The sequence below is a fragment of the Mucilaginibacter phenanthrenivorans genome (assembly GCF_024721155.1).
Lineage (GTDB): Bacteria > Bacteroidota > Bacteroidia > Sphingobacteriales > Sphingobacteriaceae > Mucilaginibacter > Mucilaginibacter phenanthrenivorans.
Genome location: NZ_JAHVAP010000005.1, coordinates 1 through 461,373, shown reverse-complemented (window position 1 = coordinate 461,373; position 461,373 = coordinate 1). Strand labels below are relative to the sequence as shown.

Here is a 461,373-nt window from a genome sequence, read left to right as displayed (position 1 = left end):
CTGTCGGATATGAAGCTTTGGGTAAGCCTTTTTGGTATTGCCTTGTTAACCGGGATCATTTCGGGTAGTTATCCCGCCTTATTCCTTTCAGGCTTCAACCCGGTTAAAGTACTAAAGGGGAATGTAAAGTCAATGGGCGGAAATTTACTGTTCCGCAACACTTTGGTTGTAGTTCAATTCATGGTTTCCATCGTGTTGCTGGTAGGCACAGTGGTGATCTACAACCAGCTTAGATTTATCAGGGACAGGAATCCCGGTTTCGAGAAGGCCAATCTCCTGTATATACCCATGACGGGAGACATCTGGCACAAGCAACAGGCTTTTAAAGATGAGTTAGCACGAAACCCGCTAACCAGCGATTTCGCCATCACCTCCGACCTGCCTACCAACCTGTTGGGCTGGACGCTTAGCGTAGGCTGGGACGGTAAAGATCCCCACTCGCAAATGTCATTTCCGGTAATGGCCGTTAATGAGGATTTTACCCATACATTCAGGATGAAGCTAGTGAATGGCCGAAGTTTTTCGCGAGGCTTTAAAAGCGATTCCAATAACTACATGATCAACGAAAAGATGGCGAAAACTATGGGCTTAAATGCCAATACCGCCGTTGGTAAACCGTTAACGCTTTGGGGTAATAAAGGCACCATAGTTGGCGTAGTAAAGGACTTTAATTTTAAACCGATTTCGCAAGCTATTGAGCCATTGGTTATGCCCTTTAATAAGATGGGTGGTTATATAATGGTACGAACCCTGCCCGGTAAAACCAGTGCAACCATACAGGTTTTGGAAAAAATAAGCAAGGAATTAAACCCGGCCTACCCCTTCAAGTTTGATTTTCTTGACCAGGAGCTTGCTAACCTCTATAAGGGTGAACAACAGATGGGCAACATTTTTAACCTGTTTGCCATCCTGGGCATATTTATTTCCTGCCTGGGTTTATACGGTTTATCCGCATTTATGGCCGAGCAGCGTACCAAAGAAATTGGTGTGCGCAAGGTATTAGGCGCATCCGTTTTAAGCCTCGTTTATTTATTATCCTCCGGCATCACCAGGCTGATCGTGATCGCTATAATTATAGCCATACCGCTTTCATGGTATGCGGTGAACAGCTGGCTGGCCGGTTTTGCCTACCATATCAATGTTAGCTGGGTGGTATTCTTCATAGCTTCCGCGGCCGCTTTGAGTATCGCCTGGATCACCATGAGCTATGAGTCGATAAAAGCCGCAATTGTTAACCCGATAAAGAGTTTGAGAACAGAATGACGGGGAGCACAGCGCTAATTGAACGATTCCCTGAACGCGTTTGGTGAAAGATCGGTGCTACGCTTAAATAATTTATTAAACGACTGCGGGTGTTCAAACCCCAATTGATAGGCAATTTCAGCAACATTCATGCGGGTGGTTGTTAGCATTAGCTTTGCCCTTGCTATTAACCGGTCATGAATATGCTGCTGTGCACTTTGCCCGGTGAGGGTTTTAAGCATATCGGTGAGGTATCTTGGCGATATCCGGAGGTGGCCGGCAACTTCCAAAACGGTTGGGATCCCACTCGCGGAGGCTGTAAAACGGTCGGCAAGGTAAGTATCCATTTGGCTGATCAGATCGTGATGCACAGCCTTTCGGGTGAGGAACTGCCGGTTATAAAAACGGTTGCTGTAGTTAAGCAGCAATTCAATCTGCGATACCAGCACATCCTGGCTAAAGGCATCGGTGTTGTTATCCAGTTCGGCGGCGATATTTTCAAACAAACCGCCAATTACCTTCTTCTCCTTATCCGAAAGAAATAAAGCTTCGTTCACCGCGTAGGCGAAGAAGCCATAATCAGCAATATTTTTACCCAATTGGTAATTCCGGATAAGATCAGCATGAAAATAGAGCGTGTAGCCGTCATAGCTGCCTTCTTCGCCAGACATAGTAACCAGTTGGTTAGGCGCTAAAAAAGCCAGGCCCCCTTCCTCAAAGTCATAATAACCCTGTCCGTATTTTACCTGGCCCCTGAATTCCTTTTTAAAGGAGATCTTATAAAAATCGATCAGGAAACTTCTTCCTGCGTTTTCACGGCTGATCTTCGTAACATCATAGTTTACCAACGCAACCAGGGGATGCAGGGGTTTGGGCATACCTATACCCCGCATCAGTTCAGAGATGTTTTTAAAAACAATGGGCGGCTGCGTAGCTTTCATGGGCAGACCAAGTTAACATTAATCCTGTATACTTGGCCTGATAACGATGTCTCCCACATCCACATTGTCCGGCTGGCTGATCGCGTAGACGACACCACCTGCTATGGCATCAGGCGAGATCGCTATCTGTGCAGCTCTTTCCTTAATGGCACCCCTGGTTGCATCATCCTTAATATGATCCGTCAGTTCGGTATTCACAAAACCGGGCGAGATGCCGGTTACCCTGTATTGTCCGCCCGATTCCTGGCGCAACGCCTCGGCAATGGTACGCACTGCGTTCTTGGTTCCCGCATATACGCCCTGGAGGGGTACGATCCTGATCCCCGAAGTTGAAATAATATTGATGATATGGCCCGAGCCCTGCTTTTTAAACACAGGCAAAGCTGCGGCTATGCCGTATAGCGTACCCTTGAGGTTCACATCAATCATTTCTTCCCATTCGGCTACCTGTACATCGTCTATCCGACCGAGATGACTGATGCCGGCGTTATTCACCATTACGTCTAAACGGCCGTATGTTGTACAAGCTAAGGCAACCAGATTAGTCAGATCCCCGCGCAGCGTGACATCAGTTACCAGGCACACAGCTTCACCGCCGGCTGTTTTGATCCGGCTGACCAAGTCCTCCAACCGGTCTTTCCGGCGGGCGCCCAAAACCACTTTTGCTCCCTGTGCCGCCAGCATGAGCGCTGTAGCCTCGCCAATTCCACTGCTGGCGCCGGTAATTGCCACCACTTTTCCTTTTATGTTGTTTTTCATGATACAAAGGTGGACAAACATATTGGGCATAAGTTAGCCTAAACCGTAAATGGTGTAGCCTAAATGTATGGAAGAATTTGAGCTGATTGCCGATGATGGAGGTGAAGGCAGGCGGGGAATGGGAGGAGATATTACTTAGCACTTTCCATAAAATTCTTTAACCACCACAATCGTTCTAAATAGATCTTGAACCATGGCTTGCCGTTATTTTGTTTCACCATTTCGAGGTGGTTGTTTACAAACTTCTGTGGATCATCTATAACGGTACAATTATTTAATCGCACTGGGGATGCAGGCAATTGATGGGTAGCAAAATACGTTTCCAGCTCGCCGATCTCGTCGTCCCAAACAGGGTGGTTATAAATTTGCTCCTTGCGGTATTGCACCTGGTCGGTATCACAGCCAAATGTTTGTGCAAACAGGTTTAATATGGGTTGATGATCGCTGATGCTATAATTTTCGGGCGATGCCTGCTCCGGCTTTGCGTTTGGCGTAATAAACTCCCTGTGATCATATTTTAAAAGGTAGTCTGCTATGTCCAGTCCAGCGGTACGTTCTTCGTGGTTAGCGCTTAATTCAAGCAGGGGCGATACCTTGAAACCCATGCCAATTGGTGTTGCCTTTTGCTGCCATTTATCAAAGCAGTTCAGGTCGGGAAACAGGGTAACATTGCGGCCTTTAAGCACATGGCATTTTTCGGCATTCAAATTACTTAAGGCACCCGCCGCCAGCCATATAAACCTGGGCAAGTAAACGCCCGCAATTATTGCCGACTTTTCGCTCTCCACTATCGCCACCGGCTTTAAAGGTTCTTCTTTAAGCAGGTGTTCGCCGAAGAAGCATTGCTTTAGCCGAAAGTCTTGAGTCTTAAGCTCTGAGTCTTGAGTCGAAGATCGGTTATTTGACTTTTGACTAACGACTCCGGACTTAAGACTGATTAAAGCATGTACCCACGTAATATGGTTAAACGGTTTCTTCACCCGCCTGCCGTCATCGCCATACAACATTACCTTGCCGGTGCGGATACCGCCATCAATGGCAATTTGCCAAAACACAGTTGCGCCCGTCCAATGATCCGACGAGCCGATCAAATACCTGCCGATCAATTCTTCTGTAATCTCCCCGCCAAATAACTTAACCAGCCAGTTTGTGAATATGTTAGTTGCGTATCCTGTGAGGGATTTTTCGAGGAGTCCATGGTCCATGGTTGATGGTGTTTTTGGTCCATGGTCCATGGTCGATGGTGTTTTTGGTCCATGGTCCATGGTCGATAGTCCATGGTTGGGAATGAGCTGCGGGTGTTGTCGGCCTTTCTTTTTTACTATCGTCCATGGTCTATCGACTATGGACTTTCCCTTTCCTGCCATGGTCCATGGACTATCGACTATGGACTTTCCCTTTCCTGCCATGGTCCATGGACTATCGACTATTGACTTCCCCAACCGCTTCGGCTTACAATGATACCCGCACCTGTCTTCACGACTGCAGCGGCCTACATGGTCGGCAAGGTGGTTGCCCGTTTGGGTATCTATGTAGCGGCTGAACGTTCGTTTACGGTTACATTCGGGGCAGGTATAACGGCTGGCAGGGCCTTTATAGGGTTCAAGGGTGTAGCGGTACATTTTAGGTGTGGAGTGAGTGGCAGTGTTAGTGGATTAGAGAAAGGGGGGATGTCACCCTGAGGCACTCGAAGGGCGACGTGCGTAGTGGCCTGTCCGCGTGCTAAGCATGGTGAATAGGCCTTTGCCCACATGCTTCCCTTCGATAAACTCAGGACAGGCTTGTGCCTCAGCATGACACCCTTTTACATCATTTTACATCACTTACATGCATAGTGATGTAACCGATGTAAAGTGATGTATTATTTAAGGCGTTTAAGTATGCGGTTTACTTTTGATTGTACGGAGTTGAACTTGCTGTCATCGGTACAAAGCTTTTTGGCGATAGCATAAGCAGAGATCCCGGGTTCCGCGGTCATTAAGTCAATTACACTGGTTTCAAATTCAGACTTATCCGTTTCCGACGGTACCTTTAAATGTGCCTTTTCGGTGCCGTAACCCTCAAACTGAAACAGCACGAAATTATAGGGCTGGCTTACCCGGCACACCACCACGTTTTCGCCGTGATACTTTACTTCGGCGCTGCGGGCCTTTATTTGTTTCAGGTAGCGCGTCTTGCTGTCCTGCTGACTCTCGCCTATAGTAAAAATACTGTCTGTTAAGTTAGAGAGGTGCTTGCTGCCCTGCAAATGGTTGCGGGTAATGGGTTGCGAAAGATCGCGCTTGGGGGTATGTGCCAGCACCATCAGGCTCAGGTTGTACTTACGCTTCAGCTGGATCAGCATCTTCATCAGCGGCAGGGCATCCTTGGCCTTTTCGGTTTCGGTTTTAAGGTAGGTGATATTATCAATAATGATGATCTTGGAGCCTGTTGCAATAATATCTTCTTCCAATTGATGGCTCAAAAAATCTTCAAAGCTGTCGAAGCCTACTTTCTCATAATCAACGCTATCGGGGTTGATCTCGGCACGAAGCAGGTTATCATTAAAGATATAATGATCATTATAATTGATAGAGTAACGCCCCTCAAACTGCTTCTCGGTAAGCTCAAAATCAAAGTATAATACAGGCTGCCGTTCTGCTTCCAGCCTGAAGCCGGTAATGGCGCAGCCCAGGCTGATGCTGTTGGCCACCTGTACGGCCAGTAATGATTTGCCTACGCCATTCTCGGCAAACAGGATACACAGCTCACCCTCGAACCAAAACTCATCAAATAACATTTTAGGGACAGGGCGGTGCTTTGCGGCCTCTATCCATTTGTTGGCGGTTTTGATCTCGAACAGGCGGTTGCCGGCAGGTTCAGGATTTGTTTGGTTGATGATGTCATCAACATGTTCAAGGGCCCTGGCGGGCGTAATGGAGCCGATGCCCCTTTGCTGGAGGTTGAATTGCGGTTTTAGCATTTTAAGGATTATAATGTGTAGATTTTTTTCTTTAGTCTTGAGTCGGAAGCCTTTAGTCTTGAGTCAGAAGAAACACGTTGGCTTTAACTCAATAATATTTAACTAGCCAAAGCGAATGCCGGGCGGGTTAAAAAGGTTTACAATTATACAGATTAAATCTGTAATAATAAAGAAAATAAAGAAAATAAAGAAATAAAATATAAGAACGGTTGTTTATTGGATGTGTGCCTACAAGCGGTTTGTTAATAAGGCGGGATATGAAATATTTTGCGATGTTTTACATCACTTTACATCGTTTACATCACCATGCATGTATGTGATGTAAAATGATGTAGTGCGTGTAAGGGTAGTTCAATACTTAGCAGCGGTGTCACGAGTGCCCTACCTCTTTTGGCCAGCGCTACACACTCGCGCCAGGGGGGCTGTTGTAAGTGTTGTAAATGTTGTAGTATTGTATGGATAGTTCAATACCTATCTGCGGTTTCACTAGTGCTCAATCTCTTTTGGCCAACGCGACACACTCGCACCTGAACGGGAGAAAGGCTTTTCGATTTGCACACTGCCGCATTAACTATAAATTTATGAGGAACTATTATTATTTATTTTGGAGCGATGCTGTACAACGTTTTATTAAGCATAATCCTAAAGAAAGGGTAAAGACACCCTTAACCCTAACTTCTTGGGTATTTACATTAACTGTGCTTAGCACGATGCTTTGGCTGAAATATTTCCATGTTTATCAAAATAAATTTGGCTTATTTGGAATTTTTACCACGTTAGGAAAAAAAACACCTTTCATTTTAGAAATGGGCGTGGTATTCTTATTAATTTATATCATAAACTATGTTTTGATATTTTGGCGGGATAGATATCTGTTGATCATTGAAAAGTATCCGTTGGGAAGGTTTAACCTCAGCGTGATTGTTACAATGGCTATGTTGGCATATTTTTTATTTACTATATTCTTATATGGCTATTTAACTGGTCAGATGTAAAACCTTCCCTCCCTGGCGCGAATGCAGCCAGAGCCCAAAGAGGTGGAGTTCTCGTGACACCGCTGACAGGTAAACCGCATTTATTTACATCACTTTACATGCATTACATCACCATGCATGTAAGTGATGTAAAATGATGTAGTGCATGTAATAATAGTTTAATACTTATCTGCGGTATCAAAGATTGCCCCACCTCTTTGGGTCGGTGCGGCACACCAGCGACAAAGGAGGGTGTGAAGGGTTGTTGAACAAGGGTTCACTCGTAGATCTGCCCGCTCAAAATGGGAAGTTGGCAGGTAACAAAGCTTGCATTGGCTGCAATATGCAATAAAAAAAGCCCTGAACGATGTCAAGGCTTTTTATTGCGATCTCTCAGATCATGGGCAGTAAATGGCAGTGTAATTGCATGTAGCCGCCGTTTGGGTGCAATTAGTGATTTGAGGAGGATTGTCTGGATCGTAACAAGTTGCATAAATATCCTTTGGTGTATCAGCACAAATGGAAGTTGGCGTAGTACCAATGTAACAATTAAAAATGTAACCGGCATGGCCGCCTTTTACCTGTTTCATCTCAATTTTTGATAATTTTTTCATAGTTGTGATAATTTAAGATTATTAATAATAAGTTTTAAGTGTTTTAGTGCTGTTAAGATAATTATTTTTTATTAAATATCCAATTGATAGTAAATCTGAAACTTATTTTAATAAAAAATGAGTCAAAATGAGGATATTTAAGGATATTTTCTTTATAAATCTTATTTATAATCAGGAATAGTATAACTATTGTTAAGTTTTGCCAATAATTATACCTCACTGGTCGAAGTTGATGCCTTACTAAAGGCATACATGTTCCTGATTGTCCTGGATAGGGCTGCTTCGTTTCTATCTATCACAAGTTGTATTCAAGCTGGGGTGGGTGTCACCCTGAGGCACAAGCCTGTCCTGAGTTTATCGAAGGGAAGGGCGACGTGCGCAGTGGCCTATCCGCGTGCTCAGCAGGTGCAGAGGCCTTTGCCCACATGCTTCGAGTGCCTCAGCATGACACCCCTTACGTGCGCAGTGGCCTATCCGCGTGCTCAGCAGGTGCAGAGGCCTTTGCCCACATGCTTCGAGTGCCTCAGCATGACACCCCTTTTTAACCCGCAATGTCGTGATGGTGAAAGGAAGCTAAATAAATCCATCCTGCCAACGCTAATCCTAAATTCATTCCTCCCTCAAAACACTTCCCCGCAATGTTTGTTGCAATACAATCCTCATAAAAAAAGGCCTTAAAATAACGTGGAAAATAAAAAACGTATCGCAATCCTGGGCGGCGGGCCGAGCGGATTGTTCATGTTTAAACGCCTGGTGGATTCCGGGAGATTGGACATCAGCATCACCATATTTGAACGTAAAAAAAAGCTGGGGGCAGGTATGCCCTATAGCGCCGAAGGTGCGAATGACGAGCACATCACCAACGTATCCGGCAACGAAATCCCCCTGCTGGTTACGCCCCTTGCCGACTGGATAAAGAAAGTACCGAAGGATACGCTCGACAAGTTCCACATCGACCCAAAACGTTTTAACGAATACAAAGTGTTGCCACGCCTGCTGTTCGGCCAGTACCTTACCGCCCAGTTCGACCTGCTGCAAAAGCAGGCCCGGGAAACCGGCGTGGAATACGAGATCCATTACAACAGTAACGTAACCGACGTCATCGATCATCCCGAAAGGGAAATGATTACCGTAGAAATAGACGATACCGAACGCTTTGAGTTCGACCAGGTGATCATTTGCACCGGGCACAACTGGCCGCACAAACACGAGGGCAAGGTGCCCAACTATTTTGATTCGCCCTACCCGCCCATGAAGCTGGCGCTGCAGCTGGATCACCCGGTGGCCATCAAGGGTTCGTCGCTTACCGCCGTGGATGCCATCCGTACGCTGTCCCGCTATAACGGTACTTTTGAAAAAAGCGAGGATGGGGTGTTGTCGTATCAGCTATCAGATAATAGCCCGAACTTTAAGATGGTATTGCATACCCGCAATGGCATGTTGCCGGCTGTGCGGTTTCATTTGGAGGATTCCCATTTGTCGAACAATTCGCTGTTGAGCAAGCAGGAGATCGCGAAGCATATCGCCACTAATGACGGCTTTTTATCGCTGGATTATATTTTTGAAAAAGATTTTAAGGCACCCATCCGCGAGCGGGAACCCGAATTTTACGAGCGCATTAAGGACATGAAACTGGAGGAGTTTGTAGCCGCCATGATGGACCTGCGCGAACGCCTCGATCCGTTCCAATTACTCAAAGCCGAATATGCCGAAGCGGAGAAATCCATCAAACGCCGGGAATCGGTTTACTGGAAGGAAATGCTGGGCGTATTGAGCTTTGCGCTTAACTATCCTGCCAAGCACCTGTCTGCCGAGGATATGCAAAGGCTGCAAAAATCGTTGTCACCGCTTATCTCTATCGTGATCGCCTATATCCCGCAAAGTTCAAGCGAGGAACTTCTGGCATTGCACCAAGCCGGGGTTTTAGACCTCATCCCCGTTGGCGACGATAGCAGGGTGGAGGCAGCAACCGATGGCGGGGCCATTTATCATTATACCGATGAAGCCGGGAATGAGCAGGCAGTGCATTATAATACTTTTATAGATTGTGTTGGTCAGCCGCATTTGGCGTTCGAGGAATTTCCGTTTAAAAGCTTATTAACAAGCAGGACGATCACGCCCGCCCGGCTTAAATTCCGCTCGCCAGCAGCGGGCCAAAAGGCGATGGATGAGGGTAAGGATGTGATCCGGGATCAACACGGCGATTATTATTTAAAGGTGTCGGGCATCACCATTAACGACTATTTCCAGGTGGTGGATGCATACGGCGCGTTTAACGACAGGATCTATATCATGGCGGTTCCGTATATTGGCGGCTATAACCCGGATTACTCGGGTTTGGATTTTAGCGAGGAAGCTTCATCCACCATTATTAAGCGACTGTCGGCATGAAATTGTATTTGTTATTATTGGGCGCCGGAGCGCCGGGGCGAAATATCGAGCAGCATGATTATTTCTTCGGAATTGCAAACGAGCTGAAGGACCTGGTACCCGATCTGAAAGCCTTTTGGCCCGAGGCAGGTAATACCCTGCACGTTGACGGCTACCGCGAAGTAACTAGGGTTGAGAATTGGTCGATCCGCGTTGTGCCGCAAGATGACGAAACGCCGGAATCGGCAAATAAGCTCTTCTTTCTAAACCTTGGCGGATACACCACAGGCAAGCTGGAGGAGCAGCACTACATTGTATTAACCGTTCAGGGAACCCGTGCACTGGCAGTACAGGAAGCAAAGAAGAGTTTGTTCTTTAAAACCAATTCATTAAAAGGCATTGCCACTTCTCACATCGACGAAAAGTATGGAGTGGATGTAGATAATGTTTACCAAATAGATGACCTGTTGTCGCCGGCCTACAAGGAAAAATACCGGATTGTTATTGGTGATGGAACGGAGACTCCGGAAGACGAGATCCATTTAGGTTATTTTAAGCTGGATAAACTGAAATGACGCCTGCTGAACAATTAACCCACTGGGTGAAGCAGAAATATGAGGGCCGGTTGATAAAAAGCACATACAAGCCATATTTCATCCATTTACAGTTCGTGGCTGAACAAGCCGGAAAGGCAACTAATTTCGGCTACGAGATCGGCCTTTGTCATGATATTTTTGAAGATTTTGCTATTAAGCCCGTTGAATTAGCCGAAACGTTGATCAGCTTTGGTTATACCGATACCGAAGCCGCCTACATTACCAATGCTGTAACAGAACTTACCGATGTATTTACCGCTGCTGCCTACCCTGATCTGGGCAAGAAGGAACGCAAGGAACAGGAAGCCGCCCGCCTGGCGACCATTAGCCCTGCCGCCCAAACCGTTAAATATTGCGACCTCATCTACAACATTGGCTGGGTGATGCACTACGACCGTGAGCATGCAAAAAAATACCTCAAAAAGAAACAGCTCCTGGTAACCAACATGCTAAGGGGCGATAAGATTTTACGTCAGAAGGCACTACAGCTGATTTGGAATTCATTGGGGGAATTATAATGGGGGGATGGTTTTGGTGTTAGGTTGAAATGCTTTGCCTGCTCGCGCAGATGCTGCAATGCAGCCACGGTGCAGAGAGCCGGATCGGTGCACGGGTGTTTTATCTTATGCTCAAATAAAAACTGGAGGCACATTAGGTGACGTAAAGACATGGAAGCGTGAGGTGCTCAAACCCTATCATAGTCTACGGAATATACATATCCTTATTTGGTAAAGATTCAATGACCCGTAGGGTCTACCGCTTTGTAGCAACAAAAAAGGGGTTTTCCTTTGCATCGTAGATGCTACCCTTTATTCATCTAACAGGTCGTGGAAAATGTATTTCTCATCGAATTCTACATCATTACTTTTCAGGATCTGCAAATATTCCTCCCTGAATGTGCTTTTTGAATGATGTTCCTTTTGATTTAATATCACATATATAAATAACAAACGCGAACAAGGGTAGACCCTATGGGTCAAAGAGACGGTTTGCCTTTTTTCTACAAAGCGGTAGACCCTACGGGTCAATAGTAGATAATATCTGTTGTGGAGTGGATCAATATAAAAACTAACGAACTTGGATTGACTAAAAACATTGCCTGCATTGGGTTGTCTCCCCGGCCTCTCCTCCAAAAGAATTCTTCGGACAAAGGCTAGCTAGGTACATTTTTAATCCAATAAAATTCAATGACCCGTAGGGTCTACCGCTTTGTAGCAATAAATAAGGTATTTTTCTTTGCATCGTAGATGCTACCCTTTATCCGTCTAACAGGTCGTGGAAAATGTATTTCTCATCGAATTCTATATCATTGCTTTTCAGGATCTGCAAATATTCCTCCCTGAATGTGCTTTTTGAATGATGTTCTTTTTGATTTAAAATATATTTAATTACGCTATCAATTTGAGAGTGGCTATTGCTAAAAGCTCCGTACCCTTCCTGCCATTGAAATTTTCTTGATGTTAGCCCTTTGCTATTTATAAATTCTGAACTATCGCCTTTCACCAATCTCATAAATTCAGAAATAGATTGTTTTGGATTAAGGCCGATAAAAAGGTGAAGATGATCCGGCATTGTATTTATGGCAAGCAATTTATGCCCATTGTTTTGAACTATCCCGGTAATATATTTTTGGAGACGATCTTCCCATTCTTCTTCGATAATGGCCCTTCGATATTTTACCGCAAATACAAAATGTATATATAATTGTGTATAGGTGTTTGGCATGGCTTCCGCTTTTACACAAAAATAATAAACGCGAACAAGGGTAGACCCTACGGGTCAAAGAAAATGTTAGCCTTTTTTCTACAAAGCGGTAGACCCTACGGGTCAATCATAGGTTATTTCTGTTGAGGATAGATCAAAAAACTAAAAATGGCTGGATAGATCATTAAGATATTTACATGCCCCAGCTCAAAAGGTGAGGGTTCTAATACTAATAATAAACGCGAACAAGGGTATACCCTTATGGGTCAATCGTTGGTCATTGCTGTTTTGGCATTAATCAAAAACCTGCAGCACTTCAAATTGATGTAGAAACAAGGCGTGCATTGGGTTATCTCCCCAACCTCTCCTTCTAAGGAGCCTTCCGGAAAAGCTACGGTGTGTAAACATTTTATCAGTATTAGTCAATGACCCGTAGGGTCTATCGCTTTGTAGCAATAAATGAAGGAATTGTTTTTTGCCTCGGAGAGGCTACCGTATTCGTACGATAGGTCGTGGAAAATATTTTCCCGTCACTGATCGAAGTTTATAACTTCCTACTTTTGCCATGCGGCTCCGCCCATTATATTTGTACAATCAGCGCGTCATCAGGTGCTTGTCCTTTGCTTAATTTATGAATACTGGCCAGTGTTGTTTCGGCAATCTGCGACAGCGCATCTTCGGTAAAAAAAGCCTGGTGGCCGGTAACCAGCACATTTGGGAAACTCAGCAGCCGCTGTATGGTATCATCTTCAATAATACTTCCGGATAGGTCTTTAAAAAACAAGCGTTCCTCCTGCTCGTATACATCAATGCCAAGGTTAGCCAGTCGGCCCGTTTTTAAAGCCCCTATAACAGCGTGCGTATCAATCAGTGCGCCCCGGCTGGTGTTAATCAAAGTGGCTCCTTGTTTCATTTTGGCAAGGCTGTCCTGGCAAATCAAATAACGGTTATCGGGCGTAAGCGGGCAATGCAGCGATAGGATATCTGCCTGCTGCAGCACATCGTCAAAGGTGGTGTATTGTACACCGGCGGCAACCATTTCCTCATCTTTAAACAGGTCGAAAGCGAGTACCCTGCACCCAAAGCCCAGCATGATTTTACAGAAGGCCTTGCCGATTCGCCCGGTACCTATTACCCCCACTGTTTTTCCGTGCAGGTTAAAACCTAAAAGTCCGTTCAGCGAAAAGTTTTGTTCCCTTACCCGGTTATAGGCCTTGTGGGTTTTGCGGACCAGCGTTAACAGCATAGCTACCGCATGTTCTGCCACCGCTTCGGGCGAATACGCCGGCACGCGGCACACCGTGATCCCGTACTTTTTTACCGCTTCCAACTGTACATTATTAAACCCGGCGCAGCGCAATGCAATAACCTTTACACCTTTGGCAGCCAATATTGCTATTACTTCGGTTGTCAGCTTATCGTTTACAAATACGCAGACTGCAAATGTACCCTGGTCAACCGCATTAACAATGTGCGGACCGAGATGTGTTTCCAGGTACTCCATATCAAAGCCATAATTGGCATTATGCTGGTTAAACGAGGCGATATCATAAGGCTTTGCCGAAAAGAAAAGGACTTTCATAGGTGATGCTGACATGCAGGTAAAGGTAAGGGATTATGCGGCAATACCCTTTATCGGAACGCTATTTTACAGCACCGGCTAACTGCCCCGCCTTTAATATATCGTTGAGGGCCTGTCCTGGCGTCTTGCCTCGGCACAAGTAATTTAAGCAACCCACTTAGATTAAATACCATTCCCATCCATCCCCTCAAATCAAAATCTTTGTATCTTGCCTAACCGATAAGCATCCGCCTCATGACGTCAACCAAATTTCGCTTCATCATACTAACCGGCATTATTGCCCTTACTGCCGCGAGAACAAACGCCCAGGACCTTTACGCCGCCCAGCGCCAATCCTGGCTCAAAAAAGCGGAGGAATATAAACCCGTACTAACGGAAACCATCAAACATCCTACCGGTATTGTTAAGCTGGAAAAGGATGCCGCAGCATTCCAGGGCTGGAAAATGGTACCTGCGGGACGTGTTGAACAATTTTACAACACGCCTATCAATCAAAAAAACACCGGAATGATAGTTGATTTTGGCGAACATATGACCGGCTACTGCACCTTTACCCTGAAAACCTTGCGGGGCGATATGGATTCGCCATTGCGATTGAAGCTTACCTTCGGTGAGGTGCCTGCTGAGTTGGCCACCCCGTTTGATCCATATCCGGGTGGCTTAAGCCGCGCCTGGCTGCAGGATGAAACCGTAACCGTTTCGGTTTTGCCTTCCACTGTTACCATCCCCCGCAGGGTAGCGTTCAGGTATGTAAAGATAGAATGGCTGGGCTCGTCCTCCGGTTTTGAGTTCGGGTTTACAGATCTGCACTTTAAGGCCTCCACCTCGGTTACTGTCACACCGCCGGAACTGGCGGCAACCACATCGCCCATCATAAAGGATATCGACCGTGTTGGCCTCGCCACACTTAAGGAATGCATGCAAACCGTATACGAGGACGGACCGAAGCGCGACCGCCGCTTATGGATCGGCGACACGTATTTGGAGTCGCTGGCTAACCTGTATTCCTTTAAAAACGATGGACTGACTAAGCGCTGTCTATATTTATTGGCCGGCCTGTCCAACGAAGACGGCATCCTTAACGCCGATGTATTTGAGGACCCCGAGCCTCACGCGCAAAAAACTCACTTATTGGATTATTGCTTCCTGTACAATGTGGCCCTCAAAGAATATGTTGCCGCAACCGGCGATAAACAAACCGGGCTCGACCTGTGGCCAGTCGCCAAAAAGCAGCTCGACATCGCCAAAATGTATACCGGCGAAGATGGCATGATGGACTATGTAAAAGCCGGAAAAGAGTGGTGGGTATTTTTCGATTGGAAGGACGGGCTGGACAAACAAGCCCCGCTGCAAGGCATCACCATTTATACCCTTAACCAAACTTATGCTTTGGCCAAGCTATTGGGTAAGGAAAACGAGGTGACGGAAATTCCCGCCATGGCAAAAAAATTGAAGGAAGCTGCCCATAAAAATCTGTACGATAAAACAACCGGGCTATTTGTAAGTGGGCCAAATAAACAGGTATCATACGGCGGACAGGCCTGGATGATCTTAAGTGGCGTTGCATCAAAAGCCGAAGCGCAAAAGGCTTTAAAAGCATTGCCAACCGTTGCCGATGCCGTGCATCCCGGTGCACCCTATATGTATCACTATTACATCGCCGCTTTAATTGAAAGCGGATTAAAAACCGAAGCCAAAGCGGCACTGGTAGATTACTGGGGCGGCATGGTAAAAAAGGGCGCCGACACGTTTTGGGAAGTATATGACCCAGCTGATGAGTTTAAATCGCCTTACAACTTTTTCCCGGTGAATAGCTATTGCCATGCCTGGAGTTGTACGCCGGTATACTTTATCAGGAAATACCCCGAGATTTTTCAGCAGTGATCGGCTTATTAGGGCAGGCGCTATATCAAAAGTCAAATTCTCAAATGAATAGCGAAATTATATTTTGTGCAAATCAAATTCTCTGTTACTCTGTGCATTCTTTGCGCCCTCTGTGGTAAAAACTAACCACGGAGATACGGAGAAATTCACGGAGTACGCAGAGACCAAATATTATTTTGTTTTGAGAAATTTGCCATTTTAGTTTAAAAGGGATTTCCCTGAACCTGCCTCCAAAGCAGGCACAAAACACATCTGCTCCATCACTTTTGTTGTAAGGATAACGCCGCGGTTTGCGTCATATTGCGCGAAAAAAAATATAGTTGAAAAACGGCATTTTGATAAGTTCTACCTTATATTTTTGGCTTTGCACATCTCAAAAAAACCAAAAGTATGACGCCAGGAAGCACAAAAACAGCGAATAATATAAACAGTTATGTACTTGATTTTCATGAGATCGACAGGTCAATGTTGATGCTCACCGGAGGCAAGGGCGCTAACCTGGGCGAACTGTCAAAGATCAACGGAATCAATGTCCCTGGAGGATTTTGCGTTACCACCGAAGCGTATAAAAAACTCATCGAAACTAACGGGGAGCTTAACAGATTGCTGGATCAGTTAGCATATCTTAAAGCAGAAGACAGAGGAAATATCAGCGAAATCAGCGGAAAGATTCGGGCGGTCATAGAAGGCGTGCCAATTACTAACAATATAGTGGATGAGATAGCAGGCCACCTAACAAAGTTTGATGAAAATGATGCCTTTGCGGTGCGGTCAAGCGCTACGGCGGAAGACCTGCCGACAGCCTCCTTTGCAGGCCAGCAGGATACCTATTTGAATGTTATCGGAAAGGAAGCCATCCTGGAGCATATCAGCAAATGCTGGGCTTCCCTGTTTACAGATCGTGCGGTGATTTATCGAATACAAAACTGCTTTGACCACCGCAAAGTTCAACTGTCTGTAGTTGTTCAGCAAATGGTGTTTCCCCAGTCCGCAGGAATTATGTTTACTGCCGATCCTGTATCTGGGAACAGGAAGGTGGTGTCTATCGATGCCAGTTTCGGACTGGGCGAAGCCATGGTCTCCGGCCTGGTGAATGCTGATCTTTATAAAGTAAGCAACGGCAAGGTTATCGATAAAATGATTTCCGTTAAGAAATTAGCCATATACGCTTTAAACGGCGGCGGTACACAAGAGCGGGAGATTGAACCCCAGCATCAAACCAGGCAAGCATTGACGGATGAACAGGTTTTACAACTTGAGTACATCGGCAGAAAAATTGAAGAACACTTTGGCAGCCCGCAAGATATTGAATGGTGTTTGGCGGATGATACTTTTTATATTGTACAAAGCCGCCCTATCACTACTTTATACCCGGTACCCGAAGCGGATGACTGGGAGAATCACGTCTATATATCTGTTGGCCACCAGCAAATGATGACCGACCCGATGAAGCCATTGGGATTGTCCATATGGCAGTTAAGAGCCGGCAGGCCCATGTTTAAAGCCGGCGGAAGGTTGTTTGTTGATGTTATGGATCTGCTGGCCACGCCTGTCGGCAGCGCAAATTTATTGGAGGCCATGGTGCAACATGATCCGCTTATAAAAGACGCACTGCTGACCATCATAGAACGCGGGGATTTTATAAAATCGTTACCGAACGATGAACAGGCACCGGTGATTGTTAAAAGCACTAAGGGTATGTCGTCTGCGGATATTTTGGCGCAGGTGGGTAGCGACCCGGAAATCGTTGCTGATCTGATTAAAGATAGTGAAACATCAGTTGAAGCGCTAAAACAAAACATCCAAACCAAATCGGGGCCAGCGCTATTTGATTTTATCCGGGAAGACATTGAGCAATCAAAGAAGATGATATTTCATACCAAACACATGGGTGTGATCATGGCTGCAATGAATGCCTCAGCGTGGCTCAATGACAAGATGAGTGGATGGTTGGGTGAAAAAAACGTGGCTGACATACTTTCTCAATCCGTACCCAACAACATCACTTCGGAGATGGGTTTGGAGTTATTGGATGTAGCAGATGTGATCCGTCCTTATGCGGAGGTAATTAATTATTTGCAGCAGGTAAAGGATGATAATTTTTTGGATGAACTGGTTAAGCTTGATGGGGGGCAGGAAACCCGGGATGCAATCATTGCATATCTCGACAAATATGGTATGCGCTGTGCCGGTGAGATAGATATTACCAAAACCCGCTGGAGCGAAAATCCGGCTATCCTTATCCCGATAATCCTTGGTAATATCAAGAACTTTGAACCAAGGGCCGGCGAGCGAAAATTTGAAAAAGGGCGACAGGAAGCGCTGAAGATGGAACAATCGTTGTTGGATAGATTGAAGCAATTGCAGGGTGGAGAACAAAAAGCAAAAGAGACAAAGGCAATGATCGACCTGATCAAAAATTTCGTTGGTTATCGTGAATATCCAAAATATGGTATCGTTAGCCGCTTTTTCGTTTATAAGCAGGCTTTGCTGAAGGAGGTTGAACAACTTGTACAAGCCAACGTTATTCCCGATAAGGAAAATGCCTGGTATCTTACCTTTGAAGAACTGCGCGAAATGGTGCGCACCCATAAGTCAAACAACCAGCTCATCAGCAAACGAAAGGACGAGCATAAAATATTTGAAAAACTTACTCCGCCACGTGTGATCACGTCTGATGGTGAAATTATTTCGGGCAGGTACAAGCACGAAAATCTCCCGGCCGGAGCAATTGCGGGCCTGGCTGTTTCTTCCGGGGTGATAGAGGGGCGGGTGCGTGTGATCCTAAACATGGAAGATGCTGACCTGGAAGACGGCGATATCTTAGTCACCTCATTTACCGACCCCAGCTGGACACCACTGTTTGTATCCATAAAAGGCCTGGTAACCGAAGTCGGCGGACTGATGACCCATGGCGCAGTTATCGCGCGGGAATACGGCTTACCAGCAGTTGTCGGGGTGGAGAATGCTACAAGGCTGATCAAAGACGGGCAGCGAATCAGGGTGAATGGGACGGACGGGTATGTAGAGATATTATAAATGGAGGTGTTTATTAAATATACCTTTGAGTTTTTAACCTATCTTACATACTCATATTTGGCACTAGGTAGGGTTAAGATTGAGAGAGGCCCGCCTAGTTCGTGACAACAAACGTCGCATAAAGGTTTGGTGTCCCATAAAGTTCCATTTTGATTTTTGTGTAATACCTCCCCATCCCTCGATTGAATAGCCATTCAGGATAAACCTTACCAATATTATATCTATAGTCCTTTTTATGAGCAATGGACAGCAGCGTTTTACACAGGCTATCGTTAAATCTTTTGTCAAAATGACTACTTAAAAAAATTGAATTTAAACACATCATAATATTCACGTGGTCGCTGTCTGAAATCGCCGAAAGTTGCTTCGTTTGAAGAAGCTTGGTAGCCCTATCGACACGTCGATGAAATTCGGTCCATGTAATTTTTGTTGGATTATTGTGGGCGGAATCCGGTATGAACTGTTGGTGTTGGCCGAATGAATTTTTGATCGTAAATAACAGCCCCACGGTCAGAATGAATGTTGAGATATATTTTTTGAATAACATAATTAGCAATTATTAAATGTTTGCATCAAAAAAATCACTTGCGGTTAAGCAACCTGAATTTCAAAGGCGACAACCCGGATGCTTTCCGAAAAAAGCGAATGAAGTAAGCGTAATCTGAATAGCCTAATTCGTAGGCAATCTGCTTTACATCGGCATCGCTGTGATACAGCAAACGCCTGGCTTCGCTAAATATTTCCTGTTGGATCCAATAGCTCACTGTAGAACCTGTAACATTCTTTATCGCCTCATTTAAATAGCCTGGTGAAACATTAAGCTTCGAGGCATAGGCCGCAGGGCTTTTGATCGTTCGGACATTTGCTACGAGCAGGTTTTTAAATTGACGGACAAGCTCGGCAGATCGGGTATGTTTATTTTCTGCGGATTCTAAATGATTATATGTACTGGCTGCCATCGCCAAAAATGATTGCACAAGAGTATGGATAATTGGCAGGTAAAATTTATCGTCTTGCCGTTCAATAAATTCGTTATGCAAGAGCTCGAGCAGGTTTGAATACTGCTTTAATTCGTAGTCTGTAAGCCTGCATGGAGCCTGCAAATTTAGCCTGCCCTCAAAAACGTCCCTAAGCTCGGCTGGAATTAATGCAGTATCCACCGCCAGGAACCAACCCTCAGCACGATCAGTTTTTATCCGGTAGTGAACCTGTGATGGTAAGATATAGTAGAGTTGACCGGCAGTAAGGACGATGTCCTGCAAATCGACCTTTGAAGTTCCTGTCCCATTTGTAAGCAGGAAAAAGATATAATGATCGTCACGGTGAGCTGTTTCTGTTTCACTTCGGTGCGTATCGCCGGGCCGGAAAACTTTGATCTGCAGGCCCGCGCTTGTTTTATTTTGTAACTGGTCTACCGGGATGCTTTTCATCAATGCAAAAATACCCTTATATCTTTAAATTCAGTAGTTTGTCTGCATTGCCATGAGCAATCTTTGCTAATTGTTCATCGGGGAGCTCAATCGCATTCAAAAATTCAATACCCATTTCGTTCGTACTAAATGGATAATCAACAGAAAACATAATATTATCGATGCCGAAGGTATCTAAGGCAATTTTCAGCGGCGGCTGTGTAAAGAAACCGCTGGTGGTGATATGTACGTGTTGATGGAAGGTATCAGTTAACGTACGCTGGTTTGCACCTCCATTCCCTGGCTTGAATGCTCTTTCCGATCTTACCATCATCATGGGCAGCATTTCGCCCATATGCCCAATTATTAGATTTAATTTGGGATACTTATCGAAAATTCCTGCATAGAGCAGGCGCAAAACATGCAGCGCTGTTTCTGAGTGCCATCCCCAGCCATAACAGGCCAACGCTTCAGCCATACCCGAATGATTGGGCAATCCATTATAGTAAATATCTGCTACACCTTTTGGCGGCAGGCCCGGGTGGAGATAAATTGGAACGTCCAGCTTTTCCGCCCGTTCAAATATCGGTGCAAATTCAGGTTGATCTAAAAATTTGTCTTCTGTCAGTCCCCTGATCATTGCGCCGCGAAAATTGTATTCCGTTACTGCGCGTTCCAATTCATCGGCCGCTGCCAAGGGAGCTGTCATCGGCAGGTGAGCAAAAGCCGTAAACCGATGTTCGAACCCTATGATCCTTTCGGCGATCAGGTCGTTATATTGCATAGCAAAAGCGGGGCCATCCTTTGGGTCCAGCAAGTTAGCGCCTGAACTATCCACCGAAAGCACCTGCATCGAAACGCCATTATCATCCATTGATTTTAAACGCTCCGCGGTAATATCGGCCAGCTTTGGAGCTATCCGCTGCATTGCTGCTGATTGACCAAAACCTCCCAAAGCCTCTTTGGGGATCTTATTTGTCATTTCCGGGAAGGAAATATGTTCTTCAAGTGTTATTATCCGCATGTTAAATTGATAGGTAAAATGTCTGTTGTATACTCCTGACCGTTCATGAAATATATAAAGACAAAGAAACTCACTCAACTTTTAAACTGCAATGCACCATCAATGGCAGATATAGGACAATTCGTGGATTAACGATAGTTCGATTGTACAATCGAAATGAATAATTAATCAACATGGTAAAAGTGTGTTATGGGTTAACTACCAACTCAGAGATACCCCACAACACTTAAAAAAAGGAAATAATCACAACTAATCGGGAAATGCGCTCATAATCCAGCCTGTCTTTTCGCTGCACCTTTGTATTGTTAAAACGAAACAAAAACTTTAAAATCTAAAAAAAATGGAAAATCAAGCAAAATCCCAGGCAGTAAAAAACGTAGTATTGGTACATGGCGCATTCGCCGATGGTTCTGGTTACAGAGGTGTTTATGAAAACCTTACCAAACAGGGTTATCATGTAACTGTCGTACAAAACCCACTGACTTCCCTTGAAGATGATGTAATAGCAACAAAATTGGCGCTGGATGGCCAGGATGGCCCGGCTATACTTGCAGGCCATTCATGGGGAGGTGCGGTTATAACCGAGGCAGGTAACCACCCGAATGTTGCAGGACTGGTTTACATTGCCGCCTTCCAGCCGGATAACAACGAGTCGGCACTTCAATGGTTCCAGACTGCTCCACCCGCGCCAGAGAACGGCGTGCTGGCTCCTGATGACAAAGGCATTGTTTACTATGATAAAGCAAAATTCCACGCCGGGTTCTGCGGTGACCTGAGCAAGGAAGATGCGGAATTTATGTATGCATCACATGGTGAGTTCTATGCCCAATGCTTTATAAGCCTTATCTCTGATGCCGCATGGAGAAATAAGCCAACATTCGGTATTGTAGCCACCGATGATAAAAGCATCAATCCCGAAATACAGCGTACTATGTACAAGCGTTCCAATACAAAAGTTACCGAGATAAAAGGCAGTCACGCTGTTTATATCTCACAGCCACAAAAGGTGGCTGCTGTAATTGCAGAAGCAGCACAAGCTGTGTCTATCAATTAACCGAACGTTCGATTACAATTTAAGCCCCATTTACCGATTATGGTAAATGGGGCTTTGAATTTTACAAAGGCCTGGAAGGAATATTTTAAAAACGCAGGCAATTTTAAATTAAAGTTTTGGTTTCGATTGCACTTTCGTACTTTGAACGTCGATTAGGCTGCAACCGGTAGTTACGCTGTGTTTGGCTGTAATTAAATTATTTAATCGACAATGAGGCTTAAACTAACGGAGGAAAACACGGGTGGAGAATTACTGCTTTTTAAGGAAGAAGCGGGGTTTGACCGGTTATTTTTCGCCAGGGATCGGTTCAACAAGTACTTTACTATCGCGTGGAATATTGGGGAAAGCCAAACGGTTATCATTGACGGATCTGAGTATGATTTCCCGGCCAATTCTCTGCTGACACTTTTGTTTAACCAATCCTTCAGCTTTAAAAATTCTACTAATATCATTGCCTGGCAATTTAACAGGGAATTTTACTGCATTATCGATCACGATAGTGAGGTGAGCTGCGTTGGGTTCCTGTTTAGCAGTACAGATCACCTGTTCGTTAAGCTGGATGACATGGCGCGACAAAAGTTACAATTACTCTCCGACGTTTTTATTGAGGAATTCAAGACCTCGGACAATATCCAGAGTGAAATGTTGCTGGTGCTGCTAAAGCGCCTGATCATGTATGTAACCCGGCTGGCCAGGTTTGGGTATGTGCCTGCCAAAAAGCTTCAGGACGAAAGGTTTCATATCATTCGAAAGTTCAATCTGCTGGTAGAAGCAAATTTTAAATCGGAGCACTCTGTTAGCTTTTATGCTGAGCAACTTTGTAAGGCACCCAAAACCTTATCCAATCTTTTTGCAATTTTCAACCAAAAGACTCCTTCGCAAATCATCCAGGACAGGATCATAGTGGAAGCCAAACGGCTCTTGTACTATACCGACAGATCGATAAAGCATATAACATTTGAGCTTGGGTTTGAAGACGTATCCTACTTCTCCGCTTTCTTCAAAAAAAATACCGGGATCTCGCCATCTGATTACAAAAATTCGCCGAAAGTTTCCAAAGAAGGGAAATAATCACAACTAATCGGGTAATGTGCGCATAAGCCCCCCCCTGCTTTTCAGCGCACCTTTGTATTGTTGATTCAAACAAAAACTTCAACAACAAAAAAGATGAAAAAGCAAACATTAAAAAACACTTTGAAGGCCGGTATCTTAGCTTTAACAGTAGCTCTTTTTGCTGTAATCAGCACAGTAACTGAAGCAAAAGCACAAACAATTAAGAATGTGGTGTTGGTACACGGAGCATTCGCCGATGGCTCCGGCTGGAAGGCTCTTTATACCGTGCTGACAAAAAAAGGATACCATGTAACCGTGGTGCAAAATCCATTAACATCACTCGAAGATGACGTAACTGCAACCAGGACAGCGCTTGACAAACAGGACGGCCCTTGTATCCTTGTTGGACACTCATGGGGAGGAGCCGTTATCACTGAGGCTGGCAATCACCCCAAAGTGGCAGCACTAGTTTATGTAGCCGCATTTCAGCCCGACAAAGGCGAATCAGCATTGCAATGGTTGCAAACTGCGCCGCCCACCCCTGAAAACGGTGTACTGCCTCCGGACGATAAGGGCATTGTTTACTACGACAAAGCTAAATATCATGCAGGTTTTTGCGCTGATATAAGCGAAGAGGAAGCCGACTTTATGTACGCATCACAGGGTGCATTTTATGCGAAGGGTTTTATAACACCGATTACTGATCCTGCATGGAGACATAAACCAACCTATGCCTGCCTTGCAACCGAAGACAAAAGCATCAACCCTGTTATCCAGCATAAGATGTACGAACGCTCAAATACTAAAGTAACAGAAGTGAAGGGCAGCCATGTAATCTTCATGTCTCAGCCTGAAGCAGTGGCCAAGGTGATCATCCAGGCTGCAAATGACGTTTCGGTAAATCACTAATGTAATAGGCAGGCAAAAGTAACGCCCGGCTAAAAGTCCCCCGATCTCCGCTTCGCAAGATTCCATGGAATTATCATAAGGCTGTTCGAATTCGGGCAGCCTTATGATTTTATGTTGAACGTGCGACTACCCTTTTTAACGAAATACTTACCAATGCCAAAACTGCCAATACCAGGATAGCCCACGCGGCTTGTTCTGCTGCCTTGTTTACAAAAGCTGAAACAAAATTTGGTGTTTGCGTAGCTCGCTCCAGGATCCATGCAATGGCAACCATGCCAGAGATAACAGCGCCCCCAACCCTGACATATTTATAGACAGGTGTTTGGCTTAGTAAAATTAACCACGGAATAGTAATTAATACAACAAAAAGCTGCATCACCTCGATCCCCAAATTAAAGCCAAAAATACTTAACACCAGCATGCCTGCACCCAGTTTAAGGTTAGCTAATATGGATGCAAATGCCAAGCCGTGTATTAAGCCAAAGCCAGCCGCTACATACATTTCCTTCCCCGGAAAAATTGGCTTTATGGCATGAATTGCAGAAACTAAAATGGAAAATGCAATCAATATTTCTACCGGTTGTGCTGGCAACCTTAACCAGCCGAGGGCACCGATCAATAGGGTAATGGAGTGGCCAATTGTAAACGAGGTGACAATTTTCAATAGCCTCAGGATACTGTATTTTGTGCCGCCAAATTTGCCCCATTGCCTGCCATTTGTCAAAAGCGTCGCGGGTAACAGCAGCACGATCAAAAATAGTAAATGATCGGTACCTTCTTTGATATGCTGCATGCCTAAGGCAAACATACTTTTGAACCCTTTAAACCAGCTTCCCTGCTGCAAATTTATTTCCAAAGGATAGATTACATTGTCCCTGGTATTCCAGCTGATTACCATTGCCTCAGCCGATGAAGTATTTAAATTGCCGGTCTCCCAATCGCTGCGGATGGAAAGAAGGGCTGCATGGTTAATAACCTGGTGCATGATCACGTCATAATCGAGCATAAACTTCCGGGTACCTTCGCCCGGCTGTGGTATGATCACAACGTAGGCAACTAATTCCCAATAATCGATACCATTCTCGATATACTTTCCCTTGTCCATTCTCAATGATTCAACTTCAACCTGCCATGGAGCAGTTTTTTTCGAGTACGCGTGGATATGCGCCTTTAGGTATTCCTTTAACTGCGGCCCGAACCTTTCAATAAGTGTTTCCGGGTTTTTAGATATGTTGTTGCCAAAAGCAAGTTCCAGTTCTGATAACGGCATTTGAAGTTCCAGTGCAACCCTGTTAGGGCTTGCATCTAAAAAAACAAGCGTATTCGGTGTTTGATGGGCGCTGGAAGTGGTTGGTCTTAATGCTGCGATAGCAAGAATGGTTACGAAAACAAACAGCCGCCAGCTGTTTTTCTGGCGACTGTTTATTGAAAACATGTTTTCCATAGTTTCTATAAATCTTTTTATAAACCTATATAATCACGGCTATGATCTCTCATGACGCTATGGTAGTGAATTCCGGAAAGCACCACACCTGTCTGGCAAATAAACTCTATCCAAACACTTGGTCCATCTATCCTCACATAATCGGTATTGGTTGTTAAAAATGAACTGGCTGTACCGGCAACTGCTGATGTATTGCTGGCATAGCACACATAAGTACTTGCTAGCTCGTTTTGATAAATGGTAGTGAAAGCAGCCGCAGAAGTGGCATCCAGGTCGTTAATCCATGGCATCATGGCTGCCAACACTTTTGCCTGTGCTGCCGTGCTCAATGTGCTTACCTTAATTCCCTGTTTGGTGGTTGGGAATGTGTTGGTAGTAGATCCCGGGATCATCAGACAGTCTGAGAAGGAACTGGATATTTTTGCTGAAGCCAGTTCAGTACTTGTGAACGAACCAAGCATATTCTGCATAGCAGTATGTTCAGATTCCATTGGGCCACTATAGGTGGTGCCGTTTAAGGTAAATGAACCTTTTGGCTCTACGCCCTGGTGCAACGGTGTGATGCTGGTAACTACACCGGCGTCATAAGTGATATTTTGTGCGTAATGGTGTCCGCCTATCTGCAGCATCCATTTCCCGGTTGTAGATGGGGTACCCAAAAATGCGATAACATAGTTGCCTGAAGAATAGCCGGAAGCAGTTTGCCCCAGGTAATCATCGGCAGCCATAATTTGGGTGAATTCGTCATAACCTTCCCCGGTTGTTGTTCCGAAGGCTGCCTGTGCAACAGCTTTTGCAGCGGTTAACTGTGTGCTGGTTAAACTGCTAAATGCCAATCCGTTTCTGCATGAAAGCCCGCATGGCAGGTTTGACCATCTTTCTGCGTTTGCCAGGTTCAATGTAAGTACAACTGATGCCTGCTGCGTAGTGGTAAGCGTTGCTAAAAAAGCATTGGCTAAACAGGTTACTTTTGATGCAACGGTTGTTGAGGTAGAGCATCCCGTAGATGTACTTGCTGTACCTACAGTGACTGAAAAACTACACGTTTGCCCGCCAAAGGTAATGGAAAAGGCGGCGGTACCTGTTGACGTTGCTGTACCGGCAATCGCGTACGTAAGGCTACCTGCCCCGCTGGCTAATGTACCCGCTGCTAAAGTTGCCGTTAGCCCGGTAACCCCGGTTGAGGAGATAGCAGTACCTGCCGAATAAGCAGCCCCGTTACCACCTGTATACGGTACCGTAGCGCTGCCGCTAAATGCCACATCCACAGTTGCTGTTGATGATACTACTGCCGAACCACATGTTAAAGCCGAAACTGAAGCAGTGGTAGTTCCGTCTGTTTTGCTGCTCTTTTTGCAAGCCACCAGGATGCAGATCCCTATTAGTAAGGTCGTCCCGGATAAAAGTATTAACTTTTTCATGATTTAATAATTTGTTTTAGTTTCCTGATCCGAAAGTATTGTCCATTCTTTTCGGATTATAGATATTATCGGTAAGCGGGGCTGATGTGTCGATAAACTGATGCTAGCCGACAATTAATCCATACAAAATATAGCATGAAGCGTTGATTTGGGACGGCATGGTAAAGAAGTATCCTGATATTTTTGGGGAAGTCTACAATCCTGTTTATGAGCATTTGGTCAATCATATTTAGTAATTCCTCATTCCTATTAGTTACATTTGCCCTGATATAAGTTCTTTACTTTATTTCTTTTTCAACCAGTATAGGTTTTACTTAATTGTAGATTAATAGGGAATCGTGTGTAAATCACGAACTGTCGCGCAACTGTAAGTAACATAAAAAGTTTTTGCCAATCGTGTCCACTGTCGCATTATGTGTATGGGAAGGACGGTAAAAATGTTATAAGTCAGGATATCTGCCATACTGAATTGACAATGCTTTCGCGAATGAGGCAAAGTCTGGTACTACGTGTTTTTAATTGTTGATCCTACCTGGCAATTACATGCGTGCGCTCCCTTCTTTTCTTATCCAAAAACAGCATTGCGAAGTTTAGCTAAACGGGCTTTTAACTGAATTATTTATTTAATCATTAAAAGAAATGCTAACACAAAATCTCGGCTACCCGCGTATTGGTAGCCAGCGTGAGTTAAAAAAAGTCTGCGAAAATTATTGGGCAGGCAAAACAGGATTAAAAAATGTACTAACCGTCGGGAAAAACATCCGGCACGAAAACTGGCAGATCCAAAAGGATGCCGGGATCGACATTATCCCCTCAAACGATTTCTCCTATTACGACCAGGTATTAGACCATTCCCTGATGTTTGGGGCCATCCCGAAACGCTATCATGATGTGATCTTGAAAAAGGGGAATGAAGAGCTCGATCTCTATTTTGCCATGGCTCGCGGCTACCAGAAAGACGGACTGGATGTAGTGGCGATGGAAATGACGAAATGGTTTGATACCAATTACCATTACATAGTTCCTGAATTTTATAAGGATCAGCAATTCAAATTATTCTCCAATAAAGTTATAGATGAATTCTATGAAGCTAAACAAACAGGCATTATAACCAAGCCCGTATTGATCGGCCCTGTTTCGTATTTGTTATTGGGCAAGGAGAAGGAAGCGGGCTTTCACCGGCTCGACCTGGTTAAAAACCTGCTACCGGTGTACGTAGAGATCATTAATAAATTAAAGGCATTGGGTGCAGAATGGATCCAGTTTGATGAACCATTTTTAACCCTCGACCTTACAGAAAAAGAGCAGCAGGTTTATAGAGACACCTACAAGCAATTGCGAAAGGAATTTCCCTTCCTGAAAATTGTACTGGCCACTTATTTTGAACGCCTCGGTAGTAATACTGCTTTAACCGTTTCGCTGCCCGTTGATGTATTGCATCTCGACCTGGTTCGTGCGCCGCAGCAACTGGATGAGGTTATCGCACAACTACCGCAAAAAACAATCCTTTCTTTGGGTATTGTGGATGGCCGTAATATTTGGAAGAATGATTTTGAGCGGTCGTTAAAGATCATTCAAAAGGCAAAGGATAAGTTAGGGGCTGATCGTGTGTGGATAGCACCATCCTGCTCCCTGGTACATTCGCCCTGCGACCTCAATAATGAAACAAACGAGGCAGTGCTAACCCCTGAGATTAAACAATGGCTGGCCTTTGCCCGGCAAAAAGTAAGCGAAGTGGTGTTGCTTAAAAATCTCTCATCAGGTAACGCAAGCGCAGGAAATGAACACCGCCTGGCAGAAAATAAGCAGGCTAATGCCAACCGGAGATCTTCGGCCCTTATTCATAACCAAAAGGTTAAACAACGCGTTGGAAACATAACCGAAAAAGATGCAAGCCGCCAAAATGAGTTTTCTGTACGAAAACAATTACAGCATCAATTACTAAACCTGCCGCTGTTTGCGACAACAACAATAGGCTCGTTTCCGCAAACGGCGGAGGTGAGAAGCTGGCGTGCGCAATTTAAAAAAGGTACCTTAACGGAAGCCGAATACAATACGCTGATTGAAGAGGAAACGGAAAAGGCGGTAAAATGGCAGGAAGAAATCGACCTTGATGTATTGGTACACGGCGAGTTTGAACGTAATGATATGGTTGAATATTTTGGCGAGCAACTGGCGGGCTTTACGTTTACGCAAAACGGCTGGGTGCAAAGCTATGGCAGCCGCTGTGTAAAGCCACCTATTATTTATGGCGATGTTTCCCGGCCACAACCAATGACGGTTAAATGGTCTGCTTATGCACAATCATTAACTAAAAAATGGATGAAAGGCATGTTAACCGGCCCCGTAACTATTTTACAATGGTCGTTTGTGCGGAATGACCAGCCGCGTTCTGAAACCTGTACACAAATTGCCTTGGCTATCCGCGATGAAGTTTGCGACCTGGAAACCGCCGGGATTAAAATTATCCAGATTGATGAGCCTGCCATCCGTGAGGGATTGCCTTTGCGTCGGGAAGATTGGGCTGCTTACCTGGATTGGGCGGTAAAAGCATTCCGCATTTCTGCAAGCGGCGTAAGCGACGATACGCAAATACATACGCACATGTGCTACTCTGAATTTAACGATATCATCAAGAGCATTGCCGAAATGGATGCTGACGTGATCACGATTGAAACATCCCGGTCTCAGATGGAGCTGCTCGATGTTTTCGCCGATTTTAAATATCCGAATGAAATTGGCCCCGGTGTTTATGACATTCATTCGCCCCGTGTACCTAACCGCGAGGAAATGATCAGTCTGCTTAAAAAGGCAGAAACGGTTATTCCCGACAGCCAGCTTTGGGTAAACCCCGATTGCGGTTTAAAAACGCGTGGATGGGATGAAACAAAGAAGGCCTTAATTGAAATGGTAGCCGCCGCCAAACAAATGCGGGAAACGGTAAAGGAAACAATTTAAAAACAAGGTCCGGGCAGCATAAAATGTGCTGCCCGTTTTAAAATTAAACCATGGCTCAACACGAAGCAAAACACTGCCCAAGGTGCAATATAGCCTTTGAATGTAAGGTAGGCAGTATCCTGCAATGCCAGTGCAACGGTATAAACTTTACCGATGCAGAATGGGATTATATCAGGCTTACTTATACCGACTGCCTTTGCAGGCATTGCCTGCAAACTATCAAACACGAGATCAGCTCAATTGCTGTTAAACAAAAAATACAGGCAATACTTGCCTCGATAAAAAAACAATGAATTTAGAAGAACGAATAAACAGATCTGAAACACGGATTTTCAAAGCGGTGTTCCCCAATACCACTAACCATTACGATACACTTTTTGGCGGTACGGCCATGCACATGATGGATGAAGCAGCTTTTATCACAGCCACCCGTTTCAGCAGGCAGGTAATGGTTACTGTGAGCAGTGACAAGATCGATTTTAAAAAGCCTATACCGGCCGGAACAATAGTGGAGCTTGTGGGCCGGGTTATTCATGTTGGCAATACCAGTTTAAAAGTAGGGGTAGAGATCTATATTGAACAAATGTATGCCGAGGGCCGGGAACTGGCCGTTCATGGCGATTTTATCTTTGTTGCTATTGACGAAAATAAAAAACCTGTTAAGATCATCAAGTAATGCTGGTATACGTTACACGCAAAGAGCATTTTAACGCTGCACACCGGATGTACCGTGAAGAATGGCCGGATGAGGAGAATCTGAAGGTATTTGGTAAATGCGCCAATCCAAACTGGCATGGTCATAATTATACTCTTTATGTAACCGTAAAAGGTAATGTAACTTATGAAAATGCTTACCTTATTGATTTAAAAGAGTTAAAGGTGATCATAAATAGCTTCGTGATTGAAAAGCTCGACCATAAAAACCTCAACCTGGATGTTGAATTTATGAAGGGCAAAATGGCTACTACAGAGTTACTTTGCATGGAAATTTTCAACCAGCTAAAGGAACCTGTAGAAGCCTATAATGGCGTGTTTTTACATTCGGTTAAGTTGGCTGAAACCGAAAATAATTACGCGGAATATTTTGGCAAAGACTGATCCGCTTAGTTACCTGCCGGGAACTTCCGGACTATAGGTTAACCTGCTATTGTCACTACCAGTCTGCGCCCATCCGGTACATCCAGGTCCCAAAGCTCAGCAATGTCTTCCAGCTTAACTTCGGTGGTTTCAACCTTCAATTTGCCATCGGCTGCCAGCTGAAACATCTCTGGCAGGATCTCGGAAAAAAGTTTGTGGACCTGTTCCTTAGGCCAGCTACCCAGGCCAGATCCGGTTAACTGCAAATCAACGCTTCTTAAGTTGGCGGCTGATAATTGAATCAGGTCGCCGGTCATGCTGCCGACAGAAACAAACTTGGTTTTGTGGGTAAACGAGCCTTTGCCCATTAAGCTTTGCAATATCATTTCGGCAGTATGTCCCCACAGGTAATCAATAATTACATCAATCGGCGTGCTTGCGTGCGTTTCCTTCAATTGCGCAATAAATTGTTCGTCTTCTTGTTTAACCGAAATGATCTCATCGGCGCCAAGCTTCAGTAACTCCTGTAACGATTGTTGATTTCTCCCGGTTGCAATTACCTTTTTTGCGCCGTAATGTTTTGCTATCTGCACTGCTACCCGCCCTGTAAAGCCGGTAGCGCCATTGATCAGCACCACATCTCCCGGCTGAATCTCCGCTTTAAACCGAAGACCCATGGCTGCGCCAATTACAGCATTTGCTAATGATGCCGCTGCTGCATCGCTTACGCCGGCCGGTAATTTTACAATCCTGTCTTTTACAATGGTGGCCTTCTCTGCAAGCATCCCGCTCACCGCCATTCCGTAAACCCTTGTGCCATCTTCAAGGATACAAACACCATCGCCGCCAATAATGCGGCCGCCTTCCTTCGGGGCATCACTTGAGTAGTGCTTGCCGGTTGCTCTGCCTTTATCAAAATGTTTTATAGCCACGGCTTTTACCGATACCAATAGTTCGTCATTGTTTTGAGCGGTGGGCTCGGGGAAATCTACATATTGAGGGAGTTCACCCTTCTGATACATTACTGCTGCCTTCATTCTTCTTGTTTTTTGTTAAGACAAATTTACAGCGATGCCAAAGGCCGGGCGATAACATATGTTACCGAATGCATTCCCCCTATCTTTTTTTGGCAAGGGCGCTTTTTATCCTGCTGAGGTGAACCCTGCTTACCCCTAAATAGGATGCGATGTAATGCTGTGGTACCCGTTGAACTATATGCGGCCTTTCACTTACCAGGTTTTGGTAGCGTTGTTCGGGTGTATCCCTGATGAAGGAAACAAATTCGTGCATGTAATGCAATTGCCGCTCGGCAGAAATCGCTAACATCATTTTAATAAAGTCGGGTTCCTGGCTCAATTCATCCATTAAATTGGTGAGGTGCTTTTTAGGCAGCAGGTAAACCACGGATGGTTCAATGGTTTCGATGGTGAAAAGGCTCGGGGTGTTTTTCAGGAAGCTTTCGAATGAGGTTAAGCCCTCGTTTTCAAAGAAAAACTGCACGGTTTTATCGTTGCCATTATTATTGAAGCATAAACGGACGCAGCCCTTTTCCACAAAAAAGTAGTGCCCAGATACTTTTCCCTCTTCCAGCAAAACCGTTTTCGCAGGAACTTCCATCCGCTGCTGAAACTCCAGGTATTTATCCCAGTAAGTACTTAATTGGGGAAATTTATCTTTGAAATGAAAAAGCATGAATTAATAATATGATTTGCTAAGTTAAGATATTCATAATGCTATGGCACCTGATGCTTTCATGTGATGTTAAAGGTTGTTAAATTTAAGGAATTGGCCCTTAATTTGTTTAGGTAAAATATGAAGCAAAAAGTACTGGTTATAGAGGATGAACCGATAATTGGTGAAATGATGAGCCTCCTGCTTGAAATGGATGGTTACGGCGTAATAAGCCTGGCTGATACCGGCATGGCGCGGCGTAAACTGCATGATAAAGAGGTAAGCCTGGTGATGCTGGACCTGAACCTAAAAGGGGAAGATGGCCAATCTATGTGTGCCTATATTAAAGGGCAGGATGACCTTAAACATATACCCGTGATCCTCGTATCAGGTAACTCCGACCTCGAACAAATTAAAATAGATTGCGGTGCCGACGATCATATTGCCAAACCATTCGGGCTTGATGATTTTATGAGCAAGGTGCGTACATATTCGGGTGCCGTTAATTAACTACATCCATTCAAGTTCGCCGGTGTTAAAGCCAAGCGATACCGCTTTTGCAAGAAAACGCGTCTTGATATCATCCGGGATGCTGTTTTCACGGGACAGGAACCACAAGTAATCCAGGCTATTGCCCGAGACAAGTGCATAGTGATAGTCTTCATCAATATCAAGCACATTATAGTCGAGGTAAATAGGAAGATAGTAGGCTACCTCTAACTTGCCGCGAGTTTCCGGCCCCTTAAATTTTGCCTTGCCTTCGGCTTCTACCGGTTTATTCTTTTCAAAATTGTATGCGCGCGTAATAACACGGATGGAACCATCCTCATTCAGCGAGTATTCTTCGGTTAAATTCTTTAAGTTTTTTTCAATGCGGTTTGGCAGACGGGCAATCTCATACCACATGCCCATGTATTTCCTTTTATCAAAAGGCTGTACTATCGCGCTTTTGGGAATCTTCCCTTTGGGCCATAAGGCATAAGCCACCCCGGCTATCCCAGCCCCGACAGCCGCGCCGATCATCCATTTCTCTTTTTTCATACCTAAAGAACGTTCGGAATACTGATTTAGTTTTTCCCCCTGACCCGGTTAACTCCCGCTTCGTCAATTTTCAATAAGTCTTTTTTCAAAATAGATGGTGCCTGCTATCGGGCTGTACCGGTATGGCTCAATTTCATAAAATCCGAGGTAACGGTATAGCTCCTGGGCCTTTGTTTGGCCCGGCACGGTGTCGAGCCTGATGAATTTATAATTCAGCTGCCTTGCCGTTTCAATTGCCGATTCCAATAAGCTTTTTCCTATTTTCAAACTCCTATAGGCGGGCTTTACATATAGCCGCTTTAGTTCTGCTATTTCTTCAGAAAATTTGCGTACCCCGGCACAACCTGCGGTTTCGTCATTGTCGACAAAACACAAAAGCAAGGCTCCTTCAGGTTGTTTGTATTGTTGGGCGATGGTGCTTAATTCCTTTTTGAAATCCTGGTAACCGAGGTCGAAATCTAATGAAGCGGCATATTCTTCAAATAATATTTTCGCTTGTTCAAACTGTTCGGTTGTATCGGCTATTTTAATGCTGACGATTGACATTTTTTATTCGTTTTGTTTTTGCCTCTAAAAATACTGCGCGAAGGCAAAAAGTTTAAAACAAATGTCGAATTATCATCAGCATTACCAATAAAATACCACCTGGCTCGACTATTTCAGCGCCTTAACTATTTCAACTTCTGCAAGCGGTTCCATTACCTTATAACCGGCAAGGTTGGGGTGAACCCCGTCTGTCGCCCACTCACTCTTTAAACCCTGGTCCGCGTTAACCATGGCGGAGTAATAATCAATATAACCTAGCTTGTTTTTTTGTGCATAGGCTTTTAACAGCTCATTTAATTTAATTATCGATGCACGCGGATCTATACCCGGATGCCACGGAAAGGCGAGTGCCGGTAATACCGACGAAAGCACCACTTTTATATGCGCCGCTTTGGCAAGTTCGGCCATTGAAAATATATTGCCGGCTACATTCTCAATTTTTGAGGGGCCGGTGTTCTCGGCAATGTCATTAATTCCCGCTAAAATTACCACTACGGTGGGTTTCAGGTTGATCACATCCTCCCTGAACCTTACCAGCATTTGCGGCGTGGTTTGTCCGCCGATGCCCCGGTTGATATAAGGCCTCCCCGTAAAAAAGCCGGGGTCGGTATTAATCCAGCCTTCGGTGATGGAGTTGCCCATAAACACCACACGCTTTTCGCCGATGGAAGGTGGCGGCAGTTTTTCATTGTCGTCCTCGTAACGCTTTATCCAGGCCCAATCCTTGTGGATGCGTTCCTCAATCATCTTCTGGAAATTGGCCCATGCCTCGGCCTTTTTTTGTTCTTCGGTTTGCTGGGCTTTTGCCTGGATGCCGGTCAGTAACAAGAGACAGAGTAGTAGTTTTATAGTTTTCATGTGATTGGGTTATAATATTGCTTTTTCTGGTTCACGAAATGGAAGACTCTTATTGGTTTGTATAGCAAATGTATGAAAGCTAAATTGATTTAGCAAATTGAAATTATTCGAAAAACATACTTAAGGCTTTATTTTATTTTTCTTCTTTATTTATATAAAATTTATCCTTAAATTAGTTTTAAATAACCTCGTATGGAATTGACACCTAAGACCTTAGCAAAATCAGCAACTTATTTAGAAAATGATGTTTTTAAAAAAATTATAAATTGGGATTTGACGGCAGTTAGATGCTATATAATAAAAAAGGGCTATTGTGCAGCTGAACAAATTGATCAATTAGAAAAGCAGTACAAAAGGTTTATTTTTTTATGTACTATGAAAGGATCTAAGCGCGTTCCTTTTTCCTATGCTGTAGACCAAATGTGGCATAGTCATATTCTATTTACACAGGATTATATTTCATTTTGTGATAAAGTAAATGGTAAATATATTCATCATTGTCCGGTAGAGGTAGATGAAGAGAATAAAACAGCAATTGAATCTTTAGAATTTGAAACTTTGGAATTATATAAAACGACCTTTGGAGAAAGGTATTTTTCTTCTTTAATGATCGACGGTGCAAAATGCAGAGATTGCATGGGGCCTTACGATTGTTATGATGACCCCGAGCCACCTAAACCTGGAAGTCCCGAATTGCCTCCTGAACCTGAAAATTAGTTTCTTTACACTCTTTGTAAACTACATTTAAGTGGGTATTTGCTCAATAAGTGGTGACTGAATTTTTCTCAATTTCTTTATTCTGATAACATTTTGATGCGACTCAAACATGAGCACACAACGTTTTCTTCCTAACTCTTTTATCAAGAACATCGCCTTACAAATAAGAGAAGATTATGACATGCAAAATAATCCTTTTCCTATAGATACTGATGATCCAAAGAGAAAAACAGCTGATGCTAAAAAACAGCCAACAGGCTTTATCGGCAGGAAACAGCATTCGGCAAAATTTCATCAGTTTCTCCAAAGTAAATCGAAGAAGGGTATTTTCTTAGTTACCGGCTTTCGGGGGATGGGAAAGACGAGCTTTGTTAACGTAGTACTTGATCACTACAAAAAGAATCCCGAGAAAAATGGGGAGATATTGACCGAAAGAGCAAGGAGAAAAAGGGCGGAGGCAATTATTCCTATACACTTAACTTTAACCCAGAACAATCCAAAGGAAATAGACATTCTGCGGTTAATGGTTACAAGTATAAACGATCAATACCCTCGTCAGCGAATAAACTGGGTGCTATTGATAACGCAAATATTAATGGTTCCGGTTATACTTGGTGCCATTATCCTGGCCACAATATTGTTCCGAACCGATGCTATAAACGTTTTTTATCCGGGAGTTAAATCAATACCAGAGAGTTTCCATGCTCTATGTTGGTGTACAGGCGGTGTCGCCTTATTTCTTGTTATATATGTAGGTTTAAAGAAATATCATCATCACCACGAAAAAAAAATGACGCCCGAGCGCCGCATCAAACATTTAACCGAAAGATGCTACTCGGTAATTTCAGAAGAGAATAGTAACAATGATGAAATAAGTTTTCAGGGAATAAATGCAAGGATATTAGGAAATAGCGAGAAAACTATCAAGCAGTCGGCATTAGCGACTACCAAAGAGATTGAATACGAGCTACAGGGATTTCTAAAGGAGGCAAATAAAGAATTCATCTTTATTTTTGACGAATTGGATAAAGTTGAGCCTACGGTTGGTGCACTTTATTTTTACGATGACGCTGACAATAAGGACACAGCAAATTCCTATGAGCGTAGGGTACGTGATCGAAAGCAGGCGGTTATCAATATAATTGCGGGGCTAAAAAACTTTTTTACAACAGCGGAAGCGCGATTTATTTTTATTGCGGGACGCGAAATGTTTGATGCGTCTCTTGCAGATGTAGCTGATCGGCAGGCATCAGTAAGCAGTATCTTTACCTATGTTTTTAATATTGAAAGTTTTTTAAAGGAAAAGGATATCAGGGAAGGCGACAGCAATAAAAATAACGCTTCTTTAAGCTATGCAACCGAAGAGTATTTAAAGGGCGTTCTTTTCGGACAAAATATCGAAGATTCATTATTTAAGTCGGCAGTTGATAAGTACACCGGCTATAATTTCTCCGATCGAGGTTTTGTTTCCTTCGGTAAAGACGAGCCGGAGTTTGTTAAATTATACTTTATCCTTCAAAAGTTTGTAACCTATCTAACATATCGCAGTAATGGTTCGCCAAAGAAAATGATAAAGGAAATTCAAGAGCTAATTATTTTAAAGCCGGGGAAAGATTCTTTTGACAGTCGTACCATAGTATTTGAAGAAACTAATAGTAACTCAAATCTTTATTTATATTTTAATTACGACAATCAATACAGGTTTGGCTTTATCAATTATTTATACAGGCCTTTTTTAATTAAATATGGACGGAGTTTCAAACTTTTCAGCGACAACATTATTCAGTCTACGCCGTATCTTTTTGATCATCTGCTTAAATTTCACCCGTTTGCCTTCTCCTTGTCGAACCTTGAACTAATTCCGGAAATCCTTTCCGCCAATAAGACCCCCGCGTTGCGTGATCATATAAATAAAATCATTGAACATCTTACTTTGAATCACCTTAGGGAAATCGAAATTGGGCTATTTAATTACAAGTTTTTTAGCCGTACTCTAAATGAAATCTCGTACCTGTCAAAGATTTTTGAACAAGAGGGAGCGGGCTTAAATTTTACACTTGACGAAAGTTACTTGGTTAAAATTCACGTCCGTGATAAAATTAAAGAGCTTCGTTATAATTATCAGCAATTAAATACCGATTTAAATGTGTACCAACAGGTATTTTCCATAACACATTTAAATCATATTCTGGGCGATTTGCATTTTTTCGATCAGGAATATAATGATGCTATTTTAGCCTATCAAGATGCAATAAAGCCAGTTGATATGTTGCCTGTTGCCACTATTGATATATCTGATTTTGTGACTCTTGTTAGAATTAAACTTAAGTTGGGCTTATGTTTCGAAAAAATAAACTCATTCGATAGCGCCTCAGCATTATATTCGGAATGTACCCGTGACACGGTTCAATTTATCTACAATTTTCAAACTGTATTAAGGGAAACCGGCGAAGGCAAAAACCTTCACAATAGCACACTACGTAATTTTGATAAGTCTTTTCTACAGGAGATTATGCCGCTGATTATTCAAGGCTTTTTAGCAAAAATGATCATTAAGGAGAAGATGAGGTTCAGCGGGGTTCGGGATTTTACAAAAGATATTTATAATGTTAGCAAAATGATAAATTTTGTGAACGAAGAATTTAATAAACCAACAATCGTACATGCCAATTTATTATTACACGCGGGAAACCTCGCATATTTTAAAAACACACTTGGTAAAAATAAAGGAGACCAAATAACGGCTGCAGAAAATGCGTTTGAATTATCTGATGCAGGCCGGTCAACTTTTTTAAAGGATCTCGAGAAGCTTGAAAATCGTAAAGGCAATTTCAATGTTAAGTCTAAATTACGGAGGAAGCCTTTATTCGCATTACATTTGTATTTGCTTGGAATTTGTGCTACAATAGATTCAAGAAAAAGTCCTTCTGATGAAAGGACCCTGAATTTAATTTGCAAGGACAAAAATATTATAAGCGATTTACTAGAAAGTATAATTAAGGATAAGGAAAACTTTCTTTTAAGGGGCCTTGATCATCGGTATTTAGCTTATTTTCTGTCAAATATTGGGGATTGTCTTTTGGCTATGTATCAACATAAGGAAAAGGATAAATATTCCAATTTTAAGGTTTATGAGATTTTTGATTTAGAGTCGAAGGAAGCGGTACAAAATGAGCCGGATCTGCTGCGTAAATTTCAGCTTTTTCTCAAACAGCCGATCACTCAAGAGGATTTTTCCTTTAAAGATATTTTATTGTGTTATTATTTGTCGGGGGAATTTTTTATAAAACATGGCAGGGCAATTAGCGGAAGTTTCCAGTTTAGAAAGATCATGCATGTTTTAAGAATAATTCTTACAAAAGGTGATAAAGATAATGTTAATGCTATACCTCCGGATTTTGTCCATGAATATATTGATGATTTGTTGGTTAAACGGGTTATCGAGATTGCCGGCAACAATGCAGCTAATACGGATTTGCACATGCTAGAAAAAGCTAAAATGGAAAGCCATTTGAAAAGCAAAAAAGATAGACAAGGTGAAATTGATAAAATGGTGGAAAGCATGTCATTAAATAATATCTCCAATCATGCTGACACAAGGGAAGCAGTTTTATTGTCTGGCTTTATCAAGTTAAAAACAGGGGCTGAGATCAAGGATACTTCCTTGTTTATATCTTCCAACAATTCAATTTCTACCCAATATGCCCGAATTCTGGAACTCGATTTTCATGCTAAATTCTCTTACAAACAACTAAAGAAAACTGAGACCAAAAACATTCCAGCTTTAGTGATTAATTACGTTTATAGTTTACTCTCCTTGCTTCGTATTCTCGAGATATATAATAATGATTTTGTTATCGGTTATCGGTTTTCTGCTTATACCCATTTTCATTTGGCCCAATTTCTCGATGAAGATTTGGATGATTATATTAGGGATTTTCCTGTCGATATAAATTTAAAAGATGAGCTTGATTTCTTGTTGGGAGAGGGCTCTTATTCATCGCTTAATAAAAACTATCATTTTAAAATGGCAAAGGACTTATTTGAAAAGGCCATTCGGCTGCATTCATACGGCACAGAGTACAAAAACATGATCAATGGAATGCTATATTTAGAAGACGATTTTAATGACAATTCGTATCATTTTGGAGCTGCAATGGACAGATACTTAATGATAAATAATGTTTTTGATTTAAATATAGAAGAATGCAAAAAATCAATTATTAATTTTAATCCCGCACAATTTTTTAATGATGTTAAATCGACGAGCAACTAAGAAAAATATCAGGATTGTGTAAGAACATTCGATTCTCTCCCTCTTCACACCACCGCCTTCAACACAAACAATCCTTCATAATACTTCTTATATCCCCATCCCAAAAGCAAATTGGGCACCATTAAGGTAAGGCCCATCAGCCAGCCCGATGGCACTAAAATGGTATGAAACAGCAGCACATTTAAACTGATCGGGAAAAGCACCACCGCCGAAAACGGCGCATAACGATTAATGAGCAATGAGATGCCGCCGGCAATCTGGATCACCTTCTGCATGGGGTAAAAGTAGCCTGTGCCTTTAAGTCCCGCAATAAAGGCGCCTGCCTTGCCCGTGTGCAGCGGTTGGTAGGGAATAAAATGCAGGAAATAATCAAGCCCGAACACCAGGTAGAGAAACCCGAGCAATATGCGGCAAATAAGTACGGTGGTTTTCATTAATCAAACTTAAACATAAAACCTGCCAATCAAAAAAAGCGCCCGCAGTAAAACTGCAGACGCCTCATGAAAACCTAACTCATACAAAAACTATCGCTTACAATACAGCCGCTCTCTTTTCGCCATAACCTTTTTCACTGGGGCCGTATTGTTAATTGATAGACTGATATAAATGGGAAAGGTTTAATGGGGAGGGGGGCATAGTTGATGGTTCATAGTTCATAGCCGAAAGCATGCTCACCCGTTTTACCGTTAACAAATGACAATATTACCATGAACCATCAACCATGAACTATGAACTTTTTCACTATGTTTGTGCGATTGTCAATTAGGCGGCATCATCTATAAAAAAGCGTGTAATTTAATGCTGAGCATCAACGAGATTAAAAAACCTATTGCGGCTGATATTGATGTTTTTGAGGGGAAGTTTAAGGCTTCCATGCAAAGCTCGGTGCCATTGCTCGACCGTATTACCCATTATATTGTTAAACGCAAAGGCAAGCAGATCAGGCCGATGTTCGTGTTTTTTTCTGCCAGCATTTGCGGAGGAATCAATGAATCTACCCATCGCGGGGCCGCCCTTGTTGAATTGCTGCATACCGCTACGTTGATCCATGATGATGTGGTGGACAACTCGTACCAGCGCCGCAGCTTTTTCTCAATAAACGCATTATGGAAAAACAAGATAGCCGTTTTGGTAGGTGATTTTTTGCTATCGAAGGGTTTGCTGCTGTCCATGAAGAACGATGATTATCGTTTTTTGAAGATCGTTTCTACCGCTATGGAACAGATGATCGAGGGCGAATTGCTGCAGGTGGAAAAGGTGCGGAGGATGGATATTGAGGAAAAGGTTTACTACGAAGTGATCCGCCAGAAAACGGCCAGCCTGATAGCCAGCTGCTGCGAATGCGGCGCCGCATCTGCCGGCGCCGATGATGAAACCATTGAGAAGATGCGCCTTTTTGGCGAGAAGATAGGTATAGCGTTCCAGATAAAGGATGACATGTTTGATTTCGGAACCGACGATGTGGGCAAGCCGCTCGGTATCGACATAAAGGAAAAAAAAGTTACGCTACCGCTAATTTATGCGCTTAATAGCAGCAAGCCTGATGTTAAAAAGCAAATGATAAACCTGGTTAAAAACCATAACGACGAACCTGAAAAGATTGCCCGCATTATTAACTTTGTGAAGGAGACCGGTGGATTACAATACGCCGAAGCCGCCATGAAGAAATACCAGGACGAGGCTTTTGAGATATTAAATACCTTCCCGGCAGGTGAGGCACGCACAGGGCTGGAACAACTGGTTCGCTTTACAACTGAACGCAATAAATAATGAGCAGCGAGCTGATCTTCATATTAGGCTTCATCGTGTTCATTTTAATAATGTTGTCGCTGGATCTGGGCCTTTTCGCCAAAACCGACAGGCCGGTGAGCCTTAAGCAGGCCGGCATCATGAGCGCTGTTTGGGTAACATTCGCGCTGATCTTTTACGTATTGATCCTGAATTTCGGCGACCTGCTTCACCACGTGGATAGCTTCGCCGCGCTGCAAAGGATCAATGTCGAACACTTTCATAACCTGAAACTAAATCCTAATGATTTCCAGGGTGGGTTGAAGCTTTATCGCAATAACCTGGGGCTGGAATTTATTACCGGCTACGTGGTAGAATATGCCTTATCGGTTGATAATATCTTTGTGATTGTGCTGATATTTACGGCATTTGCAGTTAACCCGAAATATTACCATAAGGTGCTTTTTTGGGGTATCATCGGCGCGGTACTGATGCGGTTTAGCTTTATTTTCCTGGGATCGACACTGATTACCCATTTCCATTGGATCCTGTACTTATTCGGCGCATTTTTGGTGTACACCGGCGTTACCATGTTCATCAACCGGAACCAGGAGGATGAAATTGACCCGGAGAACCATAAAATAGTAAAATTTGCATCCAAATATTTTGCGGTACACCCAAAGTTTGAGGGCGATAAATTTTTTATAAAGATCAACCGTAAAAAGCTGATCACGCCATTGTTCCTGGTGCTGCTCATCATCGAAGTTACCGATCTTGTTTTTGCAGTGGATTCTATCCCCGCGATCTTTTCCATCACCAAGGATCCTTATATCGTTTTCTTCTCTAATATTTTTGCTATCCTGGGCCTGCGTTCCATGTTCTTCCTGCTGGTAAATATTATCGATAAGTTCCATTACTTGAAGGTTGGCCTGGCAGTATTGCTGGCATTCATCGGCTTAAAAATGCTGGGGGCAAATTATGTTGAAGAGATCGGACTCACTACAGGCAGGTCCCTCCTGATAATCTTAGGCATCCTGGTTGTAAGTGTGGCGGCGTCTTTGATATTTCCGAAGAAGGAAGAAGTGAAAGCATAGCTAGATAAAATTTACGAAGTTTTTAAAACTTCGTAAATTTGACTTCGTTACAATCTTAAATCTCACGTCTCAAATCTCATATCTACAAAAATATGGCAGACAACAGCAACCCCAAAATTCCTACACTTTATGAATGGGCCGGAGGCATGGAAGTGTTTGTAACTCTTTTTGATAAATTTTACGACAAGGTTTTGGCTGATGAGATCCTTGAGCCGGTTTTCAAACACATGTCGGCGCAACACCGGTTGCATGTGGCGCATTTTGTGGCCGAAGTTTTAGGTGGCCCGAAGGTTTATAGTGAATCGGAAGGCAGCCACTTCGAGATGATCAAAAAGCACCTGCAAAAATATCTCACTGAAACGCACCGTAGGCGCTGGATGGAACTGCTGCTGCAAACCGCCGATGAACTGGACCTGCCTGCCGATCCGGAATTTCGTTCCGCCTTTTTAGCATACCTGGAATGGGGGACCCGCATAGCCGTCATCAATTCAAATACCAGCGAAGTTACCGAAGACCCCAACGTACCAATGCCCGAATGGGGTTGGGGCGTACCAGGTGGGCCGTTTTTGGGGTGATTTATTGATGTGCGAATGTGCGAATACCCTTCACCGTGCGTCATTGCGAGGAACGAAGCAACCTCTAAGCTATACAGATCAGCGCCCAAAGGTATTGTGGTAACCAATCAGCGGTTGTAAGGTCACATCAGCATAAAGGTTCCTCGATTGTCCTATGTAGAGCTGGCTTCGTTCCTCGCCATGACGGTTGAGTGAGTCTTCCTTCGCATTTTACTAATCTCTGATCTCCGGTCTCTAATCTCTCAAACAAAGTGCTTACCTTAGCCAAATGCAATGGATTGATTTTAAGCTCTTCAAGATTACTCCCTTTTCTATATTGGACATTTTGCTGCTGGCAATTATTATTTACCAGCTGTATAACCTGATCAGGGGGACTATTGCTGCCAATATTTTTATCGGTCTGGCGCTTATTTATGTGCTTTACTTTATCGTTCCCGACTCAAAAATGCCGTTGCTTGCCGGCATCCTCAAAAAAGTGGCCGATGTGGGCATCATTGCCGTTATCATCCTGTTTCAACAGGAGATCCGGCGGTTTTTGCTGCTGGTAGGGAAGAACGCCTCGCTGCAGCGTAACAAGGCCTGGTGGCAGTATTTTTTTGGCAAGGCGCAGATAGAAAAGGATAATTACGCCCGCATAAAGCCAATTATTGATGCCTGTAAAAGCCTGAAACAAACCCGTACCGGTGCCCTTATCGTATTCGCCAAATATTATGATGAGCAATTTTACCAGAACAGCTGTGAGGTAATTGAAGCAAAGATCTCAAAGCGGCTGCTGGAAAGTATCTTTCAAAAAAATAGTCCGCTGCATGATGGTGCGGTTGTTATTGCCGAGAACAAGATAAAATCAGCCAGCTGTATTTTACCCCTTACTGAAAAGACCGACCTGCCAACGCAATTTGGCTTACGCCACCGTGCAGGCATAGGTGTAACTGAAACCAACGACGCCACAGCCATCATTGTGTCTGAAGAAACCGGCGAGATCTCTTACGCCAAGCAGGGTCGGGTTAAAATGAACATCAGTTTTGCCGAATTGGAAAAACTGCTGAATAAGGATTTTTAATATTTAACGTTCTTATATGATGCAAACGCTTTATTCATTCGATACCTTACGGGTTTTGCTTAATGTAAGCTTGCGTTACCTGCTATTTACAGGTTCCTTCTACTTGTTTTTTTATGTGTGGAGGAACAAAAAATACTGGCAGGCAAAAATCCAGCAAAAGTACCCGGATAAGCAGCACATCTTCCGCGAAATAAGGTATTCCTTTTTTACTGTATTGATCTTCGGCTTTGTGATCATGCTGACGATAATAGCGGGCTCTAAGGGGTTAACACTCGTTTACACACCCATTAACAAATATGGGTACGGATATTATTTCATCAGTATTCTGCTGATGATAGTTATGCATGATACCTATTTTTACTGGACACACCGTGCCATGCACTGGAAGCCATTGTTTAAATGGGTACACAAAACACATCACCTGTCAACTAACCCAACGCCATTTGCCGCCTATGCCTTTCACCCGCTGGAGGCATTTGTTGAGGTGGGTATTATTCCAATCATCGCGTTCACCATCCCGCATCATACTTCAGCAATCACCATATTCGGAGTTTATTCACTGCTGTTGAATGTTGCTGGGCATTTGGGTTACGAACTTTTCCCCGAGGGCTTTGCCAGTCATAAGATTTTTAAGTGGCACAATACTTCTACACATCACAATATGCACCACCGTCTGGTAAAGTGCAATTACGGGCTATATTTTAACTTTTGGGACAGGGTAATGCATACCAACCACCCGGATTATGAAGAAACCTTTAACAAAGTAGTAACACAACGAAAGCAGGAGAACGTAGTCGCCGTGCCGACCGGTGAAGCTGTTCAATAAGTATTAAATGCTTATTAATTAACTATTTGTCGTTACAACAACCGTATTTTATTATATCTTTACGGAGCGTATTGCTTATATTCCAATAATCAAGCACGGTTGTTTTAGCATGCAAATACTATCTACATTGTCAAAAATTGCAGAAGCATTAGGTGTGTCCCTTACGCTTAGCCTGGAATATTTGTTATTTGCAGGCTCTGTTTTCATTTTCTTTTATGTATGGAAGAAAAAAGAGTTCTGGTATTTGAAGATCCAGCAAAAATTTCCGGGCAGGGAGCATATCATCCGCGAAGCAAAATATTCCTTTTTTACAGTGATTATCTTTGGAATGGTGATACTACCGGTAATGTGGGCCACGAGGGAGCGTTACACATTGGTTTATTATCCCATTAATAAATATGGTTATGCGTACTACTTTTTCAGCATCGTACTGATGATTGTTGTACACGACGCTTATTACTACTGGGCACACCGACTGCTGCACTGGAAAAAAATCTTTAAGTATGTGCACAGAACACACCATTTGTCGCTAAACCCAACCCCGTTTTCCGCATATGCGTTGCACCCGGTTGAGGCACTGATAAACGTCAGCATTATTCCGCTGATCGTATTTACAATTCCTTACCACGTGTCTGCCATAACTGTTTTTTCCGCTTATACGCTAATGATGAATGTTGGCGGTCATATGGGGCATGAGTTTTTTCCAAGGGGCTTTGCCACCAATAAATGGTTTAAATGGCACAATACGGCCACGCATCATAACATGCACCACCGCTATGTTAAATATAATTTCGGCATCTATTTTAACTTCTGGGACAGGGTAATGAAAACCAATCACCCCAAATACGAAGAAAATTTTGAGCAGGTTATTGTACAACGTGAACGGGAAAAATTAGTCCGGGATGCACTTCAAACGCCGGAAGAGGGTGTTGCTTTTCCAAATCTGGAGGAAGTGTTGTTGTAGATTTATAAGGGGGCAATGGAGCTAAGTGTTCAATAACTCTGCGCCTGCTTTAATTTCTTAGCCTTGTCGGCACCAAAACCCAATATCGGCATATTATCATACCCATCAAGTTTTGCTATTGGCATATTGTCAAATCCATCAAGCTTCATAATTGGCATTTTACTGAAGAATGGCTGGCCGTCTAGCTTAACCATATTGCTCGTCAGCGTCCAAGCTTTATCAAGATCAAGTTTTGGCTTTAACAAATTGTTGCCGTCCGGCTTGCTCTCTGTTGGAGGTGTAAAGTATTTTTCCATTGGGTTTGAAAAATCTTTTGGCTTAAGCTGTTGAGTTTGCGCCTGCAGTGAGTAGGCGCCGCTAACCAGGATGCATGCAAATACAAGTTTTTTCATGACGGTTATTTAAAGTTCACGTAGAGACACAATGCTTTGTGTCTTTGTATAATAACAAATGTAAAAAACAGATTTGTTAAATCACGTTAATTTTGATTCGGAAAATGTTAAAGTTTAGGTTAAGTAGTTGATTAAGTTAGATTGAGTTGATTGGGTTATCGAAAATGGAATTTAATTATCCAACTTAATCTAACCTAATCAACTCAATTAACTATTTTTTATTTAGCGTCGTTAACAGCTTTAACAGCCTCGTCGGCAGCAGTTGCTGATGCGGTGTCATTCAATTTTGTACGCTCGGTCTTTATGGTGTTTAACAAACCGGTAATAAACGGAGCTACGCCAAATTGCTTGTATTTAATGCCAAGTTCCTTAAGCGCGGTGATGCCCTGCTGTGCATATTCAGGTTTGTCAACACGGCCGGTCATAGCAGCAAAGCTGCGGGTTAAGCCAAACTTGGTTTGCGGACCCGCGTCGCTGTATTGCTTGTAAACATAAGGCCATTGCTCGCTGCCGCCATTTGTTGCATAGGTAGTAACGATGGCCTGGCTAAGCGCGCCTTTGTTATCCTGTTCAAAGCCCTTTGCTAATGTTAATGATTGTGCCGGATCCAATAAAGCAATTGCACTTAAAGCCGCACCCTGTACTGCGTACGACTGGCTGCTCAATGCCTGTTTAAACAACGTTAAATTACCGGATGCCTTTAACGCACCCAGCTTGCTGATGGCAGCAGCGCGAACCAATGTATTTTCATCAGTTTGTGCCAGTGAGGTTAATACAGGTAATGCAGCATTGTGGATATCATCGATGCTCATGTTCAAAGCTTTTATTGCTTTGATGCGTAAGCCGTAATATTTATCCTTTAACGCAGCAATCATTACTTTTTGCCCGGTTTTATCGGCCTGGTGCGCAGCAGCAAAGTTTATCGCCTCAAAACGATCCATGTATAACGGAGCGTTAAAGTATTGGAACGCAAATTGATCAAGTGTTTTGTCGTCGGTTTTTTTGACAAGTAAAACTTTATCGGCATCAACGTTTACCAAATCAGGTTTTGTTGCAGATGGGAAGGTCAATGTATCCGCCTTGTCATTCATCCAAACTTTAAACCTGTTCTTTTTACCACCGGCGTAAATATCAACAGCCATAGGCAATTTAAATGTTTGGCCATCCTGGGTTTGCGCTAAATAAACGGTTTCGGTTTTGGTCGCATCATCATATTTATAGCTGATGTTTAAAACCGGGTGACCTGCACCATAATACCATTGGTTAAAGAACCAGTTCAGATCCAGTCCACTGGCTTCTTCTTCTGCTAAGCGCAATTGTTGTGCTTCGCCAGCTTTAAACGCGTTTGTTTTTAGGTAGATGTTAAGGCCTTTGTAAAAGGCATCCTTGCCTAAATAATTGCGCAGCATGTTTAAAATACGGCCACCCTTTTGGTAAGTCACTACGTCAAACATATCCATCTCGTTATTATAATGGAAACGTACCAGGTCCTTTGTTTTTGCATCAGGCGAGCTCAGATAGTTCACCATGGCATCGTTGCTGTGTGCATCAGCTTCGTCTTTACCGTATTTATGTTCAGCCCAAAGCATTTCGCTAAAGTCAGCAAATGATTCGTTTACGGTAAGGTTGCTCCAGCTTTCGGCAGTAACCAAATCGCCAAACCATTGGTGGAAAAGCTCATGCGCAATAGTACTGCGACCGGCATCATAATTAGCATCAATCAGTTCGCGCGGGGTTTCCTGCACATAATCGCCATGTAGCGTTGCAGAAGTATTCTCCATCGCACCGCTCACATAATCACGAACTACGATCTGCGAATATTTATACCATGGGAAATCAACACCCAGGGTGGTTGAATAAAACTCAATCAATTCAGGCGTCATCCCGAAGATCTGTTTTGCATAAGGTGCATATTTAGGTTCCAGGTAATAGTTTACCTCCTTGTTGCGCCATTTGTCCTTGTAAATTTTAAAATCGCCAACGGCCATCATAAACAGATAAGGCGCGTGCGGCAATTCCTGTTTCCAGGTATCGGTGCGGGTGCCATCGCCATTAAGCTTCTGACTTGCCAGGCGGCCATTCGACAAAGTAACATACTTTGCCGGAACTGTCATGCTGATCTCGTCAGTTGTTTTTTGTGATGTTTTGTCGATAGTAGGGAACCAGCATGAAGAACTTTCAGATTCGCCCTGTGTCCAAATCTGGGTTGGCTTATCTTTTTCGGTACCGTCCGGGTTAATGAAATATAAACCTTTAGCGTCAGTTATAGCCGCGCTGCCCTGTTGTTTCAGCTCATTTGGCTTCGAGGTATAATCAATATAGATCGTATAATTTTCTGTGTTATGATAAACCTTATCCAGCTGAATATTTACGGTAAGGCTGTCGTCATACTTAAACTTTAAAGGGATGTTTTTACCATTCTTAACCACTGCAATGGTTTTCAGGTCCATGCCCTTGGCATCAAGCCTTAGGCTGTCAGTAGGATAAAAGTGTGGCTTCAAGGTAACCCATTCCTTGCCGTACAGGTAGCGTTTCTTGTAATCGAAGCGTACATCAAGCTTGGTGTGGATCAGGTCGTTGATCCTGGGCGGTGTTGCCCGGTAGATCTTCAATGCCGGATCTTCGGGTTTAGCGGTTTGAGCATTGGCAGCAGTTATAGCCAGGCCGCTAAAAAGGCCCGAAAGTATAAATGCGGAGAGCGTTTTGGTTGTTATCATAATGACGAATAATGGTTTTTAATAAAAGAATTTTGGTATGGGTCAGTTTGGGTATATATTATAATACTTAAACAAAACTATAAAGTTTTGACAATTAAAACTAAGACGATGTGGATACAAATAAGTTACAGCTGCAGCGGGTTTTGTTTTTTGATTCAAGATTGAACCAAAGGGTCAAAAACGCACGCCAACTGTTCGGATGCGAACATTTGTGATTGATGATTTAATTTATAATATTCTGATATATAGGTATTTAAATAAATGGCATGTCTTTTATTACCTGGTAGCTGTAAAACATGTGTAGGAAAAGGGTAGTCGTAAGTACAGATGGTTAAGATATTAGCCATTACTTTTAAAAAAGACACCAATGAACTAATGAACAAGTGAACCAGTAAACTAACACCATGATAAAGAACTATTTAAAAATTGCCTGGCGCAACCTTTTAAAGAACAAGGCGCACACGTTTATTAATGTAACCGGCTTATCGGTGGGTATGGCGGTGGCTATGCTGATCGGACTTTGGATCTGGGATGAATTATCATATGACAAATACTTTCAGAATCACGACAGGATAGTGCAGGTATGGCAGCACCAAACCTTTAACGGCAAGGTGGGCAGCCAGATAGCTATGCCTATTCCCTTAGGCACAATGCTGGGTAAGGATTACCGCAGTGATTTTAAATATGTAGTACTTTCCAGCTGGAATTATGATCACATTTTGGCCGTTGGTGATAAAAAAATAACGCAACCGGGCAGTTTTATGCAAGCGGAAGCACCGGACATGCTTACCCTGAAAATGCTTAAGGGAACAAGGGCAGCTTTAAAAGATCCGTCATCCATTATGCTTTCCGCTAAAGTAGCAAAGGCAATGTTTGGGAACGACGATCCGATGAATAAAACAATTAAGCTCGACAACCAGCAATTGGTTAAGGTTACCGGTATTTATGAGGACCTGCCCCACAATACAAGCTTTAACGAATTGTCGATCATCATTCCATGGGATTTATATGTGAGCAGCCAACAATGGGTAAAGCAAGCATCAACACAGTGGGGAAATAACTCATTCCAGATCTTCGCGCAGCTAAATAGTAACGTAGACATATCTAAAGTTGACGCCAGGATAAGCAAAATCAAAGCAAAAAATATTGCTGCACAAGGCGATAATGTAGGTGCATCATTTAAACCGGTAGTTTTTCTGCATCCTATGAATAAATGGCACTTATTTTCTGAATTTAAGGATGGCATTAACACAGGGGGCGCTATACAATTTGTGTGGATGTTTGGCATTATCGGCGTGTTTGTGCTGCTGCTGGCCTGCATCAACTTTATGAACCTGAGCACAGCCCGGTCGGAGAAACGGGCGAAAGAAGTGGGTATTCGCAAAACAGTAGGCTCTTTAAGAATTCAATTGATCACCCAGTTTTTCAGCGAATCATTATTGGTGGTGGTTTTTGCGTTCCTGTTTTCCATCGTGCTCGTATTATTGATATTACCATGGTTTAACCAGGTTGCCGATAAAACTATGGTGATCCTTTGGGCCAGCCCTGGTTTCTGGATCTTAGGCATCACCTTCAGCTTACTCACAGGCTTAATTGCAGGCAGCTACCCGGCATTTTATTTGTCGTCGTTTCAACCTGTTAAGGTGTTAAAAGGTACGTTTAAGGCGGGCAGGTTTGCTGCTATACCGCGCAAAGTGTTGGTGGTGCTACAATTTACGGTTTCGGTTACCTTAATTATTGGTACTGTTATCGTCTTTAAACAGGTGCAGCATACCAAAAACAGGCCGGTTGGATATGACCGTACAGGACTTGTACAAATGAACATGAAAAGCGATGTGATCCACAAGAGTTTTGCCGCAGTACGTAACGACCTGCTGCAAAGCGGAGTAATTATAGAAATGGCCGAATCCGGCAGCCCCTTAACCGATGTTTACTCAAACAACAGCGGTTTAAAATGGAGGGGTAAAGCGCCCGACCTGCAGGACGATTTCGGAACCATCCGTATGAGCCCCGAATTTGGTAAGGTTGCTAATTGGAAAATTTTAGACGGGCGCGACTTTTCAAGAGAATATGTAGGCGATACATCGTCAATGATCCTCAACGAGGCGGCTGTGAAATTCATGAATTTTAAGCGACCGGTAGGGGAAATAGTTGAATGGGGCAAAAAGTTCAAAGTGATAGGCGTGATAAAAGACCTGCTGATGTCATCTCCATACGAACCGGTAAAACCCAGTGTATTTATATTGGACACCGGCGTAGGCAATATAGTTGATATCCGCTTGAATCCAAAAGTGGGAACCCACGATGCCCTGGCTAAAATTGAAGCCGTATTTAAAAGATACGATCCGGGAAGCCCGTTCGATTATAGGTTTACAGATGAGGAATATGCCAAGAAATTTGCCAACGAGGAACGTGTGGGCAAGCTCGCAGGCTTTTTTACCCTGCTTGCCATCTTTATCAGCTGTATGGGGTTATTCGGAATGGCGTCGTTTATGGCCGAGCAGCGCACCAAGGAGCTAGGCGTACGCAAGGTGCTTGGCGCTTCGGTATTCAGCTTATGGAAGTTAATGTCGGTTGATTTTATAGTGCTGGTAAGTATTTCATTGCTGATAGCCATCCCCACAGCATATTACTTTATGCACGGCTGGCTGCAGGATTACAAATACCGCACCGACCTATCCTGGTGGATCTTTTTAGGAACAGCCGCCGGCGCAATCATCATAACCATACTCACGGTAAGTTACCAAAGCATAAAAGCAGCGTTGATGAACCCGGTGAGTAGTCTTAAAACGGAATAAGTTAATTAGAGACCAGAGGCCAGAGATTAGTTGAATTCCGGCAATGAACCATGAACTATTAACCATGAACTAAACATGATAAAGAACTATTTTAAAATTGCCTGGCGTAACCTGGTAAAGAGCAAGACACATACATTTATTAACATCGGCGGTTTATCGATTGGGTTGGCCTGCAGCCTGCTTATTTTGCTATGGGTGCAGGACGAGCGTAGCGTAGATGGCTTTCATGCCAACGGACCTCAATTATACCAGGTATATGAACGCAGTATACAACAAGGCGTAACCGATGCCAGCTACGTTACACAAGGGTTACTGGCCGATGAGTTGAAAAGAAAAGTGCCGGAGGTTCAATATGCCAGCGGCCTGGAACAAAATCATCCCCGTACGTTTGAGGTCGATAATAAAGTGCTTAAAATGGATGGAACTTATGCCGGGGCAGATTTTTTGAAAATGTTTAGCTATCAACTTTTAAAGGGAACGCCCAGTAGTGCTTTGACTGCCGCCAACAGCCTTGCAATTTCCCGTAAAATGGCCGAAGCTTTTTTCGGTTCGGTTGATAATGCAATGGGGAAGGCCATTCGATATGAAAACAAGGACAATTTGGTGGTAACCGCGATTTTTGAAAATTTGCCGGCTAACTCATCGCAGCAATTTGATTTTTTGAAAAGCTGGAAGGCTTTTGTTGCCGAAAATACGTGGGCAAATAACTGGAACAGTTCCAGCCCGTCAACTTATATACAGCTACGCCCTGGTGCCGATCCTAAGAAGGTAGCAGCTAAAATTAAAGATTTTCTCAGCTTTTACAGGCCAGCCACAACAGGGCTCCGCACCGAACTTGCATTGCAACCTTATACAGAAAAATACCTGCATTCAACATTTAAAAACGGAATGGCTGACGGTGGCAGGATTGAATATGTAAGCATTTTTAGTTTAGTGGCCATCGTTATTTTACTTATTGCCTGCATTAATTTTATGAACCTGGCTACCGCCCGCTCAATAAAACGGGCCAGGGAAGTTGGCGTGCGGAAAGTTATGGGCGCGGCCAGGATAAGCTTAATAAGCCAATTTATGAGTGAAGCGCTGCTCCTTTCATTTATATCAATGATTATAGCGATTCTGATAGTTGTATCGTTATTGCCTGAATTTAACAATATTACCGGAAAGCAGATTGTGATACAAGCGGGACAACCGGTTTACTGGCTGGCTTTGGCAGGCGTGCTGATAATAACCGGGTTATTATCGGGCGGATATCCTGCTATTTTCCTGTCATCGTTAAACCCGGTTCGGGTGTTAAAAGGCAGCCTTAAATTTGGGCGGGGCGCAACGTTTTTCAGAAAAGGGCTAGTTGTTTTCCAGTTTACACTATCAATTATCCTTATTATAGGCACCATCGTGGTTTCGGGGCAGATGAATTATATCCAGGGTAAAAACCTGGGGTATAATCGCGAAAACCTGCTTTATGTCCCCCTAGAAGGAGATTTGATTAAAAATTACGATTTGTTTAAATATGAGGCATCGCAGATGCCCGGCGTACAGTCCATCTCAAAAATGAAGGAATCGCCCACAGTAATAGGCCATTCAAGGACCGACATTAGTTGGGAAGGCAAAGATCCAAATCAACCGGCGTCGTTTTCTGATGCCACGGTTGGATATGATTTTGTGAAAACGATGAAGCTGCAGCTAACCGGTGGACGCGATTTCTCAAAAGAATTTGCCGACTCGGCAAACTACCTTGTAAATGAGGCCGCCGCTAAAAAAATGGGCTATCAAAACGCAGTCGGCCGTCCTTTATCATGGGACGACCGCAAAGGCCAGATTGTAGGCGTGCTGAAAGATTTTCATTTCAACTCATTGCACGAGGCCATCGGGCCACTGGTTATCCGCCTGGCTGATAATCAAAAATGGGGCACAATACTGGTCCGTATTAAAGCCGGCAAAACAAAGCAAGTAGTAGCCGGGCTCGAAAAGATAGGCAAAGAGCTTAATCCCGACTTCACATTTTCGTACCAGTTTTCTGACCTGGAATATGCCAAATTGTACAACAGCGAACAGGTGGTAAATAAGCTTTGCAATTATTTTGCGTCCATCGGCATTTTTATTTCGTGCCTGGGCCTTTTAGGTTTGGTTATGTTTACCGCAGAACAGCGCGTTAAAGAAATTAGTATCCGCAAAGTATTAGGAGCAAAGGTAAGCTCGCTGTTTGCATTATTATCGTCGGAGTTTTTGATACTGGTAGTGATTTCATTGCTGATTGCTTCGCCGGTTACGTGGTATGCCATGAGTAAATGGCTGCAGGGATTTGCCTACCATACAACTATGCAATGGTGGATGGTTGCCCTGGCAGGTGGCCTGATAATTTTAATCGCTATGGCGACGGTTAGTTTCCATGCAATTAAGGCAGCGCTGGTAAACCCTATAAAGAGCCTGCGTTCCGAGTGATTAGAGGCAGAGATTAGTTAAAAAAAGCTCCGGCTATGAACTATGAACCATTAACTATGAACTAACCATGATAAAGAACTATTTAAAAATTGCCTCGCGGAGTATTTTGAGTAACAAGGCTTCGTCATTGATCAATATCGGCGGCCTGGCGGTGGGTATTGCTGTAGCTATGCTGATTGGTTTGTGGATCTGGGATGAGCTGTCGTTTGATAAATATCACCAGAATTATAAAAATATTGCCCAGGTAATGGAGCGCTCCACGTCCAATGGCGCTGTAAATACCGGCGGAACTATTCCGTTGCCGCTGGATGCCGAAATGCGTAAAAGCTATGGCAGCGATTTTAAGCACATCGTTATGGCATCGTTTAATGATCCGCATGTGTTAGCTGTTGGTGATAAGAATATCTCCTATCCCGGCAGTTTTATGAGTGCAGAAGCGCCCGATATGCTTACCCTTAAAATGCTCAAAGGAACCCGCAATGGGCTGAACGGGCAGTCGGGGATACTGATCTCACAATCTGTGGCGAAGGCGTTGTTTGGCGATGCTGATCCCATAAACCAAACTGTAAAGCTTGATAACAAGGCCTCATTTAGCGTTTCGGGCGTTTATGAAGATCTGCCGCGCAATGCCACGTTTCACGATGTAGCCTTTATGGCCCCCTGGGATTTTTTCGCTAACAACAAGGATTGGATTCAGCGCGACCCTAATAACTGGAGCGATAATTCGCTGTTTATGTATGTACAGGTAGCTGATAATGCTGATATGGGGAGGGTGTCTAAAAAAATAAAGAACATAAAGCTGAACAAAATAAACCAGGAGGAAGCCAAAAGGAAGCCTGAAATGTTCCTGCAGCCAATGAGTAAATGGCACCTGTACTCAGAATTTAAGAATGGGATAAATGTTGGCGGTGCAATTCAATATGTATGGCTGCTGGGTATTATCGGTGCGTTTGTGTTGTTACTGGCTTGCATCAACTTTATGAATTTGAGCACCGCCCGGAGTGAAAAACGCGCTAAGGAGGTAGGTATCCGTAAAGCTATCGGCTCATTGCGCGGACAGTTGATCAGCCAGTTTTTTTGCGAATCGATGCTGGTGGCCGTACTGGCGTTCGTGTTTTCACTGGCGCTGGTATGGCTTGCGTTGCCTTATTTTAACAATATTGCCAACAAGCAAATGACTATTTTATGGGATAAGCCGCTATTCTGGCTGATGGGCGTAAGCTTTACCTTATTTACAGGATTAATTGCCGGTATTTATCCCGCTTTATACCTATCGTCGTTTCAGCCAGTTAAGGTATTAAAGGGAGCGTTCAAGGCTGGTCCGCTGGCGGCCATTCCGCGCAAGGTGCTGGTGGTTATGCAGTTTACGGTTTCGGTTGTTTTGATAATTGGTACCATCATCGTTTTTAAACAGGTTCAGTTTGCCCAAAACCGACCTGTTGGCTACAGCCGGGACGGCCTGGTTGCGATCGAAACCACGAACGATGACCTGAACCGGCAGTTTTATGCATTCAGGACAGATTTGTTAAAGACAGGAGCGGTAAAAGAGTTAACGGGATCGTCGAGCCCAACCACCGGGCTTAATAATAACCGCGGCGACCTGGAATGGAAGGGGAAGGAACCGGCAGTATCCGCTTCTTTCGGCAATGTTAAGGTAACCACAGAATATGGCAAAACTGTAGGCTGGCAATTTGTCGAGGGCCGCGATTTCTCGAGCCAGTTTACTACAGATTCGTTATCCGTTGTGCTGAACCAGGCAGCTGTGAAATATATGAATCTTAAAAATCCGGTTGGCGAGATCATAAAGGTGGGACCAAGATATTTAACCGTGATTGGCGTGGTGAATGATATGGTGATGCAATCGCCGTATGAGCCGGTCAGGCAAACTATTTTCAGTATTGGCCGCGGCGGATTTGATGATATTATTATAAAAATAAACCCCAAGGTCAGTATGCACGAAGCGCTCAGCAAAATTGCTGCTGTGTGTAAAACCTACTCTCCATCTGTTCCATTTGCTTGCAAATTTGCTGATGATGAATACGCAAAGAAATTTGCTACCGAAGAGCGGATAGGTAAGCTGGCAGGTGCATTTTCGGTACTGGCTATTTTCATCAGCTGCCTGGGGCTATTTGGTATGGCATCGTTTATGGCGGAGCAGCGTACGAAAGAGCTTGGGATCCGCAAGGTATTGGGCGCAACAGTGTTCGGTCTGTGGCGATTATTGTCGGTTGATTTTGTCGCGCTGGTTATTATCGCACTGCTAATTGCTGTACCGCTTGCTTACTTTTTTATGCATGCATGGCTGCAACATTACAGCTACCATGCTGAGCTATCGTGGTGGGTGTTTGCTACAACAGGAGCCGGAGCCATCACGATTACCTTACTTACGGTAAGCTACCAAAGTATTAAAGCTGCGCTGGTGAACCCGGTGAAGAGTCTGAAATCAGAGTGATTAGAGGTCAGAGACCAGAGATTAGTTAAAGGCTAACTCCGGCTATGAACTATGAACCATCAACTATGAACTAAACATGATAAAGAACTATTTAAAAGTTGCCTTTCGGAACCTGGTGAGGAACAAGGCACATACATTTATAAATATGGCCGGCCTTTCTGTGGGACTGGCATGCAGCCTGCTGATTTTGTTATGGGTGCAAAATGAGCTTGGAATGGATGCCTTTCATAAAAATGGTAAAAGCTTGTTTACCGTTTATGAACGCCAATATTACGATAATAAGGTAAACACACAATATTATACGCCAGGAGTGTTAGCTGCCGAAATGAAGCGGGTGATCCCCGAAATTCAATATGCCACCAACGCTGTATTTTACGACGAGCACACTTTTAAGGTAGGCGATAAGGTGCTGAAGATAAAGGGCGGCTCAGCGGATGCTGACTTTTTTAAGATGTTCAGCTTTCCATTGGTGCAGGGCAACGCACAAAGCGCCTTAAGCAATCCCTTAGGAATTTCCATTTCGCAAAAAATGGCGCTGGATTTTTTTGGAAGCGGGCAGGAGGCAATGGGTAAAACCATCAGGCTTGATAACCGCAAGGATTTTGTAATTACATCGGTATTTGAAAACGTAGGTGCAAATTCATCCATAAAATTCGATTACCTGGTCAATTGGTCCTCATTTTTGGAGGATAACCCATGGGCAAAGGAATGGGGCAACAACACCCCCTTTACTTATGTGCAATTACGTGCCGATGCCAGCCCGGACCTGGTTAATAAAAAGATAACTCATCTTTTAGAGAACCTCGACAAATCTGAAAAGAAGGGAACCTTTACCCAGGAACTGGCCCTGCAGCGTTTTGGCGAAACTTACCTGCACGGCACATTTACCAATGGAAAAGTGGATGGCGGGAGGATCGGCTATGTAAACCTGTTCAGCATTGTAGCCATATTTATCCTGCTGATAGCGTGTATCAACTTCATGAACCTTACAACAGCACGTTCGGTAAAGAGGGCAAAGGAAATAGGCGTACGCAAGGTTGTAGGCGCGCTGCGAAGCGTGCTCATCAAGCAGTTTATCAGCGAATCCATATTACTTACTTCAATAGCGGTAGTAGTCGCACTCGTGCTGCTGGTAGTTTTACTGCCAGCATTTAACCAGGTCACCCAAAAACAAATCAAACTGCCATTTAGCGAAGCATCATTCTGGTTGAAGCTGGTGTTAATTACGCTTATTACAGGGATTATTTCCGGTAGTTACCCGGCCTTGTTCCTGTCTTCATTTAACCCGGTTAAGGTTTTAAAGGGTGGTTTAAAGCTTGATTCCGGTACAACCCTGTTTCGCAAGGGACTGGTGGTGTTCCAGTTTGTGCTTTCGGTAGTTTTAATAATAGGAACCATTATCGTATCACGCCAGGTTAGCTATATCCAGTCCACCAATCTTGGGTTCGACAGGGATAATCTTGTTTATATTTCCGTGGAGGGAAACCTGGCACAAGGTTATGAAACTTTTAAGAACGAAGCGCTTAAGTTACCCGGCATTAAGTCTATATCCCGCAGCAGTAATCCGCCTACAACCATCAGCAATTCTACTGTTTATGTAGATTGGGAAGGCAAGGACCCCAGCACCAAAGTTTCGTTCAGCGATGCCGCGGTAGGGTATGATTTTGTGAGCACCGTTAAGCTTAGCATGGTTGCCGGCCGCGACTTCTCAAGGGATTTTGCTACCGATACTGCCGGTTATGTAGTTAATGAAGAAGCGGTGAAAAGGTTGGGTTACTCCAACCCCATTGGCAAGCCCTTAACCATTTGGGGTGCAAAGGGAAAGATAATTGGTGTGATAAAGGATTTCCATTTCAGTTCGCTGCATGATAAGATCAAACCGTTGATCTTGTATTGCGGCGAGAAGGCCGGCGATGGCATGATACTGGTGCGTACGATGCCTGGTAAAACTAAGCAGGCACTCACCAGCCTGGAAGGCATTTGCCGGCAAATGAACCCTAACTTCCAGTTTACTTATACGTTCTCAGACGACGAATACAACAAGCTTTACAACAGTGAGCAGATCGTCAGCAAGCTTTCTGATGGCTTTGCGTTCCTGGCTATTTTTATTTCATGCCTCGGGCTGCTGGGTCTTGCCATGTTTACTGCCGAACAAAGGGTAAAGGAAATTGGGATTCGCAAGGTACTTGGCGCAAGTGTAACATCATTATTTGCCTTGTTATCTGCTGAGTTTTTATGGCTGGTGCTAATAGCCCTGCTGATTGCGATTCCGGTTGCTTCATATGCCATGAATTACTGGCTTCAATCATTTGCGTACCATACGCCGGTACAATGGTGGATCTTCGCCCTTTCAGCCGGGTTGATCATCCTCATCGCGTTGGCAACGGTAAGTTTACAAGCAATAAGGGCAGCATTGATAAATCCTATAAAGAGTTTACGCTCTGAGTGATTAGAGATTAGAGGCCAGAGCTTAGTTAAAAAACGTACTCCAGTGACCTGCGTTCTCGCAGGTCACCCTTTATAAAAGTGCTTGTTGTATTTTAAGTTTAAATAAATACTTTTATTCTACAATTAAAACCTCAACCATGAAAAAAATACTTTTACTTGCCGGGTTGTTAATCGCCTTTTCCGGTGCCTTTGCACAAACCATTACCTATGGAATTAAGGGCGGATTAAACCTCACCCAGGTGCCTGTACAATCTACCACCTTTGGGCTATCCTCTTCATCTGATAAGTACCTCGTCGGGTTTCATATCGGTGGTTTGGTTGCTATTGGCTTCGAGTCATTTTCAATCCAGCCCGGTATTTTTTTTCACCACAAAAGGAGGCAAGACTAACGCAGATATTGATATAAATTTTGGCGACGAAAGATTTAAAGGGACTGCTGTGGTAAAAACCAAACTCAATTACCTCGAAGTTCCGGTTAATTTTATTTACAAAGTTCCGGCGGGAGTTGGGAAGATGTTTTTTGGTGCGGGCCCGTATATAGGTTATGGCCTTTCGGGGAATGCCTCGGTAACTTCCAATGTTGATGGTCAAACAGCAACGCAAAACCAGGACGTAAAATTTGGCAACGGTGATGGTGAAATAAAAAATCCGGATTTTGGCTTTAATGTTTTAGCGGGATACGAATTACCTATGGGCGTTATACTGAATGCGGGATACGGCCAATCTTTCGCCGGCTCATCCAATACCAGCGGCAAAGTTAAAAATCAGGGTTTTCAGTTTTCGGTAGGATATTTCTTTAGGTAGTAGCTTTAGCTTAAAGCAGAAAGACTAAAGCTGAAAGCAAGAAAAGAGCTAAGTTTTTTTACCGAAAGCAAAAAGCTGAACAGGTTATCCCTCTTCAGCTTTTTGCTTTGATCTTTATGCTTAACTAGCAATACTGCTCAAATGCACCGATAAGGTTATCAGCAATCATTTGTGCCGGGCGACCTTCAATCTGATGACGCTCGATAATATGAACCAGTTTGCCATCCTTAAATAAAGCCATAGCCGGTGATGACGGAGGATAAGGCAGCATATAAGCGCGAGCCTTGTTAACCGCATCAGCTTCCATACCTGCAAAAACTGTTACCAATTTATCAGGATGTTTTTCGCTCTGGGCCGCCATACGTGCAGCCGGGCGTGCATTTGCTGCCGCACAACCGCAAACCGAATTTACCATTACAAACACGGTGCCTTCGCTTTCAATAGCCTTAGTAACCGCATCTGCATCCTTTAACTCTTCAAAGCCAACTCTTGTAAGCTCTTCCCGCATTGGGGCTACTAAATATTCTGGATACATCTTTTTCTCTTTTTTTCTAAATTCGACAACAAAAATAACAAATGATTGGGCTTTACAACTTAAAATTCAGAATAATAACAATCTGCTGACGGTGGGAGGAGTCCTAAGCCAGAAGTCGTTAGTCCGAAGTTGGAAGAAAATCATGCCAAATTTTTTACTTCAGACTAATAACTTTATACTAATGACTTAAGAATTCAGAGGCAAACAAACATTTTGTTTTTATAACCCAAACTCCTATCTTGCCGTCCCTAATTAGTAAACTGATGAAATTGAAACCGTCTGACGTTAGTACCGTCATCATTGTTAATAAGAATAAGGAAGGTTCTCAAACACTTCAAGTCAAGACAAAACACATCAATCGCCTAAAGCATTACCTGTTTGCCGTTTTAGCAGTTATCACCACTTTAACATTATCGGTTATTTATTTGAACCATAAAAGCGGACAGCAGGAAGAAGAAAGATTACGCCTGGTGGCACAACTGGTAAAACTAAAGGGTGAAATTCCTCCACCCAACATCGAAGTAAAAAAAACAAACACTGCTCAAAGCTATATCCAGTCGATAGAAGTTAAACTACAAACCATAAACAACTATTTAAGAAAACGCGGCTTAAAAGGCTTTTCAACAGCCGCTGTTGGCGGAAACGGTAACGCGGAAGCCGCCAAGCTTACCGATTCTGAAACCTATTCGTTATATGATGAATACCTGAACAGGCTGGTACATACCGTGGCCTTTACGCCTATGGGTTATCCGCGTGTAAGCTCGCTAACTTCATACTTTGGATACCGCAGTGATCCCTTTAATTCAGCAAGCGCTGAATTTCATCCGGGCATCGATTTTAAGGGAAACCGCGGCGATGAAGCCAAATGTACCGCAACGGGCAAGGTTGTTTTTGCAGGCTGGTATGGGGGTTACGGCAACTGTGTTCGTATTGCACATGCCAATAGCTTCGAAACCCTGTATGGCCACCTGTCGAAGATTTCGGTGAGGGTTGGGCAGGAAGTTACCGTTGGCCAAAAAATTGGCGAGGTAGGATCAACCGGGCACTCAACCGGAACGCATCTCCACTATGAAGTTCGCAAAAATGGCAAGGCCATCAACCCAATAAAATTTTTGACACTTAACAATTAATACCAGGAACAATCATGGCATTATTTTCAAAGAAGGAAAAAGTTTCGTTAGACCTGCAATCAATATCGACACTGATTAGTGAAGGTTCCATTTTCGATGGCAACCTAAAGGCGCCATCGGTTGCGCGGATAGACGGGCAGGTAACCGGCGATGTTATGGTTGATGAAGGACTGATATTAGGCGAAGCCGGATCAATACATGGCAACGTTATTACAAAGGAAATGGTTGTTTACGGCGTGGTAAACGGCAATATCCAAACAAATTCCCTCGAAATTAAAGCATCGGGCAAAGTTACCGGCGAGATAAGGACCCAAACCCTTACCGTTGAAAACGGCGCTGTTTATAACGGCAGCCTCTCCATGACCCAAAACAACAAGCTTGCACAAACCAATAAACTGCCTAAGAAAGAGCAGAAGGTTTTGGAAGTTGGTTGATTAAGTTGATTGGGTTTATTGAGTTGATTATGTTTTAATCTTCCCAATCAACTTTGTCGGGATACATTTTTAGATATTTGAACTCGTCAAAATCTTTATAAAAAGTTGTTACGGGAAAGTTTTTTTTCTCGGTAGAACCTTTCCATGTTAGGTGAATAACAGCAAATTGGGTGTCAATTTCTTTTTTTCTGCTTACAAACAAAATGTCGTCATTCCTCCGACAAAGTGCGGCGAAATAAAAGTCTGCAAGAGGATGTGCTTGTGCATTATTGAAAAGTTTGAAAATGGACAGTGATATATTGGGGGAGTAAATGCCCAATTCCTTCTGCAACTCTTCTTCAAACAAAAGCTTTTGTTCAATTGATATAGGCTCCCATGGTTCTTCCGTAAATGACCTGGACACAGGTTGAAGAAAAAAATCATCAATAACGTGCCAGTCGATACCGATAATATCAACCTGTATCGGCCTGTTTGGAAAGTTCCATGAATCATTGAAGGTTATCCCACCGGCAGCATAAATAAAGTATCCGTTATTCAACTGTACATTTAAATTTAAGGTGAACCATTCTTCAAAATCGGGTACAGTTAAGGCATTAAATCTCCAAACATAGTCTCGCACATCGTTGTAATAGCTTTTGGCTGGCGAAAACTCACCATAAAGATGGCCCATACTGTCATCGCCGACCCGAAGTTGAACCGAGCCTATTAATTTAGTGTGAGAGAATATTTCCGCTTTCATTACCGTAAATATATAGGTTTTAACTTGCCATAGGGCAACTTAAACTCCCGGATTTCATTTTCATAAAGGTATGCCTTACCTTTGAAAAAAAATTAAACAACTATGTCATCAGTAGAAACTGCTTACACCAAATACAAGGTAAAAGACTTTTCATTGGCTCAATGGGGTCGCAAGGAGATAGAATTAGCTGAGGCCGAAATGCCGGGCTTAATGGCTTTACGTAAAGAGTACGGTCCGTCGAAAGCATTAAAGGGCGCACGCATTGCCGGTTGCCTGCACATGACTATCCAAACTGCTGTTTTAATTGAAACTTTGATTGAGCTGGGTGCTGAAGTTACCTGGTCGTCATGTAATATATTCTCAACCCAGGATCATGCCGCTGCTGCTATTGCTGCCGCTGGTGTTTCTGTTTATGCCTGGAAGGGTATGAACGCCGAAGAATTTGACTGGTGCATTGAGCAAACTTTATTTTTCGGTGAAGACCGCAAGCCATTGAACATGATCCTTGATGATGGCGGTGATTTAACCAACATGGTTCTGGATAGATTTCCTGAACTGGTTGCCGATATTAAAGGTTTATCAGAAGAAACTACTACCGGTGTACACCGCTTATATGAGCGTGTTAAAGCCGGTACATTGCCAATGCCAGCTATCAACGTAAACGATTCGGTTACCAAATCGAAATTCGATAACAAATACGGTTGCCGCGAATCATTAGTTGACGCGATCCGTCGTGCTACTGACGTAATGATGGCCGGTAAAGTAGCTGTTGTTTGTGGTTATGGCGACGTAGGAAAAGGTTCGGCCGATTCATTGCGTAATTCAGGTGTACGTGTTATCGTTACCGAAATTGATCCTATCTGCGCATTGCAGGCTGCTATGGAAGGCTTTGAAGTTAAGAAGCTTGACACTGCTATCCCTGAAGCTGATATTGTTGTTACCGCTACAGGTAACATGAACATCGTTCGCGAAAAACACTTCCGTGCTTTGAAAGATAAAGCTATCGTTTGTAACATCGGTCACTTTGATAACGAGATTGACATGGCCTGGTTAAACGGTACTTATGGCGATTCAAAAATTGAAATCAAGCCACAGGTTGACAAATATACAATCGACGGTAAAGACCTGATCATTTTAGCGGAAGGTCGTTTGGTTAACTTAGGTTGCGCAACCGGTCACCCAAGCTTTGTAATGAGTAACTCGTTCACCAACCAAACTTTGGCTCAGTTGGAGCTTTGGAACAACGGTGCGCAATACGAAAACAAAGTTTACACCCTGCCAAAACACCTTGACGAAAAAGTTGCCCGTTTACACCTTGCCAAAATTGGTGTTGAGCTGGAAGTTTTAGACCAGGACCAGGCTGAGTATATCGGTGTTACTGTTGATGGGCCGTTTAAACCGGAGTATTACAGGTACTAATTTGAGGCGAAAGCCGAAAGGTTTTCCGTTACACAAAGGGTATGATCTCCAGATCATGCCCTTTTGTTGTTTGCTACCGCGAGTTTGGCGATCAGCGTAACTCGTGGTGCGGCATATGGTAAGCTTCCAGCTTACTGAGCAGAAAGCCAATGTTATCCGAAAGTCGTTTCAATTTGATGTTTATTTTGGGAAGCTAAAAGCTTCCCAAATGTTATACCACGAGTTACGCTGATCGCCAAACTCGCGGCAGCGTTTGAGACAAGGTTCAAGATAGAAAAGGGCATGGTTTTAGGACTGTGCCCTTTTTTTATTATTTTGCAATTATGAACTATGTAACCGGTCCCAACGAGAAAACTACAGCAATTATATTTTTCACCATTTATAGTGTGATATGGGCAGGAACGTTTGCATTTTTATATAAGATGCACCAGGCCGCGTTAAGGTACGACAGCTCCGGATGGAATCATGGAGACTTAATTTCTTATTTTCCTGTGCTGGTATTTTTGTTGTCAGTGATGTACCTGTTTATTTTAATAATAAAGTCGTTTAGGTCTGCAAATAAAAAGCTTTACAGGTGGATTACGGCATTGGCTTCCATACCAGTGCTAATAGTTTTGATTTTTATTACACAGGGCTTCTGAAAATACTTGAAATTATAATAAATCATACGAATCCCTTATCCATCCAAAAAGCTGAGGCCTTAATTCATTGGTATTGCTTAGCCTGATGTTGTTCTGATATCTGCCGGCGGTTGCTGTCGTTTTTACTATCTGTGGCATTTCAATCGGCTTGGCAGAATAGAATTTCAGGTCGAGCTGTTTTTGCATGGGGCGGATAACGAAGAACGTTTGGCGGTGTACAAACGTGATGCAATTTGGGGTTGTACCTACTAAAACATAGGGCCAATCGGCAACTTCAGCCAAAAGTTTATCGAATAATAACAACAGTTCATCGCTTTTGCCCTTAAACAAATCATCGAGACTTATTTTAGCACAATAGTGGCGTTGCTGCTCGTTAAGCAACTCCCGTTCGCATTTTGGGCATATGTATGGCATGGTTTAAAATACAATTGTAAACTTCGTCCCCGCAATTGGCGTTCAATAAAATTAAACATTTTATTGAGCCGGGTAGTTTGATATTAAGAAATTTGCCCGGATAAAATAAACCGGACTTTAACCGCTTTGCGGTTAATCGGCGTAACTTTACAACCTCAGGTTGTGTTTTTTGTTATTGAAACGATAAACAACAAAATATACCTGTTATTTTATAACTTCAACCGTACTTAATTATTGATGGAACACGTATATTATATTTTAGAGGATAACGAGCAACTAGGCCCATTCAGCATTGATGAAGTAATGCAAATGGATCTTGACATTCATACAAGAATCCTGTCACCCTTAGCCGATACCTGGCAGGACGCCTGCGACCTGCCGGAGTTTTATCCCTATTTTGAGGCCAGGGGCATTTATTTGCCAACCGGCGATAACCTAGCGTCGTTTGCCTGGCGGCTTGTTGCCTGGATAATTGATTATATCATTTTAACTATTGTGCTTAGCTTTATTTTAAGCGCGATGGCCGAACGGGGAATCATTCATATTTTAAAATCGTACGATGATTTTGTTAAGGCACCGCGAAGCGAATTACTGCTGATGCAACTGGTGTTTGGAATAACGTTGATAATTTATAATTCAGTTTGCGAAGCGTCGTCACTACAGGGAAGCCTTGGTAAAAAGGTGTGCAAGCTGGTGGTGGTTGATATCGACGGTCAACGCCTTAGTTTTGTCAATGCTTTTTTAAGGAGCTTTGGGAAGGCCATATCTATCTTTATAGTTTATTTGGGATTTGTAAGTATACTTTTTACCGAGCACCGCCAGGCATTGCATGATATGCTTGCTAAAACGTACGTGGTGAAACTTTAAAAAGGATGGGGCCGGCATGATCGATGACTATTACTTTGTGCAATATGGAATGAGATTAGGACCCTTTACTTACGAAGAGCTAATAGGATTGCAACTTGATATCGATACCCCTATTTTGCGGCCAAATACAAGTACCTGGGCGGATGCCTGCGATATCCCCGAACTGTACGCTTATTTTGAGAAAAGAGGGATTTACTTCCCTGCCAAAAGCAACCTGGCATCGTTCTGGTCGCGGTTGCTGGCCTATATAATTGATTTCATTTTAGTGGAGATCCCGTTGCTTTTATTGTTTTATGAACTGGCTTTAAAGGGGGATATTGATTACCACTCGCCGATGCAAATGTTTATGGCAGTCGTGGCTTTTCATATTGTAATTATTATTTATAACACCATTTGCGAATATAGCCTCATGAAGGGTAGCATCGGTAAAAGAATTTGCGGTCTGGTGGTTGTTGACGTTGATGGGGGAAAGATTCGCCTGTACAGCGCGCTGAAGCGGAATATCTTTAAGGTATTGTCGCGTGTATTATTTTACCTTGGTTTTTTACGTGTTTTGTGGGATGAGCACCGCCAGGGATGGCACGATGATTTTGTAGGGAGCTATGTAGTGAGGAGAGAGAATAAAGTTCATGGTTAATAGATCATAGTTCATAGCCGGAATTTACCACTGTTTTTCTACCATGAACTATGAACTTCTTTAAAATAACCTATCCTTCATTACCAGCGTGCCCGCTATCATATCGTGCAAACATTGCTGTTGTTTACTAAAAAAGCTGAGCAGGTAGCCTATAAATAAAGTTGATACCGATACGAGCTTTGCCAGGTTTCTTGCTATTGCCCGGCCCGGGCTTATCCGTTCGCCCTGCATATCACAAACTTTAATATTAAGGATCTGCTTGCCGTAGGTGGCCTGTTTTGCAGAAGATTCCATTATTATTTGGTAAACCAGTTTTATCATAGGGATAACAGCAAAAAGGCTGAATGTGACGATTAGCCGCGTTGCCCTATCGTTAATAAAAATTACGACAAAAAATGTAATGATGGTGCATACACCCGAAACAAAAAACCAATCGAGTGCCGCGGCCATTAACCGCTGATCAAAGTTGCCAAAGTATTGGGGGATCAGCGCCTGTTTGCTGAATCCAAAAAGTTCACGCAACTCAGGTATTTCATGCGCCTCCTTATAATCGTCCATAGCGGCAGTTTTTAAAAAATCGCCGGGTTTTATTTTGTGTTCCCTTAACTGCTCAATTGTGAATGGCCCCTGCGGCTTGCCGCCTATTACGAGAATATACTGATTGTTGGAAGGTTGAAATGTTGTAAAGTTGAAAGGTTCCATTGCAAATCAAATTTAAGGATAAAACCATCACTAATGATTAAAGGCTGAAATGTTCGGCAAAGAATAATCATTGCTACAACATTTCAACCTTCAAACGTTTCAACTTTACAACAGTCGAACTAGTATCTGCTTACATTAAAGCCTGACAAGCCGCCACTGATATGAATATGGATCTTATTTTTTGCTGCAGCGAAATTTGGAGTTTCGTAATTATTGTCGCGGGTTTTGTTGAAGCCCTCAAAATCGTTACCTGATAAGCCCGAATCAGTTTCGATGCTGCAGGCAGCACTTTCTGGTATGCTAACGTCAACTCCTGATACCCCTGTTGAAATTTCAACGTCGGTTAATAACAAAGGCTGACCTAATTTTACGTTGAATGACGCCGCGCCGCCGTGTATTTTAAGGTTTCTCACTTTAAACTTTGTTAAGTCGAACTCAACGCTGGCTGCACCTGTTTCTACATTTATATCCCAGATAGGGGTCGGGTTTAACCGCATTTCAACCTTGTTCTTATCTGAATCGAAATTTAAAGTTTTATGATCGGCCATTTTGAAGTTAACATCAAATACAGAGTCGGCCTTGTTTGTAGTGAAATTGTACCTGCCATTAGTTTCGTTCGTATATGCACTAAATAGCTGGTTGGTAGTGTCTGACAGGTTGTACGCAGTTCCGCCGCCGCTCACGTTAAGACGGGCAAGTTTTATTCCAGCGTTATATGGCGTGTTAAAAGTGCCCTTACCGGTAGTTCTGAAATCGTCGTTATTGTCGTCATCGTCATTGTTATCGTTGTTGCTGCTGTCATTATCGTTGTCATCATTGTGATAGCTAAAGTTACCATGGCGGGGCCAAAAATTGTAACGGTCGCCAAAGTCGCCAAATAACAACAATCCTACACCAACTACCACTACCGATATTTTTGCAATAGTAGCCCAAATAGTACGGTTATGTGCAAACACCAGGTTTACGCCTGCAATTACTAAGAATATCGGCCACAAGTGTATGATATTGTAAAAGTGGAAATGCAGGTATCCATAATTACTAAGCAGGATGGCTGCGCCTATCAGCACCAGTATAAGTCCGGGAATTATTTTATCATTTTTCATCTTGTTTCAATTTAAAGGTTAGCCTTTGTGTGGGCTGTAATTATATATTGTTTGTGCTGTCGGACTGTGGAGCGGCATCGGCTGTAGTATCGTTATCATTTTTATCGGCATTTTTCAGGTTATGCTTGTGCCAGGCGTCATTTTGCTGACCTGACAGGAGCAGGGCACAGCCGGCAATAACTAATATCAGGGGCCATAACCTGCCGAAATCAAAATCAGGGATCAGGTCGTATTCGTCAATCAGGATGAAGCCGCCAATAAGTATCAGAACGGTGCCCACAATAATGCCGGCATGTGATTTTTGCTTTGGAACGTTTTCAATCGGGTTTTCGCTGAACGGGTTGCCTCCATAAGGATTGCCGCCGAACGGGTTTCCACCGAATGGGTTCGCGCCTTGTTGCGGATTGTTAAACTGGCCACCGGGTTGTTGCGGTGGAACGGTATAGTCAACCGTTGGGTTATTAAAATTACTGTATAAATAGCCTTTCCTGGGTAATACTATCCATAATACGATGTAGGGAATAACGCCTACACCTGCCAGGCAAACGGACCCAACCAATAGTAAACGAACGATGGTAACGTCCATTTCGAAATATTCAGCGAGGCCTGCGCAAACACCACCTAACACTTTGTGGTATTCATCACGATATAGTTTCTTGTTCATTTTATGTTGTTTTTTGAGTTGATTTATATTTGACCGTATGTTGGTGTTATTACTATTTCATCTACGTTTGCCCCGCTGCTCATTTTGTAAATGTTGACAATGGCCGATGCAACGTCTTCGGGTAAAACCATTTTATCCTTGTCAACCTGCGTTCCCTTCCACGAGTCGGTTAAGGTTGAGCCCGGAATAACTGCAGTTACCTTTATCCCATGCGGCTGCATTTCTGTACGCATTACCTTGTTAAGACCTAACAGCGCATATTTTGTTACACTGTATGTACCAGCCTCAGCAATAGGACTTAACGAGGCTACCGAACAGATGTTGAAAATATGTCCATCGCATGCGTTTATCATTTTTTTACCGAAATAACGGTACAATTCATAGGCCGGAGCAAGGTTGGTGTTTACATGTTTTTCAAGCGTTCCGTCGGCATCATCCAATATGCTTGAATATTCATAAATGCCGGCGTTGTTTACAATTATACCGATGGCGCCTAGTTGCGCTTCAGCAGCAGCGGCAAAGTCAAGCAACTGTTGTTTTATGCTTACGTCGGTAACTGAAGTAACAATTTTTATGTTCGGGTTTATGGCTGATAATTCGCTTTTAAAGGCATCAAGATCGGACGCGTTCCTTGAGCAAACGGCAAGGTTGATCCCCTCCTTTGCAAAGGCAATTGCTATTGCCCGGCCCATTCCCTTTGTTGATGCTGTTATTAGCGCGTTTTTCATTTTATTTTATGTTAAAGTTTGATGTTTGATCAAACAATAATATCTAAAAATCTCAATGTTTTAATTGATATATCAAATCTACCTTATAAATAAGGATGCCTGTTATGGCTTTTGGTAAAGCGGGATATATTTTCGGTAAACAGTGGAAAAATAACGGTGAAAAAAACAGGAAGGTAAGTTTAAGGCATACGCAATGCTAAGCCACAAGCTATGCCTCACTAAACCTGTTGGAATATCTTAGTAACGAATGAGTTTTGCCGGTTACTTTTTCGTCTTAAAAAAGAAATACGTTTGGCTGCTATAACTAAAAATAATGACCAGGAATGTTGTGGCAATTTTAGCCGGGGTAGGGTACCATCCAAAATAATCAACAAATACCTTTAGGAGCAGGTAATTGAAAATGATACAGATGAACACTACAATCAGATAACGAATAAGTTGGCTCCTGCGGTTAAGGCCCGTATCTTGGAATACCACATACCTGTTTAAATAAAAACCCGTCGGTTGGCTAAAACAGAAGGCAAATGCCATTGCTGCTATATGCGGGCTTAATGTAAAATTAAAGATTTCGAAATTATGCTTTTTAAAAACGAAGTTATAAGCAAACGAAAATATTACAATGTCAAACACCGTATTAGCTCCGCCGGCTGCAGCGTACCTGAATGTTTTTAAAGGAATGATTTTTTTAAACGGAGAATAAAAGAAGTCAATTATTGATAATATGAGGTTCCGTAAAAAATGGTGTGCTTGTTTCATTTAAAAAATTCCGGGGCAAATATACGAATTGTAATATCGGATTTAGTCCTATTGACCACCTATCGCATAATTCTTACAAATCGTGAGCTAATAACGACTTATGGTCTAAGTTATTATTAACGAACCTCAAACCATCTTCCTGATATTTAGTTGTAATACGAAATGTATTTAAACATCCAAAAGTCATCAAAACGCATAATGTTAAATAACACGGCGATGGTAATGCACCATATTGCTTAAAACCGTATTTTTAGCCGAATTTAATTACTAAATGTTTCAAAGCTTAGGAAAATATATACTCTTACTTAATTTAAGTTTCCGAAAACCCGAAAAATTTAAAGTTTACTGGGCCGAGGTTATGCGCGAAATGGTTTCCGTGGGAATCGGGTCATTGGGTATCATCAGTATCATATCCCTGTTTATTGGTGCAGCCACAACAATACAAGTAGCCTTCCAGCTATCCAGCCCGTTAGTGCCGCGTAGTATAGCCGGCAGCATTGCCCGCGACTCAACCATATTAGAGTTTAGCCCAACCATATCCTCGCTGGTTTTGGCCGGCAGGGTAGGATCGAGCATTGCCTCGCAAATAGGCACTATGCGGGTTACCGAGCAAATTGACGCGCTTGAAATTATGGGGGTAAATGCCCCCGGATACCTAATAGCACCTAAAATTATTGCAGGCGTAACAATGGTGCCATTGCTGGTGATTGCCTCTATTGCCCTGGGGATTACAGGTGGCTGGATTGCATGCATTTTATCAGGCGACGTTAGTCCTGCTGATTACATTGCAGGTGTACAAGGCGGTTTTAACGGGTTAACCGTTAGGGTTGCATTGGTTAAGGCTGCTGTTTTTGGTTTTATTATTGCTTCTATTTGTGCCTACCAGGGGTTTTATACATCAGGCGGCGCGCTTGAAGTAGGCCAATCGGCTACCCGCGGTGTAGTATACAGTTGTGTGATGATATTATTTGCCGATTTGGTTATAACACGTTTAATGCTATGATCGAGGTAAAGGATATTTATAAAACATTTGGTGAAAACGAAGTGCTGAAGGGGATAAGTGCCAAATTTGTTGCAGGTAAAAATAACCTCATTATTGGCGGGTCCGGTTCCGGAAAAACCACGCTGCTTAAATGTATTGTAGGTTTACATGACCCTACAAAGGGGCAGGTCTTTTTTAACGATGAAAATTTTACGGAGATGGATTTTACACAGCGTGTACCTATCCGCACAGAAATTGGGATGCTTTTCCAAAACTCAGCGTTATTTGATTCAATGACGGTTGAGGAAAATATCATGTTCCCTCTTAACTTGTTTACTCAACAATCAAAAGAAGAAAAGCTCGATCGCGCCAATTTTTGCCTGAAGAGGGTAAACCTTGAAGGTAAAAATAAACTGTATCCATCTGAATTATCGGGTGGGATGAAAAAGCGGGTGGGCATTGCACGCGCCATCTCCATGCAGCCAAAATACCTGTTTGTTGATGAGCCCAATTCCGGGCTTGACCCTAAAACATCTATTCTTATTGATGAGCTGATCAATGAGCTCACCGAGGAATATAAAATAACCACCGTTATTGTTACCCACGATATGAACTCGGTTATGGGCATTGGCGATCATATTGTGTTTTTGCACAACGGCCAAAAATGGTGGGAAGGATCGAACCACGAAATTGCCCATACCGATAACAAAGAGCTCAATTCATTTGTGTTCGCCAGTAAGTTTATGCAGGCAGCGAAAGAGAAATTGTAGTTAAGTCCGAAAGTCAGTAAAGTCGGGAAGTCCGAAAGAGGAAAAGATTATTTAACTTTGCGGCTTGTTTAATTACTAACTAAAAGCATCTTCCGGACTTTCGGTCTTTCCGACTTTACGGACTTCCAAAACCATGATCCAACTACTTACACCCACCCACTGGAAAGATTACGAACTGATTGATTGCGGTGACTTTGAAAAGCTGGAGCGTTTTGGCAATGTGATCCTCATTCGCCCGGAGCCGCAGGCAGTATGGAGCAAAGCTTTGAGCAATGCTGAATGGCAGCGCCTGCACCATATAAAATTTAAGGGCCGCTCGGCAACATCTGGTGAATGGCTAAAGAAAAATCCTGCCACTCCCGATCGCTGGCATATTGAATATAAAAATCCTGAAGCAAGCATTAAATTCCGGTTGGCATTAACTTCATTTAAACATCTTGGGATCTTCCCCGAACAGGCTGTTAACTGGGATTATATCACCCAAAACATAAAGAAGTTTAAAACACCCGAGCCCAAAGTGCTTAACCTGTTTGCTTATACCGGCGGTGCGTCACTTATTGCGCAGGCAGCGGGGGCAGATACAACACACGTTGACTCCATAAAGCAAGTGGTTACCTGGGCCAATGAAAACCAGGAACTCTCGGGCTTAACCAATATCCGCTGGGTAGTTGAAGATGCCCTAAAATTTGTGAAGCGCGAATTGAAACGTGGAAAAAAATATAACGGCATCATCCTTGATCCCCCCGCCTACGGCCATGGCCCTAATGGCGAAAAATGGAAGCTGGAAGATAACATCAACGAGATGATGGACGAGGTTATCCAGCTGCTCGATCCGGAAGAACACTTCCTGATTTTAAACACTTATTCTCTCGGCTTTTCATCGGTAATAATTGAAAACCTCATCAAAAGCGCCTACCCCCAAGTTCAAAACCTGGAAACCGGAGAACTTTACCTGCAGGCAACCGCGGGGTCAAAACTACCGCTGGGTGTGTTTGGGAAATTCTTTAAAGCTTCGGTTTAGAGACTGGAGACCAGAGGTTAGAGATTAGTTGAGGAGAAAACTGATATGCCTAAATATCAGTCAAAAACTCAAATCAGTCGGGTAAATTGTTAATAATTTTAGCCATATTCGCGGCAAAAAAGGTGTTAATTTGCAACAACACTGTTACAAGCAAAAATCTATCAAAATGAAAGTGAGAAACATTATTCTATCTGCATTTCTACTACCCACATTAATGCTGTTTTCAAATTGCAGTCAGCCGGCCGCCGGTTCAAAAGACAAGTCTGCCGCTGCGAAGGACACCACTAAAAAAGTAGCGGCAGCTGCTGAGGATACTGTTCCTGCAAAAGTTGTTTATCCGCCTCTAGATAAAAAACTTTACGATTCGTTGATGAAAAAACTGGCCAACGGCGATACTACCGGGAAATGGCCTGTAAAAAAGGCCCCTTACCCTTTGCCTGGTGCTATTTTACCCTTTAAACGCGTTATCGCCTATTATGGTAACCTGTCCGCTAAAAAAATGGGCATCCTGGGCGAACTGCCGCCAGACGAAATGCTGGCCAAACTGCATGGAGAAGTAAAACATTGGGAGAAAGCCGATCCGCAAACACCTGTGCAACCGGCGCTGCATTATATAGCAGTGGTGGCCTCCGGTTCTGCCGGTAAGGACAACATGTATATCAACCGGATGCCTGATAAAAAAATAGATAGCGCAGTGCGCCTTGCTAAAAGGGCCCATGCCATACTTTTTTTGGATATACAGGTAGCGTTGAGCAAGATCCAGGCGGAGCTGCCCAAGCTGGAAAAATACTGGCGAATGCCTAACGTACATTGCGGTATCGACCCCGAATTTTCTATGCATGATGGCGTCCATCCCGGCAAAAAAATAGGGTCTTACGATGCAGCAGATGTTAACTATGTTTCGGCTTACTTAGCCAACGAGGTGAAAAAATATAACCTGCCGCCCAAAATTTTTATTGTTCACCGTTTTACCCGTAAAATGCTGACCAATTATCAAAACATTAAGCTTCACCCCGAAATTCAGTTTGTTATGGATATGGACGGTTTCGGCCCACCCGATTTAAAGACAGGAACTTACCGCGATTATGTTTATCACGACCCGGTACAGTTTACCGGCTTCAAATTGTTTTATAAAAACGACTCGTGGTTGCCGCCCCATCATATGCTAACGCCCGAGGAGATCCTAAAGATTTACAAGCCGCACCCGATTTATATACAGTACCAATAGTCGTAGAGACACAATACTTTGTGTCTTAGGTTAAAATTTATTAAAGCATTTGTAGAGACGCAATATTTTGCGTCTCTACGTATTTAAAAGAAATGATAAAATGGGGCATTATAGGCTGCGGGCGCATTGCGCACCGCTTTGTGCAGGGACTTAAAGCTGTTCCGGGTACTGAATTGGTTTCGTTATGGTCGCGCCGGCCTGAAACGGTTATTGCATTTTCAGAACAGCATGGTGGCCACGCCTGCGCTACCGTTGAAGAACTGCTTGCCAGCGACATCGATGCTGTATACATTGCCACACTTCCTGATAGTCACCCGGAATATTGTTTTGCGGCCTTTAACGCCGGTAAGCATGTGCTTTGCGAGAAGCCGGCAGCAATTAATCTGGATATCTTAAACCCAATACTTGAAGCGGCAAGGTCAAAGGGCTTGTTGTTTATGGAAGCGATGAAGCCGCCATTCTTTCCACTATATAGCCGTTTAAAGGAATATTTGATAACTAATCCTATTGGCCCGGTGGGATATGTAAGAGCTGGATCGTCGGTGGCCGATATTCCACGAGACCATCCAAATTTTAGTTATGACTACGTTGGCGGCGCGATAATGCAGATAGGCATTTACGAGGCATTTTTAGCAGTTGATTGGCTGGGTGAAACTCAACAAGTGCAAACCATGGGCCGGTTTGGCGGAACAGGGATCGACATGTTTGCGATATTTCAAACCCTGCATACCAATGGCTATGCACAGCTTTACGCTGGCTTCGATCTGCATGGAAAAGGGGATGCGCTAATTTGCGGAACCATAGGACACATCACCATCCATAAAAACTGGTGGAATCCTTCAAAAGCCACCATCAATTACCTGGATGGGCGGATTGTTGTAATCGATGAGCCTTTCACTGCTGGCGGTTTAAATTATGAAATTGAACATTTTTGTGAATTGATAAAGGCTGGCAAAATCGAAAGCAATATTGTCAGTTATGACATGTCGCGGCAGATGATCGCGATGCTGGATAAAGCACGGGAGCAGGTAGGATTGAGGTTTAAGGGGGAGTGACTTCCTACTGCGTCATTGCGAGGAACGAAGCAAACTCTACTAAGGACATTCATGAACCTGGATATTTGTGGCGACGTGAATGCGGCATTTTGCATTACTATATAGCTTATGTTTCGTTGATTAGCATGTGCAGAGTTTACTTCGTTCCTCGCGATGACATGTTATTGAGTTACTCGCTTTTCAAACTCTTCACCGGGTTAACCAGCGCTGCTTTTATAGACTGAAAACTAACCGTAACCAAAGCGATCAATATTGCTGCTGCACCTGAAAATACAAATACCCACCAGCTGATATTTATGCGGTAAGCAAAGTCCTGCAGCCACGTGTGCATGACCAGCCAAGCCAATGGCGAAGCAATAACAAGTGCGATAAATACTAGCTGCACAAAATCCTTTGAAAGCAGGGCCGCAATGCTGGTTACTGAAGCGCCCATCACCTTGCGGATGCCGATCTCCTTTTTACGCTGAGCCGTGCTGAAAGCCGAAAGGCCCAATAAGCCAAGGCAGGAGATCAATATTGCCAAAACCGAAAAACAAACAAACAAGCTGCCGAAACGCTGCTGCGAAATATATTGTTTGTTGTAAGCTTCATCCTCAAAAAAGTAAATTAAGGGTAGCCCCGGTGCCAGTTGCTTCCATTGTTTTTCTACCTGGGCAATCGTTTGCTGAACGTGGGCAGATGTTACGTCAAGCGTAAGGCAGGTAAAAAAGCCTGTTGTCGGCCTGATAGCCAAAGGCTGCACCAACTCCTGCGATGAGTGAAAATGAAAATCCTTTACCACGCCGACTATAGTGCCATCAGCCTTAAATTGCTTAAAGCTTTTGCCAATAGCTTGTTCGGGAGTTTTAAAGCCAAGCTTCTGCGCCATTGTTTCATTTATAAGCATGGCTTTTTCGTCGGCCGCGATCTGTTTGTTAAAGCCGCGCCCTTCAATTACCTGCACACCGTATTGATTCAAAAAATCATTGTCGAAGTAATAGGTTTCTGCCAGCACATCCTGGTTGGCGTTATCTTTATCTGCTATTATAGTTGATGTTTTATTGTTTGGTGTGCCGGGCACACTGGATGAGTAGCTTACACTTGAAATTCCAGGTATGGCAGTAAGCTGCTGTTTAACCAGGTCGGGATGATCAGTTATGCGCGGGTCAAATTGATAGTCTATTACCAGTTGGTGGGCTTTTTTAAAGCCCAACTGTTGATTCTGCATAAAGTCGAGCTGGTTGTAAACCACTATAGTGGAGATGATAAGCACAATTGAAATGGCAAACTGTGCCACTACCAATGATTTACGCAGTACCAGGCTGCCACTGCCGGAAGCCAGCTGTCCCTTTAAACTGCTGATCGGCTTAAAGCCAGATAAGAATAAGGCAGGATATAACCCGGAAAGGAAACCTACCAATACCGCTATCAATAACAACCCGGCAATGTAATACAGGTTATCGAAAATGCCCGTCGCAATGGTAGTACCCGTAAGCTGGTTGAACGTGGGCAGAAGTAAAGTTGCCAATCCTAACGCTAAAACAAAAGCTATCAAACAAAGCAAAACTGAGTCGGTAAAAAACTGGATGATCAGTTGTTTTTTTGTTGCGCCTAAAACTTTACGTACCCCAATTTCCCTTGCCCGCTTTAAGGAAAATGCCGTGGTTAAGTTGATAAAATTAAAGCAGGCAATAAATAATACAAACACAGCAACTATGGAAAAAATATAAATATTAGTTATACTGCCGCTCTCGGAGCTACCGGTACGGTGCCCGCGCGGTTTGCCATATAGGTAAACCCTTTTTAACGGCTCCAGCGACAACATGTATTTCGATTGGCTTTGATCCATATTGGCATTTACGATGCCGGCCAACTTGGCGTTTAGCTTTGCAACATCGGTGCCGGGTTTTAACAGCAGGTAGGTATAAAATCCAAAATGTGCCCAGTTGGTTTGCTGTCCCATCTGGAAGGTGGAGATGGAAAAAAGCATGTCCACCTTAAGGTGCGAGTTATAAGGAATGTCCTTCATGATCCCGGTAACAGCAGCTTTTTCCTGTCCGTTAACCAGTAATGTTTGCCCGATGGGATCGGTATGGCCAAAATATTTTTTTGCAGCGGTTTCGGTTAGTACTACATTAAACGGAGCATCGAATAAATGTTTGGCGTCGCCACGCAATAAAGGCCACGTAAAAACATCAAATGCTGAAGCATCGGCATAAGCGATTTCCTCCTTGGCAGCATTGTTTGGATTGCTTTGGATGATCATATCATCCATAAAGATCCTTGTAGCAATTTTTACCTCGGGGAAGGCTGCCTGCACAGCCGCCGCCATGGGAGCCGAAGTGCTTTCGTAATTAACACCTACGGGAGTTTTGACATCGGTTACCAGGCGGTAAATGTTATCTGCCTGCTTGTTATAACTGTCACGACTCAATTCAAATTGCACATACAACAAAGCAAAAAAGCAAACACAGATGCCGGTGCTTAGCCCGATAATGTTGATGGTTGAAAATGCCTTATGGTTTATAAAATAGCGCAGCGAGGTTTTAAAGTAATTTTTTAACATAAGCCGGTGATGAAATCACAAGATATGAAAAAACATTTTATTTTTTCAATCGCTACCGCGAGTTTAGCGACAGTGTAACTCGTGGTGCGGCATATGGTAAGCTTTCAGCTTACGGAGCAAAAAGCCCATGGTATCTAACCTTGATTCAAATTTTGATATTTATTCATGGAAGCTGAAAGCTTCCCAAATGTACTACCACGAGGTACGCTATGCTAACCTCGAGGCAGCGAAACTAAATATCGGTAGCATTAGTACAGAAGTGTCAAATTATCAATCAATCCCTTTTCACCTGAATAATCCCTGGCGCTGCTATACAAATAATGTTCAGGCTCGTCAACCCAACCGGCGGTAACAGGGTTGTTGTGAATGTAATCCAGCTTTTGATCTATTACTTCATTGCTCCATAATTCTATCGGATGATTTTCATCCTGCTGCCAAAACTGGTAGTTTTCATTATTAGGATTTTGAATGCCTTCCCGCTCAAAAAACCAAAGCATCCATCCGCGCCTGCTTTCCTGTATATTTTCGTCAATGGCTTTAATTATAGCTTTTGAAGTATGTCTTTTTACATCCCTTAAAATACTTCCAATTGGTTTTCCTTTACTGCTGATTATAAGATGCACGTGGTTGCTCATGATAACCCACGCATATAATTCAAGACCTTTGTTAGCCATGCAATATTTAAGACTATCAACGAGTATGTCTTTATATTCCCGTCGTGTAAATACATCGATCCATTTTACTACCGAAAACGTTACGAAATAAAGTCCTTCCGGATTGTGAAATTTATAATTGCGGCTCATGGGGTTAAGGTAATAGGTTCTTGAGAGTTATTAAAAAACGGTTGTTGTTTTTATGGAAGCTGAAAGCTTCCTAATTGCACTACCACGAGTTACACTACGTTAAACTCGCGGTAGCTTCTGTTTTTTACGACAAATACTTCCCAACTATCGGCATCCTTCTCCCCATCCCAAATGCCTTTGGCGAAACCCTCAAAATAGGTGGGGTCTGGTAGCGTTTATGCTCAGCAAGGTTTACCAAACGAATAACCCGGCGCACGGTAGTTTCATCATATCCCATTTTTATGATCTCGGCTGATGAGCGCCTGTCTTCTATATACACTTGTAAGATCTTGTCCAGGATATCATATTCAGGCAGTGAGTCGGTGTCCTTTTGATCCGGCCTTAATTCAGCAGATGGTGGTTTGATGATGGAGTTTTCCGGGATGATCTCCTTCTCTAAATTGATGTGACGCGCCAACTCGAACACCTGTGTTTTATAAACATCGCCTATAACGGAAATTCCGCCACACATATCGCCATATAAAGTGCCATAGCCTACTGCCGCTTCACTTTTATTAGAGGTGTTCAATAAAATGTAACCAAACTTATTACACATCGCCATCAGCAATACAGCACGGCTGCGCGACTGGATATTTTCCTCTGCAATATTAAATGGCAATCCCTCAAACTGCGGACTCAAAGTAGCTTCAAAAGCTTCCGTAATATCTTTTATGGCGATGGTTTCAGACATGCAGCCCAGGTTCTTAACCAAATCTTCTGCATCCTTTATGGAATGATCACTTGAAAAACGGCTTGGCAGCAGCACCGCCATTACGTTTTTAGGCCCTAAAGCCTCGGCTGCCAAAGCGCAAACCACGGCAGAGTCAATCCCGCCGGATAAGCCAAGGATGGCCTGCTTAAATCCAGATTTATAGAAATAATCTTTAATGCCTAAAATTATACCGCTATGAATCTGCTCAATATCACTTACTTTTTCAGGTTTGATGGTGGTAGGGTGTTCATAGGTAATAGCTCCATTATCACCTAAAGTGTAATAAGCAACGCTTTCCTCAAAGTATGGCAGCTCGTCGATCAGTTTTCCGGTGTTATCAAATATTAACGATCCGCCATCAAAGATCAGCTCCGTTTGCGCACCTACGTGGTTTACGTAAAGTAGCGGTAACTGGTAGCGTTTGGCATTATCACTTAAAATTTCAATTCGCTCCTCGTCGTGGTTATAGGCAAAAGGCGAAGCGGCAATGTTGATCATCACATCCGGTTTCTGCTGGATCAGGATATCCATCGGCCTGGTAACATACAGCGGATTTTCAATGGTGTTCCAAAGATCCTCGCAAATGGTCAACGCAATGCGGTGCCCCATAAATTCCACACAGCTAAACTCTGTGGATGGCTCAAAATAGCGGTATTCATCAAAAATATCATAATTGGGTAACAGCGCTTTATTAGCAACTGCTATCACCTTTCCCTCTTCAATAAAATACGCCGAATTGTTCAGGTCTTTTCCCTCTGTACGGTGGTTAGGGGTTGGCAAACCTATGATACAGGCAATGCCGTGGCACTCCTTAGCTATTTTTTGTGCTGATGACTCGCAAAGATCAATAAACTCATCAAACTCCAAAAAATCGCGCGATGGGTAGCCGCAAACACAAAGCTCGGCAAATACTACCAGGTCGGCGCCGTTGGTACGGGCCTTTTTTATATGCTCAATAATTTTTGCAGTATTTGATTCAAAGTTACCGACATGATAATTAAGCTGTGCTAACGCGATCTTCATTGTAGATTATTCTGGGTGGATAGATTACAAACGGTTTAATTAGGCCGTTTGCATATTTAAATGCAAATAAAAATTATTTTTGCTCAAAGCACAAACAATGACTGTTTTAAAAGCTAAAAAGCCTTTTTATTTTCTCGTTTTACTTGCTGTAGCCTTAAGCGCCTGTAAAAGCCATAAAACAATTGACGTAAGCAATATACAGCTTGAAGCTAAGATTGAGCGCTTCGACCAGGAATTTGACGCCATGCGTACAAAACCTATGGGCGCACAAGCCGCCTATCTGCAACGTAAATACGGCGTTTTTTATCATGATTTTATGGGGCTGATATTACAGGACCGCGATATCAATATCCAGGACACTTCCTATTTCCAATTGCTGCGAAAGGTATTTGCCAACCAGGCTTATAATGACCTGAAACACGATGTGGATTCTGTTTACAAAGACGGCCTCGATAAACAAGACGAGGAACTTACAGATGCCTTTAAGCATATCAAATACTATTTTCCTAAAAAGCAGTTGCCGCGGGTGTATTCCTATTATTCCGGATTTTTGGCGCAAACCACCATCGGCAATAATTACATCGGCGTTGGTATCGACCTGTTTTTAGGTGCAAACTCACGTTTTTACCCTGCGCTTACAGAGGCTTATCCGCATTACCTGTCGCGGTTTTTTAATAAGGAGAATATTATTCCGCGCATTGTTGAGGGCATAGCCCGCGAAGATATGTTCCCCGAAACCGACAGTAGCAAAACCCTGCTTTCGAAAATGGTATATAACGGCAAGATCATGTATTTTATGGATCAGATTTTGCCTGATGTGGGCGACAGTACCAAAATTGGATATACTGCAGCACAGATTAAATGGTGTGATGATTTTAAATCGAAGATCTGGGCTTACTTTTTGGGTGAAAATTTATTGTACGAAAGCGACTATCCCAAAATTCAGAAGTACTTAACAGAAGCGCCGTTTACCCCTGGTCTTGGGGAAAAAAACGAGTCAGCCCCAAAATTGGCTATCTGGACAGGCTGGCAAATTGTAAGGCAATACATGGACAAGCATCCGGAAGTCACCCTGCCACAATTAATGGCAGACGGGGATGCGCAAAAGATCCTGAATGGATCGAAATATAAAGGGAAGTAGGGGGAGAGTTCTGAGTCTGAAGTCGGTAGTCTTGAGTCAAAAGAGACTCAGGACTTGAGACTATGAACTTAAGACTTATTTCAATATCGCAAATACTGATTTCAGCGCAATTAGCACACCGATGATCAGGATGATGTTCGATACCATTGAAGAGTAATGAAAATCAGCAAAACGCAGGTAAACACCTACTATACCTATTACTATAGCCAATGTCATTAATTTGTAGTGACCTTCTGCGTTAGCGTTTTCTGTTGAATTCATCGTGCTTATTATTAAATGTGCCGCAAATATAATTGTTTGCCGAAAAAATTAAACCCCTTTTGTGATTTTAATTTAAGAGCGAGTATTATTTACGCCTGCCTGATCCTTTTATACCGGTATTTGCCTTTTATCCGGTAATTTAAAAATGTTCCCTTCGAGGTTGCTGCCTTCATTTCATCAAAAACATCGGCGGGCACACCTATATAATTATATGCTGCGCCGGAGGTGTATGTTATCCGCAAAGTTGACTTTTCTTCATCATAATCCATATTTGCAACAACCGATGATGGCATAACTGTTATTATGGTTTACTGGACTATTAATTAAAGGTGGCCTGTCATGGTGAGCTTGTCGAACCACGTCGCGCGCAGAGGCTAATCCGCGTGCTAAGCATGGTGCAGGGGCCATTACGCTCATGCTTCGAGTGCCTCAGCATGACGGCCCCCTTTTCTAATTTGCACTCACCTCCCCAAACAACCCCTGTGCCTTCTTAATCGTTTTCTCCAGGTCAATCCCTTTACCTAACACGCCTTTAAACAGGTCACCGGTTTCCTTAATGCGATGGATGGAATTGAAGATGGTAAAATCCTTCATGGTCAAACCCGGTTTTACCTCATCCCAATCCAACGGCATGGAAACTGTTGCGCCAACCTTAGGGCGAAGGGAATAAGGGCCCGCAATGGTTGCCCCGGGGCGATTCTGTAAAAAATCAAGGTACATTTTGCCTTTGCGGTTGGCAATCATCCGTTCCAGGCTGGTATAGTCCGGGATCTGTTTGTGTACAATGCTTACTATGATCTTCGCAAACATTTGCGACTGGTCGTAATCATACTTCGCAGCCAATGGTATATATATATGCATCCCCGTTGAGCCTGAGGTTTTACAAAAGGACGGAACATCAATCGCATCCAAAACCTTTTTCACTTCCTGCGCTGCCTCAATTACCTGGTCGAATGTGTTTTTATCGGGATCCAGATCGATTACACAATAATCCGGGTTGTCAGGTGATTGAACGCGGCTAAACCACGGGTTCATCTCAATACAACCAAGTGAAGCCATCCACAATAATACCGCCTCATCACTTCCCACTAAATATTCTTTGTGCTCACCATCGCTGGTGGTGTATGGGAATGTCTTGGTGATCCAGTCGGGCGTCTTGCCTTTAATGTCCTTTTGATAAAAACTCGATTCATGAATGCCGCCCGGGAAACGGTTGAGCGACATTGGCCTGTCCTTTAAATAAGGTAAAATATATTCAGCAACCTGGTAATAGTAATTGAACATATCGCGCTTGGTCACGTTATCCTCAGGCCAGTAAACTTTACTCAAGTGAGTGAATTTTAAATCGTGGCCACAGATTTTGCGTACCTGCGTTTCATCAGTCGGGTTAAGCAACGTTTTGGGCGATTTTCCCTTTGGCGGCTCAATAGCCTTGCTATGAGCATCCGCTTTTTTGTTGTCAACTTCTTCCACGGTTTCTGCTGTTTCCTTTGGTGTTTCCAGTATCACATCTTTTGCTTTTTTGTCGCTGCGCATACCTTTAAATGATGCCTGCCTGAACACGCCATCGCTGGTGATCTCGGCGAAGGCAACCTCGCCAACCAACTCCGGCTTCAGCCAGGTTGGTTTGGCGCCTAAGCGTTGCGGGCGAAATCGCGATGGCTTATCTACATCCGGCTCCACATCAAAGGGGCTTTTATCGGTGATGAGGGGCTTAAACTGGGCCATCATTTCCTTCTGCATTTTGTCGTTAAACCCTGTGCCTACCTTTCCAACATAACGCAACTTGCCATCGTCATAAACGCCCATTGTTAAGGCGCTGAACGACTTGCTGGTACCTTCATTTTTTGTAAAGCCGGTGATAACCACTTCCTGCCGGCGCTGCACCTTTATCTTCAGCCATTCCTTCGAGCGCAGATCAGATGTATAAACACTGCTTGCCTTTTTGGCGATGATGCCTTCCAGCCCGATCCTTTCGGCTGCGCTGAAAAATTCTATTCCGTTTGTTTCAAATACTTTACTTTGACGGATGCGGTCGTCATTTATGGGTAGCACATCCTTTAAAATAGCGAGGCGATCTCTTAGCGGCAAACCCATCAGGTTTTTACCCTCGTACCATAAAATATCAAACACATAATAAACCAGTTCGCCGTCGGCTTCGCTGCGCCAGTTTTGCAGGGCGCCAAAATCGGAGATTCCTTTATCATTCAGCACCAGGATCTCACCATCGATAACAGCATTGATCTTCCAGTCCTTTAAAATTTTATTGATGGGATAAAATTTATCAAATGGCAGGTTATTACGCGAGATAAGCTGCGCATCATCCTTACTGATAAATGCAACGGCGCGGTAGCCATCCCACTTTACCTCATAAAACCAGTCGGGATCATCAAAAGGCTCATCTACCAGGGTAGCCTTCATTGGTTTTACATTTTTGGGGACAGCAGATTTTGGAGCTGATTTTATAAGCGCCGCAACATCGGCCCCAGCCGTATCCACCAGTGGAACATCGGTGTTTTCACCCACAACTTCCTCAACCGGTTGCGGAGGGCTTTTTTTTTTACTTTTTGGTTTTTCCTCTTCTACATCTTCTTCGTGTCCGTGCTGCCAAACTTTTTCACTGGTTTTTTCCATGCTCTCAATGGTTTTGCCCGAGATAACTGATTTATCCTGTTTGGTGATATCCTTAGTTGATGCAAAATCGTCATTGTGTTTGATCAGCAGCCAGGCATTATCGCCCATGCCATGCGTTTTAACCAGCGCAAACTCGCCTTCCAACTTTTCGCCATGCAGCTTTATTTTAAGCTGGCCTGATTTGAGTTGGGCAAGCAAAGCTTTTTCCTGCGCCTTTTTGCCTTCTATCTTATCGATGGGTTCGTAGGTTCCTTCATCCCAAACAATCACGGTACCGCCGCCGTATTCTCCCTCGGGAATAATGCCCTCAAATGTGCGGTAATCATAAGGGTGATCCTCAACCATCATGGCCAGCCGTTTTGTTTTAGGATCGGTTGATGGACCCTTTGGTACCGCCCAGCTTTTCAGCACGCCATCCATCTCCAGCCTGAAATCATAATGCAGCCGAGAGGCATCGTGCTTTTGGATTACGAACCTAAGCTTGCTTTTGTCACTGCTTTTGCCTGCCTTAGGCTCGGCAGTTTTGGTGAAGTCGCGCTTCTCGGCATATTTTTCCAGGCTCATAGTCGTGTGCTTTATTTTTGCAGATGGGCTTCTACCGCCTTGGCAGAAGAGCCAACGGCGTTTATGGCCGATTTTAACCTTTCAGGTGTTACACCAAATTTATTCGACCAGTATTCCACCTCGTAATACTCACTTGCATCTATGAGGTCTGTTTCAGTGCTATGGGTATAAGTCTTATAGTCCATTGTTAATAATTGATTTTTATATTAACAATGATGAGCGGGGAATGGTTTTTCTTAGAAGTAAATATTGTAAATCATGAGGTAAAGGTTGTAACTGTCCCTTGCGAAGCTGAAGGCGTCGTCAATGATGTCGTGAGCACTTGCATTATTTTTTGTTCAGGTACCGGGCGATGGTGGCAACAGATGAACCGACAGCCCTCACCGCCGATTTTAATTTTTCGGGTGTGATGCCGAACTTTTTGGCCCAGTATTGCAGCTCATCATCCTCACTTACATTTATCATGTAATTATGACCGGCAGGGATTGTAAATTTAGTATTCATGGCAATGGATTTAGGGTTTAGCCAACTGAGAACAACCGAATACGTAAAAGGTTTTCGTGAAAAGAATTTTTTTTATTTTTTTCTTATGACACCCATCATGATTTTTCAATAGCGATGGGTTTTAAACCCGTCGCTATAAAGCATTTTGTAAATCACTAGTTCTTTACAATCGCCACCCGTTTGGCGCGGTAGTATCTTATCAACACCCATATCCCAAAGCCGACAACAAGAAACACCCAAATATTGGCCAGTCCGAGAATGAACAGCTCAAAGATCATCCAGTCATTTCCAATGCATTCAATAAATCGTTTAAAGAAGGGAAGGTTATACGCCGACGGATCATCATTGGCTATGGTTTCTTTATAAATGGTATTGCTTTGGTAAAAGCTTAGCGATACAACGCTGTATTTAACTGCATCGTCGATCTGACGGTTACTGATTTGCTGATCAACCATGTCATCTTTCAAAAGCAAAACATTTGCGGGATTTTTTATAATCACCTTTCCTTTTTTCTGCTGATCTATCAATTCCTTCCTGCTTTGCAGTTTTAACTGTGCCGCCAAATAATCCAGCGATTTATCAGAGAGATCCAATTGGCGGTTAGTGACGTAAATACCAAGTCGCCCAACTTCGTTCATAAAGTCTTCCAGTTTTTCTGACGGAATCTTCACGGTCATTTCCGCATTGTTACTAAAGGCAGTAACCCTTATTATGGAATCACCGGTTTTGTGAATATCAGTGCTTCGCAATTCCGAAGAGCCAACCTGGTGATGCATCACCAGTCCTTTATAACTTGTAGTTAGGGCAGTGATTTTTTCGCTGACTTGCTGTACGTTTTTTACTTTGAAGTGCATGTCGGCAGTTTTTACAATTTTTGGGGTTACTGGTGAAAAATCAGTTATACGGGCACTATCGGCGCTACTGGCGTTATTATTTACAAATTCTTCAGAGCCGTGTTTTCCTTTACATGCGGCCAACAGGATAATACCTGCAAGCAGCATCATTAATATTTTTGTTTTCATGAGTTTGTTATTGATTTATTTAAAAATGGACATAGGAGTTGCTCATCGTGAAGCTGAAAGCTTCCGAAATGCACAACCACGAGTTACGCTGCCGCTAAACTCGCGGCAGCATTTAAAGAAAATTGTTTAGCTTTTTACCAAAGCGGCCGGCTGTTTCTTTTTGAGATACCTTACCAGCATCCAAACACCAAAGCCGATTGGGAAAATTACCCATGCATTGGCAAGCGCAATCAGTAATGAAACAAACACCCCCCAGCCGTTTTCAAATGACATATCCAGTTGTTTGATTGCCGGAGGGTTATAAGCCGAAAGATCACTGTTGGCTATAATTTCCCGATGGATCACATTGCTTTCATAAAAGCTCAGCGTAACTACACTGTTTTTAACTGAGTCATCCGTGCGGCGATTATTGATCTGCTGATCAACCATATTGTTTTTAAAGGCCAGTAGGTCGTCAGGGTTCTTTGCTGTGGCGGCATCCTGTTTGTTTTTGGCGACCCTTTCGCTTTGGTTTTTAAGCTTCATTTGGGTCGACAGATAATCGAGTGACTTATCGGTAATATCCATATGGCTATTCTCTACATATAAGCCCATTCGCGTTACCTGCAGCATAAAACTCTCCAGGTTTGCCGGTGGGATTTTCACCGTCATGTCGGCAGTGGTATTCACCACGGTAACCCGCATAATGGAATCGCTGCTTCTTTTAATGTCGGCGCTGTTTTCGGATGTGGAGTTGATGGTGTGATGGATCACCATACCGTTAAGGCTGGTCGTCAAAGCTGCAATTTGTTCACTGGTTTGCTGCACGTTTTTTACCTTAAAGCGGATGTCGGCCTTTTTTACCAGCTTGGAGCCGGTTTTTAGCGTGTCTTTTTTTAGGTCGACTGCTTTTTCTTTACTTGTAGAAACAGATGTTGAATCAGCAGATTCTTTGTCCCTGCGGCCTTCACAAGCGCCCAGCAGGAAAAGCCCCGCCATCAGCGTGATTGAAATTTTTGATTTCATAAAAATAAAATTTAAATTGTTTGTTTTTTGGTACTTATTGATACCGGAAAGTGGCATAAGGTGACCCAAGAGCTGCTGAACTAAGATTTATAGGACAAAAGGATTTTAGGATTTTTACGCTTATCAATAATATATGCTAGACAGACTTTTTCTTATAATCTCATAAATCCTATGAATCTTAGTTTATTTTTCACGGGTCTTTGCCTGCTCGTCTCTATACAATTTGCAAGCGCCCAGTCTGTACAATGGATCCGCCCGGATAATGAAAAATCGCCGCCGATGTGGGGTATTAAGGGTGGGATAGTCTTTAGTCTTTGGCCTAAATCGATTGAGCCATCCGGGCCGGGAACAGATGGCGGCCCACGCGGATTGATCCGGATTGGATACGAATACCAGGGTTCGGTTAATTTGATAAATTATATCGCCATTGAACCGGTTGTAAACGGAGATATGGAATTTAGCGAAGTTTCACCATCTCGGGGGGATGGTAAATGGGGCAAATTTTTGTGGGCGACAGATAAACCGGATGCAGATAGCTTTACACCTTATGCCAATACACGCGGCACTATTACACACCCTGATCCGCAAAATCCAACTATTGAACAACTCTCATTTTTTATCTGCATGGAAAAGTTCAACGACGGTGCACATCCTTATTTAAAAGTCACCATCAGCAGTGATAAACCGGGTGAGCTAGGTCTGCAAATTTTTAACCAGCCTGGCAGTGCAATAATGGAACGCTGTGCGTTAACGGCAACCATGGGTAATTACTCAAGATTGAGGTTGTTATATTTAAAGGATAAGGTGATCGATTCGCGTAAATTATTTGCCGGTTATGATGATATCGATTTTATAGAAAAGGAACCCTACCCAGCCAGCCAAATGCTCAAAAATAAGCATGGCGACCTGATGGTTTGTGCAGAATCAAACGAGACGTTTAATGAACTTGCCGCATGGCCCCAACAGCCGGATTATTTGAAGAAATGGGGTTGGCGTTACCGGCCATTTTATAAACTTACCCAATACTGGCGGGTTGACTCGGCGGGGTACGACAGTTCACTACAGGTAAGGGTAAACGGCCGGGTGAAATACTGGGGTGCGGAAAATCCTGATAAAAGCGCTTACACGGCCGTCCCCGGTGGCCCGGCATTTGAAAATTTTGAATTAAGAGATAACTATCATCCCGGGCAAAAGTTTTATTTTGGATTGACGAGAAAGTCAGCCGGGGAGCTGATAGATGAATTTTAAGTTTAATGTGTCCAAAACTCCGGAATGACAGGAGGCTTGATAAACTATGACGTGCAGCGGCGGTAATTGTTACCAAAAATTTATACGTTTTGCAAAACCCGTGTAAACTTTTGATTAATAACGTCTTATCGAATGCTGTGAAATTGACACTATATTTAAGGATTTTAAGCCGTTTTGAACACAATAAATACTTATTTAGAATTAATATAAATTATATATTGCTGTCATTTATTTGTCACTGATACTGTAATAAATTTTACTTTTGTGACTGAAAATTTCGGGTTATATATACATTTCTCTGTGAATATCAATCATTAACAATAAAATTATTTAGTATAAATACGCTTTATGAGGAGTTTCTCATTGATTTTTAAACAATTCTCACGGTCGGTTTTACTGATTGCCTGTTTTGCTTTTTTGGGCTCATACGCTCATGCGCAGGGGGATGCAGCTAAGGGCGAGGCCCTTTTTAAGGCCAAATGTACCGCGTGCCATAAGATAAACCAGGTATTAACAGGTCCGGCTTTAGGCCCTCAGCTTACCGAGGAGACCGATGATAAATACCTTATCAAGTGGATCCAAAACAACCAGGCCTTAATTGCAGCTAACAACCCAAAAGCAGTTGCGATCTTTAAAAAGTTTGAACAGAAAGGCATGACTGTTTTTCCTGAACTTACTGATGCTGATGTGACCAACATTATCACTTACGTTCGTACTGAATGGAAAACAGAGCAAGATGCTGCCAAAGCAGGGCCTGCAAAAGGTGGCGAAACGGCCACTGAATCGGGCCCAAGCGATGTGGTGATCTATTCCCTATTAGGTGTTATTGTGCTTGCGTTTATTATCATATTGGTATTAAACAGGGTAATTGCAACATTAGAACGCCTTTTATCAAAAGGTTCCGAAGTTTTAGCATTAGAAACTGCCGAAGTTGGAGGTGAGCCTGTTGATCGTTTAGCCGGTTTAAAAAAGCTTGCTAAAAATAAGAAGCTGGTTTTCTTCGTACTGCTTTGCGGAACACTTGCATTAGGCAGTTGGACCTGGGTTACCATGTGGACTACCAACGTTCACCAGGGTTACCAGCCGGTACAGCCTATTAAATTCCCGCATGACCTGCATGCCGGCGCGATGAAAATTGATTGCCAGTACTGTCACTCAGGTGCTTACAAATCAAAGAATGCATCGATCCCGTCATTAAACGTGTGTATGAACTGCCACAAGGTTGTTAAAACTGAGTCGCCTGAGATTCAGAAGATCTACTACGCACTGGGATTTGATCCTAAAACTCAAAAATACGACAGCACCCAAACGCATCCTATGCAATGGGTACGGATCCATAACCTGCCAGACTTTGCTTACTTTAACCACTCACAGCACGTTAAGGTGGCCAAGTTAAAATGCCAAACCTGCCACGGACCTATCCAGGAAATGAAGGAAGTATACCAATACTCTCCGCTTACCATGAAATGGTGTATCCAGTGCCACAAGCGTACCAATGTTGATTTTAAGGGCAACGCATACTATGCAAACCTGCAACAAGTACACGATCTGTTAAAGGACGGCAAAAAAGTTACCGCAGCATTAATGGGTGGTATTGAGTGCGGCAAGTGCCATTATTAATATTATTAAAACGTAGCATTACAGTTTATATAGCTTAAATGGATAGCAATAAAAAATACTGGAAAGGTTTAGAAGAGCTGAACAAAACCCCGGAATTTGTTGAATTAAACAAACACGAATTTGCGGAGCCTATTCCTATCGAAGAAGTTTTAACCGGTGGTGGTTTAGAAGGCAGAACCCCGCGCCGCGACTTTTTGAAAGCACTTGGCTTTGGCGTTGGTGCTGTAACACTGGCTGCTTGTCAAAAAGTACCGGTACATAAGTCGTTACCTTATTTAATAAAACCTGAGGAAGTTACCCCGGGCGTGCCTAACTATTACGTTTCAACTTACGACGGCCAGGCTATTTTAGTAAAAACCCGCGAGGGCAGACCTATTAAAATTGAAGGCCATCCAAATGATATTTTAGCAAAGGGCGGTGCAAGCGCACAGGCACAGGCATCTGTGCTTGACCTGTATGATACCAACCGTTTCCAGAGCCCAACCAAAAATGGCGCTGAAACAGGATGGGCGCAGGTTGATGATTTTGTTGTTCGGGAATTGCTGGCTATCAAGGCTGGTGGCAAAAAGATCCGCATCGTATCATCAACAGTAAGCAGCCCGTCAACTTTGGGCGTTATTGCTGATTTCATTAAACAATTCCCTACTGCGGCACACATTAACTACGACGCAGTATCGTACAATGGTATTATAAAAGGTAATCAGAATAGTTTTGGTAAGGCAGTATTGCCACATTACAATTTTGATAAGGCCGACATCATCGTAAGTTTTGCTGCTGATTTCCTTGGCACCTGGATCTCTCCTGAAGAGTTCACCCGCCAGTATGTTTCAAACAGGAACATCAAATCGCTGGAGAGCAAAAAAATGTCACGTCATATCCAGTTTGAAACTGGTATGAGCCTTACAGGTTCAAACGCCGACGTTAGGATCCCGATCAAACCATCGGAAGAAGGCCCGGCGCTGGTAGCTTTATACAATGCAATATCAGGCAGCACATTACCGGGTACAAAAACAATAGATAATAAAGTTGCAGCAAATGCAATTACCATAGCAGCTAAGGAATTGGTTGCAGCTAAAGGCAAAGCATTAGTTGTAGCAGGTTCAAATGATGTTGCTACACAAGTATTGGTAAACGCTATCAACTCTTTGTTAGGCAGCTACGGCACTACAATCGATCTGGACAATCCATCATTACAATATGCAGGTAACGATGCCGAGTTTGTTGAGTTTGTAAGCGATATGAAGAGCGGCGCAGTTGATGCAGTGTTCTTCCTGAATGCTAACCCGGCTTACGATTATTACAACAGCAAGGATATTGCTGACGGACTAAAGAAAGTACGCCTGAAGGTTTCCTTCGCTTCAAACGCTGATGAAACTTCAAGCCTGTGTAACATAGTGGCTCCAAATCACCATTATTTGGAATCATGGGGTGATGACAATGCAATATCAGGTTACTACACTGTATTGCAGCCAACCATTAACCCGGTATACGATACCCGCCAGGCTGAACAAAGCCTGATGAAATGGAGCGACAATCCTTTAAAAGATTACTACTCTTACGTAAGAAATAACTGGAACACCTCCTTACTAGCTAAGGGCGGCTTATCTGGCCAAAGCGGATGGGAAACCTTGTTACAAACAGGTTTTGTAAAGGCAGCGCCGGTAACAGGTGGTTCATATACCTTTGCTAAGGACCTTAACGCAGTTGCACAAACTATTTTAGACCACAGCAAGGAACTTGCAGGTGATAAAACGGAAGTTCAACTTTACCAAAGCGTGGCAATGCGTGATGGCAAGCGTGCCAACAACCCATGGTTACAGGAATTGCCTGACCCGGTTTCGAAGGTTACCTGGGACAATTTCGCTGCCATGGCTCCTTCAGATATGAAGAGAAAAGGTTTGGTAGATGGCGACGTCGTTAAAATTGATGCAAACGGCTATTCAGTTGCGTTACCTGTTTTATCACAACCAGGCCAGGCACAAGGCACCATATCGGTTGCTGTTGGTTATGGCCGCACAGTTGTTGGTCCGGTAGGTAAGGGCGTTGGTCAAAATGCATTCCCTTTCTACAGTCTGCGCAACGGAACATTCCAAACCAGCGCTACCGCTACATTAACTCCAACCGGTGATAACTCACCTTTGGCTCAAACACAAACACACCACTCTATCGAGGGCCGTAACAGCATCATAAAGGAAGCAACATTTGTTGAATACAAAAAGAATCCTGCTGTAGGTACCGGTAAGAGCGAAGATCATAAGGATTATACTGAAAAGAATAACCTGTTCTGGCAAAAATATGAACGCCCTACCTATGATTGGGTAATGGCTATCGACCTAAACGCTTGTACCGGTTGCGGTGCTTGCGTGGTAGCATGTAGTGCAGAAAACAACGTACCGGTTGTAGGTAAGGACGAAGTAAAACGTCGTCGCGAAATGCACTGGATCCGTATTGATCGTTATTACAGTTTTGATGATAAAGGAGATGGTGGTGTAACCAGGGAGCATGCAATTGCAGACCTTAATACCGATCAGCTTGATCACGTAAAGGTGGTTTATCAGCCAATGCTTTGCCAGCACTGTGACCATGCACCATGCGAAACTGTTTGCCCGGTATTAGCAACCGTTCACTCGAGCGAAGGCTTAAACCATATGGCTTATAACCGTTGCGTAGGTACACGTTACTGCGCTAACAACTGCCCTTACAAAGTTCGCCGCTTTAACTGGTTTAACTATTGGAATGATGCACGTTTTGAAAACTATCTTCAAAATGATCACACATTATTGGTATTGAATCCTGATGTTACCACTCGTTTCCGTGGGGTAATGGAGAAATGCTCAATGTGTATCCAAAGGATCCAGGCTGGTAAATTAAAGGCTAAAATTGAAAAACGCCCGCTTAAAGACGGAGAGATAAAGATGGCTTGCCAGCAAACATGCTCGGCTAACGCTATCGTATTTGGTAACAGAAACGATCCTGACTCTGAAGTTTCAAAAGCTTTGGCCAGCGAAAGAACTTATTACGTTCTGGAAGAGCTTGGTGTACAGCCAGGTGTTGGTTACCAAACAAAAATTAGGAATATATCTGAATTAGAGGCTTAAATTATACAAGAGAGATTTTAAAATATGGCATCTCATAGTGAATCAATTATCAGGGAACCGTTAATTACGGGAAAGGACATCACCTACGCCCAAATAACAAATGATGTACTGCGCCCTGTTGAAAATATGCCCGGCAAAGCATGGTGGATAGGTTTTTCTGTCGCCTCTTTGGGTGCATGCCTTTGGGTCTTTGCCGTGAGTTATACCTTTTGGTATGGTATAGGCTCGTGGGGATTAAATAAAACAGTAGGTTGGGCCTGGGATATCACCGGTTTCGTGTGGTGGGTAGGTATTGGTCACGCCGGAACACTTATTTCGGCCATCTTGTTGCTGTTCCGTCAAAACTGGCGTAACTCCATCAACAGGTCGGCAGAAGCGATGACGATCTTCGCGGTAATTTGCGCCGCAACATACGTAGTATCACACATGGGCCGCCCATGGTTAGCATACTGGCCTTTGCCGCTGCCAAACCAGTTCGGCTCTATATGGGTTAACTTTAACTCACCGCTGGTATGGGACGTATTTGCGATCTCGACTTACTTCTCCGTATCATTGGTATTCTGGTACACAGGTTTATTGCCCGATTTGGCAACCATCCGTGACCGCGCTACAGGCATCCGCAGAAAAATTTATTCTGTATTGTCCTTCGGCTGGACGGGTTCAGTGAAAACTTGGCAGCGTTTTGAAACTGTTTGTTTGATTCTGGCAGGTATTTCAACACCACTGGTACTATCAGTACACACCATTGTATCCATGGACTTTGCCACCTCCCTTGAACCGGGATGGCACACTACCATATTCCCTCCATACTTCGTTGCGGGAGCTATCTTCTCAGGTTTTGCCATGGTGCAAACGCTGTTGCTGGTAACCCGTAAGGTATTAGGGCTTGAAAACTACATCACCATGTTCCACATTGAAGCGATGAATAAGATCATCCTTTTAACCGGATCAATTGTAGGTGTGGCTTACTTAACTGAGTTCTTTATTGCTTATTACTCAGGCGGCGAATATGAGCAGTATACATTCTTAAACAGGTTTATCGGTCCGTACTGGTGGGCAGGTTGTATGATGTACGGTTGTAACGTACTGATGACGCAGCTGATGTGGTTTAAAAAAATCCGTACAAATATTCCAATTTCATGGGTATTATCTATAGTGGTTAATATCGGGATGTGGTTTGAACGTTTTGTAATCATCGTGATCTCCCTTCACCGCGATTTTGTGCCGTCAAGCTGGGCCATGTTCTATCCAACCTGGATTGACGTTAGCGTATTTGTCGGATCAATAGGTTTATTCTTTACGATGTTCCTTTTATTCATTCGTGTGTTGCCATCAATAGCAATGGCCGAAGTGAAACTGATATTGAAGAGCAGCAGTGAGCAGGCTAAGCTTAAACTAATTAAGAGCGGTCATTTGGAAGGTGAACAGGTTGAATTCTATGAAGAATCATTAACCAAGTTTGACAGCGTTGATATTACTGATTACAAAAAAGCATAAAAATGAGCAGCACGAAATATATTTTAGGCCTTTTTGCAGATCCTGATGAAATGATGCACGGGATTGACACACTACAAAAGAACAGTGTTCCTATTTACGATGTTTATACACCGATGCCTATCCACGGTATTGAGAAAAAGCTTGGTATAAAGGATTCACGTTTGGGTTATGCAGCATTTATGTTTGGCTGCCTGGGTGGTACAACTATATTCAGCATGGCATATTACATGCTTGTACAGGATTGGCCTATGAACATTGGCGGTAAGCCGGCATTTGCTATCCCGGATTTTGTTCCAATCACTTTTGAGTGGACTGTATTATTTACAGCATTTGGTATGACACTTACATTTTTCTATGCAACTCACCTGTTCCCGGGCCGTACGCCAAGGGTAATGGACCTGAGGGCAACTGATGACAGGTTTGTTATTGCCATTGATGCACAGGGAAACATTCCACACGAGGATATCACTAATTTATTAAAAGAAGCAGGAGCTGTAGAAGTTAAGCATAACGATAGAAAATATGTTAGCTATGAATAAAATTAAAATATTGGGCATAACGGTTATTACTATTGTTGCATCGTTGATAATTTCATCATGCAAGGATAAGAGAAGCACCGGATGGGAATACGCTCCCAATATGTACGAGCATATCGCATTTGATCCTGATCAGGCGAATAACAACTTTAAGGATGGTAAAACTGCACAGCTTCCGCCTGCGGGTACTACCCCGGTGGGTTTTGTAAGATTTGATTATCCGAACACTAAGGACGGCTATGAAAAAGCGGGCCTCGAAGTAAAAAGTACATTGCCGCAAACGCAGGCAAACTATGCCGATGGCAAGATCTTGTTTGAGCATTTTTGCTCACCATGCCACGGTGTAAGCGGACAAGGCGATGGCCTGGTGGTTGCGCACGGTTTCCCGCCGCCTCCATCATATTCAAAGGGACAATCATCACGCGGTGGTGCAATGAAGGACCTGACAGACGGTAAAATTTATCATACTATTACCTATGGTGTAAACCAAATGGGTTCATACGCTTCACAGCTTGAGCCTAAGGAGCGCTGGAAGGTAATTATGTACGTTCACCATTTACAAACTTTATAAGCTATTATTAATGAACAATTCTCATAGTTTCGACGGGCAATTTGAATTTAAGGGCACAGCCAAAACCTGGAGCATAATCATGATCGCGGTGGGCGTGATTGGATTGATCGCAGGGTTTTTAACAAATGGCGAACGCACTTTTGCAGACTTATTGCTTAATGGTTATTACATGTCGTGCGTTTGTATTTGCGGGATCTTCTTTTGCGCAGTACAATACGTGGCGCAAGCGGGCTGGTCAACAGCGGTGCTTCGTGTTCCGCAGGCATTTGCAAAGGTTTTACCATATGCCGGTATAATTTTGCTTGTTATTATAATTGCTGGATTATTTACCACCCACCAGGGCCCTAACGAAGAAGGAAAGATAACAACAATTCCTTACTTATATAAACTTTGGGCGCTTAAAGGTGTTACTGATCCGCATAGCGAAAATTTCGATGCCGTTATCACAGCTAAGTCCGGTTATTTAAATACATGGTTTTTCCTGGCACGTTTGGCAATTTATCTTGGCAGCTACAGCTTAATTGGCCGCATGCTGGTTAAATATTCAAACAACGAGGACGAATTAGGCGGTATGTTTAACTACAATAAGAGCTTTAAAATGTCGGTTATATTCCTGTTAGTATTTGGGTTTACCGTTCCTTTATTTGCTTTTGATACAATCATGTCGCTGGAGGCACATTGGTTCTCAACTATGTTTGGCTGGTATAATTTTGCAGCTCTTTGGGTTAGCGGTTTATCGGTTATTACTTTAACACTGATTCTTTTAAGAAAAGCGGGTTATATGCAATGGGTAACCGAAGATCACCTGCATAACTTAGGACAGTTAATGTTCGGGTTCTCGGTGTTCTGGACTTATCTATGGTTTGCCCAGTTCCTTTTAACCTGGTACGCTAATATTCCGGAAGAAGCCACTTATTTTTACAAAAGATGGGAGCCGCAATTTAAGCCTTGGTTCTGGTTAAATATTATCATTAACTTTTTAGCACCGTTGCTTACCTTAATGTCACGCGATTCAAAGCGTAAGGTACAGGTATTACAGGCTGCTTGTATCATATTGATCTGCGGTCACTGGCTTGATTACTGGCAAATGATTATGCCTGGTACAATAGGTGCTGCAAAGGGTTCAGAATGGTATACTATATTGAGCCCTATTGATCTGGCGCTATTTGTAGGATTTGCAGGCTTGTTTATATTCATGCTGTTAACAGCGTTGAGCAAGTTCAAATCGCTTATTCCTAAAAAACATCCGTTGCTGGAAGAGAGTCTTCATCATCATTTGTAATAATTGTTATTTTTGCACTTTAATAAAAGAATACCAAACAACCATTAAAATGGGATTCAAACAACTAATAAATTCTAAAAAAACACTATCGCTTTTGGCAGCGTTTGTGCTGTTTGGCACCGACAGGTTAATGGCGCAGGCAACAGCGGCTGCTGCTGATACAGCTGCGGCTGATAAAAGTGCGATGTGGACAGGCGTAGGCTACTATGTGTTACTATTTTTGGTAGCTGCTTTTTGCGTTGCCATACTGGGCAAAATACTAAGGGTTTATGACCTTACCCAGCAAATGCAGGGGAAGAAAGGTGTAAACTGGAACGGTGTAATGGGCATTTGCTGTATATTATTCCTGATAGCAGGTATGTACGGCGCTTATTGGTCATTAACGGTACAGGGAAGCATGAAGTTGCCTGAAGCTGCATCGGCACACGGTGGCGCTATTGATGACATGTTTACCACAACAACCATCCTTACGCTGATTGTATTTGTAATTACACAGATTTGCCTGTTTGGCTTTGCATTTGTTTACCGCGGGTCTGACAAACGTAAAGCTTACTTTTTACCACACAATAACACCATTGAAAAGGTTTGGACAATTGTTCCGGCTGTTGTATTAACCATATTGGTTGTGTTTGGATTCTTTACCTGGCAGCGGGTAGAGAACAGCTCTGAAGTTAAGGGTGACCTCAACATCGACGTAACAGGCCACCAGTTTGCGTGGGAGTTTCGTTATCCTGGTACTGATGGAAAGCTTGGGTCGCTGAATTTTAGGTTAACAACTCCATTGAATAAACTGGGTGTTGATTTTAAAGATCGCAATAGTTTTGATGATATTTCAGCTGACACACTGGTGCTACCGGTTCATCAGTCAATTCGTTTGAACATACACGCGCAGGACGTAATCCACAGCGTTTATATGCCTCACTTCAGGTTACAGCAGAATGCGGTACCCGGTTTGCCAACTTTCTTCAAATTTATTCCGACCATTACTACGGCAGAGATGAGGAGAAAAACTGATAATCCCAAATTTGAGTACCTGCTTTATTGCAACAAAATATGCGGAGGAGCCCACTACAATATGCAGAGGGTAGTACGTGTTGTTTCACAAGCTGAATACCAGGACTGGATTTCAAAACAGAAACCATATTTAACAGATCAGTTAAAGAAGGAATTGCATTTCGCAGACAACAAAACTGCTGTACCGGCAGCTTCAAACAGATTAGCGTTAAACAATTAATATAAGAGTAACGATTATGTCAACATTAGCAGTTCACGATCACGGAGTAGTACACCACGAAGACGGTCACGAACACCACCATAAAGCAACTTTTCTGAATACCTACGTATTTAGCCAGGATCACAAATATATCGCGAAGCAATTCCTGGTAACAGGTATCATCATGGCATTTATTGCGATGAGCTTGTCTATCCTGTTCAGAATTCAGCTTGCTTATCCTGATAAATCATTTCCATTTTTGGAAACATTGCTTGGTCACTTTGCTCCAGGCGGTCGTTTAAGCCCTGACTTTTATATGTCGCTCGTTACTATACACGGTACTATCATGGTATTCTTTGTGTTAACAGCGGGCTTGAGCGGTACTTTTGCGAATTTATTGATCCCTCTTCAGATAGGGGCACGTGATATGGCATCGCCATTTGTTAATATGCTTTCATACTGGTTCTTCTTTATAGCCAGTTTGATCATGTTATCATCATTCCTTGTGCAAAAAGGCCCGGCAAGTGGTGGCTGGACGATCTATCCTCCGTTATCGGCATTGCCAAAGGCTATGCCTGGTTCGGGCATGGGTATGACGCTGTGGCTCATCAGTATGACCTTATTTATCGCCTCACAATTAATGGGCGGTATCAATTATATCAGTACGGTATTAAACATGCGTACCAAAGGTATGGATCTTTGGAAGATGCCTTTAACAGTTTGGGCGTTGTTCCTTACTGCTGTTTTAGGCGTATTATCATTCCCGGTTTTAGTTGCAGGTGTGGTATTACTAATTTTTGACCGCAGCTTTGGTACAAGCTTCTATCTTTCAGATATCGTTCTGGGTGGCGTTCCGCAACCTTATGAAGGTGGTAGCCCAATCCTGTTCCAGCACTTGTTCTGGTTCCTGGGTCACCCTGAGGTGTATATCGTAATTATGCCGGCGATGGGTCTTTCATCCGAAGTACTGGCAGTAAACTCGCGTAAGCCAATCTTCGGTTATCACGCAATGGTTTATTCACTAATAGGTATTTCTGTATTGTCATTTATCGTATGGGGTCACCACATGTTTGTAACGGGGATGAATCCGTTCCTGGGCGGTGTGTTCATGATCACTACATTGATAATTGCGGTGCCATCGGCGGTAAAAACATTTAACTGGCTGGCTACATTGTGGCGCGGTAACATCCGCTTCACCCCGGCTATGTTGTTTGCTATCGGGATGGTTTCATTCTTTATCTCTGGTGGTTTAACCGGGATCTTCCTTGGTAACGCTGCTTTGGATATCAACTTACACGATACTTACTTCGTTATTGCCCACTTCCACCTTGTAATGGGATCTGCGGCTATATTTGGTATGCTTGCAGGTGTTTACCACTGGTTCCCTAAAATGTACCGTCGTATGATGGATGAGCGTTTAGGTTACCTGCACTTTTGGTTGACATTTATCGGCGCTTACCTGGTATTCTTCCCGATGCACTTTATGGGCCTTGATGGCGTACCTCGTCGTTACTATGCCTTCACCGAGTTTGAATCGATGAAACGCTGGTTAACAGTAAACGTATTTGTTACCTGGTCGGCAATTATGGCGGGTATCGCACAGCTGGCATTTGCATTCAATTTTGTATATTCTATATTCTGGGGTAAGAAAACTGTTCAGAATCCATGGAACGCAAATACATTGGAGTGGACAGCGCCTATCGAACATATTCATGGTAACTGGGCAGGAGAGATCCCTACTGTTTACCGTTGGCCATATGACTACAGCAAGCCTGGTCATGATGAAGACTTTATACCGCAAACAGTTCCATTCTCACAAACCATGAGCTCTAATCTTCCGCATGATTTTGAAGATAATCCGGGCGGTTTGGAAGAATACACCAAATGGACAAATGCACAAAAAGCTAACGAAGCAGTAAAATAGTTTTACTACTGATCTGATCTTTTTAGGGTATCTGTACCGGAAGTATTTCCATAACAGGTACCCTAAATTTTTAAATATACTGATACAACACCTGGAGCAGGCATGTTGAGGAGCTACTACCGGCTTTCCGCTTTGTGCTTTTGGCTTTCAGCTTTGAAAAATGAGGACATCCAAGTCGAAAATTCGTTTCCAAAAATTTAACCTCGCTACTGTAATTCTGCTCTTCGTATTGATACTCGCTGGTGGAATTGTTCGTAGTACAGGTTCGGGAATGGGTTGTCCCGATTGGCCGAAATGTTTCGGCATGTATGTGCCCCCAACTAATAGCGCACAACTTCCAAAGGACTATAAGCAGAAATACCTTGCAGGGAATCTTGCAAAGAATCAACATTTTGCCAAAACGCTTGATGTATTCGGCTACACAGACCTGGCCAAACGGATCCGTGAGGATAAATCAATACTTGTTCCGGAGGAGTTTAACGCTGCAAAAACCTGGACAGAATATATCAACAGGGTGATTGGCGAAATCACCGGTATTTTTTGCCTTTTGACTGCTATTTTTGCGTTCAGTTATCGTAAGGAAAATAAGCTGATCCCGGTATTAAGCATCTTAAATTTGTTATTGATCGGCTTCCAGGCGTGGTTGGGCTCAATCGTGGTATCGACAAACCTGGTGCCATGGGTGGTTACAGTACACATGCTATTGGCGATGGCTATAGTGGCGCTCGCAATAATCACTTACCATTTAGCAAGGGTACATGGGCGACCTAAATTTACAGTAAACCCGATAACACATATCATTACATTATTGACTTTGCTTATAAGTATATTGCAGATTGCATTCGGCAGCGAGGTACGCGAAAAGATTGATGCCGTAGCAGGCCATTTGCAAGGGGGCTATCGAGATGACTGGATCAGCGGTGCGGGGGCTATATTTGAGCGCCACCGCGATGTTGCCATATTGGTACTGATAGCTAACACCGTTTTATATGCGCTGATAAGGCGCACGTTTAGCCGTCACTCGTTGCAGCAACAGATCATGAGTTTTGTTTTTTTGATGATCATGCTGCAAATTGTTAGCGGAATAATATTATCATATTGGTCGTTACCACCGGCAGCGCAGGCGATACACCTTGTATTGGCGACCTTGGTTTTTAGCGGCCAGTTTTACTTGATGCTTAATTTATACAGGTCGGTTAAAGGAGGGATACATACATGATCTGGAAGGACTTTTCAAAGCTGATAAAATTAAGGCTCACGTTTTTGGTGGTGTTTTCGGCTTCCATATCATTTTTAATTGGCAGTAAGGTTAATGGCGAGATCATCTGGACCAATTGGCTGATGTTGATAGGCGGCGGTTTTTTAGTAACCGCGGCAGCAAACTGCTTTAACGAGATTATAGAAAAGGATCTTGATAAGCTGATGAAGCGCACCATGGACAGGCCTATTCCCGCCGGGAGGATGACTACGGGTCAGGGTTTGGTAATGGGTTTATTTATGGGGATAGCCGGTACTATTATGCTGGGTAAGCTTAATTTAACAACGGGATATCTTTCTGTATTCTCGGTGATCTTATACGCGTTTGTTTATACACCATTAAAAAGGAAATCGCCAATTGCGGTTTTTGTGGGCGCCATACCGGGAGCGTTACCACCGCTTATCGGTTATGTTGCAGCGCACCCAAAAATTGATGAAATTGCATTAATATTGTTCGGCATCCAGTTTGTTTGGCAGTTCCCTCATTTTTGGGCGATCGCCTGGGTATTGGATGACGATTATAAACTGGCGGGTTTCAGGTTACTTCCGTCAGGAAAAAGAAATTTAACAAGTGCAATTTTTACCTTTGCATCTACATTAATACTAATACCCGTAAGTTTGTTACCAACTTATTATGGGTACGGCGGGTACTATGTAGGCGGGGTATCGTTGGTGTGCAGTTTGATGTTCTTTTATTTGGCATTTAAGCTAATGAAGGATCTGGAGATCCCGTCGGCAAAGAAATTGATGTACGGATCGTTTTTTTACCTGCCGATAGTGCAGTTAATGTTTTTATTTGATTTTATAGGAAAAGGGAGATGATGGCTCAGATACAACAGGAAGACAAGCTAAATCTTGGCGCAAAAAAGTTCAGCATGTGGATCTTTATATTCACCTCTGTATTACTTTTTTCCGGATTTATCAGCGCGTTTATAGTTTATAGTGGGGGGAGAGGGCACGCTTTGCAGGTAATTATGCCGGAGGCATTCAGGTACAGCACGTTTGTTATTATTTTTAGCAGTGTAACACTTCACTTGGCATCTAAGGCCGCCAAAACGCTGCAGATTGGTAAACAGCGAATGTATTTATGGTTTACCATTATTTTAGGCGTAGCTTTTTTTGCCATCCAGATTTATGCATGGTATGTGCTTGCCTTTAAAATGCAAATCTTTTTCTCGAACCCGAACGCATCGCGGTCGTTTATTTACGTTTTTAGCGGGGTGCATTTAGCACACGTTATTGCAGGCTTACTTGTATTATTAAATGCAGTGTTTGCCACTTACAGGAACATACCACAAGTCAGGAATATATTTAAGATGGAGATGGCATCTATTTTTTGGCATTTTCTCGATATTATGTGGATTTGTCTGTATGTTTTTTTACTTTTGAACCAAAATTAATCTATTATCCAAGTACAAATGAGTACAGTAGTAACACAACAAGTTGATGAGGTAAAATCAACACCATGGTCGGGAGGCAGATCGCCTTTTAACGTAGAGTATGGTAAAATGATGATGTGGTTTTTCCTCCTTTCGGATGCCTTTACATTTTCATCATTACTGATCTCTTACGGAGCTTTACGTTTTAGCGCGCCAACATGGCCAACTCCGTCACTAGTATTCCAGTCAGTTCCGGGTACCTCTATTGAGCATGGCGCTCCGCTTGTTTTCGTGGGCCTGATGACTTTGATCCTGATATTAAGTTCAGTTACAATGGTACTGGCTGTTGAAGCAGGGCACCGTAATGCGAGAAAGGAAGTTGTTGGCTGGATGATAGCTACCGTAATTGGCGGTTTAATGTTCTTAGGCTGCCAGGCGCTGGAGTGGAATCACTTGCATAGCGAAGGTTTCTGGTGGTCTGCGATTCCCAATGCAGAAACTTTAAAGGAATTCTTTAAAGAAGGTGTTCCACTTGGGCAACAGCAAATGTCGTCGCACCAGTTTGCAAACTTGTTCTTTACCATTACCGGTTTCCATGGTTTCCACGTATTCTCAGGTGTTGTTATCAATATCATTATTACAATCAATGTGTTATTGGGAACGTATGAAAAACGTGGCAGCTATTTAATGGTTGAGAAAGTTGGCCTTTACTGGCACTTTGTAGATTTGGTGTGGGTGTTTGTATTTACTTTCTTCTATTTAGTTTGATAATTTAAAACGATATTATATATGTCATCAGAAACCGCAACTATACATCATGCAGAAGCCGTACATGGCGATCATGAGGGAATGACTAAAAAAAGAATACTTAAGGTTTTTTACATCCTGTTGGGTATAACTGCTATCGAGTTTTTTGTAGCACTTGTTATAGCTCCAAAACATCCGGGAGCGTTATGGATAAATCCTATTTATATTGTGTTAACGCTGGTAAAAGCATTTTACATAATAGGCTACTTTATGCACTTGAAATTTGAAAAAACGGGACTGATCCTTGCTATCGTAATCCCGGTGCTTTTCATTATCGGTTTAATACTGGTACTTACAAATGAGAGCCATTATTGGATTGACCTTCGGAGTCAGCTTGGGCTCTAATGAAGAAAGCAGGCATACTTAAAAAAATCTCGATCCTGGTACTTGTATTATTAGTACCGGGATTTTTATATTATTTACTAAACGTTGGCGGCAAAAACAGGTATAAACCGCTTGCTGTTTTCGGCCCAAAAGCAATCGCTAAAACCACCCACAAGGTTAAAGGGAAAGATGTTCCGGATACCATATACCATACCCTGCCCGATTTTAAATTAACAGACCAGGACGGCAACCCGGTATCGCTTAAATATTTTGATAACAAAATAGTGGTGGTGAACTTTTTTTACACCGGCTGCCCTACGGTCTGCAAGGTGATGAACGAAAATATCAGTACCGTAGCGGCTGACTATATAAGAAACAAAATGGTGTACTTTGTTTCCATAACAGTTAACCCGAAGCAGGACGATGCTGGTACATTAAAACGGTACGCAGCCCAATTAATGCCGACTGGTAACAAGAGGGTTTTTTTAACGGGTGATACTGCTACAACATACAATCTAGCCCGCAATGGCTTTTTGGTGAACGCCTTTCAAAGCGGACCGAACGATTTTATATACAGCGATAAGATCGTATTGATAGACCGGGAAAAACGGATAAGAGGCTACTATAGTGGTGCACAAACTGACGAAGTTGGTCGCCTTAACGATGAAATAAAAGTGTTGATATCTGAGGAGTTGAGGAAAAATGATCCTGGGCTGTATTGATTGAGCTATATTAAGTAGAACGCATATTGTAACAACAATGACTGATAAATTTATATTCCGTTTCGTGGCCGGGGTTTCTGTATTTGTGTTCCTGGTGGTATTTATTTTGAGTTTGAAGATTATTCCGAGGCCGGCGGTGATCCCGTCATTCACTTTTATGCTGCCGAAGTTAAATGCCATAATAAATGGCACCTGCAGTGTTTTATTGCTGATATCCTTATACTTTATTACCCATGGCAATGTCACCTGGCACAAACGCATCAATATCGCAGCGTTTTGTCTTTCATCAATTTTTTTGGTGTCGTATATATTATACCACTACTTATCCCTCGAAGCTCACTATGGGGATCTTGATGGCGATGGTAAGTTATCCGCCGCCGAAATTGCCGCTGCCGGAAGTTTAAGATATGTTTATTACGTAATACTAATAACGCACATTATCCTGGCTGCCGGCGTCTTGCCGCTTATCCTGCTCAGCTTTTACCATGGTTTAAAGATGCAGGTGGAAAAGCACAAAAAGCTGGTCAGGTGGGCGTTCCCGATCTGGCTGTATGTAACTGTTACCGGCGTTATTGTTTACCTGATGATCTCGCCATATTATTTTTATTGAGGAGTAAACTCGGGTGTTTCAAAAGGGCCTAATGTGCCGCAGATACCTCCGGTTCGCAGTAAAATATAAATAATAACGAGTGATAACGTAGGTGTGCAATTTCAATAGGGAGGAAACCAACAATTGCTTGCTAACTTATTATTAATTAAATTTGCCCTATGAAAACAAGCGTAAAAACTACATTATTCCTGGTTGTATTTGGCTTGATGGTAATAAGCGCCATATCTGCTAATGCACAATGCGCACAATGCGCCGCTACGGTTGCAAGTAATTCAGCAAATGGAGGTTCAGCTGCAAACGGACTTAATAATGGGATCCTGTTTTTACTTGGCGCGCCTTACCTTGCAGTTACTGTTGCTGGCATCATTTGGTACAAAAAATACCGCCGTAAAAATGTTGACCTGAACATACGCGACGAGAAATTGAATTTGAACTAGGAAGTTCATGGTTGATGGTTCATGGAACCAGATTACATATTTCCGTCTTTGGCCATGAACCATTATCTATGAACCATGAACAATAACAATTCCCCCCAAACACCAAAATCGTGGGCAATGCTGCATACCAAGTGCCCGCGTTGCAGGCGCGGAGCTATGTTCAGTGGTGGTTTGTACAATTTTGGGTCAAACAAAATTTATGATCATTGTCCGCACTGTAACCTGCACTTTGAAATTGAGCCGGGATATTTTTACGCAGCCATGTATGTGAGCTATGCATTAAATGTTTTTGAAGGATTTATTTTGGTTGCCGCAACTTATGCTATTACACACAATGCCGATTCTCCATGGCTTTATACAGCGGCAATATTGATAGGCCTTTTGTTGCTTTCCCCAATAAATTTCAGGTATTCGCGTGTTCTACTTTTATATTGGCTGTCACCAAAAATAAATTATCAGCCCCATTTAGATATCGATGATACAACGCCATACCTTTGATTTTTTAAAAGAACTGGTTGAAAATAATAACCGCGAATGGTTCCAGGCAAATAAGGAGCGTTACGATGCTGCCCGTGAAAATGTAATTGACTTTGCCGCAAAGCTTATCAGGCTGATGCAGAAAATAGATCCCAATATCGATACGGAGCTCGACCCCAAAAAATGTGTAATGCGCATTTACCGCGATATCCGCTTCAGCAAAAATAAAACACCCTATAAAAATAATTTTGGCGTTAGTATTCCCACTAAAGGGCATAAGCTTGGCGGCGCGGAATATTACCTACAAATCTCTCCCGAGAAATCATTCATTGCGGGTGGATATTGGATGCCGGAAGCTGCTCATTTAAAAGCCATTCGCCAGGAAATTGACTATAATTCCCATGATCTGAAGAAAATAATTGACGATCCGGAATTTATTAAGTTATTTGGCGAATTCAGGAAACAGGAGCAATTAAAGAGCGTACCGAGAGACTATGATGCCGGTAACGAAAATATCGAATTACTAAAACTCAAAAGCTTTGTTGCGTTCCATTACCTGGAGAATAATGAACTGTCGAAAAATAATGCTGATGAAATTATTGCTGACGTTTGCAGGAAAATTTACCCGTTGAATGTTTTTTTAAATAATGCTATTGCTTAATCTACGTTAATACTACTATGAAAATCAGATTCATTTTATTTGCAGCCACTGTTTGTCTCGCAGTAAGTTCATGCGTGGTGATGTCGCCTAAAAAATATAAAGCCTTAGTAGCCGAACGCGATTCACTTTCAATGCGCAGCAATGCCATGCAGGATACTGTAGCCATGCTACGCGCCGACACCATGCGCCTCCATCGCGAACTAAGAGAGCTACAGGGAAATTACGAGGGATTAAAAGGTACCTACGGTTCGCTTAATGATAAGTATACTGCACTTAACAGTAATTTTAACGCAAGCTCATCAAGAGTAAACGAGCTGTCGTCTGACCTTAAAAAACGTGAGGCCCGCTTAAAGGAAGTGGAGGATGCCCTGCACAAACGTGATGAAGCTACCAACGCGTTAAAAGATAAATTGCAAAAAGCCCTGCTTGGATTCCAGCAAAATGGTTTATCGGTTGATATAAAGAACGGGAAGGTTTATGTATCACTTACCGATAAGTTGCTGTTCCCATCAGGAAGTATAGTGATTGATGCACGAGGTAAACAAGCGCTTGAGCAACTGGCGATAGTACTTAATAAAGAGACCGACATTAACATTGCTGTTGAGGGACATACAGACGATAAAAAGGTTATTAACCTTGGACAGATAAAGGATAACTGGGATTTGAGTGTATTACGCTCCACATCAGTTTGCCGATATTTAACCGAGGTTGAAAAGATCGATCCAAAAAGGCTTACCGCTACAGGCAAAAGCCAATACCAGCCAATCGATCCTGGAAATACGGCAGATGCCCGCACCCATAACAGGAGAATAGAGATCATCCTTAGCCCTAAGCTGGATGAGCTCTACAACCTGATAAAGCAATAACGCAAGTAAGGGATTTAAGGACTATTATGATTTTCATAGCAATCCTTAAATCCCTTAACTATAGTTGAAGCAGATAAACTAAAAAGCGCGCTTCTTTAAATCCTATAAATCTTAAAAATCTTAGTCTAGAAGGGGCTGTTAAAAGCTTCAAACGCTGGAAGAATTTCGTCCTTTGCAGAAATGATCGCTTCGCCGGGAGCCAGGCCCCAATCAATATTCAACATCGGATCGTTCCACAACACGCCGATTTCGGAGGTTTTGTCGTAGTAGTTATTTACTTTATACGTAAAAACGGTATTGTCTTCTAAAACAGCAAAGCCGTGTAAAAAGCCCGCTGGAATCCAAAACATTGTTTTGTTATCTCCGCTTAACTCTATTGAGAAATATTTGCCGTAAGTAGGTGAGTTCTTCCGGATATCAACAGCAACATCCAACACACGACCATTGATAACGCGTACCAGCTTACCCTGTGCAAACGGATCAGCCTGGCCATGTAAACCTCTCACTGCGCCTTTGTGCGAAAAAGACTGGTTGTCCTGCACAAAATCGACAGTAATACCAGCCTCAATAAATTTTGCTTCGTTATAGCTTTCGTAAAAATAGCCCCTATCGTCTGTGAAGATACGTGGTTCAATTATCAGCAGGCCTTTAATATCAGTTTCAGTAACCTTCATATTTAATCAACGGTTTTCATTAATGTATTGAATATTACAAACTGATTTTCAAATTCCTGGTTGTGGATTGCCTGCAACTGGTGCAGGTGCTTGTTGTAAAAATGGTTGAAGTTTTCGATATTCTCGGCATAATATTGCACGCAATAAGTTACTCCCTCATTAGGAGAATCGATAACGTTCAACACCTGGTACGATTTAAAATAGCCGGTTGCCATCACCGCCGGAATATGCACTTCCTTTACCCAGCTTAGCCATTTTTCGTGGATACTCTCGTCCACAATTACTGTATCGTTAAATATGATCATCGGGAGCAAAGGTATTAATTTTAGTTGATTGAGTTGATTAGGTTATATTGAGTTGATTAAGTTTTGGATAGAGCAGTGTCTAACCCAATCAACTTATTCAACCTAATCAACCACTCACTTTAAGACGCCCCCTCATTCTTATCACCCCGTAATAACCTGAAACGTTTTCGGGCTTCGTTTATATACAGGCTGCCTGAATAATCTGTAATGATTTTCTGGTAGTAGATTTTTGCTTTCTCCTTGTCGTTTAGCTGGTTTTCATAGATATCGCCCAGCATAAAAACGGCGTCATCTGCCCAAAGGTCGAAGCTGTGTTCTTCGGCGATTTTTTTAAGCAACGGTACCGCATCTGCGTAGTTTTTTTGCTGGATGAACAGGCGTGCCTTGGCCATTAAGATATCGTCGGTAAGGGAATTGCCGGGGTATTTTACGTCGATGCTGTCAAGGGTGATTAGCGCCTTTTCAGGTTGTTCGGCAAATATCAGGAGATCTGCGCGTGCATAAATTTTTAATGCCGCGCCGCTGGTATCCGCGCTGATATTATCTGAGATCAGTAACGAAAGATTTAACGCATCGTTGGCTATCAGTTGCGATGTGGCAGCCTTCAGCACATCAAGCTGCCCTTTTGCCCAGGTAAAATCGCCTGTATAGTAGGCCAGCTTGGCGTTGCGGTATTTTGCATCCTGGCCAACTGTAGTGTTTGGATAATCCTTTTCAACCTGGCTATACAATAATGTAGCATCCCAGGGCTGGTTATTTAAAAGCATAACATCGCCAAGGTCCAGCTTGCAGCTTGCCAATAAATTGGATCGGATCCCCGCAATTTTTACGGTTTCGTCCAGCAGTTGTTGAGCATCTGTAATTTTATGCAGTTTAAAGGCCTCCAGGTTGGCCAGTTTTTGCATAGCGAACGCTGTGTTGGCATTTTTACCAAATTCGGTTAGCAGGTCGTTATAGTCCTTTTCAAGGCTCAGTAGGTCTTCCTTAACGTATTTGCCTGATGTTACCCGCAAGTTTTTTGTGTTGATCAGTTCAATTTTCGCAGGGATGTAGTATTGCTGATCCTTCCCCTTGCTAACAAGAAATTCATAACCCCGGATGGCGGCATCATAAGCCTCGTTGGAGACCAATGTACGGCACAAGTCGAAAATATTTGTACCGTCATCATTTTGACGCCTGCTTAATGCCAGCGCCTGGTTTAATGCCATATCGAATTGCTTTTGTTGCAAAAATTGCCAGGTAAGCAATTCAGGATATATGGTTTGTTGCGGGTCCTTCTGAATCCTTTTCAACAGGGCGATCTTTAATAGGTCATAATCCGTGGGTCCCTCAAATAGGGTCGACATGGTGTTTTCAGCCTGGGTAATAAATGGCGGATTGGACGGCAAAAAGTTCAGGTACTCTTCAACCAGCGAAGCCTTATCTCTTTTGTAGCGATAGAGATTGATCAATTCATACGAAAACAATTGGTCGTTTTGCAGCAACTTACGCCCCTGAAGGAAGATTTTTATAGCATAATCGACATTTGCATTCTGGTAAAATAATGATGCAAGCATGGAAATTTTCCCTTGGTCAACCGGCAGGTTTTTTATCAGGTCGTTATATATAGCGTCAGCCTTTTCAATGGAGCCCTGCTGGGTATATGCTGTCCCGAGCATAATATTATACTGGCGGTCCTCCGGATGCTTGCGGATCATTTTTTTAGCGATACTTATGGCATCATCAAACTTTTTTGACCCGAGCAAGCTGGTCATGTAAACATTAAAAAACTCCTCGTTATTCTGTTTGTAAAGCTTTTGATATATATCAAGCGCCTTTTGCTCCTCGCCGTTAGCTGCATATTGTTTGGCCAGCAGTAAGTCATTGTCCTGCGCGAATAGCTTCAGACCAGTTGTACAGATCAACACAACACATAAGAGGAACTTCTTCATTATTTCAAAAATAAGGTATTTAAATGATGTGCGGATGGAAGAAATGATGTGCGGATACGAGGATGTGCAAATGTGCGAATAAAAAAGCCAGCGATGGCTTTACCTCTACCGCTAGCATTCGCACATCCTCGTATCCGCACATTAGCACACCAAATTTAACTACTGGTAAAATTGTAGTGACAGTTTGAATAGCTAAAGTTTATTGTATAATTTAACCTGATTAAAAATACCCGGGAGTAAACCAATGTTGAGGCATTTTAAAATATTACTATTTATTGGTATAGTTGCTGCTTTAGCCGCCTGTGAGCATAAGGCAGCGCCTATTCCTATAATCGACTTTTTTAAAACCCCGGAAAAACTGGCGTATAGAATTTCGCCGGATGGTAAATATATTTCCTACCTGAAACCATATAGGGATAAGCAGAACCTATTTATTCAGTCATTAGCAGATGGCAAGGAACAAATGGCCACTTCGTTTATCGATTATTCGGTGAGGGGCGATTATTTCTGGACATATAATAACCAGTTGGTTTTTTTCCAGGATATAATTGCTGATGACGAGATCAGGATGTTTGCCCTTAACATTTCCGATTTGAGGGTACACGAGGTTATATCACAAAAAAAGGTGCGGATAGCCGTCGTGAGTCGCAATAGACAGGAACCGGATATTGTAAACATCAGGATGAACAAGCGTGACTCCGCTAACTTCGATATCTACCGGCTGAATATAAAAACGGGCGATTTAAACACCTACCTGGTTAACCCTGGTAATATAACGCAATGGTATCCGGATGCAGACGGTAAGATCCGGTTGGTTAAGGCATCTGACGGCGTTGATGAGGCCATACTTTACCGTCCGAATGATAAGGAGCCATTTAAGCGGATCATAGCCAACAATTTTAAAACCTCTGTTAAGCCTATAGCATTCACAGGTGAAGAGAGCTATTTTTTTGCCCTGTCAAACATTAACCGCGACAAATCGGCGCTTGTTGAAATTAATGCTGTTGACGGTACGGAGCGCAGGGAGATATTTTCATTAAGCGATGCTGACATCCAGGATTATGGCTATTCAAAAAATAAGCGGAAAATTGAATTTGTGGCGTGGGATGCAGCAAAGCCCCGGAGGCATTTTCTTGACCAGGAAGCAAAGAATATTTATGACAAATTAGCTGAACAACTAAAAGGTAATCAAATAGATATTACCGACAGGGACAGCGCCGAGAATAAGTTTATCATCACCACTTACACTGATCGTAACCCTGGATCGTATTATTTGTACGAAAAAAGCTCAGGGAAATTAACCAAGCTGGGAGATATCAACTCAACGCTTAAACCGGATGAGTTGTGCACCATGGATTCGATATCGTACGAGGCAAGCGATGGAATGACCATCAACGGTTATCTTACCTTGCCGCTTGGATCAAAAAAGACCAATCTGCCGGTTGTGGTAATGCCGCATGATGGCCCTTTTAGCCATATCGGTTGGGGATATAATCCGGAAGTTCAATTCCTGGCTAATCGTGGGTATGCTGTTTTCCAGATTAATTACCGGGGGTCAACCGGGTTTGGAAAAGCTTTTCATAGCGCCGGATTTAAGGAAGTTGGCGGAAAAATACAACAGGATATTACAGACGGTGTTAACTGGCTCATCAGCAAAAAAATAGCCAACCCTAAAAAAATAGCCATTTTTGGCGGAGGCTTTGGCGGTTTTTCTGCTTTATATGGTTTGTCTTTTCACCCCGGATTATATAACTGTGCCATCATACAGCATGGTCTCATCAATTTCTTCACTTATTTTAAGGATGCGCCGCCATTTTTTAAACCTCTTGTGCAAATGTTATATGAGCGTGTTGGTAATCCTGAAACTGATGCCAGCCAGTTCAGGGCCATCTCACCGGTATTTAATACAAGCAAGATTAAGGCACCGCTACTTATTTTTCAGGGTGCCCGTGATGATAGGGCAAACATAAGCGAACTAAATCAGTTTGTACGGGAACTGAAAAAGCAGAATGGCAACGATAAGGTAAAATACTTTTTGAAGCCAATGGAACGTACGGTGTTTAAAAGCCAGTCAAACAGGATGGAGATGTATGCAGAAATTGAAAAGTTTTTGGATGAAAATATGCGGGTTAAGCCCTAACCGCTTATGAAAAAGCATCTTAACATTTATCGGAAAAACTTTTCGCTCATCATTGTCTTCCTGGTGCTTATTTCGGTGATTTTCATAGTCGCTCTTTTTGTGTCCTATAATCTTAACGCCAAGTACGTGGAAAATGAGTTTGCCTCAAAAAAGATCGATGTACTTGAGCAAACCATAAAACCCTATAACGACCTGTTTCAATATAAAATTCCTGAAATTACATCATACCAGGGATTTCTTGATTCGGCATCTGCTGCTAAATACGCCGATTCTGTGTTTCATAATTATAGTTTTGTAAGGCGAATGGTCTTCTATGACGCACAGATAGGTAACCTGAAGAACAATACGACTGGTAAAAATAGTTTTGGGATAACCATCAGATCCATGTACCACTATTGGCCGAAAAACGGGAATGTTCAAGGCCTTAGGGTTTGGAACACTATTGATGAGCCTGATTTTAAAGAAATGGCTGACAAACTTGTCAGTTACATTACATTTTCAGATACTTCACGCAGCTCAACACAGGATGAAATATTCAGATCGTTTTATGATGTTCAACCCGGAAAGATAAGTTACTCCAATATTCTTCGGCGCGAGGATGTGAAAATATTCAGGGAGTTGAGGCGACATCCTAACTCGTCATCATATTATAAGCAAAATATGATGACTTTTTTTCTTGATCCGAATATGCTCAAGGTGAAAAATACGCACAAGGAGCTATACCAGGATATTACCATACAGCCTGTTGTATATGACCCGCTCGATAACCAAAATGGAAACCTGGTTACCGAAGTGGCGCTGTCGGGAGCCTTCTCCGACTTTAAACTATATTTCAGTTCGGCGCCAGATTTTCTTAATACCGAAATCAACCGCCGGTTTATGCCGATAGGAGCGCTGGTATTGTTAGTTTACTGTTTTTTGGTGCTTATAGGCTGGCTTATTTATCGTAACTTAAGTGTTAATATCAAACTATTTAAGCTTCAATACGATTTTATAAATAATTTTACGCACGAGTTTAAAACGCCTGTTAGCGTTATAAAGATTGCCGGATCGAATTTGAGCGGAGATAGTGAGTTAACCGAACGCCAGCGTAAGCAATATGGACGGATTTTGAATGAGGAGGCCGATAAGCTGAATGAATTGATGAATAAGCTACTATCGTTTACGCAACTTGAAAATAAATCGATTAATATAAAAGAGGAGGAAATAAATGTCGAGAACTTTGTAAAAGGCTATATTGAAACATTCAGGATTAAATATCCCGACTTTAATATCAATTACAAAGTGCATGGTGTTGACCAGTTTTATACTGACCCGGTTTTATTGGGAAGTGTTTTTCAAAACCTAATAGAGAACGCCTACAAATATTCGCATCCCCAGAAAAAGGAGCTTACTATAAATGTAACGAGTGTTAAGCGAAACATTGTCTTCTCGTTCCGGGATAAAGGAATAGGGATTAATAATGATGAACTGACCAATGTGTTTAAGAAATTTTACAGGATAGAGAACCAGTACAACCAAAACGGAAGTGTGGGCCTGGGTTTGGCTTTTTGTAAAGAACTGGTTAATTTTATGAGCGGAGAAATAATTGTTAACAGCAAGGTAAATGAAGGGTCGGAGTTTATAGTTACCTTACCCTATGAAAATTAAGATATGAATAAAGAAATAAAAATTGCGCTGGTTGAAGATGACGAAAACCTGCGTTTCCTGATAGCCGAACGGCTGCAAAGCGAAGGTTATAAAGTTTTGGAAGCCGCCAATGGCGACGACGCCGAAAAAATAATTCTACAGGAATTGCCTGACATTGTTCTGCTGGATTGGATGCTGCCTGGTAAACAAGGCTCTGAAGTTTGTGCCAACGTTAGAGAAAAGGGTTTTGATAACCTGGTGATTATGATGACCGCCAAGGCGCAGGATGTCGATAAAATAGCAGCCTACAACTTCGGTGTTTCTGATTATATCATCAAACCATTTAATATGGATGTTTTGGTAGCTATGATTGACAACAAGATCAAGTTTTCACTGAATAGCGAGAAGGCGGAATCATACAAGTTTGCCAATATGGAGCATTTGCCCAATACGCATTTGCTGGTGAAGGAAGGCCGGAAAATTGAACTTACCATATTGGAAAACCGCATCCTGCTTTATTTTCTTAAGAATAAGAATAAGGTAATTAACCGCGAGGAACTGATGATGGAAGTTTGGGGCTACAACGCCGATGTAAACACCCGTACCCTTGATATGCATATTGTGCGCTTGCGCAAAAAGATAGAATCAAATCCTGATTCTCCGCAGTATTTGCAAACAGTGAGGGGGATAGGATACAAGTTTGTTTATAACGGATAGCGATATTTTCGAGCGATTGATGGCTTTTAAATCCTATTTAAAGAAGACGGTAGTTTGCGCATTTTTGCTGTTTACCAATGGTATTGTATATGGGCAAACTACAGTTAACATTGCCGGTACAATATATACCATCCCCAAATTTGGTGTCGATACACTTAGTTTAAAGGAGCGATACATTAAGGAAGATTCATTACTTACTAAGTATAAGTTTACAAAGGCATTGGCTCAATCCAAAGATGATTTTGAGGCAAGATGTTTTGTAAAAACGGCTGATATTGGGAATCGTTTTATAATGATCATTCTGAAGGGGAATAAGCATAAATTGTTGGCCGAATTGTATGACTGTCGCTATGTCGCCATGTTATCCGATGGCACACCGGGAATTAAATTGGGCACCTATGAATCCATATGGATCAAAGAAGAACACAATCATATAAATCTTAGAACTGATACTAGCTTCATCAGGCTGATTCAATTGGGGTTGTTTGATTTCCCTGATAAAAAATCTTTTAAAGGCGGTAAAGACTTGCCCACAATGGAGGAACCTTCTCAAAGCGACTATGTAGTGGAAATCAAATTAAATGGCAAATACCACAGCTTTAGGTATTATCCTGACCTGCTGAAAGACGATCCGGGAAATAAAAAACTGATTGATGGCAGGGCAATTATCAATGCTTTTTTTGATCTGGCAAATTGCCGGCGATTGATGTAGCAGAAAACTTTAAGCTGATTTATAGACGGATGATTTTATAAAATCTCCATAAAAAGTATGCTCTTCAATTATCTTGTATCCGTGAAACTCAAACTGCTTTTCAACATCAGGCAACGATGACGACTCTATGCCGCATAAAGTTCTAAAAAACAAAAACATCGATCTCAATAAAATATTTTGCCACCATTTTCCCGTGAGTTGAAAGTCGGTGATGAGCCAAATCCCGTTAGTTTTAAGCGACTTATGGATATGGATGAAAACCTTACCGGTAGTTTCTTCGGTGAAATTATCAAACAAAAAAGGAGTTATTACCACAGCGAAATCGCGGGTTTCTACATTTTCAATGGCGTCATTTATGAAAACCACTTCGTTACCGCCAATGTTCCGTTTTTTCGACAAGGCCATCATATCCGCAGCAACTTCAACATAGGCGATTCGCAGGCCTGAGGGATGTATCCTGGTAAGTTCGTCCAGTATCCAACCTGTTCCGCCCCCAACAATAAGCACACTGGCATTTGCTGGAACAAACTGTAACAGGTAAACCTGTGCATTGATCGGCGCGCGCCCATAAACCAGTCGTGATAGCCGGTCATAAAACCACGCAGAATTGTTATAGTTGGCAGCCATTGAGTTTAAAAGATATTAGAACTGATGACATGAATTGCCATTATTGGTTTGGATCAAAAGAATGTCCAGATCCAATTAAAAAGTATTACTACCAGGTACTGCAGGATCAGCACGCCATCCATATAAAAAAAATAGTAGTATTCGTTCTTTTCCCATTTCGATTTAAAAATGAGCCAGCCGGTTAATATTACAGAGAGTGTAAGCGCTAAAAAGTTATGATCAATGCTGCCGCGTGTAAAAAGAAGCAGTAAAATAACATATCCGCCCAGCAATATTTGGCAAAACAGGTATGCGTTTTTCTCTCCTAAAACGGTTGGTACCGTTTTTAATCCTGATTTACGATCGTCAAACAAGTCGCGGATATCAAATGGGATGGTGAGCGCAGCGATAAATAAAAAGCGTTTGGCAATAAGAATGGTTGTATCGTGCAGCGAGATGGTTGTTAAATGGAAGTGAAGTGATTCCTGGATAGGCAGCAACACAACACTCATTGTCCACACCAATGTTATCAGGAATTGTTTTAACCACGGAATATGTCTTAACCCGAATTTTTGCTCGCCTATGGTGAATATTGGAATGCTATAAAAAAAGGAGATCACCCCCAGGAAAATCAGCAGAATCCTTGACTCCATCGACAGCAGTACAAATAGCGGCACTAATGATAGTAAGGAGACAATAGTAAGTGTTACCATTAACCTGTAATGCGAAAAGAACCAGCGAACCCGTAAATACGGCGATTTTAGCGGATCGCCTGTTTTGGTGGCGAGGATGCTGAAGTTATAAATGCCCAGGGTTGAAGTAAAAAGTAAGCCTAATACAGGGAAGACGGGTTTTGATCCTATTAAATAAAAGGTAAGCAGCGCCTGTGCTACCGCACATAACGACATGAAGATATTACTGAAGAGCAGAAAATCAAAAACAGGCTGAAATGCTTTTTTCATTTTCAAAGGTTGATGGCCGTTCTATGCAATTTTATATTTTGGATCTGTTCCGGCTTTTAATTCAAATATCGTAATCTCCGGCAATATTCCAACACGTCCGGCTAATCCTAAAAAGCCATAACCTACGTTTACGTATAATTGCTGATGACCTTGCTGGTAATGACCAGCCCATTCATTGTAAATATACTGGACGGGGCTCCATTGAAAATTTTCTGTTCTTACGCCCATTTGCATGCCATGCGTATGGCCCGAAAACATGGCATCGATTTGCGGATATTCCGGTAACACCTGCGCCCGCCAGTGTGATGGATCGTGCGACAACAGTAATTTTACAGGCAGGTCGTCGGTGTTTTTAACGGCGAGATCCATACGTCCGTATTTTGGGAAGCGACTCAGTTCGCCCCAGTTTTCGATCCCTAGTATGCCTATTTCTTCACCGTCAACCTTTAATCGCCTATTTTCATTCATCAGCAAGTCGTACCCCATAGTTTTGTGGGCGCCTACTATTTCGTTAAAGTTTTTACGTTTGGATGCAGCATCCGGCCACCACGAATAATCGCCGTAATCATGATTGCCAAGGCAGGAATAAACCCCAAGCGGCGCCTTTATCTTGCTGAAAATATCAAGGTAATCCTTTACTTCTCCGCTTAATATGTTCACCAGGTCGCCGGTAAAAAATATGAAATCGGCTTTTTCACGCATCAGCATTTCAACGCCGCCGGTTACCGCCTTTTTATCGTAAAAACTACCAGAGTGGATATCGGAGATTTGGCCCAGTTTAATGCCATCAAATGCCTTTGGCAAATTAGGAAGGTAAAGTTTTTTGCGGATGACATGATAGTCGTAAAGGCCGCTTTTCATGTTCAGCTTTATAGCTGCCAGGGGAATTGCACCTGCCAATAAACCTGCCTTCATCAAAAATTCCGAACGGGGAATGGATGGGACAGGCGTATTACTTATAGTCTTGTTGTCAGTGGGTGTATTCGATACCGGCCTACCAGTCTTTTTGAAACGACTTTTAGCGGCTATAATTAGCCTGCGTACATCGTCAATAAGCAGGAACGGAACAAAGCAAATTTTAAATATGAATACCAGGAAGAAAAGCACCACAAATGCCAGCCTTACCATCATTCCTATTTTTACAAAAATTACTATTATTAAACCCGTTATCAGGAAAATCGAAGAAATCCAATAAAAATTCCGAAACCATTTTTTCTGGAGAAACAGCTTTTTCTTTGACGCACCAAGCAACCCGCTAAAAACATACAGGTCGAGGAGTAGCAAAACAGGAACTATTAATATGATGTGGAGGGCTTGTCCCTTCATTTATACAGGATAAAAATTTATAGGATTAATAACGGTCATCATCAAGATCCAGATCGTCATCATCCGGCTGCAAATTAAACAAACTGTTGAACATATCCGAAAATGCGAAGCCATTATCCAAAAAGCCCTTGCTTAATTGAGAGAATTCTGACAGCCCGTGCAACACAAATTCCATTAGCAGTAAATCCTGGTTTTCAGTTAAACGCGGATGGAATTTTTTCACCAATGTTTTTAAACCGGTAACTGAGTTTAATGCCTTTTTATAGTCTTGCTGCGGCAACTCGTCTACTAAGGATAAATTATTGCCTTCGCTAAACCAATTGATGATTTCGGCATAAGGGTTGGGCGCTTTTGCCTTCTTAGCCTTTTCGGGATCGGGGAAAAACTGTAGCATCAGCGTTTTGATGGCTTTACCAATCAGGATGTTTGCCACCTTGCCCGGGCCTTCCAGCTCGCCTTCATAAACCAGCTCGATTTTACCGGTAATGGCGGGGATCACCCCAAGGAAATCGGAAATGCGAACGAATGTGTTTTTCTCATTATTGATCAGCATTCTGCGTTCAGCATTGCTGATCAGGTTTTCATAGGCTGATATGGTTAAACGGGCAGATACCCCCGATTTTTTATCGATATATTCTGAATTACGAGCCTCGAATGCAATTTGTTCAACCAGGTCCTTCACTAAGTCATCTGCCTCAACATTTGCGCGCTGGTCGGAAGAAATAGAAGCTTCCTGCTGGGTAATCTGACGTGAAATTTCAACAGACCGAGGGTAGTGGGTGAGGATCTGGCTTTCTATCCGGTCCTTTAACGGCGTCACTATAGAGCCACGGTTGGTGTAATCTTCAGGGTTTGCGGTAAACACAAACTGGATATCTAACGGCAAACGCAATTTGAACCCACGGATCTGGATATCTCTTTCCTGTAAAATATTGAAAAGCGATACCTGGATGCGTGCCTGCAGATCGGGGAGCTCATTGATAACGAAAATGCCACGATGTGCACGAGGGATCAAACCGAAGTGGATCACGCGTTCGTCAGAATAAGTAAGCTTCATGGTAGCCGCCTTAATCGGGTCAACGTCGCCAATCAGGTCGGCAACAGTAACATCGGGGGTAGCCAGTTTTTCGGTATAGCGTTCAGAACGATGGATCCAGCCGATAGGCGTGTCATCACCCTTGGCCAATACCTCATGATGACCGAACCACGATATAGGTGCAAGAGGATCGTCATATAATTCAGATCCCTCGATATACGGCATCCACTCGTCCAGTAAATTTACCAGCAAACGGGCAATACGGGTTTTTGCCTGGCCACGTAAGCCAAGCAACAAAATATTGTGACGGGATAATATTGCAGTTTGCAGATCAGGAATTACCGTATCCTCAAAGCCGATAATGCCCTCAAAGCCACCGCCGCCCTTTTGCAGTTGCTTAATCAGGTTTTCGCGTAGCTCATCCTTAACCGATCGGCTTTTATAATCGGTTTTCTTTAACTGTCCGAGGGTTGTTATTTCTTGTTTGTTCATTAGTTCAATGGTTCATTAGTTCATTGGTACTTGTCGGATAGTTAAATCGTGGACGCCCAGTGAATTGTTTTATAGGGTTGGAATCCGCACATCCGCATACTTGCACATCCGCACATTACCTCACCGTCTTTCTTCTATTCTTTATATAATCTTCAAAAATGTATTCGCCTAAACCGTTCAGCGAGCTGTAAAATGCTTTGCCGCCATTGGTTTCGGTAAACTTGCGGACAAACTGCTGCAGGTAGGGGTCCTTAGCGATCATAAACGTGGTGATCGGGATCTTTAGCCGCTTACATTGAGCAGCCATGTTCAGGGTTTTGTTAACCACCTTCCTGTCAAGTCCGATACTGTTCTTGTAATATTTTGTGCCTTCCTTTAAACAGGTAGGCTTGCCATCGGTGATCATAAAGATCTGCTTATTGGAGGTTTTGCGCCTGCGCAACAGGTCGGTAGCCAGCTCAAGCCCGGCATAAGTATTGGTATGGTAAGGCCCAACCTGTAAGTAGGGCAGGTCCTTTAATGTGATTGGCCAGGCGTCATTACCGAATACAACAATATCCAGCGTGTCCTTCGGATATTTGGTACGGATCAGCTCAGCCAGCGCCATAGCAACTTTTTTTGCAGGGGTGATCCTGTCTTCGCCGTAAAGGATCATAGAGTGCGAAATGTCGATCATCAGCACCGTAGAGGTAAGGGTTTTGTAGTCCATTTCCTCCACTTCCAGGTCGCGTTCGGTCATCATGAAATCGCCGATACCGTGATTAACCTGGGCGTTGTGGATAGACTGCGTCATGTTGATCTGGTCGAGGCTGTCGCCAAACTCAAACTCCCGGCGCTCCGCATTTTTTTCATCACCCTGGCCGGAATTCGGCGAACGGTGATTTCCCTTGCCTGATTTTTTCAGCTTGCCAAAGATCTCCTCCAATGCCGACTGACGAATACTTTGCTCGGTTTTCGCTGTGATGCGGAACTCGCCATTTTGTTCATCATCGCTCAGGTAGCCTTTTTGTTTGAGCTCGTCGATGAAATCGCCCATCCCATACTCATCGTTGGTAAGGTTATATTGCTTGTCGAGCTCGTTCATCCAGGCTAAAGCTTCGCCTGCATCGCCCGATGTATAGTTAAGCAACTCCAAAAATAGCTTCAGTAATTCCTCAAATCCGCCTTGTGGGATCTGATTGGGTTTAAACTTCGAAAATTCAAATCCGCGCATAGGGTACCCTTTCTGATATAAAATAACGGATTATTTTCTGCAAAAGTTTTCAAAAGCTAGTTTTAAATGGAATTGTTAGGATTGAATGACAATAGGGGGGGGGAGTGGGGTTTTGAATGAACAGCGGTACCATCTGTCAATTGTAGCCGTAGGGGCGTATCGCATACGCCCTAAATAATAGATATACGAATACATGGAATCTTACGCGCATACGGGGCGTATGCTATACGCCCCTACGATTTATTCTGCTTTTTTTAAAATTTCGCCACCAAACTCTCATCGTAAACCGGGTTAGCCCCACGCTTACCGGCTACAAATGATCCTACCAAACATGCCCGCTCAATCAGTTGCTGCATCGGCTCCTTTTTCAATAATCCCGAAACAAACGCAGCCAAAAACGCGTCACCCGCACCAACGGTATCTACTACTGATACCGGGCAGCCGGGGTGTTCATAAAATTCGTAATCGTGCCAGGCCATTGCGCCGTGTTCGCCGCGGGTTACGCAAATGGTTTTAGGGTGATATTTTTTCTGGAACTCGATGATGTTCTCTTTTAAATTGTCAGTATTCCCGCCGATAAGCAAAGCTGCTTCATCTTCATTCATTTTGATTACATCGGCACCGGCTACTAGTGTTTCAATGGTTGATAGTGTATAATGCGGCGGACGGAGGTTTACATCAAATACCTTTAACGCGGTCGTTTCCTGCAACAGGTTGAGCAATGTATCCTTGGTAGCTTCCTCACGACAGGCCAGGCTACCGTAAACTATGGCAGCAGCTTGCGACGCTGCTTTGGTAAGTGCAGGTTCGGTTTGAATGTTATCCCATGATACAGGTTCCGGGATGATGTAGGTTGCTACACCGGCGTCATCAAGGCTGACCGTTACCTCGCAGGTTGGCAGCTTTTCATCCGTTTGGATCAGCTCGCTGTATAAGCCGTTTCCTTTTAGGAAATCAACCAGGCCATCGCCTGATGCATCCTTGCCGACCCTGCTGGCAAACAAAACATTCATGTGCTGTTGCACCAAATGGCGTGCAACATTCATCGGTGCGCCACCGGCGGTTTTTTCTTCGCCAAAGGCGTCCCAAAGTATTTCGCCGAAGCAGAGGATATGTTTCATAGTGTGGTAAAGATAACCGCTGATTTTGAATGATGATTATGATTGCGCTGATTTTTTTACAGGATTTTAGGATTTAAGTGATTTGCGGATTTTGGCGGTAAGCAGATTGAGGGGTAGATTTTTGCAATTGGATTTTGAAATCTGTGTAACGAATCATTTCCATACTCGTCTTATAGTTAAATGGTCGAGATCTTCAATAACATTCGCGAGGTGCACAGGTTTATGAAGCCCTGTGAGGAACTGGCGGATCATATTGAATTTTTTTCGGAGTCTGCGCCGCCGGGCTCGCTTATTGGCGCTCCTGAAAGTGTAAAAATGTTCCCGAGCTGGACGCCTACATTCTGGATAAACCTGGGCACATCTTACCAACTAGCCGTAGGCGATAGAAATTATTTAATTAAAAGCACCGATGATATTCTTGTTTTACGGGATACCAGTGTTGAAAAACTAAAACGACCCACTGACCATATTTTTACGGTTAAATTTCATCCCGGTGGTCTGGAAGCTGTTTTAGGCATCAGTCAGGTAAGCCTTATCGGGCAGGTAATTAATCTGAATGCGATATTACCGCCCGCATTTCTTCAAAAAATCAAGCAGCTCCTATGTTTTGAAGAGCGGTTGACGCTGATGCAGGATTTTCTTTTAAGTCGGTTTAAAAACAGGAGTAAAGATCATTACCTGCAATTTGTGAATGATTGCATTGATGGGTACGATGAAGCAGGGATGCAATTAAATACTTCTGAAATGGCGGAAAGGATGTTCGTTACTTCCAAAACCATCAACCGGTATTTTAACAAGGTGGTGGGGACATCGCCTAAAAACTACTTCACCATTATGCGTGCCCGTACTGCCCTGACCGCTTACGTTGCTCAAAAGGGAAACTTTATTCCCTATGATTTTGGTTATTATGACATGAGCCATTTTTATAAGGATGTGGTGAAATTTACCGGGCAAAAGCTTATTCAAAATTTGACCTGACGATTGTCCGTTTTTTACTAAAAATCTATCTTCCAATGCTTTTACTTTGATGAAAATAGAAACATCATCATGATAAAGCATATCATCTACTTATCCGTACTTATAATTTCACTGCAAAGTATCGCCATCGCGCAGCAAAAGGAAACCTATACCCCAAAAATTGAACCTTGTGAATGCCAGTTTAAAGCTGACAGTTTAAAAAGCCATTGCGCTTATTTGATAGTTCCGGAAAACAGGAGTAAACCCAATGGCAAAACTATAAAGCTGCCTTTTATTTATGTGGAGAGCAACAATCCCAATAAGCTAAAAGACCCGGTGCTATATACCGCCGGTGGGCCGGGTGCGAGTTCGTTGCGCGGGGTTAACTTTATTCACTACCGCCAGTTTATGAAAAACAGGGATTACATTGCCTTTGAGCAGCGTGGGACCACCTACGCACAACCCTGCCTGTCGTGCGATGGCATCAGCGAGGCTATAAAAAATGCCTATCGGAAAAACCTGCCACTGGATAGTACGATCATTCAGGAAGCCAAAAATTGCCGGAAAAAGCTAATTGCTGACGGTAATGATCTGTCGGCCTATAACACTACTGAAAATGCCGCTGATATTGAAGACCTGCGCCGCGCCCTGCATATCGATTCGATAAACCTGATCGGGATTTCCTATAGTGGCGGTTTGATGATGACCGTAATGCGGAACTATCCAAAACATATCCGCTCCGCTATTCTCGACTCAGCATTGCCCGGTTTTATAAATTATGAGGAAGATGCCATGTTCAGCATTAACGATTCATTCAATAAGATCTTCAGTAATTGTGAACGCGATTCAACCAGTAATCCTCTATATGATAATTTGAAACAGCGCTTTCGGCAATATTTTACATCCATTGGCAATAAGGAATTTACTCTGAAATACTTAGAAAAAGGCAAAACCGATAGCATCAATATCATATACAGGCGCAGCGAATTGATAGACCTGCTGATGAACAAGCTTACCAGCAATGCCGAACTGAAAAATGTGCCTTATGTAATAACTCAAATTATCGCAGGTAAGCAGAATGTATACATGAAAAGTTATTTCGACGATATTTTTAATGCAGGCGCCGACAACACTTTAGGCATGCGTTATTCCATGTATTGCTCCGAGCAGATCCACTATGCCAATCAGCAGCTTATCGACAAACAGAACGACATCTTTCCGTACCTTGCAGGGTACAGGTTTAATAATGTTGATCATCCTCTTTGCAATTGCTGGAATGTAAAGCCCGTTGAACCTGTTGCCAAAACGCCGGTTTATTCAAATATTCCTACACTGCTCGCAACCGGGGACACTGATCCGTATTGCCCGGGTTTTTATAATGATGTGATTCATCGGTATATGCCCAACAGTCAGCGGGTGTTGTTTACTGATAAAACCCATGGTCCCGCATTAAATTCGAGAGAGGGAGATTATTTGATAGCTGATTTTCTTAACCATCCTTATCAAAACGTGAAGGTCGATGGGAAGAAGATAAAAACATGGTAAGGTGAGGCAATTAGTGAATTGGCGAATTAGTGACTTAGTGATTGGAATTAGTGTTTAATTATGAGAATATTTATTACGATAATCTTTTCTGTTATTTGCCTTTCCGCGTTTGCTCAAAGGCGGGATAACAGGATTGTGATTGGAACCGTTGATACGGTTTATTCAAAGATCCTGAATGAAAGGCGAACCTTGCTGATTCATGTTCCGCCGGGCAATAAGGATGAACGTTACCCTGTTTTGTACCTGCTGGACGGCGAATCACACTTTTATTCGGCAGCAGGTATTGTACAACAAATGGCAGGGGTTATTCCTGATATGATAATAGTAGGGATTGCTACCGAGGGCACCCGCGATCGTGATTATACGCCGACTCAAGTATCTGATTCAAAAGGATCAGGAAGAGGCGTTGATTTTACAAAATTCATTGAAAAGGAAGTGTTTCCCTATGTAGACGCACATTACCCAACTGCGCCATATCGTGTTCTCAGCGGTCATTCACTAGGTGGGCTATTAGTGGTGAATACCCTAATTAATTACCCCGCTATGTTCAACGCTTACATAATAATCGATCCGGCTTTATGGTGGGATAATAAAAAATTGCTAAAACAGGCACAGCAACAATTACCGGCCATCGATCTTAAAAAAAAATCGGTGTTTGTAGCAATCGCTAACAATATGCCGCCTGGGATTGATACCATCACCGTAATGAAGGATACGCTTAATCATAATACAAACATAACCCGCACAGTTTTGCCATTTGTTAAGGCTTTAAAAGAGGCTAAACCCAAAGGCCTGCGCTGGAATTATAAGTTCTATCCAAATGAGCGCCATGGCACGATAGAACTAAACGCCGAGTATGACGCATTACGTTACCTGTTTGATTATTACCAGTTCAGGGATAGCCAGTTCGACGGGCATCCTGAGTTAAATGTCGACTCGGTACTTTCCGCTCATTTTAAGATGCTTTCTGATCGCTTAGGTTATAATGTTGTTCCGCCGGAATCATTGGTGAATAGCCTGGCTTATCATTGCTGGGAGATAAAAAAGCCGAAGGAAGCATTTTTACTTTTTAAAAGGAACATCGACAATCACCCACAAAGCGCAAACGCGTTTGACAGCCTGGGCGATTTTTATGCCGGCGCAGGCGAGAAGCAGAAGGCTATAGATGCTTACACGAAGTCGTTAACCTTGCAGGAAACCACGGATACAAGGAAAAAGTTAGAGGAATTGAAAAAGTAGAGACGCCATGCTTCGCGTCTTTGAGCGACCTGCATAAATCGCTTTATTTAAAAATTTGATTATCCCGCAGGAGACGCGACGCATCGCGTCTCTACAAATTTAATAAGGTTTCCCCGCAGCCAGTTCTCTGTTGGCCCATTTAACTGCCAGCTTTTCCCGGTATTGGGCATAATTTGCTTTAAATGCCATTTTTAAAACGCTGTCTAATCCACCCTTTACGGCAACGTTGTATAAGCTGGCTGCCTTGCGGGTAAGGGAAGCATCCCAGGCACGCAGGCTTAGGGAGTAACCACCGGTAAGGTATTTCATCCAGTGCCAGTAGCCGGTAGGCATAAACAGGGTATCGCCGTGTTCTAAAAATACTTCGATGCCTTCAACACCATCAAGGGCCGGGAACTTTTTAACATCCGGGTTTAGTATATCATAATCCTCCAGGGCATAAGTGGCGTTGGGAATACAGTATAAGCGGCGTTTCCACTTATTCTCAAACAAGATCACATGTTTTTTGCCGTGAAAGTGCGTGTGAAATAAATGCGGAAGATCAATATCATAATGTAAAAACGTAACAGAGTTTGATCCGCCGAAGAACATGGATGGCATGCTTTCTAAAAAGCCGCCCATTAGGTCCTTTGGAAAAACGATATCGTTCAGCAGTTCAGGTGCTTGTTTAAATATGTTAAAAAAGAAGATCCTCAACTCGGTAGGCTGAGACATGATCAGGTCGATATATTTATCGAACGGCATTTCGGCCGCTGATGAATTGATCGGTTTTGAAGGATCGGCTTTTGAGTTATCATAAAGCGGCACAACTTTGCTGCCAACCACGCCTTGTAAAAATTCTGGAGTCCATTTGTCGCGCGCGGGCCAGTCTTTTGTAAGGCCCTTAATAACTAAGGGACGGCGCGGCTTTAAATAATTAGCTGTAAAATCTTCAGGGGTAATGGTTTCTACAGTATCAATAGGGCGGAGGATAAAGCTCATATTTCGTGTTGGTTCCCCTTTAATATAAGCTGAAACGCAAACTTATCTAACGGAAAAGTTAACAAAATAACGAAATAAATTGACGAAGTGTATTAACAAATTGTTAAAATTACAAAACTACACAGGCTCATTCTCTATCAACGCTTTATTTGCGCGCTTAATAGCCAGCTCTTCCTTCCAGTCCATGTATTTTGCTTTGAAATTTTTCTTCATCAAATCGTCGAACTTGCGTTGGATAGTGAGGTTATAAAGGCTTTTTGCCTTGATTGCCCATGATTTATCCCAGGCGCGCAGGGAAATAGAGAACGAACCATCTAAATACTTCATCCAGTGCCAGTAACCGGTAGGCATAAACAAGGTGTCGCCATGTTCAAGAAAAGCTTCCTGTCCTTCAACGCCATCCAATGCCGGGAATTGTTTGAAGTCAGGATTTTCTATATCGTAATCTTCCAGTGCATAAGTCGCAAAGGGAATGCAGTATAGTCGTTCGCTCCATTTCTGGTCGAATAAAATAACGTGTTTGCGGCCATTAAAGTGGGTGTGAAAAATATGAGCAAGATCAATATCGTAATGCAAAAACGTTACTGATCCCGCACCGCCAAAAAACATGTTGGGGTATTTATCTAAAAATCCGCCCATCAGATCGCTTGGAGAGCGGTAATCTTGCAGCAATTTAGGCGCATGTTTGATCGGGTCGAACAAAAAGATGCGGAGGTCAGTTGGCTCCTTTTGAATCAGGTCGATATAGTCGCCAAATTTCATTTCGGCAGCCGATGCGTTGATGGGTTTTGAAGGATCTGCTTTTGAACTGTCATATAGCGGAACAAATTGATCGCCAACTGCCTCCTTTAAATAATCAAACGTCCATTTTTGCAGGGCGGGCCAGCTTTCCGTTGCCTTTCGAATGATCAGCGGCTTGCGTGGATTTAAATAATTATTAATAAAATTCTCCTTACTGATGCTGTCAACGCGATCGATCGGGGTTAAAATCAAACTCATCTTCACAATTATTTAACACGCAAAAGTAAACAAACCCGAAAAACGCGTAAATAGTGAAGTTTGTTTTTGATAATTTTCTGACAGTTGGCGGAGTCGATAGTCCATGGTCGATAGTCAATAGCCAATAGCCGGGGAATATGTAGCATATACCAAAAAAAGCCGCCCAAATTGGACGGCCTTTGCATAGATAGTTAAATATTTTGACCTTAATTAGGCATCAAAACTGCATTTACTACATGGATCACTCCGTTGCTTTGAAACACATCAGGAATAGTGATCCATGATTTTCCACCTTTTTCGTCAACAAGGTAAAGCTTCTTACCTTCGGCCATAACGGTTAATGTTCCGCCTTCAACAGTTTTTAATTCTGCTTTTCCGTTGCCTGCTTTTACCTGCATCCACAGGTCTTTAGCACTTAAGCGACCGGCAACCACGTGGTAAGTTAAAATTTTAGTTAGCGTAGCCTTGTTTTCTGGCTTTACCAGGTTGTCGACTGTTCCTGCCGGTAAAGCGTTAAATGCTTCGTCAGTTGGTGCGAATACGGTGAACGGGCCTGTTCCTTCTAAAGTTTCAACCAAACCGGCAGCCTTAACGGCAGCAACGAGTGTTTTATGATCCTTTGAGTTTACTGCATTTTCAATAATGTTTTTTGTTGGATACATGGCGGCGCCGCCAACCATTTTAGTTTGAGCATTTACTTTTGGCGCTATGGCAATAGCTGCTATTGCAAGGGCCGCGATAATTAATTTTTTCATGAGTGTTTGTTTATAATTTTATTGGAGATACGGCAGGTTGTTAGCGGCGGTTTTTAAATACCGGGTAATTCGTATAGCTTTAGGGTGTAAGTAGTTTTAAACCGATAAGGAATATAATACGTAGATGTCGCCCGCGCTTTGGGAGAATTTACAACAGGCAGTAAGTAATTGGCAGAATAGTTGGATTACTAAAAAAATAACTCAGAGGCAATATGATCGGCATAAAGCTTACCCATCGCGGTGAGGGTAATAATATCTTCCCTTCTCTCAATCCACCCCTTTTCAAAAAAAGGTTCGGCAGCTTTAATCAATGGGCTATCGGCACCAGCAGCAATAATGTTGATTTTTTTTAGATCGAGGCCCCACATTGTACGCAGGGATGTCATGGTATATTCGTTCAATCGGTCAGTTTCAGTAAGCAGTTCGGTTTCAGCGGGGATCTCAGCCTTTTCAAGCGACTGGATATATTTTGCATTATTGGGCACGTTCCACTGTCTTGTTTCGCCGTTAAATGAATGGGCCGACGGGCCAATGCCAAGATATTTCACACCTTTCCAGTAATTTGAATTATGGCGTGAATAATGGCCAGGCTTGCAAAAGTTGGAGATCTCATAATGCTCAAATCCGTGCGATTGCATGGCATCCATCAATAAAACAAATTGTTCGGCGCTTTGCTGGTCGTCCATTGGTGCCTGTTTTTTCTTTTTGATGAACGACGCAAGGGCCGTTTGCGGTTCAACCGTCATGGAGTAGGAGGATATATGGGGAATATCCAGCTCAAATACTTTATCTAAATTGTATTTCCATTTGGTATCATTAAGTAACGGATAGCCGTAGATTAGGTCGACAGTAATATTTTCAAAGCCCAGGTCCTGTGCCCGTTTTACCGATGCTTCGGCTTCGGCAGCCCTGTGTACCCGGTTCATCCACATCAGGTCCTCATCAAAAAACGACTGAATCCCTATGCTGAACCGGTTGATATCCGTTTGTCGCAGTGCCTGTAGTTTGGCTTTATCAAGGTCGTCCGGGTTAGCTTCAATGGTAATTTCGGCATTGGCAGTTACGGTATGCTGTTTGGTTATGGTACCGATAAGCAGGTTAAGCTCATCTGCGCTTAATATGGACGGTGTGCCACCTCCAAAATAAATGGTTTCAATGGTTTCGCCTGCTAAATAAGTTTTTTGCAGTCCGATCTCCTTTATCAGCGCCTGTAAAAGATCGTCCTTATATTTTAAGGAGGTGCTGAAGTGAAAATCGCAATAATGACACGCCTGTTTACAGAAGGGAATATGGATATAGATACCGGCCATCGGGGCAAAGGTAGCTATATTAGCCTCATTCTGTTGTCTTAAAGCAGACTACAAACTATATTCGACTATGCAAAGTGTTAATTTACAATAATTTTGAAAGTGATAATATATATTTAAATTTAGTTTAATATAGTAACTTTTACTTTGTCCCGGTAAATTAGTGTTATGAAACAATATTCGGACGTTCAGTTAATGCTCGAATTGCAAAGTGGAAATCATTGTGCATTCAAAGAAATATACGAACGTTATGCCGATAAACTAATAGCAATTGCGCTAAAAAAAACAGCGGACGAAGATGAGGCCATGGATATGGTCCAGGAATTATTCCTGTCGTTATGGAAGAACCGTAGCACCATACAGCTTAACGGGTCTCTTGCCGCATATCTTATTGTTTCTGTAAACTATATGGTATTCAGGTGGTATAAGAAACAAAAATCACAACCTGTACCGCTAGATAATATTACGGAAGAAAAAGAAAGTTACGAAGACAGTACCGCTCAAAAAATAAGCATTTCTGAATTAAGCAGGTTAATAAGTGCTGAAGTAAATAACATGCCTGAAAAGATGCGCCAGGTTTATTTATGCAGCCGGGAGCAGGATATGAACGGCCAGCAAATAGCAACGGAATTAGGGATCTCACATCAAACGGTTCGTAATCAGATCAGCGGAGCCTTAGCCCGGCTAAAAAAATCTGTTCATCAATATTATAATGTTGTTCCTTTCGATAATTTCAAAGAATTTTTACTGCTGATATTTTTTTTTCATTTCTTATAGTACAACCGCCGCCAACCTGTCACTTATTAGGTATATAGCCAAATAAGTGAACGAACAGGAAATTAAAAAACTTCTAAAAAAATTCCATTCAGGTAAATGCACTCCTGAAGAATTAGCCTTGCTGAAGGCTATGATGCATGAATTTGACTCCGAAACGGATTCTAAACCGTTAAAAGAGGGGTTGAAGCAAGCGCTCTGGGAACGAATAGAAATGCAGACCGTGGCTCCCGCTAAGGTTAGACAACTGAATATGATATGGCTGAAAGTTGCAGCAGCCCTGGTGCTGGCAATTTTAGGCGGCATTTTATATTCAGGGAAATTCTTCAATCATAATGCCGGCGATAGAATGGTTTACCAAACGGTTACAGCGCCAAAAGGCCAAATGACCCAGGTAACATTGCCGGATAATACAGTGGTGCAACTGAATGCCGGCACTACAATTAAATTCCCTGTTAAATTCAGCGACAAAAAACGCGAAGTGTTTTTATTGGATGGAGAAGCATTTTTTGAGGTAGAACACGATGCCTTAAAACCATTTTTAGTACATACGGCCAAAGTTACCACACAGGTATTAGGCACATCATTCAATATAAAATTTTATAACGAACTATCTGATATCCGGCTTTTTGTTAAAACCGGTAAGGTTGAAGTGCACGATCAAACGCATACGTTTGGTATGTATACCCCCAGGCAACTGTTAATTTATAATAAACAAAGCCAAAGTTTTATAAAACAGCAAATTGCTGATGACCATTCGATCAGCTGGATGAGTGATGAACTTATTTTAGATAATGTTTCATTTAAAGAGGTGGCCGTTTATCTCCAAAACAGGTACAATATTAATTTCAGATACCTGGGTACAAAACCCAACAGGCAGCATTACTCGGTTAGACTTCCAAATAAACTTACAATTAAACAGGTGGTGGATATACTACAGGTTATTGATGGCAGATCATATAAACTGCAGGGTAACACAGTAAATATTAAATAAATATAAAGAGAAAACCAATGCCTGCTGTCAACAAGCATTGGCTAATTACGGGTAACTGCCAAAACTAAAACAAGCGGGCAGCTACTAATCACTATTAAAAAAACAAATATATGGAAAAACCTTTAACTCAGATTTTGAGAAAGTTAATGAGTGTAGTTTTATTGCTCTTAACTGTTTTAACAGCATCAATGCCGCGGAGGGCTTTGGCAGAACAAAAAAATTCAATAACCGACCAGCCGGTAACGGTAAAGTTTGCCAATGAAACTCTTGATGCCTCACTTGAAAAATTAAAAAAAGCAGTGAATAACGTCTCCTTTAATTACAAGCTAGAGGATGTGGCGCAGGTAAAAGTAAAAGAAAGTCAATTTATCAATAAATCTTTAAAGTATGTACTTGATGCTTTAACCAGCCACACTGCTGTAGAATACAGGGAAAAGTACGGCACTATCATTATTTCCCGTAAAAAAGTTTTACCGGTAGTAAGCAAGATAGTTATAACGGGTACGGTAACAGACAAAGACGGCCCCCTGCCCGGTGTGGTTGTTCGCAGTAAAGCTTCAAATGCTGCAGTTTCTACCGATATAAACGGGAATTTTAAAATAACAATAGAAGAAGGGGATACTTTGATATTTGCCTTTATTGGATATAAGACACAAACAATAGTTGCGGATCATTCGCCCCTTAATGTAACCCTGGCAAGTGATATGACCGGATTATCAACGGTAGTAGTTGTAGGTTATGGCACTCAAAAAAGGGCGGACATTACAGGTTCGGTTGGGTCTTTAAAAGTTTCAGATGTTAAAGACCGTTCTGTTGGTTCGGTTACTGAAATGCTGCAGGGCCAGGTGGCAGGTGTAACTGTATTAAATGAAGGCGGCGATCCTACTGCCCTGCCCAGCATCAGGGTGCGCGGACAAAGCTCATTTAATAGCGAGGGGCCATTAACAGTGGTGGATGGAACAATTTACAACGGCGGCCCTATAAACCCCAGCGACATTGAATCTATCGAAGTATTAAAAGATTCGTATGCGGCTATTTATGGCGCGAAGGCTGCTGGTGGCGTAATATTAATAACTACCAAGCGTGGTAAACAGGGAAAAACAAATGTTGATATCACCGCAAAGGCTGGCTTCCAAAATGCCGAAAAGATTTTGCAGGCATTAAATGCGGCACAATATGCGGATGCTATTAATCAAGCCTATGATAACGCCGGCTTACCCCGGCTGGATGCGTTTAACGCACAGGTAAACCCCGATTCGCGCATCACCAGGACTAATTGGCCCAATGCACTTTTCAGAACAGGTCATGTACAGGATTATAACCTGAATTTAAGTGGCGGCAGCGAGAAATCTAACTTTTATGTTTCAGGTGGTTACCGAAGAAACGATGCTATTTTGCTGAATACACATTCAGAAAGGTATAATTTCAGGTTTAACTCTGATCATAAAATTAAAGACTGGCTTAAGATAGGGGAGAGCGCCTCATTTTCATATAATAACGGACAAGGCGCCAATACTACAAGTGATTACACAGGTGCAATACTAACCGCTATATTTTATCCGCCTAATGCGTCTATATATAATGCTGATGGAAGTTTTGGCGGTGTACCGGCACAATATGCAGGCTCATATGGTGATGTGATTAACCCGGTAGCTTATCTTAAACGATTGGATAATAGTGATGCTGTAACCAGCCTTAATATAAATCCATACGTTGAAATTAAATTTTTAAAGGATTTTAAATTCAGATCAAACCTTGGGGTGAATAAAAACCTGGAAACAATTAAAAATTTTGATACCAGGATTTTAGAGCCGGGCAAAAAGTTTTTTGATAATTCACTGTTCCAGGAAGATAATAATTTTATTACTGTTTTGGCAGAGCAAACGCTTACGTACGACAAAACGATTGGCAATAACCACCATATAACAGCATTGGCGGGTTATACCTACCAGGACGATACACAGGAGTTTTTTAGTGTTAATACCGATAATTATTTAAATGAAGATCCCTCGTCCCGGTATATTATAAACGGAACCCTTGCACCAACAGGTATCCCCTTACAAGGACAAAAAAATGAAAATGCCACTATCTCCTATATCGGCAGGGTTGGTTATGAATATAAGGAGAGATACCTTATTAATGGCATTATACGCCGGGATGCAACATCTCAGTTAAGCAGTAAATACCGGTCAGAAAACTATCCGGGAGTATCTGCCGGATGGATCATTAGTAAAGAGCCTTTTTTTCCTAGAGAAAGTATAATCTCATTTGCCAAGTTAAGGGCAAGTTATGGCCAATCAGGCAACCTGCCCGGTTTGCCAAATTTTCCTACCTCTGTTTCCTTAACTAAAACTTCGGGTTATTTGGGTAGCCCTGCAGCCATTATTACAGGGGCGGCAGTCGGGGGGATTTCAAACCCCAATTTACGTTGGGAAAAGACAGCACAAACAAATATTGGCTTAGATTTAGGCTTTCTGAATGGGCAATTAGATCTTACCGTTGATGCCTTCGTAAAAAAGAACACCCAGTTTTTGTTTCAACCGCCTGTAGCCGCTGTTTACGGGGTGTCAAATGGACCATTTGTAAATGGGGGCGAGATCCAAAATAAAGGGATTGAATTAGCGGTTAAATATCAGGGCAGCACAGGGAATTTGCATTATAACCTTTCACTCAATGGGTCGTACATTAAAAATAAGATAAATGATATTTTACCCGGGCAGGAAACTATATTGGGCAACCCAACAGTAAGGGACAATCTGGTGCCTGTGCAACTGGTACAGGGATACCCGCTTTATTCCTTTTTCGGATACCGCACGGCGGGGTTATTCCAGTCGCAGGCCGAGGTAAATGCTTACAAGGCACCTGACGGCACGCTGATCCAACCAAATGCAAAGCCGGGAGATATAAAATTTGTTGATGTTAATGGTGACGGAAAGCTCAATACAAGCGATAAAGTTTATTTGGGTACTCCCTTTCCCAAATTTAATTACGGATTTACAGCTAACCTTAACTACGCCTCGTTTGACCTCAGTGTATTTTTACAGGGGGTAGCAGGTAACAAACTATTTAATGGCGTTAAATACACTGGTTTAAACGCATCAATACAAAACTACAACCTGTTAGCGGCAGCTAAAAATGCCTGGACACCTACCAACACCAATACCAATATCCCAAGATTATCAGCCAGCGACCCTAATGGTAATTTTAGTAATGTTTCGGATTTTTATGTTGAAAGCGGCGCCTATATGCGGATTAAAAACGCAACACTCGGTTATACTGTAAACAAGAATTTTTGCGATAAAGTGGGAGTCCGCAGTTTAAGGTTATATGTTGATGCGCAAAATCTGGTAACATTCACCAAATACACAGGCCTTGACCCCGAAATAGGTATTGGCCAGAACGGAGTTGATCTGGGGCTTTACCCACCGTCAAGAATAGTTTTATTAGGTGTTAATGTTGGATTATAATTTACCAAGTAAAGGATTTTAAAATAAAGAGTCATGAAATTTAAGAATATATATACTTGCACCATTTTAAGCATTATAATTTTAATAGCTGTGCAAGGTTGCAAAAAGGGCACCCTGGATAACATTAAGCCAACAGGTACGCCAACTACGGCCAACTTTTGGAAAACAGCCGATGATGCCCAGCAAGCTGCTAATGGCTTGTATGAATTGCAGAGTAACAGTGAAGATATGTACGGGCGTGGTTTCTTTTGGTTTATTAATGCAAGTGATGACATGGTTGTGGGCCGTACATCGTCTGACAGGGAAAATATAAAAAACTTTGTTTGTACCGGAAATGAAGGCAGTACTTACGCGCCATGGTCTTTACATTTTGTGGTAATGAAAAGGGCTAATGATATTATTAATAATGTCCCGGCTATAAATATGGATCAGGCAACTAAAAACTTTATCCTTGGGCAGGCATATTTTATTCATGCCACTATGCACCTGGAAATTGCCGATCTGTATGGAACCAACGCGCAAGGTGCACCTTTACAAAACAGGGCTAATCCGATTGCGTTTCCTGCGCAACCTGCATCTGTAAAGGATAATTATGCTTATATCGTGTCTGATCTTAAAAAGGCAGCCTCACTTTTACCATATTTTGACAAGCTTGCCCCTGCCGATTATGGGAGGGCACATAAAACTGCAGCATGGGCTTACCTGGCGAAGGCATATCTGCACGCTAAAGATTACGCTAATGCAGAAAAGTATGCCGATTCAGTAATTTTAAGTGGTAAACATCAATTGTTAGCAAACTATGCAGATGTATTTAAAATTGCCAATAACTATAGTACAGAATATATTTGGTCTGTAGCCAGCAGTTCAAACGGACAAAGCATATTGCCCGGTGCGATGCTGGAGAATAAGGGATGGGGCCTGTACAATGGTTTTGGTTATTTTCAGCCAACTAAGGAGCTTGTTGACGAATTTGAAGCAAGCGACAAAAGGCTGCAGACAACCATTCTTAAACAAGGCGATACCTTCCAATATTTCGGACAAACTTATACTTATCCCATCGGCGGGAAGAGTAACAGCTTAACCGGCTACCAGTTTAATAAATATATGGAGCCTTTCAGCTATGCCGGTGGTATTCATGTAAGCCCTAATGGCGATGAACCATCAACCGATTTAAATGTACCCTTATTGCGCTATGCCGAGGTAATATTATTCAAGGCTGAAGCTGAAATTATGCAGGGTAAAAGTGGTGATGCCGAGATCAATTTAATCCGCCAGAGAGCAGGTTTAGCCCCCAAATCAGGTGCAAACATGGCAGATTTAAAGCATGAACGCCGTTGTGAGTTGGCAGGTGAATGGAGCGACAGGAACTTTGACCTGGTTCGCTGGGGCGATGCGCAGACCATTTATGCCAAGCCATTACACGGGGCCAATGGTTCTGTTGTTTGGCCCGCCCGTAATTTTGTTCCGGCAAGAGACAACGTTTGGCCTATCCCACCAAAAGATATCCAGATAAGCCAGGGCCAACTTAAACAAAATGCTGGTTGGTAATTGAAATGAGAACCATTGTTGTACCACTATAAATATAAGGTACGCATAGTGTTAAACACGCAAATTAAGGGTATACAGATACATGGGCCTGGTAAAATCTTCCTGCTTTTTTTACCTAAATCGGAGATGTTTTCGGATAAGAAAAATTTATTGGTTGATAAATTAATAACCTATTGAATTTAACCGGTGGTAAAAAGGAAATTCACCCAACCTGTTAGTAGTAACTAACCTTATTTCAATAATAAAGGCGGGAAATTTCCCGCCTTTATTATATAGTTAAATAATACCTGCTTTCTATTTATTCGGGATAATGTCTATTATAACTGTTCTGTTATAAAAACGATCCTCGGGCAAATTGTTTTCAAAAGGTGAATGGGCAGGATCGGCGCCAAAGCCGGAAGTTTCAAATTTCACATGGTCCCTGCCTGAATTGGCTATGGCATGTTCAATGATCTTTTGGGTTTCCTTGGCCCTGTTGTCCGACAATTTTTGATTGTGTTCTTTTTCTCCGATAATATCCGTGTGCCCATGTATGCTAACAGTTGCCCCATCAACAATTAAGGGTGATACAATACCGGTTAAAAACTTATCATACTCAGCCATCGATTTCGCTTTATCAAAATCAAATACGATACTATAACGGAAGCCTTTTTGAACTTCATCATCCTGATGGGCCAAATGAATTGTACTTTCTTTTTTGATAACCGATCCGCTATTTGTCTCCGCGGTCATTACAACCTTATAGTCACCACCAGGGTTATCACCCAGGATGGAGGCTTGTGGTACATTTTGCTGGTCTCCGGAGAATGGTCCGTAATGCTGGGTTATTCCTTTTGAATCCGTGACGTCAATGGCCCACGATTTAAGTAATTCTTTGGCCGAGTCGACTTTAAAAACAACTTGATTATCAAGTGGGTTAACCTGGGTAGATGTAATTTGAGCCGGTTTCATCATCACTCCGCCTACTTCAGCTAATAATTCGGGTGAAGCGCTTTCAATGTCAACCCTGCGGTCTTCTGCACGCAGCAGGACAAGCTCTTTTGTTCCCCCGGGTTGCTCTGAGGACGGATGTGCTTTGAAGCTGCCGCGGGTCGTAATCCTTGAACTGCTGATTCCAAATACATCTACTAAATATTGTTTTATTGATTCTGCAAACGCTTTGGCATCTTTTGGTCCTTTGCCTGAAGCTCCGTCAAGGGAAATGGTAGTTTCGGGATTTGCCCGCATTCGATCACCTAAAATATTCAGTACATTATGATAAACGTTTAATTGCCCGGCAGAACGGTCCGTCATGCTCTCTAATTGTTCGTGCTGTAACTGTCCTTCCCTAAAACCGGTTGCCTGTTCTTTTGTAAGTATAACATACCTGGTTGGAATTTCTGTTGATCCGTCATCAAAAAATACCACATCAAGCAGTGGTAGTGTTTCGCTTACTTCGTGTTTTACCAATACATTTCCGGGGCCCTGAACAGAAAAAATAAAATCATGAACCACAACAGGAATAATTGCAGCCGGCGGAGGTATTGTCGCAACTTTATGCCCTTTGCCGAATTTGAGGGCTATACCTGCACGCACCGTTGTAACAGACCAGCTTTCAATATTACGCGGTTCCTGTCCAAAATATGGATGATAGGAAACAAACGGAGAAATACTGATCATTGTAGTGTTTGCAGCCGGTGAAACTATAATATCATATCCTACACCAACCTGGCCCGAAACCAGGGTTTTGTGCATGGCGCTCAGTTCGGCATCGGTATTGGGCTGTTTAAACTGGGTATATGCGAAATCCTTATTAATATTGAACGCGACCCTTGGCCCAGCGAAAAAGTATAAGCCTGTTGAAGGCACACTCAGGCGGATACTTGGCTCAACGGCAATATAACTCGTGCTGGTTTCTAAGGTAGCCGGGCAATTACATGGGGCCACTACATCATTAAACTTTCCACCACGGCCATCATATGCTACATTCAGCATAGCCCCCCAGATTCCTGCGGGACGATATTCCGCCAAAATTGATGCATAAGGACGTACCCCATTGCCTTTATGGAAAGCGGTTGGGGCAATTAAAGAATTGTTTAGCCTTTGGGTTGTGCCATCATAAAAGTTGAAATTGGCAGCGCCGGATACACCAAACCACCAGGTCGGTAATGTAGTTTGAGCTTTAACCGCAGTTGCAGCCATGGTGATCATCAAACAGCAAGTAATTACTTTTTGAATTATTTTATAAGTTGATAACATAAGATATTTTTTAATTGTTTTGGTTGATAGATCTGTGTTACATCCCTCAAAGGAGATATAACACAGGTTTACACTATTTTTTGCTTATTGAGGAACATTAACGGTCGTATTTACCATAGTAACAGAAGCTACCAAAGAAATAGCCCTGCCATTTAATACCGTTTGTACCGCATTACCAGCCGTAGAAAAAGTAATGCCCGCAGAGGATATAATAGTTCCTGTCATGATTCCGCCACCTGCGCCGTTGATTACAGCTGAGCTTCCTACATACCAATAAACATTTTTAGCAAGTGCGCCATTTTTTAGAACCACATTCCTGGCTCCTGCTGGTCCGGCTGTGCCTACGGTAAGTCCGGCAGCTGTCTGAAAGATCCAAACCGCATTTGGATCGCCCTTGGCATCAAGTGTAAGGTCGCCATTCGTGATCTTAAATGTACCGCTTGCGGCCTTATATACCCCCGATGCTAAAGTTAAGCCGCCCAATTCGCCTGCGCCGGGATCAATTCCTCCTGGTTTTGAAGCTGGAGAAATACTGTTATAGGCGATGGTTGCATCAAGCAGCCCCTGTGATGCAACTGCAAAAGAAGTAGCTGTTCCGGGAGCTGGCGGAGCTGTATAGATCCTGCCGCTTACATCCCCTTTGTTAAGTGGTGTTTCTGTATAAATATCACCGGTTGTGCCATCATGAAATCCTGTTACCAGGGTTGACGCAGCTGTTGTGCCGATGCTGCCATTGTTGATCACCGTATTCAGACCCTGGTTGGTTACGCCTGCATTTCCGCCAAAAGCTCCGAATTTTGCAGCATTCCCCAAAACGGGTGGTATTATTACTACATTAAGTGTAAAGTTTGCCGTTACATGTTTATTGGCGTTCATGGTAACGGTTAATGGATTGTTTGTGCCTGTTGCATCACCACTCCATGATGTAAATGTATAACCAGGGTTAGCAGTTGCTGTTGCACTTGCTGACGAACCTGATGCATATGCCCCAGAACCTGTTGTTGAACCACCTGCTGCCGGGCTCGACGACAATACTAATGCAAACTGGGATGGAGGTATTGCCTTAAAGTTGGCCACTAGTTTACGGGCGCCAACCAAAATAAACTGGTAGCTTGAACTTGTTGAAACGATATTGCCGTTTTCTGTCCAGTTAATAAAGGTGTACCCGGTATTTGGATCGGCTGTTACTGTTACTTTTGAACCTGCATTATATGAACCTGATCCATTTGTTGTTCCGCCTGCTGTTGGGCTTGAATTTAATATTACCGCAAACTGCGAAGCAGGTATCACCTTAAAGTTGGCAACCAATGCCCTGTTGCCGGCCATAGTAAACTGGTAGCTTGAACTGGTTGAGACTATTACTCCGTTATCTGTCCAGTTGGTAAATGTATAACCCGTATTAGGTGTTGCTGTTACAGTAGCTACAGATGCCTGCGCAAATGTACCTGCGCCATCAGTTGTTCCGCCAATAACAGGGTTTGATGCCAGGGTTATTTGTGGAATGGTTGTAAAGGTCCAGGAATAATTACTAACCATCGCAGTATGTAAAGTATCGGTTACCGCAGATGTAATAGTACCCGTATAAATTACGAAAGGGAGCAGCGGTTGGGTTGGGGTAAAAGTAAAAACCGTGCCACTTGTTGCAGCTATTGTTCCTGTAATAACTGTAGCACCCTGTTTAATGATAAATGTTTTTTCATTAATGGTTGACGGGGACATACTGGTGTTAAAAGTTGCGGAGATCACCTTGTTTAAAACAATATCTACAGCTTTGTCAGCCGGATCGGTTGAAACCACAACAGGGCAAACGCCTTTGATCTCGCCCTTAAAGTCATCTTTTTTGCATCCGAACGCTAAAACAATGACAAGTAATACCAGCGACCATGTGGTTTTTAATGTTTTGGAATAGCCGTTGCTTTGACGCATAAAGGCGCTATCCATAGTCTGGGTAAAGTTTTTTTTCATGAATATATATTTGATAGGTAAATTGTAACTCCCTGGGTCCTATTGGGTCAGATTTCAGGATAGTACAAAACTATGGTGATGCGTAATTTATGTGTTACATAACTTTTTGAATATGTTATATAATTCACACATTTACCAGCCCGGTCTGGCTTTGAAATGTAAAATGCTTAAACTGCGAAGGAGTTACACCGGTAACTTTTTTAAATTGGGTAGATAAGTGTGCAACACTGCTGTAATGAAGTTTCCAGGAAATTTCAGTAAGGTTTAGCTCATCCTGCCATATCAATTGCTTTACCAACTGGATTTTATGCAGGATGATAAAATGCTCGATAGTGATACCCTGGATATCTGAAAATATATTAGCGAGGTAAGTATAATCGAGGTTTAGTTTGTCGCTGAGGTAGTCAGAAAAATTGGTTTTTAGTTGATTCTCTGAATGATGGATCATATCAATGATCACCTGTTTAATTCTTTCAACTAAAATGCTCTTTTTGTTATCTAACAGTTCTAATCCGTAGTTTAGCAAAGCAACTCCAACTTCTTGAATTTGTATTGGTGAAACAGTACCCGCTATTGTTACCCTTCCCTGCTCAATAGCTGTGCATTTTAGGCCGGCTTTTTCAAACTCAAGTTCAACAATCATTTTGCAACGACTGCTAACCATATTTTTTATAAAGAGGTTCATTATACCCCTCACTTACAAAGCCTATGCCTGTATTATTTTTTTAGCTTATAAGTGTAATTTAAATAAAATGTGGGTTCCGGGGTTTAATTTTATACTGCCTTCAAACAAGGGAGAGACATTTTTTCGGTAAAAAACGTTTTTTGAACGAGTTAAAAATGCCTTTATTAAATTCCCTGCAGGAATATTTTTAATAAATCATGGAGTATGATTTTATGCGATTTATGATTAGAATAAAGGATTACTTTAGTTTTTTGACGAATTTTCATATTGAGAAATAAATAAAAGATTTTTACTGATTTTTTCTCATGCCGATGAAATACCGCCCAGGGACTAAGGATTTGCGACTGGCCAAGCGGCAAGGCGGACATTTCACATTTTTTATTTTAAAAATCCCTCATAAGCTTTATTCCGAAGCATCGCCCAGGTACGATCATACGACACTATATAATGTAGCTTTACAACAATAGCCATCGCAAGGCTCAATTTGAAATAACCCAAACTAAACAGGGCCAAAACCGCAGCGCCGAATAATGCCCATTCCAGCAGAAGCCGTACTACGCCCGGCACCTCCACAGGGGCGGGCTTTGGGTCGTTTTGAATGCGGAAAACACCCCATAAGGTCGCGGCTATTGCAGGTAGACCAATAGCTGAGAGATATTGTAACCAGCCGGTTGTTGCATGCCATCCCCAATAGCCCAGTGCAATCAACATGGTTATTTCCAGCAGAAAACGTACGGCAAGATTTATCGGGTTGGTGTTCATAGTTGGGCTGCGTTTTTGCAATAGGCAAAATTGAACAAAAGAGACAGGATTTAAAAACTAAAACGTTTTGAAGTGCCCGCCCCTGCTTTCACATCAAGGATCAAGACTAAGGTATAGCGGCTGAAGCTTTTAAACGCCCCTTTGCATTATGTTAACATTAAATAATTAGCCCGTTATAAAACAATCAATTATTAAGGTAATTTTGCAGAATTATTAATACGGGTGTTTATTTTACAATGAGGTTTATTCTTTTTTGCTTCTTATTGATCATGATTACCGGCTACTATGCGCTCGCGCAGCAGGATTCTGTAATAGCAAAAAAAGACAGTGCCCTGCCGCATACCGGCGCTAATCCCGCTGTTGTTACCCATGCTGATTCCGTTGCAATAATTAAACAACAGCGCGAACAATTTTTAGCCGACTCATTTGCTATGAAATGGCTGATGGTTGATTCTTTACAGCATTACGATGTATTGAAGGCGGCAAATGACAGCACTTTTACTGATATCGGCATCCTTTTAAAAATTCCAGCTAAGAAAAATGAACAACTGCGTACCGGCGACGCCCGTAATTATCGCAGCCCGTGGCTTATTGCTATCATCATTGGCCTGCTGATCTACACCGCGCTCTTAAATCTTTTTTTTAATAAGGATCTAAAGATGGTTATCCAATCGTTTTATAATAAACGGGCTGTTTCGCAACAGGATAAGGAAGGTGGAGTGATCAATTCATGGGCTTTTATAGGAATGTTCTTGCTGTTCAGCCTTACGTTTGGCTTGTTTTTATACCAGTTAACTGTTTTTTATGGCGTTGCCTATACCATTACAGGTTTTCGCCTTTTTGTTTTTTTATCGGTTTTAATAGGCTTGCTATTTGCTCTTAAGTTCCTGATATTGAAACTTATAGGATTTATTTTTGACATTAATAAAATAGTAAGTGAGTATATAGGGATATTAAATCTTACTTATTTTAATATCGCCTTTGTTTTTCTATCGGTAGTTATATGCTTTAGTTTGCTTTCAGACAGGTATATACAAGTATTATTGATTTTTACACTGGCTTTAATAGCCGTAATATTTGCATGGCAATACCTGCGAAATAGTGTAAACATCATTTCTAATTTTCGATTTCATAAATTTTATTTATTTATCTATCTTTGTGCCCTCGAAATTTGCCCAATTTTAATTTTGATTAAGGCACTTAATATATAGTTTTTGGCAGTTATAACAATTGAATTTGGAAGAGAGAAAGAAAAAGGTTAAAAGCATTTTAGTTACTTTGCCGAAGCCTGAAAATGATAAAAATCCATACGCCGAGCTTGCTAAGAAGCTTAACTTGAAAATTGATTTCAGATCATTTATTCATGTTGAGGGCGTACCGGCAAAAGATTTCCGTAAGGAAAAGATTAACCTGGCAGATTTTAGCGCGGTAATTTTTACCAGCCGTAACTCGGCCGATCACTTTTTCAGGATCTGCGAGGAGATGCGTTTTGAGGTTCCGGTGGAGATGAAATACTTCTGCCTTTCGGAAACCATCGCCCTGTATCTTCAAAAATACATCCAGTATCGTAAAAGAAAGATTTTTTTTGGCAAGCAAACTGCATCCGATCTGGCAGAGGTATTAAAGAAGCATTCGAGCGAAAAGTTTCTTTACCCATGTTCGGACGTTGCTGCAGAGGAAACCCAAAAATTCTTGCTGGAGAATGGCTATAATTTTACCCCGGCCGTGCTTTTTCGCACGGTGTGCAGTGATCTTTCGGATCTTGCCGAGGTGTTTTATGATATAATAGCCTTTTTTAGTCCTTCAAGTATCCAGTCGCTTTATAAAAACTTTCCTGATTTTAAGCAAAATAATACCAGGATAGCAGCTTTTGGCGCAACAACGCATAAGGCTGTACTTGAAGCTGGGCTTATTATGGATATCCCGGCCCCAACACCGGGCGCCCCATCAATGACGATGGCCATTGAACAATATGTTAAGCAGGTTAACAAGTAACCTTAGCGTCTCTCCACAAAAAAATAAGGAAATTTTAGTAACAGTTAATCGAAAATTGATTTCGGTTAACTGTTTGATAATATTGAATTTATGTTTTAAATTGCCACTGATTTGACTCGCATGGCAGTTAATTTCCGAACTTCAGCGAAAAAAAAACACCGATTTATTTAACCTTGCTGCAACTATTTTTTGCAAAATATCGTATAAATGCAAACTAATTAGCATAATTGTAACTGATAAATTAATTCAGGTTACGCATTTATTAGCTATTGGTTTAAGAAAATTCAACTATAAATAGAGTAGATTGGACTGATAAAAAATGTTTTTTGCGATTTAATCGGGCAAAATTAATATATTCGGGGGTCACATTGTGTTATATATATTATAGCTAACATTGATTTTTAAGATGAAACAAGTATACTTTTTATTGAGTGTTCTGGCGGTTGGGTTTTTAAGCGGCTGCGGCAAGGGAGGAGACAGAGGGGAGCTTGTAGGGGTCCCGGCGCGATCGTTTAGGGCAGAAGTGCCTTATGGGATGGTTTACATTCCTGGTGGCTCATTCCTGATGGGGCAAACAGACCAGGATGTTACGTTTGCACAAATCGAGCAGACCAAACAGGTTACACTTCCTCCATTTTTTATGGACCAAACCGAAATTTCTAATAGCCAGTACCGCCAGTTCGTTAACTGGGTGCGCGACTCGATCGCTATCACCAACTATGTTAGCGACGACAAGTATTATCTTAAAGCAGGCAAGGGTGCAACCCCTAACCCAAGCGGAAAAAAATATATCAATTGGGCTTATGTGAAAAAATATCCCGTGATGAGCGCCGGCCGTGGCAAAGGTGCTGCTGCAAATGCCTCAAAATTACAAGGTATGTACTACCAGGGCGACGATCGTATTTTTGATCGTGATGAACTGGATGTGCGCCTGCTAAAATATAACTATGCATTAGAGGACTTGCGTTCAGCAGCTAATTATCATAATGATAAAAGCAAAAAACGTTCTGATTTCATTTTGCGCGATACAGTACCGGTTTACCCGGACACACTTGTTTGGTTGAGCGACTTTTCATACGCTGCCAACGAGCCAATGACAGAGGGATACTTTTCGCACCCGGCATTCCGCAATTACCCTGTTGTGGGAGTAACCTGGCGCCAGGCACGTGCCTTCACCGTATGGCGTACACGCTATAACGAAGCATACAAAGATTCAAGAAAAATGCCACACCGCTCACCTTATAACTTGCCTACCGAGGCCGAGTTTGAATACGCAGCACGTGGCGGCAGGATAGGAACAGATTATCCGTGGGGTGGTCCGTATCCAAAAAATGCCAAAGGATGCCTTTTGGCAAACTTTAAACCGGGCAGAGGTAACTATACCGACGATGGCGGCGCTTACACAGTAAACGTTAAGTCGTATTTCCCAAATGATTTTGGGTTATACAATATGGCCGGTAACGTAGCCGAGTGGACCTTATCGGCATTTGACGAATCTGCTTCTACATTCGTACATGATCTTGCACCAACCTTTAACTATGAAGCCAAAGCCAATGAGCCCGAAGTAATGAAGCGCAAAGTTGTGCGCGGCGGATCATGGAAGGATATAGGCTTCTTTCTGCAAAACTCAAAACGCACTTACGAATACCAGGACACCGCAAAATCATACATCGGTTTCCGTTGTGTAACACATTTCCTTGGTCGCGATATCACGGATAAACGATAACAGTAAAACCAAATAAAAAATAATATTTAATCTTTTTCAAATTAATATGGCTGGGAAGAAATTACCTTACGGAATCAATAACATTGTATCATGGGGAGCTACGGTGGTTATTGTAGGTTTACTATTTAAAATTCAACACTGGCCTTACGGCGGTACTTTTATATCTATTGGGTTAACTGCTGAGGCTATTTTGTTCTTCCTGTTAGGTTTTCAAAGGGATGATAAGGAAATTGACTGGAGGCGTGCCTATCCTGAATTAGATGATGATTATGACGGCGAACTGCCAAAGGCTGCGGTGCGTAAAGCGATCCCGCAGGGAGATAGCTTCTCAAATACAGCGGCTCTTGACGCCATGCTGAGCGAAGCAAAAATTGGCCCTGAATTGATAAACAGTCTTGCAAACGGCTTGCGTACATTTGGCGATAAGGTAAACTCAATTTCACGGGTTACTGATGCAGGTGACGCAACTATTGCCTACACAAATAAGATTAAGCAGGCAACCGCAAGCTACGACAATTTAAATATTTCATTCGAAAAGGCATCGGCAAACCTTGCTGAAATGGCCAGTTCAAATGTCGATTCAAAATCATACCACGAGCAGATCAATAAGATGGCTAAAAATTTAACCTCCTTAAATGCTGTGTATGAACTGGAGTTACAGGACTCAAGCAACCATTTAAAATCAATGAATAAGTTTTATGGCGAAATGGCCTCAACTATCCAAAACTTTAACGAGTCGGCAACCGATTCGAAACAGTTTAAGGAAGAGGTTAACAAATTAGCTAAAAACCTATCGACGTTAAACTCGATATATGGCAATATGCTTTCAGCGATGAATCAGCCACGCGTTAATTAAGAATATTTTTATTTAATTAAAGAAACAAAGACAGATGGCTGGAGGTAAGCAAACCCCAAGACAACGAATGATAGGTATCCTGTACCTGGTACTATTGGGCCTTATTGCCCTTGATGTACCGGAGAGTTTACTGGATGCATTTAAAAATATTAGTGATAGTTTATCAGCTTCAAAAACAAATGTTCAGAGTGGGATTGATAATACGTTTAAGACATTTGAAAACGGTAAATTGAAGGAGCAACCCGAAAGAGCAGCACCTATATATGCCAGGGCAAAAAAGGCACGAGACCTGTCTGATGCACTTGATAAATATATCGACTCACTAAAAAAAGTAATGGTTGATGAAAGCGGCGGTATGGATGAAGCTACAGGTGACTACAGCGGACGCGAAAGTTTGGATGAATCAGTAGATCTGATGGTTGACAGGAGGAAATATGCTTTTGAGCTGCATAAAAAGATAGACGCAACCAGGGAAGGATTGGTTAACCTGCTTGATCCCAAAGATCGCGCAGGAGTTAATCTTGCCTTGCAGGCTAACGCACCCTTACCAAGAAGAGGATTTCCGACCAAAAATTGGGAAGAAGCCAACTTTGGTGAAGGAATACCTATGGGAGCTGCCATGACTGCTTTTACAAAGATTCAGTCGGATACAAAAAATGCGGAAAACGAAGTAGTTAAGAAGATCTTAGTGGAGGTTGATAAGGCCCAGGTAAATCTTGATCACTTTGATGCAGTAGCCGTGGCCCCTACAAGTTATGTATTGGTAGGCCAAACTTATACGGCAGATGTTTTCCTTACTGCCTATGATTCGAAATTATCTCCTACAATTACCGTAGGCGGTTCTCCATTACCTACGGAATCAGGTAAAGGCAAGTATACCGGCAATACAAGCAGTGAAGGTTTAAAAACATGGTCTGCTACTATAAATGTTAAACAAACGGACGGAACTATAAAAACATATACTACGCCTACACAAAGCTATATGGTTGCAAAACCATCGGCAGTGGTATCACCTGATAAAATGAACGTATTGTATATTGGGGTACCTAACCCGGTATCTGTTTCTGCCCCTGGAATTGCAAAATCAGATCTGCGCGTAAGTATGAGTAGTGGTAGTTTAAGCGGCTCAGACGGACACTACACTGCTACGGTAAACAGCATAGGTACTGCAACTATCAACGTATCAGGTATGGTATCAGGTAAACTTACAAACCTGGGCAGTACATTGTTCCGTACCAAAAGAATCCCTGATCCTAAGCCGCAATTTGCAGGCAAGAGCAGTGGTAACACCAGTGCAGCCAATTTACGTGCGCAGGATAGACTTTTCGCAAAACTTGAGGGCTTTGATTTCGATGCTAAATTTACGGTGACCCGTTTTGCGTTGCAAATTGCAAAACCACGCCAGGATGTTGTTACTTTTAGTACTACCGGCGCTGATCTGTCAAGTGCAATGCGTTCAGCAATGAGCACTGTTTCACCAGGTACAACTGTTGTGTTTAAAGATATTATAGCCGTTGGTCCTGATGGCACACAAAGGGGACTCGACGCGATTGTATTAATTGCTAATTAAAATGATTATGAAAAGGATTTTAGTTGTATTACTTTGCCTTGCCTGCATATCATCATATGCACAAAGGCGCAGGAAAAAGCCGGCTGCAAAGCCTGCACAAACAACGCAACAACCGGCTAACCAGCCCGCTGCGGTTAATCCAACAACAATGAGCGCTGTACCTACCGATACCACCAAAAAAGTGGTCGCTGGGCCTGCAAAGCCTTTTGAAAGGCCCTTGGATGGTTATTTTAAAAAGGCTAACATCTTAAGCGCGAAGGTTACGCCGTATGCTAACCTAAGGGAATCTGATGCTGCTTTTGTGAAGCGAATTTGGCGCGAAATTGATATTCGTGAAAAGATGAACGCGTACCTGGCTTCGCCAAAGCAACGCCTGATTGATATTTTGTTAACGGCAATTGATGCAGGTGAATTAACAGCCTACGATCCAACAAATACCACTGCTGATCCGGGAGGCGATAGCTTTTTAACGCCACTCGCTCCGGGAAAAGCGCGATCAAGAATGGCCGATAGTAGCGTGGTTGATCAGTTTGATAAGAACACCGGCGAGAAAATAGGCTCCAAACTACAGGCAGGCGAATTTAACGCGGATAGCGTAGTGAAGTTCCGTATAAAGGAGGATTGGGTGTTTGACAGGCAGCGTTCTATTTTTGAACCACGGATCATTGGTATTGCGCCATTGGTGAAGGTTAAGATAGGTACTAATGAAGATTACCAGCCTGCATTTTGGGTGTATTTCCAGGAAGCAAGGCATATTCTTGCAACCAAGGAAGTGGTTAATCGTAACAACGATGCCACCGGTCTGAGCTTTGATGACGCTTTAGTGAAACGGCTTTTTACAAGCTATATCGTGAAAGAATCAAACGACAAGGATGAACGAATAAAGGATTATGCCAATGGTATAGATAAACTATACGAGTCCGAACGAATAAAGAAGAACCTGATGGATTGGGAACTTAATTTGTGGCAGTATTAGTGATAGTTGATTAGAGGTTAGAGACCAGAGATTAGTTTCTTCCGAATAGATATACAAAGGCCATTGCGGATGCAATGGCCTTTGTTCTTTTTACTGCCGCGAGTTTAGCGATAGCGTAACTCGCAGCGATAGCATTTTCTAATCCCTAACCTCCGGTCTCTAATCACTGGCGTCATCACCAAAATACGAAATAATAGCCTTTGCCTGTTTGGTATTCACTACTTCCAATAATTCAGTTTCTGTTGCAGCGCGTATCTTTTTCACTGATTTGAAGTACTTCAACAGCTTTTCGGCGGTGGTTTTTCCAATGCCTTCAATCAGTTCAAGCTCGGTGACAAGGGTTCCCTTATCCCGTTTTTTACGGTGAAATGTTATGCCGAAACGGTGTGCTTCATCCCTTAATTGCTGAATAACCTTTAACGTCTCTGATTTTTTATCGAGGTATAATGGATATTGATCGCCGGGGTAATATAACTCCTCCAGTCGTTTGGCGATACCGATCACTGTTACCTGCTTATCAATACCCAGCAGTTTTAAGCTTTTTAATGCAGATGATAACTGGCCCTTTCCTCCATCGATAACTATCAGCTGAGGCAGTTCGGTGCCTTCGTCGAGCATGCGGCGGTAGCGACGGTGAACAGCCTCTTCCATAGTTGCAAAGTCATCCGGGCCCTCGACTGTCTTCACGTTAAAATGACGATAATCCTTCTTCGACGGCTTTGCATCTTTAAACACCACAATTGCCGAAACCGGGTATTTGCCCTGGAAGTTAGAGTTATCGAAGCACTCGATATGTCGTGGCAACTGGTTCATCCGGAGATCCTTCATCATTTGGGTAAGCAGACGGTCGGTGCGGATCTCGGGATTTAGCTTTTCGTATTGGTCAAGCTTGTCGCGTTTAAAGAAATGAACATTTTTTTGTGAGAGTTCAAGCAGCTTCTTTTTTTCGCCAAGCTTTGGCACGGTGAACTTTATTTTGGCATCGTCAAGGTCGATGTCAAATGGCACGATGATCTCTTTTGAATGACTATCATAGCGGCTCCTGAATTCTGAGATGGCCAGGGTAAGCAACTCCTCGTCACTTTCATCCAGGCGCTTTTTGAGCTCTATGGTTTGCGTTTGTATGATGGTGCCGTTCATCACCTTTAAATAGTTCACAAAAGCGTATTTTTCCTCTGAAGCAATACTGAAAACATCCACATCAGTTATGGATGAATTTACCACGGTTGATTTGCTCTGGTAGTTTTCCAGTAGTTCGAATTTCCTTTTCAGCCGGTGTGCGCCTTCGTAATTCATTTCAGACACGGCCTTCTCCATATCTGCCTTAAGGTTGCGCAACACCGCGCCGATCTTGCCGTTTAGTATATCGGTTATTTCTTCAATACTGTGATCATAATCCTGCTCGCTCTGGTAGTCCTGGCAGGGGCCCTTGCAGTTGCCCAGTTGGTATTCCAAACATACCTTAAACTTACCTTTTTCAATATTCTCGCGACTAAGGTTCAGGTTGCAGGTACGCAACGGGAAAGTCTCCTTTATCAACCCGAGTATGTTGTGCATCATGCTCACAGATGCATACGGTCCCAGGTATTTTGAGCCATCACGAACGATGCGCCTTGTCCAGAAGATGCGGGGATAGTTTTCATTTTTGATGATGATCCAGGGATAGGTCTTATCATCCTTCAGCATCACGTTGTAACGTGGCTGGTGTTTTTTTATCAGGCTGTTTTCCAAAAGCCACGCATCAACCTCGGTATCAACAATGGTAAAGGTTATATTTCTGATCTTTGATACCAATACCCTCGTCTTGGCATTTACGTGGTTATCCTTATTAAAATAGCTGGTAACCCGGTTGCGCAGATCCTTAGCCTTACCGATATAGATCAGTTCCTTTTCATCGTCCCAAAACTGGTAAATGCCGGGACGGTGAGGGATGTTTTTTAATACGGCTCTATAATCGAAATTGTTCATTAGTTCACTGGTTCATTGGCCAACTTATAGCAAATATTTGTTTAACAGTTGGAAGCCGAAAATAAATATTGTCATTGCGAGGAGGAACGACGAAGCAACCTTGTCGCCGTGCATTTGCGCCATATATGACGACGAGGTTGCCACGCTATCGCTCGCAATGACAATTTTGTATTAGCTATTGAGTTAAATTTAAAATCCTAACTTTTTATCCACATCTCCCGTCCCCTGTTGCTGCTGTTTATAGGCATTACAATCCATCACAATATTAACGCCGGATTTCGGTGCATCAAAGTCAACATTTCTTTTAATGCCGAGGGAGGGATTGTCGTAGACCCGCCGCATAAAGCCCGCAAATATAGGAAGGGCTGAGTTAGCGCCCTCGCCCATGCGGGTTGAACGGAAGTGAATATCACGGTCCTCGCAGCCGGTCCATACTCCGGTAACCAGTTGTGGGGTAATCCCCATGAACCAACCGTCGGAGTTTTCCTGGGTGGTGCCTGTTTTGCCGCCGATCGGGTTCGTCATTTTGTATCTGCCCCTTAACCTCGATCCTGTACCATCCTCTATAACACCTTTAAGCATATAAGTCATTACATAGGCGGTCTGTGCATCCATAGCCTGTACAACCTTAGGAGTGTGCGTGTAGATCACGTTGCCGTTCCTATCCTCAATGCGCAGGATATAAGTAGGTTCTGTCCATGTGCCGTGGTTGGCAAATACTGAGTATGCACCTGTCATATCAAATACTGATGCATTAAATGTTCCCAGGCAAATAGAAGGGTAGGGCGGTACATCGCTGGTGATGCCCATCTTTTTTATAAGCTCCATCACCGGGATCGGCTTAACCTCATTCATCACATAGGCGGCCACGTAGTTTTGTGAATAACCCAATGCTTTTCGTAAGGTTATTGACCCTTGTAAATAATCAGATGATGATTGTTTAGGTTGCCATGGCGTGCCATAGCCGGTTATAGTAATAGGTACGTTATCAACCTCCTGGCAAGGTGAAAAGCCGTTCTCAATAGCCACAGCATAAGTAAACGGTTTTGCAGTTGAACCTACCTGCCGTGTGCCAAGCTTCACCTGGTCGTATTTAAAATGCTCAAAGTTTGTACCACCTACCCATGCCTTTACATAGCCGGTGGTGGGGTCCATGCTCATCATGGAGTTACGGAGCATCATTTTGCTGTAAACCATTGAGTCGATAGGTTTCATTAACGTATCAATATCCCCATGCCAGGTAAAAAGCTCGAGGCTGTCGGGAGTATCAAAATTTTGTCTTATTTCATCATCCGACTTTCCTTCTTCATGCAACTGCTTGTACCTGTCAGACCGGAACATACCCTGGTCAAGCAGTAATTTGTAGTTTTTGATATTTTTTGCCCGGTTAACACCACGCCACTGGGCATCAAATTGTGCCTGTAAGGTGCCCATATATTCCTGCTGGGCCTCTTCGGCATAATTTTGCATGGTGGCATCAATGGTAGTATAGATCTTTAATCCGTCCCGGTCAAGGTCATATTGCGTGCCATCGGATTGAACGATGTTCTGATCCTTAAAGATCTTCTGGATCTCTTGTTTTAACACTGCCCTGAAATAGGGCGCCGGCCCATCATTATGCGTATTCGGGCTAAAGTTAATGCCAATAGGTTTTTGTTTCAGCTCTTCTACCTGGCCGCCGCTTAAAAATCCCTGTTTATCCATTAATTCCAGGATAGTGTTGCGACGAGCCAAAGCCCTGTCCGGATGCCTGATGGGCGAATAATAGCCTGTCCCCTTCAGCATTCCTACAAGCAATGCGGCTTGGTCGGGCGTAAGTTTATCAGGACTAACGCTAAAATAGGTGCGGGCTGCTGATTTTATACCGAACGTATTGTAGGCACCGAAATCGACTGTATTTAGATACATGGTTACAATTTCCTGCTTGGTATAGCGGCGTTCCAGCTCGATTGAAATGATCCATTCCTTCAATTTTTGTGTAAAACGGACAAATGGATTATGTGATCCACCATTCGAGAAAAGGTTTTTTGCCAGTTGCTGGGTTATGGTACTACCCCCTTGCTTGCTACCTATCAGGTTAAAAAAAATAAGGCTGGGTAAGCGTTGAAAATCGATGCCGGAGTGTTCGTAAAAACGGGTGTCTTCAGTGGCTATTAGTGCATTAACCACGTTAGGTGATAATTGGGAATAGTTTACACTCGACCGGTTTTGAACATAATAGGTGCCTAAGACAGTTTTATCTGCCGCCAACACCTCTGATGCCTGGTTGCTTTTTGGATTTTCAATAGCTCGAAAGCCCGGTAATGGACCAAAGGCTCCAAAAAAGGTTGCTACAAGCAACAATACGAATAGTAGGAAACAACTGATCACGGTTTTCCATATATACCAGTTGTATCGTCGTATATCCTGCGGGGCGAGTTTAATGATCATAACAATTAAAAATTTCTTTGATAGTAGTCTATGTAGCTATCCAGGGTTTTTGCGTCGGCTAATTTATTCAGATTTTCCTGTGTTATAATAAAAAAGCTGTATTTATCCTTGGGCACCTTCATAATATCGGGTAACAACTGCACAATTGCGCGGGCATATTTTTTAACATCGGCAAGCGAGTAAAAGCGCCCCACGTATATAACCTGATTATCTGCGCCGACAGGCAATAGTTGGTGTTTTATTCCCTTTCCCGCATACATGGCCCTGTTAAATTGCCCAAAACCAAAACGCGACGACGCCAAATTAGTTGTTCCGCTTTTTACATTTACTGCAAAATAATAGTTGGTGCTATCGTTTGATAAAAAAATTGAGGGGACAATATCCGGCATCTTAATCGCGGGCACCTTTGCCTGTGCTATGGTATCCACTCTGTCAGCTACGCGGGGAGCCTCCGGAACTGGTAGTTCAATTTGTTTAATAGCAGGTTGATTGGTTGTGGTTGTTATTTTAGGCGCCTGGGCTATTTGTGCCGTTGTTACCTGCTGTTGTCTTTCAATCCTTACCTGTGGCTGCTGGTTAACGGCAAACGGATTTACTGACGGGCGGTATGCTGTTTCTTCTTTAAAGGCAGGATTTAGGGTAAATGGCAGATCAAGCGGATTATCGTCAGTAAGTACTACCGGCCGCGCCAGCAATTCGGCCTGGTTGGTATTGATGTAAGTTAATTGTTGGCTTACCAACGGCGTAATCAACTTATCGTCCGGAAATTTTTGGACAATTTGCTTCAGGCTGTCGGTGAAGGGCCCTACCTTTTCATTATGCCCCTCGGCAATTGTTTTAAGGTAATACAGCTGAGGGCCGAACTTATTGCCGGGATATTGTTTTAGCATCTGTGGAACACCGGTTATTACCTGGCTATACTTTTTGGCGGCATACAGGTCAAACACCTTATTATAGGCTTGCGTGAATTCAGCATCCTGGTCTTCCAGTTTTTTTGCAAAATCAGGGTCCGAAATTATTTTGGCAAATGGCGTATCAGCATAGTTTTTTAGCAGCAGATCCTTATAATGATCTGACTTTGATTTGTCGACATCGCTATATAACCTATATAAGCTATAATATACCGCGGCAATATTCGGATCGTTCGGAAATCGGCGTAAGATCAACTCATAGATATTTATCGCCTCCTTTTTATCACCCAAAACATCACGATAGAAATTTCCTATATCGGTGTAGGCGTTATAAATTTTCACGTTTGATTGGGCAAGGCGTTCAGAAGTGAGGGGCAACCCGTCAAGAAGTTCCTTCCGATAGCCACTGGCAATACCTGGTTTTGGCCTGGCTCCCGGCTGTCCGCTTACCGGCGCATCAGGATCCGCCGCTGCCGAATTCATCTGATTAGCCGTTACATCACTGTTTGAACGGCTGCTTCTCCGCCAGTTGTCCTCCAGCTTACGGTCGCCCCATTTGCGTTTAAAATCGCCATACCCCTGGCTTACCGCATTATTGTTATAAAAATAAAATGTAGCACCCGTTCCAGCCTTTCCCGACCGGGGCCCTGAGTTTACGGTTTCCGTTACAGTGCTTGATAAAGATGCGGCAGCCAAATCGGCCTGTTGTTGCAGCGTTTGGTCGGTAACCATTTTATCAATTATCTTATTGCGTGCCCCTTCGTCCATTTTGGCCAATGCCTGCAAGGTATCCTCCCGCAAAATAATTTGGTAGTTGTTCGCCAGCAGCTGCAGGTTTACGCTAATTTTTTTCACGGCGGCGTAGCCCGGATAGTTAACCGGCAGGGTGGTGACGGTACTGTCATAGTATTTTTTCGCGCTAAGGTAGTCGGCCTTGTTTTTAAAGTAGATCTCAGCCAGGCGCAGGTAGCTTAGTCCTTTTTGGTTTTGGTTTTTAACGCTGGTTCTAACCGAAAGCTTATAGTTTTTAATAGCGCCGTCAATATTTTTGCCGGACATTTCCAGCTGGGCAACCTGGTAGTAGATCTGGTCCTTAAATTCCTTGTTATTGGGTTCCTTTAAAAGAGTCATCAGGCGTTCGGTGCGGCTGGTCTTAATCCCATCTGCAGCGTCCTCAATCCTGATGCGGTTTAAGCTGGCGTTAAAGGCCATCTCGAATGACACGTTGCTGCTTGCTATCCGGTTGTAGTTTTTAACAGCTTCTGCAGGTTTTTGGTTAAGCTCCTGCAGCTGACTCAAAATAAAAGTCCAGCGGAGGCGTGTCATGCCGTCGTGGCAATGGCTTATTGCCTGTTTCGCCATTTCCTCGCCATCGGCATAATCCTGCACGTTTATATCGTATTGCAGTTTGCTTGCATAAATGTCGGCAATCAGGCCCTTATTCTTTTTTGGGTCGATGTTTTGAATTGCAGTATCCAGGGCGAGTTTAGCCTGGGGAAGATTGCCCAGGTACATTGATGAACGTGCCTTCCAGGCAAGGGCGTCCTGTACAAGATCCATACGCGTTGGATACGTTTTAATAACGTAGTTTAAAAATTCAATGGCATTAAAATAATTCCCTTCAAGGTAATTCGCCTTTCCTAAAACCAGGTATGCATCACCCTGGTAGTGGCTTTGCTCCTTGATATTGATAATTTTATTTGCCTTTGCTATCGCTTCCTCAAGGTCTTTATCAGGTGTTGTCGATTGGGCTGTAGTGTCGGGGTAAACGTTCAGTAGCTCATTATAATTGTCAACAAAGGCCGAGGCATAACTTACCTGCTTTTGCCGCAGGATCTCCCTGGCGTTAAAAAGGATGTTATAGTGGGCGGTAAGGTTTTGCATGGTGCGGTTAAAACCGCTTTGCTTTTCAAGTGAACAACCTGCTGTAATAATTATCAATGCTGAAAGCAGGGATATTATTTGTTTATTTACTTGAAATTTGAAAACCCTGTTCAATTTATAAGGTGGTTTTAAAGCCTTGCTAATTTAATAACATTTACGTAATAGGATAACTAAATTTGCATATGGCCAAAGATGAACAAAAACAGGAGAACGGCAACGAAAAACCGGCGAATAACTATATAAAGTTTACCGGAATGGGATTCCAGATGATTGCAACCATTGGATTGTTTACCTATGCCGGGTATAAAATTGATGAGAGCGCCCACCATGCTACAAAATGGGTGACGGCAGTGCTTTCACTTGTCGGTGTTTTTGTATCTTTGTACCTTGTTATCAGGTCTGTTAAAAATTAAGCCTGGTATATAATTGTTTGAACCCTGACTAACCAATTATAAAATGCACCGTATCGCTCAGTTATTTGAGCCCTGGTTCATTATAATAGAGACTAATTGTTAAACTAAATGAAAATTATCCCATCCATCTTGTCATTCCTGGCATTTGTGGTAGCAATTGCTATACCACCCCTTTTACTTCAATATGCCGGAAACACCAGTTTACTGGTCAATAACTTTTGGACTATATTTTTCTTTATGTCGGGCCTTACGCTTTTGGTATTAGCCGGGATGTTGCTGGCCAAACAAAAGGACCAGGAGTATTTTACCCCAGCCTTTTTAGCAGGCACAACAATTAAGTTGTTGGCGTTTTTAATATTTATATTCGTTTTTGTGGCTAAAAACGTCACAAATAAGCATGTTTTTCTGGCAGATTTTATTTATATATATTTATTAAATACTGCCTTTGAAATTTATGTTTTGTTACGTAACTTGCGGCACGAAAAATTAAGGTAGAAAACTTCATTTAGATGAACAAGAGCTCGATTTTGAACTTAAAACTTTTTAACATTTCTTTAATTTGCGCGTTTTTTTTAATCGCAGGCGGATTTACAAACTCGGCTTTTGGCCAGGAAAAGGCTCCTGAGGGCTCAGAAAAGAAGTTTGAACCCAAAGAAATAATACTTGAACATATTGGTGATTCACACTCATGGCCGGTAGTTGGCGAGGTAATGCTTCCGCTTCCTGTTATTTTGTATACTGATAAAGGTTTGGAAGTATTTTCATCAGCCAAACTAATGCCTGCAGATAGCGCGGTTTATCATGGTGCTCATTATAATTACAAGCTTGAAAAAGAAACAGTGAAGGTTGTTGATGCATCAGGCGTTGTAGATGAAGCGGCGACAAAAAAAGTAATGGACTTCTCCATCACCCGTAACGTAGCTTCTATGTTCATGGCTATTACCATATTGCTGATTGTGTTTTTAAGTGTTTCATCAGCGTATAAAAAACGTGTTGGTAAAGCTCCTAAAGGCTTACAGTCGTTTATGGAGCCCCTTATATTATTTGTGCGCGACGATATTGCCCTGCCTAACATAGGTGTAAAGTATTTAAGGTTTATGCCTTTATTACTTACCATATTCTTTTTCATCCTGTTGAATAATCTTTTGGGTATGGTTCCCTTCTTTCCGGGAGGTTATAACCTTACAGGTAATATAGCGGTTACGGCCGTATTATCAGTTATCATATTTTTTGTGGTTAACCTTAATGGTAACAAACATTACTGGAAGCACATATTTGTGCCAAACCCATGGTGGTTGTTCTTCATCATGATCCCGGTTGAAATTGTTGGGATTTTCACCAAGCCAATAGCATTAATGATTCGTTTGTTTGCTAACATTACAGCCGGTCACATTTTGATCTTAAGCTTAATATCATTAATATTTATTTTTAAAACCATTTGGGTTTCCCCTGTCTCAATTGTGTTTGTTGTGTTTATGGATGCCATTGAGTTACTGGTAGCGTTCCTGCAAGCGTATATATTCACGCTGCTTGGTGCCTTGTTTATCGGGATGGCTATTGAAGAGCACCATACTGAGCACACTGAAGTTTTGTAATTAATTATCTTAATATATACACGTTTTAAATTAACACACAATGATTGGAATGATTGGAACCGCAGGTTTGGTTTTAGCTCAGGCAACTGGTGTACACGGTAGCTTAGGCGGCCTTGGCGCTGGTTTAGCCGCAATTGGTGCAGGTATCGGCATCGGTCAAATTGGTGGTAAAGCTGTTGAAGCTATTGCACGTCAGCCTGAAGCTATTTCTAAGATCCAACTTAACATGATCATCGCTGCGGCCCTTGTAGAAGGTGTTGCCTTGTTCGCGGTGGTTGTTGCAGCTTTCTTTTAATAGGAAGCAGCATGTAGCATTAAAATAGCCCGGAGCGGTTGGCGCCGGGTTATTTTTAAAATGAAATTACTTATAAATAAAATATAATCTGAATTATGGATTTAGTTACTCCTCACATTGGTTTAGTTTTCTGGACTACACTTTGTTTTGCGATACTATTGTTTATACTGGGTAAATATGCCTGGAAACCTATTTTGGCTGCAGTAGCCGAACGCGAGCAATCAATTGAAACAGCTCTTTTACGTGCTGAGGCAGTTAGGGAGGAAATGGCGCGTTTAACAAACGAGAACGAGGCTTTGTTAAAAAGCGCCCGTGCCGAGCGTGACGCTATTTTATCGGAAGCTACCAAAGTAAAGAACCAGATCATTGCTGACGCTAAGGAAGCAGCGCAGAAGGAAGGTTCACGCCAGATTGAGCTTGCCCGCATAGAGATCAATAACCAGAAGGCTATTGCTATGGCTGATGTAAAAAACCAGGTAGCATCACTTTCATTAGAGATTGCTGAAAAGGTATTACGCAAGCAGTTTGAAGATCAGAAAAAACAAGACGAACTGGTTAAGGATTTGTTGAGGGACGTGAAATTAAGCTAGATTTTCAGATATGAGATTTGAGACGTGAGACATGAATAATGTTTCAAATTAAGGTCTCACGTCTCACATCTAATATCTCACATCTAAATAAAAATATGTCAGAATTAACAGTAGCAGCCAGGTACGCAAAAGCCATTATTGATCTTGCAGAAGAGCAAAAATTGGTTGAGCCTATAAAAGGAGATATGGAGCTTTTTTTACACACATTAAAAGCAAATCCTGAATTAAAAGCGGTTTTGGCTAATCCGATAGTATCTCACTCAAAGAAGGTGCACATATTGGACGATATTTTTGCTTCAAAGGTTAATAAAACCAGCCTGGCTTTTTTTAAGCTGATGGTAAACAAGAGCCGCGGCGAGGTTTTATACGCCACCGCAGGTGAGTATGTAAACCTTTATGATATCAAACATAACATCGTTCATGCTTCGGTAGTATCTGCGACAGCATTGTCTGATACTAACAAGAAAACAATGATAGCTGATATTGCAGCTGCAACCGGTGGTACAGTAAAACTGGAAGCTAAGGTTGACGCTAATTTGATCGGCGGTTTTGTATTAACCGTTGGCGACAGGCAGATAGATACCAGCATTGCAAGTGATTTACATAAATTAAAGAAGGAATTTGCCAACAGGTAATTCCAATTAAAAGTTAAAAACTAAAACTCTAAAATAAATTTAAAAATGGTAGAGGTAAGACCAGACGAAGTATCAGCAATTTTGCGTCAGCAATTAGCAGGCTTCAAGTCAGAATCTGAACTAGAAGAAGTGGGTACTGTACTCCAGGTGGGTGACGGTATTGCACGCGTTTATGGATTAACAAAAGTACAATCAGGTGAGCTGGTTGAGTTTGGTACCGGTTTACAGGGTATCGTACTTAACCTTGAGGAAGATAACGTAGGTGTTGTATTGCTTGGTAAATCCGATGATATTAAAGAAGGTGATACCGTTAAGCGTACAAACAGGATCGCCTCTATCAATGTTGGTGAAGGCATGCTTGGCCGAGTTGTTGATACCTTAGGTACTCCAATTGACGGTAAAGGCCCTATCGCCGGACAGGTTTATGAAATGCCTTTGGAGCGTAAAGCGCCGGGTGTTATCTACCGTCAGCCGGTAACTGAGCCATTACAAACTGGTATCAAGGCTATCGATGCGATGATCCCTATCGGCCGCGGACAACGTGAGTTGGTAATCGGTGACCGCCAGACAGGTAAAACTGCTGTTTGTATCGATACTATCATCAATCAGAAAGAATTTTATGATGCCGGAAAACCGGTAATATGTATCTATGTTGCCTGCGGACAGAAAGCTTCTACCGTAGCTAACATTGTACGCACACTGGAAGAAAAAGGCGCTATGCCATATTCTATCATTGTTGCTGCTAACGCGTCAGACTCTGCTACTATGCAATTCTTTGCCCCGTTTGCAGGTGCTGCCATCGGCGAGTACTTCCGTGACACAGGTCGTCCTGCATTGATCATTTATGATGATCTTTCAAAACAAGCTGTTGCTTACCGTGAGGTGTCGTTATTGTTACGTCGTCCACCGGGTCGTGAGGCTTATCCAGGTGACGTATTTTACCTGCACAGCCGTTTATTGGAGCGTGCTGCTAAGATCAACGCGAATGATTCAATTGCGCAGGCAATGAATGATTTGCCTGAGTCTATCCGTGGTATCGTGAAGGGTGGTGGTTCATTAACCGCATTGCCGATCATCGAAACACAAGCGGGTGACGTATCAGCATACATCCCAACCAACGTAATTTCAATTACTGACGGTCAGATCTTCCTTGAGTCGAACTTGTTTAACGCAGGTGTTCGTCCGGCTATCAACGTAGGTATCTCGGTATCACGTGTGGGTGGTAACGCGCAGATCAAATCAATGAAGAAGGTTGCCGGTACTTTGAAACTTGACCAGGCACAATACCGCGAGCTTGAGGCTTTCTCAAAATTCGGTTCAGATTTGGACGCTTCAACAAAAACAGTACTTGACAAAGGTGCCCGTAACGTAGAGATCCTGAAACAAGGCCAATACTCACCGGTAACGGTTGAAAAACAGGTTGCAGTTATTTACTTAGGTACTAAAAACCTGATGCGTAACGTACCGGTTAACAAGATCCGTGAGTTTGAAGCAGAATTTACAAGCCAGCTGGAAGTGCGTCATCCTGAAACATTAGCTGCCCTTAAAGCAGGTAAGTTTGATGATACAATCACAGGTGTGCTTGAAACAGTTGCTAAGGAACTGAGCGGAAAATATTAATAGTTAGAAGTATTAAGTCTTTAGTCTAAAGTCTTTAGTCCTAAGTCAACGACGTGGAACTAAAGACTCAAGACTTAGAACTCAAGACTCAAAAAAAGAATGGCTAATTTAAAAGAAGTAAGAAACAGGATTAAGTCCGTAAGCTCAACGCAGCAGATCACCAAGGCCATGAAAATGGTTTCGGCAGCTAAGTTGAAGCGGGCAACCAACGCTATTGTACAATTACGCCCTTATGCCAATAAATTGAAAGATTTACTGGCAAACTTGTCTGCAAGTTTAGAGGATGGTTCATCTCCGTTTTTAGCACAGCGTGAGCCAAACAAGGTATTGATAGTTGTGGTTTCGTCGAACCGTGGTTTGGCCGGCGCTTTTAACGCCAACGTTATAAAGACTGCCAATAACCTGATAGCCGAAAAATACAGTGAGCAGCTTAAAGCCGGTAATATATCGATAGTTGCTATCGGTAAAAAAAGCCAGGAGTTTTATGCAAGGCGCAAATACAACGTTATTGGTAACAATAATGATTTGTACCTCGACCTTAACTTTATAAATGCTTCCGTAATTACCCAAAGTATTATGGACGGCTTTTTAAAAGGTGATTATGATCGTGTTGAGTTGGTTTATAACCAGTTCAAGAACGCAGCTATGCAGATCTTAACTGTGGAGCAGCTGTTACCGGTTCCAAAACCTGAAGTTAAAAAGGATGATACCAAAAAGGATCTGAATAAAGTACAGGTTGACTACATTCTTGAGCCATCGCAAGAGGCTATAGTTGAGCAGTTGATCCCTAAAAATATCAAGATCCAGTTATACAAGGCAGTGCTTGATTCAAATGCATCTGAGCACGGCGCACGTATGACCGCGATGGATAAGGCAACGGATAATGCGGGCGAGTTGTTGAAAGCACTTAAGCTTTCATATAACCAGGCACGCCAGGCAGCCATCACTACCGAGTTAACGGAAATTGTGAGCGGCGCAGCAGCGTTATCAGCGCAGTAATTTTATAAAAATTTATATTGAAGGGTTTCTCTGGAAAGAGAAGCCCTTTTTGTTTTTGTCATTCTGAGCGACAGCGAAGAATCTTCTCAAATTGCTTAGTCTGCGATATATCTGTCCTCCGTCTATGTTTTGCGTTGAAGATTCTTCACTTCGTTCAGAATGACAAAGGTTGTTGTAAACAAATCCTGCTATCCCTTTGTTATTCCTTTATGACAAAGCCAGTAAACGCAATAGACAAGCCATCATCAACACATAAGCCAGTTGATAACGGCGGCAAAAGCCACGTGAGAAAAGAGGATAAGGAATATAAAGGCGATCAGCCTAAGCAGGAAAATATAGCCAAAAGGCATGAGCGGGAGGAGCAGCCTGTTGAATCGGTTAAGAAGGCACCGTCTAAGGGAGTTTGAAGTCTTGAGTCAGTAGTCTTCAGGCCATTTTTGATTTGATACTATCGACTTAGAACTTAAGACTACTTAACAATTCCCGCAGAATTAAACTGCAGATCATACAGCTTGCGGTAGTAGCCATTCTCAATGCGCAATAGTTCCTGGTGCGTGCCACTTTCCATAATCTCACCATGATCAAGCACGATGATCTTATCTGCATTTTGAATGGTAGACAGGCGGTGTGCAATAACTATAGCTGTACGACCCTGCATCAGCTTGGTGATGGCGTTTTGAATCAGGATCTCTGTCTCGGTATCAACTGATGAAGTAGCTTCATCCAGTACAAGGATAGTCGGATTGTAAACCAACGCCCTGATAAACGAAATTAATTGCGACTGCCCGGCAGATAAGGTAGAACCCCGTTCCATTACATTGTAATCATATCCGCCCGGGAGGCGTTCTATAAATTCATGCGCGCCTACATCCATCGCTGCAGCAATGATCTGCTCACGGGTAATTTCAGGGTTATTAAGGCTGATGTTATTGCCGATGGTATCGGTAAATAGAAATACGTCCTGTATTACAGTAGCGATGTGGGAACGCAGGTAATTGACATCGTACTCCCTGATATCTACGCCGTCAACTGTAACTTCACCTTTGCCAATTTCATAAAAACGGTTCAGAATGTTTATCGTTGATGATTTGCCTGCACCGGTTGCGCCAACCAAAGCCAATGTTTTCCCAGGTTCAAGATGGAAGTTGATATTTTTTAACACCCAGTTCTCGTCATTATAGGCAAACCAAACATTTTTAAATTCAATATCGCCCTGTAAAACAGCAGGTTCCAGTTTGCCGGTATTTACGGCAACTTCATCAGTATCCAATACTTTAAAGATCCTGTCGGCACCGACCATACCCATTTGCAGTGTATTGAATTTATCAGCTAATTGGCGGATAGGGCGGAAAAGCATATTCAGCAATACTATAAACCCGGTTATCGTACCAGGTGTAACGCCGTGCGGGTTAGCCGAAATACTCAATAATTCCTTATCGGATAGAATGCGCTTACAGCCGTACCAAACCAGCAAGCCGATACAAACGGCAAACAAAATTTCAACCACCGGAAAAAATATGGAGTAGTACCAGTTGGAGCGAATGTTAGCGTCGCGGTATTTGGTGTTTACTGATTTAAACTTGCGCATCTCCTGGTCCTCGCGGGCAAAGATCTGGATCACGCTCATGCCAGAGATATGTTCTGCTAAAAAAGTGTTCAAATGTGCTACTTGTGTGCGTACTTCCTGGAAGGATGATTTGATGGCTTCCTTAAATACATAGGTAGACAGAAAGAGGAACGGCATCGGGATTAATGTGATCAAGGCAAGCTTCCAGTCCTCAACGATCATATAGCCGATAACAGCAATTACCAGCAGCATATCACCCATAATAGAGATTAATCCCTCGGAAAAGATATCTGCAATGGTTTCGAGGTCGGATACTGTGCGGGTGATCAGCATCCCGATTGGTGTATGGTCGAAATATTTTAAACGCAGGCTGGTGATGTGATTAAATATCGCTATCCGCAAATCACGAATAACAGACTGGCCAAGCGAGTTGGTCAGATAGGTTTGATAATACTGCGCAATGGTTTGAATAATAAGCTGACTGATCATCAGCCCCACCATAAAAACAAGGCCGTCGTAATTGTCAGTTAAGATATAACTGTCAAGCGTTTTTTGGATCAGGATAGGCTGTGCCAACGCAATTGCAGCCAAAAAAATGGTAAGGAACGCAGCAATGATAAAGGTCCGCTTATAGGGGTCGACATATTTCATCACCCTGCCAAGCAGTTTCCAATCAAGCGCCTTACCTGTAACCTCAGCCATTTAGTGAATTAGTGATCTATTGAATTAGTGAATGGGATAAGGCAAATTTAAATTTATAAATCGAAATAAAACCTTTCGCCTTTATCCTTTTACCTTTTGCCAACAAATGGATAAGATATGTTTGTTAAATATAATCCTCCTGCTGGTACAGACATGCCCGCATTACTACGGTTTTTGCTTTCAATGATGGCGCGCACAGCTTCCGGTTCAATTTCTTTTTTACCGACCATCAACAATGTTCCCACTATGGCCCGAACCATATTGCGTAAAAAACGGTCGGCCGAGATCTGGAAAACAATGCCATCGTCCTTGACAATCCACGCTGCATGGCTTATTTTACAATTGTTGGTTTTTACCTGGGTATTTGATTTGCTGAAACAACTAAAATCGGTGTACTCTTTAATTATATCAGCAGCCTTGTTCATTAAAGCTACATCGGGCTTATCCCTTAATTCCCACGAATAGCCATTTTTAAAAGGGTCTTTACTAAAATGGATATGGTATTCATAGCTGCGCTGAGTAGCATCAAATCTTGCATGAACCTCAGCATTAACCGGGAAAATGTTTTTTATGGCGATATCTTTTGGAAGGATAGCATTAATGCTGCGCAAAACAGCGCTATGATCTATGAACCATGAACTATCAACTACATCAAAATGCGCAAAAAAATCTTTGGCGTGAACTCCGGTATCTGTGCGTCCGCAGCCTAATGTTTCTATCGGCTGGCGTAAAACTGTTGACAATGCCTTATCTAAAACTTCCTGTACAGCAACGGCATTCGGCTGCGTTTGCCAGCCATGGTAATTGGTACCATCGTAAGAAAGTTCAATGAAATAGCGTTGGGTGGTCACCCCGCAAAGTTATGAAATTTGTAAGTGTTCTATATTTTCAATAACTACAACTTTTACAACCCTTACAACAACTACAACCTAGGAAATATACTCCTTATAAATCGATTCAAATAAAAGCTTATTCTCAACTGCAATATCAAATGGTTGGTCGATAAAGGAGTTGCTGTAGCCAATGGCTTTGGCAAGGTTTTTTAAAACTTTAAAATAGGTGATCTCGATACCCTCGATTTGCTGCAGGTAAAAGAGGATAAACACGTCCTTCTCCAACGCGGTCTTGCCGGCTTTAATTGCTGAAAGGTAAGCTTCAAGGGTAAGTGCCTTTATGCCGAGTGTGTTTGTTTTTTCAGGTTTTTCTTTGATGGCGGCATATACTTCATCCATTTGCTGGATCTGGCTCGCCGTGTCGTCAATCCCTTCCTGGATAGCATGCTTTAATACTGTTAGTGTTGCTATTCCCTTCACCTCCTCAAAAAAGGCAATAAGATGCTGTTTACCATAGTAAATATAGTTCAGGTGTTCAAGGAATGTTTTTTTTAACAGGTAATCGTCCATATGCACATCTATGGGTTGCATTGAGGGTGGCATTGAATCGCTCATGGTACTTTAATAAGGGGCCTAAATTAGCTATTAAAATTACGATAATTTTAATAGCTAAACAATTATATCTTTGCTATATAAATCAAGATCATGTTACAACGAATACAAAGCATTTACCTGTTTTTAGCTTCACTGGCGCTGTTTGCCCTTTTCCTTTTCCCGCTGGTGCATAATGTTTATGTGGCAGGTAAGCCTTTAACCATCATGGTTACCGGCGTTTACCAGGACGTGAACGGACAAAACACGCACACCGAGTTTTTTATGGGCTTAACTATTGCGACCGCAATCCTTGCCATCATCCCGCTGGTAATTATATTTTTATACAAAAATCGCAAACAACAAATAGCATTATGCTACAGTACGTTGCTGGTAATTGTTGGTTATAGTTTCTGGCTGTCGCAAATGGCAAAAGGAATAATGGGCAGTATCCAGATCGATACCCATAACTGGGGAATCGGGCTTTTCCTGTCATCAATAAGTATGCTGCTTGTTCTGCTGGCTGTAAGGGCAATTAAGAGCGACGAAAAGCTGGTGAAATCGGCTGATAGGCTGCGCTAAACCGGGATTTTCAGGATTAAACGGATTGCGGCATCTATTGACTTGCAATCCGTTTAATCTCTAATAGCTTTGTTAATTCTATTCCCGTTTTCGCGCAATCCTCTTCTCCCTGAACTGCAAAAATATGGTAATCAAAATAAGTGCGCTAAAGGCCGAGTTTATCCAATGATCTGCCGGGGTAGTTTCATCAACAATAAGGGCCCTGTATACCAAAAATAGGAATAGGAACCCAATAATAACCAGTAGAATATTTATTAGTGTTTTCATTTCTTTTACTCTGCAAGATTTTTATTCGTTCAGCTCAATTTAATTTTATCTTTTCATCGGTTTTACACCCTCTAAAAACATTTTATTTTCCTAACCCAACCAACTCAATCCAACTTAATAAACCCAATCAACTCACCCGCTAATTAAACCTCCCAAAGCCCTCAATCTTTCTATATGGCTTTGTAAGGAAGTCGCCAACAACCTGGTTAAACATGTCCTTATATATCAATGGTGTTGAATGACCAGAGTTTGGCAGGATCCACAGGTAAGCGTTAGGGATGGTTTCCGCTATCAGCATGGTATGTTTGGTGCGGATCACATCGTGGTCGCCACCTATAACAAGGGTGGGGCAGGTTATTTTTTTTAAGTCGGATAATTTGATATGCGGTTCGTATGAAAGCAAGTGAAGCAGCTTGAGCTGGTTTTTCATCTCTGGCGTTACATTCTTTATTTTTTTGATAGTATCCTGCCCCATCTTATTCATCTTCATTGCGTAGTTATACACAAACGGATCAACAGCAGTTGTATCCGGCTCCAGGTTTGCGCCTGTTACCGCCAGCTTTTTTACTTTGTCAGGGTGGCGGATAGCCATCATCAAGCCCTCAATGCCGCCATCGCTCCAGCCAATTATATAACACTGCTTTAAATTCAGCTTATCTAACAAGGCATTCAAATCATCCGTGATCATTTCATAGCTTAATGAATCGGATGGGTCTACAGATTTTCCCTGTGCACGGCTATCGGCCAGGATCACCTGGTAGTTTTTCGCGAAGTACGGGATCTGGTATACAAAATTATTAATGGAGCCGCCGTTTCCATGAATAATTAACAGTGGTTCGCCCTTGCCATAGGTTTCGTAATACATCTTGAAGCCCCTGATGTCGGCATATTTGCCAACTGCCGGATTGCGGCCATAGTGGGTGGTATCCATATCCTTCTGAGGGGTCTGGGCAAAACCGAACTTTACGAAAATGCTTAAAATGAGGACGGTGGCGATTTTTAATTTCATGTTATAATAAATAAACTTTCAATAAATATATGATAATTGTTTAAAAAGTAGCGTTTTATGGCGATAAAATATCATTATCATAAATTTGAAAATTGCTATTTGAATTGTAAATAATAATGGATACCTTTGCGCCCGATTTGGCGATGTAGTCAAATTCGTTATTTAAATTCATGAACCCATTTATTAATCTGGGAATCCGTCATGATATTGTTAATGCCATCTCTGAGTTAGGATTTGAAAATCCTACGCCAATCCAGGAACAGTCAATTCCGGTATTGTTAACAGGCAGCAACGATTTTGTCGGATTAGCCCAAACCGGCACTGGTAAAACTGCTGCCTTCGGACTACCGCTATTGGAACTGCTGGACTTCGAAGAAAATTATCCGCAAGCACTTGTATTGTGCCCAACCCGTGAACTTTGTTTACAGATCACGAATGACATAAAAAACTACTCCAAAAAAATGAGCAACGTTAATGTTGTTGCCGTTTATGGTGGAGCAAGTATTTCTGATCAATTACGCCAGATAAAACGCGGTGTGCAGATTGTTGTTGCAACCCCTGGTCGTATGCTTGACATTATTAACCGTAAGGCGATTGATTTTTCGCAGGTTAAGTTTGTTGTATTGGATGAAGCTGATGAGATGCTCAACATGGGCTTCCAGGAAGACATTGACAGTATTTTATCCACTACGCCGGATACTAAAAAAACATGGCTGTTTTCAGCCACCATGCCTACTGAAGTTCGCCGTATAGCGAAGAAGTACATGAATGAGCCGTTTGAGCTTACCATGGGCACAAAAAATACCGGTAATGCAAACATTGAGCATGAGTACTATATAGTACGTGCCCGTGACAAGTATGCCGCATTTAAACGTATTGTTGATTTTAATCCTGACATTTTCGGTATCGTATTTTGCCGTACCAAAATTGAAACACAGGATATTGCTGAAGCACTTTTAAAGGATGGTTATAATGCCGATTCTTTACATGGCGACCTTTCACAGCAACAACGCGATAAGGTAATGAAACGTTACCGCGATCGCAGCCTGCAATTGTTAATTGCTACTGACGTTGCAGCCCGCGGTATCGACGTTAATGACGTAACGCACGTTATTAACTATTCGCTTCCTGATGAAGTTGAGAACTACACCCACCGTAGCGGCCGTACGGCCCGTGCCGGTAAAACCGGTGTATCAATCTCCATCATCAACGCAAAGGAATTAGGAAAGATCCGCCAGATTGAGCGTGGCTTAGGAAAGAAATTTGTTAAGGCAGAAATTCCTACCGGCTTTGATGTTTGCGAAAAACAATTGTTTAGCATTGTACATAAGATACATGATGTACAGGTTAATGAGCAACAAATTGAGCAATACCTGCCGCGTATAATGGAAGAATTTAAAGATTTAACCAAAGAGGATTTTATAAAACGCTTTGCTTCAATCGAATTTAACCGTTTCCTTGATTATTACAAAAATGCCCCTGATCTGAATGCGCCGCTTGAGGAAGGCCGTCGTTTTGAAAGAGACGGAGAACGCGCACCACGTGGTGAAGGCGGAGGCAAGTCTGAATACACGCGTTTATTTATAAACTTAGGTTCAGTTGATGAATTTAACCGCGGCGACCTGCTGGGTTATATCTGCAACCAATCAAAAATAAGCGGACGCACTGTAGGTAAGATAGACGTTAAAGGTGTTTACTCGTTTTTTGAAGTACCAAATGCCGACGTTGAGAAGGTGATGGGTGGCTTTACAAACGCAGAGTTTAAGGGCCGTCCTGTACGGATAGAAATATCAGGTGAAGGCAGCAGCGAACGTCGCGAAGGTGGCGGTGGCGGTGGCGGTTACCAGCGCCGTGAAGGTGGTTACAACCGCGAAAGAAGCGGTGGTGGCGAGCGCCGTGAAGGTGGTTATAGAGGCAACAATGGCGGAGACAGGAATGGCTCGGCAGGTGGTGGCTTCCGTGACTTCTCAGGCAAGCGCAAAGAAGACCGTCCTGAACGCAGAAGAAGATTTTAATTTTAGTTTTTCATAAAGGTGCCTGGTGGTTCGGGTACCGGTTTAGTTTAGTTAGTTTGTTTGCAAACCCTCATTCGCAAGGAATGGGGGTTTTTGCATTTGAAGATTTTTGGTTGAGGGTTGTAAATGTTGTAGTTGTCTTCGGAAGGATAATGGTAATAAAAAATGCCGGCAATTAGATACCGGCATTTTTGCTAAAGAGGCCTGTCAGAAAAAATATTCTGATTAACCAGTCTCTTGTTAGTCATTGTTACAGCAAATCAAATATTGCCCTGTCTGGCAGTATTGGATCTGGTTAGGTGTGTAAGTACACCCGTAAGTTAACAGCGCTGGAAGAGGTCCGCAAGTGCATCCCGGTGGCAGTTGTAGCTTTCCACCATTTACATTTTTCATTTCATTTCTGGTCAGTTTTTTCATTTGGTTTAGTATTTCAATTGTTTTGACCCTGGTTTTGATATCGGTACAGGGTTCGGCTACCGCAGAACGCTCTTTCAGTTTAAATGGTAACTAAATTGTTGATCTACCTTTTTAACTGTCTTGTATAACTTGCTTAAAATCTGTTGTTTTTTTATTTGTGATTAATGGTTAAGGTTAATAACCCAAGGTAAATAAAAACAAGTGAACGGAGAAATAAATGTTTAAATATTTTCTAATCAGGCAATAAATAGGAGATTTCTACTGGCCTAGCACCAATATCCTGTAACCGGACTTGAATTCTATGCTAAACTCAGACTGCAGATCAACCTAAAAATCATCACCCCGAATACCGTATTCCATCCTACTGTAAAATACATAACACAATGTTAACGTAATTGATACTGATTCTTAAAAATTGTACCTTTGCAGCAAAATAACTGACCACCCATTTGATGAAGTTGAATATTGATTATCAGGAAAAATTCCAGTCGCGCCATATAGCTCCAAATGAAGCTGATACCGCACAAATGTTGAAAGCTGTTGGCGTAAATTCGCTCGACGAATTGATCAGCCAAACCATTCCGGAAAAGATAAGATTAAAAGCTCCGCTAAATCTTCCGCCGGCAAAAAGCGAGTTCGATTATCTGAATACGCTTAAGCAAACTGCATCAAAAAATAAGGTATTTAAATCATTCATCGGCCAGGGTTACTATGATGTGATCGTGCCTGGAGTTATCCAGCGCAACATCCTTGAAAATCCGGGATGGTATACCCAGTACACTCCTTACCAGGCCGAAATTGCACAAGGCCGCTTACAGGCTTTGTTGAATTTCCAGACAATGGTTATCGATTTAACCGGGATGGAAATTGCCAACGCATCGTTGCTTGACGAAGGTACAGCTGCTGCCGAGGCGATGTTTATGCAATACAGCCTGCGCAAGAATCAAACCGCCAACGTGTTTTTTGTGTCGGACGAGGTGTTCCCGCAAACCATAGATATTTTAAAAACCCGAGCGCAACCTTACGGTATCGAATTGCTGATTGGCGATCACCAATCAGTTAAACTGACCGAAAATATGTTCGGTGCCATAGTTCAATATCCCGCAGGCAATGGCGCTGTTTATAACTATACCGACTTTGCTGCCAAAGCACACGAAAAAGGCATAAAGCTTACCGTAGTTGCCGATATAATGAGCCTGGTGCTTTTAACCCCTCCGGGTGAATGGGGCGCAGATATTGTTGTTGGATCAACCCAGCGCTTTGGCGTTCCAATGGGCTTCGGCGGTCCGCATGCTGCATTTTTTGCAACTAAAGAAGAATATAAAAGATCGATCCCCGGCCGTATCATTGGTGTTACTATAGATAGTGCTGGTAACTATGCCTTACGCATGGCCTTGCAGACCCGCGAGCAACATATCCGGAGAGATAAGGCTACTTCCAACATTTGTACCGCGCAGGCATTACTGGCTATTATGGCCGGGATGTATGCCGTTTATCATGGCCCTAAAGGTGTAAAGCTGATTGCTGAACGGATCCATGGTTTGACCGTATTGCTTTCTAAATCATTAAAACAATTAGGCTACGATCAATTGAACGAAGCCTACTTTGATACATTGAAATTTGATTTAGGTGCACTGGCAAGCCCGGTTCATGCAGAGTCAGTCAATAACGAAATGAACTTTAATTTTAAAGGTTCGGTTGTTACAATTTCTGTTGATGAAACTACGGCACCGGAAGATATCAAAACCATGGTTCGCTTTTTTGCCCGTGTAAAAGGTAAAACTTTGAATGATGTTACGTTTGATGAGATTGCAGCAAACCTGGAAACAGTTATCCCGGCCGATCTTCAACGTACATCAGCTTATTTAACCCACGCATTATTTAATTCGCACCATTCAGAACACGAAATGTTGCGTTATATCAAATCACTGGAAGCAAAGGATCTTTCGCTTTGCCATTCAATGATTGCATTGGGTTCATGTACCATGAAGCTTAACGCTACTACTGAAATGGTTCCGGTTACCTGGGCCGAATTCAGCAAAATGCACCCCTTCGCACCAACCGATCAGGTAGGTGGTTACATGCAATTGTTTGATGAGCTGAATAACTGGCTAAGCGAGATCACCGGTTTTGCAGCCATGAGTTTACAGCCGAACGCCGGTGCTCAAGGAGAATACGCCGGTTTAATGGTGATCCGTGCTTATCATGCAGACCGTGGCGATAGTCACCGTAATATCGCTTTGATCCCATCATCTGCACACGGTACCAACCCTGCGTCAGCAGCAATGGCCGGAATGAAGATTGTTGTGGTTAGATGTGATGATAACGGAAACATCGACGTTGCTGATCTGAAAGCAAAAGCTGAACAATATAAAAATGAGCTTTCATGCCTGATGGTTACTTACCCCTCAACTCACGGTGTGTTTGAAGAGTCGATCATCGAGATCTGCGAGATCATTCACGCTAACGGAGGCCAGGTTTACATGGATGGAGCTAACATGAATGCACAGGTAGGCTTAACAAGTCCCGCAAATATCGGTGCCGACGTTTGTCACCTTAACTTACATAAAACATTCTGTATTCCGCACGGCGGCGGCGGTCCGGGCATGGGCCCTATCGGTGTAGCCAAACACCTGGTTCCTTATTTACCGGGACATGCTGTTGTTGATATCGATAAAGGCAAATCAATCCACGCAGTTTCATCTGCGCCATGGGGTTCTGCGTCTATCTTAATTATCTCACACGCATACATTGCCATGATGGGCAGCGATGGTTTAACCAACGCAACCCGTTACGCCATATTGAATGCCAACTATATTAAAACACGTTTACAGCACCATTACCCGGTACTTTACACTGGTGCAAATGGCCGTTGTGCACACGAAATGATCCTGGATTGCCGCGCGTTTAAGAACTTCGGCATCGAGGTTACTGATATTGCCAAACGCCTAATGGATTATGGTTTCCACGCGCCGACTGTATCGTTCCCGGTTGCGGGTACCGTTATGGTTGAGCCGACAGAATCAGAGCCAAAGCATGAGCTGGATCGTTTTTGCGATGCGATGATTTCCATCCGTCATGAAATTGATAATGTAGAAAAAGGATTATCCGACAAAACCGATAACCCTTTAAAGAACGCGCCGCATACTGCTTCTGTAATTACCGCTAACGAATGGGAGCATCCATACAGCCGTCAAAAAGCTGCATTCCCGCTGCCTTATGTTGCTGCTTACAAATTTTGGCCATCAGTTGGCCGCGTAAACGATACTTATGGCGACAGAACATTGATCTGTTCATGCCCGCCATTAACCGATTACGAGTTTGAAGAAAGCGAAGTAACAACCCCGGAATACGGAACGTGAAAATGATGTGCGAATGTGCGGATTTCTGATGTGCGGATGAGATTGAACAGGTGTAGAGATTATCTAATTTAATTTCAAAAAGTATTTATAATTTAAGGCTCCTTTATGGGAGCCTTTTTACTTATCGCCGTAGTGTCCACGCATACGGAAAATTATTACTTCTTTCGTCGCTTCATTTATATCGTAAGTAATTCTGTCTTTTTTGTTTATTCTTCGTGAATAGCCTGACGTATATTTTAACATTTCAGGTTCACCAGGGGTAGGGGAATGGGGATTTTGCTCTAACGCTTCTATAATTTTGTCGATTTTAATTAGGGCTTGTTTATTACCTGATCTTTTCCAGTAGTCAATATCTTTAAGCGCGTCTTTATAGAAGATAATTTGGTAAGCTATTTCCATAGCTCCTTGCGGTCAATCTTTGTAAACTGGTCGGATTCGCCGTTTTTATAAGCTAATTGCCCGTTAATAACAGATTGCTTAATCTCTTCGCCCGAAAGAGCATCGTTTGCTCCAACGGTTTCAAATTGAATTTTTAATTTTTTAAGTAAATCTTTTACAAATGAAGATTCAGCTTCATCTTTTACTTTAATTAATAACTCTTCCATATCACAAAATTATAATAACAAATATAACGATAATTTTCAAATGGGTATTTACACATCAACACTAGTTGCGAATCCATCTTTTCCTCCATCCGCACAGCAAAAATTCGCACATTAAAAATTTCACCGCCTAAAATCCCCATTTCACCGATTTCTTTAGCCCGCTAACCTATTTCAGATTGGCGTTTTTGGGTTTGCGATATACTTTTATATCAGCAAACGAAATGGAAACCAAAACTGATACAGAAATGAACACCTATCAAAACTCATACGCAGCATTCCCCGGCATGACTATGGATGAATATAGCTTTATTCATCATGCATCTGCCGGGTTAACTCCAAACCAGACTACAACCTTTATGGCTGTTTATAGCAGTCGCAGGAAAAACCCAACTGATATATTGATAGGAACCTTATTTGGCTTCATGGGCCTTGCCGGCGTGCAGCGTTTCATGACTAACCAGATCTTATTGGGTATCCTGTTTTTAATAACCGGTGGTTTCCTTGGGATAGGAACATTGATAGACGCATTCAGCTACAAAAGCATCGCTAACGATTATAACAGACTTTTGGCTTATGATTGTTATCACATTGCCAAAATGAATACCTAACATTCAAAGCGGGGAGCGCAATGAATACAACCTGAAAAACTCCCTGAATCCATCATATATATGTAAAGCGAAAGCTCAATTCGGATAACGAATTGAGCTTTTGCTTTTAACCACTTTTATAGCGTTTGCAAAGTTTTTTGACTAATCTCTAGCCTTTGGTCTCTATTTAACTAACATTGATTTATCCCTTACCGCCTTAAATTCCGAACCATTTTTCCATCCCGGGAAGGTGCTTTCATTAGCCAGCTTATTACCAACTTTGAAAAGCAGGTTAGCTACCTCGGCCATACCGTTTGCATCCATAGCAGGGGAATAACTGTCTGATGGCTGGTGATAGTGTTTTTCGCCGTATTCTTTTTGTTTGGCTTTGCCATAAGCTTCCCCGTGTGCGGTACTTTCAGCGCCATTGTTCATGTCAAGCGCCGGCACGCCAACTTTTGCAAAGTTGAAATGGTCGGAGCGGTAGTAACCGCCGGCACCAGGGTTTTTATCACCGGATATTTTTTTACCATCAGCCTTTGCAAATTCGGCTACATAATCCTCCAAATCATTTTGGCCTTTACCGGTTATAGCAAAATCATTGGTTTCGCCGTAATCGCCTAAGGCATCCATGTTCAAATCGGCAACTGTTTTGTTAAGCGGGAAGATTGGGTGCGTAGCGTAATACTCTGAGCCAAGTAATCCCTGCTCTTCGCCGGTAACTGCTAAAAATACAACTGAGCGCTTGGGTTTATCTTTTAACTGGACGAATGCTTTGGCTACATTTAATACTGCTGCAACACCGCTGGCATTGTCAACTGCACCGTTATAAATGCTGTCGCCCTTTGCATCGGGTTTGCCAATGCCAAGGTGGTCCCAATGGGCTGTGTATAAAATGCATTCCCCTGGCGAGGTACTGCCCTTTAAAACAGCGATCACGTTATGCGAGGTGGAGTATTTTAGCTTTGTTTTTACCGATAAGGTAGCAGTCAAATTTAACGGGATCGCCTTAAAATCCTTTTTACGGGCCAGCGCCCTGAAATCGCCTGTTATACCTGCCGCTGCAAACATCTTTTTGGCAGCATCCTCAGTAATCCAACCCTCAACCTTGCAACGCGACATGTGCTTATCCTGTTGCTGTAAATACAATTTTGCGCCGGTAAAGCTGTTGGCAACTACGCTCCAGCCATAGCTGGCAGGCTCGGTTTGGTGAACTATGATAATTCCGGCTGCTCCCTGGCGGGCGGCTTCTTCATATTTGTAGGTCCAGCGGCCGTAATAAGTCATGGTATCATCTTTAAAAAAACCACGGATGCCTGATTTGTAGCCCGGATCATTAACCAGCACAACTACTGTCTTTCCCTTTACATCAAGCCCGGCGTAATCGTTCCAATGATATTCCGGCGCAACAACGCCGTACCCTGCAAACACAAGCGGAGAGTTTGTAAGCTGTACTTCCGGAACTTCCTGGCGGGTTGAGGCCACAAAATCAGTTAAATAATTCACGCTGATATTTGTTTTACCACCAGTTATGGTCATGGTTGCAGATGGCGTACTGGTTACTTCAACCATCGGTACTTCCTGGAAATAGCTGCCGTTGTTGCCTGGTTCCAGGCCTTCCTTTTTAAATTGAGATGAAATGTAGGCTATGGCCTTTGTTTCGCCTGCGGTAAAAGGTTTGCGACCCATTAGTGAGTCGTCGGCTAAAACTGCAATATGGCTCTTAATTTCGTCACCGGTTATTACACTGGCGCTTTCTTTATCGTGCTTGCATCCAGTCAAAGCGGCGACAGCAGTAAAGCATAAAATTGAAATGTAATTTTTCTTCATATCTGGGATTGTATAAAATCAAATGTAACCAAAAAGCGTAATGTTTGTTTTGTGGGATTGTTACCCATTGTAATAAGTTGGTTATAATGCTCAAAAGCCATTGATAAATTGTCTATTATACAATTTATCACCTAATTTTAAACTTGCCAATTGTAACGACATGTTAAAAGTATTCAAAACTATTACGGCTTCGATGACAGTAGCTGTATTGATACTGTTTATTGCAGAGGTTGCTGATGCCCAAAGAGGCAGAACGCCGAAGCCTTCCGGCGTACCAGCCGAGATCCAGGTGACGCCCTACAAAACAACCATGATTGCCGATGGCAAGGATGAGGTGCTAATCAATATAAAAATTATCGACAGTAAGGGTGATAGCGTTCCGGGCGTTAAAATCCCGGTTACGCTTCATATTACAGGCGATGCTAAAATTGTAAAGATCTATAATGCCGGCGATATCAACAGCCTGGCGCATACCGATAGTACCTGGCAGATAACCGTTGCCACCAGTTGCAGGCTGGTGTTACAGGCAGGTCGCACACTTGGGCATATAAAATTCGAAGCTAAAGCCGATAGCCTTTATCCCGGATCAACAGAAATTCACACCGTGCAGCCGGGTGTAGCCCATGCAGTTACTACCGGTAAATATGTTCCCAAAACTGTTAAAGGTAAAATTTTAGGTGCCGATATTTCCTTCCTGCCTGAGCTGGAAAGCAAAGGAATAAAGTTTTCTGACGTAAACGGTACGCCGGGTGATGCTATACTGATTATGAAGGAACATGGCTTTAACTATATCAGGCTTCGCATTTTTAATGCGCCTGCAAATGCTAAGGGATATTCGCCTAACAAAGGCTTTTGCGATTTGGAGCATACCAAACAGATGGCCAAAAGAATAAAAGCCGCAGGGATGAAATTTCTGCTCGATTTCCATTACAGTGATTACTGGGCCGATCCACAGCAACAGAATAAACCTGCTGCATGGGTAGGGCAGGATTTTACTATGCTTAAAAAATCGTTATATGATTATACAGTAAACGTAATGCAGTCGCTGAAGGACCAGGGCACTACACCTGATATGGTACAGGTAGGTAATGAAATTAACCATGGGATAGTTTGGCCCGAAGGGGCTATTAATAATCTTGACAGCCTTTCGCAATTGCTTTACGAGGGAATTAAAGGTGTTAAGGCTGTTAGCCCGTCGACGGCGATCATGCTGCATATTGCATTGGGCGGACAGAACGCTGAATCAAGATTCTTTTTGGATAATATGGCTAAAAGAAATGTGCCGTTCGATGTGATTGGGCTTTCCTATTATCCCAAATGGCACGGAACACCTGCAGATCTGAAAAACAACATGGCCGACCTAGCCAAACGCTACAAAAAGCAGGTTATGGTTGCCGAGTATTCGCAGCTTAAAAACCAAGTAAACGATATCGCTTTTACTGCACCTGGCGATAAGGCGTTAGGCTCGTTTATTTGGGAGCCGCTCAGTACCTGGGAAGGAATTTTTGACCGTAGCGGCAGGGCAAATGATTATATGAATGTGTACCCGGGTATAGCGAAGCAGTATTTGGATGATGAGTAAGATAGCTTAAATTTTACTTAAAACCCTTTCTCCATTTTAATAGTTATACATAATCAATAAATACTTTGATTATGAGATCTATCTGGAAGGGCTCGCTCGGTTTTGGGCTGGTGAGCATCCCCGTAAAATTATATTCAGCTATTGAAACCAGCAAGCTTGATTTTGATATGCTGGACAGTCGTGACCATGCCCGCATTCGTTACCAGCGGGTTAATGAGCATACCAAAAAGGAAGTTCCTTATGATAAGATTGTAAAGGGCTATAAACTGAACGACGATTATGTAATTGTTGAAGCCCAGGATTTTGAGGACGCTGCTCCTGAAAAAAGCAAGGTAATAGAGATAGAAAGCTTTGTGGACATCGCCGATGTAAACCCTATGTTTTACGAAACATCCTATTATACCGAACCGGATACAAAGAATAATAAAGCGTACGCACTATTAGTTGAAGCCTTGCGAAAATCAAAAAAGGCAGGCCTGGCGCGCTTTGTATTGCGCAGTACCGAATCGCTTTGTATAGTACACCCGGTTGAAAATGTGCTGGTGGTAACCCGTATCCGTTTCGGGCAGGAAATCCGGAGTACCGAAGACCTCGCTATTGGAGATAAGGTAACTGTCAGTAAAAAGGAGCTGGACATGGGCCTGGCGCTCATCAATCAATATGCTGAAAAGTTTGATGTATCTAAATTTAAGGATGAGTACGATGACGAACTACTAAAGATCATACATGCAAAGGCAAAAGGCAAACGTGCTACCGTTAAAAAACTCAAACCTAAAAGGGCTACCGGCGATGACCTGTATGATCAGTTGATGCAGAGTTTGAGCGCGAAAAAGGGGGCATAAAAAAAATTGTCATTGCGAGCGATAGCGAGGCAATCGCGAACTTTACAAAGCAAATAGACAGGTGTGAAAATTGCATGGCGGTCGTGCACAGTTCGCGATTGCTTCGTACCTCGCAATGACATGTGGGCAATAAAAAAGACCTGGTACATAACCAAGCCTTTTTATTGTTGTGTGTTTTTGATGGAAGATACTTAAATCGCCGTTGGCCTGCGGATTAGCCCAAGTACCAGGGCTATAACTGCTATAACCAGTAATACATGTATTAAGCTGCCTACAGCCATAAAGAAAAATCCAATTGCCCAGCCTATAATAAGGATAACGGCAATGATGTATAATAATGAGTTCATGATCTTTTTTTTAATTAATGATTTTCATAGAGTTACATTATAAATATCAAAAACGATCAGAATGTTTTGGGCAAGTTACTTTTTTAGTCCGCAAGTCGGGAAAGTCAGAAAGATTAGAAGATCGACATCCACCAAACAACTTTTACAACCCTTACAACAACTACAACTTACTCACCCAACGCAAGCCACTTTTTCCTGACCACCATTTGCGCAGGCGTTACATCCGGCAGCGAATCAACTTTATATTTCATACGGTTGTTTCTTAACAAAGTAACGGGTAAAGTTATCGGTAAACCATCGCGCATTACGGTAACCGTAATTTTGTCACCTACCTTTTTACCATTCAGCATGGTTGGCACATCGGTTACCGGAGCGCCGTCAATTGTTACAAGCTCGTCGTTTACATTGATGCCATCTATCCAGCCAGCGCCGCCGCGTAATACGGTTGTTATGTATTTTTTGCCGTTTTGCTCAGCTATCATCACACCTAAACTTGGGTCGTTGGTTGCCGCTGCTTCGTCCGTAGCCTTGTAACCTGCGTAGCCAAGGTACTTGTTATAGTCAAGCGGGGTAACGCCATAAACATAGTTTTTGTAGAACTCATCCAGGTTTTTACCGGCAAATTTCTCCAGCCCCTGTTTAAATTCGTTGTCGGTATAGCCGCGTTTTTTTCCCTTGTAATAGGTGTTATATAAATACTTCATTACGTCATCAAGGCTGCTTTTACCCTTGGTGTCATTAATAATCTCCAGGTCGAGGAGCATACCAACGGCAGCGCCTTTATCGTAATATGAAATCCCGGTATTGATGGAATTTTCATTAGGACGATATGATTTTATCCAGGCATCGAAGCTCGCTTCAGCTAAGGGTTGAATTTTTGCGCCGGGCTGATTTTCAATGGTATTAATCTCGCCGGTTATTGCAGCTAAATAGGTTTCGGGCGTAATAAGCCCGGCATGGCGCAATATCAGGTTTTGATAGTATGCAGTAAACCCTTCTGCGATCCAAAGATCGGTAGTGTAGTTTTCATTGTCATAATCAAACGGACCTAAAACTATCGGGCGCAGGCGTTTTACATTCCAAAGGTGGAAATGTTCATGGGCCACCAGGCTTAAAAAGTTACGATAACCAGCCGGGTTGGTGTAATTATCCCTCGATGCGCCAAGCACTGTTGAGCTTAAATGCTCCAAACCGCCACCGCCGCGCTGGGCGTTCAATACTATAAAAACATAATGCTTGTTAGGGTTTTCGCCAAAAACAGCAGTTTCCTGTTCTACAATTTTGGCCATATCAACCTTTAATTTCTCCTTATCGTAATTGCCGCCGCCTACCATGCACACTTCATACTTAACACCGGCAGCATCAAAGCCAAAAACATCCTGCGTACCCACCTCAATAGGTGAATCAAACAGAATGTCATAATTAGGTGAATGGCGCGTGAATTGGTCACCGTTTACTGCTTCAAGGCTGGTTGAAACAGTCGTCCACCCTTTGTAAGGGATAATTTTTATGGTTGACGGTGCATTCAGCATTTTATCGGGATAAACAAAAATTCCCGAAGTTGATAAAAAGCCATGTGATGCATCAACAAAGCTGGTCCGCACCGAAATTTCAAAGCAATACACCCTGTACTTTACGGTTACTGCAGATAAGCCCGTGGTATTGATCCGCCAGGTATTTTTGTTCAGCTTCGGCGCATCAATGGCCTTGTTAATAGCCGATGCGGTGAAGGATTCAATATTTTTTGCAAATTCCCTCACCAAATATGAGCCCGGCGTCCAAACCGGCATTTTAAGATCTAAAGTATTCTGAGCCAGGCCCGAAATGTTCATCTCCACATCTGCATAATGTGCTTGTGCCTCGGGGAAAGTAACGGTATACGAAATTTGAACAGCGCCTGCTGCGTTGCCGGATGTAGAATTCATAAAAAATAGTATTGAAAATAGGAGAGCCGTAAGCTTAATAGTTTTCATTTGGGGAATTTAGGAGCCGTAATTTATCAGCGGTATATATTTCTTGAGGATTTAAAAATTATTTCGAGGTGCAATTTATAATTTTTTTGAATGCGGGCATAGTTTCTTTAGTTGTAAAATGGTTGATACATGCAACTATTAAGTGTTATAACTAATTACATTCGTGCCGATTATGGATGTGAAACTGGTTGAACCTATCTCGCGAAAGCTGAATAATCTTGGAAGAGCCTATTTGGGGATGCTTGCCAAGCGTGTAGAACCCCTGGGAATTAGCAGGTATTACTATGCCCTGGCCTATATACGCTATTACGACGGTCAACTTACGCAAAAGGCGTTGGCAAAGGAGCTGGGAAAGGACAAATCATTAATAGTAAACATAATTGACACGCTTAGTGAGCAAGGTTTTGTGTATCGTGAAATTAATCCGGTCGACAGGCGCGAGCACCTGTTATGGGTAACCGAAAAAGCAAAAAAGGCAGTGCCCGAAATAGTCGAAGCATTTGAAATACTCAATAAAAATATAACAGCCGACATCCCGGAGGAGGATATGAAAATATTTTACTCGGTACTAACGAAGATGACTGAAAATATTAAACCAATTATAACAATAGAAATTAACGACGAAACAAAATCTTAACAGATTACCACGATATGAGGACCAAATATATTATATGGATTGCACTTGCGCTGCTTATTGGCTTTTTGGTGTATAACAAGTTTTTTAGCGAGAAGGGGAAGGAGGCTATTGCCCAAAATTCGGCCAAGGGTGCAAAAAAGAAAACCGGCCCGGTGCCTGTAAACATCATGATAGTGAAAGATACCGCCGTTGATAACACCATAGATGTAACCGGTACCCTTGATGCAAACGAAAAGGTGAACCTGGTGAGCGAAACCGCAGGCAATATCACCGGTATTTATTTTACCGAAGGTACATACGTTAAAAAAGGCCAGCTACTGGTTAAGGTTTACAACCAGGATTTGGTGGCATCGTTAAAGCAAAATGATTATTCGGTGGCGCTAGCCAAACAAAACGAATACCGGAACGGCATCCTGTTAAAAAAAGAAGCCATCAGTCAGCAGGAATACGACACTTCGTTAACTTCGCTGAATACGCTAAAAGCACAAAGCGATGTACTAAAGGCACAGATTTCCAAAACTGAGATCAGGGCCCCATTTTCGGGAACTATTGGATTAAGAAACATTAGCCCCGGCGGTTACTTGTCTCCATCAACCTCTATCGCATCATTAGTGAATATCGATCCGGCGAAGGTTACCTTTTCGGTACCTGAGCGTTACCTGCCATTGATTAGGCAGGGCACGAAGGTGAGTTTTACAATCGAGAGCTCACAGAAGAACTTTTCGGCGGTTGTGTATGCCATTGAGCCGGCCATCGACTTAAGTTCGCGTACCATAACAGTAAGGGCCAAAGCGGCAAACCCCGACAACCTGCTTAAAGCCGGTGCATTTGCCAAAATAAATTTAACGCTCGACCAGATCCCCAAAACCATTATGGTGCCTACGCAATGCGTTATCCCCGATTTAAAGGACAGTAAGGTTTTCGTTTATCACAACGGCATGGCACTGGCGAAAACGGTGAAAACCGATTTACGAACTGATACCAGGATTGAGGTGATCAGCGGATTGAAGGCGGGCGATAGCCTGATTGTATCCGGCCTGATCCAGATCAGGAATAAAGTTCCTTTGAAAATTTTAAAAGTTATTAAGTAAACCATATTTATGAGTTTATCGTCAGTAAGTATAAAAAGGCCTGTATTGGCAACGGTAATGTCTGTTGTTATCGTGGTGTTCGGTGTCATAGGCTATAAGTTTTTGGGGGTACGCGATTTCCCATCTGTCGATCCGCCAATTATAACTGTTACCACTAGCTATTCAGGTGCCAACGCCGATGTAATTGAGTCGCAGATCACAGAGCCGCTGGAAAAAAATATAAATGGTGTACCTGGAATTCGTAACATCTCGTCAACAAGCTCAGTAGGCTCAAGCCAGATAACCGTTGAATTTGACCTTGACGCCGACCTTGAAACCGCAGCAAATGACGTGCGCGATAAGGTAGGGCAAGCCCAAAGGCAACTGCCGCAGGATATTGATGCCCCGCCGGTAGTTACCAAGGCCGATGCCAGCTCCGATAACATCATCACCCTAACAGTAAGCAGTAATGTGCGTAATATTATGCAGGTGGATGATTACGCCGAGAACGTGCTGCAGGAAGGTCTGCAAACCATCCCCGGCGTAAGTGCTATTAATATTCAGGGCCAGCGCCAATACGCTATGCGCTTATGGATCGACCCTAATAAATTGTCGTCGTACGGTTTAACGGCTACCGATGTAACAAACGCGCTTAACATTGAAAACGTTGAGTTGCCGGCTGGTAAAATTGAAGGTAACAACACCGAAGTAGTGATTAGGGCGGTTGGTAAGCTATCCACAGAAAAAGATTTTAATAACCTCATTATCCGTGCTGATAGCAACCGGGTTGTCCACTTAAGCGATATTGGATATGCCGTACTTGGTTCGGCAAATGAGGAAACCTCGTTAAAGGAATCAGGCGTGCCAATGATAGGCCTGGCAATTGTGCCGCAGCCAGGAGCCAACTACGTGCAGATTGCGAAGGATTTTTATGTAAGACTAAAGCAGATTCAAAAGGATCTGCCGCCTGATATTTCGGTGAAGGTGGCCCTGGATAACACCAAGTTCATTAACCAGTCGATTAGCGAAGTGCAGGAAACCCTGCTCGTATCGTTTGTGCTGGTGGTAATCATCATCTACCTGTTCTTCCGCGACTGGCTTATTGCGTTCCGTCCGCTCATAGATATCCCGGTGTCGTTAATTGGCGCATTCTTTATTATGTATGTTTTCGGGTTTTCTATCAATATATTAACGCTGCTGGGGATAGTGCTGGCCACGGGCCTGGTGGTAGATGACGGTATCGTGGTAACGGAAAATATCTATAAAAAGGTTGAAGGGGGCATGCCTATCCGAAGGGCTGCTTTTGAAGGTTCGGCGGAGATCTTTTTTGCGGTGATCTCCACATCTGTAACGTTGGCGGCAGTGTTTTTGCCCATCATATTTTTACAGGGATTTACCGGCAGGTTATTCAGGGAGTTTGCGGTAGTTGTTGCCGGTGCGGTATTGATCTCTGCGTTTGTTTCGCTTTCATTAACGCCAATGCTTAATGTTAAGCTGATCCGTAAGAATTCAAAAAAATCGAAGTTTTACGAAAAAACAGAGCCATTCTTCGAAAATATGACCAGCTCTTATAAAGAATCGCTGGTCAAATTCATGAAAGTGAAATGGGTTTCATTTGCCATTCTCGGGGCTTCGTTGGTGATCGTTTACATATTGTTACTGATAACGCCAACCGAGCTTGCGCCGCTTGATGATCGCAGTTTGTTAAGGTATTCGGTTACCGGTTCTGAAGGGGCAAGTTATGAGTTCATGACGAAGTATATGGATAAGGTGTCGGACCTGGTGCAGGATTCGATCCCGGAAATGAATGTGAACCTCGAGATCATTTCGCCGGGAAGCGGCGGTGGTGGTTCGGCAAACTCGGGCTTTGGTCGTGTGGGTTTGGTTGCTCCCGACAAGCGTACACGCTCCCAACAGCAAATTGCCGATTATTTAAGTAAAAAGTTAAGCAAATTTCCGGATGCGCGTGCGCTGGTGATACAGGAACAAACCATAAGTGGTGGCGGTAGCGGTTCCAAAACTTCGCTGCCGGTACAGTTCGTGATCCAGAACCAGGATTTTGAAAAGATAAGAAAGATATTGCCTGCATTTTTTGCCGAGGTATCCAAGAGCCCGGTTTTCCAGGGAACGGATGTGAACCTAAAGTTTACAAAGCCGGAGCTGCGGGTGGTAACAGACCGTGACCGGGCCCGGGATATGGGTGTTTCGGTATCGGATATTGCTACGGCCCTGCAGTTTTACTATAGTAACGGTCGTTTAGCTTATTTCCTCATCAACGGAAAGCAATACCAGGTAATTGCCCAGGTAAATCGGGCAAATCGCGATCAGCCACTGGATTTAAAAACCATATACGTACGAAATGCAAAGGGTACGCTTATCCAGTTAGATAACGTGGTGAAAACTACTGAAGACGCCACGCCGCCTGCTATTTATCACTTTAACCGGTATAAATCGGCAACCATATCCTGCGGGTTGGCGCCCGGCAGAACTGTTGGAGAGGGCATCATAGAAATGAACAGAATTGCAAAAGGCATGCTCGACGATTCGTTCAGCACAGCTTTAAGCGGTCCATCGCGTGATGCTGCCGAAAGCGGATCGAATATCGTATTTGCGTTTGCATTTGCGCTGTTGCTCATCTACCTGGTGCTTGCTGCACAATTTGAAAGTTTTGTGGATCCATTTGTGGTGATGCTTACCGTGCCGCTGGCAATTGCCGGTGCATTCCTTTCCCTGTGGCTGTTTAACCAAACGCTGAATATTTTTAGCGAGATTGGTATGATAACACTGGTGGGGCTGGTAACCAAGAACGGAATTTTGATAGTAGAATTTGCTAACCAGCAAATGGAGCATGGCCTTGCCAAATACGAGGCTGTGGTTGAGGCCGCAACAGCCCGTTTGCGTCCGATTTTAATGACCAGTTTGGCAGTCGTGCTCGGCTCGGTGCCTATTGCGTTTGCATTGGGCGCGGGTGCAAAGAGCCGTGTTTCGTTGGGGATAGTTATTATGGGCGGGGTATTATTCTCGCTGGTATTAACGCTTTATATCATCCCAATGATGTACTTAATATTTGCGTCGAGCACCCGTAAGGACCCTGACGCAGAAGACCCGGATGATGTGAAGAAGGTAAAGAAAACCCGTACGCAAAAACTGATAGACAAATTAGATAAAGAAAAAGAATAAGCGATATGATGATTAAAAAATTAGGTTGCCTTGTTTTTTGCCTGATAGCATTAACACTAAGTGTTAGTGCGCAAACCGACACCGTACTTACCTTGAAGGATGCGGTCGAAATTGCGTTGAAGAACAACTATCATATCCTGCTTACAAAAAACAACAACAGCATAGCTCAAAATAATGTTACCATAGGTAATGCCGGATTTTTACCGCAGGTAACCGGCAATTTTACAACCACCCGCAGTATCCAGAATACCAGGCAAACTAAAAGCGATGGTACAGAAACTGACCTGCATGGTGCACATAATGCCACCACATCCTACGGGCCAAACCTTAACTGGACCATTTTTAACGGCTTTGGTATGTTTGCTAATTACGACGAGCTGAAGCAATTGAACCAGTTGAGTGATGTGCGCTCACGCGATACCATTCAGAACACGCTTGCCAGTGTAATTGACACTTATTATAACCTGATCAACCAAAACGAGCAGTTGAAGGCGTTGCAAGGGGCAATTGTTATTTCCCGCACGCAGCTGCGCTATGCTAAGGATAAGTTGCAGGTAGGCCGTGCATCGGGCCTGGATGTGCTGAATGCACAAGTTAACCTGAATACTGATACTGCCAACTATTTGAACCAGCTGCAGCAGTTTAAATCGGCCAAGATCCAGATGAACCAATTACTGGTGCGTAACCTGCAAACAGATTTTTCTGTGGGCGATACCATTGTAGTTGATGATAGGCTTGTTTTAGGGGATATTCTCACCAAGGCAGAAAGTCAGAATCCCGCGATCCTATCGGCACAGATCAACAAAAGAATTTCCGAAATTAACCTGAAACAGGTCAGGGCAAGCAGGTATCCGCAGGTTTCTGTAAACTCGGGATATGTGATAACAAACAGCCAGACTCCCGCAGGCTTCACTACCTCCCAAAACAACAAAGGGTTCAATTACGGACTTACAGCCAGCATAAACATATTCAACGGCTTTAACCAAAACCGCATGGAACGCAATGCACGGATCGGAATAGACAATGCTGCCATTAATTACAAACAAACCACGCTTGATGTGCAGGCGCAGGTCAGCAATTTGTACGTTAGCTATCTTTCAGGCCTCGATCTGATAAAACTGGGACAATCAAACGTTGAGGTGGCCAAAAAGAACCTCGAGATCTCGCTTGAAAAGTATAAGCTGGGTAATATTACGCCATTGGAGATCAGGGAGGCGCAAAGGAATTATTTGGATGCCCAATCAAAATTCTTTGCTGCGCAATACCAGTCAAAAAGTGCAGAGATCATGCTAAAGGAGATTACAGCGAGTATAAATATTCAGTAGGTACGTTTGTCTTGTCCTGAAATAGGTTTATACAAAAAAGTGAAACATTCTGATAATCAGAATGTTTCATAGTGTTCCACCTGTTCCACGTGTAAAAATGGAACGCTTTTGCCGCCGGGAGGTGCCACTAACTTAATGACATTGCCCTACGGGTCATGCGTTTAAGATGTAAATAACTTTTTCAAAAACTATATTTTTTAAATTGGTTTAAAAAGTTAATTTTGAACTTGATGGCTATTTGTTTTAAAACCTGTTTGCTGATTGATGATAATTACATTGATAATTTTGTCACGCGCAAAATATTAGAAGGCGGCAACTTTGCCGAATCTATCGTTGTAGTGCGCTCAGCAACCGAGGCCATACAATCCCTAAGCGAAGGAAAGATAACACCTGATGTTATTTTTCTGGATGTACGCATGCCTTTAATGAGCGGTTTTGAGTTTTTGGAGGAGTATGATAAGATAGCTATCGACAAGACTAACATCAAGATCTTTATGCTATCGTCGTCATTGGATCCGCTGGATATGAGGAAATCGACAGATAATAAATACATCACCCAGTTTATTCACAAACCTCTCACCCAAAAAGCACTCGAAGAACTTTGTCCATGATCCTGGTGGCTGATAGCGGGTCGACTAAGACCGACTGGTTGCTTCAGCTTAAAGATGGCGAAGTAAAACAATTCAGGACGGCTGGTCTTAACCCTTATTTTTTATCGGAAAAAGAAATTGCAAAGATCCTGCAGGAGCAGGCTACCGATATGATAGCTTATGCCGCTGATATTGACGAGATCTATTTTTTTGGTGCAGGCTGCTCAAGTCCCGACAGGCACGAGATCGTGTCAAACGCCATCAGCCAGTTTTTCACCAAATCGTACATCAGTGTTGATAGTGATCTGCTTGGCTGTGCTTATGCCACCTGCGGGCATGAGAAGGGCCTTTGTTGTGTGCTGGGAACCGGCTCGAACATTTCTTTTTTCGATGGCGAGGATATTCACTCGGGCAAGCACGGCCTTGGTTTTGTTTTAGGCGACGAAGGTGCCGGTACCTGGTTTGGTAAAGCGCTGATCACTGATTTTCTGTATGGTAAAATGCCGCACGACATCAGCCTGAAATTTGATGCTGAATACCAGCTGGATAAGGCGAAGGTAATAAAGAACGTTTACCAAACACCGAAGGCGAATTCGTACCTCGCAACTTTTGCCCGGTTTATAAGTACCATAAGACAAACCGAATATGCCCAAAACTTACTCCGTGTTGGTTTGCTTGAATTCATTGAAACTAATATTAAGTCGTACCCCCAATACCACCGGTATAAGTGTCACTTTGTAGGTTCCATTGCCTATGTGTTTACAGATGAGCTAACGGCGGTTTGTAAAGAGAACGGCATTCATATCGGCAAGATCATTAAACAGCCTATCCATGATTTGCTGGCGTTTATATTGAGCCGGGAGAACTAAAAATGGCGTCATTGCGAGGAACGAAGCAAACTCTCCAAAGGACAATCAACGCACCTTTATGTTAATAGGAGCCTTGAAGCCGGCTGTTTGATTGCCACATAATTTAATACTTCCTGATTTGCAAGCTTAGAGGTTGCTTCGTTCCTCGCAATGACGAACTGGTGAGCAATTACTTCCAAATAAACCGTTTCACCACGATAAACCCAATCCCCAGCGCTGCTAAAATGCATCCGATCACTGCTAAATAATCTCCATGTATTACGTAAAATGTAAGGTCTGAATTTAGGTTGATGTCTTGCTTTAAGGCTGTTTTTACCCACCATTTGCTCTGCTGTACTATATCGCCGCGTTGATTGATGAACGCAGAAATCCCGGTATTTGCAGAGCGGCATACCCACCTGCGGGTTTCAATGGCGCGTAGCTTGGCATAATCCAGGTGCTGATCCTTGCCGCTGGTGTTTTCCCACCAGCCATCATTGGTGACTATCGCAATAAATTGTGCGCCTTTGTGTACAGATTCGGCAACCCAGCTACCCCAGATGGATTCATAGCAAATAACCGGATCGGCGCCGATGCCGCTTTGCGAGTAAAATACCGTCGGATCATCCTGGCCACCATAAGTTCCGGTTGCGCCACCTAGATGCGCAAATACCGGCTTTAAGAAGGATAATGCTGTCGGGAATGGTAAAGCTTCCGCGCCCGGCACTAGCTTTGATTTATGGTAGAATTGTACCTCGGCCGAGTTTTCAATATTTACTGCGGCATTAAAGTTATCATAGTAAAGCTTTGTTTGGGGATCGTAGATTGCCGTTTTGGTGGCTTCCTTATCGTAGGGTCTGAATGTTTCGGCGCCGGTAAGTATGTTGCCGTTTTTGTATTTGTTTAAAAAGTGCTGAGCCCTTAAAAAGTAGTTATTGGTTCTGATGGTTTCTTCATTCACCTGTTCGGCAATTGCAGTTTCGGGCCATAAAAAGAATTCGGTATTTGGCTGGCCAATTGAATCCGACAACTTCGTTAAGATATCTAACTGCCGCATCGGCGGCATCGAACTTTCCTTGGCATAAGGATCGATGTTTGGCTGCACTACCACGATGTTTGATGGATTGGGTTGCTCCCTATAGTTATAATACCTGCTTAGCGAAAATGCCAGGGGTGCGATTAGCACAATTACAAAAGCTGAGATAAGGCTTAATCGTAATTTTTTATTCGGCGCTTCCCGTATACCAATGAAGACCAGGAATGCTAATATGTTAAGTCCCCAGATCCAAATTGTGCCTCCATATACCCCTGTGTATTCATACCATTGCACCCATTGATGCGTTACTGCAAAGCCGTTGCCCAGGGTCATCCAAGGGAAGGCGAGGTCCCAGGTTTGGTGCAGGTATTCGTATGCCATCCAGAAACAAACGAGACCAGCAAGTCCCCAAGTGCGGTTGGTTACCAGGCGTAAGCGGTAATACAGCCATACAGCCGTTGCCATCAGTAATGGCCCGAGAGAATAGGGGATAAGCGAAATCGGTAAGGCTACCACTTCGCCCACTATTTTCAGTGAGTTATAAACCCAGTAAATTGATAAAGTGTTCCAAACAAAAAAGCCGAGAAAGGTGGTGCCAAAAATCTTTTTGCCTTTTTTAGTGTAATCAGATCTGATGATATTTTCGATAGCCACCAGCATCGGAACAAAACCTACAAAAAGCAGGAACGTTGAATAGGGAGTTGGCGGCCAGGCTATCCAAAGCAGTAAACCAGAAATAAGCGCAAGAAGAATGTTTTTTTTCATTTATAAAATCATATAACCTGAGTGATTGCGAGGAACGGAGGTTTTAGTCCCTCTCTTTCGAGGGTTTAGTTATCGCGCCCGCTACACACATCACGAACTCTCCTTTTACAGGATGCGTTTCAAAATAGGTTTTTACTTCCGCTACCGTCCCCCTAACTGTTTCTTCAAACATTTTTGTCAGTTCGCGTGATACGGAGATCTGGCGGTCAGCACCAAAATAAATGGCCATTTCATCCAACGTTTTTAAAAAACGGTGCGGCGACTCATAAAGTATGATGGTGCGGTCCTCGGTTGCAAGAGTTTTATACCTTGTTTGACGGCCTTTTTTTAGCGGCAAAAATCCCTCAAAACAAAAACGATCAGTAGGGAAGCCAGAATTCACGAGTGCTGGTACAAAAGCCGTAGCGCCGGGCAGGCATTCAACATCAATTTCGTTTTTGATAGCCTCACGCACCAAATAAAAACCCGGATCGGAAATAGCGGGCGTGCCGGCATCCGAGATCAGCGCAATGTTTTTCCCCTCCTTTAAAAAACGGATAATTTCGTTTGACGACTGGTGCTCGTTATGCTGGTGGTGCGAAAATACTTTTTGATGAATCTCAAAATGCTTCAGCAACGGCGCAGATGTGCGCGTATCTTCCGCCAATATCAGGTCAGCCTCTTTTAATACACGGATAGCCCTGAATGTAATATCTTCCAGGTTGCCTATCGGGGTTGGGACTAAGTACAATTTTCCGGTTAAGTTCATTGTTCATTGTTGATAGTTCATGGTAGCTGCTTTGAGTTCATTGTATTGCCAATAAATATATCGCTGCGATGCCAATAATCTATTAACTTTTCCAAAAATGGCTATGAACCATGAACCATAAACTATGAACTAATTATATCTTTGCCTAAAAAATAAAATAATGCTGCAAGTTAGTTATATCCGCGATAACAGGGAACAGGTTTTAGAACGTTTAGCTGTAAAAAATTTCAAACAGCCTGAATTGGTTAATGAAGTGATTGATTTGGATGATAAGCGCCGTTCGACCCAAACCTCGCTGGATAATACTTCTGCTGAAGCAAACGCAGCTGCCAAGCAAATTGGCGACCTGATGCGCAACGGGAAAAAGGACGAGGCAGAGACGCTAAAGGCAAAAACCAGCGCCTGGAAGGAAGAGATCAAGAAGCTGAGCGAACAGCTGGCGCTTGTGGAAGGCGAGCTTTACCAAAAATTGGTGCTGATGCCCAACCTGCCGCACAGTTCTGTGCCAAAGGGATCAACTCCTGAAGAGAACGAAATAGTGCTGGAGAATGGCGTTAAACCCAACCTGCCTGAAAATGCACTGCCTCATTGGGAACTTGCTACCAAGTACAACCTGATAGATTTTGAGCTGGGTGTTAAAATAACCGGTGCAGGTTTTCCGGTTTATAAAGGCAAGGGCGCTAAACTACAACGTGCGTTGATTGCTTTCTTTTTAGATGAGGCTGAAAAATCAGGGTATAACGAAGTGATGTTGCCGCTGATGGTAAACGAGGCTTCGGGCTTTGGAACCGGTCAGCTGCCGGATAAGGAAGGACAGATGTATCATGTAGGTGTGGATAATTTATACCTCATCCCAACTGCAGAAGTGCCAATCACCAACCTTTACCGAGATGTGATTTTAAAGGGAGATGAACTGCCGGTGAAAAATACCGGTTATACACCTTGTTTCCGTAGGGAAGCCGGATCATATGGGGCACATGTGCGCGGTTTAAACCGTTTGCACCAGTTTGACAAAGTTGAATTGGTACAAATTGTACACCCGGATAATTCTTACGATGTTATTGAGCAAATGAGCCTTCACGTGCAGGGACTACTGCAAAAACTAGGACTCCCTTACCGCGTGCTGCGTTTGTGTGGCGGCGACATGAGCTTTACCGCTTCATTGACTTATGATATGGAAACATGGAGCGCGGCCCAGCAACGTTGGCTGGAGGTATCATCTGTGTCGAATTTTGAAAGCTTTCAGAGCAACCGCTTAAAGCTGCGCTTCCGCAATGCTGAAGGCAAAACACAACTGGCGCATACGCTTAACGGCAGCGCATTAGCCTTGCCGCGAATTGTTGCAACCTTACTGGAAAATAACCAAACAGAAAAGGGAATTAAAATTCCGGAGGTATTAGTGCCGTATACTAAGTTTGAGTGGATAGACTAGTCGTCTGCGATTTTCCGCATTGTGTCTATAATGTTTGTCGCATAGTGTTGCCCCTACAGGGCAAAAGACTTTCTTGTTTTTTTCTACCAATATCAGGCACCGATGGTGCCATCCTATCTGGCAGGGTAAACCAGAATGGGTTTTTAAGTAATGGTCGACGTTGTGGCGGTAATTTAAAATATATATAGAAAATATTCGAAATTTATTTCGCCAACACACAAGTAGCAATAGTCGTATGCTTGCTTGGGATCCCAGCGGGATCAAATATTGGTAGAAAAACAACAAAACGACATTTTCGTGCCGTAGGTACGAAACACCGGTTAAAGGTCTACACTGGTATTACTCCGCAATTGAATCTGGTGATGATTTTGGATGTTAGTAAGATGATTTTAGTTCGTTACATTCATCACCCATTTTACAATGGATGCATCGATAATGGAGTTGAAGGTATTTAATACCGATTTGTTTTTTGAGTTTTCACCCAGGTCTGCCCTGTATACGAAATAATCAACACCGATAGCCTTCAAAAAGCTGTCGGTTTTTTCGTTTGCGGTGTTCTTGAAACAACAGATTTTTACCTTACTGTAAAATTTATTAACCTTGATCCGGCGTAAAGTTTTCTCCATTTCCTTCCCCATAAATTCGTAATCAAACACAATAACATCGGGACTTAATTCGTATATAGACGGGAAAATGCTACTGGTGGCAGAAACATGCCTCACATTAGTATAATCAGCCAATAGCTGATTGGGGAAAATATCAGGTGCCACTAAAAGCACCTTTTTAAAGCGTGTACGGATCATGCTTATACAAATTAGGGTGTATAAATATAAATTGTAAAAATCACATTGTCAAGTGCTTATTACGTGCTTTGTTCTTAAAGGATCGGTGTGTTTTTTAAATAAAAGATATCTAAACGGTGAAAATCTTGAAAGGAGAATCGAAAATTAACCCGTAATTAATATTTTATAATAGAATGTTGTATTTCCAATGCCAAATCATAGCCAAGAGCATATTTATATCAGGAATGTTACAACATTGGGGAATATATTAATTTATGAAAATTTCAAATTTTTATAAAAATGGGGTCTTTTTTACGATTATTGTAAGGTGTCGAACCTGTGAATCGGGAGAATATCAAATTATTTTTGACCGGATTTTTGCGATATGAATTTACAATTCCGAAAATTTATTTATCGATGACGCCTGATCTTAAGTAGCTCAGTCGAATCTGCTATATCGTTATAAAAGACTTTTCAGCTGTTGACGATACCGGTAAAATAAATACTCTGCCAATATACGCCCTTATCCTGCTCAGCCAGCTTTGCGCCTTAACAGGCTTTGTGAGATCTTTTAGGGGTCTCGGAACAGACTCATTATCGTCATCGGCCGCATCAATAAAATGGTTTTCAATCAAAACTATTTCGCGGATGGACGGGTCGCGGTTAACAATATCATCCAGTTCCGTAAGCTCGTTAAATGTAGCCGTGCCGTTTTGTTGACGTTTTATCAAAATTTCATACCGCTCCTGTAAGAAGGTACGGCGGATCAGGGGTTTGCGCTGGCTCATTTTATATATCTTTAAAACAATAATACTATCATCAAACAATATGCCGATGTTGTAATTTATTGAATTTCAGAAACTTGCAAAAGTATTGTTTTGTGGGTTGAACCTTTTTGATACAACATATTGTCCGTTTCCGTGCAGGTATGACGGATTGAGAAAGCTATAGTTTAGAACAGGATAAAATAAAGAACTTGCCTCATCACAATTAATTAGGCTTTATACATAAGAATTCGATTGCTATTTACTCTCAGCCATTGCCGCTACAGCCTGTAAAAACCAGGCAGCGTGTGGGATCCACTGCTCTGTCCAGCGCCATTCATTTCCGTTGTCTTCAGTCTTATAGTCTATGCCGCTGCCGTCGCCGTTATCCTTTCCGCCGGTAATACCATTTGAGATCCCACCCCGTTCAGACCCATGCCTGAAGTTTGAGTGCATGTAAGTTACATTGTTCCTCCCAAACCCATACATAAAGCACATGGAATAGGGGTTACAGCCCAGGATCCATGAAGTTTGCTGCGATGCAAAAACAGCCAGCGAATCTTTTATGCCCCAATTGCCTTTATCCGGGTAAACCAGCTTACCGCCGATCAATGCAGCAGTAGCCAATGATCCCAATCGGGCATCCTCGCCTTGCCACCACCAGCCTGTTTCATTGTCATGTGGAATGAAAAAGCCATCCTTAACAGCTCCCTTGTATAAAAATGATTGCCGTGCATAGCCAAAGGGGTTATTCACATTATTTGTTACGGCAAGATTATAGTCCAGTGCCTTTTTAATGGTAACCAACGCCGAAGTTCTCATTACTTCATCATTTTCCTTTGCTAAATAGCGGGACAATGCAATTACCGGTAAACCCGCATCGGCGGCATGCCAATAAGGGCGGTTGCCATCATTGGCGATGAAATAACCCGCCGGGCTCATTCGTTTGTTTAGGTTTTGTGCCCGCTTCCTGGCCTCATCGCGATAAAGTGAACTGTCGGTTGCTATCCAAAGTTCCGTGGCAGCCATCAATGCACAGTAATCATCAATGATGTTTTCCTTGCCGTCATCGTCGTATTTTGTATTGTTGATAAGCAGGTGCGCAAATGCCAGTTTTGCGCCATCGAGATATTGCTGCGAGGTAAATTCGCCATTCTTTTTCCATTGCGAGATGCGGGCCAATGCGGCTATCGCCATACCGCCGCCCTCACGAAAGGCGCATTGGTATTCATCGGTAGTAACGCTGTTTGCACGTAGCCCAACAATCCGGCGGGCATTCGGGTCCTTGTTAAAATAACTGAAGATGATCATGTAGAAATAATCATCCTTTGATAAAGATCGCATCATATAGTCAGCCCCGTATAACGCCTCATTATCTAATGAGTCTTTTATGTTCCATTTTTTTAATAAGCCGGGTATTGCTTCCGAGGCACTAACCATAGACCATACCACCAACGGCGTTTGTTGCGGCGACATGAAATTTGCGTAAGCGAGGTGCGAGAAATATTTACTCACATCGCCAGAGGCATCGCACCAGCCGCCATGCATATCAACGGTTTTGTCGCCACCGCCCTGCAGGCGCATGTGCGAGTCGGCTGCTATTTCCTGTGGGGTATTGGCCCGTTGCTTGTTGTAATAATGGACGATGGACGAGATGGTAAGCCTTGCCAGTGCGTTTTCTTCGATAACAAACGGAAAGGAGGTATATGTTTTTCCACCTACACTCACCCTTACGCTATATTTCCCTCTTTTTTTAAGAGCGGAAAAATCAGCCTGGTAATAGCTTTTGCCGGGCGTCCATTCATCAATCTGCTGCGGACCGCTAAGTACTCCTGTAAACTCCTCCTGGTGGGTTACTGTATTGATTATGTTAAATATCGTTTTCTGGGTCAGTTTACTATCGGTCCCAACAACTGCAATTTTTGGTCCCTTAATGTCGAACCCGATTTGATTGGCGTAGATGGTTACCTGGGCAAAGACGGTAAGTGATAGAATAGAAAAAGCGATAGACAGTAATAGAGCAGGCAGTTTCATAAAGATGTTTCTCAAGAATAAATATATCAGGAAAGATAAGTGCTATTTAGTAAAAAGTTTGCAGTAAAAGGAGCAGTAGTGGTATTGTAGGGGGATAATAATAGCCTGTGTAAGGGCTATTTATACAAACCTATACTGCAAAACCGCAGTAACAAAAGGTGTTACTAATTTTATATCGTGCGGGGTATGCAAGGGGATTTCGATAAAATCTCCGGGACCTAATTTATACAATTCATTGCCAATGGTACATTCACATCGGCCCCTTAAAACAAACAGGCTTTCATAAAATTCACCATGCTGTTCTTCGGGTACATCTGTGTTACCGGTGATCAGCATTTGCTGCACTATATTATCTTGCCGGATGACGTGCATCAAAAAATCCTCGGTAGGTTCTTCAGGGATAAAATGAGCAAAGGTATCCAGCCATGGCTGCGGATCAGTAGAATGGCTGAGTACAGGAAGATTATTAGCATCCAAAACAAACTCATCAAAACCAAGCGCAGCCATTATATTTCCCTTAATACTTTCGGGTGGTTCGCTGGCGGTTAATTCAGCTAGCTTTTCAAAAGCAAGCTCAACAGCATTCAACTCCGCCTTAACTTCAGGATAAAGCATGGTTAACTGGATCAAGTACGCCTGGTCCTCTTCATTTAAGTGGCCGAGGCAGTATTCTTCCAAAACACCGCTTTCAATATACGCTTGTATATCCATCAATTAATTAGGGTTTGTTTTTTGTTTCATAGCCTTGCGGATATTGATTTTTACTTCATCAACGGGTATTCTCAGTATTTCGGCCACTTCATACACCTTGTAGCCCTGGTGGATCATATTAAATATGGCAATCTCATTAGCAGCCGTTGTGTCGTTAACTGCATCAGTATACGAGTTACGGGCAGTTCCGGTTTTTAAATTGATAGAACTAAGGTAATTAATACTTTCTGAACGCGCAAACTGCAGAGCCCAGGTTAAGAAGGTTACCTGGCTGTCTTTAAATTGATGAATGTTTTTACAGATCGTCTTAAATGTTTTTTCAAGCAATTGGTCTGCAATTTTAGGATTATTAACCATTCTTATAATGTATCCGTAAAGTTTAGCAGAATAGGTTTCACATAAATGCTCACAACCTTTTGGGTCGCGGCGCAAAAGTAACTCCACTAAAGCAGGTTGGGTATTATAATTATCCTCCAAAATAAGCAGCAGCATTAAATCAACTCATCAATAAATTTAAAAGCAAACTATTGAGATTAGTATGGCATGAAAGTACAAAAACAATTGTCAACAATTAACACTTACTAATTTATAAAGCATTCCTTTGGGGAATGAGCGGAGGAGTCAGGAGTCAGGAGTCAGGAGTCAGGAGTCGAGAGTCAAGAGTCAAGAGTCAAGAGTCAAGAGTCAAGAGTCAAGAGTCAAGAGTCAAGAGTCAAGAGTCAAGAGTCAAGAGTCAAGAGTCAAGAGTCAAGAGTCAAGAGTCAAGAGAAATGCCTATTAAGTTACCAAATTAATCTTGATTCCTGGCTCTTGAATCTTGGTTCTTTTCCAGTAGCTTTGAAATTATAAACGATGAAGTTCAGAACCGCCAGGCATACAAAAAATTTAAACCGTATTATCGACTTTTACGGCAGGGTTTTAGGCTTAAAAGTTTTGGGCGAATTTAGGAATCATCATAACTACGATGGGGTGTTCCTGGGCCTCCCCGGGTCCGACTGGCACCTGGAGTTTACCACCTCTAATCTTTCCCCGGTTCACTACCCCGACAATGACGACCTGTTGGTATTTTATGCCGAATCCGTTGAGGAATTCAATAACATTAAACAAAAGTTCATAGCAAACGGGGTTCGGCCCGTATATCCTAAAAACCCGTATTGGATAAACAACGGCATCACCTTTACTGATCCGGATGGTTTCAGGATAGTGATCTCGGTGTTAAGAATTGTGCCTAAAAACTTATTAAACGCTAGGAAAGAGTCATAGCCTAAAGTCATAAATCTTGTTACCGGCAGCCAAACAATTTCTTCAATTACTACTTGTGTTATAAAGCAGTACTATGAACAGGACCATTGGAATTGTACTTATTATTATAGGCGCCGCCATGCTGATATGGACCGGATTTACCTATACAAAAAAAGAAAAGATTGTAGATGCAGGCCCCCTGCAGATCTCTGTAGATAAGCAGAAATCAGTGAACTGGCCACCATATTTGGGCGGGATCTTATTAATTGGCGGAATAGTGATTGTGGCTACGGCGAAGAAGAGCTAAAAGCCAAATACGCAAAGCCGAAAGCTGCTCTTATTAAAAGCGGGAAGCTTTTTGCTTTCAGCCTTTAGCTTTTACCTCCTTTCTTCCCTATCTTCGCTTTTAATGATCTTCGATTTTCGGCTAAAGGTATTTCATACTGTCGCACAAAGGCTCAGCTTCACCAAAGCTGCTGCCGAGCTATTTATTACCCAGCCAGCCGTTACAAAGCACATAAAGGAATTGGAGCATCAGTTGAATGTGCAATTATTCAGGCGGAATGGCAACAGTATAGTATTAACCACCGCCGGAAAGATCATGCTGCAATATGCTGAAAAGATCTTCCAAACCTACACCGAACTGGAAACAGAGCTTGCCCAGTTAAACAACATGGAAGCTGGTACGGTTCATATTGGTGCAAGTACAACCGTTGCCCAAACCATTTTACCTAAGATCCTTGCGCTGTTCAAGAAAACTTATCCAGCCGTAAATTTTACGTTTATCCAAGGCAACACGGATGTGATCACCCAATTGGTGTTAGCCGAAAAAATAGATATCGCGATAGTGGAAGGCGCCGCCCACTATCCGCAAATTGCCTACGCGCCCTTTGCCAAGGACGAGATTGTGCTGGTAACCCGGGCCAATAATCAACTCTCTAAAAAAGCAGAGATCACCCCAAAACAATTACTGCACATTCCGTTGATACTTCGGGAAGCAGGTTCCGGCACGCTTGATATTATTTTTAATGCTTTAAGCGATGTCGGCATCAATCCGAAGGAGCTGCAAATTGAGATCAGGCTGGAAAGCAGCATCGCCATAAAACAGTACCTGCTGTATTCAGAAACCGCCACCTTCCTCTCCATTCAATCGGTGATAAGTGAGCTTAAATATAATGAATTGAGCATTATTGAAATTAAAGGAATGGAGATCTTCCGCACGTTTCAGTTCATCCAGTTACAGGGTAAAAACTCAAAGCTTATTGATCTCTTCAAAAGATTCTGCCTGGCAAGCTATAACTTAAAGTAATCGATAATTACTATTTGTCATTAGTAAAAAGTTATAATAAACAAGACCTTTAATTATTATTTTAATGGTAATTTTATGGAACTTGTTAATACTGATATTTGCATTATAGGCGCCGGTCCTGTTGGTTTATTTGCCGTTTTTGAAGCGGGGCTTTTAAAAATGCGCTGCCACTTAATAGATGTTTTACCGCAGGTTGGCGGTCAGCTCTCCGAGATCTACCCCCAAAAGCCGATTTATGATATCCCTGGGTTCCCAACCGTCAACGCCCAACAATTGGTTGATGGCTTAATGGAACAGATAGAACCTTTTAAGTCCACATTTTCATTAGGCGAACGCGTTAACGAATTACAGCAATTGGAAGATGGTTCATTTATTACCACTACAAGTGATGGTACAGAGGTACATAGTAAAGTTGTAGTAATTGCGGGTGGACTCGGCTGCTTCGAGCCACGCAAGCCGGCTATAGATCATTTGGAGGAATTCGAGGGTAAGGGTGTGGCTTATATGGTAAAAAATCCGGAAGCTTACCGCGGCCGTAAGGTGGTATTAGCCGGCGGCGGTGACTCTGCGCTGGACTGGACTATTTTCCTTGCAGATATTGCCGACGAGGTTACACTCATCCATCGCGGCGATACATTCCGTGGCGCACCTGACAGTGCCGAAAAAGTTTTTGAACTCGCTAAGCAGGGACGGATAAACCTTATTCTACAGGCGCATATAAAAGCAATCAGCGGTAACGGGCATTTACAGGAGGTAGAAATTGTTGACCGCGAAAACCAAACTTCTGTTATTGCCGCTGATAACCTGATCCCGCTATTTGGCCTCACCCCAAAGCTTGGCCCGATAGCTGAATGGGGATTGAATGTAGATAAATCCGCCATTATGGTGGATACGGTTGATTACAGCACAAACGTAAAAGGCGTGTACGCTATTGGCGATATCAATATTTATCCCGGTAAGCTGAAACTGATCCTTTGTGGTTTTCATGAGGCTGCGCTAATGGCGCAAAGTGCTTTTAAACAGGTTTATCCCGATCAGAAACTAAGCTTTAAATACACTACTGTTTATGGAGTGAGTGCTTTTTAAGCTGATGTTAAGCAGAAAGCCCAAAGACTAAAGCTGAAAGCCAAAAGATAATTATAAACAACACTACAAAAGCTTAAGCTTTCTGCTTTTAGCTTTTACCTCAAATAATATGATTAATTTAACTATTGAAGACAGAGACGGCAGCCGTCGGCCTGTGGAAATACCTGAAGATATAAGTTTAAGTTTGATGGAGGTTTTGAAGGCAACAGACCACCAAATATTGGCCACCTGCGGGGGGATGGCGCTTTGCGCAACATGCCATGTACAGGTTTTAGAGGGTCCCGAAAAATATTTCCATCCCTCTGACCAGGAGCTTGACCTGCTGGACACCTTGCCTGATGCCGCATACGACAGCCGCCTCGCCTGTCAGTTGAGGATCAGCGAAGATATGGATGGTATGGTGTTCAGGATATTGGGGGAGGAGTAGCACGCAGGTTTACCTGATATGGGTAATTATATCCTGCAATCCTTCCGGGTTATTTCTGTTGGCCTCAATTCTGCCGATTCTTCCGTAAACAAAGCCTCTGAACAAATCATTTGCTTCATACATATCATTTTCGGCCTTTCTCTTGTTGTTTAAGATTAAGGCTTGAGGGGTACGGATAATACCAAATGGAAATCCCCACCAACCTAAAAGGGCGGTCTTTATCATTGCATTGTTGTTTTGCTTATTAAGGCATTGAGGGCATCCGATTTTTACTTCTTTTCGGTAATGGGTAAAAACAACAAGGCTTACAACGTTGGCAACAATTGTGGCATTTAATTTCTCTCCTACACCATTACAAAAAGGACATGGAAGATTTCTTAACATTTCGGTGTAATCTGCGAGGTCGCTCGCCTTTACTTCCTTTGTCTGCACTTCTGCTGCTTTTGCCACGTCGGCGGAGAGCCCACGTTCCTTTATTATTTGCTTTAATAAATTTAGCGCTTCCGGGCGAAGGCCGGCAGCTTCTTCGCTGGCTATACGGATAAGTTTTTTGTCGTCGAATTGCTCGTAATTTTTCCGCAGTTGTTCAAGGTTTGGTTCCATTGTTGTAATTGTGATATTGCAGTTCAATAATAATATTAAATTTGGACATATCACCGAAATAAGAATCTCGTTTCTTTACGCCCAATTCGTCGGGAACGGAATATCCTTCACACTCAATGCCTTAAAGTTCGCAATCTTATACTCACGGCCCGCATCGTTATACATAAAAAACGGGTCGGCCTTAAATCGTTCATAGTCGTCTGTTAATTGCTGTTTTAACGTAACCAGCCGGTTAAGGTAAGCAGGAGCAAAGGCAGATGGGTTTTTAAGCAGCCTGTCGGTATACTCAAGCAGGTTATAGCATGTGGTAAACTGGCCACAGGCAATAATGCAGGCTTCATCATGCTCCTGCAGGCAGTCCGTTTTATCAAACCATAATGTAGTGCCCATATTGAATGCTACCTGAGCCACTATTTGTAAGTCGCGGCTGGGTTCCATCGGCGGCGGCACAGGATTGCGTGTGCGGTTAATATTGTTCGAGAAGGACAGATCGTAAATGTGGTTCCCCTTGCCACGGTTCTTCCACTCCGGCGATCCATAAAATGTATTATAAAGCAACTGCCTTATCCGCTTTAAAAAAACGCTCATATTAAGTAGCATTACTGAGTCGGCCCTTGCAAGCAACATTTGCTTGAGCACAGGCATCGGGGTTTTTGTAAAATATTTTACAAGCAACAGCACTATGCGCTCTGTAAAGCTTTTCAATATGCCGGATGGTGTACCTGATGCCGTTACGTTAAAGACCTTCTTCCTCACCCATAATACAATCCCCATAAAAACTAATGGAAGCGGGACAAGGATGCTGCCAACTATGGTTAAGGCGGTGCAATGAAGACAGACACCCGCAACGGTAATGCCCACAGCTGCTATAAAACAGGCAATAACGATAAGATTTACGGCGCTGAGGCTCAATCCGCCTTTGTGGGGAGCGGCGGGCATTACATAAGGCTTGATAAAATGGCTGCCGACATCATTTACCAGCATCAGGTTAAATGGCTTGTAATCGGTTTCACGCTCTATTCGCCGGCGGTCGGCATCCATCATGCTTTGCAGGCCCTGGTTATCGGTTATGCCGCCGTCCATAAAGCCAACCCGTTTTTTACTGATAAACTCCCTTTCCTGTTTGTCGCCGGTTTGCGGCTGCATGGTTAGGGCTTTTTTAAGGGTATCTTCGGTTAACCCCTGGTGCGTAAAATCGTTTGGGAAAATAATGGGCTCAAACCCAGCAGGGAAACAGGATGAGGCTGCAAGCAGATCGCTTAGCTTTAATTCATCGGCTACCGCCTCGTCAAGAAATATAATATGGTTCCCAAACTTAAAATATTTGTCAGGCTTACTGTCGTAAACTAACTTTTTGTCCTGCCTGAACGACAATCCGGTATAAAATTCGGTAGTGTTGAAACAAACTTCCTGTAAGTGTGAGCCTTTGCTGATTTTACCAAGCGCCTTTAACGTACTTCCCTCAAAAATATACTCGTCATAAGCCATGGCGAATGCGTTAATGATGTTGCGACTTTTTTCCGGACGGTTCCTCCACCGTGCTTTATCTGATAGTATTTCGAGCGCATTTTTCAGGATCTGCTCACCTTGCAATGTTTCAAACAGTTTAACATAGAACTCCGCGAATGTTTTGCCACCTGAATTGTACAGCGCATATAGTGCTGCGGTAATTGTGCCGCCTGATGCCGACGATATGAAAGTAACCTGGTGCAGCAGAGAAGTACCGTTAAGCGGATCGGCGGGGTCACTGAATTTCGTATTGTTTAAATATGATAACACACCCAGCGCAAATGAGGCCGCGCGGAAGCCGCCGCCCGAAAACGCAAGGGCAATATTTTCAAATGGTAGAATCTGGTTAACGTGTAGTAATAAAGCAGCAGGCTGGCCTGTTGCGTCTGTGTTTTCCATAGATTTAAGGTATTAGGGTTTGTACTTATAAAATTATGGAAATAAATAATTATAACAAAGAATTTTAACGCGATTATTTGTTTGTAAACACATTTATCTCCACCTTTAAAGCATCACGCAGGCTGCAGGATTCGGCCACGTTGGCGCCAATACTGCCATGGGACAACAGAAATAAAGATTTGTTTATTTCTGTGATTCGATATACATTTAATACCAAATCATTAAAGCATATCATTATGAAACAGGACGTTAGTAAAATTTCCGACAAGATCAGGTATTTACAAACCACCCTGGCGGTAATAAACGGAAAATGGAAACTACCGATATTGATCTCCATGTATTCCGGCATTTCCCGCTTTCGCGATCTGCAGCGTAATATCCCTAACATTACTACCCGTGTGCTTTCAAAGGAATTAAAGGACCTGGAAGCCAATAAACTCGTACTGCGCGTTGTGCACGATACCCACCCTGTATCTATAGAATATAAGCTGACCACCTACAGCTTTACCCTTACTCCGGCTGTTGATGAAATGATAAAATGGGGGAAGCAGCATAGTAAAGGAACATTGTAATTATAGTTTATCATGCTTAAAACCTTGCGTTCGATTCCCAAACCCCTTGAAGGTGAATATCCGCCGTACGCCATCATGTACATGAAATTGCTGCCTGACGATGGTCTGGTGCTGGAGCATATGAAGGAAAATTTCATGACTGTGAAGGAATTGATCTATAGTCTGCCAGAGAAAATGCTCTATCACCGCTACGCTGAAGGCAAATGGAGCATTAAGGAAACCCTGGTTCATATTATTGATGACGAGCGCATATTTGCCTACCGCGCCCTCCGCTTCGCCCGAAATGAGCAAAATAACCTCATCGGCTTCGACCAGGACAGTTATACGCACTACTCAAAAGCCAACGAGCGCGACCTAGATAATATTTTCGACGAATACCTGGCCGTCCGAATGGCGACACTAACAATGTTCAACGGCTTGCCCGAAGATCCGTTTATGCGGATAGGAAAAGGCACCGGCACTGCCAACAACGCCAGCGTTCGCGCCCTGGCCTACCACATTGCCGGGCACGAGCAGCATCATATCAATTTGATAAGGGAAAGGTATATCCCGACGTTTAGTGTTTGAACCATGATTAAAGGATTTTAGGATTGCCTTGATGTTTCCTAATCATGAAACCTTTTAATCCTTTAATCAGAGTTCAAAACGGATAGTAACAACGCAAAGTACCGATCTAGAAATTCCTAAAATCCAATTAATCTTAAAAATCTTAGTTTTATTTGCATTTATATAAGTACTTATATAAATTGCGTCCATGAATTTATATCAAAGTTTGGGATACCTTGTTTTAGGCAGCCGGTTACGGCGGCTGAGCGAGGGTTTCCTGGCCGAAATTAACCGGGCTTACCAAAATGAGCGGATCGATTTTGATGCCAGCTGGTTCCCGGTGTTTTATTTACTATCAAAGAACGAATCGCTTTCTATAAAGGAACTGAGCGAACAAACCGAGGTTTCACACCCGGCGGCGAGCCAGCTGATCACAAATTTGAAAAATAGAAAACTGGTTACCAGTGCTACCTGTGCCGATGACGGCCGTAGGCAATTGGTACAGTTGACAGATAGCGGCAGGACTTTGCTCACGCAGATCATGCCGGTGTGGGATGCCATTCTTTTGGCGATGAATGAAGTATTGAATAATGATCCCGCTTGTAAGGAACTCCTGCCGAGCATTAGCGCATTGGAAAATGCTTTTCGGTCGGCCAATCTTGCCGACAGGATCAGCGATAAATTAAATGTTGAAGTAAATGCCGCAGCCAATGAGTAACATATTTAATTATGGCAGCAGCCATTTAAGCATAGGCACCGCTTTGGACATTGCCAGCAGGAAGGTAAAAGGTGTTATTGATGCCGATGCTGCTGAAAAGATCCAAAACTCATGGCGTGAGGTTGAAAAAATAGTCCATGCCGGGCAGGCAGTGTATGGCATCAATACTGGGTTTGGTCCGCTTTGCGACACCCGCATTTCCGAAGCTGATACTTCGTTGCTGCAAAGCAATTTGTTAAAGAGCCACAGCGTTGGCGTAGGTAATCCCATCCCGCAGGAAATTGCCAAGCTGATGATGATCTGCAAGGTGCAGGCGTTGGCACAAGGATTTTCCGGGATCGCGTTAGCAACACTCGAGCGTATTATCTGGCATATCGATAATGATATTATCCCGGTTGTGCCTGAAAAGGGTTCAGTAGGCGCTTCCGGCGATTTGGCTCCCCTCGCGCACCTGTTTTTACCGTTGATTGGTTTTGGTGAAGTGTTTGAAAAGGGAGAACGCTTGCCCGCCGGAAAGGTATTGGCATCCCATAGTTTGCAGCCCCTGGTTTTAGGACCGAAAGAAGGCCTTGCCTTAATCAACGGCACACAATTTATCCTTGCATTTGCTATAAAAGCCGTACAACGGCTTGATGATGCACTGAACCGGGCCGACCTGATCGGTGCGCTGTCGTTGGAGGGGCTAATGGGTTCCGCCCGGCCGTTTGACGAAAGGCTGCACCAGTTGCGCCCTTATAAGGGAACAAAGCTGGTTGCCAAACGCCTGCATACCTTATTGAAGGATTCGGAGATCTGCAATTCGCATGTTAACTGCGATAGGGTGCAGGATCCATACTCCCTGCGTTGTATGCCGCAGGTACACGGCGCATCGCGCAATGCCTGGTTGCATTTGAAGGAATTAACCGAGATTGAACTGAATTCGGTTACCGATAACCCTATAGTTTTTAATGCTGAAGACACTATTAGTGGCGGAAACTTCCATGGCCAGCCTTTGGCTATGGTGTTGGATTATGCTACCATCGCGGCAGCAGAATTAGGAAATATTGCCGACCGCCGTTGTTATTTAATGAGTGAGGGCAGGTATGGCTTGCCCAAGTTGCTGATCAATAACGCAGGCTTAAATTCCGGATTGATGATCCCGCAATATACCACGGCAGCTTTGGTTACCGAAAATAAAACGCTTTGTTTCCCGGCCAGCGCTGATAGCGTGCCGACGTCCTTAGGGCAGGAAGATCATGTTTCCATGGGGTCCATCAGCGGGCGCAAGCTGAACCAGGTGATAGACAATTTGGAATACATCCAGGCTATCGAGCTGCTTTATGCGGCTCAAGCTATAAATTTCAGGCGACCATTAAGATCGACCGCGGTAGTTGAGGCGTGCCATGCCCTGGTACGTGAACACGTTTCATTTATTGACGACGACCGCATCCTGTCGGACGATATCAACGCTTTACACAAAATAATTACCGACGGCTCATTTTTAGCCCTCGCCAATAATACAGCAACCGCTCACCAAATTAATTTGAACGATGACGAATTCGGAATTTATTAAAACCTACGCCAACCACCCGGTGTATAAGGCCCCTCGTGGTATGCAGCTGCACGCCAAAAGCTGGCAAACAGAAGCGCCTTTACGCATGTTGCTCAACAACCTTGACGGACAGGTTGCTGAAAACCCCGATGAGCTGGTAGTTTACGGTGGGATAGGCCAGGCCGCCCGCAACCCGGAAGCTTTACGCAAGATCATTGAGTTGCTGTTGGAATTGGATGAACATCATTCTTTATTAGTGCAGTCCGGTAAACCGGTGGGGATTATCCGTAGTCACCCGGAGGCACCGCGTGTGCTGATTGCCAACAGTAATTTGGTGCCTGCATGGGCAAATTGGGAGCATTTTAATGAATTGCGGTCGAAAGGATTAATGATGTACGGGCAGATGACGGCGGGCAGTTGGATCTATATCGGTACGCAAGGAATTTTACAGGGCACGTATGAAACATTTGTTGAGGCCGGGAAACAGCATTTTAATAACGACTTAACTGGAAAGCTGATAGTTAGCGCCGGTTTAGGCGGAATGGGTGGCGCTCAGCCATTGGCCGCAACCATGGCAGGCGCTGTTTTTTTAGGGGCGGATGTTGATGAAACACGCATACAGAAACGATTGGACAGCCAATACATCGACCGGATGACCCATAGTTACGATGAGGCCATTACCTGGGTAAAGGATGCCATGCAAAAAGGTGAAACGCTATCTGTTGGTTTAGTAAGCGATGCAGGTGATATGCTGGGAAAATTGCTTTTTGATAACTTTATCCCCGATATGCTAACCGACCAAACATCGGCACATGACCCGCTGAATGGTTATATTCCTAACGGCTTAACCTTAACGCTTGCTTCGTTATTAAGAACAAGTGATCCGGCAGAATATAAACAGCTTTCATTAGCCAGTATGGCAAGGCACGTGGGCCTGATGCTGCAACTGCAAAAACGCGGCGCCATAACATTCGATTACGGCAATAACCTGCGTGAATTTGCACGACAGGGCGGTGAGGGCGATGCCTTTAATTTTCCGGGCTTTACCCCGGCATATATCCGCCCCCTATTTTGTGAGGGTAAGGGACCGTTCAGGTGGGTAGCATTATCCGGCGATCCGGAGGATATTTTTACTACAGATCGCGCACTGATGGAGTTATTCCCGGACGATAAACCATTGATCAAATGGCTCACCAATGCACAACAAAAAATCTCGTTCCAGGGCCTGCCTGCACGAATTTGCTGGCTGGGTATGGGCGACAGGGAAAAAGCGGGCCTATTGTTTAACGATTTGGTAAAAACAGGTAAAGTAAAAGGCCCGATAGTGATCGGCCGCGACCATTTGGATTGCGGCTCGGTTGCGTCGCCAAACCGGGAAACTGAATCAATGCTGGATGGATCAGATGCGGTATCAGATTGGCCATTATTGAACTTAATGTCGAATACTGCGGGTGGTGCCACATGGGTATCTTTTCATCATGGCGGTGGTGTGGGTATGGGTTACTCGCAACACGCAGGCATGGTCGTTTTGGCCGATGGAACGGATCGCGCAGCAACTTGCTTAAGCAGGGTATTATATAATGATCCGGCGATGGGGATTTTTCGTCATGCTGATGCGGGCTATGATAAGGCAAAGGATTGGGCGGAGCGGTTTGATTTGAAAATTTGGTAAGCCATCTGAATCAGAATTTACAGAATTTAAGAATTAACAAAATTAGCTTCCTGATATTCTGAAAATTTTATAATTCTGAAAACGGCATAGTCTTCTTGAACGCCTTAGAAAACAAACAATAGGTGAAAAATTCTGATTCAGACAATAATCTACTAACATGAAAATATTACACGGTCCATTCACCCAAATTCTGCCCTTAACAGGGATGCCTTTAAAAGGCGCATTAAAGGATGATCAACTACAGGTCATTTCTAATGGTGGAATCGTGGTTGAAAACGGGCTGATATTAGCTGTTGGGGGTTTTGAAACACTGCGCAAGCAAAACCCGTCAGCACAAATAAATGAAATTGAAGGTGATGGCGTGCTGCTTCCCGGCTTTGTGGATTGCCACACGCATATCTGTTTTGCAGGCAGCAGGGCAAAGGATTACGCTATGCGTATCCAGGGGAAAACCTACCTGGAAATTGCCAAAGCCGGCGGCGGCATCTGGGATTCGGTAACCCAAACGCGTGCAGCCGATGAAGCCTTATTAACCGAACTGTTATTAAAAAGAATTGAACGTCATTTATCTGAGGGAGTAACTACCATTGAGGTAAAAAGCGGGTACGGACTATCCGTTGAGCAGGAATTGAAACAGCTACGCGCTGTTAAGGCGGCAGCTAGTCAAACCAGCGCAACCATTGTTGCCACCTGTTTAGCTGCTCACATGGTTCCGAAAGATTTTAACGGAAGTCAAATTGAGTATTTGGAGCATATTTTAACGGATCTGCTTCCTATCGTTAAAAAAGAAAACCTGGCTAACAGGGTAGATATATTTATAGAGCAAAGCGCGTTCAATGCTGATAACGCGACCACCTACCTGAATAAAGCCAAACAAATGGGTTTTGACATTACGGTGCATGCCGACCAGTTTACTACCAGCGGAAGCAAAGTAGCCGTAAACGTTGACGCTGTTTCTGCAGATCATTTGGAGGCCAGCGGGGATGAGGAAATAAAATTATTAGCCAGCTCGAATACTGTTGCCGTAACTTTACCCGGCGCATCGCTTGGTTTAGGAATGCCCTATGCGCCTGCACGAAAATTGCTCGATGCCGGTGCATGCCTTGCCATCGCCAGCGACTGGAACCCTGGCTCCGCCCCAATGGGCGACCTGTTAATGCAAGCCGCCGTAATGAGCGCCGCCGAAAAGCTAAGCACGGCCGAAGTATTCGCCGGGTTAACCTATCGCGCAGCAAAAGCCTTAAATTTAACCGACAGGGGGAATTTGGATGTGGGGATGAAAGCTGATTTGCAAGTGTACCCGGTTAATGATTATAGGGAGATCCTGTATCAGCAGGGGCGCTTAAAACCGACCGCTGATTTTTTTGATTAAATGATTGCGCTGATTTTTTAAATATCTAAGTATAAAATAAAACAACTAATCTCTGGTCTATAGCCTCTAATCTCTATGAAACAACTCATCGAATGTGTTCCCAATTTTTCTGAAGGTGTAAACCTTGATATCATTAAACAGATCACCAACGAGGTTGAATCTGTTGAGGGTGTAAGGCTGCTGAACGTGGATCCCGGTAAGGCGACAAACCGTACCGTGGTAACTTTTGTGGGCGAGCCGGATGCTGTTATCGAGGCTGCTTTTTTAGCGATAAAAAAGGCAGGCGAGCTGGTAGATATGAGCAAGCACAAGGGCGAACATCCGAGGATGGGCGCAACCGATGTTTGTCCGCTGATCCCGATTGCGAATATCAGCATGGCGGAAACTGCGGAGTATGCTAAAAAACTTGCAAAACGGGTTGGTGAGGAATTGGGGATCCCGGCTTATTTATATGAATACGCACAGGCAGATAAAAAGCGAAATAATCTTTCGGTGATCCGTGCCGGAGAGTATGAAGGATTTTTTAAGAAGATAAAACTACCTGAATGGGCGCCTGATTTTGGTCCGGCAGAATTTGACGGAAAACGCGGGGCAACGGTTATTGGTGCACGCGATTTTTTGATCGCCTATAACGTCAACCTGAATACAACCTCAACCCGCAGGGCAAATTCCATTGCCTTTGATGTGCGCGAGGCAGGCAGGGTAATGCGTGAGGGTGACCCGATCAACGGTAAAATAATTAATGATGAAAACGGTAAGCCAAAGTCTATTCCCGGTTCGTTAAAATCAGTAAAAGCTATTGGCTGGTACATTGAAGAGTATGGCATAGCCCAGATCTCCATGAACCTTACCAATATTGAAATTACCCCTTTACATGTAGCCTTTGATGAAGTTTGCACCAAAGCAGCAGAACGCGGTATGCGGGTAACAGGCAGCGAGCTGGTGGGTTTAGTTCCCTTAAAAGCAATGCTTGACGCCGGTAAATATTTCCTGCTGAAACAGCAGCGCTCCGTTGGTGTGAGTGAAAGGGAATTGATCAAGATCGCCATAAAATCAATGGGACTTGCTGAGCTTTCGCCATTCGTTCCTGAGGAAAGGATTATAGAATATTTACTGAAGGACAAGGCATCGTCCAAACTAGCCTCCATGACGTTGATTGATTTTGCCGATGAAACAGCGAGCGAGAGCCCTGCACCGGGCGGTGGTTCCATATCCGCTTATATGGGTGCCTTGGGCGCTGCTTTGGCAACCATGGTTGCCAATCTTTCATCGCACAAAAAAGGTTGGGACAACAGGTGGAAGGAATTCAGCGACTGGGCGGAGAAGGGTCAGCAATATAAAGATGAGCTGGTAAGATTAGTAGACGAGGATACAGCTGCGTTCAACAAAATAATGGAGGCGTTCAGTTTGTCAAAAGCTACAGAAGAAGAAAAGGCCGCAAGGGATAAGGCCATCCAGGATGCCACCAAATACGCTATTGAAATTCCGTTTAAGGTAATGCAGGCAGCTTACGGAAGCTTAACCGTAATAAAGGCCATGGCCGAAACCGGTAATCCAAACTCGGTAACCGATGCAGGCGTTGCCGCCCTTTGCGCCCGCAGCGCGGTTATTGGTGCCTTTATGAATGTGAAGATCAATGCTTCGGGGTATAAGGACAAAGTGTTTATTGACGATATTATTGCTAAAGGAAATGAGATTGAGCTGAAGACTATGAAACTGGAGGAAAAGATAATCGCTTTGGTAAATGCTAAGATTGTCTAACCGTTTGAAGTTATCAGATTTACGAAGTTTTTAAACGGTGCAGCCCTCAACGAGGCCGCTGAAAACGAATCATTACGAGTTAAACTTCGTAAATCTTTAGTTAGCCTTCCTTCTTTTCCGCTCTATAAAGTTCACTACTAACCGGCTATCGGCAACCATAAAATAGCCCACAACTACTTTTAAAAAGTTCGATACCAAGTATGGGGTTGCCCGATTGTCTCGTATTTTGGAATAGGTGGTATCGTTTTGAATATATTCAAATCCGTTGAAAATAAGTGACGGCAGGCTATCCACCAGCATTAACCCGCCCAAAACGATTATTGCAATGGTCAACAAACTGGAACGGTGAATCGTTACCTGTCGTATTTAATAGCATCAGCGGCTACACGGTTTGGTTTTCCCGTAACAGAGGAATCATCCCCAATAATAATTACAGCATCGGCTCCGGCCCGCCTTGCATCATGCGCCAGGTTTTGTTTTAGAATATCGCGGGAGTACTTATGAGCGATGATACGCCCCATCACCTTGTAGGGCCGCTTAACTTCACCGGCAGAATAAAACACATCCACAGATTTCGTTTTCGGATATTTAATGCCTGTGTAAAGGGATGGCTGACTGCAGGAAATCAACAGCATACAAAAGCAGACGGTGATAAAGAAATATTTTCTCATAAATTATTAAATAGGATTGTATAAATATAAAAAAAGCCTCCCCAAAAAATGAGAAGGCTTTTATATGCTTAAAGCAGAAAGCTGTTTTCTGCTTTGGTCTTTAAACTTTTAGCTTACGAAGCCATTTGCTTCCTGATGATATTCAGCGCGCCACCAGCTTTAAACCATTCAATCTGCTGTGCATTATAAGTATGGTTTACTGCAAATGATTCTGTAGAACCGTCTTTGTGGTGCAGCACTACGGTTAACTGTTTGCCAGGAGCAAAAGTAGTTAAGCCGGTGATGTCGATGGTATCATCCTCCTGGATCTTTTCGTAATCGTTGCTGTCGGCAAAAGTGATGCCGAGCATACCTTGTTTTTTAAGGTTGGTTTCGTGGATGCGGGCAAATGATTTTACCAGGATAGCACGAACGCCTAAGTGACGCGGTTCCATAGCAGCATGCTCACGTGATGAGCCTTCGCCGTAGTTTTCGTCGCCTACAACTATTGTTCCTATACCATGCGCTTTGTAATCGCGCTGGGTAGCAGGAACCGGTCCGTATTCGCCGGTTAATTCATTTTTAACACTGTCGGCTGTTAAGTTAAAGTAGTTGATAGCGCCGATCAGCATGTTGTTCGAGATATTATCCAGGTGGCCACGGAATTTCAACCATGGGCCAGCCATTGAAATATGGTCGGTAGTACATTTACCTTTGGCTTTTATCAGCAGTTTTAAGCCGGTGATATCAGTGCCTTCCCATGCAGAGAAAGGATCAAGCAATTGCAAACGTGATGATTTAGGATCAACAATTACATTGATCTGGCTGCCGTCTTCAGCCGGTGCCTGGTAACCTGCATCCTTAACCGCATAACCATTGATCGGCATTTCGATGCCCAATGGTTCGTCAAGCTTAACCTGTTCGCCTTTTTCGTTGGTCAGCGTATCAGTAAGCGGGTTGAAGGTTAAATCACCTGCTATCGCGAAGGCTGTAACAATTTCCGGCGATGCTACAAACGCGTGGGTGTTAGGATTACCATCCTGGCGTTTCGCAAAGTTACGGTTGAATGAAGTGATGATCGAGTTTTTACGGGTAGGATCGTCGGTATGACGCGCCCACTGGCCAATACACGGGCCGCAGGCGTTTGCCAAAACTACACCGCCCATTTCGGCAAATGTAGCGAGGTAGCCATCACGGTCAACGGTATAGCGCACCAGCTCCGAACCCGGAGTGATGGTAAACTCTGCCTTAGTTACTAAATGTTTATCAATTGCCTGTTTAGCAATAGATGCCGAACGGGTAATATCTTCATAAGATGAGTTGGTACATGAACCAATCAAACCAACTTCCAGTTTTGTAGGCCAGCCGTTTTCTTTAACTGCAGTAGCAAATTTCGAGATAGGCCATGCCAGATCCGGTGTGAATGGACCATTTACATGTGGTTCAAGTTCAGATAAATTTATCTCGATAACCTGGTCAAAATATTGTTCAGGATTTGCATAAACTTCATCATCACCTGTTAAGTGTTCTTTTATCGCGTTAGCAAGCTCAGCAATGTCGGCACGTTTTGTACCGCTCAGGTAAGTTGCTGCTTTTTCATCATATCCGAAGATCGAAGTAGTTGCGCCGATCTCAGCACCCATGTTACAAATGGTACCTTTACCGGTAGCAGAAAGTGAACGTGCACCTTCGCCAAAATATTCAACAATGGCGCCTGTACCACCTTTTACAGTAAGGATCCCGGCAACTTTCAAAATAACGTCTTTAGCTGAGGACCAGCCTGATAATTTACCGGTTAATTTAACACCAATAAGTTTAGGGAATTTTAGTTCCCATGGCAGCCCGGCCATAACGTCGCAGGCATCAGCGCCACCAACGCCAATAGCGATCATACCCAAACCACCTGCGTTAGGTGTGTGTGAGTCGGTACCGATCATCATACCACCCGGGAATGCATAGTTCTCCAACACAACCTGGTGAATAATACCTGCACCAGGTTTCCAGAAACCCAGTCCGTATTTATCAGAAACGGAGGCCAGGAAATCATAAACCTCGCGGTTCACATCTTTGGCAGTGCTTAAGTCAGCGTCAGCGCCAACTTTAGCCTGGATCAGGTGATCGCAATGCACAGTTGAAGGAACAGCAACCTGCGGACGGCCAGCTTGCATAAACTGCAATAAAGCCATTTGCGCAGTAGCATCCTGCATAGCAACACGATCGGGTGCAAAGTCAACATAGTCAACCCCACGGCCAAATGCTGTTTGGGCATCTCCTTCGCTCAGGTGGGCATATAATATTTTTTCGGTTAAAGTAAGGTGTTTACCGGTAGCTTTACGGGCGGCATCAACACGGGTGCTGTAGCGGTCGTAAACCTTTTTGATCATATCTAAATCAAAAGCCATTTGTATTTGATTTTTTAGGTGTATAATAACTAAAATTGACTCTGTAGAGTCAATCCGGCGAATTTACAAAAATTAGAAGTAAAAGGAAGTCAGCCCAATGTACAATTGTTATTTGGATAGGTTCTAAATAGAGATTAGAGACTGGCGGTTAGAGATTAGTTGAATGCGGGTGATGTTTTTTTATAGCGATGGGTTTTAAACCCATCGCTATGGAAGAGATTTAGTCTTCTTGATATTCTACATTGAAAAGAGGGTCGGCAATGGCACATGCTTTTTTATAGATGATAATGCAAATTCCGGCAAAAACAACAACAGAAGCCAGTATTGCCAAAATGTAATTGTGCATACCCATAAAAGCTCTAAGCTCCTGTTCCGGACCCGGTAAAAACAGCATCATTGATGCGGTAAAGTTAATGGTGAAATGAATGATCATTCCGGGGATGACAGATTGCGTTTTATAGTAAAGCCAGCCCAGGTACATTCCGCCGATGAATGCCGGAAGCGCTTGCCATGGATTAAGATGTATTGCGCCGAAAAATATGGCAGATATCAGGATAGCCTTAAAAGGCGGATAATTTTTTAACAGGCCATTTAAAATAATTCCGCGGCACAATATTTCTTCAAGAATTGGAGCTGCAATGCTAACGGTAGCAATAGAAAAAACATCCTTTGTAAAGGCTTCTTCAAATACTTTCTTAACTGAGTTCGGCATCGGGATCAGATCGGAGAGCCATTCTAATGGGATGATTAACGCCAGCGCGCCGATGATAACAACGGGCACAAGCCACCCCTGTATTTTGTTAAAATTTATGCTGATGGAATAACCTTGTTGCTTTTTGCTTTTTCGCAAAGCATAATTTATACTAAGAAGCATTGGCGCTACATAAAGTACGATGTTAAAAAGCGACTTGTATACAAATGGCATTTTGGGAAAAATAGCTAAAATTATCCCTGCCGGTATTGCAACAATCACCGTGTTTAACAGTATGATAAAAAAAAGTGTGACAAGCTTTTGTACATCCGGATAGGGAGTTCTCTGAATTTCAAAATCGGTGGTTGATGGATATTGTGGATCAGCTTCGGTCATACTTCAATATTACAAAGAATCTTTATTTTCTTTGGTATTCTTAAAATTCCAGAACGCTAAGGGTTCTGATCCAGGCATTTAAACTCATAACCTTCCCTGCTCCACACCTCCATTGCTCTCGGCAAGGCATATTCCATTCTTTCTTTTGCCTTCAGGCTATCATGAAACAGTACTATGTCCCCGCCTTTGGTGTTCTTCAAAACATTATCCAAACATTGTTCTGGCGTTACATTCAAATCAAAATCAGCAGACAATACATTCCACATTATAGCTTGCAGCCCCGGTTTGGCTTCCTGCAGCAACTTCAATTGTGACCTTTTCATGCGGCCATAAGGCGGCCGGAACAATTTTGTATCCAGTAGTTTATCGGCCTGTAAAATGTTATCAAGATAGATATTGTCTTCTGTATCCCAGCCTTTTAAGTGATTATAGGTATGATTTCCAATAGCGTGCCCCTCGTTTTTTACTTGTTCAAATATGTCGGGGTGTTTGTTTACATTGTCGCCGATGCAGAAAAACGTGGCTTTGGCATTGTACTGTTTTAAAATATTTAAAACAAACGGTGTAACAATCGGTATAGGTCCATCGTCAAAAGTGAGATAAATGCACCGGCTGCTGCGGTTTGCATTCCATAGTAAATTGGGATAAAGCTTTTTAAGCAGCCAGGGGGTTTTTACCAAGTACATTTTTTAGCTAATGGTTGACGGTTCATAGTTCATGCTATCTTGAGCGCTGTTAGTTTTAAGGCTGGCAATATGGCCTAAAATTATTAATAATTTATATAAAAGGGAATTATCGCGGTTGCTATGAACTATCAACCATGATCTGTGAACAAATATAACCTTATGACACAAAATATATTTAAACTAACAAGGGCGGGTATCTTAAGCATTGTATGTTTGGCTTTACTGAGTTCTTCGGTAAAAGCACAACAAGTGATAAGCCTCCAAAAGGCGGTTGATCTTACCCTCGCTAATAACCTTACCATTAAGCAGGCGGTAGTTAATGAAAGCCTGGCTAATGAAGATTACAAGCAGGCCAGGTATAACCAGTTGCCAACTGTGAGCGCTAACCCGCAGGCTTCCTATAACTTTGGCCGCAGCCCCAATTTAACCACCTATACTTATAGCAGCCAGTCGTTTTTATATATTAACGGGCAGGCTTCGGTAGCTGTTACCCTTTTCCAGGGAGGGCAGTTGCGCAACCAGATCCTGCAGAACAAACTACAGCTGGATGTAAACAAAACCAGCACTGCCAAGGTAAAAAACGACCTGCTTTTAAACGTGGTTACCGACTATCTTACCATCCTTACTGACCAAGATCTAGTGGCTGCTGCAAAACAGCAAATTGAACTGGCTAAAATAACTTTAGACAGGGCCCAGAAAAACTTCGATCAGCAAAATGCAACCATGGCCGACCTTGCACAGGCAAAGGCACAGGTTTCAACAGCCGAGTTGAATTTAACCAACGCCCAAAACCAGGTTGATCTTGCCATTCTGATATTGAAACAATACATGGAGATGGATCCAGCAACAGAAATAGCCGTTGAAAAGCCGGATATCAGCAAACTAACTAATATCCGCACAATTTATGATGCCACCGAGGTAATTAAAACAGCCTTTACCATTAATCCCGATATCCGCCTTGCTGAACTGCAGCAGCAAACATCGGCCCAGGCTATAAAGGTTGCTAAGGGAAGCTATTACCCAACGGTATCGTTATTTGGTGGGGTCGGGTCAAACTATTCCAATCAAAATAAGCAAAAAGTAATTGGCTTATCCCCCTTTACCCAACAAATTGGAACAGTTCAAGCTACCGGCCAACCTGTTGTTGCCACAAGTGTACAACCTATATATGGCCCATACTCATTTACAAACCAGTTTGGCGACAACTTCAACCAGTCGATAGGCTTAAGTGTGCAGATCCCCATTTTTAATCATTTTACCGCGCGCACTTCGGTACGTAAAGCAAAGCTGAATTATCAGAACGCCGAGCTGGCCACCCAAATAGCTAAAAACAATTTAAGTAAAACAATTATACAGGCCACACTTGACCTGGAAGCTGCTGAAAAGAGTTACTTGTCTGCAAAGCAAACATTCGAATCGAACAAAGAAGCTTTAAATATCACCAAGCAGCGCTACGATGCCGGTTTTGTAAACACGCTGGATTACAATACAGCGGTTACAAATTTCGACAAATCGCAAAATGATATGATAGAAGCGCAATACCAGGTAATATTCCGCAGCAAGGTAATTGACTATTACATAGGTAACCCGATTACTTTATGATGTGCGGATGTGCGAATATGAAGATGTGCGGATAGCAAATCCAAAAGAAGAAATAAGAAGTCCGGAAGTCCGGAAGAAAAAAGTAAAATCACAATCAAAATAAAATCCGAAATCGAAAATCCGACTTCCGAAATAAAATAGAATCATGGGAAAAACTACAAAATATATTCTGATCGCATTAGGCTCACTTATCGTTCTGCTTATTGTGCTAAAGGTTGCGGGCGTTATCGGCAAGCCTGATAAAACGCAGGTTGCTACTGAAAAGGCGCTTAATCGTGACATCTCTGAATCGGTATCGGCCAGCGGAAAAATTAAGCCGCATCTTGAAGTAAAGATCAGCCCTGAGGTGTCGGGTGAGGTTGTTGAACTGCCGATAAAGGAAGGCGATGTGGTTAAGAAGGGACAACTGCTTTGCAAGATCCGTCCTGATATCTTGCAGTCGGGTTATGATCGTGCGGTAGCATCTTACAATAGCCAAAAGGCAAGCGTTGGCAATTCCAGCCAGATGCTTAAACAAGCCGAAGCAACTTTTGAAAACCAGGCTTCGATCTACAAACGCGATCAGGCGTTGTACAACAATAAAGTATTAACAGCGGCCGAGTTTGATGCTGCCAAGGCAAACTACGAAGGTGCCAAGGCTGCATTGGAAGCCGCTAAGCAAAACGTTATTGGCTCTACATATGGATTGGCTCAATCAAACGCATCTGTTAAAGAAGCTCAGGATAACCTGGCTAAAACAACCATTTATGCGCCGGTTGACGGCGTAGTTTCAAAGCTATCGGTAGAAATTGGCGAACGTGTATTAGGTACCCAGCAATTTGCCGGTACCGAGATCATGACCATATCAGACCTGAGCCAGCTTGATGTAAATGTTGACGTGAATGAAAATGATATTAACCGCATAAAGCTTAACGATTCATCAAAAATTGAGGTTGACGCTTTTTATGGTAAGACCTTTGGCGGTAGGGTGATTGAAATTGGTAGTTCGGCCAATGTGGTAGGTACCAATGCCGACCAGGTGACCAACTTTACCGTTAAGGTGAGGATAAGCCCAGAGTCGTATAAGGACCTGTTGGTTAAAACTGCCAACAACCAGGTACCCTTCCGCCCGGGATTGACCGCTACCGTTGATATCAGCACCAACCACACCAATTCGCTATCTGTTCCAATCCAGTCGGTTACTACCCGCCAGGAAAAGAAGGACAGCACCGGTGCTAAAAAAGATGAGGACAAATCAAAACCAGCTATTGCTGCACCGGTAAAAGAATATGTGTTTGTTTACAGTGCTGGTAAGGTAAAACAGGTGCAGGTAACAACAGGCATCCAGGATGACAGCTATATCCAGATCCTTTCAGGTTTAAAAAGCGGCGATGAAGTAGTTTCGGCGCCATTTGCCACTATTTCGAAAATATTAACTGATAAAATGATTGTTGAAAAGGTAGACAAGAGTAAGCTATTTGTACCAACGGGCAATTAGTAAGCAGTTGACAGTGTGCAGTTGGCAGTATGGGAAGCTGAGAAATAAGTTACTGACTGCAAACTGCCAACCGGAAACTGCAAACTAGTTCATGATAAAATCACTAAATTTGTCCTGTCAATTAAACCTGGCAGGACATTTTTATTGTTGATGAGTAATAAGAGGAAAACGATCGCCGTTGTTGGCGGAGGCAGCTGGGCTACGGCCAATGTTAAGATACTTACCGATAACAGCACTGAAAAGGAAATTTTTTGGTGGATGCGGAATGAGTCCGCAGTTCAACACCTGCAAAAGTTCAGGCATAACCCCAATTACATCAGTTCGGTTGAAATAAGTGTGCCGGCGCAAAATATCTCGACTAATTTAAAAAGCACCATCAGCAATGCTGATTTTGTGCTGCTGAATGTACCCGCAGCGTTCTTAAAGGAAGCGCTTGCAGGCATAACACCTGCCGACCTGGCCGGTAAAAAAATAATATCCGCCATAAAAGGTATTGTGCCCGACGAGAACCAGATCATTGGCGAATTTTTGAACCAGCATTACGGTATTTCGTTCAATGATTTTATCGTGATCAGCGGCCCCTGTCATGCTGAGGAGGTTGCACTTGAAAAGCTATCCTACTTAACCATAGCATCCCGCAATAATACCCTTGCAGTTGAATTTGCAGGCATGTTTAGCACACGGTATATAAAGACCATTGTTTCTGACGATATTTACGGAACTGAATACGGCGCTGTTCTTAAAAATATATTTGCCATTGCCAGCGGCATTTGTCATGGCGTTGGCTACGGCGATAATTTCCAGGCGGTTTTAATAGCAAATGCCATCCGCGAGCTGAAGCGCTTTGTGGATGCTGTGCACCCAATTGACCGTGACATAATGGAGTCGGCCTACCTGGGCGATTTGCTGGTCACAGCTTATTCACAGTTTAGCCGTAACCGTACTTTTGGAAACATGATAGGAAAAGGCTATACGGTAACATCGGCGCAGCTGGAAATGAACATGATAGCTGAAGGATATTATGCAGTAAATTGCCTACACCAGGTTAATAAACAGTACAACGTAAACATGCCTATTTGCAACGCAGTATATGCCATTTTATATGAAAAAAGGCCACCCGCGCTTGAAATGAAACATTTGGCAGAACATTTGAGCTAGTTTATTTAAACAAATTCAAATACCATCATGAAAAACGTACTTAAAGTAGCATTGGTTGCTGCCGGCATATTTTCATTTGCCAACAGCAACGCACAAACACACAAGGATTCAACCCTTGGCCATAAAATAAGTAAAACGGCCACAAAGGTTGGTCACGCAACTGCCCACACCGCAGCAAGCGGAGCCGCAGTAGTTGTCGACAAGAAATATGAAGGTAAATGTGGCCCTAACGGGCAAACCGTTTACATTAACAAACATTCACATTACTATTACATCAATAAAAAGGGGCATCGCGTTTATCTTAAAAAATCAGAATTGATGGATAAACCTGCATCATAAAAAACAGTCAAAAAGCAGCATCCTACTTAAAGGATGCTGCTGTTCTATTACTATGAAAAGGTTCGCATTAATATTTATTCATTTGGGTTGCGCTTTCGTTTTGCTTTGGGTTGCGTGCACTTCCAGTCCTAAGAAAAACAATAAGCTGGAAGGAAACTGGAGGTCAAAGGACGGTTCATCAAAGCTGCAAGTAACGGATAAACTTTTTACGATGGATGGCGGCGAAGGTGAAGATTATTTTACAAAAGGCGATACCGTTTTTACCTCGTATCAAGGAAATAAACCTTATACAGCCTTCGTGATCCAAAAGCTGGATGACCATTATTTAAAATTAATGGGACCGGATTCCGTTGCGATGGAGTATAATCGCTAACCTCGAATTAGCGCTGAAGTATCACCCCGCCAGCTGCCTCAAATACATCTGTATTGTATTCTCTAATCCATAATATAACGCATCGCTGATAAGCGCGTGTCCTATACTTACCTCATCCAAACCGGGGATGTTTTCAGCAAAGTATTTAAGATTATGCAGATCAAGGTCGTGTCCGGCATTAATGCCTAAGCCGAGTTTTTCGGCTGCTTCGGCTGCTTTTATATAAGGCGCAATGGCCTGCTCTTTATTTTGAGCGTATTGGTGTGCATATGCCTCGGTATAAAGCTCTATTCGGTCGGTACCTGTTTTGGCGGCGCCCTCAACCATTTCGACAACCGGATCAACAAAAATAGAAACCCTGATGCCAGCGTCTTTAAAAACCTTTATAATATCTGTTAAATATTGCTGGTTGGCAATCGTGTCCCATCCGTGGTTTGAAGTTATCTGCCCTAAAATATCCGGAACCAGGGTAACCTGTTCGGGTTTGTTGGCCAGCACGAGATCGATAAACTTTTGCTCCTGGCAATTGCCCTCGATGTTAAACTCGGTGGTCACTATCGCCCTAAGGTCGAAAACATCCTGGTAACGGATGTGTCTTTCATCCGGACGGGGGTGGACGGTTATGCCTTGTGCACCGAAACGCTCACAATCTTTTGCTACCTGTACCAGGTTAGGATTATCGCCGCCACGCGAGTTGCGCAGGGTGGCTATTTTATTGATATTGACGGATAGACGGGTCATATGTTTATTTCGGATGTTAGATTACGGATTTAGTATTATAAGTTTGTTATGCTTAATTTGTGTTGCAAAACTTAAATAAAGTTTATCCGTTATTTGCACTGCAAAACTACAATGAAACAACTGCTAATTTATATATCATTCCTTTTTTTATTCAGTATAGTTTATGTAACAAGCGGTTATGCCCAGGCTAATTTTACCAGGATTACCGGCTATAAGGTTTTTTACGGCTGGGCCAAACATGCCCCGCAGGATTGGATGATTACCCGCCAGTTTGTAAACGATGGCAAAACCTATTTTTTATTGGTTAACCCGCAAACCCTTGAAACGAAAATAGACGAGCCCGATTTTTACCAGGTTAAGCCAATGACAATCGACGAAGCCCGCACATTTTTTAAAGCAACGCCTTATATAAAAGCGCTTGAAAAGGCCGAAAAGCAGTCGGTAAATACCCAGGACGCAGGGATAGAAAGCGGGATGCCAAAGCAAACCGGTATTACCTTAACGGCGGATCTATGCCCAAGCCATAAGCCGCTCGACAAAATAATCTTTACCGATATTATAGAACAATTTAAAAAGGTGGAACACCCGGTTCCCGTAGCATTATCGGTTACCGGCATCTGGATGCGGCAACACCCCCAAGACCTTGAGTGGTTGAAAAAAATGCAGGCCGATCACGAAATTTACATCACCTGGATCAATCATTCCTTTAATCACCGGGTAAGCGCAAAGCTGCCGCTTAAGGAGAACTTTTTGCTGGAAGCCGGGACAAATATCAATTACGAAGTACTGGAAACGGAAATGGCAATGTTAAAAAATGGCTTGCTGCCGTCAGTGTTTTTCCGGTTCCCGGGATTGGTGTCTGACCAAAAGTTGGTGTTTGAAATAACGGATTTTGGGTTGATCCCGATAGGTACCGATGCATGGCTTGCTAAAGGGCAACAACCGCAGGCCGGCAGCATAGTTTTGATCCACGGCAACGGAAATGAGCCGGTAGGGGTGAATGATTTTATAAAATTACTGAAGTCAAAAACGCAATCTATCGCCAAAAAACAATGGCTGCTTTATGATCTGCGGGAAAGTGTTGATGAAGAGTTTGCAGGAGAATAATTTAACAGGATGATGCGCATTCGCTAATTCACTCCCTCACTAATTCACTAATTATGGTGGTCAACTTCCTTTTCAATGTACGACCGTTCCAAAACATTCACCAAATCGCCAATACTGATGGGTTTTGAAACAAAGTGATTCATTCCGGCTTCAAGACATGCAGCTTTATCCTCAACCATAGCGCTGGCCGTCATAGCTATGATGTAGGGTTGTTTTTGTTTGCCTTTGCGGATGATACGGGTTGTTTCCAATCCGTCGAGCTCGGGCATTTGCACATCCATTAGTATAATATCAAAGAAATCGTTTGCTAATGCCGCTAACACCTGGTTCCCATTATTAACCACCAGCGGATGATAACCGAGCTTATTGATAACTTTTGTGATAAGTTTTTGATTGATCAGGTTGTCCTCGGCAATTAATATGCTCATCGGAAATTTTTGCGCGAATTGTTCAGAAAGCAATGTAGCCGTTACTTTTTCGGGCGACGACGGTTGGCTGTTCATCAGTTCAGATTGCATAATATTACACAATTGCTGCTGCTTAACAGGCTCCAACAAAACTTTCACCGATGGATCGTTAATTTTATTTTTTTCCAATACCGAACAGATTAATACCACAGGCACCTTTTTGTCGATATTTTTAATTGAGCTGATTAGTTCACCTGTATCTGTTCCCGGAATCTCTGTGCCGGTTATTACCAGGCTGATTTTACCATCTTTTAAATGCTTTAACGCGTCTGCCGCAGTTGAAGCGCAAACCGGTGTTAAATTCCATTGCTTAAGCTGTTCCTGCAAAATATTAAGCGCTGTTGCGCTTTGGTTAATTATTAAAACCCGTGCACCATTAACTGCCGTTAAATTACAGCCCTGGTTAACTGATGCCGATTCATCCCGGCTGCTTTTAATGTTAAATATTACTGAAGTGCCTTTTCCGGGCTCGCTTTCAATAGCGATCTCGCCACCCATAAGCTCAACCAGCCGCTCGCATATAGCCAGCCCAAGGCCGGTACCGCCATAGCTGCGGGTAATTGATGCGTCGACCTGCGAAAATGCCTTAAACAGGCGCTTTAGCTTTTCAGCAGGGATACCTATGCCGGTGTCCTTGATCTTAAAGCCGAGATTTAGTTCGGTGCCGGCTTTTCCTAATTGGTCTACTTCAACAACGATTTCGCCTTTACTCGTGAATTTGATAGCATTGTTTACCAGGTTTAGCAGGATCTGCCTGATGCGCAGTTGATCGCCCATTAGTTTTTCGGGAACCCCGAGCGCTATATGGTACAACAGGTTCAACTGTTTTTTCGCAGCTGACTCTGAAAACAGGTCGAGCACGTCTTCGATACAATGCCTCAGGTCAAAACCATGGTGATCAAGTTCCATCTGGCCTGATTCTATTTTTGAGAAATCGAGAATGTCGTTAATTACATTGAGCAGGTTTTCACCGCTTACCTTAATAATATCGGCGTATTCACGTTGCTCGGCGCTTAATGGTGTTTCACTAAGCAGCGATGCCATACCCATTACACCATTCATCGGTGTCCTTATCTCGTGGCTCATGGTGGCCAGGAAAACGCTCTTGGCTTTATTAGCTTTTTCAGCCTCCTTGCGCGCCTGTAATTCCTGCTCCTTTTGCTCTTCAAGCTCATCATTCAGTTCCTGTAAATAGTCGGATTGGGACATCAATTCTTCCGACTGTGCCTGTAATTCCTCGTTTAAAGCCTGTAATTCCTCCGCCTGGCTTTGCAGCTCTTCCGATTGTTTGGTCACCTCGGCCGTTTGCTCTTTAACCAATTTTTGGAGCACCTTTCGCTGTGCTTTAATAGCATAGATACGGTATCGGGAATAGCTATAAACAATAAGGCAAATTATTATCAATACCAATATCCTGAACCACCACGTCATATAAAACGGCGGTATAATAATAATTTTAATGGTTGCCGGCTTACTATTCCAGATGCCGTCGCTATTGGCAGCCTTCACTTCAAAAGTGTATTCGCCCGGGTTTAGATTGGTGTAAGTAGCTTTTCGCTGTTGCCCTACGTAGTTCCAGTTTTTTTCAAAGCCATCCATTTTGTAGGCATAGGAATTCATTTCAGGAAGTGTGTAGTTTAGTGCACTGTACTCAATAGTGAAAACCGACTGATCATAACTTAGGGTAATTTCCCGTGTTTGCGTGATGGATTGTTTAAGAACAGAATTTGGGCCTATTGCCACCTTTTTGTTGAACAGTTGAAATCCCGTAAATACAACATTATGCTGAGTTCTATTGATCACCAGCAAATCAGGATCAACAATATTAAAGCCATTATGACCGCCAAAAAGTAACTTGCCATTTTTAGCCTTTAATACAGCGCCCATAAAAAACTCATAGCCCTGTAAATTATTGGCCGCGGTATATTTTCTGAACTCTTTTGTATGTGGCTTAAACTTTACAAGGCCCATATTGGTTCCCAGCCATAAAAAGCCCTTATCATCCTCGGTGATACTATTGACGATAGAATACCTTGAACTGTCGGAGAAGGTGTAGGCAGAAAGTGTATTCGTTTTTTTATCAAGTAAATTAAGGCCGCTGCCCAACGTTCCCACCCAGATATTGCCTTTGTGATCTTCAAATATCGATATAATGGCGTTACCGGTTAAGCCGGTGGTGGTTTTAAAGTGTATAAAACCGTCGGTTGACGGATTGTATAAGTTCAACCCGCTATAAGTTCCTATCCACATATTACCCTCTCGATCCCGGTAAAGTGATCGCACATCGTTGTTAGATAGTGAGTGTAGCGTATCTGAAGGCGAATGCTTGTATCGCTTCACAACCTTTGATTGGTGGATGATATTGAGACCTTCGCTGTCCATGCCAACCCAAATGTCGCCGGTTTTATCCTCAGCCAGCGCAAAAACTGTATAGTAGCTTATCTGGCTTGGGTTTCGGCCTGTCGCGTAATGTGTAAACTTTTTTGTTTTGTAATTCAGCACGTCAAGGCCGGCATTATAATAACCTATCCAAAGGTTTTCATCCTTGTCCTTTAAAAGCTTGAGGATGTGCTTACCGGCTATCGAATTTTTATTAGCCTGTGGATAGTAATGTGTGAATTTTTTAGAGGTGGTATCCAAGTAGTTCAATCCACCACCATCGGTACCAATCCAATATCCTTTACCCTCTTCGGCAAATGAGGTCACTATGTTATTGCTTAACTTGCTGGAATCAGTAAGGTATTTATAATAATAATCAAATGTCGTTACATTGGTATCGTAGTACCTAACGCCTGATTCATAGGTGCCCAGCCACAAGATCCCGCCGGTATATAAAACACATTCAATGGAGTTATTTTCGCTGGTATTAAACCTATCGTCATTTAAGTAATGGGTAAAAGTACCGCTAACTTCATCAAAAAGGTCAATCCCATCTTCTGTAGGCACCCAAATCTTTTTGTTCCCGGCAAGGGCCAAAGCATCTACGTCGTTGTTGGTTAACGAGAATTTATTTGTGGGTTGATTTGCGTAATGCTTGAAGGAATCGGTTTTGAGATCAAGCACATCAAGTCCCCTGGTTGCCGTACCTATCAATAAATTTCCGTCTTCATTTATCAACAATGCATTAACCTGGTCGTCACACAAACTGTTAATATCGTTGCTGTGCAGGTAAAGCTTTGTTGCCCCTGAAGGGTAGCTGAACCGATAGAGACCGCCCAGTGTACCTAACCATAGATTACCGCCATTGTCTTCGGTAATTGAAGTGATATGGTGGCTGCTAATGTCATCCCGGTTTTTGGTGTATAAAAATCTTTTAAACTTTTTTGTCTTCACATCAAGCAGGTCTATCCCCGAATAGGTACCAACCCAGATGTTGTTCTTGCTATCCTCAAAAACGGACGTCACATCCATACTTGAAAGCGTACGCTCGTCATTTTTATTGGATACAAACGTGGTAAATGAATCGGTATTTTGGTCGTATAAACTTAAGCCGCCACCGCTGCCTATCCAGATGTTACCCGCTTTGTCTTCAAAAATGGTAGTTACGTTATTTGAGGGGAGGGAATGCTTGTCTTTTGCGTTGTGTCGATAAACGGCAAAGTGATAGCCATCATAACGGTTCAGTCCGTCATCGGTAGCAAACCACATATAACCGGTGTGGTCCTTAATAATGCATTTTACATCGCTTTGTGAAAGACCCTGTTCCAGTGAAAGCGTTGAAAATTTTACAATTTTATTTTGCGCCTGTATAACATCATTCAATGACATAACAATGCAGATTGGCAGTATTACGCGTGCAAAAAAAGTTTCCAGGTTCAGACTTAGCATTAATAATATTCTACAAGGAAATTGTGTGATTATAAGGGCAAATAAACAACGCAGTGGCTATAACATTCTACATCAAACAGTTTCATCCTTTTACGATCTTTTTGTATAAAGGTTATGTTAACTAACGCAGTTAATACTCCACGAAATAATTTGTAGAGCAGGAAGTTATTCAGAAGCAACAGCCTCGGGGGTCTGAATTTCGTTTAGCGACAACGGAATCAGTTTTTTGGTTTTCAGGAACGTGATGGTTACAATAGCTATCGTCATGGTTCCGCCAAAAATAACCGAGGTAACGGTCCCCAGCAATTTTGCCGCCGTTCCGGATTCAAATGCGCCGATCTCGTTTGACGAGCCAATGAACATGGAATTAACGGCTGATACCCTGCCGCGCATATGATCAGGTGTAAGGAGCTGCATAATGGTACCGCGGATAATAACGCTGATGCTGTCGAACGCCCCTTCGGTAAATAAGAAAATAAGGGAGAGGTAAAAGCTCCGCGAAAGACCGAAGCAAATAATTGATAAGCCAAAACCGGTAACGGCTATCAGCAGGTTACGCCATGGTTTTCCCATGGGCGAGAAGCGGGCCATCGCCAGCATAGTTAAAACGGCGCCCAATGATGACGTTGCACGCATGATCCCCAATCCTTCAGAACCAACCTTCAGGATATCCTTTGCAAAAACGGGTAGTAAAGCTACAGCCCCGCCGAAGAATACGGAAAACAGATCGAGGCTCATGGCCCAGATCAGCATTTTGCTTTTAAATACAAATGAAATTCCCTCTTTGAGGCTGTCCCATATGTTTTCCTTGGGGATAAATACAGGGGGATAGGTTCTTAATAAGTAAATAAGTACGATGGATAGCAGCAGGAAAACCAGGATGACACTAAACGCAGCAGTTATACCATAAAATCCATAGATCAAACCACCTGCTGCTGGACCAAGAATGGAGGCAATTTGCCAGCTGGAACTGCTCCAGGTGCTGCCGTTAGGGTAAAGCTCTTTTGGAATGCTATGGGCATAAATGGTGAAGGTTGCCGGCCCATAGAAGGCGCGGGCTAAACCATTTAAAAATATCATGAAATAAATTATGGGAACTATCCATCCTTTATGGATATGCGGCTCCATGCTTTTCATGGTAACCACAAACATTACTACCGAAGCAAAAAGCACCAGCCCCGAGATGGTAAGCAACATTTTACGCTTTTCCGATTTATCGGCAACGTAACCTCCATACAAGGCGATGCCTATGGCAGGAACCGCTTCGCACAAGCCTACCAAGCCCAACGCAAAAGCACTTTGTGTTATTTGATAAATGTAAAAACCAATTATTACGGCCTGCATCTGGTAGGCGAAGGTGAAGAAAAACCGCATCCCGAGGTACGAACGGAAATCCTTATAGCGCAAGGCTGCAAATGAATCTGTTTTGGGTATACTATCGCCGTCTGCTGACACTAATTGTTTTTTGTTTGTGATGCGGTAAAATTACAATAATAAAAAATCAGATTTGCGAAGTTTTCAAAACTTCACAAATCTGACACAGAAATTACAGAGTAAATTATATGGTTTAATTTAACCCATGCGTATCTATCAAATAGATCAATGATGCCATTGAAGCGGCCCCCAACTCCAATTCACGTTTGTTTACATTTTCAAAAACATCGTTCGGCGTATGGTGTACATCAAAATAACGCTGTGAATCTGGTAAGTAACCAATTAATACCACATTTTTCGATTTTGCTTTCAGCGGGCCAATATCACTGCCGCCTCCGCCGGCTGCTAAAACACCCGAACCGTAAGGGGCAAGTAAGGGCCCCCAATTGGTATTGATGCTTTTTAACAGCGCTGGCGATACGCCTTCAAATGTAAAACCCCGTGGAGTAAAGCCTCCAAGATCTGATTCAATAGCCGCGATATGCTCCTCTTTATTATCGTTAGCAAGCTCGGCGTATTTTTCGCCCCCGCGATCTCCATTTTCCTCGTTTATAAAGAATACGGCCCTGATAGAATTTTTAGGTTTATAACCCATCACCTTCAGAAGGCGCAAAGCTTCAACAGATTGTACTATGCCGGTACCATCGTCATGAGCACCTTCGGCCAGGTCCCATGAATCCAGGTGACCACCCACAGTGATGAATTTATTGGGATTTTCTGATCCCTTCATTTCGGCAACAACGTTAAACGATGGTGCATCGGGCAGCGTCTGGCAGTTTTGTTTAAAGTAAAACTTAACAGCAGGTAACGACCGCATTTTAAGCATTGTACTCAACTTGTTGGCCTCGATTGTTGAAATAGCTGCCGCCGGAATATTTACGCCATCTTTTACATAAAGTGTAGCGCCAGTGTGTGGATAATAGTCCAGGCTTTCTGTTAACGATCTTACAATAACACCTACCGCACCAAATTTTGCGGCGGCGGCAGGTCCTGCAAAACGCTGATCGCCTGCAGTGCCATATGCATATAAAGTTTCGATAAATTTAGGGTCGAACGGACGGTTGAAGAATACTATTTTCCCCTGTATAGCGTCCTTGCCAAGAGTTTCAAGTTCCTTCAAGCTTTGAACTTCTATTACCGGCGCTGTGATGCCATTTTTTGGTGTGGCTACCGACATGCCGAGGGCTGCTATATGTACGCTGATCCTTTGATCGCCTTTAATTATTGCACCCTCTTCCTTAGCGCCGCGCACCCAATGTGGTACCATTACCGGTTGCAGGAATACTTTATCAAACCCATAGCCCTCCATTAGTTTTTTACCCCATTCAATAGCCTTTTGAGCATTTTCTGAGCCGCTTATCCGCTGGCCGATATTTTTACATAAGTAATGCAGGTTGCTATAACATTGGCCATTAACCAATTCTTCGTCGTAGATATTGCGGATCATTAGCGAGTCCTGCGCCTTTACCAGGCCGCTTACTAAAATAAGAGATGATAGGAGGGTGAGTTTTATTTTCATTATTGTCAGTTATGCAGTAATATAGGAAATGTGGTAAGAGTGACGTCTTCTATTTGTCAAATATACTCTTGATCTGCAAGCCTTTTTAACACAGCGTTTACTTCTACTGTATCATATTCGCTTTTTAAATATATTTCTGCCAGGATAACTTTTTCGGCGACGATTTTAATGTAGGTAATCACTCTCGCACCACCAGATTTTCCTTTTGATGAACCACTAATGGCCAAACGGATTTTATAAATATTTTTACCTAAATCATCCCCTTGAATGGGATTTTCGGCGAGTTTTTCGATCAATGACGTTACATCTGCTAATATACTTCTATGCTTTTTGGCAATGTTTTTTAATTCCTTTTTAAAGCCGGAAGTTAAAATAACATCAAATGCCATTATTAAGTTCGATTTCTATTTCAGCGATGGCTTCCTTTGCATTTTGAAGATTGACTTTTCCCTTCTCCCAATCATTAATCTCCTTAAATGATTTTTTGAGTTTGGTTAGTAGCTTTTTTTCTTCTTTATTTAATTCTGCACTTTGATCTATTTTATAGTTCAGCCCGAACCGTGTTAAGATTTCCCTTATTACGGGCAAATCTTTTTCGTTATCAATATTTACGGTTAAAGTAGTCATAAAACAAAAATACGAATTAAGCAATAAACAATTATACAGCAGGATATTTATTTTATGGGTTATGGGGACAAATTAAGAAAGGAGTTACGAAATCTTATCCCAGCTCAACCCATCCTTTTTCGATTTAGAGGATTGATGCAGGATTTGATTTTCAGGCAATGCCAATTGTGGATCCTTTTCAAAAATGCCTTCCACGCATTTGCGTACTTGTATCAAAAGTTCCTGGTCGGTTACCAGGTTAGCTACCTTTAAATCAAGCACGCCGCTTTGTTGGGTTCCTTCAATATTTCCAGGACCACGCAATTGCAGATCGGTTTCGGCAATTTCAAAGCCGTTGTTAGTTTTAACCATGGTATTTAGCCTTATTTTGCCGTCGTGGCTCAACTTTTGGCTGCTCATCAAGATACAGAAAGATTGCTCAGCCCCACGACCAACGCGGCCTCTTAACTGGTGCAATTGCGAAAGACCAAAACGCTCAGCATTTTCAATGATCATTACAGATGCATTAGGGATGTTTACGCCTACTTCAATTACGGTTGTAGCTACCATTATTTGCGTTTCGCCTTTAATAAACCGGTTCATTTCAAACTGTTTTTCAGCAGCTTTTAGTTTTCCATGTACGATGCTTATCCTGTACGCTGGCAGCGGAAATTCATGCGCCATAATCTCAATGCCATCCATCAGGTTTTTGAGGTCAAGCTTTTCGCTTTCCTGGATCAGCGGGTATACAATATATACCTGCCTGCCCTTTGCGATTTCCTGCTTCATAAAGCCAAACATCCTGAGTCGCTGGGTTTCATAAAAATGTACAGTTTGAATGGGCTTACGCCCGGCGGGTAGTTCGTCAATTACCGAAATATCCAGATCGCCGTACAAGGTCATGGCAAGCGTACGCGGAATAGGGGTGGCCGTCATTACCAGGATGTGTGGTGGAATGCTGTTTTTGCGCCAAAGCTTAGCCCGCTGCTCCACGCCGAAGCGGTGCTGCTCATCAATTACTACAAAGCCCAGGTTTTTGTATTGCACCTTATCTTCAATAAGGGCATGGGTGCCGATCAGGATCTTTAACTCGCCGCTCTCCAGGCGCTCATGTAACACTTTTCGTTCCTTTTGTTTGGTTGATCCGGTTAATAAACCCACCTCTATAAAATCATCACCCACCAGTTCCTTTATAGTTTGGTAATGTTGATTGGCCAAAATTTCGGTAGGGGCCATTATGCAGGTTTGGAAGCCGTTATCAATTGCAATCAACATACTCATGAGGGCCACAACTGTTTTACCGCTTCCTACGTCACCCTGCAAAAGGCGGTTCATTTGTACACCGCGCTGGGTGTCCTGCCTTATCTCTTTTAAAACACGTTTTTGTGCATTGGTTAAAGGGAATGGTAATTTTTTGTGATAGAATTCATTAAACGTAGCGCCAACACTTTCGAAAATATTACCTTTAAATTTCTGACTGTGATGTAGTTTGTTCTTTAACAGCTTAAGCTGTAAAAAAAACAATTCCTCAAATTTCAAGCGATGTTGTGCTTCATTAAGCTTAGCCGCATCTTCAGGAAAATGGATGTCTTTATAAGCCTCCGCGCGGTCTGTTAATTTAAAACGGTTGATAAGGTATAAAGGCAGGTTTTCATGAACGTCCTTTAAATGCTGTTCCAACAATGCGGAAACCAGCTTCAAAATGCCTTTACTATCCAACGAAAATTGTTTTAACTTTTCGGTTGAATTATAGGCTGGTTGGAGTGTTAAGTTCCCCTTACGCTGCTGTATTTCTGTGTTGTACAGCTCCATTTCGGGGTGTGCCATTTGCGGCTTCCCGTTGAAGAAGGTTGGTTTGCCAAACAGTACATAAACTTTGCCGGGGATGATGTTCTTCTCCACCCATTTTATACTCTGAAACCATACTAATTCAATTATCCCTGTATCGTCCTGGGCCTGCGCTACAAGGCGGCTGGTGCGTTTTTCGCCAACAAATTCTTTATGGGTTAAGCGTGCCAGAACCTGCACATAAGGCAGATCGGCCTGGATGTCCCTTATTTTGTAAAACCGGGTACGATCGATGTATTTGTAAGGAAAGTAACTCAGCAGATCGCCAAAATTGAATACTTGCAGCTCTTTCTTCAAAAGTTCTGCGCGGTGAGTGCCCACGCCTTTTAAATATTCAATCGGGGTTTCAAATACCTGGGTACTCAATTAGTAAATTGGTGAGTTAGTGATTTATTTAGCCTTTAATAGCCGTAACGGTTATCTCTACATTAACACCTTTTGGCAATCCAGCAACCTGTACCGTTTCGCGGGCCGGGAACTCATTCTTAAAATAGGTTCCGTATACTTCATTAACCTGGGCGAAGTTTTGCATATCGGTTAAAAAGATGCTGGTTTTAACAATGCTGCCGAAATCAACTCCGGCTTCGGTCAAAATTGCGCTGATATTATCCATTACCTGTTTTGTTTCGGTTTTAATATCATCTGTTACCAGTTGCCCGGTTGATGGATTCAGCGCAATCTGTCCTGAAAGAAATACAAAACCACCAGCTGACACAGCCTGGTTATATGGGCCAATTGGGGCAGGAGCATTATCGGTATTAATTATAGTTTTCATTTTTTTTTAAAGGTAATGTAAAGGTCAAGCTATATTGAGTGGCCAGCGAATTGTTGTTTATTTCTTCAGGATATATATTTTAACCACTATCCAGATAACAGCTAACAAGAACATAATTATGCAAATTGCGTTTATGGTGTGCATCACCTTAAGGTTAAAGCTGGTTGGCCTGTTGGGATCCTTTTTCCTGAAAAAATACATAAACAAATATAGGAAAGGTTAAAGGTGAAAGCAAGAAGGCGAAAGGTAATAAAGCTTAAAGACGAAGGCTAAAAGCGTAAAGCCAAATGGACAAGGTAAAGAAAAAGCTAAAAAGGCAACATCAATATAGCTACGAGGTCCGAAAGTAAATGAAGCATTTCGGTTTTAAGCGCCCTGCTTTCTGCTTTTTAAGCAAACAAAAAGGCTTCCCAATCCGGGAAGCCTTTTATTATAATAATTTAATTAAAATTATTTTTTGAATTCAACGCGACGGTTTGCAACACGTCCTTCTTCAGTTGAATTGTCAGCTATTGGATGAGTTTCACCAAATCCTTTAACCTTAACACGTTTTGCATCAACACCTGAGTTAACTAAGTAAGTTTTTACAGAGTTAGCACGGTCTTTTGATAAACGTAAGTTGTGAGCAGCAGTACCTTCAGATGAAGCATAACCATTTAAAGTAACTGAGCTTGAGCTTGCACGTAAATCAGCAGATGTAGCATCTAATACTGGGTATGAAGATGTTTTTAACACTGAGCTATCAAATTCAAACTGGATGTTTGAGTATGGAGTAGCTACAACAGCGGCAGTCTTAGCAGTAGTATCCGGTTTAGGGAATACAATTGGGCAACCAGAACCGTCAACAACGCTACCAGCAGGAGTGTTAGGGCATTTGTCAAATTGATCAGCAACGCCGTCACCATCAGAATCTTTTTTCAGGTCGTTAACAGCAGTTTCAACATTTGTTACGCGGCCTTTTAAAGCTTCAACTTCCTGGCGTAATGCAGCATCGTACAATTCGTCATACATCATTGCAATTGGGTTCACCCACTCTAAGTTCGGTTTTGATTTCGGACCGAAAGTGTACTCTAAACCACCATAAGTATAAGAGTAATGGCTCATTGTTGAACGATCGATAGCATCACTGTAAGTTTTATATCCGGTAAAGTTGTAACCTTGTATAAAGGTAACAGTGTAGCCAACATTCAATGCTAACGCGTCAGAAAGTTTGAATTTAACACCAACACCAACTGGTGCGGCTAATTCTTTTACTGTGTTGGTGTAACCAGTTGCTGCACCATCAACTAATTTTGGTTTGTACAAATCCAAACCAACACCGGCTGAACCGTAAAAGTTAACAGCATTTGCACGGTGCAGGAAGCTTACGCTACCAAAGTTAACAACTCCGCTCAATGAGAATTGATTGAAAGAAGTTTCGTAACTTGAATAACCGAATTTGGTAGCTGTAGCCGAGCCATCAGCCTGGCTTTCACCCTTTACTTTACCACCATAATAATCTAATTGCAAGCTAAAAAAGTGCGATAGTTGATCTCTCAATGTGGCACCATAACCCAATGAAAGTTTAGTGTGGTTAGAAGCATTTGACATGAATGGAACAAGACCAGATGTAACGCCTGCATTGATACCTAAACTTAATGTGTTGTACTGACCTAAACCACCAAATACCTTGGCAGTAGTAGCAGTGTCAGACATTTTCATTGTTTTCATTTTGGCTGTGTCTTGCGCTGAAGCAACACCAACTGCCATCAAGGAAACAAATGATAAGACGACTGTTTTCTTTAATGTAGAATAGTTCATAGTTTTAAGATTAAACGATTTTAATTGTGATTTTTTTCAAAAATAGTAATTATGTTTGAATTTGTAACCAAACATTGTTCCAAATTTTGTAATTATTATACAAATAAATAAAAAAAATTGTTTTAAAAAAATTAATAAAGGGTAAAAAATGAAATATCTACCTGTTAATAATGAGGTGTTTACCTATAATAGAAAAAATTTCGTTTCACGATTAAAGCCCTGTTCTATAGCCATTTTTAATGCAAATGATGAATTTCCGAGGAATGGCGACCAAACCTTTATTTACAAACAAAACCCTGATTTTTTTTACTTAACAGGCATCGATCAGGAACAGAGTGTACTAATACTATACCCCGACTGTCCTAATCCACTATACAGAGAAGTACTGTTTTTAAGACAAACCAATGAACATATCGCAATTTGGGAGGGCCATAAGTATACCAAAGAGGAAGCAAGGACAGCTTCAGGAATAGATAATATCTATTGGTTGAATGACTTTGACGCTATTCTGCATACGATTATTAATTACGCCGAGCATATATATATAAATACAAACGAAAACGACAGGTATAGCCACACCGTACCGTACCGCGACATCAGGCTGTTGGACACGCTACGTACAAAATATCCTTTACATAAATATGAACGGTCGGCGCTTATTATGCGTGATTTGCGCGTTGTTAAATCGCCGATAGAAATTGATCTTACAAAAAAGGCATGTGAAATTACAAGGGATGCCTTTGTACGGGTACTTAAGTTTGTTAAGCCCGGTATTACTGAATATGAGATAGAAGCAGAAATAACACATGAATTTTTAAGGCAGCGTGCTACCGGGCATGCCTACAGCCCTATCATAGCTTCCGGGAAAAATGCAATAGTGCTGCATTATATAGACAATAACCAGGTTTGCAAGGATGGAGATGTGGTGTTATTTGATTTTGGAGCTGAATACGCCAATTATAATGCAGACATGAGTCGCTCGATACCTGTTAGCAGGCGTTTCACTAAACGGCAGCGCAACGTTTACGATGCAGTGTTGCGGGTAATGCGTGCCGCCACAAAGATGATAGTTGCCGGGGCAGTATTAAATGAATACCAGGACGAGGTGGGCAAAATAATGACCGATGAATTAATAGGCCTGGGTCTGCTGGATAAACACGATGTGGCAAAACAGGACCCGAAAATGCCTTTGTACAAAAAATATTTTATGCATGGCACATCGCACCACCTTGGATTAGACGTGCATGATTTTGCCAGCCGCTATAAAGCATTTGAGGTGGGAAATATTTTAACCTGCGAACCGGGTATTTATATAGCAGAAGAGGGATTGGGGATACGAATAGAAAACGACGTATTGATAACCGCGAATGGTAATATCGACTTGATGGAAGATATCCCTGTTGAGGCGGAGCATATTGAAGAGATTATGAATAGCTGAGTTTTGAATAGTGAGCGGGATCGTCAATTCCATGTTTACTGTCAATTTATTACTCACCACTTGTCCAAAAAATCATACAAGTTAAACCCCGGTTTATTTAATGCTTTGGCAATATCCTGCTGAAGCTTTTTTTTGTCTACATTGGCCATCCGTTTTTGACGAATTATACTGTATGCTTTTTCGGCCAGTAGCAGTTCCCTGCGCGAATTTTTTGTTTTGGATCTTGACCGGATAAAGTTGATCACTTCTTCTATTCCTTTATTTTTCGAAGCTACGGTTTTAAAAACCGGTAGTTTTTCCTCTTTAAGCTGGATCTTTTTCAGGTTGTTTACAAAAAGATCGGCATCTGCCCTGTCGGCTTTATTTACTATAAAGGCGTCAGCAATTTCCATCAGACCCGATTTAATGTTTTGGATCTCGTCCCCGCTTTCCGGCACCAAAACAAGTAGGGTAATATCAGCAAGGCCGGCAATTTCGATCTCTGACTGTCCAACGCCTACGGTCTCTATCAATATATAGTCAAATCCGGCAGCCCGCAAAACGTCCGTCATTTCTATCGCTTTTGCCGACAGGCCCCCCAATGAACCGCGGGTGGCTAATGAGCGGATAAAAACATCCGGGTGATTAAAATGGGGTGCCATCCGGATCCTGTCGCCCAATAATGAGCCGAAATTAAACGGTGAAGTTGGGTCGATGGCCAGGACGGCTACTTTATTGCTTTTGCTCAGTAGCCCGCTTATCAGCGAATTTACCAGTGTGCTTTTACCCGCACCCGGCGGCCCGGTAATGCCTATAACAGGGGCATCTTTTATGAATTTTAGATTTTTTAAGAGTTCATCAGCGCCCTGCAGATCATTTTCAACAATTGTTAACGCGCGGGCAACTGATCGAAAATCAGCCGAGTCCGGTTTAATGTTGTTGATGGTGTTTTGCATAGTTTCCTCTTTTTCCGGTGTCGCTACGGCGCCTGAGTTTGAATAAAGTAACAAATATATAATGTATTTCAACAGTCGGATGGGTAAAATTATGGTAAACGGCTTTGTTTATTTTGATAAATTTTGCCTGGTAACATGTTTGCAATAGAAAGTTATATTTGTCGCACTTAAATTTTAATGAAGATAACCCCGCTTTCATTTTTTATGAGGAATTTTAAATAATTTATCGGCGCTAATGGACATTAAAAAAAGCGTTTCCATCATTATTCCTAACTATAACGGCAGGCAACTCTTAGAGCAATACTTACCCTTTACTTTAGCCGCTATTAAAAAGGCCGGTACTGTTTACGAGGTTATTATTGTTGACGATTGTTCAACGGATGATTCCGTTGCCTTTATCGGGTCACATTATCCGGAGCTAATCTTGGTTGCAGCACCTGAAAATAAAGGATTTTCGCATGCCTGTAATTTAGGTATAGCCGCATCGCAATATGATTTGATAATGCTTTTGAACTCAGACGTAAAACTTACCGAAGATTATTTCGAGCATCAATGGAAATATTTTTTACGCTGGGACACCTTCGGCGTAATGGGCCGCATTATCGATATGGACGGCGACCATATCCAGGACGCCGCCCGGATGCCTAAATTTAATGGACTAAAACTGAAGACAGATTATTTTTATTACACCAATAATGAAAATGACCGTTTGTTTACGTTCTATCTTTCGGGAGCAAATGCATTAATTGATGCAGCAAAGCTTAAGCAGATAGGTGGCTTTTATGAAATTTTTTCGCCATTTTACTGCGAGGATAATGAACTGGGCCTGCGCGCCTGGAAACTGAACTGGAAATGTTATTATGAGCACAATGCTGTTTGCAGGCATTTGCTATCGGCAAGTACAAAACAATATAAAACGCCGCAGTGGGTTAAAAGCGTTTATTTTCGCAACCGGTTTTATATGCACGCGCTCCATTTTGACGGGTTGGCCCGTTTTGCCTGGTACTTTCAGATCACTATTGTTGATTTGCTGCCAAAGTTAATAATCGGGCAAACCTGGATCTGGAAAAGTTACCGTGAGTTATTTAAGAACCGGAAGCTTATAAATGAATATCGCTTGAAAATAAAAAAGCTGATGGATGATAATGAGAGTCATAAAACCATTTTTAATGTAGTGAATAATATTAAGGGCTCAGTAAAAAATAAGAAGATCGTTCGTTTTAAGTCCTGAACAGGTTGATATAAAAATAAATGGAACAAACGCCTTTGGTTTCGATAGCATTGTGTACCTATAACGGTGCTAAATACCTTGCCGAACAGCTTGATTCGCTCATCGGGCAAACCTATAAATCAATTGAAATTATTGTTGTTGATGATTGTTCTACCGATGAAACCTATAGCATTTTAACAGCCTACGCCGATAAGTACCCGCAATTTAAGATCCACAGGAACGATAATAATTTAGGCTTTACCGGGAACTTTGAACGGGCGGTAAGCCTGTGCAATGGTGGGTTGATAGCCCTCTGCGACCAGGATGATGTTTGGATGCTGGATAAAATAGCCTTGCAGGTTGAGGCGATTGGCGATAGTTTGCTGATTTACCACGATTCAGAATTCGTGCATGAGGATGGCAGCAGCATGGATAGAAAAATGTCGGACCTGATGAACTTGTACCGGGGCGATGATCCGGAGGCTTTTTTGTTTTTCAACTGCGTGTCGGGCCACGCTGTTTTAATGAGAAGGGAATTACTGCAGGATGCCCTACCATTAAAGAAGGAGTTTTTTCATGACTGGTGGCTGGCTTATGTAGCCACTAATATCGGCAAGATAGATTTCATTCCGCAGTGCCTGGTTAAATATCGTCAGCACAATAAAAGCGACACCAATATTTTAAAGATAAAGCGGGAGAAAAACGCTTACCGGTTCGATTCGATCCAGAAAATTGAGCGCGAATATAAATGGCTGGGCTATTGTGCGGCATTTAAAAACAACAAACGACAGGCGCTGGTATCTGCAATATATCAGGCATACACCAAGCGGCTTAATAATCATGTGTCGTTTGCACTAAGCAGGTTGCTTTATAAATATCGGAACACCATTTTTTTTATTCGCAAAAAAAGCAGCCTCAGTAAGCTTAACTATATCTTTGGCCGAATTTGGGGCGTAAAAACCAAAAGGCATTTTATGAATTTTGATTAGCCGGGTTAAGCGCTAAATCAGTTTCAACAAGTTAAATACATGCAACAAGGCGGAATAAGGAAAAATACAAATAATAAACAGCCATTGGTCTCGGTTGTGACGGTAACGTATAATGCTGCCCAAACATTGCCGCAGTTATTGGAAAGTATTGTCATCCATAAGAATGATAATATCGAATTTGTAGTGATTGACGGCGGCAGCACAGATAGCACCCTTAATATTTTAAAGGAAAATGAAGCCGTCATTGACTTTTGGATAAGTGAGCCGGATAACGGCATTTACGACGCCATGAATAAGTCGCTTCAATATTTTAAAGGGCAATGGGTTGTTTTTTTGGGTGCCGATGATTTGTTGATGAATGATTTTACCAAAATGCTTTCGGTATTAAAAGATCCGAATACCGTATACTATGGCAATGTGATATTTTATGGCAAGCCATTTTTTAAGGTTTATGACGATTATTATCTAACCAAATTAAATATCTGCCACCAGGCTATTTTTTATCCGAAGGCAGTTTTTGAAAAATACCAATACGATCTGCAATATAAGGTATACGCCGATTACCACTTAAATCTGCGCACATGGCACGATCCGCAGTTTAGGTTTCAGCATGTTGATTACCTGGTGGCCAGTTTTCCGGAGGGTGGTTTTTCGTCCTACACCAAAGATCCTGTTTTCGAAAAGGACAGGGATTTGCTGTTTAAAAAGTATTTAAAGCGTAAAAGTTACTACCGCTATTTAAACCGCAGCATTGGCTTTTGGGGAATGTTTAAACGGTTCATACAAAATAAATAAACATAAACTCGTTTTTTATGCTTATTAAAAACAGGAATTTATTCAGGTTAACGCGTTTCATCCTGCTGAAGCTTCCATTGCTGTTCCGGTTTTTTGCCAGGTTTCGGAAGCCTCAAAAAAGGTTGTTGATTATTAAAACGGATGCCATCGGCGACTATATCCTGTTCCGCAATTTTATTGAGCTCACGAAGCTGTCAGAAACTTACAAAGGTTATAAGATTGATGTACTCGGAAATGTGTTATGGAGAGATATTGCCTTAAAATACGACAAGGCTTACGTTGATGAATTTATATTTATCAAAGCCAATTTATTATACGATGCCCCCCTGCAAACTTTAAAGTTGGGCTGGCAACTGTTTGCAAATAATTACGAAGTAACCCTGCAGCCCACCTACACCCGCACATTTATTAACGACGGGCTGGCCGGACTTACAGCCGCAAAGCAAATTATAGGTTTTGAAAGCGATAATGAAAGCATAGCCGAACGATACAAAACTAAAACAGACACATTCTATACAAGCCGCCTATTGCTTCCTGAAAACGCTTATTTTGAATTTGAGCGTTCGAAGTTCTTTTTTGAAAGCGTGTTACAACAAAGCCTTTCGATAAATGCAACCAACATAATTACAGTATCAAGTGAGGTAAGACAAGGAATTGTAATAGTGCCAAGCGCCGGCATTCTGAAGCGATGCTGGGAAGCCGAGAAGTTTCTTGAACTCATAAAGCTCATTTTGAAGCACACATCACATACCCTTTATTTGGAAGGTGGCCCATCTACCATAATATTTGCAGACCATTTAAAGGATGAAATAGCCACTAAAAGAGTTATTGATTTAACAGGCAAGACTACATTGCCTGAAATGATTGAGCTTATCGGTAATGCTGCCTTGTTAATAGCTAATGAAACCAGCGCTATTCATATTGCCGTTGCGGTCAAAACCCAATCGGTTTGTGTAATGGGTGGGGGGCATTTTGAACGGTTTTCGCCATACCCTGAATATTTTGAAAGCCGGCCCGTCTGTGTTTATCAAAAAATGGATTGTTATTACTGTAATTGGAACTGTATCTATAAGGTAGCGGAGGATGAGCCTTACCCTTGCATAGGCAATATTAGCGTGGACAGTGTTTGGCAGGCAGTATCGCCGTTATTACTGCAATAAATAAGTATTTATTGCCCTTGAAAGAGTTGCAGGATAGTGGTGTCTTCTACTTTATTAGCGTCCTTATCGTGATAATAAAACTCGTCAACCTTCCTTTTTTTGCTCGTATCGCCATAACCTCTTTTTACCTTCGCATCATATTCCTCCTTCGAGCGGCAATAGTAGTGGTTTAACTGGATCTTATTTACGCTGACTTCTGAGAATGACCCGTCTATACGCACGAAATTTTCATTCACGCAAAACTTACCGTCTTTGTATGCAAAACTATGCGCACCTAATGCTTCTTTGGTAAAGCGCGGTTGAACAATGTTTTTGATATGGCTGTTAACACTAAATGTTTCGTCGGAGCGTAAGGTAAAACTTTCCAGCTGAGGTCGGTTTGTTTTTTTAATGTGCCCGTTTGATCCGAATACCAGCCAGTTAATACCCAGCCCGCCATAATCCTGGTAATCTTTTAAAAATTCAACCAGGTTACCGCTGGTGGTTTTGGGCACCATAAACTCATCGGTATCAATAAAGCCGATCCATTGTGATGTTTTGCCATACTTTTTCAGGCACTTATTGTACGCCCTAACCTGTTTGGCCTTGCCACGAATGCGGGTGACTGTGGCGTATTGTAGCAGGTTCAGTTTTTTTAAGGTATCATAAACCGGGACTTTGCTGCTGTTATCGTAAATATAAAAATGTTCTACGCCTGTTTTAAGGTGATAATTTATCCATTCCTCAAGGTAATCGTTTTCGTCCTTTATAATACAGCACAAACTCAGTGTATAAGTATCGGCCAAAGCCGCCCTAATGCCGGGCTGCTTTGTTAACTTAAGTCCGAATGATCCGATTGAAGAGAATAACTTTTTAAGCATATTTATTAGACACAGGCAAGAAAACAAAAATATCAAAAGCTCGCTGAAACCTGACAGGCCAGTGTAATTATTTTGAATGGTTTGTAACGGCGTTGCTTTTTTGGTGTTTAATAAAGCAAATAAACAGGTTATATAGTAATTAATTAATAACTGTTAGATTTGCACTTTTATATATTCTTTTAATGAAGACATATTTCCGGCTACTGTCCTTTGCCAAACCAATTGAGAAGTTTGCTATCCCGTACATCATATTTACATTACTGTATGTGATTTTCAGCTCAATGATATATCCGTTGTTGGTGCCGTTGCTCAATACGCTTTTTATTGACAATACCTGTAAAGCCGCTGCCGCCGCCGCGGTTCAAAAACCTACATTCTTCCTGGACATCTCAGGCTGGTTTAAGTTTTATATGGATTATTTCATTAGAATTGAGGGGCGATGGGGGGCATTGAAGTACACCTGTTCAATTATTGTTCTCACCATGGTTATAGGTAACTTGTTCCGTTACCTTGCGGCGCGTACCATGGAGAACCTGCGTGTGCATACCTTATTGAACCTGCGTCGCTCCGTTTTTAACAACATTATGGACATGCATCTTGGATATTTCAATAATAATCGGAAAGGCGACATCATTTCAAAAATCGCCTCAGATGTTCAGGTTGTACAATTTTCGGTTACTGCTACTTTGCAGGTTATATTCAAAGAACCGGCGACCATGATAGTTTTCCTGGTATTACTTTTTACTTATTCTGTAAAACTAACATTAGGGTCGTTACTGGTTGTACCTATTTCGGCTTTTATCATCTCTAAAATAGTAAAACGCTTAAAGGCCCAGGCCATATCGGCGCAGCAAACTTATGGAAATATGATTAGCTATCTTGACGAATCTCTGCAAGGGGTGCGCATCATCAAAGCATTTAATGCGACTGATTTTATCAAAAAGCGCTTTGACGATGAAAACTTTAGATATTCTAAAATATTGCGTTCCATGGCTAAACGCCAGCAGTCAGCTTCGCCGGTATCTGAAACGCTCGCTATCACCATGATCTCATGTATCGTGCTTTATGGTGGCTATCTCATCCTCAATAAAAAAACCGACCTTACCGGGGCACAGTTCATCGCGTATATTGCCATTTTTTCGCAGTTGATGCGACCAGCCAAAGCAATGTCCGATTCATTCAGCAACATCCATTCGGGGATAGCCGCAGGCGAACGTGTACTTGCGCTTATTGATGAAAAACCTGCTATAAAGGATAAGGTTGGCGCAAAGGATATAGATGGATTTAAGGATAGCATTGAGTTTAAAAATGTATCGTTTGCTTACGATGGAAAGGATGTACTGTCCAACATCAATCTTACCATTCCCAAAGGGAAAACTGTGGCGCTGGTAGGCCCGTCGGGTGGGGGGAAATCTACACTGATCGACCTTATCCCGCACTTTACAGAGCCACAATCCGGTGAAGTATGTATCGACGGGAATAATATAAATGATTTGACAGCCCATTCATTAAGGTCATTATTGGGCGTGGTTAACCAGGAATCGATATTGTTTAATGACTCCATCTTCAATAACATAGCCTTTGGTAAAAGCAATGTTACCATGGAAGAGGTTGTGGCTGCGGCTAAAATAGCAAACGCCCATAATTTTATAATCGAAACAGAGAAAAGTTACGAAACCAATATTGGCGACCGGGGCGCGAAATTATCGGGCGGGCAAAGACAGCGGATTTGCATAGCGCGGGCGGTATTGAACAATCCGCCTATCATGTTGCTTGACGAGGCTACTTCTGCATTAGACACGGAATCGGAGAAGCTGGTGCAGGACGCGCTGAATAACCTCATGAAAAACCGTACTTCGTTAATTATAGCCCACCGGCTAAGCACCATACAAAATGCTGATATTATCGTAGTGCTTGAAAATGGACAGATTGTTGAACAGGGAAATCACCAGCAATTGATTGAAAACAACGGACTGTATCGGAAGCTGATTGACATGCAAACTTTTAATGCAGATTAGCGGGGGGATCAAGAGGTAGAGAGTAACTGTCAGTACTTTAATTTCTGACTCTTGCTACCTTTGATTACTGCATCTCATCTGTCGTTGATCTTATCCTTGATAGCTTGCCAGTCGGTCATTAATAAACTGTCGGGCATGCCTGCCTTTCGTTCGGAGTTTCTAATATATTTCCTGGCTTTTCGCAGTAAGAAACTTTCCTTTTCAGGCGCTAGTGGATTATGGTCAAATTTTGTTTTGGTAAACAGGTGCAAAAACTTACCATCTGTATGAAAATTATAGTCCAGCTGATCAGCTATAGCCTTAAGCGATTTTTCGTTATAAAAAGCAACATGTTGGCCGGTCTCCGTTGCAAAATAAGCCCAGTCATCAACTGTCTCAATTTTTTCGGGTTGCAGTTCAGTGCTGAAGATCAAGTTATCGGCAAAGGCCATTATTTCCTTTATTCCAGGTATTGGATCTGGCAAATGTTCAAACACTTCGAAGGCCGTTACAGCTTCAAAAGTTGTGTTTACAGGCAAATTTTTAAGATCGAAATATTCAGCAAACAAGTTTTGGCAAAATTTATCGGTATTGTAAAAGTTGAAGCCCTTGTCGCGCATCAAACGGGTAAACAACCCATATCCACCCGCGTAATCTAAAAAGGTGCCTACAGCATCAAAGTATTTTACCAATAGCTTGCTAACAGCAGCGCATAAGAAGATATTGCGGTAGGGCAAACCAACATCGAGTTTTGTTATAGCAGAGGAATAGGCTTCTTCCAGCCAGTATGGTTCTTCAGTTTGGATAAAGCCGGTATCGTTGCAGCGGTAATACCTTACATCGTATTTGTTTAAGATTCTTGCAGTGAACAATAAGCTAGTATTTCCTCCCGTTATTTTGCTTTGCATGGCTTAAAAATGCATATTTTAAATTAAATGGCTTTAAATAAACTTAAAACACTCAGTCTGAAGTTGCTCAAATTGTAACAATTCTTTTTCAAACCGCTTTGCATCCAGTTTGTTACGATATCAGAACAATATTCTGCTGATGTTTGGGTTTCCAAAAGTAAAAATTTAATAATATGAACCTTCCTGACACCGCTCCATACCAGGTAAAGTCTGCTGTTTTATTTTTAATATTCAACCGGCCCGAAACCACCTTTAAGGTATTTGAAGAAATTAGGAAAGCTAAACCCGCCCGCTTGTATATAGCATCCGACGGCCCGCGCCCCCACTGCCCGGATGACAAGCATTTGTGCAAACAATGCAGGTCGGTTTTGGAGAGCGTTGATTGGGAATGTGAGGTGAAGACATGTTTTAACAAGAAAAATCTTGGTTGCAGGGACAGCGTTTCGGCGTCAATTACCTGGTTTTTTGAAAATGAAGAGGAAGGTATTATACTGGAGGATGACTGCTTACCAGCTAACAGCTTTTTCAAATTTTGTGATACCCTGTTAGAAAAGTACCGAAACGATACCCGGGTGAGGCATATTGCCGGCTGTAACCTGCAGGAAGGGAAAAAGTGGGGCGAAGCAAGTTATTATTTTTCAAATCGTACCCATGTATGGGGTTGGGCCAGCTGGAAACGAGCGTGGGATGAGTATGATAAAAATCTGAATAAATATAGCGATGAGGAAATAAGGGACCGATTGTTTAATATTTATGACGATCCTATTGTGGTACAAACCTGGCTGGAAATATTTCAGGCTGTAAAGGCGGGTAAAATTAACTCCTGGGCCTATCCGCTTGATTTTGTAAATTTCTTTAATAACGGGCTTGTCATCATTCCCAACGAAAACTTGATCTCTAACATTGGTTTTGGCGAAGGTGCTACGCATACCGTCGGCACCAATCATTTGTACGCAAATTTGCCCGTATCGGAAATTGATGAGATAGTCGACCCTGTATTTGTAATGCCTGAAAAACGGGCAGATCTCAATATAATAAACCGGGATTTTAAGATAAAGGAAAGGCGGCAGAGAGAAAATGCCTTCAGTAAAAAAATAAAAAAATGGATCGTATCTGCCTTTAGACACGCTGCCTTGTAAATCCCGGCTCCCCCAAAATAGTTAGTTTACAAAGTTTTTTAAAAAAAATGTCGCGTACGGTAACAATCTATCGTATTGGCATTGTATTACCGTTTTAGAAATTGCTATGGTGGATTCTTTAACTACGATACTTTGCAATGTCGCGACGAGCAATATTATTTTTTTAAATGATATTACTTGTAATATTTTACAACAACTTTGTAATATGAAAGTTACTCTCCATTCCGTTCATACAAAATCACCCGTATTGTTCATCCTTTTTAACCGACCGGGAACCACAAAACAGGTTTTTGAAAAAATAAAAGAGGCAAAACCAGCACGTTTGTACGTGGCTGCCGATGGGCCGCGCCCTTCCAGGCCTGGCGAAGCAGAGCTGTGCGCATCAACCAGGGCCATTATTGAGGGAGTAGACTGGGAATGCGAGGTTAAAACGCTTTTCCGGAGTGAAAACCTTGGCTGTAAGGATGCCGTTTCGTCGGCAATTAACTGGTTTTTTGATAACGAACACGAAGGTATTATATTGGAGGATGATTGTTTACCGGCCCCCAGCTTTTTTAGCTTTTGCGACGCCATGCTGGAAAAATATCGCAATGATACAAGGGTTAGGCATATTACTGGCTGTAACCTGCAATCCGGCAAAAAGTGGGGCGATGCCAGCTATTATTTTTCAAACATTACGCATGTTTGGGGATGGGCCAGTTGGAGGCGTGTTTGGGCAGATTATGACAAAACCTTAAACCGATATAACCACGATATAGCAGAAAAACTAACTGGCATTTTCCATGATCCCTTTATAGTAAGCTCCCTAAAACATGTTTTTGATGAGGTTAAGGCCGGTAAAATTGACACCTGGGATTATCAGCTTGATTTTGCGAATTTCTTTAACAATGGTCTAACTATCATACCTAACGAAAATTTGATTAGCAATATTGGATTTGGAAATGATGCCACCCACACACTTGACCACAATAACATATACGCCAATATTCCGCTTGGCGAGATAACCCAGATAACTCATCCACAATATTTGCTGCCTGAAAAGCGTGCGGACGTGGTGGTACTAAAACAAAATTTTAACATCGACGAGAAAAAACGTAAGCACAAAAAGCTTGGCAGAAGAATAAAAAGATGGCTTAAACCAGTTGATAAGATTTAAGTATTTTTAAAAATAAGCGTATAAAAAAGCAGCCCGCTGATCATATCAACGGGCTGCTTTTTTAAAATATGGCGAGTTATTGAAACTTAAAGCCTATGCCAAGCTGGAATACCTCGTTACGGTAACCCGGTATGTAATAAGCGTTATCGTCAGTTTGCTGAAAGTCGATGGTGTACCTTGCCCGTAACTCCACATTCGGATTCAAGTCAAAGCCAACGCCAATCACGCCATCCAGTACTGTTTTGTCTGATGTAGTGCTGTAATGCTCTTTGGCGGTAACATCAAATCCATTATCGTAGGTGTTGGTGGTTGAGATAGGGAATGAAAATTGCGGGCCGATCACGAAGTTAACAAACGGCGATAACCTGAATTTTGCCAGCAACGGCACATCGATAAAGTTGCTGCGTTGTGTAAAGTTGCCATCGGTGGTTTGGGCTGAATAGCCTTTTTGTGAAAATAACACTTCAGGGGCAAATGATATCGGATAGGCTACCGGGATATCCAGGGTAAGGCCAACGTGAAACGCTGTAATGCCGGCAGTTGAATAGTTTGTGTTATAGGCATCAACGGCATCTGCAAAATTAAAACCACCTGCAATACCTATCCGGGTACGATAAAAATCATTTGCCGAACTACGCGGTGCTGAACGCTTTACCGGGCGCCGGTGACCATAGTAATATCCTTGTGCGCTTACTGAACCCGCTACCAGCAGGCATATAGCAAAAGAGAGAATTTTTTTCATTTCGTTTTTGTTTAATTATACTCATAGAGTAAAAAATTATACAAAGGTTTATTCGCATTTGTTTTTTTTATCACAACATCTTTAAAAAATGCCTGTTACAACAAATAAGATTTACGCTTACATTTGACTATGATTCTATCCATACAACGCTTAAAATGCGTTCTAATACCAATATGTTGCCTTGTTTCATTAAACGTTTTTGCTCAGAAGGAAAGCTATATACAACTATTAAACCATCAAAATCACTGGGTCGATTCGGTTTTTAAAAAGATGAACCGCAAGAAAAGAATAGCCCAGCTATTTTTTGTGCGGGCACATACCAACCTTGGGCAAGCTTACGAAGACTCGGTTGCAAAGGTGATAGTTGACGAGCAGGTGGGGGGGCTCGTGTTTTTCCAGGGCGGCCCGGTGCGCCAGGCGCAGCTGATCAATAATTATCAGAAACTGGCGAAGGTTCCGCTGCTTATTGCCATGGATGGCGAGTGGGGAGTAGGTATGCGGCTGGATTCAACCATATCATACCCCTTCCAGATGACGCTCGGGGCCATACAGGATAATACCCTGATCTATAAAATGGGCCAGCAGGTTGCCTACGATTTTAAACGGATTGGGATGCAGATGAATTTCGGACCCGACATGGATGTTAACAATAATCCCAACAACCCGGTGATTAATTACCGCTCGTTTGGCGATGACAAGCATAACGTTGCTGCGAAAGGGATAGCCTATTTTAAGGGGATGCAGGATGCGGGCATTTTAACCACCGCCAAGCACTTTCCGGGCCATGGCGATACCAATGTCGATTCGCACCTTGATCTGCCCTTGCTGCCCTTTACAAGGGCTCGTTTAGACTCGCTGGAGGAATATCCTTTCCGCGAAGCGATCAACGCCGGCATAAGCGGAATAATGGTAGCCCACATGGATATCCCGGCCCTGGACACGACAAAAAATTTACCTTCAACTTTATCGAGACCGATTGTTACCGGCGTACTTAAAGATTCGTTGAGATTTAAGGGGCTGGTGGTATCGGATGCCATGGAAATGAAGGCTGTGGTTAAATACTTCCCGAAAGGAGAGGCGGATGTAAGGGCTTTTTTAGCCGGCAATGATATCATTGAGCTATCTGAAAATTCTAAACTGGCAATTAAGCTAATAAAAAAGGCAATTCGCAAAGACAGGATCTCGATGGCTGAATTTGAAGCCCGGGTAAAAAAAGTACTTATGGCTAAATACTGGGCCGGGCTAAATCATTACGAGGAAACCAACATTACCAATTTAACAGAGGACTTAAACAGACCGACAGCCACTGCGCTGGTGCAGCAATTAAGCGATGCCGCTGTAACCCTGGTAAAGGGTAGTGTCGCAGCATTGCAGATGACCCCCTTGCAAAAAACGGCTATAGTTAGCATTGGCGTAGTTCAACCAACCGTTTTTCAGCAGGAGCTGGCCAAATTTTATGTTTATAACAAATTTTTCAACGTAGAAAAAAAAGCATCGCCGGCCGAACTAAAGAATCTGTTGGCAACGCTTAAGGAGTATAACCAGGTTTATATCAGCATCAATGATACCCGTTTACGGCCAGCAAGCAAACTTGATTTTAGCAGCGATGTGAAGCGGTTTATAGGCGATCTTGCGGCGCAAAATAATTCTGTGATCAGTGTTTTTGCAAATGCCTATACGATAGCCGATTTGCCCGGCATTGAAAAGTGCAACGCATTACTGGCTTGTTACCAAATGACGGATGCCCTGCAACGGTCGGCAGTAAAAGTGATAACCCGGCAGATTAATCCAACCGGGAGATTACCGGTTACCATCAATAAGGATTTTACAACCGGAATGAGGGGAGGCTTGTAGCAGGGGAGAGTCAAGAGACAGGAATCAAGAGTCAAGAGTCAAGGAATAAGAAATAAAGCGGGGTAATTTAAATAATAGCAAAATGGAAAAAATAAGAGCAATTGTTACAGGAGCCACAGGAATGGTAGGCGAGGGGGTATTGCATGAGTGTTTGCTGAGCCCGCATGTGGAATCGGTTTTGGTGATTAACAGGAAGCCTTGCGGTGTGGTGCATCCCAAATTAAAGGAAATCATCCATGCTGATTTTTTCGATTTGAGCGCTATTGAAACTCAACTTTCCGGTTATAACGCCTGTTATTTTTGCCTGGGTGTTTCGTCTGTTGGGATGAAGGAGCCGGAATATTATAAGCTAACCTATAGTCTAACCATGCACGTTGCCGAAACATTAAGTGGGCTTAACCCGGATATGGTCTTCTGTTATGTATCCGGCGGTGGTACCGACAGCACAGAAAAAGGCCGGGTAATGTGGGCCAGGGTGAAAGGCAAAACCGAAAACGATTTGATGAAGCTGCCGTTTAAAAAGGTTTTCAATTTCCGCCCCGGGTATATGCACCCTACAAAGGGCTTAAAAAATGTGCTGCCTTATTACAAGTACATTACCTGGCTGTATCCATTTTTTAAGATAGTATTACCCAACATGGTGAGCACCCTTGCCGAGCTTGGTCTGGCCATGATTAATGTTACCGTTTTTGGGTATGAGAAGCAGATTTTAGAAGTGAAGGACATAAAGGTGGTTGCACATTTGGAGGATTGATGTGCATTCATCAGAATAACAAATCTTATATCCCCGCCACCTGGTCCTCTAATTCCTGGTACCACTCGGCGCCGTACTTGCGGATGAGAGGCGCCTTCAGGAATTCATGAACCCTGACCTTTAATTCGTCGCCAAATGAGCAGGCGGGACTGCAAATGCTCCAACGATCATAGTTCAATACGTCAAACTCGGGGTACTTTGTTATACGGATGGGGTACAGGTGACAGCTGATCGGTTTCTTCCATTCAATAGCACCATGTTCATATGCTTTTTCAATGGCGCATTTGGTGATGCCGTTTTCAAATATTACATATGCGCACTCCTTGTTTACGTCAACGCATGGAGTAGTATAGTCGCCCTCAAAATCTGTAACATATGTGCCAACTTTTTCAACGGTGGCAATCCCCTTGGCGTTCATAAAGGGTTTTACTTTTGGATAGATCTCATCCAGGATGTCAAGCTCATCAACATTCAGCGGTGCTCCCGAATCTCCTTCGAGGCAGCAGGCGCCCTTGCACTTATTTAAATTGCAAACAAAATTTTCCTTTACTACATCCTCATGTACTAAAACATGGCCGACCTCAATCATATTTATTTTTTTATGGGATTTAAGGGGAATTTTAAGCCCTTCGCTCCGGTTAAATCCATTGTTATGCTTCCTACCACCAATTCAACGTGGGCCTTTACCGGGATTCTGTTGTTGTCGTCAGTGATCCACAAATATAGCTTACTACTTTTTCTAAACACACGCCCGGGAATAATTGTAGGGTTAAATTTTAAACAGTTGAACGTCCCGACCGAACAATCCATCTTTTCCTTACCTACATAAGTGATCTCCATACTGTGAACCCCATCCTCCAGGAAATACTGCAGGTTAAATTTATCACCGATATGGATCTTTGAAATATCAATACTCCGGGCAAAGTAATACGCTGACAGGAAGTCGAACGTTTTGCCCTTCATTGGGTAGACACCTTTCGCAGCTGTTATCTTATCCGTATTGTGGTCAAAGGTTACGTTATCCGTATGCCTGTAGTTTGATTCCTTACGGTTTTCGGTGTAAAAGTAGGGTTCAAGTGTTTTTTCGTCAACATAGGTTTCATAACGGTTGCGCACCTTATAGAAAATGTCAAAGGTGCCGGCAGTTTTACTGTCGGCCACAATGTGAAACGCCGGGTGATTGTCAAATTTTTTGTCGCTTTCGCTAACTTTTATAACAGCTTCTGCTGCTGTAAAAAAGCCGTATTTTAATTTATAGCTTAATTCCTCGCCCGCCTTAAATGATGGTTCGCCCAGGTAGGTGATCTCCTGGCTAAATAATGGTAAACTAAAAACTATAAAAAGGGAAATTACCAGGAGGTACTTATTCATTCTGATTTTGTTATTGGCCTGTAGTCTTAAATGATAATTGACGGTATTTGTTTTTATTGATTACTTTAAGACTCTGACTATAAACTAAATCGAAGGTAAATTAGTATATATGAAGATGACATTTTGTTTACTATTGGGTTTACGAAGTTTGAAGGACCAAGTAAACCCATTACTGGTGTTAATCTCTCTTTTTATAAATTGGCACTGTTGAGCATGGTTCGCCAAACATCAGGCTTTTTACTACCGGGGTAAGCTTTTTTGTTAATTCAACATAGGCCGAAACCGGCACAGGAGTATCGCCGCAGCCCTTTATCACAATGCGCTGATCGCGGTATTGTTCAAGATCAATATTGGCAATGCCCTTTACAAAAAGCACCGTTTCCAGCACATCGGCATCACCAAAAACAACCTCCCTGGCATATGGTGCAAGGCGATTAGCCAGCAGCATATAGGCCCAGGCGGGCACTATGGCATCGGCGGAGCAGGTTACAGCTACGTATTTATCCTGGTATTGAGCCCAGTCGTGCCCTTTAACAAATTCCCTGAAGTCCTTTTCTTTTAATATCAGTTCCATGAAAAGGTTATCCTTTATATCGTACACCACCCTTTCGCCTTCGGGATAAAATGCTGCCGGATCTAATGTAACTAAACCACTTTGTGCAACCTTATTCACGAAATTTTCCTGTATTTCCATAGTCTGTTACTATTAAAAAACCAATCCACTTTAAATAAAAAATCCGGGACTGGCTATGAAGCCATCCCGGATACAAAAATACTTTAAAAGTTACTATAAAAACTTAGCTCTGTAATCTTTTACATTCGCCTTATCTTTCAGGGCATCAAATATCTGTGATTGTGAGCGTTGCATTAGCGCCTGGCTCAATTGATCCTTCTCTCTTACTGCGTTTGCAAGCGGGGCAGGATTTATAAAGCTATCAACACTAAATACAAACACACCTTGTGTGCCTTCAACCGGTTTTGACAGTTTGTTTGGCTGTGATCCAAACACAGTACCCACAACCTTGTATTCAGTTGATGAACCCGGGATAACAGGGTTTGCAAAAACAATATTCTGGATCGGGTTAACCTTAGCGCCTGCCTTTTGAGCAACCTGGTCAATGGTTGTAGAACCATTTAATGCTGCCTGTAGTTTATCAGACAATATTTTACCCTTTACCTGGTTTTTCACCATAGGCTCGATTTGTTTTTTCACCGCATCAAGCGAAAGTATGCCTGCCGGTTTAACTTCCATTAGATGAGCAACAATATTTTGATCGCCGGTGATGTATACCTTGTCAGAGAAATCGCCTTTTTCAGCGCCGAAAGCCCATTTTACAATATCACGGGCGCTTTCAACACCCTGGATGGAACCCGCAATGCCGTTTACGTCGGCAGCGGTTTTTATCTGCAGGCCTTCTTTCTTTGCTTCTGCTTCAAAGTTTTCCTTGGTAAGGTTACCTAAAAAGCCCTGTGCCTTGCTGTATACGGCTGTCTGCGTTGCGTTGCTGGCCTTTAGCGGAACATCAACCAAAGCAACCTTAACTACTTTTGACGATCCCTTAAGATCTTCAATTTCTACAAGGTGAACGCCGAATTGCGAAACAACTATTTTCACGTCGCCTTTTTTAGCGCTGAAAACTGCATCGTCAAAAACAGGGATCATTGCGCCACGGGCAAATGTACCCAGGTCGCCGCCCTTAGCCGCCGATTGCTTGTCGATAGAATACATGTTCGCCATTTCGGCAAATGATTTTCCGCCTTTAATTAATTTCTCAATTGAGTCGGCTTTAGCCTTCGCTTTGTCAACACCGATCGTGTTGGCATCAATAAGGATATGACGTGCCTTTACTGAATCGGCTTCAACATGCGAGTCAACCAGTTTTGCAATTTTATAGCTGCCTGCAGTTAAATACGGGCCAACCATAAAGCCGTTAGGCGCAGTAAACATTACTGAATCCAGCTTTGGATCAAGGCGTCCCTTGTGCAAATAGGTAATTGGCACTTTTGTTTCAGAGTTTACCTGTACAAATAGCGAATCGTTTGTAGATGCCTTGAAGTCTGCAGCTATTTTTTCAGCCTTGGTCTTTACTGCAGCTGAATCGTCTTTCGACGGAGCAGCGTTAAAACTCACATAATCAAAAGTTCTTAATTCCTGGGTAGTTTTAAACTCATTTTTATGCTCATCATAGTAGCTTTGGTAGTCTGCATCAGTTGGTACAGCTTTGCTATCAGGTACAGATGCATAGTCAAGCGTTACGTATTTAAAATTAGCCAGTTTGTTTTTTGCCTGGTAATCTTCTTTAGCCTCAAGCGAGTTAACATACAGGCCGGTAGTTACCAGCGCAACATATTTTTGATTTAGCTTGTTGCCTATCAAACTCTCAATAAAATCGGCCCACTGTTGCCTCAACGGGTCATCAGCTTTCGCTGCTGCAAGGTTAGCCTTAAACGTATTGAACCTGTTTACATCAACCTTGCCGGTTTGCGGGTTGCCGAATGCCTGCACAATTTGCGGATCGGGATTGTTGCCATTAACCATTGAGTTAACTTCATCATCGCCTACAACTAAACCAAGCTTGTCAACTTCCTTTTTCAGGATCATCAGGCTTATGGTATTATTCCAGGTGGTTTCCTGTACATAAGCCGTAATTTGAGGTGTTAAATTATTTTGGCCCGATTGCTGTTTGAATTGGTTGGCATTCTGCTCAAATTTTTTATTAAACTCGTCATACCCAACTTTTTCGCCGTTCACTTCACCCAGCAGGTTCCGATCATCTCTGAACATTGAACCACCTGATTTAACAACTTCGCCTGCAATAAATGCAAGTAGTGCAAACCCAATAAAAAATGCGAGAATCTTCCCCATTCGTTCCCGCAAAAAACCCATAACACCCATATACCTGTATAATTACTTTATTTTATATTGTTTAAAAGAGGGCGCAAGATACAATTTTTAATAAAATTCTATAACACAAATTTTTGTGTGTTAAATTATTAAAAAATGGATCTGTTTGTGCCCGAAATCAGTTTATAAATCATTTAGAAATTTACTCTTCGCGAATTTTGTTCCTGCACCTGGCGCTATAATTCTTCCTATTGTACTTCTTTATCATCTACATAGAAATTCCCGGTCATTTGGTCAATATGCCAGGGATAAAAGGTTTCATTGCTGTCAAAGCCTATCCCGTCAACAATGTTGCCGTTAGGTGATATAATTTCGACAGGCTTTGATGAATGCATTTTTTTAGCGTTCATATCATAAATCAACTCGTCCGATTTAAAGATCTGGCCCTGCGCATTTGTGGCCACCACGTTTTTATGAAACTCAATGATGTTTTCCTTGTCGTGCTGGATGGCATTGTCTGAAACAATGTTGCCGTTCTCCTTTAAATTGATGTCATAGAAAACTATCTTGATCCCCTTTGTCATTTCTTTATAGGGCTTGGGTGTGTCGTCGTACGAGATCATTACCGGGGCCGTAAGATGGGCCTTAACCCTTGCGGAATCACTATAGATTACATCTACACCAAAAGAGCGGGAAATAGGTTTATTCTCTTCTTTAGAGGCTATTTTTTTGATATCGTCCAGGGAGTTTTCACATGCGCTCAATAACACCAGCGCGCAAATAACCAATACTGGTGTGTACAGGTGCGATAACTTTATTGTGCGACTATGCATGGCTGTGAATGTAGGAACTTAAATGGAAAGTGTCAATACAATGAAAACGCGGGGCGGCGAAATTATTGTCCTTTATTTTATTTCGATCTATAAAAACCAATACAAATAGTATTAAAAATAAAATGCCGGTAACTTATCGTTCCCGGCTATTGATCCCTGGTTTTCTTTTATATTTATTGATACTTATATTTCAGGAACCACTTATCGTTAAGCGTAAAGCCTAAGTGGATGTTTATATAGTTTTCTTTAACCAGTCCGTTTTCAACCGTTCCGCGTTTGCCAAGCTCGGCAGAAAGGTTTATTTTGTAAAAGGTGTTAAGCGTTTGTGCCGGCGCCAAAGGCAGCCCAAAACCAAAGGTAACAGCGTAACGGTTAATATTGGTGTTATTTAAATTAAGATAGGTTTCGTCGTATATAAAGCCTAAGCGATAATCAACCCTGGCGAAGTAGTTACGCAATGCATTGTTGTTTGGGGTGATCTGCCCACCTATGTTAAATGTTTTGCTGTTTTGAAAACCTGCACTGGCGCCGGCTATAGTAAGGTTGCTCCATTGCCCCATAGTAAAATCGGCACCAACAAGATAATGTCCGTCACGTTGGTACGATACACCGAAGTGGTTGATCTGCGGAAGCTTGATTTTTGTTTTGGTGCTTTTGTTATTCACAATGGAGTCGGCCGCCGTATTTTGATTGCCGCTGCTGTCATAGGTATACTGGCTTACAATGTACGATTCCGTATTGTTGATGCTGTTGGCTGTTGATGCCGAGTAGCCCAACACTACGTGTTTGGTGTTATCAGCCCAATCAAATGAGTATTGAATACCATAATCATAGTTCAAACCGCCAATGCTGTTGCTTTGTTCAATTCTTGAGTTAAGGGTACCGTACAGTGTAGGAATCTCGGTTGAGCTGGTTTGCACCAGGTTACCAAATATATAAGATATGTTACCGCCTAAAAGCACGTGTTTACCAAGGCCAAAACCATACCCCATGTAAGCCTTTGACAAGCCACCATCGCCCTGGTACAGGTAATTAACGGCGTTGGTATCAACTGCTGATCCAGTTCCGAAGTTAGTGCGAGTTTGCTTGTAGTTATACCCCATCTCGGTGTAAGGCATTAAACCAAAGCTAAGTGCTGAGTGCTTGGTTACAGGAATTGCAAAATTCACATGGCTTAACCTGAAATTGGAATTACTTGTACCTGTTTGCCCGGTCTGGGAAAGACTTACTATGTTTGTGTATATACCGATGTCAAAAGTAGTATAGTTTATTGCACCGTATGAAGCCGGATTAAGTACGTTAATGGTATTGTAGTTGTTTATTTTATTGATAGCAGTACCAATGCCGCCCATCGCCCTGGTCTGCGGCAAAACGGAAGGATCATAGTCGCCTATTCCGTACCTCGAATAGGGTGAGCTTGTTGTGGCAGTTGATTGTGCCTTTGCTCCAAGTGCAGAAACAGCAAGTAAAATTATTATAAAAAACCTGGTATATTTAATCATTATTAGTTTGTATAGCTGCGTTTAATCCTTTGAGAACCAAATGGGGTTCAATTTTTATACAGGGGGCAAAGATGCTATTTTTTAACAGGCTATCAAAAAAAATACTGTCGCCCCCGGTTAGTACAATATTCAGTTCCTTTTCACTGCTTTTATAGCTTTCAATAAAGCCTTCCAGTTCGTATTTTATTCCGTTTTGCACACCTGATAATATGGCTGATGCTGTACTGTCGCCGCCTTTGGCATTGAAAGTTTCATCCGCATTTATTAAAGGCAAGCCTGCGGTATAATTATTTAATGCCTTATAACGCATATTTAACCCCGGTGATATACTGCCGCCAAAATAATTCCCGGCTGCATCCACCCAATCATACGTTATGCAGGTGCCCCCGTCAATCACCAGGTTGTCCTTACCCGGGTACAGGTGATATACCCCGATAACCGCGGCAAGCCTGTCGAGCCCGAGCGTATTTGGGGTTAAATAGTGGTTTGTTATGCCACTTGTCATCCCTGCGCTGAAGTATATTAGCTTAACTTTTTGGGCCAATAAACCTTGCCACTCTTCCCTGTCCTTTTTTACTGATGATATGATGGCCCTTTTTATGGGATAATCAGTAAGAATCTTATTTATAATGCTTGAATCTGCCGGTTGGTAATGCTCCGTTTGGAGCAGTTGGTTATTGTCAAAAACAGCAATTTTTGTAAAGGTATTGCCGATGTCTATAACCAGTTCCATTTTTTAGTTCTGAGTCTTGAGTCGAAGGCCCTGAGTCTTTAATCAAAATCGACTAGCGAGTCACGACTGATGGCTTTAGACTAGTTAAACTCTAACCAGTGATAAAATCGATTCAAAAATTGCCAATCCGTCTTCGTTTGCCACCAAAGGGTCAGAAGCCCGCTCGGGGTGTGGCATAAAGCCAAACACGTTACGGTTGATATTGGTGATACCTGCAATATTATCCAGCGAGCCGTTAGGGTTTGATTCAGGTGTGATCATGCCAAATTCGTCGCAATATTTAAACAACACCAGGTCGTCATCATAAAGTGATTTCAAAACGTCCGCATCGGCAAAATAATTACCCTCGCCATGGGCGATAGGGATCTTCAATGCACGTTCCGGATCAATTTGAGCAGTAATTAACGAATTTGAAGTTTGCGCCTTCATATAAATGTTGCGGCAAATAAACTTACGGTTCTCATTGTGCAGCAATGCACCCTGTAGCAGGCCTGCCTCGGTTAAAACCTGGAAGCCATTGCAAATCCCCAGCACATAGCCGCCTTTTGCAGCAAACTGGATAACCTCGTGCATAATTGGCGAAAAACGCGCAATCGCACCTGAGCGAAGGTAATCGCCAAAGGAAAAGCCGCCGGGTAAAACAATAAACTCAGCACCCTGAAGATCGTGGTCCTTGTGCCATAAACGAACCACTTGCTGGCCCATTATTTTTTCTAATACATAGATGATATCCTCATCGCAATTAGAACCGGGAAATATAACTACTCCAAATTTCATTAATTTGATTTTTTGTGTAATAATGATACAAAACTAATATAACAGTCGTGATTTGAACGAATGTAAAAGTTAAAAAGTGTTAAACTGAAAATAGATGATGCTGATTAGCAGCAGCAAATACAGCGATTCATAGAACCATTTATTTTTTGCATACAGAAAATAGTACGAAAAAAATACCGCGCAAGGTACCGCACACAGTATAAAGTGATTCAAATTAAAGGGCGTTTTTACGTAAAATGAAAGGGCGGCAACCAAAAAAATAATAAACAATAACTGGAACGATTTACGCACCTGCACATAGCTTTTAAAGAAGTTTTGCTGCAGTTTTATAAAGCAAAGAGCCAATATCACTATTACCGGGATAAGCACCAGGTAGCTTAAATAATGAATGTTTATGCTATCCGGAAACTTGGTGCCAAGGGGCAGCCAGATATTGTAAAACTGGTTCAGGCTGTCATTCATGTAATAATATACAGCCAGGAAGAAAAATACTGTCACGTAGCCTACTATGCTTGCCAGGATCTCGCGCCAGTTTAAGGGCCTGAAAATTACCAGGGCTATCCATAATACTAAGAAAAGGTAAATGAATGGCAGGTAGATTACAGAACCTACAGCTACTATCATCCCCAAATCATAGGCGGCCGACTTGGCATCGTTGCTTTTATAAAAGCTGAACAGCTTAAACAGCATCCAGATAACCAGGAAATTGCACAGTAATGGCGGGCTCAATACCAAAAAGGAAGTGAATAGGCCGGACACCGTTATATACATAAGTGCCGGCAAAAATGTGGGCTTGCCCAATAAATTATAATGGTTAACCAGGTGATTTAACAGCAGCGCCTGCGCAAATACACAAATGGAAGCCAGCAAGATATTGTAGGATGTTGATGCCGGGTTTATAAACGAGCCAGGGGCGATCAGCAGCCTGGAAACAGGTTCGGAAAAGGTAAATACAGTTGTACCGGGGCCCGCAAACAAATAACCCGCCCGCGAAACGAACAATATTACTGCGAGCCATAAAATATTAAGCGGATTGAGCGCTTTAAAAAAACTGATCATTAAGGGCCGTTGTTTCTGCCGGCAAAATTAGCACAAATGCGCTAAGAAACAGTTTAAGGTTGCGATTTTATTGCGGATCTGTTATTTGGCGTACTTCTTTACCAAATCATCCACGATCTGTGCGGTTTCGTCGGGGAAGTTTACAACGACCTTATTATCATCACTTATCCAGTTGTTTAAGCGAAAAATAAAATGGTCATCAATTTCATGAATTACAGGTACACCAAGCCTGGAGGCGGCAAGCGCATTGCATTGCTGTTCGTATTGGCCCTTCATGGGGATCATCATTACTTTTTTCTGCAGAAACAAAGCTTCGGCCGGGCCCTCAAAGCCGCCGCCGGTTAATAAGCCTTCGCAACTGGCCAGGCTTTTGTTAAAAGCTTCGTTGTTTACCGGGAAGATCTCCACGTTGCCCTCTACGTAAGGCGTTTTTTGGCGCTTGGAGAAGATCTGCCATTGCTTATTGGTTTTGCTCAGGTATTTGATGAGGAACTTATCGTCATAAGCGGGCAGGTAAACGGTATAATGGCCCAGGTTTGATGTTTTAAGATTGCGGATCTCGCTGCGAATCACCGGCGTATGAATAAAATCGTCATACCTGTCGAAATGGAAACCCACGTGGTGCGTGGTTGGCGAATAGTATTTTAAAAGCAATTCTGCAAAGCTCCATTTGGATGGCCGGGGAGTATTGGGCGACACAAATGAACACTGGTGGCTTAACGAAACTGCAGGAATCTTTTGCAGCCTGCAGGCCCATGCGCTAACCGGTTCAAAATCGTTGATAATCAGATCGTATTCCTTTAGCGGCAAGCTGCGGATGTCGCGCCAAAGCCGGGGTAGGTTCATCAGTTTGAGCGTAGCCCAGTTGTCAACACCGCCGCTTTTACCAAATACAAAGCTAAAGCCGTGAAATTTATATTTAAGGGGCTGCGCGAGGGTAACCTCGGCTTCGGTGCCGCTCACCAGCAGGTCAACCTCACCATACTTTTGCAGCAGGGGCACAATTTCGCGGGCCCGGCTGATATGGCCGTTCCCTGTTCCCTGTATGCCGAAGAGTATTTTCATAGTTAGTTACGAGAGGTTATAAGGGTTGCAGACGTTGTAGTGGTAGAAACCATTAATTTTTGATGTACGCAAACTTGTCGAAATTTTGAATAGGTTGTGTCAAAACCCGATAATAAAATACTAACATTCCAATTTTAGGAAACGTTTACAACACTTATAACGCTTAAAACTTTTTAAACCAAAGTTAATCCTGTTCCTGTTTAAAACGTGCCAACAACAAGCTTACATCCATTTTTGCATCAAGGTCCTCAATGTCTGTTTTGTCGTCTTCATCGGCATCGGTATTAAAATCTGCGGGGTCATATTTAAATATGGTCCAGGTTTTTTTGTTGTATTCAAGCGCAGTAAGGCTTTCCACCCAGTCGCCGGAATTTAAGTAGGTAACGGTGCCTGTTTTTTCTGTGGACTCTATCTGCCTGATTTCGGCGTGATGGATGTGCCCGCAAATAACAAACTGGTAATTTTTATCAACAGCCAGGTCGGCTGCAGTTTGTTCAAATTGATTGATGAATTTAACGGCTTCCTTGAAGCGGGCCTTTACCTTTTGCGAGAAGCTCATTTTTTGCCTGCCCATCGCGGTTAGCAGCCAGTTGGTAAAGCTGTTGATCAATATCAGGGTATCATATCCAACCGCGCCAAGCTTTGCCAGCCATTTTGAATGTTGCATGGTTACGTCAAACACATCGCCATGAAAAATCCACGCTTTTTTACCATCTATATTCAGCACCACTTTATTCATTAACTGGAACGAACCCATGTTAAAGTCGGCGAATTTGCGCAACATCTCGTCGTGGTTGCCTGTTAAATAATAAACCGGGATGCCATCGGTAACAAATTTTAAAATGCGGCGCACCACCTTCATGTGGGTTTCGGGCCAGTACGATTTACTGAACTGCCAGATATCAATAATATCGCCGTTTAAAATAAGAATTTTGGGCTTTACACTCTTTAGGTATTTGAGCAGTTCTTTGGCGTGGCATCCGTATGTACCAAGGTGCACGTCGGATATAACAACAATATCAACTTCGCGTTTTGCCATTAAAATTGGGGGGATATTTGTCCGTCCGGTAGGAGATGCCGGTAAATTAAATAACAATTATAGAAGCAACGATTAATCTTCCTCTTCGTCGTCGTCATTAACTTTAAGTTCAAATGGGCTAACGTAGTATATGCAAACTAAAAATAGTAAGCTGCCTACAACCATATATGCTAACTCGTTATGCATCTGCTACATTTTTTACAAATATCCGAAAACCGGATTATTTAATTGTTAAGACTGTGTTAAATGTAAAAGGTTTCACGCAGCCTGAAATTTATTTTCAATTCGCCCCAATTGTTTTAAATGATGCAATAAGTGTACCCGGATAAATTTATACCATTGGCCGGCATTCAGCATGCCCAGGCGGGGGTGTTTGATACGCGAAGTGGGTAACGAATTCTTTAATAGTGGCGAGGTATCGTCGATGCGTTTACGGCATTTTACCAGCAGGTTTTTAGCGTCTTCCTTGCTGATCTTTTCGGCCGGCATTTTTGCTTCGGTACCTTCGGGTACTTTTATCCGTACAGGCGGAAAGCGCCCCGTTAACATTAAATAACGGCCTATGAGGTTTAATCCCTTTTTAGTAGCCTCGCAGTTGTTATGTGTACAGCGTTCCAAAGCTATTGACGAACCTAAGGTAGCCTTTAAAATATGCGAGTAAACTTCTGCGTACGACCATCCGCCACCCGGCGGGGTTTCGGTAAAAAGCGCATCAGGAATGGTATCCAATTTGGCCCGGTACTCGTCCAATGCGGCATCAATGGTTTTACGCTCTTTATTCAGGTTCATTTAGTTAAAGGTAGGGGTTTTAAATGGATTTGGAATATGTGTTTCTGCGGTAAAGATTCTGTAGGGGCGTATCGCATACGCCCAACGCCGTATCAATTTTCGAAACGATGGATATAAAACGATGTACAGGGCGTATGCGATACGCCCCTACGATTGATGGCTACAACACCCCCATCAACTCATCCAACCCACTAATCTGCATCGGAACATCATCCGGCTTGGGTGCATTAAACGGATTAAAATAAATGGCGTCCATGCCAAAATTTAGGGCGCCGTAAACATCCGCTTCCAGGCTGTCGCCTATCATAATGCTTTCGTGTTTTTGCGCGCCGGCCAAATCAAGCGCATGCTGAAATATTGCCGGGTCGGGTTTATTTACGCCGACGATCTCGGAGATAATAATGTTTTCAAAATACTCACCGATATTGGTATTGCCCACCTTTAGTTCAGATGCTTCCTTAAATCCGTTTGAGATCAAATGCAGTTTGTATTTACCTTGCAGGTATTGCAGGGTTTCATGTGCGTGCGGAAAAAGATTGGTTTTGGTAGGGCAGAGTTTTACGTAATGATCCTCAAAACCTTGCGGCATAGCATCGTGGTCAACGCCCAATTCGGCAAATGCTCTTTTAAAACGGGTGTCCCTTAGTTCTGTTTTGGTGATCTTCCCGGTATGGTATTCGGCCCAAAGCTGGTGGTTGTGACGGGTGTAGGTTTCAATAAACAGAGATGCTGATTGCAGGCCGATCTCCCTTAAGCTATAAATATCATAAAGTTCATACAGCGTTTCCTCCGCATTTTTATCAAAATCCCAGATGGTGTGGTCGAGATCGAAGAAGATATGTTTGTATGTTTTTATTTCGGATGTCGGATTTTGCATTTCGGAATTTTTAGAACCATTGCAAAGTTAATACAAAACAAACTTGCAATATTACATTGAAGGGATGACTTTTCTAATTGCCACTTTGATAATCTAACAAAGAAAAGTCCCCAACGACTACCCTACATAAAGGTCGACGTCAAATTCAGCATTCAGTTCGAGGGCAATTTTATTGTATCTCTTATCCAAATGAATCCAGGGTGTACTTTCATCATTACCCTTATAGGTATATACGGCACAGGCAAATTCACAATAATATTTTAAGCAAAGGGGCTTGAACTCATTTATTTTACCGTCAATGATGTTTAGCATTTCATTCATCTGATCTTCAAGCGAAGCGTATTCGTCAAGACCGCTGTTCATCGACCAAAGATTGTTTTCCCATAGGGGCGATTCAGCCTTTTTAGGGTTTCGCTTTTCTCCCTTTATGCGCACATATACGGGGTCTATCCCAAGCGTTTTGGTTATGGTATTATGGTCAATGTCTTCAAAATCACAGATAATTAGTCTTAGATCGACCTTGTTTCTATTCATGTAATATTAAATTGAAAAATAAATCCGAAATCGAACATCCGACTTCCGAAATTCAATGCACTTTTTCCCCAAACGCCAAATCCCCTGCATCCCCTAATCCCGGAACTATATACGCTTTACTGGTCATCTCCTCGTCAACGGCACATACCCAGATTTTTACCTTTGGCAGATTGGCGCGCACATGGGCAATGCCCTCCGTGCTGGCAATAACCGCAGCTACGTGCAGGTCCTGGATTTCGTATTGCGCTAACAACTCCTTGCAAACCTGGACAAGACTTTGACCGGTGGCCAGCATGGTATCACACATCACCAGCGTTTTGCCGTTGAGATCGGGGGTCGAGATATGGTCGACGTTGATGATGAACGTACCGGTCTTTTTTACTTTGCGATAGGCTGTTGCGAACAGCGAGCACGCATTATCGAAATAATTTAAAAATCCCTGGTGAAAGGGCAGCCCGGCGCGGAGGATTGTGCCTAAAACTACTTCCGTTTCCGGCAGGTTTATATTTGCCAAACCCAGTGGCGTTTGCACCTCATACTCGCCATATTTTAATGATTTGCTCATTTCATAAGCAAGGATCTCACCCAGCCGCTCCAAATTATTGCGGAAGCGCGCCCTGTCCTGCTGTACATTACTGTCGCGCAGCTCAGCCAAAAACTTATTGGCGATGGTGTTGGTTTGATTGAGGATGAAGACCATGTGTTTAGATTTGAGATGTGAGATTTGAGACGTGAGATAGAATTGGATTTCGGACTGAAATTAGGAAAATATTTTAAGCTGATAAAATATTGCTGACATAGGGTTGTCAACATAGCCTGGTAGTTTTGATTAATAAACGAAATATAATGCTAAATAAATTGTTCGCTAATAACACTAACGTCAAATCTCATATCTCACGTCTCAAATCTCATATCTAATTAACTAACTTTGTATTACTCTATGGATTTCAATATAACTTCTCAGTACAGACCTACCGGAGACCAGCCCGAAGCCATCAGGCAATTGGTTGAAGGTGTAAATAACGGCGACCCTTTTCAAACCCTTCTGGGGGTTACCGGTTCGGGTAAAACCTTTACGGTTGCCAATGTTATTGCGCAAACGCAGAAGCCAACCCTGATATTAAGTCATAATAAAACACTAGCCGCGCAGCTTTATGGCGAGTTTAAGCAGTTTTTTCCGGAGAACGCCGTGAACTACTTCGTATCCTATTACGATTACTACCAGCCGGAAGCATTTATCCCTACAACTAATACTTATATAGAAAAGGACCTGCAGATAAACGAGGAAATTGAAAAGCTGCGCTTGCGTACCACCTCGGCCCTGATGTCGGGAAGGAGGGATGTGATCGTGGTGTCTTCCATTTCGTGTATTTACGGCATGGGTAACCCGGAGGATTTTAAGGAGTCAGTGTTCAAGTTTGCTGTTGGCACCCGCATCAGCAGGAATGCATTTTTGCACCGCCTGGTTGAGATCCTTTATTCGCGTACCACTGCCGATTTTAAACGCGGAACTTTCAGGGTTAAAGGCGATACGGTGGATATTTTCCCCGCTTATTTAGATTATGCCTACCGCATCTCATTTTTTGGGGATGATATAGAAGAACTTACCAGCTTTGATGTTTCAACAGGAAAGACTGTTGAAAAGATGACGCACATGGTGCTTTATCCTGCTAACTTATACGTTGCACCGCGTGAGCGTTTTACCCAATCAATTTGGGCCATCCAGGAAGAGCTGGAAACCCGTAAAAAACAATTTATTGGCGATGGTCGCTTTTTGGAGGCCAAGCGGCTGGAAGAAAGGGTTAACTATGACCTGGAGATGATTCGCGAACTGGGTTATTGCTCGGGCATTGAGAACTATTCACGGTTTTTTGACGGCAGGCAGCCGGGTGCAAGGCCATTCTGTTTGCTGGATTATTTCCCGGACGATTACCTGATGGTGATTGACGAAAGCCACGTTACCGTACCCCAGATCAGGGCGATGTATGGTGGTGACAGGTCGAGGAAGATCTCGCTGGTTGATTATGGGTTCCGTTTACCTGCCGCGCTGGATAACCGGCCACTGAATTTCCAGGAGTTTGAAAAACTGGCCCCGCAAACGGTATATGTTAGCGCAACCCCCGGCGATTTTGAGCTGGAAAAATCTGGCGGCGTAGTTGTTGAGCAGGTGATCAGGCCTACAGGCTTACTTGATCCGTTGATTGATGTACGCCCGGCGATAAACCAGGTGGATGACCTGTTGGAAGAGGTTGACAGAACTATAAAAATGGGCGACCGTGTGCTGGTAACTACCCTCACCAAACGCATGAGCGAGGAATTGGCAAAATATATGGACAGGCTGGGTATTAAGTGCCGTTATATTCACTCCGAAGTTAAAACGCTGGAACGGGTGGAGATTTTACGTGGCTTACGGCTTGGTGAGTTTGATGTACTAATAGGCATTAACCTGCTGCGTGAGGGACTGGATTTGCCGGAGGTATCACTGGTAGCCATTTTGGATGCCGATAAGGAGGGCTTTTTACGGTCGGAGAAATCATTGATCCAAACGATTGGTCGTGCTGCCCGTAACGACCGGGGCCGCGTTATCATGTACGCCGATAAAATTACCGACTCGATGCAGATGACGATGGATGAAACCGACCGTCGCCGGGCCATCCAGATAGCTTATAATACTGAACACGGCATTACGCCAACTACCGTTGGTAAAACCCGCGAGGAAATAATGGAACAAACCTCGGTAATGGACTTCAAGGGCGGTGTACAAAAGGCTTACGTGGAAGCCGATATGGTAAGCCTTGCTGCTGATCCGATCGTAGCCTATATGACCAAGCCCGATCTGAAGAAATCAATCGAAAATACTAAAAAGGAAATGCTAGCTGCGGCCAAGAACATGGACTTCCTGTTAGCGGCCAAGTTGCGTGATGAAATGTTTGCTCTGGAAAAGATGATGGAAGAGAAGTTCTAGGAGTGATGTGCGAATGCGTGGATGAGGAAAATGTGCGGACGCGTGGATCTGCGAATGTGCGGATGTTGTTCTCCGGGCGTCATTGCGAGGAACGAAGCAAACTCTGCACAGGACAATCAATGGACCTTTATGCTGATTTGATCTTACAGCAGCTTGATTGGTAACCACAATTTTATTGCTCCATGATCTGCATAGCCTATAGTTTGCTTCGTTCCTCGCAATGACGATGCATGTAATTAAAGGTCAGCGTTCTTAGCTTGTAACAATCGCATCAAGCTTGTGTCAAAAAACTACGCAAAATCATATGCAAACAATTTTGCCGTTATAATATTATATTTGCAGGCTAACTTTTAGTACACATGGCAAGGCTATTAGATTTTATATTACTGGCGATAGTTATTTTATACATTATAAAGGCACTTGTGCGTTTTATGTTACCGATGCTTTTTCAAAGCGTGGTGAATAAGGCACAGGAGCAGCAGCAACAAAATTATCAGCAAAACTACCGCAGCGAGCCTAAGGCCGATGCAAAAGTTAGGGTTGATTATATCCCCGAAGGGCCAAAACATAAGGTTCCAGATTCTGAAGGCGAGTTTATCGATTACGAGGAAATTAAATAGCTATGCTGATCCCGGAAGCTTTTAAGCCCAGGCGGCGGCATAAGAATATGGCGGAATCGATCAAGCTGATCATCGCTAATTTTGTTATTATTTCAGTTGGTGCGATATTTTGTTTAGAACACCACCATATCAATTGGTTCTTTTGGATAATACTTGGCGGCTTGGCTGTTTATAATTTCTTTACCTTGCGTAAGGATCTTGAAGTTTATAACAGGGCAGACAGGATTGCCTATATTTCGCATATTTTTATTTTGGTGCTGTTTATTCTGCTGTTTTATTTTTTACAATAGAACTGTTGGGAGTAAAAAACAAAGCCTTTTTGTTAAACCGCTCTTTACTCCATTTTAACTAATAACTTACTTTCTCATTCTAATTTCTATTTTTGGGGACAACATATCCAAAACATAGATGGGCAACTGGCTTAAGCGGAACGGCATTCACTTTTTAATTGCGGCGATTTTTTTAATCGTTTGCTTTATATATTTCACCCCGGCATTCCAGGGGAAAACATTGGGTCAGAATGATGTTACCCGCGCCCAATCAACCCAAAAGGAAATTAATGATTATCGGGCAAATGGCACCACCATTTTATGGACAAACCAAATACTGGGCGGCATGCCGACTTTCCAGATCTGGGCGCCATATCCGGGGAGTATTGCCACGCACATTGTTAACTTTTTAGATACTGCCTTCCCGGCGCCAATCTACATTGTTTTTCTACTCCTTTTCGGGTCATACTTTTTATTCAATGTTTTAAAGGTGAACCCATGGCTGGCTGCTGCCGGAGCGCTGGCATTCAGTTTTTCATCGTACAATATTATATATATAGCTGCCGGTCATGCCAACCAGGAATTTGCGATAGCTTTATTTGCGCCAATTGTTGCGTCGATCATATTGGTTACGCGCGGCAAATATTTGCTGGGCTCATCATTGCTGGCATTGTTTCTTTCTATCGAGATAAAAGCCAATCATATCCAAATGACCTATTACCTGATGATTGCGTTGCTGATCTTGCTGGTAATAGAATTGTATAATGGTGTCAAGACTAAAAACACAAGCGGCTTTTTTAAATCGCTAGGCTATATAGCAGCGGCAACTTTAGTGGCGCTGTTGGTTAATGCATCCCTATTATGGAGCACTGCCGAGTATAGCGGTGGTTCTATCCGCGGGAAGGCAAATCTTACCCAAACTGATAAAAAGCCAGGCAATGGTGTAGCACGCGATTATGCTTATGAATACAGCGAAGGCGTTGGCGAAACGCTTAGCTTTTTGGTGCCAAATGCCTACGGCGGCGCATCAAGCGGGCCCGAAGGCACGGAATCGCACGTGGCAAAGCTGCTTGTTGATAAGGGCGTAAGTCCCGAACAGGCACAAGGGGTAGCGCAGAGCCTGCCGCTATATTGGGGTAATAAACCCTTTACCGATGGGCCATGGTATTTTGGCGCTGTAATTTGCTTCCTGTTTGTATTTGGGTTGATGGTAGTTAAGGACAGGATCAAGTGGTGGTTACTGGCCACGGTAATTTTAGCCATGCTGCTTTCATTTGGCTATAACTTCCCATTCGTATCCGACTTGTTTTTTAATTATTTCCCGCTGTTTAATAAATTCCGCGCTGTTGAATCTATCCTGGCGGTGGCGATGTTGTGCGTTCCGGTGTTGGGTATCTTAGCACTCCAGCAAAGCATTGTTGAAACCGATAAGAAGGAACTGTTTAAAAAAGCAAAAATCGCGCTTTATATTACCGGTGGCCTTGCGTTATTGCTGGCTGTGTTACCTGGAGTAATATTATCGTTCAAATCAAACGGGCATCAGGATTTGATCAGCAAAATTTCTGCAGGGCTTACGGGGGGTAATGTACCGCTGGCTACTGATATTGTCAATGCGTTGGTTCAGGACAGGGCATCGGCTGCGAAGGCTGATGCAATCCGCTCCCTGATTTTTGTGTTGATTGGTTTTGGGATCTTATGGGCGTGGCTTAAACAGAAAGTAAATGTTACCATACTATCGCTGGCATTTTTGGTGTTGATACTGGCCGACCTTTGGATGGTTGATAAGCGATACTTAAAGAATGAAGCCTTTGTAGACAAGCAGGAGTCGCTGCAGCCTCAGCCAAGGCCCGTCGACCTGGCCATTCTGCAGGACAAAGATCCCGACTACAGGGTAATTGACCTGAGCCAGAATTTAATGCAGGATGCTACTACACCTTATTTTCATAAATCAATTGGCGGCTATTCAGCTGCGCGGTTCAAAAGGATAGATGAGCTGGTTGATAATCAATTCGCCAAAGGCATCAATCCTGCCGTTTTGGACATGCTGAACACCAAATACATCATCAACGCCGATACCGGAAGAAGTTTAAAAGTAATGGCAAACCCTGCAGCATGCGGGAATGCCTGGTTTGTAAGGCAGGTTAAGTACGTTGCCAATGCCGACGAGGAAATGCAGGCGTTAAACAAATTCTCACCAAAGGACGAAGCAATTGTTGATCAGCAGTATAAAGGCCTGTTGAAGGAAATTCAACCGAACAATGACACCACAGGGACAATCAAATTAACCGCATACAACCCGGATCATCTTACTTACCAATCAACTTCCAAAACCGGGGGTATTGCAGTCTTTTCGGAGATCTATTATAACAAAGGCTGGAACATGCTGATAGATGGCGCAGAGCAACCATACTTCCGTGCTGATTACCTGTTAAGAGCCGCGTCGATCCCGGCAGGAAATCATAAAATTGAGTTCATTTTTCACCCGGCATCGTATTATACTGGTGAGAAAATCTCAATGGCCGGTTCTGTTATTTTGATCCTGGCCTTAGGCGGTGCTGTATATGCGGAGAGAAGAAGGAAAACGGGGAACGACAAAAAATAAGCGTTTTACAGTTCAAAAAAACTAATAATTTACTTTATCATTCTAATTTCTATTTTTGAGGAATTAATATAATCCCTTTTAAGAAATTTAAATGAACAATTGGTTTAAGCGGAACGGAATTCACTTGCTGGTAAGCGCGGTTTTCCTGGTGATATGCTTTTTTTATTTTGGCCCTGCTTTCCAGGGTAAAACATTAGGGCAAGCTGATGTAACGGGCGCTCAATCAACCCAAAAGGAAATAAACGATTACCGCGATAAAGGGGTAACCATTTTATGGACCAACCAAATCTTCGGCGGGATGCCGGCATTCCAGATCTGGGCACCGTATCCTGATAATATTACCACGCATATCGTATCTACGCTAAAGGCCATATTCCCGAATCCCGTGGATACGGTGCTGATATTGTTGTTTGGAACCTACTTTTTATTCATCGTATTAAAGCTGAATCCGTGGCTTGCGGCTGCAGGGGCCTTTGCATTTACGTTTTCGTCGTACAATATTATATTGCTTGTGGCAGGGCACTCTAACCAGGTTTATGCTGTAGCATTCTTTGCGCCTTTATTGGCCAGCATCTTCCTTACCCTGCGCGGCAAGTACTTAACCGGTGGTGCATTAACGGCACTTTTCCTGGCGATGGAGATCCGCGCTAACCACGTGCAGATGACCTATTACCTGGTATTTGCCCTGCTGATATTATTGGGTATTGAATTATACCATGCTATCAAGGCAAAGACAACTTCATCTTTTTTAAAATCGTTAGGTTATTTGGCTGTTGCGGGCCTACTTGCGTTGGCAATAAACGCATCGTTATTATGGAGCACTGCAGAGTACAGTAAAGACAGCTACCGTGGCCAATCAAACCTGAAACAAAATACGAAGGAGCCAAGCAGCGGATTGAGCAAGGATTATGCTTACCAGTACAGCCAGGGCGTTGGCGAATGTTTTACATTCCTGGTGCCAAACGCATATGGCGGTCCAACCTATAATGATGTGATTGATCAGAACTCGGCAGTTGCAAAGGTGTTTATCGACAAACAGGTGCCAGCTGAACAAGCAGGTACCTATGCACAGCAAATTACAAACAGCTTCCCGGGTTTATTTACCTATTGGGGCGAAAAACGGCCATCAACAAGCGGTCCGTTTTATTTTGGCGCTGTTGTTTGCTTCCTGTTTTTGTTTGGGTTGCTGATCGTGAAGAACAGGCTTAAATGGTGGCTGCTGGCAACCGTGGTGCTTACCCTGCTGCTTTCATTCGGTGGTAATTTTCCTTATGTTTCCGATCTGTTCTTTAAATATTTCCCGCTGTATAATAAGTTCCGCACGGTAGAATCAATAATTGCAGTTACGAGTATTTGTTTCCCAATCCTCGCATTTTTAGCCGTACAGGAGATTATAAACGCTAGGGACAAACAGGCAATTTTAAAGAAGCTGTTGCTTGCATTTTACATAATCGGTGGATTGCTATTGATATTGCTGGCCGTGCCAACAGTTTTCCTAAGCTTTAAACCAAGCGACTTCCAACAAGGCATAACTTACCTTACCCAGGCGCTTAAAGGCGACTCAGGTGTAGCCACTGCAGTGGCAAACGCCATTGTTGCGGACAGAACAAGCCTGGAACGTGCAGATGCATTGCGCTCATTGATATTTGTAATTCTTGCTGCTGGGATAATCTTTGCGTTCATCAAGCAAAAAATAAATGTTACATTACTATCTGTAGGTTTATTTGCGCTTATCCTGGTAGACCTTTGGCAGGTAGATAAACGCTATTTAAAAGATGCAAATTTTACCGACAAATTGGATAACCAGGTAAAACCACGCGAGGTAGATAATTTTATTAACCGTGACACCGATCCTGACTTCCGCGTTTTTGACGCCACTCAATTGCAAAACTTTAAGCAGGATACATTCAACCCGTTCTTCCACAAATCATTAAGCGGGTATTCTGCTGCACGACTAAAACGCTATGATGAATTGATAGACGGACAGATAATGCAGAATCCGCCAAATCATGATGTGCTGGATATGCTGAACTCGAAATATTTTATCACCAGTGACAAATCACAAAACCTCACCATGGTATCAAACCCTACGGCTTGCGGACATGCATGGTTTGTGAAGAATATAAAATATGCCAAGGATGCCGACCAGGAAATGCAGGCCATCAGCAGCTTTTCGCCGAAAGACGAAGCGATTGTTGATCAGCAATACAAAAACCTGATAGATGGCAAACAACCAATGGGAGACACCAGTGGCACCATTAAACTGGTGAGCTATAACCCGGATCATTTGGTATATCAAAGTGGTTCAACAACTGCACAGATCGCGGTATTCTCCGAGATATACTACGACAAAGGCTGGACAATGCAGATAGACGGAGTGGAAAAACCATACTTCCGCGCCGATTATGTTCTACGTGCAGCACAGATCCCGGTAGGTAACCACACTATTAAGTTTGATTTCCACCCAACATCGTACTACACCGGCGAAAAAATCTCGCTTGCAGGATCAATATTCCTGATCATTGCGTTGGGTGGGGCGGCGTACTCCGGTATCAAAAAATCAAAAGAGGAAGCTGCTAAGAGGCCGGAGCCTGAACCAAAGAAACCTGAGCCGGCTGTTAAAAAACCGGCAACTGCACCAGCGCCTAATAAGGGACCGGCAAAAAAGAAGTAAAGAATGTTTATTTGAATAGAAATAGCGATGAGTTGAAAAAGCTCATCGCTATTTTTTTGAACCATGATTTTTAGGATTTGAAGATGGACTTGATGCCCGGCGCATAATCGTCCGCTTCCATCATGTAATCCTTTTATCAAGTAAATCATGGTTCAAAATACGATGTAAACTATTATAACACTTACAACCTCTACAACCAACCTTAATCATTCGTTCGCCTATTCTTCAGCCAATACCAGCCCAGGTTAAAGGCGATGACAACGTGGTTTAAAACGGTTGGCACCAAACCATAATACCGTTTCATGATGTCAAACCGTTCTTCCAGACTTTGGCGGTGTTTGGCCTTCGACATGCCACCAACCAGGTATTTGGCAACATAGCGGTTTACGTTAACTATCTTTTTTGCCTTTTTAGCTGCGCGGATGATCCAGTCGATATCTGCACTGAGCTGATATTTGCGGTCGTAAGGTTCGGTAAGTGCCCGACGGATGTAGATGGCCTGGTGGCTGATGCTCATGCCGTATTTAAAATCGCGCCAGGTAAACTGTTCGGGTGCCCGGTGTCGGCGCTGGCCGAGGCTTTGGCCCTCATCGTTGATCATTTCGGTTTCGCCGTAATAAATGTCAGCATCAGAGGCAGTAGCAAACACATTTTCAACTGTAGTCGCTTCAAAAAACTCATCGCCGGAATTCATGAAGATCAGATAATCGCCGGTGGCTGCAGCAAGGCCCTTGTTCATTGCATCGTAAATACCCTCGTCCTTTTCGTTGATGAGCCTGGCTATGCGAGCTTTGTATTTTTGGATGATTTGAAGGGTACCATCGTTTGAGTTGCCATCGATGATAATGTACTCAATATTGGGATAAGTTTGATTTAAAACCGAAAGCATCGTGCGCTCAATATCCCTTTCGTTGTTGTAAACGATGGTGATAACGGAGAGAGTGGGGCTAAATGCTTTCATGATCAAAATAAAAACAAATCTGTCATTGCGAGCGATAGCGTGGCAATCTCGTAGCTATGCATTTTCGCTTTGCATGTTTTACATTTTTCTACCCGCCCTGTATAGCTACGAGGTTGCTTCGTTCCTCGCAATGACAAGATGGGATATTTTAGGTGATTAAAAGCTTTCATTTCTTCAATATTGATTCATAGACAGCCATATATTGTTCCGAAACTTTCTCATTAGTAAAAGTGTCCAATACTTTTTGACGCGCATTTGCTGAAAGGAAATCCCCGCGCTCACTATCCAAAACGTAATGAATGCCGGCGGCAAAATCCGTTGCTGATTTAAATTCGGCGAGGTAGCCGTTTTGCAGGTGTTCTACCATATCGGGAATGCCGCCTGTATTAAAGGCTACAACAGGGGTTGAACAGGATAATGCTTCCATAATGGTGTTTGGCAGATTATCTTCAATCGCCGGGGAAACATATACATCGGCAAGGCTGTAAAGTTCTGCGATATCAGCCTGTGAGCTGATGATGCCCACCTCGTGAACTTTAAACGGAAGTGAGCTTACATCAAATGATTTGTTTTTTCCAAAGATCACGATTTCGATATCTTCGACTTCCTGGTAATTGTTTTTCAGATCATTAAGCGCATCCACCAAATAGGTGATGCCTTTGCGCCTGTCCATTATATTGGCGGCGCCGAAAAGGATGATCTTTGCTTTTGCGTCGATTTTCAATTTAGCCCTCGCGGCTGCTTTGTCTTTAGCTGAAAAGAGGCTGGTATCAATCGGGTTGGGAATGGTTTCGATGCGGAAGTTCTTCAACAATGAACTGGTACGCGCTACATCTGCCAGCCAATGGCTGCAGGTAACGAACACCATGTTTTTCGCCGCCTTCAGCATTCCACTTTTTCGCAGCCAGCCGGAATGGGACAGATCATCCTCACCCGGATTACGCAGCATCCAGCAGTTGCCGCATTCATTAATAAAATGATCGCAGTCGCCGGAGTAATGACAGCCGCCGGTGAATGCCCACATATCATGCAGCGTCCATACTATCGGTTTACCGGTTTCTTGTAATTGCTTTAAGTTATTGATGGAAAGATAGCCGCCATTGGTCCAGTGAAGGTGCAGTACATCGGCATTTACAATATCCGGTCGTTTGCTGATGTCCGTTCCCGCATGCGCTGTTGAAAAGGCAAACCTTACCGATTTATCCTTTGCTTTAAACCAGATAAACGGCAGCCGTTCAAATAAAAAATTGAATTTAGCTTTAAGCCTGCCAAAAGAAGTTGATCCTATGCTATCAACCCTTGGCTCATTGGTCAGCTTTTCCTGAACCTGTAATTTAACGTCAATCTGCTTTAATTGCAGCGCCTTTAGCAGGCGCATACAGGCCGCGGGCGCACCACCCCCGGCATCGGCTGTGTTAATTAAAGTTACTTTCATGTGGTGGTGCTAATTATCGCAGCAATTATAACAATTCTAAAATGAAAACTTTACTTTTGAAAAGGCTGTAATTAATGCCACAGATCAACAACAAAAAAACGGAAAACTATAAAATGAACTTTTTTGCTTATTTATTCCAGGATTGGAGCGCCAACCGGCAGAATTTTAAAGCACAATCGGTTTTGTTTTCCTTTAGGTTGATGATGGTTTTTAACCGCTATACCATTACCAAAATTATCTTCTTTCCATACTTCATGCTTTACCGCTTTTGGGTGGAGTGGGTGCTGGGGATTGAGCTGCCACGGAAGACAACGGTAGGCAAAGGCTTGTCGCTTTACCATGGGCAGGCATTGGTGGTGAATAAGGGCACGGTGATAGGCCGCAATTGTGTTTTGCGGAACAGCACCACCATCGGCCATAAAAAACTGGCAGACGGCAGCTTTAGCGCCTGTCCGCGGATTGGTAATAATGTAGATATCGGCGCAAACGTTTGTATCATCGGCGGTGTTACTATCGGTGATAACGTGGTAATAGGTGCGGGATCGGTGGTGATTAAAGATGTGCCATCTGATTGTGCGGTGGTGGGAAATCCGGCGAGGGTGTTGGAGAAGAAATAAAATGCGCAAGAGTATGCTTTCTCCCCCTAAATTTAGGGGAGATGTCGACGAAGGAGACAGAGGGTAAAATCTGCACGCGATGTTCACGCCAATGTATTTACGTAAACGAATGGCGCAGAGTTGACTCACCCGACGACGCTGCGCTGGTCGACCGATCTTCGCTGCGCGTAAAGAGTTAAAAGAAAAATAAAATTATCGGGTATCGAATTATAATTAATGGAACAAAATTTAACCGACCGTTCATTTTGGAAGGCCTTTTGGGAATCACGAAAGGGGCTGATATTTTATATAAAACCCAACTACGTTTTTGGCGATATCCTGGCTAAGCTGATTGCCGAAAAAAATATAAAGAACGCTATAGAACTGGGAGGATTTCCCGGCTATTATGCTACTTATCTAAAAAAATATCAAAGGCTAGATACCACGCTTTTTGATTACTATATCCACCAGGAGCTAATCAATGAGTTGCTGGAAAAGAACGGGCTGAAATCCGGCGATATCAATATCATCGAAGCTGATCTTTTTAACTATCAGCCGGAAAAATTATACGACATGGTACTGTCGTTTGGGTTGATCGAACACTTTAACGATACCAAAGCCATTATTGAAACCCACCTGCAATTTTTAAAACCGGGCGGCGTTCTGTTCATCACACTGCCGAATTTTAAAAGTGTAAACGGCTGGGTGCAGCGTAAATTCGACAAGGAGAATTACGACAAGCACAACATCAATAGCATGGACCTGCAATTGCTGAAGGATAGCTGCAAGCAACTTGGCTTAACAGAAATTGAATCTTATTACCACGGTCGCTTCACGGTCTGGCTGGAAAATAAATCAGAACAAAACAAAGTGGCGAAGATGATTGTGAAAACCATTTGGTGGGCAGGCAAAATTGCCACACGGATTGTGCCGGTTGAGAGCAAATCTCTGTCGCCATATATTGTTTTAAAGGCTGTAAAATAACGTGCTATATTATCGCAGGGTGTTGCCCCGCGTTGGTGGGTAGGACCCTTTCAGGGTCAAAAGGCCTGCCGCCCATGGCATTGCAAATATTCAGCAATTCACCACCGGTCATATTGTTTTAAAGGTTGTAAAATAGTATTTTAACCGGAAATTTAATGTTTGTCCCGAGACACAATACTTTGTGTCTCTACGTCAAAATTCGCAATATGAAAAAAATATACCTGCTCCTTTTCTCAACGTTATTATTTCAGCAACTTGCAACTGCGCAAAGCAACGAAGCTTATTTTACCTCGTTCCCTACACTTACCCCCGATGGTAAAACTGTAATATTCAGTTATGAGGGGGATCTTTGGAAAACAGAGATCGGTAACCCGGTGGCATCGCGTATTACTGCCATGCAGGGCGAGGAAACCCGGCCCCGGGTATCGCCTGATGGTAAATGGCTGGCGTTCTCATCAAACCAGTTTGGGAATAACGACGTGTATGTGATGCCCCTGGCAGGCGGCGAGATAAAACAGCTTACATTCCACAGCTCGGGCGACGAGGTTGATTCATGGAGCTGGGATTCAAAGTCGGTCTATTTTACCTCCGGTCGTTATAATATGTTCAGCGAATACAAAGTGAACATCGTCGGCGGCACACCAACGCGGCTTTTCGGCAACTATTTTAATACCATTCACGGTGTGTTTGAGCATCCGCAAACCGGTGAACTGTTCTTCAGCAGTACCTGGGAAAGCTATATTTTTGAGCAGCGCAAGCATTATAAGGGCGCTTACAACCCGGATATCCAGTCGTACAATCCGAAGACTAAAGTTTATAAGCAATATACCGATTGGGCAGGCAAGGATTTTTGGGCCACGCTGGATCAGAAGGGCGATATTTATTTTGTATCCGACGAGGGTAACCAGGAATATAACCTATACACTTTCATCGACGGAAAGAAAACCGCGCTTACGCAATTCCAGAGTTCTATTAAGCGCCCGTTTGTGAGCGCTAACGGCGAAAAGGTTGTTTTTGAAAAAGATTACCAGCTTTTTGTTTATGACGTGGCTTCTAAGCAAACTCAAAAAATAAACCTTAACCTTTCGCGTAACGATGTGCTTACCAAGCAACAGGAGTTTGATGTGAAGGGCAAAATTGAAGCCATGGATGTATCAGTAGACGGGAAGAAGCTGGCATTTGTATCGCGTGGCGAACTTTTTGTAAGCGATGTGGAGGGCAAATTCGTTACCAAAATTGAGCGCGGCAATGCCGAACGGGTTACCGAAGTGAAATGGTTGTCGGATAATAAATCGGTATTATTTAGCCAGACGTTGGGTGGCTATACGAATTGGTACAGCATTGCGGTTAATAAACCGGATAAGGAAAAACAGGTAACTACTGATAAGCAAAGCAACAGGCTGCTCTCCGTAAATAAAGAGCATACCCAGGGCGTGTACCTGAGCGGCCGCAACGAGGTAAGGCTGCTGGATTTGAAAGCCCTCACCAGTAAAACTATTGCTACCGACGAGATCTGGGGATTTCAAAATGCATCACCCTACATCTCATCAAACGGGGAATACGTGGTTTATACGGCATTCCGCAATTTTGAACAGGATGTATTTATATATGGCATAAAATCGGGTAAAACAATAAACCTGACCAATAGCGGGGTTACGGAAACCGATCCGTTTTGGTCGCCGGATGGGAAGTATATTTATTTTACCTCGGCGCGCACAACACCATTGTATCCAACGGGCAGCGGCGACGTACATGTTTACAGGATGCCCCTTCAAAAATTTGACGATGCCTTCCGGATGGATAAGCTAAAGGAGTTATTTAAGGAGGATAAGAAGGACACTACCACGAACAAAAAGGATAAGGACAAAAAGAGCGAAAAGAAAAAGCCTTTATCAGAACAGCCATCACCGAAACCGCCCGCTGATATCATCGTGAATACCGACGATATCATGAAGCGCCTGGAGCAGGTTAGTCCTGAGTTTGGGAACCAGCGTTCACCGTACGTGATCCAGAAGGGTGATAAAACATTGGTGTATTACTCGTCCAATCATTCGGAAGGCAAATGGGCCATTTATCGCACCTCCATTCAACCGTTTGAAGATAATAAGACTGAGAAAGTTACCGGTGAGGATGCCGGCGGCTTTGACGTTGTTCCAGCTTTGGATAAATATTATGCACTGGCCAATGGCAATATTTACACACTAAACATCGATAATAATAAACTGGATAAAGTTGATATCGGCTATAAATTCGACCGTAACCTTGATGGCGAGTTTAAACAGATGTATGACGAGGCATGGGCCGGGTTGGAAGAAAATTATTATGACGGCAATTTCCATGGTACCGACTGGAAGAAAATGCATGACCGTTATGCAGCTTACCTGCCTTATGTAAATAACCGTGCCGACCTGCGCATCCTGCTGAATGATTTGCTGGGTGAATTAAATTCATCGCACCAGGGTTTTTATTCAAACGGTAAGGAGGAGGGGAAGAATCTTACCTATACCACCATGGAAACCGGGGTGATGTTTGATAACGATGATCCATATAAAGTTGCATCTGTATTAAAAAACAGCAATGCCGACAAAGCAGGAATAGACGTTAAGCCCGGCGACCGCTTGAAAGCCGTGAACGGATTGCCGGTTGATGAAAAACAGGACCGGAATTATTATTTTACCAAGCCATCGCAGGATAAGGAGATTGAACTAACATTCGATAGGGCCGGGAAGGAAGTGGTAGCGAAATTCCACCCGGAAAGCGCTCATGAATTGTCTGAAAACTTATACGATCAGTGGATAGATGAAAATCGTGCTGCGGTAACTGAAAAAACAAAGAACCGGGTTGCTTATGCCTACATGAAGGATATGGGTACCGGGTCGCTGGAAACGTTTTTGGAGGATATGGTTGACGATGCCTATAAAAAGGATGCATTGATCCTCGACCTGCGGTACAACACCGGCGGTAATGTGCACGATGCCGTGTTGCGTTTCCTGTCACAGCGACCATACCTGCAATGGCAATACCGGGGCGGACAAAAAAGTCCGCAGCCAAACTTTGCCCCTGCTGCCAAACCGATCATCCTGTTAATTAATGAACAAACCCTCAGCGACGGCGAAATGACCGCGCAGGGCTTCAAAGCTTTGGGCCTGGGTAAGATAGTCGGCACAGAAACCTATCGCTGGATAATTTTTACCAGCGGCAAGGGGTTGGTAGATGGCTCGTTTTACCGCATCCCGGCCTGGGGTTGTTTCACGCTGGATGGCAAGGATATAGAGAAAAACGGCGTAAGCCCAGACATCTACGTAAAAACAGGCTTCACCGACAGGCTGGAAAATAAAGACCCGCAGTTGGATAAGGCGATTGAGGAGGCAATGAAGCAGCTCAACCGGTGATTTTTTATGATTAATGGATTGCGCTGATTTGATTTAGCACATCTTGTCATTGCGAACGAGGAACGAGTAAAGCAACCTCGTAGCTTACAGAGCGAAGAGAAAGGTGTAGAACTTGCAAAGCGTGAATGCACGGCGACGAGGTTGCCGCGCTATCGCTCGCAATGACAAGTTGGTGATTTTTGTGTTTTTTCAATTATTATATCATCATCCTCATCTTAAAAATCTTAGTCCAAATCCCTCAATCCAGGTTATATTTTTATCCTACCATCTTATTCATCTTGAAAATCTTAGTTTAATCATGGTTATATTTGTCGCCATGGAACTTCACCTTTTTGACAAGCAGGTTTATACCAACCGCAGGCAGATCTTAAAACAAAATATCGGCGCTGACGGCCTCATCCTTTTAATGGGTAACGAGGACAGCAGCATGAATTATAAGGATAATACCTACCTGTTTCGCCAGGATAGCAGTTTTCTTTATTATTTTGGATTGGATACCCACGGGCTTACGGCTATTATTGACACCGATACCGGCGAGGAGGTGATCTTTGGTAATGAACTGACCATAGATGATATTGTTTGGACTGGCACCTTGCCTACCGTGAGCGAAATGGCTGCCATGGTTGGCGTTACCCAGACCAAGCCTTACGACCAGGTAACCCATTACATCCATAAAGCCATAACATCGGGCAGGCCGGTGCATATTTTGCCGCCTTATCGCCCTGAAAATAAAATTAAACTTGCCGCGTGGCTGAATACCAGCTTAGCCGATCTGGCTAAATATGTTTCTGTTAAGCTGATAAAAGCCGTGATTGCACAGCGGGTAATAAAAACACCGCTTGAAGTAGCCGAGTTAGAAAAGGCGGTGAACATCAGCGTGGATATGGAGCTGGCTGTTATCAAACACACCCGCCCAGGGATCAAGGAATACGAGTTGGTTGCCAAAGCGCATGAAGTTGCAATTGCCAATAATGCGCGTTTAGGCTATCCGGCTATCATCACCACCCATGGACAAACGCTGCATACGCATTACTACGGTAATACTTTACAGGAGGGCCGCATGGTTTTGAGTGATATTGGCGCCGAAAATGCGATGCATTATGGTGGCGATCTTACCCGTACCTTCCCGGTTGGTAAAAGCTTTACTACCCGCCAGTCGGAATTATACCAGGTGGTGCTGAACTCGATGGATCATGCCATCAGTATGTTGAAACCTGGTGTAAGGTATAAGGATATTCATTTAGCCGCATGCCAGAAACTGGTTGAAGGGCTTGCCGAAGTAAATATTATGAAGGGCGATGCAGCCGAAGCGGTTGAAGCCGGCGCGCACACTATGTTCTTTCAATGCGGGCTCGGTCACATGCTGGGCATGGATACGCATGATATGGAAGATCTGGGAGAGCAGTATGTTGGTTATACCGATTCACTTAAAAAAGAAACATCCATTTTCGGGTTAAAATCGTTGCGCCTTGGTCGCGAGCTGGAAGCCGGTTTTGTGCTTACCGTTGAACCGGGCATCTATATCATCCCTGAACTGATAGACCGCTGGCAAGCCGACGACAAATACGCTGATTTTATCAATTATGATGTGCTGAACACCTACCGCGATTTCGGCGGGATAAGGATTGAGGATAACTTTTTGATTACCGATACCGGGAGCCAGTTATTGGGTAAGTATCTGCCGAAGACGTTGAAGGAGATTGAAGGGTTGAAGGGGTAAAAATAAAATCTAAGCACCGAAAGCCCCTATGTCATTGCGAGGTACGAAGCAACCTCGTAGCTTTACAGGGCGAAGAGAACAGTGTACAACTTGAAAGGCGTAAATACACGGCGACGAGGTTGCCGCGCTATCGCTCGCAATGACAAAGTTTATAAGAGTGCTTATTGGTATTCTACTTTTTCACCAAATACTTAACCTGCAACTGCTTCACAAACCTTAGGCCGCGTTTAAGCAGGCTGCCTTTACGGTTTTTGAGGAAGTGTTTGATGGCTGCGTAAGCTTGCTGATCTTCCTTTATCTCTGTGGGAAATTTAGTTACTGCCTTCTTGGCAATGCGCACCTGGTACATGTTCTCTTTGTTGGAGTGTACACCGCTGCCGTCGTTACCAATGTTTTGGATGAACGAGGTTGAAGGGTTGAGCGTTAAACCGCCTTTCAAAAATATAGAGGCGTACCAGCGGATGGCCCAGGAATCGTTTTTTCCGGCTTTAAAACCCGTTAGCTGTTTCCAGAAGTTCATGGTGCCGTTGATGGAGAACTGATCAGTTTTGTGTTTGTCGAACTGGTTGAGGAGCACGTCAACATCGTCCTCAAAATCCTTCCATGCACGTGCCCATGTTGCCCAGCCCCAGCTGGTAGCTGCGCGGAAGAAGAAGGTTTGAGGTAGCTTTTTATCAGCCAGCTCGTACATATATGCGCCAATGTGCATTACCTTTTCTTCGGTGGCATAACGGGTTAATGCCTCGTTAAAGTACTGTAATGTATAGGGCGACGATAGCAGATCATCCTCAAAAACAATGATCTTGCCGTATTCATTTACCAGCTGTGTTACCCCGCTGATGATGGAGTTGGCCAGCCCAAGATTTTCCTTGCGGAGTACTATCTTTACCGATTTAAACCCGGTTGTTTCTTTTATCAATTGCCTTACCTGTTCCACCTTTAGCTTGTCATCATCTGTTTTTGGCGCATCCGAAAAAATAAACAGGCGCGATTCGTCGGCCAGCAAATTTTTCTGTAAATAGCTGATGGTACGGCGCGTGTGCTCGGGCCGGTTGTAAACAAAAAGGGCAATCGGGGCAAGGTTTTGCATTGTATTGGTTAGAATATTTCGAGGTGCTGCTCGGCTTTAGTACATAAAACGGTATATGCGTTGGCTAATTGCTCGTTTATTTTTTTTCCGAAAATTTTCCCAAGGCTGTTTTTAACTGCGTACTCCGCATTGATCTTCAAATTGGTAACCAGGCTTTTGGGCTTTTTTTGATTGATGAAGGTATTAAAGCGGGTAACCTCGGGCTCAATCATTGATGTAAGATCATCCTCTACCACAAAGCCTTCGGTGCTTAACAGGTAACGGAGCGACGTTGGGGTGTAAACATTGATGTGCCCGTAAGCTAAAAAATGTTTGATCCGCATGTCAACACCAGCCCGGTAATCAAGAGGCACCTCAATCACATAATGACGGGCAACGCGCTTTAACTCGCGGAGCAGAATGCGTTCATGCTCAACATGCTCCAGAACGTGCGACAGGATGATGAGGTCGAAACTGTTGTCCTCAAACGGCAATTTATAACCGTCGAAAATTTGAACAGATTTAAGGTTTTTGATCGCCCGTGTTTTGATATGCTCGACGCCACTTTCAGAGATCTCGACTGCGTGGTATTCTGGTGCGAAGTCCTTATCAGCAAGCAGTTTTAAAATGCTGCCGTCTCCGGCGCCAACTTCCAGTACTTTTTTGAAAATGCGGCCGCGGCAAACATCAATAATGTGCTGTACCTTATATTTTGCGCCAAGCATCCGCCATGCCTCGTCGTGCTTTTCGTAAAATTCGTCGTACGCGGTTTTAACATTATCGCTTATGGCAGATTGTTGCATGCAGTTGGCCCTGATTGTTCAGGATTCAAATTTAGAGTATTCAGCAATTTAATGCGGATAAAGTTTTATTTTATTTGTGCCTCCCCCTAAAACTTCGGACAAACTTCAGAAGGATTGGTGTTATATTTAAACACATAGCTCAACGACAGTTCAAAACCGCCTTGTCCGTTGGTGGCCTGCCTTAGGGCCGAAGTATTAAAATCGTAGCTCACAGCAATCACCAGGCTTTTTACATGGTAGCCTACATCTGCGACTGCGGCATCACCGAGGCGGTACATGGCGCCAAGGATAAGGCCGTTGTTGGGATCGGCCTTTAGTTCGGAGTAAATGCCCAGTGCCTTTATCGAAGCCCCCTGCTGACTGATAAAAACGGCATGTGGGGTTACATCAAAATCATCAGACGCCTTGATCTTGACCCCTGCATGGGCTGTAAACCGGATCGGCAGCTTAGTGCTAACACCCTCGGTGGCAAACGGATCGCTTGGCCCATTGAGGTGTGCGGCGCTTATGCCGGCAAACATATTTGCCTTATGTAAAGGATCTCCATCATAATAAAAGATCCCCGCGCCTGCATCAAATACGGTTGCGCCTGTTGTTGGAAAACTTTCGTTGGAGGGTAAGGTAGGGTCGTATCCGCCAACCCCGGAGTTGTACTGGTTATCGAACTGTGCTTTGCTGGGGTCGAAGCTGCGGTTAATGAGCCCGGCCTGCAGGCCGAAATGCAGCTTTTGCGTGCCATCCGGCGAGATGGCTATCCCGTAGCCAAATGATCCGTACGCAGCGAAGTAATTATACCCCGCAGTCCCGGCAGCCTGGTTAATTACGTTGAAGCCGAGGCCCACCTTGTCGCCCGAGCGCACATCCATAGATAGACCGCCGGTTTTGTAACCGTTTGGAATACCTACCCATTGGTCCTTAAAATTGGCATTTATACGCGCGGTGCCGTCAATTACACCAGTTAACGCAGGATTAAGCCATAGCGGATAGGCATAATATTGCGAAAAGTGCGGATCGATCTGCGCCTTTAACGTGCTGATGGCCCCCAATTGGAGTAATACCGATATGAATACAATTAGCTTTCTCACCTTATTAATGTAACCGTTCCTTTTTTCTTCACTTGTTTTCCGTCGTTCATTATAGCCTCCAGGTAATATACATAAACTCCGGCAGGCTCAGCCCTGCCTTTATAGGTGCCGTCCCAGCCGTTTTGCTGGTTTACCGTGGTATACAGCATTTCGCCCCATTGGTCGTACACATAAAATTTCAGGCTCTTTATATTTCTATTACGCACATATACCACATCATTTTTTCCGTCACCATTTGGGGTAAAGGCATTGGCAACAAATATTAAGTCGGCTAACGGATCAATGGTGGTACCGGTTACCGGTAATGAATTAGCGCTCAACTGGCATGGTGCCCCGGTAGCGCGCACAATAATAGTAATACTTTCATTAACCTGTAGCCCGCTTACTTCATGGGTTAAACCAGAAACTCCTCCTGTAGGGAAGGTGAATGTGGCGCCGCCATCAGTACTTACTTCATATTCTCCCGCGCCCGGCACTGCAGGCCATTGGAAAGTTATGGTTGATGTAGTAACTGAACTTACATACGGCACCGGCGTAGCCAACTGTTGTAGCAAGTCGACCTGTACGGCTGTTCGCGACGGCGATGGGCAGCCTGTAGCATTATCAGTTGCGTCTACATAATAAGTAGTTGGGGTATTAACCGGAGGTGTTTGAAAGTTCGCAGTTGCAGAGAGGCTGGTACCGCCTGTTGGATCTGCATACCAGTTTATAGTTACGTTTTGGTCAAAAGTAGTGGCAGTTAGGCTGGCTTGATAGCCGGGGCAAACACTTGTACCCTTTGCGGTTACTAATTTTGGCGCCTGTTTAGCTGTAATGGTAGCCGCTGTATATGGCGACATACAATCGGCGCTGTTTACCGCCTGTACATAGTACGTTGTAGTGTTACCCACTGGAGGCGGCGTGAAGTCAGGTAACGACCAGATAGCGGGCTGATCGGGGTTTGCATTTGACGGATACCAATTGTAAGTTAACGATGCCTGCGGGTTGGCAACACTTAGCGTGGTGGTTGAGCCTGCACAAGCAGATGGGTTTGCGTTAACCAACACCGGCGCGCTTGGCGGGGTCAGGACTGTTACGTCTACCCTGGTAAGCACCGGGCTTGAGCAGGAGCCACTGTTTGTAGCCTCAACATAATAATGATATGTTTTGCTCTGGGTTAAGGCATCGGTGGTATAGGAAGTAGCTGTTATCAGCAAATTCGATTTATCCGGCGAATCGTACCAGTTATAAGTTAATGTAGGATCAGGCGAAGTGACAGAAATTATAGCCGGATTGCCGGGACAAATTGGGGCAACCGGATCGACAGATACATTAGCAGGCGTTTGGTTGACAACAATCCTTTGAGGGGTACTTTGCAGTACACAAGTTCCGGACGTTACATCACGCCTGTACCAGGTGGTTGTATAAATAGTAGGCGGATTATTGTAATCTATGGTATTAACACCAGCAATGAGACTCCAGGTAGCCTGGTTATCAGTGGAGCTGTACCATTGATACGTGTATGTACCAGGGCCGTCACCACCACCGGGAGGACTTCCTGAGATATCCCCTGGATTTGCACTAACACAAAAACCAATAGGTGGTGTGTTTATGGTATTACCTGTTATCGCTGGTGTAATATGTATTTCAACCGAATTACTGATCAATGGCGTTGTGCAAATGCTGTTCATTACCACGCGGTGGTAAAACATGGTTGAGGTAAGATTTGGCGGATCAAAAGTTGCGCCTGTCTCGCCATTTATTGGGGTAAAAATAATGTTGTCAGTTGATTGTTCCCACCGATAGGTGTAATTGCCGTCGCCGCCTGAAGGTGGTAGGCCCGTAATTGGCCCTGCGTCACCCGCTTCGCAAAATTTGTTCACAGGTGGTGCTGTTATGATATTATTGGCAAGCGCCGGGTTAATTGTTACAACTACGACATTGCTCTCTGATGTGCCAAGGCAAAAGCCGGACGACACTACCCGTTTAAACCAGGTTGTTTTAGTTAAAGCCGGTGCGGAATAATCTGGTGATGTTGCACCGTTTATCGGGAAAAAGGTGGTATTGTTTGTAGAACTTTCCCATTGATAGGTGTATGAGCCATTTCCGCCCGTTGGTGGTTGCACTGAGATAGTTAACGGACTGCTTGTTACACAATAAGAAGCGTTGGGCGGTTGATTTATTATATTGGATGTAATTGCAGGCGTAACGGTTATAGTTACAGGCCCGCTTACTAATGGTACGGTACACGATCCCGACGTTACACTCCGCTGAAAAATTGTAGTTTGGGTAACGGTTTGCGGGTCGTAATTTTGTACGTTTGAATTTGGGATTGGGTTAAAAGTTAATCCGCCATTGGTTGAGCTTTGCCAAACATAAGTAAAGATTCCGTTGCCGCCGGTCGGTAGTAATCCCGGTATCGGTCCGGGCGAGCCGCTTTGGCAAAATGATACAACCGGCGGGTTATTTATGGTGTTTTTTGCCAGGGGAGGCTCTATATTTACGGAAATGACGTTACTCAGCAATGGCACATCGCATGCATCGGACGTAATTGCGCGTTGGTAGTAAGTTGTTTGTGTTACCGTTTGCGGATTGTAGTTCTGTACGTTTGAATTTGGAATTACAGTGAATGGACCGGCGGCGGTTGCGGCACTTTGCCATACATAAGTATAATTAACACCGTCGCCCCCGGTAGGTTGGCTGCCTTGTAAGGGACCCGGCGCATAGCTTGCACAATGGGAACCGGCGGCGAGCGGGGTTAGTGTATTATTGCCTAAGGCAGATTCTACCGTGAAGGTAATGAGATTGCCAATATTAGGTGTTGTACAAGGGCCCGAGGTTACATAACGGCGATAATAGGTTGTTACATTTAATGCGGGTGGCGTATATTTATTTATATCATTAGCTCCTATAATAGGCGTAAAAGTTATATTGTCAGTCGAACTTCTCCATTCAATAATTAACGTGCCATCACCGCCTCCCGGTCCGTTTCCTGTAATGGTTTCCGGTTGGCCGCCGACACAAAAAGACGTAGGCCCGTGAGCCGTAATCGCATTGCTGTTAATGGGTTCTACTATGCTTATGGTAACCGTATTACTCACAACAGGCGGGGTGCAGGGTCCGGAAGCTGTCTTTCGTCGGTAAAGGGTAGTTGCAGTAAATGGCGCCGGGGGAATATAGCTTTGTAATTTATCATTTGAGCCTATATCGTTAAAGGTGGCGCCATTGTCTGTCGAGATTTGCCATTGATAGGTATAGCTGCCATTACCACCTGTTGGCAGTTCGCCATTAATTATTCCGACAGTGCCGCTTCCACAAAAGGAACCGGGATTTGGCTGGGTAATTCCATAGTTAGCGATTGGAATAGACGGATTTACCGCAAGATCGTTATAAGAATCATAAGTAGTACCTACGGCGGATACTATTATTGCGCGCCTGAACGAATAGATTTTTGCCGTGGTTGGATTACTTGTAAGTGTTGCTGTTGTATAATTGAGGTTTGTGTTTATGCCGGCTGCGGGGTTCCAATTGCCTGCAGCGTCAAGAATTTCCCACCTGTAGGTGACCGCAATTGGCGGCGGCGGATCACCTGCTATTGTGGTTGATGTACCGGTACATATTGGCGACGGACTTCTTGCAGCCAAAACGTTTACAGAGTAATAAGTGCCACCACTTGGATCCGCGGCATCAACAGTGTAACCCACAGCGCTGGTAAAATTCTGCGGAACCCCGGATGCCGGGTTTACCGTTGAGCCGGCCGTTACCGTTATTGTTGGTGTTAATGAAGTAATAACTTGTCCCGCGTGTACCACAATTCCAATGGAATGACTGGTTTCATCAATAACTTCGGTTGCAATTTGCTGTGGAATTTTAAAGGTTAAGATTTGGCCGGGAGCAAATCTTATTATCGGACTTTTTTTAGGCGGATAAGGACTTTTTACCGGCTTTAAACCAGCCTGGGTGTAAAAGCAAAAGGTAATAAAAGCCAACAGGAATGTTAAAAAGCGCATGCCTTTTTTTATTGTGCCTAAACAGAAACTTTTACGGTAAAATGTGTTCAATAGTTATCAATAAAGCCCGGAGTAAAAAGTATATAAAGCTAATATTCCGCTGCCTAATTCAGAAACATTTTTTTTCGTGCCCTGATATTTTTTTGCACAATGATAAAAAACGGCATGCAATGGTTAACGCTAGCTCACTAATTGCTTATTAGTTAGGGGGTAAGCAGCTGTTTGCGGCCAGACTTATTTATTAAATATCCAGGCAATTGGCAGCCTTATAAAACACAGATGTTGATTTACGATAGAATAACCCGGGCGAAATTCCGCTGAATGATAATTCCTTGTATCCTTTGCCCTTTAAAAACTTAATACCTTCCTGGTAAAAGTCGCGCTCTGAATCGTCCAATACAATAACGCCATTTTCAGAAACTGCATTTACAGCCTGTTTGCAGCAATTTACCCTGTCGCGGCCATCCACAATCAATATGTCGAATTTTTCCTCAAGCTTTATGGGCATCCGGCAATAGTCGCCATCGCGGATCAGCTCACAAAAGATCATCTCTGAATTGGCCGGCTTGGATTTTACGATCTTATCAAACCATTCCTTATCATGCTCAACCGAAACTACCAGCCCAGCGTATTTGGCGTAAAAAAAAGTTGAGTTGCCCGAGCCGAATTCAAATACGGAATGGTGCTTTTGGATGCGCTCCTTTATAAAATCGATAAAAGAATAAGTTACCCACGGAATGGGGTTACCCTCACCGTCAACCGGCGATTTGCTGTCGAAACCTTTGAACCATCCTATATCGTTCAAATATCCTTTATGGTTAAATGACAACAACGCCTTCAGCCTTGCAGGGCTGGTTAATACCTGAAGCAATGAGGAAATTTTACTCATTTTTTAATGATTTTTTGTGCGAGCGAAATTAGAAATAATGATTTTAACATCATAACACCCTGTTTGTTTACTTTTGGGATCAGCAATACAAAAAATGCTGAACTGGCATAAGCTATTAGTGTAGCAATAGCAGCCCCCATCAGCCCCATTTTGGGGATCAGGATAAGGTTGAGAACGATGTTCACTAAAGCACCAAACCCTGTGCGCCAAAAGGTAAGCTTAACGTAGCCCTCGGCTATCAGATACTGACTATTAGCTGCTCCTAAGAATACAAATACCCCCGACCAGATGTGTACTGATAAAGCGGGCGCAGCATAAGCAAACTCGGGAGTATACACTTTATAGATCAAATGCGAAGAAAACGTAATAATTATAGCCGCAGGTAAACTCAGGTAAACCATCAAGTCGTAAAGGTTTTGAATACGTTTTTTATAACGGTCCAAATCATCACGGCGGGCATTTAATATGGCCGGGAACAGGGTTGTCACAATAACAGTAGGAACGAAATTCCAGGCCTCGCTTAATGATGCAACTGTGGCGTAAGCACCGGCCTCTGATGGGCCGGATATGTTCTGGATCATCAATTGGTCTATCTTCATGTATAAGGAAACCATTATTCCTGATATAATCAACGGCCATGAATGCTGCAGTAGTTTTTTTGCCAATTGGCTATTGTATGCCCAATTGAAAATATTGCGTCCTTTGCGCTGATAGGTAAAGTAATATCCTGTAGCCAGTAGCAGGAAATCTAAAGCATAGGCATATACAAAGGCGATAAGCGGCATCTTTAGGTAGATAAGCACCAGCTTTATCGCTGCAGATAAAAGGTTTCCAATAACCTGTACCTGCATAATATATTTTGATTGAACCTCTGACTGAAAATAAGAGTCGATAACGTTAAACGCCTGGAAAACTCCCACCGCCGAAATTATCAGCACATAATTATACGGCGTTCCCTGGGCGGGATAAACCTGGTAGGCTAACCATATTAATGGAATACAGGCTATGCCGCCAGACAACTTCATCCAAAAGGATGTACCTAAAATTTGGTCGCGGTTTTTTGGGAATTGATGTAGCTCCTTAACAATAAACTGGTCGAGCCCCAGTGTGGCAAGCGCTGAAAATAAATAGATATAAGTAATGCCTCCGGTTATAATACCCAGCTTGGCTTTGCTTAGATATCGCGCAACAGCAATGTTAACAATGAGTTTGATAAGCAGGCTGCCCACTTTACCTATAAAAGTCATCCCCGTATTTTTGAAATACTTTTCTAAAGCCTGCTGATCAAAACCTTTAATGTTGGGGAAACGCATATTTTCAGAATCAGGGGCTAAGATACAAGAATCATCGCATCAAATAGAAGGAGCGCTGCCAAGTATTGTTTTCCGGGGATAGTAATTACTATCCATAGGTGGTAAAAATGCCTGTTATTGGTCATTGTATTAATTTATACCCAGATGGTTAAATTATTTAATAAATAAAGTCATTGTTAAATTTATATTAACAAATTAAATTCAGTTGCCAGCGCTATCAATAATGTAAATATTTGTATTGATTAAGTATTGTTCAACAAAAACAGATGTCGGTGCTATTTAAAATATTCATAAAGTTTTTACTGTTTTTAGCGGTGGGAATTATAGTGGTATCGCCGATCTCCAGCCTTATTTCGGGCAAGGTAATGACTCATCATCATCAATCTGTGATCAGTAAAACCAAGTCTGCACATCATCAATATTTTGAATGCGGCGGCCACAACCTGAGTTGGGATTTTTTTTATAAGCGCCACCTTTCAACTCCGCCGGTGCACTTTAAGTTAAGAACTGTTGCCATAATATACCTGTTGTTTAGCTTATTTGCCATTAGCTATGCCTTTGCATCCCCCAAAGTAGCAAAGTATAATTTTCTTTCGGGAAAAACCCAATTTCCGGTACTTCAGAAGCACCTGGTTTTTCAGACATTCCTTATTTAGCCTTCTCGCGGCATTTAGCCACAATCCATTATAATTAACATAATTATTCATTTCCCGGCGGCTGGTTTTTGCCTGTGCCGGGTATTGTTATTAATAAAATGAATTTTGGAGAAGATCTGAATCTGCAGTTAATCCAGGTTAATAAATCATACCAGCAATATTTATTTGGTGCACTAAAGGAAATAGACATTTATCAGCATTACCCTATTATTTTAACCATAAACAGGGCCGGCGGCCGTACCACACAGAAAGCTATTTGCGATGAGTTGCAAGTAGAAAAATCAAATATGGTTGCTATAATAACATCGCTGATAAACAAAAACTATGTTACCAAAGAGGTGAACTTTAAAGACCGCAGGGGTAAACTCATCACCCTTACGCCAAAAGCCAATTATTTAATAAGCGTGCTTAACAGTTTATTTGATGTTTTTGAAGATGACTTGATAGAGGAAATTACCTGGCAGGAAAAATACACCTGTTTGCGCGTATTAGCAAAGGCTAACGAAAAGCTCAAATCCATAGCTTTGAACAACGCAGGCTTTGACAGGATGATCAGGCAGATGGCTTTGGTAAATAACGAGGGGATTTTAGCACAGATACTGGTAGAAAAACGGGGATAAGGCCATAATGGTTATGAAAATGAACCATTGGTAACGCACTGAACAGAAACATATAATGGTTTGATAATGGCTAAAAATCGTTTGGTAAAAATGGCAGAAATAGCTTTGCATCAAAATATTTTGAGTGAAAAAAGTTATAAATTCTGTTCTGGCGTTCCTTCTCCTAACTGTAAGTTGTTCGGTTGTTTTTGCCCAGGGAACCGGTAAAATTGTTGGCAAGGTTATAGATGTAAAAACCAGCGAAACATTAATAGGTGCAACCGTAGGAATCCAGGGAACCACAACCGGCACTGCTACTGATGTGGAGGGCCATTACGTTTTGAACGGCTTAAAACCAGGGACCTATGCACTTACTATTAAGTATATTGGATATGAAGGCAAGGTAGTATCTGAAGTGGAGGTTAAGGCCGGTACCGCAACCGGCCTTGATGTTGCTTTAGGGCAAGCCGGGATTTCAAAACTTAACGAGGTTGTAATAAAGGCAACTTACCGGCAGGAATCGACGAGCGCATTATATGCTATTCAAAAAAACAGCATTTCTATTGCTGACGGAATTTCATCGGAGTTGATCAGAAAATCGCCGGATAAAAGTACCAGCGATGTATTAAAGCGCGTAAGCGGCACAACCATACAGGACAATAAGTTTGTAGTGGTCCGTGGCTTAAGCGATCGGTACAACAGCGCATCATTGGATGGGGCGCCATTGCCAAGCACTGAACCTAACCGCAAGGCCTTTTCGTTCGATATTATTCCGGCATCATTAATTGATAATATTATTATCAGTAAAACCGCCAGCCCGGATATGCCCGGAGATTTTGCAGGTGGTAATGTGCAGATCCTTACTAAAGACATACCCGATCAGAATTTTGTAAATATTGGAATAGGCTATGGCTACAACACACAGAGCACGTTTAAGGATTTTAGAAGCGGATACCGCAGGGTGGGCGATTATTTCGGGTTTGATGATGGCAGCCGGAAGTTAACTTCAAATTTCCCATCATCAAATCAAATCGTAAACAGGCAACTAACCCCCAATGGCAATATCCAGGCTATTAATAGCTTAAATAACGACTTTAATATTTATACGAGCAAGGCCCTGCCAACTCAAAACTACCAGTTTACCTTAGGCGATGTACGCGAAATTGGAAAAAGCAAAAACAGGTTTGGTACCACCATTGCTTTAACCTATAGAAATTCGCAAACGTTTATCCCCGATCTGCAGCAGCAGTTTGATAATTACGATTACCACAATCAGCAGTACAAATTCTCAACCAATGTAGGCGCCCTGGCTAATTTTGCTTACAGTTTCGGCAAAAGCAAAATAACTTTTAAAACTTTATATAACCGGATATTTGACGATCAGTTTACCTATCGTACCGGACGAAATACAAGTACATCAACCACCGGCGATAACCATTTTTACGCTTATGACCTGCTTGAAAAAACCTTGTTTAAAACCACATTAGATGGCGAGCACGGCATAGGGGCGAAAAATGCCAAACTAAAATGGAACCTGAGTTACAACAATGTTTTAAACGACCAACCTGATCAACGTAAGGTAAATTATAAACAAAATGCCCCCGGCGATCCGTACGTTGCCCAGGTTACAGGCCTTCAAAAAGAAAACGCCCGCTTGTTTTCACATTTAAGCGAAAACGTTTACTCGGGTAAGATAGATTTTAGCCTTCCGGTTAAAATGTTTAGCCAAAGCGTTTTTAAAACAGGCGTAAACTCGCAATACCGCGACCGTACATTTAGTGCCAGGTTCCTGGGCCTGGTGCTTAATACAAACGACCCTAATTACGACTCGAATGCTATTTTAGAGCGGCCTATCGGTACCCTTTTCGGGCAAAATGTGATTAACACCGGCTTGTATAATCTGGACGAATTATCAAACCCTACCGACAGGTACACCGCCAACAGTTTAACAAACTCGGCTTATGCTATGCTGGATAATAAAATAGGCGAGGGTGTAAGGATTGTTTATGGTTTAAGGGCCGAGAAGTTTAACCTGAAACTACGTACAGAAGAAACTAACGTAAAACAACCACGTACGGATCTTGATAACCTTGATCTTCTGCCTTCGGTAAATTTTACTTACAGCTTAACAAAAAAAGCAAATTTCAGGGCATCGTATTATCGAACAGTAGCGCGCCCCGAGTTGCGTGAAGTAGCTCCTTTTCCTTATTATGATTATGAGCTGCTTTCAACGATACAGGGCGAACCAACGCTAAAACGTACCACTATTGACAACGCAGATATAAGGTATGAGCTGTACCCTTCAGCAGGGCAAATCTTTTCAGTTTCGGCATTTTACAAAAACTTCACCAATGCAATTGAACCGGTAATTGATGACGTAAACTCATCAACTACCATCAGTTATTTTAATTCAAAATCGGCCTATGTTTATGGCTTTGAACTTGAGGTGCGTAAAACGCTTGACTTTATTGGCAGCGCGGCATTTTTTAAATCTACCACGGCTTACGCAAATTTTTCATTCAACAAATCAAAAGTTACCAATCCTGATGACGGTGTTAACCGGTTGGAAAAATCGAGACCATTGGTTGGCCAGTCGCCCTATGTTATTAATGCAGGCTTGCAGCATACCGAATTTAATAACAAGCTTTCGCTGAACGTGCTGTTTAATCGTTTGGGCAAAAGGATATTTTATGCTGGTGGTGTGCGTTTCCCAAGCGTTTACGAAAACCCGCGCAATGTGCTCGATTTCCAGGTTGGATATAAGGTGCTTAAAAGCAAAGGCGAAATTAAATTTAATGGCAGCGACATCCTGAATCAAAAATACGATTTCACGTACCAGCTTGATGGTAAAACCTATACCCCGCCCGGCACAGGTTACATCTTTAGGAGGTATACGCCTGGCTCCAATTATTCAATAGCATTTAACTACACATTTTACTAATCGTTAAACTCTTTAATCTTCAATAAACTATAAAAAAAATATGAAAAAATCAATTCTATTACTGGCGTTAAGCGCCATTATTTTGGCTACATCATGTAGTAAAACAAACTCCACTATCGATCCTGTTGTTCCGCCTGTAACATCGTCAACAGTTGAGGTTAGCGGCGACATAGCTACAAGCACCACCTGGAAGGCTGATAAAATTTACCTTTTAAAAGGTTTCGTTTATGTTACAAATGGAGCGGTGCTTACTGTTGAGCCGGGCACTATTATTAAAGGCGAAAAAGCAAGCAAGGGAACGTTAGTGGTAACCCGCGGTGCCAAATTAATGGCCGTGGGCACGGCTGATAAACCTATTGTATTTACTTCGTCTTTTGCTGCGGGCACACGTTCGGCCGGCGATTGGGGTGGTATCATCCTGTTAGGAAAGGCGCCTGTTAACCAGGGCGATAATGTAGGTATTGAAGGCGGTTTGGATGCCAAAGGCGATGCCGCAAAATATATACAATACGGTGGTTCAGTCGCTGATGATAACTCAGGCACATTAAAATATGTACGTATCGAATACGCAGGTATCCCTTTTTCACCTGATAACGAAATCAACGGCCTTACCATGGGCGGCGTGGGTTCAGGCACAACCCTTGATTATATTGAAGTTTACCGTTCAGGCGATGATTCATTTGAATGGTTTGGCGGTAATGTAAACGCAAAGCACTTATTGGCCATTGGCGGCCTTGATGATGATTTTGATACCGATTTTGGCTATTCAGGTAAAGTTCAGTTTGGCTTATCGCAACGCTATCCAACCATTGCCGACGTTTCGGGCTCAAATGCCTTTGAATCAGACAATGATGGTTCAGGCTCTGATAAAACCCCGCAAACTTCGGCGGTATTCTCTAACATGACGCTTTTGGGCCCTATTTCAAGCCTAACTGTGCCTTCCAACGTAAACGCTAACTACCAGCATGGCGCTCAAATTCGTCGTAACTCGGCGCTGAGTATATTAAATTCTGTTTTTGCAGGTTTCGCCGAAGGTATTTATATCGATGATTCAAAAGTTACCACCGCAGGCTCAACATCAACCAACTATACTGCGGGCCGTTTGGTTTTTGCAAACAACATAGTTTACGGAAGCAACAAAAAAGGCAACGAGGTAAAAGGTGACAACCCTGCTCAAAAAGCAATATTTGAAACAACCTTACGGGCTAACAATGTTTTTGACGCAGCCTTATATGCTGATGCTTTAATTACAGATCCGTTCAAATTCTCGTCGGATTTTGCCCGCCCCGGAACACCGAACTTCACAGTTAAAGCCGGTTCGGCAGCAGAAACCGGCGCTTTGTTTACGAATGCAAAAGTAACAAATGCATTTTTTGATAAAGTTAGTTACCGCGGCGCGTTCGGCGCAACCGATTGGACCGCCGGCTGGGCTAATTTCGACCCGCAGGTGTTACCTTACACAACTCCGGGTGCAGTAAAGTAAATAGTGTTAAGTCAACGGTCTTCTGTCGAAAGCTTTAAGTCAAATTTGTTTTTTTCTGACTCAGAACTCAAGGCTAAGTGTCAATTCATGATCGACACGACACCGGTTTAACTTAAGTAAAAGCTGCGCCAAATAATTGGCGCAGCTTTTTGAATTACATTCATTTTTACACAAGTTTTTTATGGGGTTTTTAAAAGCAAACTTAAATGAAACGGATGTTCAGATATCGCAATTTGCGAGAGCCATGGCATTGCCTGTGAGGGTTTTTATCATCCGGATGATAATTGAAAACGGAAATGGAATAAGTAAAAAGGCTTTTTATACTGATACCTATAAATCGCGTACAATCGATAAGCATATACTTGAATTAAAGTCGCTTGGGATTATCAAAACCAGTAATGAGCAAGCCAGTGTGATTTATTGTATCGATAAAAAAATGTTCGACATGATGTCAGTTAAGTTTAGCTTGCTTTTTAACCACAAAAGGCAATAGTAAATCCACAAAAAAAGCACCCGGTATTTTACCGGATGCTCTATATAATTTTAATAAGCCAGCAGGTTCCGCCTTTGTTGGTGTTGTCACCAACAAACGATGAGGCTATTGGGTGTGCATTTGTACAACCAGATTGGCGGCATTGATAAACAGACACAAACCTCATCCAACTTGTTGGTGACAACACCAACAAGGGCATCGAAATCAACAATCAGGGTCAATAATGAGTATCAGTGCTGTAAAATATGGGCAATAGGGTATAGGCGATTGTGACTATTTTCCTTTCTTAAATCTTCATCACGCAAGCGGCTTAGGTGGATGTCTAATATTTGTATGCTTTTACCAAGTGTTATCAACCGTAATTTAATTTATTAATCATTGGGTAAATTAATTATTAACTAAATATTAATTTAATTGAGCTTTTTTGAAATTTTAAATGCGCTTGTTCTATTTTTTATTAATTTTTATGAAATTATTTGTTTGCTACTATTGCTTTTTGTGAAATTCTTGTATTTTTGTTTTATAACAATTTCGTTATAACTTAAACCTTTCGCTTGTGAAAAAAATCAGAATAGCCTGTTTGCTATTTGCTGTAGCAAACATTTTTATTGCTTGTAAAAAAGAAAGCAGCCCAATTAAAACCGACTCATCGTTTTCTAAAAAATTAACCGGTAGCCAGGCAAATTTGCCTTCATCAGACAATTGGCTACAATTACCAGGTGCAGGTACGGATGTCGGTATAGGAGCTAATGGTTCTGTTTTTATAACAGACACCACAACAGTATCACCAACAGGGGGATATGGGATTTTAAAATGGAACGGAAGCAGCTGGACAACTTTTTCGGGAGCGGCAGTTAGATTAGCTGTAGACCCACAAGGCAATCCATGGGTGATTAATAAATCACACCTGATTTTTAAATTTAATGGTAGTGCTTTTCAGCAATTACCAGGTACAGGTACCGACATTGGCATAGGTGCCGACGGTTCTGTTTTTATCACAGATACCACAACAGTATCTTCAACCGGAGGATTCAGAGTTTCAAAATGGAATGGAACCAGTTGGGTTGTGATATCAGGAGCTTCAGGCGTAAGAGTAGCTGTAGATCAATCCGGAACACCATGGGTAGTTAATAAATCTAATTTAATTTACAAATACAATGGAACTATGTTTCAGCAGGTGGCTGGTTCTGCTACGGACATTGGCATTGGTGCTAACGGAAGTGTATACATTGTTGGCACAACCCTGGTTTCCACATCCGGTGGCTACGGAATTTCAAAATGGAATGGAACCGGCTGGACCGCTACCGTATCAGGTGCAGGAATAAATGTAGCTGTAGATCCTCAAGGACATCCATGGACAGTTAACGCTTCGCATTTAATCTACAATAACCTTAATTTATAAGGACTTATTTGCATTATATCTAAAGTAAAATCACCTGTATTTTTTTAGGACGATACAGATTAAAAAATTGGGTCTGCCGGGGTTTAATCTCGCGGACCCGATTTTTTTTGCACTCTATAGAAATATTAGCACACTATAAGAACTATCCAACAGCGAACAGTTACTTAAGAAAGCTTAACGAAAACAGAAGTCGAAATGGGCTTACTTTCAATTGCTCGTAACCTCAAAAAGTGAGAGGCGCAAGCTAATTTTGGCTTTTTATCCTAAAATCCAGCTAATTCGAAGCCCTCCCCAAAAAACTATCATTGTGGACATTGTCCTAATGGACAATCCAAAAGCAATCAAAATGCAAAAACCGTCTCATAAACTAGTTATGAGACGGCCTCTGATTATTGTGTCTGGTACGATTAGTTTAAATGCAATAACCCATTGCCATCGATATAAACGATGTCGCCGTTTGGCTTAACAGATATGCTTGTGGCAACTGCGGAACTTACTGAAATGGAAGCCCATGAACCCGGATCAGTTAATTTGGCTATGGTGATTGGCGAACCGGTAGTTCCGGTTACATATACGCTGCCATTAGCGCCGATCCCGATGTCGTTAGCTGAAACTCCACCAATAGGGTTCCAGAGACTTATGCCATCGTATTTGTAAACAATGTTTGATAGGTTAGCTACATAAGGAATCCCTGTTGGGTCCACCGCAATATGGATACCTGCACACCCTGGCATAGTAGTCCAGTTGCTGCCATCCCACTTCAAAATATTTTTACCCCCGCTTGGTGAAACATCCTGCGTACCAATAATGAATGTTGAACCATCGGCACCAATCCCTATGTCGGTAGCTGTACCGGGTAGTTGTTCCCAGGCAGATGTTGAATCACGGAAGCGATAAACGATATGTGATTTATTAACTACCCATGGCCTGCCATCAGGGCCTACGGCTATCCTGACACCTGCACATAAAGGCAGCTTATTTAATTTGTCGCCCGAAACCTTGTAAATACCGTATCCGCCAGTGGGCGACACCAAATCGGTCCCAATTACGTAAATAGAACCGTCGGCACCAACTGAAACATCAGATACTTTGGTATCCGAAATATTGTTTCCACCGACAATAACTACGCATTTTGCCGAAACCGCATAAGTTTTACTAACTGCTGTTATGGTAATCACGCCCGGGCGAAAAGCATTAATTAGCCCTGTGGCATCTATCTTTGCTATGGAAGTATCAGATGAGGCCCAGTTAATTTGATCAGCATGATAATTTTTCGCGGCAAGAAATTGCGTTGTACCCTGCGTAATCCGGACAGTATCGAAGGTAAGTTGTATGGAATGGTCCGGATTTGTCTGAACGTCAGTAAGCTTACTGCAGGAATTCAGGATCAATATAAATCCGAGCACTGCAATTGTGATAAGGTAAATTTTTTTCATGAAATGTTATTACGGATATAAATGTAGCTTTTTATTTGCAACAAAAAAAGCATCCGGTAAACCCGGATGCTCTATATATTTGTTGATTATCTACCTCAATTAACCACTCTCTCAATCAACCTAATCAACTTCTTATTGGTTAACAAACTTCTTAGCGTTAACTCTTCTTTCGTTTTCGTTCAGGAAGATCTTACGCATCCGGATGCTTTGAGGGGTTACCTCAATGTATTCGTCGGCCTGGATGTACTCCATCGATTCTTCTAACGAGAACTTGATAGCAGGGGCAATACGCACGTTGGTATCGCTACCTGATGCACGCATGTTGGTTAACTGCTTGCCTTTGGTAAGGTTAATAACCAAATCGTTATCACGGATATGCTCGCCTAAAACCTGTCCTTCGTAGATATCAGTTCCGGGATCGATATGGAAACGACCGCGGTCCTGTAATTTATCAATTGCAAAAGCGGTTGTTTTACCGGTATCCATTGATACCAATACGCCGTTTAAACGGCCTGGGATTGTGCCCTTCCATGGCTCGTAAGCTTTAAAGCGGTGTGCCATGATAGCCTCGCCGCCGGTAGCAGTCAGTACGTTGTTACGTAAACCGATGATACCGCGTGCAGGAATATCAAATTCAAGGTGCTGTAAATCGCCTTTTGGCTCCATTACAAGTAAGTCACCTTTACGTTGTGTTACCAGCTCAATTACCTTACCGGCAACTTCACCAGGTACGTCAACTATCAAAGTTTCAACCGGCTCGCATTTAACACCGTCAATTTCTTTAACAATAACCTGTGGCTGGCCAACCTGCAACTCGTAGCCTTCGCGGCGCATGGTTTCGATCAATACTGATAAATGGAGAATACCACGGCCATACACTAAGTATGAATCAGGCGATTCGGTTTCAACAACCTTAAGCGCCAGGTTCTTTTCCATTTCCTTGTATAAACGATCGCGCAGGTGGCGTGAGGTTACAAACTTGCCTTCCTTACCAAAAAACGGTGAAGTGTTAATGGTGAACAGCATGTTCATGGTAGGCTCGTCAATATGGATAACTTCCAGTTGTTCCGGTTTGTCAAAATCGGCAATGGTATCGCCAATGTCAAAACCATCAATACCAACTACGGCACAGATATCGCCGGAGCTAACCGATGTAGCTTTAACTTTACCTAAACCTTCAAAAGTATAAAGTTCTTTTATGCGTGATTTTTGAATAGTGCCATCGCGTTTTACCAACGATACCGGCATGTTTTCTTTTATAGTACCACGTGCAACACGACCGATTGCGATACGACCTACGAATGAAGAATAATCCAAAGAGGTGATCTGCATTTGTAAAGTACCTTCGGCAATAGGAGCAGGAGGGATGTTAGCCAAAATGGCATCCATCAAAGGGAAAATGTTATCAGTTGGAACCTTCCAGTCTGTGCTCATCCAGCCTTGTTTTGACGAACCATAGATAACCGGGAAATCCAGCTGATCTTCAGTTGCTTCAAGGTTGAAGAACAATTCAAAAATTTGTTCGTAAACTTCTTCAGGGCGGCAGTTTTCCTTATCAACCTTGTTTACAACAACAATAGGTTTTAAGCCAAGGGCTAAAGCCTTTTGTGTTACAAAGCGGGTTTGAGGCATAGCGCCTTCAAATGCATCGCAAAGCAATAAAACGCCATCGGCCATTTTTAAAACGCGCTCAACCTCGCCGCCAAAGTCGGCGTGACCAGGGGTATCGATGATGTTGATCTTAACATCCTTGTACATAACCGAAACGTTTTTTGAAACGATGGTGATACCTCGTTCGCGCTCCAGGTCATTGTTGTCCAATATCAATTCGCCTGTCTGTTCGTTATCACGAAAGATAGAACAAGCGTGTAATATTTTATCAACCAGGGTAGTCTTGCCGTGGTCAACGTGAGCGATGATCGCTATATTTCTTATTTTTTGCATGAAAATGCGCCTCTTAAATTTTTTGCAAAGGTACGTTTATTTAATGAAAATTTCAAGATGTAGCAAGTAATTGCTGAAATAATGATTTGGAGTTAACATTACTTAAGCACACCTTAATATGCCCGAAATGTATAATAAGTACAATTTCGTTATTTCAAGGGCTTTAATTTGCAGTTCCAGATGCGTATGTCCTCTGGTTCTCTCTTCAATAAAATAAGGTGGTACAACAGCGCCCGACTGTAAAAATCTTTGGCATTTCGAATATTTCTTAAACCGCATAACGGTCATCTTTTAAAGTGATATGCATCATATTTCTACCAGGAATACGGGTGTACATTGCGGTGGTTACACTGGTAACGCCTTATCTCAGTAAAAATTTCGAAATCGTTATTTATGGATAATAGTTTTTTAGCGTATATACAGAAACTTGAAACCATGGCCTTTTTTTCCGGCTATGCACTGGTTTATACAGGAGTACTTTTTCTCTCCGGGAACAAGTTGTTCAAAAGCAAATTTGTTGACAAACTAGTTTTACTGCTACCATATACCTACGCATTTGTTGGTGCATTATTCCTGGGGTTTCAAATTAGAAAGCTTTATCCCGATTATTCCCCCGAGCATATCCGACTCCTCATTCAACAATCTTATTTAGTAATCTGGGGATTTCTATCCATTGCTTTTTGGTTGCCGGTATTTAACAAAAGGCCCGTATTAAGTTTGATTCATAGTTTGGTGTTTTTCTGCGTTCTCGCCGGTGACCTCTTCATCCAGTTAACCACACCTTCGGCAGATAATAATATCCTAAAAAACGACATGAAGGTTTATGGCGCCAGCATGATCTTAAACCTGGGGGTACTTGGCTTTTTGGCAATTCTGGTTACACTCTATACCTATTTTAAAGACAAACAAATGCAACATCGTCATACAACAAGGCGGCAAAAAAGGCACCCTTAAGTGAATTTGAGATTAAGTGACTAGGATCATTTAATAAACGCTGAACCGTCACCTAACCGTAAAATTCCACCCTATACTTTTGACATTATAAAAACACATCAAACTCTTAAATAAAACAATGTTATGAAACGATTCAACAAAATACTGATGATTGCTCTAATTTTCATAAGCGGTTATGGATTAGTAGCAAGTTGCACGCATAAAAACGACCCTTTGCCTGCGTCCGTATCCACTGCAGTAAAAATTAGCCGCGGTACACATGTACACCTTGCCGGCGTGGTGTTAGGAGATACCAGCCAATGGAAATTCGACAAGGTGCATAGTGCCGTTAACTGGTCGAGCCCATTTTTAGAAGTGGGAGCTGATTTAACCGGAAAATTCAACCAATTCGGGGTAGCTGATTTGAAGGATGCAATGATGCTGAATTACATCACAACCAAGCAACCGGTGCCTGATACTTCATGGGCGTTTTACGAAAATGAACCTGCCAAGACACACTTTGCCGGATATATTCAAACCAACCAGGTAAATACAGGCGAGCCGGGCCGTGATGGCGGTTGTTTGATCACCACTTTTGGCACTACTAAAATTGTAGCAGGCACCCAAAACCTTACAGCGGCAAATGTTGCCCGTATAAAAACTACTTCAGTGGCATTTGATGCGGCCAGCAGCGGTTACATAGTAACCTTTGATTTTACCTGGCAGGTAGGTACCGGACCGGCTGTTACGCAATCAATAGTTGGAAAATTAAGCTATATACCTGAAACACTTGTACCGGGAACCACCAACAGCGAGTTTGGGCTAAAATTAGAGTTCCAGATAAATAAAGCTGATTTCGGTATCATAAACACTGAGGTTGCCGACAAAGTAAGCATTGTAGTTAATGCCAACTTTAATAACAAGTAATAAAAAACGACTTACGATGAAACGATTAGCAATTATTGCCGGGATCCTTTTTGTGATGGTGATCGGAGTTACGGGCTGCTACAAGGATGTTATCCTGCCGAAATCAGGAACCGATCCGAATGCCGCACCGATAGAATACAGTTATAAAACAGACATCGCCCCGCTGCTTAATACCAGCTGCGCCTTATCAGGCTGTCATGTTGCAGGCGCACAGGCACCCGACCTGGAAACAGCTGTATCATACAATAGCCTGGTTAACGGCGGATATGTAAATACCCTGGTTCCAAAACAAAGCGATCTGTATATCATGATCAACGGAAATATGGAGGTACACATTCCAAGCGCAGCCGACAGGCAAAAAATTTATGACTGGATAAGAACCGGTGCTCTTAATAATTAAGTGACTTAAAAAATAACGACGTGAAACTAAAAATAAATATACCAACCCGCCTGCTTAAAGCAAGCCTGTGCCTGGTTTGTTGTTTGTTACTACACCAGGTAACCCTTCGTGCCCAGGACACCACGGCAGCAGCAAAAGCAGATGTACCAGCCAAAGTCAAACCGGTAAAAAACACCTTTCAAAGTGTATGGATAATTGACAATCAAACGGTAATGGTACCCGTTAAAGGCACATTTGAGATGGATATTCAACACAGATTTGGAACGGTTAATAATGGCTACTCTGATTTCTGGGGGCTATTTGCCTCTTCCAACATCCGCATTGGTGTGGGCTATGCGCCTATTAATAATCTTAACCTGGGTATCGGCATCGACAAATTTGATATGCTTTGGGATGGAAGCGCAAAATACGCTATTATGAAACAAACCAAAGGCAAATTTCCGGTGAGTATAACCTATTATGGAGATTTGGCTATTGACACCCGTAAAGATGTTGGCAACACGCTTTTCGCCCATCAGTCTGACCGTTTTATCTCCTTCAACCAAATAATTATTGCCAGGAAGATCAACGATAAACTGTCCTTGCAAGTAGCGCCAAGTATTACACACCAAAATGCGGTACAAGGTTTCTACACAAAAAATGACAGTACCGGGCAAAGTATTTTCGAGGAAATGAAGCACGACCACTTTGCGATTGCCGTTTCCGGGAGATACAAGCTGGGTGATGCAACTGCAGTATTAGTCAATTACGATCAGCCTTTAACCCACCATGCCACCAATAACCCCAGTCCTAATTTATCATTTGGGTTTGAGTTTGCTACAAGCGGCCACACTTTCCAGTTGTTTATGGGTAATTACTCCATGCTGAACCCTGGAAAAAATAACCTATACAATACAAACAGCCCCTTTAAGTATACACAATCTGACGGTACAAAGATGAAGGGTGGCCAATTCGTCATCGGGTTTAACATTACCCGCCTGTGGAATTAGCAATGAGACAATAGATACAATTAATATCCAATGTTTTTAATCACATATAATTAAGTTAAGTTCTATGAAAACTAATTTATTATTAGCCACTTCAGCAGTTGCCGTGAGCATCCTGAGTGTTGCTTTTACCAGCATCCAACAGACCAAACCATGGCCTGTTCCAGAAAAAAGCGCGAAAATGGCCAACGCGGTTAAATCGAGCAAGCAATCAATAGCCGATGGAAAATCGCTATGGAATTTACATTGTGCATCATGCCATGGTAAAACAGGGTTGGGTGATGGCAGCAAGGCGGCCCAGTTAAAAACTCAGCCAGAAGACATGACCAAAGCGGCTTTACAATCACAATCTGACGGATCTCTTTTTTACAAGATCTCGGAAGGCCGCGATGACATGCCAAGCTTCAAAAAGAAAATCCCGGATGCTGATGACATTTGGAACGTAGTGAACTACATACGTTCATTAAAGAAGTAGTAATACCTCAATTAAAACAAAACGGCTTTTTAGTTAAGGCCGGGTTGTTTTAATTGATAAAAACTACGCATCAAAAGGTATTCCTGATCGGCTGCAAAAATTATTTTAAACAGCCGGACGGCCTAACCTATGCCATTTTTTAACACGCTATTTAAAGCATATATATTATGAATGACCAGGAAAAAATAACACCGGCAAATTCAGCATCACGAAGAAGGTTTGTTTGGAAGGCCGGCGCATTTGCTGCATTTGCTGCTGTTTCCGCATCGTTAGGACTGCCTTTTTTCGTTAAGAAAAATAAAGTTCAGCCCCTGCCCGAAGTAAAATGCGGCACAGTGAGAATGCTAACACAGGATGGCAGGCTGGTAGAAATAGATGCTTCGTTATTAACCGCTAACCGGAAAAAGGTTACGGACAACGAACTTAAAAACTGGATAAAAAAATAAGAGGATAGTCCTTATAAAAGTAAAATGGAAAAGGGAAATAATTCAAGAAGAGACTTTTTATTAACCGGTTTGATCACTGCCGGGTTAATATCAGGATGTGCACCAAAAGCCGACCCGTTTGAAGCAGGAGCCAGCGATATAGCAGTGGCGTCGGGCAAAAAAGTAAAGCTGTTATCAGTTGATGGAGAAGAGATTGAGGTGGATGAAGCATTTCTAAAACCTGTTCCTCACATGCCGCCTGTAAGCAATACAGAAGCAAGGATAGGTATACCCGGTAAAAAGTTTGTAATGGTTATTGACCTCTCCCGGTGTAAAAACCTTAAGAAATGTCAGTCGGCCTGTAATCATGCACACGAATTGAATCCCGGTGAGAACTGGATTAAGGTTGACCCGATGCAGGATGCAGAGCATACCGCACCCTATTGGGAGCCAACCACCTGTATGCATTGCGACGAACCACCATGTGTTAAGGTTTGCCCTGTTGATGCAACCTTTAAAAGGCAGGATGGAATAGTTTTGATAGACAGCGACCGCTGTATAGGCTGTCGTTTTTGTATGGCAGCCTGCCCGTATTCAACCCGGGTATTTAACTGGGGGGCTCCTGAAATTGCACCCGCCATTGCGGCCCAGCCATACTCGTGCGAAACCAGTATCCCTCAAAAAAAGGGAACAGTTGGCAAATGTGATTTTTGTGCAGATATGACCAGGATGGGCGAACTGCCGCATTGTGTTTCGGCATGCCCGAACGGCGTTTTTGCCTTCGGCGATATTAATGAAGATTCAGTAAGCAACGGCGCAGAAACCTTCAGGTTCAGCGACCTGATCAAAGACAAAGGAGGCTACCGCTTAATGGAGGACCTGGGAACTAAACCAAGCGTTTATTACCTGCCGCCTGTAAGCCGTAATTTCCCTTTTGAATCTGGTCTTGAAAATGACAAGGTGCAGAATAAATAATATTAAATAGCTAAGACGTGGAAAACTCAATAATAGATGAAAAGATAATAAATGACCTGCTGCCCCAAAAGTTTGGCAAGGCCGGCAAAATATGGATTGCCTTATTAACCGTGATTTGTTTGGTAGGCTTATTTGCCTATTACCGGCAGCTTCGCTATGGGTTGGTAGTTACTGCCATGCGCGATTATGTATCGTGGGGTATTTACATCTCAAACTTTGTATTTTTTGTGGCAATTAGCCTGGTAGGATCGTTAATAACGGCAATATTCAGGCTGGCCGGTGTAAAATGGGGATCGCCGCTTACGCGCATTGCCGAGATCATAGCTGTGGCTGCTATTATTTTCGCATCGCTGATTATTATTGTGGATATGGGTAGCCCCGAAAGGTTTTACTATTTATTTACCCACGGCCGGATCCAATCGCCAATCATCTGGGACGTGATAGTAATTACCACCTACTTTTTTATCAGCCTGCTGCTTTTGTATTACCCGCTGCTTCCTGATATTAAAATTTTACTTCGGTTTAAAGAAAAATCGGGTAACGGACTGCACAAGTTTTATGGGTACCTGGGTTCGTTCTGGAAGGGTACTCCTGCACAGTTTAAGCTAAGCGAAAAGGCAATCAATATACTTTGTATCACCATTATCCCTGTGGCATTTACCATCCACACAGTAACATCGTGGCTGTTTGCAACAACATACAGGCCCGGCTGGGACAGTACTAATTTTGGCGCTTATTTTATTGCAGGTGCCTTTTTAGTGGGCGCCGGCGCTGTGGTAGTAGCCATGTATGTTTTCAGAAAGGCATATCATCTTGAAAAATACATAACAGAAAATCATTTCGAAAAGATGGGCCGGGTAGTCGTACTGTTATCGCTGCTTTACCTTTATTTTAATATGAACGAGTTTTTAACGCCGTTCTTTAAAATGAAAAAATCAGAAGAGGGCTATTTAACGGGCCTTTTCAGCGGCGACTTTGCGCCTGTTTTCTGGTTCGCTATTTTGATAGGAATGATCATCCCGATAATCATCCTGTTATTTAAATCGGGCAGGAAGCCATTGCCTGTGTTTATAGTTGGCATAATGGTAATAATTGGCGCCTGGTTTAAACGCTACTTAATTGTAACGCCAACTTTGCTGCATCCGTTCCTGCCTATGCACGATGCCCCGGCAAGTTACCTGCATTATTTCCCGAGCTGGGAAGAGTGGGCCATAACCATAGGATCATTGGCCGGTGCATTGTTAATTATAACCCTGCTGGCAAGAATTTTCCCTGTGATACCAATTCAAGAAACTTTAACCGAACAACATGAAAAGGCTGTATAAATATTTTATCGCACTATTGGCATTTGCCGGCATATTAGAAAGCTATAGTGCCTTTGCACAGCCGGCACCGAAAGGCGACTTGAGCGTTGCAATCAATTACTACGTTAATAACAATACCGTTCCGTCGCTGCTGGTTAGGGTAAAAACCAAAGTAGATGGCAGGTTTCAGCCCGTTGCCGGTATCACCCTTAAGTTGTTCCTTGATAAGGACTCTGCGGGTACATCCATTGGCAGCGTCACCACAAACAGGAAAGGCGAAGGCCGGATCTATATCCCGGTAACGGTAAAAAAACAATGGGCTACTTCGGTAAAGCACACTTTTTTGGCAACATTTAAAGGTGACAAAAAGTATGAAGAGGCTAAAGCCGACCTTACAGTTTCCCGCGCTAAAATATTGTTAAATACCACGGATAAAACTATTACTGCCACCGTTTTGGAGATGAAGGACACTACCTGGGTGCCTGTAAAAGGTGTGGAGCTGAAGATTGCCGTAAAACGCCTTACAGGGGACTTACCGGTGAATGAAACCCCGGCATTCACCACTGATTCGACAGGCAACGTGTCTGCAGATTTTAAAAGGGACAGTATTCCGGGTGGAAAATCAGGGAGTATTGTGCTAATAGCTAAAATTGAAGATAACGATCAGTATGGCAATATATCTGTTGAAAAGACTGTTAGCTGGGGTGCGAAATTTATCCCTGTAAATACCTTTAACAAACGCACACTGTTTGCCACCAGGGATAAAGCGCCTATCTGGCTGCAATTAATAGCTTATTCAATATTAATTGCTGTTTGGGGGATCTTGATATTCCTTGTGTTTAACCTTTTTAAGATTAAGAAAATAGGCAGCCGGCTTGAATAGACCCTAATAAACTACATAAAAAAGAAGGACCGGCACTAATTACCGGTCCTTTGTATTTATAAGGTGTTTTTCTGAAAGCGGGCTGCCATAAACCACCGGTTTACTTTTTCTTCGCCTTAAAACTCCCGTTAGGCTGTATAAACGTGGCCACGGTTATTTGTCTGAATCGGCGGGCAGCCAGCTACAAAATGCACAATAAAAGAGGCTGCTTGCTTAAGTTAGGCGGCAGGATTTGAATTTTATCTGTCCTGTAAATCACCAATTGTATTTATATTTATAACATGAAAAAACTATATGCCCTTATTACAATCCTGCTAATTACCGTAGGTATAACTAACGCCCAGGACGGCTGGGTTACCCATACCGGTGATAACAGGGTATCGGTCAAGTTTCCATCAACTCCCAGGGAAGCTGTGCCGGGCAGCTTTATGGCCGTTGATAAAGATAGCATTGCATACATTTTTACCATAGTTGATTTTGTACAGGTAGCCGGTATTGATTCTGTGGCTTTGGCGCCTATAAAAACCACACCAGAATTTGCAGCGCAATTAAAAACAGGAATGAGCCAAAGTTTGCCTGATGTTACCTTAGCCGACTTTAAAATCGGCACATGGAAAGGATTTACCAGTTACACCTCAACCGGGGTGGACTCAAAAAAGAGAAAGTATGATATCTTCATGTTTATCATCGGCAATAAAATGTACAGCATGTCAACAATTGCCGCCGATGGCATAGGCAGAAGAGGCATGGATACATTTCTTGACTCCGTGGTGGTGAATAATTAAAGCAGCATGTAAGGCTCTGCTTTATCTCTGCATATGTTTCCACCCCCCTGGTAGTTTGGTCAAACTGTTTATAGACGATAACTATCCAGGTAAAGCAGGCCTTACCAATATTTATTGCAAAAGGCGCTTTTCATTCTCCGAAATTCACGAATCCGTTTTGTGCGGTTATAATTTTACAACAGCGGACCCGAATGGAAGGGTTTGATCATCTTTTTATCTTCAGAAACCGAGACCTTTTTACGGGCTTCTTCCTGTTCGGCTGCCTCTAACAAAAAATTAATGTAGGCTTCCAATTTCAATTTTTGATCATCGGATAGGAGTAGGATTTTTTGATGGAGCGTTTGTGTTTCCATAGTGCTAAATTTACAAAATATCCTTTATATTTCGCAATAGTTAATATGAAGAATATTATTTATTAATCCGATAATAAAAATAGGATGGCAGTCCTTCTTTATCCCAAAATATACCTCTATCGCCGTATAGTTTATGCCAAACTATTTATTGATGATAACTATGCCGAAAAAATAGACCTGGATAATATTGCCGACGAAGCCTTCTTCTCCAAATTTCATTTTATCAGGTTGTTCCATTCTATCTACGGCAAAACCCCGCATCAATACCTGTCGTTTGTGCGCATTGAAAAGGCAAAACAGTTTTTAGCAACCGACATAAGTGTCGCCAATGTTTGTTATGCCGTAGGTTTTGAAAGCGTAACCTCGTTTACAGGATTATTTAAGCGGATGGTTGGGCAAACCCCGGCGGTATACCAGGCAACACAGCATCAAAGGCAGGCTGAAATAGCCAGCGCCCCTCTAAAGTTTATCCCTAATTGCTTTGCCGAGAAAAAAGGATGGAAGCCAGTTGGCAGTTTTGAGTAGGCAGTTGGCAGCGGAAATTGTCATTTATCGGCACTACTCACCAATCTCCACTCACCTTTCTCCATTATAGCAATTTTGGAGAAGTGCGGTAGTAAATCAATGTGCACCTTCGTATCAACAAAACAAATTAAGATGATCACAAAAATGAACCACGTGAGCGTTTTTGTTCTGAACCAGGACAGCGCTTTTGACTTTTACGTTAACAAACTGGGCTTTAAGGTGCATACCGATGCGCCCATGGGGCCGGGGATGCGTTGGCTAACTGTTTGTCCGCCGGAACAGCCCGATCTGGAGATCTCCCTAATGTCGATAGATGAGGGGATGATGTTTAAAAAGGAGGCGGCGCAGCAAATGCGCGATTTGGTAAGCAAGGGAACGTTTGGATTCGGTGTGTTTGAGTGCGATAACCTGCTGGTAACTTACGAAGAACTAAAAGCCAGGGGTGTTGAATTTACCAAAAAGCCTACGCAGGAGTTTTATGGTTTTGAGGCTTTATTTAAGGATGATTCGGGAAACTGGTTTTCGCTGGGGCAGAAGAATTAATGTGCGGATTTTTGATGTGCGAATGTGCGGATTGATTTTGCAGCGGTAGTCTTTCATCCGCACATTCGCATCTCCACGCATTCGCACATCAATTTTTCATCCGCACATTCGCATCTCCACGCATTCGCACATCAATTTTTCATCCGCACATTCGCATCTCCACGCATCCGCACATTAATTTTTCATCCGCACATTCGCATCTCCACGCATTCGCACATCCTCCCTACAGCTTACTAAACCATCCCTTTTTCCAGAATACGATCACCTGGATAATGCCGATCAGCAGCATCCCGCCTAACGCATAAATATACCCGTGCGCGCTGTACAGCTCGGGCATGTTGGCGGGCATAACCTTGTTGGTTACCGGGTCGACCCGTGAGAAGTTCATGCCGTAAACCCCTGCCACAAATGTGAGCGGAATAAAGATAACAGAGATTATTGTTAGCACCTTCATGATCTCATTCATCCGGTTACTCACCAGCGACAGGTAAATATCCATTATGCTGCTGGTGATTTCCTTGTAACTTTCAATCAGGTCCATTATCTGGATGCAATGGTCGTAGGCATCCTTCAGGAACATTTTTACTTCTGCATTTATCAGCGGGCTTTCGGTGCGCAGCATGTCGTTTATCTTGTCGCGCTCAGGCCAGCAGGAGCGACGTAAAACTATCAGGGTGCGTTTGAGCTGCTGGGTTTCGTACATTATGCTTTTATCCGCCTGGTCGTACAGACGGTCCTCAACAATATCAAGCTGATCGCCAAGCTTCGCCAGCAGCGAGAAATAACAATCAAGGATAGTATCAGTTAGCGCATAACACATATAGCCTGCACCAGCGGTGCGAATGGAGCCCTTACCAATTTTAAGGCGGTTTTTTACGCCTTCAAAGTTTTCCTCGTGCGTTTCCTCAAATGTGATGATCAGGTTATCCTTTACCAGTGCCGAAAACTGGTGATTGGTAAGCTCATAATCCTTGGTGAACTGGATCATCCGGCTTACAGCAAACACGTAATCATCGTACTCATCAAACTTCGGGCGCTGGTGGATATTGGTGATGTCCTCCAGTACCAGGGGGTTTATGGTCAATAACGAACCCACCTCCTCAATTAATGCCGCGTCGCCCAGGCCCCTAACCTGGATCCAATGTGTATGGTCCTGGCATTTTTTGAATTGATCGAGTATCACCTTTATGCTTTTCCCCTCGCTACTGACAAGTTCCTTAGCATTATAGGAATATACGTTGATGGTTGGCTTTAACGCCCCCTCGGGGATGCTGATCTCACCCGGACTTGCGCCGATGTTCCCCGATTTACGGCGCGGATTATAGCGGAACCTCTTTATTTTATTGCTCATGGAATGTACCTACAGTTTCAAAAACTGAAATTAGCACATTTTGTTCGGAGTTTTTGTTGAATGGTTGATTAAGTTGGATTGGGTTGAATAGGTTAGATTGAGTTGAGTTATGGATGGTGTTAACCTATTTAATAGCCAAAAGGTCATCGAATTCTAACCGGTTCCTTTGGTTATAGTATTTAAATTCATCCAAAAAGAATTTTTGTACGTCGTTGATATGGTAATGATCCTTCAAGAAATCTGCAGCGCTAATATCCGGTTTTAGCGTGTTCATCAGTTTTATCAAACCATCTTTGCCTTCATGTTTCAATACATAATTAATTACAACAGCCTGGAAAATGAACGATGGATTTGTTTCATCATCAAAATAATAAAAATCATCCAGCTTGTTCAGTACTTCGGGGTGCTTAATGAGGTATGGGTAAAGTTTTTTTAGGTGATAAATGGCTGGTTTATTTGCGCTGCCGCCCCATAGGGTGGTTATGCCGCTTTTAAGCAGATCGGGCGCGCCGGGGTAAAGCATGTTTAGCGTTCGCAATAGTTCATGCAGATAATACTCGTTGCCCGATGTTATTATCATGCGGTTATCCATGTCAAAAAAGCCGCAAAACGTGGTAGACGATGACATAGTACCAGCCTGGTATGAAGCGCCAAGGGTAGCATACAGATTCTCACAGGCAGGCGCTGTTATGTAACTGATGTTGCCCGGCAGTTTTTTATTGAAGAACTTTTCTATCGCACCTAAATAATGGTTCGCTGAGTCGATTAGCGCCTGGTGGTAAGCATAGCCGGCAGGAAAGTGATAGGTAATGCAGGGCGACTTCACGGTCTGATAATGGGTAATGCGCATGTTTACAAACAAGGCATTAGTTAACTTTAACAAGCCGTTTAGTTTGGTTAAATAGAAATCATTGATCGACCATATGGTTCTTACCTTATCGCTTCCAAAATAACTAAAGAGTACTTTTATTTTAAATAGGTTGGTTTCAGGTTGGGTAATACCTAATATGATAATTTCGTCGAATTTAATCTCATACAGACTATGGGCGTCATATAAATCATAGGTTTTCAGGTTTGCAGCTTCAGACGGCAGCCAAAATGATTTGCCATCTTTTTTATTTAAACGTGCATGAAGATAATCTGATAAGGTATGGATAGCGGCACGATTTGTTGCGCTTTGCACGGTATCTACCGCCGCATTCAGGGTTATTTGCGCGTGGCAGGTATAGCCGGATAAGATAAAAACGGCGATGATAAGCAGCTTGAATGTTTTCATTAAACAGGATTGTTGGATGGCAAAAGTAATTTTTAATTTGAGGGTGTAAAATAGGGGAAGATATTTTTAGTGTAATTGCTAATTATATTAGCTTTATTTATTATATTTGTACTTGCCTGATAAATCCTAAACCAGGCAATTCAACCACCCCATTTTATTGTTTAAAGATTTGCCGGGTGGACCCTTATGTTCTTTCAATCATACTTATAAAAACCACCTAAAAGCGGCTGATTGCCCTTTTGCTGGTGGTTTTTGCCGGTCAATTCTGAAGTTTTTATCAGGGGTAAAAGGGCTGTTTTCCTTCGTAATCGTGATTTTTATCAGGGGTGAAATAAGGTTTTACCTTCGTAACCGGGTTTTTTATCAGGGGCGAAACGGCGGTTCACCCTTGTAATTCAAAATTTTCTCAGGGGCAAAACGGCGCCTTTCATCGTAATCCAAATTTTTATCAGGAGCAAAACCGTTTTTTGGGTTGGTAAAATTCGGCTTTTTGACGAAAAATCACCCTTCGGTAGGTGGTCTAAATTATAACAAAATCAATAATATATTAATAATCAATAATTTATGGAAGATAAGTACACCGGCTTTTTGAAGGGCCGCCGCGAACTCTACGCGAACCGGGATAAGTTCCCGATGGATGGCGATATTCCCGTCCTGCAATTCATTAATACCATACACAGAAGTGACACCGACGGGCGCAGGGATTACCTGGAAACCTATGATGATTTTTTAGATTGGGCCTATGATGCCAAAGTGGTTGAAGAAGCCGAGTACAATAACCTGTGCTTTGAAAGCTATTGTTATTTCCCTGAAGCGGAGAAGGTGTTTGAAAAGGTAATTGATGCCAGGAACTGTATTAATGACCTTGTTGTCAGCTTGTCAGAAGGTGTTGCGCCATACCCGGGTACGATAACTAATTTTAATACCCATTTTGAAGAAGTGAAAAAGCGCATTGTTTTGAATATGAACGGTTACGGCATGCTGGAGGTGTGGGTAGGTACGAAGGATCAGCTCGCTTTCCCGCTGTGGCGGCTTATCAAAAGCGCTCAAAACTTTTTAATGACCATGGACGGCCAATTCATTAAAAAATGCAAATGTGGTAATTTGTTTATCGACAGATCGAAAAATGGAAAGCGGAGGTGGTGTAACCCGGCTACTTGTGGAAGTGCTTATTGGTCGAAGGAGTATTATAGGAGGAGGAAGAAGTGTGTGGTGTGATGATTTGACGATTCCTTATTTTCTTGTCTCACAGCTATTTTGTACATTGCGGTTACCTGAACAACTATGCAGCAAACCTACAGAATATTCCTTGCCTCGTCTTACGAACTGAAAGCAGATCGTGAGCAGTTTGAGATATTTATTGCCCGCCAGAATAATTTGCTGAAAGACAAAAATGTGTATTTGCAGGTAGTTTTATGGGAAGACATCGGCGGCGAGGTTTACCAAACTCATAAGCAAGACCATTACAACAAAGAATTAAAAAGCTGCGACATTTTTGTAATGCTGTACTGGAGCAAGGTTGGCAAGTTTACAAATATTGAATTTGACAGGGCGCTTGGACAGTTCAGGTTTACTGACCATAATCCCAAAATCTATGTGTTTGAGAAAATCGCGCCGTTACCTAAAACACAAAATGACGTCGATAAAGACAGCCTTGTAGCATTTAAAAAGAAATATGCGGATGAAGGGCAGTTTCCCATTCAGTATAAAGATGCCGAAGAATTAACAGGATTATTCAAGACTAATCTTGATAAACTTTTTGCTGATAAGTATCTGCTTGAAGGCAGCAATAAACATAAAAACCCAGCCGAATGCCTTTATACTGATGGCAACAGCGTCCCTATTGGCTTTATAGGCCGGGATGATGAATTAAAGGCTATAAGAGAGAAATTAAACAAAGGCGGCAGCCTGATGCTTATAAATGCTGAAGGCGGCATTGGAAAAACAAGCCTCGCAGCAAAATATTGGGAGGAAAGCCTTTCTGATTATAAGTATAATGCATGGTTATTTTGCGAGGTGGGAATTATACCAGCATTGAAAAAGTTGGCACCCAAGTTAGACGTTGACCTTGCCGGATTGAATGAGGAACAGCAAACTGAGGCCATGAAACAGGCATTAATGCCAATTGCAAATGATACTTTATTGGTATTGGATAATGCGAACACAGCCGATGATATCAAAGAATTTATAAAAGTATTTCGCGGCTTTGGTTGGCATGTGCTTCTAACCAGCAGGTGTCATGCAGTTTTAGAAAAAGAGCAGGAACTGCATATTGAGCATTTACCACCTTTTCTGGCAAAAGAATTATTTGAAAAAAATTATAAGGAAGAAACTACCGAATTTGATACGTTACTGGACAGGCTTTTAGCGGCAATAGGCTACCATACCTTGTTGACAGAAATATTCTCAAAAAATTTGGCAGAGCTTAGAGACATAGGTGAAACGTTGGCCAAATTCTTAAACGATTTAGAAACTAAGGGGCTGTATTTGGAGGAACGTAGTTTTAATATCAGAACCGATTATACCTTGAACGTGCATAAAATTGCCGACCATACCGATGCTATCATTGAAATTCTTTACGATTTTACGGCGCTGGAAGAGAGTGAACGTTATTACCTGGTAAACCTTGCTCTATTGCCTGCTGTAAATTATGACTTGAAATTTTTAGCTCAGCTTTTTGACCCGGCAACTATCATCAACTTAAAAAAAATATTGGATTCTCTCTTCCAAAAAGGGTGGCTAGGTTATGCCGAAAGCAGTTATCGGATAAGTCCTGTTATACAGAAGTTGGTATTACAAAGAAATAAGGATTCGTTACGACAAGATAGCGAAAGGTTGTTAATAAACCTTGGTGAAAAGTTGGATGGTGATGGTACTTACCTGACAAATTTAAGTTATTCTGAAGCCGCATATTTCGCCAGATTGGTGCCGGTAATCACTAAAAACTTGGAAGTAAATCCATTTAAGTTGCTTGGCCAGTTGAATGATCGTAGTGGCGTTTATAATTTGGCAGTAGGAAATTTGTTTGAAGCAAAATCGGCAATAGAGAAATATCGGGAAATTGCCATTGCCGTTGATGACGAAAAAGGATTATCAATCTCTTATACTCGATTGGGCGACGTACTTTTGGAATTAGGCGACTTAACAAACGCCGTAGATTTTTATGAAAAAGGAAGAGATTTAAACGAGATGCTGAATAATAGATATTTACGGGATGCAAGTTATAAACACTCGTTGTCAATTTCATACGAACGTCTTGGAGATATTCATGTTCGTTTGAAGAATTTAGAGAAAGCGCTTGAATTTTATGAACGAGAAAATGAGCTAATTGGACAACTTTGTAATGAATATCCCGAATCTTTGAGTTTTAGGGCGGCATCGGCAATTTTTTATGAAAAATTAGGTAGTGTTTATATCCGTTTATATGAAATAGAAAAGGCATTGAATTATTTTCAAAAATTTAATGAATCAATCGGCAAACTTTATAAAGAACACCCTAGCTATGTATATTACAAGAACGCACTGGCAGTTTCTTTTGAAAGATTAGGCAGTACTCATTTCAGTTTGGGAGATTTAGTAATGGCGTTTGATTGCTTTCAAAAATTTAACGAGTTAAAGAAACAACTCTATCACGAACATCCAAATAATACGGATTTTAAAAATGGATTTGCCATTTCACATGATAACCTTGGGGATGTTTATAACAGGAATAGTGAAATAAAAATGGCAAAGCACCACTATCAGAAGGCGATGGTGTTATGGGAAGAGTTAGTTGTTACAACGCCCCAAATAGCCGAGTTTCAAAGATGTTTAACAATGATTGGAAAAAAACTAAGTGATTTAGCGGATATCATTTAAAGTGAAAGCCTCCCAAAATCTTAAGACTTCAGGAGGCTTTTAAGAAAACCAAATCCTTTACAACCCGAAAGCTGCCTTTACCTTATCTACATAGTCCAGTTTTTCCCAGGTAAACAGCTCAACTTCGCGTTTGATCTCTTTGCCATCGTGTCCTACAAATGTTTTGGTTACTACCTCGTTAGGGCGACCGAAGTGACCGTAAGCAGCAGTTTCGCTATAGATTGGGTTACGCAGTTTGAAACGGGTTTCAATTGCGTATGGGGTCATGTTAAAAATGGCTTCTACTTTTTTGGCAATTTCACCATCGTGTAAACCTACTTTACCTGTTCCGTAAGTGTTTACGTAGATGCCCATTGGCTGTGCGACGCCGATAGCGTATGATACCTGTACAAGCACTTCGTCGGCAACGCCGGCTGCTACAAGGTTTTTAGCGATATGGCGGGTTGCGTAAGCAGCAGAACGGTCAACCTTTGATGGGTCCTTACCAGAGAATGCACCACCACCGTGTGCGCCTTTGCCACCGTAGGTATCCACAATGATTTTGCGGCCGGTTAAGCCGGTATCGCCGTGCGGGCCACCGATCACAAACTTGCCGGTAGGGTTAATATGGTATTTAATAGCGTCGTTAAAAAAATGCGCATATTTTGGATATTTTGCCTTAACACGCGGGATCAGGATGCTGATGATATCGCTGCTGATCTTCGAAAGCATTGCTGCTTCTTCGTCAAAATCATCATGCTGGGTCGAGATCACGATGGCATCGATGCGAACCGGCTGGTTGTTATCGTCATACTCCAGTGTTACCTGCGATTTTGCATCAGGGCGTAAATATTTAATGTCGCTGTTTTCGCGGCGGATGGCAGCAAGCTCAATTAATAAAGCATGTGCTATGTCCAGCGCTAAAGGCATGTAGTTGTCAGTCTCTTTTGTTGCATAACCGAACATCATACCCTGGTCGCCGGCGCCCTGTTCTTCTTTTGCAGTGCGGTCAACACCCTGGTTGATATCAGGCGATTGCTCATGGATAGCTGAAAGCACACCGCATGAACTGCCGTCGAACATATATTCGCCCTTGGTATAGCCAATTTTGTTGATCACCTCGCGGGCAATTTTCTGAACATCAAGATAGGCTTTTGATTTTACCTCGCCGGCCAAAAAAACCTGGCCGGTTGTTACCAGCGTTTCGCAGGCAACCTTCGACTCGGCATCAAATGCTAAAAAATGATCGATCAAAGCATCCGAGATCTGGTCGGCAACTTTATCCGGATGTCCTTCTGATACGGATTCTGACGTGAATAAATATGACATAGATTTTTATGTATAAATTAAAATCAAATTGTAGAGACGCAATGCATCTTTTATGAAATAGCGAAATTTAAGAGGATTGAAGTAAAAACAAGCATGGTATTAGCACTTTTTTACGTGGTTGCAATCCGGTAAGCCCGATCCCTGTTAAAAGGGCCCGACGGCAATCGGGTTCGGGACAAACAATTAAATCAGTCCACTTTCAGGCGGCTAAATTAAAACAATTTTTACAAAGCGGAAAATAGATTTACTTTTGCCGCAATAATCATATTTAGTTGGAACGGAAAGCGTTATTTATTATTAACCCTATATCAGGCGGGAAGAAAAAGGACGGCGTTCCGGAACTCATCGAAAAGCACCTCGACGCTAATTTATTTAAGGCCACAATTGTTTTTAGCGATGGCATATCACATGCCCGCCAAATAGCAAAGGAAGCCGTTGGTAAATTCGACGTTATAGTAGCAGTTGGTGGTGATGGTACGGTAAACGAGGTGGCATCAGGCATAGTGGGGAGCGACACCACCCTGGGAATAGTGCCGTTTGGATCGGGCAATGGTTTGGCGCGCTTCCTGAAAATCCCGATGGATACCAAAAAAGCCATCGAAACGCTGGGCACCGGTAGTCAAACTACAATAGACTCGGGCAGGTTGAACGGGCAGCCGTTCTTTAATATGGCCGGGATGGGTTTTGATGCGCACATCAGCGAGGTGTTTTCACATACCACAAAGCGGGGCTTTATATCCTACATAAAATCGTCATTAGCCGAGATCTCGACCTATAAGGAACAGCATTATCGTTTGGAGATTGACGGCAAAACGGTAGAACGCGAAGCTTTTATGCTGAGTTTTGCCAATTCGTCGCAATATGGTAATGATGCACACATATCCCCTAATGCTTCTGTACAGGATGGCTTGCTGGATATTTGTGTGATCAGGAAGTTCCCGCTATGGCGCTTCCCGGAGATGGGCATCAGGATGCTCACCAAAACATCCGACAAAACAAAATATGTGGAGATAATGCGCGGGCAGCGGATCATTGTAAAACGCGCTAAGCCCGGTCCGCTGCACCTTGATGGCGAACCGCAAATGGCTGGTACCGATGCCGAAATTGTATTGGTGCCGAATTCGTTGAAGGTTATTGTGGGCGGGGATTTTAAATAGTCCTGAGTCTTGAGTCGATAGTCTTAAGTCTTTAGGAGAAGAATAAAGTGAAGAACATAAAAAAATTGAAAGTCAGACTCAGGACTTTCCACTCAAGACTATAGACTAAGAATCATGTCAAAAAAGAATTTCACAGGGGTAGTATATTCAACCGATCCTGATTTTCAATACCAGCAGGATGGGGGAGGCGATAGCCAGGCATTGCCGCCGCAACAACAAAATCTTAAAATATTCCTCGACCGCAAAGGTGGCAGCAAACTGGTTACGCGCATTACGGGCTTTGTAGGCCCTGATGCAGACCTGGAGGCCATCGGCAAAAAACTGAAATCCAAATGCGGTGTAGGCGGTTCGGTAAAGGATGGCGAGGTATTAATCCAGGGTGATTTTCGCGACAAGATCCTAATACTTTTAACCACCGACGGTTATAAGGCGAAGAAGGCGGGGGGATAGTTAATTAGAGACTAGTTGATTAGAGATTAGTTAATTAGAAACCAGTTAAATGGCGTTTCAATTTGCGCTGTAGGGGCGTATAGCATACGCCCAAATGTGGTAGTTAAATCGAATTTCCCCACCCTGTAAGCCATACACTTAGTGTATTGAATTAAAAATTTTATACTGATTTAAATTATTGATAATTAGTAATTTATATATGGTGTAAAAGGTACATTATGTAAATAAATACACTAATTTCCTTGTTTCTACCGTAGTAAAAGCAGTAATTTTGCTGCAACCAATTTTTACTATATTAATGAGAAGGAGTACTACCAGTTTACCTGATCTGAGCTATTTAAAGCTTGATCGGGCAAGGAATGTTTTTTTCCAATTAACCCCCGCCGAACTTGTTGATGAGGCTTTACAAAGGAAAGAAGGCGTTTTGGCCGACACCGGCGCCCTTGCAATTGATACCGGCGAATTTACAGGCCGCTCACCAAAAGACCGTTTTATTGTTGATGACGAGATAACCCACGACACTGTTTGGTGGGGTAAGGTGAACATAAAATTTGATGCCCCTAAGTTTGATGCCCTGTTTGATAAAGTTACCGCCTACCTGGCTGGTAAAGATGTATTTGTGCGTGACAGCAGCGCCTGCGCAAATGAAAAATATCACATCGATATCCGCGTAGTTACCGAAACGGCCTATCAAAATCTCTTTGTTCACCATTTATTTTTACGTCCTGAAGTTGCCGATCCGGATGCAACACCTGAATGGACTATAATAGCCGCGCCCGGTTTCAAAGCCGATCCTGCAATTGATGGCACCCGCCAGCATAATTTTTCGATCATCAATTTCACGAAGAAGATGATTTTGATTGGCGGCACCGGCTATACCGGCGAGATAAAGAAGGGCATTTTTTCGGTGCTGAATTTTATCCTGCCGCATGACAAAAAGGTACTTTCCATGCATTGTTCGGCTAACACTGGTGTTAAGGGCGATACGGCTATATTTTTCGGTTTATCGGGCACGGGTAAAACAACATTGTCCGCCGACCCTGACCGCAGCCTGATAGGGGATGATGAGCACGGATGGAGCGATTATACCATTTTTAACTTTGAAGGCGGGTGCTATGCCAAGTGCATCGACCTTACGCAGGAAAGAGAGCCACAGATCTTTAACGCAATAAAGTTTGGCTCATTATTGGAGAACATCAACTTTATAAAGGGAACACGAACCGTTAATTTTTCGAACATCGACAAAACTGAAAATACCCGGGTTGCCTATCCTTTACATAATATACACAATGCCGTTAGTCCCTCAATTGGCGATTCACCTAAAAATATATTCTTTTTAACGGCTGATGCGTTCGGAATTTTGCCGCCGGTTTCAAAACTGAGCGCCGAGCAGGCGATGTATCATTTTATATCAGGCTATACGGCCAAGGTAGCAGGTACTGAAGCCGGCATAACCGAACCCAATGCCACATTTTCAGCGTGCTTTGGCGAGGCATTTTTACCGTTGAACCCGGTTACTTATGCCGGGCTGCTTGGCAACAAAATAAGGAAGCACAAAGTAAAGGTATGGCTGATAAACACCGGCTGGACGGGTGGCCCTTACGGAACAGGCAATCGGATAAAGCTTAGCTACACCCGCGCTATGATAGCAGCAGCGTTAAGCGGGCAGCTGGATAATGTTAACTATGCCGAACACCCGGTATTTAACCTGATGATGCCGCAAACCTGCCCTAATGTGCCCGATAACCTGCTTAACCCGAGAAGCACCTGGGCAAATCCTAATACCTATGATGAACGGGCAAATGACCTTGCCCTGCTGTTCATAAAAAACTTTGAGCAATATGCCCCGTTCTGCAAAGCCGAAATTATTAATGCTGCCCCAAATGTTGTCGAATCGGGCCTGGTAACATAATTTTTATAAAGGCACAGTATTTTCATTTGGAGACCGAGGGCAAAACGACAGCGCACAACACTTCGTGCGCTGTCGTTTTACAAAGGAGGGTGCGGCATTGATTCAGGACAATTTCAGGAATAAAATTTTAACACTTTTAAGTACAGATGATTATAATGTAAAAAGCCCGGGAGGTAAAACCGCTTTGTATTATTATAATGTGTTTTCTTGCAGCAAATAAGCTCGAAAAAAAAAATTTGGTTTTAACCTAAGGTTTTAGTTATATTTACCCTCACGATGCAAATTCACCGGCTCTAAAGGTGTCGGTAACATAATTTTTATAAATTATTGTTTGCTATTATTAAAAAAAATAGGTTTTATTGCAAAATATTATTTGTACAAAACACAATTTTATACTTTTCACGTTATGTATCCACCAATTGTGCATAGTTGGTAAAGCTTAGATTAAAATTTTGTAAAGAATGGCGTAAAATATTTTTTTAATTCATTTAAATTCTATTTTTGTTATTCACATGAATTATTGCATTTAACAAACTTATATTCATAAACTAAAAACTAAAAACTAAAACTAAAAGTAATGGCAAACGCACCAACAAAACCAACTAGTCCTGTTAAAAAAGAAAGTACATCATCAGGCATGTTTGCAACTTTAACTATTCCGATCTGTATCGTAGTTGCAATTTTAATCTACTTCTTTATCCTGGGTCAACCAACTAACTTTGCTGACGGCGATGTAGAAAAAGGAACTGCTGCCAACTTCTTTGGCCAAATCTACAGGGGTGGTAAACTGGTACCAGTAATTATGTCTTACCTGTTAATGGTAATCGTTTTCTCTATCGAGCGTTTTGTTGTTATCGGCAAGGCTTCTGGTACAGGTAACGTTGACGCATTTGTACGTAAAATACAAACTGCCCTTAACGCAGGTAACATTGACGCTGCAAACAGCGAGTGCGACAAACAAAAAGGTTCAGTAGCTAACGTTATTAAAGCCGGTTTGAAAAAATACCGCGAAATGGAATCAGATGAGCTGTTAACCGTTGATCAAAAATCATTAGCTATACAAAAGGACATTGAAGAAGCAACTGCTTTGGAAATGCCAATGTTAGAGCAAAACTTAACTATCATCGCTACTTTAGTATCTATCGGTACATTAACAGGTCTGTTAGGTACAGTATTCGGTATGATCAAGGCGTTCGGCGAGTTAGCTGCTGCAGGTGCAACCAACCAAACTGCACTATCTGCATCTATCTCTGAAGCACTTGTAAATACTGCATTAGGTATCAGTACTTCAGCGCTTTCAATTATAATGTATAACGTATTTACTTCGAAAATTGATAATTTAACTTACGCAATTGACGAAACTGGTTTCAGCATTGTACAAACATTCGGTGCATCACACAAAAAATAATCAACCCGCTGTTGCTTAGTTTTTACCCCGGCCGGATACGGCTGGGGGTAGTATAATCCATTTATACATTTTATATTAAAAACAAAAAATTATGCCAAGAGTAAAAGTTGCCAGGAAAAGCACAGCAATTGATATGACGGCCATGTGTGATGTGGCCTTCCTGTTGCTTACCTTTTTCATATTAACGGCAAAACCGAAGGTTGAAGACCCTTCAAAGGCCGAAGTGCCTGCTTCAATAAAGGAAGTAACCATACCGGATGATAACGTGTTGACGATCTCTGTAGGTAAGCAAAACAAGATGTTCCTTTCCTTCAGTGGTACCGATGTTCGTGCAGAGACTTTGAAATCAATGGGCGAGAAATACAAAGTTGATTTTACGCCTGCTGAAATTAACAGGTTTTCAAATACCGAAGTATTTGGTGTACCAATGAGCCAGTTAAAGCAGTTTTTGGGCACGCCAACCAGCGATCTGAAAAGTTTTGAACAAAGAGGGATTCCTGCCGATACTACAGTTTCTAACGAGTTATCTGACTGGATCCTTACTGCGCGTAAAGCTGATAAGGGCTTACATAACCAGGATTATCATATCGCCATCAAAGGCGACAGGCAGGAACAATACCCGGCCATTAACACGGTTATCGCTATCCTGGGACACCAGAAACAATTTAAGTTTGATTTAATTACGTCGCTTAAAGCGGCACCCAAAAAATAAATGAAATGGCAGAATTAGATACCTCCGGCGGGGGTAAACATAAAGGCGGGAAGGTAAGAAGTAAAAAAGCCTCTACACGTGTCGATTTGACCGCGATGGTGGATTTGGCCTTCTTGCTGATCACATTCTTTATGTTCACCACTACGCTAAACAAACCTAAGGCCATGAATTTGGCCATGCCGGATAACTCGGATACTAAGATCCAGATGCCCGTTGCAGAAACCCGTACAATGACAATTTTATTGGGTGGAAAAAATAAATTAATGTGGTACATGGGACAGGCCGGAAAAACGGCCCCTACTGTTGAAGGTTATGGAGCTACGCAATTACGCAAAACTATAGTTGAAAATCAAAAAAATGTTGCGGCAACACATGCGGCAGGAGACAATGATATGATAGTTTTGATAAAGCCAAGCGATAAATCGACTTATGAAAACCTTGTTAATGTGCTTGACGAAATGAGCATAGCAAATATTAAGAGATATGCCATTGTGAAAATTACGCCTATTGAACTTGATGCGTTAAAGACACAGGGTTTATTGCAATAATATTTGAATTACGTAAACGTTAATTAATACTAAAGCCAAAAAAAAATGTTTGGATCAAAGTTAGACATATTAAACCAGCATTGGATTGATACTGTTTTCACAGATCGTAACAAAGCATACGGCGCCTACGAATTAAGAAAGGACAACGGGAGAAATACCCGTAAGGCCCTTTTGATAGGTGTGGTTGTGTTTGTTGTTGCGATATCTGCGAATACAATTATCGATATGATCTCTGGTATAATCCCCAAAGGGAAAGAGAAAATAAAGATCACCAATGTGGTGCTTTCGCCACCGCCGCCAGATTTGAAAAAACCACCTCCGCCACCTCCGCCTGAGCCGCCTAAACCAAAGGTTGACCAGGTGAAATTCCCGCCTCCGATTGTGAAGCCGGATGTTGAGGTTAAGGAAAAACCGCCAACCATTGAGGAATTGAAAGTTGCCGATCCGGGCCAGAAGAACCTTAAAGGCGACAAGAACGCCGATGTGGTTATTGACGAGCCGGTAGGTACATCTGATCAAAAAGTTACCGAAGAAGATCCGAACAAGATCTTTACCTCGGTAGAAAAAGTTCCGGAATTCCCGGGTGGCATGGAAGGCTTCGGCAGGTACCTTAGTAAGAACATCAGGTATCCGGCAGTAGCCAGGGAAAATGGTACACAAGGCAAGGTTATTGTAAGCTTTGTTTGCGAGCGCGATGGTTCGTTAACAGACGTTCACGTAACCCGCGGTATTGGTGATGGTTGCGATGAGGAAGCGATTCGTGTAATTAAAGCTTCACCGCACTGGTCGCCAGGTATACAAAACGGACGTCCGGTTCGTGTTGCGTACAGCGTGCCAATTTCGTTCACTCTATCAGAATAAACGATTAATGTTATTCAATAATAACGAGCAAAAATCGCCCGCAAGGCGGTTTTTGCTCATTTTAGGTGTCATGGGGTTTATATGTGTAATAACATTGGCCCTGATGGTTATCTTCTGGGACGCCATGCTTCCGAACCTGTCAAAGGTGCAGCGGATTGGCTTTGGCGTAGTGTTGATAGCTTATGGCATTTTACGCTTTTCACGCTTAATCAAAAAAAAGCCAAATGAAGTATAGCTTAAAAAACGCGGGAATCATTTTGGCAGTGCTTGCGCTTTTTGCAAGTTGCAAGCAAAAGGTAAAGACAGTTAATGGTGTTGATCGTTCAACCATATTTATTGTGGACGAATCGTTTAAGCCGATTGTTGACCAGGAGCTTTATGTTTTTGGGGCCTTGTATAAGGATGGTCATCCTAAAATTCGGTACGCTTCCGAAAATGAAGCAGTAAATCTTTTATTTGCTGATAGTACCCGGGTGCTGTTGCTTTCGCGGGAGATGACCCCTGAAGAAACGAAGGTGCTGACTGCGAAAACCATTACGCCTATAGTTAATCGCTTTGCTATTGATGCCGTTACGTTAATTGTAAACCAGGCATCAAACGATACCACAATTACGGTTAGTGATATTAAGAAAATGCTGAATGGCAATACTAAAACTGATAAGGATATCGTTTTTGATAACCCTAACTCAGGTTTGGTAAGGTATTTAAAGGAGCTTTCGGGAAATAAGGATCTGAAACAAAAGAACATTTATTCGCTTAAATCAAACAAGGAAGTTATTAAATACGTGAGTGAACACCCCAATGCCATTGGCATAACCGGTTTTAGCTGGCTGAATGACCCCGAAAAGGATTACGCTGATGCGGTAAATAAAGTGAAGATAGTCTCCGTGATGGACGATGTGAGTAAAAATTCATCAAAAGAATATTTTTCACCATCGCAGCAAACGCTGGCATTGAAGCAATATCCGCTTACGCGCAACCTATATATCCTCAATTTTACCGGTAAACTGGGTTTAGGTATGGAATTTGCAGCGTTTATAGCAGGCGACAGGGGACAAAGGATAATCTTGAAATCAGGGCTGCTTCCTGATTCAATTCCGGGGAGAGAAATAAATATCATATCCAAAATACAACAATAGTTACAAACCAGTGACAGTTTTGTACAAAGTTGTTTAAACTTGTTTAAGAATATTTAGTCAAAAAATTAATATTATTGCAATAAATAACACCTTTGAATGTAATAAATGTTTTAAAACTTGAATTACATAAATAAATAACTAATAATAAATTATTAATTTTATGGGGTTTTTCCCGGCAGCACAACAAAAAGCTGCAGGCAGATAAACTACATTGTCTTTAAAAAAACAAATTTACTCAAGATGAAAATGATCAGTAAAATAGCCGGGGCAGGGCTTGGTTTGATGTTTTTAGGATCATCGGTTTTTGCACAAAGCTTAGCCGACGCAAGGAAGGCTATTGACGCAGAACAATACCAGAAGGCCAAATCGATGCTTAAGAACCTTACAACCACACAGGCAGATAAGGATGAGAACTATTTTTACCTGGGTTGGGTATATTTGAAACAGGATTATACCGATTCGGCAAAGGCCGTTTTTAATAAGGGGCTTGGCGTTAATGCAAAGTCTCCGCTTAACCTTGTAGGGATAGGTGCAGTGGCACACGTTGAAAAGGACAATGCTACCGCAACTTCAAATTTTAACCAGGCGTTGGCATTAGCCGGAAAAAACAGCAAACCTTATTTATATGTAGGCTTAAGCTATTTGTTGCCCGTTAGTGGATCAGCCGCCGGGCCTACCGGATCGAAGGTTACTCCTGCCGACGCAGATGCTGCTATTGCTGTTTTAACAAAAGGCAAGGCTGTTAATGCCAAGGATGCTGAAGTACTAGTTGCTATGGGTGATGCTTACCGCTCACAACTGAAAAGTACAGATGCGTATACCCAATACAGCGCTGCTTTAGCTATCGATCCAAAATCCACATCGGCAAATGTTGCCGAAGGGGTATTATGGCAGTATGCTGAAAACTTCGAGGATTCAAGGAAGCAATTCCAGGCTGCTTTAGCTATTGACGCTAACTATGGTCCGGCTTACCGCGAGTGGGCTGAAACCGACCTGCGTGAGGCACCAAAGGACCCAACTCAATATGATGCAAAAGTTAAATCGGCTGCTGATAACTATAAAAAATATATCAGCCTGACTGATTATTCAACAGAATCGCAAATGCGTTATGCAGACTTTTTGATCAGAGCTAAGGACTATACAACGTTACAGAAAGTTACTACCGATCTTTCTGCGTCAGCCAAAAGTAACCTAAGGGTTTACCGTTATTTAGGTTATGCTGCGTTTGAGAACAAGGACTATCCAACTGCTGAAACAGCGCTAACAAAGTGGATAAGCCAGGCTGGAGCGACACGTTTAATTCCTAATGACTATTTATATCTGGGAAGAACTCAAATTGCCCAAAAGAAAGATTCTTTAGGTGTTCAGTCGTTACGCAAAGCGTTAACTGTTGATACAAATCAGGTTGATGTTTACGGTGAGATTGCCAATTCGCTTTTTGGCTTACATAAATATGCTGAGGCTGCTGAAGCTTACAAAATTTATGGTCAGAAATCGAAACATGCTACCTTACAGGATCATTATAAAGAAGGGTTCAGCTATTTTCAGGCCTTTAAAGGACAGGTGATAGCACAACAGACTGTAAAAACTACAAAAGTAGATACTTCGTATTTGGTTAAGGCTGACTCAGCATTTTCATATGTTGAACGAAAAGCTTCAAAACCAATTGCGGCCATAGTTTTTCTACATGCCGGGGTGAAAGATTTTGAAGAAACAGGCGACAGAAGTGACATTAAAGGTTTAGCAAAACCGTATTACGAACAGTACGTGCAACTGATAACTGCTAAAGCTTCGCAAACTGACGATGATAAAACAAATTTGGCAACAGCTTATGCTTATTTAGGTAACTATGCTGAATATAAAGAAAAGGATTCAGCCAAGGCCCTGGACTTGTATACAAAGGGACAACAAATGGACCCGACTAACCCGCAGGTAAAATATTACTTCGCTACCAAAAAGGGAGCCGGTAAGAGCAAGTAAATAATTTTAATCATAAACAAAGCCTCCTGATTTATCAGGAGGCTTTGTTATTATAATCCCGTTTGTATATTTGCACCATGGAAGTACAAAGTTTGCCCGTTAATTATTTGCCCATCATTTTCCAAATGCTGGTTGCTTTAGGTTTTGTGGTTACCACCATGTTTGTAACCCATAAAATTGGCCCTAAAAGGGTTACCAAGGACAAGCTTACCCCGTTCGAATCGGGTATAGAAGTTGTTGGTAACGCCCGTACCCCAATCTCCATTAAATATTTCCTTGTAGCTATCCTGTTCGTGCTGTTTGATGTGGAAGTTATATTTATGTACCCCTGGGCAGTAAACTTCAGGGAACTTGGTAAGGACGGCATGATAGAGATGTTCATATTTATGGGCACCCTGTTATTAGGCTTTTTCTACGTGATTAAAAAAGGCGCGCTGGATTGGGACTAAATAAGTCCGAAAGTCAGTAAAGTCCGAAAGTCCGGAAGTAGCTGCGTTTGAAGGCGGTGTTATATTATCAAAACAGTAAATAACACAGTACTATATCAAAGTGACGCTAATGACCAATGACTAACTTAGTTTAGAATAATTCTAAATATATTCACCTTGTTGCATAGTGTATCTCTTACATTATAAATTATTGTAAATTTGTAGTGTTTATAGTTTAACTGTAAATGTCTTTAATTCTTGGTCCGGAGCTTTGTTTAATCCGGCTATCTGCTAAAGACAACCGACTCAACAAGGATGGGTTTTGTATCAAATAGATCATGAGTGATATTCAATTAGTTGATGCCCCAGCAGGCGTAGAAGGAGCAGGTTTCTTTGCTACTTCGCTTGATAAAGCCATAGGTTTAGCACGTTCAAATTCATTGTGGCCATTGCCGTTCGCAACTTCTTGCTGCGGAATTGAGTTTATGGCAACAATGGCTTCGCATTATGACCTTTCGAGGTTTGGTGCCGAACGTTTGAGCTTCTCGCCACGCCAGGCCGACCTGCTGATGGTTATGGGCACTATATCAAAAAAAATGGGTCCGGTTTTACGCCAGGTTTACCTGCAAATGGCCGAGCCGCGCTGGGTTATGGCAGTTGGTGCCTGTGCATCAAGCGGGGGTATCTTTGATACCTATTCCGTTTTGCAGGGTATTGACGAGGTGATCCCGGTCGATGTATACGTTCCAGGTTGCCCGCCACGTCCCGAAGCTATCATCGATGGCTTTATGGCAATTCAGAAATTGGTTCAAACTGAAACACTGCGCCGCAGAAATGAGCCGCAATATCAAAAACTCTTAGCTTCATACGGAATACAATAATGGGTAAAATTTCAAACGAAGAGCTTTTAAAGAAGATCAACGACAAGTTCCCTGAGCAACTTACTGTAGTTGGCGAGCCATTCGGCCTGTTAACGCTGGAAACCGGCAGGGAACAAATAATTGCCGTTCTTGATTTTTTAAAGAATGATCCCGCCCTTCAGTTTATATTTTTGACAGATATAACCGCCATACATTATCCTGAACAGGAAAAACAAATTGGGGTGATCTATCACCTGCATAGCCTGGTAAATAATGTGCGCGTCCGCCTTAAGGTATTTTTGGTTGATGGAGATGTAAACATCCCTACAGCTACAGACTTATGGCACGGCGCTAACTGGATGGAACGTGAAACCTACGATTTCTTCGGGGTTAATTTTGTTGGCCATCCTGATTTACGCAGGATCTTGAATGTTGACGATATGACAGCCTTCCCGATGCGCAAGGAATTCCCGTTGGAAGACCCGAACCGTGTTGATAAGAAGGATTACTTTTTTGGAAGATAACAGCAATGCAGAACCATCCGGTATATACAGATAACGATCCGCAAACCGAGTATTCGACCCTCAACTTAGGGCCAACGCATCCGGCAACACATGGTGTATTCCAGAACGTGCTGCAATTGGACGGCGAAAGAATTGTTAGCGGCGTATCAACCATAGGTTACATACACCGTGCCTTTGAAAAAATTGCCGAACACAGGCCGTTTTACCAGATAACCCCATTAACCGACCGTTTAAACTACTGCTCATCACCCATAAACAATATGGGCTGGCACATGACGGTTGAAAAGCTTTTAGGAATTGAAACCCCGAAGCGTGTGGATTACCTGCGTGTAATAGTAATGGAGCTTGCCCGCATCAGCGACCACATCATCTGTAACGGTGTATTGGGTGTTGATACCGGCGCATTCACCGGTTTCCTTTACATGATGGAACACCGTGAGTCGATCTACGAAATATACGAGGAAGTTTGCGGTTCCCGCTTAACAACTAACATAGGTCGTATCGGCGGTTTCGAGCGTAATTTCAACACTATTGCTTTTGCCAAGCTGCGTAAATTTTTAAAGGACTTCCCGGTTACATTAAAGGAGTTTGAATCTTTATTTAACAGGAACAGGATCTTTGTTGACCGTACCAAAGATGTAGCTGCAGTTACTGCCGAGGAAGCATTGAACTATAGCTGGAGCGGCCCGTTATTGCGCGCTGCCGGTGTTGATTATGATGTTAGGGCGATGAACCCATACTCATCATACGAAGATTTTGAATTTGAAGTACCTGTTGGTACCAATGGCGATGTTTACAACCGCTTTTTGGTACGTAACGAAGAAATGTGGCAGAGCCTGCGCATTATAGAGCAAGCTTTAACAAAGCTGGAAAAAGAGCCTACCGATATTTTCCATGCGGACGTACCTGATTTTTACCTGCCTCCGAAGGAGGAAGTTTATAATAACATGGAAGCTTTGATCTATCACTTTAAAATTGTGATGGGCGAAGTGCCAACCCCAACAACCGAGGTTTATCATTCGGTGGAGGGAGCAAATGGCGAATTGGGCTTTTATTTGGTGAACGATGGCGGCAGATCGCCGTACAGGTTGCACTTCCGCAGGCCAAGCTTTATCAATTACCAGATGTACGCGCCGATGAGCCGTGGGATGTTATTATCTGATGCAATTATTAACATGAGTAGTTTAAACGTTATAGCCGGAGAGTTAGATGCTTAGAGTTGACGAACAACAGGCCCCGGTTGATTTTACACCGGAACTGGTAAAACAGTTTGATGAAATAGTAAGCCGTTATCCGGAAGGAAAGCAAAAATCGGCATTGCTGCCTATCCTGCATTTGGTTCAGGCTGAGTATGGCTGGTTAAGCTCAAACGCAATGGATAAGGTTGCTGATTACCTGAAGATCCAGGATATTGAAGTATATGAAGTAGCTACTTTTTACAGCATGTACTTTATGCGCCCTTCGGGCAAATTTGTTTTGGAGGTTTGCCGTACCGGCCCTTGCGGGATAGTTGGCGCCGAAAAAATAATGGATCACATTGAGGAAGCATTAGGGGTAAAGGAAGGCGAAGTTACCGCCGACGGCCTGTTTAGCTGGAGAGGCGTTGAATGCCTTGCAGCGTGCGGTTATGGCCCGGTGTTGCAGATAGGCCCTGAATATACTTTTTATGAAAATTTAACCAACCACAAGGTTGATCAGTTAATTGCGGATTTGAAGGTGAAGGCACGTGGTTAAATGAATAAAACTTTAATTGTAACGGATGCATTGTTTGTTATTACCGTAGTTGTTATAGCATATAACAATGATGGCTTCAATGGAAATCCGTTATTTTTAAACATACTGGTGGGCGTGGCCTTCGCAAGCTGCATCATCAGGCATATAAATTATTACAAGCAGACTAAAAGGATATATTAACAGTAAATGGCACGCAAATTACTATTAGAGCATATCAATGTACCAGGCATCAACACGTTTGATGTTTACCGCTCAAAAGGTGGCTATGCTTCTGTTGAGAAGGCTTTGAAAACTATGACGCCCGACGAGATAGTTGAAGAGGTAAAAAAATCAGGCTTACGCGGTCGTGGTGGTGCCGGTTTCCCTACGGGGATGAAGTGGAGCTTTTTGGCTAAGCCTGAAGGCGTTGCACGTTACCTGGTTTGTAATGCAGATGAGTCGGAACCCGGCACTTTTAAGGATCGTTACCTGATGACTTACATCCCTCACTTATTAATTGAGGGAATGATAGTTGCCAGCTTTGCTTTAGGTGCCAAAACATCATACATCTACGTTCGTGGCGAAATGATGCCGCAGATCAGGATCCTGGAAAGAGCCATCGCGGAAGCAAAAGCAAAAGGATTTCTTGGTAAAAATATTTTAAGCACCGGTTACGACCTGGAGCTGTACGTGCAGCCGGGTGGCGGCGCTTACATTTGCGGTGAGGAAACTGCCCTGCTTGAATCGCTGGAAGGCAAACGCGGTAACCCGCGCATTAAGCCGCCATTCCCGGCTATTGCTGGTTTGTATGGCTGCCCTACAGTAGTAAACAATGTTGAATCTATCGCTGCCGTTGTGCCTATCATTAATGAAGGTGCCGATGAGTATGCCAAAATAGGTATAGGCCGCAGTACAGGTACCAAATTGATTTCTGCCGGTGGTAATGTTAAGAACCCTGGTGTATACGAAATTGACCTTGGCCTTCCGGTTGAAGAATTTTTATACAGTGAAGAATATTGCGGTGGTATTGCCAACGGCAAACGCTTAAAGGCGGTTGTTGCAGGTGGATCATCTGTGCCGATTCTTCCTGCTAACCTGTTCCTGAAAACAATCAATAACGAACCACGCCTGATGAGCTATGAATCATTGGCTGATGGTGGTTTTGTTAGCGGTACCATGTTAGGTTCGGGCGGATTTATAGCTTACGACGAAGACCAGTGCATTGTGCGTAACACCTGGAACTTTACCCGTTTTTATCACCACGAAAGCTGCGGACAATGTTCGCCATGCCGTGAGGGTACCGGCTGGATGGAGAAGGTGCTGCACCGTTTGGAGCATGGTCACGGTAAAATGAGCGACATGGACCTGTTGGTTGATGTATCTAAAAAAATTGAAGGTAATACCATTTGTCCGCTGGGTGACGCAGCAGCATGGCCGGTGGCCAGTGCGATCCGCCATTTCAGGGATGAGTTTGAATGGCACGTAACCAATGGCGCCGAAGCGGTAACAAGAAATTTCGGACTGGCACATTATGCCGATCCGTTACCGAAGAAGGAAGAGCCGGTAGCGTAAGTTACGCAATGCTTTACCTCCTGTCATTGCGAGGAACGAAGCAACCGCGAACTGTACAGGGCGAATAGCTAAGCATCCGACGAGGTTGCCGCGCTACGCTCGCAATGACAAAGCGAAATAAAAAGACAAGTTTGACTATATATAAATGTCAATGAAAGTAACAATAGATGGCATTGCCATTGATGTAGAACCGGGAACAACCATACTTAATGCTGCAAGGCAGATAGGTGGCGATATTGTTCCGCCTGCTATGTGCTATTACTCAAAGCTGAAGGATAGCGGCGGTAAATGCCGTACCTGTTTGGTAAAGGTGAGCAAAGGATCGGAAAAGGACCCGCGCCCTATGCCTAAGCTGGTAGCGTCATGCCGTACCACGGTAATGGATGGGATGGAAGTACAGAATATCACTTCGCCGGAAGTTATTGAGGCGCGTAAAGGCATCGTTGAAATATTATTATTAAACCACCCGCTGGATTGCCCAATTTGCGACCAGGCAGGTGAGTGCGACTTACAAAACCTTGGTTTTGAACACGGCGCAGCTAAAACCCGTTACGAGTTTGACCGCCGTACTTTTGAAAAAATAGATATTGGCGATAAGATTCAGCTGCACATGACGCGCTGTATCCTGTGCTACCGTTGCGTATTCACCGCCGATCAAATTACTGATCACCGTATTCATGGGATTCTTAACCGCGGCGACCACTCTGAAATTTCGACCTACATTACAGCAGCAGTTGACAACGATTTCTCTGGAAACGTAATTGATGTATGCCCGGTAGGTGCGTTAACTGATAAAACCTTCCGCTTCAAAAATCGTGTTTGGTTTACCAAGCCTGTTGATGCACATCGTGATTGCGATCACGAAAAATGCAACGGCAAAGTGACACTTTGGTACAAAGGCGAAGAAGTATTGCGTGTAACAGCACGTAAGGATGTATATGGCGAGGTTGAAGAATTCATCTGCAACACCTGCCGCTTTGATAAAAAGAAAACATCTGACTGGGTAATTGACGGGCCGCGCCACATTTCTAATAAATCGGTTATCAATGCCAATCATTATGATTTTGTGCCACTGCCGGTTGTTAAAACCAACCCGGTATTGATAGAGGCAAATAAGGAACAATTTGAACGAGACACACGCTTATAATGGAAGTTGCAGATATAGTAATTAAGTTTGTACTGATAGTGATCATATTCGCTATCAGCCTGGTTGTCGCCATGTATTCTACCTATGCTGAACGTAAAATTGCAGCGTTTTTCCAGGATAGGATTGGCCCTAACCGTGCCGGTCCATGGGGCATTTTACAACCACTGGCCGATGGTGGCAAGATGTTCTTAAAAGAAGAAATTATTCCAACAAATGCAAGCCCGTTCCTGTTTATAGCGGGTCCTTCATTGGCAATTTTAACCGCTTGTATCGGTTCGGCTGTTATTCCCTGGGGGCAAACAATTACCATTGGTACACACGTTGTTCCCTTGCAAGTTACAGATATCAATGTAGGTATCTTATATATCTTCGGCGTAGTATCATTAGGTGTATACGGCGTAATGATAGGCGGCTGGGCATCAAACAACAAATATTCGTTGTTAGGAGCCATCCGCGCGGCATCGCAAAATATCAGCTACGAAATTTCAATGGGTCTTTCTATCATCGCATTATTGATGGTGACAGGCACATTAAGTCTTAAAGAAATTGCCGAACAACAGCATGGCTGGCACTGGAACGTGCTTTATCAGCCGGTGGGTTTTATCCTGTTCATTGTGTGTGCTTTTGCTGAAACCAACCGTACACCGTTCGATTTGCCTGAGTGCGAAACCGAATTGGTAGGTGGTTATCACACCGAGTATTCTTCAATGAAGTTAGGCTTTTACCTGTTTGCCGAATACATCAACATGTTCATCTCATCGGCTGTAATGGCTACCCTTTATTGGGGTGGTTATAACTATCCGGGTATGGATTGGGTATTGGCGCACACCGGGCCAACAATTGCCCCTTTGCTTGGGGTAGCGGTAATGTTTACCAAGGTATTTTTATTCATTTTCTTCTTTATGTGGGTGCGCTGGACGATCCCCCGCTTCCGTTATGATCAATTAATGGATCTGGGCTGGAAGATTTTGATACCACTGGCCATTGCCAACATAATAGCAACAGGAATTTGGATTACATTTATAAAATAGAAGGGTACAGATGGAACCGTTAAGTAATAAACGTAAGTTAATTGAATCAAAGCCGCTTAATTTCCTGGAGCGTGCTTACCTGCCTGCAATTGCGCAAGGCCTGGCAATTACTATGAAACACTTTTTCAGGAAGCCTGTAACCATCAGCTATCCTGAAGAAAAGCGCGAATATTCTGAGAATTTCCGTGGCCTGCATTCGCTTAAACGCGATGAGAATGGTAAGGAACGTTGTACAGCCTGTGGTCTTTGTGCGTTATCATGCCCGGCAGAAGCCATTACCATGATAGCCGCCGAGCGCCAGAAGGGCGAGGAACATTTATATCGGGAGGAAAAATATGCTGCAGTGTATGAAATTAACATGCTGCGCTGTATTTTTTGCGGATTGTGCGAGGAAGCATGCCCGAAGGAAGCCATTTACTTAGATGGGCCACATGTGGAATCAGACTATCTAAGAAAAGATTTTATTTACGGTAAAGACAAATTAGTAGAAGCTCCCTTAAATCAATAAAGAAGTTTTATACCTTTGCCCTGCTCTTTTATAGGGGTAAAGGTATTTTGAAATATAAACCATGAGTACATTTTACTTCATCGCATTTTTGTCTGTATTTTTTTCAATACTGGTTATTACCGCAAAAAATCCTGTACACAGTATTTTATACCTTATTCTTACCTTTTTTACATTCACCGTCCATTATATTTTAATGAATGCCCAGTTTTTGGCCGTCGTTAACTTTATAGTTTACATGGGGGCAATCCTGGTGTTGTTTTTATACACGCTGATGCTCATCAACCTGAATAAGGAATCGGAGCCGCGCAAATCGAACCTGGTTAAAATAGTCGGAGTTATTGCCGGGGCTTGTTTTTTAGCTGTGATAGTTGCTGCAACGAAAACATTAGGCACATCCCAGCCGGTTGTACTGAATAACCCGGGACTTGGTTTGGTAAAAAACCTCGGAAAGATATTGTTTAACGAATATTTACTGCCATTTGAAATATCGTCAGTATTGCTGTTATCGGCAATGGTGGGCGCGGTATTGCTGGCAACTAAAGACACCAAGACAGCATAATGGAAACATTAACCAAAACTATACAAGGCGTACCGCTTAACCATTACATATTGTTATGTTCTATCATTTTTTCGATAGGGGTTATCGGTGTATTGATCCGCCGCAATGCAATCGTAATATTTATGTCGGTTGAGTTGATGTTGAACTCTGTAAACCTGCTGTTAACTGCCTTTTCTGTTTACAGGGGCGATGCAACAGGGCAGGTGTTCGTGTTCTTCGTTATGGCGCTGGCGGCAGCCGAAGTAGCAGTAGGACTGGCCATCATCGTGATGATCTATCGTAACACAAATTCGGTAGACATTAATGTGCTGAACAGGCTGAAATGGTAAGACGCAGCCCCCCGGCCCCCTAAAGGGGGAGTGAGGATGCAATAGAATTTAAGTTTAATAAATAACAATATATAAAAGCTTCGTTCCCCCTTTAGGGGGTTAGGGGGCAAAAGGTGCATATGGACAAATATATCTGGCTTATTCCTATTTTACCGTTGGCCGGTTTTATTATTAACGGTATTGGCCGCAATACCTTATCAAAGGCTGTTGTTGGTTTTATCGGCAGCTTAATGGTATTAATTTCTTTTGGTATAAGCGTGGCGGTTTTCTTCCAGGTAAAAGCTGCAGGAAGCGAATTCCACGGATTTAATGTTTCTCTTTTTAACTGGTTCTCGGCAGGTAGCGTAAAAATTTCGTTTTCCTTTTTGATAGATCAGCTGAGTGCCATAATGCTGTTAATTATAACGGGCGTAGGCTTTTTGATCCACCTGTACTCTGTGGGTTATATGAAGGACGATGCAGGTTTTGCCAAATTCTTCGCTTATTTAAACCTGTTTATCTTCTTCATGCTTTTGCTGGTGATGGGATCAAACTACCTGATCATGTTCATTGGTTGGGAAGGGGTAGGGCTTTGCTCATACCTGCTTATCGGTTTCTGGTATACCAATCCTGATTATGCCGACGCGGCTAAGAAGGCATTCATCATGAACAGGATCGGTGACCTTGGTTTTATAATTGCCATATTCCTCATCATGGTTGTTTTCGGCAGTGCCAACTTTGCCGATGTATTTAAATTAGCGAGCACAAAGGATTTTGCCTCGGCTCCGTTTACCTTAATTACCATCCTGTTGTTTGTTGGAGCGGTAGGTAAATCGGCACAGTTGCCATTATTTACCTGGCTGCCAGATGCGATGGCCGGTCCGACACCTGTTTCTGCCTTGATCCACGCTGCAACCATGGTTACAGCAGGCGTTTATATGATAGCCCGTTCAAACATCTTGTTCACGCTTGCGCCGGTTACTATGCACATTGTTGCGGTAGTTGGTTTAACAACAGCGGTAATAGCAGCACTGATTGCTTTAACACAAACAGATATTAAGAAAGTACTGGCATATTCAACTGTATCACAGTTAGGCTATATGTTTCTAGGCTTAGGGGTTGGCGCTTACACCGGTGCCTTCTTTCACGTATTAACACACGCATTCTTTAAGGCCTTATTATTCCTGGGTGCAGGTTCTGTCATTCACGCAATGAGCAACGAACAGGATATGCGTAACATGGGTGGTTTAAAAGGGAAACTGAAAATAACCTTTATTACGATGCTTATCGGTACGCTGGCAATCTCGGGAATTCCGCCGTTTGCAGGTTTCTTCTCCAAAGATGAGATCCTGGCGCACACCTTCATGCACAGTACACCTATGTACGTTATAGGTGTGATAACAGCTATGTTCACCGCATTTTACATGTTCAGGATGCTGTTCCTCACTTTTTATGGAAAATTCCGCGGAACGCACGAGCAGGAACATCATTTGCATGAGTCGCCGCCATCAATGACCATTCCTTTAGTTGTATTGGCTATTTTATCAATAGTTGGCGGTTTTATCGGAAGGCCTGAGTCATTAGGAGGGCATCACTGGTTGGAGCATTTCCTTGCCCCTGTATTTGCAAAATCGGCTCCGCTGCTTGTAACACCTGAATTGTCAAACAGCACAGAAATTACCCTGATGTGTATATCAGTTGGTGCAGCGGTGCTGGCAATTTTATATGCTTATTTCAAGTACATTAAGAACGCACACGTTCCTGTTACAGATACAGAAGAACGCCCTGCATTGGTTGACATCTCATACCATAAATTTTACATAGATGAGTTGTATGATACCATTATCCGCAAGCCGCTTGATGCCCTGTCGGTATTCTTCTACAAGGTGATCGATAAGATGGGAATCGACGGTATTGTTAATGGACTTGGCAGGGGAACAGTTGATGCAAGTAAAGGCTTACGCCTGTTGCAAACGGGCAACGTGGGGTTCTATATTTTTATGATGGTGGTGGGCATCATCTCCATTTTGATGTATATTTTATTTAAAGCATAAAGAACGATTAACGTTTACAACATAAAATGACGGTTAGTATTTTAATTTTTTTACCGGTAATTGCGGCCCTTGCTGTTTTATTGTTTAAAAACGATGCAGCTAAGCATGCGGCGTTAACTTTTTCTGTTGCCGAACTGGCAGTAGCACTTTTCTTCTTATCCAAATTTATTCCCAATGCCGATGTTCAGTTTGCAATTGATGTTCCCTGGATAGCTAAAATGGGTATTTACTTTAATGCAGGCATCGATGGGATCAGCATGATGATGGTGTTGTTGACCACAGTGCTTGTTCCGCTTATAATTTTAACCACCTACAAACATCAATATAAAAACGCAGGTGCGTTTTACGCGCTGATCCTGTTTATGCAAGCCGGCTTGCTGGTTGTATTTACTGCGCTCGACGGATTTTTATTTTATGTGGGATGGGAAGCCGCTTTGATCCCTATCTACTTCATTTGTTCATTATGGGGTGGTGAAAACAGGATCAGGATCACGCTTAAGTTTTTTATTTATACATTTTCGGGCTCGTTGTTTATGCTGGTAGGTATTATTTACCTGTATCTGCAAACGCCGTCAAAAACATACGACCTGTTCCAGTTTTATAATTTGGCTCTTGATGCACACCACCAGGTGTTCGTTTTCTGGGCGTTCTTTTTAGCTTTTGCCATCAAGATGCCGTTGTTTCCACTACACACCTGGCAGCCGGACACTTATACTGAAGCGCCGTCTGCGGGTACCATGTTACTATCCGGCATTATGCTTAAAATGGGGATCTATGGTGTTATCCGCTGGATGATCCCGAATGCTCCGCTTGGTTTTTTCCAATGGCAAAGCATGACCATTATGCTTGCTGTAATCGGTATCGGTTACGCATCTATTATTGCATTTAAACAAAACGATGGTAAGCGCTTGGTGGCTTATTCGTCAATAGCGCACGTTGGCCTTATAGCCGCGGGTATTTTTGTATGGAACATTGAAGGCTTGCAAGGCGCCATGATCCAAATGCTATCTCACGGCATAAACGTTATAGGGATGTTCTTTATCTGGGATATTATCACCAGGCGTTTAGGCACCAGGGAAATCAGCAGCCTCGGCGGTATAGCTAAGGTAGCGCCCAAGTTTGCAATAGCATTTTTGATTATTGTGCTTGGAACCGTTGCCCTGCCTTTAACCAATGGCTTTGTTGGTGAATTCCTTCTGCTAAGCAGTGTTTTTCAATGGAACATATATATGGTAACCGCTGCAGGCTTAACCATGATATTCGGCGCTGTTTATATGCTACGCATGTATAAGAAGGTTATGCATGGCGAAACTAATGCGTTAACAATTACTTTTACTGATATAAGCGGATCAGAAACACTTGTGCTTTCTATCATTTGTGCCTTAATAATAATAATGGGTATTTATCCTCAGCCAATTCTTCATATTTCTGAGGCTTCGGTTACCCACCTGTTTAATATAGTGAATCCTAAATTTCCGCAACTAAAATAAATGAATACGTTAATTATCATATCCGTTTTACCTCTGGTGCTTTTGTACCTGGGTTTATACAAAGCTCAAAAAGCTTTGTTACCGGTTACTATTATTGGTTTACTTTTAGCTTTAGGTTGCGCCATCTCACAATGGAATGATAACGCAGTACCTATTTATCACGGCATGATGCTGTTTGATAATTTCTCGATAATGTTTTCAGGGATCACTATTGTATCAACTATATTGATCATATTCCTCTCAAGGGGGTATTTTGAAAGGATCAGCAATCACATTGCCGAGTATTATGCCATTATATTGTTCTCGCTGGCAGGCATTATAGTTATGGTTTCGTTCCATAATTTAACCATGCTGTTTATAGGTATCGAGATCATGTCAGTTAGCCTGTATATTTTAGCCGGAATAAAAAAGAGCGATTTTGCATCAAACGAAGCTGCCTTGAAATATTTCTTGATGGGCGCTTTTTCGACAGGGTTTTTGTTATTTGGTATTGCATTAATTTACGGTTCATCAGGCTCATTCAACCTGGAAGCTATAAGCAGCTGGGTTTTGGATCATCCGCATGTAAAGGATATTACGCCTATGTTCTATACAGGCGTTCTGTTAATTATTGTTGGCCTTTGCTTTAAGGTAGGCGCGGCCCCATTCCATTTCTGGACGCCGGACGTATACGAAGGTTCGCCAACGCTTATTACTGCGTTCATGTCTACAGTAGTGAAAACAGCAGGCTTTGCTGCATTTTTACGCTTGTTCTCTGCGTGTTTTGCGCCGCTTTCAGCTTTTTGGGTGCCGGTGCTATTGGTAATAACTGTAATAACCTTGTTTATAGGTAATATAACTGCATTGTATCAGCACAGCTTTAAGCGGATGCTTGCATTTTCAAGTATCTCTCACGCGGGTTACCTGTTATTTGCTATTGTTGCTTTAGGTGCAAGTTCAGGGAGTTCAGTGGCCGTATATGCTACTGCTTATTCCATTGCATCAATTATAGCGTTTGGTGCTTTGATTCTTGTTCAGCAGCAATCCGGCAGCGACAACTTCGAGAGCTTTAACGGGCTTTCGAAAAAGAATCCATTTCTTGCATTGGTGGTAACAATTGCCATGCTGTCGTTAGCTGGAATTCCCCTGACCGCTGGTTTTATCGGTAAGTTTTTTATGTTCTCAACAGCATTAAAGCAATACCAGGTGTGGTTGGTTGTTTTAGCGGTTGTTAATGCAATTATCAGCATCTTCTATTACTTCAGGGTAATTGTTGCCATGTACTTCCGCGATGCAGAGCGAGCTGAACTTACAATCCCGGTGTATTACAAATTTGTATTAGGGCTGTCGGCGTTGATCACTATCCTTATCGGCGTTTACCCGGATGTAATTTCGAAGTTCTTTTAGGACCTGGGCATTAGTTCTGGCGCCATTGGTTAAGCGAAGATATATACGGTTACTTCATGAGTTTACGATGAAAAAGACGGCTTCAAACTCTGAAACTTTAATCTGTAACACAACTATTACAAATTGATTTTATATTCGTAATTTTACGGATAGTAAATGGATAGCTTTTGGGAACACCTTCAAAACTTAACGCACGCTCAATCAATCATAAGCTTTGGGTTTTACTTTCTGCTTATAGTTGTATTTGCTGAAACCGGCTTGTTTTTTGGTTTCTTCCTCCCTGGCGACTACCTTCTATTCATGTCGGGCCTTTTTTGTTCAAGCGGACAGCTGAATGTTTCCATCTACGAACTTGTGTTTTCGCTGATTGCGGCTGGTGTGCTTGGAAATTATACCGGCTACTGGTTTGGTTATCGAACGGGGCCAAAGTTGTTCAAAAGGAACAATTCCTTTTTCTTCAAACAGCGATATGTAAAGCTTGCAGAAGATTTTTACACAAAATATGGTGGCATGGCGCTGGTTTTGGGCAGATTTTTCCCGATAATTAGAACTTTTGCACCTATCTTTGCAGGTGTTGTTAAGTTTGACATCCGAAAGTTTACTTTATATAACTTTATTGGCAGTATTGCCTGGGTTTGTATTTTTACCCTAGCCGGTTTTTTTCTTGGTAGAAGATTCCCGCAGATAAAGGATTATATGGAATACGTCATTGTCGGGCTGATAATAATTACAACAATTCCGCTTATAATTGCTTTTGTAAAGCAGGCAATAAACAAGCGAAGTATTAAAGAGTTAAAATAGAAATAATAAATGAGTACACAACATCCATGGCACCAGGTTTCTCCTGGCGATAATGTTCCTGAAATTGTTAATGCTATAATTGAAATTCCGAAAGGCTCAAAAGCCAAATATGAAATTGATAAAGAATCAGGTTTGTTGAAACTTGATCGTGTTTTGTTTTCTTCGGTAATGTACCCTGCAAATTATGGTTTTATCCCACAGACTTATTGTGACGACCATGATCCGCTTGACATATTGGTTCTTTGCTCAATCGACGTATTCCCTATGTCGATAATTGAGGCAAAGATAGTAGGTGTAATGCACATGGTTGATAATGGTGAACAGGATGACAAGATCATCGCGGTAGCAAAAAACGACATGTCTGTTAATTACATCAACGACCTTGCCGAATTGCCTCCTCATGCCATGACGGAGATTGTTCGCTTTTTCAAGGATTATAAAAAACTTGAAGGCAAAAACGTAACCATCGAGCATTTGCTGGGCGTACGTTATGCACACAAAGTAATAAATGAAAGTTTGGAACTATATAAGTCAACCTTTCCTGTTTACCAATAAATAACGTATGGGGCCTGATCTCGAAGTAAACGGTTTATATATTCTCCTTACCTTTTTATTGGTGTTGCTCAACGGCTTTTTTGTAGCCGCTGAGTTTGCTATGGTAAGGGTTCGCGGATCGCAAATCGAGCTCAAGGTAAAGTCGGGCAGCCGCATGGCTAAGCTCACCCGCAACATTATGGGGAACCTTGACGGTTACCTGGCTGCTACACAATTAGGCATCACTATAGCTTCCCTGGCGCTGGGTGTAATAGGCGAAGGCGTGTTTACCAGCGTAGCCCTTAATTTATTTAAACTTTGTGGGGTTGACGTAACTTCGCACCTGGCAATAAATTTTGGCCATGTTCTGGCGTTTGTGTTTATTACCTTTATAAGTATAATCTTTGGCGAACTTGCTCCTAAAAATATAGCTATTCAGCGTTCAATGCGTACGGCCCTTGCTGTTTCGGCACCGTTGAGGGTTTTCTTTGTTGTTTTCAGGCCGCTCATCATGGTCTTAAATTACGTTGCCACGGCAATTTTGAGGTTGATGGGTATTAAGCAAGTGGAGGGCGAGTCGCACCATAGTTCAGAAGAGCTTCAGTACCTGTTGGAGCAGGGAAAGGAAACCGGCGCACTGGATTCATCAGAACACGAACTGATCCAGAACGTATTTGATTTTAATGAACGTGTGGTGAAAAACATCATGGTGCCGCGTACCAAGATTTCGGGCGTTGATGTTAATACACCGCACGACGAACTGGTGCAGCTAATCATTAGCGAAGGCTACTCGCGTATGCCGGTTTATGATGACGTGATTGATAAGATAATCGGTATAGTACACGCCAAAGATATTTTACCCCTCTTGGCGCGCAACCAGGAAGTTATTTTAAGGGATATTATCCGCAAGCCCTACTTCATCCCTGAAACGAAAAAGATCAACGACCTGATGGCTGAACTGCAGCAAAAACGCATCCAGATAGCCATCGTGTCTGACGAGTTTGGCGGCACAGCTGGTATGGTAACGCTGGAGGATATTGTTGAGGAATTGGTTGGTGAGATCCAGGATGAATACGATGAGGAAAAGCCAATTGTTGAAAGGGTAAATGATCGCGAATTTATTGTGAATGCCCTGGCACCCATCTATGACGTGAACGAACATTTACCCCACGATCTACCCGAGGACGGGGACTTTGACACCGTTTCCGGTTGGCTGGGTGACATATTTGGAAAAATCCCGGATGTAGGCGAACAAAAGGAATCAAACGGCTACAACATTACCGTATTAAAAAAATCTGACCAGAACATTGAGGCAGTTAAACTCGAACTGCTGATAAATGAAGAAGATGCTGTAGATTTGCATTAGGGACTCAGTCTTGAGTCTAAAGTCCTTAGTCTTAAGTCAAAAGTATACGAATTGACCGAAAACATAATACTAATTAATGCAATCATCGTTTTTATAATAGCTTTCGGCTTTATGCCTTTAGCTTTTAGCTTTAAAACATGCAACTTTTTTATACGCCTGACATAAACCCGTCCCACCCTCAATATTTTCTTAACGAAGAAGAGAGCAAGCATGCTATCCGGGTAATGCGGCTTGAAAAAGGCGATGAGGTGCAGTTAATTGACGGCAGGGGAGGCTTGTACCAGGCAAGCATACTGGACGCTCATCCAAAGCGAACCATTCTGCAAATAAGCTCGGTTACCCCGAAGTTTAATAAACGCAACCATTACCTGCACATAGCAATAGCCCCAACAAAAAATATTGAACGCACCGAGTGGTTTTTAGAAAAAGCAACAGAGATCGGTATTGATGAAATTTCCCTTATCATCAGCCAGCGGTCAGAACGTAAGGAGGCGAAGGTTGAGCGGCTCAATAAAATTATAACCTCGGCGGTAAAGCAATCAATAAAGGCATATCACCCGGTTTTAAATGAGCCGCTGAGTTTTAGCCAACTGATAAAAAAGCCATTCGACGGGCAGAAATTTATAGCGCATTGCGATACCGGTGATAAGATCACCCTGAAAAATGACCTTACCATTCGCGGTAACTATTTAATATTGATAGGCCCCGAGGGCGACTTTACCCCAACAGAAATTACTGATGCTTTAAATAATGATTTTAAAGCCATAACTTTAGGAGAAAGTCGTTTAAGAACAGAGACAGCTGCTTTAGAGGCATGCTTTGAGGTGAATTTTTTGAATAGGTAGTTTTGTTTGAATGAACACAACAAACCGTCATTGCGAGGAACGAAGCAAACGCTAAGTTATGCAGATCAGAGAGTAATAATATTGTGGGGACCAAACAGCGGCTTTAAGTTCAATAATAACATCCAAGTTCGTGATTGTTTTTAGTAGAGGTTGCTTCGTACCTCGCAATGACGCTGTGGCATTTGCTGTAATGACGAATAATTTAAATTGCAATCCAAAATGAAAAGAATTGTTGCCATACCTGTTTTGTTTTGCCTGCTGATTATCATCATCAGCTTCAACACACCAACCTATAAAATGGCCAAGCTTAAATATAACGGTGGTGGCGATTGGTATGGTGACAGAACCGCATTACCCAACCTGATCAAATTCTGTAATGATAATTTAAAAACAAACTTCCAGCAGGAAGACGAGGTGGTTGAGGCCGGTAGCGCCGAGATCTTCAATTACCCCTTTGTCTTTATGACAGGGCATGGCAATGTTATCTTCTCCGACCAGGATGTACGCAACCTGCGCAAATATTTAACAGGCGGCGGCTTTTTGCATATAGACGATAACTACGGGCTTGATGTGTTTGCCCGCAGGGAGATGAAAAAGGTTTTTCCGGAACTTGATTTTGTTGAGCTGCCGTTAAATCATCCTATCTATCACCAGAAATATCCATTCCCCAACGGACTGCCTAAAATTCATGAACATGATGGTAAACGTGCCCAGGGCTTTGGGCTGCTTTATAAAGGCCGGTTGGTTTGTTTTTATACCTATGAGTGCGATTTAGGCAACGGGTGGGAAGATTATGGGACCTATGCTGGTGATACACAAGAAAATCGCATCAAGGCCCTTAAAATGGGTGCTAACCTGATACAATATGTATTAACGCAATAATGACCGCTGATTTCGAGTGATTGTTATGATTTCGCTGATTGTGTTGGTTATTAACGCGCGTAACGCTATATTTAAAATCCTTTAATCAGGTTAGTCAAGTAAATCGACGGTCCCAATTTTAAAATATGCTGCAAATAAAAGCTAACGACAAATACAAATTCGACATAACGAAGAGCCAGGATGAACTGCTGATAAACGGCGACTCGATAAATGCTGATATACAGCAATTAAATGCTTCGGCATTTCATGTTATTAATAACTTACAGTCGTACAATGTAGAAGTAGTAAGTTTTGATCCTGCCGGGAAAACGGCCGAGATCAAGGTAAACAACAATACCTATAACATTAGCGCTAAGGATCAATTTGATATCTTGCTTGATAAGTTAGGCTTGAGCAGTTTAAACGCCGCAAGGGTTAGCGAGGTAAAGGCGCCGATGCCGGGAATGGTGCTAAAGGTATTTGTCTCAGAGGGAGAAGAAATTAAAAAAGGCGATAACCTGTTTGTACTGGAAGCCATGAAAATGGAAAACATTATAAAGGCCCCGGCCGACGTTACCGTTAAGACTGTTAAAATAAAACCTGGCGATAAGGTTGAAAAAGGGCAGGTTTTGCTGATGTTTTAGTTGCAAGAAAAGGTTTATAATTTCCTAAAATTCTATACAAACAAAAAATGCGCTTCAAAATGAAGCGCATTTTTTGTTTGTATATTTTAATATCATCGCGTCGCTTTATAAGGCTTTGATTTTTTAACACCGAAGTGTGGTTTACCTTCAGGGTGAATTTCAGGAGCACCAACCAATGTCATGGCGCAACGGAAGCCAACTTCGGCACTTGCGTCATCTTCGTTCATAAAACGACGGGTGGCAGGGTTTAACCAAAATGCCATGTCATTCCATGATCCGCCTTTATAAACTTTCGAATGGTCGTTAACCAATGTAGTTCTTCCAAACAATGTGGTGTTAACGGTATCGTTATAACCCCTGTAATCGGCGTTGTAAGGTTTTCCTGCCAAATCGTCTTTTTTACCAGGGATAGCTGCTGTAACAGTTCCACCCGGATTAGCAGTTGTGCCTGCTGGTGCAGCCGTTGTATTTAGCGGTGCATTAGGATCATTGCCAGCCGCAACTTGTGCTTGTTGTAAGGCTACAAGTTCGCTGTACTTCATTTTTTTGTTTGATTTTGACGGGTCCTTAATAGGCTTGCCGTATTTATCCTTTGCATATTGCCCCTTTATAGGATCGGATAATCTTTTGTTGGTAAACTCATTACCGCGGAATGGGTTGAAATCATCAAACTCCTCGAATGAAGTCTGGCGATAAGTATCCTGCACCCACTCGTTTACGTTTCCGGCCATGTTGTATAAACCGAAGTCATTTGGTGGGAATGATCGAACAGGCGCAGTAATGTCGGCCTTGTCATTCAGGTAACCACCAACACCGGCGTTGTCACCAGCGCCACGTTTAAAGTTGGCCAGTATCATACCGCGGGTAGCTCTCTTTGCTGAACGCACGCCCAGGCCATTCCATGGATATACTTTATTATCGTCAATATTTTCAAATTCGGTGTTTCCTATTAAGGCTAATGCAGCGTATTCCCACTCAGCCTCTGATGGTAAACGGTAACCTTGTTTCAGGATCCCGTCTTCCATACGCACTGGTCTAACTGCTTTGCCACCACCTTTGCCATTTGCACCGGTTGTTGCCTTTGCATTGGGATTCAGGTCGGGCATCATCTTTTTACCGTCAATGCCTGCACCGTGTAACTGTCCGTTAAGGTAAATATCCGTATTAAATGGTTGGCCGGCTGGAGCTGCTGGAGCAGCATTCTTGCCTTTACCGCCGCCTCCCATGTCCTTCCAGGCTACCATATTTCCGCGCTCACGTAAAATATTTTCGTTCGTACGGTCGGTTCTCCATTGGCAATAATCTTGAGCCTGGTCCCAGGTTACACCCACAACCGGGTAATCCTGGAATGCAGGGTGCCTTAAATAGTTATCAACATAGGGCTCATTGTATGATAGTGGTTTACGCCAAACCAATGTGTCGGGAAGTGCGTTGTAGTAAAGTTCGCGGTCTTGTGGAAAGGTAATGCTTATCCAGTGAAGGTAATCAAGCCAGTCCTGGTTAGCCACCTCTGTTTCGTCCATATAAAAGGAAGGAATGGTTACCCTGCGCTTTACGTTGTTATAATCATAAGTAACATCCTGGTCTGCGCTGCCACCAACCACAAAGGTACCACCCTCAATAGGGATAAGGCCCGGGCCTGGTGATGGATGCGTCTGCCTGAACCGCTCATAACCGCCATTGGTTTTGTCGTTATAAGCCATCCCGGTTTTTTCAGACTGCTGATGTTTACTGCAGCTGCTCAACACTATTCCTATACCCAACAGTACCATTGCAGTTTTAGTAAAAAGTACTTTCATGTTCTTACAGTTAATTTAAAGGGTAAATTTAAAACATTTTGCCTAAAATGCTAATTTATTAACCTTAATCTTTAAAAGAAATTTAAACTTTATCGCCTGTTTAACGAAATATTTGCTTCAGGTGTTTCAAATCCGGCAAATTTTTTAGTGGAAAACTTATTTGAATACTTATACGTAATAGCCAGCAATTAGCATATATTTATTACCTTAAAAGTAAGGATAGATTTCACGAATGAAGTTTTCATACAGCAAAGCACTTTTTATTTGCACTTCGGTTCTGCTGCCCGGTTTAGTAGTAGCACAAAGCACAGGAACGAGTGCGAACGGCTCAAATTACTCAACGGCTATACCTACAGCGGTCCCTTTTTTAAATATAACGCCTGATTCAAGGTCCGGAGCAATGGGCGATGCGGGCGTTGCATTAACTCCTGATGTGAACGCAAACTACTGGAACCCGGCTAAGTTGGCGTTTCTTACTGATAACGATAATGCATCGTTATCTTACAGCCCATGGCTGCGTCAATTAGTTCCTGATATCAGCTTATCCTATTTAAGTTATGCACATAAGATAGATGACCGCAATACCATCGGCGCTTCATTACGATATTTTAACTATGGCTCAATCCAGCTAACAGACAATAGTCAAAATAACCAGGGGACCTACACACCAAATGAATTTGCAATAAACGGGTCGTTTGCCCGTAAGTTTGGCGAAACGCTTTCTTTAGGGTTAACCGCCGGCTTTGTTCATTCCAGCTTGTCGAATGCGTTTTTCGCAACGGGGTCGGGTGAGCAGGCTAAGTCGGGGAATGCGCTATTGGCAGGCGTATCGGTATATTATAACCAGCCAACCCAGGAATTTGGTTCGGATGCTATTTTTGCCTTTGGCGCCAATATTTCCAATATCGGTTCAAAGATCAGTTACAGCGATGGCGGCCCTAAATATTTTTTGCCAACCAATTTAAAACTGGGCGTTGCCAATACCATCAACCTGGACGATTATAACCAAATTACATTTACCGTAGATTTAAATAAACTGTTAGTACCAACCCCACCAATAAGGGATGCAGACGGAAATATCATCAAAGGGAAGGACGATAACGTCTCCGTTCCCGCGGGTATTTTCGGTTCTTTTACCGATGCTCCCGGAGGCTTTCACGAAGAACTGCAGGAAATCACCATTTCACCGGGATTTGAATACTGGTACAACCAGTTGTTTGCAATACGAGCCGGGTATTTTTACCAAAACGCCAGCAAGGGTGGTGCTCATTACCTCACAACCGGGATTGGCTTTAAATACAGCAGCTATACGTTCGACTTTTCATACCTTGCCGCAAGCCAGCAGAACAGCGCATTGGCTAATACATTACGTTTCACCCTATCAGCCAGCTTTGGCGGCGACACAAACGCGCATAAGAGATAATGGCTAAAATTAAAGTAGGATTTGGGTTTGATGTTCATCAACTGAGAGAACAGCACCCGTTTGTTTTAGGCGGTGTTAATTTAGAGCACCATGCCGGCGCATTCGGCCATTCAGATGCAGATGTTTTATTGCACGCAATTTGTGATGCACTGTTAGGGGCAGCCAACCTGCGCGATATCGGATTCCATTTTTCAAATAAGGACGATCGTTGGAAAGGCATCAGCAGCCTTGTATTACTGCAGCATGTAATGGTTTTATTGCGTGAAAAAGGCTGGGAGATCAATAACATCGATGCGATGGTATGCCTGGAAGCCCCGAAGATAAATCCGCATATCCCGGCCATGCAGGTTAACATCGCCAAAGCTGCCGGTATAGATGCAGATGATATCTCTATAAAAGCAACCACTAATGAACAACTTGGCTTTATAGGTAGGGAAGAGGGTGTTGTGGCTTACGCGGTGTGTTTAATTGAGAAGTCCGAAAGTTCGAAAAATCAGTAAAGTCCGAAAGAGAAATGCAGCCGTTTTTATCTGCTGCATTTCAACTAATCTCTAATCACTGCTCCACCGGAGCGTCTTTCTTCATTACTACGTTGCCTGTACGCTTTAACGCCCCCCATCCGCTCAATTCACCTTTTAATGCTTTGCGGATCGATTTAAACAATACGTAGTACATCAGCTGGCGCCAGATAAACCGTTGTGGGATGATGTAAACCAGCTTTTTGTAATCTTCCTTTTCCATCTTAAACGCAATCATGGCAACAATCAAATCGATCACCACAAAAGCAGCGTAAAAGAAGAGAATTTTTCCAGGCTTATCGCTAAATAAACCGAATATCATGGTCAGATCCGCAATAGGAGAGAACAGCGGCAGGATGATCTGGAACACCAGAATATTAGGCATTCCGAGCATTCCGAAGAACTTATACTTTTTGTTAAACAGGGCATCCTTGTTTTTCCAGAAGCTTTGAATAACGCCAAAGCTCCAGCGGAAACGTTGTTTTAAAAGCCCGTTCAGTGTTTCAGGCGCTTCAGTATAAGCGATGGCTTCTGCGCAGTTTTTTACAATGTAGCCTTGCTTTAAGATCCGCATAGTAAGATCGCAATCCTCAGCAAGGGTGTCGTATGTAAATCCACCGGCTTTAAAGATGGCCGATTTACGGAAAGCGCCAATTGCGCCCGGAACTACAGTAATGCTGTTGATCAGGTCGAATGCACGGCGATCCATGTTTTGAGCCGTGATATACTCAATAGACTGCCAGCGGGTGATGATATTATTTTCATTACCAACCTTTACGGTACCTGCCACTGCACCAATTTCCTCATCGGTAAAATACGTCATCAGGTGGTAGATGGCGTCATCTTTTAGCTGCGTATCAGCATCAATACAAACTACAAATTCGTATTGTGCATGGCTGATGCCAAAATTAAGGGCTGATGCTTTGCCGCCGTTTGGCTTGGTAAGTACCTTCACCAGCGGATGATGCCCGTAGGCATTGTTAACGAGCTCGAAAGTTTTGTCCTTCGATCCATCGTCAACAAAAATTATCTCGAATATATTGTAATCCGTTTTTAGTAAACTCTGGATGGTCTTTATCGCGGTAACTTCCTCGTTATAACCCGGTACAATTATACTTACAGGCGGCAATGTAGATTTGTCGACAACAGCCCGGTTAATTTTTTTATCGTCGCTGAACTGCCTGACAGCAAGTATGCCAATCAGCACCACTCTGCCAATTGCTAAAAAGATAGCGGTCAGGAACAAATACAATAAAAACCAGTTGCCGTAGAAATAAAATTGGATCAACAGGTTATATAGCGAACCCAATATACCAGAATTAGCGTCGTCCTGGATCGGCGGCATCAGGTCATCTTTGGTTTTGCCCAAAACATCAGCTATGGTGGTGAATTTATAGCCATGGCTTTTAAAGAAATGGATAATTTCAGGAAGCGCCTTTATCGTTTCTTCACGGGTGTCGCCACCTGCATCATGCAGTAGCAGCATGGAACCTGCGTCTTTTTGTTTTATGGTACGCGCAATGATGCTATCGGCGGTTACTCCCGGCTGCCAGTCCCATGGGTCAATGGATTCACCGATGTTGATATAGCTTTGCTTTCGGCTTTCCGCTACCGGGATAACTTCGGCAAGTGTTTGCGGCTCAGCATCAGCATTAAATGGCGGCCTGAATAATATAGTACTTCGCCCGGTTACCGACTCTATGAGCTTGCGGGTGGCATTTAGCTCCAAGTTTACGCGTTGGATACTAACAGTAGAAATATCAGGGTGGAAAAATGTGTGGTTACCAATTTCATAACCCTCATCAAATTCGCGGCGCAGGATGGATACATTTTTTTCAGCCATTGATCCTACCACAAAAAATGCTGCCGGAACATGCTCACGTTTCAGAATGTCTAAAATGCGGGGTGTATAATCAGGATCGGGGCCGTCATCAAACGTTAGAACTATCTTGCCCGGTGCGTAGCCGTATTTCTTTATTACATATTTAGTTGGCAGCTTAATGTAGTTTTGATTGGTTATGACAAAATTTGTCGTATCCATCTTTACATCAATATGCCCGGTGGTTGGCGTGGTTATCAGGTCGAGTACCTCGCCGTTACCATCATAGTTGATTTTATTATTTAAACCTACCGAGGTTAAGCGCCTAACATCTATGCCTGTTTTTTTTAGCGAGTCTATTGACAAGTTTTTTTGGAAGAATGTCCATAAGCGCGGGTCTTCAGATCCTGCTCTCCATAAAGCTACGCCGCCGGTTGCCCAATCATCCGCCATACGGATGATGTTGAAATTTGTCGCCGCATCAGTAAAATAAACGGTATGCTCCAGGCTATCGTCATCAAAATAGGTATAATGGAGGTTAGCCGAGTTTGGATCGAATGTGATTTTGCTTTTATTTTCCTGTGCAATACTTATGGCCTGTGGGTATCCAATAGCTGCACCAACGCTGTTTTCCGGCCAGTCAACTGCGCCACCTACAACGGTTAATATGACCTTTTCGCTCGGGATGCGCGTACAAACATCATCCAGGATCTGCTCAACCCAATGCTGATTTGAAAGATCTCCGGCATTACTGCTTTCATTGTGCTGGTCAATAGCCATTACAAACAGGAAATCGTTTATGCGCTGTAGTCTCTCCAGGTTAAACTGCTCATCGTCAGGGATCACGTTTTGCGTTACCAGGTAGCCTGAGGCATGCAGGATATTGTAAAGATCATTTTCAAAAGCGATATAGTTTTTGCTGTTATGGTTCTTAATTTCGTCAAAATCAAGATTTACCCCCTGGAATTTATACCTGTTCAGCTGTTTGGCTATGCTGTTAATGAAGTTTACGCGGAGTGTTTTATTGGCTATAATGCGTTCAATGTCTTTGGTATCATACGCACCTTTGCTGTTGTCAATATTAACATAGTTAGACAGGGTAAGCAATACCGGTTTTTTGTATTTTTTATTCAGGTTAATAAGGCCGGTGTCCACAATGGCGACCATTGTATCCCGGTTGAGCGCCATAAAAAGGCCCTCGCTAACTATCATGTCGAGTTTGGTATAGTTGTCAGCAAGCGATGAGTAGGCTTGTGCTTCCCATGGGCGATAAAACGCGGCATTTATACGGTCCTTATTATTTGGCCGCTTTAGCTGGTGCAGGTGGCGGGCCTTAGCAAGTTTCTGGATTTCGCCCTTGTCAATTTTATAATCCTTGTATTTTTTGGATCTTTTTAATTGATCGAGTTCCTCTTTGGTTAGCTTTTTAGGCGCCGGATTTAAATTAGGCAGGCTGGGATATTGCTTAGATGTTACCGTAATTGCAGCAGCAACAACGCTGGCAATCAGTACGATAATAATTACGCGGCTAAGCCACTTAAAACGGATCCATCTGCCAGGGGTATCAGTTTGAAAAACCTGTTTGTCGGCCATTAAATTTCTTTAAATAAATACTATATGCTTGTAATGTATATAAATGGTCTGGTTTATTTGTGTGACTTATCGGGCTCGATGGCCGAAAAATCCACGCCGCATTTACAGTTACTGCCACAGCTCTTTTTGGTGAACAAGCTTTTATAAAGAAGCCTGCCAACATAAAAGACTGCCGCTGCAAATAGTATCGCTATTATAATTACCTGGATATTCACGTCACAAATTTAATACAATTTATATATAAGTACAGACAAGTAAATTATGAAAAAGTTTAATGTTGGTGATTAGAGGCTGGAGATTAGAGATTAGTTAAGAGAAATAACGGTGGTTGATGATAACTAAAAGTAAAGGATGCCACTCCCGCGTTCAACTAATCTCTAATTAACTACTAAAAAACCCCACTGTTCCGCCTACCCAATCAAAATCCTTATTATAGCGTACGCCGATCATTTTACCACGGCTTAAGCGGGCAAGGTTAACGGCTAAAGTTGGTTTTTCATCGCCGTTTGGCCACAGGTAAAGCAAGCGGATCTCAACTTTTACACCGCCATCCGGTGCCTGTACTACAGGTTCATAATTTACCTTTTGCTGCAGGATCCAATTCTCCGGATCCTTTATGTTTTCAATGTCATCTTTTTTTACGTCGATGATTACACCCTGCCCCGCAAATGAAAACAGGGGTTTTAAAACATAATTTTCAAGGTCGGCAGGGATTCCATTTAGCTCATGCAGAAATTGTGTCTTTGGGATATAATCGCCCTTTAAAAAAGGTATAGTGAATTTGCTGACGCGATAAAACCAGTTGGGGTGCGTGATCCATTCCACGTCAAGCGGCTGGCGGATGTCAACCACTTTTTCAAATATGCTTTGGTCGCCTTCTATTTCATCAAATATCAAACGGTTATAAATGCGTTTGATGCGTTTCTTTTCCCCATTAACAGTGTAAAAGAGTTGGTTGCCATCCAACTCCAAATCGCTCAACGAAATTACCGGGGTGCCGATGAATTTTTGGGTAAGATAGAAATCAACCGCGGTTTTTTGTTCGGGCGCATTTACATCCATCAAAACAACCTCGTCGGGATTATAGTCCCCAACTATTGTTTTTTTAAGTAAGTCGATATAGGATGATTTATCGAGTCCACTGAAAAATATGGACTGGTCATCAGCGATTTCAAAATTGCTTTTATAACAATCGGCAAGGTGTACCTGGAACCCGTACAATGATGGGAAGCCTTGCAACTCGATCAGTTTTGGAACTATATTCCCGTTTTCATCCTTACAAACGCCAAAATCCAGCGCGATAAAATGCGGATGATCATTTTCATTAGCCACACGCCATTTTTGGGGGATGGCCCTTTCGGTTAGTTCCTTAAAATTGGGTTGTAAAATGGTTTCGATGATGTCATCTCCAGCCGAGATCAGCTTATCTCTAAAATCGTCAGTTAAAAATACTGGTGTTTCCGCCACGCGGAAAGCGATTGGTTCTTTTAAGCCCTCATTCAAATCACTTAGAAAGTTTTGATACTTTTCTTCGGTAAAGTTGGCGTTGTATGTTTTCCTGGCGGATGGGTTCATGGTATCACTTTGAACTAAGATTTTTAGGTGAAAAGGATAGTAAGATTTAAATAACAATACTAATTTACAATTTTAGCTAATTGTTCCTTTAAGACAGGAAGATCCTGCTGAACTGTTAAATAAATTGTAATTGGCGACACTCCAAAATATTCATGTATTAGTTTATTTCTCATCCCTTTCATTAGTCTCCATTGTATTTCCGGATTCTGGATCTTAAGAACTTCGGAGATTTTTGAAGATGCCTCGCCGATAATTTCAAATCGCCTTACAACAGCATCTTGCAACATTAAATCATTTACAAATTCAAACTCTGTTTTACTACCGATGTAACCCAGAATCATTTCTATCGATTCAAGTATATCCTGCAAATACACATGATCCGATCTGCTCATAATATTGTTATTGCAGATGATAGAACCTCTGCTTTAATGGATGATTTAAGAGCGCTATATTCAACAAGATCCACTTTCCGCTTAAGCAATTCAGATATTTCTTCTTCAAGCTCTAACATTTTAAAAAGTGTAAACCCATGCCCAGCTTCTATTAATAGATCAACGTCACTACCCGCGTTTGCGTTGCCCTTGGCTACTGATCCGAAAATAGCAGCCCGCGTAATAAAATACCGCTTTAAAACCGGTAAAATAAGTTGCTGATATTTATCTATTTCACTCATATTAATTGTTCCTAAAATCTTTTAATCCTATAAATCTTAGTTCAGTTCCTGCAAACTCAAAACTGCCTGGTCTAAAAAATTAGGGATCATGGTGTTTTGGGTATGCGTAATTTTATCAGGATCTTCAAGTCGTTCAAGCATCTCGTTGTATTTGTCGATGCCGTGCTCGCTAACCACTTCCTTCTTTTTTTCTTCCTTTAATAACAGTGATTTTACACCCTTCGCGTCAGCTTCCGGATGAAACTGCGTGGCAAAAAAGTAATCGCTGAAACGGATCGCCATCATTGCCCTTGGCAAATCAACATGCGGACGTTCCTTTTCAATCGCCAGCAACTGCATGCCCAAATCGGTGAAACGTTTTTCGTCGGGATTTACCACCTGCCATAGTCTTGAGTCAACCGAATAAAAAGGGTCAGTTAATCCTTCAAAAACCGGCTCGTTAGCGGCCGCATGTGTTTTATGAATCGGCAGCACGCCAAATGAGGCTGAACGCCTCATATTGATATCGCCCAACTGGTATTTGCGGCACATCAGCTGAAACGCATGGCAAACAAAAAATCCGTATTTCTTTTGAGATGCATTTGAAAGGTTGATGTCTTCAAGCTTATCTACCAGCTGAAAATATTTTTTCTCCCATTCCGAGCCTTCACTGTCTATCGGGCTGCCGGGGCCGCCGCTCGAAATATAAATATCGAAATCGGTTCCGGGGACTTCAACATTCCTGCGAACGTCAAATACCTCGTAGTTTAAGTTCAGCTCATTCTTGGCTTTGTATCTCTCTAAAATTTCGCGGAAACCACGCATTCCCTCGTTCGCTATCCCATCATAAAAATCGAGAATGGCAACTTTAATTTCCGGTTTTTCTGTTTGTATCATCTCTTATCCTAAATTCCTTTTAACGTTTGCGACGTAATATAGTCAACAACGTCGGCAAAGTTATTATTTTGCTGATAAACTGCCAATTGCCTGTCGGCGCCTGTGCCATGTTCCAATATTTTGTGCACATATTGCAGGTCGTCACGGCACCCAAGGTCATCCACTACGTCATCTATAAAATCAAGCAGCTCTAAAATCAAACCACGGGTATTTACTTCCATCTCCTTACCAAAGTCTATCATTTTACCGTCGATCCCGTAGCGGGCGGCCCGCCATTTATTCTCATTGATGAGTGCGCGGTTATAATTAATAAACGACATATTTTGCTGCCGTAGTTTATACAACTTAGCGCACAAAGCCTGGAATAAAGCGACGAATGTCATGGTTTCATCAATCAGCATGGGGCAATCGCAAATGCGGAACTCTATGGTTTCAAAAAATGGATGTACGCGGATGTCCCACCAGATCTTCTTGGCATTGTCGATGCAATTGGTTTTCACCAACAACTTGATATAGTTATCATATTCTTCAATACTGCTGAAATAATCGGGAATGCCCGTCCGTGGAAACTTGTCAAAAACCTTGGTGCGGAATGATTTGTAACCCGTATTGCGTCCCTCCCAAAACGGGGAGTTTGTTGACAACGCATAAACGTGCGGTAAAAAATAGCGTACCTGGTTGGCAATATGAATCGCCATATCCCGCGATTGGATGCCCACATGCACATGCAAGCCAAAAATCAGGTTCGACCGTGCAGCCTCCTGCAGCTCATCTACAATTTCAAAATATCGCGGATGATCCGTAATCAGCTGGTGCTGCCAGTGTGAAAACGGGTGCGTTCCCGCAGCGCCGATGCGCAAGCCGATATCGCCGGCTAACTGTGCTACCGTGCCGCGTAATTTGCCCACCTCCTTACGCGCTTCCTGTGTGTTGTGGCAAATGTGTGTGCCTACTTCAACAACTGCCTGGTGCATCTCGGCCTTCACCTGGTCCTCGTGGATCTTTTGAGCGCTGTCAACAATTTTTTGTTCATGCGATGTCAGCTCCCTGCTCACAGGGTCAACCACCATGAATTCTTCTTCAACACCTATGGTAAACTCGTTCATTTTTAGTTAGCCTTTATAATTGGTTGGTTTAAACAAGCTTTTATCATAGCGATGGGTTTCAAACCCACCGCCATGCGAGCCGTTGTATTATTATTTTTTAACAGCTTTCTTCGGCTTTACAACTTTCTTCTCTGCTGCAATTTCATGATCAATAGCTCCTGCACTTACTTCCTTTTTCTCGGCTTTCTTCTCAACTTTTTTCTCTGATGATAAAAGATGATGACCCGCTGCGCCGGTTTTTACATACTCGCCCCAGGTAAGGTTATCGCTGTCGTCCTTTTGCTTTTTTGCGCGTTCGATGGCGTAATCGGCGGCGGTTTCAACAACCCAGTCGAAGTTATCCTGGCCAACGCTGGTAACTTCGGCATCGGGTGCAGGGTTACAGAAATCGATGGCGTAAGGTACTCCATCACGGATAGCGAACTCAACAGTATTAAAATCGTATCCCAAATATTTATTGAGCTTGATCACATAATTCTTTACGGTCTCCAGCAACTTTTTTGCTGCGGGAGCCTTGCCATGCTCGTAACGCAGGTGATGCGGGTTGCGCGGTTCGTATTGCATAATGCGTACATGTTTGCCACCTATGCAATAGCAACGGAAGTAATCTTCAAAAATAATTTCCTCCTGTAGCATCATTACGTATTGTTTGGTTTTGTTGTAATTGTCCCAAAGCTCATCCAGGTTATTGATCTGGTAAACTTCCTTCCAGCCTCCGCCGTCAAAAGGTTTCATATAAGCAGGGAAGCCAACGTATTTAAAAATACCTTCCCAATCCAACGGATAAGCCAGGTTGCGGAACGATTGATCTGTTGTATCATCCGGCAAATCCTTCGATGGCAGGATCACCGTTTTTGGTACAGGGACACCAATTTTTACCGCCAGCGCGTTGTTAAAGAATTTCTCATCAGCGCTCCACCAGAACGGATTGTTGATTACCGCGGTGCCGCAGATAGCTGCATTTTTTAGCATGGCGCGATAAAAAGGCACATCCTGCGAAATGCGGTCGACAATTACTGCGTAATCCAACGGCTCGGCCTGCATCACCTTATCGATACGCACAAATTCTGCGCTTATATTTTTCTCGCCCTTTTGGTTGATGCGAGCAACAAACGCGTGTGGGAACGATTGTTCCTGTCCGAATAAGATTCCTATTTTTTTCATGGGTAGTTATGTTTTTATTTAGTTCTTAATTCTAACTTCTGTTATTTTAATACGGTCGCTATCTAATCTCCAGCCTCTAATCTCTATCATCTACCTTATCGTTGACAAATAATGCGGAAACATTTCCTTCCAGATCGGCCAGTCATGACTGGCGAACGGGCGGATATCCAACCAATGGTTAATATGCTTTTGGTTCATAATGTTTGAGAGTCGCTTATTATCGCCCAAACAAATGTCGTGCTCGGCGGTGCCGAGGATGATATTCATGTGCCATAGGTCGGATAGGTTGCTGCCGGGTAAAAAGTCAACGGGGTTGTTATAAAACACGTCATCATTATAAAACCCATCGGTAAACTGCTTCATGTCAAAGGCTCCGCTCATGCTAAACAGGTGGCCGGTTTTATCGGGATGCTTTAGGGCGAAGTTTGCAGCATGATATCCGCCGAAACTGCAACCGGCGGTGGCTATTTTGCTAACACCGGTCTCGTACATAGCCCATGGCGCAAGCTCGTCAGCAAGCATTTTATCGTACCAGGCGTAGCGGTGCGCACGTTCTGCCGGACTAACTCCTTTATTGTACCAGGTAAGCCAATCAAAGCTATCCGGACAGTAAATTTTAACTAGCCCCTCGTCAACAAACCAGCGCACGCTGTCAATAAGTCCCTCATCCTTATTCTGGAAATAACGCCCCTGTGACGTCGGGAAAAGGATAACCGGGTAACCGCGGTCGCCAAAAACCAGCATTTCTACATCAATTCCCAGGTTTGGGGAGTACCAGCGGTGATATTTTTCAGTCAATGTATTGGGTTTTTATGATGATTGTAAGGTAACTTGTTTGTTTGAAAAAGGCAAGGATTTGGAATAAAGATTTGAAAATGAGCGTACTTTTATCATTTTGAAATCATCAAATCGGCAAATTTTCAAATTGTAAAATGTTAACCGTAAATTTGCGCCCTTAACTAATTGAAATAGAGATGTACGCGAGTTGGCTGGAGATGGAGATAGCTATCACTGAAAATATAATAACCATAAAGTCTGATGTGTTGAAGCGCGATGTTACCTGTACGCTGCTGATGCCGGAAGAAAATGAACTTACCGAACCCCTGAATTTGTTGTTATTGAATGACGGACAGGAAAGCGAAGCGCTGCAGTTAAAGGAAACCCTTGAAGAATTAACAAATATAAATCGTATAAAACCTACGCTGGTGGTTGCCATCCACGCCGGTGAAGAACGCCTGCAGGAATACGGTACCGCCGGCAAACCCGACTTTAAAAAGCGAGGTTCAAAAGCAGCTTTATATACGGCATTTATAAAAACTGAATTGCTGCCTGCTATTACAAAACTTACAGGCATCGAAAAATTTAACTCAACCGCTTATGCCGGTTTTTCTTTAGGCGGCCTGTCCGCATTGGATATTACCTGGAACAATCCGGAACTTTTTGATAAAGTTGGGGTTTTCTCCGGATCTTTTTGGTGGAGAAGCAAGGACCTTACCAAAGGCTACACCGAAAACGACCGCATTATGCACAGCATAGTAAGGAACACGGCAGTTAAACCAGGGATAAAAATCTGGCTGCAAACCGGCACCAAAGACGAAACCAGCGACCGAAACAAAAATGGCATCATCGACTCTATCGACGATACGGTCGACCTGATAAAAGAGCTTGAAAACAAAGGTTTTACCCGCCCTGCGGATGTTCAATACCTGGAAATGGTTGGCGGCAGCCATAATCCCGAAACCTGGGCTAAGGCAATGCCTAAGTTCTTGATTTGGGCCTTTGGGAGATAAGCGCTAATCATTAGCTTTGGTAAACCTTTATGCCAATGCGCTATAAATTCACAATTCTGCTGTTTCTTGCTTTGCTATCTTCCCAACTAAGCAAAGCCCAAACTTATGTAAAGGAAATTCTGCACGACAAGGTGCCGGTAGCGTTTACCGGGAAACTTATAGATGCCTATGAATTTAAGGATGCGGCAGGACTTCACCTTTATATCCTCACTAAAACTGAAGAAACAAGTAAGGTGTCGATCTTTGGATTCGGCTATACCCAGCACAACGGTGTTTTTGTTAAGGATTGGGAGATCAGGGATTTCTCCGACTTGGGTATCCTGCTTAGGTATACTTATACCAAAATCATCGATATAGATAAAGACGGACTGTTAGAAAGTATTTTTGTTTACCAGCTTGATCCGGATCGGGGGGATGGATCAACCTGGAAGATGATGGTACATTACAAAAATGTAAAATACGTTTTCAGGGTACACGTGCCGGAGCTTGATGAGGATGAATACTCGGTAAAATGGGATAAATCATTTGAAACATTGCCAAAGTCGGTCCGTAAATATTTAATTGATTATTGGAATATGGTAGCGGATAAAGAAGATTTGAAGGGGAGGTATGTACTTACTGACAAGATTAAATAACATAATCTTGCTATTTTTACCCCATGCATCACCCCAAAGAAAACCCCTGGCAAATAACCGGCGAGAAAGCAGTCTATGATAACCCCTGGATCAACGTAACCGAATACCAGGTTATCAATCCATCAGGCAACCCGGGCATTTATGGCAAGATACGTTTTAAAAACCTGGCAATAGGTGTTTTGCCTTTGGACGAGGAATTGAATACCTATTTGGTTGGTCAATATAGGTTTCCCTTAAACCAATACAGCTGGGAAATACCCGAAGGTGGCGGTCCGGAGGGTACCGATCCATTAGCTTCAGCACAACGTGAATTACTGGAAGAAACCGGGCTTAAAGCAAATTCCTGGACAGAGATTCAGCGCTTGCATCTTTCAAATTCGGTAAGCGATGAGCTTAGTATTATTTACCTTGCCCGCGATTTAAAGCAATTTGAGGCCGAGCCTGAAGACACCGAACAATTGATAGTTAACAAAGTGCCTTTTGCCAAAGCGTACGAAATGGTTTGTGATGGAACGATAACTGATTCGATAACGGTTGCTGCGGTTTTGAAGGTGCAAATAATGATATTGGAAGGAAAGTTATAGTTGATTAAGTTTAGTGGGTTGATTAAGTTATCACGCGTAAAATCCAATCAACAATTCTAACCTATTCAACTGAGTCAACACAATCTAACTTAATCAACCAACTCCAACCAATCAACTAAAATATTAAATTTGTAGCTTTTATGAGAAAGCTCTTCGGATATATCTTATCGCCGCTAACGGTCATCGCTTTTTTCCTGGCGCTGTTTATTTTTCACCCATTACAATGGATTGCTTATAACGTTTTTGGTTATTCGGCACACAAGAAGGTGGTCGATTTTTTAAACTTATGTCTGTTCAGTACTTTTTATTTAACGGGGAACAGGGTAGTGTTTATTAACAATCAAAACCTTCCGGTTGGGCACCCCCTCATTTTTATCGCTAATCACCAAAGCCTGGCCGACATCCCACCGCTCATCTATTACCTGCGTAAGTATCACGCCAAGTTCATCTCAAAAATTGAACTCACAAGGGGGATTCCATCTATATCGTATAACCTGAAATATGGCGGCGGCGCCAATATTGACCGTAATGATTCACGTCAATCTATTACTGAATTAGTTAAACTGGCCAACCGGATGAAAGAAAATAAATGGTCGACCGTTATTTTTCCGGAAGGTACACGTTCAAAAGATGGCATTGTAAAACCGTTCCAGGTTGGCGGTATCGCAACTATCCTGAAAAAATGCCCCGAAGCATTATTGGTTCCCATTGCTATTAATAATTCGTGGAAACTAACCGAACATGGCCTTTATCCACTCGGTACATTCATTAAAGCAACCTGGGAGGTGCTTGAACCGATTGAGCCAAAAGGAAGGCCCACAGAAGATTTGGTTAAAGAAGCTGAGATAAGAATAAAAGAGGCGCTTGGACAGCTAAGAAGTCCGAAGTCGTGAGTCGGTAGTCTTAAGTCAAGAAAGACTCGGGACTTTGGACTAAATACTCAGGACTTCTTCAGATGTTCTTCCCGTCAACAATCTTAAAAAACTCTTCCCTGTAGGTATCGCCAACTGGAATGATCTTGTCACCTATAAAGATCCGGCTCCGCTCAATGCTGTCTATCTTATTAATGGATACGATGTACGATTTGTGCACCCGGATAAAATGCTTTTCCGGCAGGGCATCTTCCATTTTCTTCATGTTCTGCAGGGTAATGATGCGTTCTGCAGGGGTGAAAATGGAGATGTAATCTTTTAATCCCTCTATAAAAAGAATATCATTAAGGTAAACCTTTTGAATTTTGTGCTCCGTTTTAACAAAGATGAAATCGCTCAACAGGTCCTGTTGTTTTTGTTGTACGGGTTCCGGCTGTATAGGGGCGGCTGCCGGCTGTAAAACAGCTTGTGCTTTTTGAACGGATTTAAAAAAACGATCAAAGGCGATTGGCTTTAACAAATAGTCTATCACATCCAATTCATAACCCTCAAGTGCATACTGTGGATAGGCGGTGGTTAAAATAACCTTTGCCTTTCCGTTGGCTATTCGTAAAAACTGGATACCGGTAAGTTCGGGCATCTGTACGTCCAAAAAAACCAGGTCGACCAGCTTCTCCTGAACGAGCGTAAGCGCTTCAATAGGATTTGTTGTGGCCTTAACCAATTGCAAAAACGGGATCTTTGAGATATAGTCTTCCAGTATATGCAGTGCCAAAGGCTCATCATCAACAATCAGGCATCTTATCATTTTATAAAACTAAAGATAATTCAACGGTATAAGTATCGGTTTCGTCGCGGATGTCCAAATTATATTTATTCGGATACAGCAAATTTAGCCTGCGTTTAACATTATTCAAACCAATTCCACCTGCCGGATCACGATTATTGTTATGTTTTTTGTTTTGTATGTAAAAATGCAAATGCTCGTCATCAACATCAATTAATAATCGGATAGGCGTAAGCGGATCATTCGCTACACCGTGTTTAAAGGCATTTTCAATAAATGCGATCAATAATAACGGTACTATTTGCTGGTTTTGTATTACACCCTCCACCTTGTAATCAATATAGGCCTTATTGCTGAAGCGTATTTTTTGCAGGTCGATGTAGTTTTGCAGGTACTGCAGCTCTTTGGACAGTTCGACCTTATTATCGTTACACTCATACAGCATATACCGCATAATTTCCGATAGTTTAAGAATCGCCTCGGGCGTGGTTGCAGATCGTTGGTAAGCCAGTGAGTAAATACTGTTAAGCGAATTAAATAAGAAATGCGGATTGATCTGTGATTTTAAAAATGACAGCTCCGCGCTCAATCGTTGATTTTCAAGGTCGCGCTGGATGCGTTCATTTAAAAACCAATCAATGGCAAATTTCAACGCGGTGCTTAAAAACAGGAAGAACAGGCTGGTGAATAGTGTGCCTAAGAAATACTGGGCGAAGCCAATTACATGCCCTTTGCTGTGAACCAATATAAATGATTTAAACAGCAACCCGACGCCGTATTTACCAATCCCGAATACTATAACCGTTATGGTTACAATAATGGCGTATGTACCATAGCGCTTTTTATGAAAAAAACGGGGCAGTAATATGAGGTAATTGATATAAAACAGGCTTATATTAATTACCGAGTATAAAATGAATACAACCAGGATCTCCCTGAGGGATATTTTTTCATCCAATTGGGCTATGAAGATCAAAAACGAGATCATTAACACCCAAAAAAACACATGCCAGAATATTTGCCAACGGCTTTTCATCACACCTAAATTAATAATTACACACCGTTAAAGCACTTATATTATATATAGTATCAGCTTTTGTCGATAAACAGGCTTAAAAATCCGACGAACGGGTTAGTTTGATTATTCTGCCATTCATCTATGAATCCCGTGCGTTGGTCTAAATGTTTTTAGCAGGTAATTTTTTTGATATTCCTTTGTATCATCAAACACAAACACAATGAAAACGCTTATCAAAAACTCCAATCCTTTCATCTTATTACTGGTTCCGGTATTCTTCGCGCTAATAATGGGCGTAAGTTACCAGTTTCATCAGAAAAAGGAAACTATTGTTGGTTCCTCCGTGCAGGCAACCTCTTTGTTTTATAAAGGTGTTAGTTTAGTAAAAACCGTTTGTTCAATAGCCAAAGAAAAAGTATGGTAATTAATACTCAAAACCTAACCTTCACCTTTGGCAACCAAACCGTAGTAAAATCACTTTCATTACAAGTTCCGGAAGGAAGTATTTATGGCTTCCTTGGCCCAAACGGCGCCGGAAAAACTACCACCATAAAATTGCTGCTCAACCTGCTAAAAACACAGGAAGGCAGCATTTCTATTTTTGATCTCGACCTGCAAAACAACCGCATAAAAATTCTTTCACAAATTGGGTCGCTGATTGAACAGCCGGCTATTTACCTGCATTTAACAGGTAGAGAAAACCTGATGAACAGGGCCTTACTGTTGCAAATTCCTGAAACAAGGGTCGACGAAATGCTGAGGCTTGTTCACCTGCAGGATGCCGCTCACAAAAAAGCAGGGCAATATTCCTTGGGGATGAAACAACGTTTAGGGATCGCTCTAGCACTATTAAGCGACCCGAAGTTGTTGATATTAGATGAACCAACCAACGGCCTCGATCCGAACGGGATCATTGAAATTCGCGAGTTGCTAATGAAGCTAACAGGTGAGTACAAAAAAACAGTTTTTATCTCCAGCCACTTATTAGCCGAAATTCAGAAGATGGCTACCCATGTAGGCATCATCAATCATGGTGAACTGATGTTCCAGGGCAGCATCCAGGAGCTGGAAGCATTAAGTAAACCGTCGGTACAAATTGAAACCGATCAGGCCGTTGAGGCCGCTAATTTTTTAAAGAAGAATAATGTCAATGTTTCGGAAGTTAGCGACCATCATGTTTTTGTTCCTTATACTTCAAAGGAAAGCATGGGCGAAATTAATGCCATGTTAAACCAAAACGGTTACATGGTATACAGCATTAACAAACAACAACAGGACCTGGAAAAATTATTCTTAGCCATCACGCAAAACGCCTAAATAATTATGAAAGGATTTATACTCTCATTCCGGTCCGAATTTTATAAAACGCGCAAAACCATGGGTTTTTGGAGCGCTGTTTTACTGCCGCTATTGTTGTGCCTGTTTGTATTTATAGGCTTTTTTTATAAGAGTGATGGGTTAATCAATAACTCGAGCATGGAACTCTGGCTGAAGTTTGCAGCACCAATACTAGGCGTAATGGGGCTGTTATTGATGCCTATGCTCATAATTTTTATTGCTTACTCTGTAAATAGCCTGGAGCATAAGGCTGATACCTGGAAAACCATTTTTAGCCTGCCAATATCAAAGCTATCAGTTTACGCAGCCAAATACTTTTATGCGTTTTTTCTTGTATTCTTTTGCCTTGCATTGTTTGTATTGTTTACAATTGGCTTTGGTAATTTATTAGGGGTAATAAAGCCATCGTTAAAGTTTAGCGAATATAGTATTGCCAGTATTTTAGCGCAGATCTACTTTAAATTTTTCCTGGCCTCTTTAGGAATTCTATCTATACAATTTTTATTAAGCCTTTTGTTCAGCGATTTTATAAAGCCTATGGGGATTGGGTTTGTATGCGTAATTGTTGGAGGGATTTTGGCTGGCAACAGCTGGCAATACGCTTATCTTTTTCCTTATTCACATCCTATGATGGCCATGAAAGCCTTGGGGCCAGCTAAAAACGGCGGCAATCATCCGTCCGCCATGCCTCACTTTACTGTAGACCTGCTTACTAAAGACACCTGGGTGAGCCTTGTTATTGCGGTGGTAGTTTTTATCGCGGGATATTTTATTGTGCTCAGGAAAAGTGTGAAGTAATTTGTAGAGACGCAATATCTTGCGTCTCGAACCAATGTTATTTTATATCCAATCTCTTCATTATATTTACTTTACCTATCCACTATCATTATGGATGATAAATTTAAAAGTAAATATCGTATTCCATCAACACGATTAACTGGGTGGGATTATGGATCAAATGCATTATATTATATTACAATTTGCACCAAAGATAAATTACATTATTTTGGAGAAATAGATTCCAGCGAGGACGAAAACTTGCAGGACGTCGCATTCTTAAGTCCGACTATAATTGGGAATGTCGCAACTGAAAATTGGATTTCCATTCCTGATCATTTTCCATTTGTTGAACTCGACGAATTTGTAATAATGCCCAATCATATTCACGCCATCATATTTATTAATAAGCCGGACAAGCCTAATTGGGAACCAAACAAATTTGGAGTTCAAAGTCAAAATCTTGGCTCTGTAATAAGGGGTTATAAGGCTTCGGTTAAAACATTTTCCACTATTAACTATATTGAATTCGTTTGGCAGCCCCGCTATCATGATCGTGTTATTCGTAGCGATAAAGAATACATGAACGTTAAAAATTATATAATCGATAATCCGCGGCAGTGGTTGTTGAACGGTGATAACGAGGATTATTTATTTAAATAGCGGAGGCACAAACATCGGGAATTGCAAGCGGGAGACGCAATATTTTGCGTCTCTACAATTTACCGCACCGGCTTCGGATACACCGGCAAACTCTCATGTCCCTTTTCATCAACCGATTGCACAGCGAAAAAATAATTGTCCTTTGAGTAGGCTAACGTTAAGCCGTTACCTTCCACATAAAATTTCTTTTCCCAATAGGGGCTGGTGGTTTCGCGCATCAGCACATAATATCCTGCAGGTTTTTTACCGGTCTTTGGGGTTTCCCATTTTAAGGTTGTTTTATTGGTGAGATCGCTGGTTACCACGCCGACACTTTCCGGTTCAGATGGAGCAAGGGCCAGGTTTGCCAGCACAGATAAATTCATACGTGCTACCTTTTGAACATAATTAAAGTCCACGAAGTCGGGCAGATCACCATAGTCAACGCCTTTCTCAGTGCGGATATCCTGGTGCTGACGGTTAAAATCCTCGTTCATCTCGGTGAACCGTACTGCTGTGAAACCTTGCTGAAGAAATGGCACATGATCGCCGCCACGCAGGAAACGGTCGCGGCGATAGATGAGCTTTACATCCAATTGGTCTACATAGCGTTCCGCGGTTTCCTTAACATAGCGGGCCAACTCGCGCGAGGGGCTGTCGTCTTCACCACCTAAGGATATTAAACTTCTTATCTCACGATCATTACCTGCTGCTGTTGAGGGTATCCCCTCACTGAACACACGGACGCTGCGGTTATCCTTCAGATCAGTTTCCATTCCATGGGTATTGCCTACAATGTCGTTATTCAGCATGGCATCAACATTCCATTTTTCAGCTTTGGCGCGCTTGGCTACGTTGGTGGAGCCATATAAGCCCTGTTCTTCGCCAACCACGCACATAAATATAATGGTGGATGGGAACGACCATTTGCTCATCACTCTTGCCAGTTCCATTGATACTGCTGATCCTGACGCATCGTCGTTGGCGCCCGGCTCCACAGCGTTTGCGTTCATCACGTCATTAACCCTTGAGTCATAATGCCCCGATACAATATAAACCCTGTTGTCGTTAGGATCGGTGCCTTTTAAAGTAGCGAGCACATTTTTAAGGTGTACCGGTTTATCAATCCTATCGCCCTTTGGTTGGGTAAATGTATCAAACTGAACCGTCATCCTGCCGTTAGATTGTTCGGCGTATTTTTCCATCTCGGCCTTTATCCAATTACGGGCGGCGCCGCTGCCTTCGGTTTTGCTGGTGGTATCGCTCAACGTGTGCCGGCTCTTAAAGCTTACCAGTTTGCGGATGTTAGCTTCAATGTTTTTTGCGGATACTTCCTCAACCATTTGTTTGATAGGTGCGTCCTGTTTAATGGTTGTTTGTGCAGATGCCTGTAAAGCAAATAGTACTGCGATAATAGATAATAGGTTTTTCATGATGATTAATTCGTTTCTTCTTCCTGCATAACGTTGCCAACCTGCTTGAAGTTGCTTTTTACAAAATGGCACCAGTCACATTCTTTTTTGCCGCAGCCGGTGTTAAAATCATGTGCCATTATTTTCTGATATACAGTCGTAATTTGTTTGGTTACTTCTTCAGTATCTTCCGGAGTGATGATGACCTTTTCCTTATGATATTCGCCATCGTTAATGGGTTCGACAAACTCAAACAAGGTGCTTACTACTTCCCAGTCAATAGTGTGGTCGTTGTCAATTAAGATCTTGTAAAATACGGCCTGGCGCCAGTAATCGCCGCCGTTTGGTTTTTCATCGTTTGGTTTGGTAAATTTATCCTTTGCATATTTAAGCTTACCGGTTTTATAATCAACAACAGTCACCTCTTTCCCGTTAAACTCAACTTTATCCAGGTTCCCTTTTATAGGTACGCCTTCTACCTCCACATTTTTTATACTGCGTTCGGTAACTGCGTTTTTATTCCAGACTTCAATGTTTTGGTTGTAATAGTCCGGCAGGATCTTCTCGCCATAATCCAGTCTTAATTTAAATTCTTCCTTGGTAAATGAATCGCGGTTACGGTACATGTACCAGCGGAACTCCTTTATGAAGTCTTCGGTGAGCGGGAATTCGTTACCATCGTCCTTCAGGGTTCTGAATACCTTGTTTAATGCCCAGTGCACAGCCTGCCCAAACGTAGCCGACGGGCTTTTACCAGATGGCACCCTGATTAAGCACTGGAAATAAAACCTTAGCGGGCAATCCAGGTAATTGCTTAAGTGGGTTACAGATAACGTATAGTCCTGTAATAACAGGTTAATATAATTGGTATCCAGCAACTGCACCTTCGGTTTATCCGCCTCGCTGAATTGCAAGGCAGTAAAAGCGATCATTTCATCTTCGGTAACTTTTGGATAATGCACCGGCAAATCTGTATCAGCCAAAATTTCGCCCACAAATTGAGACGATTCCTGGTCCTTGCCGTTTTTATCCTTATTGGCAAAAGAAATAAACAAGTGCTGCTTTGCACGGGTAAGCGCCACATAAAACAACCTGCGCGATTCCTCCTTTTGGGCGATGTCATCGTCGGCAGCCTGTGTTAAAGTGTCAGGATAGCTGAACCCGTAATTGCGGCCTTTACTGTCCCAGATCTTTTTAGTGCAACCAATTAAAAATACGTGTTCAAACTCGAGGCCTTTTGATCCGTGAGCGGTTAGAAAATTGATGCCATTCTCAGAAAAAATGATCTGGTTTAATGCCAGCCTTATCTGGTTATCTTTCATCAGTTTGATCATTGCCACCAGGTCAGCCAGCTTTATATCCGGATTCTTGCGGCTTTCATCCTTTAAAAAATCAAAAAAGTTGGTGAGCACCTGCATGTACCAGCCTTTATCAGGTTGCTGCATGATGTATCTAAGAATGCCCATTTTGGCAATCAGTTGCTGAAAAAGCTGTTGCAGCGTATTGCTGGCCGAATAGGTTAGCAGGTAATCGATATCGCTTACCAAAAATTTCATGCCATGGTTTTTTGCCTCGTCAAACAAACCCGTTTGCACGGGAATCTTCATATCACTGATGTAGCGGCGCAGCGAGGTTTTTGGCTCATTATTTCTTGATGTGGCAAAATTCTCCTTGGATACAGCAACGCTTGCTTTGGCAATCTCGATAGGAGGGATGTCAAAAAAATCATAATGCATAATCTCGAATAACAATTCGTCTCCGCTATAAGGCGAATCCATTTCCATGGCCAGGTAGCGAAGGATATTGATGATCTTTTCGCCGAATGGCAATGTGAAGATATCTATCTTGCGTTTGGTGTTTACAGCGATGTTTTGCGTATCCAGGTATTGGATCAGTTCTTCAACCTGGCTATGGTTGCGGTAGATCACGGCTATTTCTCCCGGTTCGGTGCCGCTTTCCAATAGCTTTTTAATCTTATGGGCCACATCAACCAGTTCCTTGCCTGGATTTTCGTATTCGTTTATAACAGGTGCTACAACTAACGTATCAAAACGCGGGTGTGCCGCCTTTAGGTTTTTATCAAGCGCAAGTTGGGCGGTCAAGCGTTCCCGGTTGTTGTTGATGAGCGCCTTTGAAATGTCGAGGATGTGTTGATTGGAGCGGTAATTATGCTTTAATACCACCGTTTGCAGTGTGCTCACATAATCGCTGGCAAAATCCAGGATGTTCTTCATGTTAGCGCCCTGGAACCTGAAGATCGACTGGTCATCATCACCAACAACAAAAACGTTTGGTGTTTCCCAGTAGTTCAGCATAAACTTTAGCAGTTCATTTTGCGACCCGCTGGTATCCTGGAACTCATCTACCAGAATATACTGGTAACGCTCCTGGTAACGGCGCAAAAGTTCTTCATTTTCGCGGAAAGCCTTCAACACCCAAATGATCATGTCGTCATAATCATAGCGACCCTTTGCCTTCATCTTTTTGTCGAAATTCTGGTATTCGCCTACAGCGGCCAGCAATTTCTTCATCAGGTCGTGTGCCTTATCGATATCCTTTTGCTTGGGGTCGCCAATATTTATCCCTGCTTTGGCGTTTGCCCTTTTATAGATAAATTCTTCACGACTGGGCAGGTCGTCTAAATATTCGTTTACCGCCCTTTCGATAGTGGCCTCATTCCAGCCTTCGCTTTTCATGGTCGAGAAAAGGTTTTTCAGGCGCGGCGCTTCAAAATATATCTCACCGGTAAATCGTTTCAACAGGTGATCGTTCGGGAATTCATCTACCAATTCCCTGAAAAGCATCGCCGACTCCAGATCAGACAACGCCTCCATATTGAGCTTGCCGAAATAGTCCAGGTTTTCCTGGATGATCTCGTTACAAAAAGCGTGAAAGGTGTAAATATTAACGCGGTAAGCATCGGGCCCGATAAATTCAAAAAGCCTTTTGCGCATGGCAACAGCGCCGGCATCGGTATAAGTGAGGCACAAAATTTCATGTGCGCTGGCATCTGTTTCGGTTAATATTTTACCGATTCGTGCAGCCAGGATCTGTGTTTTACCAGTGCCCGGCCCGGCAATTACCAAAACGGGGCCATCCATTTTGTTAACGGCAGCCAATTGCTCGGGGTTAAGTTGGGCCAGAGCCTGCTGAAATTTTTCGTTGTATTTATTTGGAGTAGATGGAATCATTTGTAAAGTAAAGATAACAAAGATGTGGCGAGATTGGAGGGGGTAAGGGGAATGTTACTTTTAAATATATTGATTGGTCTATAAGATTGAGATAGGAGTACAAAAACAAAAAATTCAAACCATCCCATCCCAAATGCAAGCTTTTACAATTAATTTGGATAATATTGTAGTTATATAAATATTACACCATATTATTAATGAAAGTTGCTTTAATAACAGGCATTACAGGGCAGGATGGCGCATATTTAGCAGAATTTTTGCTAAAAAAAGGATACGAAGTACACGGTATAAAAAGAAGGTCGTCGTTATTTAATACGGATCGTATTGATCACTTATATCACGATCCGCACGAACCAAATGTAAAGCTAAAACTTCACTACGGCGATTTAACCGATTCCACCAATTTAATACGACTTGTACAGGAGATTCAGCCTGATGAGATCTATAATTTAGCGGCGCAAAGCCACGTAAAGGTTAGCTTTGATACGCCGGAATACACAGCCAATGCTGACGGTATCGGCACATTAAGAATACTGGAAGCGGTAAGATTACTGGGGCTGGAGAAAAAGACCCGTATTTACCAGGCTTCTACATCAGAACTTTATGGGTTAGTACAGGCGGTTCCGCAAAGCGAAACCACGCCATTTTATCCGCGTTCGCCTTATGCGGTGGCCAAACTTTATGGTTATTGGATAATTGTAAACTATCGCGAGGCTTATAACATGTTTGCCTGTAATGGGATTTTATTTAACCATGAAAGCCCTGTACGCGGTGAAACATTTGTCACCCGCAAAATTACACGGGCAGCATCAAAAATCGCTATGGGCTTGCAGGATTGCCTTTATGTTGGTAACTTATCGGCGCAGAGGGATTGGGGTCATGCAAAGGACTATATTGAGGCCATGTGGCTGATGCTGCAGCATGATGTTGCGGAGGATTTTGTAATAGCTACAGGCGTAACCACAACCGTTAGAGAATTTATAAAGATGTCGTTTGGTGAGCTTGGAATTGAGGTTGAATTTAGCGGAAAGGATGAGCACGAGCGTGGGGTAATAATTGATATTGATCAGCAAAAGGCCGAAGAGTTGGGATTAAATACTGATGCATTGAAATTCGGACAGACAGTAGTAAAGATCGATTCGAAATATTTCAGGCCGACAGAGGTGGACTTGTTGATTGGGGACGCAACCAAGGCAAAAGAAAAGCTGGGCTGGATCCCTAAATATGATCTGCAGGCGCTGGTTAGCGATATGATGCAGTCAGATCTGCACCTTGTAAAAAAGGACGACTATTTAAAAAAGGGCGGCTTTACAACACTTAACTATTTCGAATAGTTGAACTTATTTTAGTAATTACATACCTGCATTATGAAGAAAATATTTACCATTTTATTGCTGTTTTCTATAACAGGCATTGCCCGGGCGCAATCTGTTTACCAGGAATATTCATACCAGTTTTATCAAAAGCTCAATTCGGATGTTTATTCAACAAAAACACGGGTACATAGTGCACTAAAGCCATTCTTTGCAGACGATTCATTGCTAAAACATCACTATGATTCATTAATGAATTATGGAGATGATGGTAAGCCGCATAGCTGGGGCTACAAAAAACTTTTTACTGAGCATTTAATAGATGTCAAAAGCCCGGCATCAACGTTTTATGCAGATCTGCTTCCCGATTTTGATATCGGCCGTGATTTTAAGGGAAAGCTAACTACCAGCACCACTTCAATGGGTTTGCAATTTGGCGGTAGTGTTAGCAATAAATTTTATTATAATGTAGCCGGCTATTTAAGCAGCGCGGTAACGCCCGAGTATTTGTCGACGTATATAAACCAGACCGGCATTATCCCTGGGCAAGCATACGGTAAAACATATAAGGATAACGGCTACGACTGGAAATATATTACTGCCATTGCTTCGTACACTCCGGTTAAGTTTTTAAATATTTCTGCGGGCCGGGATAAAACTTTTATCGGTGATGGCTATCGCTCGGTGTTGTTGTCTGACGTAGCTTCACCATACCCGTTTTTTAAATTGACGGCTACATTAGGCAATGTAAGATACATGGCAATGTGGGCCAGCTTTAACGATCCTATAGATTTGGACGCTAATGGGAACAATAGGGGTAAAGGCGGCGTATTTCATTATTTAGACTGGAATGTAAGCAACAGGCTTTCTTTTGGATTCTTTGACGCGGTTATATGGTACAATAAGGATGATGCTGGTCACTCCCGCCCGTTTGATTTCTCGTACATAAATCCGGTTATATTTTTAAGGCCTGTTGAAGCATCAAACGGCTCGCCAGATAATGCATTGATAGGTTTTACCAGCAAGTATAAGCTAACAGACGGCATCACGGCGTACGGCCAGTTTGCGCTGGATGAATTTGAATCAGCAAATTTCTTTTCGAATGGTGGTAGCGCACGTAATAAATACAGCTACCAACTTGGTATAAGGGGCGCAGATCTTTTCGATGTTAAGGGATTAAATTACTTGCTTGAAACCAATAATTCAAAGCCCTATACCTACTCAGAGCGTGGCCCTATTATCAGCTACACCGAGAATGGCGAAATGCTTGCCCATCCCTGGGGTGCAAACTTCAGGGAGGTAGTAGCCTTGTTAAATTACTCGTACAACAGGTTTGATTTTTCAGGTGAGGTTGACTATGGTCATTACGGTTTAGATATAAACGGATTGAATTATGGTAAGGACCCCTTCGAAGACTATACCACTCCGGCCAAACAGAACGGTAACTATATTGGGCAGGGATTAACCACCAATATGATTTATTTAGAAGGAAAGATTGGCTATTTGCTAAATCCTAAATATAATTTAAGATTAGAACTCGGCGGTATATTTAGGGACGAGAAGAATACACAGTTTAACGATAAAACGGCAATGCTTACAATAGGCCTGCGCAGCTCATTCAGAAGTTTATATAACGATTTGGCGAGTTATAAAGCACATTGATGGGAAGTTAATGGTCCATGGACAAAGACCATGGACATCATTCAAGAACTATCGTCCATGGTCTATAGACTATGGTCTAGCTTGCTATAATATGCTTATTTTGCCGTATTCCTAATTTTTTTACCTGGGCGGCTATGCTTTGTGCATCATAGCCATTGTCGGCCCAAAGTTCAGGCTGCTCGCCGTGTTCAATGATCTGATCCGGGATCCCCAAACGAACCACTTGTGACTGGTAGTTATTATCTGCCATAAATTCAAGTACAGCGCTTCCCATACCCCCTTCAAGGCAACCATCCTCAACCGTGATAACCTTATTGAATTTTTTGAATACTTCGTGCAGCAGCGCCTGATCCAATGGTTTCACAAAACGGAGGTCATAGTGTGCGGGGTAATAACCGTCGTTGTTCAAATCGGCGGTTGCCTTTACAACCTCGTTGCCAATAGCGCCTATTGATAAAATGGCCACTTCTTCTCCATCGCAAATCTTGCGGCCCTTACCAACGGTGATTGCCTTCATTGGCCGTTGCCAGTCAACCATAACGCCGTTGCCACGCGGATATCTTATTACAAAGGGACCCATATTTTCCTGCTGGGCAGTAAACATCAGGTTCCTTAGTTCTTCTTCGTTCATAGGTGCTGACACCGTCATGTTAGGAATGCAGCGCATAAAGGCTATGTCATAAGCCCCATGATGCGTTGGGCCGTCAGCGCCGGCAACGCCAGCCCTGTCAAGGCAAAATACCACATTAAGCTTTTGAATAGCAACGTCATGTATCACCTGGTCGTATGCCCGTTGCATAAAGCTGGAGTATATGTTGCAAAACGGAACTAGTCCTTGTGTAGCCAAACCTGCCGAAAATGTTACCGCATGCTGCTCAGCAATACCTACATCAAACGCGCGGTTGGGCATGGCCTTCATCATTAGGTTTAGTGAACAACCTGATGGCATTGCAGGCGTTATTCCCATTATTTTGGGGTTTTGCTCAGCCAGCTCAATTATGGTATGGCCAAATACATCCTGGTATTTAGGTGGTTGTGGCTTATCAGATTTTGATTTCTTTATTTCGCCGGTTATCTTGTCGAATAGGCCCGGAGCATGCCATTTGGTTTGGTCCTTTTCAGCCAGCGCATAGCCCTTGCCTTTTACCGTTACACAATGTAATAGCTTTGGGCCAGGAATATCGCGCAAGTCGCGGAGCACTTTTACCATATGTTCAACGTCATGGCCGTCAATCGGTCCAAAATACCTGAATTTAAGCGCTTCGAAAAAGTTACTTTTTTTAAGCAGCGTTCCCTTAATGCTTTTTTCAAGCTTCTGGGCTATCTTAAATGCGTCAGGTCCAATTGCCGAGATCTTGGCAAGTACGCTTGCTATATCATCCCTGAAGCGATTGTATGGCTTTGAAGTGGTAATATCGGTTAAATACTCCTTCAATGCACCCACGTTAGGGTCAATAGACATGTTATTATCATTCAGGATCACCAACAAGTTTGAATTTTCAATCCCAGCATGGTTTAAAGCTTCAAACGCCATCCCCGCTGTCATTGATCCATCGCCAATTACGGCTACGTGCTGCCTGTCTGTTTCGCCTTTATATTGCGAAGCAACTGCCATGCCCAAAGCAGCAGAAATAGAAGTTGAGGAGTGACCCACACCAAAAGTATCAAAGATGCTTTCCGAGCGTTTCGGGAAGCCGCTCAGGCCGCCATGCACACGGTTGGTATGAAAAATATCCCGGCGGCCGGTTAATATCTTATGCCCGTAAGCCTGGTGGCCTACATCCCATACCAATTGATCGTATGGCGTGTTAAGTACATAATGCAGTGCAACCGTTAATTCAACAACACCTAAACTGGCAGCAAAGTGACCACCGTTGACAGATACAACATCAATAATATATTGACGCAACTCCTGGCAAACTTGTTTAAGTTCATCCTCTTTAAGTAGTTTTAAATCAGAAGGGGAATTAATTTGTTGAAGTAAATGGCCTGCTGGTACCTGCATTTAAGTCCTTAGTATTTAACTTGCAAATTACGGCATTTTATTAGAAATTAACTGCTAAACTTACTGAATAAATTATTGAACACGCTATAATGTGTGTTCATAATGACTAATATACATGCTTGAATGTCGCTTCATACAAGGGGAGCACACTAATATGCTGACACACATTAATCGTTTCACCAGACCTGATGATATCAGATTATGGTAGAGGCCCCTGTAGTAAGATCAACCATAAACGATTTGTTTTGTTGTTTTATGGTGAGTTTTGCCTTGTGGTTTCCCAAAAACTGGATAGTACCGGAGATTGTGACCTCTGCTGCCACGGTGTCACCTGGATGTAGGTAGCTGCTGCTGCTTTCAAATTCTGTAACGCCACCAATAATATCGGCAGCGCCGCTGGAAAAATCAATTTTAAGGGCGTTGAGCTTGTAGGTATTTGAATAGTAATTATACCCTTCAGAAAATCCGTTGCGGTAAAGCATATTGTTAGTTACAAACTGTATCGATCCGTTGGTTGAAATAAGTTTATAGGTGGTATCGAGTGCTTTTACCGAATAGTCCTGGGTTACTGTAAAATTATTTTTGGTCTGTGGCGATGTAGCCAACGTTACGAGGCTGTCATGTACCGTATAACCGTCGGGCCTTACCGTTGTACAGGTGTAAACAAACTTATATCTCCCTAAAAAGGTTTTTGACGTATCCTTAACTTTTACTGTACTGTTGTAAGTAGTATCAATGGTGAAGCCGCAAAGCAGTACGTTTTTAACGGGATGATTTGCGTCGTGACCTACAGTAACATTCGATTGGCTTTTTATTCCGTTATTAATATTGGTACCACCGTATTCACCAGCTAAACCGCGCATTAGGTTAATGGCAATATGTTTGCTCACCGTGTCATAATCGGTTGCGGTTTTGGGGGCAAGCTGCGTTTCTGATTTTTTGCACGATGCATAAAGTGCAATAACAATTGTTGCAAGCAGAAGAATACGGGTAAAATTTAACTTCATATAAGTTCCGGGTATGAGTCACTGAAAAACAAAATCAAAGGGCAAGCCTTTTACAGCAACCGGCACTTATACTCCGTGGGAAATTTTTTTGTTGCGGTTTGATGATTTTATTTTGGCATTGTACTGCCTTGCAGCAACTTCAACCTTTACAACTCTTAAAAATTAATCTATTTTTGAGGCAATGATGGTCGAAGAAAATTTTGAGATAAAATTACCCCAGTTCGAGGGGCCTTTCGACCTGTTATTGTTTTTTATAGAGCGGGATGAACTGGAGATCCATGATATTCCGATCGCCCGCATCACCGACGATTTCTTAAACTACATCCACCAGATGACCAGCTTGAACATGGAACTGGCCAGTGAATTTATCATCGTGGCGGCCACGCTGATGCGGATAAAGGCCAAAATGCTGCTGCCACGATATGAAGCCGAAGGGGATGGAAATGAAGCGGATACCAAAGAGGACCTGATCCGCAAGCTGATAGAATATAAAAAATTTAAGGAAGTTTGCGAAGAACTACATCCGCTGGAGAACGAGCGGTTTATGCAGGAAAAGCGCGGTAACATAAAATTCGACCTTGAACAAACGGAAGCCATTGCGTTGCCAGGGGAGGAGTTATCCGAGCTTAATTTATATAAGCTGATGATGGTGTACGGCCGGTTAATGAAAAAATACCTTAACCGCAGCGAAGAAGTAACCCATACTGTTATACAATATCCCTACACCATTGAGCAGCAAAAGAAGGCCATTGGCGATTTGCTGCGGATCAATAAAATGATGGATTTTAAAGCCATTGCCGCCCAGTCAGAAAACAAGGTGCAATTTGTTTATAATTTCCTTGCTGTACTTGAAATGCTGCAGCAGGAATTGATCGATATCCAGGTTGGGCTGGGCTATAACAATTTTTGGATTTCGGCGAAGCCGGAGATTAGTGGTTAGCGACTGGGGATTAGTTCCTAACGTGGAAAATCGGGATTAGAATCTTGTTCCAAAAACTAATCTCTAACCTCCAATCTCTAATCTCTTTTTCCTACCTTTGCACCATCAAATCACACAATGAAAAGAGATAAATTAATTTTTAAGCTGTTGGATGAAGAGCAGGAACGCCAGGAAGAAGGCATTGAGCTTATAGCATCCGAAAATTTTGTTAGCAGGCAGGTTATGGAAGCCGCCGGATCGGTAGCAACCAATAAATATGCTGAAGGCTTACCAGGAAAACGCTATTACGGTGGTTGCCAGGTGGTTGATGAAATTGAAACAATAGCTATTGAAAGAGCCAAACAATTATTTAACGCCGAATGGGCAAATGTTCAACCGCATTCGGGTGCCCAGGCAAACGCAGCAGTAATGCTGGCAGTATTACAGCCGGGCGATAAAATTTTAGGCTTTGATCTGTCGCATGGTGGCCACTTAACACATGGATCACCAGTAAACTTTTCAGGTAAATTGTATGAGCCGCATTTTTATGGGGTAAAAAAGGAAACCGGTTTGGTTGATTACGATCAGCTTAAAAAGGTAGCCCTGGAACAAAAACCAAAGCTGATCATCTGCGGAGCTTCGGCATACTCACGTGATTGGGATTACGAGTTCATCCGCAAGGTGGCCGACGAAGTTGGCGCTTTGGTATTGGCTGATATTTCACATCCTGCAGGTTTAATAGCGCGTGGTTTATTAGCCGATCCGCTGCCGCATTGCCATATTGTTACTACAACAACACACAAAACTCTACGTGGTCCGCGTGGTGGTATGATATTATTGGGCAAGGATTTTGAAAATCCATGGGGATTGAAAACGCCAAAAGGAGAGATCAAAATGATGTCGGCCTTATTGGATATGGCGGTTTTTCCGGGTACGCAGGGTGGTCCGCTGGAGCATATTATTGCTGCTAAGGCTATAGCATTCGGCGAAGCGTTGAGCGACGACTACATGGATTACATAGTGCAGGTGAAAAAGAACGGTGCGGCAATGGCAAAGGCTTTTACCGATAGGGGATATGAAATAGTTTCGGGTGGTACAGATAACCACTTGATCCTGATCGATCTTCGTAATAAAAATATAACCGGTAAGGCGGCTGAAAACGCATTGGTTGCTGCTGATATCACGGTAAATAAGAACATGGTTCCTTATGATGATAAATCGCCGTTTGTAACTTCGGGGATTCGTGTGGGTACAGCTGCAATTTCAACCCGTGGTATGAAAGAAAAACAAATGGAGGATATTGTTGAACTGATAGACCAGGTGATAAATGATCCGGATAGCGAGGAAACCTCGAAGAAGGTGCGCAAGAAAGTTCATAAGCTGATGCATGATTATCCTTTATATCGCGCGAAACACGTCGAGATAGATTAAATATCAATATAAAAAAAAGCGTCATACGGCGCTTTTTTTGTATCCGGACTTTATTGGGAACGCTATATTTTGCATTTTTGCCGAATATTTGAAAAATACACCGGGGATGTATTTCTATAGATAATTACAACCTTTTAACCTGTTACAACGTTTAATACCATAATCTGCCTAACACTAAATTTAAAAAATTGGAAACCGAATTACATATAAATGTGCTGGTTGTTGATGACAACAACATAAACAGGCTTTTAATAAACAAAGTACTTACCCGCTGGGGAGCACAAGCAGATTTTGCCGAAAATGGCCTGCAGGCTGTTGAAAAGATTACAACAAACCGCAATTACGACGCAGTTTTAATGGACGTTTACATGCCGGAAATGGGAGGCATTGAAGCCACGCAGATAATCCGCGCTAAGGATGAAGCCTATTTTAAGCAATTACCAATTATTGCTCTTACTGCCTCTATGCTAAGCAGCGAAAGAAGCCAAATTGAGGAGGCCGGTATGAGCGATTACATCCTGAAACCATTCGATCCCAAAAATTTATTCGAAAAACTGAGCGCTTATCAGAAAGTGTGATTAGAGGTTGGAGACCAGAGATTAGTTGAAAACCATTCTTCGGCTATGAACTATGAACTATGAACTACTCGGCGTAGGCAATCGTAGCAATACTCAATCTTAATCCATCAATTTTAAGCAGTTCAGCGCCGCACGCTTCTAGCGTTGAGCCGGTTGTTATTACATCATCCACCAATAAAACGTGCTTATTTATCAGTTTTTCCGGGTTACTAACCAAAAAAACTTCCTGCATATTTTCAAACCTTGCAAAGCGTGATTTATGGGTTTGCGTTTGGGTTGATTTGATGCGAACCAGGTTATCTTTCTCCACAATAGCATTTAGTTTTTCCGCCAAGCCAGTAGCAAAACAAGCACTTTGATTATAGCCGCGCTCCCGCAGTCTTTTTTTATGAAGCGGAACGGGGATTATATAATCTGCACTATTAAATATTTCATTTTTTTTGATCTGATCTCCGGCAATACTTCCTAACAAATTGCCAATTTGCTGCATACCATTGTATTTAAACTCATGCATCATGTTCTGGATCTTACCGCCTTTGGTAAAATAGAAAAGCGCAAAGGCAGCCTCTAAATTAATCTTGCCCCAAAACTGCCGTGCGACAATATTGTCGGCTTGGAGGTGAAAGTTTGTATAAGGTAAGTTATAACGGCAGCCGGTGCATAGCAGGTGCTCATTAACAACCAGGCTTTCGCGGCAGGCCACGCAAAGTTCAGGAAATAGCAGTGAAACAAAATCGGTCAGGTAACTGCGTTGCAGGTTCATGGAGTGAATTTAAGGAGATTTTGATGTTTTTCTGAGGTAATTATAAAAAAACTGTCATTGCGAGCGATAGCGCGGCAACCGCGAACCCGTGCATTTATGCTATGTAGATCTCCACCATTCAATTCGCTCTGTATAGTCCGCGATTGCTTCGTTCCTCGCAATGACAGGATTTTAGGCTCTCGCTTCTTCCTTTATCGCCAACTGTCCGCAAGCAGCATCGATATCCTTTCCGCGGCTGCGGCGCAAGTGTACATTAACCCCTTGTTTTTTCAGGTAATCGGCAAATGCTTCAACCTTATCCTCGCCGGCATTAATAAAGGCTGCCATTGATATAGGGTTATATTCAATGATGTTTACCTTGCATGGGAGGTGCTTGCAGAACTGGGCAAGTTCGGCAGCATCCGAAATATTATCGTTAAACCCGTCGAAAATAATATACTCGTAGGTTACCGGGTTTTTGGTTTTAGCATAGTAGTATTTCAAGGCTTCGGCCAATGCCTTTAATGAGTTTTGCTCATTTATAGGCATTATGGTGTTGCGCTTTTCGTCGTTTGCAGCATGGAGCGATAGCGCAAGGTTAAACTTTACCTGGTCGTCGCCCAATTTTTTTATCATTTTGGCTATACCAGCTGTTGACACGGTGATCCGTTTGGCAGCCATATTCAATCCATCTTCCGAAGTGATCTTCTCAACCGACTCCAGCACATTCTTATAATTCAGCAAAGGTTCACCCATGCCCATGTAAACGATGTTGGAAAGCGGGATACCGTAATTCTCCTTCGCCTGCTTATCTATCAGTACTACCTGGTCGTAAATTTCGTCGGGATTAAGATTGCGCTTGCGCTCCATATAACCGGTAGCGCAAAATTTACATGTTAAGCTGCAGCCTACCTGCGATGATACACAGGCTGTCATGCGGCCCGGGGTTGGAATTAAAACACCTTCAATTAAATGAGTATCGTGTAAAATAAAGGAATTTTTTATAGTTTTATCCGCGCTGAACTGTGAGTTATGAATTTTAACATTGTTGATAGTGAAATTCTCATCAAGTTTAGTGCGCAGTTCTTTTGAAATGTTACTCATCTCGTCGAAAGAAAAGCATGATTTTTTCCATAGCCATTCATAAACCTGTTTCGCTCTGAAACCTTTCTCTCCAATTTGAGTAAAGTGTTCCTGCAAAACTTGCAGACTTAGGCTTCGGATATCTATTTTTCCTTTTGTATTAATCACGATACAAAGGTACTAAATAAAAAAAACTATCTTTTTTAATTGACATTCTTTTATATTTAAAACAATAACTAAAAGTTAATGTAATAACAGTTAGTTGGATTTGTTAAAAAAGAGTGTTACGGGAAGTGTTTTACTAATACTTGAATGAAAAGTTTTAAAGCCGATTACGTTTATCCTGTTTGTGCCGATCCAATTAAGAATGGAATAGTAACTGTTGATGATTTTGGAAAAATAATTGCAGTTATTGACCCTGCAACACTACCCGAACCCTATAATGCTCCGGTTGAACAACTGAGTGGTATTATTTGCCCCGGTTTTGTTAATGCCCATTGCCATCTTGAACTTTCTCATCTAAAGGAGAAGGTTAAGGAGCGCACAGGGCTGGTAAATTTTATTATTGATATCCAGAAGACCCGGGGCGCAGATGCCGCTGAAGTGCTTGACGCTGCATACAAAGCCGATAGCGATATGTATGAAAATGGGATTATTGCCGTTGGCGATATCTCCAATACAAATAGCACCATCGGTATAAAAACAGCCAGCAAATTATATTACCACAGTTTTATTGAAACTTTTGGGTTTTTACCCGGCAGGGCCACAGAAGTATTTGAAAACGCGCTCCACCTGCTTAATGAGTTTAAGCCACTGCCATCGTCCATTACGCCGCATGCACCATATTCCGTATCAAAAGAGCTGTTCAAACTCATCTCCAAATACAGCGATACCGGCCATAACCTGTTGAGTATGCACAACCAGGAGTGTGAGGATGAAAACAAATTTTACCGCTATAAATTGGGAAGTTTTAACGATCTGTATGCCCATTTCGGAATGGATATTACTTTTTTTAAACCACAGGCACGTAATTCGCTGCAGTCGATACTGCCATTGCTGAGCAGCAAGCAGGAAATTTTGCTGGTACATAATACCTGTACCAATTTAAAGGACATTTATTTTGTTAAGCGATTCGACCGTAAGATCCATTTTTGCTTTTGTCCTAATGCCAACCTGCATATCGAGGGGATACTGCCCAAAATAGAACTGTTTATAGGGCAGGGGTATAACATCACTTTAGGGACAGACAGCCTGGCCTCAAACAGCAAGCTTTGCATTTTAAGCGAGATGCGCACCATCCAGGCAAAGTTTCCGGCCATAAGCACTCAGCAATTAATTCAGTGGGGTACGCTTAACGGCGCTAATTTCTTAGGTATTGATGATGAGCGAGGGTCTATAGAAATTGGCAAAACCCCCGGTTTAAATCTCATATCTGGCCTCGATGGCTTGAAAATTACGCCGGAAACGAAGGTTAAGAAGTTGATTTAGTTGATTAGGTGAGTGGTTGATTAAGTTACAATGCATAGTTTTGCGTCTTATAACACAATCAACTTAATCTAACTCAGTCAACCCAATCAACCAAAACATGACCCATCTCAATATAACAATCAAAGGCAAAGTTCAGGGAGTATCCTTTCGGGCGTCAACTAAAGCTGTTGCCGACCAGCTTGGAGTTAAAGGGTCTATAAAAAATGAGGCTGACGGCAGCGTATTTATCGAAGCCGAAGGCGACAAGTTTGCTCTTGAGCTATTTTTAGATTGGTGCAATGAAGGGCCTGAGCACGCCGAAGTTACTTCTGTTGAAACCAATGAAGGCGAATTAAAAAACTATCGTAATTTTGAGCTCGTTAAAAAATAGCTTGTAACAGGTATAAGCTTTTAAATTAATTCCCGTTAATACCAAACATTGTCAATCGCTAAAAAATTCGCCGGGCAAACTGCCATATATGGAGTAAGTACCATTGCGTCGCGGGTACTAAGTTTTTTCCTTACGCCTATTTATACGCGCGCATATGCAAGCGGTGCTTATGGTGTTTTAACTACCATGTTTAGCTGGGCATCTATTCTGAACGCTGTTATGGCCTTCGGAATGGAAACCACGTTCTTTCGTTACTTAAATAAGTACAGCGATAATAAGCAGCGCGTTTATAACAACGCATTTGCATCCGTTGCCGTAATAACGGTTCTGTTTTTACTTTTCACCTTACCTTTTATAAGTTCTATATCATCATTCATAGAAATAGGAAGGCACGCCCAACACGCTGACTTCACTACTTATGTAGAATATTTTATGGCGATATTGATAATAGATGCCTGGTGCGTTATTCCATTCGCAAAGATTCGTGCAGACGGACGTCCCGGGCGTTACGGCGTTATAAAGTTTATTAACGTTATTATTTTCATCACACTCAATCTGTCATTCATCTGGTTTATCCCCTTCTGGCTAAATCATCATTTAGTTGGATCAGCATGGATAAGTACCTGGTATGTTAAGGGCTGGATAGGGTATGTTTTTTTATCAAACCTGTTTTCGAGCATCATTACATTCCTTTTATTGTTGCCTGAGTTTTTAAAGGTGAGGTTTGATTTTGACAGGAAAATGCTGGTTGAAATGTTTAGCTACAGCTGGCCCGTACTAATTGCCAATCTTTCATTCATCATTAATGAAAACCTCGACAAATTATTATTGGGTAAACTGCTGCCATTGGACATTAGCGATCATGATGTAGGGATCTATGGGGCGTGCGCCAAAATTTCGCTGTTCCTTAGCATATTTATCCAGGCTTTTAGGTTGGGTGCCGAACCTTTCTTTTTTAGTCATGCAAAAAATAAGAACTCAGGTCATACCTATGCCCGGATAATGGATTATTTTGTAATAACAGTATGCCTGATATTTGTGGCGCTGGTAGCCAATATTGATATCCTGAAATACTTCATAAAAGGGCATGACGCGAAGCAAACCGCTGTATACTGGACTGGCCTTGGCGTAATCCCGCCTTTGGTTTTTGGCTACGTAAGCCTGGGCATTTATATGAATTTATCGGTTTGGTATAAGCTGTCGGATCAAACTAAATACGGCTTATATATTTCCGGGATCGGGGCTATTTTAACTATTGTGTTGAATGTGCTATTCATTCCTAAATACAGCTATATGGCATCAGCATGGATCTCATTAATTGCATATGCCACCATGATGGTGTTGTCATACGTTTGGGGCCAGAAAAACTACCCTATCCCCTATAATCTTAAAAAGAACCTGGCCTATATAATTGCTTCAATAATTATCGTTTATTTATCGTTCTACCTGTTTAAACGAAATATATTTGCAGGTAACTTACTGTTGCTAATATTTGGATTAACAGCTATTTATTTGGAATGGAAGAATTTAAAAGCCATTTTTAAACGATGAATATCAGGATAATTAACAAGTCGAAAAATAGCTTACCTGCATACGAAACTTTGCATGCGGCCGGTATGGATCTGCGGGCTGATGTGGAAGAAACCATCACCCTTAAATCAATGGAGCGAAAATTAGTCCCAACAGGGTTGTATATGGAATTGCCGGAAGGTTTTGAGGCGCAGATTCGCCCGAGAAGCGGTTTGGCATTTAAGCACGGTATCGGCATTGTAAATTCGCCCGGAACCATTGATGCTGATTACCGCGGGGAAATTAAGGTGCTGCTGATCAATTTTTCAGATCAGCCGTTCGAAATAAATACCGGCGACCGCGTAGCACAAATGGTAGTAGCCCGCCACGAAAAAGTGAATTGGGAAGAAGTGGAAGTGTTGAATGAAACATCGAGAGGTGCTGGTGGATATGGACATACCGGAGTAGGATAGAGGAGTGGGAGTCAAGAGTGGAGATTCAAGAAATCAAGAGTCAGGAATCAAGACAGAATAATATAGAACAATAGATGAGAAACAAGCAAGATAATCAAACTGGAACAAGTAATAAGGCAGTGCAGCTTAAATGCGCTCTCTTGATTCTTGTTTCTTGCTTCTTGCTTCTCAACCAAAATGCTTTCGGGCAAAAAAAAGTGGTCATCGTTACCGGTAAGCCGATGACATCAACCGATAGTGCGGTGGTAAAGCAGCTTTTCTTTTCGGCACTGCGCGAGAAGGCTATTGAAAACACAACGCTAGCTGCGGAGTTTTTCGACAGGGTGATCCAGATGGATCCATCGAACGATGCCTCGCTCTATGAGCTTGCCAACATCAAAAAAACAAAAAACAATTATTCCGATGCACAGGAGTTGCTGGAAAAAGCAGTAACCGTTAACCCGGATAACGAGTGGTACTGGACATCACTTGCTGAATGCTACGAAAAAAACAACGGCATTGATAAGCTGGATAACGTATTTAATGAACTGATAAGGCTAAACCCCGACAAGCCGGACTATTACTACGACAAAGCCAACGCCTTTTTTTACCAGGGCAAATATGACGAGGCTTTGAAGGTTTATGATAAGTTGGAAGGGATGATAGGTCCGACTGATGATATATTGGCTAATCGCCAAAAGATCTACCTTAAACAAAATAAAACCGACCTGGCGGCGCAGCAACTGGAGCAGATGATCGCCAGTAACCCATCGGAGATAAAATATTATTTATTCTTGTCGCAGCTTTATAGTTCAAATAACATGGCTGATAAGGCGCTAAAGGTTTTGCTGACAGCCGAAAAGCTTAAACCTAATAATGGCCTGGTGCACCTGGCACTTGCCGATATCTATCGCGAAAAAAACAACATTGAGGCCAGTTATAACGAGCTCACGCTTGCATTTGCTATCCCCGAACTTGACATAGAACAAAAAATAAAAATTATTTTAGGCTACCTGCCCAGATTTCCCGATCCGAATGCAAGGGCAAGTGCACTTGAGTTGAGCCGGATATTGATAGTTGCCCATCCTGCTGACTCAAAGGCCTACGCAATATACGGCGATATGCTGCTGCAAAATGAAAAGTTGAAGGATGCAAAGGCTATGTACCAGAAATCGATAAGCCTAAACAACCAGGTTTATGAGGTGCAGGAGCAATTAGTACGCATTGAACTGGGCGACGGTGATTTTGATGGAGCGATTAAGGATGGCGAAAATTCATTGTCGCTGTTCCCTAACCAGGCCTGGATGAATTACCTGGTTGGTGTGGCATGGCTGCAGAAAAAGGATTACCACAAGGCCATGGATTACATTAAAAATGCAACTTCACTGGAACTTCAGGATAAGGACTTACTTTCGCAGAGTTTTTCATCGTTGGGTGATTGCTACCACGATTTGAGGGATAACAAAAATTCGGATGACGCATATGACAAGGCTTTAACTTATAACCCGGATAATGCCTTCACATTAAATAATTTTGCTTACTATTTGTCGTTAAGGGGCGAGGAGTTGGTAAAGGCGGCAAAAATGTCAAAGCGTTCAAACGAGCTGCAACCCAATAATGCATCGTTTGAGGATACCTACGCTTGGATCCTGTTTAAACAGAAGGATTACGCGGGTGCAAAACTTTGGATTGAAAAGGCTTTGGCCGACGATAAGGATAAAAGTGCCGTAAAATCAGAACATTACGGCGATATATTGTTTTACTTAGGCAACGTGGACGGTGCAGTAGAGAATTGGAAAAAAGCTAAGGACAAAGGTGATAAGTCGCCTGTTTTGGATAGAAAAATAAATGAAAAGAAATACATTGAATAAAAGTAGCTATGTTAAATTGATAGCTATTTGCTGTTTGCTATTTGCTTTCAGCTGCAAAAGCCGTAAGCCGTTGGTGGTAAACCGGGTGCCGGTTGATACAGCGGCGGTTAAGCCGGTTAATACCAAAGCTGCTACGCTGGCTTCTATAAAAACAAAGCAAACCAGCTTTAATACCTTTAGCGGTAAGGCAAGCACTAAGCTTGATATAAGCGGCAGTAGCAATAATGTTACGCTTAACATTAGGATCCAGCGTGATCACAAGATCTGGGTTTCTATTACAGCTATTGCGGGTATTGAAGTGGCGCGGGCTGAAATTACACCAGACAGCATACTGTTGATAAATCGGCTGCAAAGCCTGTATTTGCGCAAGCCGTTTAGCTATGTTAATAAGTACGCAGGCAAGCAGGTTAATTATAAAACGCTTGAATCATTGCTGGTTGGGAATGCCATTCCTGAACTGCTTACCGAGAATGCAGATTTTACGCCGGGTAATGGTGGATTAACCATCAGCGGCAATTTAGCAGATGTTATTTTTAAGCTGATATTAGGCCCTGATGTACGGGTAACGCAAACAAACTTGAGCAACCAGGCTGCCGGGCAAACACTACAGGTGGTTAACGGGGCCTTTATACAGGCTACCAACAGGGTGATACCTTCGCAAATAGATATCTCATCAGTAGTAAAAGATAAAAAAATACAGGTTAATTTGCATTATACAAGAGCAGACTTTGATCAGCCGCTGGAATTTCCGTTTAGTATTCCATCAAGATATTCACCTGCCGACTAATTTAGTACGAATGAGATTTTTTAAAGTAGTTTTCATATTTGTTTTGGTTTTTGCCGCTTTTAGCGTGCATGCACAAAGCAGCGCCGAATTGAAAAAGCAACGAGAGGCGCTGGTACAACAACTGGAGCAGCTTAACCACGAGTACCAGGAAACATCAAACAATAAAAAGACCACTTTAAAACAACTTACTTTATTAAAGCAGAAGATTAGTCTTCGGGAGCAGGAAATCAGTAACATAAACTCGGAGGTAAGAAATTTAGATAACCAAATCTCCGAGAGCAATAACTTCGTACGTAACTTACAAACACAGTTAGACCAGTTGAAGAAGGAATATGCTGCGATGGTTTTGTTCACCTATCGAAACCAAAGCGCCTATAATAAGCTGATGTTTATTTTTGCGTCGAAAGACTTTAACCAGGCTTACAAGCGTTTAAAATATTTACAGCAAATTGGAACCTACCGCATGCGGCAGGCAGGCTATATACAGGAAACACAGACCGAGCTGCACGTTAAGATAAACCAGCTTGATAAAAACAAGAAGGAAAAAAACAACCTCCTTGTTGACCAGGAAAAGGAAAAGAAAACCCTTGGCGAAGAAAAGAATACCCAGGTTGCGGTTGTTGCCGATCTTTCGAAGCACCAGGGACAGCTGAAGCAGCAGCAGGATGAAATACAAAAGAAGATAAGCAGGACTAATAAAGAAATTAATGCCGCTATCCGTAGGGAAATTGAAGAAGCAAGGCGCAGGGCCGAAGAGCAGGCCAGGGCTGAGGCAAGAGCTGCCGCCGCTGCTGCAGCTGCAAAGGCCAAGCTGGAAAATAAGGAAGTAGCAACGCCAAAAGTGCGGATAGCAGAGAAGAAGTTTAGCGACAGGGAGGCCCTGAACGCAACCCCGGAAGCAGCCAAGCTATCAAGCGACTTTTTAGGAAACAAAGGTTCGTTACCATGGCCGGTTGCAACAGGTAACATAAAACAGGGTTTTGGGATTTATTACGACGAAACCGGGATCAAGAACGAAAGCATGGGCTGGGATGTGAAGACAAACCAGGGCGCTTCGGTTAGGGCTGTATTCCAGGGTGTAGTTTCGAAAATTAAAGACGTTAGCGGAACCTACCTGGTTGTGATACAACATGGCGAGTACTTTACAGCTTACTCAAATCTTAGATCGGTTTCGGTTAAGGATGGACAAAAAGTAACTACCAAACAGGCGATTGGCACCGTAGCTACTGATTCATCAACTGGTGAAGCAATAGTAACATTTGCGATATATAAGGGTTATAGCCCGGTAAACCCTAAAATTTGGTTAGCGCCAAATTAGTTTAAAAATTATAAATATTAATTTGCCTATATTTGCAGGCTCAATTGTTGTGTGTATGCATAGTTTAGTTTTGGGATTTCTGAATATCGGTTCGTCCGAAATGATCCTCATTGTATTTGTGGCGCTGCTACTGTTTGGTGGCGAGAAATTGCCTGAAATAGCACGCGGACTTGGCAAAGGGATTCGTGATTTTAAGGATGCATCAGATGGTGTTAAACGCGAAATAAACAACCAAATAAACAGCTACGAGGAAAAGCGGGAAGAAGATAAACGCTTGGAGGAAACCGTTAAGGCAAACCAGGATGCTGCCCAGGGCAAGCTTCCGGAGTATACAAGCGGGTTTCAGCCAGCTGAAAATACAGTGCCGCTGTCAGATAATTTCACACCGGTTGAGCATACTACTACTGCCGAAACACATACGGAGGCACACACAGAACCTGCTGCGCATACAACTGCAACAGATTCAGAGCATACAGCAGAACACCATACTACTACATCAACAAATATTGATGCAGTTACTGCTGAACATACGAAACATTCATAAATAATATTAATCATAATTAAACATAAAAATAATGGGTTCATTAGGCGCACCAGAAATTATTCTGATCATCATTGCAATTTTAATACTGTTTGGCGGTAAAAAAATTCCTGAGCTTATGAAGGGTTTGGGCAAAGGCATGAAAGAATTTAAGGATGCACAAAATGGTGAAGGCACTACCAACACCACTTCGGGCTCTACAACCAACACTTCTGACGACAAGCCAAGAGTATAAATTGTAATACCGTGCCGGAAGATCCGGCGATGTTGTATCAAAGTTTTAAATTATAAACTTATCTGTTGAATATTTATGCATTCAACGGATAAGTTTTTTATTTTAGCCCCATGACTAAATCTTATACCTCGTTAAGCGAGATAAAGAATGAGATTGCTATAGGGAAAGTTACTGTAGAAAAACTGGTAAAAAGTTACCTGGGTAATATAGCTTCAAATGCACATTTGAACGCTTTTAATGAAGTGTTTGAAAACGAGGCGTTGAGCCGCTCTGTTGAAATTGATGCCCGCATAAAAAGTGGAACCGCCGGCAAACTCGCCGGGATGGTGATTGGCATAAAGGACAATATTTGCTACAAAGGGCACAAAATTAGTGCTTCCTCAAAAATTTTAAAGGATTTTACCTCTGTTTACTCGTCAACCATAGTTGAACGCTTGCTTGCCGAGGATGCGATAATAATAGGCCGCTGCAATTGCGATGAGTTTGCTATGGGCGCTGCGAATGAAACGTCGTTTTTTGGCCCTGTAAAAAATTATGCCGATCAAACCCGTGTTTCAGGTGGATCGTCAGGCGGATCGGCAGTGGCAGTGCAGGCAGATATGTGCCATGCTGCAATAGGCACTGATACAGGCGGATCGGTGAGGCAACCTGCTTCATTTTGCGGTTTGATAGGCTTAAAGCCGACCTATGGGCGTATTTCACGCCATGGTATAATTGCCTACGCCTCGTCGTTCGACCAGGTGGGTCCCATCACCCGTTCGGTAGAAGACGCTGCACTTTTATTGGAAGTTATGGCTGGTCCGGATGAGTACGACAGTACTGTCGCCAGCGTTGCTGTCCCGGCGTTCAGCAGTGAGATTAAAAAGACAGGCCCTAAAAAAATAGCTTACTTACAGGAAGCTATTTCAAGCCCCGGAGTTGATTCGGAGGTTAAAAATACACTGATAACGTATATTGATAAGTTACGCGCTGAAGGCCATACAGTTAAACCAATTGCGTTTGATTACCTGGATTACCTTGTGCCTACTTATTATGTCTTAGCCATGGCCGAGGCTTCGTCGAACTTATCGAGGTACGATGGCGTGCACTATGGCTACCGCAGCCCTGCGGCTACTGATTTGGTTTCAACCTATAAACGCTCGCGTTCCGAAGGCTTTGGTAAGGAAGTTAAACGCCGCATTATGCTGGGTACGTTTGTACTTAGCGCAGGTTATTACGATGCCTACTTTGCAAAAGCACAAAAGGTGCGCCGTTTGATAAGGGAAAAGACAGATGAAATTTTGCAGGAGTATGATTTTATACTAATTCCGACTGCGCCGGAACCTGCCTTTCCAATTGGACGACAGGAAAAAGATCCCGTGGTAACGTATCTTTCTGACATTTTTACCGTACAAGCATCGTTGACAGGAGCGCCGGCAATATCGCTGCCGGCAGGCAATAATAGCAAAGGTTTACCGTTAGGATTGCAATTGTTAACTAAACATTTCGAGGAACAGGAGTTGTTAAATTTCTCCAAATATTTCCTCGAACTATAGATAATTAATATATTAGTAGAATATACTGATAGCAATCGCTAAGTTAAACCCTGATTATGAAGAAAACACTTACGCTGATCATCTGTTTATTATCATTACAATTTGCTAAGGCAGCCCCCGATTTTTTCCAAAACGATAAACTGACAGGCGACGACATTAAGGCTCACACCGATACAACCATACTCCCGGTTGTTAACCAACCCGCCCCATTACCCTACCAAAGCGGCATCTACAAAAAACGTTTAGACTCGATAAAGAAGGACATTCCGTTGGATTATAACGAGTATGTGCAAAGCTATATCGAAATTTACATGCGAAACCGTGAAGAGATGGGTAAGGTTTTAGGCTTAACAAAATATTACTTTCCTATTTACGAAAAGGCCTTCCATGATGCCGGAATTCCGGATGAAATAAAATACTTATCCATTGTTGAGTCGAAGCTTGACCCTTATGCGGTATCGAGGGTTGGCGCAACTGGTCCGTGGCAGTTTATGTTTACCACAGCCAGGCTTTATGGGTTAAACATGGACGATTATGTGGATGAGCGCCGTGATCCTATCCAGGCAAGCTATGCTGCTGCAGCCTATCTAAAGGATGCCTACCAGGAATTTGGCGACTGGCTTTTAGCCATCGCATCATACAATTGCGGAAAAAGCAACGTAGAGCGCGCAATTGAAAAAGCAGGCGGCGCAACCGATTTTTGGTCCATCCGCCAGTACCTGCCAAACGAAACAAGAGGATATGTGCCTGCATTTATCGCGGTAGCTTATGTTATGAATTATTACAACCACCATAACATTGTACCGCAGGTTTGTAATATCGCCATGAAAACTGATACGGTATTGGTGAACAAGTTTTTACCGTTAAGTACTGTTGCACAGACGCTAAATCTCGACCTTGCCCAACTGACCATTTTAAATCCATCATACAAAAGGCAAATTATTAACGGCACGGCCAACAAGCCCCGCCGGATGATAATCCCGCAGATTGATAAAACCAAATATGCTGCATTATATGAAGCTTTAAATAACTCAACCTACGCCGCCGCCGCACCGCAGCCTATGGTTTACGCAGCTGCCTACCATGAACGGAAGGAAGCCAAAACGCCATCGTACCATAAGGTGAGACGGGGCGAAACCTTACGTGATATTGCCGACAATTATGGTATTGAAGTGCAGGACATAAAGGTTTGGAACCACTTGCACAGTAATAAAGCCGTAGTAGGCCAAAGGCTAAAGGTGAAGGAATCTGCAGATGAGCCGGAGGAAAAACCTGCCAAAAGCAAGACCCACAATTACGTTACCTATAAAGTTAAAAGAGGCGACACGCTTAGCGGCATAGCGTCAAAATTTGACGGAGCCTCTGTTGCAAAGATCCGCGAGCTTAACGGCCTAAAGAAGGGTGAGCTGCAGCCGGGGATGACTATTAAGATCAGCAAAGGGTAATTTGGTTTCGGATTTCGGATGTTCGATTTCGGAAATAGAAATTGACGAATGCTGAAGTAAGAAAATATGTTAAAGGTATTTTACGAGAGTGAGATACCTTTTTTGTTTAAGATAAGCTAGTTCAATAATGCTGTCTTTTCTTAACTTTAAGTAACGGTGATGCTAATGTGGCGTCATTTATAAAATGATACCTGGCAGGGTTTACACAAAATGCATACTTATTATAAAATAATAGAGTTAATTTATTGATTATCAAATATTTGAATTGATGTAACCCCCTAAATTATGTAAACCCGTGTAAACCCCTTTTTTTGCTAAGTGGGGTAATTCCAACCCAAGGCTATACGTCAATTTGTGGTTGAAATAATACTGAATGCGTTTAAATTAAAAAGTAAAACGATGGCAAACCTTAATTTCATCTCACCCTTTTTTATCGTTTCCACTTTAAAAGACTCGGTGGATTTCTATGTAAATAAACTTGGGTTTGAAGTATGGTATACCGGCCCTGATGGTGATCCATATTGGGCGATGATTGGCCGCGGCCCTGTTTCAATTATGCTGAAGGCTATTACTAATGACATAAAACCTATTCCCAATCACACCCGGCATGAATGGGCTCCCTGGGATGCCTACATTTCTGCGGATGACCCTGATGCGTTATTCGAGGAATTCAGTTCAACCGGCGCCACATTCCGGAAGCCCATCCATGACAACAGCGATAATTTGCGCGGGTTTGAAGTAATGGATGCCAATGGTTACGTTTTGTTTTTTGGACGACCCAAAGCATAAAAATTTCCTAATTCTGCAAATTCATAAATTCTGGAAATTCTGATTCAGACAATAATTCCGAAATCAAACCTCCGAAATCCGAAATTAATCTTCGTCCTTTCAGCTTTATCCGTAATTTTGCGGCCTGACCAGTAACTGAGAAGATGAGCAAACCCACCACCCGTAACCAGGACGCGTTAAATTACCACTCAAAGGGACGCCCCGGTAAAATACAGGTAGTACCTACCAAACCCACCAACTCGCAGCGTGATTTGAGCATGGCCTATTCGCCCGGTGTGGCTGAGCCCTGCCTGCAAATTGCCAACAACCCCGAAGATGTTTACAAATACACAGCAAAGGGTAACCTTGTTGGTGTAATCAGCAACGGTACGGCAGTTTTGGGCCTGGGTAATATTGGGCCCGAGGCAAGTAAACCGGTTATGGAAGGTAAGGGCCTGCTGTTTAAAATTTATGCCGATATCGACGTTTTCGATTTAGAGGTAAATGCAAAAACGGTTGATGAATTTGTAAACATTGTAAAGGCGCTGGAACCAACTTTTGGCGGCATCAACCTGGAGGATATCTCTGCTCCAACCTGTTTCGAAATTGAACGCAGGCTAAAGGCCGAGATGAAGATTCCCGTGATGCACGATGACCAGCACGGTACGGCGATCATTTCCGGTGCAGCATTGATCAATGCCTGCGAGATCCAGGGAAAGAAGCTTGATAAAATAAAAATGGTGGTTAGCGGTGCTGGTGCTGCCGCAGTTTCCTGTTCAAAAATGTACCTGGCCCTGGGTGTTAAAAGGGAAAACCTGGTGATGTTTGACGTGAATGGTTTAATAACTCCGAACCGTACCGACCTTGACGAAATAAGGCTTGAATTTGCCACCACCCGTACCGATATAAAGACACTTGCCGAGGCAATGAAGAATGCCGATGTTTTTGTTGGCCTTTCTGCCGGTAATATAGTTACTCCCGACATGTTGAAGAGCATGGCGAAAAATCCGGTGGTTTTTGCAATGGCAAACCCCGAGCCCGAGATTGCATACGACCTCGCAATTAATTCGCGTAAGGATATCATTATGGCCACCGGTCGTTCTGATTTTCCGAACCAGGTAAATAACGTTTTGGGTTTCCCCTACATTTTCAGGGGTGCGCTTGATGTAAGGGCGACTGCCATTAACGAAGAAATGAAGATTGCTGCAGTCCGGTCTATAGCCGGAATGGCGAAAAAGCCAATCCCTGAGGCGGTTAATCTTGCCTACAATACCACCAATTTAAAGTTCGGTAAGGATTATATTATTCCCAAGCCGATGGATCCAAGGCTAATCACCGAAGTTTCATCAGCAGTAGCGCGGGCAGCAGTGGAATCTGGTGTAGCCCGTAAGGCAATAACCGACTGGGATGCCTATACCGAAGAACTAAGGATGCGGATAGGCATCAATGATAAGCTGTTACGCAATCTTACAAACAAAGCAAAATCAAACCCAAAACGAATAGTATTTGCGGAAGCGGACACCTATAAAATTTTAAGAGCTGCCCAGATTGTTAAGGAAGAGGGGATAGCCACACCTATTTTGCTGGGAAATGTTACCCGGATAAAACAGATAATGAAGGAGTTTGACATCGAATTGGGCGATGTAACCATTATCGACCCAGCCGAAAACTGTGAGCGCCTGGATGAATATGCTGAATATTTATACAAAAAACGCCAGCGCAAGGGTGTAACGGTTTATGAGTCGAAAAAACTGGTGCACGACCGTAACTACTACGGTGCCTGCATGGTGCAGTTTGGAGAGGCAGATGCCTTAATTTCCGGCTTGACCAAGGATTATGTGACCACCATAAAACCGGCGCTGCATATTATCGGTACCGCAGACGGTGTGAGCAGGGTGGCAGGTATGTATATGATGATCACCAAAAAGGGGCCGGTATTTTTTGGCGATACAACGGTTAATGTAAACCCATCTATACAGGACCTGGTTGATGTTACGGTGTTGATCGAAAAGTCGGTCAGGAAATTCAATATCGACCCAAGGGTTGCCATACTTTCCTATTCAAACTTTGGATCAAACCAGGGGCCTATTCCTGAGAAAACAAGGGAAGCTGTTCGGATCCTACATGAAAAATACCCAGAGATGATAATCGATGGTGATATGCAGGCCAACTTTGCATTGAATGCTGATCTGCTTGCCGATAATTTTCCATTCTCGACATTGAAGGGCAAGCCTGCAAACACATTGATCTTCCCGAATCTTGAATCGGGTAACATTGCTTATAAATTATTGCAGGAAATAGGCGGCGCTGAGGCAGTGGGGCCTATTTTGCTGGGATTAAAGAAGCCGGTACACGTGCTCCAACTGGGCAGCTCGGTGCGTGAAATAGTAAATATGATCACCATTGCCGTAGTTGATGCCCAGGAAAAAGCCGGGTGAGTTCAGCAGGAATGAGAACCTGGCGGCTGCTAAATTTTTCAAAAGCTTGCAAGTCCTCATTCCATAATAAAATACCTTACTGTGCGTTGTAATGCTTTAACATAAAATGTTAATTTGTTAATAGTATTGAACCCGAATCTGTCGAAAAACCTTATATCTTTCGCCTGGAATTAGCGGCCGGATGTTTCTTAAATCATATAAAAACGTTTGTTCTTTAATATCAAAATATAATATGTTTTGGGTAAAAGATTTTTTTCAGAAACAGTAAAAAACCTTTTACCTTTCGCTTTTAACTTATCAATAATTAAAGAATAAATATGTACGCTTATATCGACGGTAAGTTAGTTTTTAAAAGCGCTGCCTTTGTGGTGATAGATGCCGGGGGAGTGGGTTATCACATCAATATTTCACTTAACACGTATTCAAAATTGGGCGCCGGCGAGCGCTGCAAGCTTTTTACCTGGCTGCACGTAAAGGAGGATGCCCACACATTATATGGCTTTATTGACGAGGGTGAGCGGCGCCTGTTTTTGCACCTGATCTCCATATCGGGGATAGGGCCTAACACCGGGCGAATGATGCTGTCATCAATTACGCCGGAGGAAATTCAGAATGCCATCATTTCCGGGAATGTTTCATTGATCCAGCGGATCAAGGGCATAGGCCCAAAATCGGCGCAAAGAGTTATACTGGAGCTGCAGGACAAGTTGAAAAAGGAGGGATCGGATACTTTAAGTACAGTTCCGTTAAACAAAACAGTGCGTGAGGAAGCCTTATCTGCCCTGGTGATGCTGGGTTTTGCCCGCAACGTTGCAGAAAAAACTATTGACCAGGAAATTAATAAAAATAACGGCGATTTAACTGTTGAACAGTTGATTAAAGCGGCCTTAAAAAGTTTATAATTACGTTAATTTTTAACAAGCTTGATTAGATTTTTTACCTGGAAAGTTGTTTTAATGCTATCCTTTGTCTTCGCATTTTGCGGGGTGGAGGTTGCTTTTGCACAACAACCAACGACAGGTAAAAAGGCCGATTCTGCTAAAGTTCAGATTCCGGCGAAGGTCGATGAGTCAAACAACCAGCGCCTGCGCCAGGGAGTTTTTAATACCGACCCGATAAACCTTGTTCGTACCATTGAATACGATGCCATAACAAACAGGTACGTGCTGTATGAGCGGGTTGGTAACCTGCTGTGGCGTCCTCCGCAATATCTTACGTTTGACGAATACCTGCGTTTAAAGGAACGGGAAAATCTGCGTGAAAACTTTAAGCAAGCGTCTGACGCCTATGCTTACCAGTCGCAACAGCCGGGATTTATCCCACCTTTGAAGATCAGGAGCCAAACGTTCAACCAGATCTTCGGAGGTTCGACCATCGACATCAGGCCGCAGGGCTCTGCCGAGGCGATCCTTACCGGGCAAATAAATAAGAACGAAAACCCCTTGTTTAATACCCGGCAGCGTACACAGTTCAACTTTAATTTCGATCAGAAGATCCAGCTGAATGTAACGGGCAACATAGGTGATAAATTAAAGATTACCACGAACTATAATACCGATGCGCAGTTCCAGTTTGAGAACCAAATAAAGCTGGATTATACGGGCAAGCCTGATGAGATCATTCAAAAGATAGAGGCCGGTACGGTAAGTATGCCGTTAAACACTACGCTGATAACCGGTAGCCAGGCGCTGTTTGGCGTAAAGACGAAGCTGAAGTTTGGCCGGTTGGATGTTACTACCATTTTTTCGCAACAGCGGTCGCAGTCAAAAACAATTACCATTACAAACGGCGCTCAGCAGGGACAGTTTAAATTTACCCCTGCCGACTATGAAGCCAACCGTCACTACTTTTTATCGCAGTTTTTCCGGAATAATTATAACAAGGCGTTATCCAATATCCCGATCATCTCATCAAACATAAACATTACAAAAATTGAGGTCTGGACCACCAACCGCACCAATACCACTACTGATTCAAGGGATGTGCTTGCAATGATGGACCTTGGCGAAAACACGCCATACAACAAAACACTGGTTCATGGCGGGCCGGCTTATTCTGGTTTGCCGGCAGGTTTTAAAGGCCCGGGTTTCCCGCAGCAGTCAAACACGCTGCTTGCAAATTTACCGGCCGCCACCCGTTTAACAAACGATCCGCAAAATACCATAGGCAGCTACTTTAAAAATACCGGTGGCTCCGATAACTATAGCAAACTGACCTATGCGCGTAAATTAACTGCTAAGGAGTTTACACTTCATCCACAACTGGGCTACATTTCCCTAAATTACCCGTTAAATAACGACGAGGTGCTGGCAGTGGCTTACCAATATACCTACAACGGTGTGCAATACCAGGTGGGTGAGTTTTCGAGCGATGTGCCGGTTGACCCGGTTAATCCAAAGGTTTTATATGTAAAGCTGTTGAAAAACCAACTGCTCAAAACCAGCCTGCCAACCTGGAAGCTGATGATGAAGAACATTTACTCGTTAAACTCATTCCAGGTTGCGCCTAAGGATTTTAAATTGACCGTAACCCGGTTGGACGATAAATCCGGCATTGAAAAAACCGTTATGGAGGAGGGGCAGAACACCAAGAGCAAGCTCTGGATCCAGCTCACCAACCTGGATAACCTCGATCAGCAACAGAACAAGCAGCCGGACGGTTATTTCGATTTTTTAGAGGGGATAACTATCGACTCACAAAACGGGCGGATCATTTTCCCGGAATTGGAACCTTTTGGCTCCGATCTTGCTAAACAATTTACGGCCAGTGAAACGGACCTGGCCAAGCGCTATGTTTACCAGCAATTATACGATTCGACCAAAACCATCGCGCAGCAATTCTTTCCACAGTTAAACAGGTACCTCATTAAAGGTACCTACACAGCAACGGGCGGGTCGGAATACCAGTTGAATGCGGTTAATATTCCGCAGGGATCTGTGATTGTAAATGCGGGAACGTTAACACTGGTGGAGGGCACCGATTATACCATTGATTATAGTGCAGGCCGGATCAGGATCCTCAACACAGCCTTACTTTCATCAGGCCAACCTATTACGGTAAAGGTTGAGAACAACGAACTGTTTGGCGTACAGCAAAAATCATTATTTGGGTCGAGGTTTGATTACAAGGTAAATGATAACCTGAACATTGGCGCAACCATTATGCACTTGACGGAGCAGCCTATCACCCAAAATGAAATTATCGGAGAGGAATCGATCTCGAACACTATTTATGGGTTCGATGTTAACTATAACGCCAACTCCCGGTTGCTGACCCGCCTGGTTGATAAGATCCCGTTTATTCATACCAAAGCGCCCTCGTCAATTAGCTTCAATGGTGAATTCGCACAATTGCTGCCCGGTAGCCCATCGATCCTGAATTTCGCGGGATCAAAGAACGGAACCTCCTATCTCGACGATTTCGAGAACAGTCAATCAGTCATCGACGTAAAGAGCGCTAACAGCTGGCAGATTTCAGGAACGCCGCAGATGCCACAATTCCCGGAGTCGCAATCATTTAACGACCTGAGTTACGGCTATAACCGAGCCCGGCTGGCCTTTTATAATATCGACCCTGTATTTTACACCGGATCCAGCAAAATCCCGGTTAGCCGCAACGAGCTATCAAACAACTATGTAAGGCAGATCCTGCAAAATGAAGTTTATCCCTATAAGCAGTCGCCTACAGGGCAGCCGTTGAACATTGCTACCTTAGACCTCGCCTATTATCCAATGGTGAGAGGGCCATATAACTTCAGAACAAGCGGGCTCAATGTAGACGGTACGATGCAAAATCCACAGGGTAAATGGGGTGGGATAGTTCGCGGAATAAATGCCAATGACTTTGAATCGCTAAATGTACAGTACATAGAGTTTTGGGTGATGGACCCATTCACTTACAAGACAAACTCAACCGGTGGTGATTTATATTTTAACCTTGGAAACATCTCTGAAGATATATTAAAGGACGGGCGTAAGAGCCTTGAAAATGGACTGCCTGTTGATGGAAATTTAAGCAATATTGATGAAACTGCCTGGGGGCGGGTATCAAAATTGCAGCCGGTTGTAAACTCATTCGATAATAATCCCTCATCGCGTAAACTGCAGGACGTGGGCCTTGATGGGTTAAATGATGCCGACGAGCAAAAGAAGTTCTCGGGTGTGGTTACTCAAATTAAAGGCCAGCTCAATTCGGCTGCGGGAACAGCATTTGCCGCGGATCCATCTTCGGATGACTACCAATATTACCAGGGGCCTGAGCTTGATAAAACCGCCGCCGGCATCTTACAACGTTACAGCAGGTATAACGGTACCGATGGTAACTCGCCAACAGCCGAACAATCTCAGGCCTTGTTGGGATTACAAACATCTGCATCCACCTCAATACCCGATGGTGAAGACATCAACCATGACAACAACATGGACCAGGACGATGAGTACTTTCAATACAAAGTTTCCATGCGACCAACTGACCTGGTTGTAGGCAAGAACTTTATCAGTGACAAGGTTACCTCAAACGTTAAACTGGCAAACGGAAATACAGAGCAAGTTACCTGGTACCAGTTCAGGGTGCCCATTAATTCATATCAGCAGGCTATCGGCGGCATCCAGGATTTTAAGTCCATCCGCTATATGCGCATGTTCATGACAAATTTTGCGGATACAGCAGTTTTGCGTTTTGCTTCATTGCAACTGGTACGCGGTGAGTGGCGCGCCTTTAACACCGAGAACAATCCAAACAATGTGATTGCCGATCCATCGATAGTTAATCCGCCGCTTGATAATTCTGTACTGGATGTGGAAACTGTAAACATTGAAGAGAACGGTAACCGCCAGCCAATCCCGTATGTGGTTCCGCCGGGCATTACCCGTCAAACTGACTATAACAACATTCAGACCAACACAAAGCTGAACGAGCAATCGCTGTCGTTAAAAGTTACAGCATTACGTGATGGCTATTCCCGGGCCGCATTCAGGTTATTTAATAACGATCTGCGCAAGTATAAAACCATGCAAATGTTTATACACGCAGAGGGTACGCAGTTAAAGGATAATGACCTGAGCGCATTTATACGCCTTGGAGTTGACTATGTAGATAACTACTACGAATACGAAATTCCGCTTAAAATAACCCAGCCGGGAACCTCGGCCCCAACCTCTATCTGGCCCGATGTAAATGAGCTTGACCTGCAGCTATCATTGCTTACAACGGCTAAGCTTGCCCGTAACAATGCCAAGTACCAGGGTAAACCGTGGCCTTTGACTATGCCGTTCACGGTTTCTGACGGGCACAATAAGATCACAATTGTAGGGCAGCCGGATTTGAGCCGGCTTACAGCGGTAATGCTGGGTGTTCGTAACCCCTTAAAGCCGGCATCGAACGCCAGTAATGACGACGGCCTCGACAAGGATGGAACCTTGTGGTTTGACGAGTTGCGCCTTACTGATTTTGACCAAAAGGGAGGCTGGGCCGCAACTGCAAGGGTTGATGCCAAGCTTGCCGATTTCGCTGATATAACCGTATCAGGCAGTAAAACCACCGTGGGCTTTGGTACCCTCGACTCCAGGTTGGCAGACCGGAGCCTGTATGATACCCAGGTTTATGATGTGGCCGCAAATTTAGAGCTCGGAAAGTTCTTTCCTGATAAGGCAGGGGTACATATCCCGACTTATATCAATGTGTCATCGCAGGTGAGCACACCTGAGTATGATCCATCATCGCCAGATATCACCCTGAAACAAACACTTAACGCTACCAGTGATTCCAGGAAACGAGATTCGATAAAAAATGCTGCGCAAGATTATACACTTCGAAAGAGTTTCAGCTTCACTAACGTGCATATAGCCAAAACCGACACCAAGGCTAAACCACATATATGGGATGTATCGAACTTTAATGCTACCTATTCATACTCAGAATACCAGCACCATGATAATACCACACAGAACGACCTGGAGAAAACCTATAAGGCTGAGCTGGATTATAATTACACCAATCAACCTAAATATTATAGCCCCTTTTCCAAACTGATAAAAAATAACCTGCTGGCGCTCCTGCGCGATGTTAATTTCAGCATCCTGCCGACGCGTTTAAACTTCAGCATCAGCTTCGATCGTTTTTATTCGGAAAACACTTTGCGCAATAACGACCCGAATAACTTTATTCCTATCCCAACCACGTTTAACAAAACCTTTAATATTACAAGGGTTTATGGGATTGGCTGGAACTTGTCGAAATCGCTCACTATGGATATCGATGCTACCAATCTTTCGACAGTTGACGAACCCGCCGGGCGCATAAACGGGTTGAAAATTGATACGCTTTGGAACAATTTGCTGCACCTGGGCCGCAACACCAACTATAATCATACCATAAACTTTAACTACACGGTGCCACTTGCCAAAATACCGGGTATGGACTGGACAAGCATGATTGCCCATTACAGCACGCACTTTAACTGGCAAACCCAACCGCTGTTTGCAATAAACGATCCGCAGTATGATGTGGGCAACAGTATCCAGAACTCGCGCACCATCCAGCTGAACCCAACATTAAATTTCGATCAGTTTTATAACAAGTTCAAGTTTATAAAAAGGGCGATGGGCCCCGACAATACAAACGGCGTAACCAAATTTTTTGTGGGCCTGTTGACCACCATCAAAAATCTGAGCGGTACCTACACCCGTACCGAGGGTACATTTATCCCGGGCTATTTGCCGCAATCAAACTTGTTAGGTGAGGATTTGAGCTATGGCGCTCCGGGCATAGGATTTTTATTAGGCAGCCAGACCGACCTAAGACAAAAGGCAGTTGCCAACGGCTGGATAAGTACGGACACGCTTCAGAACCAACTTTACGTAAAAACGCTGAATGAAGACCTGCACCTGAAGGGAACCTTTGAGCCGGTTAAATACCTGAGGATAGAACTGCAGGCCTTTAAAACGCAGAATCATACCTATCAAACCACCTTTAAATCGCTTGATGGATCAAACAACATTCAAAACCTTAACCCGGTAACTTCCGGTGATTATACCGTTTCCTATCTGACCATAAATACTGCTTTTAAGAAAACAAAGGGTGTAGACAACACTTCGCCAACGTTCCAGAAGTTTTTGGACGACAGGGCTGTTATTTCGCAACGGTTAGGCAAGCTTAATCCTAATTCAACCGCAGCGCCTGTCGGTGGCTTTACAGATGGTTACAGCGCAAATTCACAAAACGTACTGGTACCGGCGTTTCTTGCTGCCTATACCGGCAAGGATGCAAGCAAATCGGGCCTTAGCCAGTTTCCCAATATTCCAATTCCTAACTGGCAGATAACCTATAACGGGTTAAGCCACGTACCGTTCTTTATGGACATGTTTGATTCATTTGATGTAACGCACGGTTATCGGTCTACTTATAGCGTATCGGGTTTTACAACCTTATTACAGTACCAGGCAACTAATGGCGCAGTAAGCTCAAGGGATGCCAATAACGACTTTTTGCCATTCTACCAGTTTTCGCAGGTTACTATTTTCGAGCAATTTGTGCCATTGATAGGTTTGTCGGCACGGTTTAAAAATAACATGACCGGTAATTTTGAATATCGTCAGAGCCGGTCGTTAAGCCTGAGCATGCTGAACAGCCAGCTTGCCCAGCAAAATGAACGCGACCTCGTGTTCGGCTGGGGTTATCATACAAAAAATTTCAGGTTCCCGTTTGGCTTGTTCAGCGGCAAGCAGGATAATGATGTAAACTTTAAGGTTGATTTTTCTTTGCAGGATTTGAAAACGCTCATCTACCGTGCCGATGTGCAGGCGGCTGAAATATCATCAGGCGCACAAAATATTACCGTTCGTCCGTCGATAGATTATGTGATCAACCAACGCTTTAACCTCAACATCTTCTACGACTCTAACATCACCCGGCCATATACCTCGCAAACATTTAATACGGCGTTTACCAATTTTGGAATTAATTTAAAGCTGTTGTTGCAGTAGCCACTCCCGCGCGTCATTGCGAGGAACGAAGCAAACTCTAAACTATGCAAATCAGGGAACAATAATACTATGGCGTGCAGTCAGGGGCTGTAAGGTCACAACAACATAAAGCTTCATTGATTATCCTGTGCAGAGTTTGCTTCGTTCCTCGCAATGACGTGATGGAGATAGTGAGTGTAAGGACACAAAAAAGCTGCCCGTTAAGGCAGCTTGAAATATATATATTAAGTTATTAAAGTGCTTTTTTGCTTTAATCTTTCGGCTTAATTCTCCTTGCTCACGCTTCCAGAGCCAATGGTGCGGCTATCAGATGTGGCATTGCCGGAGTAAACAACATTTCCTGATCCTACGATATTTGCTTTGATAGTTTTATCGGCGCCAAAGTAAGCATTGCCTGAACCTGCTATGGTAACATTCGCAGTGCTGGTTTTAAATCCTTTTCCATTCAATTCCCCTGAGCCTGCGATGTTGATTTTTGATGCGTCAGCTGTTCCGTTAAGTTTAAGAGATCCCGAGCCGCCGATGGAAGCATGGAATTCACCCGCTTTAACAGACGATGTAACACTTCCTGAACCGGCTATGGAGATGTTTACACGGTCGCCGCTAACAGTTCCGTCGACGCTAATTGAACCGGAGCCGGCGTTATCAAGTTCTGAAAGCGATTTTGCGGTGATATAAATGTCTATTCTGCCATAATCAGCATTTTCATGATCATCCTTAAATTTAATGCGGAGTTTACCATCCTTAACATAAGTCTCAATTTCTTTGATCGCCTCGCTTGACGCGCTTATTTTCAGGCTTTCAGTCCCGTTTATTTTTACATGTACATCAAAGGAGCCACCTGATGCAATAGCGTGAAATCCTGAAACCTGGCGTGTTTCCTGCGATTGCGCCGACGCTGTTAATGTTGTAGCAACCATCAATACAGCTGCAAAAATGGTATAAGCTAATCTTTTCATAATTATTTAGTTTAATGCTTTAATGATAAGATGCACTTGTGCTGGAAAATGTTGCACGGGGAGGAAAGATTCTTTTGTAGTCCGAAAGTCCGGAAGTCGGAAAAGTCCGAAGAAGCTGCATTGGCTTGGACATTTCTAAATCTTCCAGGCTTCTCGGTCTTTACTGATTTTCGGACTTCTTCAATTCCTTCTTTAGCTTTCGTTCCGCCTTTCGCTTTAGCCGTTCGGCCTTTCGTTCCTGGTGGTCGCGCTTATTTTCAGCCTGCTGATCCTGCATTGTTACAATGGCCTGCTGGGTTTTTTTATCTAACCCAACAGATGGCTTTATCCCGCTGAGCAGCGTTTGCCATACTGAGCTAAAAAAAGCTTTCTCGGGCGGACGCGTATATTGTACAAAAGCCACGCGGGGGTGTTCATCCGGCTTATCAGGATTGTTATGTTTAAGTATGAAAATGTTGGCGTATAACGATTCTATCAGCTTCTTTTTTAACTTATCGTTCGTTGTATCAGCCTTTAACAAACTTACCTTTACATCACTGTACAGCATTTCCACTCTTCCTTTTGCTACAGCGTTGTTTGCAATAATGTCAAAACTGAATTGCTGCAGCGTGCCGCCATTAACCTTGAGCATAGCCAACGGCATTACTGCGGGATTAAGCGCCTGTAATTTCATTGGCCCCAGTGTGCCCTTATAATTAAATGCGTTATCCTTGTCGGTAAGGTTAAAGTTAAACTCAGTGCTGAGCTTGCCGCGGTTCATAAAATAGCTGGTAAGCTTTATATTGAACTTGCTATTTTTTTGCAGTGCCGTTTTATTGTTGGTGATGTTTAAGGCAGTTCCGTTGGTATTATTAAAGGATAACGAACCCGCTTGTTTCGACTTTGTATTAAATTCGTTATAGATTACGTTCATTCGCCTGAACAAAACAGTATCAAGGGTTATATCGTCACCGATTCGATCGATAGCGGCATTGGGGAAACTTTTTACCATGTTTTCTTTTTTTGACGAATGGTTGGGGTTGGCGAACACCTGGAACGAACCATCGCTAATAGTAAGCCTTGTCCCGGTAAGAATGCGGTATTTATGATAATTTAAGAAGTCGAAATTGTTAAGTTGCGCCGAATCAAGCCGCAGCGTGAAACGGTCCCTGTGGGTCCTGGAAAAAAACACATCGGTACTTGCAGGTTTTAAATTTATACCGAGCGCGGTTAGCTGCGATTTGGAAGTTGACAGTTTTAGCGAATTGATACTATAGGAATATAGTCCGCTTGAGGTGTTCCCTTTATAATTATTAAGCTCGGCAGTTATATCCTTGCAATAAAGCAACCGGGATTTGTCTGTTTGAGTGGCTGAGTCTATTAATAAGTCGTGTGCGCTCAGGTTCATTTCCTTGAATTCGGAGATGGCTATTTTGTGTCCCGAATTATCGGTATACTTAAACTTAACATCGCCCATCAATATATCGCCGATATGAATATAGTTAAGGCTTTTTTTGATTTTTTGCCAGGCCGTTCGCCTGTCCTTAAGCACGGTATCGCGAACGTGGTTTAACTGGAAGCTTATGTATAGTTCGGGGTTATAAAGCATTACCCTGCCAATATTGAGGTTGTGCCTGAAATAAAGACTAAAGGGATGGATGTGCGATAATACCAGCTTTTTTATGTGCAGTTCAACCAGGTTATTGGGTGCAATATGGTGGTTCTTCCTGCTGTTATATATTGCGGTGTCGGGCTTTAAGTCAATGTTATTGATAACAATGGTTCCGCGAAGTACATGCAGTTCGGCAGACGAAAAATTTACGGTATACAGGCTGTCGCTGCTTGTTGTAACGATGTCCTTAACTTTATTTTCCAGTATCGGCGACCAATAACTGTTTACAAACAAAGCCAGTATCAATATCAGCACAGTAAACACCAGGAAGATAACAAGGGATATTTTTTGCCACTTGTGCTGTAAATATTTAAGCGCCATTAATTGCCATTGTTTTGCTTTACTTTTTCAAGAGAATCCTTTTTTGCTTATTAGCCCACTTCCTGGCCTCCCGCCGTGCTTTACGGTCTTTTTTACACGTATTATACTTGTGCAGCAAAATACTAACTTTTGCGACAGGTACATTAACTTTTATCTCTGTTTTTTGCTGAAACCAACACTTTGTTTCAACCCGTCAAACAATCCCATATATAAAAAGCTGAAAAATGATACGGTAGGCTCCCGTTTTAAATCGATGGCCCTGATTTGAAAACGCCTTAAATATCTGTGTTATTATTTTTAGGTATAATTTTATTGGCAAGCATGGAAATAAGCCCTGTTTAAACCTAAGTCAATCAACCTATTCAACCCATTCTAACTTAATCAACTTAAAATCAAAACTAAAATAACTGCCAATATGTCACGCTGTATTTAATTTTTATGTATTTTTGCAGACTAATTTTTACAATGATGATGGATTTGGTTGTTCCGGATAAAACACATGATGAAAGCAGGCAGGGTGAAGCCTTATTGTTAGAACCAAAGGCAATTAACAATAACGGCCGTAAATTATACATTGAAAGTTATGGCTGCGCCATGAATTTCTCTGATAGCGAGATAGTAGCTTCCATTTTATCGGAACAGGGCTTTGAAACCACATCTGATTATACAACTGCCGATGTTATTTTTATAAACACCTGCTCTATCCGCGAGAATGCTGAACAGCGTGTGCGTAACCGGTTAAGAGATTTTACTGTAGCTAAGGTGAGGAACCCGGGCCTGGTAGTAGGTGTATTGGGCTGTATGGCCGAACGCCTCAAATCGAAGTTCTTAGAAGAGGAGAAGCTGGTTGACGTAGTTGTAGGCCCCGATGCTTACCGCGATCTGCCGAATTTAATTGAGCAGGTTGGCGGCGGGCAAAAAGCCGTGAACGTGCTTCTATCGCGTGAGGAAACCTACGCTGACATCAGTCCGGTGCGTTTAAATAGCAATGGTATTAATGCGTTTGTATCCATAATGCGTGGCTGCGATAATATGTGTTCCTTCTGCGTGGTGCCATTTACCCGGGGCCGCGAACGCAGCCGTGATCCGCAATCTATAGTAGCCGAATGCACAGACCTGTTTAACAAAGGCTACCGCGAGGTGACTTTGCTCGGTCAAAACGTTGATTCGTACAAATGGAAATCTACGGAGAAAGATATCGCTAAAACCGAAAGTGAAAAGCCGGTTTTGGGCGGAATGGATCTGCTGGACAAAGTACTAGCGTCTGGAGAGGACTTAACCGAAGTTCAGCCTTTACAACACGAGGCTGGCGATGTAACATTTGCCAACTTGCTGGAGATGGTTGCTTTGATTAGCCCTGAGCTTAGGGTTCGTTTCTCGACCTCGCATCCAAAGGATATAACCGACGATGTGCTGTATACTATAGCTAAGTACGAGAATATTTGCAACTATATCCACCTGCCTATTCAATCGGGTAACAGCAGGGTATTGAAATTAATGAACCGTACTTACAACCGCGAATGGTATATGGAAAGGGTAGCTGCAATAAACCGCATCATCCCGGATTGTGCCATCTCAACGGATATGATAACCGGTTTTTGCACCGAGACAGAAGAAGAGCACCAGGATACTTTGAGCATGATGGATCATGTAAAATTTTATTTTGCTTACATGTTCATGTATTCCGAAAGGCCGGGAACACTTGCCGCTAAACGTTATGCCGATGATATTCCGGATGCTGTAAAGAAGCGCCGCCTGCAGGAAGTGGTAGCCAAACAACAGGAACACTCGCACGAGCGTTTGAAAAAACTGGTTGGCACTACCCAAAAGGTATTGATAGAAGGTTTTTCAAAAAAATCGGATAAAGACTACGCGGGAAGAAGCGATCAGAATACAGTTGTTGTTTTTCCCGTTAATGAAAATTATAAGCCAGGTCAGTATGTAAACGTACTGGTTGATAGGTGTACTACTGCTACTTTGATGGGAACAGTGGTGAGCCCCCAAACCCCCTAAAGGGGAGTTACGTCCTGATGGTACGTCAGGAGTATATGGGGCTGTAAAGAATTAATAACTAAATATTTAACTAACTCCCCCTTTAGGGGGTCGGGGGGTATGGACATACAAGAAATTAAACAACGCTTCGGGATCATCGGCAGTTCGCCTTTGCTTAACCGGGCCATAAATATAGCCAACCAGGTTGCGCCTACTGATATCTCTGTGTTAATTACCGGGGAGAGCGGTAGCGGTAAGGAGGTGTTTTCGCACATCATTCACCAGATGAGCCCGCGTAAGCATGGGCCGTTTATAGCGGTGAATTGCGGGGCGATACCTGAGGGGACCATCGATTCCGAATTGTTCGGTCACGAAAAAGGCGCTTATACGGGAGCCGTTGGTGAGCGCAAGGGTTATTTTGAAACCGTAAACGGTGGTACTATATTTTTAGATGAAATTGCCGAAATGCCTTTGGGTACACAGGCCCGTTTATTAAGGGTGCTGGAATCGGGGCAATATATTAAGGTTGGGTCATCAAAAGTTGAAAAGACCAATGTGCGTGTAATAGCGGCTACCAATGTAGATGTATATGATGCAGTTAAAAACGGCAAGTTCAGGGAAGATCTTTACTATCGCTTAAACACAGTTCCGTTGCGCATTCCGCCGTTGCGCGACAGGAAGGAAGATATTTACTTACTATTCAGGAAATTCACATCAGACTTTACCGATAAATACCGCACCCCGCCAATCCAGCTGGACGAAGAAGCACAGCAGGTATTGATCAATTATTCGTGGCCGGGTAACGTACGCCAGCTTAAAAATATGGCTGAGCAATTGGCTGTTTTGGAACGCGACCGGGTAATCACGGCCCAAACATTGCTCACTTATATCCCTATGGAAGTGAGTGGCCGCAACCTGCCGATGCGGGTTGAGAATCAACAAAAGGAAGATTTTTCTGAACGGGATATTTTATATAAGGTGCTTTTTGATATGAAGCGCGACATGGTGGAATTGAAGAAACTGGTAGCCGATATTATTGAACATGGCGGCGTTTCTATCAATCATGCCAATCACTCGCAAACTATAAATCAGCTATACAGGGATATTGACCTGCCAAACGCACCCGATTCACAATTTACTTTGCAGCAGCCCGTTAATAACAATAATAACGGTAGCCCTTACAACATCACACAGGCACAGGATGCCGAAGAAGTGGAGGAGTCGCTATCCTTAATAGATAAGGAATCGGACCTGATAAGGAAGGCGTTGAAAAAGCATAAGGGCAAGCGCAAGCTGGCGGCAAATGAGCTGGGAATTTCGGAAAGAACTTTGTACAGAAAAATAAAAGAATTAAATTTATAATTAAATGAAAAGAATTAAGGGGCTGTCGTTAACGCTTATTGGTTTAATTTGGGTTTTACAGTCGTGTACATATAAGCTTAGCCTTACCGGCGCGTCCATTCCGCCAGCCATGAAGAGTATCCGGGTTGAGTTTTTTGAAAATACATCGCAATTGGTAGTAAATAATTTAAGCCGGCTATTTACCGAGGCGCTGAAGGACAGGATCAGGAATACAACCAGTTTAAATGTGGTTACCGGTGATGCCGATGCGGTGATGTCGGGTACAATAACAGATTACAGTATTGCCCCGGTATCGGTACAGGCTACTAACAATACCACAGCTCCATTAGCTGATCAAACGCGTTTAACTATTACGGTGAATGTGAAATATGTTTATGATGCGGATAAAAAGCTTAGTTTTGAACAACCGTTTTCAAAATATAAAGATTTCAAGGGCGCGATAGAGCCGGTTGAACAATCGTTAATAGCAGATATAAACAAGCAATTAACGGAAGATATTTTTAACAGGGCTTTTGCAAACTGGGATTAATTTGTAGCTTCAAACTGTGGATCAGAATTATAGTAATAATCAGAACGAATTTTTATGGACGTTGTTAGCCAATCCTGCTAATGATGCCCACCTGTACAATTATAATTTACAGCGCCTGGTTAATGATTTTCCGCAAAGCGGGATTTTGCAAGCCCTGCTTGCACACTCAGCTGATGAAAAAAACTTAAGGCAGGCCTCTGTTTATTTTAATGCAAAGGCACTGTATAAGCTGATCAATGCACCCTCGTCCTTTATTGGCGTAGCAGATGAAAAAATTATAGTTCAGCATAATATCCCGTCGGTACGTTTTAACGGACACCAGGCTGAAACAACTGACATAGCTAATACAGAAAATTATTTCAGCGATCATGCAGCAATTGAAACGATTGCCGAACCTCTTACAGATCACCAGGGTGAGACCTTACACGAAATTGGCACGATTGCCGATGCACATCACGCAGAGGAAGCCACAAATGAGATCTTAGATAATCATCCGGTTGAAGAGCACCTTACCGAAGTGCATCAAACCATAAATGAGATCCCTGTCGAGGAACATCATGTTGGAGAACAAATTGAATCATACGAGCATCAGGCCCTAAATGAGATTCCGGTTGAGGAACATCATGTAGAGGAGTCCGTTGCAACGCTTGAGCATCAACCCGAAAATGAAATCCCGGTTGAAGAGTATTATACCGAAGAACACAATGTATCTTACGGACACCAACCAGCGCATGATATTCCTGTAGAGGAACACCATGCGGATGAACATATTTCATCTCATGAGCATGAGCCTGCACAAGATAGCCCGGTTGAAGAACATTGGTTAAGCCATACTGAAGAAACTCACGAAGCGGTCGTTGTTGAACACGCTGAACATCCTGCTGAAGAACCTGTAGCAGAAACACATGAAAACAGCCTTGCAGAAATAAAGGATGAAGTTGTACACGAAATCCCTGCTGCTGAACCGATAATTAATTATGCCCAAGGCCTTGGCCACCGAATGACGCGTGATCCCGAAGAGGCAACCGCTGAGGATGCGCATTCAGAAATAACACATGAAGCCGCTTCGGCAGTACATGAAGAAGCTGTACACGTTGAACATTCTGTTGAAGATCATGCAGCCGAAGAAAATGTTGCGCCCCAACCGAGTCGTGAAGAGCCTGGATTTACCGATCCTGTAGCTGCCGAATATAACGGCTTTGCAGAGCCGGTACATCAACATGAAGAAGAGCAGCATGCAGTTGCAGATCATGTTGGCGAGGAACACCAGGCTGTGACAGAACAGGAACACGAATACAGACACGAAGAGACAACTAATCATACTGAAGAAGAGCATCAGGCGCACGTTGAAAACGAACATGCAGATCATCATAACATAGAAGAAGAAACCTTTGATGAGATAACCGGGATCGAAAACATAGATCTTGAAAAGGACATCATCAGCAACATAGCGGCTTCCAACTATTTTTCATTTGATCGCGCATTCGGCGAACATAAGGAGCAGGAACCAGCGTTAGCAAATGAGGAGGTACAACCTATAAATGCTGCTGACGTTGAAGCTGACCAGCAGGATGTTTCAAAATACCACGACGAAAAATTGCCGTACAGTTTTTTATGGTGGCTTGATAAAACACGCAAGGAACATTCGGGGATCTACCAGCCTTATGTAGCGCCGGAAAACCCCGAACCGGTTAGTACCCGCCGGAAGTCAAACACTGACGAGTTGCAGCAGCAGTATTACGAAAATATTTTCCACATTACCTCGGTTGAGGAATTGGATAAGAGTTTGCCGCCGCCATCATTTGAGCCAACTGCCTTTGAGCCTACTAAACTTAAGGAGCAGGCAATCATAGAGCGCTTTATCCAGGAGGAACCACAGATTCGCCCGCAAAGCAGTGATAAGCTGGATAACGAGAATAAAGCGAAAAAAAGTTCGGAAGACAGGGATGAGCTGGTATCTGAAACACTGGCCGCTATTTACTCCGACCAGATGCTGTACCACAAGGCGATTGCATCATACAAAAAATTGATGTTGAGATTTCCGGAAAAAAGCCGTTACTTTGCGGAAAAGATTGAGCAGTTAGAAAAGAAAACCAATTAATATAAAAAGAAATGTATTCATTATTGTTGATCATAGCGATCATTGTGTGTGTCCTGTTAGTGTTGATGGTGTTGATCCAGAATCCTAAGGGTGGCGGTTTATCATCAAATTTTTCAAGTTCATCACAGTTAATGGGTGTTCAAAAAACAGGCGACTTTTTAGAAAAAGGTACCTGGATCCTGGCCATCACTTTAATGGTTTTATCGCTGGCAATTAATGTTTCGGTAAAGGGTGGCGTAGAAAAAAGCACTAACCCGCAAATAAAGGAACAGGCTGACAAGGTTGCAAAGCCTACTGCTGCACCTTCAACGGCTCCTGTTTTACCTGGTGCTCAAACACCGGTTCCGGCTGCTCCTAACAAGGCAAAATAAAAAACCATAAAATATTGTAAAAGGCTTTGCCCCGATAGCTATCAGGGTAAAGCCTTTTTGCTTTTTAGCGCATACTGACACGATGGCATCATAGATTAAGCTATCGTTAACAATAAAAAACATCATTACAAATTAAGGTGACAATTGAACAGTTAGTGTGACAATTTTGACCTTTATGCCTGCTTGGCATAATTGATGATGAATACCAGAGCAAACTTAAATTAATATAAAAATTAATAATTGTATAACTATGTCATTAAACATTAAACCTATCGGAGACAGGGTAGTAGTGGAAGCTGCTCAGGCCGAAGAGAAAACTGCTTCGGGAATTATAATCCCGGATACTGCAAAAGAAAAACCTCAACGTGGAACTGTAGTTGCTGTTGGTGAGGGTAAAAAAGATGAGCCTTTGACTGTTAAAGTTGGTGACCAGGTTTTATATGGCAAATATGCCGGTACTGAGATCCCTTATGAAGGAAAAGAGTATTTAATCATGCGTGAATCTGATATATACGCGGTTCTTTAATTAGTGAACGACTGATTGGATGAATTAGTGATTTGTTAAATCCTAATTCCAGATCGGTTACTCATTAATAAACAAAATTGAAACTATAAAACGAATGAAGGGGTAGTTTTAAAGCGAACTTTAAAAATCACTCATTCACTAACTCACTAATTCAAAATTAATAACATGTCAAAACAAGTTAAATACAATGTTGAAGCACGCGATGCGCTAAAACGCGGTGTGGATATTTTAGCTAATGCAGTTAAAGTAACGTTAGGCCCTAAAGGTCGCCACGTAATTATTGATAAAAAATTCGGTTCACCGGCAATCACCAAGGATGGTGTTACTGTAGCAAAGGAAATTGAGCTTAAGGACCCAATTGAAAATATGGGTGCACAAATGGTAAAGGAAGTTGCATCAAAAACTGCTGATATAGCAGGTGATGGCACTACTACTGCTACGGTTTTAGCCCAGGCTATTGTTACTGCAGGTATTAAAAATGTTGCTGCCGGTGCAAATCCAATGGATTTGAAACGCGGTATCGACAAAGCAGTTGCAAAGGTTGTTGAAAACCTGAAAGCTCAGTCACAAAGCATTGGCGAAGACAACAACAAGATCAAACAAGTTGCAGCTATTTCAGCAAACAACGACGAAGTTATCGGTTCGTTAATTGCTGAAGCAATGGAAAAAGTTGGTAAAGACGGTGTGATTACTGTTGAAGAAGCTAAAGGAACTGAAACTGAAGTTAAAACTGTTGAAGGTATGCAGTTTGACCGTGGTTACCTTTCTCCTTACTTTGTAACCAACGCTGATAAAATGGAAGTTGAGTTGGAAAACCCATACATCCTGATCTACGATAAAAAGATCTCTTCAATGAAAGAGTTGTTGCCGATACTTGAAAAACAAGTTCAAACCGGCAAGCCGCTTTTAATTATTGCTGAAGATTTAGACGGTGAAGCATTAGCTACTTTAGTAGTTAACAAGATCCGTGGCTCACTGAAAGTTGCCGCTGTTAAAGCACCAGGTTTTGGCGATCGTCGTAAAGCTATGCTTGAAGATATCGCTATCCTTACAGGTGGTACAGTAATTTCTGAAGAAAGAGGTTACAAGCTTGAAAATGCTGACCTTACTTACTTAGGTACTGCAGAAAAGATCATCATTGACAAAGACAACACTACTGTTATCAATGGTTCTGGTAAAGCAGAAGAGATCCAGTCTCGCGTAAGCCAGATCAAATCTCAGATCGAATCAACTACATCTGATTACGATAAAGAAAAATTACAGGAACGTTTAGCTAAATTATCAGGCGGTGTTGCTGTATTATATATCGGTGCAGCTTCTGAAGTTGAAATGAAAGAAAAGAAAGACCGTGTTGATGACGCTTTACATGCAACCCGTGCGGCTGTTGAAGAAGGTATTGTTGCAGGTGGTGGTGTTGCTTTCATCCGTGCCGTTGAGTCGTTAAAAGACCTTAAAGGCGCTAACGAAGACGAAAACACAGGGATCCAGATCATCCGTCGTGCTATTGAAGAGCCTTTACGCCAGATCTGCGAAAACGCAGGTATCGAAGGTTCTATCGTAGTTCAGAAGGTTAAGGAAGGAACTGCTGATTTCGGTTACAACGCACGTACAGATAAATACGAAAACTTAATTGGCGCCGGTGTTATCGACCCAACTAAAGTAGGTCGTGTAGCATTAGAGAACGCAGCTTCAATTGCAGCTATGTTGTTAACAACAGAGTGTGTATTGGCTGACGATCCTGATGATGCTCCTGCCGGTGGTCCTCCAATGGGCGGCGGCGGTATGGGCGGCATGATGTAAGAGTCGCAAGCCCTAAGTCTTGAATCTTAAGTTCTGAGTCTTTTTTGACTTTAGACTACTGACTCAAGACTATAGACTAAAAACAAACCCTTGTCTGATAAAACAGACAGGGGTTTTGTTTTTAAAATACAGGGCTTTCGTCATGGCAAGGTAAAGGGACGGTCATTTGTTAATCAAATGATTGATTAAGTAAAAATCGGGTTACAATAAGCCTTATTTTTGTTCGGGAAATCAAAAGTAATTGAATAGGCACAGCTTTTGAATAAGGATGAATACTATGAAAAATTTAACAGAAACAGCAAAACACTTACAGAGCCAGATTTTGGACTGGGTGCTATTTAAAGGCCCGGAACTTTTCATTACCATTTACGGTAAATAATAAATTTATAACTTTGCTTCCATCTTATGGAAGTTAAAGAATTTTACAAAGAGTTCCACACCTGGATCATCACACAGGGCCCTAAATACGTTTTCGGGATAATAGTTTTTACGATTGGCCTTTGGGTCATCAGGTTCCTGAGAAACCGCATCCGTCTTCGCCTCAGTCAAAGAGCGGTACATTCATCCCTCCAGCCATTTATTTTAAGTTTAACCATTACCAGTTTATATGTATTGCTGATCATTTGGGTAATGAATTACATAGGTTTTGAAATGACTATTTTCACAACCATCATCGGCGCGTTTTCGGTAGCGGCCGGTTTGGCGCTTTCAGGGACATTTCAAAACTTTGCGGGTGGTGTGCTTATTCTATTATTAAAGCCATTTGAACTTGATGACAGCATTGTAGCGCAGGGACAGGAAGGTAAGGTGATATCCATCCAGATCTTTTACACCGTATTACTAACGGCGGATAACAAAACAGTAATTATCCCTAACGGAAAGCTATTTAATGAAGTAATAGTAAACGTAACCCGCGAAGGTAAAAGGCGCCTGGATTTTGATGTAAAACTGGCTTATGCTGCTGATATTGATAAAGCTAAACAAGTTATGCTGGATGCGATAAAATCAACCAAAAATGTTTTGACCACCCCTGCAATAAGAGTTGGCCTGGTAGGGCTTGATAGCGACAGCATAAGGATTACGGTAAACGTTTGGGTTGAGCCTGCCAATTTCCTGGACGTTAAAATAGCCCTGATGGAAAAGATCATTAAAGATCTTGGGGCTGCCGGTATTAATTTCCCTAAACCTGGTTGATCAGATCTTTTGCCTCGCCTTCAATTCGAGGTACCTGTTTACCGTATTAATGGTAAGGTTTTGCGGTGTGGTTAAAATAGACTGTATATTGTATTTCAATAGTTCCTTCGCGATCAGTTTCTTATCATAGGCGAATTTTTCGGCTATGGTTTTTATGTAGATGCCTTCTACATCATCGGCTGGTTGTTCACTTACCTTTTTCAATTCGGTGTTTTCAAAGAACACCACCAGCAACAGGTGGAATTTGGCTATCCGTTTTAAAAATGGAAGCTGCCGCTGTAAAGCCGACATACTTTCATAATTGGTAAAGAACACCACCAGGCTGCGCTGTTTTATCACACTCCGGATAGTAGCATACAGCAGTTCCATATTTGTTTCCAGGTACCTGGTCTTTTCCTTGTATAGCACCTCCAGGATCTTATTGATCTGCGTAGGGCGGCGGTCCGCAGGGACTACGGCCCCGATCTTTTCTGCTACAGTTATCAATCCTGCTTTATCTTCCTTAAGCAAAGCCACGTTTGACAATACCAGGCTTGCGTTGATGGCATAGTCCAACAAGCTAAGTCCGTCAAAGGGCATTTTCATGGCCCGCGATTTATCAATCACACAATACACCTGCTGCGATTTTTCATCGATATAAGAGTTGGTCATTAAAGCGCCCTTGCGCGCGGTTGCCTTCCAATTTATTGTGCGGTAATCATCACCGGGCACATATTCCTTTACCTGTTCAAACTCCATGCTATGACCAAGTCTGCGGATCTTTTTTATACCGATCTCAGAAAGGTTGTTTGATATGGCCATCAACTCGTATTTGCGCATCTGCAAAAATGAGGGGTATACCGGGAGCGTTTCGCCCTGGCTAAAGCTGTACCGTCGTCTGATTAGGCCTATTGATGACATTGCATATACCCGGATATAGCCAAATTCATACTCACCACGCCGGGTTGGCCTCAGCGTATAATTGATACGCTTTCGTTGGCGCGGGGTTAAGGAGGTGGTAAACCAAACGTCTCTTTTTTGAAATTGAAAGGGAATTTCATCGATAATCCCAATGCTGATATTAAAAGGATACCAGTTTTCTATATAGATCCCTAATTCATTGTCGTCACTATTACTCAACCGTTCCGGCGCATGGCGCTTTGCGAATACGCCCTTTGATGTACGATAAAGCATAGCGAGGTCGATAACAAAAAGTATAGTCAGCGTAAAGAAAGCCAGTTCGGGAATTATATCCAGCCAGGGAAAAAAGAATGCAAACAGAAAAAGCACCACACAGCCGCCAAGCCCGATAAAAAGACGGTTGGTTAAAAACAGGTCCTTATAAAATAGCTTATAAATTTTCTTCACTTAATATTAAATAACTTCTGCAAGCCGCTCAGCCTGGTATCTGATCTCTAGCCTCTAATTAACTAACCCCTATCTCGGCACCTCAATTTTCTGAATAATCTGGGCCACCACGTCGTCAGGAGTAACGCCTTCCATTTCCTTGTCAGGCGTTAGCATAATGCGATGCCTTAAAACAGGGGCTGTTGCACGGATAATATCGTCAGGAGTAACAAAATCACGCCCATTGATGGCGGCAAAGGCTTTGGCTGCATTTATTATAGCCAGCGATGCACGCGGCGATCCGCCCAAATACAACGATTTATTGTTGCGGCTTTCGTGGATGATCTTCGCGGTAAAAACAAGCAGTTTGTCTTCAACATGAAGCCCCTTTACCACCTGGCGAATGGAAATAATATCCTGTATCGACAGCACCGGTTTAATGCTGCTCAATTGGTCGACGGTTTTTTGCTGATGCTGTTGAGTGAGGATCTGGATCTCTTCGTCTAGTGATGGATACTGGATCTCTATCTTAAATAAAAACCTGTCGAGCTGGGCCTCCGGTAAGCGGTAAGTACCTTCATGCTCAACCGGGTTTTGCGTAGCCAAAACAATAAACGGCTCGTCCATTTTATAGGTTTTACCGTCGATGGTTAGCTGCCGCTCCTCCATAACTTCAAATAAGGCCGATTGAGTTTTAGCCGGTGCGCGGTTAATTTCATCTATCAAAACAATGTTCCCGAAGATAGGGCCGTGCTTGAACTCAAATTCAGTAGTTTTCGGGCTGAATACCGAGGTTCCTAAAATATCCGACGGCATCAGGTCGGGCGTGAACTGAATTCGCGAGTATTTCGCATCAATTGATTTGGCAATAAGTTTGGCTGTTAGCGTTTTGGCCACGCCCGGTACACCTTCAATCAAAATATGCCCATCGGCAAGAATGCCTGCAATAAGCAGATCAATGCTATCGTGCTGCCCAACTATAATTTGGGAAAGGGATTCTCTTATTTGTGCCACCGCAGTGGTAAGTCGGCTCAGATCGGTTCGTTGTTCAAATATTTCGTCTTCCATAATTAGCTGGCTTGGGTATAAAATTTTTCAATAAATCGGTTTAATTCAATAAGGTCCCTATCGCTTACCGTTTGCTGCACACTTATATAATTGATATAGTTAACCAGGTCTTGCGCAACCCGGCTATCGATGCCCAATTTAGCAGTAAGCCTTTCAGCAAATTCAGTGTCAATTTTATTGACCTTTAAATTGTATTTGTCTCTTAAATAAGTTAAAAGATAGAGTATTTTTTTGTGCGCGATGTTGTTATTGTTTCGTTGCTCATAATAAACCTGTCCTACCACGTTCACAAATTCAAGCGTGGAGTTTTTCAACGGCTCAATTATAGGGATGACCCGCTGCCGGCGTTTAATTTCAAATAACACAAATACCAATAGCCCGAACAGACTTAAATAATAGGCCCATTGTAAGTTTGGATTACTAAAGAAAACACGCATCGGCGATTCATCTTCCGGAATATCCCCGTTTTGAAATTCGTCCCAATATACGGTGCTTGTTTCGGGCAGGTATGAAAGTGCTTTCGCCACATAGTCGGCTCCCTTTCCTTTAAGCAGGCTTATGTTAGAAAAAATAAGCGGGTTGGCACTTATGTATAAACTGCCTTTTCCAAATTTAAAACTCAGGTAAGTACTGTGCCCGCTGTTGTTTTTGCCGACAACAACAGCCTTTGCCGTATCGAACGAACTGAAGAATTGGTTACTTATATCCCTGCCGAATGTGTAATCAGAAGCTTGTTTTAGCTGATTGCTTGTAAAGTTTAACGACGCCTGGTTCTTAGCCGTCTCAAAACTTGTACTCAGTTTTAGTGTGTCGGCTAAAAAACCGTCAAAGGTAAAGGATGCCATAAAAACAGAATTACCTGCTTTTATGTACTTAACAAGTTGTGTAAAATCAAATTTATTAAGCTTAACGGCCTTTGCAATTATTAAGTAATTACCCGCGGTTATAATTGAATCATGCACCGCATGGTATACTGACGCATTGGTTTTTACGATTTTTGCGCTCGGAAATATTGCGTTAAGCTGATTGTAAACAACGTAAGTGCCATAGGGAATCTTATCCTTATAGTAAAGCGTAGGCTTCCAGTTAACAGGGATGGGCCTGTTGTATTGCGCAACCAGGTAAACCAATAACACGGCAATAGCAACTGAAAAGTATATTTTGAAATCCTTCATGCCTTGCCGTTTCTAAAATTCCTAAACAGTGAATGGATGTTGTTAAACGTAGGCGAATCAATTGTAAATTCGCCATACCAAATGTATTCGAATTGCCGTGTTAACAGTTTAAAGCTATCGCGTTGTTCGGGGTTTACTAATTCATTTATATAAATACTGTTGGTTTTGTCGGGTTGCCAATCTATCAATTGGCTATCACTCAATTGTTTCAGGCATTTTAAATAGAGCATCCGTACGGCAAGCCTGTAGTTTTGCTGGTTGATGGCCTTGTCGAGCTCCGTATCAAAATTTATCTCATGGATGTTCTCCAGCGATTCGGAGTACGGGATATCGGCCGCTACAGGTTTACGTCTCAATACGTTAAACATATCAATGCCCACAAGTTTCAGAATCATAAATATAATGGCCCCCAAGGCCAGCACAATAATGAGATACTCAAAAAACAAAAGCACCAGGTCAAAAAAGCTTTTATGCCCATCTACCTTTAAAGAACTGAATAATTGGGCGACCCAATTCCAAAACCAACGCCAAAATCTTGTCCATAGGGAAGTTTGCACCTCAACATCGTGGTATTGAAATTCAGGTGCTTTGCGGTAGGTTTCAAGGGCATGCTCATTGAAGCTCCTGGTTTTGATTACCGAACTATCGGTTTTTAAAACAGCCGGCGGCTTACTAACCACAGGTGGCTTTTTACCGGCAGCGTAACCCATATTCACTGCAATACAAACTAAAATAAGGAAAAGGTAACGTAGCATTATCAGTATTCTTCGGGTTGAGTGGTATCGTCCGGTGTTATGTTACCGAGTTGGTTTATCCTGCCAAGTAAACCTGTTCCATCTGTATGTTCGCTTAAATTAAAATAGCACAGGCTCATGGTAACTATTGGGAAAATGTAAAATACCTGGCAAAGGTGCTGCAAAAAAACTGTTATAACAGATAAGGTAATAGACAGGTGAACTCCCTTAGACGGATGAATGAACAAGCTCCCTAAATTAAGTAGCGTTGTTGGCAAAACAACAATAACCGTGGCGAAATAAACGATAAGGCCTATAACAAAAAGGCAACCGAATGTTAGCCACCAGTTATCCTTAATCAGCTTAAAACTTTTGTTAAATGCGTAACCAAGGCTAGTATTTTCAAACACCATTATCGGGAAAATAAGCCCGAATATAGGGTAAAGCCATATCCCTGGGATAAAACACAATACAAAACCGATTATCAGTAGTAAGCCAAGTAAAAAGCTGCTGCCAAATATTTTGAAGAAGAAGTACTTAAAATAACCCCAAACTTCTGATGGTGTAGCGGCAACGTTACCCTTTTCGCGGTATATGCATATATATGAATAAACAGTTACGGTTATGGCAACATAATTTAGCCACAGAAAAATAATACTTAAAATATATTCTAAACCTAACATCCTCGTAAATGGATTTGATGACCCGAATAACTGGTTAGAACGAACCGGGCCAAAGCTCTCATTTACAAAAGAAAACGTTTTGACTTGCTGCATAGATGATGCTATGGTGCCGGCAATAAGGAAAAAACCGGAAAAAACAAAAAAGCATAAAAGCAGCGGCTTTAAATTTTGGCGGACGAAAATAAAGGTGTCAGTAATAATTTCTCCAAAGTCGCGTGTTTTTTGGAGTTCAATTTTTGGCGTCATGTGATTTTTGGTTTCTGGTTAAAATGTTAGGATAAATGATTACATACCATATCATAAAGGTAAGAGACAAAGTTAAGATACTTACGCTAAGCCATACAGGCATTTCGGTATGCCGGGTAACAAAGCTTTCAAAAAAAGCCGCCGTTAAAAATAACGGAACCAGGCCAATGGTCATTTTCATGCCATCCTTAGCTCCTTTTTTTAATGATACAAACCGGTTATAAGTTTTAGGGAATAAAAAGCTATTGCCTAATACCAGGCCTGCCGCCCCTGCTATTATAAAGGATAATATCTCCAGCGTGCCATGGATCCAGATCACTAAAACCGACTGCATGCCAAGGCCTTTGCTAAAAAAATAATATTCGAATGAGCCAAGCATCACGCCGTTTCTGAAGGCGAAATAAACCGCGCCTACCGAAAATATAATACCGCTTACAAAATTTACAAAAGCGACATAAATGTTATTTGATGCTATCATGAAAAACATCGGGAACTCGCCGGCTTGTTTGTATACGCCAAAGGGATCGCCTTTTGCAATGTTAGCGTTGGTCATATCAACGTATTGATCGCCTAAAATAAGGCGGACAAAGTTTTCATCGTACTTTGCCGACAGGGCACCTATCGACGTAAACACCAGGAAGAACAGGAATGAATATAGTAACTGATTTTGGTATGTTTTAAATAGTAATGGTAGCTCACGCGTCCAAAAAAGAATAAAACGGTTACTTTTCTCAGTTTTGTTTTTATAAATAGACTGGTGCAATTTTGCCGCCAGCCCATTCAGGTACACGGTAGTTTTTGATTTTGGGTAAAAGGTTTTGGCGTAGGCAAGGTCGTCAGTTATCTCTATAAACCGTTCGGCAAGTTCATCCGGATTGTTTGTAGAGGTATTCTCGTAGCTGCTCCACTTATTTGAGTTTTGTTTAACAAACAGAGGTTCGCGCATCTAAAAATTGATTATTAAATAATTCCGTTAAAATAATTACAAATTTTTATCTTTCAACTATAATCAGAATTTAAAATAGTTTTAATAATTATATGCAGACCATCAGGATCACCACCCCGCAAAATATCGATATTGACTATGAGATTGCCGGTATAGGTGAACGAATTGTTGCACGTTTAATTGACATGGGCCTTTTTATAGTCATCCTTTTTGCAGGGCTGATCATCGCAGGGATAACGGGCAGCATGGGGTCAGAATTGACAATTACCATATTGGTTATTATTTATGCAATAATGTTTGTGTTTTACGACCTCATTTGTGAAATTACCATGAACGGGCAAAGCTTTGGCAAACGTATAATGAAAATAAAAATAATAAGCCTTAACGGGGCACGGCCAACACTTGGTCAATACATGCTCCGCTGGTTGTTCAGGATAGTTGATTTTTCATTAACATTTCAAGCCTGCGGATTAATCTGCGCCGCTGTTTCAGATAAAACCCAACGGCTTGGCGACATTGTAGCAGGAACCACTTTGATTAAAACCCATCCCCGAACAACTATTGATACCCTGGCTTTTACCCCTGCTGTAGAAAACTATGTACCGGTTTTTAACGAGGTAACTCAATTAAAGGACCATGATATTGTGATATTACAGGAAGTAATAAACACGTACGTAAAAACCGGGAATACGGAAATTGTTTATAGCGCTGCGCGCCGTACCAAGGAACTTTTAGCCATAACACAGCAGGTGAAAATGGATGACCTGCGTTTTTTACAAACTGTTGTAAAGGACTATAATTACCTGGTATCTGTTAATGACCAGCTGATAAATAACTAAAAGGAGGAACGGGAATATTTCTTGCTATCCAAAAAATTACCACAACCAGAAAAATTACTTTGGGAGTTAGCGGGTGGTAGATCACTTTCCACCTAAGATCTTTTTTCTGAATAAATGACTTTATCTTATAGAAAAAGTGAATGAAGAGAAATGGAAGGCTGATAATCAATAATATATTATAGCCGGCTGCTTCTTTGAAATTTCCGTTCAACAGGGAATGAATGGCCCTTTGAGAACCACACCCGGGGCAGTTTAAACCGGTAATAACATAAAACGGGCACTTTGGGAAGAGCCCGTATTTTGCAGGATCGTAATAATAGTATATTAAGCCAATTGTAACAAAAAGTGCTATTGCAAAATACAGGCCCCTTGAAAATGTCATTAGCCGTTGTGAGGGATCAAACTTACGCCCAGCACAATAACAAAAAGTATGTAAAGTACATACACGCCAATTCCAACAAAGAATCCGATTTTTGTCCATTTGCCGGCTTGCTGTGAAGCGTTTAATGCACCGGCATAATCTCCGACATCATATCTTGAATTAACAGAGGCAGCATTTACAATACCCACTATACCAAAAGGTAAACAGCAGAATATTGTAACTAAAATTGACTCAACGAGCCAGTTCTTTGGTCGTGGTGGGGGCATCTGCCCTGTTGGTTGTGTTAGGTCCATTTGATAAGATTTTATTTTTTATGAATGTATAAATCTATTTTGAATAATCAAAACATAGCCCTAAAAAGTGCGGATACTATCGTAAATTTACCCCGTGCAAAGAGAGCAAATTTCAGTTTTCGATATTTTTAAAATAGGGATAGGCCCTTCAAGTTCACATACGCTGGGCCCCTGGCGGGCGGCGCAGCAATTTGTACTGTCGCTTCAGCAAAAAGGCGTATTGGAACTGGTTGAACAGGTAAAGATCCTGCTTTACGGTTCGCTTGCAAAAACAGGCAGGGGCCACGGTACCGATATAGCCATATTATTAGGCTTAAGCGGAGATGACCCTGTAACCTTCGAAGTTGACCAGGTGGGGCCTAAAACAGACGACATCAGGAATTCGCATAAACTTGTTTTGGGAGGAGAAAAGGAAGTTGTTTTTAATGCCGAAGATGACTTGTTGTTCCTGTTCAGTGAAAGTCTGCCCTATCATCCCAATGCTGTTACTTTCCAGGCGTTTTTAAGCGATGGAACTGCTGTTTCAGAAACGTACTATTCTATAGGCGGCGGTTTCGTGGTAAAGGATGGCGGCGACAATGACCAGTCAAAGTTGGAAGTCGATCTGCCGTTTCCTATTGATACGGCAAATAACCTGCTGCACTGGTGTATGAAAACCGGCCTCAAGATCTCGGAGGTGGTAATGGAAAATGAACTGGCCTGGCGCAGCGAGCGGGAAACCCAGCAGGGGCTTAATAATATTTTTACCGCGTTAAAAGAGTGTATTTATAGGGGCTGTCATACCCGGGGCACCTTACCCGGGGGATTGAACGTGGACAGGCGTGCTGCCGCGCTTAATAAAAGATTGATCGGTAATCGTACCTACAGTAATTTTGATGAATGGGTAACCGCAATCCGAAGTACAGGGGAAAGTTTCAAAAATATACTGGATTGGGTAAGTTGTTTTGCCTTGGCCGTTAACGAGGAAAACGCTTCGTTTGGCCGCGTGGTTACAGCGCCAACTAATGGTGCCGCTGGTGTAATACCGGCTGTTTTAGCTTATTACATCGTTTTTTGTGACGGTTACACTAATGAACGAATCGTTCAATTTTTACTAACAGCATCCGAAATAGGAAGTATATTTAAAAAAGGAGCAACGATATCCGCAGCTATGGGCGGCTGCCAGGCTGAAATAGGCGTATCCTCGGCAATGGCCGCCGCCGCGCTTACCGAATGTTTGGGTGGTACGCAACGGCAGGCAATGATGGCTGCAGAAATTGCCATGGAGCATCACCTTGGATTAACCTGTGATCCAATCGGCGGCCTGGTGCAGGTGCCATGTATCGAACGTAACACGATGGGGGCTATTAAGGCAATAACTGCCTCCCAGCTTGCACTTCAAACAAACCCTGATAATGCCAAAGTAAGCCTTGATGCAGTGGTTAAAACCATGTGGCAAACGGCATTGGATATGAACTCGAAATATAAAGAAACTTCGGACGGCGGATTGGCTATTAATATCCCTATTAGTTTGCCGGAGTGTTAGTTTTTGATGCTTGATTCTGCATTTAAAAGATTTCATTATTTTCTTTGCAGCGTATTGATAATCAAGAGTTAAATCCCTAAATTCGTTTATCATGATGACAAACGACCGCCGCATATTTTTGAAACAGGCAGCGACCCTTGCCGGGGCGTTTTCTGTAAATAGCCTTTTTAATACGGCGCATGCCGCAGAATTTGAAAAAGCTTCACAAAAGATTAACCACCTCACCCCAGCGCAGGCCGCGCAGGATGAGGATTTCTGGAGCGTGATCCAGCGATCATATTCGGCAAATCCAAGCATCATTAATTTGAACAATGGCGGTGTTTCGCCCTCGCCAATAGTTGTTCAACAGGCCGTTGAACGCTATAATCAGATGGTTAATGAGGGGCCATCATACTTTATGTGGCGCATTCTTGACCAGGGCCGCGAACCGCTGCGTGAAAAGCTTGCTGAACTAGCAGGTACATCCCCAGAAGAAATCGCTATAAACCGCAACGCCACAGAATCACTTAACACCATTATATTGGGTCTCGATTTAAAAAGTGGCGATGAGGTTATCGGCAGTAAGTTCGATTACCCGCACATGATCCAGGCCTATAAGCAGAGGGCCATGCGCGATGGTATTATTTATACGCAGGTAAGCCTTAACCTGCCATCTGAAAATGATGACGAGATGGTTAAAGCGTACGAAGCTGCCATCACCCCAAAAACAAAATTGATCCACATTACCCACATGGTAAACTGGATTGGCCAGCTAATGCCGGTAAGGAAGATTGCGGATATGGCGCACGCAAAGGGCGTTGAGGTAATAGTTGATGGCGCTCACTCTTTTGGCCTGCTTGATTTTAAGATTCCCGAATTGGGTTGCGACTATTTTGGCACCAGCCTGCATAAGTTCCTTTCGGCGCCAATTGGCAGCGGGATGATGTGGGTTAAAAAGGAAAAGATAGAGAAGATCTGGCCGCTGCCGAGCAGCGCTGAACCGCATAGTAAAGACATCAGGAAGTTCGAGGAGTTGGGAACCCGCAGTTTCCCAATTGAGCAGGGAATTGGTGAAGCCATTAATTTTCATGAGGGAATTGGCAGCAAACGCAAGGAAGAACGCATTCGTTACCTTAAAAATTACTGGGCTACAAAAGTTGAGCATCTGCCTAACGTAAAGCTGCACACCTCTTTAAATGACAAATACTCATGTGCCATCTGCGGTGTGAGTATTGCCGGGATGACACCGGCCGAATTAGACAGTGCCTTGTTCACTAATTACAAAATCCATGTCGTAGGTATAAATATCGAGAATATCAGTTGTATAAGGGTTACCCCGCATGTTTATACCACTTTGCACGACCTGGATAAATTTGCAAGGGCAATTGAAGAAATTGCAGCAAAAAAGAAGGCCTGATTTTATTTTTCCAACCTGGCTTTTACAGAAGGCTCAAGGGCCTGCACCCACATTTGATACATTTGGGCAGACGGGTGTAAGCCATCATCGGCTATCAATGACGGGTTTGTAGCTGCCAACCTTGATATAGCTGTTATATCAATATAACTTAGAACGTGAGCTTTTGCCGTTTCCTCCCGGTTAATTGCATTAAAGGCATCAATATCTGGGCCTATTATGCTCTCTCCTCCATTGCCATAGGGGGTAACTCCGTAATCGGGGATAGATAGAACAAAAACCCGGCTGGCGTCGCCTTTTGCAAAATTGATTGCCGTCTGTAAAACCTGCGCAAACTTGGTCCGGTAATTGTCTTTGCTCTGATACTCGTGTTGATCATTAACCCCGATAAGTAAAGTAACAAAGTCATATTTGTTATCTTTAAAGTCACTGCGGGAAATAGCGCTTATTAAATCATCGGTAGTCCACCCGGTTGTAGCAATAATGTCAGGTTTTTGTACATTAAACTGATAGTAGTTTAATAAGCTTACAAGCTGGTACGGAAACGATTGAATTTGAGGTACAGACTGGCCAATGGTATATGAATCGCCCAGGGCGAGGTAAGTAACAGGAGTAGTCATGGGTTTTGTGGTTACGGTAGTGTCAGTTTTAACAACGGGGGCTGGCACAATGGCCTTTTTTGTACATCCCGATAAGGCTGTTACAGCAATCAAAATAATTTGTAATATTTTCATAACATCATCTCCATATTAAACAATACGGAAATATGATGCGTAAGGATTTTTTTTACTTCGTTTATATCAACTTTTTGCCCTAATTCGCGCTCAAGGCTGGTTACATCCTTATCGTCGATACCGCAGGGCACAATGTTTTTAAAATAATCGAGGTTGGTATTAACATTAAAAGCCAGTCCATGCATAGTTACCCAGCGGCTGCAGCGTACACCCAGGGCACAGATCTTCCGCGCATTTTCATTATCCGCGTCAAACCAAACGCCGGTATAACCGGGATAACGGCCAGCTGTCAGGCCATAATCGGCAAGGGTAAGTATTACAGCTTCTTCAAGGGTACGCAGGTAGAGGTGTATATCTGTGAAAAAATTATCAAGATCGAGAATCGGATAACATACAATTTGTCCAGGCCCGTGATAGGTAATATCACCACCACGATTTATCGGGTAATAAGCAGCATTCTTTTCCCTTAGTCCTTTTTCGTCTAAAAGTAAATGTTCAGGTTTGCCGCTTTTACCTAAAGTATATACATGTGGATGTTCGCAAAAAACAAGATAATTTAGGGTTTCATCGGCAACGCAATGATCGTAAGTATGGCCGTCAGCGTTTAAAATAGCGACCTCCTTGTTCCTTTGGGCGATCTTTTCCTTTACGGTTTCGGCAAATAAAGCTTCCTGTTTATCCCATGCTTCCTTGTAATCAATCAATCCCCAATCCTGCAAAAAAACCTGTTTGTTTTTCATGTTTTAACCTTTTACGTAGCCAACCATATAATCCTGGTACTGAAGGTAGCCAACTTCATATTTAATATCTGTTTCGCCTTTAAGCAGTCGGGCATCTACCCAACCGTGTCCCTCAAAGTTAAAAGGTTGCAGCAGAATATTATCAGCAAATGATATCTCTTTTTGGCCGTAGCATTTATAAACTGCTTCCTTGGCGCACCAACAAACATAAAGCTGCCTGATCTTGTCGGCAGTATTTATAAACGCCATTTCCTCCTTACGCATAAACTTGTGTGCAATCCGTTCAACCTTTTCCTTAACCTGCTCAATGTCAATACCTACTGGGCGCTTGCTGATCATTACGGCAGCGTAGTCAAAAGAGTGGCTTAGTGAGATGTGGTAGGGGAGGTTTACCAGGTAAGGCTTTCCGTGGGCGTCAACTTTGCAATCGATGTATTCCTCCGTGCGTAACATTTTACGTAACAACACACGCGTGCCAAGCCAGTGCAGGTTGCGCTTGCCAATCTTAAGGCTTTCATAGTGAGATTTTTCCTCATCGTCAAGGCGTAACTGACTGTAAAGCTCGTCGGCTTCTTCCTCAATTTTCCAGATGGCAAATTCTGTATCGTCATCAACCTGCTGTCTGTATGCTATAGCCATAAAAGTAAAATTGCAAAAAGGATGACAAACTTATATCAAATAACGTTAAATAGTATTGTTTTTTATAAATTATAACGCTGCAATCAAGGAAAATTACTTCTTATTAACTTTAGGCGCGTTATACCAATATCTTACCCTCTTATTTCAATTATATTTCCACATCTTCCCAAAACTTTTGTTGGTAACATAGCGTTGTCCGGCAAGGCAATTAGTTATAATTTAGCATCCGGTTTACAGGGCATTAATGATACTATCAGACAAAAGAATACTAGAGGAAATAGAGGAAGGACACATTATTATTGAGCCCTTTAATCGCGAATGCCTCGGCACAAATTCCTACGATGTGCACCTTGGTAAATATCTGGCCACCTACCGCGACAGGATACTTGACGCAAAGCTGCATAACGAGATTACCTATTTTGACATCCCGAAAGACGGGTTTCTTTTACAGCCCAATACCTTATACCTGGGGGTAACCATGGAATATACGGAGACGTACCGCCATGTTCCGTTTTTGGAGGGAAAGTCAAGTACGGGGCGTTTGGGTATCGATATCCACGCAACTGCAGGTAAGGGCGATGTTGGCTTTTGCAACACCTGGACTCTTGAAATATCTTGTACACAACCCGTAAGGATCTATGCGGGGATGCCGATTGGCCAGCTGATTTATTTTGTTGTAGAGGGTGAAATAGAAACCTTCTATAACACAAAGGGCAATGCCAAATACAACACGCCATCAACCAGGCCTGTTGAAAGTATGATGTGGAAGAACAAATTCTAGTTCATGGTTGATGGATCATAGTTCATGGTAAGATAAAAATTTATTTTTCGGCTAAACCGTACTAAAACTTTAGTTCAAAGGAGTAGAAACCGCTATATTCGCTGTATCACAAGTTTTTTACAGAATACAATGACTGTATTTTATACCTTGGTTTTTATTATCCTGAACTATGAAAAAAATCCTAATCCTATTAACATTATTAGCGCCTTTAATTGTATTTGGCCAGTCTGAAAAAAATACAGAAAAGGGCGATACACTGATCAACTCCATTACCGCGAAACTAAATTCGTACTCGGAAACGCTGAGCGCTGAAAAAGCTTACCTGCAATTCGATAAGCCTTATTACGCAATTGGAGATACAATGTATTTTAAGGCCTATATTACCATTGGTTCGGAACATAAGCTATCCGCATTGAGCGGGATTTTATATGTAGACCTGTTAGACCCCGATAACAAAATAACGCGCTCCATTAAACTGGAAATGGCAGCAGGCACAGCTGTCGGAGACTTTGCATTACCGGACACATTAGATAACGGCAATTACCATGTTAGAGCTTATACCAACTGGATGCGAAACAATGGCAGCGAATCTTTTTTCGACCAGGTGTTTACTATCGGTTCCGCCAGGCCGAAGGACCCCGCGGGCAAAAGTGAGTCCGCAAAAACAAAACAGGTTACAAAATCGGCCGGACTTAAAATTGATGTACAATTTTTTCCCGAGGGCGGTAAATTGGTAGCAGGTAATTATTCAAAAATAGCGTTTAAGGCAATTGCTCCTACCGGAAAGGGAACTGATATAAAAGGAACGGTTACGGATGATAGCGGTACTGAAATTTGCACGTTCGCATCGAGCCATTTAGGCATGGGGGCGTTTAATATAGTACCGGAAGCTGGGAAAACGTATAAAGCGAATATCACCTATGCGGATGGTACCACTAACGTTATCAATTTGCCCCTGGCATTAAGTTCTGGCTACACCATTGCAGCAAACAATACCAACCCGGATACGCTCCGACTTAGGATAACAGCCGGTGCCGAAAGCCCGAAGGAGGGTTTGAGCCTTATTGCCCAAAGTGGCGGCAAGGTATATTATGCCGTTAAAAGCGGCGAATTCAGTAAGTTTTTTACAGCCGTAATTCCTAAAGGCCGGTTTCCATCCGGCATTGTTCAATTTACGCTGTTTGCCCAAAACGGAGAACCACTAAATGAACGGCTGGTATTCATAAATAACAACAAGGATCAGCTAAAACTTGAACTTTCAAAAAAAGAAACATACGCGCCAAGGCAAAAAGTGAAAGTGGAACTTACCGCCACGGGTAAGAATAAAAGCTCCACCATGGGCAGTTTCTCTGTGGCTGTTACCGACGAAACAACAGTCCCCGTTGATGCTGACAACGAAAATACCATCCTCTCTAATCTGTTGCTGACCTCTGAATTAAAAGGGACTGTTGAAAAGCCCAATTATTATTTCGCTAATATTAATGAGCAAACGCAAGCCGATCTTGACCTTTTGATGCTTACACAGGGGTATCGCCAGTTTGAATGGAAACAAGTTTTAAACAACCAGCCTCCCGCACTAGCCTATCAGCCTGAAAAATCAATGGAAATTACAGGTAAAGTAACTAAATGGGGAAAGCCAGCTGTTGGCACAAAGGTTAAGTTATTTAGCAACCAGGGCGGCTTTTTTATGCTTGATACTTTATCAGACAGTAATGGCCGGTTTGCCTTTAAAGACCTGGTATTTGCAGATAGCACGAAGTTTGTTGTACAGTCGCGCGTTCCGAAGGGACAGGACGCTGTTGAGCTAAGTATTGATACCACCAAGCTGCCACAGGTTATAGCGGATAAAAGAAAAAACGACTTCATGGCCGCACCGGTAGAAGACATGTCGGCGTATTTTATAAACCAAAAGCAGTTTTATGACGAGCAGCAAAAATATGGCATCAACAAACACCAGGTACTATTGAAGGAGGTAAAAATCACGGCTTCAAAGGCATCGGAAATACCGCATTCCCAAAACCTGAACGGGCCAGGTAATGCAGATTTTGTGTTTGACGCAAAAGCCATTGCATCATTCAATTGCAGCAATCTGATTGATTGCTTGTCCGGAAGAATTCCGGGCATGTTGTTCACTCATGGTCAGCCCCCGAAAGGCATGGCCATCATAATTGACGGTAATTATATGGAGCCCGACGATTTCACTAACCTTAACCCCGACGATATCGAAGGAATAGAAGTGATCAAGCGCATTCACTATGCTGCTATTTACGGCTCAAGAATGGCCGGCGGCGGCTTTATCGTTACTACAAAAAGAGGAACAAAAAACAAGGAATATTACAGGTACGCCCCGGGGGTGGTAACCTATCATCCGAAAGGTTTTTACAAGGCCCGTGAATTTTATTCGCCACAATATGATAACCCTAAAACCAACCAGAAGATCTCCGATTACCGCAGCACTGTTTACTGGAAGCCAAACGTAATTACCGATAAGGACGGAAAGGCATCGTTTGAATATTTCAACGCCGATGCCAAAGGCACTTATCGAATGGTCATCGAAGGAATAGATACCGATGGCTATATCGGCAGGAAAGTGGTGGAGTATAAAGTGGAGTAAGTTAGCCAGAGGTTAGAGAGAACAGAGATTAGTTAGGACTGGTTACTTAGAGACTAGTTGATTAGAGATTAGTTGAATTTTTGAATTTCTAAATATAAAATTCAAAATGAAAGTCCTTGCAAGATAATTGCAAGGGCTTTTTACGTAAGTACAGGAACTAATCTCCAGTCTCTAACCTCTAGTTATCTAACGCCGGCACATAATCAACAGGCAAGAGATCAGCTACCAGTCTTTGGCCCCAATTACCGTCGAATATTACACTGGTAGGGTTTATTATGATCCCGTTATTATCAAAAAACGAATAAGGCTCATTGAAGATTAATGTGGTGATCAGTGCATCATCCCATTGTTTACTCGATGCCCATTCAGCGGTTGGCGTATTGCCAAGATGTGATCGTTTTTTATTGTACATAACATACAGGTTGTCTTTAAACGTTAAGGCATATTCGCCCTTAACATCTGTTTGCCTTACAAAATCGCTGTCGTTCAGCGGGATGGAGACCAGCGTACGAAAACTGTGGCTAATTGAATTTTTGTTAGCCGAGCCGGATTTACTGATAAGCCGCAATACTTTAAATCCTTCGTGTGTAATGGTATTAGAAACCGTCGATCTTAAAAAATGCATGCTTGAACCCTCGTAAGCGGCTAACCGGTTCTTTTTCCACTTCCGCATTTGAGATTCCGACCCTTTTAGATCCTCGAACGCCGAGGTTCCTTCGTAGTAGTTTATCCCCGTTCTTTGGTCGCTTACAAGCTTCGCCAAAAGATACCTGATCCGATAACCCAATGCCTTATTTTCGATTTCCAGGTAATCATTGGAGCTGGCGGTAAATACACCTGCTTCCGGATCATAATCCAGGTTGAGGATATCAGGCAACCCTTTGTTTACAATCTTACATTTACTTGCAAAATCTGAATTGCCAAAAAACAGGCGCTTAAATTTTTCATAATCCTTTGCCCAATTTGTTTTAGGTTTAATGCGCACCTCCTGCAGCATCATTACCTTTGGCACCAATTCAATGACCGGTAATTTAATATCGTTGTTTACTATAATATTTTGGTGCGATGGTTCAAAGCTCAGTATTGATACCACCAGGTCATATTGACCCTGCCGCACCCCTGTTAAGGTAAATGCACCGTGCTCATCGGTTTTGGTTCCCACCGCAGCATTGTTTAAAAACACACTGGCGTTTGCAACCGGCGTTTTATCAGCGCTGTTTATAACCTTTCCGGTAATAACATATTGCGCCAGGCAGGTAAACGGCAATAAAAACAGGAAAAGAAAAAATGATTTTATCAATTTTAAAATAACTAAAATGTTAGTTTTGTAAATGTAAAAAAATATTTTTCAATTAAATTTATTTGCCTGACGCAAGCAGCTGAATATTATCAAATTGATGAAATATTTTTTCAACGTAAAAAAAGTTCAAAATCATATTAAACCTTTTTAAAAAACGTTGTTCTTAGTATAAACAACAAAACACTCGTATGAAAAAATTCTTATCAATCATTGGCTGCATTATAGTAATGGCTGCAGCATCTTCATGTACAAAAAAGTACATCACACCGAACCCCAACGAAACTTTATTTGCTACGATAAACCCTTCTGATTGGGTATTGTCGACTGATGGAAAATCGTATTCAGCCCAGATCGATGTTAAAGAGCTTGATCCTAACTTCAATCACTATGGCGGTGTATTGGTTTCTATTTACTATCCTACAACAAACCCTTCTGATGAAGTCTATGAGCAATTACCCGAAGTATTTGCGGGTACATCATTTAGTTATACCTATAATGCGGGCAGCGTAGCAATCTATGCGCAGTCGCCTGATGGTGCAACAGCTATTAAGCCAACTGATGTTATTAAAGCTAAAATAATATTAGTGGCTTCGAACTAGCGGCTAGCGATTAGAGATTTGAGATTAGTTCCTGTCCTCAAAGCAAAAAGCCCTTGCAAAGTAATTGCAAGGGCTTTTTGCTTGAATTTATCTTGAGAATTTCGCGGTTTCTAACTAATCTCTAGTCGCTGTACTCTAATTAACTAATCCCAACTAATCTCTAATCACTAGTCTCTAATTAGCTAGCCTATTTTTCCATCTGCTCAATCACTTCCTGGGTTACGCCGGTAAAGGAGAAACCACCATCGTGGAAGAGGTTTTGCATGGTAACCATTTTGGTAAGGTCAGAGAACATGCTTACGCAATAGTCTGCACATTGGTCTGCATCGGCATTGCCAAGCGGGCTCATTTTTTCGGCGTAGTTTATAAAGCCGTCAAAACCCTTAACACCTGAGCCTGCAGTAGTACGGGTTGGTGATTGCGAGATTGTATTGATGCGCACATGCTTCTTTTTACCATAGTAATAACCAAAGCTGCGGGCTATGCTTTCTAAATATGCTTTATTATCAGCCATATCATTGTAATCAGGGAATACACGCTGTGCGGCTATATAAGTTAGGGCCAATACTGATCCCCATTCATTTATCGCATCCATTTTCATGGCAGTTTGTAATACGCGGTGCAAGCTGAGTGCGGATATATCTAAACCCTTGTGGGTAAAATCGTAATTGTTTTCAGGATAAGGAATGCCTTTGCGCACATTAACGCTCATCCCTATAGAGTGCAGGATAAAATCAACACCTCCGCCAAAATGCTCCTGGCTTTTTGTGAACAGGTTAACCAGGTCATCGTTATTGGTAACATCGGCACCAACAATAGGGGCATTACATTCTTCGCCCAGTTTATTTAATTCGCCCATGCGTAAAGCGATAGGAGCATTGCTCAAAATAATTTCTGCACCTTCCTGTACGGCGCGCTGTGCCACCTTCCAGGCGATTGATTGCTCATTAAGAGCGCCGAAAATTATTCCTTTTTTACCTTTTAATAAGTTGTAAGCCATTTTGATGATTTTATTTAGCGCGATAAAATTAAAATTAATTATTGGTATTGAGAATTTTGGCAGCGCTGATAAAATTAATCTAAAAAATAAATCCTATCGTCCTGTAGCATTTTAACCGTCCCCGTATCTAACAGCCAAAACATAGGGCGAAATAAGGTAAATTACCTCCATCAGCCAGTAAATAAAACTTATGGTATTTGAAGATATTTACCGTGAATATTGGAACAAAGTATTCAGGATCTGCATGGGTTATGTTAATGATGCCGACCTTGCTAAGGATATTGCACAGGAGATCTTCATCATCATTTGGAAAAAGCTGCCGACGTTCCGCAATGAATCTGCCATAGGCACCTGGATCTACCGGATAGCATCAAACAATTGCCTGCGTCAGATTGAACGCCAAAGCCGGATGCCTAAAACCGAACTGCCCGAGCAAATCGAAGATATATCCGAGCCCGATAAAGAATGGCAAAGCAAATTCCTGTATAAATGTATAGCTGAGCTCCCGGAAACCGACCGTATCATTATCTCCCTCGAACTGGAAGATGTAAAGCAGGCGGAAATAGCCAAAATAACCGGCTTGTCAGAGAGTAACGTTAGGGTAAAGATCTACAGGATAAAGGAAAAGCTGACTCAAAAATTTAAACAATATGAGCAATAATATCGATTTTAAGGAACTCTGGAATCGTGGCAAGGCCAATGCACCGGATGTAAGTGAAATTTTTGCAAAGGCAAATCAGCTCAACCGCAAAACCCGCAACAAGATCTGGCGGGGAAATATCATATTATCGTTAACCATCATATTTATGATATATATCTGGTGGCATTACCAACCGGAACTCATCACTACCAAAATCGGGCTAACGCTGGTGATCCTTGCGATCATATTCTTTTTGATCTCAACCAACCAGATGTTCCCGTTATTGGCTAAAACGGATGAAGAAACCGACAGCCACCAGTTTTTGGAGCAGATGCTGCGAATTAAGCAAAAGCAGGAATTTATAAACAATCAGATGCTAAGCGCATATTTTATTTTCCTATCGATAGGTATTTTCCTTTATATGATAGAGTATGCAGGAAGAGGGAGTTTGTTGTTTAAAATATTGGCTTATGGAATCACATTTGCATGGATGGCCTTTAATTGGTTTTATGTACGGGTTAAAGCGGCAAAAAAGCAACGACAGGCAGTTAATGAAATTATTAGCAGGCTTGAAGTGGTTAATCAGCAGTTGTTGGAGTAGGAGCGTATCTCACCACATCGTCATTGCGAGGCTGGTTGCTCGCAACCAGCTTCGAAGCAATCTCTAAGCCATGCATGCACGAGAGTGAAAAGTAATGTGGTAACTAATCAGGCGGGTATAAGGGCACTAAAAGCACAAAGGTTCCTGATTGTCCTGAGTAGAGGTTGCTTCGTTCCTCGCAATGACGTGACGGGTAAATCCCTCACTACACCGTCATAATGATAGTAAATTACCCCAGCAACTCCCTTGCATTCTGTAACGCGCTTTCTCCGGGTTTATCACCACTTAGCATTTTGGCAATTTCCAAAACGCGTTCATCCTTATTTAATTGCTTAATACGGGTATAGGTGGTTGCGGCATCATCATCCTTATAAACAAAATAATGGCTTTGACCCTTGCTGGCGATTTGCGGTAGGTGGGTAATGGTGATCACTTGTAAATTGGCTGCCAGCTTTTCCATTATCTGTCCAACCTGGTTGGCAACTTCTCCGGAAACGCCGGTATCTATCTCATCAAAAATTATGGTCGGTAGTGCCGTATTTTGTGCGATCAACGATTTTATGCTCAGCATCAACCTGGAAAGCTCACCACCCGAGGCCACCTTGCTCATTTCAGATAAGGCATGACCTTTATTTGCAGTAAAGAGGAATTTAACAATATCGAGCCCGTTAGCCCCCAAACCCCCTAAAGGGGAGTTATGTCCTGCGGTTGTAGAAAGTTCGATTTTGAGATTGGAATTGTTCATTCCCATTTCAGCGAGGGTTTCCAACACTTGTTTTTCGATGGCAGGTAAGGCTTTTTTACGATTAGCTGATAACTGGCCGGCTAAGTTTTCAAGTTCCTTTTTGTCGGCTTCAAGCTGGGTCTTTAATTTCTCGATTGCTTCGTCGCCGAAAACTGCTTGCTGAATTTTATTTGAAAGCTCATCCTGTAATTGTAACAGCTCTGCATTGGTATTTACACGGTGTTTTTTTTGCAGGATATAGATAATGCTCAGCCTGGCATTTACTTCTTCAGCGCGGGCTTCATTGGTATGGGTGCGCTGCTCGATAGTTTCTATTTCGGCGGCAATATCTTTTAGCTCGATCACCGCGCTGTTCAGGCGTTGGTGGAGTTCTGCAATTTGCGGGTTGAATTTTTCCAGGGCTAAAAGCTGATGCCCGGCTTCGCGTAATTGAATAATGGCAGATGTTTCGCCCTCTTCCATCAGGTAAAAGGCGCCAAGAAGATTGCGTTTGATCTCCCCGGCATTATTGAGCGAATATAATTCCTGCTCTAGTAGCTCCTGTTCGTCCGCAGAAAGTTCTGCTTTTTCCAATTCATCAAACTGGAACTGGTAATAATCCAGGTCGGCTTTTGCTTTGTCGCTTTCCTCAATTAGTTGCTGAAGTTTGGATGTCGATTTTTTATAAGCCCTGAATTTTGTACGATATTCATTCAGCAAATCGTCATGTTTGGCGACGGCATCAACTACTAATAATTGAAACTCGGGGTCATTTATTTCAAGTGTGGCATGTTGCGAATGGATATCAATCAGCCTTTCGCCCAAAGCCTTGAGCGAGTTTAAGTTTACAGGTGTATCGTTTACAAAAGCTCTTGATTTTCCATCGGCAGAGATCTCGCGCCTTAAAACGGTTTCAGCTTCGTAATCCAGGTCGTTATCCTCAAAAAACTGCTTTAAATGAAACGCGCCAATTTTAAATGTGCCTTCGATAACGCATTTTTTCTGCTGGTTAAAAAAATAACGGCTCTCGGCCCGCTGACCTAAAATAAGCGAAAGTGCACCCAAAATGATAGATTTACCCGCGCCGGTTTCGCCCGTAAGGATATTTAAACCACTATCGAAACTGATTTCGAGGTTGTCAATCAACGCGTAATTACTGATGCTGAGCTTCTGAAGCATAAAAAAAGTATCCCCTGTTTTGAGGATACTAAATTACGTGTTTTAGTTGATTGGTGAATAACTGATTGGTTGATTAAGTTGGTCTTATCCTGCCAAGCAAAACCTTTTCAACCTAATATAACTGATTAATTACTCATCTTCAGACTTTTCGGATTTCTCTACCTTTTCAACTTTTTCGGCCTTTTCAGTTTTCTCCCGTTTTTCTTTCCGCTCTGCCTTTTCAGTCTTTTCAACTTTCTCCGGCTTTTCGTCAGAATCGTAATTGAAGTTATAGCTGAAATTCATTTTCGATTTCAGGTACTTCCTGTATTGAGGACTGCGCTCATAGGCAGTCATCTTTTTAACCGCTTGCTGTAGCAGGCGTTGTTCGTTCCTTATTTGTTCGTTGTCCTGGTAGCCGCTCATTTGCCTGCCAAGCCTTTCCATTTCCTTTTGTTTTTCCTTTATTTCGGGGTTCTCATAGGCTTTGCGCAAACTGTCGCCCAGGGCCTGTACCCGGCGGTTCTGTTCTTTTGCCTCAGGCGAATCGTAGTGCGCACTTACCTGCTTGCCCATTTTTTCCAGGTCATCCTGCGTTATTTTAATATCTGCGGGGATGTGGGTTTCCAATTCGGCCTGGTATTTTTTGTAGTTATCGCTCTTTTTGTCCCTGTCATCATAGTAATAGTTGGTTTCAGGGATGCCATATTTCTTTTTCAGATCGCTGTTCAACTTCTTGAATTCAGGCGTGCTATAGTAGGCCCCTATCTTGCGGCCTTTTTCGCCCATTTGTTCAGTAATGGCCCGCATCTTATCATCCGGTCCAAAATTCTTTGAATAATCACGACTTGCTGCCTGCAAATCTTCCTGCATCTTTTTCAACTCCGGGCGATTATAAAAATCCTGCATTGCTTTACCGTCGTCTTCTATTTTCCGCTGCGCGTCTTTAAATTCAGCGCTTTGGTAGTAAGCAGAAATTGCCTGCGAATGTTTTTGAATCTCGGCACTTAGGGCTGCCATTTTGCTATTGTTTTCATCATCAGAATAGCTCATCGCATCGTCGCTCTCGTCGTTGACATGAGCATCGCTTTGCATTTTATGAACAGCTTTTTTTGTAGCATGCGCTTGTGTATGCACCGCTTTTTTGGCAACTGCCTTACGACCGGTGTCGGCAAGCAGGTGTTCTATTATCGGGGTAATTGCCTTTACAGAGATCTTCCCTTGCGCTATTTCAGGTTTAAGCAGGGCCATGGCGCCTATGCCCACGGTTAATATAAGCATGGCCAACAGGGTTGGGCGCAGGCTGGGTATTTGTTTTTTAGTTTTCATGATACGTTCAATTCTGTTTAATAAATGGTACTTTTTGCCTGTTGCGGCCAGCGCTAGCTGCCAGTCGTTTTGGCGGGTTTGCTCCAGCTTTAATAAAGCCTTCGCGTAGATGATAGGGTCTGCGGTGGCCTCTACAACCAGGTCGTCGCAGCAATTCTCACGTTCTTCGTTTATAATCCTGTTGATCAGTTGCGCACAGGGATTAAAAAATAACAGTATGGATATTACCTGCTGTAGCATATTTACCAGGTAATCGTTTCGTTTTATGTGGGCCAGCTCGTGTAACAATATGGCCTCAATTTCTTCCGCTGATAAAAAAGTAGCCAGGCTAAACGGCAGCAGGATAACCGGTTTAAAGTAACCCACCATGCAGGGTACATCAACCATTTTGCTCAACCCGGCTTTTACTTCCTTACTGATATTCAGCATTGCAGTAAATTTGTTCACCGTTTGCCTTAGCCGAATGTCAATGGTCAAGCCCTGCTTAATGGCATTTATTTTTTTGCGCGCCATAACCAGTTTGCCGGTGTTAAATATTAAACCCACGATGTAAATGGCGGTTATGTAGGGCAGGTACTCTTCAACACTATAATAATAGCGGATGGTTTGATCATTAAACCGCGCTATACCAGATGGCAGTTCTGTCAACAATGGCATTGCCGATAGCTTTGTGGGCGCCACCGCAAGCCAGTTGTAAATATTTATCTCGCCGATAAGGGTATAACCAAACCAACCGGTTATAGCAAACAGGCTTATCAGCGCCATCAGGTATTTTTTGGATGCCGATAACTGCGCCGAAAACATCAGCGCCAGCTTCAATACAAAGTAAATTAATAGCCCTTGCCATAAGGAATGGATGATAGTTATCCCCAAAACCTGGCTGATATTATATAGCGTGTTTTGCATCGTATTTAAATCCTGGCGGTTATTAAATTATTGCTGGTCTTCTTTAACAGGTTGCTCCTTGTCGGTTGTGCTATCTTTTTCAGGAGTGTAGGTGCGCGATTTACCAACCGAATCACGCATGATCCATTTTCTGTTTTTTATTTTGTTTCTCCATTCCGGGCTGTCAAATTGTTTCCTCATCAATTCGCCCTGCTTCTTTATCTGTTCCATCTGGTTTTTCCACTCAGGGCTGTCGAATTGCTTCTTCATTAGCTCACCCTGTTTCTTCATCACCTCCATTTGGTTTTTCCACTCCGGGCTGTTGAATTTCTTCTGCATTTCTTCGCCTTGTTTCTTCATCACTTCCACTTGCTTTTTCCATTCAGGGCTGTCGAAATGTTTTTTCATCAACTCGCCCTGTTTCTTCATAACTTCCATTTGGCTTTTCCATTCAGGGCTATTGAATTTCTTCTGCATTTCTTCACCCTGTTTCCTCATCGTTTCCACCTGGTTTTTCCATTCGGGGCTGTCGAAATGCTTTCTCATTTCCTCGCCTTGTTTTTGCATGGCAAGCATCTGATTTTTCCACTCCGGGCTGTCGAACTTCTTCCTCATCTCCTCGCCTTGTTTTCGCATGGCTAGCATTTGATTTTTCCATTCCGCACTTCTGAATTTTTTATTCATTTCCTCACCCTGCTTGCGCATAGCTTCCATTTGGCTCTTCCATTCCGGGCTATTGAATTTTTTTCGCATTTCTTCGCCTTGCTTGCGCATAGCTTCCATTTGCGCCTTCCATTCAGGGCTGTTGAAATACCTTTTTACGGAATCAGGTGCGTCATCGCTATAAAAATTATCATCGTATATTTCTGTTTTGTTTGATGAAGACGCCTTTTCAGTCTTAACTTTTTGCCTCCTGTTTTTAGCAATTACCTTACTCTTGGCTTTGTATTTATGTTTTGTAGTGTCAGCAAGTAAATTATACTGTGTTGAGTCAATAAGCGTATCTGCTGATATTACCTTGGTCAACTTTGCCTTTGCGATGGCCGCTTTCGGGTTAAACCATGCAATACAACTAAGGGTGCCGGCAAGTAAAAACAGCGCTATGATCAAATGGCGCATGCTGGCCATGTGTTTTTTAGTTTTCATAATTCTTTCAATTCTGTTTAGTAACTGGAATTTTGGTCCGGTTGCGGCAAGCGCCAGTTGCAGATTAGATTTGCGGGCCTCTTCAAGCTTTATTAAGGCTTGTGCATATATCAAAGGTTCACCAGTCTTCTCTACAACCAGGTCGTCGCAAACGTTTTCCCGTTCCTGGTTTATAATCCTGTTAATTAATTGGGTAAAGGGGTTAAAGAAAAGCAACACCGTTATCACTTGCTGCAGCAGGTTTACCAGGTAATCGTTTCGTTTAATGTGTGAAAGTTCGTGTAATAAAATGGCTTCAACTTCGGCCGTGCTAAGGTTAGTTCCAATAGAAACTGGCAATAATATAAGCGGCTTAAAATAGCCTATCATACAAGGTACATCAATCAGCTCACTGAATTTAAGGGTGATGTACTTGTTAATATTTAGCTTTTTGGAAAAGACATTAACAAATTGTTGCAGCTGCTCAGCCGGTAAAACGGAAAGTTTGATTTGCTGGATTTTGTTCCACTCTACAGCAAGCCGGGCAATGTTTATGATCAGCCCCATAAAATAAAATGCACATATAAAAGGCAGGTAACGTGCAATGCTATAATACCAATCCTGGTGATAGTGGGTGCCGGTTGGCAAGTTTAAATAGGGGAGTAGTGGTAGTTGATGCGCCGATTTAATGGTTACCCAACTGTAATCGCTGATCTCGGTTAGCAGTGTATAAATAAAACAAACAGAAATGGCCACCATTGCACCAATGGCCAGGTTATATTTTTTAACCGCGGTTAATGACGAGATACCAGCAAACGCTATCCTCAAAATAAAATAGATCAGCAACCCCTGCCACAACGAGTGGATGATGGTGATCCCTAAAACCTGGCTGATGTTATATAATATGGTTTGCATTTTAGTTTATTAGAGACTGAAGATTAGAGATTAGTTACTATCCCGTGGCTCCAGTCGTTTAATTTTATGATTTATTGCATTTCTTTTTTTAACTAACCTCTCTAATCAACTAATCTCTAGCCTCTACCTTCAAACTGCTTCAAATAATCCTTTATCGCGTCTATCTCATCCTTTGATGCCCGGTGATGACCAAGCGCCTGGATCACCAGATCGGACGTTGAGCCTTTAAACACGGTCGAGATGATTTTATCAAGTGCTGTTTGCTGCGCTTGTTCGCGGGTTATCAGCGATTTGTATAAATGCGTTTTGGAGGTGGTGTCGCGTTCCACCAATCCCTTGTCGTGCATTATCTGCATTAATTTTAGGGTAGTAGTATAGCCGGCATCCTTGTTTTTCGACAATTCCTCATGCACATCACGTACAGTACACTGACCCTTTTTCCAGATCACCTGTAGTATCTCCAGCTCGCTTTCTGTTGGTTTAATTTCCATTTTAAATAGTTATACGAATTTCTTCGTACAAAGATGTACGATAGATTTCGTATTTGCAAATTATTTATAAACTTTTTTTTAAAAAGACGCACGGGGAGGGGGGAATGTTGCAATCGCTGATGTTTTTTGATTAAAGGATTCCGCTGATTTTGAGAGCTTATATCGAAAGCTTCGGTTTAGTCCACAAACAGTCCAATCAACGAAATCAGCGTAATAAAAAAAATCAACGGTTTATTTCTGCAGCGTCTGGTACTTCAGCCCATTGGCCGGATCGGCCTGGCTTAGGATGTTCATGGCCGCCACTCTATCCTGCGGATCAGTTTTGGCGAAGATAGAAACGAATTCGTCGCTTTTAGCAGTGAAAAAGACGAGCGGGAACATGGCACCGAGGCGCTGCCTGTCGACCTGTGAGAGAACGGGGAGAATCGCCGAGATTGCTTTGCGGCCCTTGCCCGGATTATCAGACATCAGGTCGAGCCCATTGCGGTGGTAATCATAAACAAAGCTTCGGAGCGGTTGATATAGCTTATTGTTCAGATTTTCAGAGAGCCAATAGCGGTTGTTATTACCGTCAAATGCCTTCCAGCCCTTACTTGATGATGTTTGCGCATTGGTTGCCACGTTTTGGGCGGCAGCAAAGTAAGCCGAACCGCCAAGCCTTGAGAACGAATCATAATCCATACCCACAACTACATAAGCATAAAAGGCCATCAGGGATGCCAAATTGCTTTGAAAATTTTGATCTGTAAAATCAATGCTTTGCCCTTCGGTATAGGTGAAATCAATATCCTTATCGTTTACATTCAGCAGGGTTGAAGTATAGGTTGATCCGTATACCGGTCGCGACGATTGCACCTGCAGTTCACCGGCAAAGTTGCTGCTGCCATCCCAGGTGGTAATATTCAATATAAAGTTACATTCAATCCTTTCCTGTGGTAAAATAACATCTGCACTCCATTTGCGTCCATTTAGAAAGTCTTTCATGGCAGTTTCAAGTGCCTGGAAGATCCGCTTATTGGTTGATTGTATTTTTGGGGAAACAACCTGCACGTGAGCATTTAAATCTTGCGCAGCAACCTTAAGGCTGAGGCAGATTAACAGGATATAAATGCCAAATGCCTTCATTTATTTAATAGCGCTATAATTTTATTACAGATATCAAGAGCAACTTCGTCCTTGCTTTTAACAGGGTAGGCTGTTTTTTGCAGATCGCGGTCAATGATCGTTATTTTATTCGTGTCCTTTTTAAAACCCGCACCCTCGTCGTTTAGCGAATTTAGCACAATAAAGTCGAGATTTTTTCGCTGTAGCTTGTCTATTGCATTTATTTCTTCGTTGTCCGTTTCCAGTGCAAAGCCAACCAATATTTGTCCAGCCTTTTTCTGGCTGCCAAGCTTGCTTAAAATATCGGTAGTTTTCTTTAAGTCGATGCTGAAATCGGCATCCTGCTTTTTTATTTTTTGCTGCGCGATTGTAACCGGCGTATAATCGGCCACGGCGGCGCTCATCACACAAACCTGCGATCCTTCAAAATTCTGTAAACAAGCATCCAGCATTTCAGCAGCAGATGTAACGTTTATACGTTTAACAGCAAGTTGTTTACTTATTTGTGCCGATGGCCCTGCTATCAGCGTTACATCAGCGCCCAGCTTTGCAAGTTCATCAGCAATAGCGAAGCCCATTTTTCCCGATGAATGGTTGCCGATAAAACGCACGGGATCAATAGCCTCATAAGTGGGGCCTGCAGTAACCAGCACCTTTTTATCAGCTAAAGGAAGTTTCTTTTTTATTTCTGCGGATAGAAAGGCAATTATCTCTTCAGGCTCAGCCATCCGCCCTTCGCCATGCAACCCGCTAGCCAGTTCACCACTGCCCGGTGGGATCAACACATTACCAAATGATTGCAGCTTATCGATGTTCTCCTGGGTGGCGGTATGCTTCCACATGTCCAGGTCCATAGCAGGGGCAAAATACACAGGGCACTTGGCCGAAAGATAAACACCCATCAGTAAATTATCGCAAAGCCCGTTAGCCATTTTTGCCAGGGTATTTGCGCTTGCGGGGGCAATCAGCATTATATCGGCCCAAAGCCCTAGTTCAACATGGTTGTTCCACTCGCCGGTCTCAGGGATAAAATAATCCACCAGTACCGGGTTTTTAGAAAGGGTAGAGAGTGTTAGCGGAGTAATAAAGTTAGTGGCATCGGTAGTCATCACAACTTTGACGTTTGCGCCGGCCTTAACCAATAGCCTAACCAGCGTTGCCGATTTATAAGCCGCTATACTACCACAAATGCCTAAAACAATGTTCATAAGCCCCCTAACCCCCTAAAGGGGGAATTTTTGAAATTCAAAACTAAACAAAAAAACTCCCGTACGGGAGTTTAATATTATTAAAAAGCCTCTTCGCTCCCCCTTTAGGGGGCCGGGGGCCTATTGTTCCTTAGCCGGATTGCGGTAATAAACTTTGTCGTCTAAAAATTCCTGGATAGCTACCAATGATGGTTTTGGTAACTTCTCGTAATATTTAGAGATCTCAATTTGCTCACGGTTTTCAAAAACTTCTTCCAGGTTATCGTTCGACGAAGCAAATTCAGAAAGCTTTTGGTGCAATTCTTCCTTTACGTTGTTCGAGATCTGGTTAGCTCTTTTCGACATAATTACAAGCGATTCGTAAATGTTGTCGGTTTTTACATCTAACTCGCGTAAGTCGCGGGTTACTGTGCTGCTTGCTACGGCAGGTTTGTTAGCGTTATTGTTAATAGCGTTACTCATATCTTTTTTAATTTGGGATCTTTTTATCGTCGTTTCCTTTTTCAGATGACGGCCTGGCTTTCACGGTGTCCTTCGCAGCTATTTTCTTAGCCAATCTTGGGTTCACCATTGCTTCAGCCAATAACCTTTTGCTTTGGGCCATTTCATCCTGGGAGTATTTTTTATAAACAGCAGTTTCCTTTAAAAATCTGCTGGTCGGGTATTTTTCAGTAAACTGATCAGCCCAGGTAATTGCCAGGGTATAACGGTCTTCCTGGAAATCTACGCGGCTGTTTTTAGCATACTTATATTGAGCCTCGATGGTTAAGTATTCAAGCTCTTCTGCATACTTGGTATCAGGGTAATCACGCAACGTATTTCCAAATGCGATTACAGCAGCCTGGAAGTCGCCAATCGTTAAGTAAAGCTTTGCATTTGCATAGGCTTTGCTTTCAAGTTTATCACGTAATGTTTGGATCAGTTTGCTGGCCTCCGCAACACGATCGCTTTTTGGATAAAGATTTATAAAAAGTTGTAAACCATCTATCGCCTTGCTGGTATTAGCCTGGTCGAGTGAATATATCGGCGAATCAAGATACAAGCAATAGGCATACATAAATCGGCACTCCTCAGCTCTTGGGCTTGATGGATAAGTATCGGCAAATGATTTAAAGTGATAGCCTGCAGCAGTGTAATCCTTTAGTTTATAATTCGCATAAGCGTTATAATAGAACAGGTCCTCAGCACCTTCGTGCCCGCGGTAACGCGTTACCAGGTCATCAAATAAACCTAACGCCTTGGTATACTCTCTTTTATTATATAGCTTAATAGCTTCAGAGTACTTTTTGGCATTATCGTTACTGGCCTTCAGTTTTTCATATTTACTTTTACAACTGCCTAATGTAATAAGTAGTACAGCAATTACACAGGCCAATAACGTTAGTTGTTTTTTAAACATTTTGCAAAGATAGTTGAATATTATAAATCAGTCAATTATTTATTTTATATGGTTTTACGCCAATAACACGCACTCCCAATTGCGTGGGAGTTAATTTGCTGCTAATATATAACGCTTGTTTTACCCTATGTATATATATAGGTATGATTTAACATCTTTTAACAGGGAAGTGGAGTTCATGGTTGATGGTTCATAGTTCATGGCGGAAGAAATCAAACTCAGTTTTCTGCCGTTGTTACCAGCCGGCGTTGCGCTACTTTGAACCATGAACTATGATCTATGAACTTTTTGAAGATTAAATGCCTTCGATTGTCCTTTGGGGATGGTTAACGAATTCCAATTTTCTCCGGAAACCATCTTGGCGATAAATACGATCTGTCCGATGTGGTATGGGACATGCGCCAGTTGGCGGTTGATAGCCTCAATTACGGTATGCGCCTCGTTACGTATATATATAGTATATAGTAAGTCGTCGTCAGTAAGCGGATCGATGGCGTCATACATGCATTTCCACCCTTTGTTCCATAATGCGATAAGTTCTTCTTTGGATGATGCGGGATCTTCAAACTCTTCGTCGCGGTTACGCCATTCCTTTTCGCCGTCGCTGGTCAGGAAATCGGTCCAGCGCGAAATGGAGTTCCCGGCTATATGCTTTATTATAATGGCAATACTGTTTGATTCCGGGTTGTATTGCCAGTGCATTTGCTCTTCGCTAACCTGCGCAATAGCACGATCGCCTACTGATTGGTAATAACGGAATTGCTTTTTGATGCTTGATAGGTAGTTGTTGCCGGCATTTTCCATGTTTTTTGATGTATTATATATATGTATAATTAAAGGTAGAAGAATTTATATTGATTTTTATATGGGTAAAATTACCTGCTTATATAAAATATCCTACAAAATTACAGGGATAGTTATGCGCTCCCACTCGATACTCACTATTGGCCAACCCCTGCGCATAAATTTTTCTCGCTTATTTTCAAAGTGTTACAACTACACTGTGCTTTTTTCGCACAAAGTATTTGCAGGAATGAAAATGAAACGTACCTTTGCAGCCCGTTACGGAGGAAGATAAAGAGGATAGGGGACGGGAAATAAGGCAAACAAAAAATAAAAAAAAATAAAGTTTGCAAGTTTAAAAAAGGTTCATACCTTTGCAGTCCCAAAACAAGGGGGCAAAAAAACAAAGAGTTAAAAATAAAAAAAAATAAAGTTTGCAAGTTTAAAAAAGGTTCATACCTTTGCAGTCCCAAAACAAGGGGGCAAAAAAACAAAGAGTTTCGGAAGCGATTTCCGGCTTAACAATTGAAAAGTTAAACACAGTAAAATGTGTTAAAACATATAGCCTGACTGAGACAGAAAGGCGTCAAGTTCTTATAAGATACTGGATAATCATGTAGCGTAACAGCGGGAGTCGAAAGACAAAGCGGTTATGATATAGAGAGAAAAGGGATACTGTATAAAGATACACAGTGAACGGATCAGCGAAGATGAATGAAGTGATTCATGAATTAGAAACTACCGGTCACATAATTTTACAGATTCTATTATTAATAATAGGGTCAGTGAACAAACAAAACATTTTACAATGGAGAGTTTGATCCTGGCTCAGGATGAACGCTAGCGGCAGGCCTAATACATGCAAGTCGGACGGGATAGAAGAGCTTGCTTTTCTTGAGAGTGGCGCACGGGTGCGTAACACGTATGTAACCTACCCTTATCAGGGGGATAGCCTCTCGAAAGAGAGATTAAGCCCGCATAATATGAAGACACAGCATTGTGATTTCATCAAATATTTATAGGATAAGGATGGGCATGCGGAACATTAGCTAGTTGGTAAGGTAATGGCTTACCAAGGCTACGATGTTTAGGGGATCTGAGAGGATGACCCCCCACACTGGTACTGAGACACGGACCAGACTCCTACGGGAGGCAGCAGTAAGGAATATTGGTCAATGGGCGGAAGCCTGAACCAGCCATGCCGCGTGCAGGAAGACGGCCCTACGGGTTGTAAACTGCTTTTGTACCGGAATAAACCCTGATTCGTGAATCAGGCTGAATGTACGGTAAGAATAAGGATCGGCTAACTCCGTGCCAGCAGCCGCGGTAATACGGAGGATCCAAGCGTTATCCGGATTTATTGGGTTTAAAGGGTGCGTAGGCGGCCTGTTAAGTCAGGGGTGAAAGACGGTAGCTCAACTATCGCAGTGCCCTTGATACTGATGGGCTTGAATGTACTAGAGGTAGGCGGAATGTGACAAGTAGCGGTGAAATGCATAGATATGTCACAGAACACCAATTGCGAAGGCAGCTTACTATGGTATGATTGACGCTGAGGCACGAAAGCGTGGGGATCAAACAGGATTAGATACCCTGGTAGTCCACGCCCTAAACGATGAATACTCGATGTTAGCGATATACAGTTAGCGTCAAAGCGAAAGCGTTAAGTATTCCACCTGGGGAGTACGCCCGCAAGGGTGAAACTCAAAGGAATTGACGGGGGCCCGCACAAGCGGAGGAGCATGTGGTTTAATTCGATGATACGCGAGGAACCTTACCCGGGCTTGAAAGTTAGTGAATTGAGCAGAGACGCTCAAGTCCTTCGGGACACGAAACTAGGTGCTGCATGGCTGTCGTCAGCTCGTGCCGTGAGGTGTTGGGTTAAGTCCCGCAACGAGCGCAACCCCTATGTTTAGTTGCCAGCACGTTAAGGTGGGGACTCTAAACAGACTGCCTATGCAAATAGAGAGGAAGGAGGGGACGACGTCAAGTCATCATGGCCCTTACGTCCGGGGCTACACACGTGCTACAATGGGCAGTACAGAGGGCAGCTACCTGGCAACAGGATGCCAATCTCAAAAAGCTGTTCACAGTTCGGATCGGGGTCTGCAACTCGACCCCGTGAAGTTGGATTCGCTAGTAATCGCAGATCAGCAATGCTGCGGTGAATACGTTCCCGGGCCTTGTACACACCGCCCGTCAAGCCATGGAAGCTGGAAGTACCTGAAGTGCGTAACCGCAAGGAGCGTCCTAGGGTAAAGTCGGTAACTGGGGCTAAGTCGTAACAAGGTAGCCGTACCGGAAGGTGTGGCTGGAATACCTCCTTTCTGGAGCAGTATCCACAAAAACTCTCTCAAATTCATAGCAGCGAAGCTGTTATCTACATGACCAGTTACTTATATATTAGTTGGAGTGGTTAAAAGTGTTGTAGTAGTTGAAAAGGTTGAAAAACTAGATCAATCACTAATTCACTAAATCAGTCCATCACTAATTACAACGAAACAAAAGGAAAACCCAAAAGATGAAGCCATTAGTTAGGCTCAGCACATCTGGGAGACGAGATTGTAAGAAATTACGGTTTACGATTTACGAGAAAACGATTGTTAAATCCGAAATCGAAGATCTGAAATCCGAAATAACAAACAGTCCTGTAGCTCAGCTTGGTTAGAGCACTACACTGATAATGTAGGGGTCAGCAGTTCAAATCTGCTCGGGACTACTATAAAGGCAGTCATAAGTCTGGAATCAGAAGTTTAGAGTCGAAAGACTTAAGACTAAATACTCAGGACTAGAGACTCATTTTTAGGGGGATTAGCTCAGCTGGCTAGAGCACCTGCCTTGCACGCAGGGGGTCAACGGTTCGAATCCGTTATTCTCCACCATGCCCTCCGTTTCCTGAAAGGGATAGGATATAATGCAAAAGCCCCTTTAGGGGTTGGGGCCACGTTCTTTGACATATTGGAAGAAGTAAATTGAAAGAGAAGACAACAATAGAGGACTATTGAGGCTTCAGAAGTTTACGAAGATTAAAGGTAAAGAGGTAGCAATACCAATGAACCAATGAACGAGTGAACCAATGAACGCGATAGAAATCAAAAAGCATACCGTGCCGAGCAAAAGGCGGCAATGGTAGAAGAAAGTAAGAAAGGGTACACGGGGGATGCCTTGGCTCTCAGAGGCGATGAAGGACGTGATAAGCTGCGATAAGCTGCGGGGATTAGCAAATATAAATTGATCCGCAGATTTCCGAATGGGGAAACCTAACTATTTGAAGAATAGTTGCATAAATGCGCGAACCTGCTGAACTGAAACATCTAAGTAAGCAGAGGAAGAGAAAACAACAGTGATTTCCTGAGTAGTGGCGAGCGAAAGGGAAGAAGCCCAAACCGGCTATGTTACGGCATAACCGGGGTTATAGGACCACAACATGAATATTAAAGAAAACCGGAACGGGGTGGGAAACCCGGCCATAGAGCATGAGAGCTGCGTACGGGTAATTGATAATAGGATAGTGGTATCCTGAGTACCGCGAGGTCGGAGACGCCTTGTGGGAATTTGCCGGCACCATCCGGTAAGGCTAAATACTCCTGAGAGACCGATAGTGAACCAGTACCGTGAGGGAAAGGTGAAAAGAACCCCGAACAGGGGAGTGAAATAGAACCTGAAACCGTGTACTTACAAGCGGTCGGAGCGGACTTGATCCGTGACGGCGTGCCTTTTGCATAATGAGCCTACGAGTTACTCTTTCCTGGCAAGGTTAAGTGTTTAAGACACGGATCCGAAGCGAAAGCGAGTCTGAATAGGGCGTATAGTCAGGGGAGGTAGACGCGAAACCTTGTGATCTACCCATGGACAGGTTGAAGGTGCCGTAACAGGTACTGGAGGACCGAACCGATAAACGTTGAAAAGTTTCCGGATGATCTGTGGGTAGGGGTGAAAGGCTAATCAAACTGGGAAATAGCTCGTACTCCCCGAAATGTTTTTAGGAACAGCCTGGCGGTTGAGTTATTAAGAGGTAGAGCTACTAATTGGGTGCGGGGGAGTCAAATCCTACCAAATCCAGATAAACTCCGAATGCTTAATAATATACGCTGGAGTGAGGCTCTGGGTGCTAAGGTCCAGGGCCGAGAGGGAAAGAACCCAGACCATCAGCTAAGGTCCCTAAATTACCACTAAGTTGAACTAACGAGGTCCGATTGCACAGACAGCTAGGATGTTGGCTTGGAAGCAGCCATTCATTTAAAGAGTGCGTAACAGCTCACTAGTCGAGCGATCGGGCATGGATAATAAACGGGCATCAAGTGGTATACCGAAGCTATGGATTATGCAGCAATGTATACTGGTAGGGGAGCATTCTAACTTCCGGTGAAGCAGGAAGGTAACTGACTGTGGAGGGCTTAGAAAAGCAAATGTAGGCATAAGTAACGATAAGGCGGGAGAGAAACCCGCCCACCGAAAGACTAAGGTTTCCTGATCAACGCTAATCGGATCAGGGTTAGTCGGGGCCTAAGGTGAAGCCGAAGGGCGTAGCCGATGGACAACTGGTTAATATTCCAGTACTTTTTATAACTGCGATGCGGTGACGGAGTAGTGACACTGACGCGAACTGACGGAATAGTTCGTTAAATGCCGTAGGTATATGGACTGTAGTAAAGTACGCAGACCATGCTGAAAGCAGATAGTACGCAGAACCTTCGGGGGATGTGATAGTTCAGGTAATCAGACTTCCAAGAAAACCCGCTAAGCTTCAGGTTATAAAAACCCGTACCGTAAACCGACACAGGTAGTCGAGGAGAGAATCCTAAGGTGCTCGAGTGAATCATGGCTAAGGAACTCGGCAAAATGGCCCTGTAACTTCGGGAGAAGGGGCGCTGGTAGCAATATCAGCCGCAGTGAAAAGGCCCAGGCGACTGTTTAACAAAAACACATGGCTATGCAAAATCGAAAGATGACGTATATGGCCTGACACCTGCCCGGTGCCGGAAGGTTAAGAGGGGATGTTAGGAGCAATTCGAAGCATTGAATCGAAGCCCCGGTAAACGGCGGCCGTAACTATAACGGTCCTAAGGTAGCGAAATTCCTTGTCGGGTAAGTTCCGACCTGCACGAATGGTGTAACGATCTGGGCGCTGTCTCAGCCATGAGCTCGGTGAAATTGTGGTATCGGTGAAGACGCCGGTTACCCGCAACGGGACGGAAAGACCCCATGCACCTTCACTACAACTTAACATTGAAATCGGCTACAGGATGTGTAGGATAGGTGGGAGACTGTGATCATGCTTCGCTAGGAGTATGTTAGTCAACGTTGAAATACCACCCTTTCTGTATCTGGTGTCTAACTCCATAATGTGGAGGACATTGTTTGGCGGGTAGTTTGACTGGGGTGGTCGCCTCCAAAAAGGTAACGGAGGCTTTCAAAGGTAAGCTCAGTACGCTTGGTAACCGTACGGGGAGTGCAATAGCATAAGCTTGCTTGACTGTGAGGCAGACAAGCCGAGCAGGGTCGAAAGACGGATATAGTGATCCGGTGGTTCTGCATGGAAGGGCCATCGCTCAAAGGATAAAAGGTACGCTGGGGATAACAGGCTGATCTCCCCCAAGAGCTCATATCGACGGGGAGGTTTGGCACCTCGATGTCGGCTCGTCACATCCTGGGGCTGGAGAAGGTCCCAAGGGTTGAGCTGTTCGCTCATTAAAGTGGCACGCGAGCTGGGTTCAGAACGTCGCGAGACAGTTCGGTCCCTATCTGTTGTGGGCGCAGGAAGTTTGAGTGGGGCTGACCTTAGTACGAGAGGACCGGGTTGGACGAACCACTGGTGAATCTGTTATGGCGCCAGCTGTATTGCAGAGTAGCTACGTTCGGAATAGATAAGCGCTGAAAGCATCTAAGTGCGAAACTAGCCACAAGATGAGACTTCCATTGAGGGTCGTAGCAGACTACTACGTTGATAGGTCATAGGTATAAAGGTGGTGACATCATAGCCAAGTGATACTAATCGCCCGAAGCTTTCTCATAGCAGGTAATGAATGAGTCCATAGTCGATGGTCAATAGTCCATAGTCAGCAATGACTTAAGACTAA

General features: G+C 42.8%; 403 protein-coding genes, 2 tRNA genes, 2 rRNA genes and 1 riboswitch (1 of these 408 only partly in view). Of the genes, 238 read left to right on the top strand and 169 right to left on the bottom strand.

The window, feature by feature from the left end:
* Nucleotides 1–1,263, top strand: the 3' portion of a protein-coding gene (locus KXD93_RS14210) for an ABC transporter permease (protein ID WP_258137811.1). It extends 1,104 nt beyond the left edge of the window; 1,263 of the gene's 2,367 nt are visible here — the last part of the coding sequence; its start codon lies beyond the left edge, outside the window; its stop codon occupies nucleotides 1,261–1,263.
* A gap of 14 nt (nucleotides 1,264–1,277) precedes the next feature.
* Here the strand turns inward: KXD93_RS14210 and KXD93_RS14205 are convergent, their stop codons facing one another.
* The 4 genes from KXD93_RS14205 to KXD93_RS14190 form a co-directional block, all read right to left on the bottom strand.
* Nucleotides 1,278–2,183: a helix-turn-helix domain-containing protein gene (locus KXD93_RS14205; RefSeq protein ID WP_258137810.1), complete on the bottom strand. Its 906-nt coding sequence runs from the start codon at nucleotides 2,181–2,183 to the stop codon at nucleotides 1,278–1,280.
* A gap of 18 nt (nucleotides 2,184–2,201) precedes the next feature.
* Nucleotides 2,202–2,942, bottom strand: coding sequence for an SDR family oxidoreductase (locus tag KXD93_RS14200; protein ID WP_258137809.1), 741 nt, complete (start codon nucleotides 2,940–2,942; stop codon nucleotides 2,202–2,204).
* A 131-nt stretch (nucleotides 2,943–3,073) separates the two neighbouring features.
* Nucleotides 3,074–4,564: a DUF6965 family protein gene (locus tag KXD93_RS14195; protein WP_258137807.1), complete on the bottom strand. Its 1,491-nt coding sequence runs from the start codon at nucleotides 4,562–4,564 to the stop codon at nucleotides 3,074–3,076.
* Nucleotides 4,565–4,803: 239 nt separating this feature from the next.
* Entirely contained in the window at nucleotides 4,804–5,904 is a 1,101-nt protein-coding gene (locus KXD93_RS14190; protein WP_258137806.1) for an AAA family ATPase, read from the bottom strand.
* 581 nt (nucleotides 5,905–6,485) lie between these two features.
* Here KXD93_RS14190 and KXD93_RS14185 point away from each other — a divergent pair.
* The gene (locus tag KXD93_RS14185) at nucleotides 6,486–6,899 is read left to right on the top strand and encodes a hypothetical protein (protein WP_258137805.1); all 414 of its coding nucleotides are present in this window, start codon (nucleotides 6,486–6,488) and stop codon (nucleotides 6,897–6,899) included.
* 377 nt (nucleotides 6,900–7,276) lie between these two features.
* On the opposite strand, the gene KXD93_RS14180 is transcribed toward KXD93_RS14185, so the two are convergent.
* Entirely contained in the window at nucleotides 7,277–7,492 is a 216-nt protein-coding gene (locus KXD93_RS14180) for a hypothetical protein (protein WP_258137804.1), read from the bottom strand.
* A gap of 684 nt (nucleotides 7,493–8,176) precedes the next feature.
* On the opposite strand from KXD93_RS14180, the gene KXD93_RS14175 reads away from it, so the two are divergent.
* From KXD93_RS14175 to KXD93_RS14165, 3 genes are read left to right on the top strand one after another with little or no spacing between them, the layout of a single operon-like run.
* Entirely contained in the window at nucleotides 8,177–9,883 is a 1,707-nt protein-coding gene (locus KXD93_RS14175; protein ID WP_258137803.1) for an FAD/NAD(P)-binding protein, read from the top strand.
* Nucleotides 9,880–10,437, top strand: coding sequence for a DUF1543 domain-containing protein (locus KXD93_RS14170; protein ID WP_258137802.1), 558 nt, complete (start codon nucleotides 9,880–9,882; stop codon nucleotides 10,435–10,437). The genes KXD93_RS14175 and KXD93_RS14170 overlap by 4 nt, the downstream gene beginning before the upstream one ends.
* A complete protein-coding gene (locus KXD93_RS14165; protein WP_258137801.1) occupies nucleotides 10,434–10,976 on the top strand; it encodes a hypothetical protein in 543 nt (180 codons plus the stop codon). Before KXD93_RS14170 ends, KXD93_RS14165 begins: the two co-directional genes overlap by 4 nt.
* Before the next feature lie 291 nt (nucleotides 10,977–11,267).
* Here KXD93_RS14165 and KXD93_RS14160 read toward each other — a convergent pair whose 3' ends face one another.
* The 3 genes from KXD93_RS14160 to KXD93_RS14150 all read right to left on the bottom strand — a co-directional run bounded on the left by KXD93_RS14160 (nucleotide 11,268) and on the right by KXD93_RS14150 (nucleotide 13,759).
* Nucleotides 11,268–11,393: a hypothetical protein gene (locus KXD93_RS14160; protein ID WP_258137800.1), complete on the bottom strand. Its 126-nt coding sequence runs from the start codon at nucleotides 11,391–11,393 to the stop codon at nucleotides 11,268–11,270.
* 322 nt (nucleotides 11,394–11,715) lie between these two features.
* The gene (gene tnpA / locus KXD93_RS14155; RefSeq protein ID WP_258137798.1) at nucleotides 11,716–12,183 is read right to left on the bottom strand and encodes an IS200/IS605 family transposase; all 468 of its coding nucleotides are present in this window, start codon (nucleotides 12,181–12,183) and stop codon (nucleotides 11,716–11,718) included.
* Between the two features lie 559 nt (nucleotides 12,184–12,742).
* Nucleotides 12,743–13,759 carry a 2-hydroxyacid dehydrogenase gene (locus KXD93_RS14150; RefSeq protein ID WP_308726290.1) on the bottom strand — a complete coding sequence of 339 codons (1,017 nt, stop codon included), beginning with the start codon at nucleotides 13,757–13,759 and terminating at the stop codon, nucleotides 12,743–12,745.
* A 219-nt stretch (nucleotides 13,760–13,978) separates the two neighbouring features.
* On the opposite strand from KXD93_RS14150, the gene KXD93_RS14145 reads away from it, so the two are divergent.
* Nucleotides 13,979–15,628: an alpha-L-rhamnosidase-related protein gene (locus tag KXD93_RS14145; RefSeq protein WP_258137797.1), complete on the top strand. Its 1,650-nt coding sequence runs from the start codon at nucleotides 13,979–13,981 to the stop codon at nucleotides 15,626–15,628.
* Between the two features lie 390 nt (nucleotides 15,629–16,018).
* Nucleotides 16,019–18,667: a phosphoenolpyruvate synthase gene (gene ppsA / locus KXD93_RS14140; RefSeq protein WP_258137796.1), complete on the top strand. Its 2,649-nt coding sequence runs from the start codon at nucleotides 16,019–16,021 to the stop codon at nucleotides 18,665–18,667.
* Nucleotides 18,668–18,761: 94 nt separating this feature from the next.
* On the opposite strand, the gene KXD93_RS14135 is transcribed toward ppsA, so the two are convergent.
* From KXD93_RS14135 to KXD93_RS14125, 3 genes are read right to left on the bottom strand one after another with little or no spacing between them, the layout of a single operon-like run.
* Nucleotides 18,762–19,214, bottom strand: a complete 453-nt coding sequence (locus KXD93_RS14135) for a hypothetical protein (protein WP_258137794.1) — start codon at nucleotides 19,212–19,214, stop codon at nucleotides 18,762–18,764.
* A gap of 34 nt (nucleotides 19,215–19,248) precedes the next feature.
* Complete coding sequence (locus tag KXD93_RS14130) at nucleotides 19,249–20,097, bottom strand: helix-turn-helix domain-containing protein (protein WP_258137793.1); 849 nt, start codon at nucleotides 20,095–20,097, stop codon at nucleotides 19,249–19,251.
* 16 nt (nucleotides 20,098–20,113) lie between these two features.
* Entirely contained in the window at nucleotides 20,114–21,100 is a 987-nt protein-coding gene (locus KXD93_RS14125) for an amidohydrolase family protein (protein ID WP_258137792.1), read from the bottom strand.
* 340 nt (nucleotides 21,101–21,440) lie between these two features.
* On the opposite strand from KXD93_RS14125, the gene KXD93_RS14120 reads away from it, so the two are divergent.
* From KXD93_RS14120 to KXD93_RS14110, 3 genes are all read left to right on the top strand, one after another.
* On the top strand, nucleotides 21,441–22,154 hold the full coding sequence (locus KXD93_RS14120) for an alpha/beta hydrolase (RefSeq protein ID WP_258137791.1): 714 nt from the start codon (nucleotides 21,441–21,443) through the stop codon (nucleotides 22,152–22,154).
* 210 nt (nucleotides 22,155–22,364) lie between these two features.
* Entirely contained in the window at nucleotides 22,365–23,225 is an 861-nt protein-coding gene (locus KXD93_RS14115; RefSeq protein ID WP_258137790.1) for a helix-turn-helix domain-containing protein, read from the top strand.
* 96 nt (nucleotides 23,226–23,321) lie between these two features.
* Nucleotides 23,322–24,116: an alpha/beta hydrolase gene (locus tag KXD93_RS14110; protein WP_258137788.1), complete on the top strand. Its 795-nt coding sequence runs from the start codon at nucleotides 23,322–23,324 to the stop codon at nucleotides 24,114–24,116.
* Between the two features lie 109 nt (nucleotides 24,117–24,225).
* Here the strand turns inward: KXD93_RS14110 and KXD93_RS14105 are convergent, their stop codons facing one another.
* Together KXD93_RS14105 and KXD93_RS14100 are read right to left on the bottom strand one after the other, a co-directional pair.
* On the bottom strand, nucleotides 24,226–25,560 hold the full coding sequence (locus KXD93_RS14105) for a HupE/UreJ family protein (protein WP_258137787.1): 1,335 nt from the start codon (nucleotides 25,558–25,560) through the stop codon (nucleotides 24,226–24,228).
* Nucleotides 25,561–25,577: 17 nt separating this feature from the next.
* Nucleotides 25,578–26,981 carry a DUF3500 domain-containing protein gene (locus KXD93_RS14100; RefSeq protein ID WP_258137786.1) on the bottom strand — a complete coding sequence of 468 codons (1,404 nt, stop codon included), beginning with the start codon at nucleotides 26,979–26,981 and terminating at the stop codon, nucleotides 25,578–25,580.
* A 288-nt stretch (nucleotides 26,982–27,269) separates the two neighbouring features.
* A riboswitch (cobalamin riboswitch) is annotated at nucleotides 27,270–27,458 on the top strand.
* A 162-nt stretch (nucleotides 27,459–27,620) separates the two neighbouring features.
* Between KXD93_RS14100 and metE the strand changes: the two genes are divergently transcribed.
* Genes metE through KXD93_RS14080 form a run of 4 tightly spaced genes read left to right on the top strand, consistent with a single transcriptional unit; the run spans nucleotide 27,621 to nucleotide 31,037 of the window.
* Nucleotides 27,621–29,939: a 5-methyltetrahydropteroyltriglutamate--homocysteine S-methyltransferase gene (gene metE / locus KXD93_RS14095; protein ID WP_258137784.1), complete on the top strand. Its 2,319-nt coding sequence runs from the start codon at nucleotides 27,621–27,623 to the stop codon at nucleotides 29,937–29,939.
* Nucleotides 29,940–29,989: 50 nt separating this feature from the next.
* Complete coding sequence (locus KXD93_RS14090) at nucleotides 29,990–30,232, top strand: cysteine-rich CWC family protein (protein ID WP_258137783.1); 243 nt, start codon at nucleotides 29,990–29,992, stop codon at nucleotides 30,230–30,232.
* Nucleotides 30,229–30,615, top strand: a complete 387-nt coding sequence (locus KXD93_RS14085; RefSeq protein WP_258137782.1) for an acyl-CoA thioesterase — start codon at nucleotides 30,229–30,231, stop codon at nucleotides 30,613–30,615. Before KXD93_RS14090 ends, KXD93_RS14085 begins: the two co-directional genes overlap by 4 nt.
* A 2-nt stretch (nucleotides 30,616–30,617) precedes the next feature.
* The gene (locus tag KXD93_RS14080; RefSeq protein WP_258138084.1) at nucleotides 30,618–31,037 is read left to right on the top strand and encodes a 6-pyruvoyl trahydropterin synthase family protein; all 420 of its coding nucleotides are present in this window, start codon (nucleotides 30,618–30,620) and stop codon (nucleotides 31,035–31,037) included.
* 38 nt (nucleotides 31,038–31,075) lie between these two features.
* Here the strand turns inward: KXD93_RS14080 and KXD93_RS14075 are convergent, their stop codons facing one another.
* A complete protein-coding gene (locus KXD93_RS14075; RefSeq protein ID WP_258137781.1) occupies nucleotides 31,076–32,053 on the bottom strand; it encodes a quinone oxidoreductase family protein in 978 nt (325 codons plus the stop codon).
* 79 nt (nucleotides 32,054–32,132) lie between these two features.
* Nucleotides 32,133–32,708 carry a Crp/Fnr family transcriptional regulator gene (locus tag KXD93_RS14070; RefSeq protein ID WP_258137780.1) on the bottom strand — a complete coding sequence of 192 codons (576 nt, stop codon included), beginning with the start codon at nucleotides 32,706–32,708 and terminating at the stop codon, nucleotides 32,133–32,135.
* Nucleotides 32,709–32,828: 120 nt separating this feature from the next.
* Here KXD93_RS14070 and KXD93_RS14065 point away from each other — a divergent pair, with 120 nt between their 5' ends.
* A complete protein-coding gene (locus tag KXD93_RS14065) occupies nucleotides 32,829–33,197 on the top strand; it encodes a response regulator transcription factor (RefSeq protein WP_258137779.1) in 369 nt (122 codons plus the stop codon).
* Here the strand turns inward: KXD93_RS14065 and KXD93_RS14060 are convergent, their stop codons facing one another.
* The 3 genes from KXD93_RS14060 to KXD93_RS14050 all read right to left on the bottom strand — a co-directional run bounded on the left by KXD93_RS14060 (nucleotide 33,198) and on the right by KXD93_RS14050 (nucleotide 35,132).
* On the bottom strand, nucleotides 33,198–33,728 hold the full coding sequence (locus KXD93_RS14060) for a lipocalin family protein (protein ID WP_258137778.1): 531 nt from the start codon (nucleotides 33,726–33,728) through the stop codon (nucleotides 33,198–33,200). It lies immediately after the preceding gene.
* Between the two features lie 63 nt (nucleotides 33,729–33,791).
* On the bottom strand, nucleotides 33,792–34,274 hold the full coding sequence (locus KXD93_RS14055; protein WP_258137777.1) for a GNAT family N-acetyltransferase: 483 nt from the start codon (nucleotides 34,272–34,274) through the stop codon (nucleotides 33,792–33,794).
* A gap of 108 nt (nucleotides 34,275–34,382) precedes the next feature.
* Entirely contained in the window at nucleotides 34,383–35,132 is a 750-nt protein-coding gene (locus KXD93_RS14050; protein ID WP_258137776.1) for an SGNH/GDSL hydrolase family protein, read from the bottom strand.
* A 192-nt stretch (nucleotides 35,133–35,324) separates the two neighbouring features.
* Here KXD93_RS14050 and KXD93_RS14045 point away from each other — a divergent pair, with 192 nt between their 5' ends.
* Nucleotides 35,325–35,849 (top strand): glycine-rich domain-containing protein, encoded by a 525-nt coding sequence (locus KXD93_RS14045; RefSeq protein ID WP_258137775.1) that lies wholly within the window; start codon nucleotides 35,325–35,327, stop codon nucleotides 35,847–35,849.
* A gap of 109 nt (nucleotides 35,850–35,958) precedes the next feature.
* Nucleotides 35,959–40,125: a P-loop NTPase fold protein gene (locus KXD93_RS14040; protein ID WP_258137774.1), complete on the top strand. Its 4,167-nt coding sequence runs from the start codon at nucleotides 35,959–35,961 to the stop codon at nucleotides 40,123–40,125.
* A 44-nt stretch (nucleotides 40,126–40,169) separates the two neighbouring features.
* On the opposite strand, the gene KXD93_RS14035 is transcribed toward KXD93_RS14040, so the two are convergent.
* Nucleotides 40,170–40,559, bottom strand: coding sequence for a DoxX family membrane protein (locus tag KXD93_RS14035; protein WP_258137772.1), 390 nt, complete (start codon nucleotides 40,557–40,559; stop codon nucleotides 40,170–40,172).
* A gap of 364 nt (nucleotides 40,560–40,923) precedes the next feature.
* On the opposite strand from KXD93_RS14035, the gene KXD93_RS14030 reads away from it, so the two are divergent.
* From KXD93_RS14030 to KXD93_RS14005, 6 genes are all read left to right on the top strand, one after another.
* Nucleotides 40,924–41,895: a polyprenyl synthetase family protein gene (locus KXD93_RS14030; protein WP_258137770.1), complete on the top strand. Its 972-nt coding sequence runs from the start codon at nucleotides 40,924–40,926 to the stop codon at nucleotides 41,893–41,895.
* Nucleotides 41,895–42,947 (top strand): TerC family protein, encoded by a 1,053-nt coding sequence (locus KXD93_RS14025; protein WP_258137769.1) that lies wholly within the window; start codon nucleotides 41,895–41,897, stop codon nucleotides 42,945–42,947. The genes KXD93_RS14030 and KXD93_RS14025 overlap by 1 nt, the downstream gene beginning before the upstream one ends.
* Nucleotides 42,948–43,039: 92 nt before the next feature.
* Nucleotides 43,040–43,522 (top strand): group II truncated hemoglobin, encoded by a 483-nt coding sequence (locus tag KXD93_RS14020; protein ID WP_258137768.1) that lies wholly within the window; start codon nucleotides 43,040–43,042, stop codon nucleotides 43,520–43,522.
* Nucleotides 43,523–43,790: 268 nt separating this feature from the next.
* Nucleotides 43,791–44,582 carry a diadenylate cyclase CdaA gene (cdaA, locus tag KXD93_RS14015; protein ID WP_258137767.1) on the top strand — a complete coding sequence of 264 codons (792 nt, stop codon included), beginning with the start codon at nucleotides 43,791–43,793 and terminating at the stop codon, nucleotides 44,580–44,582.
* A gap of 16 nt (nucleotides 44,583–44,598) precedes the next feature.
* Nucleotides 44,599–45,408, top strand: a complete 810-nt coding sequence (locus KXD93_RS14010) for a sterol desaturase family protein (RefSeq protein WP_258137766.1) — start codon at nucleotides 44,599–44,601, stop codon at nucleotides 45,406–45,408.
* A 109-nt stretch (nucleotides 45,409–45,517) separates the two neighbouring features.
* Complete coding sequence (locus KXD93_RS14005; RefSeq protein ID WP_258137764.1) at nucleotides 45,518–46,372, top strand: sterol desaturase family protein; 855 nt, start codon at nucleotides 45,518–45,520, stop codon at nucleotides 46,370–46,372.
* 29 nt (nucleotides 46,373–46,401) lie between these two features.
* Here the strand turns inward: KXD93_RS14005 and KXD93_RS14000 are convergent, their stop codons facing one another.
* Both KXD93_RS14000 and KXD93_RS13995 read right to left on the bottom strand, forming a co-directional pair.
* Nucleotides 46,402–46,764 carry a hypothetical protein gene (locus KXD93_RS14000; RefSeq protein ID WP_258137763.1) on the bottom strand — a complete coding sequence of 121 codons (363 nt, stop codon included), beginning with the start codon at nucleotides 46,762–46,764 and terminating at the stop codon, nucleotides 46,402–46,404.
* 218 nt (nucleotides 46,765–46,982) lie between these two features.
* Nucleotides 46,983–49,481, bottom strand: coding sequence for a M1 family metallopeptidase (locus tag KXD93_RS13995; RefSeq protein WP_258137761.1), 2,499 nt, complete (start codon nucleotides 49,479–49,481; stop codon nucleotides 46,983–46,985).
* Between the two features lie 404 nt (nucleotides 49,482–49,885).
* Here KXD93_RS13995 and KXD93_RS13990 point away from each other — a divergent pair, with 404 nt between their 5' ends.
* From KXD93_RS13990 to KXD93_RS13965, 6 genes are all read left to right on the top strand, one after another.
* Entirely contained in the window at nucleotides 49,886–52,279 is a 2,394-nt protein-coding gene (locus tag KXD93_RS13990; RefSeq protein ID WP_258137760.1) for an ABC transporter permease, read from the top strand.
* Between the two features lie 75 nt (nucleotides 52,280–52,354).
* Nucleotides 52,355–54,718, top strand: coding sequence for an ABC transporter permease (locus KXD93_RS13985; protein WP_258137759.1), 2,364 nt, complete (start codon nucleotides 52,355–52,357; stop codon nucleotides 54,716–54,718).
* Nucleotides 54,719–54,785: 67 nt separating this feature from the next.
* Nucleotides 54,786–57,170, top strand: a complete 2,385-nt coding sequence (locus KXD93_RS13980) for an ABC transporter permease (RefSeq protein ID WP_258137758.1) — start codon at nucleotides 54,786–54,788, stop codon at nucleotides 57,168–57,170.
* A gap of 76 nt (nucleotides 57,171–57,246) precedes the next feature.
* Nucleotides 57,247–59,619, top strand: a complete 2,373-nt coding sequence (locus KXD93_RS13975) for an ABC transporter permease (RefSeq protein WP_258137756.1) — start codon at nucleotides 57,247–57,249, stop codon at nucleotides 59,617–59,619.
* A 136-nt stretch (nucleotides 59,620–59,755) separates the two neighbouring features.
* Complete coding sequence (locus KXD93_RS13970) at nucleotides 59,756–60,007, top strand: hypothetical protein (protein WP_258137755.1); 252 nt, start codon at nucleotides 59,756–59,758, stop codon at nucleotides 60,005–60,007.
* On the top strand, nucleotides 59,928–60,422 hold the full coding sequence (locus KXD93_RS13965; protein ID WP_258137754.1) for an outer membrane beta-barrel protein: 495 nt from the start codon (nucleotides 59,928–59,930) through the stop codon (nucleotides 60,420–60,422). Before KXD93_RS13970 ends, KXD93_RS13965 begins: the two co-directional genes overlap by 80 nt.
* A gap of 124 nt (nucleotides 60,423–60,546) precedes the next feature.
* Here KXD93_RS13965 and KXD93_RS13960 read toward each other — a convergent pair whose 3' ends face one another.
* The gene (locus KXD93_RS13960; protein WP_258137753.1) at nucleotides 60,547–60,957 is read right to left on the bottom strand and encodes a BrxA/BrxB family bacilliredoxin; all 411 of its coding nucleotides are present in this window, start codon (nucleotides 60,955–60,957) and stop codon (nucleotides 60,547–60,549) included.
* A gap of 263 nt (nucleotides 60,958–61,220) precedes the next feature.
* Here KXD93_RS13960 and KXD93_RS13955 point away from each other — a divergent pair, with 263 nt between their 5' ends.
* The gene (locus KXD93_RS13955; RefSeq protein ID WP_258137752.1) at nucleotides 61,221–62,087 is read left to right on the top strand and encodes a M23 family metallopeptidase; all 867 of its coding nucleotides are present in this window, start codon (nucleotides 61,221–61,223) and stop codon (nucleotides 62,085–62,087) included.
* A 14-nt stretch (nucleotides 62,088–62,101) separates the two neighbouring features.
* The gene (locus KXD93_RS13950; RefSeq protein ID WP_258137751.1) at nucleotides 62,102–62,521 is read left to right on the top strand and encodes a bactofilin family protein; all 420 of its coding nucleotides are present in this window, start codon (nucleotides 62,102–62,104) and stop codon (nucleotides 62,519–62,521) included.
* Nucleotides 62,522–62,555: 34 nt separating this feature from the next.
* On the opposite strand, the gene KXD93_RS13945 is transcribed toward KXD93_RS13950, so the two are convergent.
* The gene (locus KXD93_RS13945) at nucleotides 62,556–63,260 is read right to left on the bottom strand and encodes a hypothetical protein (protein ID WP_258137750.1); all 705 of its coding nucleotides are present in this window, start codon (nucleotides 63,258–63,260) and stop codon (nucleotides 62,556–62,558) included.
* A 102-nt stretch (nucleotides 63,261–63,362) separates the two neighbouring features.
* On the opposite strand from KXD93_RS13945, the gene ahcY reads away from it, so the two are divergent.
* Nucleotides 63,363–64,679 carry an adenosylhomocysteinase gene (gene ahcY, locus KXD93_RS13940; RefSeq protein WP_258137749.1) on the top strand — a complete coding sequence of 439 codons (1,317 nt, stop codon included), beginning with the start codon at nucleotides 63,363–63,365 and terminating at the stop codon, nucleotides 64,677–64,679.
* Nucleotides 64,680–65,002: 323 nt separating this feature from the next.
* On the top strand, nucleotides 65,003–65,320 hold the full coding sequence (locus KXD93_RS13935) for a hypothetical protein (RefSeq protein ID WP_258137748.1): 318 nt from the start codon (nucleotides 65,003–65,005) through the stop codon (nucleotides 65,318–65,320).
* A 12-nt stretch (nucleotides 65,321–65,332) separates the two neighbouring features.
* On the opposite strand, the gene KXD93_RS13930 is transcribed toward KXD93_RS13935, so the two are convergent.
* The gene (locus KXD93_RS13930) at nucleotides 65,333–65,734 is read right to left on the bottom strand and encodes a DUF5655 domain-containing protein (RefSeq protein ID WP_258137747.1); all 402 of its coding nucleotides are present in this window, start codon (nucleotides 65,732–65,734) and stop codon (nucleotides 65,333–65,335) included.
* A gap of 237 nt (nucleotides 65,735–65,971) precedes the next feature.
* Here KXD93_RS13930 and KXD93_RS13925 point away from each other — a divergent pair, with 237 nt between their 5' ends.
* Both KXD93_RS13925 and KXD93_RS13920 read left to right on the top strand, forming a co-directional pair.
* On the top strand, nucleotides 65,972–66,601 hold the full coding sequence (locus KXD93_RS13925; RefSeq protein ID WP_258137746.1) for an RDD family protein: 630 nt from the start codon (nucleotides 65,972–65,974) through the stop codon (nucleotides 66,599–66,601).
* A 16-nt stretch (nucleotides 66,602–66,617) separates the two neighbouring features.
* Nucleotides 66,618–67,238: an RDD family protein gene (locus tag KXD93_RS13920; RefSeq protein ID WP_258137745.1), complete on the top strand. Its 621-nt coding sequence runs from the start codon at nucleotides 66,618–66,620 to the stop codon at nucleotides 67,236–67,238.
* Nucleotides 67,239–67,298: 60 nt separating this feature from the next.
* Here KXD93_RS13920 and KXD93_RS13915 read toward each other — a convergent pair whose 3' ends face one another.
* The 5 genes from KXD93_RS13915 to KXD93_RS13895 form a co-directional block, all read right to left on the bottom strand.
* A complete protein-coding gene (locus KXD93_RS13915) occupies nucleotides 67,299–67,940 on the bottom strand; it encodes an RDD family protein (protein ID WP_258137744.1) in 642 nt (213 codons plus the stop codon).
* Between the two features lie 119 nt (nucleotides 67,941–68,059).
* Complete coding sequence (locus KXD93_RS13910; protein ID WP_258137743.1) at nucleotides 68,060–69,043, bottom strand: toast rack family protein; 984 nt, start codon at nucleotides 69,041–69,043, stop codon at nucleotides 68,060–68,062.
* Nucleotides 69,044–69,083: 40 nt separating this feature from the next.
* Nucleotides 69,084–69,707, bottom strand: a complete 624-nt coding sequence (locus tag KXD93_RS13905) for a PspC domain-containing protein (protein ID WP_258137742.1) — start codon at nucleotides 69,705–69,707, stop codon at nucleotides 69,084–69,086.
* Nucleotides 69,708–69,730: 23 nt separating this feature from the next.
* A complete protein-coding gene (locus KXD93_RS13900) occupies nucleotides 69,731–70,435 on the bottom strand; it encodes an SDR family NAD(P)-dependent oxidoreductase (RefSeq protein ID WP_258137741.1) in 705 nt (234 codons plus the stop codon).
* A 261-nt stretch (nucleotides 70,436–70,696) separates the two neighbouring features.
* The gene (locus tag KXD93_RS13895; protein WP_258137740.1) at nucleotides 70,697–71,191 is read right to left on the bottom strand and encodes a GtrA family protein; all 495 of its coding nucleotides are present in this window, start codon (nucleotides 71,189–71,191) and stop codon (nucleotides 70,697–70,699) included.
* 271 nt (nucleotides 71,192–71,462) lie between these two features.
* On the opposite strand from KXD93_RS13895, the gene KXD93_RS13890 reads away from it, so the two are divergent.
* The 5 genes from KXD93_RS13890 (at nucleotide 71,463) to KXD93_RS13870 (ending at nucleotide 76,247) form a co-directional block, all read left to right on the top strand.
* Nucleotides 71,463–72,194: an MlaE family ABC transporter permease gene (locus tag KXD93_RS13890; RefSeq protein ID WP_258137739.1), complete on the top strand. Its 732-nt coding sequence runs from the start codon at nucleotides 71,463–71,465 to the stop codon at nucleotides 72,192–72,194.
* On the top strand, nucleotides 72,191–72,943 hold the full coding sequence (locus tag KXD93_RS13885) for an ABC transporter ATP-binding protein (RefSeq protein ID WP_258137738.1): 753 nt from the start codon (nucleotides 72,191–72,193) through the stop codon (nucleotides 72,941–72,943). The genes KXD93_RS13890 and KXD93_RS13885 overlap by 4 nt, the downstream gene beginning before the upstream one ends.
* Before the next feature lie 133 nt (nucleotides 72,944–73,076).
* Nucleotides 73,077–73,964, top strand: coding sequence for a class I SAM-dependent methyltransferase (locus KXD93_RS13880; protein WP_258137737.1), 888 nt, complete (start codon nucleotides 73,077–73,079; stop codon nucleotides 73,962–73,964).
* Between the two features lie 166 nt (nucleotides 73,965–74,130).
* Complete coding sequence (locus KXD93_RS13875; RefSeq protein ID WP_258137735.1) at nucleotides 74,131–75,192, top strand: hypothetical protein; 1,062 nt, start codon at nucleotides 74,131–74,133, stop codon at nucleotides 75,190–75,192.
* 92 nt (nucleotides 75,193–75,284) lie between these two features.
* Complete coding sequence (locus KXD93_RS13870; protein ID WP_258137734.1) at nucleotides 75,285–76,247, top strand: Gfo/Idh/MocA family protein; 963 nt, start codon at nucleotides 75,285–75,287, stop codon at nucleotides 76,245–76,247.
* Between the two features lie 169 nt (nucleotides 76,248–76,416).
* Here the strand turns inward: KXD93_RS13870 and KXD93_RS13865 are convergent, their stop codons facing one another.
* From KXD93_RS13865 to KXD93_RS13855, 3 genes are all read right to left on the bottom strand, one after another.
* Nucleotides 76,417–78,792 carry an ABC transporter permease gene (locus KXD93_RS13865; RefSeq protein ID WP_258137733.1) on the bottom strand — a complete coding sequence of 792 codons (2,376 nt, stop codon included), beginning with the start codon at nucleotides 78,790–78,792 and terminating at the stop codon, nucleotides 76,417–76,419.
* Between the two features lie 248 nt (nucleotides 78,793–79,040).
* Nucleotides 79,041–79,595: an REP-associated tyrosine transposase gene (locus KXD93_RS13860; RefSeq protein ID WP_258137732.1), complete on the bottom strand. Its 555-nt coding sequence runs from the start codon at nucleotides 79,593–79,595 to the stop codon at nucleotides 79,041–79,043.
* Between the two features lie 124 nt (nucleotides 79,596–79,719).
* On the bottom strand, nucleotides 79,720–81,369 hold the full coding sequence (locus KXD93_RS13855) for an NAD+ synthase (RefSeq protein ID WP_258137731.1): 1,650 nt from the start codon (nucleotides 81,367–81,369) through the stop codon (nucleotides 79,720–79,722).
* Between the two features lie 97 nt (nucleotides 81,370–81,466).
* Here KXD93_RS13855 and gldB point away from each other — a divergent pair, with 97 nt between their 5' ends.
* Nucleotides 81,467–82,510 (top strand): gliding motility lipoprotein GldB, encoded by a 1,044-nt coding sequence (gene gldB / locus KXD93_RS13850; protein WP_258137730.1) that lies wholly within the window; start codon nucleotides 81,467–81,469, stop codon nucleotides 82,508–82,510.
* 75 nt (nucleotides 82,511–82,585) lie between these two features.
* Here the strand turns inward: gldB and KXD93_RS13845 are convergent, their stop codons facing one another.
* The 7 genes from KXD93_RS13845 to KXD93_RS13815 form a co-directional block, all read right to left on the bottom strand.
* Entirely contained in the window at nucleotides 82,586–82,771 is a 186-nt protein-coding gene (locus KXD93_RS13845) for a hypothetical protein (protein ID WP_258137729.1), read from the bottom strand.
* 89 nt (nucleotides 82,772–82,860) lie between these two features.
* Nucleotides 82,861–83,064: a KTSC domain-containing protein gene (locus KXD93_RS13840; protein ID WP_258137728.1), complete on the bottom strand. Its 204-nt coding sequence runs from the start codon at nucleotides 83,062–83,064 to the stop codon at nucleotides 82,861–82,863.
* Between the two features lie 157 nt (nucleotides 83,065–83,221).
* Nucleotides 83,222–85,969, bottom strand: a complete 2,748-nt coding sequence (ligD, locus tag KXD93_RS13835) for a DNA ligase D (RefSeq protein ID WP_258137725.1) — start codon at nucleotides 85,967–85,969, stop codon at nucleotides 83,222–83,224.
* 11 nt (nucleotides 85,970–85,980) lie between these two features.
* A complete protein-coding gene (locus KXD93_RS13830) occupies nucleotides 85,981–86,154 on the bottom strand; it encodes a DUF3606 domain-containing protein (protein ID WP_258137724.1) in 174 nt (57 codons plus the stop codon).
* 142 nt (nucleotides 86,155–86,296) lie between these two features.
* The gene (locus tag KXD93_RS13825) at nucleotides 86,297–86,473 is read right to left on the bottom strand and encodes a DUF3606 domain-containing protein (protein WP_258137722.1); all 177 of its coding nucleotides are present in this window, start codon (nucleotides 86,471–86,473) and stop codon (nucleotides 86,297–86,299) included.
* Nucleotides 86,474–86,628: 155 nt separating this feature from the next.
* On the bottom strand, nucleotides 86,629–87,495 hold the full coding sequence (locus tag KXD93_RS13820) for a DUF4349 domain-containing protein (RefSeq protein WP_258137721.1): 867 nt from the start codon (nucleotides 87,493–87,495) through the stop codon (nucleotides 86,629–86,631).
* A 126-nt stretch (nucleotides 87,496–87,621) separates the two neighbouring features.
* Nucleotides 87,622–88,500: a DUF4349 domain-containing protein gene (locus tag KXD93_RS13815; protein ID WP_258137720.1), complete on the bottom strand. Its 879-nt coding sequence runs from the start codon at nucleotides 88,498–88,500 to the stop codon at nucleotides 87,622–87,624.
* Nucleotides 88,501–88,671: 171 nt separating this feature from the next.
* Between KXD93_RS13815 and KXD93_RS13810 the strand changes: the two genes are divergently transcribed.
* The 20 genes from KXD93_RS13810 to KXD93_RS13715 all read left to right on the top strand — a co-directional run bounded on the left by KXD93_RS13810 (nucleotide 88,672) and on the right by KXD93_RS13715 (nucleotide 109,029).
* Nucleotides 88,672–89,748, top strand: a complete 1,077-nt coding sequence (locus tag KXD93_RS13810) for a hypothetical protein (RefSeq protein WP_258137719.1) — start codon at nucleotides 88,672–88,674, stop codon at nucleotides 89,746–89,748.
* 348 nt (nucleotides 89,749–90,096) lie between these two features.
* Nucleotides 90,097–91,368, top strand: coding sequence for a c-type cytochrome (locus KXD93_RS13805; protein WP_258137718.1), 1,272 nt, complete (start codon nucleotides 90,097–90,099; stop codon nucleotides 91,366–91,368).
* Between the two features lie 38 nt (nucleotides 91,369–91,406).
* On the top strand, nucleotides 91,407–94,466 hold the full coding sequence (locus KXD93_RS13800; RefSeq protein WP_258137717.1) for a TAT-variant-translocated molybdopterin oxidoreductase: 3,060 nt from the start codon (nucleotides 91,407–91,409) through the stop codon (nucleotides 94,464–94,466).
* A gap of 24 nt (nucleotides 94,467–94,490) precedes the next feature.
* A complete protein-coding gene (nrfD, locus tag KXD93_RS13795) occupies nucleotides 94,491–95,963 on the top strand; it encodes an NrfD/PsrC family molybdoenzyme membrane anchor subunit (RefSeq protein WP_258137716.1) in 1,473 nt (490 codons plus the stop codon).
* A 2-nt stretch (nucleotides 95,964–95,965) separates the two neighbouring features.
* Nucleotides 95,966–96,502, top strand: a complete 537-nt coding sequence (locus KXD93_RS13790; RefSeq protein WP_258137715.1) for a DUF3341 domain-containing protein — start codon at nucleotides 95,966–95,968, stop codon at nucleotides 96,500–96,502.
* Nucleotides 96,495–97,070, top strand: a complete 576-nt coding sequence (locus tag KXD93_RS13785; protein WP_373417360.1) for a c-type cytochrome — start codon at nucleotides 96,495–96,497, stop codon at nucleotides 97,068–97,070. The genes KXD93_RS13790 and KXD93_RS13785 overlap by 8 nt, the downstream gene beginning before the upstream one ends.
* A gap of 10 nt (nucleotides 97,071–97,080) precedes the next feature.
* Nucleotides 97,081–98,352, top strand: coding sequence for a quinol:cytochrome C oxidoreductase (locus KXD93_RS13780; protein ID WP_258137713.1), 1,272 nt, complete (start codon nucleotides 97,081–97,083; stop codon nucleotides 98,350–98,352).
* A gap of 49 nt (nucleotides 98,353–98,401) precedes the next feature.
* Nucleotides 98,402–99,586 carry a cytochrome c oxidase subunit II gene (locus KXD93_RS13775; RefSeq protein WP_258137712.1) on the top strand — a complete coding sequence of 395 codons (1,185 nt, stop codon included), beginning with the start codon at nucleotides 98,402–98,404 and terminating at the stop codon, nucleotides 99,584–99,586.
* Between the two features lie 16 nt (nucleotides 99,587–99,602).
* Nucleotides 99,603–101,489, top strand: coding sequence for a cytochrome c oxidase subunit I (locus KXD93_RS13770; RefSeq protein ID WP_258137711.1), 1,887 nt, complete (start codon nucleotides 99,603–99,605; stop codon nucleotides 101,487–101,489).
* 160 nt (nucleotides 101,490–101,649) lie between these two features.
* Nucleotides 101,650–102,708 (top strand): COX15/CtaA family protein, encoded by a 1,059-nt coding sequence (locus KXD93_RS13765; RefSeq protein WP_258137710.1) that lies wholly within the window; start codon nucleotides 101,650–101,652, stop codon nucleotides 102,706–102,708.
* A complete protein-coding gene (gene cyoE / locus KXD93_RS13760; RefSeq protein ID WP_258137709.1) occupies nucleotides 102,705–103,568 on the top strand; it encodes a heme o synthase in 864 nt (287 codons plus the stop codon). Before KXD93_RS13765 ends, cyoE begins: the two co-directional genes overlap by 4 nt.
* Entirely contained in the window at nucleotides 103,565–104,146 is a 582-nt protein-coding gene (locus tag KXD93_RS13755) for a cytochrome c oxidase subunit 3 (RefSeq protein WP_258137707.1), read from the top strand. The genes cyoE and KXD93_RS13755 overlap by 4 nt, the downstream gene beginning before the upstream one ends.
* An 18-nt stretch (nucleotides 104,147–104,164) precedes the next feature.
* The gene (locus KXD93_RS13750; protein WP_258137705.1) at nucleotides 104,165–104,893 is read left to right on the top strand and encodes a cytochrome c oxidase subunit 3; all 729 of its coding nucleotides are present in this window, start codon (nucleotides 104,165–104,167) and stop codon (nucleotides 104,891–104,893) included.
* A 21-nt stretch (nucleotides 104,894–104,914) separates the two neighbouring features.
* Nucleotides 104,915–105,277 carry a cytochrome C oxidase subunit IV family protein gene (locus KXD93_RS13745; RefSeq protein WP_258137704.1) on the top strand — a complete coding sequence of 121 codons (363 nt, stop codon included), beginning with the start codon at nucleotides 104,915–104,917 and terminating at the stop codon, nucleotides 105,275–105,277.
* Complete coding sequence (locus KXD93_RS13740; RefSeq protein WP_258137703.1) at nucleotides 105,277–105,978, top strand: SCO family protein; 702 nt, start codon at nucleotides 105,277–105,279, stop codon at nucleotides 105,976–105,978. Before KXD93_RS13745 ends, KXD93_RS13740 begins: the two co-directional genes overlap by 1 nt.
* A 37-nt stretch (nucleotides 105,979–106,015) precedes the next feature.
* Nucleotides 106,016–106,588, top strand: coding sequence for a DUF420 domain-containing protein (locus KXD93_RS13735; RefSeq protein ID WP_258137702.1), 573 nt, complete (start codon nucleotides 106,016–106,018; stop codon nucleotides 106,586–106,588).
* A 158-nt stretch (nucleotides 106,589–106,746) separates the two neighbouring features.
* Nucleotides 106,747–107,025, top strand: coding sequence for a CAMCR motif-containing small membrane protein (locus tag KXD93_RS13730; RefSeq protein ID WP_258137701.1), 279 nt, complete (start codon nucleotides 106,747–106,749; stop codon nucleotides 107,023–107,025).
* A 75-nt stretch (nucleotides 107,026–107,100) separates the two neighbouring features.
* Nucleotides 107,101–107,523, top strand: a complete 423-nt coding sequence (locus KXD93_RS13725; RefSeq protein WP_258137700.1) for a DUF983 domain-containing protein — start codon at nucleotides 107,101–107,103, stop codon at nucleotides 107,521–107,523.
* Nucleotides 107,501–108,163: a DUF2461 domain-containing protein gene (locus KXD93_RS13720; protein WP_258137698.1), complete on the top strand. Its 663-nt coding sequence runs from the start codon at nucleotides 107,501–107,503 to the stop codon at nucleotides 108,161–108,163. The genes KXD93_RS13725 and KXD93_RS13720 overlap by 23 nt, the downstream gene beginning before the upstream one ends.
* Nucleotides 108,164–108,180: 17 nt before the next feature.
* Entirely contained in the window at nucleotides 108,181–109,029 is an 849-nt protein-coding gene (locus KXD93_RS13715) for an OmpA/MotB family protein (protein WP_258137697.1), read from the top strand.
* Between the two features lie 125 nt (nucleotides 109,030–109,154).
* Here the strand turns inward: KXD93_RS13715 and rfbC are convergent, their stop codons facing one another.
* The 3 genes from rfbC to KXD93_RS13700 form a co-directional block, all read right to left on the bottom strand.
* Nucleotides 109,155–109,703, bottom strand: coding sequence for a dTDP-4-dehydrorhamnose 3,5-epimerase (gene rfbC / locus KXD93_RS13710; RefSeq protein ID WP_258137696.1), 549 nt, complete (start codon nucleotides 109,701–109,703; stop codon nucleotides 109,155–109,157).
* A 2-nt stretch (nucleotides 109,704–109,705) separates the two neighbouring features.
* A complete protein-coding gene (locus KXD93_RS13705; protein ID WP_258137695.1) occupies nucleotides 109,706–110,008 on the bottom strand; it encodes a DUF4286 family protein in 303 nt (100 codons plus the stop codon).
* Between the two features lie 119 nt (nucleotides 110,009–110,127).
* Nucleotides 110,128–111,939: a tetratricopeptide repeat protein gene (locus KXD93_RS13700; RefSeq protein ID WP_258137694.1), complete on the bottom strand. Its 1,812-nt coding sequence runs from the start codon at nucleotides 111,937–111,939 to the stop codon at nucleotides 110,128–110,130.
* A 244-nt stretch (nucleotides 111,940–112,183) separates the two neighbouring features.
* Between KXD93_RS13700 and KXD93_RS13695 the strand changes: the two genes are divergently transcribed.
* Genes KXD93_RS13695 through KXD93_RS13680 form a run of 4 tightly spaced genes read left to right on the top strand, consistent with a single transcriptional unit; the run spans nucleotide 112,184 to nucleotide 117,137 of the window.
* The gene (locus tag KXD93_RS13695) at nucleotides 112,184–114,079 is read left to right on the top strand and encodes an alpha/beta hydrolase family protein (RefSeq protein ID WP_258137693.1); all 1,896 of its coding nucleotides are present in this window, start codon (nucleotides 112,184–112,186) and stop codon (nucleotides 114,077–114,079) included.
* A 6-nt stretch (nucleotides 114,080–114,085) separates the two neighbouring features.
* The gene (locus tag KXD93_RS13690) at nucleotides 114,086–115,729 is read left to right on the top strand and encodes a sensor histidine kinase (RefSeq protein WP_258137692.1); all 1,644 of its coding nucleotides are present in this window, start codon (nucleotides 114,086–114,088) and stop codon (nucleotides 115,727–115,729) included.
* A 3-nt stretch (nucleotides 115,730–115,732) separates the two neighbouring features.
* Nucleotides 115,733–116,425 (top strand): response regulator transcription factor, encoded by a 693-nt coding sequence (locus KXD93_RS13685; RefSeq protein ID WP_258137691.1) that lies wholly within the window; start codon nucleotides 115,733–115,735, stop codon nucleotides 116,423–116,425.
* Nucleotides 116,426–116,444: 19 nt separating this feature from the next.
* Nucleotides 116,445–117,137, top strand: coding sequence for a hypothetical protein (locus tag KXD93_RS13680; RefSeq protein WP_258137690.1), 693 nt, complete (start codon nucleotides 116,445–116,447; stop codon nucleotides 117,135–117,137).
* Nucleotides 117,138–117,146: 9 nt separating this feature from the next.
* On the opposite strand, the gene KXD93_RS13675 is transcribed toward KXD93_RS13680, so the two are convergent.
* From KXD93_RS13675 to KXD93_RS13650, 6 genes are all read right to left on the bottom strand, one after another.
* Nucleotides 117,147–117,764: a class I SAM-dependent methyltransferase gene (locus KXD93_RS13675; protein WP_258137689.1), complete on the bottom strand. Its 618-nt coding sequence runs from the start codon at nucleotides 117,762–117,764 to the stop codon at nucleotides 117,147–117,149.
* 53 nt (nucleotides 117,765–117,817) lie between these two features.
* Entirely contained in the window at nucleotides 117,818–118,705 is an 888-nt protein-coding gene (locus tag KXD93_RS13670; protein WP_258137688.1) for a UbiA family prenyltransferase, read from the bottom strand.
* Between the two features lie 21 nt (nucleotides 118,706–118,726).
* Complete coding sequence (locus tag KXD93_RS13665) at nucleotides 118,727–120,031, bottom strand: metallophosphoesterase (protein WP_258137687.1); 1,305 nt, start codon at nucleotides 120,029–120,031, stop codon at nucleotides 118,727–118,729.
* A gap of 25 nt (nucleotides 120,032–120,056) precedes the next feature.
* A complete protein-coding gene (locus KXD93_RS13660) occupies nucleotides 120,057–121,559 on the bottom strand; it encodes a sigma 54-interacting transcriptional regulator (protein ID WP_258137686.1) in 1,503 nt (500 codons plus the stop codon).
* Nucleotides 121,560–121,674: 115 nt separating this feature from the next.
* Nucleotides 121,675–122,772: a vWA domain-containing protein gene (locus KXD93_RS13655; RefSeq protein ID WP_258137685.1), complete on the bottom strand. Its 1,098-nt coding sequence runs from the start codon at nucleotides 122,770–122,772 to the stop codon at nucleotides 121,675–121,677.
* A gap of 254 nt (nucleotides 122,773–123,026) precedes the next feature.
* Complete coding sequence (locus KXD93_RS13650) at nucleotides 123,027–123,893, bottom strand: carbohydrate kinase family protein (RefSeq protein WP_258137684.1); 867 nt, start codon at nucleotides 123,891–123,893, stop codon at nucleotides 123,027–123,029.
* Between the two features lie 180 nt (nucleotides 123,894–124,073).
* Here KXD93_RS13650 and KXD93_RS13645 point away from each other — a divergent pair, with 180 nt between their 5' ends.
* From KXD93_RS13645 to KXD93_RS13635, 3 genes are all read left to right on the top strand, one after another.
* The gene (locus KXD93_RS13645; protein WP_258137683.1) at nucleotides 124,074–124,871 is read left to right on the top strand and encodes an AraC family transcriptional regulator; all 798 of its coding nucleotides are present in this window, start codon (nucleotides 124,074–124,076) and stop codon (nucleotides 124,869–124,871) included.
* A gap of 69 nt (nucleotides 124,872–124,940) precedes the next feature.
* Nucleotides 124,941–126,395: an alpha/beta fold hydrolase gene (locus tag KXD93_RS13640; RefSeq protein WP_258137682.1), complete on the top strand. Its 1,455-nt coding sequence runs from the start codon at nucleotides 124,941–124,943 to the stop codon at nucleotides 126,393–126,395.
* 60 nt (nucleotides 126,396–126,455) lie between these two features.
* Nucleotides 126,456–127,634: an alpha/beta hydrolase-fold protein gene (locus KXD93_RS13635; protein ID WP_258137681.1), complete on the top strand. Its 1,179-nt coding sequence runs from the start codon at nucleotides 126,456–126,458 to the stop codon at nucleotides 127,632–127,634.
* A gap of 99 nt (nucleotides 127,635–127,733) precedes the next feature.
* Here KXD93_RS13635 and KXD93_RS13630 read toward each other — a convergent pair whose 3' ends face one another.
* The 4 genes from KXD93_RS13630 to hemW form a co-directional block, all read right to left on the bottom strand.
* The gene (locus KXD93_RS13630) at nucleotides 127,734–128,615 is read right to left on the bottom strand and encodes a cupin-like domain-containing protein (protein ID WP_258137680.1); all 882 of its coding nucleotides are present in this window, start codon (nucleotides 128,613–128,615) and stop codon (nucleotides 127,734–127,736) included.
* Between the two features lie 117 nt (nucleotides 128,616–128,732).
* On the bottom strand, nucleotides 128,733–129,614 hold the full coding sequence (locus KXD93_RS13625) for a cupin-like domain-containing protein (protein WP_258137679.1): 882 nt from the start codon (nucleotides 129,612–129,614) through the stop codon (nucleotides 128,733–128,735).
* Between the two features lie 206 nt (nucleotides 129,615–129,820).
* On the bottom strand, nucleotides 129,821–130,369 hold the full coding sequence (locus tag KXD93_RS13620) for a fasciclin domain-containing protein (protein WP_258137678.1): 549 nt from the start codon (nucleotides 130,367–130,369) through the stop codon (nucleotides 129,821–129,823).
* 188 nt (nucleotides 130,370–130,557) lie between these two features.
* Nucleotides 130,558–131,679: a radical SAM family heme chaperone HemW gene (gene hemW / locus KXD93_RS13615; protein WP_258137677.1), complete on the bottom strand. Its 1,122-nt coding sequence runs from the start codon at nucleotides 131,677–131,679 to the stop codon at nucleotides 130,558–130,560.
* A gap of 165 nt (nucleotides 131,680–131,844) precedes the next feature.
* On the opposite strand from hemW, the gene KXD93_RS13610 reads away from it, so the two are divergent.
* The 4 genes from KXD93_RS13610 to KXD93_RS13595 all read left to right on the top strand — a co-directional run bounded on the left by KXD93_RS13610 (nucleotide 131,845) and on the right by KXD93_RS13595 (nucleotide 138,459).
* Entirely contained in the window at nucleotides 131,845–132,453 is a 609-nt protein-coding gene (locus KXD93_RS13610) for an RNA polymerase sigma factor (RefSeq protein ID WP_258137676.1), read from the top strand.
* Between the two features lie 46 nt (nucleotides 132,454–132,499).
* Complete coding sequence (locus KXD93_RS13605; protein WP_258137675.1) at nucleotides 132,500–133,444, top strand: FecR family protein; 945 nt, start codon at nucleotides 132,500–132,502, stop codon at nucleotides 133,442–133,444.
* Nucleotides 133,445–133,554: 110 nt separating this feature from the next.
* Nucleotides 133,555–136,911: a SusC/RagA family TonB-linked outer membrane protein gene (locus KXD93_RS13600; protein ID WP_258137674.1), complete on the top strand. Its 3,357-nt coding sequence runs from the start codon at nucleotides 133,555–133,557 to the stop codon at nucleotides 136,909–136,911.
* A 33-nt stretch (nucleotides 136,912–136,944) separates the two neighbouring features.
* The gene (locus KXD93_RS13595; RefSeq protein WP_258137673.1) at nucleotides 136,945–138,459 is read left to right on the top strand and encodes a RagB/SusD family nutrient uptake outer membrane protein; all 1,515 of its coding nucleotides are present in this window, start codon (nucleotides 136,945–136,947) and stop codon (nucleotides 138,457–138,459) included.
* A gap of 294 nt (nucleotides 138,460–138,753) precedes the next feature.
* On the opposite strand, the gene KXD93_RS13590 is transcribed toward KXD93_RS13595, so the two are convergent.
* The 4 genes from KXD93_RS13590 to KXD93_RS13575 form a co-directional block, all read right to left on the bottom strand.
* A complete protein-coding gene (locus KXD93_RS13590) occupies nucleotides 138,754–140,697 on the bottom strand; it encodes an outer membrane beta-barrel protein (RefSeq protein ID WP_258137670.1) in 1,944 nt (647 codons plus the stop codon).
* Nucleotides 140,698–140,781: 84 nt separating this feature from the next.
* Nucleotides 140,782–142,662 carry an ice-binding family protein gene (locus KXD93_RS13585; RefSeq protein ID WP_258137668.1) on the bottom strand — a complete coding sequence of 627 codons (1,881 nt, stop codon included), beginning with the start codon at nucleotides 142,660–142,662 and terminating at the stop codon, nucleotides 140,782–140,784.
* A 124-nt stretch (nucleotides 142,663–142,786) separates the two neighbouring features.
* On the bottom strand, nucleotides 142,787–143,305 hold the full coding sequence (locus KXD93_RS13580; RefSeq protein WP_258137667.1) for a helix-turn-helix domain-containing protein: 519 nt from the start codon (nucleotides 143,303–143,305) through the stop codon (nucleotides 142,787–142,789).
* A 420-nt stretch (nucleotides 143,306–143,725) separates the two neighbouring features.
* Nucleotides 143,726–144,109, bottom strand: coding sequence for a YrdB family protein (locus KXD93_RS13575; RefSeq protein WP_258137666.1), 384 nt, complete (start codon nucleotides 144,107–144,109; stop codon nucleotides 143,726–143,728).
* A 269-nt stretch (nucleotides 144,110–144,378) separates the two neighbouring features.
* Here KXD93_RS13575 and KXD93_RS13570 point away from each other — a divergent pair, with 269 nt between their 5' ends.
* From KXD93_RS13570 to porN, 6 genes are all read left to right on the top strand, one after another.
* Nucleotides 144,379–145,320: a DUF4271 domain-containing protein gene (locus KXD93_RS13570; RefSeq protein WP_258137665.1), complete on the top strand. Its 942-nt coding sequence runs from the start codon at nucleotides 144,379–144,381 to the stop codon at nucleotides 145,318–145,320.
* A gap of 25 nt (nucleotides 145,321–145,345) precedes the next feature.
* A complete protein-coding gene (locus KXD93_RS13565) occupies nucleotides 145,346–146,104 on the top strand; it encodes a uroporphyrinogen-III synthase (protein ID WP_373417359.1) in 759 nt (252 codons plus the stop codon).
* A gap of 406 nt (nucleotides 146,105–146,510) precedes the next feature.
* Nucleotides 146,511–147,830 carry a T9SS ring complex lipoprotein PorK/GldK gene (gene porK, locus KXD93_RS13560; protein ID WP_258137663.1) on the top strand — a complete coding sequence of 440 codons (1,320 nt, stop codon included), beginning with the start codon at nucleotides 146,511–146,513 and terminating at the stop codon, nucleotides 147,828–147,830.
* Between the two features lie 46 nt (nucleotides 147,831–147,876).
* Complete coding sequence (porL, locus tag KXD93_RS13555; RefSeq protein ID WP_258137660.1) at nucleotides 147,877–148,686, top strand: type IX secretion system motor protein PorL/GldL; 810 nt, start codon at nucleotides 147,877–147,879, stop codon at nucleotides 148,684–148,686.
* Nucleotides 148,687–148,720: 34 nt separating this feature from the next.
* Nucleotides 148,721–150,256, top strand: coding sequence for a type IX secretion system motor protein PorM/GldM (gene porM / locus KXD93_RS13550; protein WP_258137658.1), 1,536 nt, complete (start codon nucleotides 148,721–148,723; stop codon nucleotides 150,254–150,256).
* Between the two features lie 7 nt (nucleotides 150,257–150,263).
* Complete coding sequence (gene porN, locus KXD93_RS13545) at nucleotides 150,264–151,232, top strand: type IX secretion system ring subunit PorN/GldN (protein WP_258137657.1); 969 nt, start codon at nucleotides 150,264–150,266, stop codon at nucleotides 151,230–151,232.
* 159 nt (nucleotides 151,233–151,391) lie between these two features.
* Here the strand turns inward: porN and uvrC are convergent, their stop codons facing one another.
* From uvrC to porW, 3 genes are all read right to left on the bottom strand, one after another.
* A complete protein-coding gene (uvrC, locus tag KXD93_RS13540; protein WP_258137656.1) occupies nucleotides 151,392–153,200 on the bottom strand; it encodes an excinuclease ABC subunit UvrC in 1,809 nt (602 codons plus the stop codon).
* A 189-nt stretch (nucleotides 153,201–153,389) separates the two neighbouring features.
* On the bottom strand, nucleotides 153,390–155,630 hold the full coding sequence (locus KXD93_RS13535; RefSeq protein WP_258137655.1) for a transglycosylase domain-containing protein: 2,241 nt from the start codon (nucleotides 155,628–155,630) through the stop codon (nucleotides 153,390–153,392).
* A 5-nt stretch (nucleotides 155,631–155,635) separates the two neighbouring features.
* Nucleotides 155,636–158,482, bottom strand: coding sequence for a type IX secretion system periplasmic lipoprotein PorW/SprE (gene porW / locus KXD93_RS13530; protein ID WP_258137653.1), 2,847 nt, complete (start codon nucleotides 158,480–158,482; stop codon nucleotides 155,636–155,638).
* Between the two features lie 125 nt (nucleotides 158,483–158,607).
* Here porW and KXD93_RS13525 point away from each other — a divergent pair, with 125 nt between their 5' ends.
* The 9 genes from KXD93_RS13525 (at nucleotide 158,608) to KXD93_RS13485 (ending at nucleotide 164,979) form a co-directional block, all read left to right on the top strand.
* Nucleotides 158,608–158,838 (top strand): AtpZ/AtpI family protein, encoded by a 231-nt coding sequence (locus KXD93_RS13525; protein ID WP_258137652.1) that lies wholly within the window; start codon nucleotides 158,608–158,610, stop codon nucleotides 158,836–158,838.
* A gap of 108 nt (nucleotides 158,839–158,946) precedes the next feature.
* A complete protein-coding gene (locus KXD93_RS13520; protein WP_258137651.1) occupies nucleotides 158,947–159,333 on the top strand; it encodes a hypothetical protein in 387 nt (128 codons plus the stop codon).
* Nucleotides 159,334–159,347: 14 nt separating this feature from the next.
* Nucleotides 159,348–160,433 (top strand): F0F1 ATP synthase subunit A, encoded by a 1,086-nt coding sequence (gene atpB / locus KXD93_RS13515; protein WP_258137650.1) that lies wholly within the window; start codon nucleotides 159,348–159,350, stop codon nucleotides 160,431–160,433.
* Nucleotides 160,434–160,473: 40 nt separating this feature from the next.
* A complete protein-coding gene (atpE, locus tag KXD93_RS13510) occupies nucleotides 160,474–160,728 on the top strand; it encodes an ATP synthase F0 subunit C (RefSeq protein ID WP_373417358.1) in 255 nt (84 codons plus the stop codon).
* Nucleotides 160,729–160,823: 95 nt separating this feature from the next.
* Nucleotides 160,824–161,318 carry a F0F1 ATP synthase subunit B gene (atpF, locus tag KXD93_RS13505; protein ID WP_258137649.1) on the top strand — a complete coding sequence of 165 codons (495 nt, stop codon included), beginning with the start codon at nucleotides 160,824–160,826 and terminating at the stop codon, nucleotides 161,316–161,318.
* A 95-nt stretch (nucleotides 161,319–161,413) separates the two neighbouring features.
* Complete coding sequence (gene atpH, locus KXD93_RS13500; RefSeq protein ID WP_258137648.1) at nucleotides 161,414–161,953, top strand: ATP synthase F1 subunit delta; 540 nt, start codon at nucleotides 161,414–161,416, stop codon at nucleotides 161,951–161,953.
* Between the two features lie 45 nt (nucleotides 161,954–161,998).
* Complete coding sequence (atpA, locus tag KXD93_RS13495; RefSeq protein WP_258137647.1) at nucleotides 161,999–163,573, top strand: F0F1 ATP synthase subunit alpha; 1,575 nt, start codon at nucleotides 161,999–162,001, stop codon at nucleotides 163,571–163,573.
* Between the two features lie 99 nt (nucleotides 163,574–163,672).
* Nucleotides 163,673–164,572: an ATP synthase F1 subunit gamma gene (gene atpG, locus KXD93_RS13490; protein WP_258137646.1), complete on the top strand. Its 900-nt coding sequence runs from the start codon at nucleotides 163,673–163,675 to the stop codon at nucleotides 164,570–164,572.
* 209 nt (nucleotides 164,573–164,781) lie between these two features.
* On the top strand, nucleotides 164,782–164,979 hold the full coding sequence (locus tag KXD93_RS13485; RefSeq protein WP_258137645.1) for a hypothetical protein: 198 nt from the start codon (nucleotides 164,782–164,784) through the stop codon (nucleotides 164,977–164,979).
* Between the two features lie 62 nt (nucleotides 164,980–165,041).
* Here the strand turns inward: KXD93_RS13485 and KXD93_RS13480 are convergent, their stop codons facing one another.
* The 3 genes from KXD93_RS13480 to KXD93_RS13470 all read right to left on the bottom strand — a co-directional run bounded on the left by KXD93_RS13480 (nucleotide 165,042) and on the right by KXD93_RS13470 (nucleotide 168,289).
* Nucleotides 165,042–166,841 (bottom strand): ABC transporter ATP-binding protein, encoded by a 1,800-nt coding sequence (locus KXD93_RS13480; protein WP_258137644.1) that lies wholly within the window; start codon nucleotides 166,839–166,841, stop codon nucleotides 165,042–165,044.
* An 89-nt stretch (nucleotides 166,842–166,930) separates the two neighbouring features.
* On the bottom strand, nucleotides 166,931–167,692 hold the full coding sequence (truA, locus tag KXD93_RS13475; protein WP_258137643.1) for a tRNA pseudouridine(38-40) synthase TruA: 762 nt from the start codon (nucleotides 167,690–167,692) through the stop codon (nucleotides 166,931–166,933).
* Between the two features lie 78 nt (nucleotides 167,693–167,770).
* On the bottom strand, nucleotides 167,771–168,289 hold the full coding sequence (locus tag KXD93_RS13470; protein WP_258137641.1) for a DUF892 family protein: 519 nt from the start codon (nucleotides 168,287–168,289) through the stop codon (nucleotides 167,771–167,773).
* Between the two features lie 90 nt (nucleotides 168,290–168,379).
* Between KXD93_RS13470 and KXD93_RS13465 the strand changes: the two genes are divergently transcribed.
* Nucleotides 168,380–168,847 (top strand): DUF4293 domain-containing protein, encoded by a 468-nt coding sequence (locus KXD93_RS13465; protein ID WP_258137640.1) that lies wholly within the window; start codon nucleotides 168,380–168,382, stop codon nucleotides 168,845–168,847.
* 78 nt (nucleotides 168,848–168,925) lie between these two features.
* Here the strand turns inward: KXD93_RS13465 and KXD93_RS13460 are convergent, their stop codons facing one another.
* Both KXD93_RS13460 and KXD93_RS13455 read right to left on the bottom strand, forming a co-directional pair.
* Nucleotides 168,926–169,114, bottom strand: coding sequence for a hypothetical protein (locus KXD93_RS13460; RefSeq protein WP_258137638.1), 189 nt, complete (start codon nucleotides 169,112–169,114; stop codon nucleotides 168,926–168,928).
* A 139-nt stretch (nucleotides 169,115–169,253) separates the two neighbouring features.
* Nucleotides 169,254–170,123 (bottom strand): alpha/beta fold hydrolase, encoded by an 870-nt coding sequence (locus KXD93_RS13455; protein ID WP_258137637.1) that lies wholly within the window; start codon nucleotides 170,121–170,123, stop codon nucleotides 169,254–169,256.
* A 170-nt stretch (nucleotides 170,124–170,293) separates the two neighbouring features.
* Here KXD93_RS13455 and KXD93_RS13450 point away from each other — a divergent pair, with 170 nt between their 5' ends.
* Nucleotides 170,294–172,138, top strand: coding sequence for a DEAD/DEAH box helicase (locus KXD93_RS13450; RefSeq protein WP_258137636.1), 1,845 nt, complete (start codon nucleotides 170,294–170,296; stop codon nucleotides 172,136–172,138).
* Between the two features lie 240 nt (nucleotides 172,139–172,378).
* On the opposite strand, the gene KXD93_RS30700 is transcribed toward KXD93_RS13450, so the two are convergent.
* Nucleotides 172,379–172,555 (bottom strand): bacteriocin-like protein, encoded by a 177-nt coding sequence (locus tag KXD93_RS30700; protein ID WP_444700099.1) that lies wholly within the window; start codon nucleotides 172,553–172,555, stop codon nucleotides 172,379–172,381.
* 452 nt (nucleotides 172,556–173,007) lie between these two features.
* Between KXD93_RS30700 and gcvP the strand changes: the two genes are divergently transcribed.
* Nucleotides 173,008–175,917 carry an aminomethyl-transferring glycine dehydrogenase gene (gcvP, locus tag KXD93_RS13445; RefSeq protein WP_258137635.1) on the top strand — a complete coding sequence of 970 codons (2,910 nt, stop codon included), beginning with the start codon at nucleotides 173,008–173,010 and terminating at the stop codon, nucleotides 175,915–175,917.
* A gap of 117 nt (nucleotides 175,918–176,034) precedes the next feature.
* On the opposite strand, the gene KXD93_RS13440 is transcribed toward gcvP, so the two are convergent.
* Entirely contained in the window at nucleotides 176,035–176,316 is a 282-nt protein-coding gene (locus KXD93_RS13440) for a Txe/YoeB family addiction module toxin (protein ID WP_258137634.1), read from the bottom strand.
* The gene (locus tag KXD93_RS13435) at nucleotides 176,307–176,522 is read right to left on the bottom strand and encodes a hypothetical protein (RefSeq protein WP_258137633.1); all 216 of its coding nucleotides are present in this window, start codon (nucleotides 176,520–176,522) and stop codon (nucleotides 176,307–176,309) included. The genes KXD93_RS13440 and KXD93_RS13435 overlap by 10 nt, the downstream gene beginning before the upstream one ends.
* 221 nt (nucleotides 176,523–176,743) lie before the next feature.
* On the opposite strand from KXD93_RS13435, the gene KXD93_RS13430 reads away from it, so the two are divergent.
* On the top strand, nucleotides 176,744–177,130 hold the full coding sequence (locus KXD93_RS13430) for a TM2 domain-containing protein (RefSeq protein WP_258137632.1): 387 nt from the start codon (nucleotides 176,744–176,746) through the stop codon (nucleotides 177,128–177,130).
* A 162-nt stretch (nucleotides 177,131–177,292) separates the two neighbouring features.
* Here KXD93_RS13430 and KXD93_RS13425 read toward each other — a convergent pair whose 3' ends face one another.
* Nucleotides 177,293–178,939, bottom strand: a complete 1,647-nt coding sequence (locus KXD93_RS13425) for a M28 family metallopeptidase (protein ID WP_258137631.1) — start codon at nucleotides 178,937–178,939, stop codon at nucleotides 177,293–177,295.
* Between the two features lie 160 nt (nucleotides 178,940–179,099).
* On the opposite strand from KXD93_RS13425, the gene KXD93_RS13420 reads away from it, so the two are divergent.
* On the top strand, nucleotides 179,100–180,521 hold the full coding sequence (locus KXD93_RS13420; protein WP_258137630.1) for a glycosyl hydrolase 53 family protein: 1,422 nt from the start codon (nucleotides 179,100–179,102) through the stop codon (nucleotides 180,519–180,521).
* A gap of 71 nt (nucleotides 180,522–180,592) precedes the next feature.
* Nucleotides 180,593–181,363 (top strand): non-homologous end joining protein Ku, encoded by a 771-nt coding sequence (gene ku, locus KXD93_RS13415; RefSeq protein WP_258137629.1) that lies wholly within the window; start codon nucleotides 180,593–180,595, stop codon nucleotides 181,361–181,363.
* A 191-nt stretch (nucleotides 181,364–181,554) separates the two neighbouring features.
* Here ku and KXD93_RS13410 read toward each other — a convergent pair whose 3' ends face one another.
* The gene (locus tag KXD93_RS13410) at nucleotides 181,555–181,710 is read right to left on the bottom strand and encodes a lmo0937 family membrane protein (RefSeq protein ID WP_258137627.1); all 156 of its coding nucleotides are present in this window, start codon (nucleotides 181,708–181,710) and stop codon (nucleotides 181,555–181,557) included.
* 167 nt (nucleotides 181,711–181,877) lie between these two features.
* Nucleotides 181,878–183,635 (bottom strand): M61 family metallopeptidase, encoded by a 1,758-nt coding sequence (locus KXD93_RS13405; RefSeq protein WP_258137626.1) that lies wholly within the window; start codon nucleotides 183,633–183,635, stop codon nucleotides 181,878–181,880.
* 220 nt (nucleotides 183,636–183,855) lie between these two features.
* On the opposite strand from KXD93_RS13405, the gene KXD93_RS13400 reads away from it, so the two are divergent.
* The 6 genes from KXD93_RS13400 to KXD93_RS13375 all read left to right on the top strand — a co-directional run bounded on the left by KXD93_RS13400 (nucleotide 183,856) and on the right by KXD93_RS13375 (nucleotide 191,354).
* Nucleotides 183,856–184,320 (top strand): MarR family winged helix-turn-helix transcriptional regulator, encoded by a 465-nt coding sequence (locus KXD93_RS13400; protein ID WP_258137625.1) that lies wholly within the window; start codon nucleotides 183,856–183,858, stop codon nucleotides 184,318–184,320.
* Nucleotides 184,321–184,334: 14 nt separating this feature from the next.
* Nucleotides 184,335–185,411, top strand: a complete 1,077-nt coding sequence (locus KXD93_RS13395) for an efflux RND transporter periplasmic adaptor subunit (protein ID WP_258137624.1) — start codon at nucleotides 184,335–184,337, stop codon at nucleotides 185,409–185,411.
* Nucleotides 185,412–185,420: 9 nt separating this feature from the next.
* Complete coding sequence (locus KXD93_RS13390; protein ID WP_258137623.1) at nucleotides 185,421–188,570, top strand: efflux RND transporter permease subunit; 3,150 nt, start codon at nucleotides 185,421–185,423, stop codon at nucleotides 188,568–188,570.
* Between the two features lie 5 nt (nucleotides 188,571–188,575).
* The gene (locus tag KXD93_RS13385) at nucleotides 188,576–189,895 is read left to right on the top strand and encodes a TolC family protein (RefSeq protein ID WP_258137622.1); all 1,320 of its coding nucleotides are present in this window, start codon (nucleotides 188,576–188,578) and stop codon (nucleotides 189,893–189,895) included.
* A gap of 230 nt (nucleotides 189,896–190,125) precedes the next feature.
* Entirely contained in the window at nucleotides 190,126–190,506 is a 381-nt protein-coding gene (locus KXD93_RS13380) for a response regulator (RefSeq protein WP_258137621.1), read from the top strand.
* The gene (locus KXD93_RS13375; protein WP_258137620.1) at nucleotides 190,503–191,354 is read left to right on the top strand and encodes a BadF/BadG/BcrA/BcrD ATPase family protein; all 852 of its coding nucleotides are present in this window, start codon (nucleotides 190,503–190,505) and stop codon (nucleotides 191,352–191,354) included. The genes KXD93_RS13380 and KXD93_RS13375 overlap by 4 nt, the downstream gene beginning before the upstream one ends.
* 169 nt (nucleotides 191,355–191,523) lie before the next feature.
* On the opposite strand, the gene lnt is transcribed toward KXD93_RS13375, so the two are convergent.
* Both lnt and rsmI read right to left on the bottom strand, forming a co-directional pair.
* Nucleotides 191,524–193,134: an apolipoprotein N-acyltransferase gene (lnt, locus tag KXD93_RS13370; protein ID WP_258137619.1), complete on the bottom strand. Its 1,611-nt coding sequence runs from the start codon at nucleotides 193,132–193,134 to the stop codon at nucleotides 191,524–191,526.
* 43 nt (nucleotides 193,135–193,177) lie between these two features.
* Entirely contained in the window at nucleotides 193,178–193,882 is a 705-nt protein-coding gene (gene rsmI, locus KXD93_RS13365) for a 16S rRNA (cytidine(1402)-2'-O)-methyltransferase (protein ID WP_258137618.1), read from the bottom strand.
* A gap of 160 nt (nucleotides 193,883–194,042) precedes the next feature.
* Between rsmI and serS the strand changes: the two genes are divergently transcribed.
* Nucleotides 194,043–195,314, top strand: a complete 1,272-nt coding sequence (gene serS / locus KXD93_RS13360; RefSeq protein WP_258137617.1) for a serine--tRNA ligase — start codon at nucleotides 194,043–194,045, stop codon at nucleotides 195,312–195,314.
* 389 nt (nucleotides 195,315–195,703) lie between these two features.
* Here the strand turns inward: serS and KXD93_RS13355 are convergent, their stop codons facing one another.
* The 5 genes from KXD93_RS13355 to KXD93_RS13335 all read right to left on the bottom strand — a co-directional run bounded on the left by KXD93_RS13355 (nucleotide 195,704) and on the right by KXD93_RS13335 (nucleotide 200,097).
* Entirely contained in the window at nucleotides 195,704–196,117 is a 414-nt protein-coding gene (locus tag KXD93_RS13355) for a hypothetical protein (protein ID WP_258137616.1), read from the bottom strand.
* A 431-nt stretch (nucleotides 196,118–196,548) separates the two neighbouring features.
* Nucleotides 196,549–196,884, bottom strand: a complete 336-nt coding sequence (locus KXD93_RS13350; RefSeq protein ID WP_258137615.1) for a hypothetical protein — start codon at nucleotides 196,882–196,884, stop codon at nucleotides 196,549–196,551.
* A gap of 234 nt (nucleotides 196,885–197,118) precedes the next feature.
* On the bottom strand, nucleotides 197,119–198,894 hold the full coding sequence (locus KXD93_RS13345) for a glycoside hydrolase family 9 protein (RefSeq protein ID WP_258137614.1): 1,776 nt from the start codon (nucleotides 198,892–198,894) through the stop codon (nucleotides 197,119–197,121).
* 120 nt (nucleotides 198,895–199,014) lie between these two features.
* Entirely contained in the window at nucleotides 199,015–199,605 is a 591-nt protein-coding gene (locus KXD93_RS13340; protein WP_258137613.1) for a cupin domain-containing protein, read from the bottom strand.
* A 3-nt stretch (nucleotides 199,606–199,608) separates the two neighbouring features.
* Nucleotides 199,609–200,097: an RNA polymerase sigma factor gene (locus KXD93_RS13335; protein WP_258137612.1), complete on the bottom strand. Its 489-nt coding sequence runs from the start codon at nucleotides 200,095–200,097 to the stop codon at nucleotides 199,609–199,611.
* Nucleotides 200,098–200,457: 360 nt separating this feature from the next.
* On the opposite strand from KXD93_RS13335, the gene KXD93_RS13330 reads away from it, so the two are divergent.
* From KXD93_RS13330 to KXD93_RS13310, 5 genes are all read left to right on the top strand, one after another.
* A complete protein-coding gene (locus KXD93_RS13330; protein ID WP_258137611.1) occupies nucleotides 200,458–200,868 on the top strand; it encodes a VOC family protein in 411 nt (136 codons plus the stop codon).
* A gap of 73 nt (nucleotides 200,869–200,941) precedes the next feature.
* Nucleotides 200,942–201,154 (top strand): hypothetical protein, encoded by a 213-nt coding sequence (locus KXD93_RS13325; protein WP_258137610.1) that lies wholly within the window; start codon nucleotides 200,942–200,944, stop codon nucleotides 201,152–201,154.
* Nucleotides 201,155–201,256: 102 nt separating this feature from the next.
* On the top strand, nucleotides 201,257–202,156 hold the full coding sequence (locus tag KXD93_RS13320) for a LysR substrate-binding domain-containing protein (RefSeq protein WP_258137609.1): 900 nt from the start codon (nucleotides 201,257–201,259) through the stop codon (nucleotides 202,154–202,156).
* A gap of 75 nt (nucleotides 202,157–202,231) precedes the next feature.
* Nucleotides 202,232–203,242, top strand: coding sequence for an NAD(P)/FAD-dependent oxidoreductase (locus KXD93_RS13315; protein ID WP_258137608.1), 1,011 nt, complete (start codon nucleotides 202,232–202,234; stop codon nucleotides 203,240–203,242).
* A gap of 109 nt (nucleotides 203,243–203,351) precedes the next feature.
* A complete protein-coding gene (locus KXD93_RS13310) occupies nucleotides 203,352–203,669 on the top strand; it encodes a 2Fe-2S iron-sulfur cluster-binding protein (protein ID WP_258137607.1) in 318 nt (105 codons plus the stop codon).
* A gap of 9 nt (nucleotides 203,670–203,678) precedes the next feature.
* Here KXD93_RS13310 and KXD93_RS13305 read toward each other — a convergent pair whose 3' ends face one another.
* Complete coding sequence (locus tag KXD93_RS13305) at nucleotides 203,679–204,272, bottom strand: hypothetical protein (protein ID WP_258137606.1); 594 nt, start codon at nucleotides 204,270–204,272, stop codon at nucleotides 203,679–203,681.
* Nucleotides 204,273–204,347: 75 nt separating this feature from the next.
* On the bottom strand, nucleotides 204,348–206,180 hold the full coding sequence (locus KXD93_RS13300; RefSeq protein ID WP_258137605.1) for a patatin-like phospholipase family protein: 1,833 nt from the start codon (nucleotides 206,178–206,180) through the stop codon (nucleotides 204,348–204,350).
* 236 nt (nucleotides 206,181–206,416) lie between these two features.
* Between KXD93_RS13300 and KXD93_RS13295 the strand changes: the two genes are divergently transcribed.
* The 7 genes from KXD93_RS13295 to ftcD all read left to right on the top strand — a co-directional run bounded on the left by KXD93_RS13295 (nucleotide 206,417) and on the right by ftcD (nucleotide 214,352).
* Nucleotides 206,417–206,752 carry a winged helix-turn-helix transcriptional regulator gene (locus KXD93_RS13295; protein ID WP_258137604.1) on the top strand — a complete coding sequence of 112 codons (336 nt, stop codon included), beginning with the start codon at nucleotides 206,417–206,419 and terminating at the stop codon, nucleotides 206,750–206,752.
* 12 nt (nucleotides 206,753–206,764) lie between these two features.
* Nucleotides 206,765–207,319: a DinB family protein gene (locus KXD93_RS13290; protein WP_258137603.1), complete on the top strand. Its 555-nt coding sequence runs from the start codon at nucleotides 206,765–206,767 to the stop codon at nucleotides 207,317–207,319.
* A gap of 187 nt (nucleotides 207,320–207,506) precedes the next feature.
* A complete protein-coding gene (locus KXD93_RS13285) occupies nucleotides 207,507–208,016 on the top strand; it encodes a MarR family winged helix-turn-helix transcriptional regulator (RefSeq protein WP_258137602.1) in 510 nt (169 codons plus the stop codon).
* Complete coding sequence (gene hutH / locus KXD93_RS13280; protein WP_258137601.1) at nucleotides 208,009–209,568, top strand: histidine ammonia-lyase; 1,560 nt, start codon at nucleotides 208,009–208,011, stop codon at nucleotides 209,566–209,568. Before KXD93_RS13285 ends, hutH begins: the two co-directional genes overlap by 8 nt.
* Nucleotides 209,546–211,219, top strand: a complete 1,674-nt coding sequence (gene hutU / locus KXD93_RS13275) for a urocanate hydratase (protein ID WP_258137600.1) — start codon at nucleotides 209,546–209,548, stop codon at nucleotides 211,217–211,219. The genes hutH and hutU overlap by 23 nt, the downstream gene beginning before the upstream one ends.
* A 157-nt stretch (nucleotides 211,220–211,376) precedes the next feature.
* Nucleotides 211,377–212,591, top strand: coding sequence for an imidazolonepropionase (gene hutI, locus KXD93_RS13270; RefSeq protein ID WP_258137599.1), 1,215 nt, complete (start codon nucleotides 211,377–211,379; stop codon nucleotides 212,589–212,591).
* 75 nt (nucleotides 212,592–212,666) lie between these two features.
* Nucleotides 212,667–214,352 (top strand): glutamate formimidoyltransferase, encoded by a 1,686-nt coding sequence (ftcD, locus tag KXD93_RS13265; RefSeq protein ID WP_258137598.1) that lies wholly within the window; start codon nucleotides 212,667–212,669, stop codon nucleotides 214,350–214,352.
* A gap of 96 nt (nucleotides 214,353–214,448) precedes the next feature.
* On the opposite strand, the gene KXD93_RS13260 is transcribed toward ftcD, so the two are convergent.
* The 5 genes from KXD93_RS13260 to KXD93_RS13240 all read right to left on the bottom strand — a co-directional run bounded on the left by KXD93_RS13260 (nucleotide 214,449) and on the right by KXD93_RS13240 (nucleotide 219,177).
* Nucleotides 214,449–214,685 (bottom strand): hypothetical protein, encoded by a 237-nt coding sequence (locus tag KXD93_RS13260; protein ID WP_258137597.1) that lies wholly within the window; start codon nucleotides 214,683–214,685, stop codon nucleotides 214,449–214,451.
* A 20-nt stretch (nucleotides 214,686–214,705) separates the two neighbouring features.
* Nucleotides 214,706–215,023: a hypothetical protein gene (locus KXD93_RS13255; protein WP_258137596.1), complete on the bottom strand. Its 318-nt coding sequence runs from the start codon at nucleotides 215,021–215,023 to the stop codon at nucleotides 214,706–214,708.
* 113 nt (nucleotides 215,024–215,136) lie between these two features.
* On the bottom strand, nucleotides 215,137–217,404 hold the full coding sequence (locus tag KXD93_RS13250; protein ID WP_258137595.1) for an aconitate hydratase: 2,268 nt from the start codon (nucleotides 217,402–217,404) through the stop codon (nucleotides 215,137–215,139).
* A gap of 220 nt (nucleotides 217,405–217,624) precedes the next feature.
* Nucleotides 217,625–218,491 (bottom strand): CPBP family intramembrane glutamic endopeptidase, encoded by an 867-nt coding sequence (locus KXD93_RS13245; protein WP_258137594.1) that lies wholly within the window; start codon nucleotides 218,489–218,491, stop codon nucleotides 217,625–217,627.
* A gap of 56 nt (nucleotides 218,492–218,547) precedes the next feature.
* Nucleotides 218,548–219,177, bottom strand: coding sequence for a polysaccharide deacetylase family protein (locus KXD93_RS13240; protein ID WP_258137593.1), 630 nt, complete (start codon nucleotides 219,175–219,177; stop codon nucleotides 218,548–218,550).
* Between the two features lie 159 nt (nucleotides 219,178–219,336).
* Here KXD93_RS13240 and KXD93_RS13235 point away from each other — a divergent pair, with 159 nt between their 5' ends.
* The 5 genes from KXD93_RS13235 to KXD93_RS13215 all read left to right on the top strand — a co-directional run bounded on the left by KXD93_RS13235 (nucleotide 219,337) and on the right by KXD93_RS13215 (nucleotide 224,126).
* Nucleotides 219,337–220,779, top strand: a complete 1,443-nt coding sequence (locus KXD93_RS13235) for a TolC family protein (RefSeq protein ID WP_258137592.1) — start codon at nucleotides 219,337–219,339, stop codon at nucleotides 220,777–220,779.
* A gap of 145 nt (nucleotides 220,780–220,924) precedes the next feature.
* Nucleotides 220,925–222,256 carry an efflux RND transporter periplasmic adaptor subunit gene (locus KXD93_RS13230; protein ID WP_258137591.1) on the top strand — a complete coding sequence of 444 codons (1,332 nt, stop codon included), beginning with the start codon at nucleotides 220,925–220,927 and terminating at the stop codon, nucleotides 222,254–222,256.
* 150 nt (nucleotides 222,257–222,406) lie between these two features.
* Nucleotides 222,407–223,414: an NAD(P)H-dependent glycerol-3-phosphate dehydrogenase gene (locus KXD93_RS13225; protein WP_258137590.1), complete on the top strand. Its 1,008-nt coding sequence runs from the start codon at nucleotides 222,407–222,409 to the stop codon at nucleotides 223,412–223,414.
* A gap of 27 nt (nucleotides 223,415–223,441) precedes the next feature.
* Nucleotides 223,442–223,753, top strand: coding sequence for a hypothetical protein (locus KXD93_RS13220; RefSeq protein ID WP_258137589.1), 312 nt, complete (start codon nucleotides 223,442–223,444; stop codon nucleotides 223,751–223,753).
* Nucleotides 223,754–223,805: 52 nt separating this feature from the next.
* A complete protein-coding gene (locus KXD93_RS13215; RefSeq protein ID WP_258137588.1) occupies nucleotides 223,806–224,126 on the top strand; it encodes a hypothetical protein in 321 nt (106 codons plus the stop codon).
* A 21-nt stretch (nucleotides 224,127–224,147) separates the two neighbouring features.
* Here the strand turns inward: KXD93_RS13215 and KXD93_RS13210 are convergent, their stop codons facing one another.
* Nucleotides 224,148–224,867, bottom strand: coding sequence for a pyridoxine 5'-phosphate synthase (locus tag KXD93_RS13210; RefSeq protein ID WP_258137587.1), 720 nt, complete (start codon nucleotides 224,865–224,867; stop codon nucleotides 224,148–224,150).
* 111 nt (nucleotides 224,868–224,978) lie between these two features.
* On the opposite strand from KXD93_RS13210, the gene KXD93_RS13205 reads away from it, so the two are divergent.
* On the top strand, nucleotides 224,979–225,974 hold the full coding sequence (locus KXD93_RS13205) for a polysaccharide deacetylase family protein (protein WP_258137586.1): 996 nt from the start codon (nucleotides 224,979–224,981) through the stop codon (nucleotides 225,972–225,974).
* A gap of 47 nt (nucleotides 225,975–226,021) precedes the next feature.
* Here KXD93_RS13205 and KXD93_RS13200 read toward each other — a convergent pair whose 3' ends face one another.
* The 9 genes from KXD93_RS13200 to KXD93_RS13165 all read right to left on the bottom strand — a co-directional run bounded on the left by KXD93_RS13200 (nucleotide 226,022) and on the right by KXD93_RS13165 (nucleotide 238,251).
* Nucleotides 226,022–230,209 carry a hybrid sensor histidine kinase/response regulator gene (locus KXD93_RS13200; RefSeq protein ID WP_258137585.1) on the bottom strand — a complete coding sequence of 1,396 codons (4,188 nt, stop codon included), beginning with the start codon at nucleotides 230,207–230,209 and terminating at the stop codon, nucleotides 226,022–226,024.
* A gap of 225 nt (nucleotides 230,210–230,434) precedes the next feature.
* Nucleotides 230,435–231,724 carry an MFS transporter gene (locus KXD93_RS13195; RefSeq protein WP_258137584.1) on the bottom strand — a complete coding sequence of 430 codons (1,290 nt, stop codon included), beginning with the start codon at nucleotides 231,722–231,724 and terminating at the stop codon, nucleotides 230,435–230,437.
* 112 nt (nucleotides 231,725–231,836) lie between these two features.
* Nucleotides 231,837–233,222: a M20/M25/M40 family metallo-hydrolase gene (locus KXD93_RS13190; protein ID WP_258137583.1), complete on the bottom strand. Its 1,386-nt coding sequence runs from the start codon at nucleotides 233,220–233,222 to the stop codon at nucleotides 231,837–231,839.
* Between the two features lie 56 nt (nucleotides 233,223–233,278).
* Complete coding sequence (locus tag KXD93_RS13185) at nucleotides 233,279–233,611, bottom strand: type II toxin-antitoxin system RelE family toxin (RefSeq protein ID WP_258137582.1); 333 nt, start codon at nucleotides 233,609–233,611, stop codon at nucleotides 233,279–233,281.
* The gene (locus KXD93_RS13180; protein WP_258137581.1) at nucleotides 233,601–233,849 is read right to left on the bottom strand and encodes a hypothetical protein; all 249 of its coding nucleotides are present in this window, start codon (nucleotides 233,847–233,849) and stop codon (nucleotides 233,601–233,603) included. Before KXD93_RS13180 ends, KXD93_RS13185 begins: the two co-directional genes overlap by 11 nt.
* Before the next feature lie 84 nt (nucleotides 233,850–233,933).
* Nucleotides 233,934–236,042 (bottom strand): ATP-dependent DNA helicase RecG, encoded by a 2,109-nt coding sequence (gene recG, locus KXD93_RS13175; RefSeq protein ID WP_258137580.1) that lies wholly within the window; start codon nucleotides 236,040–236,042, stop codon nucleotides 233,934–233,936.
* 28 nt (nucleotides 236,043–236,070) lie between these two features.
* Nucleotides 236,071–236,451 (bottom strand): RidA family protein, encoded by a 381-nt coding sequence (locus tag KXD93_RS13170; RefSeq protein WP_258137579.1) that lies wholly within the window; start codon nucleotides 236,449–236,451, stop codon nucleotides 236,071–236,073.
* 57 nt (nucleotides 236,452–236,508) lie between these two features.
* Nucleotides 236,509–236,652: a DUF6728 family protein gene (locus KXD93_RS30555; RefSeq protein ID WP_308726289.1), complete on the bottom strand. Its 144-nt coding sequence runs from the start codon at nucleotides 236,650–236,652 to the stop codon at nucleotides 236,509–236,511.
* A 249-nt stretch (nucleotides 236,653–236,901) separates the two neighbouring features.
* Nucleotides 236,902–238,251 (bottom strand): OmpA family protein, encoded by a 1,350-nt coding sequence (locus KXD93_RS13165; protein WP_258137578.1) that lies wholly within the window; start codon nucleotides 238,249–238,251, stop codon nucleotides 236,902–236,904.
* A 148-nt stretch (nucleotides 238,252–238,399) separates the two neighbouring features.
* Between KXD93_RS13165 and KXD93_RS13160 the strand changes: the two genes are divergently transcribed.
* Nucleotides 238,400–239,689, top strand: a complete 1,290-nt coding sequence (locus KXD93_RS13160; protein WP_258137577.1) for an aminopeptidase P N-terminal domain-containing protein — start codon at nucleotides 238,400–238,402, stop codon at nucleotides 239,687–239,689.
* 53 nt (nucleotides 239,690–239,742) lie between these two features.
* On the opposite strand, the gene meaB is transcribed toward KXD93_RS13160, so the two are convergent.
* Entirely contained in the window at nucleotides 239,743–240,696 is a 954-nt protein-coding gene (gene meaB / locus KXD93_RS13155) for a methylmalonyl Co-A mutase-associated GTPase MeaB (protein ID WP_258137576.1), read from the bottom strand.
* Nucleotides 240,697–240,859: 163 nt separating this feature from the next.
* Between meaB and KXD93_RS13150 the strand changes: the two genes are divergently transcribed.
* Genes KXD93_RS13150 through KXD93_RS13135 form a run of 4 tightly spaced genes read left to right on the top strand, consistent with a single transcriptional unit; the run spans nucleotide 240,860 to nucleotide 244,778 of the window.
* Entirely contained in the window at nucleotides 240,860–241,855 is a 996-nt protein-coding gene (locus KXD93_RS13150; RefSeq protein WP_258137575.1) for a glycosyltransferase family 2 protein, read from the top strand.
* Between the two features lie 20 nt (nucleotides 241,856–241,875).
* Nucleotides 241,876–242,823, top strand: coding sequence for a glycosyltransferase family 2 protein (locus KXD93_RS13145; RefSeq protein ID WP_258137574.1), 948 nt, complete (start codon nucleotides 241,876–241,878; stop codon nucleotides 242,821–242,823).
* 39 nt (nucleotides 242,824–242,862) lie between these two features.
* Entirely contained in the window at nucleotides 242,863–243,618 is a 756-nt protein-coding gene (locus tag KXD93_RS13140; protein ID WP_258137573.1) for a glycosyltransferase family 2 protein, read from the top strand.
* Nucleotides 243,619–243,635: 17 nt separating this feature from the next.
* On the top strand, nucleotides 243,636–244,778 hold the full coding sequence (locus KXD93_RS13135) for a glycosyltransferase family 9 protein (protein ID WP_258137572.1): 1,143 nt from the start codon (nucleotides 243,636–243,638) through the stop codon (nucleotides 244,776–244,778).
* Between the two features lie 8 nt (nucleotides 244,779–244,786).
* On the opposite strand, the gene KXD93_RS13130 is transcribed toward KXD93_RS13135, so the two are convergent.
* The gene (locus tag KXD93_RS13130) at nucleotides 244,787–245,638 is read right to left on the bottom strand and encodes a glycosyltransferase family 2 protein (RefSeq protein ID WP_258137571.1); all 852 of its coding nucleotides are present in this window, start codon (nucleotides 245,636–245,638) and stop codon (nucleotides 244,787–244,789) included.
* A 182-nt stretch (nucleotides 245,639–245,820) separates the two neighbouring features.
* Here KXD93_RS13130 and KXD93_RS13125 point away from each other — a divergent pair, with 182 nt between their 5' ends.
* On the top strand, nucleotides 245,821–247,656 hold the full coding sequence (locus KXD93_RS13125) for an ABC transporter ATP-binding protein (RefSeq protein WP_258137570.1): 1,836 nt from the start codon (nucleotides 245,821–245,823) through the stop codon (nucleotides 247,654–247,656).
* Between the two features lie 74 nt (nucleotides 247,657–247,730).
* Here the strand turns inward: KXD93_RS13125 and KXD93_RS13120 are convergent, their stop codons facing one another.
* The gene (locus KXD93_RS13120) at nucleotides 247,731–248,543 is read right to left on the bottom strand and encodes a methyltransferase domain-containing protein (protein WP_258137569.1); all 813 of its coding nucleotides are present in this window, start codon (nucleotides 248,541–248,543) and stop codon (nucleotides 247,731–247,733) included.
* A 173-nt stretch (nucleotides 248,544–248,716) separates the two neighbouring features.
* Here KXD93_RS13120 and KXD93_RS13115 point away from each other — a divergent pair, with 173 nt between their 5' ends.
* Nucleotides 248,717–249,682 carry a nucleotide-diphospho-sugar transferase gene (locus KXD93_RS13115; protein WP_258137568.1) on the top strand — a complete coding sequence of 322 codons (966 nt, stop codon included), beginning with the start codon at nucleotides 248,717–248,719 and terminating at the stop codon, nucleotides 249,680–249,682.
* 205 nt (nucleotides 249,683–249,887) lie between these two features.
* On the top strand, nucleotides 249,888–250,838 hold the full coding sequence (locus KXD93_RS13110; RefSeq protein WP_258137567.1) for a nucleotide-diphospho-sugar transferase: 951 nt from the start codon (nucleotides 249,888–249,890) through the stop codon (nucleotides 250,836–250,838).
* Between the two features lie 76 nt (nucleotides 250,839–250,914).
* On the opposite strand, the gene KXD93_RS13105 is transcribed toward KXD93_RS13110, so the two are convergent.
* Nucleotides 250,915–251,580 (bottom strand): porin family protein, encoded by a 666-nt coding sequence (locus KXD93_RS13105; protein WP_258137566.1) that lies wholly within the window; start codon nucleotides 251,578–251,580, stop codon nucleotides 250,915–250,917.
* Nucleotides 251,581–251,850: 270 nt separating this feature from the next.
* Between KXD93_RS13105 and KXD93_RS13100 the strand changes: the two genes are divergently transcribed.
* Both KXD93_RS13100 and KXD93_RS13095 read left to right on the top strand, forming a co-directional pair.
* Nucleotides 251,851–253,434: a glycoside hydrolase family 3 protein gene (locus tag KXD93_RS13100; protein WP_258137565.1), complete on the top strand. Its 1,584-nt coding sequence runs from the start codon at nucleotides 251,851–251,853 to the stop codon at nucleotides 253,432–253,434.
* Nucleotides 253,435–253,516: 82 nt separating this feature from the next.
* Complete coding sequence (locus tag KXD93_RS13095) at nucleotides 253,517–254,188, top strand: NAD-dependent epimerase/dehydratase family protein (protein WP_258137564.1); 672 nt, start codon at nucleotides 253,517–253,519, stop codon at nucleotides 254,186–254,188.
* 25 nt (nucleotides 254,189–254,213) lie between these two features.
* Here the strand turns inward: KXD93_RS13095 and KXD93_RS13090 are convergent, their stop codons facing one another.
* The 15 genes from KXD93_RS13090 to upp all read right to left on the bottom strand — a co-directional run bounded on the left by KXD93_RS13090 (nucleotide 254,214) and on the right by upp (nucleotide 268,312).
* The gene (locus KXD93_RS13090; RefSeq protein ID WP_258137563.1) at nucleotides 254,214–254,777 is read right to left on the bottom strand and encodes a DUF3109 family protein; all 564 of its coding nucleotides are present in this window, start codon (nucleotides 254,775–254,777) and stop codon (nucleotides 254,214–254,216) included.
* Nucleotides 254,778–254,779: 2 nt separating this feature from the next.
* Nucleotides 254,780–255,559, bottom strand: coding sequence for a DUF3108 domain-containing protein (locus tag KXD93_RS13085; protein WP_258137562.1), 780 nt, complete (start codon nucleotides 255,557–255,559; stop codon nucleotides 254,780–254,782).
* A gap of 178 nt (nucleotides 255,560–255,737) precedes the next feature.
* Complete coding sequence (locus tag KXD93_RS13080; RefSeq protein WP_258137561.1) at nucleotides 255,738–256,253, bottom strand: DUF2480 family protein; 516 nt, start codon at nucleotides 256,251–256,253, stop codon at nucleotides 255,738–255,740.
* Between the two features lie 93 nt (nucleotides 256,254–256,346).
* The gene (locus KXD93_RS13075) at nucleotides 256,347–258,446 is read right to left on the bottom strand and encodes a peptidylprolyl isomerase (protein WP_258137560.1); all 2,100 of its coding nucleotides are present in this window, start codon (nucleotides 258,444–258,446) and stop codon (nucleotides 256,347–256,349) included.
* Nucleotides 258,447–258,652: 206 nt separating this feature from the next.
* Nucleotides 258,653–259,237 carry an LPS export ABC transporter periplasmic protein LptC gene (gene lptC / locus KXD93_RS13070; protein WP_258137559.1) on the bottom strand — a complete coding sequence of 195 codons (585 nt, stop codon included), beginning with the start codon at nucleotides 259,235–259,237 and terminating at the stop codon, nucleotides 258,653–258,655.
* A 173-nt stretch (nucleotides 259,238–259,410) separates the two neighbouring features.
* On the bottom strand, nucleotides 259,411–260,739 hold the full coding sequence (gene bamG / locus KXD93_RS13065) for a BamG family beta-barrel-assembly machinery protein (protein WP_258137558.1): 1,329 nt from the start codon (nucleotides 260,737–260,739) through the stop codon (nucleotides 259,411–259,413).
* Complete coding sequence (locus KXD93_RS13060; protein WP_258137557.1) at nucleotides 260,732–261,472, bottom strand: type III pantothenate kinase; 741 nt, start codon at nucleotides 261,470–261,472, stop codon at nucleotides 260,732–260,734. Before KXD93_RS13060 ends, bamG begins: the two co-directional genes overlap by 8 nt.
* Nucleotides 261,473–261,556: 84 nt before the next feature.
* Nucleotides 261,557–262,249, bottom strand: coding sequence for a phosphoribosylformylglycinamidine synthase subunit PurQ (gene purQ / locus KXD93_RS13055; protein ID WP_258137556.1), 693 nt, complete (start codon nucleotides 262,247–262,249; stop codon nucleotides 261,557–261,559).
* Between the two features lie 69 nt (nucleotides 262,250–262,318).
* Nucleotides 262,319–263,308, bottom strand: a complete 990-nt coding sequence (locus KXD93_RS13050) for a DUF6427 family protein (RefSeq protein ID WP_258137555.1) — start codon at nucleotides 263,306–263,308, stop codon at nucleotides 262,319–262,321.
* 81 nt (nucleotides 263,309–263,389) lie between these two features.
* Nucleotides 263,390–264,373, bottom strand: a complete 984-nt coding sequence (locus tag KXD93_RS13045) for a glycosyltransferase family protein (protein ID WP_258137554.1) — start codon at nucleotides 264,371–264,373, stop codon at nucleotides 263,390–263,392.
* A gap of 184 nt (nucleotides 264,374–264,557) precedes the next feature.
* Nucleotides 264,558–265,412 carry a UDP-2,3-diacylglucosamine diphosphatase gene (locus KXD93_RS13040; RefSeq protein ID WP_258137553.1) on the bottom strand — a complete coding sequence of 285 codons (855 nt, stop codon included), beginning with the start codon at nucleotides 265,410–265,412 and terminating at the stop codon, nucleotides 264,558–264,560.
* Between the two features lie 258 nt (nucleotides 265,413–265,670).
* On the bottom strand, nucleotides 265,671–266,201 hold the full coding sequence (locus KXD93_RS13035; RefSeq protein ID WP_258137552.1) for a DinB family protein: 531 nt from the start codon (nucleotides 266,199–266,201) through the stop codon (nucleotides 265,671–265,673).
* Between the two features lie 160 nt (nucleotides 266,202–266,361).
* On the bottom strand, nucleotides 266,362–267,078 hold the full coding sequence (locus KXD93_RS13030; protein ID WP_258137551.1) for a YjjG family noncanonical pyrimidine nucleotidase: 717 nt from the start codon (nucleotides 267,076–267,078) through the stop codon (nucleotides 266,362–266,364).
* A 117-nt stretch (nucleotides 267,079–267,195) separates the two neighbouring features.
* Complete coding sequence (locus KXD93_RS13025; RefSeq protein ID WP_258137550.1) at nucleotides 267,196–267,612, bottom strand: DUF4279 domain-containing protein; 417 nt, start codon at nucleotides 267,610–267,612, stop codon at nucleotides 267,196–267,198.
* A gap of 52 nt (nucleotides 267,613–267,664) precedes the next feature.
* Complete coding sequence (upp, locus tag KXD93_RS13020) at nucleotides 267,665–268,312, bottom strand: uracil phosphoribosyltransferase (RefSeq protein WP_258137549.1); 648 nt, start codon at nucleotides 268,310–268,312, stop codon at nucleotides 267,665–267,667.
* A 240-nt stretch (nucleotides 268,313–268,552) separates the two neighbouring features.
* Between upp and uvrB the strand changes: the two genes are divergently transcribed.
* The 5 genes from uvrB (at nucleotide 268,553) to KXD93_RS12995 (ending at nucleotide 276,742) form a co-directional block, all read left to right on the top strand.
* Entirely contained in the window at nucleotides 268,553–270,577 is a 2,025-nt protein-coding gene (gene uvrB / locus KXD93_RS13015; protein WP_258137548.1) for an excinuclease ABC subunit UvrB, read from the top strand.
* 359 nt (nucleotides 270,578–270,936) lie between these two features.
* Nucleotides 270,937–271,197, top strand: coding sequence for a DUF4834 family protein (locus KXD93_RS13010; protein ID WP_258137547.1), 261 nt, complete (start codon nucleotides 270,937–270,939; stop codon nucleotides 271,195–271,197).
* Between the two features lie 2 nt (nucleotides 271,198–271,199).
* Nucleotides 271,200–271,487 (top strand): hypothetical protein, encoded by a 288-nt coding sequence (locus KXD93_RS13005; RefSeq protein ID WP_258137546.1) that lies wholly within the window; start codon nucleotides 271,200–271,202, stop codon nucleotides 271,485–271,487.
* Between the two features lie 118 nt (nucleotides 271,488–271,605).
* Nucleotides 271,606–274,068, top strand: coding sequence for a YfhO family protein (locus tag KXD93_RS13000; protein ID WP_258137545.1), 2,463 nt, complete (start codon nucleotides 271,606–271,608; stop codon nucleotides 274,066–274,068).
* Between the two features lie 91 nt (nucleotides 274,069–274,159).
* Nucleotides 274,160–276,742, top strand: a complete 2,583-nt coding sequence (locus KXD93_RS12995) for a hypothetical protein (RefSeq protein ID WP_258137544.1) — start codon at nucleotides 274,160–274,162, stop codon at nucleotides 276,740–276,742.
* Nucleotides 276,743–276,944: 202 nt separating this feature from the next.
* On the opposite strand, the gene KXD93_RS12990 is transcribed toward KXD93_RS12995, so the two are convergent.
* Nucleotides 276,945–277,703: a glycosyltransferase family 2 protein gene (locus KXD93_RS12990; protein ID WP_258137543.1), complete on the bottom strand. Its 759-nt coding sequence runs from the start codon at nucleotides 277,701–277,703 to the stop codon at nucleotides 276,945–276,947.
* Between the two features lie 166 nt (nucleotides 277,704–277,869).
* Nucleotides 277,870–279,138: a glycosyltransferase gene (locus KXD93_RS12985; protein ID WP_258137542.1), complete on the bottom strand. Its 1,269-nt coding sequence runs from the start codon at nucleotides 279,136–279,138 to the stop codon at nucleotides 277,870–277,872.
* 113 nt (nucleotides 279,139–279,251) lie between these two features.
* Here KXD93_RS12985 and KXD93_RS12980 point away from each other — a divergent pair, with 113 nt between their 5' ends.
* The 4 genes from KXD93_RS12980 (at nucleotide 279,252) to KXD93_RS12965 (ending at nucleotide 285,830) form a co-directional block, all read left to right on the top strand.
* Nucleotides 279,252–279,755: a serine acetyltransferase gene (locus KXD93_RS12980; protein WP_258137541.1), complete on the top strand. Its 504-nt coding sequence runs from the start codon at nucleotides 279,252–279,254 to the stop codon at nucleotides 279,753–279,755.
* Between the two features lie 216 nt (nucleotides 279,756–279,971).
* Nucleotides 279,972–280,718: a class I SAM-dependent methyltransferase gene (locus tag KXD93_RS12975; protein WP_258137540.1), complete on the top strand. Its 747-nt coding sequence runs from the start codon at nucleotides 279,972–279,974 to the stop codon at nucleotides 280,716–280,718.
* Between the two features lie 206 nt (nucleotides 280,719–280,924).
* Nucleotides 280,925–284,110, top strand: coding sequence for a S41 family peptidase (locus tag KXD93_RS12970; protein ID WP_258137539.1), 3,186 nt, complete (start codon nucleotides 280,925–280,927; stop codon nucleotides 284,108–284,110).
* A gap of 316 nt (nucleotides 284,111–284,426) precedes the next feature.
* Nucleotides 284,427–285,830 carry an aminopeptidase P family protein gene (locus tag KXD93_RS12965; RefSeq protein WP_258137538.1) on the top strand — a complete coding sequence of 468 codons (1,404 nt, stop codon included), beginning with the start codon at nucleotides 284,427–284,429 and terminating at the stop codon, nucleotides 285,828–285,830.
* 172 nt (nucleotides 285,831–286,002) lie between these two features.
* On the opposite strand, the gene KXD93_RS12960 is transcribed toward KXD93_RS12965, so the two are convergent.
* The 6 genes from KXD93_RS12960 to KXD93_RS12935 all read right to left on the bottom strand — a co-directional run bounded on the left by KXD93_RS12960 (nucleotide 286,003) and on the right by KXD93_RS12935 (nucleotide 294,978).
* Complete coding sequence (locus tag KXD93_RS12960; protein ID WP_258137537.1) at nucleotides 286,003–286,920, bottom strand: glycosyltransferase; 918 nt, start codon at nucleotides 286,918–286,920, stop codon at nucleotides 286,003–286,005.
* Nucleotides 286,921–286,928: 8 nt separating this feature from the next.
* Nucleotides 286,929–287,702: a class I SAM-dependent methyltransferase gene (locus KXD93_RS12955; RefSeq protein ID WP_258137536.1), complete on the bottom strand. Its 774-nt coding sequence runs from the start codon at nucleotides 287,700–287,702 to the stop codon at nucleotides 286,929–286,931.
* 86 nt (nucleotides 287,703–287,788) lie between these two features.
* The gene (locus KXD93_RS12950; RefSeq protein ID WP_258137535.1) at nucleotides 287,789–288,787 is read right to left on the bottom strand and encodes a PorP/SprF family type IX secretion system membrane protein; all 999 of its coding nucleotides are present in this window, start codon (nucleotides 288,785–288,787) and stop codon (nucleotides 287,789–287,791) included.
* Nucleotides 288,784–292,776: a T9SS type B sorting domain-containing protein gene (locus tag KXD93_RS12945; protein WP_258137534.1), complete on the bottom strand. Its 3,993-nt coding sequence runs from the start codon at nucleotides 292,774–292,776 to the stop codon at nucleotides 288,784–288,786. The genes KXD93_RS12950 and KXD93_RS12945 overlap by 4 nt, the downstream gene beginning before the upstream one ends.
* A gap of 241 nt (nucleotides 292,777–293,017) precedes the next feature.
* Nucleotides 293,018–293,665 (bottom strand): FkbM family methyltransferase, encoded by a 648-nt coding sequence (locus KXD93_RS12940; protein ID WP_258137533.1) that lies wholly within the window; start codon nucleotides 293,663–293,665, stop codon nucleotides 293,018–293,020.
* Nucleotides 293,662–294,978 carry a flippase gene (locus KXD93_RS12935; protein WP_258137532.1) on the bottom strand — a complete coding sequence of 439 codons (1,317 nt, stop codon included), beginning with the start codon at nucleotides 294,976–294,978 and terminating at the stop codon, nucleotides 293,662–293,664. The genes KXD93_RS12940 and KXD93_RS12935 overlap by 4 nt, the downstream gene beginning before the upstream one ends.
* A gap of 266 nt (nucleotides 294,979–295,244) precedes the next feature.
* Here KXD93_RS12935 and KXD93_RS12930 point away from each other — a divergent pair, with 266 nt between their 5' ends.
* From KXD93_RS12930 to KXD93_RS12905, 6 genes are all read left to right on the top strand, one after another.
* On the top strand, nucleotides 295,245–295,634 hold the full coding sequence (locus KXD93_RS12930; RefSeq protein ID WP_258137531.1) for a hypothetical protein: 390 nt from the start codon (nucleotides 295,245–295,247) through the stop codon (nucleotides 295,632–295,634).
* Between the two features lie 98 nt (nucleotides 295,635–295,732).
* Entirely contained in the window at nucleotides 295,733–296,254 is a 522-nt protein-coding gene (locus KXD93_RS12925; RefSeq protein ID WP_258137530.1) for a MarR family winged helix-turn-helix transcriptional regulator, read from the top strand.
* 124 nt (nucleotides 296,255–296,378) lie between these two features.
* Nucleotides 296,379–299,174: a TonB-dependent receptor gene (locus KXD93_RS12920; protein ID WP_258137529.1), complete on the top strand. Its 2,796-nt coding sequence runs from the start codon at nucleotides 296,379–296,381 to the stop codon at nucleotides 299,172–299,174.
* Between the two features lie 40 nt (nucleotides 299,175–299,214).
* A complete protein-coding gene (locus KXD93_RS12915) occupies nucleotides 299,215–300,657 on the top strand; it encodes a beta-helix domain-containing protein (protein WP_258137528.1) in 1,443 nt (480 codons plus the stop codon).
* 181 nt (nucleotides 300,658–300,838) lie between these two features.
* Complete coding sequence (locus tag KXD93_RS12910; RefSeq protein WP_258137527.1) at nucleotides 300,839–301,150, top strand: hypothetical protein; 312 nt, start codon at nucleotides 300,839–300,841, stop codon at nucleotides 301,148–301,150.
* Nucleotides 301,151–301,706: 556 nt separating this feature from the next.
* Nucleotides 301,707–302,552, top strand: a complete 846-nt coding sequence (locus KXD93_RS12905) for a tectonin domain-containing protein (RefSeq protein WP_258137526.1) — start codon at nucleotides 301,707–301,709, stop codon at nucleotides 302,550–302,552.
* A gap of 407 nt (nucleotides 302,553–302,959) precedes the next feature.
* Here KXD93_RS12905 and KXD93_RS12900 read toward each other — a convergent pair whose 3' ends face one another.
* Nucleotides 302,960–303,988, bottom strand: a complete 1,029-nt coding sequence (locus KXD93_RS12900; RefSeq protein WP_258137525.1) for an Ig-like domain-containing protein — start codon at nucleotides 303,986–303,988, stop codon at nucleotides 302,960–302,962.
* 132 nt (nucleotides 303,989–304,120) lie between these two features.
* Nucleotides 304,121–305,932, bottom strand: a complete 1,812-nt coding sequence (gene typA / locus KXD93_RS12895) for a translational GTPase TypA (RefSeq protein ID WP_258137524.1) — start codon at nucleotides 305,930–305,932, stop codon at nucleotides 304,121–304,123.
* A gap of 435 nt (nucleotides 305,933–306,367) precedes the next feature.
* Here typA and KXD93_RS12890 point away from each other — a divergent pair, with 435 nt between their 5' ends.
* The 10 genes from KXD93_RS12890 to KXD93_RS12845 all read left to right on the top strand — a co-directional run bounded on the left by KXD93_RS12890 (nucleotide 306,368) and on the right by KXD93_RS12845 (nucleotide 314,025).
* Nucleotides 306,368–306,886: a hypothetical protein gene (locus tag KXD93_RS12890; RefSeq protein ID WP_258137523.1), complete on the top strand. Its 519-nt coding sequence runs from the start codon at nucleotides 306,368–306,370 to the stop codon at nucleotides 306,884–306,886.
* 123 nt (nucleotides 306,887–307,009) lie between these two features.
* The gene (locus KXD93_RS12885; RefSeq protein WP_258137522.1) at nucleotides 307,010–307,792 is read left to right on the top strand and encodes a YceI family protein; all 783 of its coding nucleotides are present in this window, start codon (nucleotides 307,010–307,012) and stop codon (nucleotides 307,790–307,792) included.
* 16 nt (nucleotides 307,793–307,808) lie between these two features.
* Nucleotides 307,809–308,192 (top strand): hypothetical protein, encoded by a 384-nt coding sequence (locus tag KXD93_RS12880; protein WP_258137521.1) that lies wholly within the window; start codon nucleotides 307,809–307,811, stop codon nucleotides 308,190–308,192.
* Between the two features lie 20 nt (nucleotides 308,193–308,212).
* Nucleotides 308,213–309,181, top strand: coding sequence for a DUF5777 family beta-barrel protein (locus KXD93_RS12875; RefSeq protein WP_258137520.1), 969 nt, complete (start codon nucleotides 308,213–308,215; stop codon nucleotides 309,179–309,181).
* A 64-nt stretch (nucleotides 309,182–309,245) separates the two neighbouring features.
* Nucleotides 309,246–309,653: a c-type cytochrome gene (locus tag KXD93_RS12870; protein WP_258137519.1), complete on the top strand. Its 408-nt coding sequence runs from the start codon at nucleotides 309,246–309,248 to the stop codon at nucleotides 309,651–309,653.
* A gap of 167 nt (nucleotides 309,654–309,820) precedes the next feature.
* The gene (locus KXD93_RS12865; RefSeq protein ID WP_258137518.1) at nucleotides 309,821–310,099 is read left to right on the top strand and encodes a hypothetical protein; all 279 of its coding nucleotides are present in this window, start codon (nucleotides 309,821–309,823) and stop codon (nucleotides 310,097–310,099) included.
* A 24-nt stretch (nucleotides 310,100–310,123) separates the two neighbouring features.
* Entirely contained in the window at nucleotides 310,124–311,053 is a 930-nt protein-coding gene (locus tag KXD93_RS12860; RefSeq protein WP_258137517.1) for a 4Fe-4S dicluster domain-containing protein, read from the top strand.
* 17 nt (nucleotides 311,054–311,070) lie between these two features.
* Nucleotides 311,071–312,378 carry an NrfD/PsrC family molybdoenzyme membrane anchor subunit gene (gene nrfD / locus KXD93_RS12855; RefSeq protein ID WP_258137516.1) on the top strand — a complete coding sequence of 436 codons (1,308 nt, stop codon included), beginning with the start codon at nucleotides 311,071–311,073 and terminating at the stop codon, nucleotides 312,376–312,378.
* Nucleotides 312,362–313,240 carry a hypothetical protein gene (locus tag KXD93_RS12850; protein WP_258137515.1) on the top strand — a complete coding sequence of 293 codons (879 nt, stop codon included), beginning with the start codon at nucleotides 312,362–312,364 and terminating at the stop codon, nucleotides 313,238–313,240. The genes nrfD (KXD93_RS12855) and KXD93_RS12850 overlap by 17 nt, the downstream gene beginning before the upstream one ends.
* Nucleotides 313,241–313,521: 281 nt before the next feature.
* Entirely contained in the window at nucleotides 313,522–314,025 is a 504-nt protein-coding gene (locus KXD93_RS12845) for a hypothetical protein (protein WP_258137514.1), read from the top strand.
* Nucleotides 314,026–314,198: 173 nt separating this feature from the next.
* On the opposite strand, the gene KXD93_RS12840 is transcribed toward KXD93_RS12845, so the two are convergent.
* Nucleotides 314,199–314,378: a hypothetical protein gene (locus tag KXD93_RS12840; RefSeq protein ID WP_258137513.1), complete on the bottom strand. Its 180-nt coding sequence runs from the start codon at nucleotides 314,376–314,378 to the stop codon at nucleotides 314,199–314,201.
* Between the two features lie 84 nt (nucleotides 314,379–314,462).
* On the opposite strand from KXD93_RS12840, the gene KXD93_RS12835 reads away from it, so the two are divergent.
* A complete protein-coding gene (locus KXD93_RS12835) occupies nucleotides 314,463–314,903 on the top strand; it encodes a helix-turn-helix domain-containing protein (RefSeq protein ID WP_258137512.1) in 441 nt (146 codons plus the stop codon).
* A gap of 132 nt (nucleotides 314,904–315,035) precedes the next feature.
* Complete coding sequence (locus KXD93_RS12830; RefSeq protein ID WP_258137511.1) at nucleotides 315,036–315,446, top strand: VOC family protein; 411 nt, start codon at nucleotides 315,036–315,038, stop codon at nucleotides 315,444–315,446.
* A 223-nt stretch (nucleotides 315,447–315,669) separates the two neighbouring features.
* Here the strand turns inward: KXD93_RS12830 and corA are convergent, their stop codons facing one another.
* Both corA and KXD93_RS12820 read right to left on the bottom strand, forming a co-directional pair.
* A complete protein-coding gene (corA, locus tag KXD93_RS12825; RefSeq protein WP_258137510.1) occupies nucleotides 315,670–316,797 on the bottom strand; it encodes a magnesium/cobalt transporter CorA in 1,128 nt (375 codons plus the stop codon).
* A gap of 124 nt (nucleotides 316,798–316,921) precedes the next feature.
* Entirely contained in the window at nucleotides 316,922–318,073 is a 1,152-nt protein-coding gene (locus tag KXD93_RS12820; RefSeq protein WP_258137509.1) for a hypothetical protein, read from the bottom strand.
* A gap of 564 nt (nucleotides 318,074–318,637) precedes the next feature.
* Here KXD93_RS12820 and KXD93_RS12815 point away from each other — a divergent pair.
* Both KXD93_RS12815 and KXD93_RS12810 read left to right on the top strand, forming a co-directional pair.
* Nucleotides 318,638–319,291 (top strand): CGNR zinc finger domain-containing protein, encoded by a 654-nt coding sequence (locus tag KXD93_RS12815; protein WP_258137508.1) that lies wholly within the window; start codon nucleotides 318,638–318,640, stop codon nucleotides 319,289–319,291.
* 66 nt (nucleotides 319,292–319,357) lie between these two features.
* On the top strand, nucleotides 319,358–321,931 hold the full coding sequence (locus KXD93_RS12810) for a tetratricopeptide repeat protein (RefSeq protein ID WP_258137507.1): 2,574 nt from the start codon (nucleotides 319,358–319,360) through the stop codon (nucleotides 321,929–321,931).
* Between the two features lie 57 nt (nucleotides 321,932–321,988).
* Here the strand turns inward: KXD93_RS12810 and metK are convergent, their stop codons facing one another.
* On the bottom strand, nucleotides 321,989–323,239 hold the full coding sequence (gene metK, locus KXD93_RS12805) for a methionine adenosyltransferase (RefSeq protein WP_258137506.1): 1,251 nt from the start codon (nucleotides 323,237–323,239) through the stop codon (nucleotides 321,989–321,991).
* Nucleotides 323,240–323,511: 272 nt separating this feature from the next.
* Here metK and KXD93_RS12800 point away from each other — a divergent pair, with 272 nt between their 5' ends.
* From KXD93_RS12800 to KXD93_RS12650, 31 genes are all read left to right on the top strand, one after another.
* Nucleotides 323,512–324,396, top strand: coding sequence for a diacylglycerol/lipid kinase family protein (locus KXD93_RS12800; RefSeq protein ID WP_258137505.1), 885 nt, complete (start codon nucleotides 323,512–323,514; stop codon nucleotides 324,394–324,396).
* Between the two features lie 114 nt (nucleotides 324,397–324,510).
* On the top strand, nucleotides 324,511–324,846 hold the full coding sequence (locus KXD93_RS12795; protein ID WP_258137504.1) for a translation initiation factor: 336 nt from the start codon (nucleotides 324,511–324,513) through the stop codon (nucleotides 324,844–324,846).
* Between the two features lie 298 nt (nucleotides 324,847–325,144).
* A complete protein-coding gene (pckA, locus tag KXD93_RS12790) occupies nucleotides 325,145–326,758 on the top strand; it encodes a phosphoenolpyruvate carboxykinase (ATP) (RefSeq protein WP_258137503.1) in 1,614 nt (537 codons plus the stop codon).
* A 577-nt stretch (nucleotides 326,759–327,335) separates the two neighbouring features.
* On the top strand, nucleotides 327,336–328,166 hold the full coding sequence (locus KXD93_RS12785; protein WP_258137502.1) for a MotA/TolQ/ExbB proton channel family protein: 831 nt from the start codon (nucleotides 327,336–327,338) through the stop codon (nucleotides 328,164–328,166).
* A 91-nt stretch (nucleotides 328,167–328,257) separates the two neighbouring features.
* Complete coding sequence (locus tag KXD93_RS12780; RefSeq protein ID WP_258137501.1) at nucleotides 328,258–328,878, top strand: ExbD/TolR family protein; 621 nt, start codon at nucleotides 328,258–328,260, stop codon at nucleotides 328,876–328,878.
* 5 nt (nucleotides 328,879–328,883) lie between these two features.
* Entirely contained in the window at nucleotides 328,884–329,426 is a 543-nt protein-coding gene (locus tag KXD93_RS12775) for an ExbD/TolR family protein (RefSeq protein ID WP_258137500.1), read from the top strand.
* Nucleotides 329,427–329,471: 45 nt separating this feature from the next.
* Nucleotides 329,472–330,287 (top strand): energy transducer TonB, encoded by an 816-nt coding sequence (locus KXD93_RS12770; protein ID WP_258137499.1) that lies wholly within the window; start codon nucleotides 329,472–329,474, stop codon nucleotides 330,285–330,287.
* Between the two features lie 7 nt (nucleotides 330,288–330,294).
* Nucleotides 330,295–330,522 carry a hypothetical protein gene (locus KXD93_RS12765; protein WP_258137498.1) on the top strand — a complete coding sequence of 76 codons (228 nt, stop codon included), beginning with the start codon at nucleotides 330,295–330,297 and terminating at the stop codon, nucleotides 330,520–330,522.
* Nucleotides 330,512–331,426 (top strand): PstS family phosphate ABC transporter substrate-binding protein, encoded by a 915-nt coding sequence (locus tag KXD93_RS12760; protein WP_258137497.1) that lies wholly within the window; start codon nucleotides 330,512–330,514, stop codon nucleotides 331,424–331,426. The genes KXD93_RS12765 and KXD93_RS12760 overlap by 11 nt, the downstream gene beginning before the upstream one ends.
* A gap of 240 nt (nucleotides 331,427–331,666) precedes the next feature.
* A complete protein-coding gene (locus KXD93_RS12755) occupies nucleotides 331,667–333,406 on the top strand; it encodes a tetratricopeptide repeat protein (RefSeq protein WP_258137496.1) in 1,740 nt (579 codons plus the stop codon).
* A gap of 77 nt (nucleotides 333,407–333,483) precedes the next feature.
* The gene (locus KXD93_RS12750) at nucleotides 333,484–333,855 is read left to right on the top strand and encodes an NADH-quinone oxidoreductase subunit A (RefSeq protein WP_258137495.1); all 372 of its coding nucleotides are present in this window, start codon (nucleotides 333,484–333,486) and stop codon (nucleotides 333,853–333,855) included.
* A gap of 317 nt (nucleotides 333,856–334,172) precedes the next feature.
* Nucleotides 334,173–334,715, top strand: a complete 543-nt coding sequence (locus KXD93_RS12745; protein ID WP_252788702.1) for an NADH-quinone oxidoreductase subunit B — start codon at nucleotides 334,173–334,175, stop codon at nucleotides 334,713–334,715.
* Entirely contained in the window at nucleotides 334,715–335,218 is a 504-nt protein-coding gene (locus KXD93_RS12740) for an NADH-quinone oxidoreductase subunit C (RefSeq protein ID WP_258137494.1), read from the top strand. Before KXD93_RS12745 ends, KXD93_RS12740 begins: the two co-directional genes overlap by 1 nt.
* A 5-nt stretch (nucleotides 335,219–335,223) precedes the next feature.
* A complete protein-coding gene (locus tag KXD93_RS12735) occupies nucleotides 335,224–336,435 on the top strand; it encodes an NADH-quinone oxidoreductase subunit D (RefSeq protein ID WP_258137493.1) in 1,212 nt (403 codons plus the stop codon).
* Complete coding sequence (locus KXD93_RS12730; protein WP_258137492.1) at nucleotides 336,428–336,952, top strand: NADH-quinone oxidoreductase subunit NuoE family protein; 525 nt, start codon at nucleotides 336,428–336,430, stop codon at nucleotides 336,950–336,952. The genes KXD93_RS12735 and KXD93_RS12730 overlap by 8 nt, the downstream gene beginning before the upstream one ends.
* Nucleotides 336,953–337,132 carry a hypothetical protein gene (locus KXD93_RS12725; RefSeq protein WP_258137491.1) on the top strand — a complete coding sequence of 60 codons (180 nt, stop codon included), beginning with the start codon at nucleotides 336,953–336,955 and terminating at the stop codon, nucleotides 337,130–337,132.
* A gap of 6 nt (nucleotides 337,133–337,138) precedes the next feature.
* Entirely contained in the window at nucleotides 337,139–338,503 is a 1,365-nt protein-coding gene (gene nuoF / locus KXD93_RS12720; protein ID WP_258137490.1) for an NADH-quinone oxidoreductase subunit NuoF, read from the top strand.
* A gap of 151 nt (nucleotides 338,504–338,654) precedes the next feature.
* Nucleotides 338,655–339,650: an NADH-quinone oxidoreductase subunit G gene (locus KXD93_RS12715; protein WP_373417357.1), complete on the top strand. Its 996-nt coding sequence runs from the start codon at nucleotides 338,655–338,657 to the stop codon at nucleotides 339,648–339,650.
* Nucleotides 339,650–340,681, top strand: coding sequence for an NADH-quinone oxidoreductase subunit NuoH (gene nuoH / locus KXD93_RS12710; RefSeq protein WP_258137488.1), 1,032 nt, complete (start codon nucleotides 339,650–339,652; stop codon nucleotides 340,679–340,681). The genes KXD93_RS12715 and nuoH overlap by 1 nt, the downstream gene beginning before the upstream one ends.
* Nucleotides 340,682–340,691: 10 nt before the next feature.
* Nucleotides 340,692–341,189, top strand: coding sequence for a NuoI/complex I 23 kDa subunit family protein (locus KXD93_RS12705; RefSeq protein ID WP_258137487.1), 498 nt, complete (start codon nucleotides 340,692–340,694; stop codon nucleotides 341,187–341,189).
* A gap of 61 nt (nucleotides 341,190–341,250) precedes the next feature.
* Nucleotides 341,251–341,748, top strand: a complete 498-nt coding sequence (locus KXD93_RS12700; protein ID WP_258137486.1) for an NADH-quinone oxidoreductase subunit J family protein — start codon at nucleotides 341,251–341,253, stop codon at nucleotides 341,746–341,748.
* Nucleotides 341,748–342,077, top strand: a complete 330-nt coding sequence (gene nuoK, locus KXD93_RS12695; RefSeq protein WP_258137485.1) for an NADH-quinone oxidoreductase subunit NuoK — start codon at nucleotides 341,748–341,750, stop codon at nucleotides 342,075–342,077. The genes KXD93_RS12700 and nuoK overlap by 1 nt, the downstream gene beginning before the upstream one ends.
* Before the next feature lie 119 nt (nucleotides 342,078–342,196).
* Entirely contained in the window at nucleotides 342,197–344,110 is a 1,914-nt protein-coding gene (gene nuoL, locus KXD93_RS12690; protein ID WP_258137484.1) for an NADH-quinone oxidoreductase subunit L, read from the top strand.
* A gap of 26 nt (nucleotides 344,111–344,136) precedes the next feature.
* Nucleotides 344,137–345,600 (top strand): complex I subunit 4 family protein, encoded by a 1,464-nt coding sequence (locus KXD93_RS12685; RefSeq protein WP_258137483.1) that lies wholly within the window; start codon nucleotides 344,137–344,139, stop codon nucleotides 345,598–345,600.
* Nucleotides 345,601–346,986 carry an NADH-quinone oxidoreductase subunit N gene (locus tag KXD93_RS12680; protein WP_258137482.1) on the top strand — a complete coding sequence of 462 codons (1,386 nt, stop codon included), beginning with the start codon at nucleotides 345,601–345,603 and terminating at the stop codon, nucleotides 346,984–346,986.
* A gap of 156 nt (nucleotides 346,987–347,142) precedes the next feature.
* Entirely contained in the window at nucleotides 347,143–347,787 is a 645-nt protein-coding gene (locus KXD93_RS12675) for a DedA family protein (RefSeq protein WP_258137481.1), read from the top strand.
* A gap of 9 nt (nucleotides 347,788–347,796) precedes the next feature.
* The gene (locus tag KXD93_RS12670; protein ID WP_258137480.1) at nucleotides 347,797–348,342 is read left to right on the top strand and encodes an inorganic diphosphatase; all 546 of its coding nucleotides are present in this window, start codon (nucleotides 347,797–347,799) and stop codon (nucleotides 348,340–348,342) included.
* A gap of 7 nt (nucleotides 348,343–348,349) precedes the next feature.
* Nucleotides 348,350–349,687, top strand: coding sequence for a hemolysin family protein (locus KXD93_RS12665; RefSeq protein WP_258137479.1), 1,338 nt, complete (start codon nucleotides 348,350–348,352; stop codon nucleotides 349,685–349,687).
* Between the two features lie 137 nt (nucleotides 349,688–349,824).
* A complete protein-coding gene (locus KXD93_RS12660; RefSeq protein ID WP_258137478.1) occupies nucleotides 349,825–350,532 on the top strand; it encodes a 16S rRNA (uracil(1498)-N(3))-methyltransferase in 708 nt (235 codons plus the stop codon).
* Between the two features lie 219 nt (nucleotides 350,533–350,751).
* On the top strand, nucleotides 350,752–351,414 hold the full coding sequence (locus KXD93_RS12655) for a DUF4159 domain-containing protein (RefSeq protein WP_258137477.1): 663 nt from the start codon (nucleotides 350,752–350,754) through the stop codon (nucleotides 351,412–351,414).
* Nucleotides 351,415–351,539: 125 nt separating this feature from the next.
* Nucleotides 351,540–352,037, top strand: coding sequence for an acyl-CoA carboxylase biotin carboxyl carrier protein subunit (locus tag KXD93_RS12650; RefSeq protein ID WP_258137476.1), 498 nt, complete (start codon nucleotides 351,540–351,542; stop codon nucleotides 352,035–352,037).
* A gap of 92 nt (nucleotides 352,038–352,129) precedes the next feature.
* On the opposite strand, the gene KXD93_RS12645 is transcribed toward KXD93_RS12650, so the two are convergent.
* Complete coding sequence (locus tag KXD93_RS12645) at nucleotides 352,130–353,836, bottom strand: SUMF1/EgtB/PvdO family nonheme iron enzyme (protein WP_258137475.1); 1,707 nt, start codon at nucleotides 353,834–353,836, stop codon at nucleotides 352,130–352,132.
* 232 nt (nucleotides 353,837–354,068) lie between these two features.
* Between KXD93_RS12645 and porV the strand changes: the two genes are divergently transcribed.
* Together porV and ispF are read left to right on the top strand one after the other, a co-directional pair.
* Complete coding sequence (porV, locus tag KXD93_RS12640) at nucleotides 354,069–355,259, top strand: type IX secretion system outer membrane channel protein PorV (RefSeq protein WP_258137474.1); 1,191 nt, start codon at nucleotides 354,069–354,071, stop codon at nucleotides 355,257–355,259.
* Nucleotides 355,259–355,759 (top strand): 2-C-methyl-D-erythritol 2,4-cyclodiphosphate synthase, encoded by a 501-nt coding sequence (ispF, locus tag KXD93_RS12635; protein ID WP_258137473.1) that lies wholly within the window; start codon nucleotides 355,259–355,261, stop codon nucleotides 355,757–355,759. Before porV ends, ispF begins: the two co-directional genes overlap by 1 nt.
* 55 nt (nucleotides 355,760–355,814) lie before the next feature.
* Here the strand turns inward: ispF and KXD93_RS12630 are convergent, their stop codons facing one another.
* The 9 genes from KXD93_RS12630 to KXD93_RS12590 form a co-directional block, all read right to left on the bottom strand.
* Entirely contained in the window at nucleotides 355,815–359,189 is a 3,375-nt protein-coding gene (locus KXD93_RS12630) for a trifunctional glycoside hydrolase family 18/polysaccharide deacetylase/glycosyltransferase family 2 protein (protein ID WP_258137472.1), read from the bottom strand.
* Between the two features lie 53 nt (nucleotides 359,190–359,242).
* On the bottom strand, nucleotides 359,243–359,404 hold the full coding sequence (locus KXD93_RS12625) for a FeoB-associated Cys-rich membrane protein (RefSeq protein WP_258137471.1): 162 nt from the start codon (nucleotides 359,402–359,404) through the stop codon (nucleotides 359,243–359,245).
* 166 nt (nucleotides 359,405–359,570) lie between these two features.
* On the bottom strand, nucleotides 359,571–360,764 hold the full coding sequence (locus KXD93_RS12620) for a hypothetical protein (RefSeq protein ID WP_258137470.1): 1,194 nt from the start codon (nucleotides 360,762–360,764) through the stop codon (nucleotides 359,571–359,573).
* Nucleotides 360,765–360,823: 59 nt separating this feature from the next.
* On the bottom strand, nucleotides 360,824–361,156 hold the full coding sequence (locus KXD93_RS12615) for a HepT-like ribonuclease domain-containing protein (RefSeq protein ID WP_258137469.1): 333 nt from the start codon (nucleotides 361,154–361,156) through the stop codon (nucleotides 360,824–360,826).
* On the bottom strand, nucleotides 361,153–361,437 hold the full coding sequence (locus KXD93_RS12610; RefSeq protein WP_258137468.1) for a nucleotidyltransferase family protein: 285 nt from the start codon (nucleotides 361,435–361,437) through the stop codon (nucleotides 361,153–361,155). Before KXD93_RS12610 ends, KXD93_RS12615 begins: the two co-directional genes overlap by 4 nt.
* Before the next feature lie 36 nt (nucleotides 361,438–361,473).
* Nucleotides 361,474–362,313, bottom strand: a complete 840-nt coding sequence (locus tag KXD93_RS12605; protein WP_258137467.1) for a type 1 glutamine amidotransferase — start codon at nucleotides 362,311–362,313, stop codon at nucleotides 361,474–361,476.
* 8 nt (nucleotides 362,314–362,321) lie between these two features.
* Nucleotides 362,322–363,419 (bottom strand): carboxylate-amine ligase, encoded by a 1,098-nt coding sequence (locus tag KXD93_RS12600; protein ID WP_258137466.1) that lies wholly within the window; start codon nucleotides 363,417–363,419, stop codon nucleotides 362,322–362,324.
* 90 nt (nucleotides 363,420–363,509) lie between these two features.
* Complete coding sequence (locus KXD93_RS12595; RefSeq protein ID WP_258137465.1) at nucleotides 363,510–364,583, bottom strand: ATP-grasp domain-containing protein; 1,074 nt, start codon at nucleotides 364,581–364,583, stop codon at nucleotides 363,510–363,512.
* Between the two features lie 90 nt (nucleotides 364,584–364,673).
* The gene (locus KXD93_RS12590) at nucleotides 364,674–365,381 is read right to left on the bottom strand and encodes an esterase family protein (RefSeq protein WP_258137464.1); all 708 of its coding nucleotides are present in this window, start codon (nucleotides 365,379–365,381) and stop codon (nucleotides 364,674–364,676) included.
* Nucleotides 365,382–365,557: 176 nt separating this feature from the next.
* On the opposite strand from KXD93_RS12590, the gene KXD93_RS12585 reads away from it, so the two are divergent.
* From KXD93_RS12585 to KXD93_RS12570, 4 genes are all read left to right on the top strand, one after another.
* A complete protein-coding gene (locus tag KXD93_RS12585; protein ID WP_258137463.1) occupies nucleotides 365,558–366,373 on the top strand; it encodes an alpha/beta hydrolase in 816 nt (271 codons plus the stop codon).
* A gap of 35 nt (nucleotides 366,374–366,408) precedes the next feature.
* Nucleotides 366,409–367,008 carry a M949_RS01915 family surface polysaccharide biosynthesis protein gene (locus KXD93_RS12580; protein ID WP_258137462.1) on the top strand — a complete coding sequence of 200 codons (600 nt, stop codon included), beginning with the start codon at nucleotides 366,409–366,411 and terminating at the stop codon, nucleotides 367,006–367,008.
* Between the two features lie 23 nt (nucleotides 367,009–367,031).
* Entirely contained in the window at nucleotides 367,032–367,592 is a 561-nt protein-coding gene (locus KXD93_RS12575) for an NUDIX domain-containing protein (RefSeq protein WP_258137461.1), read from the top strand.
* A 140-nt stretch (nucleotides 367,593–367,732) separates the two neighbouring features.
* On the top strand, nucleotides 367,733–368,485 hold the full coding sequence (locus tag KXD93_RS12570) for a lysophospholipid acyltransferase family protein (RefSeq protein ID WP_258137460.1): 753 nt from the start codon (nucleotides 367,733–367,735) through the stop codon (nucleotides 368,483–368,485).
* Between the two features lie 58 nt (nucleotides 368,486–368,543).
* Here the strand turns inward: KXD93_RS12570 and KXD93_RS12565 are convergent, their stop codons facing one another.
* Together KXD93_RS12565 and KXD93_RS12560 are read right to left on the bottom strand one after the other, a co-directional pair.
* A complete protein-coding gene (locus KXD93_RS12565) occupies nucleotides 368,544–369,272 on the bottom strand; it encodes a LytR/AlgR family response regulator transcription factor (RefSeq protein WP_258137459.1) in 729 nt (242 codons plus the stop codon).
* 1 nt (nucleotide 369,273) lies between these two features.
* Complete coding sequence (locus KXD93_RS12560) at nucleotides 369,274–370,287, bottom strand: sensor histidine kinase (RefSeq protein ID WP_258137458.1); 1,014 nt, start codon at nucleotides 370,285–370,287, stop codon at nucleotides 369,274–369,276.
* Nucleotides 370,288–370,489: 202 nt separating this feature from the next.
* On the opposite strand from KXD93_RS12560, the gene KXD93_RS12555 reads away from it, so the two are divergent.
* The 4 genes from KXD93_RS12555 to KXD93_RS12540 all read left to right on the top strand — a co-directional run bounded on the left by KXD93_RS12555 (nucleotide 370,490) and on the right by KXD93_RS12540 (nucleotide 373,047).
* Nucleotides 370,490–370,693, top strand: a complete 204-nt coding sequence (locus tag KXD93_RS12555) for a hypothetical protein (RefSeq protein ID WP_258137457.1) — start codon at nucleotides 370,490–370,492, stop codon at nucleotides 370,691–370,693.
* The gene (locus KXD93_RS12550; RefSeq protein WP_258137456.1) at nucleotides 370,687–371,586 is read left to right on the top strand and encodes an ABC transporter ATP-binding protein; all 900 of its coding nucleotides are present in this window, start codon (nucleotides 370,687–370,689) and stop codon (nucleotides 371,584–371,586) included. Before KXD93_RS12555 ends, KXD93_RS12550 begins: the two co-directional genes overlap by 7 nt.
* A gap of 6 nt (nucleotides 371,587–371,592) precedes the next feature.
* Nucleotides 371,593–372,405, top strand: a complete 813-nt coding sequence (locus KXD93_RS12545; RefSeq protein WP_258137455.1) for an ABC transporter permease — start codon at nucleotides 371,593–371,595, stop codon at nucleotides 372,403–372,405.
* A gap of 90 nt (nucleotides 372,406–372,495) precedes the next feature.
* On the top strand, nucleotides 372,496–373,047 hold the full coding sequence (locus KXD93_RS12540; RefSeq protein ID WP_258137454.1) for a transposase: 552 nt from the start codon (nucleotides 372,496–372,498) through the stop codon (nucleotides 373,045–373,047).
* A gap of 59 nt (nucleotides 373,048–373,106) precedes the next feature.
* On the opposite strand, the gene KXD93_RS12535 is transcribed toward KXD93_RS12540, so the two are convergent.
* Both KXD93_RS12535 and KXD93_RS12530 read right to left on the bottom strand, forming a co-directional pair.
* Complete coding sequence (locus tag KXD93_RS12535; RefSeq protein ID WP_258137453.1) at nucleotides 373,107–374,459, bottom strand: M28 family peptidase; 1,353 nt, start codon at nucleotides 374,457–374,459, stop codon at nucleotides 373,107–373,109.
* 5 nt (nucleotides 374,460–374,464) lie between these two features.
* A complete protein-coding gene (locus tag KXD93_RS12530) occupies nucleotides 374,465–377,629 on the bottom strand; it encodes an ATP-dependent helicase (protein ID WP_258137452.1) in 3,165 nt (1,054 codons plus the stop codon).
* 197 nt (nucleotides 377,630–377,826) lie between these two features.
* On the opposite strand from KXD93_RS12530, the gene gmd reads away from it, so the two are divergent.
* The gene (gmd, locus tag KXD93_RS12525; RefSeq protein WP_258137451.1) at nucleotides 377,827–378,963 is read left to right on the top strand and encodes a GDP-mannose 4,6-dehydratase; all 1,137 of its coding nucleotides are present in this window, start codon (nucleotides 377,827–377,829) and stop codon (nucleotides 378,961–378,963) included.
* A 33-nt stretch (nucleotides 378,964–378,996) separates the two neighbouring features.
* Nucleotides 378,997–380,604, top strand: coding sequence for a capsule assembly Wzi family protein (locus tag KXD93_RS12520; protein WP_258137450.1), 1,608 nt, complete (start codon nucleotides 378,997–378,999; stop codon nucleotides 380,602–380,604).
* Nucleotides 380,605–380,680: 76 nt separating this feature from the next.
* On the opposite strand, the gene dxs is transcribed toward KXD93_RS12520, so the two are convergent.
* The gene (dxs, locus tag KXD93_RS12515; protein WP_258137449.1) at nucleotides 380,681–382,609 is read right to left on the bottom strand and encodes a 1-deoxy-D-xylulose-5-phosphate synthase; all 1,929 of its coding nucleotides are present in this window, start codon (nucleotides 382,607–382,609) and stop codon (nucleotides 380,681–380,683) included.
* A gap of 194 nt (nucleotides 382,610–382,803) precedes the next feature.
* On the bottom strand, nucleotides 382,804–383,616 hold the full coding sequence (locus tag KXD93_RS12510) for a hypothetical protein (protein WP_258137448.1): 813 nt from the start codon (nucleotides 383,614–383,616) through the stop codon (nucleotides 382,804–382,806).
* 181 nt (nucleotides 383,617–383,797) lie between these two features.
* Between KXD93_RS12510 and KXD93_RS12505 the strand changes: the two genes are divergently transcribed.
* The 3 genes from KXD93_RS12505 (at nucleotide 383,798) to KXD93_RS12495 (ending at nucleotide 386,544) form a co-directional block, all read left to right on the top strand.
* On the top strand, nucleotides 383,798–384,556 hold the full coding sequence (locus KXD93_RS12505; RefSeq protein ID WP_373417356.1) for a segregation and condensation protein A: 759 nt from the start codon (nucleotides 383,798–383,800) through the stop codon (nucleotides 384,554–384,556).
* 117 nt (nucleotides 384,557–384,673) lie between these two features.
* Nucleotides 384,674–385,966 (top strand): serine hydroxymethyltransferase, encoded by a 1,293-nt coding sequence (gene glyA, locus KXD93_RS12500; RefSeq protein WP_258137447.1) that lies wholly within the window; start codon nucleotides 384,674–384,676, stop codon nucleotides 385,964–385,966.
* A 188-nt stretch (nucleotides 385,967–386,154) separates the two neighbouring features.
* Nucleotides 386,155–386,544, top strand: a complete 390-nt coding sequence (locus tag KXD93_RS12495) for a response regulator (RefSeq protein ID WP_258137446.1) — start codon at nucleotides 386,155–386,157, stop codon at nucleotides 386,542–386,544.
* A 64-nt stretch (nucleotides 386,545–386,608) separates the two neighbouring features.
* Here KXD93_RS12495 and KXD93_RS12490 read toward each other — a convergent pair whose 3' ends face one another.
* Together KXD93_RS12490 and rlmN are read right to left on the bottom strand one after the other, a co-directional pair.
* On the bottom strand, nucleotides 386,609–387,307 hold the full coding sequence (locus KXD93_RS12490; RefSeq protein ID WP_258137445.1) for a ComF family protein: 699 nt from the start codon (nucleotides 387,305–387,307) through the stop codon (nucleotides 386,609–386,611).
* Nucleotides 387,308–387,478: 171 nt separating this feature from the next.
* The gene (rlmN, locus tag KXD93_RS12485; protein WP_258137444.1) at nucleotides 387,479–388,537 is read right to left on the bottom strand and encodes a dual-specificity RNA methyltransferase RlmN; all 1,059 of its coding nucleotides are present in this window, start codon (nucleotides 388,535–388,537) and stop codon (nucleotides 387,479–387,481) included.
* A gap of 144 nt (nucleotides 388,538–388,681) precedes the next feature.
* Between rlmN and KXD93_RS12480 the strand changes: the two genes are divergently transcribed.
* The 15 genes from KXD93_RS12480 (at nucleotide 388,682) to sov (ending at nucleotide 411,108) form a co-directional block, all read left to right on the top strand.
* Nucleotides 388,682–389,857 (top strand): amidohydrolase family protein, encoded by a 1,176-nt coding sequence (locus tag KXD93_RS12480; protein ID WP_258137443.1) that lies wholly within the window; start codon nucleotides 388,682–388,684, stop codon nucleotides 389,855–389,857.
* Nucleotides 389,858–389,954: 97 nt separating this feature from the next.
* Entirely contained in the window at nucleotides 389,955–390,227 is a 273-nt protein-coding gene (locus tag KXD93_RS12475; RefSeq protein ID WP_258137442.1) for an acylphosphatase, read from the top strand.
* A 48-nt stretch (nucleotides 390,228–390,275) separates the two neighbouring features.
* Complete coding sequence (locus KXD93_RS12470) at nucleotides 390,276–391,778, top strand: oligosaccharide flippase family protein (protein WP_258137441.1); 1,503 nt, start codon at nucleotides 390,276–390,278, stop codon at nucleotides 391,776–391,778.
* Nucleotides 391,775–392,209 (top strand): dUTP diphosphatase, encoded by a 435-nt coding sequence (gene dut / locus KXD93_RS12465; protein WP_258137440.1) that lies wholly within the window; start codon nucleotides 391,775–391,777, stop codon nucleotides 392,207–392,209. The genes KXD93_RS12470 and dut overlap by 4 nt, the downstream gene beginning before the upstream one ends.
* Before the next feature lie 221 nt (nucleotides 392,210–392,430).
* Complete coding sequence (locus tag KXD93_RS12460; RefSeq protein ID WP_258137439.1) at nucleotides 392,431–394,059, top strand: tetratricopeptide repeat protein; 1,629 nt, start codon at nucleotides 392,431–392,433, stop codon at nucleotides 394,057–394,059.
* Entirely contained in the window at nucleotides 394,037–394,846 is an 810-nt protein-coding gene (gene lolB1 / locus KXD93_RS12455; protein ID WP_258137438.1) for a lipoprotein insertase outer membrane protein LolB1, read from the top strand. Before KXD93_RS12460 ends, lolB1 begins: the two co-directional genes overlap by 23 nt.
* A gap of 10 nt (nucleotides 394,847–394,856) precedes the next feature.
* On the top strand, nucleotides 394,857–396,164 hold the full coding sequence (locus KXD93_RS12450; protein ID WP_258137437.1) for a murein hydrolase activator EnvC family protein: 1,308 nt from the start codon (nucleotides 394,857–394,859) through the stop codon (nucleotides 396,162–396,164).
* Nucleotides 396,165–396,219: 55 nt separating this feature from the next.
* Nucleotides 396,220–396,708, top strand: a complete 489-nt coding sequence (locus KXD93_RS12445) for a twin-arginine translocase TatA/TatE family subunit (protein WP_258137436.1) — start codon at nucleotides 396,220–396,222, stop codon at nucleotides 396,706–396,708.
* A gap of 31 nt (nucleotides 396,709–396,739) precedes the next feature.
* On the top strand, nucleotides 396,740–396,940 hold the full coding sequence (gene tatA / locus KXD93_RS12440) for a twin-arginine translocase TatA/TatE family subunit (protein WP_258137435.1): 201 nt from the start codon (nucleotides 396,740–396,742) through the stop codon (nucleotides 396,938–396,940).
* Between the two features lie 110 nt (nucleotides 396,941–397,050).
* Nucleotides 397,051–398,475, top strand: a complete 1,425-nt coding sequence (gene gatA / locus KXD93_RS12435) for an Asp-tRNA(Asn)/Glu-tRNA(Gln) amidotransferase subunit GatA (RefSeq protein ID WP_258137434.1) — start codon at nucleotides 397,051–397,053, stop codon at nucleotides 398,473–398,475.
* 56 nt (nucleotides 398,476–398,531) lie between these two features.
* On the top strand, nucleotides 398,532–399,920 hold the full coding sequence (locus KXD93_RS12430) for a lytic transglycosylase domain-containing protein (RefSeq protein ID WP_258137433.1): 1,389 nt from the start codon (nucleotides 398,532–398,534) through the stop codon (nucleotides 399,918–399,920).
* Between the two features lie 399 nt (nucleotides 399,921–400,319).
* Nucleotides 400,320–400,709, top strand: coding sequence for a VOC family protein (locus tag KXD93_RS12425; protein WP_258137432.1), 390 nt, complete (start codon nucleotides 400,320–400,322; stop codon nucleotides 400,707–400,709).
* Nucleotides 400,710–400,852: 143 nt separating this feature from the next.
* Nucleotides 400,853–403,126 (top strand): NADP-dependent malic enzyme, encoded by a 2,274-nt coding sequence (locus KXD93_RS12420; RefSeq protein WP_258137431.1) that lies wholly within the window; start codon nucleotides 400,853–400,855, stop codon nucleotides 403,124–403,126.
* 317 nt (nucleotides 403,127–403,443) lie between these two features.
* Nucleotides 403,444–404,028, top strand: coding sequence for a Holliday junction branch migration protein RuvA (ruvA, locus tag KXD93_RS12415; protein ID WP_258137430.1), 585 nt, complete (start codon nucleotides 403,444–403,446; stop codon nucleotides 404,026–404,028).
* Nucleotides 404,029–404,082: 54 nt separating this feature from the next.
* On the top strand, nucleotides 404,083–411,108 hold the full coding sequence (sov, locus tag KXD93_RS12410) for a T9SS outer membrane translocon Sov/SprA (RefSeq protein ID WP_258138079.1): 7,026 nt from the start codon (nucleotides 404,083–404,085) through the stop codon (nucleotides 411,106–411,108).
* Between the two features lie 263 nt (nucleotides 411,109–411,371).
* On the opposite strand, the gene KXD93_RS12405 is transcribed toward sov, so the two are convergent.
* Together KXD93_RS12405 and KXD93_RS12400 are read right to left on the bottom strand one after the other, a co-directional pair.
* Complete coding sequence (locus KXD93_RS12405; RefSeq protein WP_258137429.1) at nucleotides 411,372–412,067, bottom strand: head GIN domain-containing protein; 696 nt, start codon at nucleotides 412,065–412,067, stop codon at nucleotides 411,372–411,374.
* 160 nt (nucleotides 412,068–412,227) lie between these two features.
* Nucleotides 412,228–414,039 carry a hypothetical protein gene (locus KXD93_RS12400; protein WP_258137428.1) on the bottom strand — a complete coding sequence of 604 codons (1,812 nt, stop codon included), beginning with the start codon at nucleotides 414,037–414,039 and terminating at the stop codon, nucleotides 412,228–412,230.
* A 468-nt stretch (nucleotides 414,040–414,507) separates the two neighbouring features.
* Here KXD93_RS12400 and KXD93_RS12395 point away from each other — a divergent pair, with 468 nt between their 5' ends.
* The 8 genes from KXD93_RS12395 (at nucleotide 414,508) to KXD93_RS12360 (ending at nucleotide 423,914) form a co-directional block, all read left to right on the top strand.
* A complete protein-coding gene (locus KXD93_RS12395) occupies nucleotides 414,508–416,052 on the top strand; it encodes a MiaB/RimO family radical SAM methylthiotransferase (protein WP_258138078.1) in 1,545 nt (514 codons plus the stop codon).
* A gap of 99 nt (nucleotides 416,053–416,151) precedes the next feature.
* Nucleotides 416,152–417,393 carry a sigma-54 interaction domain-containing protein gene (locus tag KXD93_RS12390; protein ID WP_258137427.1) on the top strand — a complete coding sequence of 414 codons (1,242 nt, stop codon included), beginning with the start codon at nucleotides 416,152–416,154 and terminating at the stop codon, nucleotides 417,391–417,393.
* A 4-nt stretch (nucleotides 417,394–417,397) separates the two neighbouring features.
* Complete coding sequence (locus KXD93_RS12385; protein WP_258137426.1) at nucleotides 417,398–417,922, top strand: LptE family protein; 525 nt, start codon at nucleotides 417,398–417,400, stop codon at nucleotides 417,920–417,922.
* A 16-nt stretch (nucleotides 417,923–417,938) separates the two neighbouring features.
* Entirely contained in the window at nucleotides 417,939–420,023 is a 2,085-nt protein-coding gene (locus KXD93_RS12380) for a hypothetical protein (protein ID WP_258137425.1), read from the top strand.
* A gap of 11 nt (nucleotides 420,024–420,034) precedes the next feature.
* Complete coding sequence (gene secG / locus KXD93_RS12375) at nucleotides 420,035–420,394, top strand: preprotein translocase subunit SecG (RefSeq protein WP_258137424.1); 360 nt, start codon at nucleotides 420,035–420,037, stop codon at nucleotides 420,392–420,394.
* A 250-nt stretch (nucleotides 420,395–420,644) separates the two neighbouring features.
* On the top strand, nucleotides 420,645–420,920 hold the full coding sequence (groES, locus tag KXD93_RS12370; protein ID WP_258137423.1) for a co-chaperone GroES: 276 nt from the start codon (nucleotides 420,645–420,647) through the stop codon (nucleotides 420,918–420,920).
* A gap of 165 nt (nucleotides 420,921–421,085) precedes the next feature.
* Nucleotides 421,086–422,720 carry a chaperonin GroEL gene (groL, locus tag KXD93_RS12365; RefSeq protein ID WP_258137422.1) on the top strand — a complete coding sequence of 545 codons (1,635 nt, stop codon included), beginning with the start codon at nucleotides 421,086–421,088 and terminating at the stop codon, nucleotides 422,718–422,720.
* A gap of 405 nt (nucleotides 422,721–423,125) precedes the next feature.
* Nucleotides 423,126–423,914 (top strand): mechanosensitive ion channel family protein, encoded by a 789-nt coding sequence (locus KXD93_RS12360; protein WP_258137421.1) that lies wholly within the window; start codon nucleotides 423,126–423,128, stop codon nucleotides 423,912–423,914.
* Here KXD93_RS12360 and KXD93_RS12355 read toward each other — a convergent pair whose 3' ends face one another.
* From KXD93_RS12355 to KXD93_RS12330, 6 genes are all read right to left on the bottom strand, one after another.
* Complete coding sequence (locus KXD93_RS12355; RefSeq protein WP_258137420.1) at nucleotides 423,915–425,261, bottom strand: DUF58 domain-containing protein; 1,347 nt, start codon at nucleotides 425,259–425,261, stop codon at nucleotides 423,915–423,917.
* A 69-nt stretch (nucleotides 425,262–425,330) separates the two neighbouring features.
* Nucleotides 425,331–426,308: an AAA family ATPase gene (locus KXD93_RS12350; RefSeq protein ID WP_258137419.1), complete on the bottom strand. Its 978-nt coding sequence runs from the start codon at nucleotides 426,306–426,308 to the stop codon at nucleotides 425,331–425,333.
* A gap of 2 nt (nucleotides 426,309–426,310) precedes the next feature.
* Nucleotides 426,311–427,483 (bottom strand): DUF4350 domain-containing protein, encoded by a 1,173-nt coding sequence (locus KXD93_RS12345; protein ID WP_258137418.1) that lies wholly within the window; start codon nucleotides 427,481–427,483, stop codon nucleotides 426,311–426,313.
* Nucleotides 427,480–428,238, bottom strand: coding sequence for a DUF4129 domain-containing protein (locus KXD93_RS12340; RefSeq protein WP_258137417.1), 759 nt, complete (start codon nucleotides 428,236–428,238; stop codon nucleotides 427,480–427,482). Before KXD93_RS12340 ends, KXD93_RS12345 begins: the two co-directional genes overlap by 4 nt.
* Nucleotides 428,239–428,240: 2 nt before the next feature.
* Nucleotides 428,241–429,146, bottom strand: coding sequence for a hypothetical protein (locus KXD93_RS12335; RefSeq protein WP_258137416.1), 906 nt, complete (start codon nucleotides 429,144–429,146; stop codon nucleotides 428,241–428,243).
* Nucleotides 429,130–430,092 carry a stage II sporulation protein M gene (locus tag KXD93_RS12330; RefSeq protein WP_258137415.1) on the bottom strand — a complete coding sequence of 321 codons (963 nt, stop codon included), beginning with the start codon at nucleotides 430,090–430,092 and terminating at the stop codon, nucleotides 429,130–429,132. The genes KXD93_RS12335 and KXD93_RS12330 overlap by 17 nt, the downstream gene beginning before the upstream one ends.
* Before the next feature lie 92 nt (nucleotides 430,093–430,184).
* Between KXD93_RS12330 and KXD93_RS12325 the strand changes: the two genes are divergently transcribed.
* A complete protein-coding gene (locus KXD93_RS12325) occupies nucleotides 430,185–430,931 on the top strand; it encodes an RDD family protein (protein WP_258137414.1) in 747 nt (248 codons plus the stop codon).
* On the opposite strand, the gene KXD93_RS12320 is transcribed toward KXD93_RS12325, so the two are convergent.
* Nucleotides 430,906–431,313, bottom strand: coding sequence for a DUF2752 domain-containing protein (locus KXD93_RS12320; protein WP_258137413.1), 408 nt, complete (start codon nucleotides 431,311–431,313; stop codon nucleotides 430,906–430,908). The two genes, KXD93_RS12325 and KXD93_RS12320, sit on opposite strands and share 26 nt — an antisense overlap.
* Nucleotides 431,313–431,606: a CD225/dispanin family protein gene (locus KXD93_RS12315; RefSeq protein WP_258137412.1), complete on the bottom strand. Its 294-nt coding sequence runs from the start codon at nucleotides 431,604–431,606 to the stop codon at nucleotides 431,313–431,315. Before KXD93_RS12315 ends, KXD93_RS12320 begins: the two co-directional genes overlap by 1 nt.
* A 94-nt stretch (nucleotides 431,607–431,700) precedes the next feature.
* On the opposite strand from KXD93_RS12315, the gene KXD93_RS12310 reads away from it, so the two are divergent.
* Both KXD93_RS12310 and KXD93_RS12305 read left to right on the top strand, forming a co-directional pair.
* Nucleotides 431,701–433,131, top strand: coding sequence for an L-serine ammonia-lyase (locus tag KXD93_RS12310; RefSeq protein ID WP_258137411.1), 1,431 nt, complete (start codon nucleotides 431,701–431,703; stop codon nucleotides 433,129–433,131).
* Between the two features lie 91 nt (nucleotides 433,132–433,222).
* A complete protein-coding gene (locus tag KXD93_RS12305; protein ID WP_258137410.1) occupies nucleotides 433,223–434,527 on the top strand; it encodes an aminotransferase class V-fold PLP-dependent enzyme in 1,305 nt (434 codons plus the stop codon).
* Between the two features lie 2 nt (nucleotides 434,528–434,529).
* Here the strand turns inward: KXD93_RS12305 and KXD93_RS12300 are convergent, their stop codons facing one another.
* The 3 genes from KXD93_RS12300 to KXD93_RS12290 are packed head-to-tail and all read right to left on the bottom strand — an operon-like array spanning nucleotide 434,530 to nucleotide 436,637.
* Nucleotides 434,530–435,258, bottom strand: coding sequence for an SGNH/GDSL hydrolase family protein (locus KXD93_RS12300; RefSeq protein WP_258137409.1), 729 nt, complete (start codon nucleotides 435,256–435,258; stop codon nucleotides 434,530–434,532).
* Nucleotides 435,255–435,998: a lipoyl(octanoyl) transferase LipB gene (gene lipB / locus KXD93_RS12295; RefSeq protein WP_258137408.1), complete on the bottom strand. Its 744-nt coding sequence runs from the start codon at nucleotides 435,996–435,998 to the stop codon at nucleotides 435,255–435,257. The genes KXD93_RS12300 and lipB overlap by 4 nt, the downstream gene beginning before the upstream one ends.
* Before the next feature lie 3 nt (nucleotides 435,999–436,001).
* A complete protein-coding gene (locus KXD93_RS12290; protein WP_258137407.1) occupies nucleotides 436,002–436,637 on the bottom strand; it encodes a 4'-phosphopantetheinyl transferase family protein in 636 nt (211 codons plus the stop codon).
* A 244-nt stretch (nucleotides 436,638–436,881) separates the two neighbouring features.
* On the opposite strand from KXD93_RS12290, the gene dcd reads away from it, so the two are divergent.
* Both dcd and KXD93_RS12280 read left to right on the top strand, forming a co-directional pair.
* A complete protein-coding gene (gene dcd, locus KXD93_RS12285; RefSeq protein WP_258137406.1) occupies nucleotides 436,882–437,418 on the top strand; it encodes a dCTP deaminase in 537 nt (178 codons plus the stop codon).
* 169 nt (nucleotides 437,419–437,587) lie between these two features.
* Nucleotides 437,588–440,032 (top strand): TonB-dependent receptor plug domain-containing protein, encoded by a 2,445-nt coding sequence (locus KXD93_RS12280; RefSeq protein WP_258137405.1) that lies wholly within the window; start codon nucleotides 437,588–437,590, stop codon nucleotides 440,030–440,032.
* A 178-nt stretch (nucleotides 440,033–440,210) separates the two neighbouring features.
* Here the strand turns inward: KXD93_RS12280 and KXD93_RS12275 are convergent, their stop codons facing one another.
* On the bottom strand, nucleotides 440,211–441,332 hold the full coding sequence (locus tag KXD93_RS12275) for a carboxypeptidase-like regulatory domain-containing protein (RefSeq protein ID WP_258137404.1): 1,122 nt from the start codon (nucleotides 441,330–441,332) through the stop codon (nucleotides 440,211–440,213).
* A gap of 188 nt (nucleotides 441,333–441,520) precedes the next feature.
* On the opposite strand from KXD93_RS12275, the gene KXD93_RS12270 reads away from it, so the two are divergent.
* Nucleotides 441,521–441,931, top strand: coding sequence for a hypothetical protein (locus tag KXD93_RS12270; protein WP_258137403.1), 411 nt, complete (start codon nucleotides 441,521–441,523; stop codon nucleotides 441,929–441,931).
* A 187-nt stretch (nucleotides 441,932–442,118) separates the two neighbouring features.
* Here KXD93_RS12270 and KXD93_RS12265 read toward each other — a convergent pair whose 3' ends face one another.
* Complete coding sequence (locus KXD93_RS12265) at nucleotides 442,119–442,931, bottom strand: enoyl-ACP reductase FabI (protein WP_258137402.1); 813 nt, start codon at nucleotides 442,929–442,931, stop codon at nucleotides 442,119–442,121.
* Between the two features lie 190 nt (nucleotides 442,932–443,121).
* Between KXD93_RS12265 and KXD93_RS12260 the strand changes: the two genes are divergently transcribed.
* Complete coding sequence (locus KXD93_RS12260) at nucleotides 443,122–443,592, top strand: RNA polymerase sigma factor (RefSeq protein WP_258137401.1); 471 nt, start codon at nucleotides 443,122–443,124, stop codon at nucleotides 443,590–443,592.
* Nucleotides 443,582–444,172 (top strand): hypothetical protein, encoded by a 591-nt coding sequence (locus KXD93_RS12255; RefSeq protein WP_258137400.1) that lies wholly within the window; start codon nucleotides 443,582–443,584, stop codon nucleotides 444,170–444,172. The genes KXD93_RS12260 and KXD93_RS12255 overlap by 11 nt, the downstream gene beginning before the upstream one ends.
* A gap of 229 nt (nucleotides 444,173–444,401) precedes the next feature.
* Here KXD93_RS12255 and recN read toward each other — a convergent pair whose 3' ends face one another.
* The 9 genes from recN to KXD93_RS12210 all read right to left on the bottom strand — a co-directional run bounded on the left by recN (nucleotide 444,402) and on the right by KXD93_RS12210 (nucleotide 455,314).
* On the bottom strand, nucleotides 444,402–446,075 hold the full coding sequence (gene recN / locus KXD93_RS12250; protein ID WP_258137399.1) for a DNA repair protein RecN: 1,674 nt from the start codon (nucleotides 446,073–446,075) through the stop codon (nucleotides 444,402–444,404).
* Between the two features lie 129 nt (nucleotides 446,076–446,204).
* Entirely contained in the window at nucleotides 446,205–448,289 is a 2,085-nt protein-coding gene (locus tag KXD93_RS12245) for a M56 family metallopeptidase (RefSeq protein ID WP_258137398.1), read from the bottom strand.
* A gap of 27 nt (nucleotides 448,290–448,316) precedes the next feature.
* A complete protein-coding gene (locus KXD93_RS12240) occupies nucleotides 448,317–450,308 on the bottom strand; it encodes a M56 family metallopeptidase (RefSeq protein WP_258137397.1) in 1,992 nt (663 codons plus the stop codon).
* A 116-nt stretch (nucleotides 450,309–450,424) separates the two neighbouring features.
* Complete coding sequence (locus tag KXD93_RS12235) at nucleotides 450,425–450,799, bottom strand: BlaI/MecI/CopY family transcriptional regulator (protein ID WP_258137396.1); 375 nt, start codon at nucleotides 450,797–450,799, stop codon at nucleotides 450,425–450,427.
* A 231-nt stretch (nucleotides 450,800–451,030) separates the two neighbouring features.
* Nucleotides 451,031–451,924 (bottom strand): type IX secretion system protein PorD, encoded by an 894-nt coding sequence (gene porD / locus KXD93_RS12230; protein ID WP_258137395.1) that lies wholly within the window; start codon nucleotides 451,922–451,924, stop codon nucleotides 451,031–451,033.
* A complete protein-coding gene (gene coaBC / locus KXD93_RS12225) occupies nucleotides 451,921–453,111 on the bottom strand; it encodes a bifunctional phosphopantothenoylcysteine decarboxylase/phosphopantothenate--cysteine ligase CoaBC (protein ID WP_258137394.1) in 1,191 nt (396 codons plus the stop codon). The genes porD and coaBC overlap by 4 nt, the downstream gene beginning before the upstream one ends.
* A 120-nt stretch (nucleotides 453,112–453,231) precedes the next feature.
* Nucleotides 453,232–453,573 carry a DNA-directed RNA polymerase subunit omega gene (locus tag KXD93_RS12220; protein ID WP_258137393.1) on the bottom strand — a complete coding sequence of 114 codons (342 nt, stop codon included), beginning with the start codon at nucleotides 453,571–453,573 and terminating at the stop codon, nucleotides 453,232–453,234.
* A 7-nt stretch (nucleotides 453,574–453,580) separates the two neighbouring features.
* Nucleotides 453,581–454,510: an outer membrane protein assembly factor BamD gene (locus KXD93_RS12215; RefSeq protein ID WP_258137392.1), complete on the bottom strand. Its 930-nt coding sequence runs from the start codon at nucleotides 454,508–454,510 to the stop codon at nucleotides 453,581–453,583.
* Nucleotides 454,511–454,780: 270 nt separating this feature from the next.
* Nucleotides 454,781–455,314 carry a DUF1572 domain-containing protein gene (locus KXD93_RS12210; protein WP_258137391.1) on the bottom strand — a complete coding sequence of 178 codons (534 nt, stop codon included), beginning with the start codon at nucleotides 455,312–455,314 and terminating at the stop codon, nucleotides 454,781–454,783.
* A 784-nt stretch (nucleotides 455,315–456,098) separates the two neighbouring features.
* Between KXD93_RS12210 and KXD93_RS12205 the strand changes: the two genes are divergently transcribed.
* From KXD93_RS12205 to KXD93_RS12190, 4 genes are all read left to right on the top strand, one after another.
* Nucleotides 456,099–457,620 (top strand): 16S ribosomal RNA (locus KXD93_RS12205).
* A gap of 317 nt (nucleotides 457,621–457,937) precedes the next feature.
* A tRNA-Ile gene (locus tag KXD93_RS12200) sits at nucleotides 457,938–458,012 on the top strand.
* A gap of 86 nt (nucleotides 458,013–458,098) precedes the next feature.
* Nucleotides 458,099–458,175, top strand: a tRNA-Ala gene (locus KXD93_RS12195).
* Nucleotides 458,176–458,426: 251 nt separating this feature from the next.
* Nucleotides 458,427–461,307, top strand: a 23S ribosomal RNA gene (locus tag KXD93_RS12190).
* The 16S and 23S rRNA genes sit together here with 2 tRNA genes alongside, the layout of an rRNA operon.
* Nucleotides 461,308–461,373: the final 66 nt, after the last annotated feature.

Bases quoted from the DNA above. Each gene is read 5' to 3' on its own strand.
- KXD93_RS13105 (WP_258137566.1), bottom strand. From the start codon at position 251,580: ATGAAAAAAATTCTCTCTTTTGCTATATGCCTGCTGGTAGCGGGTTCA.
- KXD93_RS14020 (WP_258137768.1), top strand. From the start codon at position 43,040: ATGGCAGACAACAGCAACCCCAAAATTCCTACACTTTATGAATGGGCC.
- KXD93_RS13290 (WP_258137603.1), top strand. From the start codon at position 206,765: ATGCTTAAAACCTTGCGTTCGATTCCCAAACCCCTTGAAGGTGAATAT.
- KXD93_RS13080 (WP_258137561.1), bottom strand. From the start codon at position 256,253: ATGGAAATACAGGAAAATTTCGTGAATAAGGTTGCACAAAGTGGTTTA.
- KXD93_RS12430 (WP_258137433.1), top strand. From the start codon at position 398,532: ATGAAGAAAACACTTACGCTGATCATCTGTTTATTATCATTACAATTT.
- KXD93_RS14070 (WP_258137780.1), bottom strand. From the start codon at position 32,708: ATGCTTTTTCATTTCAAAGATAAATTTCCCCAATTAAGTACTTACTGG.
- KXD93_RS12730 (WP_258137492.1), top strand. From the start codon at position 336,428: ATGCTTAGAGTTGACGAACAACAGGCCCCGGTTGATTTTACACCGGAA.
- atpB (WP_258137650.1), top strand. From the start codon at position 159,348: ATGAACAAGAGCTCGATTTTGAACTTAAAACTTTTTAACATTTCTTTA.
- KXD93_RS14135 (WP_258137794.1), bottom strand. From the start codon at position 19,214: ATGTTATTCAAAAAATATATCTCAACATTCATTCTGACCGTGGGGCTG.
- KXD93_RS12555 (WP_258137457.1), top strand. From the start codon at position 370,490: ATGAAAACGCTTATCAAAAACTCCAATCCTTTCATCTTATTACTGGTT.
- KXD93_RS13380 (WP_258137621.1), top strand. From the start codon at position 190,126: ATGGCTATTTGTTTTAAAACCTGTTTGCTGATTGATGATAATTACATT.
- KXD93_RS13950 (WP_258137751.1), top strand. From the start codon at position 62,102: ATGGCATTATTTTCAAAGAAGGAAAAAGTTTCGTTAGACCTGCAATCA.
- KXD93_RS13435 (WP_258137633.1), bottom strand. From the start codon at position 176,522: ATGGAAGAGTTATTAATTAAAGTAAAAGATGAAGCTGAATCTTCATTT.
- KXD93_RS12600 (WP_258137466.1), bottom strand. From the start codon at position 363,419: ATGAACGAGTTTACCATAGGTGTTGAAGAAGAATTCATGGTGGTTGAC.
- KXD93_RS12570 (WP_258137460.1), top strand. From the start codon at position 367,733: ATGAGAAAGCTCTTCGGATATATCTTATCGCCGCTAACGGTCATCGCT.
- uvrC (WP_258137656.1), bottom strand. From the start codon at position 153,200: ATGAACAATTTCGATTATAGAGCCGTATTAAAAAACATCCCTCACCGT.
- upp (WP_258137549.1), bottom strand. From the start codon at position 268,312: ATGGTCTTCATCCTCAATCAAACCAACACCATCGCCAATAAGTTTTTG.
- KXD93_RS13005 (WP_258137546.1), top strand. From the start codon at position 271,200: ATGCTGATCCCGGAAGCTTTTAAGCCCAGGCGGCGGCATAAGAATATG.
- KXD93_RS13780 (WP_258137713.1), top strand. From the start codon at position 97,081: ATGAACAATTCTCATAGTTTCGACGGGCAATTTGAATTTAAGGGCACA.
- KXD93_RS13960 (WP_258137753.1), bottom strand. From the start codon at position 60,957: ATGTATCCAGAATATTTAGTAGCCCCAATGCGGGAAGAGCTTACAAGA.
- KXD93_RS14035 (WP_258137772.1), bottom strand. From the start codon at position 40,559: ATGAAAACCACCGTACTTATTTGCCGCATATTGCTCGGGTTTCTCTAC.
- KXD93_RS13905 (WP_258137742.1), bottom strand. From the start codon at position 69,707: ATGAACAAGAAACTATATCGTGATGAATACCACAAAGTGTTAGGTGGT.
- KXD93_RS13185 (WP_258137582.1), bottom strand. From the start codon at position 233,611: ATGGCATTTGATGTTATTTTAACTTCCGGCTTTAAAAAGGAATTAAAA.
- KXD93_RS30700 (WP_444700099.1), bottom strand. From the start codon at position 172,555: ATGAAAAAACTGACCAGAAATGAAATGAAAAATGTAAATGGTGGAAAG.
- KXD93_RS12345 (WP_258137418.1), bottom strand. From the start codon at position 427,483: ATGAAGGATTTCAAAATATACTTTTCAGTTGCTATTGCCGTGTTATTG.
- KXD93_RS13695 (WP_258137693.1), top strand. From the start codon at position 112,184: ATGTTGAGGCATTTTAAAATATTACTATTTATTGGTATAGTTGCTGCT.
- KXD93_RS12405 (WP_258137429.1), bottom strand. From the start codon at position 412,067: ATGAAAAGATTAGCTTATACCATTTTTGCAGCTGTATTGATGGTTGCT.
- KXD93_RS13580 (WP_258137667.1), bottom strand. From the start codon at position 143,305: ATGATTGTTGAACTTGAGTTTGAAAAAGCCGGCCTAAAATGCACAGCT.
- KXD93_RS13875 (WP_258137735.1), top strand. From the start codon at position 74,131: ATGAAAGTGAGAAACATTATTCTATCTGCATTTCTACTACCCACATTA.
- KXD93_RS13820 (WP_258137721.1), bottom strand. From the start codon at position 87,495: ATGAAAACAAAAATATTAATGATGCTGCTTGCAGGTATTATCCTGTTG.
- porD (WP_258137395.1), bottom strand. From the start codon at position 451,924: ATGAAGGCATTTGGCATTTATATCCTGTTAATCTGCCTCAGCCTTAAG.
- KXD93_RS13060 (WP_258137557.1), bottom strand. From the start codon at position 261,472: ATGGAACTGGTTATAGACATCGGCAATACCTTTACAAAAATTGCTGTT.
- KXD93_RS12655 (WP_258137477.1), top strand. From the start codon at position 350,752: ATGAAAAGAATTGTTGCCATACCTGTTTTGTTTTGCCTGCTGATTATC.
- KXD93_RS14130 (WP_258137793.1), bottom strand. From the start codon at position 20,097: ATGAAAAGCATCCCGGTAGACCAGTTACAAAATAAAACAAGCGCGGGC.
- KXD93_RS12560 (WP_258137458.1), bottom strand. From the start codon at position 370,287: ATGAAAAGCCGTTGGCAAATATTCTGGCATGTGTTTTTTTGGGTGTTA.
- KXD93_RS12395 (WP_258138078.1), top strand. From the start codon at position 414,508: ATGATGGATTTGGTTGTTCCGGATAAAACACATGATGAAAGCAGGCAG.
- KXD93_RS12460 (WP_258137439.1), top strand. From the start codon at position 392,431: ATGACATCAACCGATAGTGCGGTGGTAAAGCAGCTTTTCTTTTCGGCA.
- hutH (WP_258137601.1), top strand. From the start codon at position 208,009: ATGAGTAACATATTTAATTATGGCAGCAGCCATTTAAGCATAGGCACC.
- KXD93_RS12755 (WP_258137496.1), top strand. From the start codon at position 331,667: ATGAAAATGATCAGTAAAATAGCCGGGGCAGGGCTTGGTTTGATGTTT.
- KXD93_RS13690 (WP_258137692.1), top strand. From the start codon at position 114,086: ATGAAAAAGCATCTTAACATTTATCGGAAAAACTTTTCGCTCATCATT.
- KXD93_RS14150 (WP_308726290.1), bottom strand. From the start codon at position 13,759: ATGTCAGCATCACCTATGAAAGTCCTTTTCTTTTCGGCAAAGCCTTAT.
- atpH (WP_258137648.1), top strand. From the start codon at position 161,414: ATGTCAGAATTAACAGTAGCAGCCAGGTACGCAAAAGCCATTATTGAT.
- KXD93_RS13660 (WP_258137686.1), bottom strand. From the start codon at position 121,559: ATGAACAAACAAGAAATAACAACCCTCGGACAGTTAAAGAAAACCGAT.
- KXD93_RS13485 (WP_258137645.1), top strand. From the start codon at position 164,782: ATGACAAAGCCAGTAAACGCAATAGACAAGCCATCATCAACACATAAG.
- KXD93_RS13650 (WP_258137684.1), bottom strand. From the start codon at position 123,893: ATGAAACATATCCTCTGCTTCGGCGAAATACTTTGGGACGCCTTTGGC.
- KXD93_RS13845 (WP_258137729.1), bottom strand. From the start codon at position 82,771: ATGAATTCAACAGAAAACGCTAACGCAGAAGGTCACTACAAATTAATG.
- KXD93_RS12535 (WP_258137453.1), bottom strand. From the start codon at position 374,459: ATGAAAAACCTATTATCTATTATCGCAGTACTATTTGCTTTACAGGCA.
- KXD93_RS13135 (WP_258137572.1), top strand. From the start codon at position 243,636: ATGCTTATTAAAAACAGGAATTTATTCAGGTTAACGCGTTTCATCCTG.
- purQ (WP_258137556.1), bottom strand. From the start codon at position 262,249: ATGAAATTTGGAGTAGTTATATTTCCCGGTTCTAATTGCGATGAGGAT.
- KXD93_RS13955 (WP_258137752.1), top strand. From the start codon at position 61,221: ATGAAATTGAAACCGTCTGACGTTAGTACCGTCATCATTGTTAATAAG.
- KXD93_RS13010 (WP_258137547.1), top strand. From the start codon at position 270,937: ATGGCAAGGCTATTAGATTTTATATTACTGGCGATAGTTATTTTATAC.
- KXD93_RS13645 (WP_258137683.1), top strand. From the start codon at position 124,074: ATGGTCGAGATCTTCAATAACATTCGCGAGGTGCACAGGTTTATGAAG.
- typA (WP_258137524.1), bottom strand. From the start codon at position 305,932: ATGCAAAAAATAAGAAATATAGCGATCATCGCTCACGTTGACCACGGC.
- KXD93_RS13995 (WP_258137761.1), bottom strand. From the start codon at position 49,481: ATGATAACAACCAAAACGCTCTCCGCATTTATACTTTCGGGCCTTTTT.
- KXD93_RS13755 (WP_258137707.1), top strand. From the start codon at position 103,565: ATGATGGCTCAGATACAACAGGAAGACAAGCTAAATCTTGGCGCAAAA.
- KXD93_RS12280 (WP_258137405.1), top strand. From the start codon at position 437,588: ATGAAAAAAATCCTAATCCTATTAACATTATTAGCGCCTTTAATTGTA.
- KXD93_RS12785 (WP_258137502.1), top strand. From the start codon at position 327,336: ATGGCAAACGCACCAACAAAACCAACTAGTCCTGTTAAAAAAGAAAGT.
- KXD93_RS13610 (WP_258137676.1), top strand. From the start codon at position 131,845: ATGAAACAATATTCGGACGTTCAGTTAATGCTCGAATTGCAAAGTGGA.
- porV (WP_258137474.1), top strand. From the start codon at position 354,069: ATGAAGTTTTCATACAGCAAAGCACTTTTTATTTGCACTTCGGTTCTG.
- hutU (WP_258137600.1), top strand. From the start codon at position 209,546: ATGACGAATTCGGAATTTATTAAAACCTACGCCAACCACCCGGTGTAT.
- KXD93_RS13915 (WP_258137744.1), bottom strand. From the start codon at position 67,940: ATGGAACCTTTCAACTTTACAACATTTCAACCTTCCAACAATCAGTAT.
- KXD93_RS13245 (WP_258137594.1), bottom strand. From the start codon at position 218,491: ATGACCGAAGCTGATCCACAATATCCATCAACCACCGATTTTGAAATT.
- KXD93_RS14120 (WP_258137791.1), top strand. From the start codon at position 21,441: ATGGAAAATCAAGCAAAATCCCAGGCAGTAAAAAACGTAGTATTGGTA.
- KXD93_RS13720 (WP_258137698.1), top strand. From the start codon at position 107,501: ATGATACAACGCCATACCTTTGATTTTTTAAAAGAACTGGTTGAAAAT.
- KXD93_RS13665 (WP_258137687.1), bottom strand. From the start codon at position 120,031: ATGAAGGGACAAGCCCTCCACATCATATTAATAGTTCCTGTTTTGCTA.
- KXD93_RS13410 (WP_258137627.1), bottom strand. From the start codon at position 181,710: ATGAACTCATTATTATACATCATTGCCGTTATCCTTATTATAGGCTGG.
- KXD93_RS13860 (WP_258137732.1), bottom strand. From the start codon at position 79,595: ATGAGCCGCAATTATAAATTTCACAATCCGGAAGGACTTTATTTCGTA.
- ku (WP_258137629.1), top strand. From the start codon at position 180,593: ATGAGATCTATCTGGAAGGGCTCGCTCGGTTTTGGGCTGGTGAGCATC.
- KXD93_RS13350 (WP_258137615.1), bottom strand. From the start codon at position 196,884: ATGAGCCAGCGCAAACCCCTGATCCGCCGTACCTTCTTACAGGAGCGG.
- KXD93_RS13680 (WP_258137690.1), top strand. From the start codon at position 116,445: ATGGCTTTTAAATCCTATTTAAAGAAGACGGTAGTTTGCGCATTTTTG.
- KXD93_RS12255 (WP_258137400.1), top strand. From the start codon at position 443,582: ATGAGCAATAATATCGATTTTAAGGAACTCTGGAATCGTGGCAAGGCC.
- KXD93_RS12605 (WP_258137467.1), bottom strand. From the start codon at position 362,313: ATGATACAAACAGAAAAACCGGAAATTAAAGTTGCCATTCTCGATTTT.
- KXD93_RS13830 (WP_258137724.1), bottom strand. From the start codon at position 86,154: ATGGACTATAAGACTTATACCCATAGCACTGAAACAGACCTCATAGAT.
- KXD93_RS12775 (WP_258137500.1), top strand. From the start codon at position 328,884: ATGGCAGAATTAGATACCTCCGGCGGGGGTAAACATAAAGGCGGGAAG.
- KXD93_RS13810 (WP_258137719.1), top strand. From the start codon at position 88,672: ATGAATCTTAGTTTATTTTTCACGGGTCTTTGCCTGCTCGTCTCTATA.
- KXD93_RS13220 (WP_258137589.1), top strand. From the start codon at position 223,442: ATGAAAAACGTACTTAAAGTAGCATTGGTTGCTGCCGGCATATTTTCA.
- KXD93_RS12970 (WP_258137539.1), top strand. From the start codon at position 280,925: ATGAAAAAAATATACCTGCTCCTTTTCTCAACGTTATTATTTCAGCAA.
- KXD93_RS13630 (WP_258137680.1), bottom strand. From the start codon at position 128,615: ATGAGCTTTATCCTCCGCCCTATTGATACTGTAGAAACCATTACCCCT.
- corA (WP_258137510.1), bottom strand. From the start codon at position 316,797: ATGAGCAATAAAATAAAGAGGTTCCGCTATAATCCGCGCCGTAAATCG.
- KXD93_RS14105 (WP_258137787.1), bottom strand. From the start codon at position 25,560: ATGGAAAACATGTTTTCAATAAACAGTCGCCAGAAAAACAGCTGGCGG.
- pckA (WP_258137503.1), top strand. From the start codon at position 325,145: ATGAGAAGGAGTACTACCAGTTTACCTGATCTGAGCTATTTAAAGCTT.
- KXD93_RS13590 (WP_258137670.1), bottom strand. From the start codon at position 140,697: ATGTTATCAACTTATAAAATAATTCAAAAAGTAATTACTTGCTGTTTG.
- KXD93_RS12765 (WP_258137498.1), top strand. From the start codon at position 330,295: ATGTTATTCAATAATAACGAGCAAAAATCGCCCGCAAGGCGGTTTTTG.
- KXD93_RS14005 (WP_258137764.1), top strand. From the start codon at position 45,518: ATGCAAATACTATCTACATTGTCAAAAATTGCAGAAGCATTAGGTGTG.
- KXD93_RS13250 (WP_258137595.1), bottom strand. From the start codon at position 217,404: ATGGCTTTTGATTTAGATATGATCAAAAAGGTTTACGACCGCTACAGC.
- KXD93_RS13340 (WP_258137613.1), bottom strand. From the start codon at position 199,605: ATGGATATACAAGCGTATATTGAAAGCGGTGTTTTGGAAGAATACTGC.
- KXD93_RS13840 (WP_258137728.1), bottom strand. From the start codon at position 83,064: ATGCCATCATCGGTTGTTGCAAATATGGATTATGATGAAGAAAAGTCA.
- KXD93_RS12675 (WP_258137481.1), top strand. From the start codon at position 347,143: ATGGATAGCTTTTGGGAACACCTTCAAAACTTAACGCACGCTCAATCA.
- KXD93_RS13625 (WP_258137679.1), bottom strand. From the start codon at position 129,614: ATGAGTTTGATTTTAACCCCGATCGATCGCGTTGACAGCATCAGTAAG.
- rfbC (WP_258137696.1), bottom strand. From the start codon at position 109,703: ATGAAGGTTACTGAAACTGATATTAAAGGCCTGCTGATAATTGAACCA.
- KXD93_RS12585 (WP_258137463.1), top strand. From the start codon at position 365,558: ATGTACGCGAGTTGGCTGGAGATGGAGATAGCTATCACTGAAAATATA.
- KXD93_RS13715 (WP_258137697.1), top strand. From the start codon at position 108,181: ATGAAAATCAGATTCATTTTATTTGCAGCCACTGTTTGTCTCGCAGTA.
- KXD93_RS12245 (WP_258137398.1), bottom strand. From the start codon at position 448,289: ATGCAAAACACGCTATATAATATCAGCCAGGTTTTGGGGATAACTATC.
- KXD93_RS13100 (WP_258137565.1), top strand. From the start codon at position 251,851: ATGAACCGCAAGAAAAGAATAGCCCAGCTATTTTTTGTGCGGGCACAT.
- porN (WP_258137657.1), top strand. From the start codon at position 150,264: ATGAAAAGGATTTTAGTTGTATTACTTTGCCTTGCCTGCATATCATCA.
- KXD93_RS13585 (WP_258137668.1), bottom strand. From the start codon at position 142,662: ATGAAAAAAAACTTTACCCAGACTATGGATAGCGCCTTTATGCGTCAA.
- KXD93_RS13300 (WP_258137605.1), bottom strand. From the start codon at position 206,180: ATGGAAAACACAGACGCAACAGGCCAGCCTGCTGCTTTATTACTACAC.
- KXD93_RS13200 (WP_258137585.1), bottom strand. From the start codon at position 230,209: ATGTCATTGAATGATGTTATACAGGCGCAAAATAAAATTGTAAAATTT.
- porK (WP_258137663.1), top strand. From the start codon at position 146,511: ATGAAACAAGTATACTTTTTATTGAGTGTTCTGGCGGTTGGGTTTTTA.
- KXD93_RS14045 (WP_258137775.1), top strand. From the start codon at position 35,325: ATGGAATTGACACCTAAGACCTTAGCAAAATCAGCAACTTATTTAGAA.
- groL (WP_258137422.1), top strand. From the start codon at position 421,086: ATGTCAAAACAAGTTAAATACAATGTTGAAGCACGCGATGCGCTAAAA.
- serS (WP_258137617.1), top strand. From the start codon at position 194,043: ATGCTGCAAGTTAGTTATATCCGCGATAACAGGGAACAGGTTTTAGAA.
- KXD93_RS12700 (WP_258137486.1), top strand. From the start codon at position 341,251: ATGAGTACATTTTACTTCATCGCATTTTTGTCTGTATTTTTTTCAATA.
- KXD93_RS14090 (WP_258137783.1), top strand. From the start codon at position 29,990: ATGGCTCAACACGAAGCAAAACACTGCCCAAGGTGCAATATAGCCTTT.
- KXD93_RS13235 (WP_258137592.1), top strand. From the start codon at position 219,337: ATGACACAAAATATATTTAAACTAACAAGGGCGGGTATCTTAAGCATT.
- dut (WP_258137440.1), top strand. From the start codon at position 391,775: ATGAATATCAGGATAATTAACAAGTCGAAAAATAGCTTACCTGCATAC.
- KXD93_RS13770 (WP_258137711.1), top strand. From the start codon at position 99,603: ATGTCAACATTAGCAGTTCACGATCACGGAGTAGTACACCACGAAGAC.
- KXD93_RS12420 (WP_258137431.1), top strand. From the start codon at position 400,853: ATGAGCAAACCCACCACCCGTAACCAGGACGCGTTAAATTACCACTCA.
- metK (WP_258137506.1), bottom strand. From the start codon at position 323,239: ATGTCATATTTATTCACGTCAGAATCCGTATCAGAAGGACATCCGGAT.
- KXD93_RS13635 (WP_258137681.1), top strand. From the start codon at position 126,456: ATGAGAATATTTATTACGATAATCTTTTCTGTTATTTGCCTTTCCGCG.
- metE (WP_258137784.1), top strand. From the start codon at position 27,621: ATGCTAACACAAAATCTCGGCTACCCGCGTATTGGTAGCCAGCGTGAG.
- KXD93_RS13120 (WP_258137569.1), bottom strand. From the start codon at position 248,543: ATGCAAAGCAAAATAACGGGAGGAAATACTAGCTTATTGTTCACTGCA.
- KXD93_RS12630 (WP_258137472.1), bottom strand. From the start codon at position 359,189: ATGGCCGACAAACAGGTTTTTCAAACTGATACCCCTGGCAGATGGATC.
- gldB (WP_258137730.1), top strand. From the start codon at position 81,467: ATGACTGTTTTAAAAGCTAAAAAGCCTTTTTATTTTCTCGTTTTACTT.
- KXD93_RS12870 (WP_258137519.1), top strand. From the start codon at position 309,246: ATGAAAACTAATTTATTATTAGCCACTTCAGCAGTTGCCGTGAGCATC.
- atpA (WP_258137647.1), top strand. From the start codon at position 161,999: ATGGTAGAGGTAAGACCAGACGAAGTATCAGCAATTTTGCGTCAGCAA.
- KXD93_RS14190 (WP_258137806.1), bottom strand. From the start codon at position 5,904: ATGCTAAAACCGCAATTCAACCTCCAGCAAAGGGGCATCGGCTCCATT.
- KXD93_RS13595 (WP_258137673.1), top strand. From the start codon at position 136,945: ATGAAATTTAAGAATATATATACTTGCACCATTTTAAGCATTATAATT.
- KXD93_RS12935 (WP_258137532.1), bottom strand. From the start codon at position 294,978: ATGCGTTTCCCCAACATTAAAGGTTTTGATCAGCAGGCTTTAGAAAAG.
- KXD93_RS13115 (WP_258137568.1), top strand. From the start codon at position 248,717: ATGAACCTTCCTGACACCGCTCCATACCAGGTAAAGTCTGCTGTTTTA.
- KXD93_RS13180 (WP_258137581.1), bottom strand. From the start codon at position 233,849: ATGACTACTTTAACCGTAAATATTGATAACGAAAAAGATTTGCCCGTA.
- KXD93_RS13790 (WP_258137715.1), top strand. From the start codon at position 95,966: ATGAGCAGCACGAAATATATTTTAGGCCTTTTTGCAGATCCTGATGAA.
- KXD93_RS13785 (WP_373417360.1), top strand. From the start codon at position 96,495: ATGAATAAAATTAAAATATTGGGCATAACGGTTATTACTATTGTTGCA.
- KXD93_RS12510 (WP_258137448.1), bottom strand. From the start codon at position 383,616: ATGAAGTTAAATTTTACCCGTATTCTTCTGCTTGCAACAATTGTTATT.
- KXD93_RS12290 (WP_258137407.1), bottom strand. From the start codon at position 436,637: ATGGCTATAGCATACAGACAGCAGGTTGATGACGATACAGAATTTGCC.
- porL (WP_258137660.1), top strand. From the start codon at position 147,877: ATGGCTGGGAAGAAATTACCTTACGGAATCAATAACATTGTATCATGG.
- gmd (WP_258137451.1), top strand. From the start codon at position 377,827: ATGAAAGTTGCTTTAATAACAGGCATTACAGGGCAGGATGGCGCATAT.
- nuoK (WP_258137485.1), top strand. From the start codon at position 341,748: ATGGAAACATTAACCAAAACTATACAAGGCGTACCGCTTAACCATTAC.
- KXD93_RS13980 (WP_258137758.1), top strand. From the start codon at position 54,786: ATGATAAAGAACTATTTAAAAATTGCCTCGCGGAGTATTTTGAGTAAC.
- KXD93_RS12620 (WP_258137470.1), bottom strand. From the start codon at position 360,764: ATGAACCCATCCGCCAGGAAAACATACAACGCCAACTTTACCGAAGAA.
- KXD93_RS13205 (WP_258137586.1), top strand. From the start codon at position 224,979: ATGAAACAACTGCTAATTTATATATCATTCCTTTTTTTATTCAGTATA.
- KXD93_RS13295 (WP_258137604.1), top strand. From the start codon at position 206,417: ATGAAACAGGACGTTAGTAAAATTTCCGACAAGATCAGGTATTTACAA.
- KXD93_RS14065 (WP_258137779.1), top strand. From the start codon at position 32,829: ATGAAGCAAAAAGTACTGGTTATAGAGGATGAACCGATAATTGGTGAA.
- KXD93_RS14195 (WP_258137807.1), bottom strand. From the start codon at position 4,564: ATGTACCGCTACACCCTTGAACCCTATAAAGGCCCTGCCAGCCGTTAT.
- KXD93_RS12885 (WP_258137522.1), top strand. From the start codon at position 307,010: ATGAAACGATTCAACAAAATACTGATGATTGCTCTAATTTTCATAAGC.
- KXD93_RS13420 (WP_258137630.1), top strand. From the start codon at position 179,100: ATGTTAAAAGTATTCAAAACTATTACGGCTTCGATGACAGTAGCTGTA.
- KXD93_RS12270 (WP_258137403.1), top strand. From the start codon at position 441,521: ATGAAAAAATTCTTATCAATCATTGGCTGCATTATAGTAATGGCTGCA.
- KXD93_RS12665 (WP_258137479.1), top strand. From the start codon at position 348,350: ATGGGGCCTGATCTCGAAGTAAACGGTTTATATATTCTCCTTACCTTT.
- KXD93_RS13045 (WP_258137554.1), bottom strand. From the start codon at position 264,373: ATGAAAATACTCTTCGGCATACAGGGAACAGGGAACGGCCATATCAGC.
- KXD93_RS12480 (WP_258137443.1), top strand. From the start codon at position 388,682: ATGAAAAGTTTTAAAGCCGATTACGTTTATCCTGTTTGTGCCGATCCA.
- KXD93_RS13230 (WP_258137591.1), top strand. From the start codon at position 220,925: ATGGGAAAAACTACAAAATATATTCTGATCGCATTAGGCTCACTTATC.
- KXD93_RS13285 (WP_258137602.1), top strand. From the start codon at position 207,507: ATGAATTTATATCAAAGTTTGGGATACCTTGTTTTAGGCAGCCGGTTA.
- KXD93_RS12705 (WP_258137487.1), top strand. From the start codon at position 340,692: ATGGAACCGTTAAGTAATAAACGTAAGTTAATTGAATCAAAGCCGCTT.
- bamG (WP_258137558.1), bottom strand. From the start codon at position 260,739: ATGATTAAATATACCAGGTTTTTTATAATAATTTTACTTGCTGTTTCT.
- lolB1 (WP_258137438.1), top strand. From the start codon at position 394,037: ATGAAAAGAAATACATTGAATAAAAGTAGCTATGTTAAATTGATAGCT.
- KXD93_RS13945 (WP_258137750.1), bottom strand. From the start codon at position 63,260: ATGAAAGCGGAAATATTCTCTCACACTAAATTAATAGGCTCGGTTCAA.
- KXD93_RS13355 (WP_258137616.1), bottom strand. From the start codon at position 196,117: ATGATCCGTACACGCTTTAAAAAGGTGCTTTTAGTGGCACCTGATATT.
- KXD93_RS14075 (WP_258137781.1), bottom strand. From the start codon at position 32,053: ATGAAGGCAGCAGTAATGTATCAGAAGGGTGAACTCCCTCAATATGTA.
- KXD93_RS13865 (WP_258137733.1), bottom strand. From the start codon at position 78,792: ATGTTAAAAAATTACTTTAAAACCTCGCTGCGCTATTTTATAAACCAT.
- KXD93_RS12900 (WP_258137525.1), bottom strand. From the start codon at position 303,988: ATGAAAAAAATTTACCTTATCACAATTGCAGTGCTCGGATTTATATTG.
- KXD93_RS13575 (WP_258137666.1), bottom strand. From the start codon at position 144,109: ATGAACACCAACCCGATAAATCTTGCCGTACGTTTTCTGCTGGAAATA.
- KXD93_RS13130 (WP_258137571.1), bottom strand. From the start codon at position 245,638: ATGCTTAAAAAGTTATTCTCTTCAATCGGATCATTCGGACTTAAGTTA.
- KXD93_RS13460 (WP_258137638.1), bottom strand. From the start codon at position 169,114: ATGAAAACACTAATAAATATTCTACTGGTTATTATTGGGTTCCTATTC.
- KXD93_RS12960 (WP_258137537.1), bottom strand. From the start codon at position 286,920: ATGCAAAACCTTGCCCCGATTGCCCTTTTTGTTTACAACCGGCCCGAG.
- KXD93_RS13975 (WP_258137756.1), top strand. From the start codon at position 57,247: ATGATAAAGAACTATTTAAAAGTTGCCTTTCGGAACCTGGTGAGGAAC.
- KXD93_RS13985 (WP_258137759.1), top strand. From the start codon at position 52,355: ATGATAAAGAACTATTTTAAAATTGCCTGGCGTAACCTGGTAAAGAGC.
- KXD93_RS13730 (WP_258137701.1), top strand. From the start codon at position 106,747: ATGAAAACAAGCGTAAAAACTACATTATTCCTGGTTGTATTTGGCTTG.
- KXD93_RS12305 (WP_258137410.1), top strand. From the start codon at position 433,223: ATGATGACAAACGACCGCCGCATATTTTTGAAACAGGCAGCGACCCTT.
- KXD93_RS12860 (WP_258137517.1), top strand. From the start codon at position 310,124: ATGGAAAAGGGAAATAATTCAAGAAGAGACTTTTTATTAACCGGTTTG.
- KXD93_RS12965 (WP_258137538.1), top strand. From the start codon at position 284,427: ATGGAACTTCACCTTTTTGACAAGCAGGTTTATACCAACCGCAGGCAG.
- KXD93_RS12330 (WP_258137415.1), bottom strand. From the start codon at position 430,092: ATGCGCGAACCTCTGTTTGTTAAACAAAACTCAAATAAGTGGAGCAGC.
- KXD93_RS13085 (WP_258137562.1), bottom strand. From the start codon at position 255,559: ATGAATAAGTACCTCCTGGTAATTTCCCTTTTTATAGTTTTTAGTTTA.
- KXD93_RS12385 (WP_258137426.1), top strand. From the start codon at position 417,398: ATGAAAAGAATTAAGGGGCTGTCGTTAACGCTTATTGGTTTAATTTGG.
- KXD93_RS12725 (WP_258137491.1), top strand. From the start codon at position 336,953: ATGAATAAAACTTTAATTGTAACGGATGCATTGTTTGTTATTACCGTA.
- KXD93_RS12215 (WP_258137392.1), bottom strand. From the start codon at position 454,510: ATGTTTAAAAAACAACTAACGTTATTGGCCTGTGTAATTGCTGTACTA.
- atpG (WP_258137646.1), top strand. From the start codon at position 163,673: ATGGCTAATTTAAAAGAAGTAAGAAACAGGATTAAGTCCGTAAGCTCA.
- nrfD (WP_258137716.1), top strand. From the start codon at position 94,491: ATGGCATCTCATAGTGAATCAATTATCAGGGAACCGTTAATTACGGGA.
- KXD93_RS13895 (WP_258137740.1), bottom strand. From the start codon at position 71,191: ATGAAACAAGCACACCATTTTTTACGGAACCTCATATTATCAATAATT.
- KXD93_RS13035 (WP_258137552.1), bottom strand. From the start codon at position 266,201: ATGAACCTGAATAAAGAGCGTAAAACCATTGATGCCGCATTGGACGAG.
- KXD93_RS12390 (WP_258137427.1), top strand. From the start codon at position 416,152: ATGGACATACAAGAAATTAAACAACGCTTCGGGATCATCGGCAGTTCG.
- KXD93_RS13165 (WP_258137578.1), bottom strand. From the start codon at position 238,251: ATGAACTATTCTACATTAAAGAAAACAGTCGTCTTATCATTTGTTTCC.
- KXD93_RS13745 (WP_258137704.1), top strand. From the start codon at position 104,915: ATGTCATCAGAAACCGCAACTATACATCATGCAGAAGCCGTACATGGC.
- KXD93_RS13750 (WP_258137705.1), top strand. From the start codon at position 104,165: ATGAGTACAGTAGTAACACAACAAGTTGATGAGGTAAAATCAACACCA.
- KXD93_RS12490 (WP_258137445.1), bottom strand. From the start codon at position 387,307: ATGAACCTGCAACGCAGTTACCTGACCGATTTTGTTTCACTGCTATTT.
- KXD93_RS12740 (WP_258137494.1), top strand. From the start codon at position 334,715: ATGGGTAAAATTTCAAACGAAGAGCTTTTAAAGAAGATCAACGACAAG.
- KXD93_RS13815 (WP_258137720.1), bottom strand. From the start codon at position 88,500: ATGAAATCAAAAATTTCAATCACGCTGATGGCGGGGCTTTTCCTGCTG.
- KXD93_RS12235 (WP_258137396.1), bottom strand. From the start codon at position 450,799: ATGGAAATTAAACCAACAGAAAGCGAGCTGGAGATACTACAGGTGATC.
- nuoH (WP_258137488.1), top strand. From the start codon at position 339,650: ATGGAAGTTGCAGATATAGTAATTAAGTTTGTACTGATAGTGATCATA.
- KXD93_RS13405 (WP_258137626.1), bottom strand. From the start codon at position 183,635: ATGAATTCTACATCCGGCAACGCAGCAGGCGCTGTTCAAATTTCGTAT.
- tnpA (WP_258137798.1), bottom strand. From the start codon at position 12,183: ATGCCAAACACCTATACACAATTATATATACATTTTGTATTTGCGGTA.
- nuoF (WP_258137490.1), top strand. From the start codon at position 337,139: ATGGCACGCAAATTACTATTAGAGCATATCAATGTACCAGGCATCAAC.
- KXD93_RS14100 (WP_258137786.1), bottom strand. From the start codon at position 26,981: ATGAAAAAGTTAATACTTTTATCCGGGACGACCTTACTAATAGGGATC.
- KXD93_RS13145 (WP_258137574.1), top strand. From the start codon at position 241,876: ATGGAACAAACGCCTTTGGTTTCGATAGCATTGTGTACCTATAACGGT.
- KXD93_RS12610 (WP_258137468.1), bottom strand. From the start codon at position 361,437: ATGAGTGAAATAGATAAATATCAGCAACTTATTTTACCGGTTTTAAAG.
- KXD93_RS13095 (WP_258137564.1), top strand. From the start codon at position 253,517: ATGGAAAAAATAAGAGCAATTGTTACAGGAGCCACAGGAATGGTAGGC.
- KXD93_RS12575 (WP_258137461.1), top strand. From the start codon at position 367,032: ATGCATCACCCCAAAGAAAACCCCTGGCAAATAACCGGCGAGAAAGCA.
- KXD93_RS12940 (WP_258137533.1), bottom strand. From the start codon at position 293,665: ATGAGTAAAATTTCCTCATTGCTTCAGGTATTAACCAGCCCTGCAAGG.
- KXD93_RS13705 (WP_258137695.1), bottom strand. From the start codon at position 110,008: ATGATCATATTTAACGATACAGTAATTGTGGACGAGAGTATCCACGAA.
- KXD93_RS14115 (WP_258137790.1), top strand. From the start codon at position 22,365: ATGAGGCTTAAACTAACGGAGGAAAACACGGGTGGAGAATTACTGCTT.
- KXD93_RS13765 (WP_258137710.1), top strand. From the start codon at position 101,650: ATGAGGACATCCAAGTCGAAAATTCGTTTCCAAAAATTTAACCTCGCT.
- KXD93_RS14085 (WP_258137782.1), top strand. From the start codon at position 30,229: ATGAATTTAGAAGAACGAATAAACAGATCTGAAACACGGATTTTCAAA.
- KXD93_RS14055 (WP_258137777.1), bottom strand. From the start codon at position 34,274: ATGTCAATCGTCAGCATTAAAATAGCCGATACAACCGAACAGTTTGAA.
- KXD93_RS13740 (WP_258137703.1), top strand. From the start codon at position 105,277: ATGAAGAAAGCAGGCATACTTAAAAAAATCTCGATCCTGGTACTTGTA.
- lptC (WP_258137559.1), bottom strand. From the start codon at position 259,237: ATGCATAGTCGCACAATAAAGTTATCGCACCTGTACACACCAGTATTG.
- rsmI (WP_258137618.1), bottom strand. From the start codon at position 193,882: ATGAACTTAACCGGAAAATTGTACTTAGTCCCAACCCCGATAGGCAAC.
- KXD93_RS13620 (WP_258137678.1), bottom strand. From the start codon at position 130,369: ATGAAAAAATTAATTATCGCGGCCCTTGCAATAGCAGCTATTGCCATA.
- KXD93_RS14205 (WP_258137810.1), bottom strand. From the start codon at position 2,183: ATGAAAGCTACGCAGCCGCCCATTGTTTTTAAAAACATCTCTGAACTG.
- KXD93_RS13735 (WP_258137702.1), top strand. From the start codon at position 106,016: ATGACTGATAAATTTATATTCCGTTTCGTGGCCGGGGTTTCTGTATTT.
- KXD93_RS12880 (WP_258137521.1), top strand. From the start codon at position 307,809: ATGAAACGATTAGCAATTATTGCCGGGATCCTTTTTGTGATGGTGATC.
- KXD93_RS12850 (WP_258137515.1), top strand. From the start codon at position 312,362: ATGAAAAGGCTGTATAAATATTTTATCGCACTATTGGCATTTGCCGGC.
- hutI (WP_258137599.1), top strand. From the start codon at position 211,377: ATGAAAATATTACACGGTCCATTCACCCAAATTCTGCCCTTAACAGGG.
- KXD93_RS13925 (WP_258137746.1), top strand. From the start codon at position 65,972: ATGGAACACGTATATTATATTTTAGAGGATAACGAGCAACTAGGCCCA.
- KXD93_RS13655 (WP_258137685.1), bottom strand. From the start codon at position 122,772: ATGCGCGGATTTGAATTTTCGAAGTTTAAACCCAATCAGATCCCACAA.
- lipB (WP_258137408.1), bottom strand. From the start codon at position 435,998: ATGAAAAACAAACAGGTTTTTTTGCAGGATTGGGGATTGATTGATTAC.
- sov (WP_258138079.1), top strand. From the start codon at position 404,083: ATGCTATCCTTTGTCTTCGCATTTTGCGGGGTGGAGGTTGCTTTTGCA.
- KXD93_RS12845 (WP_258137514.1), top strand. From the start codon at position 313,522: ATGAAAAAACTATATGCCCTTATTACAATCCTGCTAATTACCGTAGGT.
- KXD93_RS12530 (WP_258137452.1), bottom strand. From the start codon at position 377,629: ATGATTCCATCTACTCCAAATAAATACAACGAAAAATTTCAGCAGGCT.
- ahcY (WP_258137749.1), top strand. From the start codon at position 63,363: ATGTCATCAGTAGAAACTGCTTACACCAAATACAAGGTAAAAGACTTT.
- KXD93_RS13330 (WP_258137611.1), top strand. From the start codon at position 200,458: ATGAAGTTCAGAACCGCCAGGCATACAAAAAATTTAAACCGTATTATC.
- KXD93_RS13675 (WP_258137689.1), bottom strand. From the start codon at position 117,764: ATGGCTGCCAACTATAACAATTCTGCGTGGTTTTATGACCGGCTATCA.
- KXD93_RS13315 (WP_258137608.1), top strand. From the start codon at position 202,232: ATGGAACTTGTTAATACTGATATTTGCATTATAGGCGCCGGTCCTGTT.
- KXD93_RS12890 (WP_258137523.1), top strand. From the start codon at position 306,368: ATGGCCTTTTTTTCCGGCTATGCACTGGTTTATACAGGAGTACTTTTT.
- KXD93_RS12760 (WP_258137497.1), top strand. From the start codon at position 330,512: ATGAAGTATAGCTTAAAAAACGCGGGAATCATTTTGGCAGTGCTTGCG.
- hemW (WP_258137677.1), bottom strand. From the start codon at position 131,679: ATGGCCGGTATCTATATCCATATTCCCTTCTGTAAACAGGCGTGTCAT.
- gatA (WP_258137434.1), top strand. From the start codon at position 397,051: ATGACTAAATCTTATACCTCGTTAAGCGAGATAAAGAATGAGATTGCT.
- KXD93_RS13310 (WP_258137607.1), top strand. From the start codon at position 203,352: ATGATTAATTTAACTATTGAAGACAGAGACGGCAGCCGTCGGCCTGTG.
- KXD93_RS12240 (WP_258137397.1), bottom strand. From the start codon at position 450,308: ATGCAAACCATATTATATAACATCAGCCAGGTTTTAGGGATCACCATC.
- KXD93_RS13425 (WP_258137631.1), bottom strand. From the start codon at position 178,939: ATGAAGAAAAATTACATTTCAATTTTATGCTTTACTGCTGTCGCCGCT.
- KXD93_RS13240 (WP_258137593.1), bottom strand. From the start codon at position 219,177: ATGTACTTGGTAAAAACCCCCTGGCTGCTTAAAAAGCTTTATCCCAAT.
- KXD93_RS13920 (WP_258137745.1), top strand. From the start codon at position 66,618: ATGATCGATGACTATTACTTTGTGCAATATGGAATGAGATTAGGACCC.
- coaBC (WP_258137394.1), bottom strand. From the start codon at position 453,111: ATGAACATTGTTTTAGGCATTTGTGGTAGTATAGCGGCTTATAAATCG.
- KXD93_RS12220 (WP_258137393.1), bottom strand. From the start codon at position 453,573: ATGAGTAACGCTATTAACAATAACGCTAACAAACCTGCCGTAGCAAGC.
- KXD93_RS13890 (WP_258137739.1), top strand. From the start codon at position 71,463: ATGTTTCAAAGCTTAGGAAAATATATACTCTTACTTAATTTAAGTTTC.
- KXD93_RS13520 (WP_258137651.1), top strand. From the start codon at position 158,947: ATGAAAATTATCCCATCCATCTTGTCATTCCTGGCATTTGTGGTAGCA.
- KXD93_RS12865 (WP_258137518.1), top strand. From the start codon at position 309,821: ATGAATGACCAGGAAAAAATAACACCGGCAAATTCAGCATCACGAAGA.
- KXD93_RS13570 (WP_258137665.1), top strand. From the start codon at position 144,379: ATGATTACCGGCTACTATGCGCTCGCGCAGCAGGATTCTGTAATAGCA.
- KXD93_RS13685 (WP_258137691.1), top strand. From the start codon at position 115,733: ATGAATAAAGAAATAAAAATTGCGCTGGTTGAAGATGACGAAAACCTG.
- KXD93_RS13335 (WP_258137612.1), bottom strand. From the start codon at position 200,097: ATGCTGCTGCTTATTTTGGAGGATAATTATAATACCCAACCTGCTTTA.
- uvrB (WP_258137548.1), top strand. From the start codon at position 268,553: ATGGATTTCAATATAACTTCTCAGTACAGACCTACCGGAGACCAGCCC.
- KXD93_RS12335 (WP_258137416.1), bottom strand. From the start codon at position 429,146: ATGACGCCAAAAATTGAACTCCAAAAAACACGCGACTTTGGAGAAATT.
- atpE (WP_373417358.1), top strand. From the start codon at position 160,474: ATGATTGGAATGATTGGAACCGCAGGTTTGGTTTTAGCTCAGGCAACT.
- KXD93_RS12835 (WP_258137512.1), top strand. From the start codon at position 314,463: ATGGCAGTCCTTCTTTATCCCAAAATATACCTCTATCGCCGTATAGTT.
- KXD93_RS13050 (WP_258137555.1), bottom strand. From the start codon at position 263,308: ATGATCAGTTTTTTTAAAGCGCTCAATCCGCTTAATATTTTATGGCTC.
- KXD93_RS13075 (WP_258137560.1), bottom strand. From the start codon at position 258,446: ATGGGTTTTTTGCGGGAACGAATGGGGAAGATTCTCGCATTTTTTATT.
- porM (WP_258137658.1), top strand. From the start codon at position 148,721: ATGGCTGGAGGTAAGCAAACCCCAAGACAACGAATGATAGGTATCCTG.
- KXD93_RS12995 (WP_258137544.1), top strand. From the start codon at position 274,160: ATGAACAATTGGTTTAAGCGGAACGGAATTCACTTGCTGGTAAGCGCG.
- KXD93_RS13225 (WP_258137590.1), top strand. From the start codon at position 222,407: ATGAGTAATAAGAGGAAAACGATCGCCGTTGTTGGCGGAGGCAGCTGG.
- KXD93_RS12910 (WP_258137527.1), top strand. From the start codon at position 300,839: ATGGGGTTTTTAAAAGCAAACTTAAATGAAACGGATGTTCAGATATCG.
- KXD93_RS12540 (WP_258137454.1), top strand. From the start codon at position 372,496: ATGGATGATAAATTTAAAAGTAAATATCGTATTCCATCAACACGATTA.
- KXD93_RS13090 (WP_258137563.1), bottom strand. From the start codon at position 254,777: ATGATTGAGGTCGGCCATGTTTTAGTACATGAGGATGTAGTAAAGGAA.
- KXD93_RS14025 (WP_258137769.1), top strand. From the start codon at position 41,895: ATGAGCAGCGAGCTGATCTTCATATTAGGCTTCATCGTGTTCATTTTA.
- KXD93_RS12315 (WP_258137412.1), bottom strand. From the start codon at position 431,606: ATGGACCTAACACAACCAACAGGGCAGATGCCCCCACCACGACCAAAG.
- KXD93_RS13385 (WP_258137622.1), top strand. From the start codon at position 188,576: ATGATGATTAAAAAATTAGGTTGCCTTGTTTTTTGCCTGATAGCATTA.
- KXD93_RS13855 (WP_258137731.1), bottom strand. From the start codon at position 81,369: ATGAAGATCGCGTTAGCACAGCTTAATTATCATGTCGGTAACTTTGAA.
- KXD93_RS14030 (WP_258137770.1), top strand. From the start codon at position 40,924: ATGCTGAGCATCAACGAGATTAAAAAACCTATTGCGGCTGATATTGAT.
- KXD93_RS12780 (WP_258137501.1), top strand. From the start codon at position 328,258: ATGCCAAGAGTAAAAGTTGCCAGGAAAAGCACAGCAATTGATATGACG.
- KXD93_RS13535 (WP_258137655.1), bottom strand. From the start codon at position 155,630: ATGATCATTAAACTCGCCCCGCAGGATATACGACGATACAACTGGTAT.
- cyoE (WP_258137709.1), top strand. From the start codon at position 102,705: ATGATCTGGAAGGACTTTTCAAAGCTGATAAAATTAAGGCTCACGTTT.
- KXD93_RS14110 (WP_258137788.1), top strand. From the start codon at position 23,322: ATGAAAAAGCAAACATTAAAAAACACTTTGAAGGCCGGTATCTTAGCT.
- KXD93_RS14040 (WP_258137774.1), top strand. From the start codon at position 35,959: ATGAGCACACAACGTTTTCTTCCTAACTCTTTTATCAAGAACATCGCC.
- dxs (WP_258137449.1), bottom strand. From the start codon at position 382,609: ATGCAGGTACCAGCAGGCCATTTACTTCAACAAATTAATTCCCCTTCT.
- KXD93_RS12320 (WP_258137413.1), bottom strand. From the start codon at position 431,313: ATGACATTTTCAAGGGGCCTGTATTTTGCAATAGCACTTTTTGTTACA.
- ligD (WP_258137725.1), bottom strand. From the start codon at position 85,969: ATGAGCCTGGAAAAATATGCCGAGAAGCGCGACTTCACCAAAACTGCC.
- KXD93_RS13440 (WP_258137634.1), bottom strand. From the start codon at position 176,316: ATGGAAATAGCTTACCAAATTATCTTCTATAAAGACGCGCTTAAAGAT.
- KXD93_RS12815 (WP_258137508.1), top strand. From the start codon at position 318,638: ATGGAAGATAAGTACACCGGCTTTTTGAAGGGCCGCCGCGAACTCTAC.
- KXD93_RS12425 (WP_258137432.1), top strand. From the start codon at position 400,320: ATGGCAAACCTTAATTTCATCTCACCCTTTTTTATCGTTTCCACTTTA.
- KXD93_RS13325 (WP_258137610.1), top strand. From the start codon at position 200,942: ATGAACAGGACCATTGGAATTGTACTTATTATTATAGGCGCCGCCATG.
- gcvP (WP_258137635.1), top strand. From the start codon at position 173,008: ATGAAGTTGAATATTGATTATCAGGAAAAATTCCAGTCGCGCCATATA.
- recN (WP_258137399.1), bottom strand. From the start codon at position 446,075: ATGCTTCAGAAGCTCAGCATCAGTAATTACGCGTTGATTGACAACCTC.
- KXD93_RS13190 (WP_258137583.1), bottom strand. From the start codon at position 233,222: ATGAAAATAAAACTCACCCTCCTATCATCTCTTATTTTAGTAAGCGGC.
- KXD93_RS12715 (WP_373417357.1), top strand. From the start codon at position 338,655: ATGAAAGTAACAATAGATGGCATTGCCATTGATGTAGAACCGGGAACA.
- KXD93_RS12350 (WP_258137419.1), bottom strand. From the start codon at position 426,308: ATGGAAGACGAAATATTTGAACAACGAACCGATCTGAGCCGACTTACC.
- KXD93_RS13215 (WP_258137588.1), top strand. From the start codon at position 223,806: ATGAAAAGGTTCGCATTAATATTTATTCATTTGGGTTGCGCTTTCGTT.
- dcd (WP_258137406.1), top strand. From the start codon at position 436,882: ATGATACTATCAGACAAAAGAATACTAGAGGAAATAGAGGAAGGACAC.
- KXD93_RS12810 (WP_258137507.1), top strand. From the start codon at position 319,358: ATGCAGCAAACCTACAGAATATTCCTTGCCTCGTCTTACGAACTGAAA.
- KXD93_RS13395 (WP_258137624.1), top strand. From the start codon at position 184,335: ATGAGGACCAAATATATTATATGGATTGCACTTGCGCTGCTTATTGGC.
- KXD93_RS12680 (WP_258137482.1), top strand. From the start codon at position 345,601: ATGAATACGTTAATTATCATATCCGTTTTACCTCTGGTGCTTTTGTAC.
- KXD93_RS13450 (WP_258137636.1), top strand. From the start codon at position 170,294: ATGAACCCATTTATTAATCTGGGAATCCGTCATGATATTGTTAATGCC.
- KXD93_RS13025 (WP_258137550.1), bottom strand. From the start codon at position 267,612: ATGAATAGAAACAAGGTCGATCTAAGACTAATTATCTGTGATTTTGAA.
- KXD93_RS13140 (WP_258137573.1), top strand. From the start codon at position 242,863: ATGCAACAAGGCGGAATAAGGAAAAATACAAATAATAAACAGCCATTG.
- KXD93_RS12980 (WP_258137541.1), top strand. From the start codon at position 279,252: ATGAACTTTTTTGCTTATTTATTCCAGGATTGGAGCGCCAACCGGCAG.
- lnt (WP_258137619.1), bottom strand. From the start codon at position 193,134: ATGAAAAAAAACATTCTTCTTGCGCTTATTTCTGGTTTACTGCTTTGG.
- ppsA (WP_258137796.1), top strand. From the start codon at position 16,019: ATGACGCCAGGAAGCACAAAAACAGCGAATAATATAAACAGTTATGTA.
- KXD93_RS12360 (WP_258137421.1), top strand. From the start codon at position 423,126: ATGGAAGTTAAAGAATTTTACAAAGAGTTCCACACCTGGATCATCACA.
- KXD93_RS12400 (WP_258137428.1), bottom strand. From the start codon at position 414,039: ATGGCGCTTAAATATTTACAGCACAAGTGGCAAAAAATATCCCTTGTT.
- KXD93_RS13670 (WP_258137688.1), bottom strand. From the start codon at position 118,705: ATGAAAAAAGCATTTCAGCCTGTTTTTGATTTTCTGCTCTTCAGTAAT.
- KXD93_RS13375 (WP_258137620.1), top strand. From the start codon at position 190,503: ATGATCCTGGTGGCTGATAGCGGGTCGACTAAGACCGACTGGTTGCTT.
- KXD93_RS13160 (WP_258137577.1), top strand. From the start codon at position 238,400: ATGAAATATCTACCTGTTAATAATGAGGTGTTTACCTATAATAGAAAA.
- KXD93_RS12795 (WP_258137504.1), top strand. From the start codon at position 324,511: ATGTCAAAAAAGAATTTCACAGGGGTAGTATATTCAACCGATCCTGAT.
- KXD93_RS13970 (WP_258137755.1), top strand. From the start codon at position 59,756: ATGAAAAAAATACTTTTACTTGCCGGGTTGTTAATCGCCTTTTCCGGT.
- KXD93_RS12650 (WP_258137476.1), top strand. From the start codon at position 351,540: ATGCTGCAAATAAAAGCTAACGACAAATACAAATTCGACATAACGAAG.
- KXD93_RS13210 (WP_258137587.1), bottom strand. From the start codon at position 224,867: ATGACCCGTCTATCCGTCAATATCAATAAAATAGCCACCCTGCGCAAC.
- KXD93_RS12945 (WP_258137534.1), bottom strand. From the start codon at position 292,776: ATGCGCTTTTTAACATTCCTGTTGGCTTTTATTACCTTTTGCTTTTAC.
- KXD93_RS12930 (WP_258137531.1), top strand. From the start codon at position 295,245: ATGTCGGTGCTATTTAAAATATTCATAAAGTTTTTACTGTTTTTAGCG.
- KXD93_RS12595 (WP_258137465.1), bottom strand. From the start codon at position 364,583: ATGAAAAAAATAGGAATCTTATTCGGACAGGAACAATCGTTCCCACAC.
- KXD93_RS13910 (WP_258137743.1), bottom strand. From the start codon at position 69,043: ATGAAAAATGATAAAATAATTCCCGGACTTATACTGGTGCTGATAGGC.
- KXD93_RS12670 (WP_258137480.1), top strand. From the start codon at position 347,797: ATGAGTACACAACATCCATGGCACCAGGTTTCTCCTGGCGATAATGTT.
- KXD93_RS13305 (WP_258137606.1), bottom strand. From the start codon at position 204,272: ATGGAACCAAACCTTGAACAACTGCGGAAAAATTACGAGCAATTCGAC.
- KXD93_RS14050 (WP_258137776.1), bottom strand. From the start codon at position 35,132: ATGAAAACTATAAAACTACTACTCTGTCTCTTGTTACTGACCGGCATC.
- KXD93_RS12915 (WP_258137528.1), top strand. From the start codon at position 299,215: ATGAAAAAATCAATTCTATTACTGGCGTTAAGCGCCATTATTTTGGCT.
- KXD93_RS12830 (WP_258137511.1), top strand. From the start codon at position 315,036: ATGATCACAAAAATGAACCACGTGAGCGTTTTTGTTCTGAACCAGGAC.
- tatA (WP_258137435.1), top strand. From the start codon at position 396,740: ATGGGTTCATTAGGCGCACCAGAAATTATTCTGATCATCATTGCAATT.
- glyA (WP_258137447.1), top strand. From the start codon at position 384,674: ATGAAAAGAGATAAATTAATTTTTAAGCTGTTGGATGAAGAGCAGGAA.
- nuoL (WP_258137484.1), top strand. From the start codon at position 342,197: ATGGACAAATATATCTGGCTTATTCCTATTTTACCGTTGGCCGGTTTT.
- KXD93_RS13150 (WP_258137575.1), top strand. From the start codon at position 240,860: ATGGACATTAAAAAAAGCGTTTCCATCATTATTCCTAACTATAACGGC.
- KXD93_RS12685 (WP_258137483.1), top strand. From the start codon at position 344,137: ATGACGGTTAGTATTTTAATTTTTTTACCGGTAATTGCGGCCCTTGCT.
- KXD93_RS14170 (WP_258137802.1), top strand. From the start codon at position 9,880: ATGAAATTGTATTTGTTATTATTGGGCGCCGGAGCGCCGGGGCGAAAT.
- KXD93_RS13870 (WP_258137734.1), top strand. From the start codon at position 75,285: ATGATAAAATGGGGCATTATAGGCTGCGGGCGCATTGCGCACCGCTTT.
- KXD93_RS12615 (WP_258137469.1), bottom strand. From the start codon at position 361,156: ATGAGCAGATCGGATCATGTGTATTTGCAGGATATACTTGAATCGATA.
- KXD93_RS13345 (WP_258137614.1), bottom strand. From the start codon at position 198,894: ATGAAACTGCCTGCTCTATTACTGTCTATCGCTTTTTCTATTCTATCA.
- cdaA (WP_258137767.1), top strand. From the start codon at position 43,791: ATGCAATGGATTGATTTTAAGCTCTTCAAGATTACTCCCTTTTCTATA.
- KXD93_RS12990 (WP_258137543.1), bottom strand. From the start codon at position 277,703: ATGAAAGCATTTAGCCCCACTCTCTCCGTTATCACCATCGTTTACAAC.
- KXD93_RS14060 (WP_258137778.1), bottom strand. From the start codon at position 33,728: ATGAAAAAAGAGAAATGGATGATCGGCGCGGCTGTCGGGGCTGGGATA.
- KXD93_RS12745 (WP_252788702.1), top strand. From the start codon at position 334,173: ATGAGTGATATTCAATTAGTTGATGCCCCAGCAGGCGTAGAAGGAGCA.
- KXD93_RS12265 (WP_258137402.1), bottom strand. From the start codon at position 442,931: ATGGCTTACAACTTATTAAAAGGTAAAAAAGGAATAATTTTCGGCGCT.
- KXD93_RS13880 (WP_258137737.1), top strand. From the start codon at position 73,077: ATGATCCAACTACTTACACCCACCCACTGGAAAGATTACGAACTGATT.
- KXD93_RS13255 (WP_258137596.1), bottom strand. From the start codon at position 215,023: ATGAGAAAATATTTCTTTATCACCGTCTGCTTTTGTATGCTGTTGATT.
- KXD93_RS12445 (WP_258137436.1), top strand. From the start codon at position 396,220: ATGCATAGTTTAGTTTTGGGATTTCTGAATATCGGTTCGTCCGAAATG.
- KXD93_RS14185 (WP_258137805.1), top strand. From the start codon at position 6,486: ATGAGGAACTATTATTATTTATTTTGGAGCGATGCTGTACAACGTTTT.
- KXD93_RS13470 (WP_258137641.1), bottom strand. From the start codon at position 168,289: ATGAGCGATTCAATGCCACCCTCAATGCAACCCATAGATGTGCATATG.
- KXD93_RS13465 (WP_258137640.1), top strand. From the start codon at position 168,380: ATGTTACAACGAATACAAAGCATTTACCTGTTTTTAGCTTCACTGGCG.
- KXD93_RS13390 (WP_258137623.1), top strand. From the start codon at position 185,421: ATGAGTTTATCGTCAGTAAGTATAAAAAGGCCTGTATTGGCAACGGTA.
- KXD93_RS13725 (WP_258137700.1), top strand. From the start codon at position 107,101: ATGAACAATAACAATTCCCCCCAAACACCAAAATCGTGGGCAATGCTG.
- KXD93_RS13885 (WP_258137738.1), top strand. From the start codon at position 72,191: ATGATCGAGGTAAAGGATATTTATAAAACATTTGGTGAAAACGAAGTG.
- KXD93_RS12260 (WP_258137401.1), top strand. From the start codon at position 443,122: ATGGTATTTGAAGATATTTACCGTGAATATTGGAACAAAGTATTCAGG.
- groES (WP_258137423.1), top strand. From the start codon at position 420,645: ATGTCATTAAACATTAAACCTATCGGAGACAGGGTAGTAGTGGAAGCT.
- KXD93_RS13640 (WP_258137682.1), top strand. From the start codon at position 124,941: ATGATAAAGCATATCATCTACTTATCCGTACTTATAATTTCACTGCAA.
- atpF (WP_258137649.1), top strand. From the start codon at position 160,824: ATGGATTTAGTTACTCCTCACATTGGTTTAGTTTTCTGGACTACACTT.
- KXD93_RS13430 (WP_258137632.1), top strand. From the start codon at position 176,744: ATGGAAACCAAAACTGATACAGAAATGAACACCTATCAAAACTCATAC.
- KXD93_RS12545 (WP_258137455.1), top strand. From the start codon at position 371,593: ATGAAAGGATTTATACTCTCATTCCGGTCCGAATTTTATAAAACGCGC.
- KXD93_RS12840 (WP_258137513.1), bottom strand. From the start codon at position 314,378: ATGGAAACACAAACGCTCCATCAAAAAATCCTACTCCTATCCGATGAT.
- KXD93_RS14145 (WP_258137797.1), top strand. From the start codon at position 13,979: ATGACGTCAACCAAATTTCGCTTCATCATACTAACCGGCATTATTGCC.
- KXD93_RS12735 (WP_258137493.1), top strand. From the start codon at position 335,224: ATGCAGAACCATCCGGTATATACAGATAACGATCCGCAAACCGAGTAT.
- KXD93_RS12645 (WP_258137475.1), bottom strand. From the start codon at position 353,836: ATGAAAGTACTTTTTACTAAAACTGCAATGGTACTGTTGGGTATAGGA.
- KXD93_RS12450 (WP_258137437.1), top strand. From the start codon at position 394,857: ATGAGATTTTTTAAAGTAGTTTTCATATTTGTTTTGGTTTTTGCCGCT.
- ispF (WP_258137473.1), top strand. From the start codon at position 355,259: ATGGCTAAAATTAAAGTAGGATTTGGGTTTGATGTTCATCAACTGAGA.
- KXD93_RS12925 (WP_258137530.1), top strand. From the start codon at position 295,733: ATGAATTTTGGAGAAGATCTGAATCTGCAGTTAATCCAGGTTAATAAA.
- KXD93_RS14200 (WP_258137809.1), bottom strand. From the start codon at position 2,942: ATGAAAAACAACATAAAAGGAAAAGTGGTGGCAATTACCGGCGCCAGC.
- KXD93_RS12300 (WP_258137409.1), bottom strand. From the start codon at position 435,258: ATGAAAATATTACAAATTATTTTGATTGCTGTAACAGCCTTATCGGGA.
- KXD93_RS12565 (WP_258137459.1), bottom strand. From the start codon at position 369,272: ATGATAAGATGCCTGATTGTTGATGATGAGCCTTTGGCACTGCATATA.
- KXD93_RS13990 (WP_258137760.1), top strand. From the start codon at position 49,886: ATGATAAAGAACTATTTAAAAATTGCCTGGCGCAACCTTTTAAAGAAC.
- KXD93_RS12210 (WP_258137391.1), bottom strand. From the start codon at position 455,314: ATGGAAAATGCCGGCAACAACTACCTATCAAGCATCAAAAAGCAATTC.
- KXD93_RS13320 (WP_258137609.1), top strand. From the start codon at position 201,257: ATGATCTTCGATTTTCGGCTAAAGGTATTTCATACTGTCGCACAAAGG.
- KXD93_RS13775 (WP_258137712.1), top strand. From the start codon at position 98,402: ATGGGATTCAAACAACTAATAAATTCTAAAAAAACACTATCGCTTTTG.
- ftcD (WP_258137598.1), top strand. From the start codon at position 212,667: ATGAAACAACTCATCGAATGTGTTCCCAATTTTTCTGAAGGTGTAAAC.
- KXD93_RS13930 (WP_258137747.1), bottom strand. From the start codon at position 65,734: ATGCCATACATATGCCCAAAATGCGAACGGGAGTTGCTTAACGAGCAG.
- KXD93_RS13900 (WP_258137741.1), bottom strand. From the start codon at position 70,435: ATGAAAAACGCGCTAATAACAGCATCAACAAAGGGAATGGGCCGGGCA.
- KXD93_RS14180 (WP_258137804.1), bottom strand. From the start codon at position 7,492: ATGAAAAAATTATCAAAAATTGAGATGAAACAGGTAAAAGGCGGCCAT.
- KXD93_RS13480 (WP_258137644.1), bottom strand. From the start codon at position 166,841: ATGGCTGAGGTTACAGGTAAGGCGCTTGATTGGAAACTGCTTGGCAGG.
- KXD93_RS14010 (WP_258137766.1), top strand. From the start codon at position 44,599: ATGATGCAAACGCTTTATTCATTCGATACCTTACGGGTTTTGCTTAAT.
- KXD93_RS13525 (WP_258137652.1), top strand. From the start codon at position 158,608: ATGGCCAAAGATGAACAAAAACAGGAGAACGGCAACGAAAAACCGGCG.
- KXD93_RS12770 (WP_258137499.1), top strand. From the start codon at position 329,472: ATGTTTGGATCAAAGTTAGACATATTAAACCAGCATTGGATTGATACT.
- KXD93_RS30555 (WP_308726289.1), bottom strand. From the start codon at position 236,652: ATGTATTTTTTCAGGAAAAAGGATCCCAACAGGCCAACCAGCTTTAAC.
- ruvA (WP_258137430.1), top strand. From the start codon at position 403,444: ATGTACGCTTATATCGACGGTAAGTTAGTTTTTAAAAGCGCTGCCTTT.
- KXD93_RS12820 (WP_258137509.1), bottom strand. From the start codon at position 318,073: ATGAAAACATTCAAGCTGCTTATCATCGCCGTTTTTATCTTATCCGGC.
- KXD93_RS12325 (WP_258137414.1), top strand. From the start codon at position 430,185: ATGCAGACCATCAGGATCACCACCCCGCAAAATATCGATATTGACTAT.
- KXD93_RS12475 (WP_258137442.1), top strand. From the start codon at position 389,955: ATGACCCATCTCAATATAACAATCAAAGGCAAAGTTCAGGGAGTATCC.
- KXD93_RS14125 (WP_258137792.1), bottom strand. From the start codon at position 21,100: ATGCGGATAATAACACTTGAAGAACATATTTCCTTCCCGGAAATGACA.
- KXD93_RS13935 (WP_258137748.1), top strand. From the start codon at position 65,003: ATGAACTATGTAACCGGTCCCAACGAGAAAACTACAGCAATTATATTT.
- KXD93_RS13400 (WP_258137625.1), top strand. From the start codon at position 183,856: ATGGATGTGAAACTGGTTGAACCTATCTCGCGAAAGCTGAATAATCTT.
- KXD93_RS12955 (WP_258137536.1), bottom strand. From the start codon at position 287,702: ATGCAACAATCTGCCATAAGCGATAATGTTAAAACCGCGTACGACGAA.
- secG (WP_258137424.1), top strand. From the start codon at position 420,035: ATGTATTCATTATTGTTGATCATAGCGATCATTGTGTGTGTCCTGTTA.
- KXD93_RS12520 (WP_258137450.1), top strand. From the start codon at position 378,997: ATGAAGAAAATATTTACCATTTTATTGCTGTTTTCTATAACAGGCATT.
- KXD93_RS13805 (WP_258137718.1), top strand. From the start codon at position 90,097: ATGAGGAGTTTCTCATTGATTTTTAAACAATTCTCACGGTCGGTTTTA.
- KXD93_RS12750 (WP_258137495.1), top strand. From the start codon at position 333,484: ATGGAAGTACAAAGTTTGCCCGTTAATTATTTGCCCATCATTTTCCAA.
- KXD93_RS13040 (WP_258137553.1), bottom strand. From the start codon at position 265,412: ATGGCAAAACGCGAAGTTGATATTGTTGTTATATCCGACGTGCACCTT.
- KXD93_RS14000 (WP_258137763.1), bottom strand. From the start codon at position 46,764: ATGAAAAAACTTGTATTTGCATGCATCCTGGTTAGCGGCGCCTACTCA.
- KXD93_RS14165 (WP_258137801.1), top strand. From the start codon at position 10,434: ATGACGCCTGCTGAACAATTAACCCACTGGGTGAAGCAGAAATATGAG.
- KXD93_RS12985 (WP_258137542.1), bottom strand. From the start codon at position 279,138: ATGAAAGTAACTTTAATTAACACAGCCGATGCCGGGGGTGGTGCGCCC.
- KXD93_RS13700 (WP_258137694.1), bottom strand. From the start codon at position 111,939: ATGAAGAAGTTCCTCTTATGTGTTGTGTTGATCTGTACAACTGGTCTG.
- KXD93_RS13170 (WP_258137579.1), bottom strand. From the start codon at position 236,451: ATGAAAACTATAATTAATACCGATAATGCTCCTGCCCCAATTGGCCCA.
- KXD93_RS13030 (WP_258137551.1), bottom strand. From the start codon at position 267,078: ATGCAAAATCCGACATCCGAAATAAAAACATACAAACATATCTTCTTC.
- KXD93_RS12550 (WP_258137456.1), top strand. From the start codon at position 370,687: ATGGTAATTAATACTCAAAACCTAACCTTCACCTTTGGCAACCAAACC.
- KXD93_RS12580 (WP_258137462.1), top strand. From the start codon at position 366,409: ATGCGCTATAAATTCACAATTCTGCTGTTTCTTGCTTTGCTATCTTCC.
- KXD93_RS12975 (WP_258137540.1), top strand. From the start codon at position 279,972: ATGGAACAAAATTTAACCGACCGTTCATTTTGGAAGGCCTTTTGGGAA.
- KXD93_RS13600 (WP_258137674.1), top strand. From the start codon at position 133,555: ATGGAAAAACCTTTAACTCAGATTTTGAGAAAGTTAATGAGTGTAGTT.
- KXD93_RS13110 (WP_258137567.1), top strand. From the start codon at position 249,888: ATGAAAGTTACTCTCCATTCCGTTCATACAAAATCACCCGTATTGTTC.
- KXD93_RS13825 (WP_258137722.1), bottom strand. From the start codon at position 86,473: ATGAATACTAAATTTACAATCCCTGCCGGTCATAATTACATGATAAAT.
- KXD93_RS12340 (WP_258137417.1), bottom strand. From the start codon at position 428,238: ATGCTACGTTACCTTTTCCTTATTTTAGTTTGTATTGCAGTGAATATG.
- KXD93_RS13455 (WP_258137637.1), bottom strand. From the start codon at position 170,123: ATGAAATTAAAAATCGCCACCGTCCTCATTTTAAGCATTTTCGTAAAG.
- KXD93_RS12660 (WP_258137478.1), top strand. From the start codon at position 349,825: ATGCAACTTTTTTATACGCCTGACATAAACCCGTCCCACCCTCAATAT.
- KXD93_RS13000 (WP_258137545.1), top strand. From the start codon at position 271,606: ATGGGCAACTGGCTTAAGCGGAACGGCATTCACTTTTTAATTGCGGCG.
- KXD93_RS13125 (WP_258137570.1), top strand. From the start codon at position 245,821: ATGAAGACATATTTCCGGCTACTGTCCTTTGCCAAACCAATTGAGAAG.
- KXD93_RS12505 (WP_373417356.1), top strand. From the start codon at position 383,798: ATGATGGTCGAAGAAAATTTTGAGATAAAATTACCCCAGTTCGAGGGG.
- KXD93_RS13800 (WP_258137717.1), top strand. From the start codon at position 91,407: ATGGATAGCAATAAAAAATACTGGAAAGGTTTAGAAGAGCTGAACAAA.